The sequence below is a fragment of the Microbacterium shimangi genome (genome assembly GCF_043556445.1).
Classification (GTDB): domain Bacteria; phylum Actinomycetota; class Actinomycetes; order Actinomycetales; family Microbacteriaceae; genus Microbacterium.
Genome location: NZ_JBIGII010000003.1, coordinates 115094 through 570817, shown reverse-complemented (window position 1 = coordinate 570817; position 455724 = coordinate 115094). Strand labels below are relative to the sequence as shown.

The window sequence follows — 455724 nt, the reverse complement described above, 5'->3', positions numbered from 1 at the left end:
TTGGTGGCGCCTCGCCGACGCCGACGGGGTGACCCTTCGCCAGGCGTTCCTCGAGTTCGGGCTCGACCCGGGGCGGATCGGCGAGGCCGCCCGGCGACCCGACGAACTGGTCGGCTACCTCGAAGCCCACATCGAGCAGGGGCCAGAGCTCGACCGTCGCGGCGAGTCACTCGCGGTCGTGTCGTCGATCGCGAGCGCCCGGCGGTTCCAGCTCGTGGTCGAGGGCGAGGCCCGGCACGCCGGCGGCACCCCCTACGACATGCGCCGCGACGCGCTCTTGGGAGCGAGTGAGATCGCCCTGGCCGTCGAGCGGATCTGCCGCGGCGAGCACCACATCGTCGGCACCGTCGGTCAGCTCGAGGCGTTCCCCGGGGCGGTCAACATCGTGCCAGGGGAAGCCCACCTGTCGGTCGACCTGCGCGGAGAGTTCGACGGCGAGCGCGACCGGGTCTGGGACGCGATCGCGCGCGAAGCCGACGAGGCGATGGGGCGGAGAGGCCTTCGCTGGCACGCGCGCGAGGTGCACAACGCCCCCGCCGTGTTCTGCGCGCCGCTTCTGCAAGACGTGGTGCGCGCCGGCATCCGCGGCTCCGGCGAAGTGCCCGAGATCTTCAGCCGCGCGGGGCACGACGCCATGGCCATGGGCGCCATCACCGACGTCGGCATGCTGTTTCTGCGGAACCCCGACGGCATCAGCCACCACCCCGACGAGGCGGTCTCGGCGTCCGACGTCGCCGCGGGCATCCGGGCGCTCGCCGAGTCGGTGCTGCACCTCGCCGCCGAGCCCCGCTGATCTCGCACTCGTAACGGCGGCGAAACATCGCGCCAGTGTTCGTGAAATCTACATCGCCTACCGTCGACCACACGCGCAGTGTCGAGGCCCTGGACGAGCGCGTTCCTACCCGATGCACCACGTTCGTCTGGAGAGCCCATGTCCTTCCTTTCCCCGCGGCGCGCCAAGCGCGCAGCCGCAGCCCTCGCCGGGATCGCCATCGCCGCCGTCGCCCTGACCGCTTGCGCGGGCGGTACGACCGAGGGCGCCCCCGCCGATGAGGCCAGCGCCGGCGCAGCCGAAGGCTTCGGCGAGATCACCCTTCAGCTCAGCTGGATCTTCAACGAAGAGTTCGCGGGCGAGTACCTCGCCACCGAGAACGGCTACTACGAAGAGGCCGGCTTCGACGCGGTCAACCTCGTCCCCGGACCCTCGGGCGGCGTTCCCGAGCTGCTCGGCGGAACCGCTGACATCGCCCTCAGCGACGCTGTGCAGGTCGGCGCCGCCGTGGCGAACGAGAGCGCCCCGTTGAAGATCATCGGCGCGACCTTCCAGGCCAACCCGTTCACCGTCTTGTCGCTCGAAGACGGCGGCAACATCGCGAGCCCCGACGACCTGAAGGGCAAGAAGATCGGTGTGCAGGATTCCAACCTGACGCTGTTCAACGCGCTGCTGGCCGCGAACGACATCGATGCCTCCGAGCTCACCATCGTCCCGGTGCAGTACGACCCGGCCCCGCTGGTCAACGGCGAGGTCGACGGCTTCATCGCCTACCTCACCAACGAGGCCATCTCGGTCGAGATGGAGGGGCTGGCGACGACCAACCTCCCGTTCGCCGAGAACGGTCTGCCGTTCGTCGCCGAGACCGTGACGACCACCGACGAGGCGATCGCGAACAACCGCGAGATGCTCAAGGCCTTCCTGGTCGCCGAGATCAAGGGCTGGACCGACGCCCTCGCCGATCCTCAGGCGGGCGCCGACCTGGCGATCGAGACCTACGGTGTCGACCTCGATCTCGACCCGGCCAAGACCCTCGCCGGTTCCGAGGCGCAGAACCTGCTCGTCGTGTCCGACGAGACCGAAGAGAACGGTCTGTTCACGATCTCCGACGACCTGCAGGCGACGACGATCGACAGCCTCGCCGGCGCGGGGATCACGCTCGAAGCATCCGACCTGTTCGACCTCAGCCTGCTGGCCGAGGTCTACGAAGAGAACCCGGACCTCATCGCCTACGCGGGCTGAGATCCTTTCTGGAGTAATACTGTGACCGATATGGCCACCCAGACCGGTGCCCAGGGGACGACCCTGGGCACCGGCCTGCAGATCACCGAACTGAACAAGGTCTTCAGCGTGGGGCGCAAGAGCGTCGTCGCGTTGCAGGACGCCAACCTGCACACCGATCAGGGCACCTTCCTCGCCCTGCTGGGTCCGTCGGGTTGCGGCAAGTCGACGATCCTGCGGATCCTCGCGGGCCTCGAAGACCCCACCAGCGGCACGACGCGCGTCGACGGGAAGAGCCCGAAAGAACTTCGTCGCGGCAACGAGCTCGGCATCGCGTTCCAAGACTCGGCGCTCCTGCCGTGGCGGAGCGTGCAGTCGAACATCCAGCTGCCGTTCGAGGTCGCAGGCAAGCCCGTCGACAAGGCGTACGTCGCCGAGATGATCGACCTCGTCGGGCTCAAGGGTTTCGAGAAGGCCAAGCCGGCACAGCTGTCGGGCGGTATGCGCCAGCGCGTGTCGATCGCCCGATCGCTCATCATGAAGCCGTCGGTGCTGTTGTTCGACGAGCCGTTCGGCGCACTCGACGACATGACCCGGCAGAAGCTCAACCTCGAGCTGCTGCGCATCTGGACCGAGAAACCCGCAACGACCCTCCTCGTGACGCACGGCATCTCGGAGGCGATCTTCCTCTCCGACCAGGTCGCCGTCATGAGCCCGCGTCCTGGCCGGATCAAGGAGGTCATGACGATCGACCTCCCGCGTCCTCGCACGCCCGAGATGATGCGCAGCCCCGAGTTCCACGCGTACGTCGACCACGCGCAGGAGTTGCTGTTCGGTGCCGGGGGCGCCGCCGCCGATGACCACTGAACTGGCCAGACCGCGCACCGTCCAGTGGGAAGACGTCAAACTCCCGGCCTGGCTCACGGGCGCCATCGGAGTGGCCGGCATCATCGCCGTCTGGTGGATTCTGGCGGCGACGGTGTTCTCGAACGTCGGTCCGGGCGGGGTGCAGGCCATCCCCACCCCGCTGCAGGTGGTTGTGGAGTACGCCGACACCGGGTGGGAGTTCTACGCCCGCAACTTCGGCATCACCCTGACCGAGGCCGGAATCGGCTATCTGTGGGGCAACGGGCTCGCGCTCGTGCTCGCCGGGCTCGTGCTCGTCGTCCCCCGCCTCGAGGGCGTCGTCATGCAGATCGCGATCATCACGTATTGCATCCCCATCGTCGCGCTCGGTCTGCTGCTCACGGTCATCGTTCCCATCCCGACCGCGGGCCAGCCGTCGACGACGGCGGTCATTCTCGCCGCCCTCAGCTGCTTCTTCACCACCGTCGTCGGGGCGCTCCTCGGCCTCAAGGCCGCCGACAAGTCGAGCCTCGACCTCATCACGGTCTACGGGGGGTCGCGACTGACCCAGCTGCGCAAGGTGCGCCTCATCGCGGCACTCCCGGCGATGCTCAACGGCCTGCAGATCGCCGTTCCCGCCGCCTTCCTGGGTGCAGTGCTGGGCGAGTTCTTCGGCAAGATCACCGTGGGCGTCGGCCCGGCCATGATCGCCGCCCAGCAGGCTCTCAACTCGGCGCGCGTATGGGACATCGCGCTGGCCTCGGGAGCGGTGGCTTTGATCGGCTACGCGCTTCTCGGTCTCGTCTCTCGCGCCGTGGCGCCCTGGTCGAAGGGAGTATCCCGATGACCATGGAAACCCTGCCCGGCGCCACCGTCGCCGGATCGGCCGAATCGTTCGCGAAGCTGAACGCGGAAATTCGTCGAGAAACGACGAAGTCGACGGTTCGCGCCCTCAGCCGAGCGCTCCTCACTTTCGCTCTCACCATCGTCGCGGTGATCGTCATCTGGGTCGGCGCGCTGTGGCTCTTCCGGGTGTCGGCCTATGTGGGCAAGGGGCCGATCGAGGTCTGGAACTTCCTCGTCACGGTTCCCAACGCCGAGGCGAACCGCGCGCAGCTCTTCGGGCAGCTCGGCGTGACGCTCGGGCACGCGTTCGTCGGATTCGCTGCCGGGCTCGCGGTCGCGCTGGTCGTGGCCGTCGTGTTCCAGCTGAGCAAGGGCATCGAGAACGCGCTGATGCCGATGGCCATGCTGCTGCGTTCGGTGCCGCTCGTCGCGATGGCGCCCGTCATCATCCTCATCTTCGGCCGCGAGTTCGCCTCGGTTGCCGTCATCGGCGGCATCGTCGTGCTCTTTCCCGCGCTCGTGAACATCGTGTTCGGCCTCAAGTCGGCGTCGCCGCAGATGAACGACCTCATCTCGGTCTACGGCGGCAACGCATGGACGCGGCTGCGCAAGGTCGCCCTGCCCAGCTCGTCGCCCGCGTTCTTCGCGGCCGTGCGCATCTCGGTGCCCGGCGCCATCACCGGTGCCCTCCTCGCGGAGTGGCTCGCCGTGGGCGGCGGCATCGGCGGGGCCGTCGGCGGTTACATCGCCGGAGCGCAGTTCTCCGCGGTATGGACCGCGGTCGTGCTCGTCACCGGCACCGCGCTCATCCTCTACAACCTCGTGCAGATCGCCGAGTCGGTGATCCTTGCCCGCATGGGCATGGCCGACCGCTCCTGACATGTTCGCCCGACTTCACAGCATCCGTCCGCCCGAAAGGACACCCGCATGACCACGCTGAGCGACTTCGCCTTCGGCCTGCCCAAAGCCGAGCTGCACCTGCACCTCGAGGGGACTCTCGAACCTGAGCTGAAGTTCGCGCTGGCCGCGCGCAACGGCATCGAACTCGAGGAGAAGACCGTCGAGGCGGTCAAGGCGACCTACGACTTCACCGACCTGACGAGCTTCCTCGCGGTCTACTACCCGGCGATGAACGTGCTGCAGACGGCCGACGACTTCCACGACCTGGCGTGGGCCTATCTGCTGCGGGCGAAGGAGCAGGGCGTCGTGCACGCCGAGATGTTCTTCGACCCGCAGGCGCACACCAGTCGTGGAGTGCCGTTCGAGAACGTGATCGGCGGCTACCGGCGCGCGGCGGTGCGCGCGCAGGACGAGCTGGGCATCAGCGCCGAGCTGATCCTCTGCTTCCTCCGCGACTTCTCGGCCGAGTTCGCGATGGCGACCCTCATGGAGGCGCTGCCCTACCGTGCGTGGATCATCGGGGTCGGTCTCGACTCCGACGAGCGCGACAACCCGCCGGGCAAGTTCGCCGCCGTCTTCGCGCGCGCCAAGGCTGAGGGGTTCTTCCTCACGATGCACTGCGACATCGACCAGGTCGGCTCGGTCGACAACATCCGCGCCGTCATGGAGCAGATCGGGGTCGACCGGATCGACCACGGCACGAACATCGTCGAAGACCCCTCACTCGTCGCCCTCGCGAAGGAGCGCGGGCTCGGGTTCACGACCTGCCCCGTGTCGAACTCGTTCGTGACCGAGCAGATGAAGTCCGACGAGATCGTCGGGCTACTGCGCGAGGGCGTGCGCGTGACGATCAACTCCGACGACCCGGCCTACTTCGGCGCCTATGTCGGCGACAACTACGTCGCTCTCGCCGAGAAGGCAGAGCTCTCGCTCACCGACCTCGTGCAGCTCGCCGTGAACTCCTTCGAGGCGTCGTGGCTCACCCCCGCGCGTCGGGCGGCGTACGTCGCAGCCGTTGAGGACTATGCGGGCGAGCACGGAGTGGCGCTGCCCGCCTGAGGCCGACCGACATGACGACGATCGTCGCCGCGGGCGCGCAGGAGGAGCGGGCAGCGAGCCTGCGCCTGGGCGCCCACATCCGGCGTCTTCGTCACGCGCGGGGAATGACGCTGGTGCGACTCGCCGATGCGACCGACCTGTCGCACCCGTTCCTCAGCCAGCTCGAGCGCGGACTCGCGCAGCCCAGCCTGTCGACCCTTCGCCGCGTCGCCCTCGCACTCGAGACGAGCCCGATCGAGCTCATCGCTGCCGCCGATGCCCCCGACGGTGAGGCGTCGGAGGTCGAGGTGCACCGTTCCGACGAGCGACTCGTGGCCGACGGGTTCGCTGCCGCGCCGGCGCGCACCCTCGCCCACGGCACGCGACCGATGCATCCGCTCGAGGTCGCGGGCGACAACGTCGACCCCGGCGAGGCCTTCGTGCACGCCGAAGACGAGTTCGTCTACGTGCTGGCGGGCGCGGTGCGCGTCGACCTCGCGGGCGACCTGCTCACGCTGGGGCGCGGCGACTCGGTGTACTACCGCGGGGGTGTCGCCCACCGGTGGTGGTCGGCGACCGGCGACGATTACCGCCTGCTCGTGGTGAAGCAGGGACCGAGCGGATGGACGCGCGAATGATCTCGTACCCCGACTACCTGCAGCTGCTGCCGAAGACCGAGCTGCACTGCCATTTCGTCTCGACGATGGATGCGGCGCTGTTCGTCGAGCTCGCCGAGAAGCACGGCGTGGAGCTGCCGTCGAGCGACCCGGCGACGCTGTTCGACTTCGACGACCTCGTCGACTTCCTCGTGGCGTTCCGGTACGCCCACGACGTGATCCGCGACCCCGACGACTTCGAGCGGGTCGCCTACGACGGCGTGCGCTCCGCGGTCGCCGACGGCAACCTCCGCTACCGCGAGTACTACGTGAACCCGCAGTACTTCGCCGAGCGGGGCCTGTCGTACCCGCAGGTGATCGACCCGATCATCGCCGGGCTCGAACGCGCCGAGCGCGACTTCGGCGTAGGGTTCCGGATCGTCGTGGCGATCAACCGCCGCGATTCGGCGGAGTCAGCGATCGAACTGGTCGGCCAGATCCTCGCCCACCCCCGCCCGCAGGTGGTCGGGCTCGGCCAGGACGACCTCACGCCCGAGAGCACCGAAGACCCGACCCGCTTCGCCGAGGCCTACCGCCTCGCCGGCGGCCATGGCCTGAAGCTGACCGCGCACGTCGGAGAGACCGACGCGGCGACCCCGGCCAACGTGCGCGACGCCATCGAGGTGCTCGGCTGCGACCGCCTCGACCACGGATACCGCATCGTCGACGATCCCGCTGTCGTCGCGCTCGCGCTCGAGCGGGGGATCGGCTTCGCGGTCACGCCGGTGTCGACCACGATCTGCTCGGGCTGGACGCTCGACCCCGCCCACCGCATCCGCCGCATGATCGATGCGGGGCTTCCGGTGGCGGTCTCGACCGATGACGCGATGTTCTTCCGCACCGACCTCGGCCGCGAGTACCGCGAAGGTCTGTTCGCCCTGGGGATCGACGCCGAGACCGCGAAGCAGATCTCGCTGAACGGTATCGACGCGGCGTTCTGCGATGAGGAGCAGAAGCGGATGCTGCGCGCCGACTTCGCCGCGCACTTCCTCGCGCTCGACGCGCTGCTCGAGCCGTAGGCGCGCCAACGCTTCGACAGGCCCGCTCAGCAGCATCCGCTCGCCCCTGAGTGGCAGCACGAGCGGAGGAGAATTCAGCTTCGGAGGGCGGATGCCGCGCCCCCGGCCCTCCGGACGTGAATTCTCCTCCGAAGCTGCCGCGCCTCAGGCTCGCAGCAGGTCGGCCGCCTTCTCGGCGATCGCGACCGTCGGTGCCTGGGTGTTGGAGGTCGGGATGCGGGGCATGACCGAGGCATCGGCGATCCAGAGACCCTCGAGTCCGCGCACACGCAGCGACGGGTCGACCACGGCGAGATCGTCGGTGCCGATGCGGGCCGTGCCCGAGCAGTGGAAGAAGGTGCCGATGTTCTCGCGCACGAAGCGCACCTTCGCCGCGTGATCGAGGCCGAGCGGCGGGGTGATCGGCCCGTCGGCCAGGTCGGCGTAGGCGGAGGCGGCGACCAGGTCGTGCACCGCGTCGACCGCCTCGACCATCGCCGCGAGATCTTTCGGGTCGGCGAGGTAGTTCGGGTGGATGTCGGCCGCCGCGGCAGGGTCGGCCGAGCGCACGCGCACCCATCCGGTGCTGCGCGAGCGGTAGAGCCCGGGTACCAGGGCGAACACCCGGTTTCCGGCGAGATCGTGCGCGGCGTGCAGCGCCTCGTCGCCGCGGGAGCCGTGCGCGATGACGGTGTGGAGGTCGGGCCCGTCTTCGGCGTGGGTGCTGCGCCAATTCACCATCGCGCCGCCGCCGTTGCCGATCACCGGGCCGAGATCGGCGTGTGAGCGGAAGTTCATGCCGAGGATGAGCGGGTGGTCCTGGAAGTTCTCACCCACGCCGGGTAGGTCGTGCACCGGTGCGATCCCCGCTGCGGCGAGGCGCGCGGGGTCGCCGATGCCCGAGAGCTGCAGCAGGCGAGGGGTGTCGAGGGCGCCCGCGGCCAGCACGACCCGCGCGGCCGACGTCTCGACGAGGTCGCCGTCGACGACGTGCCGCACCCCCGTGACGACGCCGCCGGTCAGGGCGAGCCCGTGCACGGCGCTGCCGACGAGCACGTGGAGGTTCGGTCGCTCACGCGCCGGCTCGAGGTAGCCGCGGGCGGTGCTCCACCGCTCGAAGGCGCCGTCGGGGCCGACGATCGCGTTGTAATCGGCGTAGACCGCCCCCTCGTTCGAGGCGGCGTTGGCGTCGTCGAGCACCGGCAGTCCGCGCTCGGCCGCCGCGGCGACGAGGGCGTCGGCGATCGGGTGCACCTCGGCGAGCGGACCCACCCGCATCGGCCCGTCGGTGCCGCGGAACGCGGGGTCGCCGCCCGCGCGCGTCTCGGAGCGGCGGAAGTACGGCAGCAGGTCGTCGTAGCCCCACCCGGTGGCCCCGGCGGCGGCCCACGCGTCGTAGTCGGCGCGGTTGCCGCGGTACCAGAGCATCGCGTTCGTGCTCGAGCTGCCGCCGAGCACCCTCCCGCGCGGCATCGCGAGAGATCGGCCGAGCACGTGCTCGGTGGGCGTCGATCGGTAGCCGTAGTCGTAGGGTCCGCCGATCATGGCGTCCCAGCGGGCGGCGTCGAGAACCTCGCGCACCCCGCTGTGGTCGGGCCCCGCTTCGATGAGCAGCACCCGCCGGTCGACCTCTTCGGAAAGGCGGGCGGCCAGGACGCATCCGGCTGCCCCACCGCCGACCACGATGACGTCGTACTCGGGCGCCGGCGCGGTCACCATCGGCATGGTCGCCCCCCTCGCCGCGCCCATGTCCCACTTTCCGCAACGATCCGCTCATTTTCTTGCCGAAATTGGGACACGCCCCCGAGCCATGTCCCATTTTCCGCAACGATTGGCCCATTTTCTTGCGGAAAGTGGGACATGGATGCGGCGGACAGGGCGGGCAGGGGGAGCACCGTGGACAGGGCGGACAGGGGGAGCACAGCGGGTGCGGCGGACGCCGCAGACGGGGCGGGCATCAGTTGTGCTCGCTGGGGCCCATGATCGTCACGCTCTCGGTCGCCTCGACGTGTCGCACGAAGATGTACTTGTCTTCGCGCCCGTCGGAGTGCTTGCGCTTGATCCCCGGCTCCAGGATGCCGTCGGTCTTCGCGACGACGATATAGGGAACGGATGCTGCGAGGCCGGCCGCGCAGTGCGCGTCGAACTCCTCGAGGGTCGCGGCGGTGTACGCCTGGTCGACGCCGGCGCCCCGCGCGATCGCGGCGAGGTCGACGCGGCCTTTCGCGGTGTGAGTGGCCGGGCCGCCGATGGACTGGTACTGCTCGTTGTCCCAGACGACGATGAAGAGGTTCGCCGGCTGCTCGTTGCCGAGGGTCGCGAGGATGCCCAGGTTGAACAGCATCCCGCCGTCGGTGTCGAGCGAGACGATGCGGCGGTGTGGCAGCCCGACCGAGAGACCGAAGGCCTCGGGGGTGACGCAGCCGAGCTGCTGCTGGAACAGGCTGGCGTTGCGCATGTGCGGGGCGGCGTTGTACCACTCGTCGACGGCGCCGCCGAGAGACAGGATGACGAGTTCGTCGGCGAGACGCGCACCGAGCAGTTTCATGGCTTCGAATCGGGAGTAGCTCATCGGACGAGGCCCCCTCCGAGGACGATTGCAGCGTGGTAGTACGAGGCGTAGGCCGTCTCGTAGGCGTTGACGACGGCCTGCTCGATCTCTTCGACGTCGTGCACGATCGTGTAGGGCGTGCGGAGTGCCTGCAGCAACGGCTCCATCGTGATGCCGTGGGGGATCGCCCACCAGTTGTTCTCGCCCAGCTCGCCGCGGTAGCTCATGATCATCACGACCGGGATGCCGGCGCCCAGCCCCATGCGGGCCAGGTGCTCGGTGGCGGCGCGGAGTCCGGAGTTCTCCATCACGAGCACGGCGCGTTTGCCCGAGAGGAAGACCCCGCCGGCGATGGCCGCGCCCTCGCCCTCGTTCGTGACGGGGATCGTGCGGATGTCGGGGTCGGCGTCGAGGGCCGGGTACAGCTCTTTGAGGAGCGAATCGGGGAGGTAGGTCGCGACGCTCACCCCGGCCCTTTTCAGGCCGCGGATGACCGCTTCGACGGCATCGGCTCTCATGCGGTGGGTGCTCCAATCGGGGGAAGGTCGTCGGCGGCGCGGGCCGACAGCCCGTGCGCGCGGTGGGTCGGGGCGAGGCGCGGAGCGCCCGAGAAGCGTTCGCGCAGCGTGGATGCTGCGGCATCATCCGCCCGCCCGCGCTCCACGAGGATCGGCAGCACCAGGTCGATGAACGCGCGGTAGGCGCCGGGGCCCCCGAAGGTCGGCTCGAGCATGATGCCGTCGATGCCCGATCCGTCGACGATGCGCTCGATCTCGTCGGCCACCTCGACGGGCGATCCGGTGACCTGGAACCCGCGGATGGCCTTGGTGCGGAACTGGTCGAGGATCTGCCCGACGCGCATCTCGGGGTCTTGCCGGGCGTAGCGCTGGACGAGCGTCTGCCCGAGGTCGGTCTTGAGGTCGACCACGCGGGTGTCGGGGTCGAGGCCCGTGAGGTCGAGACCGGTGATGCCCGCGAACATGACCGCGGCGTCGTCGATGCCGAGCAGGTTCTCGTACTCGGCGCGCAGCATCCTGGCCTCTTCCGAGGTCGGTGCCACGGTCACGGTCATGCCCGTGACCACGGCGATGTCGTCGGCCGCGCGGCCGTTCTTCACGGCCTGCTCGCGGATGTCGTCGACGTGGGCGGCGGCCGAGGCGATCGTCTGGCCCTGGATGAAGACGGCCTCGGCGTTGCGGGCCGCGTACGCGCGTCCCCGGTCGGAGGTGCCGGCTTGGAAGAGCACGGGGGTGCGCTGCGGGGTCGGCGGCACGGCGAAGATGCCCCGGGAACGCTGGAAGCGACCCTCGACTTCGACCGGACGCAGCTTCGCGGGGTCGGCGTAGACACCGGTCGAGCGGTCGCGCACTTCGGCGTCGTCGTCCCAGCTGTGCTCCCAGTACCGCAGGCAGGTGTCGAGGAAGGCGTCGGCGGCGTCGTAGCGCTCGTCATGGGTGAGCTGCTCGGTGACCCCGAAGAGTTCGTCGGTCGTCGCCTGCGAGCTGCCGGTGACGATGTTCCACCCGATGCGTCCGCCGGTGAGGCGGTCGAGCGTCGCGAAGCGCCGGGCCGTGGCGTAGGGCCGCTCGACGGTCGTCGGCGACGTCACGACGAATCCGAGGTTCGACGTTTCGCGCGCGAGGGTGGCGATCGCGAGCATCGGATCGAGGGCGGGGAACTGGATGCCGTGGGCCGCCACCTCTTCGGGCATGCGGCCGTCGAGCGTGGCGTAGCCGTAGGTGTCGGCGAAGAACAGGAAGTCGAATCCCGCCGCGTCGAGCTCGCGGGCGAGCCCGACCCAGTAGTCGAGGTCGTCCCAGTCGTCGCCGCGCCCGCGCGGGTCGGTCCACGTCGGCATGCCGTTGTTGGGGTTCATCATCTCGAAGACCCCGAGTTTGATCCGCCTGGTCGCAGTCACAGCACCATCACCACCGTCTTCGTCTCGAGATAGTTCTCCAGCCCCTGGGCGCCGTTCTCGTAGCCCCAGCCCGACTCCTTGTGGCCGCCCTTGGGAAGCTCGGGGCCGAGGAAGGAGTGGCAGTTGACCCATACGGTGCCCGCCTGAAGTCGCGCTGCGACGCGGTGGGCGTCGCTGAGCCCCTCGGTCCAGACGCTCGCGGCCAGGCCGTAGGGGGAGTCGTTGGACCACCCGATCACCTCGTCGAGGTCGTCGAACGGCGTGACGACGGCGACGGGCCCGAAGATCTCTTCGCGCATCAGCCGCATGTCGGCGCGGACGTCGGTGAGCACCGTCGGCGCGAAGAAGGTGCCGGCGTCGCCGCCGCGCTCGCCGCCGGTGACGACGGTGGCGCCCTGGCTGCGTCCCTCGTCGATGAAGCCGGCGACGCGCTCGGCCTGCGCGAGGCTGACGAGCGGCCCGAGGTCGGCGTCGGGGTCGAGGCCGTGACCGAGGCGCAGCTTCTCGCCGGCCGCGGCCATGCCGTCGACGACCTCGCGGTAGACCGAGCGGTGGGCGTAGACGCGGGCGCTCGCCACGCACACCTGGCCACCGTTATCGAAGATGCCGCGCGAGATGCCGTCGATCGCGGTCGGGAGGTCGGCATCGGGCAGCACGAGCGCGGGCGACTTGCCGCCGAGCTCGAGGGTGAGGCGTTTCAGGCTGCCGGCGGCGGTCGAGACGAGCCGCTTGCCGACCGCGGTCGATCCGGTGAAGGCCACCTTGGCGACCCCGGGGTGCTCGACGACCGCCTGGCCCGCCTCGCCGCCGAAGCCCGTGACGATGTTGACGACCCCGGCGGGAACGCCCGCCTCCTGCAAGAGGCGCCCGAGATACAGCGCCGTGAGCGAAGTGTTCTCGGCGGGTTTGAGCACGATGGTGCACCCGGCGGCGAGTGCCGGGGCGAGCTTCATCGCCGTCATGATGAGCGGGGAGTTCCAGGGGACGATCGCGCCCACCACCCCGACCGGTTCGCGCCGCGTGTAGGCGAAGACCTCTTTACCCGGGGGTGTGCGGCTGAGCGAGGTCGGGATCGTCTCGCCGAGGATCTTCGTCGGCCAGCCGGCGTAGTAGCGGAACTGGTTGATCGCCGCGGGCACCTCGCCGAAGCGGGAGGTGCGGACGCTCTTGCCCTGGTCGAGGGTCTCGAGCTCGGCAAGGTCGTCGAGGTGCTCCTGCATGACGTCGGCGATGCGCCACAGCAGAGCGCCCCGATCGGCGGGGCGCATCTTGGCCCACTCGGGGGAGTGCAGGGAGTCGGATGCTGCGGCGACCGCCGCGTCGACATCGGCTCCGGTGCCGCGGGCGACCCGGGCGAGCGTTTCACCGGTCGCGGGGTCGAGCGTGGCGAAGGTGGAGCCGTCGGCGGCGGGCGTCCAGCGGCCGCCGATCAGCAGGCGACCCGGCTCGTCGGCGAGGAACGCGGCGACACGCTCGCGCAGTGCGACGCGGGTGATCTCGATCGTCATGGGGTTCTCCGTCGGGTTCGGTGGGTCGAGGGTACGAAGGTCCTGTTACGGGCGATCGTCGCTCGCGTGTCCGTCGTGGAAGAGACCGGTCGGGTCGTCCTGCGCGTCGAGCCAGGCGGACCGCCGGGCGAAGAGGTCGGGCACCAGCGAGCGCACCCGGTCGATGATCTCGCCGAGGTCGGCGTTGACGAGTCTTCCGTCACGCACGACGACGTCGCCGTCGACCATGGTGAGATCGACGTCGGAGCCGCGCACCGCGTGCACCAGGTTGTGGTGGATGTTCGCGTACCCGCCCGAGGGCAGGAGCGGTGTCATGCGGGGGGTGTCGGTGCGTACCGCGACCAGGTCGGCCTTGAATCCGGGGGCGATCGCGCCCATATCGGCGCCGCGCCCGATGGCGGCAGCGCCGCCCCGGGTCGCCATCTGCAGCACCTGCCACGAGTCCATCGCCGCAGCATCCATCGTCCGGAGCTTTCCGAGAAGCGAGGCGACCTTCATCTCCTCGAACATGTCGAGGTTGTTGTTCTCCTTCTCGCCGTCGGTGCCGAGGCCGACGTTCACACCGGCGGCGAGCATCTCGTGGATGGGGGCCATGCCGCTGGCGAGCTTCATGTTCGACACCGGGTTGTGCGAGACGCCGACGCCGCGCGAGGCGATGAGGTCGACTTCGGCCTGATCGAGCCAGACGGCGTGGGCGATCATCGCGCGGGGGGTGTCGAAGAACCCGATCTTCTCGAGGGCGAACATGGGTCGCACGCCGTAGCGCGAGACGAAGTCGGCCACCTCGATCTCGGCCTCGCTGCAGTGGGTGTAGATGCCGGTGTCGTATTCGTTCGCCAGCGAGATCGCGCGGCGCTGGCCGGCATCGTCGGCGTAGAACGGGTGCTCGAGGCCGACCCACGGCATGATCCGGCCGTTCGCGGCTCCGGTCCACTGCTTCAGCATCCGCTCGTTGTCGTCGAGGGTGTCGAAGTAGTCGAAGTCGGGGTGCTCGCCGACGTAGTTGACCGTGACGAGGCGATTGCCGAGGGTGGATGCGGCGCGCGCGGCGCCGTCCATGTACCGCCACATGTCGACGACGGTGGTGGTGCCCGAGAGCAGCCCCTCGGCGTAGCAGAGCCAGGCGGCGGCCTCGGCTTCTTCGGGGCGCAGCACCCGGTGCATCGGGTCGATGTGCAGCCGCAGCCACTCCCACACCGGCAGGTGCTCGGCGGTTCCGCGGAGCATTCCCGAGTGGTGGTGGGCGTTGACGAGGCCCGGCATCAGTACCCGATCGGGCAGATCGATGCGCGCCGCCCCCGGATAGCGGGCATCGAGTTCTTCCCGCGGCCCGACCTCGACGACCGCGTCGCCCTGGACGGCGACGGCGGCGTTCTCGAGCACGCGGCGCTCGTCGTCCATCGTCAGCACGATGTCGGGAGTCAGCAGGATGGTGGGGGTGACGCTCATGGGTGGTTCCTCGGTCGGATGCTGGCGGGAGGTGAGGCCGGGCCGGGGAGGGGGGATCCCCGGCCCGGGGCTTCAGCGCTGGGCGTCGACGAGGGCGGGGTTCGCCTCGTAGACCTCGTCCAGCAGGCTCAGGTCGAACAGGTCGGCCGCGGTCAACTCGTAGCCCGACGTGGCGAGGCTGGCCAGGGTCTGCTCCTGCAGGTCGTCCGAGATCGTGAAGAGCCCGTTCGCCGCGGTCTCGTCCGAGACCACCAGGAGTTCCGCCTGCGCGGTGGCGCTCGCGGTGGAGCTCTCGATCTGGAGGCCGAGGTCGGTGCCGTACTCGTCGACGGCCAACTGCGCGCCCACGCTCGGGTCGGCGACGGCGTCGGTCCAGCCGCGCACTTCGGCTTCGAGGAACGCCTTGAGCGCGTCGCGCCGGGTGGCGATCATCTCGTCGGTCGCGGTGATGACGTGCCCGACGAACGGCAGGCCGTTGTCGGCGAAGAGCAGGTCGGTGACTTCGATCCCCTGCAGTTCGATGGCGACGGACTGGCTCGTGACGAAAGCGATGAGGCCGTCGACCTCGCCGGTCGTCAACGGTGCCGGGTCGTACTGCACCGGAACGATGTCGACCTCGGAGGTCTCGATGTCGTTGGCGGCGAGGAACGCCTCGAAGACGGCGCGGTTGGAGTCCTGCACGCCGATCTTTTTGCCGATCATGTCTTCGGGGGTCGTGATGTCGGCGCCGTCGGCGAGCGACGCGATCGTGAACGGGTTCTTCTGGAAGGTCGCACCGATGACCTTGAGGGGTGCGCCTTCGTTCGCGACCGCGGCGCCGACCGACAGCGCGTCGGTGAGCGAGAGGTCTGCGGTGCCCGACAGCAGTTCGGGCACGCCGCTCGACGGACCGGGCACCAGCTGCACCGAGGTGAGCCCGGCGTCGGTGAAGTAGCCCTCGGCGTCGGCGATGAGTTCGCCCGACCACTCCTCGTTGAGGATCCAGCTGAGCTGCACGGTGAGTTCGCCGAGGTCGCCGCTCTCGGCGCCGTTCTCAGCGGAGGTCTCGGTGGGGCCGGATGCTGTGCCCCCGGCGCACGCCGACAGCAGCAGGGCGCCGACGGCGACGGCCGCTCCAGCGGCGAGGCGGCGGAGGTTCGATCGAGTCGGAGTCATGCAAGCGATAGTAAATAACTATCATTGATTGCAAATAGCGATCGCGTTACCGCTGTGTTTCTAGAAGCTGTGTTTCCAGACGCTGTGATCCTTCGGGCGGGCTCAGGGCTTTCGGTCGCCGACGGCGTAGACCAGAACGATCCGCACGGGGTCGTCTCCCACGACCGACCACCGGTTGCGCAGCGCCCCCGGGTGCGCGATGGCGTCACCGGCGCCGAGCTCCCACTCACCGCGGCCCTCGATCGTGACGGTGATGCGTCCGGCGACGACGTACACCGTGAGATCGCCGTCGGACTCGAACCAGTCGCCCATGTACTGGCCGGGTTCGATGCGGTACTCCTGCACCGTCGCCCCGCGCGCGTCGGCCGACGAGATGACGCGGTGCGTGCCGGCGTTCACGACGTCGGCGATCGGCGCCCACGGCCCGCCGTCGGCGCGGGAGAGGTGGATCACCTCGGGCTCGGGCATCGCGGGCAGCAGCTCCGACGGTGAGATGCCCAGGACCTTCGCGATCCGGTAGAGCGTGGCGAGCGACGGCATGGTCTGCCCGTTCTCGATCGTGCTCAGGAACGGTTGGCTGATGTCGGCCGCCGTCGCGAGGGCTCGCATCGACAGCTTCCGCGTGGTGCGCGCCTCGCGGATCGCGCGACCGAGCGACTGCCCGATGAAGGCGTCGTCGGTGGGTGTCTCGGGCACCCGCCCAACGATAGGTGGTGTCGCGACGCTCATTCGATGCCCTGCGCCAGCCGCCACACGCGGTCGCGCGAGAACGGCTGCTCGAAACCGCGGGTGCCGAGCGCGCGGGCGATCGCGTTGCCGACCGCGGGGGCGACCGGGTTGTACGGCGATTCGCTCATCGATTTCGCCCCGAACGGACCCACCGAGTCATCGGTGTCGGCGAGATACACCTCGGTGTCGGGGATGTCGGCGAACTGCGGCACCCGGTAGGTGCGGAACACCGGGTTCTCTATGCGCCCATCGGGTTGGATGTAGACCTCTTCGTACAGGGCGCTGCCGTAACCCTGGGCGACGCCGCCCTCGATCTGACCGCGGCACTGGGCGGGGTTCATCACGAACCCCGCGTCGGCGGCGTGCACCGATTGCAGCACCTTCACGGTGCCCGTCTCGACGTCGACGGCGACGCGCACCGCGTGCACGTTGAACGCCAGCGAGCGCAGGTCGCCGTGTTCGGCCCCCTCGACGCGCAGCCCTTCGGCGGAGCTCTCGGGAGCCGCATCCAGAATCTCGTCGAAGAAGACCAGTCGTTCGCCCACCCGCACGCCCGCGGTCTCGAGCACCGCTTCAGCGGCACCCGAGCCGGCGATCTCGGCCGCGAGCTGCAGCATCCGCTCGCGGAGGGCGAGGGTCGCGGCGTGCAGGGCCTTACCGGCGACGGTGATACCCGCCGAGGCGAAGGCTCCGGTGTCGTGGGCCACGAGGTCGGTGTCGGCGCTCTGCAGCTCGATCCGGTCGAAGGAGGCGGCGAGGTCGGATGCGGCGATCTGCCGCAGCACGGTGGTGGTGCCGTTGCCGAACTCGGTCGTGCCGGCGCGCAGCAAGAAGGTGCCGTCGGGGCGGAGCGTGGCCGAGGTGTGCGCGATGTGGCCGCGCGGCGCCATCGTGGCGATCATCGCGATCGCCATGCCCTCGCCCACGCGCCAGTTCGCCCCCGTCGGTGGGGTGGCGCCGTTGCCACGGCGTAGCGCCGACTGCGCGAGATCGAGGCACTGGTCGAGGCCGTAGCTGCCCCAGATCATGTCTTCGTCGTAGCGGTCGTTCTTCTCGGAGTGCAAGGGATCGCCCTCGCGGACGGCGTTGATGCGCCGAAGCTCGAAGGGGTCGATGCCGAGGCGCTCGGCGAGCATGTCCATCGCCGATTCCACGCCCAGCATCACCTGGCCGAGTCCGTAGCCGCGGAAGGCTCCGGACGGCACGTTGTTCGTGTAGACCGCCTCGGCGTCGATGCGGCGCACGGGGCAGCGGTAGACCGTGGTCGACTCGGCCACCCCGTGGAACATCACGCCGATCGCATGATTGCCGTAGGCGCCCGTGTCGCTCAGCACGTCGACCTTCATCGCCGTGAGAACGCCCTCAGCGGTCGCGCCCAGACTCACCGACACCCGCATCGGATGCCGCACCGACGTGCGCTGGAACTCGTCGGTGCGCGAGAGCTCGTACGCCACCGGTCGCCCCGTTCGCAGCACCGCGAGGGCGACGAGGTCTTCGGCGAAGATCTCCTGCTTCCCGCCGAATCCGCCGCCGACGCGCGCGGTCAGCACCCGCACCCGCGACGGGTCGAGGTCGAAGAGTCGGGCGATCTCGTCGCGGGCGAGGAACGGAACCTGGGTGCTCGCGCGAATGACGAGACGGCCGTCATCGTCGAGCCACCCGACGGCGCCGTGCGTCTCGAGCTGCGCGTGCGAGACGCGGGCGTTGCGCCAGACGCCGCTCACGCTCACGGCGCTCGCCGCGAGCTCGGCGTCGGCATCGCCGCCCTGCTCATCGTGCAGGGCAACGACCACGTTGCGGTCGGCCTCGGCCACGCGATCCTCGGGCGTGCGATCGGCGTGCAGAAGCGGGGCGCCGGGGCGCCGCGACTCCTCGGGATCGAACACCGCGGGCAGCACCTCGTACTCCACCCGGATGGCCCGGCAGGCGGCTTCCGCCGCCGTCGCGGTCTCGGCGACGACCGCTGCGACGCGCTGGCCGATGAAGCGCACGGTGTCGTCCAGCATCCGCGTGTCGTCGGGGTCGTCGGTGCGATGTTCGTGGCGTCCCGTCGAATACCGGGTGGTGGGCACGTCGTCGTGCGTGAAGACCTCGACGACACCGGGGATGCTGCGCGCCGCCGTGGTGTCGATCGACACGACGCGGGCGTGCGCGTGAGGGGAGCCGAGCACCCGGAGCGTCAGTGCGCCCGGCACGGGCGCGTCGAAGGTGAACGGCTCGAGCCCCTGCACGATCTGCCGTGCTGCGGGGGGAACGGCGGAGGTGCCGACGCCGCTCTCGGCCCCGGTGCTTGCGCTCCCGGTCCCCGTGCTTGCGCTGTCGGTTCCTGAGCGTGTCGAAGGGGCCGGCCGCCCGGTTTCGCGCACCGGTCCGAGCACCGATTCGGCGATGGCCTCGCGGATCGGGCGGTAGCCCGTGCACCGGCAGAGGTTGCCCTTCATGTGCCGGTGCAGGTCGGGCAGGTCTTCGGCCGTGAGCGTCGAGGCGGTGACCGACATGCCGGCGGTGCAGAATCCGCACTGGAATCCGAAGCCGGTGGCGATCGCTTCTTGCACGGGGTGGAGGTCGCCGCCGGGGGCGAGGCCCGCCGCGGTGGTCACCGCGGCGCCCTCCACGCGCATCGCGGGAATGATGCACGAGTGAACGGGCGACCCGTCGAGGATCACCGCGCAGGCGCCGCAGTCGCCCGCGTCGCAGCCCTTCTTCACGTCGGTGTGCCCGTGCTCGCGCAACAGGGTGCGCAGCGATTGCCCCGCACGGGGATCGGCGTTCACCTCGGCGCCGTTGACTTCGAACTTCATGCGCGTTGTCCCTGAGCTTGGAGAAGGGTCGTTCGGATCCGCTCGGCGAGCACGATGCTGACCCCTCGACGCCAGTCGGCGGAGCCGAGGGGATCGGAGTAGTACCGGGATGCTGCGCCCACCGCGTGCGCGAGGGTCTCAGCATCCGGAAGCTCGCCGAACCGCAGCACCGTCGGCGCCTCGGTCGCCGCGGTGATTCCGAACACGCTCGCCCCGTCGGGGTCGATGCGGCCGGTGACCACGGCGCCCGAGCGGCCGAGTTCGGCGAGGGCGATCTTCTGCAGCAGCATGTGGGAACGCAGGGCGTGGTCGGGGATGTCGATGGCGCGGAGCACCTCGCCGCGGGCGAGGGCGTTCTCGGCGTTCCCCGTCACCAGTTCGGCGACGGCGACGCGGCGCTCGCCGCCGTCGGGCGTCCAGACGATCGCCGTGGCGTCGAGGCCCGCGGTGAACGAGGTCAGCGAGCCCGCCGCGAACGACTGGCAGATGTTGCCCCCGACGGTGGCGGTGTTCCAGATCTTGAAGCTCGCGAGCAGGGCGTTGGCAGCATCCGGGATGATCCGGGTCGCCCGCCAGTGCGGCGGCGCCTCCGTCTGGGCCCAAGCTGCGAATCGCGCGATCGTGCACGTCGCCCCGATGCGGAGGCCCTCTGACGTGATCTCGAGATCGGGCCAGCCCATCGTGGTGAGGTCGACGAAGCCGGTGGTGCCGGGCTGCGGTTCGCTCATCAGCCACGTGCCGCCGCCGAGGAAGGCTTCGCCTGGTGCGAGTGCGAGGTCATCGCGCGTGCGAGCGCGGCGGAAGCTCGTGACGGTGTTGATGTCCACGGCGCGCCCTTCTCGTGTGCGGTGCCGTCAGTCAATCACCCGCGGATTACTCGAATGTTTCTTAGGTCAACATCGAGAGATCGGTGTCTCGGGGGCGGCCTGAGCCGAGCGGTCCCTGAGGCTTGTCGAAGGGTCCGCTGTACGCCCTTCGCGGGCGCATCCTCTCCTCCCCAGGAGGCGGATCGCAGCCGTATCGGCGAGTTATCCCCAAGCCTCGGTTTGACCGGCTGATCTGGCCTATCTCGAACCGGGAATGTCGGAGGCCCCCGGCAGAATGGAGACATGACCAACACCGCTATCGCGCTTCGCGATCTTGATACCGCGCTCGCCGCGGTCGTCGAGGCGCAGCTGCGCGACGGCGAAGTGAGGGGTCTTGAGCCCGATGATCTGGTGTCGGTGATGGATGCTGCGGCGTCGGTCGTTCGCCGTGCTGAGGCCTTTGTTGGTCGACACCGTCGGAGAGGTCGATGCCCGGTCGGATCAACGCGACCTTTCGGTGCGGATGACGACGACCTACGGGTGTCGCTCGGTGCGTGAGCTGGTGGAGCGCACCACGCGTTTCTCATCACGCCGTGCAGGTGAGCTCATCGCCGCGGGCCGCGCGGTGCGCCGGACGACCTCGCTGGCGAGTGGCGAGGTGCTGCCAGCGGCGTTCCCCGCCCTCCGTGAAGCGCTTGTCGCCGGGTGTGTCGGTGTCGACGGAGTCATCGCCGTGGCGGGGGCGCTGGGATCGGTGCGGGTGGGGCGCGACGCCATACTCGCCGCCGACGAAGAACTGGCAGCCGCGGCGCGGGGTGACGGGGTCGATGGCGCCCCACCGCTCCCCGCTGATGAGTTGCGGGCCCAGGCCCTCGTGTGGGCGGCGTACCTCGACCAAGACGGCCCCGAGCCGCGTGAAGCACGCGCAATGCGAAAGCGCGGCATCACCCTCGGCGTCTGTCGTGACGGCCTCGTGCCCGTGCGTGGCGAGCTCCTCCCCGAGACCGCGGGCCAACTGCAGCGGATCTTCGACAGCGTCAACAATCCGAAGCTCGACGGGCCCGCGGGCCCGTGCTTCACGCCCGACGGCGAAGAAGACGCCGCCGATCCCGACGCGGTTTGCGACACCCGCACTCGCACCCAGAAACAGCACGACGCACTCGCCACCGCACTCACGGTCGCAGCGGCGTCGGGTCAGCTTCCGACGATCGGGGGCGCCGCACCGACCCTGGTCGTGTCCGCACGGCGGTCAGACCTCGAAGCAGGCATCGGCAGCGCCCACGTGCAGGGCATCGACGAACCCGTCTCCATTGCGGTCGCCCGCCAGATCGCCTGCACCGGCGGCATCGAGCGGGTGACGTTCGACCAGAGCGGCCGGATCATCGCGATCACGGTCAACGACCGGGTCTTCACGCACTCCCAGCGCAAGGCCATCGTGCTCCGTGACGGGGAATGCGTCATCCCCGGATGCCGCGTGCCCGCCGCGTGGTGCGAGATCCACCACGTCATAGAAGCGGCCCGCGGTGGGCCGACTCACACCGACAACGGGGTGTTGCTCTGCTGGTTCCATCACCGCACGATCGACACCGGCGGCTGGAAAGTGCGAATGAACCACGGGGTGCCCGAGATTCTCGGCCCCGTCTGGTGGGACCCCGCCCAGATCTGGCGACCGACCACGAAGTCGCCGACCCGGCGCCGAGACCTTCTCGAGGCGGCGCACCCGCGCTGAGGCCCAGCCCGGCTCGGGCATGCTCCCGCGCTGCGGCGGCGGTTCAGCAATCTCCCCCGCTAGACGGAGGAAACATCCGTGCGTTCTGCGTACTGTCGGTGCCATGGATATCGCTTCGATGATCATGGGAGCCTCCATCGCTTCGGTCGCCTGGATAGCGTTCTATCCCTGGTCGGCGGTGAAACGACTTCGCGACATCGAGGCAGGCGGAGACGCCGGTCTCGACTCCGAGAAGGGCTGAGCTCCGCGCCTCGTTGGAGGGCGGCTCTCGCACACCGACAACGGGTCTTGCTCTCCTGTTTCCCCCACCGCACGATCCACACCGGCAGGCGGCGGTAACGATCGACAGGGCGCGTCTCGCAAAGTTTCCGTGAACTGCGACGGCCGAAATTGACAATACCCAGTGTGAGCATCCATGACGGCGAGATCATCAGCCGCTCTCTGCACCAGCGGGCAGCGTTCGCTGAGCTCTACGACCGTCACCAGCGCGTGGTCTACCGCTACGTCGCCCGAAGACTGGGGCTGTCGGAGGCGGACGACATCACCTCCGAGACGTTCTTGGTCGCGTTCACCCGCCGGGGGGACTTCTCCGGCGGTGACGACGCCCGGCCCTGGCTTCTCGGCATCGCCACCACGCTCATGCGGCAGTACGCGCGCCTGGAGGCCAGAGCCTGGCGGGGAATGCTGGCCTCCGACCTTGCGCGTGTGGACGTCGACTACATCGAGGCCGCGGATGCCCGCCTCGACGCGAAAGCCGTCGCGCGACGACTCGGAAAGACGCTCGCCCGGCTTCCGGCGGGCGACCGCGACGTGCTGCTTCTCCACACGTTCGGAGACCTCGACTACGAGGGCATCGCCCAGGCGCTCGACATTCCGGTCGGCACCGTCCGCTCACGACTGCACCGCGCGCGCCGCAAACTCCGCATCGCGATCGACCCGGCTGCCAGCCGAGACAAGGAAGAAGAACATGGACGAAATCTCGCTCCTGCGTCGATCACGGAATGACATCCCGGAGCGCGCGCCCGCCGCGATCACCCGCGGGCGGGCCGCGCTTTTCGGCCAGATCGACGGCGAGACGCCGGTTGCGCTTTTCTCTCAGCTCGGTGACGACACGGCATTCGCGCCCCTGCCCTCACGACGCCGGCGGCGTACTGCTGCGTGGGCGGGGTTCTCTGCACTCGGGGCCACCGCCCTCGTCGGTGCTCTCGTCGCTACCAACGTCTTGGGCGGGCCCGGGTGGCAGGGCACCGCCGAACCCGCCGCCGCGGCTGCACTCGAATCGGCGGCGGTCGCCGCCCTCCAGGTCAGCGACCCGGTCGTCAGCCCCGGCCAGTACCTGCTCGTGCGCACGGACGCGGTATACGGGGCGACGGGCACCCTCGAGGAGGACGCAGACCGAATCCGGAGAGAGAACAACGGCAACGTTCAGCCAGAAGATCTCGTGTCGTTCCTCGAGAAGATGCGCGACGAGGTGTTCGTGCCCGCCGATCGTGAGGACCTGTGGGTGTGGGTCAGATGTATGCGCACGCCGGTTGAAACGTTCGGCCCCCGGTCGGAGGCTCTCGCGGCGCAGCAGATGAGGGAAAGCGCCGAAGTGGGCGCGGCCGACATCCTCCAGCATCTGCCGGGGGGTATTTTCCCGGGCGGCAGCGCCTATGGGTCCTATAACGGGGGTAACGGGTCTTCCGGCGACTACGACGCCCTCCCCAGGGACCCGCGACTGCTACTGGAGCGGATCTACCAACTGAACGGCAGCTCCGGGCAGTCGCGGGACGGTCAGGTTCTCGTTTGGATCGCCGACACCCTTCGCAGCGGAATCGTGCCCGCCGATCTCCGTGCCGCGATCTACCAGGCCGCGGCACTGATCCCCGGCGTGACGATCACCGAGCAGGAGGCGACCCTGAACGGAACCACCGGCATCGCCATCGGCCGTCTCGAGACAGCCAGCAACAGGCGCCAGGACATCATCATCGACCCCGCCACGGGAGGTTTCATCGGCGAGCGTTACGTGCAGCTGGACGGTGCAGGAGGATTCCCCCCGGGCACCGTAACCGGATGGACAGCGGTCACGACCGTGGTGGTGGATTCACCGCCCACCGATACCTCGACCTGCAGCGACGCGGCGCCTGGCTCAGACGGGCGGTGAAGCAAGCCGCCGCCGACGGCGGTCGACGCCCGCTCAGCCCTCCGCCAGCATCCGCATCATGTACTCCACGAACCGCTCGCGATCGACCGACTCGATCGCCGTCGCGTTCACCGGCGGGGCGACCGCGCGCCAGTCGAAGACCGTCGCGCCACGGGTCAGTTCGCCCTGCAGTTCGACCGCGACGAAGTAGCCACGCTCTTCGCGCACGAGCGTCGGCTCGAGAGCGACGAGCACCGAAAGCGAGTCGCAGTGGATGGACCCTCCGACCCCCACCGCCACGTCGAAATCGAAGGTCTTCTGGTTCGCGGTGACGAAGAAGTCGCTTCGCCGGGTGCCGAGGGCGCGGATGCTGTCGATCCTCGCCTGATCGAAGACCACATCGCGCAGCGAGAGCGGATCCCACGTCACGAACCGCACCGACGGGAAACCCGCGTCGAGCACGATCTGCGCGGCCTCCGGGTCGACGTAGATGTTGTACTCCGCTGCCGCGGTGATGTTGCCCCGCGCGTTGATCGAGCCACCCATGATGACGAGCTCGGCGACGTTGCGCGCGAAGTCCGGATCGCTCTGCACGGCGAGGGCGATGTTCGTCAAAGGTCCGATCGCGACGACCTTGAGCTCTCCGACGTACTCGCGAGCGAGCCGCACCAGCGCGGCGGGCGCCTCCTCGGTGGACGCCGCCTCCGACCCCTCGCGCTTCTGGCCGCCGACACCGTCACCGTGCACGTCCGATGCGCTCGCCCACTCCCGCTCGAGCGGCTGACGGGCGCCGAGGTGCACCGGCACTTCGCCGCGGCGTCCGACGACCTCGAGGGTGAGGAACGCGTTCTCGACCTGCTGCTCGAAGCCGACGTTGCCGGCCACCATCGTGATGGCGCGCAGATCGGCGCGCGGATCGGTGAGCCCGATCATCAGCGCGAAGCAGTCGTCGGCAGCGGTGTCGGTGTCGATGACGAGGGGGATGCGCTCGGTCACAGTCGTCCTGCCAATTCTCGAGATGCGGCGGCCACGTCGGCGGCGAGCATCGGCTCGTCGGCGGTGGTCAGCATCCCGCCGTCCACCACGACCCGCCCGTTCACGAAGAGCCGCTCCACCGGCGGCATCGCGCCGAGGCCGAGGGCTGCCACCGGATCGAGGATGCCGGCGTGCTCGACCCCGTCGATCCGCCACACCGCGATGTCGGCGAGCTTGCCCACCTCGAGCGAGCCGATCTCGGCCTCGCGCCCAAGCACCCGTGCGCCGCCGATCGTCGCGATCCGCAGTCCGTCGCGCACCGAGAACGAGTCGGCGCCGGTGCGCAACCGGTTCATCAGCACGGCCTCGCGGATCTCGATGCCCAACTGCCCCGACTCGTTCGACGCCGAACCGTCGACCCCGAGACCGACCGGAACCCCGGCGCGCAGCATGTCGCGCACCGGCGCGATGCCGGCAGCGAGACGTGCGTTCGACGAAGGGCAGTGCGCCACCCCGGTGCCGGTCTCGGCGTACCGCGCGATCGCGGGGGCATCGAGGCGCACCGCGTGCGCCATCCAGACGTCCGAGCCCAGCCAGCCGAGATCGCCGAGGTGATCGGTCGGCGACTTGCCGAAGGTGGCGAGGCAGTACTCGTCCTCCTCCGCGGTCTCCGACGCGTGGGTGTGCAGGCGCACGTCGAGCGAACGTGCGAGCACCGCGGCCTCGCGCAGCAGATCCTCCGTCACAGAGAACGGTGAACACGGCGCGACGGCGACCCGCACCATCGATTCGAAAGACGCGTCGTGGTAGCGCTCCACCGCTTCGTGCGAGGCGCGGAGCGCAGCATCCGTCGACTCCACGGCGAAGTCGGGCGGGAGGCCGCCCTGCGACTGTCCGCGATCCATCGACCCGCGGGTCGCGTGCAGCCGCACGCCGACGCGAGCGGATGCTTCGACGATCGCCCCAACGATGTCTCCGCCGCCCCGGGGGAAGACGTAGTGGTGGTCGCCGACCGTGGTGCAGCCGGAGCGGGCCAGCACCGCCATCGCTCCGGCGGCCCCGGCGCCGACGAGACCCGCGTCGATCCGGGCCCACAACGGATAGAGCGACGTCAGCCAGTCGAACAGGATCGAATCCTGCGCGTACCCGCGCGTGAGCCACTGGTAGAGGTGGTGGTGGGTGTTGATGAGGCCGGGGGTCACGAGGCATCCGCGGGCATCGATGACGGTGGCCCCCTCGCGCCACTCGGCGGGTGCCGCTCCCGCCCCGACCGCCACGATGCGCGTGCCGTCGATGACGAGGTGGCCGCCTTCGTACTCCGACCCCGAAGCGTCCACCGTCGCGACGTAGCCGCCCTCGATGATCGTGCGCCCCATCACAGCTCCAGTTCGACGGCGGTCTCGAGGGCCGCTTCGATCGACCGCATCCAGCCGCCCTTGAGTGCGGCGTTCTTGTCGGAGTACAGCGAATCCCCGTCGACGAGGTTGCTCGAGCACGCGCAGATCATGCCGGCGCGCAGGCCCCGCAGACGCGCGACGACGTACATCGCCGACGCCTCCATCTCGATGTTGAGGATCCCCATGTCGCTGAGACTCCGGATCAGCTCCGGCGTCTCGGCATAGAAGGCGTCGCTCGAGGTGCTGATCCCGGTGAAGGAGCGGGTGCCGGATGCTGCGGCGATGCGCTCGGCGTGCCGCGCCAGGGCGACGGTGAGACCGAGGTCGGGAATCGCGGGGAACCCTCGCGGAACGTAGGCGTCGGTCGTCCCGTCGGCGCGCAGGCTTCCCTCGCTGACGAGGAGGTCGCCGGGAGCGATGCCCGGCTGGAGCCCCGCCGAACTACCGACGCGGATGAACGACGTCACCCCGACACGGGCGAGCTCTTCGACGGCGATCGCGGTCGACGGGCACCCCATCCCGGTCGAAGTGGCGGTGATGTGGCGACCCTTGTACCACCCGGTCATCGTGCGGTGCTCGCGGTTGTGCGCGACCTCTTTCACGCCGGTGAGGAACTCGGCGACGAACGGCACACGGAACGGATCCCCGGGCAGCAGCGCCACCGACGAGACCTCTCCCGGCGCGATGCCGATGTGGTACTGCCGTTCGGTGAGCCCGGCCTGGGATTTGTCGACGGTGGACATGGTTCTCCTTCGAGGATGCAGTGACGTGGATGTCGCCGCAGTCCCCGCCCTGAGCAGGCCCCGACCCCGAGAACTCGGGCCGGCCATGGTGATAGGACACGCAGTGCCGCGAGCCTACCGAGCCCCTGTTGCGGCGGTGTTTCAGAGCCGCCGCGTCAGTTCCAGAAGCCCGCGTGCACTTCGCGCGAGCCGTCGACCTCGACCGGGCCGACGACCTCGATCGCGCGGCCGCCTCGGGCGAACACCTCGCGGCAGGGCAGCGCCATCGTGGGAACGCCCTCCTGCTCGCGCACCATCTCGATCAGGTCGTCCTCGCCGAGGGCGTAGACGACGCGGCCGATGCCCGACCAGTAGATCGCTCCCGCGCACATCGCGCAGGGCTCGGTGCTCGTGAACAGGGTGGATGCGGCCAGTTCGACGCTCTCGAGAGCCCGACCCGCGGCGCGCACCAGGTTGGTCTCGGCGTGCCCGGTGGGGTCGCCCTCGGTGAGGACGGAGTTCATCCCCTCCACGATCGCCCCGCCGGGGGTGACGACGATCGCGCCGAACGGGTGGTCGCCCCGATCGCGGGCCGCCTGGGCGAGCCGCAGGGCGTGGGCGAGATGGGCGAGATCGGTCGATCGTTCGGGGTCGGTCATCGGGTCGCATCCTCGAGTCGGGGGGTGCACGTTGCCGCGGCTGCGGCGTCATGGCGGTGGAGCGGGCCGCTGCCGTCGCGGAGCGGCACGGCCGTGCCGCCGCGCTGCGCGGCGACGATCTCGGCCAAGACGGCCAGCGCGGTCTCGTCGGGGGAGTCGCCGCCGAGGTCGAGTCCGAGCGGACTGTGCAGACGCGCGAGATCGGCATCGTCGACGCCCGCGGCACGCAGCAGCGCCGCGCGGTGCGCCACGGTCGACCGGGCGCCCATGGCCCCGACGAAGCCGACGCCGAGGCGCAATGCCGCCGCGATCGCCGGCACGTCGACGCGCTCGTCGTGCGTGAGCACGCAGACCGCGGCGCGCGCAGGGTCGTCGCCCACCAGTGCGGCGAGCTGGTCGGAGGGCACGCCGACAACGATGCGCTCGGCCGTCGGAAAGCGCTCGGGAGTGACGAGCCGCTCCCAGACGTCGCTTACGGCGACCGCGAATCCCGCCGCGCTCGCGACGCGCGCGAGGGCCATGGCGTGATCGCCGGCGCCGACGATCACGAGCCGACGGCGCGGTTCGTGGACGAGCAGGAGAAGGTCGGCTCCGTCGTATGCCGCGGAGAGCATGCGGCTGCGGTCGGTGCTGCCGCCGAACGCGTCTGCGGTCACGAGCGAACCCCGTCGCGCACCCGAGGCGACCAGACCGACCGCGGTGGCGCGGTCTGCGGCGGCGGCTTCGAGCGCGGCACGGGCCGCAGCATCCGTCGCTTCGATCCGGTGCACGATCACGTCGACGCTGCCGCCGCAGGCGAGGCCGGCCGCGTGGGCGTCGTCGTCGCTGAAACCGAGTGACGCGACCCGCGCCACACCGGTGGCGAGCACCTCGGTGGCCAGCAGGATCGCGTCGCCCTCGACGCACCCTCCCGAGATCGAGCCGATCACGCTGCCGTCGCGCGTGAGCGCCATGGCGGTGCCAACGCCGCGCGGGGCGCTGCGGGTGACCCGCGCAACGGTGACGACCGCGACCGGCTCGCCGCCGCGGAGGACGGGGAGGAGGGCGGCCGCGAGTTCCAGCATGCCTCCACGCTAACCCGGCGATGTTTCGGCCAGGCGACGAGAAGCTGCGCGGGTAGGGTGAGGCGCCATGGACGAGCCGGAGCAGACGTACGGGATCGTCCTCGCGGCCGGCGCCGGCACCCGTTACGGCGGCCCCAAGGCGCTCGCCCGCACCCCAGACGGGCGTCCGTGGCTGCACGCGGCCGTCGAGGCGCTCCGGGGCGGCGGGTGCGACGAGGTGATCGTCGTGCTCGGGGCGGGGGCGGATGCTGCGGTGTCCCTCGTGCCAGCCGGGGCCCGTGCCGTGGTGGCCACCGACTGGGCCGCCGGGCTCTCCCACTCGTTACGAGCCGGACTCGGGGCCGCAGCGGGGGCGGACGCCGCGATCTTCGTACCCGTCGACACGCCCGAAATACCGGCGTCGGCGGTATCGCGGGTGAGGGCCGCCGCGTCGGCGCTCACCACCGCGCTCGTGCAAGCCGAGTACCACGGCCGGCCCGGACACCCGGTGCTGGTGGGGGCTGCCCACTTCGAGAGGCTCGCACGGGAGTCCACCGGCGATGTCGGCGCAGGACCCTTCCTCTCGCGGCACGGAGTCACGGGGGTGGAGTGCGCCGACCTCTGGGCGGGCAACGACATCGATCGGCCCTGACCCGAGTGCGCCCCTACGTTCCGGTCGGAGGAACGAAATTCGCCGGTGTTCGCGTGCGCGGAACGACGACGGCCGCACGCGGTCGGCGGGAAACCAGAACGTAACGGCGGCGTGATCCGGCCGACGAGCCCGCGAGACGAGAATCCGAATCGACGCTCCACATCGACCGCCTCCTCGACGACGGGACCCCCACCATGAAGAACAGAAGTTCCGCGGTGATCACCGCGGTGATCGCCGTTGTGCTGATCGCGCTGCCGACCTCGGCCGGCGCGATCGCGGCGCCGTTCCCTGCAGCGGAACAACCCTCGCTCCTCGCGGGGATCACCGACGCCGGATGCACCTCCCGGGCCGGCACCGAGATCACGGCGACCGACGCAGATGCCCCCGTGACGGCGACGATCGAGACGGCGGCGATCGTCGCGTCTGCGTCGGGGGAGCCGGCGTGCTCGCTCTCGGGGGTCATCGACGGCCGCGTCGGTTACACCGTGCAGTTGCCGCAGAACGAATGGAACGGGCGGTATTTCCAGACCGGATGCGGCGGATTCTGCGGCTACACGCCGATCGACGGGTGCGCCGACGCGCTCACGGCGGGCTTCGCGGTCGGCGCCGAGAACTCGGGTCACGTCGATCCCCTCGGAGGGGCGGAGTGGGCACTCGACGATGCCGAGGCCGAGGCCGACTGGGGATACCGCTCCCCGCACCTGCTCGCCGTCGTGGCCGATGCGGTGATCCGAGACATCTACGGGCAGCCGGCCGAGACGACCTATTTCCAGGGGTGCTCCACGGGAGGGCGCCAGGCGCTCAGCGAGGCTCAGCGATACCCCGACGATTTCGACGGCATCGTTGCGGGCGCGCCCGCGCTGTACCAGAACTACCTCGCCGTCCTCTCGCAGGGGGGCTTCGAAATGGCCAACCGGCGGGCCGACGGCACGACGATCCTGACCCCCGCAGCCATCGAGGTGGTCTCGGCCGCGGTCCAGGAGACGTGCGGCGGTGTCGGCGGGGTCGTCCCCGATCCCCTCGCGTGCGAATTCTCGCTTTCGTCTGTGCAGTGCGCCGACGGGGCGTCGGGCGTGGACTGCTTGAGCGCCGAACAGGTGCGGGTCGTCGAGCGCCTGTATGCGGCACCGGTCGCCGACGACGGCACGGTGCTCTACCCCGGGGGTATGCCGCTCGGGTCGGAAGCCCTGTGGCCCGGCTACTCCGTGAGCACCGGTGCAGCGCTTTCGGGGAGCGGTTCGTACGCGCAGAACGTGTTGCGCTACCTCGCCTTCCCCGATGACCCCGGAGCAGACTACGCCCTGGCGGATTTCGACCCGAGCACGCAGTACCGACAGCTCGACGCCCAGGCCGAGGTCTACAACGCCGACGACCCCGACCTGTCGCAGTTCGCCGACGGCGGGGGCAAGCTCATCCTCTGGCACGGTCTCGCCGATCCGCTCATCACGCCGTACGGCACCATCGACTACTTCGAATCGGTCGTCGAGCACGACGGCGGGGCCGACGCGACAGACGAGTACGCGCGGCTGTTCCTGCTGCCCGGTGTCGGCCACTGCAACGGCGGCCCGGGTGAATCCACCGTGGACTGGCTGGCGTCGATCGTCGAGTGGGTGGAGGGTGACGTGCCGCCCGCGTCGGTCACCGCCGAGCGGCGCGTCGGCGCCGAGGTCGTCAGCGCGCGCACCGTCGAGCCGTTCGTCTCGGGGAGCGCCGACGCCAAGATCTCGCCGTGGTTCGCCGGGTCGAGGGTTGCAGCGCCTGTCGATCCCGAACCGGTGGAGACGCCCGCGCCCGACCCGACGGGTGGTGACGTCGACGGCGGAACGGATGCGGCGCTCCCCGGGGTGCTGCCCGCCACCGGCGCCGCCGTCGGCTGGCCGCTGGTCGCAGGAGGCGTCATGTCGCTCGGCGCGGGCGCCGTGCTGCTGCTCGTCCGGCGGCGGGTACGGGGCGCCCGGTCTTGACCCGCGGAAGAGGGTGGCGCTGCGTCTGCGGCGTCACCCTCTGTGGCGTCGCGCTCGGCCCCTAATGCCCCGCGTCCTCCGTCGGGACACCGAGTTGGATGCTGCGGAGACGTTCGCTCGCGTCGGCGGCGGCGGAGGTGACGAGCTCCGCCAAGGCGAAGTGGTCGGCGGAGCCGAGTCGGTCGACCAGGTAGGCGACCGACAGCGACCCCACCGGCACCCCCTCGAGGTCGAAGACCGGCGCCGCGATGCTGCTCGAGTAGCGGACGCGCTCGCCGGCGGTGTGGGCCCATCCGCGTTCGCGGATCTCGGCCAACCGTGCGCGGATCTCGCCCGCATCGGTCACGGTCGCGCTGGTGTACTCCGAGCGGCTCGTGCTGAGGATGTAGTCGATGTCGACAGCATCCATGAAGGCCAGGATGCTGAGTCCGCTCGCGCCGGACCACAGCGGCACCGTCTCGCCGAGGCGGATCGTGATGCGGATCGGATTGGTGCTGACGATCTGCGCGACGTACTGGCGGTGATGGCCGAACCGTTCGGTGAGGGTCGTCGTTTCCCCGGTCACGCGTCCGAGGTGGGAGATCACCGGGAGTCCGGCCGCTCGCAGGTCGTTCCCGCCTGCCGCGTGGCGCCCCAAGGCGAATGCCGCCGGCCCCAGAGAGTACCGGCGTTCAGTCGGGACGTAGGCCACGAGGTGCGTCTCGACGAGGGACTGCAGGATGCGGTGCACCACCGCTTTGCTCAAGCCGCAGGTGCGGGCGATCTCGGAGACCCCGAGGGGGCCATCTGCTCCGCCGAACGCGAGCAAGACCTGGGCGACCCGCGTCGTGGTGGAGATCGGATTTTCAGAGGAGGTCGGCATCAGAACCCTTCGTCGGGTCGAGCGTAGCGAGTCGTTTCGTTGGACGGAACACGTCTACGCGGTTTCCGGGACGGAGAAACACAGTGTTCACACGAGGGCAACAGGGGGCCGAAAATCGGGGCGTAACGTCCCTCATGTTCCACCTCGAATGTTCAGCAATCGTTCCGCACAGAGAAACAGTAGCGCTGGACGGAACAACTACTTGAAGGAGACCACGTGAGAACCGGGACCAGGATCGTCGCCGCAGCCGCGGGATTGATGGCGGGAGTCGTCGTCCTCGCCGCGTGCGCCGGCTCCGCTGTCGGAAGCTCGACGGAGGAATCGGGCGAAGCCGTCGACGAGATCATGATCGGCGCCTTGCACCCGCTCAGCGGGGCGAACGCCGCGGACGGGCAGCAGATGAGCAACGCCGCGCAGATGGCGGTCGACGCCATCAACGAAGCGGGTGGCATCGAATCGCTCGGCGGGGCGCAGCTCGTCCTCGAAGCGGCCGACACCCGCGGCGAGCCCGAGACCGGTCAGAGCGAGGCCACGCGTCTCATTCAGGAGGGGGCGGCAGCCCTCGTCGGCTCGTACCAGAGCGGCACGAGCGCGAACATCGCGTCGGTCGCAGAGCGCAGCAGCGTGCCGTTCGTCATGGATGTCTCCGCCCTCGACTCGATTCTCGAGCAGGGCTACACCTACTCGTTCCGCATCCAGCCCTCGGCGAGCATGATGGGCACCCAGAGTGCCGACTACCTCGCCGAGATCAGCGAAGCGAGCGACACTCCTGTCACGCAGGTCGGCTACCTGTACGAGCAGGGCAACTTCGGAGAGTCGGCCTACCAGGCCTTCGCCGCGCAGGCCGAGCAGTTCGGCATGACCGTCGACCCGGCCATCAGCTACGACCCCGCGTCGAGCGATCTGTCCACGCAGGTGCAGCAGGTCGCAGCATCGGGTGCGCAGGTGCTGGCGGTCTCGGGGTACTACAACGACGGCCTCGCCATCGCGCGCGCCGTCAGCTCGATCGCCCCCGATCTCGACGCCGTCTTCGGTGTCGCGAACGGCGGCTACGACCAGCCCCGTTTCGTCACCGACGCCCCGAACGGCGGCGAGAACTACTTCGACGCCAACTACCACTGGGATGTGACGAACGAAGCATCCGTCGCTCTGTCCGAGCAGTACGAGGAGGAGTTCGGCGAGCCGATCCGCACCAGCGCTGTGCTGACCTACGACGCCGTCATGCTCATCGCCCAGGCGATCGAAGAGGCCGGCAGCAGCGACACCGCCGCCATCCGCGACGCGATCGCCGCGACGACGTACGAACCCCTCGTCGTCAACGACGGACCGGTGTCGTTCGACGAGACCGGTCAGAACTCGAACGCGTCGGTCGTGGTGATGCAGGTGCAGGAGGGTTCTGTGCTGCAGGTGTACCCCGAGGACCTCGCCGAGAGTCCGTACCTCTACCCCGCCCCCGTGGGCTGACCGTCGAGGAGTGAGTCCCATGACGACCCAGGTCGAACCGACCACGACGAGCACAGACACCCTGTCTCGTCCCCGTCGCACCTACAACGGCCCGTCCCTTCGCACGATCGCCGTCACCGTCGTGGTCCTCGTGATCGCGGCCGTGGCCGCCGGCGTCATCTCCGGCAGCCCCGCGGTGCTGGCGCAGGCGCTGGTGACCGGCCTTCTCACGGGCGGGATCTACAGCCTGGTCGCCATGGGGCTCACCCTCGTCTACGGGGTGCTGCACATCATCAACTTCGCCAACGGCGCGATGGTGGCCCTCGCCATGTACATGACGTATGCGTTGGTAACGGCAACGGGGATGCACCCCTACCTCACGCTGCTGATCACCGTGCCGGCGATGTTCCTCATCGGTGCGGGAACGCAAGCGGCCCTCCTCAATCCGATCATGCGAGCGCCGATCCATACCCAACTGCTCGTGACGATCGGCCTGGCGCTCGCGATCGAGAACGTCTTGCTGCTCGTGTTCGGGCCGAACCCGCAGTCGGTGCAACTGCCGGGGAACGTCGGCGTGCCCATCCTCGGCGCGACGGTCGACCTCAGCCGCATCTACGCCTTCGTCGGTGCGCTCGTCCTGGTGGCGGTCCTCTGGGTGGTGCTGCAGAAGACGCCGGTCGGCACGGCGGTGCGTTCCGTGGCAGCCAACCCCGAGGGCGCCCGCCTCGTCGGTATCGACATCCGTCTCATCTACGTCTTGACCTTCGGGTTGGGGGCCGCAGCGGCCGGGGCGGCGGGCACGCTGGTCGCGCCGTTCACCACGATCGAGCCGACCGCCGGTTCGGTGTTCAACCTGACCGCTTTCGTCGTCGTGGTCCTGGGCGGGATGGGCAACGTCCCGGGGGCGCTCGTCGGCGGTCTGATCGTCGGGCTCACCGAACAGCTCGGCGGCCTCATCTTCCCGGGGCAGTCGCCGCTGCTCGCGGTGTTCGTCGTCTTCCTCGTGGTGCTCTTCGCCAAGCCCCGGGGCATCTTCGGGAGGGCATCATGACCGTCACGACCCCGACAACCGCCGCGGGCGCGAAGATCGACGCCCCGACGCTGCGTGCACCCCGATCGACGACCCGTTGGCAGTTCGTCACCCTCGCGGTGGTGGCGGCCGTCGGTGTCGCGCTGCCGTTCATCCTGCCGCCCGCCGAGATGGCCATCGCCATGCGCGTCGTCATCTTCGCGATCATGGGCATCGGCTGGAACATGATGAGCGGATTCGGCGGCATGTTCAGCTTCGGCCACGCTGCCTATTTCGGCATCGGGGCCTACGTCACGGCCATCTTGCTCGTCGACTTCGGGCTCAGCCCGTGGATCGGACTCGTCGCCGGGATGGTCGTCGCGGCCGCGGCCGGCGTCGGGATCAGCTACCTGGCGCTGCGTTACAAGCTCACCGGCGCCTACTACGCCCTGTCGACCTTCGCGTTCGCCGAGATGCTCCGCCTGTTCGTGGTGGGAAACGACGCGCTCAACGGAACGATCGGTTTCACCCTCCCCGTGTTGCGCGGCGACGACTGGGCGATGTTCCAGTTCCCGGCGGGCTCGCCGTACTACTTCTGGATCGGGATCGGGATGCTGGTGGCCGCCCTCGCCGTCGTCATCCTCTTCCTTCGCTCCCGCACCGGGCGTTTCACCCAGGCATCCCGCGACGACGACCTGGCCGCGGCCGCCATCGGCGTCGACGTGCTGCGCTACAAGCTGACGACCGTGGCTATCTCGGCCGCCATCACGGCCGCGGCCGGGACGCTGTACCTGCAGTACTACATGTTCGTCGACCCCGAGCTCGCCTTCGGCGCGAACGTCTCGAACAACGCGATCATCACCGCGGTCGTCGGCGGCGTGGCGACCGTGTGGGGCCCGCTGGTCGGCGCGATCGTCGTCGCACCCCTGTCCGACATCGTCGCGGCGTTCCTCCGGCATCCCCCGGAGTGGCTGTCGTTCATCGAGGGGCATGGCGGACTCGACATCCTCATCTACGCGATCATCCTGATCGCCTGCGTGCTGCTCCTGCCGCGCGGGATCTACGGAACCATCAAGCATTGGGCGGAGAAGAAGAAGTGAGCCTTCTCGAAATCCAGGGACTCAGCAAATCGTTCCGCGGCCTACGGGCGCTCCGCGAGGTCGACATCTCGGTCGAAGAGGGCGAGATCGTCGGCATCATCGGGGCGAACGGCGCGGGAAAGACCACGCTGTTCAACTGCATCACGGGGGCGTTCCCGCCCGACGACGGGAGCGTGCACCTCGAGGGCCGCGATATCACCGGCGCCAAGATGCACGTTCTCGCCGTCGCGGGCCTCGTCCGCACTTTTCAGCTCATGCGCCCGTTCCACACCATGACGGCCTGGGAGAACATCACCATCGCCGTGCAGAGCCGTGGCGTCCGCCCCGAGCGTGCCGCTCGCGCGGAAGCCGCCGACCTCATCGGACGCACCGGGCTGACCGAGTGGGCCGACGCCGTCTCGGGCTCCCTGCCGACGGCGGTGCAGAAGCGCCTCGAGCTCACCCGGGCCCTCGCGATGCGACCCCGCATCCTGCTGCTCGACGAAGTGCTCGCGGGCCTCGTGCCCTCGGAGCGAGCTCCCGTCCTCGAACTGCTCGAAGAGCTCCGCACCCGCGAGGGCATGACGATGCTGTTCATCGAGCACATCATGGCGGCCGTCCGGCAGTTGAGTGACCGGGTCGTGATGATGGACCAGGGTGCAGTGCTCGCCCGGGGTGGCGTCGACGAGGTGTTGTCGGATCCGCGCGTCGTCGAGGCGTATCTCGGAAAGGAGTACGGAAATGCTGCTTGAAGTCGATGACCTGCGTTCGGGCTACCACGGCCTCGAGATCATCCACGGCCTCTCACTCACCGTCGGCGAAGGCGAGGTCGTTGCGATCGTCGGCGCGAACGGTGCGGGCAAATCCACGACCCTGAAGACGATCGTCGGCGAGGTCAAGCAGTTCGGCGGGTCGGTGAGGTTCGGTGGCTCTGCGGTGACCCACGGACGCAGTCACACGGCCGCCCGGCGCGGTCTCATGCTGGTGCCCGAGAACCGCGCGCTGTTCGGCTCGCTCTCGGTGCAGGACAACCTGCGCATGGGCGCCTGGGGACGCGGAGAACGGCGGGGCTTCACCGAGGAAGAGATCCTGGATCTCTTCCCGATCCTCCGCGAACGCCGCCAGCAGCTCGCCGAGACGATGTCGGGCGGCCAGCAGCAGATGCTCGCGATCGCCCGTGCGCTGATGGGCGCCCCGCGCCTGCTCATGCTCGATGAGCCCTCGACGGGACTGTCGCCCAAGCTCACCTGGGACGTCTTCCACGCCGTCCACGCCATCCGCGAGCGGGGAGTGAGCGTGCTGATCGTCGAACAGAACGCTCAGCAGGTACTGAAGCTCGCCGACCGGGCCTACGTACTGGAGTCCGGCTCCGTCGCACTCGAAGGCGAGGCTGCGGGTCTGGCCAGCGACGAGCGGGTGCGCGCGGCGTACCTGGGGTACTGACATGGCCTCGGTCACCGCGCCGGAGGCTCTCCGGTCGCTGGCTGAGTGGGCGTCCGGCAGCCCGCTCGCCTCTGCTGGTGACGAGACGCGTTCGGCGCTCGACCGCGCCGTGGCGAACCTCCTCGCCGTCACCGCCGGTGCTTCCGCGCTGCCCGAGCAGAGCGCGCTGCGCGAGGCGTGGGCACTCTCGGACGGGCCCGCGACCGTGATCGGGTCCGGTCGACGCGTATCGGTCGAGTCGGCGGTCTGGCTCAACGGCGTCGCGTCCGTCGCGACCGAGCGCGACGAGGGCAACCGCTACAGCAAAGGACACCCCGCGGCTCAGACGGTGTTCGCGGTGCTGGCGCTGGCCGAATCGCTCGACGCATCGGGGCCCCGGGTGTGGGACGCCCTCCTCGTGGCGTACGAAGTCGCCGCGCGCGTGGGCCGGGCGACCACGTTCGCCTCGAAGGTGCACACGCACGGTCCGTTGGGCGCGGCCGGAGCCGCCGCTGGGTGCGCTCTGCTCCTCGGTGCCGACGCCGAGGGCGTCGCGAGGGCGATCGACACGGGCGCCGCGATGGCTCCCTCGACCTCCTGGGATGCGGTGTACTCGGGATCGGCGGTGCGCGATCAGTGGGTCGGCCAGGGCGCACTGGCGGGGCTCGCCGCCGCCCGTTACGCCGTGGCAGGTCTCCCCGCAGGAGCGGGGGGCATCGGCGCGACGCTCGGGGGTTCGCTCGGGGTCATCGACCTCGACCTGCTCGTCGACGGCCTCGGCTCGACGACGCTCGTCACGTCGAGCTACCTGAAACAGCATTCCGCCTGCGCCTACACGCACGGACCAGTCGACGCGGCGCTGGGGGTTCGCGCGCAGCTGCGCGCCGCCGGGGTCGAGGCATCCCGCATCCGTTCTGTCCGCGTCGACGGCGTGGCATCGGCGGCGGCCCTTCCCGCCCGGGAGTGGACGACCCGGCACGGCGCCTATTTCTCCGTGCCGTTCGCCGTCGCCAGCGCCCTCCTCTACGGCGACGTCGCGGCGCACCGCGCGGACACCCCTGCGCCCCCCGAACACGCGGCGCTCGCACGACTCGTCGACGTGCACGACGCGACCGAGTCGCTCGCACCCCGCTCCGCCACCTCGCGACCGGCGCGGGTCACCGTCGTCCTCGACGACGGACGCACGTTCTCGAGCGCCGTGACGCACCCCGAGGGCGACGCGGTCGACACCCCGTTCTCCGCACCGCGCATCGACGAGCTTCTCACCGAGGCGGTCGCACCCCTCGGGTTGACCGGCCGTGACGTCGACCTGGCCCTCGCCGCGATGCACGACCCCGCACCGGGGGCACTGTCTGCTGCCCTCTCCCATCTGACGCCGCTTCGGGAAGGAGCACTGCGATGACCGACACCATCGACTGGAACCACGAGGTCGACACGATCCGTCGGCTGCGCGCCGAGCGGACCAAGGTCGGCCCCGGGACGACCCCCGCGGTCGTGGTGGTCGACTTCCAGCGCGCATTCACCGAGCACGAGAAGGTCGGCCCCGGCACCGGGGTCACGTTGGCGCACACGAACGAGCTGCTCATCGCTGCCCGCGCGGCGGGCGTGCCCGTGATCTATCTCGTGATGATCCTCGATTCGCTCGACGATCGGATGCTGGCGCAACGCGTGCGTTCGAGCCTCACCGAGCGCTGCGAGCGCGGCAATCCGTGGACGGAGATCAGCGCGGAGGTGCCGGCTGAGCCCACCGACCACATCGTCGAGAAGACGGTCGCCTCGGGCTTCTACAAGACACGCTTGGACGACCTCCTCCACGAACTCGGCGTCGACGAGCTCGTCATGACCGGTACCTCCACGAGCGGATGCGTCCGCGCGACCGTCGTCGACGCCGCCTACCGCAATTACCGCATCAGCATCGTGGAGGAGTGCTGCGACGACTTCCGCACCCTCTCTGGCGAGGTGTCGCTCTGGGACATGCAGGACCGCTTCGGCGACGTCGTGTCGAAAGACGCGGTCCTCGAGCGCTTCGCCGCGCTCGCCGGGACGGGCGAGGTCGACGCCGCGTGACGATCTCGAACAACCGGCGCATGTACTACGCGCCGCTTTCCACGCGCCCCCGAGTGACCTGGCCCGGAGAGAAGACCGTCGCGTTCTGGCACGCCCCGAACGTCGAGCACTACGACTACATCGCCCCGGCCGGGGCGAGCCCGCAGGGGCGGGTCGCCTTTCCCGACATGCAGCACTACGCCCACCGCGATGCGGGTAACCGGGTGGGACTCTGGCGGATGCTGCGGGTCGTCGACGAGTTCGAGATGCCCTCCACCGTGTCGCTGAGTCTGTCGCTCCTCGAGGAACAGCCCGAGGTGCGCGAGGCGATGTTCGCTCGCGACTGGGAGATCATGAGCCACGGCATCTCGAATCTCCGTCCGCTGTACGACATGCCCTACGCCGACGAAGACGAGTTCTTCGCCCTCTCGCAGCGACTGAGCGAGACGTACTACGGCGGTCGGCGCATCAAGGGAATGCTGGGCCCGAAGGTGTCGGGTACCGACAACACCGCCGACCTCATGGTCGAGCACGGCATGCAGTACTTCGCCGACTGGATCCACGACGAGCAGCCCCGGCCGTTGCGCACGGCTTCGGGCACACCTCTCGTGTCGATCCCGTACAGCTTCATGCTCAACGACGTGCCCATGCTGCACGCCCGCGCCTACTCCGGTCGCGACTTCGTCGAACTCGCCCTCGCCCAGATCGATCGTCAACTCCGCGACGCCGAAGAAGACGGACAAGCCCGCGTGGTGTGTCTCGCGACGCACCCGTTCCTCGCCGGTCAGCCCTGGTTCTCGCAGTACTACCGCGAGATCTTCGCGCGGGTGCGGGCCGACGAGCGCATCTGGTGCACGACCGCGGGGGAGATCACCGGGCACTACCTCGACCACCACTTCGACGAGCAGGTGTCGTTCGCCGAAGACCTCGAAGCCGAACATGCCCTCGACGTCCAGCGAGGAGTCGCCCGATGACCTTGATCACCCACCCCGCCGAGGCGACCGTGTTCGCGCCCGACCTGCCGCGCGGGTACGACACGGTTCGCTCGCCCTGGCCCGGAATCGACGGGGCGAAGCTCGCCGTCACCGTGCTGCTGCACGCCCCCAGCTATCAGGACGACCTGCCCCCGGGGTCGGTCACGCCCACGTCGATGCAGGGTGGCGTCGGCCGCGACACGTCCGAACCCCGCCACGGGCAGGTCGCCCGCCTGTCGCAGTGGGACTTCGGTCTCACGGTCGGCATCTGGCGCCTCCTCGCGATCGCGGAGCGCGTCGGGGTGCCCGTGGCGGTCGCACTCGACGAATGGGGAGCACGAACGGTGCCGGGGCTTGCCCGCGGTGTCGCCGAGCGCGCCGACGAGATCGTGGTGCGTGGAGCGGCGGCGAACAGCATCCTGTCTCGAACGATGGATGCGTCGAGCGAGCTCGCCTACATCGACAGCGCGCGCGACGCGGTCGCCCATCACACCGGGCGCGAGAGCGCCGGGTGGTTCAGTCCCGAGCGCGCCTCGACCCCGCGGACGACGGCGCTCCTGCGCGAAGCCGGGTTCACGTGGTTCGGTGATTGGCCGATCGACGAGCGACCGGTGGCGCTATCCGGTGGCTCAGCGGGTCTGACGGCGGTGCCGCATCCGCTCGAGACCGAGGACATGTTCTCCCTCTACACGCGGGGGCAGCCTTTCACCGACTACGAGGACGTGCTCGCGGCGACGATCGATCAACTCGTCGCCGACGCCGACGTCGTCGGCCCCCGTCACCTCGGGCTGAGCTGGTTCGGCTGGGTCTCGGGGCAAGCGGCGTTCGCCGACGTCGCCGAGCGCACCCTGCGGCTCCTCGCCGCCCACCCCGACGTGCGGATCGTCACCCCCGGCGAGGTCGCGTCGCTGTGACCCTCCGCACCACCGCCGCCCTCCACACCGGGGGGCGGCCATGACCCGCGATGTGAACGTGAAACCCGCCGCCGGAGCGGACGAGCCGCCGCCGATCCCCGCGCGTATTCCGTGGTCGCTCGGCAGTGGCACGCTCCTGCTCGGACTCAACTCCGCGATGATCGCGGTCGCCCTCGTGCCGATGGCGGAGTACTTCGGCGACGAGGGCTCGATCGCCTGGATCGTCAGCTGTCTGTATATCGCCGCCGCGGTCGGCTCGCCCACGGCCGGGAGGCTCGCCGACCTGTTCGGGGCGCGGCGCGTCTACCTGATCGGGCTCGCGATCATCCTCGTGGCCTCGGTCGCGGGCCCGTTCGTCACGACGCCCGAGTGGATGGTCGTCGACCGCGTGCTCCTGGGGCTCGGCGCGTCGGCGCAGTTCCCGGCGGCGATGGCAGTCATCCGCACCCACGCCCAGCGTCGCGGGCAGAACGCCACGCGCGCGATCGGGGTGGTCGCGCTCTGCGGTCAGACCACCGCGGCTCTGGGCCCCACCGTCGGCGGATTCATGGTGCTCCTCTCGGGCTGGCAGGGGATCTTCTGGATCAACCTGCCGGTGGTCGCCGTATCGGCGGCCCTCGTGCTGGCGTTCGTGCCGAAAGACGAGCGCCGCGCGCCCATGCCGGCGCGGGCGGTGATCGGGTCGCTCGACCCGCTCGGGATGTTGTTGCTGGTGGGCTCGCTTCTGCTGCTCATGCTCGGTCTGCTGTCGCTGGAGTCCGATGCCCCGCAGTGGGTGTTCTTCGGCGTGCTGGTGCCGGTCGTCGCCCTGTTCCTCTGGCGCGAGGTGCGCGCGCGCACCCCGTTCGTCGATGTGCGGTTGATGGTGCGGTACCCGCAGTTCGGTCTGACATGCGCGCGCGCCGTGGCGACTTTCGTGTCGTTCTACGGCATCTTCTACGGCCTTCCGCAGTGGCTCGAAGCAACGCGGGGTCTGGACCCCGGGACGACCGGCCTCCTCATGCTGCCGGTGTTCGGCGTCGGTGCGATCTCGACCGTGGTCGCCACGCGGATGGGGAGGCGACTGAACCCCCGGGTGCTCCTGATCATCGGAACGTCGGCGATGGTGGCCGCCGGGGTGCTGCTCGCCGTGACGGCCTCCCGCGACGTGCCGCTGTGGTGGCTCGCCGTGCTCTGCGCGCTGCTGGGATTGCCGAACGGGTTCAACAACCTGGGAAATCAGTTGCTCCTGCACCGCGCTGTCCCCTCCGACGCTGCCGGAGCGTCGAGCGGCATCTATCGCACCGCCCAGTACGTGGGGGCGGCGCTCGCCGCGGTCGTCGTCGCGCACCAGCTGGGAGACGACCAGCCACTGGGTGGCATCCGCGAGCTCGGGAGCACCATCGCGGCCATCGGCGGCGTTCTGCTCGTACTCTCCCTCGTCGCTGTGTTTCCCCGCCGAAAGAAAGAGAACAGCCCGTGACCTTCCCGCCCCCTCCCGCTCTGTTGACCCCGCTCGACCTCCGGCACCTGCGTCTGCGCAATCGCGTCGGCGTGTCGCCGATGTGCATGTACGCCGTGCCGGACGGGTCGGGTCGGGTCTCGGACTGGCACGTCGTGCACTACGGCCAATTCGCCATGGGCGGCGCGGGCCTGGTCATCACCGAGGCGACGGCTGTCACCCCCGAAGGGCGGGTCACGCCCCAAGATGCGGGGTTGTGGTCAGACGACCACATCGCACCGTGGCGGCGCGTCACCGATGCCGTCCACCGCGCCGGTGGGGCGATCGCCGTCCAGCTCGCCCATGCCGGGCGAAAAGGCGGCAAGTTCGCCGGGCTCCCGGGTGATGCTCCCTCCGACCGTGGGTCGGTTCCGTCGGAGCGGGGCGGGTGGACGACCGTCGGAGCGTCGGGAACGCCCTTCGGGCGGTACTCGCCGCCTCGGCGAGCCGACACGCACGACCTTCCCGAGATCGTCGCCGCCTTCGCCGATGCGGCGGCTCGCGCGGTCGCAGCGGGGTTCGACGCGGTCGAGTTGCACGCAGCTCACGGCTACCTCCTGCACGAGTTCCTCTCGCCGGTCACCAACGTGCGCGACGATGCGTGGGGGGACGATCGCGAGGCATTCCTCCTCAGGGCCGTCGAGGCTGTTCGCGAGGCGATACCCGTGACGATGCCGCTGATCGTGCGGATATCCGCCGACGACGTCGCCCCCGGCGGTCTGACGGCCGAGGAGTCTGCGGTGCTCGCCACCCGCCTCGTCTCGGCGGGCGTCGACCTGGTGGACTGCTCCTCGGGCGGGCTGGTCGACGGCGCCGAGTACGACCCGTACCCGGGCTACCAGGTGTCGGGTGCCGCCCGCGTGCGTGCGGCCGGGGTCATGACGGCTGCCGTGGGGTTGATCGACGACCCGCACCATGCCGAGTCCATCCTCCGCGAGGGAGCCGCTGATCTCGTGCTGCTCGGCCGCGCGATGCTGAGGGATCCGCACTGGGTCCGCCGCGCGGAGCATGCGCTGACGGGCTCCGCCACGATAGAGCCGCGTTACCACCGCGCCTACGTGTGATCGGCGGACGGATGCTGCTCCGCGAGGGGCGATTCAGCCTCCGAGCACCACGTTCAGCGGCGGCTCCCCGGCGGCGAGACGCTCGATCTGGCGTCTGACGAGACGCGCGATACGCGGTCGCATCGCGCTCGACGCTCCGCCCACGTGCGGCACGACGAGCGCCCCGGGAAGAGCCCACAGCGGGTGATCCTCCGGAAGCGGCTCGGGGTCGACGACGTCGAGGGCGGCGCGCAGCCGACCGGCTCGAACCTCTGCGACGAGGGCGTCGGTGTCGATGAGGGGTCCGCGGCCGACGTTGACCACGAGGGCGCCATCGGGGAGCGCCGCCAGCGCTGCCGCATCCATGACGTGGCGGGTCGCGTCGCCTCCCGGGAGCGATGCGATGAGGATCTCGGTCTCGGCGAGTACCGCGTGAAGATCGTCGATCGACCGCACCGCGACACCGTCCTCCTCGCGGGCGCGACTCGCGATCGCGGTCAGCTCGACCTCGAACCCTGCCAGGCGCGCGGCGATCGCCTTGCCGACGCCGCCGAACCCGAGAAGCGTGACGCGGCGATCGGCGAGGCCCTCCGAGAAGCGCGCCTTCCAGGAATGGGCGTCTTGGGCACGGACGAACTCCGGAACGCGCCGCTGCGCGGCCAGCGTCAACGCCAGCGCCAGCTCGGCCGTCGCCGTCTCGTGCACCGAGGCGGCATTGGCGAACGTCAGCCCGGCCGGCAGCACCTCGGCCATGCCGTCGTACCCGATCGACTGGCTCTGCACGAGCCCGATGTCGACGCCCCGCATCCGCTCCGCGATGGATTCCATGCTCATGTACGGCGGCACGACCATGTCGAACCGCTCGCGCGGCGCGGGCCCGTCCATCGGCCAGACGACGAGGTCGACACCCTCCGGAAGCGGCTGGATGTCAGCGGCGAGCCGCTCGGTGGGTACGGACACGACGATGTTCGGTGCGGGGGTCATCACTCCACGCTACGACGTGCGGCCGTCGACGTCGGGCATGGTGAAGTCGGCGAAGTCGAATCCCGGCGATACCAGGCAGCTCACCAGGGCATCGTGGTCGGCGGGGAGCGTGCGCTGCCAGACGTCGGGCGGCACCACGGCCTGCGGAGCATGCCCCTCGGCGGGATCGCCGACGACGGTGGTCACGCCCGGCTCCGGCCGTTCGCCGTCTCCGCCGAGCTGCAGGGCGACCGGGCCGACGCCGTTGGTGATCCAGACCTCGCTCGACGCGACCCGATGCCAGCCCGAGGCTTCTCCCGCGGGCAGAAGGAACACGATGAGGGTGGCGGCCGGGCGTTCGCCCCCTCCCGGCAGGGTCACCGCCCGGGGCGAGGTCCACGTGCGTCGGTACCAGCCGCCCTCCGGGTGCGGCTCGAGACCGAGGGTGACCGCGAGCGCCGGACGCACGAGACGTTCGATCAATCGACCGTCGAGGGTGCGGCGCTCGGCAAGCTCTTCCGGCACGGATGCGGCCGTGTCAGGCCGCGGTCGAGACCACGGCGGCGATGGCCGAGGCGAAGAACCCGACGCCGTCGACGCCCGAGCGCATCGCGTCGGGGGTGGACGGACCGAAGCCGGGCTCGACGGCGTGCTCGGGGTGCGGCATGAGCCCCACCACGTTGCCGCGTTCGTTGGTGAGACCGGCGATGTCGTCGAGCGACCCGTTGGGGTTCACACCGAGGTAGCGGAACGCGACGAGACCCTCGCCCTCGACCTGCGCCAGCGTCTCGGCATCGGCGATGTAGCCGCCGTCGGCGTTCTTCAGCGGAATGACGATCTCTTCGCCCTTGGCGAACTCGTTCGTCCAGGCGGTCGACGCGTTCTCGACGCGGAGGCGCTGGTCGCGACGGATGAACTGCTGCGACGCGTTGCGGATCAGACCGCCGGGCAGCAGGTGCGCCTCCACGAGCATCTGGAATCCGTTGCAGATTCCGAGCACGGGCATGCCACGACCGGCAGCATCCTTCACCTCGCTCATGATGGGCGCGAGGGCCGCGATCGCTCCCGCGCGCAGGTAGTCGCCGTAGCTGAAGCCCCCGGGGAGCACGAGCGCGTCGACGCCCTGCAGGTCGTGGTCGCCATGCCAGAGTGCGACGGGCTCGGCGCCCGCGATGCGGATGGCGCGCTGCGCGTCGCGGTCGTCGAGCGAACCGGGAAAGGTGATGACGCCGATGCGGACCGTCATTCGATGACCTCGATGCCCACGACGTCTTCGATGACGGAGTTCGAGAGGATCTCGTCGGCGATCTCGCGAGCCGCCGCGATCGTGGCCTCGTCGACGGGTCCGTCGACCGTGAGCTCGAACCGTTTGCCGATCCGCACGCTGGAGAAGCGCGTCTCTCCCTGACGGGTCAGGGCGCCGGCGACGGCTTTTCCCTGCGGGTCGAGCAGCTCGGCCTTGGGCATGACGTCGACGACGATGGTGGGCATTTCGGCTCCGAATGTCGCGGGAAGGGGGCAGGCCTATCCTACGGGCCGGGGAAGGCCTCGCTCAGATCGGTGGGAGCGCTCCCTTGACGTCGTGGGAGCGGTCCCATATGGTGATCCCGAGCAATGAGAGCGCTCCCACGAACGCTTGCTCGCACCTGTTCCGATCATCGAAGACCCGAACAATCACAAAGGAGTGACCCGTGAGATCACACGCACTGCGCCGCACAGCCATCGTCACCGCGGCCCTGACCACCTCCGCCCTCGTCCTCGCCGGCTGCGCCGGCGGCGGCGGTGGCGACCAAGCCGGCGGAACGGACGGCGACGTCACGTTGACCGTGACGACCTTCGGCACCTTCGGTTACGAAGACCTCTACGCCGAGTACGAAGAGGCCAACCCCGGCGTGACCATCGAGGCGAACAACATCGACACCGGCGGCAACGCCCGCACCGATGCGTTCACCAAGATCGCGGCAGGCTCCGGACTCTCCGACATCGTCGCTTTGGAGGAGGGCTGGCTCGGCGCCATCATGGAGGTCTCCGACCAGTTCGCCGATCTGCGCGACTACGGCATCGAAGACCGTAAAGACGACTGGGTCGAGTGGAAGTACGCCCAGGGCACCGACCCCGAGGGGCGCGTCATCGGATACGGCACCGACATCGGACCCGAAGGCCTCTGCTACAACAAGCCCGCATTCGAAGCGGCCGGCCTGCCCACCGACCGCGCCGAGGTCGCGAAGCTGTTCGAAGGCGACTGGGAGGAATTCTTCGACGTCGGCCGGCAGTACCACGAGGCGACCGGCAAGGCCTTCTATGACCACTCCGGATTCGTCTGGAACGCGATGGTGAACCAGCTCGAGGAGGGCTACTACACCAGCGAGAGCGAGCTGAACGTCGAGGGCAACGCCGAACTCAAGGAGCGCTTCGAGCTGCTGGGCGCGGCGACCGAAGACGGCCTCTCCGCCGCGCAGACCGCGTGGGACTGGAACAAGGGCAAGTCCTTCCTCGACGGCACGTTCGCGACGTTCGTCTGCCCCGGCTGGATGCTGGGAACCATGCAGGGCTCCATCGAGGGCGCCGGCGGCGGCCCCGACAACGGATGGGACTTCGCCGACGCGTTCCCCGGAGGACCGGCCAACTGGGGTGGCGCCTTCCTCGCCGTCTCGGAGAGCTCCGAGCACAAGGAAGCCGCGGCCAAGCTGGCCGACTGGCTGACGCAGCCCGAGCAGCAGGTGAAGCAGTCCGCCGCGGCGAACAACTTCCCCAGCACCGTCGAGGCGCAGGAGACCCTGGCCGCGGAGGCGACGCCGAACGAGTTCTTCAGTGACGCACCCACCGGCGCGATCCTCGCGGAGCGCGCGAAGGGTGTCGTCGCCCAGTTCAAGGGACCGGATGACTCGGTGATCCAGGAGAACGTCTTCGGCCCGGCGCTGAAGTCGCTCGATCTCGGCGAGATCGACACGCAGGGTTCCTGGGACAAGGCGCTCGGCCTCCTGAACGAACTGGTCGGCTGATCGGACGCGATGGCCGGGGTCTGCCAACCCGCAGACCCCGGCCGTCGCCCGGCGAGAGGACTCTCCCCATGACCGCAACTCTTCCCCCCGCGACGAAGTCGCCGCCCGAGCGCGCGGCGAAGCGCACCGTGCCGACGGCACGCCCGGCGTGGCGCATGCGCCTCTCCCGAGCCGACTACAAGGGCTCGCCCTACGCCTACGTCGCGCCGTTCTTCCTGCTGTTCGGCCTCGTCGGCCTCTTCCCGCTCGCGTACACCCTCGTCGTCTCGCTCTTCGAGTGGGATCTGCTGAAGGGTCAGGGAGAGTTCGTCGGTCTCGGCAACTTCATCGAGATCCTCGGCGACGGCATGTTCTGGAACTCGGTGTCGAACACGGTCAGCATCTTCCTGCTGTCGGCGATACCGCAGCTGGCCATCGCCCTGATCGTGGCCTACCTGCTCGACCGGGGGCTGCGCGCCCCCACGTTCTGGCGCATGAGCGTTCTCATCCCGTTCGTCGTCACCCCCGTAGCGACCGCCCTGATCTTCTCGAACATCTTCAGCGACGCCGACGGGCTCGCGAACAACCTGCTGAACCTCTTCGGTATCGCCGATCAGGCCTGGAAGCAGGACCGGGCGCTCAGCCACCTCGCCATCGCCACGATGGTCAACTTCCGCTGGACGGGCTACAACGCGCTCATCCTGCTCGCGGCGATGCGAGCGGTGCCCCGCGATCTCTACGAGTCGGCCGCTATCGACGGCGCGGGCCCGGTGAGACGGTTCTTCTCGATCACGATCCCGACCATCCGCCCCACCCTCATCTTCGTCATCATCACCTCGACGATCGGCGGCCTCCAGATCTTCGCCGAGCCGCGCCTGTTCGACGTCTCGACCGCGGGCGGCATCGGAGGAAGCGACCGACAGTTCCAGACCACCGTGCTCTTCCTCTGGGAGCTCGCCTTCTTCCGTCGCGACCTCGGGGAGGCGTCGGCCGTCGCCTGGCTGCTGTTCCTCCTCATCATCGGATTCGGCCTGGTGAACTTCCTCATCGCCCGCCGCATCTCGACATCCGGCTCGCGGCGCGACGCTCGCGTGCGCCGCCTGGGTGCCCGAACCCGCACCCCTGGAGGTGGCGCATGAGCATCAGCATCCCCGAACCCCTTCCTGCCCTGCAGGTCGAGACCGTCGAACCCGACCCGCCGCGCTCCCCGCGCCACCGTAGGCCGCGCGAGACCGGATCGGCCGGAATCGGCTCGCGTCCCGGCTTCCTCACCTACGGGCTGCTCGCCGCGTTCGTCATCGGCAGCGTCTATCCGCTGTGGTGGTCCTTCGTCATCGCCAGCGGGACGAACGCCAGCCGCAGCGAGACGGTGCCGCTCATCCCCGGCGGCAACTTCCTCGTCAACGCGGCGAAGGTGCTCGACGCGATCCCGTTCTGGCTCGCACTGGGCAACTCGGTGCTGATCTCCGCGATCATCACCGTCTCGGTCGTCTCGTTCGCCACCCTCGCCGGCTACGCGTTCGCCAAGCTGCGGTTCCGCGGACGCAACGGGCTCATGTTCTTCGTCATCGCGACGATGGCGATCCCCACCCAGCTCGGCATCATCCCGCTCTTCATGGTCATGCGCGAGCTCGGCTGGACCGGCACGATCGGCGCGGTCATCGTGCCCACCCTCGTGACCGCATTCGGGGTGTTCTTCATGAGGCAGTACCTCGTCGATGTGATCCCCGACGAGCTGATCGAGGCGGCCCGTATGGACGGGGCGAGCCAGTTCCGCACCTTCTTGACGGTCGGCGTCCCGGCGGCCCGCCCGGCGATGGCGATCCTGGGATTGTTCACCTTCATGACGGCCTGGACCGACTACCTCTGGCCGCTGATCGTGCTGAGTCCGCAGAACCCCACCCTGCAGACCGCACTCAGTCAGCTCCAGTCGGGCTACTACATCGACTACTCCGTCGTGCTCGCCGGCGCGGTGCTGGCAACCCTCCCCCTGCTCGTGCTGTTCGTGATCGCGGGCAAGCAATTGATCAGTGGGATCATGGCGGGGGCGGTAAAAGGATGACCGTCTCCGTATCTCCGCCCCGATCGATGGGAACCCGCTCCATGACGCTGACCGATGCGACCACCGCGACCACGCTGCGGCCTTTCCCGGCCGATTTTCTCTTCGGCGCGGCGACGGCGGCCTACCAGATCGAAGGGGCGGCGTCGGAAGACGGTCGCCGCGATTCGATCTGGGACGCATTCTCCCGTCAGCCCGGCGCGGTCATCAACGCAGACAACGGCGACGTCGCCTGCGACCACTATCACCGTTACCGCGACGACGTCGCGATGATGAAGGGACTCGGGCTCCAGACCTATCGGTTCTCGACGTCGTGGTCGCGCGTGCGCCCCGACGGCGGCGCGCTCAACGCGAAGGGCGTCGACTTCTACGAGCGCCTCGTCGACGAGCTGCTCGACGCCGACATCCTGCCGTGGCTGACCCTGTACCACTGGGACCTGCCGCAGGCGCTGCAGGAGCGGGGCGGCTGGACGAACCGCGACACCGCCGAGAAGTTCACCGAGTACGCCCTCGACATGCACGACGCCCTCGGCGACCGGGTCGGCGTCTGGACGACGCTCAACGAACCGTGGTGCTCGTCGTTCCTCAGCTATACGGCGGGCATCCACGCTCCCGGACACTTCTCACCGGGTGAGGGGATGCTGGCGGCCCACCACCTGCTCCTCGGTCACGGTCAGACGGTGCGAGAGCTGCGGGCGCGCGACTCGTCGCTGAATCTCGGGCTCACGCTCAACCTGACGGTCGCCGACCCGGTCGATGCGACCGTGCCCGCCGACGTCGACGCCGCCCGACGCATCGACGGACAGTTCAACCGCTGGTTCCTCGACCCCGTCTTCCGGGGGGAGTACCCCGCCGACATCGTCGAGGACTTCCGCCGCGTCGACGCCGATGCCGTCGCGGCCCTCGAAGCAGCGATCCGCCCGGGCGATCTCGAGGTCATCTCGACCCCCATCGAGACGCTCGGGGTGAACTACTACCACGGCGAGTTCGTCGGGGGTACGCCGCCGACCGAAGAACCCGGTGGCGGAGACGCACCGACCGACCGGGTCACGCGTTCGCCGTTCCCCTCCGTCGACGGCATCTTCTGGCACGACCGCGGCCTCCCGCGCACGCCGATGAACTGGGAGGTGCAGCCGGAGGGACTCACGCGCCTCCTCCGCCGCGTCAACGACGAGTACGCCGCGGCGCCGGGGGTGTCGTTGTTCGTCACCGAGAACGGCGCGGCCTACGACGACGTGGCCGTCGTCGAGGAGGGCGAGACCCGCGTGCACGACGCCGATCGTGCCGAGTTCGTCAGCCTGCACCTGGGGGCTGTCCTCGACGCGATCGAGGAGGGCGTCGACGTGCGGGGCTACTTCTACTGGTCGCTGATGGACAACTTCGAGTGGGCCTGGGGATACGAGAAGCGGTTCGGCATCGTGCACGTCGATTACGAGACCCAGGAGCGCTCCGTGAAGGATTCGGCGCTCCAGTACAGTCGCATCATCGCCGCGCGTGCGCTCGAGAGTCTTCCCGCCTCTTCGTAGCACTCTCCGCCGGACGGAGAGGACCCCCATCGTGCTCAGTGCGTCGACCATCGAACAGGTAGCGGCGCGCGCCGGAGTATCGCGGTCGACCGTGTCACGCGTCGTGAACGGCTCGCCCTCGGTCTCCGACGTCGCCCGGGCCTCGGTGCGCCGCGCTATCGACGACCTGAACTACGTGCCGAATCGGGCCGCTCGTTCGCTCGCGAGCCGTCAGAGTCAGGCGATCGCCCTCGTCGTTCCCGAAGACACCGCACGGTTCTTCGGCGATCCGTTCTTCGCCTCGGTCGTCTCGGGCATCCAGACGCGGCTGGCGAGCACCGACTACATCCTGCTGGTCACTCTCGCGAACGGCGACCCCGGCGACAAGACCACGGGATACCTGCAGAGCGGCAGCGTCGACGGCGCGATCGTCGTCTCCCACCACGACAACGACACCTTCATCGACCGCATCGCCGGGGCGATCCCGGTCGTCTACGGCGGGCGTCGCGTGCGCGTCCGCGAGGCGGATCACGTGGTCGACAGCGACAACGTCGGCGGGGGGCGCACGGCGACCGAGTACCTGCTCGAGCGCGGTCGTCGCCGAATCGGCACGATCGCCGGGCCACCGTCGATGCGGTCGTCGCTCGACCGACTCGACGGCTTCCGGGCCGTCCTCGACGAGGCCGGCCTGCAGCCGGCCGCCGTCGAGAACGGCGACTTCTCGGAAGAGGGGGGAGCCGACGCGATGCGGCGCATCCTGTCGAGCGGCGCCGAGATCGATGCATTGTTCGTGGCGAGCGACCTGATGGCACGCGGGGCAATGCGGGTGCTGCGCGACGCCGGGCTGGGTGTCCCCTCCGACGTCGCCATCGTCGGGTTCGACGATTCGCCGATCGCCACGTCGACCTCGCCCGCGTTGACGACCGTCCGTCAGCCGTCGTCGGGGCAGGGGGAGCGGCTCGCCGACATCTTGCTCGAACTGCTCAACGGGGGCACGCCGCCGAACTCGACGGTCATGCCGACCGAACTCGTGGTGCGGGGCTCCGCCTGACGTCCGAAGCCGTTCGGCGGGTGGCTGTTCGGTACAGGGTGCGGGCGGTCAGAACCAGGTCGTGAGCACCGGCGGATGCGCGGCTCGCAGCAGGCGGTCGGCGGTTGCGGCGTCGCCCGCGGCACGCTCGCGCAGCCGACCGGCGGCGACCAGGGTGGCCGCGGAGACGCCGCCGAACAGCAGCGGCGCGAGCAGGTCGACGGGGACCTCGAGGAGCGCTCCGTCGGGGGCCTCGGTCTTCGACACGACGGCCCGCCCCTCAGCATCCGTCTCGACGGTGAACACGCCGTCGGCGAAGCCGAGCGGGTCGTCCACACGCAGCGTCAGGCGGCCCGCGCCGCCGTAGGTGCGCGCGCCGAGAACAGCCGGTGCGTCGAGGACGCGGGCCCACAGGTGCTCGCGCAGCTCGGTCGTGCGGATCATGCGGGGGTTCTGCACGAGCCAACGCAGGGGTTCGTCGACCGAGCGGAGCGAAGCGCGGAGCGTGCCGACGAGATCGAGCTCGAAGAGATAGCGCCACAGGGCGCGGTAAGCGTCGTCGGTCGTCGTGGCCAGGTAGTCGACCTCGACGACCTGCGCCGACCAATCGTGGGGGTCTTCGGTGACGTGGTAGATCGCGAGGCCTCGGGGGGTGCCCGCCTCGTCGTCGTAGCGGACGAAACGGCGTTTGCGCTGCTCCGCCGGGTCGGACGGTGCGCCGAAGAGTCGGTCGAAGCGGTGCCCGACGAGTCCCACGTCGCCCGGGGTCGCCCGCCGCGCCTCGTCGAACAGCGTGCGCCCGGTGGCCATGGCGGTGTCCCGGCCGACGAGCTGCACCCGGCCGGGGGTGTCGGCGCCGACCCAGCCCGCGCGGCGCACGTCGGCCTCGAACTTGCTCGACCAGGTCACCGGCCCGAACCCGTAGCGGCCGTAGATCGTCGCTTCCGAAACGGTCAGGATCGCGACCGGAATGCCGGCATCGGCGGCGGTGCGCAGTTCTCCCTCGAGCATCGCCGTGGCGATTCCGCGGCGGCGGTGGGTGGGCGCGACGGTCACGGCACTGATCGCCCAGGCGTCGACCTCCGCGCCGGGCAGGGTCACCGGGGCAGGCCACGCCGCGATGGTCGCGATGGGGGTTTCGGGATCGGCGAGCGCGTCGTCGAAGACGCCGATCGTGCGCTGCAGCGCGAAGTCGCCGCGCAGCTCGGCCAGGAACTCGTCGGTCGGAGCGCCGTCGTGGAAGCCCCGCGCGTCGGCCTCGACCCAGGCCCGCACCGCGGCGTCGTCGGCCGCGTCGACGGCGGCCATGCGCAGTCCTCGGGCGGCGAGAGCCGTCGTCGAAGCGGGGTCGGCGGGCAGGTGGGAGGTGTCGGCGGGCATCCTCCCAGGGTAGCCGGGGCCCGCCGCGCCTCATCCAGCGCGCCCGCCGCCGCCCTCGCCGCCGCGCTCACCACCGCGCGTTCGGAGGAGATATCGCGTTCGGAGGGCCGGACCGATCCCGGCCGTCCTCCGAAGCTGAATTCTCCTCCGCAGCTGCGACGTTCCGCGCGGCGGGGAGGGGCGGATGCGGCGTGGCCCGGGTCTAGAGCGGATCGCCGCCGAGGGGACCGACGGCGGGGATCGGGCCGCCGTCGTCGGCACCGGTCTTGCGCAGGCGCGCGACGAGGTTGCCGAGGTGGTAGATGACGAGAGCGGCGACCGAGCCCAGCACGATCGCGCCGAGCTGGAAGTCGCCCCACTCCATCGTGAAGCCGGCGACGGCGAGCACGAGGGCGACGGCGCCGGTGTACTGGTTGACCGGACGCGAGAAGTCCACGCGGTTGTCGACCCAGATCTTGATGCCGATGATGCCGATGAGTCCGTACAGCGCGGTGGTGACCCCGCCGAGGACGCCCGGGGGAATGGTGTTGAAGACTGCACCGATCTTGGGCGAGAGGCTCAGGACGATGGCGGCCGCGCCCGCGATCCAGTAGACCGCCGTCGAGTAGACGCGGGTGGCGGCCATGACCCCGATGTTCTCGCCGTAGGTCGTCGTGCCCGAACCGCCGAAGAGGCCGGCGAGGGTGGTGGCGGCACCGTCGGCGATGAGGGCGCGTCCGGTCGAGCGGTTGATCGACGCATCCGTCATCGTGGCCACGCCGCGGACGTGCCCGACGTTCTCGGCGACGAGGACGAGCACCACGGGGAGGAACATCGCGATCACCGACCACGTCTCGGGCGACGTGACGTCGGCGAGCTGGAACTCGGGAAGACCGATCCACGCGGCATCGGCGACGGGGCCGAAGTCGATCTCCCGCTGGATGAGGGCGGCGATGTAGCCGACGATGACGCCGAGGAAGATCGAGATGCGCCCGAGGAATCCGCGGAAGAGCACGCTGAACAGGATGACGGCCGCGAGGGTGATCGTGCCGGTCAGGGGAGCCAGGCGGAACGACGACCACGCGACCGGCGCGAGGTTGAACCCGATCAGCGCGACGATCGCCCCGGCGACCACGGGCGGCATGAGCTTGTCGACCCAGGTCAGGCCGGCGAACTGCACGATGACGCCGACCGCCGCGAGCAGCAGACCGACGGCGACGATGCCGGCGAGAGCCGACCCCATCCCGGCCGTCGCGGTCGCCGCGGTGATCGGGGCGATGAACGCGAACGACGAGCCGAGGTAGCTGGGCAGCTTGTTGCGGGTGACGACGAGGAACAGCAGGGTGCCCACGCCCGAGAAGAAGAGAGTGGTCGAGACGGGGAAACCCGTCAGCACCGGCACCAGGAACGTCGCGCCGAACATCGCGATGACGTGCTGCAGGCCGATCGCGACGGTCGCCCCCCAGTTCAGTCGCTCGTCGGGGCCGACGACGGCCCCGGGTGCGACGGTGCGGCCGTTTCCGTGCAGCTTCCAGATCGCCATGATGTTCCTCCCGGAGGTTCGCTTCCGTCACCCTACCGACGCGCGCGTTTCGGGCGGATTGCGTGGACACCCGCCGATCAGCCCGCGGTGAGCCGTTCGAGAAGCTCGGCGTAGCGGGCGCGGGTGCGCTCGACGATGTCGGCGGGGAGCTCGGGCGGCTCGCCCTCGCGGGGCACCCACTGCGCGGCCAGCCAGTCTCGGACAATCTGCTTGTCGAAGCTGGCCATGCGCTCGTCGGGTGTCGTGCCCGTGTGCCAGGCCGCCGCATCCCAGTACCGCGACGAGTCGCTGGTGAGCACCTCGTCGGCGAGGGTCAAGACTCCGCCGTCGTCGCGGCCGAACTCGAACTTCGTGTCGGCCAGGATCAGGCCGTGCTCCTCGGCGGTGTCGGCGGCCCGTCGGTAGATCTCGAGCGAGGTGTCGCGGAGTTCTGCCGCCGTGTCGGCGCCCACGAGCTCGACGGTGCGCTCGAACGAGATGTTCTCGTCGTGCTCGCCGAGCGGGGCCTTGAAGGCGGGGGTGAAGATCGGCTCGGGCAGCCGGTCGCCGTTCGCCAGGCCCGCGGGCAGGGCGATCCCGCAGACGGTGCCGGACGCCTGGTATTCGAGCCAGCCCGACCCGGTGAGGTAGCCGCGCACGACGCACTCGATGGGTTCCATCTCGAGCGAGCGCACGAGCATCGACCGGGCGACCACCTCGCGGGGGATGAGTTCTCGGGCTTCATCGCCGACGAGCTCGTGGTCGGCGACGAGGTGGTTCGCGATGCGGCGACCGCCGTCTCCGCCGTCGAGGCGGTCGAACCACCAGAGGCTGAGCGCCGTCAGCAGTTCGCCTTTGCCGGGGATGCCGGGCGAGAGCACGTGATCGAACGCGCTCACCCGGTCGCTGGCGACCACCAGCATGCGCCCGGCGGCGTCGCCGCCGTCGGGGACGTAGAGGTCGCGCACTTTGCCGGAATAGACATGGCGCCAGCCGGGCAGTTCGGTCGTCGTAGGCATCCGCCCATTATCGCGGGGCGCCGCGCTTGCCCGACCTCGACTTCGCGCGTATAGTCCATGTGGACTAGTCGAACCGGAGTAATGATGGATGCTGCCAAGCTCACCCCCCTCGGGGTGATGGTGCTCGCGCTGCTGCGCGAAGGCGACATGCACCCCTACGAGATGATGCGACTCCTGCGACATCGGCGCGACGACCGGCTCGTCCGCATCCAGAACGGCACGTTCTATCACACGATCGCGCGTCTCGAGCGTGACGGGTTGCTCGCCGAGGTGGGGGTCGACCGCGACGGGAACCGGCCGGAGCGGACGACCTATCGACTGGCCGACCCGGGCGGCGACCTCGTCGCCGAATGGGTGCGGCGCGAGCTTCCGCGGATCGATCGCCCGCTCGAATTCCGCATCGCGCTCGCCGAGGCCCACAACCTCGACCGAGTGGAGGTGGGAGAACTCCTCGCCACCCGCCGCGGGCTTCTCGCCGACCATCTCGACGAACTCAGAGACGACCTCGCGGGGGCGGCCACCCGCAGCGTCCCCGGCCAATTCCTCGTCGAGGTGCAGCGCGAAAGCGCTCTCCTGGCCGCCGATCTCATCTGGCTCGACGCGCTCCTGGCGGCCTTGGCCGACGGGTCGCTGCCGTGGGGCATCGACGAGGTCGCCCCCGATCCCTACCTTCGACTCCTCAGAGAGAACCGAGAACAATGACCGACCGCTCCCCGGCTGCCCCTGTCGCCGCCCCCGCCCGAAGCCCGTGGCCCGCGCTGTTCGCGCTCGTCATCGGCTTCTTCATGATCCTGGTAGACACGACGATCGTCTCGGTCGCGAACCCCGCGATCAAGGCGGCGCTCGACCCTGCGACCAACAACCTCGACAACGTCGTGTGGGTCACCAGCGCCTATCTCCTGGCCTACGCCGTGCCGCTGCTCATCACGGGCCGCCTCGGCGACCGCTTCGGGCCGAAGAACATCTACCTCATCGGTCTGGCCGTCTTCACCCTCGCCTCCCTCGTCTGCGGACTCTCGGGGTCGCTCGAGATGCTGGTCGTCGCCCGGGCCGTCCAAGGCCTCGGTGCCGCGATGATGACGCCGCAGACCATGGCCGTGATCACCCGCACCTTCCCGGCCGAGCGGCGGGGAGCCGCCATGGGCCTGTGGGGTGCCACGGCCGGCGTCGCGACCCTCGTCGGCCCCCTCGCCGGAGGTCTCCTCGTCGACGGCCTCGGTTGGGAGTGGATCTTCTTCATCAACATCCCCGTCGGCGTGATCGCCTTCGTCGCCGCCTGGCGGCTCGTGCCGCAGCTGCAGACCAGCCCGCACCGCTTCGACATCCCGGGCGTCGTCCTCAGCGCGATCGCCCTCTTCCTCATCGTCTTCGGCCTGCAGGAGGGCGAGCACTTCGACTGGGCGCCATGGGTCTGGGTCATGATCGCCGGCGGTCTCGCCGTGCTCGCCGTGTTCATCTGGACCCAGGCGCGCACCACGCGCGAACCGCTCGTGCCCCTCGACCTGTTCAGAGAGCGCAACTTCTCGGTCGCGAACCTCGCGATCACGACGGTCGGTTTCACCGTGACGAGCATGACGTTGCCGCTGTTCTTCTTCATCCAGCTCGCCCGCGGACTCACGCCCACGCAGTCGGCGCTCCTCCTCATCCCCATGGCCGTGCTCTCGGGGGTGCTCGCGCCGTTCGCCGGCAAGCTGCTCGACCGCACCGATCCGCGGTTCCTGCTCGTTCCCGGGCTGCTCCTCGTCGGAGGGTCGCTCGTCTGGTACTCGTCGCTGATGAACCTCGACACCCCGATCTGGATGTTCCTCCTGCCCTCGGCGATGATGGGCATCGGCAACGCGGGCATGTGGGGTCCGTTGGCGACCACGGCCACGCGCATGCTGCCGCCTCATCAGGCGGGCGCCGGTGCCGGCATCTACAACACGACGCGAACGGTCGGTTCGGTGCTCGGCTCGGCCGCTATCGCCGCTTTCATGCAGTCGCGGCTCGAGGCCAACCTGCCCGGTGCGGGCGATGCGACGAGCGGGTTCGCCGGCGGAGCACTGCCGCCCGAGGTCGCAGCGGGCTTCGCCGAGGCGATGTCGCAGACCATCCTGTTGCCCGCGGGTGTCATCGTCATCGGCATCATCGCCGTACTGTTCCTCCGCCGCCCGACGGTGATCCCCGCCCGCGACCGTCACCGCGCGCCTGCCGCCGCCGTCGCCACCGAGAACTGAGGGATTCTCGGATGCTGAGGATCCCCGCGTCTGCGTGAGTCCTCAGCATCCGGGATCCCCTCAGCCCGCCGCGGGTGCGCGAGATCGAGTCGCTCAGTCGCCCTCGGCGATCGCGAGGAAGTCGTCGGCGGCGGCGAGGTCGCGGCGAAGCTTCTCCCGGCGTGATCGCGCCGCCTCGGCGAAGTGCGCACGCCGCGCGGGGGTGAGGGCGTCGAGCGGACGCTGCGGCGAAGCGTCGCGCGAGGCGACCAATTCCGCGATCTCGTCGAGGCTGAAGCCCAGCGGCTTCATCAGCATCACGAAGCGGACCTTCGCCTCGTCGGCCTCGGAGTAGAGCCGGAAGTTGCCCTCGCTGCGTCCCGACGGAGCGACGAGCCCGATCTCGTCCCAGTGGCGGAGGGAGCGCAGTGACAGTCCCGTGCGTTCGGCGAGCTCGCCGATGTGCATCGTCCTATCTGCCACGATTCCTCCATCAACCCTTACGTAAGGGTAGAGTTGCATTCGGCGGGTTTCCGCCGCATCCCATTCTCTCCGTGTCGACGACGGCTGCGCGCAACGGGGCGCGCACGGCCGGTCCGCCCGATCCCCCACTAGGAAGCCCCGATGACCTCTGTCGCCCCCCACCCGTCCGAGAGTGCCTCGCGTTACCGCATCGAGCCGAGCGTGCTGCAAGCACTTCGGAGCCCCCGGCTCCTCACCCGTGAGGTTCTCGCCGGTCTGGTTGTCGCCATCGCGCTCATTCCCGAAGCCATCGCGTTCTCGATCATCGCGGGGGTCGATCCGCGGGTGGGGCTGTTCTCGTCATTCGTGATGGCGGTCTCCATCGCGTTCCTCGGCGGGCGCCCGGCGATGATCACCGCCGCGACCGGTGCCGTCGCGCTGGTGATCGCACCGGTGGTCCGAGAGCACGGCATGGACTATTTCATCGCCACGGTGCTGCTCGGTGGAGCGATTCAGATCGTGCTGGCGGTGCTGGGGGTGGCGAAGCTCATGCGATTCATTCCCCGCAGCGTCATGGTCGGGTTCGTCAACGCGCTCGCCATCCTGATCTTCGTCTCTCAGGTTCCGCAGCTGCTCGGCGTGCCCTGGATGGTCTACCCGCTGGTGGTCGTCGGCCTCCTCATCATGTTCCTGCTTCCGCGGCTGACCCGGGTCGTCCCGGCCCCGCTGGTCGCGATCCTTCTCTTGACCGGCGCGGTCGTCGTGTTCTCGATCAGCGTGCCCACGGTGGGGGATCAGGGTCAGCTGCCGCAGAGCCTCCCCGAGCTGTTCTTCCCGCAGGTTCCGCTCACCCTCGACACGCTGCGGATCATCGCGCCCTACGCGTTGGCCATGGCGGTGGTGGGCCTGCTCGAATCGCTCATGACGGCCAAGCTCGTCGACGAGATCACCGACACCCACTCGCGCAAGACGCGCGAGGCGTGGGCCCAGGGCGTGGCGAACATGCTCTCGGGCGCCTTCGGAGGAATGGGCGGCTGCGCGATGATCGGTCAGACGATGATCAACGTGAAGGCCTCCGGCGCGCGCACCCGTATCTCGACGTTCCTCGCCGGGGTCTTCCTCCTGATCCTCGTTCTGGCCTTGGGCGACGTCGTCGCGATCATCCCGATGGCGGCGCTCGTCGCGGTGATGATCGTCGTCTCGATAGCGACTTTCGACTGGCACAGCATCCGCCCGGCCACTCTCCGTCGCCTCCCGAAGAGCGAAACGGCGGTCATGGTGCTCACGGTCGTCTTCACCGTCTGGACTCACAACCTCGCGATCGGCGTGATCGTCGGCGTCGTGGCCGCGATGGTCCTCTTCGCTCGGCGCATCGCCCGTTTCGCCACGGTCACCCGAACGCTCGAAGGGGCGGATGCTGCGACCGCGGTCGCGCGCTACCGGGTCGACGGCGAGCTGTTCTTCGCCTCGAGCAACGACCTCACGACGCAGTTCGACTACGCCGACGACCCCGCTCGCGTCGTCATCGATCTCTCGGGATCGCATATCTGGGACGCCTCGAGCGTCGCGGCCCTCGACGCGATCACGACCAAGTACGCCCGCCGCGGCAAGACGGTCGAACTCACCGGGCTCAACGCGTCGAGCACTGCCATGCACGATCGCCTGGCCGGGAGGCTCGGCGGCGAGGGGTGAGCCGTCGCGCGCTCGCCTGCGTCAGTCTTCGACGACGCGGGCGGCGATGTCGGTGCGGTACTGCCCGCCCTCGAGGTCGATGAGCTCGATCGCCTCGTAGGCGATGCCGCGGGCCTCTGCGAACGTCGAGCCGAGGGCGACGACGCTGAGCACGCGTCCGCCCGTGGCGATGAGGCCGTCGTCGGTGCGCGCGGTCGCCCCATGGGCGAGGTGGACACCGTCGACGTCGGCGGCGGCGTCCGTTCCATGCAGCGCACGGCCGGTGACCGGCGCGTCAGGGTAGCCCTGGCTCGCGAGCACCACGGTCACGGCCACGGCCTCGGCGAAGGCCGGCTTCGAGTGGCTCTCGAGGGTTCCGGATGCCGTCGCCAGCAGCAGCTGCGAGAGGGGATCGATCAGGCGGGGCAGCACGACCTGCGTCTCGGGGTCGCCGAAGCGGGCGTTGAACTCGATCACGCGCACCCCCGCGTCGGTGAGGATCAGGCCCGCGTAGAGCAGTCCGATGAAGGGCGTGCCCTCGGCGTCGAGCTGCCGGATGACGGGCTCGGCCACCTCGCGGGTGACGAGGTCGACGAATTCGTCTTCGCCGCCGAAGCGCTCCGACAACCAGGGCAGGGGGGAGTAGGCGCCCATGCCGCCCGTGTTCGGGCCGAGGTCGCCGTCGCCGAGACGCTTGTAGTCCTGCGCCGGGCTCAGCGCGCGCACGGTGTCGCCGTCGGAGAGGAAGAACAGCGAGACCTCGGGGCCGTCGAGGAACTCCTCGACGAGCACCGGGCCGCTCGGGAGGAACGCTTCGGCGTGCCCGATCGCGGCGGCGCGGTCATCGGTCACGACGACGCCCTTACCGGCGGCGAGTCCGTCGGCCTTCACCACGTAGGGCGCTCCGAGCTCGTCGAGAGCCGCGGCGACGGCGGCGGAGTCGCGCGCGCGGATGGCGCGCCCGGTCGGAACGCCCGCCGCATCCATCACACGCTTCGCGAACGCTTTCGAGCCCTCGAGCTGCGCGGCCGCCCTGCCCGGGCCGAACACCGGGATGCCGCGGGTGCGCAGGGCGTCGCCGACGCCGGCGATCAGCGGTGCCTCGGGGCCGATCACCACGAGATCGATCGCCTCGTCGTGGGCGAAGGCGGTGACCGCCTCGGGGTCGGTCGGGTCGAGGTCGACCAGGTGCGCGTCGGCGGCGATGCCCGCGTTTCCGGGTGCGGCGAAGATCGCGTGGGGCTCGTCTTCGGAGCGCAGCGCGACGATGATGGCGTGCTCGCGAGCACCGGAGCCGAGGACGAGGATTCTCACCCGGTCAGCCTACAGAGCCCCTCTGTCGACACCCCGAGCTGCACGAATTCAGGCTGCCCGACCGGGCGCAAACGCACGATCCGCGCCGTTTCGGGGCCGAAGCCCACCGCCCGAAGCATTCAGCCTGAGTAAGTGCGGGGCGGGGGCGGGCACGGGCACAGCGTGGAGGCATAGCGTGGAGGCATGGCGCGAAGGATCGAGACCGGCGACGGACGGGCGGCTCTGGGTGCGGTCGCCGCGGCCGATGCCGCGGGTCGGCCACCGGCCCGCACCGACCTGGCCATGGCGGTGCGTTACCTGCTGCAGTTGCTCGTCGAGAAGGCCCCGGGCAACTCCGTCGAAGTGCGCGTGCCGCCCTTCGGGGCGGTGCAGGTGATCGAGGGGCCGCGGCACACCCGCGGCACACCGCCGAACGTCGTCGAGACCGACGCTGCGACGTGGATCGCTTTGGCGACCGGGGGCGAGCAGTGGGCGGATGCTGCTGCCGCGGGCCGCATCAACGCCTCGGGTGTGCGGGCCGACTTCTCAGCCCTGCTGCCCCTGCGCCCCTGACGGAGCCGAGGCGACGGCCGGTTCGCCCGCGATGCGTCGTCGGGAGCGGACGAGGAGCACGGCCGCCACGACGCCGCCCGCGATAATCCCGAGCAGGATCACCAGGCTCCACGGCACGGCGCCGGCGGAGTAGGCGACCGCGACGGGCGCGATGTTCCCCGCCCCGAGGCCTACCGCCTCGGGCGAGAGTTCGACCCTGCCCGACAGCCAGCCGAGCGAGACCACCTGCAGTTCGCGGCGCACCTCGACGGCCGAGCCGGGGATGATCTCGGGAATCCGCTGCGCCGTCGCGACGGTGGCGAGAAGTCCGGCAGGACCCGCCGCGCTGACCGTGTCGGCGCCGGTGAGGCGCGTGTTCCCGGCGTTGCGCACCGTGTAGTCGACGACGAGCGTGCCGGCTTCGAAAGGGTTCCACGAGGGCGCGAACGAGGTTCGGACGTTCTCGACCGCGGCGCCCGGGAGGAGGGCGCCCGTCACGCGCACGTTGACCCGGGTGCCCAGGCGTCGATCGACCGCCAGGGTCTGGTTGTCGTCCTGGCTGACGAGCGAGGTCACGAGGCCGGCGGCGTGGTCGCCGGGTGCGGCATCGGCGGGAACGGTGATGGTGAAGGCGATGTCGGTCTGCTCGCCCGGTTGCAGGACGATCTGGGGGGCGTCGACCGAGACCCAGAGGCCGGCGTCGGTCGACGGCGACCCACCGGTGACGAGATCGATGTCGCCGCCGGCGGTCGTGAACGCGTCGGCGGCGTAGACGTCGAGCGGAAGCGCCGCCGTGCCGGTGTTGACTACGCGCATCGCGTCGGTCAGGGTTCCCCCGGGGTCGAGTTCGTAGGAGAAGCTGCCCCGCCCGGACCCGTTGTCGTTGTCGACGGTCTGCACGGTCCATCCGACGTCACCTGTCGTCGTCGCGTGGACGGCTGCGGGCGATGCGACGACGAACAGGACGGACGCCACGAGGGCCACCGGAATGCGGGGGAGGCGGGGTGCAGGCACGGGGTTCATTTCGGTGACGGGGCGGTGCGGCGGGTGGGTCGGGCGCAGAGCGGCGGGCGATGAGTTCGGGGGTCCCGGCGGGTGCCGGAACCCCCGAACCTGCGCTAATTCGCAAGCGCCGTGATGGTGATCTTGCTGGTGTAGGCACCCGCGGCGGTGGTGCCCGGGATGACGAGGGTCAGGTCGGCGCCGATCGTGGCGCTGGCCGCGGCGGTCGACGACGCGAGCACCCGCGATGACGCGAGACCCGTGCCGCCGGTCTGTGTCGAGGTGACCGCGTCACCGGCGGTGACCGAGGCGCCGCCCGCGACGACCTTCGGCGCCCAGCCGAGGAATCCGCTCGAGAACGTCTGGGCGCCGGCGGCGAAGTCGCCGGCCTGGCCCGACACCGACCACGAGTAGGGCGAGCTGCCACCCGTGCGGGTGTCGCTGACCTCGATGTTGCTGAGGGAGCCCGACGCCGCGAAGTTCGCGCCGCTCGGTGCCGCGACGCCGAGGTTCGCGGGGCTGCTGCTCGCGAAATCCCACCCGAACGAGCCGGAGGGCTCTTCGGGCTGCTCGGGAACCTCCACGACGACATCGCCCTCACCCAGGAAGGTGAGCGGGGTGAACGTCTCGAACGGCGCGTACTTCGGGCCGCCGGCGGCGTAGGTGTAGATGCCGTAGTTGCCCGCGAGAAGGTTGTTCTCGTCGGTCGCCAAGACGGTGAGGTCGACCGAGAACGTGCCGTCCGCCTTCAGCTCGATGGCGCCGGCGTTCGCGCCGCCGACCGTCTCGATGCTCTCCGCGGGCAGCGCCCACTTGGTCACGAAGCCTTTCCGTGCCGAGCTGGGAGCATCGGCGGTCGGCTTCCAGGTGTCGAGGAACTTGCCGAACACGACGTAGGCGCCGGTGAACTTGCCGGCCAGGGGCGGGCGCGTTCCGGTGGTCGCGGTGCCCGCCGGCAAGAATCCGGCGCCGCTCACGGTGACGACCTCGCCGGCCGGGTCGACCTGCGACGACTTCGAGACGGTGACCGCGGGGGCCGCGACGACCGGAGCCGCGGTGTACGCGACCGACAGGGCCGTGGCGGGCTTGCGGGCGTCGGCGGCCCCGCCCGTGGAGTACCAGTACGGGCCCTGGCCGGTCTTCACCTGGAAGTCGACGAACTCCTGGGGGAACGCGCCCGCAGCGGGGCCCGTGGTGACCTGGGGGCTTCCGGCGCCGACGTCCACCGTGCGACCGAGGTAGTCGGGGGTGACGCTGAAGCCGTCGGCGTCGACCTCCACGTTCGCCAGCGTGGCGATCGTGACGTCTTCGACGGGCGCGAGCGTTTCGAACTTCTCCGGGTCGTCCATCGACGTGCCGTAGCCGCCGAGCGTGGCGGTGAGGGTGCCGGTGCCGTCCGCGGCGACGCTGAGGCGCGGATCGGTGATCCACGAGCGCGTCATCCCGGAGTAGTACGCCGAGGTGAACGTGCCGCTCCACTGGATCTCGGCGGTGCCGGCGGCGGGGTCGACCGTGCCGGTGCCGGCGCCGATCTCGACGATGTGGCCTGAGCTGAGGCCGTTGCCGGTCGTGATGCGGGTGCCCGCAGCATCCGTGTTCAGGCCCGCGAACGTCGCAGCCGCATAGCTGCCATCGCTCTGGAGTTTCAGGATGCGGGTGTCCCCGTCGCTCTGCTGCCAGTTCGCCGCCGTGACGCGGTCGCTCGGTGAGGTCGCGGTGACGACTCCCGCGCTGAGCAGGTTGAACGTCCCCGGCGCGAAGGCCGCGGAGTTCGACTCGTTGTTGATCCCCCAGCGGAAGACGGCGTCGGTCACCGAGGTCTCGGCCGCGTTCGCCGGCGCCGCGAGAGCGAAGCCGCCCCCGAGAGCCAGTGCCGCAGCCGCGACGACGGCGGTCGAGCGGGCGAGCCGTCGACGCATGGTCGAAGAATCCACGTTCGTTCCTTTCGTGAGCCCATCCCTGGCCGCCCGGCGGGTTCGGGTGCCGGGCGTCACCCGCAGAAACGGGTGTGGAACAGTAGGTGAGGCTTACCTAACCATGCGGACAGGTTGCGAGGCAACACAAAGGTAAGGCTATCCTTACCGAAACTCATCTCTTCGATCCCCCGAGGCCGTCATGACAACAACGCAGCTGGGCTCCGCTCGAGCGGGCTCCGTGCGCAGGGGCGTCGCCGCGTCGCTGCTCCTGGCCGCACTCACCCTCGCCGGGTGCACGGGTGAGGCGTCCACGTCGGGCGATCTCGGCCCGACGACGCCCCCTCTCGCCGAGGTCGAGACGGTCGCCGATCCGCTCGCCTGGGAAGGCCCCTCGACCGCGGTGGCTGCCGACAGCGCGATCTCTCCCGTCACCGACGGCGCTCAGACGCTCCCCGCGACGATCGTCGATGCGCAGGGCACGAGCGTGACCATCACCGACACGACCCGCATCCTCGCGCTCGACATCTACGGCTCGCTGTCGCGGATCGTGTTCGAGCTGGGGCTCGGCGATTCGGTCGTCGCGCGAGACGTGTCGACCGCGTTCCCCGAGGCATCCGACCTTCCGCTGGTCACCGAGAACGGACACGACCTCAACGCCGAGGCCATCCTCGACGCGGCGCCGACCGTGATCATCACCGACTCGAGCCTCGGCCCGTGGGACACCATTCTGCAGATGCGCGACGCGGGCATTCCCGTCGTGGTCGTCGACTCGCACCGCTCGATCGACTCGGTGGGCGCCCTCATCACGCAGGTGGCAGGCTCCCTCGGCGTGCCCGAGCGCGGTGCCGCACTCGCCGAGCGCACGACCGCGGCGATCGACGCGAAGGTCGCCGAGATCGCCGCGGTGGTGCCCGCCGATCCCGCCGACCGCCTACGCATGATGTTCCTGTACGTGCGAGGCCAGTCGGGCGTGTACTACCTGTTCGGCGAGGAGTCGGGAGCCGACACCCTGATCGCGGCCCTCGGCGGCGTCGACGTCGCGGGCGAGATCGGCTGGCAGGGCCTGCGCCCCGTGACCGACGAGGCGTTGATCGACGCGAACCCCGACCTGATCCTCATGATGACGAAGGGCCTCGAGTCGGTCGACGGCGTCGACGGACTCCCCGAGCATCTGCCGGCGATCGCCCAGACCGACGCAGGGCGCAACCGCCGCATCGTCGACATGTCGGACACGACGATCCTCAGCTTCGGCCCCGCCACCGCCCAGGTTCTCGACGCGCTCGCCGTCGCCGTCTACGCCCCGGAGTCCGCCGGGTGAGCTCGCTCGTCGCGCCCGCCCCCACCACCGCCCCCGCGAACGGCGCCGTTCGGAGCGAGCGCGGCGGGGTCGCCCTGGGAACCTTCGCCGCGCTGGCGGTCGCCCTCGTCGCGCTCGTCGTCGTGTCGGCCGGAACCGGGCAGCTGTCCATCGCGCCCGACCAGGTGCTCGGGTCGTTCGGCCGCGCGTGGAACGGCTTCGTCTCCTCGCTCGGCGCGGCATGGCTCTCGCTCCCCGCGGGCGCGCCGATGGCGCACGTGAACGGCGAGGCGACGCTGTGGCTCGTGCGCATCCCGCGGCTGCTCATGGCGGTCGTCGTGGGCGCGTCGCTGGCGGCCGCGGGCGCGGTCATGCAGGGCGTGTTCCGAAACCCCTTGGCCGAGCCCGGCGTGATCGGCATCTCGTCCGGTGCCGCGGTCGGTGCGTCGGCCGTGATCGTCTTCGGCCTGTCGTTCGCGGGGGTGTTCACCCTCCCGCTGCTGGCCTTCGTCGGTGGCCTGATCGCCACCGTCGTCGTCTATGCGTCTGCGCGCTCGGACGGGCGCACCGAGGTGGTCACGCTCGTCCTGACGGGCATCGCCGTCAACGCGATCGGCGGGGCCGCGATCGCCCTGTTCACCTACCTCGGCTCGACCCAGGAGCGCGAGCAGATCGTGTTCTGGCAGCTGGGGTCGCTCAACGGCACCCGCTGGCAAGACCTCGCGATCGTCGCCCCGCTGACGCTCGTGGGCGTCACCGCGTGCCTGTTCATGTCGTCGCGGCTCGATCTCCTCGCCCTCGGCGAGCGGCAGGCCGAACACCTCGGCGTGCGCGTCGAACGACTGCGCGTCGTGGCGATCATCGTCATCGCGCTCCTCACGTGCGCTGCCGTGGCCTTCTGCGGGATCATCGGTTTCGTCGGACTCGTGATCCCCCACCTGATGCGGATGCTGTTGGGCCCGGGCCATCGTCTGCTCCTTCCCGCCAGCATCCTCGGCGGGGCGGTGCTGCTCCTGGCCGCCGATCTCGTCGCCCGCACCGCTGTGCCGAACTCGGAGCTGCCGATCGGCATGATCACGGCGCTCATCGGAGGGCCGTTCTTCTTCTGGCTGCTCCGTCGCACCCGTCGCCGATCCGGGGGGTGGGGGTGATGCCCGCCGTCCTGAGCGCACGTGACATCGGTGTGAGCGTCGGCGGACGCCGGCTGCTCGAGGGGATCGAACTCGACCTGCAACGTGGCGAGATGCTCGTGCTCGTGGGTCCGAACGGTGCCGGTAAGTCGACGCTCCTCTCGGTGCTCGCCGGTGACCGCATCCCCGACCACGGTGTCGTCGAACTCGACGGCCGACCGCTCGCAGGGCACCGGATCGAGGATCGCGCCCGCCGCCGGTCGGTGCTCACGCAGAGCAACGAGGTGTCGTTCCCGTTCCGCGCGGTCGACGTCATCCGCATGGGCCGTGCGCCGTGGCGGCGCCGACCCGAGGCCGACCGCGACGACGAGGCGGTGCGTCTCGCGGCGGCAGCGGGCGAAGTGGGCCCCTACGCCGACCGACCCGTGACCTCGCTGTCGGGCGGTGAACGCGCACGCGTGGCCTTCTCCCGGTCGCACGCGCAGGGGTGCGAGATCGCCCTGCTCGACGAGCCGACCGCGAGCCTCGACATCCGCCACCAGCATCGCGTGCTCGCCCACACCAGGGCACGCGTCGCGAACGGAGGAGCGGCGATCGTGGTGCTCCACGATCTGGCCCTCGCTGCCGCCTACGCCGACCGCATCGCCCTGCTCGAGTCGGGGCGACTGATCGCCGTCGGGCCTCCGGCCGAGGTGCTGAAGCCCGACCTCCTCACCCGCGTCTACCGTCACCCGATCCACGTCGTCACCGGTCCCACCGGCGCTCTGGTCGTCGTCGCCGACGCGAGCGCGGATCTGTCCGACCCGTTCCAGGAGCGCACCGCATGAGCCCCCGCATCCGACCCGATCGCCGCAGCATCCGTTCCGCCGCTGCCGCCGCGATCGTCCTCCTCATCTCTGTCGTCGCGTCTCTCGCCGCCGCGACCCCCGCCTGGGCCGCCGCGACGGTGACCGTCGCGGGACCGGACGGCGCGGTGGTCTCGGCCGACTACGCCACCGAAGTCACCGTCTCGGGCACGGGGTTCCAGTCGATCCAGAACGGCTTCGGCGGCGTGTACGTGCTCTTCGGGTGGGTCGACGACGCGTCGGGCGGTTCATGGCGCCCGTCGCAGGGCGGGGTCGTCGGCGAGGACTACCGATACGTCCCCGATGCGGAGGCGGCCGAGAACAACGGCTTCCAGCGTTTCCTGGCCTTCGCCGGCAGCTCGACCGAGAGTTCGGCCAACGGCGTGCTGGCCGCCGACGGGTCGTGGAGCATCGGAATGGTCGTTCCCGGCGCGTCGTTCGAGAGTCAGGATCGCGACGGCAACACCGTCTCGGTCGACTGCCGTCAGGTCACCTGCGGCATCATCACGATCGGTGCGCACGGCGTGAAGAACGCGAACAACGAGACCTTCACCCCCCTGAGCTTCGCCGCGGCGCCCGCGGCCGGCGCGGCGACAGGCGGCGGTGACGCCGCGCCGGATGCGGCGCCCGCCCCGTCGACCCCCGTCGGCGAGGTGCGGGTCGGGGTCGAATCCGAGGCCGTGCGCGCCGGGAACGCGATCGTCTTCACCGGCCGGGGATTCACGCCGGGCGAACAGATCATGGCGTCGCTCGACGGGGGACTCGCCGCCGTCGGTCCGCTCACCGCGGGCACGCAGGGCGAAGTGGCCGCGGCGCTTCCGGTTCCGGCCGACGCGCAGAACGGCACCCATCTGCTGACGCTGCGGGGTGCCGCATCCGGAGCCGTCGCAGAACTGCCGATCACGGTCACCGACGGCGCGGGCATCGAGCCCGCAGCCGCCGCCACGCCCGAAACGCCGGCCTGGGTCGTGGCCGTGCTGCTCGCGAGCATCGTGCTGGCACTGATGCTCATCGTGACGAGCGTGGTGGCTGCGTTCCTTCGCGCCCGCCGCCGTCGTCGTGCGCGCCGCCGCGCGGCATCGGCATCGGCATCGTCATCGGCATCGTCCCCGCCACCTGTCGTGGCCGCCGAGTCTGTCGGGGTGTCCCGATGAGGCGGCTGGCAGCGGTCGGCGCGCTGGCCGCTCTTCTCGCCGTGGCCGGAGTCGGGGCCGCGGTGCCCGCCGCGGCGGCGCCCGGCGACGTGATCGTGGTCGTCCCCGATTCGACCACGGGTCCCACCCCGACCCCCGGCGGCACGGCGATCGACGATGCGCAACTGCGCTGGGGGCTCAGCGCAGAGGCGGGCGGGGGCGCGTTCTTCGGCGGCTGCAATTTCCTCAGCGCGGGCCGCGCGGGTGACGCCGGAAGCGGGCGCGTGTGGGGTGCGGACGACGGCCTGTACCGCCCGCAAGACGGTGCCGTGCGCATCGAGAAGCCCGCGTCGAACGGGGAATGGGTGGCCGCGTCGTTCGCGTCGCGCTGCCTCGATCCGCAGGGCCGCGAAGTGTCTTCCGCCTCGACGACCAGTACGAGCGGAAACCAGGTGGTCATCGACGGCGGCGTGGGAACGGTCGATTCCGGCGGAGCGACACGCATCGAGTGGTCGGGTTCGTTCACCGTCGCGTTCTACGGCGGACTGACCTATTGGTCGGTCACGAATCCCGTGCTCACGATCGACGAGTCGGGCTCCGGACGACTCGTCGGCACGGCGAGCGGGTACGGCACCGACATGGACGACCTGAGCGCGTGGGAACAGCTTCCCGAGCGGTCGATCGTGCTCGCCGAGGTGCGGCGCGTCGACACCTCCGCAGGGGTCGGGTTCGCGGTCGTGCCGGAGTATCTCGGGGTCGCCGTCACCACGGGCGACACCCCGCAGACGCGGACGGGGTCGTTCTGGGGATCCTTTCCGCAGTCTTTCGTCGACTACCAGCAACTGACGGGGCAGAACTCCTACTGGTATTCCTCGGGCGGTGCGCGCGATGCGGCGAAGCCGGCGACCACGCTCTACGTGAGCTACGACGCGGCGGCACCGGTGGCCGTGCCGCCGCCCGGCAGCGGCGCCCCGGCCACGGGAAGCGGCTCCGGCGCCGCGCCCTCGAACCCGGTGCGCATGCCGCCGGGCCTTCCCGCCCCGAATGCGGTGCCGAGCGTGCCGACGGCGGCCACCGTGGGGGTCTCGGCCAGCGCGGCGGTGACGACGCTGCCCGCGGCGAAGGGCCTCGTGCCGGCGATGGTGGCCGCTCTTTCGCCGCTCGTCGTGCCGCTCCTCGGCACGGCGGCGGCTCTCGGACTCTCGATCGTCGCCGTGCTCAGCCTCATGCAGGCGCTTCCCTGGCAGCGGCGCCGCGGAATGTCGTAGGCGTCGAGAGACCGACTGGCCCGTCGACCCGCGCGGTGCGAGAATGAGGGCATGGCCCCCGAGCCCGAGTACGCCCCACCCGCCGCCGTCTCTGACGAGATCGAGACCGTCAGCGTGCGGCGCGCGCCGAAGTACAGCGTGTTCATCATCATTGGGGCAGCCCTCGGGATCGTGGCGGCGATGATCCTCACGTTCGCCTTCTCGGGCACGTCGGAGGCCAGCCCCAACACGGGCATCGAGTACGCCCCGATGCAGGTGTTCGGGTTCATCGTGCTGATCTGCGTGCCGATCGGCATCGCCATCGGCGGTGCGGTCGCGCTCCTCTTCGACCGCACCGTGGGTCGGCGCACGCGCGAGGTGCGCGTCGACCACGAGCGCGTGCAGCTGACCGACTGACCGCGTACCCGACTCGGCCCGGGTGGGTTCGGCTCAGGCCAGCTCGGCGATGATCGGGTGGATGGCCGCGTCGAAGGCCACGACGTCGCCGCGGAGGCCGTCGGTCACCGCCACCGTCAGCGATCCGATCCACCACACGCCCCGCTGGGTCAGTGGCAAGACCTGCACGTTCAGCTCGAACGAGTGCGCCCGCCGCCCCACCCGGCGCTCGTGTTCGGCGATGGCGCTCGCGTAGGCGCGGTACGACACCCCGGGCTTCGCCCGCACGTCGCTCGAGTACCGCGCATTCGCCGACCGGGCATAGGCGAGGGCCGCCGGGGCGTGCGGGATGATCGCCGCTCTCAGATCTGCCGTCCCCTCGGCCGGCAGCGCGATCACGGTCTCGAAGTCGTCGACGAGTTCGAGCGGCACCGGCGAGGGGTGTGCCTGCGGCTCGACCGTCATCGCCCAGTACTCGAGCCACTGGCGTTCGAGACGCGCCTGCGCGTCTTCCTCACGATCGGGGCCGGTGCGAGCGGGCGTTCCGCGCAACGAGGGCAACTCGTCGGGGGAGCGCACCCCGATCGCCTGCCGCAGGTAGAGGGCGAGCAGCACGGGCATGCCCGCGTCCTCGCGGATCATCCACTCCGGATTACCGCTCCCGCCCGCCATGCGGCCATTGTAGGGCCGCGCGTACGTCGCGCCCCGGGCAATCTCCGCCCGTGCGGCACGCATCCGCCGTTCATCCCCGCCCCGCCAGGGCGACCCCGCCTGCGACGCCCGCGCCTGCGGCGACCCCGCCTGCGGCGACCCCGCCTGCGACGCCCGCGCCTGCGGCGACCCCGCCGCGAATCCCCGCCCCGCCAGGGCGGACCCTCCGCTCGGTGGAGGGCATACCGCGGAGGGAGGGGTCATCTTCCGGCGCTCGGCCCTCCGCCGGTCAGATGCCCTCCGCTGACGGGAGGGGCTGGCTCCCCCTCCACTCGCCGGAGGATCCGGTTGCACGTTCCCCTCCCCAGGGCCCCGGCCGTGGAGGGTTACCCACATCCGCGCTGACCGGGAGCGCGGGGCTCCGCCTCTTGTCGATGATTGCGCCCATGCGCAGCGCCGATATCGCCATGGTCACCGAACGAGTGCGAGCAGGGGGCGGGGTGGTCCGCAGCGCCCAGCTCGTCCGCGACGCCATCCCGCCCGGCCTCATCGCGGCCGCCGTGGAGCAGCGAGCTCTCGTGCGCGTGCGCCGAACGTGGGTGGCGCTCCCTGATGCCGATCCACATCTCATCGCGGCGGCACGGGCGGGCGTCACGTTGTCGTGCATCACGCAAGCGCAGCGGATCGGTCTCTGGGTGCTGGCGGTGGACCGACCGCATGTGGCGGCGAACGCGCACGCCGGCCGCGTCCACCTCTCGGGAGCGCGCGTGCACCGGGCGGAGCCTCTGATGCCGCGACACCCGGATGCTCTGGCCGACCCCATCGAGAACGTGCTCGCACTCGTGTCAGCGTGCCAGCCGTTCGACGTCGCCCATGCTGTCTGGGAGTCGGCCCTCCGGCAAGGCCTCGTCGACCGAGCGGAACTTCTGCGACTGCCGCTCCGCGAGACGGCACGGGCCGTGCTCGAGGTCGCAACCCCTTTCTCGGATTCCGGCCTGGAGAGCTTCGTCGTCCCGCGGATCAGATGGCTCGGTCTGCGCATCGTCCCGCAAGCCTGGATCGCCGGGCACCGTGTCGACTTCCTCCTCGGAGAACGGCTCGTTCTGCAGATCGACGGCGGGCACCACGTCGGAGCGCAGCGCGATGAAGACGTGCGGCACGATGCGGAACTCATGGCCCGCGGGTACTTCGTGATCCGCGTCGGCTACCGCCACATCGTCGATGACTGGCCGGGAGTGCAGATGCTCATCATGCGGGCCGTCGCGCAGGGACTGCACCGCGCAGCGTGACACCCCGGGCCGGTCATCCCCTCCGTCCGGCGGAGGGCATACCGGAGAGGGAGGAGGATTACGCGGCGATTCCGCCCTCCGCCCGCCATATGCCCTCCGCGCGCCGGAGGGGCGGAGAGGGCGGATGCTTCCGCCCGCCCCGGCCCCGGGCGCAGACCGGCACGCGGGGCGCCGGTAGGCTGGGGGTCGTGGCCGATGCTCCCCGCAATCCCTACTCCGATGCCGGTGTGGACACGGCGGCGGGTGACCGCGCGGTCGAGCTCATGAAGGCCGCGGTGCGCCGCACGCACGGACCCGAGGTTCTCGGCGGAGTGGGCGGTTTCGCCGGTCTGTTCGACGCGTCGGCCCTCCTCGGCTACACCCGGCCGCTCCTGGCCACCAGCACCGACGGCGTCGGAACGAAGGTCGCCATCGCGCAGGCCATCGACAAGCACGACACGATCGGCCTCGACCTGGTCGGCATGGTCGTCGACGACATCGTCGTGGTGGGTGCGAAACCGCTCTTCATGACCGACTACATCGCGTGCGGCAAGCTCTTCCCCGAGCGCATCGCCGACATCGTGGCGGGCATCGCGAGAGGCTGCGCCGAGACGGGAACCGCGCTCGTGGGCGGCGAGACCGCCGAGCACCCCGGACTCCTCGGTCCGAACGACTACGACGTCGCGGGCGCGGCGACCGGCGTCGTCGAGGCAGGCCGCATCCTCGGCGCCGAGCGGGTGCGCCCGGGCGACGTGGTGCTGGCCCTCGCCTCGAGCGGCCTGCACTCGAACGGCTATTCGCTCGTGCGCCACATCGTGGCTGGTCGAGGCATCCAGTACGGCGCTACCGCCGAAGATTTCGGAACCACCTGGGGCGAAGCCCTCCTCGAGCCGACGCGTCTGTACACCACACCGCTTCTCGGCCTCGTCGACGCGTTCGACGGCGGCGTGCACGCGCTCACCCACGTCACCGGCGGCGGCATCGCCGCGAACCTCGCGCGTGTGCTGCCCCGCGGATCCTGGGTCGACATCGACCGCTCGACATGGTCGCCGTCGCCGGTCTTCCGCGTGCTCGCAGAGCTCGGCGGGCTCAGCCTCGCCGAGACCGAGGGCACGTGGAACCTCGGCATCGGCTTCCTCGCCGTCGTGTCACCGGAACGGGCGGATGCTGCAGCATCCCACCTCGCCGACCTCGGGATCGCGACGTGGCCGGTCGGCACCGTCCGCGAGGGTTCGCTTCCGGAGGGCGAGTTCGAGCAGGGCGCCAAGGGCGTCGACGGCGGAGCGGTACGCCTCGTCGGTACATACGCCGACTAACGACGCCGAATAACGGAGCGAACACCACCACATGTGCGGAATCGTCGGAATGGTCGGCCAGGGCTCGGTCAATCAAGAGATCTACGATGCCCTTCTTCTGCTGCAGCACCGGGGGCAGGATTCGACGGGTATCGCCACGGCCGAGTCGAACGGCATCTTCCACATCTCGAAAGCCCGCGGGATGGTGCGCGAGGGCTTCCGCACGCGTGACATGCGCACGCTCCTCGGCGGCATCGGACTCGGGCACGTCCGCTACGCCACGAAGGGCACCGCGTCGAACGAAGAAGAGGCGCAGCCCTTCTACGTCAACGCCCCGTACGGGATCGTGCTCGTGCACAACGGCAACCTCACCAATACGCGCGAGCTCACCGATGAGCTGTTCCACCGCGATCGGCGTCACCTCAACACCAGCTCGGACACCGAGCTGCTCGTGAACATCCTCGGCTCCGAGCTGCAGTCCGAGATCGGCGGCCCCGACCTCGACCCCGCGCAGGTCTTCGCGGCCGTCACGCGCGTGCACGAACGCGTCGAGGGATCGTACGCGGCGATCGCGCTGATCGCGGGGTACGGCCTGCTCGCGTTCCGTGACCCCTTCGGCATCCGTCCGCTGATCCTCGGCACCCGCGCCGTCGATCCCGCGACCCACACCGAGGGTGGGGATTCGGGGTACGAGTGGGTCGTCGCGTCCGAGTCGCTCGTGCTCGAGAACGCCGGGTTCGAGGTCGTCCGCGACCTGCTTCCGGGTGAGGCGGTCTTCATCGCCCTCGACGGCACGTTGCACACCCGGCAGTGCGCGCCGAATCCCGAGCTCGTCCCGTGCTCGTTCGAGTACGTCTACCTCGCTCGGCCCGACTCGGTCATGAACGGGATCGCGGTCTACGAAGCGCGCCTGCGCATGGGCGACCGCCTCGCCGACACCATTGCGAAGTACACCCCGATCGACGCGATCGACGTGGTGATGCCCATCCCCGACTCGTCGCGCCCCGCCGCCATGCAGGTCGCCCGCAAACTCGGTATCGAGTACCGCGAGGGCTTCTACAAGAACCGCTACGTCGGGCGCACGTTCATCATGCCGGGGCAGGCGGTGCGCAAGAAGAGCGTGCGGCAGAAGCTGAACGCGATGTCGAGCGAGTTCAAGGGCAAGAACGTGCTGCTCATCGACGACTCGATCGTCCGCGGCACGACGAGTCGCGAGATCATCCAGATGGCCCGGGATGCGGGCGCGAAGACCGTGACGTTCGCCTCGGCGGCCCCGCCGGTGCGCTACCCGCACGTGTACGGCATCAACATGCCCTCGCGCGACGAGCTCGTCGCGCACGATCGGACCATCCCCGAGATCGCCGCCGAACTCGGCTGCGACTACCTCGTCTACCAAGAGGTCGACGACCTGAAGGCCGCGATCCTCGAGGGCTCCGACGTCACCGACCTCGACATGAGCTGCTTCGACGGTAGGTACATCACCGGCACCGTCTCGGCCGAATACCTCGCGTGGGTCGAGGGCTCGCAGACGTCGTGACCCCGGCGCGGCAGACGCGACACGGCGGACGTCGATGACGTGTGCCGTTCGCCTCCTGGTCACCTGCCGCCCACTCTGCGTTTCCTGATCGAGGAGTTGTCTGGGAAGGCATCGGTGTTCGCCGGTGCGACCTAGAGAAGGATCCCCTCGATGACATCTCGCACTCCGGGAACGACCGCGCGCGTCGCGTGGTCGGCCCTCGCCGTCGCCTCGCTCGCGGTCGGCAGCTTCGGCTTCGCCCTCCCCGCCACCGCCGCCGCCGACATCCCCATCACCGAGAACGGTGGTGCCGCACGCAACCAAGACGACCGCACCGACGCCATTCGTGACGCCCTCGACGACAGCGGGGCCAAGAACGTCATCCTGCTGATCGGTGACGGCATGGGCGACTCCGAGATCACCGTCGCCCGCAACTACGCCGAGGGTGCCGGCGGCACGTTCGACGGCATCGACGCGCTGCCCCTCACGGGCCAGTACGTGCACTGGGCGGTCGACGAGCAGGGAAACCCCAACTACGCGTCCGAGTCCGCCTCGACGGCTTCGGCGTGGTCGACGGGCACGAAGACGGTCAACGGCAAGCTCAGCGTCGACTACCAGAACACGCCGCAGTCGACCCTGCTCGAGATCGCCAAGGCGAACGGCATGAAGACCGGCAACGTGTCCACCTCCGAGATCCAGGACGCGACGCCGGGGGCCGAGATCTCGCACATCTCGAAGCGCGGATGCTACGGGCCGGTCAAGACCACGCTCGAATGCAACGCCGAATCGCTCGAAGAGGGCGGCCTCGGCTCGATCAGCGAGCAGCTGCTGAACGTGCGGCCCGACGTCACCCTCGGCGGCGGCTCGGCGAGCTTCACCGAGATCGCACAGGCCGGCCCCTGGGCGGGTCAGACCCTCTTCGCACAGGCCGAAGACCGCGGTTACCAGATCGTCGACGACGCGGCCGGCCTCGCGGCGATCGATGAGGCCGACGCGAACGCCCCGGTTCTGGGGCTGTTCACCGCCGGCAACTTCCCGGTGCGGTGGAACGGACCGGCGGCGGTCGACCTGACCGCCGGTGGAACGCTGCCGCCTGCCGTGCCGTGCACCGAGAACCCGGCTCGCCTCGAGACAGGGCTCTCGCTCGCCTCGCTCACGACTAAGGCGATCGATCTGCTCGACGACGAAGAAGGCTTCTTCCTGCAGGTCGAGGGCGCGAGCATCGACAAGCAGGATCACGCCGCCAACGCGTGCGGCCAGATCGGCGAGACCGTCGACCTCGATGAGGCCGTGCAGGTCGCGCTCGAGTTCGCCAAGAACGACGGCGACACCCTCGTCGTCGTGACCGCCGACCACGCGCACACCAGCCAGATCGTCGGTTCGGCGATTCCCGGTCTGAACACGAACCTGCTCACCGACGAGGGCCGCGAGATGATCGTCGCGTACGGCACCTCGGCCGCCGGTGGCTCGCAGCAGCACACCGGTTCGCAGGTGCGCATCGCGGGTTACGGCCCCGGTGCGGCCAACGTCGTCGGCCTGACCGACCAGACCGATCTGTTCTTCACCTCGGCCAACGCCCTCGGTCTGGAGCGCGATCTGACGAAGCTCAGCAGTGACGCCACCCTGGCGGCGCCGACAGAGGTCGCCCCCGGCGCGGAGTTCACCGTGACCACGTCAGGTCTCGACGCGGACTGGCAGGCCACGGCCCTCATCGGGTCCGAGCCCACCGATCCCGCTCAGGTCGACGTCCTCAACGGCACGGGCGTCTTCACGGTCACCGCACCGGAAGAGCTCGGCGCCACCACGGTGACCGTGACGGGCGCACAGACCGGCACGGTGCTCACCGCGCAGGTCGTCGTGACGGCCGATCCGGCGCCGGTGTCGTCGCCGTCGCCTTCCAGCACGCCCGTCGTGGCGGGCACGGGCGGCGGCCCGTCCACCGGGGTTCTCGCGATCACCGGTGGTTCGGCCCCGTGGGTTCTCGCGGGTATTGCCGGTGCGATGCTCGCGGTCGGCGCGTACGCCGTGCACCGCCGGCGCCGCGGACTCGCGTAACCACGAATGACAACGGCCGGCGACACCTCGGTGTCGTCGGCCGTTGTTCGCGTCCGGGCTGCGGACGGGTGTTCTTCGTTCAGATCAGCGGGCGACGTGCGACGTCGAGGACTGGGGCGACTCTTCTTCGCCTTCGCTCTCTTCGTCGTCGCTCACCGTGTCGGCCCACTTGTCTTCGTAAGAGTTCTCGTCGACGTCGGCGTGCCCGAGTTCGCGCTCGAGCGCCGAGTAGTTCACCGACGGGCTGAACGACTTCAGTTCCCTGGCGATCTTGGTGTGCTTCGCCTTTTGACGGCCACGCCCCATGCGAGACCCCCTCATTTGACAGACTCGGGCTGGTCTCGCCCGGTGTTCACGGATCCGGAGCAAGCCGGTAAGAGTAGCATTCAGGATATCACGGTGGCCTCCCGCGCTCCCCGCGTCGGGGGCGAAGGAAAGACGGCGATCCATGAGCGACGAAGCATCCCTCCTCCCCGACAGCTCGGCGACGACGAAGGTCGATGCTCCGCGAGGCGCCGTGATCGTGGGCGTCGCACCGGGCGTCTCGCCCCGGGTCTTCGTCGAGGCCGCGCGCTACGCGACGCTGTCGTCGGTTCCGCTGGCGGTCGTGCACGTCGACGTGACCCGGTTCATCACCTTCGAAGACCCCGACGGGTACGTGCACTCGACGCCGATCGAGGCCGGAGCCGATGCGGCGCGGGCCCAACTCGCCGAGGTCGAATCCGCGGCTCGGCAGGCCCTCGCGGGCAACGACGTGCGCTGGTCGGTGCACCAGCTCATCGGTGACCCCGCGATGGCGCTGGCGCACCTCGCCGAGCGCATCGACTCACCGCTCCTCGTCGTCGGAACCCGCAGGCGCGGTTTCGGTGAGTCGATCCGTGAGTTCTTCACCGGTTCGGTCGCCGCCCGCCTCGCCCACCGGCAGCACCGGCCGGTGCTGGTGGTGCCGCTGGGCGAGCCGGTGCCCGACGACGAAGAGATCGACTGGGGCGTCTGACGACGAACCTCTCAGCCGCGCGCGGCGCTGGTGAGGTTTCGGGACGCATCGTCGAGGGCGGCCTCGAGGGCGTCGACGGCTGCGGGGGTGAGGGTTCCTCCTCGCGCGACGTGCGTCCGCAGGTCGCTGCGCACCCGTGCGCGGAAGTCGCTCAGCAGCGCATCGGCCCGGTGCATCTGCTCGCGGCTCCGCGTGCGGGGGTCTTCGGCCGAGGGTGACGGCGCCGGCTCCGTCCGCTCTTCGCGCGACGCGGCGGCGAGATCGGCGCGCAGGCTCCGCATGGCGTCACGCACGCTGCCGCGAACCTCGTCGGCGATGAGCCGCACACTGTCGGCCAGGTCGTCCTGGATGCCGCGGAGGTCGCCGTCGCGCGCTGCGACCTCGGTGCGGCCCGCGTCGGTGATGGCGTAGACGGTCTTTCGTCCGTCGACGGTCTTCGTCACGAGACCTTCTTCTTCGAGCTTCGCGAGCCGGGGGTAGATGGTTCCGGCAGAGGGGGTGTACGTCCCGCCGGTGCGGTCGGACAGCGCCTGCATGAGGTCGTATCCATGACGCGGCGACTCGGCCAGCAGGCTGAGCAGGTAGAGGCGCAGGTCGCCGTGGGAGAAGACGGGGGCCATCAGCTCAGTTCCTCCGACGAGGTTCCGTCGACCACGGGGAGCGACGTCGGAGCGACTTCCGGAGCGGTCGTCGAGCTGATCGCGGGGCGACGCAGCACGGTCAGGTCGCCCGACACCGCGTTCGTTCGAACGTCGACGAAGTTGCCGCTGAGCTCACCGCTCGAACCGGTGTAGTTCGTCGGTCCGGAGCCGGAGCGAACGATGCCGTCCGCCTGAACGCGTCCGCTCACGGTTCGAGCGACATAGTTCGCGGCGAGCCCCTCGTCGAGTCTGACGGTCGCGTTGCCGCTCACCGTGTTGATGTTGATGGCGTGGACGGGTCCGGTCGAATCCACCAGCACCGACCCCGAGACGGTGTCGGCAGAGGTTTTCGTGATCGCACCGGTGGCGGCGATGTCGCCCGAAACGCTGTTGGCGCTGAGGGTGCCGCGCAGCTCGCGAACCTGCACGTCGCCGGAGACGGCGTTCAGAGTCAGGTCGCCGTCGAGGCCGTCGACGATGATGTCGCCCGAGACGGTGTTCAGTTTCGCGGAGGTCTTCAGTCCCGAGACGAGCGCGCTCGCGCTCACCACTCCGAGGGTGAAGGCGATCTCGCGAGGCACCGCGAGGCTGATCTCGGCCTTGGGGCCCCCGGCGCCGAAGTTGCGGAACACCTGGAGGAAGTTGTCCCACCGCAGTTGCGGGTGGTCGATCTCGAGGGCGTCGCCGGTCATCTCGATGCGCAGGTCCTTGACCGTCACGCCGTGCACTTCGATGCGCACGCCGGGCTCATCGTGGGCGACGACGTCGATCTGCCCTCCGACGAGGCCCACCTTGAGCGAGCGGACGGTCTCGATGTCGATGACCCGTGTCTCGCCGGGGTGGATGATCCACTTCTCCAGTGTCATGTCCGACTCCTCTTCCGATGATCGCGATATATCGCGTTGTCAGCACGATAACACGATATATCGCGTCTTGCCAGAGTCGAGGTGGTTCTGTCGCTTCGCGGGGATCGACGCCTGTGAGGGCTCAGGCGGGGTGCTGCAGGTGCACCGTCGCCCATTCGCGGATCTGATCGAGCGCCGGCACGAGCGCGCATCCCGCGGGGGTCAGGCTGTACTTGACGCTGATCGGCGGGCCGGAATCGACGGTGCGGACGATGAGGTCGTTTCGGGCGAGTTCTCCCAGCCGCTCCGACAGCATGGAGTCGCTGATCCCGTCGAGTGCGCGGCGAAGGTCGGAGAACGACGTCTCGCCCTCGCCGAGGACCGCGAGGAGCATGCCGTTCCAGCGCTTCCCCAAGACGCCGAAGGCGTGGGTGATCGCCGCATCGCAACTGGGTGCGTCGTGGGGGAGGGGGGCGGTCACCCGCCGATTCTACCTGTGCTAGCTTTTTTCATGTCGCTAGTAAATTACAAGTGACACCGAAATCGCGAGTAAAGGGGTTCCCATGGTTCTGTTCCGCTTGGATGCCAGCATCCGAAACGAGGGCTCATTCAGCCGCGCGCTCGGCGACGTGGTCGAAACGGAATGGGTCGCCGCCCATCCCGCTGCGACCGTTCTCCGGCGCCACATCGGTGTCGATCCGGTGCCCGCCACCGCCTGGGGTGCCGCGGTGTCCGCCGGAGGGCTCGCACCCGATGAGCGCAGCGCGGATCAGCGGGCGGCCGTCGACCTCGCGTCCGGTTTCGTCGACGAACTCGTCGAGGCCGACGCGTATCTCTTCGCCGTTCCCCTGTACAACTTCGGCGTCTCGCAGCACTTCAAGTCGTGGGTCGATCTCGTCGTGACCGACCCGCGCATGCAGCCGGGGAGCACCACCCTGAAGGGGCGGCCAGCGGTACTGGCGACCGTCCAGGGCGGAAACTACCGCGCAGGCGCGCCCCGCGAGGGGTGGGATCACGCGACGGGCTGGATGCGCCGCATCCTCGACGATGTGTGGGGGCTCGACCTCCGCGTCGTCACGCGGGAGTTCACTCTCGTCGGGCAGAACCCGGCGATGGATCAGTTCACCGACGTGGCTGCCGAGATCGGCCGCGCGGCGCACGAGGAAGCACTGGCGCACGGTCGCTTCCTCAGCGACGCGCTGACGCAGCAGGCGGCGTGAAGAAGCGGATGCCACGTCCGTGGGGGAAAGGACGTGGCATCCGCGGGTCGCGAACAGATTCGCGATCTTTCATCGGTGGATCCGACGTACCCGAAACGCCGACCCACCCCAGGGGGCTGTAGGAGAAATCCGCGACGCTCGCTTGCCGCTGGTCGCAAGAACCACGATCCCGACTTTCCTCGCGGGTGACACGGGGGTTGACGTACCCCAGACGGGGGAGTAGCCGCAGAGGCGCCTTCGACGCACTCGGGCGACTCTTCCTCGAGATGATCGCCGCGGGTCGTAGGGTGGGGCCCGTGTTCTCGTGGTCACATCTGGGCCTGGTCGCCCTCGGCGGCGCGCTCGGTACGGCGGTGCGCATCGCCCTCACCCTCGCGTTCGGTGAGGTTCTCGGTCCGGCACTCGTTCCGACGGTGAACGTCGTCGGTTCCTTCGCCCTCGGGTTCGTCGTCGGCCGGCTCGCTCGTGTCCCGGTGGGCCCGCGCACCCAGGCCGCGCAGATGTTCCTCGGCACGGGGGTGCTGGGCGGCTTCACCACTTACAGCGCGCTCGTTCTCGAAGCATCCGACCCGGCCCTCCTTCCCTGGGGAATCGGCTCCGTCGTCGCGGGGGTGCTCGCAGCGCTTCTGGGCCTGCGCCTCGGACGCGGCAGGAGGCGCGCGTGACACCGCTCCTGTTCGCCGCCGCCGCCGCGGCGGGAGGCGTGGGGGCGGCCCTGCGCTATCTCGTCGACATGGGAGTGACTCGGATGCTGGGCGCTCGGGTGCCGTGGGGGATTCTGCTGGTCAATCTGACCGGCGCCTTCACCCTCGGCTTCGTCTCGGCCGGGATCGCGGGCGTGACGGGTGTCTGGGTGATCGGGGCAGGTCTGCTCGGCGGGTACACCACGTTCAGCTCGGTGTCGGTCGGCACGGTTCTGCTCGCAGAAGAGCGGCGGGCGCCGGCGGCGGTCCTGTACGCGGTCGGGACGTTCGTCGGGTCGATCCTGGCGGCAGTGGCGGGGCTCGCCGTCGGCAGTCTCGTGGGGTGACCAACCCCCGCATCCCGCATCTCGAGCGGAAACCGCGTGGAATACTGAGTTCGATACATCTTTGTATCGGCCCCGCACCGCCGTGATCCGCGAAGGACCCCCGTGTCGAACCTCGCCATCCTCAGTTTGAAGAACCGGGCGCTCATCGCGCTGGTCACGATCGTCGTCGCGGTGTTCGGGGGACTGGCGCTGACGAGCCTCAAGCAGGAGCTCATCCCCTCCATCGAGTTCCCCTCGTTGTCGGTCGTCACGACCTACCCTGGCGCCTCGCCCGAGGTCGTCAGCAATGACGTGTCGACACCCATCGAGACGGCGATCCAGGGCGTACCGGGCCTCGAGTCGACGACCGCGACGAGCACCACCAACGCCTCGATCGTGCAGGCCTCCTTCACGTACGGAACCGACCTCGCCACGGCCGAGCAGAAGATGACGCAGGCGATCAACCGCATCGCCTCAGAGCTGCCCGCCGACCTCGAGCCGAACGTCGTCGCGATCAGCACCGACGACTTCCCGGTCATCCAGCTCGCGGTCACGGGCTACGCCGACAGCGACGCGGCACAGGCGATTCTCGAATCGTCGATCGTGCCCGATCTCGAAGACGTTGACGGCGTGAACGCCGCGCAGATCGTCGGCGGCACGGGGCAGCGCGTCACCATCACGCCCGACCAGGCTCAGCTCGCCGAGAGAGGTTTCTCGCAGCAGGCCATCACCGACGCGCTCGACCAGAACGGTGTGCTCTTCCCGGGCGGCGAGATCACCGAGGGGGCCAGCACGCTCACCGTGCAGACGGGGGCGAAGCTGACGTCGGTCGATGACCTCGCAGCGCTGCCGCTCGTTCCCACCGAGGCCGCCCAGGCACGGGACGGCACGGTCACGATCGGCGACGTCGCCACCGTCGAGCAGCAGGCCGACCCGGTGACCTCGATCTCGCGCGTCAATGGGGAGCCCGCGCTCACGATCGCCGTGACGAAACTCCCCTCGGCCAACACCGTCGACGTGTCGCGCGGAGTGCTGGCGGTGCTCCCCGACCTGGAGTCCACGCTCGAGGGTGCCACCTTCACGGTCGTCTTCGACCAGGCACCTTTCATTCAGCAGTCGATCGAGTCGCTGGCGCTCGAGGGCCTCCTCGGACTCGTGTTCGCCGTCATCATCATTCTGATCTTCCTGTTGTCGGTGCGCTCGACCCTCGTCACCGCGATCTCGATCCCGACCAGCGTCTTGATCACCTTCATCGGCATCCAGGCGTTCGGGTACTCGCTCAACATCCTCACGCTCGGCGCTCTGACGATCGCTATCGGCCGCGTCGTCGACGACTCCATCGTCGTGATCGAGAACATCAAGCGGCACTATGTCGGAGGTGCCGAGAAGCTGTCGGCGGTCCTTCTCGGGGTGCGCGAAGTGGCGGGGGCGGTCACGGCCTCGACGCTGACGACCGTCGCCGTGTTCCTGCCGCTCGCCTTCGTGAGCGACCTCACGGGCGAACTCTTCCGGCCCTTCGCGCTGACCGTGACGATCGCCATGGTGGCTTCGCTCTTCGTGGCACTGACGATCGTGCCCGTGCTGGCCTACTGGTTCTTGCGGCCGGGAAAACCGGTGATGGATGCCGAGGGCCGGGCCATCGACCCCGAAGACCCGGCCGCGCCCCCGAGTGGCCTGCAGAAGCGGTATCTGCCCGTGCTGCGGTGGACTCTCGCGCACAAAGCCGTGACGCTGATCCTGGCGCTCGTGCTGCTCGTCGGCACCGGCTTCCTCGCTCCGTTCATGAAGATCAACTTCCTCAGCGATTCCGGCCAGAACACGCTGACCGTCACGCAGCAGGTCGCCCCCGGCGCGAGCCTCGACACCGAAGACGCCGCGGCGCAGCGGGTCGAGACGGCTCTGGAGGGCGTGGCCGGCATCGAGACGGTCCAGGTGTCGATCGGCTCGACCGGCTCGGCACTCCGCGACGCGTTCAGCGGGGGAGGCGCGGGCGTCACCTACTCGGTGACCACCGACTCCGACGCCGATCAAGAGGTCGTGCGGCAAGACGTGCAGAACGCGGTCGCCGACCTCGACGATGTCGGCACCATCTCGGTCGCCGCCTCCGGTGGGGGCTTCGGCTCCAGCGACATCGAGATCGATGTGACCGCGCCCGACGGCGCGACGCTGCAGGACGCGACCGACGCCGTCGTTTCGTCGCTCGAGGGTCGCGAGGGCATCGGGCAGGTGACGAGCAACCTCTCGGCCTCGCTGCCGTACATCGCCGTTTCGGTCGATCGTGACGCGGCCGCGGAGCGCGGGCTGTCAGAGGTCGCCGTCGGCGGTCTCGTGTCGAACACGATGCAACCGAGCTCCGCGGGTTCCGTGGAGATCGACGAGACCGCGCTGACGGTGTACCTCGCGGTCGCCGATCGCCCCACGACCATCGACGAGCTGCGGGCGCTCGAGATCCCGACCGCCGCCGGCCTCGTGCGCCTCGACGAGATCGCCACCGTCGACGAGACCGACGGGCCGACATCGATCACGACGGTGCGCGGTCAGCAGACGGCCACGGTGACCGTGGCGCCGAGCAGCGACGACCTCAACGTGGCGTCTGCCGCGGTGACCGCCGCCCTCGCTGACGCTCAGCTTCCCGATTCGGCGGACGCCGAGGTGGGTGGTGTGCTGACCCAGCAACAGGACGGCTTCTTCCAGCTCTTCCTCGCGATGCTCGCGGCGATCCTGATCGTCTACATCATCATGGTCGCGTCGTTCCGATCGCTGCTTCAGCCGCTGCTCCTGCTGGTGTCGATCCCGTTCGCGGCGACCGGGTGGATCATTCTCCAGCTGATCAGCGGCACCCCGGTGGGCATCGCTTCGTTGATCGGACTGTTGATGCTGATCGGCATCGTCGTGACCAACGCCATCGTGCTGATCGACCTCGTCAATCAGTACCGTCGTAAGGGTCTCGATGTCGCCGAGGCGATGATCGCCGGTGGCTCACGTCGACTGCGGCCGATCCTCATGACCGCGCTCGCCACGATCTTCGCTCTGACCCCGATGGCCTTGGGGATCACCGGGCACGGCGGCTTTATTTCACAGCCGCTCGCGATCGTGGTGATCGGCGGCCTGGTGTCTTCCACGGTCCTGACGCTCCTCGTGCTGCCGACGCTCTATACCCTTGTCGAAGGGGGGCGTGAGCGGCGCGCAGCCCGTCGCGCAGAACGACGGGGCGCGTCATCGGACGACGGCGCATCGGCTGCGACACCGGTCGGCGCGAGTGCACCGGCAGGTGGCGACGAGCCGCCGGCGTCGCGGCGCGATTACCGACGGGAACACCCGTCGGAGTGACGGTCTTCACGCGGGCCGCGAGGCACCGCGTGAAGACGCCCGACCAGGCGAACATCGCGCTGGTGGCGATGACTTCGAACAGGGCGAGGTTGATCGTCTCGGTGACGAAAAGCCATGCGCCGGCGAAGATGACCGCGAACACCACGGCGGTCGTCAGGTGGAGGCGCTTCGGCATCCGGTGCAGGAAGAACGGCGACGTCAGCAAGAGGGCAGCGAACCCCAGCACCATCGAGCCGGCGACGTTGTCGTGCATGGTCTTGTTGGTGTTCAGCGGAATGCACCCGACCAGGGCGAGATTCACGCCCACGACCGATAGGCAGAGCTGCGCGACGAGGGCCGACCCGCGGCGCACGTGCAGGCGGTGGAGGCGCCGCAGATCTCGCCCGACGCTCCGCGCATAGAGGGTGACGACCGCTCCGCCGATAACGAGCGTTCCGTTGAAGAAGTCGCCCGACGTGTTTCGGAAGGTGCCCAGCTGGCTGAAGTGCAGGTGCCACCACAGGGGATCGGTGGTCGTCAGGATGCTGGCGAGGATGCCGCTCAGCAGGATCAGCAGTGCGCCGGCGCCGAAGTGCATCGTCGTCAGCCGACCGCCGATCGCGCGCAGGGACGGCGACGCGAATCGGAGGGGCAGGGGGGCGGCGACAGTCGACGCGGGCATTTTCCATCCAGGACTAACGGGGCGTCCTCCTCCCCGCGGGACCCCCAAGCCCCTTCAACCCGCCGGAAAGCGAACGCCGGGTTCCATCCAGAATTCGCTCCCCAGCGTGACGGCAAGCCGTCGTGCACATGGTATCTCCCGCATGTGACCGGATTGTCACGGGGGAGAACGCGAATCTGAGAGTTGGCTGGATACCGCGCGCGCCGTCGACGACGGGGGCATCGAGTTCAGTGCGCGAGTTCGATGCCCCACTCGAGAGTCCAGCTCTCGCCCGGGGCGAGATGCCGAAGGTCGATCTCCGTCCGGAACGCGTTCGGGGGTGCCGTCATCGGTTCGATCGCGAGGGCCAGCGTTCGCTGCGGGTAGCGGTCGGTGGTGAAGACCTGCGCCCATTCGAAGCCGACTCCCTGCCAGAGGGTCAGGATGCGACCGTCGGGCGACGTGAGCGTGTGGCGGATCCGCCCGTCGGCATCGCGGGGCATCCCGCGGTAGGTCGTGTCGAGTGACAGGTCGCCCACACGTCGTCCCCCGCGAAGATCGGTGTCGGCATCCACCTCTTCTTCTCGGAGCGGGATCTTCTTCTCGTCGAGCACCAGTCTCGTGGTCCCACCGGAGCGGATGACGAGATCTGCCGTGTCGACTCCGCCGATCTCGACGAAGGGGTGGGTGCCCAGCGCGACGGGAGCGGGGGTGCCGCCGACGTTCTGCAGCTCGTGTCGCACGTGCACGCCGGTGTCCGTGAGCGAATACGTGACGGAGGTCGCGAGGTGGAAGGGGTACCCCGTTTGCGGGTAGACCTCGGCGCGGAGGGTCACGCGGTCGGTCGGCTCGGCGTCGGCGGTGTACGGCGAGAACCTGAGCAGACCGTGACTCGCGTTTCCGAGCGCGGGCTCGGTGATCGCGAGCCGCCGGGCCTCGCCCCCGTCGTCCCAGACACCGCCGCTGATGCGGTTCGGCCACGGGACGAGGACGACGCCGGATGCTGACGGGGTCGCCATGTCGTCGGCGTACCGCGAGATCAGGTCGGTTCCGGCCACGGCGAGGGCGCGCAGCGACGCGCCGACCTGAGCGATCTCGGCGGTCACCCCGTCGCGGGTCAGGATGAATCGGCGGCCGGTGGGATCGGCGGTCATGAGGGCTCCTCGACTCGGGCGGGCGTACGCAGCATCCGCTCTGCACAGCGTAGAAGGTGACGACCGCCGGTGCGACGCGGCCCCCGCCGGGGCCGTCGGGGCGTCTCTCAGGGAGGTGGGGTAGCGTTGGCAGGTCGGCGGAGGACACCGCGCCCAGGGCGCGGGCATGTTGTGTGAGTCCTCGGGGCCGATTCTCGGGACCCGATCCGTGGTCCCGGACCAATTACTGGAATGGCCCCGGCCGACGATAGTCCGGGTTTCCCGCTGTGAGCGGGCGCTGTTCTCGTGTGAGAACCGAGAAGGACACACTCCCATGCCCAAAAGCAAGAAGCCGGCCGGCGGCCGGCCCGCGAAGAACTTCGAGCCGCGCTACGGCGAGAAGCCGTCGTACCAAGACCGCAAGCGTCGCGGCGACGACGGCGCGTCGGCCTCCAAGCCCGGCAGCAAGAGCCCCAGCCACCGCGGACACCGCCCGGCCGAGGCCACCGATGCTGCGCCGAAGCGTCGCTGGACCGCGCAGGAGCGCGCCGGGCGCGAAGAGTCGCGCGGCATCCGCACCCAGGCCCGTTCGTTCGATGATCGTCCGGCCCGCTCGTCCGAGCGCCCGGTCCGTTCCTACGACGACCGCCCGACCCGCTCGTACGATCGTCCGGCCCGCTCGTTCGACGATCGTCCGGCACGTTCGTCGGATCGTCCGGCCCGTTCGTTCAGCGACCGTCCGGCGCGTTCGTACGATTCCCGTCCGCCGCGGGAGGACCGCCCCGTGAGGAACGACCGCGTCGACCGCACCGAGCGCCGCACGACCGGTGATGCCCGCCCGTCGTACCGCGACGATCGCCCGCGCCGCTCGTTCGACGATCGCCCCGCTCGTTCGCAGGGCGACCGTCCCGCGCGTTCGTTCGGCGATCGCCCCGCGCGCGACGATCGTCCGGCACGTTCGTTCGATGACCGCCCTCGTCGTGATGACCGCTCGGCTCGTCCGGCCGGTGATCGTCCGGTCCGTTCGTTCGGCGACCGTCCGGCTCGCGATGACCGCCCGGCGCGGTCGTTCAACGATCGCCCGGCGCGCTCGTTCGATGACCGCCCTCGTCGTGATGACCGCTCGGCTCGTCCGGCCGGTGACCGTCCGGTCCGTTCGTTCGGCGACCGTCCGGCGCGCGATGACCGCCCGGCGCGGTCGTTCAACGATCGCCCGGCGCGCTCGTTCGACGATCGCCCCCGTCGTGACGATGCTTCAGCTCGTCCGGCACGCTCGTCCGACGACCGTCGTCCCCGTCGCACCGAGGCGCCCGGTCGCTCCGATTGGGCGGCCAAGCCCGCACGGAGCGCGCAGCAGGAGCAGCGCGTCGACACCGTGCACGAGCGTCTGCAGGCCGACGCCGTCGACGCGGCGACCGCCGCGGGTGCCGGGTTCCTCGAGCTCGGCCTCGGCGAGAACATCGTCCGCGTCCTGGCCGACCTCGGTGCCGCCAGTCCCTTCCCGATTCAGGCCGCGACCGTCGCCCCGATCCTCGAGGGCCGCGACGTGCTCGCTCGCGGCCGCACCGGCTCGGGCAAGACCATCGCGTTCGGCGCTCCGCTCGTCGAGAGCGTGCTGCGTGCCGGCGCGGGAACCAAACGCGCCTTCGCCCGCGCACCCCGTGCGCTGATCCTCGCGCCGACCCGCGAGCTGGCGCTCCAGATCGACAGCACGGTGCAGCCGATCGCTCGCAGCGTCGGACTCTTCACGACCCAGATCTACGGCGGTGTTCCCCAGGCGCGCCAGGTCGGTGCCCTGCGCAAGGGCGTCGACATCATCATCGGCACCCCCGGCCGCATCGAAGACCTCGTGGAGCAGGGCAAGCTCGACCTCTCGGAGGTCAAGATCGTCGTCCTCGACGAGGCCGACCACATGTGCGAGCTCGGCTTCCTCGAGCCCGTGCAGCGCATCCTCCGCCACACCGCAGGGGGAAGCCAGAAGCTGCTCTTCTCGGCGACCCTCGACCGTGAGGTCGCGGCCCTCGTCGATGAGTTCCTCGTCGAACCGGCCGTGTACGAAGTCGCCGGTGAAGACCAGGATTCCGGCACGATCGAGCACCGCGTGCTCGTCATCGACCACCGTGACAAGGCCGAGATCCTCGCCTCGCTCGTCGACCGCGCGGGGAAGACGCTCGTCTTCGCCCGCACCCGCGCCTACGCCGAAATGCTCGCCGAGCAGTTCGACGACGCCGGCATCTCGGCGGTCGCCCTCCACGGCGACCTCAATCAGGCCAAGCGCACGCGCAACCTCGAGAAGATGACCTCGGGCCGCGTCGCCGTGCTCGTGGCGACCGACGTCGCGGCACGCGGCATCCACGTCGACGATATCGACCTCGTCGTGCAGGCCGACCCGCCGGACGAGTACAAGACCTACCTGCACCGCTCCGGCCGCACCGGCCGCGCGGGACGCTCGGGCCGGGTCGTCACGCTGATCCCGCGTCAGCGTCGTCGTCGCATGGAAGAGATGCTCGAGCGCGCCGAGATCGACGCTCCGTTCGAAGAGGCGCGCCCCGGCGACGACCTTCTCGAGGAGCTCGCCGGACGCCAGATCGCCGACGTCACGAGCTGACACCGCAGCATCCTGGTTCCCCCGTCACGCCGCCGTCTGCGCGATCGTGACGGGGGAACTCTGTTTCGCGGGGCACCGCGGCCGGCGCTCGACGCCTTCGGAGGAGAATTCACCAACGGAGGCGCCATTGCTGTGGTTTCCCCCTCCGAACGTGAATTCTCCTCCGCGCGTGCTGCTGACTCCCGTGGAGGTGCGCCTCAGAACAGCGTCGCGGGGGCGACCGGCCGCACCGCGGGGGTCGGCAACGCGACACGCGAAGCGAGGCCGGGCTGAGGCCGACCGCGCGGATGATCGTCTTCGTCATGACCGTCGAGCTGGTGCAGGCGCAGCAGCGGGCGGATGCGCTTCGAGAGCCAGGTTCGATACGCCTTGGGCGCCGAGGTCGAGACCCCCGGGTAGAGGCCGCGGTAGGACGACACCAGTTCGGGGCGCTCGCGCTCGAGCCACTCGAAGAACCAGGGTTTGACCCCCGGGCGCAAGTGCAGCGCGCCGTAGACGACCTTGACGGCTCCCGCCTCTCGGATGCGGCGGAGCGCGTTGTCGAGCGCCGCCAGGGAGTCGGTGAGGTGCGGCATCACCGGCATGAGGAACACCGTGACCCGGAACCCCCTCTCGGTGGCCGCGCGCACGGTGTCGAGCCGTGCGTCGGCGCTCGGCGTCCCCGGTTCGAGGGAGTGCTGCAGAGCGTCGTCGAACACCGCGATCGACATCGCGAGCGAGATGCGGACGGATGCTGCCGCGTCGCTGAGCAGCGGCAGGTCGCGCCGCAGCAGCGAGCCTTTCGTGAGGATGGAGAACGGCGTTCCTGTCTCGGCGAAGGCCGAGACGATCTGCGGCATCAGCCGGTAGCGTCCCTCGGCGCGCTGGTAAGGATCGGTGTTCGTGCCGAGCATGACGGGCTCGCGCGCCCACGAGCCGCGCCGCAGCTCTTTCTGCAAGACCTCCGCGACGTTCACCTTGACGACGATCTGGTTGTCGAAGTCGCTGCCGGCATCGAGGTCGAGATACTCGTGCGTTCCCCGGGCGAAGCAGTACGTGCAGGCATGACTGCAGCCCCGGTACGGATTGACGGTCCAGTCGAACGGCATCGCCGAGGCGCCGGGCACGCGGTTGAGCGCCGTCTTGGCGAGCACCTCGTGAAAGGTCATTCCGGCGAATTCGGGGGTGGTGACCGACCGCACCAGGCCGTCCATCCGCTCGAGGCCGGGGAGCGCGGCGGTGTCGGCCACTCCCAGTTGCTGTCCCTGCCATCGCATGACCTCATGGGAACATATGTACGAATCTAAGTCAAGCCGCGGGGGCTCACGGTCGAAGGGCGCGCCGCTCCCTCGCATCGCCCCTCCCGATCGGAGAGAATGGGCCGGTGACGGACCCCGAACCGTTCTCGCCCGGCTCGCGCCGTGAAGCGCGAATGACGGCGGAGCGCACACACGCCGCTCCGCGGCCACTGGCTCGTCACGCCCGCCGCCGCCGTGCCGCAGGAATCCGGGTGTTCTTCGCCGTCGCCGCCTCTGCGGCGCTGCTGATCGGCGGTAGCGGAGCGGTGACCGCGGCCGTCACCGGCGGCGCGCTCGCCGAGGGCAGTGTCATCACCTCGGCGGCCGTCGAGCCGACGAGCGAGCCCCGCACCCCCATCGACGCGACCGTTCTGCCGATGCCGGCGGAGGGTCTGCCGTCGCCCTCGTTCGACGTGTCTGCCGCGGGTCGTGCGCTCTGCGACGACCCCGCCTTCACCCAGGCCATCGAGTCGGGCGACGATGCGACCGTGATCGCAGCGGCGGGTGGCGCCGACGCCTTCCGCGTCGCGGTCGCCACCGGAACGGCGCCCTGCATACCGCTCGACGATCCTGCCCGAGCGTGGTCGGTCGTCAACAAACAGCGACCCTTCGAGCCGATCGATTTCGCCCCCTTCCCCCTCGCCCTGCCGTCGGGTGTGCGGAGTCTGTCGGGCGGAGAGCTGCGGGCGGATGCCGCGGCATCCTTCACCGAGATGGCCACGGCTGCACGCGAAGCCGGCGCGGGTGAAATCGCGATGGAGAGCGCCTACCGCTCGTACTCCACGCAGCAGGCCACCTATCGCGGGCACGTCGGCGACCGTGGCGTTGAGGGCGCCGATCTGGTGAGTGCGCGTCCGGGGTACAGCGAGCATCAGTCGGGCCTCGGTGCCGACGTGGTCGCGTGCGACGAGGGCACGTGCGGCTCGATCGACGATCTCGCGGCCACCCCCCAGGGCGCCTGGGTCGCCGAGCACGCGTGGGAGCACGGCTGGATCGTCCGCTACCTCGAAGGCCGCACCGACGTCACGGGCTACCTGCCCGAACCGTGGCATCTCCGCTACGTCGGGCCCGAGATCGCCCGCGCCTACCACGAGGGATCGTGGACGACCCTCGAGGAATTCTTCGGCCTGGCCCCGGCGCCCGATTACGCCGGCTGAGAGCTGTTCGACCGGACCTCGCCGTCTTCTTCCCGGTCGGGAGGTTGACATTCGGCGTTGCCGGTGAGAACGTTTACAGCGGGACGTGTAAACGTTTCCACTGCACTCGTGCCTCAAAGGAGAGAACGTGCCTCGAGCTACCATCACGCAAGTCGCCGCCCTCGCGGGCGTCTCGATCGCGTCGGCATCCCGGGCGCTGAACGGCCAGATCGCCAGCGCCGAGACCGTCGAGAAGGTGCGCCGCGCCGCGGCCGAGCTGGGGTACGTCGCCGACGCTGCGGCCCGGTCCTTGAAGCTCGGGCGCACCCAGCAGCTGGCCTACGCCGTCGCCGACATCGGCAACCCCGTCTACGTCGAGATGATGAGCGCCGTCGAGCGGGTGGTCGCCGCATCCGGATACCGACTCGTCATCTCGTCGACCGGCACCGCCTCTTCGACCCTCGACGTCGTGCGCGACCTGGGCCGCGGGTACGTCGACGGCATGATCCTCTCGCCGCTGCGGGTGACCCCCGAGCTGCTCGACGCCCTGACCGACGTGCCCGTCCCCGTGGTCGTGCTCGGCTCGGTCCCCGGCGGCTCGGCGCTCGACACGGTGCAGGCCGATTCGCGCACCGGCATGAGCCTCGTCGTCAACCACCTCGTCGAGGAGGGCCGGCAGACGCTCGTGTTCATCAACGGGCCGGTCGACACGACCCCCGGCCGGTTGCGCCTGCAGGGTTTCGAAGACGCCGTGCGCGCGCACCCCGGCATCCGCAGCCGCACCGTGACCGCCGACGACTTCACCATCGCGTCGGGGTACCGTGCCGCGCGTGACGTGCTCGACGACGCGCGCACCCCCCGCCCCGACGCGATCGTCGCGGCGAACGATCTGATCGGGATCGGTGTCATGCACGCTGCCGACGATCTCGGCTGGACGGTGCCGTACGACCTCGCGATCACCGGCATGGACAACACCGAACTCGCTCAAGTCGCCCGACTCGGCCTCACGAGCATCGACCTCGGAGCCGAAGAGCGCGGCCGCGTCGCCGCCGACCTGCTGCTGGCGCGCATCGCCGATCCCCATCGCGCGGCGCACACCGTGACCGTCGCCCCTTCGCTGGTGGTGCGGGGATCATCCCTCAACGGCGCCGCAGCGCTCGACGGCGCCGCATCGCTGCGCGCCGTGGAAGAGAAGGACGCGGGATGAGCGCCACGACGAAAGAACGGCCGGCACCCTCGAAAGTGCGGCGGATCGGGCCCCGCGCCCGCGCCGAACGGCGCGAGGCGATCGCCCTCGTCGTGCCGGCGCTGCTTCCGATCATCATCTTCTCGGTCATCCCGCTCGTCAGCGGTGTCGCGCTGGGGTTCACCAACGCCACGCTGCGTCGTGAGGCCGAGATCGACTTCATCGGCCTCGGCAACTTCGCAGAGCTCGCGGGCGACCACCGGTTCTGGGGTTCGTTCGGCATCGGGTTGATCTGGGCGGGATCCGTCGCACTCCTCACTCTCGCGTCGTCGATGGGTCTGGCGCTGCTGCTCAACAGCAACCTCCGCCTCAAGACGCTCACCCGCGTGCTCGCGCTCATCCCCTGGGCGATGCCGCCCGTGGTGATCGCCATCGTCTGGCGCATGATCTACAACCCCAACTCCGGCCCCCTCAACGCATCGCTGGAATTCTTCGGCCTGCCGGGCGTCAACTGGCTCGGCGACTTCTCGACCGCCCTCCCCGCGGTCATCGTCGTCGGGGTGTGGTCGGGCATCCCTCAGACCACGGTCCTCCTCCTCGCCGGTATGCAGTCGATCTCTCCCGAGCTGCACGAGGCGGCGGCGGTCGACGGCGCGGGATCGTTGCGCCGCTTCTGGCACATCACCCTGCCGGCGCTCCGGCCGATCATCATCGCCGTGACGATCCTCGATTTCATCTGGCAGTTCAACTCGTTCGGTCTGATCTACGTGCTCACCGAGGGTGGTCCGGGCGGGCAGACCATGATCCCGCCGCTGTTCACCTACCTCGAGGCGTTCCGCAACCGTGAGATCGGCTACGCCTCGGCGATGGGCGACGTGCTGGTGATCGCCATCATGCTCTTCCTCTCGGTCTATCTCGTCCACCAGTTCCGTCAGGCGAAGGCGGGCCGGTCATGACCAAGCGACCCTGGTACTCCACCGCGCTGATGTACGCGGCGCTCGCGGGCTATCTGCTCTTCCTCGGGTTCCCCCTGCTGTGGCTGCTCTCGGCCTCGTTCAAGACGTCGAGCGAACTCAACTCGCTCGCGGTGAACCTGCTGCCCGCGGTGTGGGAGTTCGGCAACTACGTCACCGCCCTCGAGCGGCAGAGCCTGATCACCGCGGCAGGCAACTCGTTCGTGGTGTCGGTCAGCACGATGGTCATCACCGTGCTGCTCTCGATGCCGATGGCCTACGCACTCGCCCGGTTGAAGGGCAAGCTGCGCGCGGCGGGCACCGTGTGGATCCTCACGAGCCAGGTCTTCCCGTCGATCCTGATCATCATTCCGCTGTTCCTCGTCCTGCGGACGATCCAGCTCAACGACACCCTGCTCGGCCTGATCCTCGTCTACGTCACCTTCACGATGCCGTTCACGCTCTGGATGCTGCAGGGGTACGTCGCAGCGATCCCTCGCGAGCTCGAAGAGGCCGCAGAGATGGACGGAGCCGGGCGGCTGACGATCCTCCGCCGCGTGGTGCTGCCCCTCTTGGCGCCGGGGCTCGTGGCGACGGCGATGTTCACCTTCGTGTCGGCGTGGAACGAGTTCTTCCTCGCGCTCGTGCTCATCCAGAGCCCCGAGCTGTACACGCTCCCGATCGCGCTGCGATCGTTCCTCGGCGCGGAGGGGCAGACCGAACTCGGCCCGCTCGCGGCCGGGGCGATCCTCGCCACCATCCCCTCGCTGATCATCTTCAGCATCCTCCAGAAGAAACTCACCGGCGGCATGCTCGCCGGTGCCGTCAAGGGATAGTCCCTCCCTCGGTACAAGAAAGGTCACCACCATGAGAAAAACCCTCAGGCTCAGCGCCGTGGCGTTCGCGGGCATCGCAGCCGTCACCCTCAGTGCCTGCGCGCAAGGCAGCGCCAGCGGCGGCTCCGACAGCGAGGACGGTGCCGTCACGCTGCAGTTCCAGTCGCTGTCGGACCAGCCGGCGACGCAGGCCGCCGTGAAAGAGATCGTCGACACCTGGAATGCCGACAACCCCGACGTGCAGGTCGAGATCGTGCAGGCCGGGTGGGACGGCACCTACGACAAACTCATCACGCAGTTCACCGGTGGCACGGCCCCCGACATCATCCACTACGAGGCATCGTCGATCACCTCGTTCGCGATCGACGGCTACCTCGCCGACCTGACCGATCTCATCGACCCCGCCCTGCGCGATGACATCTCAGAGGGCATCTGGGACTCGGTGACGGTGAACGACCAGATCATCGCCTACCCCTCGACGCTGCAGTCGTACATGGTGTTCGCGAACACCGACCTGCTCGAAGAGGCGGGCGTGGAGATTCCCACCGGCGACTCGATGACGTGGGACCAGCTGCAGGAGATCGCGCGGGCGACCACCGTCGAGGGCCGCTTCGGTCTCGGATGGGGCCTCGCTTCGCCCACCGCCACCATGATGAGCCTCTCGCTCGGTTTCGACGGCGGTTTCTTCGAGGGCGAGGGCGAAGACGCCTCGATCGAGGTGGGCGACGATGAGCTCGCCGTGCCCGAGCGCATCCACGAGATGGCCTTCACCGACCGCTCGCTCGACCCGACCTCGCTCACGCAGTCGGGTTCCGAGGTGCTCGCCTCGTTCTACGGCGAAACCGTGGCGCTCACCGTGCAGGGTTCCTTCCAGGCGACCAACATCGCCGACGACGCACCCGAGGGCTTCAACTGGGCGGTCCTTCCTCCGCTGGAGGGGAGTGCGGGCGCGGTGCAGGCGGCCAACCCGCAGACCTACTCGGTGAACGTCGACTCGGAGCACGTCGAAGAGTCGGCGGAGTTCCTGAACTTCTTCCTGGGTGCCGACAACCTCGCCGAGATCGCTTACGCCGACGCCCTCATCCCGTCGTCGCAGACGGCGCGTGACGGTGTGGCCGAACTCGCCGGCGATGCGGTCGGCTGGGAGCAGATCCTCGCCTCGGGCGACGGCCTCGTCGGGCCGCCGTTCCTCAAGGTCGACGGCTACACGGAGTGGAAGGACACCATCGCCACTCCCGCGTTCCAGCAGTACCTCGCCGACCAGATCTCGGTCGACCAGCTCGGCACGCAGCTGAGCGACGGATGGGCCGACATCGCCGGATAAGCCCGGCAGTGAACCGGGGCGGGCGGGCTGCCCGCCCCGGGTACGACAGCAGACGAACGGATAGGGATTTCGATGGACGCGTTGCAGGATCGGGTCGCGGGCGTGCTCGCCGGCGCCGCAGTGGGAGACGCCCTCGGCGGTGCGACCGAGGGGTGGACCCCCGAGCAGATCGAGGAGCGATACGAGGGACGCGTGACCGGGATCGTGGGCCCGTTCCTCGCCGACTGGCGCACCGCACGACCCATCGCGCCGTACCACAAGGGCGATGGGCACGTCACGGACGACACCCTCATGACGCACGCGCTCGTGCAGGTGTACGACAAGCGGCGCACCCACCTCGACGCCTACAACGTGGCCGGCGACCTCGTTCCCCTCATGATCGGGGAGCGCCGGTGGGTTCCCGAGCTCGAAGACGACGTGCTGATCCTGCAGCGGGTCTTCCTCGCCGAGAAGTGGATCGTCGCCAAGCTCCACTACGGACACGTCGACCCGCGCGAGGCCGGGGTCGGCAACATCATCAACTGCGGCGCCACCATGTACATGCCGCCCGTTGGGCTCGTGAACATTGGCGACCCGCAGGCGGCGTACGCCGAGGCGATCGACATCACGGGCGCCCACCAGGCGTCGTACGGCCGCGAGGCGGCCGGGGTCTTCGCCGCCGCGGTGGCCGTGGCCTCCGCCCCCGGCGCCACCGTCGCCTCGGTGCGCGAAGCCGCCCTCTCGGTGGCGCACGACGGCACCGCGGCCGCCCTCCGCGCGGTGCTCGAGGCGGTCGACGAGTACCTCGCCGACGGCGGGTCCGACGACCCCCGCGCGCTCGGGCGGCTCGTGCGCGCAGCGGTCTCTCCGTTCGACACGGTCGGCGACGCCTATCGCGCCCCGGCGATGGACGCGCGGCTGCCCTCGCGGACGAAGTCGATCGAAGAACTGCCCGTCGCGATCGCCTTCGTCGTCGCTCACGGGGGCGACCTCGCCGCATCCGTTCTCGAAGCGGTGAACTACGGCCGCGACTCCGACTCGATCGCCGTCATGGCCGGCGCGATCTGCGGCGGTCTGGGCGGGCGCAGCGCCGTGCCCGACGAATGGGTGTCGGGGGTGACCGAGGCGAGCCGCCTCGACCTCGACGGGGTGATCGCGACGATGACCGGGGTGGTGCGAGAGGTGGCCGCACGCGACGCCGAACGCGCCCGGGAGCGCAGCAGCGCCCTCGAGGCGGTGCTGTCCGGACGGTGGAGCGAAGGATCCGCCGCATGAGGCTGACCTGGGCTCAACCCGAAGACCTCGTCGCCGCCGAGCTGGTGGCCCTGCGCGAGCAGGGTGTTCCCCACTCGGCCCTGGCCGACGTCGCCCGACGGTGGGAAGCGGCCGGCGGATCGACGATCCTCGCGCCGAGCGGAGCCAGCGCCGTCGCCGCGGCCCCCGAAGTGCGCGCGCTCGGCCGCGACCTGCTCGACGAGCTCGACGCGCTGCGGGTTCCGAGCGCCGACGAGCCCGATGAGTGGCACGCCATCGAGGCGTTGCTGGCGCCGAGTCGACCGGATGCTGCGCGGAACGTCTCGTTCGACCGGGTGCACGGCGCGTGGCTGGGCCGCTCCGCCGGATGCCTGCTCGGCAAGCCGGTCGAGAAGATCCCGCGGTCCGGCATCGAGGAGATCGCCCGCAGCACGGGCAACTGGCCGATCGCCGGATACTTCACCGCGCGCGGCCTGCCCGATGAGATCGCGGCCCGCTGGCCGTGGAACCGGCGTTCGGCGCCGACCTCGCTCGTGGAGAACATCGACGGCATGCCCGAAGACGACGACCTCAACTTTCCGCTCCTGGCGCTCGATCTGCTCGAGGTGCACGGAACGCGGCTGACGACCGATGCCGTCGCCGAATCGTGGTTGGCGGCACTGCCCGCCGGCCGGGTCTTCACCGCCGAGCGCGCGGCGTACCGCAACCTGCTCGACGCGCGGCCGGTGCCCGAGACGGCGACTCATCGAAATCCCTTCCGCGAGTGGATCGGGGCGCTCATCCGCGCCGACGTGCACGGCTGGGCCCACCCCGGCGATCCCCTCGCGGCCGCTGCGTCGGCCTGGGTCGACGCGCGCCTCAGCCATACCCGCAACGGACTGTACGGCGAGATGTGGGCGGCGGCGCTGTGCGCCGAAGCACTCGTCGCCGACTCCGCCGGCGCCGTGCTCGATGCCGCCGACACCGTCGTTCCGCCGGCTTCGCGACTCGCGCGTGCCGTCGCGCTGGGCCGTGATCTCGGCGCCGACCTCGCGGCCGGCAGGCGGGGCAGGAGCGAAGCCCTCGATGTGCTGCACAGCGAGTTCGCCGGCATGCACTGGGTGCACACGCTCAACAACGCGGCCCTCATCGCATGCGCGATCGAAGGAGCCGACGGCGGTTTCGGCGACGGCGTGACCCTCGCCGTCGAGGGCGGGTGGGACACCGACTCGGCGGGTGCGACGGTCGGGTCTGTTCTCGGTGCCCTGCTCGGCGCCGATGGCATCGGATCGGCCTGGACCGAGCCGCTGCGCGACAGCATCGCGACATCGCTCCCCGGCGGGTCCGAGCGATCGATACGCACGTTGGCCGAGCGCACGCACGCGCTCCCCGCGAGGATGAGCGCATGAGCGTCGTGGTGGTCGGAAGTGTCAACCGCGATGTCGTGGCGCGGGTCGCCCGCATCCCCGGCCCCGGAGAGACGGTGCTCGCCTCGAGCCTGTCGCGCACGGGCGGCGGAAAGGGCGCCAACCAGGCCGTGGCCGCCGCACGCGCGGGAGGTGCCGCCGTGGCGTTCGTCGGTGCGGTCGGCGACGACGCCGACGGGGCGGCTCTTCGCGACGGGCTCCTGGCCGACGGCATCGACGTGACGGGACTCGTAGGAGTGCCGGGCGCGACCGGAACCGCGCTCATCTCGGTCGGCGACGACGGCGAGAACGCCATCGTCGTCGTGGCCGGTGCGAACGCCGCGCGCTCAGACCTGACCTCGGTCCAGCGGGAACGGGTCGGTGAGGCCGATGTGCTCGCGACCCAGCTGGAGGTGCCGCTCGCGCTCGTCACCGCCGCCGCGGCCGCCCGCCGAGCCGATGCGTGGCACGTGCTCAACGCCGCGCCGTCGTCACCGCTCGTCGACGCGCTCGTCGACGCCGTCGATGGGCTCCTCGCTGACGTCGACGTGCTGATCGTCAACGAGCACGAACTGCGCGACATCGCTTCCATGTCATCGCTCGAGGCCGCGTCGCTGGACGCCGCGGTCGACGCCGTCGCTGCCCGGGTTCCCGCGCTGATCGTCACCCTCGGCGCCGACGGCTGCCTCGTCGCGACCCCGACCGGTCGTCGACGGATCGCCGCGCACCCCACCCGCGCCGTCGACACCACCGGCGCCGGCGACACGTTCTGCGGAGTGTTCGCCGCGTCTCTCGCCGCCTCTGGCGCGAGCGCCGGCAAGGCCGACATCGAGGTCTTCGCGGCCGCCGCGCGCATCGCGAGCGCCGCCGCGGCCCTCGCCGTCCGGAGCCCCGGCGCGCAGGAGGCGGTGCCCACCGTGGCCGATGTCGCCGGCTTGTTGTCCGAGGCGGGAGCGGCCCGATGAGCGGCGGCTTCGATCCGCTGCAGCCGCGGGAGCTCGACCGCCCGACGGTCGTACCACTCGATGTCGACCTCGCTTCGGGGCCTGCGGCCGAGGTCCTCGACGACGCCAAGATCTTCGCCGCCCCCCTCGACACCGCCGATCTGCCGCGGTGGCGGACCCAGCTCGCCGCGTGGCGCGAGGGGGCACGCCGACGGCACGGCGAGCCCAGCCGGTACGACGACCCCGCGTCATCGTGGGCGAGCCGGTGCTTCACCGTCGCGCAGGTATGGCTGTGGGACGAACTGTTCTTCGACTTCGACGCGCAGCGTTTCACCCCCGCGCGCTTCCTCGCCGACGCGCGCGAGCGTTTCGGCGGTCTCGACGGGGTCGTGCTCTGGCACGCCTATCCGGTCATCGGCGTCGACGACCGCAACCAGTGGGACTTCTACCGCGTGCCCGGCCTCGAGCGGGCCGCGGCCGAGCTGCGTGCGGCGGGCGTCGCGGTGTTCCTCGACTACAACCCCTGGGACACCGGTACCCGCCGCGGCGCCGACGATGCGACCGAGCTCGCCGCGACCGTGCGACGGCTCGGCGCCGACGGAGTGTTCCTCGACACCCTGAAGAAGGCGGAGCCGCAGCTCATCGCCGCGCTCGACGACGCCCGGCCGGGCATCGGCCTCGAGGGCGAGTCGAAGCTCGCCACAGCGCGCATCGCCGATCACACCCTCTCGTGGGCGCAGTGGTTCGCCGACTCCGAGGTGCCCGGCGTGCTGCGGGCGCACTGGTTCGAGCGCCGCCACATGCAGCACCACATCCGCCGTTGGCACCGCGATCATTCGGGCGAGCTGCGATCGGCCTGGCTCAACGGGGTCGGTGTGATGGTGTGGGAGGTCGTCTTCGGGGCGTGGGTCGGCTGGAACGACCGCGACGCGGCGACTTTGCGACGGATGCTGCCGGTGCAGCGCACGATGCACCGCTGGCTCGTCGAAGGGGACTGGACCCCACTGGCCGTCGTCGAGGGAACGGTCACCGGCTCGGAATTCGCGCTCGACGGCGTCACCCTGACCGTGCTCGCGAACTCGGGCGACACCGACGCGGTGCACCGTTCGGCTGTTCGAGGGCCGGGGCGCTGGGTCGCGCTGCACGAGCCCGACGCGCGCCTGTCGAGCGACCGGCCGCTCGTCACCGTCCCCGCGCGGGGCATTGCGGCCCTCCTCCGGCTCGACGAGGGCGCGACGGTTCCCGCCGGTCTCGACGACCTCCTCGCCGAGCTCGCCGTGCAGCCGCATCGCCCCGATGCCTCGTTCCCGCACCGTCGTGCCCGTCGCCTGACCGCCCGGGTGTGGGCGGGCCCGGTGTGGGCGGGCCCGGTGGACGACGCGTCGCGCTCGACCGTCATCGTTCCGGCGGGTGAGCACGTGCTGACCGTGCGCTTCCGCGCACGGGAGACCGGAATGTACGAGGGCGGGCCCTACGTCGACGAGTGGAAGCCGCTTCCTCCTCGCCTCCACGACCAGCGGACCCTCGAACGCGTGGTCGACCTCGCCGTGCCGGTGCGGGTCGCCACGACCGAGGTGACCGAGGCCGATTTCGCCCGCTTCGTCACGGCGGTCGGCGCGAGCGCAGCATCCGCGGCGCCCTCACCCGACAGACCCGCCACCGGTGTCACGTTCGCAGAGGCTCGTGCCTACGCGGCATGGGTCGGGGGGCGCCTGCCGTCGGAAGACGAGTGGCAGCTCGCCGCCGCCCAGCCGTCGTTCTCGCGACTCGCGCCCGAAGTGTGGAACTGGACCGAATCCGAGCACAGCGACGGACGAACCCGTTTCGTGATGCTGAAGGGCGGCAGTGCGCACCGCTCCGAGGGGTCGGACTGGTACTTCGACGGCGGCCTGCAGCATCCGGACGTCTCGGCGAAGTACCTCCTCCCCGGGCTCGGCGTCGACGCGTCGCCCTCGATCGGGTTCCGCGTGTGCTGGGACGGTGCGGCATGACCCCGCTCGACGGCCTGCGCGTCATCGACGTGTCGACGCTGTTCGCGGGACCCATGGCGGCGATGCACCTCGGCGACATGGGGGCCGAGGTCATCAAGGTGGAGCACCCGACCCGCCCCGACCCCTCGCGCGGCCACGGTCCGAGCAAGGACGGGCACAACCTCTGGTGGAAGACCCTGGGCCGCAACAAGCGCGCCGTCACGATCGACCTCCACACCGACGGGGGCCGCGAGGCGTTCCTGCGGCTCGCCGCGACCGCCGACGTGGTCATCGAGAACTTCCGCCCGGGCACGCTCGAGCGGTGGGGGCTCGGCTACGACGAACTGTCGAAGGCGAATCCGGGACTCGTCCTGGCCAGGGTCACCGGCTTCGGGCAGATCGGTCCGTATCGGTCGCGACCCGGGTTCGGCACCCTCGCCGAAGCGATGAGCGGCTTCGCGTCGTCGACGGGAGAGCCGGGTGGGCCGCCGACCCTGCCCCCGTTCGGCCTCGCCGACGGGGTCGCCTCGCTGGCGACGGCCTACGCGATCATGGTCGCCCTCCACGCGCGGGGGCCTTCCGGTCGGGGGCAAGAGGTCGACGTCGCGATCATCGAGCCCATCCTCGCGATGCTCGGACCCCAGATCACGCGGTGGGACCAGCTCGGCACGGTGCAGCCCCGCACGGGAAACCGCTCGAGCAACAACGCGCCCCGCAACGCCTATCGCACGGCCGACGGCTCGTGGGTCGCCGTGTCGACCAGCGCCCAGTCGATCGCCGAGCGGGTCATGCGTCTGGTCGGACGCGCCGAGCTCGTCGACGAGCCGTGGTTCGCGTCGGGGGCGGAGCGCGCCGCCCACGCCGACGTGCTCGACGAAGCCGTCGGCGACTGGATCGCCCGCCACGACCGCGCCGAGGTCCTCGCCGCGTTCGAGCGGGCCGAGGCCGCGGTCGCGCCGATCTACGACGCGAGCGACATCGTGGCCGACCCGCAGTTCGCCGCGATCGGTACCATCCGGCGCATCGACGATCCCGACCTCGGCGAGATCGCGATGCAGGGCCCCCTGTTCCGGCTGTCGCGCGACGAATCGACGGTAGCGTTCACGGGGCGCGGGCACGGCGTCGACACCGACGAGGTGCTGAGCGAACTGGGCTACTCGGACGAGCAGATCGCCGCGCTCCGCGCAGAGGGGACCATCGCATGACCGCTCGCACGACGATGACGGCGCTGTATGTTCCCGGCGACCGCCCCGACCGGGTCGCCAAGGCGCTCCGTATCGGGGCCGACGGCGTCATCGTCGACCTCGAAGACGCCGTCGCCCCCGGCAGCAAAGAGGCGGCGCGCGAAGCTCTGGCCACCCTGACCGACGAGCTCGCCGCCGCGACACGCGATGGCGCGCACGTGGTGGTGCAGGTGCGGATCAACGCGCGAGGGTCGCTCTGGCACGACGCCGACGTCGCGGCTCTCGCCGAACTTCCGCGCGGCATCGGGGTGCGCCTGCCCAAGACGCAGTCGGTCGACGACGTCGCGGCGCTCCGCACCGCCCTGCCCGGACGCGACGTGCACGCCCTGCTCGAGACCGCACTCGCCGTGGAGCGCGCGTTCGACATCGCCTCGTCGGGGGTCGCATCGATCTCGACCGGCGAAGCCGACCTCCGCGCCGCGCTCGCCGTGCCCGCCGGCGAAGAGGGCGAAGAGGGGTTGCGCTGGTCGCGCAGCCGCATCGTCAATGCCGCCGCCGCCGCAGGTCTGCCGGCGCCGCTGCTCAGCGTGTACGCCGACGTGAACGACCTCGAGGGCCTCGAGCGCAGCAGCAGGGAAGGCCTGCGGCTCGGGTTCGCGGGCCGCACCGCGATCCACCCGCGTCAGCTCGAGGTGATCCGTCGGGTCTTCACTCCGACCGCCGCGCAGGTCGAGCGTGCCGAGCAGATCGTCCGCCGCGTGAGTTCGGCCGCGGCAGACGGTTCGGGCACCGTCGTGCTCGACGACGGCACCTTTCTCGACATCGCCATGGTGCGCGCCGCAGAGCGCGTGATCGCCGCCGCCGGCAGCTGACTCGTGACGGGCCTCGAAAGCACGGCTTCAGCCCGAGCGCACGGATTACGCGCGTGCTCTCCCCGTGTTCTCGGTCGCTTCCGATGTTCTCGCGGTCGGAGGAGTCGCGAGGGCTACCGCGAGAGGTTGCCCGACGAGCAGGTCTCTTGCGCGGCGGTCGAGCCGGTGATGCTGGGCGGCAGCGTCGCGGCATCCGTCGGGGTGGTCGCGGTCGGATCCGGCGTCGCCTCGGGTGCTTCAGGTGCGGCGGTCTCTTCGGGGGTGACCTCGACGACGCCCCCGTTCGCGCCGACCGCGCCGGTGAGCTCGAGCGGCTTGTTCTCGTCGAGCGCCGTCCACAGCTGCTCCGCGGCGGTGTAGTTCGGCTGCACGCGGTTCGCGTCGGACGCGGCCTGCACCGAGGGGTACTGCACGAACACGATGTCTTCGAACGGCACGTCGCGCACCGCGAGGGCGATCTGCACGAGCGTCAGCGGGTTGGTGAGGGTGTCGGTCGGGGTGACGCTCCGGAGCGTCGACGAGGCCAGTCGGTACAGCGTCGCGGGGTTCGTCAGCACTTCTTCGCTCACGAGCTTGCGCGCCAGGCGCGACATGTACTGCTGCTGATTGCTGATGCGGGCGAGGTCGCTGCCCCCGACGCCGTAGCGGGTGCGCAAGAACTGCAGAGCGTCGATGCCCTGGATCGTCCTGTTCCCGGCCGGCCAATCGATTCCCGTGTTCGAGTCGCGCATGCCCTTGTCGAGGCAGATCTCGACCCCGCCGATCGCGTCGGTGATCTCGATCACGCCGCCGAAGGTGACGGTTGCGGCGAATTGCACGTCGACACCGCTGAGACCCTCGATAGAGTCGATCACGCAGTTCAGGCCGCCGAGTTCGAAGGTCTCATTGATCTGGATGCTGCCGCCCGCCCACTCGGTGCCGTTGGTGCGGGTGCAGCCCGGGGCGGTGAAGATCAGGTCGCGCGGGAACGACACCACGGTCACGCGCCGCGGGTTGTCGGAGATGTGCAGAAGCATGTTGACGTCGTTCAGCTGGGTCTCGGCGTCGGGCCCGTTGCACCGGGCGCCGAAGAGGTCGCGGTACTTCTCTTCGCACTGGTCGATGCCGGTGACGAGCAGGTTCACCCCGCCCTCGATCTCGCCGATGTCGGGCGGCACGGGTACCTGCTGATCGGTGACCACGGCGTCTTCGGTGAAGGTCGAGGCCAGGTCGTAGGTGGAGTACGCGACGGCGCCTGCGCCGGCCACGAGCACGACGGCGACGGCGACGGCGACGAGCGTGAAGAGCTGACGCACGATGCTGGGCGCGCCCAGGCGGGCGTGTCGCGCTACGGTCTTGCGGCGTCTGGCCATCGGTGCCCCCGTCGATTTCCTCCGAGTCTAAGCACGGTGTGTGCAGAGCCCCGGCATTCGCGCAGCGCGCTCAGCCGCCCGCTCATCCGCCGGCGGTGAACCAGAACAGGGCGGCGGATGCTGCCCAGAACCCCCCGACGAACACTGCGTCGCGCGGGCGGAACGGCACGAGGTGACGCTCGGTGCGTGTGGCGTGCGCACCGAAGGCGCGCGCATCCATCGCGAGCGCCACCCGCTCCGCATGCCGGATCGCCCCCGCGAGAAGCGGCACCACGTAACCGCTCCACCGTGCGACGAGGGCGATCGGCCCGCGCCCGCCGTGGGCACCGCGCACCCGGTGCGCCTGGCGGATGATCTCGAGCTCGTGGCCGAACCGGGGGACGAACCGGAACGCGGCGAGCGCGGTGTACCCCACCCGGTAGGGCACGCGCAGGTGCTGCACGAGCGCGCGCACGAGATCGGGCCCGGTGGTGGTGAGCCCGCCGATGAGCGCGAGCGCGACGATCGCCCCCAGTCGCAGCGCCGTGGCGAAACCGGTCGCGAGCGCGCCGCCGTAGAGCGTCCAGCCGCCCAGTTGCAGCACGGCGACGGTCTGATCGACGCGCGACGCGTCGGTCCAGACCGAGAAGCCGAGCCCGACCGTGAGCACCGAGAGGGGGATCACGAGAGCGAGCAGCACCAGCATCCGCCCGCTCGAGGGGGCACCGATCACGACGACGACATACGTGAGCAGCAGGAACGCGAGCGGGGCCGCCGCATCGCGGGTGAACACGAGCCCGATCATCGCCGGGAGCGGAGCAGCGATCTTCGCGAGAGGGTTGAGGCCGGGAAGAAACCGCGCTCCCCGAGCGTGGACGGCCTCGGCGTACGGGTCGATCACGGTGCTCACGCGGGGGTACCGGGCAGGTCGGCAAGGCGTGAGACGCCGGCCAGCGACGGATGCCGCGTCAGACCCCGCAGCGCTCGCCGCAGCGGCGGCGGACGCAGCCCCGCTCGCTCGATGAGCGCGTCGTCGGCGAACACGGTGGCGGTCGATGCGGCGGCGATGATGCGGCCGTCGGCGACGACGATCGTCCGCTCGGCGTGATCGGTCACGAGCTGCATGTCGTGGGTCACGACAACGATCGTCGTGCCCTGCCCGTGCAGGTCGCCCAGCAGCGAGAGCAGTTCGTCGGCGCGCGCGCGATCCTGTCCGAAGGTCGGCTCGTCGAGGACGAGCGTGCGGGCTCCGCCGATCAGCGCCGTGCCGACCGAGAGACGTCGTTTCTGTCCGCCCGACAAGAGAAAGGGGTGCGACCGGGCGTGGCCCGCGAGGCCGAACCGCGCGAGCATGTCGTCGACCCGCCGTCGCACCTCGGCCTCGGGAAGACGTCGACGCCGGAGTCCGTGCGCCAGCTCGTCGAAGACCGTGTGGGCGACGAACTGGTGCTCGGGGTTCTGGAAGACGAACCCGACCGTGGCGGCCAGCGTTCGTGCGTCGGTGCGGTGCACGTCGCGCCCGTCGACGGTCACCGTGCCGCGCGGCGGCCGGACGACCCCGGCCAGCGCCTGCACGAGGGTCGTCTTGCCCGCACCGTTCGCTCCGATGATCGCGACGAATTCTCCCGGGGCGATGTCGAGGTCGACCTCGCGCAGCACCTCGGTGCCCCCGCGCATGAGCGTGAGCCCACGCACGCGAATGAGGGGAACGGATGCTGCGCGGGGCCCTTCGACACGCTCAGGGACCGGCTCGCGCTCGGGGCCCGAGGGGCCGGACCCGGGGCGCGACGGGCCGGACTCAGGGGCCGAGAGGCCGGTGGCTGAGCCTGTCGAAGCGTCCTGCCGGGGCGGCGAGGGCTCGAGCGCCGCACGGAGCTCGTCGGGGGTCAGCGGCAGCGGGTCGAGCTCGTAGCCGGCCCGCCGCAGGCGCATCGCGGCGAGGGTCGATGTCGGCAGCCAGACGCCGAGCGCGAGCAGCTCCGCCGCCCGGCCGCGCAGCACATCGTCGACGGCACCGGAGGCGACTAGGCGCCCGGCGGCGTCGAGCACCACGACCCGGTCGACGAGGGCGATGGCCGCGTCGAGGTTGTGCTCGACCAGCACGATGGCCCGGTCGCCGACGGCGACGACCTCCGCGAGGGCGGCATAGACCTCGTCGATGCCCCGCGGGTCGAGGTTCGCCGTCGGTTCGTCGAGCACGAGCAGCGGCGATTCCATCGCGAGCGCGCAGGCGATGGCGAGGCGCTGGCGCCCACCGCCCGAGAGGCGGTCGGGATTCTCGGCGCGACGGTGCCACAGCCCGACGCGGTGCAACGCCGCTTCGGCCCGAGCGAGCACCTCGTCGGCCGGAACGCGCAGGTTCTCCGGCCCGAACGCGACTTCGTCGAGCACCGTCCCCGTCACCAGCTGTGCGTCGGGATCCTGGAACACCATGGCCACGCGCGTGCTGAGCCGGGCGACGGGAGTGGTCGCCGCATCCAGATCACCGACCGAGACGGAGCCCACGAGGGTCGCCGCCACCGACTGCGGAATGAGGCCGTTCAGCGCGAGGGCGAGCGTCGACTTGCCCGAACCGCTCGGCCCGAGCAGCAGCACGACCTCGCCGGGTGCGACGTCGAACGAGACGTCGGCGGGGGTCGCCACGTCGGACTCGTCGTGGGTGATCCCGACCCCGCGCACGCGCAGAAGCGGGGCGGGCGTCATCCATCCAACTTAGCCGACCCTAACTCGGTGGCAGGTCGTCGTCAGCGGTGACCGGGAACCCGACCGACGCCGGTGCGACGAAGCGCGCCGCCGACGGCGAGGGCGACCGCGGTCCATACGACGGGGCCGAGCACCGCGAGCACGAGGTAGGTGGCGCCCGCCCAGGGAGCGAGCGACGAGAGGTGCGCGATGAAGCCCACCGCCACCGCGATGATCGCGCCGATCACGAGAGCCGAGATGAAGAAGCGCCACGACCGCCACACGCGATAGCGGGTGAGAGCGGCCACCCCTTCTTGCACGCCGCCGAAGAGCACCGCGGTGCCGAGGAACGACAGGGCGAACTGCGGCGCGACGGCGCTCGAGACCAGAGCGGCGAGCACGTGGGTGATGAGGGCCACCAACGGCAGGCGCAGCAGCTCTTGCGAGATGATGCCGGGGATCACGTGCACGCCGAGCACGAACCCGTAGACGATCGGCAGACCCGCGATCACGACCGGGGTGACCCAGCCCGCGACACCGCCGACGAGGCCCGTGGCGACGCCAATCGCCGCGCACACCAGCAGGACGCGCGTGGAGAGTCGGGATGCTGCCGCCACCGTTCCAGCGTATCGCCCGGCCCCGACGCCCGGCCGGGCTCGGCGGCTCAATCGACGACGTTGATTCCGAGCCGCTCGGCGAACAGTTCGGCGAGGAGCGCCACCTGGGAGGAGTCGAGCGTCGCCCCCTTGAGACCCTCCAGTCCGACGAGCTGCTGCAGCGCGAGACCGCGCAGGTCGACGTGGGCGAGGGTGGAACCGGTTACATCCAGGCTGCCCACCCGCGAGTCTCGGAACGCCACGCGTGTGGCGCGGGCGCGACCGAGGTCGAGCTCGTCGATCGAGCAGTCGGTGAACAGCACGTCGCGGAGCTCGGCCCCGCGGAGGTTGACGTACCCGAGCTTGCATCCCACGACGTGCACCGACTGCCAGCCGGCGTCGTACAGTTCGACCGACCCGAGACGCGACCCGCTGAGGCGCACGTCACGGAAGTGCGAGCGCGAGGCGCGGAAGACCGGGGCCGTCAGCCTGTCGATGGTCGTCTCGACGAAGCGCGCCGCTCGCAGGTCGGCGTCGTCGGCCGTGACGTCGGTCAGCGCGCACTCGCTGAACGACACCTCGACCAGGTCGCGGTCGTCGAGGTCGATGCCGGTGAACCGGCGGGCATCGAAGCTGCGGTCGTCGTCGAAATCCGCCAACTCCCCGTCCACCAGGTCGGGGAGGACGATGGGGTCGATCCGGGGCGCGACGAGAGCGGTGCGGCGTGTCATGTGTTCCTGCCGGGTCTTACGAAAACGGGGGCGGCGCCGTCAGATGCCGCGCGTCTCAATCGCGCCGGCGACGCGGGGTGAGGCGCACGCCCGGGAGCGGGGGAGCGGGGATCCGCTCGTCGCCGTGCCCGACGACCGGGCCGAAGCGCGGGGCACCCGATTCCCACGCTTCGCGCGCATCGGCGATCTCGTCGTGGCTGCGCCCGACGAAGTTCCACCACATCACGATCTCGGCCTCGAACGGCTGGCCGCCCAGCAGGAACAGGGTGGCGCCGCTCGCGCTCGAGATCTGCACGTGATCGCGTGACGTGCCGAGGTACAGCAGGTGACGGGTGTCGATGGCGATGGATGCTTCGGTGTCGGCGATGACGGATGCTTCGCCGAAGCATCCGATCACCGCATGCTCCCACTCGGGTCGGAGGGGGATGCGCACGGTGGCACCGGCGGGAATCCGCACTTCTGCGCCGACGATCGGGGTGTACACGCTGGCGGGAGAAGTGACGTCGGCGAGCTCGCCCATCACGACGGTCGCTTCTGCGCCCCCATCGAGCGCGACCGCGGGCAGCTCGGTGTGCTGCTCGAACGCCGGTGCACCGTGCCGCCGCGACTCGGGGAGTGCGACCCAGAGCTGCAGGGCGTCGAGGGGCACGGGCCCCTCGCCGATCGAGTACTCGGAGTGGGCGATTCCGGCGCCGCTGGTCATGAGGTTGAGTGCGCCCCGGCGCACGACCACGTCGCTGCCGACCGCGTCGCGATGGCGCACGTCGCCGACGAACGGCCACGTCACCGTCTGCAGGCCGATGTGCGGGTGGGGCTCCACCCGCATCCGCGCCTCCTGGGGGCCGAATCGATCGAGGAAGCACCACGCGCCGACCATGGGCAGGGCGCGCTGCGGCAGGCTCCGGTGCACCGACATCGCGCGCACCCCGCCGAGCGGAACCTCCCGCGCCTCGAGCAGGAGGGCGCGGGGGCCGTCGCAGGCGACTGGGCCCTCGGTCGCCGGGGACTGCCCGTGAACCGCGTCGGTGTCGAGCCGGGTCACGACGGCTGTTCTGCGGGGGCGTCGTCGTCTGCGGGCCAGTCGACGATCAGGCCCGTCACCTCGTTTCCCCGCAGGTAGTGCGCGATGAACGGGCATCGCGGCACCACGGTCTCGCCCCGGGTCGCGAGGTCGGCGAGAGCCTCGCCGGCCAGGATCGATCCGAGGCCGCGACCTTTGAACTGCGGATCGATCTCGGTGTGGGTCATGAGCACTCGACCGCTGCGGGAGGTCACGAACGCCGCGAACCCGCCGACGGTGTCGCCGACGTGGATCTCGTAGCGCGAGGTCTCGTCGTTGCGGGTGACGCGGGTCTCGTCGGTCATGCGGGTTCCTTCCGTCGGCGGTGGTTCCAACGTATGCGGGGCGCGGCGTGTTCCGCCAGGTCGGGGTCGCGCCGCGAACGCGGTACCGTCGAGGAGCGCACTCGACTACCCCGGTGGAGAGGACCCCCCGTGACGGATACACCGACCATCCTCGCGGTGGCCGCCTTCGCCTCGCTCGGACTCTTCCTCGCGCTGGCGGCGTGGCACGTCTGGTACGCGCTCGGCCTCGCCCGCGTGCTGCAGGCGCACGGCGCCGAAGCGTGGCGGGCATGGGTGCCCCTGCTGAACGACGCCGAGGTGCTGCGGCTGGGCCGCGTCGACCCGGTGAAGGTGTCGTTGCTCCTGGTGCCGTTCGTCTGCGTCTACGCGGTCGTGCTGCGCGCCCTCGCCGCCCATCGCATCAACGTGGGCGTCGGACGCGGTGCGGGCGCCACGACGCTCGCCGTGCTGCTGCCCCCGGTGTGGGCGATGGTGATCGCGGGCGACGAGCCCGTCGCCGCGGCGAGCCCCGATGACGACGACGCCGACGAGACGCCCGAGCTCGCCGCATCCGGTGTCGTCGCGGTCGGCGCCCTCCCGCCCGCGTTCACCCCACCGCCCGCCGCCGCGTGGGCCCCGGCGGCTCCGCCCGTACTCGCTCCGCCGGCAGCCGTGGTGCCGCCCGCGACGACAGCCACACCGCTCGCACCCGCCGCCGCGCCCGTGGCCGCCGCCCCGGTCGTCGCCGCGCCGCCGGTCGCCGCGCCGCCCGTCGCGGCGCCCCCCGTCACGGTCGTACCGGATGCCGGCCCGTATCGTCGGCGGTCGCTCGAGGCGCCGCTGGACGATGAGACGTCGATCGCGAGCGGACCACGGGCCTGGCAGCTGGTCGTGCCCTCCGGAGAGGTTCTGCCCATCACCGCCCGCACCGTTGTCCTCGGCCGGAACCCCCAGTCCCGCCGCGGCGAGGCCCAGTACGTCACGGTGACGGACGACACCCGGACCGTGTCGAAAGAGCACGCCCAGCTGCAGTGGGCAGGTGGCGCCTGGTCGATCAGCGACCTGGGGTCGGTCAACGGTATTTCGCTCGTCGACGGCTCCGGGGCCGAGCAGCCGGTGAGCGCCGCATCGCCGGTGCCCGTGAGCGGGGACTTCTTCCTCGGCGCTGCGCGATTCTCGCTCCGCCGCGCCGACGATCAGTAGCGCTGCCGTCGTCGCTCAGAGCGGCGGGGAATCGCCGTACAGGCCGCCGCCCCGGGTGGATGCCGTCGTCGCCTGAGACGCGCGCTCACTGCGGCGCCGAGTGACGAGCACGCTGAGGGCGCCGACGGCACCGAGCACGACCAGCGCGCCCAGGCCGGTGATCATCGCGATCCGGATCGCTGCGGCATCGGCCCCCGGGTCGTCCACGACCGCGATGGGGGCGACCGCGGCATCGCCGGCGGCGGGCGGGGGAGCGTCGAGGAACGGGCTCGTGGGGCCTCGGATGCCGCTGCCGGGCGTCAGGGTGAGCGCGTCGTAGGGCTGGACGATGCCCCATCCCGTCTCGTCGTCGCGCGCGTCGGGGTCGGGGCGCACGGCGGTCGCCTGCAGGCGGTACGCCCACTGCGCGGGGGTCTCGCCCGGATAGGCAGCGGCCACGAGGGCCGCGGCGGCCGAGACGTAACCGGCCGCGTAACTCGTCGCCGGGACGTCGGCGGCATAGGCGCAATCGCCGCCCGCCGCCGACGAAGTGACGATCTGCTCCCCGGGGGCGGCGAGAGCCACGTGGGGTCCGTGGATGCTCGCGTCGGTGGGGCTGCCGGAGAGATCGGATGCGGCGACGCCGAGCGCGCCCGCGTACCCGGCCGGGTAGCGTGCCCCGTCGCCGTCGTTCTCCTCCACCGCGAGCGTGGAGTCGCGGTTGCCGGAGCTGCCGATGACGAGGCTGCCGCGCTCGGTGGCGTAGGACACCGCGTCGGCGAGGGCCTGGTCGGGGGTGGCCGTGCTCATCGACACGTTGATGATCTGCGCGCCCAGGTCGGTGGCGGCGCGGATGCCCTCGGCGATACGTACGGTCGAGGGTCCGAATCCCGCTTCGACCTGCTCGTCGTCGACGCCGGCGAAGACGCGCACCGGGAGGATGCGGGCATCGGGGGCGAGACCGACGACACCCGAACCGTCGATGCGTCGAGCGGCGATCTGACCGGCGATCGCCGTCCCGTGGCCGTAGAGGTCGGCCGAGCCCGTCGCGTCGGTGCCGTCGGGAACGAGGTTGATCCCGCCGGTCACCGCCGCCGAGAGGTGGGGATTGCTCGTCGAGACGCCGGAATCGACGACGGCGACGGTGACACCTGCTCCACGGGTCACCGACCATGCGGCCTCGGTCTGCAGAGAGTCGAGTGCGGGTGGAGCCTGCTCGATCCGCGTGGCGGCGGTGCACTGCTCCGACACGGCGCTGCGGACCGGGCTCACGCTCGTCGGGGCGGCGAGCGCGGCAGGGGTGGCCGAGAACGCCAGGACGATCCCCAGCATCCCCGCCGTCGCTCCCGGGTGCAGCCGGGCGCGGTGCACGCCGGTCATTCAGCCTCGGCGACGGGAGGCAGACCCGCCGCGGCCTCGCTCAGTGCCGGCCCCGTCGAGAGCAGCGCGGTCCATCCGTCGCTCACCGAACCCACGTCGGCGGATGTGTAGCCCAACCGGAGCACGGTCTCGTCGGTGGCGCCGGGGAGGGGGTAGGCGCGACCCGTCGCGTCGACGAGCGTGACGATCCCGGTGCTCTGGGCGCCGCTTCCGCCGGCGCGGACGAGTGCGCCGCTTCCGGGTTCGATGTGCACGCCCGTCTCGACCCGGAGCTCGGCCTCCTGCGTGGCGAGGGCGGTGACGGCCTGACCTTCGCCGGCGACGAGAGTGGCGCACGCGCGCTGGTCGCCCGCGATCGATTGGAAGCCGTCGGCGGGCCAATCGGCTCCTCCGGCCGGTCGCGGCGCCGTTCCGAGCGCCGCGATCTGCGCGTTCGTGACCTCGACCGTCTCGCCGCTGCCGCTGTTCAAGAGCGACAGTTGCCACGCGAGCGGGGGGAGCGCCGCGAGATCGCCGTCGGCTTGCACCAGGAGGCGCTCTGTATCGGGGGTGCCCGTGACGTGCACGACCGTTCCCACCGGCAGATCGGTGCCGGCGATCGACGTACCGGCACCCTCGACGGCGAGGGGGGCGAGCGGCGTGCCGGGGGTGAACAGGTTCAGCCACTCCGCCGGCACCCTCACCGGGTCGAGCGAGGTGATGCCGGCGGCGCGCAGGACGGCGTCGCTGTTGTCGGCGACGGCGAAGCTGCTGTCGCCGTCGATGACATAGAGGTTGCCGTCCGATTCGACCACGACGGCGCGCTCGTCGGCGGGTGCGGGCGTCGCCGCTCCGATCCGCACGTCGAGGCCGCCGTCGTCGGCGACGCACGCGCTCCAGCCCACGTTGCTCAGGCGGTCGGGGGCGGGCAGTTCGTCGGGTGCGCCGACGATGCCGAGGGTGTCGCCGATACGCGTGCCCTCGAGATTCTGCTGGTCTGTCGAGAGCACGCTGAAGTCGGAGGAGGGCAGCAGGAGTCGCGCGCTCGCCGTATTGATCACGGGGTGCAGCACGCCGTCGACCGTGACGAACCGAGCGCCGGTGTCAGAGACGAGGATCAGCTTGCCGTTCTCCCACCCGCTCGGCAGTCCCGGTCGGATGAACCCGTAGAAGACACCCACGAGGACGACCAGCACCGTGAGTGCGATCGCCGCGATGACCGCCCGCATGGGCGACGTGGGCTCGAGCTCCTTGCCTCCGGGCGCACCGCTGACGAACGCGGTGAGCAGGCGTCGGCGCGAGAAGTTCTGCGCCTCGATGAGGTCGCCTTTGGTGGCCATCCCTTACGCCAGTCCGGCGGCGATGACGCCGAGCGGCAGGAGCGACGCGAGCACGAGGAGCTCGATCGTGTCGGAGAACCGCGTCAGCCGCAGACGGGCACGCGGAGACAGGAGCGTGAGGGTCACCACGCACACGGTCGCGACGGTGAGGAGGACCAGCAGGACGAGCCGCAGATCGGGCTGGGTGAGCGAGATCGTGAGGCCCGCGACACCGAGTCCGATCGTGCCGACGGCCATCACCGTGATCACACCGGCCCGCGCGTAGGTCTGGCGGGAGGGGAACATCATGCCGACGAACGCGAGGGTGCACAGCAGAGCGCCGGCGGCTCCTTCGGCGGCGACCAGCGGCGTCGCGGCCAGCACCACGGCGCCGAGGGCAACTCGGAGGGCGATGAGGATGCGGCGGCCCTGGGCGCTCCGCCGCGCGACCTCGGCCGCGTCGATCGGAACGGGTTCGGCGAACACCTCGGCGTCGCTCTGGGGTGAGATGACCTTGATCCGGGTCGAGCTCAGGACCAGCCACGGCAGAGCTCCCCCGAGTGTCGCCGTGATACCGATCATGAGGGCGTAAGGGGTGGGCTCGGCGCCCGGCAGGAGTGCGGCGATCGCTCCGGTGATCCCGATGATGCCGCCGGCGACGAGCGGGGTGAGCTGAATCTCCGACCGGTCGGGCATCAGCGCGAGCGCCGCGCCCCCGGCGATCAGAGCGCCCCCGCCGGCGGCCGCGAGGGGCCACCCCCACAGGTCGAAGGTGGCGGGAACCGCGAGGTAGCCGGCGAGGCCCGCGAAGACGGCTGCGGCGACACCGAGGCCTTGTCCCGCCTCGAGCTGGCCCAGGCGCGCCACCACCGCGGCGACGACGAGCAGCGCGACGGCCCCGCCCCCGGCCATGAGCGTGCCGATGCCGAGTGACGGCCCCGCCGCGAGCAGCAGCACCGCGCACACTCCGAGCAGCGTCAGACTGACCGCGAGCGCGGTGCGGGCGTTGTCTTTCGTCGTCCAGGGTCGGTTCTGCTCATTCGTCGCGTCGATGACGGCTTCGACGATGTCGTCGTAGACGCGCGGCTGAGCGACGAGACCGCCGCGGGCGAGCGTCAAGACTTCGCCGTCTTCCACTCCCTGCACCGCGGCGCCCTGTGAGGCGTCGAGAACGGTGCCGTCGGCCTTCTGCAGGGCGTAGCCCGCATACGTCATGGTGGGGTCGAGAACCCCGAGGCTGCGGGCGAAACCGGGCATGAATTCGACGAGGGGCACCTGAGCGGGCACACCGATGTCGAGCCTGCGACCCTCGCTCTGCACCGAGATGCGCAGCAGTGCCCGCTGCGCGTTCATCGTCTGACTCACTTGCTCCCCGTCTCCCCAAGGCTGCGAGCGCGCCCGGCGTTACGTCCGCGGTCAGCTTAGCGGCGCACGTCACCCGTCACCGGCGGGCCCGACGCGAGTGCGTCGTCCCGTCCCGCGATGTCCTATCCGCCCGAGAACAGCTTCGCCGACCGGCGGTCGGCGGTGACGTAGTCGTCGGCGATCTGGTCGGTCGCACCGGCGATCCGGGCCAGCACCGCGTTCATCTGGTCCAGCGCGAACGTCCACTGGGCGTGGGCGTTGTCGTAGGCGACGCGGGCAGCGCCGTCCCAGTTTCCCCGCAGCCGGTTGGCCTCCTGCTCGAGGCCGCGCAGTGCGTTCTCGATCCGGGAACTCTCCGACCGAAGCCGGTCAGCAGCGGCGTGCAGCGCCGTGGGTGTGACTCGCAGGTCGCTCATGGTCACTCTCCCCCGAGGAGGGCGTTGAGCCCGCCGATGGTCGTGCGGTGGTCATCTTCACTGGCGGCCTGCGCGGTCGCGGTCGTCCGCAGCGCGTCTTCGAGTCGCACGAGCACGGAGTTCAGCTTGTCGGCTCCCGCGGTCCACTCGGTGACGAGTGCCGAATAGGACTGCGCGGCATCGCCCGACCAGTGGGCGGCCAGCTCCTCGAGCTCGGAACGCACGCGGTGCGTGCTCTCGTGGATGTTCAGATGCGTGCCCGAGACGGCTTCCGCGCCGCGCGCGAGAGCCCCCTCGGTGGCGGAGATGCGATCACTCATGGGTGCTCCTGGTGTGCGTGAGGTGTGACACGTGCGTGGTTGAGTTCATCACTCGCGGCCGCCGGCGCCCGCGTTCTCGGACCGGGGACCGAGATCTTCGTCGTCTTCGAGGTGCGGGGCGATGGGCCCGCCGAGGCCGCGGCCCTTGTCCTGGCCGTCCTTCTTGCCCGATCGCCCGCCTGCTGCGCCCGCCTGGCCGCCGCCACCGCCCATCACTCCGCCGCGCCCACCCGCTGCGCCTGCGGACTGCGCGCCGCCGGTCCCGCCGACGCCGCCGGTTCCGCCGCTCTTGCCCAGCAGCCCGCCCGAGAGGCCGGTGCGCGAGTTCGGCGAGGCGCCGCCGCTGCCGAGCTTTCCGCTGCCGGTTCCGCCCAGCCCGTTGGCGCGCACTCCCGCGCCGCCGGTCCGGCCCGAGCGCGCCAGAGCCGCCGCGCCACCCGCACCGGCAGCGAGGCCGACGCCGAGGCCGCCGCCCGAGACTCCGCCGCCGCCTCCGAGGCCGCCGCTGCCGCCCGAGCCGCCTCCGGGGCCGGTGCCGGGAAGGGTCGAGATCCCGTCTCCGACCGGTCCGTCGGGGGTCACGTAGTCCGTTCCCGGCCCGTCCGGAATCGGATCGAGATCGAGGATCGGACCACCGGGGCCGTCCGGCCCGCCGTCGGGCCCACCGTCGGGCCCGCCATCAGTCGGGCCTTCGGGAACAAGGCCGACCTCGATCTCAGGGTCGCCGCCGTTGTCCGTCGGCTTCACGTTGAAGTCGGGGTACTGCTCGAAGCTCGGTGGGCGTCCGCCCGTTCCGCCTGTGCCGCCGGTTCCGCCGCTGTCACCCGTTCCGCCGGGGATGGGGTCATCGAACACCTTGTCCCCGCTCGTGGGAGGGAAGTGCGGCGGCTCGGGAACCTGGATGTCGTCGAGGTTGACGCTGACGGTTCTCACGGCGTGCTGAGCGTCTTCTTCGCGTTGCGCCCCGAGGTGCGAGTTCAGCGCGTTGATCGCCCCTTCGCCGGCGAGGATCGACAGCGGTCCGAGCACGATCGTCGTGCCGGCAGCGGCGCCGCGCACCATCGCCTCCTGCGCCGGGCTGAGATTGCCGCCCGAGAGCTGCGCGAGGAATCCCTGCGCACGAGCCCGCTCGGCGTTGGCCGTCGCAACGCGTGCCCGCAGATCCTCCTCGAGGTATTCGATGAGGGCGGTGATGCGCTTGCTCGCGCCGCTGAACGTGTCGGTCGCACTCAGGCCCGACCGGCCGGTGAGGCCCGGTTCGCTCGCGACCTTCTCGAAGACGTAACGGAGCTGAGCGAGCCTCTCGATCAGCTCATCGCGGCTCGGAAGGTCCCACTCCCGCCCGCCTTCGGCAAGATTAATCAGTCGTTCTTCCCACGGACCGGTCATGAGGGGCCTCCCTGAAGGTTCTTCTTCTTGCGGGCGTTCGTCATCACGACGACGAGGATGATGCCGCCCGCGACGATGAGGGCGACGACGATGAGGATGATCGGGAGCAACGCCGGAAAAGCCGCGTCGCCGACGTCGGGCTCGGCGGCCGCGTCGTCGCCGTACTCGGCGAAGCTGTCGCTCGGCGTCGCATCCGCGGTCGGTGTTTCGGCGAACGGAAGCGCGAAATCGCGCGCGGCGGCGGCTGCGACCTGCTCGTCGCTCGGCGCACCGCTGCTCTTGTCCATCAGCGGATTCACGTCGGGGTACTGGGTGGGATCGACCGCGAGCATGTGCGTGAGCCAGGCGGCGCCGTAGCCGTATCCGCCCGTTTCGTCTCGCTCCAGCGGGTGGTCATCGACCCCGGTGTTGTGGATCAGCGTCTGGATGAGCTGGTTGCCGGTCGCCTCGGGGTAGCGCTGCGCCACCACCGCCAGCATCCCGGCGACGAGGGGAGACGCGAACGACGACCCGGTCCCGGTCAGCGACGTGTCCCACGTCGCCGAGTTCCAGTCGCCCACCGCTGGCAGCTCCGACCCGGCCGCGACGACCGTCGTGTCGGCGAGCGCCTGGGGAGATCCGTCGTCGCGCACCTGCAGAGCACCGGCGCTGTCGACCGCGCTGGCGGCGACGACGCCGTTGTACCCCTCGGGATACCCCGAGGGTGATGCCGTGGAGGGGTTGGGGGTCGCGACGACGACGATCACGCCTTTCGCCACGGCGTTCGCGACGGCTTCGGCGTCACCGGCCGACCACTGGCTGGTCGTGCTGGTGGTGACGATGCGGGCCCCGTCGTCGACGGCGCGCTGCAGACCCCAGCCGAAGGTCGTGAGGTCGTCGGGATACTGGGCCGGAAAACAGCCGGCGTCCGACGCGGGTCCGTTCGCATAGAACGAAACGGCGGCGCCCGGCGCGATGCCGCGCACTTCACCCGTACCGGTGCCGTTGCCGTTGATGTAGGCGACGACCGTCGTGTCGTGGACGATCGATCGGGTCGGCTCGGTCGAGACGGCCGCCCCGCCGTCGGCGCAGACCACCTCGTCGGCGACGGTCAGGTTCTGGCCGGCGAAGACGGGGAGGTCGGCGTTGATCTGCGCGCCGAGGGAGGCGACCTCGACGCCGTCTCCCGTCAGACCTTGCGCGTGCACCGCGCCGATGTCGTAGGTGTCGTACCACCAGCCGCCCGAGGCGGCGAAAGCAGACGGGCCCGACGCGGCCGACACCGAGACGAGGGCGAACGCCAGCACGGCGGCGCCCGCGCGCGAGCGCACCCGCGACCTCGTGCCCGTGGCGTTCATCCGCTCGTTCGTCATCGACCGTGTCCGCGGGGTCGTCAGCGTGAGCCGAAAGCGTTGCGCGTCTGCGACTCGACGTCCGAGCCGGACGGCTTCTGCGGGGCCGACCCGGTGGGCGAGGTCGCCATGTCGTCGATCATCGCCGTGGCCTGATCCGCGGCGTCGGCCGACATGCGGTCGGTGTCGCGCAGGGCCTGGACCGCATGCGCGAGGGCGTCGGCGTTGAGCGCCACGAAGGCGCGGAGGTTCTCGATGGAGGCGCCGAGCGTGCCCGATGCATCTTCGAGGCGGGTCGTGAAGAACTCGGCAGCGGGCTCGGTGCGATTGCCGTGCACCCGCGAGATCACCGTCGTCGACGGAAGCTCCGCGGCGGTCTGGTGCAGATTGCTCGCGTTGTGAACGGCGACGTCGCCGTCGAGATTGATGACCTCACCCATAAGAGATCCCCCTGCCCCTCATTGAAAGTCTCAGAAAGCTTTGTCCCGAGCGCGTCGGCCCGCGGACGGTCGTGCGGGCCGGGGGCGGATGCGAGCATCCGGCCACCGGCCCGCAGCGACGGTGTGTCAGACGAAGCGTCCGGCGGCCGTCTTGTCGGTCGCGACGTAACCCTGCGCGATTTCTTCGGTCTTGCCGGCGATCTGCTGAAGCAGCTCGTTCAGGCGCGCAAGCGACTGGTTCCACTGCAGCTGGGCCTGGTCGTAAGCGGCCTGCGCTTCGCCATCCCATGCCGAGCGGAGCTTGCCGACCTCGGACTCGAGTTCTTCGATGCGGGTGCGGATGCCGGCGGAGCCGGTGCGGATCTGCCCGGCGAGCGCGAGTACCTGCTCGGGGCGTACAGACATTGACTGCATGACGGTATCTCTTTCTCTAGGTCGTCGAACGGCTCAGGAGCCGAGGATCGAGCCGAGGTTGCCGATGGTCTGCTGGTGCGAATCCTCGGACGCAGCCTGGTCGCTCTCGGTGCCGCGCAGTGAGTCTTCGAGGGTCACGAGAACCTGGTTGAGCTTCGTGGTCTCGTCGTTCCAGCGCTGCATCAGCTGGGTGTACCCGCCGGCGGCGGCACCCGTCCAGAAGCCGGAGACCTGTTCGATCTCGCCCCGGACCTTGCGAACCTGCTGATCGATACCGGCCTTGGCCGTGTTTACCGCCTCGGCGCCCCGACGGAGGGCGCCTTCTTCGGCGGAAATGACATCTGCCACGTTCATCCCCTTTTCTGATTCGCCCGTAGAACGGGCGGTTCGGTCCAGCGTTGGATCGGGGACGAACGCCCCCGCGCACACGGCCATGTTATGGACCGAGCGCACTCATAGAGAAACGTAGGGTGGTGCAGCCATCGCTTCAAGCGGGGGTGCCGGTCTTGACATGAGAATCTTTTCATGTGCTGCTTCTCGGATGCGGCGACCGGGGACGTTGTGACCGATGCCGAGTGGCCGTGGCCGATACTGTGGGTCGGAGTTCCACGACGTGCGCGTCGGGGCCGGCTGGCGAAGGCAGGTATGAGGGCGTGACGACCGAGACGGCGCAACGGCGACGCCTGGTGATCGTCGACGGATCACGCCGACACGACATCGCCGTGCCCGCGTCCGCCGCCGTCGGCGACGCGCTGAGCGCCGTGGGTCTGCGCCTCCAATCCGGCCGCGACGTGCTGCTCGAGACCGACGGCCGCGAGATCGACCCGACCAGCCGGATCGACCAACTGCGCGACGGGGCTGTCGTCGTCCTCGTCGACCTTGCGCGGGTGGCACCCCGGCGCGCGCGCACCGCGGATCGTCCGGCCGGCCTCACCGGTGGTGCATGGTGGTTCGTCGGAGGCGTGGGTGCGCTGCTGGCCGTCCTCACGATCGCCGCGCCCGGCGCTCTCGACCCGGCGACCCGACAGATCGCCGGGTTCGCCACGGCCGCCGCCGCGCTCGTCGCGGGCGTCGTCTTCGCCGCCCGGGTCTCGAGCCGTCAGCAGCAGCCGTCGGTGCCCGTCATCGGCATTCTGCTGCTCGCCTTCGGATCGGGAGCAGCCTGCGTCCCCGATCTTCCCGCCGCTACGACCGTGCTGGCGGTGTTCACCGGGCTCATGTCCGCCGCGGCCGCCGCGGCCGTCATGGGGGTCATCAGCCGTTCCCCCTCGCTGAGCGCCGAGGTGCGCGCGGCGATGGTGGTGCTGCTGGTCCTCGCGGCCGTCTGGGGTACGGCCCTCATCGTCCACCTCGACGCGGCGTCGGCCGCGGCGGTCACGCTCGGGCTGGGTCCCGTCGCGTACCGGGTGCTGGTGTCGAGCCTGGTCGACGTCGCCCCCGGCACCTTCATCGACTACGCCCGGTTTCAGACCACGCGATGGAGCGTCCGGCAGCAGATGCCCGAAGAGGTGCACTCCATCGATGCCGACGACGCCGACGCGCTCGTCGCCCGATCGACCGCGAGGCTCACCGCAGGCACTTTCGCCCTCGTCACCGCTGCGGCCGCCGCCGCGCCGGCGGCATTCCCCTCCCTCGTCAGCGACGATCCGCTCGTCTTCGCCGGACGCATCGCCCTCGCCGTGACCGTGGTGCTCGCTTTCATGCTGGGGGCGCGCAAGTCGACCGTTCCCTCGACGAGGTGGATGCTGCGCATCGGGGCGGCCGCGGTCGTCGGCGCCGTCCTCGGCGCGGTCATCCCGACGGCCGACGCCGGCCTCCTGTCACTCCTCGCGGGCGGGTGCCTCGTCGTGGGGGCGGCCACCGCGTTTCTGGTGATCCCCGCCGGTCGGGGCGTGAACTCGCTCCGGTGGTCTCGCGCCGGTGACGGATTCGAGTGGATCGCCGTCGCCCTTTCACTGCCCGCGAGCCTGCTCGCGGCGAACGCCGTCGATGTCGTGCGTGGAATGATGGCCGCATGAGCCCGCAGCCGCCGCCGACGGGCACACCGGCCACGGTTGGTGCGCGTCTGCTGGCCTTCACGATCGACGTCGTCGTCGTCGCGGCGCTCGCCGCGGGCGCGGGGTTGCTCGCGTCGTCGCTCGTCCTCGCGGCATTCGTCGCGGCCGAAGCGATCCTCGCGCTGTGGATCGCGCAGGCGCGCTGGGGCATCGGTCCGGGCGCCGCCCTCATGCGGCTTCGGGTCTCCCGTGCAGACGCGCCCTACTCGCCGGGAGCCGGGCGCGCGTTCGTCCGGGGTTCGCTCGTGGGGCTCGGTGCACTCGTGCTCCTCGTGGGCGCGTGGGTCGTGCAGGCCTCGGCCGCGTGGGACCGATCGGGCCGCCGTCGTTCGTGGGCTGACAAGGCCGCGCAGACCGTGGTCGTCGCCGTCCCCCGACGGGATCGCAACGCGGCGGGGGAGTCGTACGCTCTCGCCACCCCCACCGTCATGGGTCGCTCCTCCGCCCAGACAGGACGCGCCGCCGAGGCCGCCGTCGGACGGCCAGCCCCCGCGGTGCCGATCGCACCCGTCTGGGGTGCACCCCCGCTTCTGCCCCCGGCGAACGTGCCCACCGCTGCTGCCCGCACGCCGGCTCCCGCGGGGGTCTCACCCGCCCCGGCTCCGGCCGCCCTCGCGCCGGCGTCGGCCGCGCCACGCATTCCGGGCGGCGAACTGCTGCTCGTCTTCGACACGGGCCAGCGCGCGCAGCTCGCACTACCCACCGCGGTCAACCTCGGCCGCAATCCCGTCGCCACCGAACCCGGAGACGCACTGATCGTCGTGACAGACCCCGACCGGCTCATCTCCAAGACCCACCTGCGTCTGGAGCACGACGGAGAGACCGCCTGGGTTACCGACTCGGGGTCGACCAACGGCTCCGAGCTCGTCGACGACGACGGGCGTGGTCGTGTGCTGGCAGCCGGCGTCCGCACCCGTCTCGACGACGGTGTGCGCGTGCGGCTGGGCGAGCGGATCTTCACCGTCAGCCGTCTGATCGGGGCCGGATCATGACGAAAGGCCCCCGTATCGCGCCACCCTCGGTGCCCAGCGGTCGTGTCGTGCTGCAGCCGCCGCCCGAGCTCGTTCCGAACGAGGGTGGCGGCGGCATCCTGAGTTCGCTCCTGCCGATGCTCGGAAGCGTCGGTGCCATCGTGATGGTCACCGTCTCGAACGCCGGGCCCACGGGATTCCTCATCGGCGGCATGTTCCTGCTGTCCTCCCTCGGCTTCGTCGCCGTCAACGGCTGGCGCCAGCGTTCGCAGCGCAACGCGCAGGTGCTCGGCAACCGCCGCGAGTACCTCGCGTACCTGGGCGAGCTCCGCGAGACGGTCCGCGTCGCCGCGCGCAAGCAGCGTCGACACGGGGGATGGGTGATCCCCGCGCCGTCCGCGTTGCCCTTCATCGCCGAAGAGCGCTCCCGCGTCTGGGAACGCGAGCCCGCCGACGAGACGTTCCTGCTCACGCGCATCGGCACGGCCGACCAGCCGTTGAGCCTCGCGCTCGAGGCGCCCGAGCTGCCCCCACTCGCCCAGCTCGACCCGGTCGCGGCGTCGGCGGCGCACCGGTTCATGCTCACGCACGAGGTGCAGCCGGCGCTCCCGCTCGGCGTCCGGCTCACCGATTACGCCCGGGTCGAGATCGTCGGCCCCGACGAAGAGGCCGCGCGCTCGCTCGCCCGAGCCATAGTGTCGGGGACCGCGACCCTGCACGACCCGGAAGACGTGGTGATCGCCGTTCTCGCCGGGCCCGCACAGCTGGCCTCGTGGGAGTGGGCGAAGTGGCTGCCCCATGCGATGTCGTCGCGCGAGCACGACAAGCTCGGGCCCGCCCGCATGATCGCGTCGTCGCTCGACGATCTCGAGGACATGCTCCCCGTGCAGCTGCGCGAGCGCCCCCGGTTCGCACCGGGCGGCGGCATCACCCCCCACGTCGTGATCGTCGTCGACGGTGTCGACCTCCCACCGGGCAACCCCATCGTCAGTGCCGAGGGCATGCAAGCGGTCACGGTGATCGACCTGCCTTCTCGATGGGCGGAGCTGGAAGATCCCGCCGTCGCGCGCATCGCACTGTCGGGGGCGGCCGGGCAGTCCGAGGCGGCGGCCGGCCTCCGTCCGCGTTCGGTGGGTGCGGGCAACGGAGCGGCTGCGACGGCCGAGCTCATCGACCTCGCCGACGGCTCACGCACGTTCGTCCCCGACACGATGACGATCGCCGAGGCGGAGGCGACCGCGCGTCGGCTCATGCCGCTGCGCTCCGCTCCCACCGCGGTCAGCGACACTCCCGCCTCCGCGGGTCAACAAGAGCTGGTCGAACTGCTCTCACTGCCCGACGTGCGCGAGATCGATTTCGACCGTGCCTGGGCGGGGCGCCTCGAGCGCGATCGCCTGCGCGTCCCGATCGGCCAGGAGCCCGACGGCACACCCCTCGTGCTCGACCTCAAAGAGGCGGCGCAGCAGGGCATGGGGCCCCACGGTGTGATGGTCGGTGCAACCGGATCGGGTAAGTCCGAGGTGTTGCGCACCCTCGTGCTCGCCCTCGCGATGACGCACTCGCCCGAGCAGCTGAACTTCGTGCTCGTCGACTTCAAGGGCGGTGCGACCTTCGCCGGAATGGTCGAGATGCCGCACGTCTCGGCGGTCATCACGAACCTCGGCAGCGAGCTGGCCCTCGTCGATCGATTCCAAGACGCGCTGCAGGGAGAGGTCGTCCGCCGGCAGGAGCTGCTGCGGGCCGCCGGCAACTTCTCCAACGTCGGCGATTATGAGAAGGCCCGAAAGGGTGGGCGCACCGAGCTTGCGCCGCTGCCCGCACTGATGGTGGTCGTCGATGAGTTCTCCGAGCTGCTGACGGCCAAGCCCGAATTCGTCGAGAGCTTCCTCAACATCGGCCGGGTCGGTCGCTCGCTCCACGTGCACCTCCTGCTGGCCTCGCAGCGTCTCGAGGAGGGCCGGCTGCGCGGCCTCGACACCTATCTGTCGTACCGCATCGGTCTGCGCACGTTCTCGGCGGCCGAATCGCGGACCATCATCGGAACCCCGGATGCGTACACCCTGCCGCAGGAGCCCGGTGTCGGCTTCTTGAAGAGCGACACCGAGAACCTGGTGCAGTTCCGGGCCGCCTACGTCTCGGGTCGTCCGAAGACCGTCCTCAGCGCGCCCACCGCCGACGCCGACGGCTCGTCGCGCGAGCCCGCCATCATCGAACTGTTCACCGCCGCGGCGCAGCCCGAGACCGCGGCCGACGACGCCGCGGAGCTCGAGGTGGCCGTCGGGCCGGTGGCGCAACCCCGCGAGGAACGCTCGACCTTCCGCATCGCCGTCGAGCGCATGCAGGGGCGCGGGCCCGCGGCGCACCAGGTGTGGCTGCCGCCGCTCGACGAGCCCGCGTCGCTCGACGAGCTCATGCCCGACCTCATCGAAGACCCGCGGCTCGGTCTGATCTCGCCGAGCTGGCGCGCCGCCGGTGCGCTGACCGTACCCTTGGCGATCGTCGATGTGCCGCTCGAGCAGCGCCGCGACCGTCTGACGGTGTCACTCGGCGGAGCGGCCGGACACGCGGCCATCGTGGGCTCGCCGCTCAGCGGAAAGTCGACGCTCGCGCGCACCCTCGTCTCGGCGCTCGCCCTGACCGCGACCCCGCAGGAGCTGCAGTTCTACGTGCTCGACTTCGGCGGCGGCAGCTTCACCGGTCTGCAGCGTCACCCGCACGTCGCCGGCGTCGCGACCCGCACCGAGGCCGAGGCCGTGCGGCGAACGGTCGCCGAGGTCGAGTCGATCATCGACGCCCGCGAGCAGTTCTTCCGGCGCAACGGCATCGACTCGATGGACACCTACCGTCAGCGCCGCGAACGCGGCCTCGTCGACGACGGATTCGGCGACGTCTTCCTCGTGGTCGACGGCTGGGCGACGCTCCGCACCGAGTACGAAGCCCTCGAGACCCGCGTGCAGACCATCGCCGCTCGGGGCTTGAGCTTCGGTGTGCACGTCGTGATCACGGCCAACCGGTGGCTCGAGATCCGCGCCAGCTTGAAAGACCTCATCCAGACCCGTATCGAGCTCCGCCTCGGTGACCCGACCGACTCCGAGATCGATCGCAAGAAGGCCGCGAACGTGCCGATGAGCCAGCCGGGGCGTGGCCTCAGCCCGGCCAAGCTGCAGATGCTCGCCGCCATCCCCCGTATCGACGGGGCCAACGACGCCTCGACGCTCGGCGACGGTGTCGACGCGATGATCGCGCGCGTCTCGGCGGCCTGGCACGGCCCGGCCGGCCCGAAGCTTCGTCTGCTGCCCGAGCTCATCGAGCTCGACGAACTGCGGTCGTTGGCCGAGCCGAACGATCCCCGTCTGCTCCTCGGCATCGACGAGGCGCAGTTGGCTCCCTTCGGTATCGACCCCCGCAACGAACCGCACCTCTACCTGTACGGCGACGCCGGGATGGGCAAGTCCTCGTTCCTGCGCAACCTGGTGCGGGAGATCACGAGGGTCTACACCCCCAGCGAAGCCAAGATCTTCGTGGTCGACTACCGACGCGCGCTGCTGGGCGAGATCCCCGCGGAGTACCTCGGCGCCTACCTCACCTCGCACGACCTGGCCACGGGCGGACTCTCCGAGCTCGCGACCTACTTCGGTGGGCGGGTTCCGGGGCCCGACGTGACCGCCGACCAACTGCGCGAGCGCAGCTGGTGGAAGGGCGCCGACGGCTTCATCATCGTCGACGACTACGACCTGGTCGCCACGAGTCAGGGCAACCCGCTCGCGGTGCTGCAGCCCTTGCTCGCCCAGGCGGCCGACCTCGGCCTGCACGTGATCCTCACCCGCCGCGCGGGAGGCGCGAGCCGTGCGGCGTACGACCCGATCATCCAGCGGTTCACCGACCTCGGCGTCACGGGCATCCTGCTCGGCGGCAACCCCGAGGAGGGGGCGCTCATCGGCCGGGTGAAGCCCGTGAAGTCGGCTCCGGGACGCGCGCAGATCGTGAGCCGCGACCACGGATTCCTCACCGCCCAGCTGGCTTTCCCGCCGCCCACCGCCACCTGATTCGCCGGACTGTGAGCGACGGATGCTTCTCCACATCGCTCGTCACCGAGGTCGGGTGTCGGTGTCGGCGGCTATCGTAGGCGGGTGACTCCCGGCCCCGACCTCGACCCGAACGCGAGCGCGGTGGTCGACCCGTACGACGGCTACGAGTGGAACGCCGACGAGCTCGCTCCGCCCGACGATTTCGACGCACCCCCGCCCCCGAGCGACGGCCAGGGCGCGCCCTTCGACCGGGCGGTCAGCTCGAACCGCGTGGGGCGCCCTTCCGCAGCATCCGCTCGCCCTTCTGCTTCTCCCCGGCGCGACTTCACCGGTCGCGATCCGCGCGAGGTGCTGCACGAGGTCTACGGCTACGACGAGTTCCGCGCCGACCAGGCCGACATCGTCGGGCAGGTCATCGGCGGCGGCGACGCGGTGGTCCTCATGCCGACCGGCGGCGGCAAGAGCGTGACGTACCAGGTGCCCGCTCTCGTGCGCCCGGGCACCGGGCTCGTGGTGAGCCCGCTCATCGCCTTGATGCACGACCAGGTCGAAGCGCTCGTGGCCAACGGCGTGCGTGCGGCGTTCCTCAACTCCACCCAGGGCGCCGACGAACGTCGAGCGACCGAGAACGCCTACCTCGCCGGCGAGCTCGACATCCTCTACGTGGCGCCCGAGCGGCTCAACACCGCTTCGGCGCTCAGCCTGCTGCAGCGCGGGCGCCTCAGTGTCATCGCGATCGACGAAGCGCACTGCGTCTCGCAGTGGGGCCACGACTTCCGGCCCGACTACCTCGCCCTGGGCGATCTTGCCGAGCGCTTTCCGGGTGTTCCCCGCATGGCGCTCACGGCGACGGCGACGGCGGCGACGGCCCGCGAGATCGTCGAACGGTTGCACCTCCCCGACGCGCGACGGTTCGTCGCGAGCTTCGACCGGCCGAACATCCAGTACCGCATCGAGCCGAAAGTCGACCAGCGCCGTCAGCTCGTGGCGTTCATCAGGTCGCAGCCCGAGAACGCGGCCGGCATCGTCTACGCGCTGAGCCGCAAGACCGTCGAGCAGACCGCCGAGTACCTCCGCGGGCAAGGTGTCGATGCGCTGGCCTACCACGCGGGGCTCCCGGCAGAGGTGCGCGCGGCGAACCAGTCGAGGTTCCTCCGAGACGACGGTGTCGTCATGGTCGCGACCATCGCATTCGGTATGGGCATCGACAAGCCCGACGTGCGGTTCGTGGCCCACATCGACCTCCCCAAGTCGGTCGAGGGCTACTACCAAGAGACCGGTCGTGCGGGCCGTGACGGCGATCCATCGGTCGTGTGGATGGCGTACGGTCTCGGCGACGTGGTGCAGCAGCGACGCATGATCGATCAGTCGCCGGGCGACCGCACCTACAAGCTGCGCCTCGGGCAGCACCTCGACGCGATGCTCGCACTCTGCGAGACGGTGGCGTGCCGACGACAGAATCTGCTCGACTATTTCGGCGAGGCGTCGGGCCCCTGCGGCAACTGCGACACCTGTCTGCAACCGCCCGAGACGTGGGACGGCCTCGTCGCGGCACAGAAGCTGCTCTCCACCATCGTTCGCCTGCAGCGCGAGCGGGGGCAGTCGTTCGGCGCCGGGCACCTCATCGACATCCTCCGCGGAGCGAAGACCGAGCGCATCTCGCAGCAGGGCCACGACAAGCTCGCCACCTACGGCATCGGCGCCGACCTGTCCGACCAGGATTGGCGGAGCGTCGTTCGGCAGTTGCTCGCCCGCCAGATCCTGGTCGCGCAGGGTGACTACGGCACCCTCGCACTGAGCGAGGCGAGTGCGGGAGTCCTGCGGGGCGAGGCCCCCGTGCCGCTGCGCCGTGACGTTCTCGGGCGTCCGGGGTCGTCGTCCGGAGGGGGCCGCGCGCGCAAGTCGTCGGCTGCCGACACGGTCGCCGCCGGCGATCGCGAGCTGTTCGAAGCCCTTCGGGCCTGGCGTGCCGAGCAGGCGCGCGAGCAGGGCGTGCCCGCCTACATCGTGTTCGGTGACGCGACACTGCGTGCCCTCGCCGAGGCGCGTCCCGCGACGCTCGCCGACCTCGACGGGGTCACCGGCATCGGTGCGAAGAAGCGCGAAGCCTACGGCGAGGGCGTGCTCGCCGTCGTCGCCGCGAACTGACGCGCACCCGCCGTCACTCGTGCATGCGCGCGCCTTTGATCGTGCGGTCGACGACGTTCCGGGGCCCTCGGAGCGCCACACCGACGAGGTCGAGGTCGGCCGTCGCGACAGCGCGCACGGCGGCGCGGTTGGCGGCGTCGTGACCGGTCGTGAAAAGGTCGCGCGTGTAGATGGCCATCGCGAGATCGCGTTCGAGGCCCTTCCGGTGCGCGCCGGAAAGCGTCACGGTGTCGGCGCTGAACACCAGGACGGGCTGACGCAGCATCGGCAGGTACGTGCGTCCGTCGGCGTCTTCGTAGGGGTGGCCGACGAGGTCGGCGGCGCTGGTGGCGATGGCCGACATCAGGAAGGCGGTGACGTTCAGTTCCTGCCACGGCAGGAGGTCGTCGCGCAGCACGACGGCGACCTTCGTGTCGAAGCGGATCTCGGTGGAGGGTTCGGGCATCGTCCAAGGATCGGCCTGACCGGCAGCTCCCGTCTTGTACGTTTCTCACATGGCCGACGCGGTGCGTGCGTGGCGGAGCGGGATCCCCGGTGTCCGCGAGGTGCTGCACGCCACGTTTCGCGAACACGCCTACCCGTCGCACACGCACGACGCGTGGACCGTGCTCCTCATCGACACGGGGGCGGTGCGGTACCGCCTCGACGGATCCGCCCACATCGCGGCCCCCGGCACGCTCACGCTCCTTCCTCCCCACGTCGCCCACGACGGTCGCACCGCTGAGCCGGGCCGGGAGTTCCGCAAGCGCGTTCTTTACCTCGACGCCGAGTGGCTGCCGGCCGCCGCGGTGACCGCCGCCGCACAACGCCCCACGATCGTCAGGAGAGATGCCGCCGCCGCCGTCCGCGCCGCGCACGCCGCAACGACCCATCCGGGCGATGAACTCGCGGGGGAGTCGGCGGTCGTCGCGTTGCGCGAGACGGTGCGCGACCACCTCGACGGGGAACGGGCGCCGGTCCCGAACGATGACCCCCTGGCCCGGCGGCTGCGTGCTCTGCTGGATGACCGCCTGACCCAGACGTTCACCCTGGCGCAGGCGGGCAGCGTGCTCGGGGCCCACCCGGCTCACCTCATCCGGTCGTTCTCGCGCGCCTACGGCATCGCCCCGCACCGGTACGTGACGGGGCGGCGGGTGGATCTCGCGCGGCGATGGATGCTGGCAGGCACCGCGCCCGCGGAGGCTGCGGCGCTGGCGGGTTTCTACGACCAGGCGCACCTCGCCCGGCACTTCCGCCGTGTGCTCGGGGCGACGCCCGCGGTCTTCGTCGCCGCGGCGAGGCGCGACAGCGCCCTTTCGTAGGCCCGGTCTGTCGGGACCGCACAAGCCGGGCGTCGGGACATGCCCGCGTGCGTTGTCGTTATGGACCAATCAGGTTGGCTGAGTGTTGTGGGAGTCCTACCGTGGGATCGTTCCCGTTTTCGTTGAAGAAGGTGCTGTAATGACCGACGCCGCAGTCCGTCCCGAGACTCCCTCGACCGAGAAGCGAACCCCGGCCGGTGGCGCGCCGACCGCCGCCCACACGGCGGCCGAAGCATCCGAGGCCCGTATCGACACCGATCGGGTTACCGATCTGCTGCTCGGTACGTGGGGCCACGTGCGCCGGCAGGCGCGCGAGATGATCAAGGACCCCGCGTTCTGGCGCATCGACGGGCAGACCGTGGCCGAGCACCGCGAGCGCGTGCTGAGCCAGCTGCACCTCCTGGTCGACAACAAGGCCGTGCACCGCGCCTTTCCCAAGCGGTTCGGGGGCAACGACGACCAGGGCGGCAACATCGCCGGCTTCGAAGAGCTCGTCGCCGCAGACCCGAGCCTGCAGATCAAGTCGGGCGTGCAGTGGGGCCTCTTCGGCGCCGCGATCTACCAGCTGGGCACCGAAGAGCACCACGAGAAGTGGTTGCCGGGCGCGATGAGCCTCGAGATCCCGGGCGCTTTCGCGATGACCGAGACGGGGCACGGCTCCGACGTCGCCGCGATCGGCACGACGGCCACCTACGACGCCGAAACCTCGGAGTTCGTCATCCACACCCCTTTCCGTGGGGCGTGGAAGGACTACCTCGGCAACGCCGCGCTGCACGGCAAGGCCGCCACCCTCTTCGCCCAGCTCATCACGAACGGCGTCAACCACGGCGTGCACTGCTTCTACGTGCCGATCCGCGACGAGAACGGCGACTTCCTCCCGGGCATCGGGGGCGAAGACGACGGGGTCAAGGGCGGCCTGAACGGCATCGACAACGGCAGGCTCCACTTCGACCAGGTGCGGGTTCCCCGCACGAACCTCTTGAACCGCTACGGCGACGTCGCCGCCGACGGCACCTATTCGAGCGCGATCTCGAGCCCGGGCCGCCGGTTCTTCACGATGCTCGGCACGCTCGTGCAGGGGCGCATCTCGCTCGACGGCTCGGCCGCGTGGGCCTCGGCTCTGGGTCTGAACATCGCGATCACCTACGGCAACCAGCGCCGTCAGTTCGACTCGGGGGCGGGCACCGACGAGGTCGTGCTGCTCGACTACGCCAAGCACCAGCGCCGGCTTCTGCCCCGTCTCGCGACGACGTACGCGCAGATCTTCGCCCACGACGAGTTCCTCAAGAAGTTCGACGGCGTCTTCAGCGGGCGCACCGACACCGACGCCGACCGCGAAGACCTCGAGACCCTCGCCGCGGTGCTGAAGCCGCTGTCGACCTGGCACGCGCTCGACACGCTGCAGGAGTCGCGCGAGGCCTGCGGCGGTGCGGGTTTCCTCGCCGAGAACCGTTTGACCGGACTCCGCAGCGACCTCGACATCTACGTCACGTTCGAGGGCGACAACAACGTGCTCCTCCAGCTCGTCGGCAAGCGCCTGCTGGCCGATTACGGCAAGCAGTTCAAGGGCAAAGACGCGCGGGCGCTGGCTGCCTACGCCGTCGGCCAGACCGCGGGCAACCTCTTCCACGGCGCCGGCCTGCGTCAGCTCGGGCAGACGGTGACCGACTTCGGCTCGACAGCGCGCGCGGTGGAGCGGGGACTCCGCGGCGACCAGCAGCACGAACTGCTCACGGGCCGGGTGCAGCACATGGTCGAGCAGATCGCGGGGCGGCTGCGTGCAGCATCCAAGCTTCCTCGAGAAGAGGCGGCGGCGCTGTTCAACCAGAACCAGTCCGAGCTCATCGAGGCCGCGCGCGCGCACGGCGAGCTGCTGCAGTGGGAGGCCTTCACCGATGCGCTCAAGGGCATCGACGACCCGGGCACCATCAAGGTGCTCACGTGGGTGCGAGATCTCTTCGGCCTGAGCCTCATCGAGAAGCACCTCGCCTGGTACCTCATCAACGGGCGTCTCTCCACCCAGCGGGCGGGGGCCGTCTCGAGCTACATCGACCGTCTCTGCACGCGCCTGCGCCCCCACGCGCAAGACCTCGTCGACGCGTTCGGGTACGAGCCCGAGCACGTGCGGGCGTCGATCTCGTCGGGTGCCGAAGCCGCGCGACAGAACGAGGCGACGGCCTACTACGCCGATCTCGAGGCCTCGGGCAAGGCTCCGATCCCCGAGAAGAAGCCGGCCAAGAAGTAACGGGTGTGTCGGATGCTGCGGGCCCCGGCGGGCTCGCAGCATCCGTCATTCGTCTATGACCCGCCACGACCGCACGAACTGCTCCACGGTCATCTGTGCCAGGTCGCGCCACGTGTGCTCGAGCAGGTGTCCGGCCTCTTCGAATTGCCCGGCTCGCACCCTCAGCACCTCTGCGCCCGTGTCTCGCCGGGTCACGACGAGGTCGAGGCCCGGGAGCAGGTCGTCGCCGCCCCCACCGCTCACACTCGACACGACGAAGGCCAGCGCGTTGCGGGCGAGCCGTTTCGCGGCTGTCATCTTCGACGGCTCCAGGCGCGCCTCGAGCACCTCTTCGGCGGGAGTGCCCGATGCGCCGGTGGGTGCTCCGTCGGCGGTCATCGTGGGCTCCGTTCCATGTCTCCTTTCTACTGTGCGGAAGAGCCCTCCTCCCGCGCACGAGCGCTTCGTTGGCGGTATCGGGAAAGAAAGCGAGACCGTTCGGTGAACAAGTGGGGCGGGACCCTCGGTCCGGAGTGACGCATTCATAGGTTGGGAAGGCCGCAAAGCCCGCGGCGCCCCTGTCGAACCCGACAATCACAGGAGACACCTGGTGCGAAACGCACGATTGACCGGATGGGGCGCGGCCGCACTTGCCGCCGTCCTCGTCACCACCGCAGCCCCCGCCGTTGCGGTCCCGCTGGATGAGTCGGCCACCGCCACTCCCGCGGCGACCGAGACCGCGGCCCCCGAACAGGCTTCGTCGCCCGAGCCCGCCGCTCCGGCGGAGCCGACCGAGGCCCCGGCCGAAGAGGTCGCGCCCGCACCGCTGACGAAGAACGCCGAGCGTTCGCAGCGCGCCGTCGCGGCCGCCGCCGCTGTCGGCGACCTGACCGTCACGGTCTTCGAAGACCGCTATCAGGACGGCGTCTTCGACACGTCGAAGGTGGGCCGGACCGGCCAGAGCGACGCGATCCGTCAGTACCTCGGAGCGCCCACCCTCGAGGCCTCCGACGGGACCACCTGGACCTCGACCGAGGTCGACGGCAAGTGGTTCTTCGACGACGTGCCCGCGGGAGCCGCCAAGCTCCGGGTTCAGTACCCCACGGTCCCCGTCAACGCGATGCTGTTCGATGCGACCGATCCGTCGAAACTGCAGAAGCTCACGCAGGTCGGCAGCAGCTGGGACCCCCGTGCAGAAGCGTCGGTGACGATCGGCGAGGGCGCGAACGTCTCGCGCACGATCGGCATCTCGGGCCTCCGAGCTGTCGCCGATGTGCGTTACCCCGACGGCACCCCGGCGTCGAACGTCGCCGTCGAGCTCGGCTCGAACGGCGAGTGGCTGCCCGCGACCGAGTACTCCTTCCAGGCCGGAAGCTACGAGCACCTCGACAACGGCTACGTCTTCCTGCTCCCGGGCGAGTTCGGTGTGCGCGTCACGGCTCCGGCGGGCTACAGCGTCGACGAGGTCACCGCGGTGTCCTCCGGCGGCAACATCGATCCCATCCCGGTGACGGCACGCGACGGTGCCTACTGGATCAAGACCACGGATGCCTCGACCTACACGTCGAACCCGACCTTCACCGTCACGCTCGCGGAGCTCCCCACCGCTGACCTGCGCGTGGCGTCGTTCGACGACCGCTACGCCGACGGCGTGTTCGATGCGACGAAGCTCGCGAAGGACGGCCGCTACGACGAGAAGAACTCGCGCGTGCGCCAGCTGGTGACCGCACAAGGCGCTGTCTTCAGCCCGACCCCCGCCGCCAACGGCGACCAGGTCTTCGAAGACGTCCCCGTCGGTGAGGCGAAGGTGTACTTCACCTACCCGAGCTCCTCGTTCGACGCGATCTTCTTCGACAGCACCGGTGTCGCATCGGCGGACGACATCGAGCGCATCCCGAACGAGAGCACCTCGGCCTACTCCTCGGCTGTCGCGACCGTCATGGTCGACGAAGACGGCGTAGCCATGGAGGTCGGCTTCACGGGTCTGCGCGCGGCCGCCGAGGTCGAGTACGAAGACGGCACTCCGGCCACCGGCGTCTCCGTCGAGATCGGCTCGAACCGCGAGTGGTACCCCGCCGTGGACTACGAGACGGGCACCTACGAGGCGTTCAACGAGGCGTCGTACTACGTGCGCCACCTGCCCGACGAGATCGGCGTGCGCGTCGAGGCTCCGGAGGGCTACCAGATCGCGGAGGTGACCGCTCGTCAGGACAACAACCCGGGCGCTCCCGAGATCGACGTGACCGATGACGACGGCACCTCGTTCTGGATCGACACGGCTGACGCCGCGTCGTACTCCGCGGCGCCGACGTTCACGGTGACGCTGGAAGAGATTCCGACGGCCGCGGTCGATGTGACCTACTTCGCCGACGTCGAACTCGACGGTGTCTACGAGTCGGCCGCCGACGAGACGATCCCGGGCTCCGAGGTCTACCTCCTCGACGCCGCAGGTGACTGGTGGGCGACGACCTCGCTCGACGGCACCTACGCGTTCACCGGCGTTGCGCCGGGCGAGGCGACCGTCTACGTCGAGCTCCCCGACGTTCCCGACATGCCCGAGATGCCCGAGATGCCCGAGCTCGAGTTCCCCGAGGCCACCGTGGCTCTCTGGGACGCGACGGCGATCGAGTCGTACCGCGATGTCGTCGAGGCCGAGACCGAGACGATCTCGTTCGAGGGCACGCGCATCAACGCTGACGGCACGACCGCCCCGGTGGTCGTCGACGACGCCCTCGTCGGAGTGGTCTTCGCCGACCTCGACGTGGTCGCCGACGAGGACGAGGCCGCACAGGTCTTCGTCGGTTCCGCTTCGGTGTTCCAGATCGCGGGCTTCGTCGACACGACGGCCGTCACGGGCGAGACGCCGGTCGACGCACCGGTCGATGCGCTCGTCCCGGGCGCCGAGGTCGAGTTCCTGGCGAACGACGAGGTCGCGGTGGGCGAAGAAGCCGCCCCCGGTGCCGGAGCGTTCATCGCGACCGAGAACGACGGCGAGCTCGCGGTGTTCGGCGCAGCCGAATACGGCATCCGCCCGAAGGTCCCCGCCGGCTACCAGGTGATCGGTGTCACCGCGGTGGGCGCGAGCGGTGAACTCGAGGTCACGGAAACGTCTGCTCCCGCGACGGCTGATGGTGAGGCGCTCTTCGCGGCACCGCGGGAATACCGTGTGGCCCCGCAGGGAGTCGCCGGGCCGGTCCCGGAGGGTGCTGCCCCGATCGCGACGGGTGCCGTCATCTGGGTGGTCGAGGTCGCCCCGATCGCGGTCGCTCCGCCGGTCGTCCCCGGTGTCGATGCTCCGCCGACGGACCCCACGCGGCCCGACGTGCTGCCCGCGACGGGTTCTGACACGAACCCGTGGGTGCTGATGTTCGGCGCGAGCCTGTTGATCGCCGCGGGCTTCGGCACGCGCCTGGTCATCCGCCGCCGCACCGCCTGACCCGACACCGAAAGGCGGAGGCTCCCGTTCGGGGGTCTCCGCCTTTCGCTGTCTCCGCTGGCCTGGCGTCGCGGCGGCGCGGCTAGGGTGACGGGCGTGGATGTTCTGATCGGCGCCGACGGCGTCTCACGCTGCGCGTGGGCGGGCGACGACGGCGAGTACCAGCGCTACCACGACGAGGAGTGGGGCGCGCCGCTGCACGGTGACCGGGCGCTGTTCGAGAAGATGAGCCTCGAGGGGTTCCAGGCCGGCCTCAGCTGGATCACGATCCTGCGCAAGCGCCCGCGATTCCGCGAGGTGTTCGCGGGATTCGAGCCCGGCATCGTCTCGGCCTTCACGGACGACGACGTCGAGCGGCTCATGGGCGACGCCGGCATCATCCGCAACCGCGCCAAGATCCTCGCCACGATCTCGAATGCGCGGCTCGTCGACGCCCTCGAACCGGGGGAGCTCGACAGCTTCCTCTGGGGGTTCGCCCCGCAGCATCCGCGCACCCCGCCGGCCTCTTTCGCCGACGTCCCCGCGACGACTCCCGAGTCGACGGCGATGAGCAAGGCGCTTCGAAAGCGGGGCTTCCGGTTCGTCGGCCCCACCACCATGTACGCCCTCATGCAGTCGGGTGGCATGGTCGACGACCACGTCGCCGGATGCTGGCGCACCGCCGAGCGGGTAGACTAGAGGCACTGCGGAGCGAATCTCGCTCCCTGCGTCGTTGAACGCACCGGCCTTTCGGCCTTTGACTTTCTACGGCGAACGGATGCGTCGACCCGATGCCTTCGCCAACTTCCCGCCCCGGTCTTCCCGGCCCGGCGGCGGACAGATTACGGCTTGCGCTCGCCTGCGCTCGCCGCAAGGAGCAGTATGACCATGCCTTCCCCCACCACGTCTTCCCAGACGTTCGCCGAGCTCGGTCTTCCGGCCGCGCTCGTGCGCGTTCTCGCCGAGCAGGGCAAGAACGAGCCGTTCCCGATCCAGTCCGACACGCTCGTCGACACCCTCTCGGGCCGTGACGTGCTCGGCCGCGGCAAGACCGGCTCGGGCAAGACCCTCGCCTTCGCGCTGCCCCTCGTCGCGCGCCTCGGCGAGAACAAGTCCGCTCGCAAGGCTCGTCGCCCCCGCGCGCTCGTGCTGGCCCCGACCCGCGAGCTCGCCAACCAGATCGACGCCGTCATCGCGCCGCTGGCGGCCGCCTACGGCATGAACACCACCACCATCTACGGCGGCGTGACGCAGAAGCGTCAGGTCGACGCGATGAACGCCGGTGTCGACATCGTCGTGGCCTGCCCCGGTCGGCTCGAAGACCTCATGAACCAGCGCTTCGTGTCGCTCGACGACATCGAGGTCACCGTGCTCGACGAGGCCGACCACATGGCCGACCTCGGGTTCCTGCCCGTGGTCACCCGCATCCTGGACAAGACCCCCAAGAGCGGGCAGCGCATGCTGTTCTCGGCGACGCTCGACAACGGCGTCGACAAGATCGTGCGCCGCTTCCTGCATAACGAGGTGCTGCACTCCGTCGACGAGGCGACGTCCCACGTCGCCGCGATGACCCACCACGTCTTCGAGGCGTCGGACGCCGAGGCCAAGAAGCACCTCATCAAGGCCCTCGCGTCGGGCACGAGCCGTCGCATCCTGTTCACGCGCACCAAGCACCAGGCCAAGAAGCTGGCGCGCACGCTCACCGACGCGGGCATCCCGTCGGTCGACCTGCACGGCAACCTGTCGCAGCCGCAGCGCGACCGCAACCTCGCCGCCTTCGGCGCCGGCACCGCTCGCGTGCTCGTCGCCACCGACGTCGCCGCCCGCGGTGTGCACGTCGACGATGTCGCGCTCGTCGTGCACGTCGACCCGCCCGTCGAGCACAAGGCGTACCTGCACCGCTCGGGCCGTACCGCCCGTGCCGGCAGCGCCGGTGACGTCGTCACGGTCATGCTGCCCGAGCAGCGTCGCGACACGCAGGACATCCTGCGCAAGGCCGCGATCAAGGTGACCCCCACGCCGGTGACGCACACGTCGCCGCAGGTGACCGCACTCGTCGGCGAGCACGCCGAGTACGTCACGCCCGCGCCGCGGCAGGAGCCGCAGCAGCAGGGTGGCGGCGGGCGCTCGCAGGGCGCCAACGCCCAGCGCAAGCGCGCCGTCCGTTCCGGCGAGGCTCCGACCGGCCAGGGCGGCGGGCGCGCTCGTCGCGGCCGCGGTCAGGGCGCCGACGCGCCGCGTACGTCGTCCGACGCACCGCGCTCCGCAGCATCCGGTCGCTCCGGCGGCGCGGGCCGCTCGGGTGGCGCAGGTCGTGCAGGCGCGGGTGCACAGCGTCCCGCCGCCGGCCGCACCGCCGGTGGCGTGCCGACGACCGGCATGGTCGCGGGCGCACGCAGCCCGCGCACGAACCGTCGCTCGCAGGGCTGACCCTCCCGCAACGAACACTGCTCCCCTGTCGCATCCGGCCGGTCACACCCGCCGTTCGCGACAGGGGAGCGCTGTGTCTGCGGGGTGCGGCACACTGTGGGGAACGAGTTCACCCGGGGGTCCGCATGGCCGCAGCAGAAGCATCCGCCCGCACGACGTCGCCGCACGTCGCCGACGCGCACGAAGTGATCCGCGTGGTGGGTGCGCGGGAGAACAATCTGAAGAACGTCGACGTCGATGTTCCGAAGCGCCGGCTCACCGTGTTCACCGGGGTGAGCGGGTCGGGCAAGTCGTCGCTGGTCTTCGGCACGATCGCCGCGGAGTCGCAACGGCTCATCAACGAGACCTACCCGACGTTCGTGCAGCAGTTCATGGGTCAGCTCTCGCGGCCCGATGTCGATGCGCTCGAGAACCTGAGCGCGACGATCAGGGTCGACCAGGAGCGCATGGGTGCGAACGCCCGCTCGACGGTGGGCACCGCCACCGACGTGCACGCGATGCTCCGCATGCTCTTCAGCCGGCTGGGTGTGCCCCACGTGGGTTCGCCGCAGGCGTTCTCGTTCAATGTGCCGTCGGTGAAGGGCGCGGGTGCGGTGACGATCGGCACCGGCCCGAACAAGGGCAAGAAGGAGCGCCGGTCGTTCGAGATCACGGGGGGAATGTGCCCGCGCTGCGAGGGGTTGGGCGAAGCCAGCGCGATCGATCTCGATGAACTGCTCGACCGCACGAAGTCGCTCAACGGCGGGGCGATCAAGGTTCCGGGGTACACCGCCGACGGGTGGATGGTGCGGGTGTTCAGCGAGTCGGGTTTCGTCGACGCCGACGCGGCGATCGACGACTACACCGACGCGCAACTCCACGACCTGCTTTACAAAGAGCAGGTGAAGGTCAAGATCCAGGGCACGAACATGACCTACGAGGGTCTCGTCCCCAAGATCACGAAGAGCATGCTGCAGAAAGACCGTGACGCGCTGCAGCCGCACGTCCGCGCCTTCGTCGAGAAGGCGGTGAAGTTCTCCGCCTGCCCCGACTGCGGGGGCACCCGGTTGAACGAGGGGGCGCGGTCCTCGAAGATCAACGAGATCAACATCGCGGATGCCGCAGCGATGCAGATCACCGATCTCGCGGCGTGGCTGCGTACCGTCGACGATCCCGCCGTCGCCCCGCTGATCGCGGGCCTTCGCGAGACGGTCGACTCGTTCGTCGAGATCGGGCTGGGCTACCTCTCGCTCGACCGGGCGAGCGGAACCCTCTCGGGCGGCGAGGCGCAGCGCACGAAGATGATCCGCCACCTCGGCTCGAGCCTCACCGACGTCACCTACGTCTTCGACGAGCCCACCGCGGGCCTGCACCCGCACGACATCGAGCGCATGAACCAGCTGCTCCTTCAGCTGCGAGACAAGGGCAACACCGTGCTCGTGGTCGAGCACAAGCCCGAGGTCATCGCGATCGCCGACCACGTGATCGACCTCGGACCGGGGGCCGGCCGCGCGGGCGGCGAGATCCAGTACACCGGCGACCTCGCGGGGCTGCGCGCGTCCGGCACGCTGACGGGACGCCACCTCGATCACCGCGCTCGACTGAAGCCGTCGACGCGCGCGCCGAAGGGTGCGCTCGAGATCCGCGGGGCCACGCAGCACAACCTCAAGAACGTCGACGTCGACGTGCCGCTGGGCCTTCTGACCGTCGTCACCGGCGTCGCGGGTTCGGGAAAGTCCTCGCTCATTCACGGACACCTTCCGCGGTTCGACGATGTCGTCGTGGTCGACCAGTCGGCCATCAAGGGTTCGCGGCGCAGCAGCCCTGCGACGTACACGGGACTGCTCGACACCATCCGCGCGGCGTTCGCGAAAGCCAACGGCGTGAAGCCGGGCCTGTTCTCCGCCAACTCCGAGGGCGCGTGCGTCGCCTGCAAGGGCCTGGGCGTGATCATCACCGACCTGGGGTTCCAATCGACCGTCGAAACGGTCTGCGAGGTCTGCGAAGGAACGGGGTTCTCCGACGAGGTGCTCGAATACACTCTGGAGGGGAAGAACATCGCCGAGGTGCTCGCCATGTCGGTCGCCGAAGCATCCGAATTCTTCCCGAAAGGACCCGCGCAGATCACCCTCGCGCGCCTCATCGACGTGGGCCTCGGCTACATCACCCTCGGTCAGGCCCTGAACACGCTCTCGGGCGGAGAACGGCAGCGGCTCAAGTTGGCGATCAACATGGCGAAGAAGGGAGCGGTCTATGTGCTCGACGAGCCGACGACCGGCCTCCATCTCGCCGACGTCGACAACCTTCTGGCCATGCTCGACCGGCTGGTCGACGCGGGCAACAGCGTGATCGTGATCGAGCATCACCAGGCGGTGATGGCCCACGGCGACTGGATCATCGACATCGGGCCGGGGGCGGGTCGCGACGGCGGCGAGGTGGTTTTCGAGGGCACCCCCGCCGACCTCGTCGCCTCCGGTGAGACCCTCACCGGCCAGCACCTGCGGGCATACGTCGGCGCCTGACGAGAGGTACCGGGCGGTGGGGGCCTCGCAACGACGAACTCTGGTTCTTTGACGCCCATTCTGGCGGTTAGGCTGGCCGGGCATATCACTGTGCACGGGCTTCGGCGGGTTCGCCGAGTTCGTTCCCACGCCCCCGGGGGAGGCTGAGGTCGCCATGAGAACTTTCGCGTGGCTCCGACGGCGTCGCCGTACGATCGCTTCCGCCAGCATCGTGACGGTCTCAGCCGTCGCGGTGGCGACCCTGGCGATGGTCTACGAGGGAAACCCCACGACCGAGGTCGACCTCCACGATGGCGGCGTCTGGATCACGAAGCAGTCCTCCCTCATGGTGGGGCACTTCAACCACGAGTCCCGTGTGCTCGACGGGGGCCTCCGCGCCGCCAGCGACGAGTACGACATCACCCAGAACGGCTCGACGGTGCTCGTCACCGACGACAAGACCGTCACCGCGGTCGACCCCGCGATGGTGGTGCTCGCCGACTCCGCAGACATCCCCGCCGGGGCGAAGGTCGCGCTCGGCGGACCGACGATGGCCGTTCTCGAAGCGTCGTCGGGATCGCTCTGGATCGTGCCGTCGGCGGCGGTCTCGGGCTTCACGGTCGAAGGAACCGAACCGACCGTCGAACTCGGCGAGGGCGCCGACGTGACCGTCGGTCAAGACGGAACGGTGTACGGCGTCTCGTCCGACTCGCGCGAGATCGTGACCGTGCCGATCGAAGACGACGGCGAGCCCGGCGACCCGCAGAAGAGCACTCTCGACGGTCTCGAAGACGACTCGGCCCTCACGGTCACCGTCGTCGGCACCACCGCCGCGGTGCTCGACGAGAAGACCGGAACCGTCTACACCTCGGGGGGCATGCGCACCGAGGTGCCGAGGGGCGACACAGCCGTTCTGCAGCAGCCCTCGCCCGATTCGGATGCTGTCACGCTCGCCACGGAGACGCAGCTCGTCAGCGTGCCGTTCGACGGCTCCGCCCCGGTCGAGACCGACGCGGGAGGTGACGGCGCGCCGGCCGCGCCCGTCTACCTCGGTGGGTGCGCCTACGGAGCGTGGGGTGGATCGGCGCGGTTCGTCCGCGACTGCACCGACGACGCCAACGATCTCGCGGTCGACATCGAAGACATCGACTCGGGTTCGGAGCTGACGTTCCGCCAGAACCGCGACGTCGTCGTGCTGAACGACATCATCGGCGGCGCGGCGTGGATGGCCAGCGACAGCATGCAGCGCGTCGACAACTGGGAAGACATCACCCCGCCCGAGGGCGACTCGGAAGAGGACGAGCAGACCACCGAGCAGACCGTCGAGACGACCCTGCCCGAGCGCACCGAGATCAACACCTCGCCTGTCGCCACCGACGACGACTTCGGCGTGCGGCCGGGGCGCACCACCGTGCTTCCGGTGCTCGACAACGACACTGACGCCGATGGCGACGTGCTCACCGTCACCCTGCCGAACGGCGGCCCGGCGCTCGGAGACGTGCAGCCGATCAACAACGGCGCCGCCCTTCAGATCGCCGTTCCCGAGGGGGCGTCGGGAAGCGACTCGTTCACTTACCAGATCGACGACGGCCGCGGCGGAACCGATACCGGTACCGTGCGACTCGACGTGCACGGGTGGGACGTCAACGCACCGCCCATCCAGAAGCGCGTCACGGCGGTGGTCGTCGAGGCCGGGGCCGCGGTGTCGTACAACGTGCTTCCCGACTGGACCGACCCCGACGGTGACGAGGTCTTCCTCCGCACGGTCACGCCCGAGGGCGGCGACGAAGCGGACTTCACCTCGGACGGCCGCATCTCGTACCGCGCCATCGGCGGCGCCCAGGGCCGTAAAGACGTGCCCATCGTCGTCTCCGACGGCACCGACGTCGGCGACGGCGTGCTGCGTGTCGATATCCGCCCGCCCGGGTCGACGGTGCCCGTGACGAACGCCGACCACGTCGTCGTGCGCGTCGGTCAGACGGCCACGGTCGCGCCGTTGACCAACGACACCAGTTCGAGCCGAGAGGGTTTGCGCCTGACGCGCGTCGACGTCGACGAGGTCCCCGGTGCCGAGATCGTCCCCGATTTCGCGAACAACACCTTCACGTTCCGCTCCAACGCGCCCGGCGTCTATTACGCGCAGTACCTCGTCTCTTCCGGTGCCAACGCGGTGCCCGGGCTCGTCCGTGTCGACGTGGTGCCCGACGCCGAGACCGATCTGCCGCCGGTGGCCGTCCGCGACGTGGCGCTCCTCACCAGCGGCGCCGACGTGCTCGTCAACGTGCTCGCCAACGACATCGATCCGTCCGGCGGAATCCTCGTCGTCCAGTCGGTGACGGTCGACCCGAACAGCGGTATCTCTGTCGCCGTGCTGAACCACGAGACCCTCCGCATCACCGACCAGGCCGCCCTCGGCGAGCAGACACGCATCGGCTACCGCATCTCGAACGGCTCGCAGACCGCCGAGGGTGAGGTCGTCGTCATCCCGGTGCCGGCGCCCGAGCAGCTCGAGCCCCCGGTGGCCAACGACGATGAAGCGGTCGTCCGCGCGGGCGACATCGTCACGATCCCGGTGCTCGACAACGACACGCACCCGAACAACGACACGATGCATGTCGCGCCCGACCTGGTCGCACCGCTCCCGACGCCCGAGCAGGGGCAGGTCTTCGTCTCGCAAGACACCGTGCGTTTCCGCGCGAGCGATCAGCCGGGCACCGTCTACGCGACCTATGAGGCCGTCGACTCCACGGGACAGAAGGACGCCGGGTACATCACGATCCAGGTGCTGCCGGCGAATCCCGAGACCAACCAAGCACCCCGGCCGCGCGACATCACCTCGCGTGTCCTCAGTGGTTCCGAGGTGCGCATCGCGGTGCCTCTCGACGGTCTCGACCCCGACGGCGACTCCGTCGAACTCGTCGGCCTCGACTCCGCCCCCGCGAAGGGACGCCTCACCGAAACCGGGGCGAACTTCCTCGTCTACCAGGCGTTCGACGACGAGACCGGAGCCGACGCGTTCACCTACCGCGTCCGCGACCGCGGCGGAGCCGAGGCGACCGCGTCGATCCGCGTGGGCATCGCGCCGACCGAGACGACGAACCAGGCGCCCTATGCGGTGAAGGACTCCGTCATCATGCGGCCGGGTCGTGAAGTGGCCGTGCCCGTGCTGGCGAACGACTCCGACCCCGAGGGCGATACGATCGCGCTCTTCAGCGACGGGCTGATCATGCCCGAGGTCGACGGCATCGAGGCACGGGTCGTGGGTGACCGCGTGGTCGTCACTTCGCCGGCCGAGCCGATGGAGACCTCGCTGCAGTACACGATCCGCGACGCCCGCGGTGCGGAGGCTCGCGCAGTGCTGCAGGTGACGGTCGCCGAAGACGTGCCGCTGCAGCGGCCGATCGCGCGTGACGACCGGGTGCGCCCGCAGGACGTGCAAGAAGACGAGTTCGTCGACCTCGATGTGCTCGGCAACGACGAAGACCCCGACGGCACCACCGATGCGTTGGAGATCACGATCGACGGCGGAGCGACGGTGCGCGGCGAGGGCATCGTGCGCATCCCGATCCTCGAGCAGGCGCAGCTGCTCACCTACACCCTCACCGACCAGGACGACCTGACAGCATCCGCGTTCATCTTCGTCCCCGCACTGAGCGACCTGCCGCCGACCCTGATCTCCACCGAGGGCATCGAGGTTCAGAGCGGCGAGACGGTCGACCTTCCCCTGGCGGAGCACGTGAGAGCGGCCGGCGGGCGCACCGTCGTCATCACCGAGGCGGCGAAGGTCGCGGCGTCCCACGCCGACGGGGCGAACCTCGTCAAGGACCAGACGACCCTGAGCTACACGTCGGCGCCCGGGTACTTCGGGCAGGACGCCATCACGTTCGAGGTCACCGACGGCACCGGGCCCGATGATCCCGAGGGCCGTAAGGCCACGCTCACGATGCCCGTGACCGTGCTGCCGCCCGACAATCAGCAGCCCACGTTCGTCAACGGGCAGATGGACGTCTCGCCCGGCGAAGACGCCACCGGGCTCGACCTCCGCGCGCTGACGACGGACCCCGACGAGGGCGACCTCGACGGCATGCGTTATTCGATCGTCGGCGGCGCGCCCTCCGGGTTCAGTGCTTCGGTCGAAGGTCAGACGCTGCGCGTAGGCACCGACTCGCGCACGCCGAAGGGCACGACGGTCGACGTTCCCCTGCGGATCGAAGACGGTGAGACCGACCCGATCGAAGGAATCGTGACGGTGCGGGTGACCGCCTCGACGCGTCCGCTTCCGACGGCGAACGACGATGTCGTGCCGCAGTCGGATCAGGGTCGGACGATCTCGGTGCCCGTGCTCGCGAACGACTTCAACCCCTTCCCCGAGACGGCGTTGAAGCTGACCTCGGCCGTGCCCGAGACCGGTAACGGCACCGCCGAGCTGGCCGGCGACCAGGTCTCGGTCACCCCCGCGGCCGACTTCTACGGCACCATGGTCGTGCGGTATCGGGTGCAGGATGCGACGGGCGACCCCGACCGCGAGGTCGAAGGTCGCATCCGTCTCACCGTGCAGGGCAAGCCGAACGCCCCGGGAACACCGACCGTCTCGAGCGTGCAGGACCGCACCGTCGTGCTGTCGTGGACGCCGCCCGCGAACAACGGCGCCGACATCACCGGGTACCTCGTGAAGTCGACGTCGGGGGGCTACTCGAAGCAGTGCGCCTCGACGACCTGCACCCTCGACGGGCTGACGAACAACGTCGAGTACAACTTCGTCGTGACCGCCACGAACCGGGTGGGCGAGTCCGACCCGTCGGCTCCTTCGGCCGTGGCCCGCCCCGATGCGCGCCCCGACACCCCGCAGCCGCCGACGCTCAAGTTCCGCGACAAGGGACTCGACGTCGCCTGGACGACGCCGTCGACCCCGGGTTCACCCGTGGAGTCGTTCACGCTCGAGATCTCGCCCGCGCCGCCGTCGGGGCTGACCCAGAAGGCCGGCGTCACGGGCAACACCGTGGTGTGGGAAGGTCTCGAGAACGGCACGAACTACCAGGTGCGCGTCCGCGCCCACAACCGCGCGCCCGAGCCGTCGAGCTGGAGTGGATACTCGGCGGGCGAGATTCCCGCGGGCCCGCCGGCTCCTGCTGCTGCCCCGACCACGAGGCGTCTCGAATCTGTCGGCACTCAGGCGCAGATCGAGGTGGCATGGAACGCCCCCAGCGGTAACGGCGACCCGATCGACGAATACCGTCTCACCGTCCAGGGTGGCGCACAGTCGCGTGTCATCTCGGTTCCCGCCGGGCAGACGTCGCAGGCCGTGACCGTTCCGACATCGACGGCGGACTACACCTTCACCGTTGCCGCGCGGAACAAGGCCGGATGGGGGCAGGAGAGCCCCGCCTCGGCACCTCGACGCGGGGTGAACGCGCCCGGGGCGCCGCAGAACGTGCAGGCCACCACGCCCCGCAACGACAACACGATCGACGTGACCTTCACCGAGGGCGCGCTCAACGGCGCGGCGTCGGGCGAAGTCCGCTACCAGTACTCGCTCGACGGCGGTCCGTTCCAGCCGTGGAATCGCGGACCGATCGGTGGCGCCTCGAACGCCGGCAACCACACGATCCGCCTGCAGGCGATCTCTCAGGTCGACGGTGCGAGCTACTCGTCCGAACCCTCCGTGCCCTCGAACCCGGTCCGTCCCTTCGGACCAGTGAATAAGCCGACCGCGGACGCCACCCGCGAAGGCCAGCAGGTGCGCGTGTCGTGGGGGATGCCCGCCGAAAACGGCCGCCCGATCAACCGTCTCGAGATCCGCGTCGACACCGGCGGGTGGGAGAACGTCGGAGCGAGTGGTGGGTCCCGACTCGTCGGGGGCGGTTACGACGAGGATCACACCATCTGGGTCCGCGCATTCGACAGCGAGGGGCAGGTCAGCGCCGAGGCCTCGAAGTCGGCACGCACCGAACCGAAGCCAACTCCGCGCGTCTGGGTGACCAAGGGCGCATCGGCCCAGGGCATGGACGGCTGCTCGTCCGAATCGTGCGCCTACCTCGTGCTGAACACGAAGGACTTCCCCGCCGGCAACTACCGCGTCTACTGCGCGAACAGCCGCGAGGGTCGGTTCACCAGCGGCAAGAACTACGAGATCGGCGCCAACGCCAACCAGCAGATGAGCTGCTACTTCGGCTATCCGGGCGCGCAGGCGTGGGTCGAGATCGACGGGTACGGCCAGTCCGAGAAACTGACCTGGTAGCACAGAACGACGACGAAGGACACGACACGCATGACCATGACACCCGAGCAGGCCGCCTGGTTCGAGGGCACCTTCACGCGCCTCGTCGACAACGTCGATCACGCCCTGATGGGCAAGCGCGAGATCGTCGGTCTCGTGCTCGCCGCGATGCTCGCCGAGGGTCACGTGCTTCTCGAAGACGCCCCCGGCACGGGGAAGACGAGCCTCGCGAAGGCCCTCGCGGCGACCGTGCAGGGGACGAGCCAGCGCATCCAGTTCACCCCCGACCTGCTGCCCTCCGATGTCACCGGCGTCACGATCTACGACCAGGGCACCCACAAGTTCGACTTCCACAAGGGGCCGATCTTCGCGTCCATCGTGTTGGCCGACGAGATCAACCGCGCTTCGCCCAAGACCCAGTCGGCGCTCCTCGAGGTCATGGAGGAATCCCGCGTCACCGTCGACGGCGTCACCCACGAGGTGGGTCGTCCGTTCCTCGTCATCGCGACGCAGAACCCCATCGAGCAGGCCGGAACCTACAAGCTGCCCGAAGCGCAGCTCGACCGGTTCCTCATCAAGACATCGATCGGCTACCCCGACCTCGAGGTGACCGAGCGCATCCTCGCGGGCGCCTCCGACCGCAACCCGTCGTCGAGCCTCACGCCGATCATCACGACCAGCGCCGTCGGCGAGATGGCCGACCTCGCAGCATCCGTTCACGTCGAGCCCGCCGTCCTCCGCTACACGGCGCAGCTCGCCGAGGCGACCCGCACCGACCCGGCCACCCGCGTCGGGGTGTCGGTGCGCGGAGCGATCGCGATGATCCGTCTCGCCAAGGTGTGGGCGGCGGCGAACGGCCGCCACTACGTCATCCCCGACGACATCAAGCTCCTCGTCGAGCCCTCGTGGACCCACCGTCTCGTGCTCGACCCCGAGGCCGAGTTCGCCGGCACCACGCCCGCCACCGTCATCTCGCGTGTGCTCGAAGCGGTCGCCGCTCCACAGGCGAGGTCCGCCGCCGCATGACGACCGAGTCGCTCGGCTCGACAGTTTCGTCGGGGACCACGCGCACGGCCCTGCGAGAAGTCGCAGCCCCGATGGCCGCGCGCGCGCTTCGACGTGCCCGCGCGGTCGCCCGCGTGGCTCGCCCCCTCGCGTGGGTGCTGCTGGTCGCGGCGATCGTGCTGTTCATCGCCGGTCGGATCCTCGGCTGGCAGGAGCTCGTGATCACGGCGGTCGTGATCGCCACGGTGCTCGTGGTCTGCACGCTCTTCCTGATCGGACGCACCGACTACGAGGTCGGGCTCGACCTGAACCGCACGCGCGTCGTCGTGGGTGATCGCGCCGTCGGTGCGCTCTCGCTCGCCAACACCGGAACGCGCGCGATCCTCCCCTCGCGCATCGTTCTTCCCGTCGGAGCGGGCCGCGGCGAGTTCGCCGTCCGCCGTCTCGCCCCCGGCGACGAGGCCGAAGAGCTCTTCGCGATCCCGACGCAGCGCCGTGCCGTGCTCAAGGTCGGCCCCGTCAGCGTCGTGCGCGGCGATCCGCTCGGACTGTTCGAGCGGGTGCAGCGCCGCGACGAACCCGTCGACCTCTACGTGCACCCCAAGACCGTGCTGTTCGACGGGCAGTCTCTCGGGTTCCTCCGCGATCTCGAGGGTCTGCCGGCCACCGACCTCTCTCGCGACGACGTGTCGTTCCACGCCCTGCGCCAATACGAGCCGGGCGATGACCGACGCCACGTGCACTGGAAGTCGACTGCCCGCACCGGCCAGCTCATGGTCCGCCAGTACGAAGAGACGCGGCGCTCGCACTTCGTGATCGGGTTGTCGCGGCATCCGTCCGACTACCGCGATCCCGAAGACTTCGAGCTCGCCGTCTCCGCCGCCGGGTCGCTCGGCCTCCGTGCCCTGCGCGACTCGCAGCGCGTCGACGTGCGGTCGCAGGGCGGCGCGGTACCCGCCGGCAGCGGCAAGCGCTTTCTCGACTCGCTCTCGGGCCTCGTCTATGCGCGCCCGCGCGAGGGCGACGTGGTCTCGCTCGCCGGGCTCATCGCCGCCACCCTGCCCGCGGCGAGCATCGTCGTGCTGGTGTGCGGAAGCGCGGTGGATGCGACGCGCCTGCGGGTCGCGTGCAGCCGCCTGCCCTCCGGGGCACGGGTGCTCGCGGTCGTGACCGAGACCGGTGCATCGCCGTCCCTCCGCCGCATCGCCGACGCCGACGTCGTGACGGTCGGCGCTCTCGATCAGCTGCCGCTGGCGTTGCGGAAGGTGCTCGGATGACCACGGATCTTCCCCGCCGCCGCTGGGCGCTCGACCTCGGCGCCACCGCGGCCCTCCTCGTCGTACCGATCATCGGCTTCGCGCCCACCTTCGACAGCGCCGTCTACCTCGTCGCCGCGGTCGGCGGCGCTCTGCTCGGTCTCGCCATCGCCGCCGTCGGAGCATGGCGCCGCTGGGGCGTTCTGGTGCTCGCCGCGCTCACCATCGGCGCGTACTTCGTCTTCGGTGCGGCGCTCGCCCTTCCGCACACGGCGATCCTCGGGGTGATTCCATCGATCGACTCGTTCGTCCAGCTCGCGGTCGGTGTGGTGACGTCGTGGAAGTCGTTGCTGACCACCGTGGCCCCGGTCGCTGCATCCGACGGGCACCTTCTCGTTCCCTTCCTGCTCTCGCTCATCGCGGGTGTGCTGAGCGCGAGCTTGGCCTTGCGGGCCCGCCCGCCGGCATGGGCGCTTCTTCCGGCCGCGGCGTTCCTGGCGGTGCAGATCGCCCTCGGTACGGCGAGGGCCGCGGCGCCCCTCGTGCAGGGACTGCTGTTCGCCATCGTCGCGATCTCGTGGCTGGCGGTGCGGCAGGCTTGGCAGCCCGCGCGCGCGGCCATCTCGATCGGCGAGGAGGGCCAGGCGGCACCCTCGGGGCTCGCCACCCGGCGCCTCGTCGCGGGGGCGATCGTGCTCGCGATCGCCGCGACGGCGGGTGTCGCCACCAGTGCACTGGCCGCGGCGAACGAGCCTCGCTACGTGCTGCGCGACGTCGTGATCCCGCCCTTCGATGTGCGGCAGTACCCGAGCCCCCTGCAGTCGTTCCGCGCCTACGTGCGGGACTACCCCGACGAACCGCTGTTCAGCGCGTCGGGGCTGCCCGAGAAGGCGCGCATCCGCCTCGCGACCATGGACGCCTACGACGGCACCGTGCTCAACGTCGCCGACGAGGGTGCGGGGTCATCGAGCGCCTTCTCTTCGGTGCGCAGCAACATGTCGCCCGAGGCCACCGGAACCCCCGTCACGATCCACGTCGAGGTCGAAGCCCTCGACACCGTGTGGCTGCCCGACGCGGGGCAGATGACGCAGGTCACCTTCGAGGGTGATCGTGCGGAGCAGTTGCGACGCACCGCGTACTACAACGACGCCACCGGCACGGCGGTCGTCACCGCGGGTATCGAGCGCGGGGTCGCCTACACGTTCGACACGCTGCTGCCGGCCCAGCCGAGCGACGAGCAGCTCGCCGACGTCGACTTCGCTCCGGTTCGCATGCCCGAACAAGAAGACGTGCCGACCGACTTCGCCGAGATCGCCTCGGACATGGTCGCCGACGCGACGACGCCCATCGAGCAGGCCCGTGCTCTGCAGCAGGCGCTCTCGCAAGACGGATTCTTCAGCCACGGCCTCGAAGGCCAGGTGCTCTCACGGGCGGGCCACGGCGCCGAGCGCATCTCGACCCTTCTGAACGGCCAGCAGATGATCGGCGACGACGAGCAGTACGCCGTCGCGATGGCGCTTCTCGCCGGGCAGCTGGGCATGCCGGCACGAGTCGTCATGGGCTTCTACCCCGACGAAGACCAGACCGGTCCGGTGTTCACCGCGACGGGCGAGTCGCTGCACGCGTGGGTCGAGATCGCCTTCGATCGTTACGGGTGGGTGTCCTTCGACCCCACGCCGCCCGAGGATCAGGTGCCGAACGACCAGACCACCAAGCCGCGCGCCGACCCGAAGCCCCAGGTGTTGCAGCCTCCGCCCCCCGAGCAGCAGCCCGTCGATCTTCCGCCGACCGTTCCCGACGAGCGCGGCTCGGAGGACGAAGAGAACGACATCGCCAGCATCATCGGCCTCATCCTGCTGATCATCCTCATCGTGCTTGCCGTGCTCGCGCTGTTCCTCGCGCCGTTCGTCGTCATCGGCGGGCTGAAGTCCGCGCGACGTCGCCGGCGCCTGACGGCCGAGCGTTCGGCTGACCGCATCAGCGGCGGGTGGGACGAGCTTCTCGACCGATCCTCCGACTACGGCACGCCCGTTCGCCCCGGCGGCACGCGCGCCGAAGACGCAGTCGTCGTGGGCACGGCCTTCGCCGAGCCGCAGGTCGCATCGCTTGCCCGCCGCGCCGATGCCGACGTCTTCGGCCCGGCCGATCCGACGCCCGAAGACGTCGAGGAGTTCTGGCGCGAGGTCGACGGCATCATCGGAGGCATGCGCCAGAAGGTCTCGTTCTGGCGCCGCCTGCGCGCGTCGCTCGAGGTGCGCTCGCTTCTCGCGGGCACGCGATTCGCCCTCCCCGAGCCGCGTCAGCGACGGAAGCCCCGGAGCGAAGCGGATGCTGCTTCGGCACCCGATGCACCCACGACGCCCGACACGAGTGACGGCGCAGAAGGAGAACGCGTATGAGCGCCGGTCCCGTTTCGGTCGCATGGGGTGCCGCGACCGACGTCGGCCTCCGACGTTCGCTCAACGAAGACAGCCACCTCGCCGCGTTCCCCCTCTTCCTCGTCGCCGACGGCATGGGCGGGCACCAAGCGGGCGAAGTGGCGAGCGCCACCGTCATCGAGGAGTTCTCGCGACTGGTCGGACGCCCGAGCCTCACCGTCGACGACGTGCAGTCGAGCGTCGCCGAGGCCCGGCGCCGCGTCGACGCGCTCCCCGAGGGCGGAGGAGCCGGCGCCGGCACGACTCTCACCGGGGTCGTCGTGGCCGACATCGACGGCGACGGGTATTGGCTGACCGTGAACCTCGGCGACTCGCGCACCTACCGCCTGAGCGAGGGCGTGCTCGAGCAGGTGAGCGTCGATCACTCGGTGGTGCAAGAGCTCGTCGACGCCGGCGAGCTCGACGCCGCCGCCGCGGCGCAGGATTCGCGCCGCAACGTCATCACCCGGGCCCTCGGGGCGGGCAGCGACAGCGAGCCGGACTACTGGCTCCTCCCGGCCGAAGAGGGCGATCGGCTTCTCATCTGCTCCGACGGACTGCCCACCGAACTCGACGACACCCGCATCGACCACATCCTCCGCACCGAGACGCATCCGCAAACCGCCGCAGAGCGTCTCGTCCGCGAGGCCGTGGCCGCGGGCGGTCGCGACAACGTCACCGCCCTGGTCGTCGATGCGATCGAGGTACGAGCCCGTGAGGGGCGCGATCGCACCGAGACCATTCCCGTCGCGGAGTTCGGTCAGAATGGCGAAGAAGACACGCTGCCCCGGGTGCGCGTCCGCACAGAAGGAGAACGCTGATGGCCGAGGTCGGTTACGTCCCCGGCACGTTGCGCGTCGTCGTCGCGGGCCGCGGAGTCGTCGTGCTCGGCGGCGGGGCGACGGATGCTGCGACCCTCGCGATCCGCGACCGCCTCGCCGCGGGCGAGGGCTTCGGCGCTGTCGTCGACGTGCTCGCCGAGGGCGAGTCGCTGGCCAATCTTCCGGCTTTCGTCGTGATCTTCGACGAGGGCGCCGTCTGGCGCATCAGTGCCCGCGGCGGACTCTCGGCGGTCGTGACCACCGCGTCGGGCACAGAATCGGTCGACGGCTCGACGGCCGGTACGTGGTCTGAGCGCAGCATCTTCCGCGCCACCCGACTCGTCGTCGGCGATCCCGATGCCCCGACCTGGCCGATCGCCGACGGGGTGGTGCTGGCCTCGGCCGTCGTCGTGTCGTCGATCGACGCCGAGATGCTCGTCGAGTCCGAAGCCCCGGCGCCCGCGGCCACGGAGGATCCCGTCGAGACCGAAGCTCCGGTGCCCGCCGTCACGGAGGAGCCCGTCGAGCCCGACCTTCCTGCCGAGCCGGATCTTCCCGCCGAGCCCGACCTTCCTGTCGAGCCCATCCAGCCCCACAGCGTCGAAGAGGTGCGTGAGCCCGCAGCATCCACCCCGCCCGTGCCCCCCGTGCCCCCCGTCGTGCCGCTGCCGGCGGTCGTTCCGCCGCCGCCGCCCCTGCCCGCTTCCGTCGTCGACGAGGGTGTGCTCATCGACTCGATCCCGCCGTTCCTCCGGGGCGGTGGCTTTCCGCCGAGCCCGGCGCCCGCGTCGCCGACCGCGCCCGTGCAGATCGGCACCCCCGGCTCCGTCGACGAGCTCGAAGCGACGACCGTGGTGGGCCGCCCCGATCGCGACAGGGTGGGTGCGCCGCCGGCCGAATCCGGTGACGTCGAGCCGCCGGCCGACGGCGATCACGACGGAGAAACCCTTTCACTCGAAGAGGCGCGCCGGCTGCGCGCCACCGGTGGTCTTCCCCCGATCGCCCCGTCGGTGGCCCCACCCGTGGCGGCGCCGGCCACGGCGATCGGTCGGCTCCGGCTGTCGACCGGGCAGCTCGTGCTGCTCGATCGCACCGTGATCATCGGGCGTCGTCCGAAGTCGGCGCGCGCGTCGGGCGCCGATATGCCGCACCTCATCGGTGTCGCCAGCCCGCAGCAAGACATCTCGCGCAACCATGTCGAGGTACGTGTCGAGGGCGACAGCATCCTGGCCACCGACCTGCAGACGACCAACGGCACCACCCTGCGGCGGCAGGGGTCGATACCCACGCGCCTGCACCCGGGCGAGGCCACGATCCTCGTCGCGGGCGACGTGCTCGACCTCGGAGACGGCGTCACCGTCGCCATCGAGGGCCTGCCGTGAGCGGTCGCCGACCGCCGCAGTCACCGCCCGATCTCGCGGGTTTCCGGTTCGTCGAGCTGCTCGGTTCGGGCGGCTTCGCCGACGTCTTCCTTTACGAGCAGCAGCTGCCCCGGCGCCGCGTCGCGGTGAAGGTACTGCTCCCCGATCGCATGGCGAGCGGTTCGATCGCCGAGTTCACCTCCGAGGCGAACGTCATGGCGATGCTGTCGACGCACCCCGCGATCGTGACGATCTACCAGGCGGGTGTGGCCGACGACGGTCGCCCGTATCTCGTGATGGAGTACTGCCCGAAGCCGAACCTGCAGGTGAGGTATCGGTCGGAGCCGTTCTCTGTCGCCGAGGCGCTGCGCATCGGTGTGCAGGTCGGCGCCGCGGTCGAGACGGCGCACCGCGCCGGGGTGCTCCACCGCGACATCAAGCCCGCGAACATCCTCGTCACCGAGTACAACCGGCCGGCGCTCACCGACTTCGGCATCGCCTCCGCCGCCGGCGCAGGAGATGCCGGCGGTCTGTCGATCCCGTGGTCGCCGCCGGAGGTCGTCGCCGAGTCGCCGACGAGCGATGCGCGCTCCGACGTGTGGTCCCTCGGGGCCACGGTGTACAGCCTCCTCGTCGGCCGCTCTCCCTTCGAGCTGCCGGGTCAGCGCAACACCGGGGTCGACCTCATCACGCGCATCGAGGCCATGCCGCTCGCCCCGATCGGCCGCACCGACGTGCCCGCGTCGCTGCAGCGCGTGCTGCAGCGCTCGGTGTCGAAGTCACCGGCGGATCGGTACCCCACCGCCCTCGATTTCGCTCGGGCGTTGCAGAAGGTGCAGATCGAACTCGCACACTCCGTGACGCCGATCGACATCATCGACGACGGCAAGCCCGCCGGAGTCGTCGACGACGCCGACGACGGCCTCACGCGGGTTCGCGGCGTGGTCAGCATCGACCCGATGGCCGCCCCCGGGCCGGCGACCCGCACCCCGGCTCCGGCCCCCGAGCTGTGGGCGCCCGACGATGCGACCCGCCGCACGGGGCGCGAGGCTCCGCGCGATGCCGATGCCACCGTCGTGCGTGTGGCCGCGATCGACCCGACGGCACCCGCCGCCCCGCCCCGGTACGAGACCGCCCCCGCACCACCGGTGCCGCAGACTCCCGCGGCGGCCGCAGCATCCGCCCCTTCTTCTGCGGCGCCGCCCGCCCCGCGACCTTCGAAGCGCGGGTGGTGGTTCGCGATCGGAGCCGCCGCGTTCGTGGTGGTCATCGGCGTGATCCTCGCCATCGCGTTGCCGGCGGTCCTCGGCGGTCCGCCCGAGCCGACCCCCGAAGCCTCGCCGAGCGATAGGCCCGTCGACGTCGTGCCGGTCGCCGCCCCGGTGCCCGAGGGCCTCGCCGGTGTCGTGGGCGCCGACGGCGTCGTCTTCACCTGGACGAATTCCGACCCTGCCGAGGGCGACGAATTCCTGTGGGGAGTCGTGACGCCCGGCGGCGGCGATCCCGCGCTCGAGCGCACGGCCGAAACGACCGTGACCGTCCCGGCCGATGCCTCGGGAACGACCTGCATCCAGGTGCTCACGCGCCGCGCGACCGGCCAGGCCTCGGCGCCCGCGACGGCCTGCGCCCCCTGAAGTGAGCACTCTCGAGACCTCTTCTCGCACGCCCGTCCGCCGTGACATCCAGGGCCTGCGAGCCCTCGCCGTCGTCGCGGTGGTGCTCGCCCACCTGATCGGATGGCCCCGCGGCGGATTCGCCGGCGTCGACGTCTTCTTCGTCGTATCGGGGTTCCTCATCACCGGCTTGCTGCTGCGCGAGCTCTCAACGACCGGGCGCATCTCGCTGCGGGACTTCTATGCGCGTCGCATCCGCCGCATCCTGCCCGCGGCGCTTCTGGTGCTCCTCGCGGTGGCGGTCGCGGCGTTCTTCGTCTTCAATCGCACCCGCGCCGACCGCACGCTGTGGGACGCCGTGGCGGCGTTCGCGCTCGTGGCGAACTGGCGATTCGCCGCCGAAGGCACGGACTACTTCCACGCGGCCGATGCGGTCTCGCCGTTGCAGCACTTCTGGTCGCTGTCGGTCGAGGAGCAGTTCTACTTGGTGTGGCCGGGTCTGCTTCTGTTGCTCGTGCTCTTCCTGCCGGCGGCCGCACGGCGGACGGGTGCTGCACGCGGCGTCGTGGCGGCGGCGGCGCTCGTCATCGTGGCGGCGTCGGGCGGGTGGGCGATGGTGCAGACGGCCGCGGATCCGACCGTCGCCTACTTCTCGACCGCGACACGCGCGTGGGAACTCGGTCTCGGCGCGCTGGTCGCCGTCGCCGCGCCTGTTCTCGGGCGTCTCCCTGCCGCGCTCCGCTGGGTGATGGGGTGGGTCGGCGGGGCCGCGGTGGTCTGGTCGTTCTTCGTCCTCGACCCCGACACGATGCTCTTCCCCGCGCCCTGGGCGATTCTGCCGGTCGGGGCCGCGGTACTCGTGATCGCGGGGGGAGTGGGCGGCGACCCGCGCCAGCGCCACCTCTTTCCCCTGACCAATCCGATCAGCGTCTTCGTCGGAGACCTCTCGTACTCGCTGTACCTCTGGCACTTCCCCGTCATCGTCTTCGCCGCGGTGCTGCTCCCGGTCGGCGCGGAGGCCACGCCCGTCATCGCCGCCGCGATCGTGGTGCTGTCCGTGAGCGCCTACTTCCTGGTGGAGCAACCGCTGCACCGGTCGCCCTGGCTTCGCCGGAAGGGCGGGCGTGAAGCGGTGTCAGCGGATGCTGCGGTGCCGACCGCGCCCTCGCCGAGGCCCGCGCCCGCCCCGACCAGCGGCGCCCGCCTCGACGCTGCTCCCGCGAACGCCGCCCCGAGGCTTTCGTCGACGCGTCCGGAGGGGTGGACTCCGGGAACCCGCTACTACCCCGGGGCGAGGCCGCGTCCGGCCGAGAACCCCGCGCCCGCGCAGATCGAGGCCACGCGAGAGGCCGCCGCCTCGATCGCGTCGAGCGAACCGCAGCCCGCTGCGCTCGAACGTCGTGTCGCCGCCGAGCCCGCTTCCCAGCCCGCCTCCGTGCCCGCGGTCGAATCGACCGTCGACCGGGGTCAGACCGCGGGCCCGTCGCCCTGGGCGGCATGGCGGGCGCGGTTCCGGCCCCAGTTCGGCCTCGGCTTCGCCGGTCTCGGTATCGGCGCGGGTGTCGTGGTGCTGCTCACGATGGTGTCGTTCGGTTCTCCGGTGATCGGTCCGCTGCTTCCGCCGCCGGGCGAGGTCGCGGTTGCGCCCGCCGAAGATCCCACCTCCGTCGTACAGGGCGAGCTCGCGGCCGCCGTCTCGGCCACCGAGTGGCCCGCGCTTCGGCCCTCGCTCGACGAGGTCATGCAGCGATCGTCGAGTGCGAATCCCGCGCGCGACTGCTTCTCGCCCAGCTCGGGGATCGACCTCGGCCGGTGCACCTGGGGCGACGGGCGCGCCGCCCGCCACATGTACCTCGTGGGTGACTCCAGTGCCCTCGCGTACGCGCCCGCCTTCAAGAAGTTGGCCGAGGAGAGCGGCGGAGCCTGGCGCATCACGACGGTGGGCATGTACGGCTGCCGTTTCACCGATGTGCTCGTGCAGAACGACGGGGCGGGTGTCATGGCCGCGTGCCCGCAGCGCAAGCTCGACGTCCGCAGCATGATCGCGGCCGACCCGGCCGACCTGATCGTCGTCTCGAACGCGTACACGCTCGCTCACACGATCGACGGGCGCAACCTCACCGAGGGCGATCTCCTGCGCGGGTCGCAGGCGGAGGCCTCGACCTACGGGGCGCCCGGCCGCATCGTGTACCTCGCGCCGCCGCCGAAGGGCGGCGACCTCTCTCGGTGCTACTCCCCGGTGTCGGCACCGGCGAACTGCGCCACCGCCGTCGACCCGACCTGGCACAACATGGAGGCGGCCGCGGAGTCGATTGCCGCCGCATCCGGCGATCATGCCATCGGGTCTCTCGGATTCAGCTGCTGGCAGGAGATCTGCCCGGCCTTCGCCGCAGGCATGCCGATCCGCTACGACGAGTCGCATTTCACCGTCGCCTACGCCGAGCACATCGTGCCCGTGCTGCGCGCCGATCTCGCCGCCACCGGTCTCTTCTAGCCGCGGCGCTGCCGTCCGTTCGGAGGAGATCTGCGCTTCGGAGGGCGGATGCTGCCGAGCGACCCTCCGTTATGCAGATCCCCTCCGATATGCCCGCTGGGCGGGTAGGCCGCCGCGCGCGCTTAGGGCTACCCCGAAGAAGCGCTCCGGATGCCTCGGGGGTGGCACAGCGACCCGAGTCCTAGCGTGGGGGTTATGAGTTCGCAGACCGCCGCCCCGCCGTCCCCGCCGGCGCCCGCCTCCACCGCAGCATCCGCCGCCGTACCGCCCCCGCGCCACCTGTCGTCGATCGCCTCGCCCCTGCGGGTCGCCGGCGCCGCCGCCCACCTCGCCGCCCTCGGCATCGTCGGCACGGTCGTGTTCGGCGCGATCTTCTCGATCTTCGCGACCGGGGTCGGCCTGACCTTCGTCGCCGGCGTCGGGCTTCTGGTGCTGGTGGCACTCATCTACGTGCTGTTCGCCGTGGCCTGGCTCGAGAACGCCCGGGTCGACGGGCTCTACGGATTCGGTCTGCCCCGGCTCACGGTGCGTCGCCCGGTGCGTCCGGGTTTCAGTGGCGTCATGCACATGTTCTGGCGGCAGGCGATCGACCCGTCGGTCTGGCGGGCCATCGCGAACCTGGCGATCTCGACCATCCTCGGCACCATCGTCCTCCTCCTGGTCTCCGTCGCTGCGGCGGGCGTGGTGGTGGCATTCGCTCCGCTCTACGCCACCGCCGGCATCGCCCGGCTCGGCACTTTCGGGTTCGACATCGCGGTCGGCTGGGCGCCGGTGGTCGGCCCCCTCATCGCCCTCGTCGCGCTCGCCGCGATCATCGGACTCGCACTCCTTCATGGGGTGCTGTCACGGCTCATCCTGGTGCCGTCTCGTGAGGCGCAACTGGCCGCCGAGGCACACAAGGCGGGGGCGCAGCGTGCCGGAGCGATCCGCGCCTCCGAGGTCGAACGCACCCGCATCGAGCGCGACCTCCATGACGGGGTCCAGCCGAGGTTGGTCTCGGTCGGCATGACGCTCGGCCTCGCGCGGCAGAAGATCGACGACGACCCGGCCGCGGCGAAGGCCCTTATCGAAGAGGCTCACACCTCGACGAAGGCCGCGATCACCGAACTCCGCCAGCTCGCCCGGGGCATCCACGCGTCGGTGCTCGATGACCGGGGGCTGGATGCGGCGCTCTCGGCGCTTGCCGCGAGGTCGCACGTGCCCGTGCATCTCGACGTGCGCATCGACGGCCGCTGCGGACGCACCGCCGAGGCGGCGGCCTACTTCTCGATCGCGGAATCCCTCACGAACGCGGCGAAGCACTCCCACGCGAGTGCCGTGCGTGTCGTCGTCCGCAGCCGCGAAGACGGCAGCCTCTGGGCCCGCGTCGAAGACGACGGTCTCGGCGGTGCGCGCATCCTCCCGGGTGGCGGCCTCGACGGCATCACCAACCGCATCGCCGCGGCGGGCGGCACGTTCCGCCTCGACAGCCCGCAGGGTGGCCCGACCGCGCTGGAAGTGAGCGTCCCGTGCGCGCCATGAGCATCGCCCCGAGAACCTGCCTTCGAACCGAACGGAGCACGACATGCGCATTCTGATCCTCGAAGACTCCGTCCTCCTCCGCGAGGGCCTCGTGCGCCTCCTCGACGACGCCGGCCACGAGGTGGTCGCCGCCCTCCCCGATGCCGGCGCGCTCGATGAGACCGTCGCCGAGACGCTCCCCGAGCTCTGCATCCTCGACGTCCGTCTACCGCCGACGTTCACCGACGAGGGCATCCGTGCCGCGGTGCGGCTGCGGGCGCAGCATCCGACCCTCCCGGTCGTCGTGCTCTCGCAGTACGTCGAAGAGCGCTACGCCAGCGACCTCATCGCCGGCGGCGGCGGGGCGTTCGGCTACCTGCTGAAAGACCGTGTCGCCGACGTCTCGGACTTCCTCGACACCCTCCGCCGCATCTCCGAGGGCGCCACCGTGCTCGACCCCGAGGTCGTGGCGCAGTTGCTCGGCAGGCGCAGCCGCGACGAGCGGATGCAGCGACTCACCGAACGCGAACGCGCGGTGCTGTCGCTCATCGCCGAGGGCCGCTCGAACCAGGCCATCGCGGGCGCCCTGTTCGTCTCCGAGGCGAGCGTCGAGAAGTACATCACCGCCATCTTCCAGAAGCTCGGACTCGAGCAAGACGAGTCGGGCAACCGGCGGGTGCAGGCAGCGCTCGTCCATCTCGAGCACGGCTCGAACGAACCCGGCCTCGATAAGCACGCCTCTCAGACGAACAGCGGCTCCGCGCCGCAGACAGGATCACGACGATGAGCACCGAGACCCGGCCCCCTGCACCCCCGCAGGCCGCTCCTGCGCAGCCCATACCGCCGCAGTCCGCTCCGGCGCGCCCGAACGGCTCCCTCCCCCGATCTGCGCCGCGGGTGATCGCCCTGCTCACCGCGGCTCTCGGCGCGGCCGTGGTGGTGGGGACGGTCGCGAGCGCCGCCGTCTCCACCTTCGACGTGGCGAGCTCCCACAGCTTGTCGACGTTCGTCGGTGTCCGCGGAGTCACCGCCCTCGACCTCGACGTCGATGCGGCCGAGCTCACTGTCGTGTTCGACGATGTCGACGGGGCGTCGCTCGAGGTCGAGGACTCCGGCGGCGGGGAGTGGACGTTCGAGCGCGACGGCGCGGCGCTTCGAGTCGCTTCGCCTCGCGCGCCGTTCACCTCGTGGTTCCGCGGCGGAAACGGCGACGCGACCCTCACCCTCCCCAACGAGCTCGCGGGTCTCGACGCCGACGTGGCGATGGCCGGTGGCTCGTTCGAGGCCGACGGCGACTTCGGTGACCTCGAAATCGAGCTCAGCGGCGGTGAGGTGACGATCGGCGGATCGGCCGACACCGTCGCCGCCGACGTGGCCGCCGGGCGCGGCGAGGTGAAACTCGAGAACGTCTCGTCTGCACGGCTGTCACTCGGCGCGGGCGAACTGATCGCCGAGCTGAGCGGGTCGGCACCGGAAGAGGTCACCGCGTCGGTCAGCGCGGGTTCGCTGGAACTGACCCTGCCCGACGAGACGTACGACGTCACCAGCGAGCTGGCGGCGGGCGACGTCGACAACCGCCTGCGCACCGACCCCGGCGCGACGCGCACGGTGTTCGTCGAGGTGTCTGCGGGCAGCGCGGTGCTGCGCGCCGACGACTGAAAGGGCGGCGTCAGCGGCCGGTGTCGAACAGATGCCGGCCGCCGTGGCCGAGCACCTTCACGACGACACCGCGGGCGTGGAGGTCGGCGACCGCGCGGGTCTCTTCTTCGAGGGTGGCGCCGAGGGCGTGCACGTTCGCGACGACGAGCACGTCGCCCGAGGCGAGGGTGTCGAAGAACCGTGTCAGGCGGTCGGGCCAGACCTCGAGCGTCTCGGGCGCGGGGTGGCGGAAGCCTTCGATCGGAACACCGAAACGCGTGAGGTCGTCTCGCTGCTCGACCACCGACGGCATGCCGGGGCGCGAGACGACGAGCCCGACGAGCCGCGAACCGGCGGGGCGGGCGAGCCACCAGTCGCGGTCGCGCTGCAGCTCGGTGAAGCACTTGGGGCAGTCCGCCGCCACGTGAGGCAGGTGCAGCGGACTCGTCAGCGCATCGGTGTGCGAGGCAGAGCTGTCGGAGACAGCATCGTTCTGCTCCGCAGCATCCGTCGTCTTCGTCATGACACCCTCTCGCGTCTTTCCCATTGTGCGGGAAGCCACCCGGGATCGCACCATCGGGGTCGGAGAGGAGCGGATGCTAGGCGCCGCCGTCGAGACGCAGTTCGAGGCTGAGCTGATCGGCATCGAGCTCGGCGAGGGTGTGGCGGAGCACGGCGGTACTGTACTGGCCGTCACCCGTCAGTTCGTTGAGGCGTTCGCGCATGACCTCGATGATTGCCAGCCGCAACTGCAGAATGTCGTGCGCACGCGCGTCGTCATCGTCTTCGGGGGGCTGCGTCATACGGGCGCCGACCGTCTGCACGAGCTCTGCCGGGAACGGTTCGCCATCTCGTCGTTCGAGGGGCCGGGAGGCGATGGCTTGGCCAGCCGCCTCGCGCAGCTCGGCGTTCAGTGCCTGCTGCTCTTCGCGGGAGGGGCCCTCGGAGTCGGCGCTCTGCAGGCCCAAGACCCGCACGAGGCCCGGGAGTGTCAGCCCCTGCAGCAAGAGGCTGAAGACCGCGACCAGAAAGGCCACGAAGATCAGCAGGGGCCGCTCCACGGTGTCGCGGGGGAGGGTCTGGGCAGCCGCCAGCGTGACGACGCCCCGCATTCCCGCCCAGACGATGATCGTGCCGTGCCGCCACCCGAGCGGTGACTCCCGGTAGTAGTCGAGATCGGCCATGAGCCGACGCATTCTGGTGCGACCCATCTCGAGTCGTCGGCGCGGGCGCTCGGGGTCGGCGCGGGGCCCCCGACGTCTGCCCATCGTGGGGTCGGCGTCGATCGTGGCCTCGTACTGGTCGAGACGCTCGTTCATGGCGTCGATCCGCCCGGAGGTTCTTCGTCGGCCGTGGGCGCGTCTTCCCTGCAGCCAGATGATCCCGGAGACGTAGGCCGCGCGCACCACGAGGATGATGCCGAGCGCCGCGAGTGCCAGGCCCACCCCCTGCCAGGCGCCCTGACCGCGGGCCAGGTTCTGGCGGAAGATCTCGTCGAGTTCGAGGCCCATCACCAAGAAGACCGCGCCCTCGAGGATCAGTTCGATCGTGCGCCAGTTCAACCGATCCGAGATGCGTTCCTCGGGGGTGAAGCGACGCGCGGCGCCCTGCCCCGTGACGATGCCCGCGACGACCGCGGCGACCAGCCCCGAGCCGCCGAGGTGCTCGGTCGGGAGGTAGGCGATGAACGGAACGGTGAAGCTGAGCGCCGTGTTGGCCGCGGAATGAGCGACCCACGACCGCACGCGGAGGTTCACGAAGCCGACGACGGCGCCGATGACCAGCGCGACGAAGACCGCCCGGCCGAATGCCGCGAGGGTGTCGCCGAAGGCGAACCCTCCGGCCACGGCCGCGATCGCCGTGCGCAGCAGCACGAGGGCGGTGGCGTCGTTGAGCAGGCTCTCGCCCTCGAGCATCGTCACGACCCGGGGGGCGAGTCCGAGGCGTTTCGCGATGGAGGTCGCCACGGCGTCCGTCGGGCTCAGGATGGCTCCGAGGGCGATGCCCAGCGCGATGCCGAGGCTCGGGATGAGCCAGGCGAAGAACAGCCCGAGGGCGACGGAGCTGACGACCACGAGCAGCACCGACAGTCCCGCGATGGGCCCGAAGTCGCGGCGGAACTCGACCGCGGGCAACTGCACCGCGGCGGAGTACAGCAGCGGTGGCAGTACGCAGACGAGGATCAGCTCGGGGTCGACCTCGAACGGCGGTACGAAGGGGAGCAGGCTCACGCCGAGCCCGAGCGCCATGAGGATGAGCGGACCGGCGAGGTTCAGGCGCGGCCCGAACGCCGTCGCGAGGCAGATCACGACCACGGCGACGACGATGAACGGGAGGGCCTCTAGCACGAGACGAGCATAGGACCCGAGCCTTGGGCCTGATCGCGGTCAGGGCCGAACGTGCGGCCGAGCGTCGGCGGCCGACTCAGATGAGCGAGAGCTCGCGCAGCTTCGCTTCGACGTCGGCGTTCGACGGCTCGACGTGGTGCGAGGTGTCGGGGTAGACGACGACAGGAATCTGGGTGCGGCCCGAGATCTCGCGGGCGACGTCGGCGGCGGCCGGGTCTGCCTCGAGATCGACGTACTCGTACGAGACGCCGAGATCGTCGAGCTGCTTCTTGGTGCGACGGCAGTCGATGCACCAGGCGGCGCCGAACATCTTCACGGGGGTGTCGGTAGTCATGTATCCAGGCTACGCCGCGAGATCGGCACGCGGGCTTCCGGCCGGGGCGCGGGCTCCGTGATCGCGAGAGCCCGCGTGCGGGCCGACTGCCCGCGTTTCGCGACGACGCGCGTCAGAGAGCGAGTTCGTCGGCGAGGGGCGTCGGCGACTCTTCAACCTTGGCACCGCGCTGCTTGCGGGGCGCGTACACGACGAGGGCGTGGAAGAGGAACCGTACGACGAACGCGGCGATGAGGGTGAGGGCGGCGGCGAGCACGCTCGGGATGTGGGTGCGCTCGACGAGGACCCACAGCACGGGGATGCGGATGATCGCCTCGATGCCGTTGAAGGCGAAGGATTTGATGAACCGATGCCTCATCAGCCCCGAGTCTTCGCGCATGTCGGCGAAGACGAGGTACTCGAGGAGGAGGAAGTTGCTGATGATCGTGATGATGCTCGCCACGATCGACGCGAGCACGTATTCGACGCCGAACTCGATCAGCGCCCACATGATCGCGAGGTTCGCCAGGGCACCGACGCCGCCGACCAGGGCGAAGGCCGACATGCGACCGAAGCGCAGCATGGTCAGCTGCGTGAGGAAGCGGATGCCCTGCGAGAACGAGGCTTTGGACTCGCCAGCGTAACGCTCGGCGAAATCGAAGGGCACCTCCGCGACGCGCATCTGCCGGCGGGCGAGGATCTCGAGGAGGATCTTGAACCCGCGCGGACGCAGCGATTCGATGTCGATCGCGTCGCGGTTGACGAGGAAGAACCCCGTCATGGGGTCGGAGCATCCGCTGAGCTTGCGAGGGAACATCGCCTTCGTCAGCAGCGTCGACGCGCGGGAGACTCCGGTGCGCACGGCGTTCGCCAGACCGTCGGACGTGCCGCCCGCGGTGTACCGCGACGCGACGACCACGTCGGTGTCGCCACGCGACGCACGCGTGAGCATGTGGGGAATGACCTCGGGCGGATGCTGCAGATCGCCGTCCATGATCAGGCACCATTCCGACGTCGCTGCCTGGATGCCTTCGACCACAGCGCCGCCGAGACCACCGGTCGGGTGGTCGCGGTGGATGAGGCGTACCGGCGCGTCGGTGCGGGCCGCAGCCTCGCGGATGATGTCGGGCGTGCTGTCCGTCGAGTCGTCGACGAACACCACTTCATACGCCGTGCCGGTCAACGAAGCGTCGAGGCGGCGGAGAAGTTCCCGGACGTTCGGACCCTCGTTGAAGGTGGGAACGATGACGGACACATCCATGAAGGACTCTCGATCTGCTGGTGCCAGGGACGGTTCAGCCTAACGGGGCTTCCTGAGTCGCACCTTTCAGACCCCACAGGCTCGAGAATCGGCCCCTGAGCCCGTCGGAGGGTGGGTCGATCAGCCCGTCCGGATCCGTCTCGTGCGGCACCCGTCGATAGCATCGACCGTGTGTCCCACCCGATGAACGACCTCGCCCTCGCCGTCGACATCGGCGGCACCAAGCTCGAGGCCGCCCTCGTGACGCCCGACGGGCGTCTCGTCGAGGGCAGCCGTCACCGGGCTCCCACCGGCCGGGAGCGGTCGGTCGAAAACCTCGACGCGTCGGTGGCCGACGTGGTGCGCGCCGCCCTCGCCGCGGTGCCCGACGGCGCTCGCGTCGTCGGAGCGGGCGTCGGCTCCGCCGGGCCGGTCTCCCTCCCCGGGGCGATCTCGCCTCTGAACCTGCCGCAGTGGCGGGAGCACCCGATCGGGGAGCGCGTCGCGGCGCTCTCGGGCCTGCCGACGACCGTGCGCCTGGACGGGCAGTGCTTCGCGCTCGCCGAGGCGTGGTCGGGATCGCTCGCCGGTTCGCAAAACGCCATCGCCATCGTCGTGTCGACGGGCGTCGGAAGCGGCCTCATCGTCGATGGACATCTGCTCTCGGGTCGCACCGGCAACGCCGGTCATCTCGGTCAGATGCTGCTGCGCGACGTGGCCGAGGGGGAAGACCCCGCCGACGCGAGTGTCGAACGCATCTGTTCGGGCACGGGCACCGTCGCGTGGGCACGCAGCCAGGGCTGGGCGGGAACGTCGGGCGAAGAACTCGTCGCCGACGCGCAGAGCGGCGGCGAGATCGCCCGGCGGGCGCTGCGGCGTTCGACGCACGGTTTGGCTCAGGCGCTCGTCTCGGTCGCCGCGCTCGTCGACATCGAGGCGGTGAGCCTCGCCGGAGGCTTCGCGCTCGGCTACGCCGGGTACGTCGACGACGTCGCGGCCGCGCTCGAGCGGTTCAGCGTGCTGCCGCACACCGCGACGTTGTCGGTGCACCGCTCGTCCCTCGGCACCGACGCGCCCCTCATCGGTGCGGGTGGGCTCGTCTTCCGCGTGTGACGGCGCCCGGGGGCGTGACGCCCTAGCGACCGAGCACGGCCCATCCGTGGGGCGGCAGTTCGGCGCGGCCGTTCGCCAGCGTCGCCGACCCCGCGAGCACGGTCGTCGCGTCAGCGGCGGGGAGCGACGCGGGTTCGTCGGCGAGGTTCAACAGCGTCACAAGAGCGTCGAAATCGGTCGCGGTACGCACGGCGAGCGCGGTGTTCTCGACGTGAACGACGTCGGAGCGGGCGCTGTGCAGCCACGCGTGGCGTCGGCGCAGGGCGATCAGCTCTCGATGCGCGGCGAAGACGCCCGGGGCGTCGGACTCCGCTCCCGGCAGCGAGGCGTCGCCCGCGGGGGGCTCCTCGGGAAACTCCGGGCGTACCGCGTCGTCGCCGCCCACGCGCTCCTCCTTGACGGCCCGCAGCCCGTACTCGTCGCCCGCGTAGACCATCGGCGTACCCGCCAGCGTCATCAGCAGGGCGACGGCGTGCGGCACGTGCCGTGCATCGCCCACCGCCGAGGCGATGCGACTCACGTCGTGGTTGCCGATGAACGTCGTGGGGACGAAGGTCGCCAGCAGCGCGTTGTTCCGCTCGATGGCGTGCTTCGTCTCGAACAGGTTGGCGTCGGCGAGTCCGTGCCAGATGCCCTGCCAGAGCTCGTACTGGGTGAGCGAGTCCATGGTCGACTGCTCGACGATCGCGGCGGCGTCGCCGTGGATAACCTCGCCCGTGATCCAGGCATCAGGATGCTGCGCACGAACCCGCGGCAGGACCCTGGCCCAGAAGGCGGGGTCGACGGCATAGGCCGCGTCCAGTCGCCAGCCGTCCGCTCCCCGGTCGAGCCAGTGCGTCATGACGTCGACGACGAGCTGCTCGACGGCCGCCGACGAATGGTCGAGGGCGACCAGCGCATCGTGGCCCTCGAAGACGTCGGCGTGCACGGGCGATCCCGGTTTCCACCCGCTCCAGTCCACCCGGAACAGCGCCGCCGTCGAAGCCTCCGGTCCCCGCTCTTCCAGCAGGCGGAACGACGGATGCGCGCGCCCGACGTGATTGAACACCCCGTCGAGCAGCACGCGCACGCCGCGCTCGTGCGAGGCCGCCACGAGCCGGTCGAAGTCGGCGTCATCGCCGAGCCGTGGGTCGATCTCGAAGTGGTCGGTCGTGTCGTAGCCGTGCGTCGACGAGGTGAAGACCGGCCCGAGCGCGAGCCCGTTGAGCCCGAGATCGACGACGTGGTCGAGCCACCGTTCGATGCGGCCGAGGCGGTGGTGCACAGCATCCGTCGTCTCATGTTCGGGTCTGACGGATGCGCCGACGAAGCCGAGCGGATAGACGTGCCACCACATCGCGTGGTCGACCCAGAGTGCCATGAACCCCAGTCAACACGCTCGCGCAGACGGGGGAGCGGGCTTGCGTCTCGGGCCCCGACGGCTTACCGGCTCGGCTCGGCACGGTCAACACCTGCACGGCTGGTCACCCGCCGCGGATAGCATCGAACGACCTGATTGATGTGCTGTGCTGTCCGGGAAGGACCCCTCCATGGACGAACCAATCGAGCGCGACTCGAGTGCCACCGAAAACGACGAAACGATCGACCGCGACACGACCGAGATCAGCTACGACGAGCAGCGCTACCCCGCACGCCCCCGTCGCCTGCGGCCCCGCGATCAGATGCGCGGCGGGAGCCTGCGGCGCTTCGCCTCGGATCCGCGAACCGCCAACGGAACGAACCCCGCGTACATCGAGTGGCTTGTGCGCCAGTCGATGCTGAAAGACGCCGACGTGCTCGGCCGTCAGCTGTCGGGGCAGCCGTCGATGTGGCGGAACCCGTATGCCCGACCCGACGCGCGACGGGCGATCGAGACCAGCGATGTGTGGTTCACCGCCTACCCGCTGTCGCTCATCACCCGCCCCGGCGAATCGTTCCTCCACGCCCTCGGCGACGAGGGGCTGTGGGAGGCGTTCGAGCAGGTCGGCATCACGGGCATCCACACCGGGCCGGTAAAGCGCGCCGGGGGCATCACCGGCTGGCAGGAGACGCCGAGCGTCGACGGTCACTTCGACCGCATCAGCACCCAGATCGACCCCGATTTCGGTGACGAGACGGCGTTCCGGCGTCTCGCCGACATGGCCGACAGCCACGGCGGCAGCGTGATCGACGACATCGTTCCCGGTCACACCGGAAAGGGCGCCGACTTCCGTCTCGCCGAGATGGCGTACAAGGACTACCCGGGCATCTACCACATGGTCGAGATCCCGCCGGAGGACTGGCGTCTGCTGCCCGAGATACCCGAGGGCCGTGACTCCGTCAACCTCGACCGCGATACCGAGCGAGAGCTCAGCGAGCGCGGCTACATCATCGGCGAGCTGCAGCGCGTCATCTTCTACACCGCCGGGGTGAAAGAGACGAACTGGAGCGCCACCGCCGCGGTCACGGGCGTCGACGGCGTCGAACGCCGCTGGGTGTACCTGCACTACTTCAAGGAGGGCCAGCCCTCGATCAACTGGCTGGACCCCACCTTCGCCGGTATGCGCCTGGTCATCGGCGACGCGCTCCACTCGCTCGGCGACCTCGGCACGAGCGCTCTGCGTCTCGACGCCAACGGGTTCCTCGGGGTGGAGAAGAGCGCCGAAGGTCTTCCGGCCTGGTCGGAGGGGCACCCCCTCTCGCACGCCGCGAACCACATCATCGCGAGCATGGTGCGAAAGGTCGGGGGGTTCACGTTCCAGGAGCTGAACCTCACGATCGAAGACATCCGCGACACCGGGGGCGTCGGCGCCGACCTGTCGTACGACTTCGTCACGCGCCCGGGCTATCACCACGCGCTGGCCACGGCGAACACCGAGTTCCTGCGGCTCGCGCTGAACCAGGCGCTCGAGATCGGCGTCGAGCCGGTGCAGCTCGTGCACGGGCTGCAGAACCACGACGAGCTCACCTACGAGCTGGTGCACTGGGCGACCACGCACCGCGACGACGTCTACACCTACCGGCACCGTGAGGTCACCGGTCTCGAGCTGGCGGAAGAGATCCGCGCCGACCTGACCGAGGTTCTGACGATCGGCGCGGACTACAACCTCGTCTTCACCCAGAACGGCATCGCCTGCACGACGGCATCGCTGATCGCCGCCACGCAGGGCAAGGCCACCCTCGACGACATCACCGACGCCGACATGCCGGCCATCCGCGACGCCCACCTGTTGCTCGCGCGTTACAACGCCTGGCAGCCCGGCGTCTTCGCGCTGTCGGGATGGGACCTGACCGGCACGCTCACGCTGCCCGCGTCGGAGGTGAGCTCGCTCATCTCGACCGGCGACACCCGGTGGATCGAGCGCGGCGCGCACGATCTGCTCGACGTCGATCCCGACGCCGTCCGGTCGGCGGCCGGCATGCCCCGTGCGCGCTCGCTGTACGGGCCGCTCCCGACCCAGCTGACCCAGCCGGAGTCGTTCATCTCGGGGCTCCGTGACGTACTCGCGACCCGTCGCGCGAACGACATCGCGATCGCGTCGCAGATCGACGTGCCCCAGGTCGCGCACCCGAGCATGCTGGTGATGGTGCACCGTCTCGACGGCGGCGACAAGCGCAACGTCGACGCGCAGCTGCAGATCACGGTGCTGAACTTCTCGGGCGAGCCCATCGAGGGCACCGTGCGCTCCAAGAGCCTGACGCCGCGGAGCGGGGTGATCGACGCCGACACCGGCGAGACGATCGCCAAGGTCGACGACCTGCAGAGCTTCCCGATGTCGCTGCCGCCGTACGGCGGGTTGTTCCTGCTGCTCGAGGCGCCCGATCCCGAGGCCGAGGCGGAGTGGGACTCGCGTCCGCTGACGCGGGCCATGCCGATCATCACCGGCGTCTAGGTCTGGACGAAGAGGAGGGCGGCCCCGTTGCGGGACCGCCCTCCTCTTGCATGTGTCAGCCCTGGGCGGCTCGCAGTTTCGCTCGCGCTGCTCATTTGTGGGTGACGCTGTTCATTTGTGGGTCGCGCGGTCCTTCTGTGCGCGCGCTGCCCATTTAGACGCAGCGCCCGCACCAAACAGCAGCGCGTGCGGCTCGGCGGCCGTTCGCGAGGGTGCCCTGCCGGTCAGCCCTGGGCGAGCTGGGCCACGTCGTCCCACTTCTCCCACGTCTCGAGACGCGAGGTGTAGTCGGCCTTCGCGATGCCGAGGGGAGCGGCGCCGAAGAACACGCGCAGCGGCGGCTCTGCCGCATCCACCACCTTCAGCAGGGCTGCCGCAGACGCGGTCGGGTCACCCGGGCCGCTGCCAGCGCGCGCGCTGCGTGCCTTCTCGCTCTGCTCGCGCAGCTCGTCGTACGCCGGGTTCGCGTCGGACCGGCGTGAGCTCGGTCCCGACCAGTCGGTCGCGAACCCGCCCGGCTCGATGAGGGTGACGTGGATGCCGAAGCCGGCGACCTCCTGCGAGAGGGCCTGGGAGAAGCCCTCGAGCGCCCACTTCGAGGCGTGGTAGGCGCCGACGTTCGGGAACGCCGAGATGCCGCCGATCGACGAGACCTGCAGGATGTGGCCGTGCCCCTGCGCCCGCAGGATCGGGAGTGCGGCCTGGGTCACCCAGAATGCGCCGAAGAGGTTGGTCTCCATCTGGTCGCGGAGCTCTTGCTCGGTGACCTCTTCGATCATGCCGAAGTGACCGTAGCCCGCGTTATTGATGACGATGTCGAGCGCGCCGAACTTTTCGTACGCCTGCCGCACAGCGGCGAAGTCGGCGTCGCGGTCGGTCACGTCGAGGGCGAGGGGGAGGAGAGCCTCGCCGTACTTCTCGACGAGGTCGTCGAGAGACGAGATGTCGCGGGCCGTGGCCGCGACCCGGTCGCCGCGCTCGAGGGCGGCGATGGCCCATTCGCGACCGAAGCCGCGGGAGGTGCCGGTGATGAACCACGTTTTCTGTGTCATGTGAGCAATGACACCGCGGCCGCGGCTGGTATTCCCCGGTTCGCTCCGCGCTTCGCGATATCGGGCGGGCGGATGCTTCGCCCGCACCGTTCTGCGCATGCGAGTGATCGCATCCACATCACGGTGCGGGCGAGCGTGCTCAGTGGGCGGAGTAGCCGCCGTCGACGAGGTGGTAGCTGCCCGAGATGAACGAGGCGTCGTCGCTTAGCAGGAACAGCGTGAGGGCCGCGACCTCCTTGTCGGTGCCGAGTCGGCGAGAGGCATGCTCGCCCTCGAGTGCGGTCAGCGCCTCGCCCGAGAGGCTCGAGCGTACGAGCGGGGTGTCGATGAAGCCGGGGCCGACGGCGTTCGTCCGCACGCCCAGGGCGGTGTACTCGAGCGCGGCGACCTTCGTGAGGCCGATCAGCGCGTGCTTGCTGGTGACGTAGGCGGCGTTCTGCGCGATACCGACCGAGCCGAGCACCGACGCCATGTTGACGACGGCTCCGCCGCCTGCGGCGACGATGGCGGGCAGCTGGAACTTGAGGCCGTAGAAGACACCGTCGAGGTCGACCGCGCGCACGCGATCCCAGGCGGCGATGTCGTAGTCGCCGATCGTCTGCGGGGGCGCTCCGATACCGGCGTTGTTCACGGCCAGGTGGAGGCCGCCGTAGGTCTCGGTCGCGAAGGCGACGGCTGCCTCGGAGTCTTCCCACTTCGCGGTGTTCTGCGTGAACGCCGACGCCGTGCCGCCCACGGCGGTGATCTCATCGACGACCGACCGCGCAGCATCCAGGTTGATGTCGGTGACGACGACCGACGCGCCTTCTGCCGCGAGTTCGCGCGAGATCTCCGCGCCGATACCGCTGCCGCCGCCGGTGACGATCGCTACCTTGCCGTCGAAACGAGCCATGAGTGCACTTCCCTTCGCTGTCGCGGGGAGCGGATCTCACACCCCGCGCTTTTCATGCGTGTGTATAGATGTAAACAGCTCGGCGCCCGATGAATTCCGCGGTGATGGTCTTGCGGATCGCGACGGGTGCTTCGCCCGCACCGAATCGTGCGTTGTTGACCAGGCACCCGCGTTTCGGTGCGGGTCAGAAGAGCGACGGATGCTTCGCCCGCACCGGTTCGCGTGTGCAGGCGACGCATCCGTATCTCGGTGCGGTGGAGGTCTGCACGACGCGCTGCCCGGGTGGTGGGTGTCAGACGCCGTCGGAGGTCGACGCGGCCGTCTCCGCCGAAGACGTCGCGCGACCGAAGAAGCGGGGGCGTGTGTGCGTCGCGGAGGCGGTGCGGGGGACGATGCCGTCTCCCATGGCGGCACCGAGGGCGCTGGCCCAGATAGGGCTGCCGCCGCGGGTGGAGGTGTTGTCGGGAATGTAGGACATGGGTGTCTCCTGTGGTCGAAACGAACCAGGAGTACACCCGTGATGACACCCGAAGTACACAGGGTTGCTTCGCGCCCGGCGCTGTGCGGGGCGGGCGGAGCGAGAACAAAAAAGGCCCCAATCCCGGGGAGACGCCTGAGAGAGGGGCAAGTGGGTCCGACGGGCGTCGATCCCATAACCCTTCTCACCAGGGCAAAGCGAAACCCCCGTGAGTAGAAGCCTCACGAGGGTTCCTAGGGTGACTGTAATGATCACCCGTGTGGCTCCGACGGGCGTCGATCCCGTGACCTCACGATTTTCAGTTGTATGCGCCGGGTTTACGGGTGCTCGCGAGTGCTCGTTTTCCGCGTAGTTTCGCGGAAGTTGCGCTCGTTAGTGGTGGCTGGTTCTCGATTGTTACAACCAAGTTCCCGGCCCAGGACCGGCCTACATGAGGGCGTCCACGCCGTTCGCATCGGGGCTGGCGCCACTCGCCGGCAAGCATCAGATGAAATTGGTCATCAACCATCGTTCCGTACTCTCCCAAGCATCGGTCACCTGAGGTACCGCCCGGAAACGCCCGGAACCGATCCGCCCAAAGTGAAGGAGATCGTCTTTGAGTGCGAGCTTCTCCTGGCGCGCGAGAGGTGCGCTCCGGAGCCACCGCAGGCCGAGCGAAAGGAAGACCGCGAACGCGTGAGGCGCGTTCTGTTGTGGATCCGACATGATTCCTTTGAGTAAAGCGAATGCCTCGTTGACATCGACTGGCCGCGCGCGCCGAAGCCGAGGACTACTGCCAGATCGAGTTAGTGCTGGACGTCCCCTCTACAGAGAGAGCTGCGGAAACAGAGTTAGACCGACTCATCGAGGAGTCGGACCGGGCCCGGTGTAGTCAGTGGGGACGGATTCAAGTTTCCCTGACCAGTCCCAATGTGTTGTCGTGTTCGACAACACGTTGCGTACGCGCGATCGCGGTTCCATCGAACCGATGGTGGGTGCGAAAGCGCGCCCAGTATTCGCATGTCCGAAGCGCATGCCATAGTTCTGGGAACGTGCCAAGACATCAGCCTGGGGTGGTGCACACATGAAAATCGATCGTCTCGAGATTCGCTTCTTCAAATCGTTCAACTTCGACTACGAGCGTAAGTGGTCGAACAAGAGCGAGCCTGCGTTCTGGGAGGACACCACTGAGGGCTGGTACCCGTTCGTCCGGGTCAAAATCGACCCCTCCATCACCGCGGTGGTCGGTGCGAACGAGGCCGGGAAGACTCAGCTACTCGACGCCCTAGAGATCGCTCTCACTGGCAGGGGAATCGATGAAGGTGATTTCTGCCGTTACAGCACGTTCTACTCAGTTGAAAAGGGTCGTGTACGCGCGCCGGAGTTCGGTGTCGCCCTCCGGATCGAGAACGAGAACGAGCTCGCAGTGCTGCAAGCAATCGTTCCGCAGGCAACCAGCGACCAGCAGTTCACGCTCTATCGCCCGGGACGTCATCCGTCCTTCATCATTCTCAATGGTGGAGCTGAAGTCTTCGAGCTGAGCGCGTCGCAGCTTGCGGCGCTAGACAGCGTCCTGCCGCCCGTGTTTCGGTTGCGCACGGATTTGGGCATGCCCGACTCGCTTTCGATCGACGCCTTGGCGGACGGGACTCGGCACGCGTTCGACTCTCGGAGGCGACGTTCAGCCGTGTTTGGGGCACTTCGCGGTGGTGCTTGGTCGGCTGCAGCCGAGTTCGCTGCGCACGTTTTCCCGGTTTGGCAGAGTCATATTGCATCGCCGGACACGGAGGCTGAAGCTCGACGAAACTCCGAGTTTGAGCTCGGTCGGAAGCTCCTAGTGGATATTGCGGGAATCGATCCCGCATCGTTTGCTCGATTGCGAGCAGCGATTTCCAACGAAGAAGAGGGAGAGATTGAAGGACTCGTAAGAGCGATGAACATCGCCATTGCCGAGAATCTCAACTTCAAGCGGTGGTGGTCCCAAGACACGGATTTCGAGCTAGAAGTGAAGGCGCGAGAGCATGAATTGGCGCTCGTCATCCGGGACCGTACCCGCGCTTCGTACTCGTTCGACGAGCGTAGCCAGGGGCTGAGGTTCTTCCTTAGCTATTTTGTGCAGTTGACCGCGCACAGGCGAGGGCTCATTGGCCCGGAGGTCATGCTTCTGGACGAACCGGATGCGTACCTGTCGAGCCGCGGGCAGCAGGATCTTCTACGGGTCATCTCTGACTACGCGACACCCGAAGACGGAACTCACAAACACCAAGTCGTTTACGTCACCCATTCTCCATTCCTGATTGACAGAAACGCGGGTCATCGACTTCGAGTACTAGACAAGGGGGCGGAGGACGAGGGCACACGGGTGGTCAAAGATGCCACTCAAAATCACTACGAACCGCTTCGTACCTCCCTGGGTGCCACGGTGGCTGAAACCGCCTTCATCGGCGGGTCAAACCTGTTCGTGGAAGGGCTGGCGGATCAAGTCATGCTGGCCGGCGCGTCCGCCTATTTTCGACGAACGAACGACGACCACGACTACCTTGACCTGAACGACCTGACGATAGTTCCGAGCGGATCCGCCGAGTCGATCCCCTACATGGTGTTTCTCGCTCGAGGCCGTGACCAGGTGAAGCCAGCATGTGTCGGTCTCTTTGATGGCGATAAAGCGGGCAAAGCGGCTGCCAAGACAATGCGGGAGAGGCTGGTGCACTGACGGACGATCATTCCTGAGGAGTGCATTGTTGAACTCGACGTCTGGGCCCAGGCGCGCTCGCCTCTCGTGCACGAAGCAGTCGTATTGCGTGAAATCGAAGACCTAGTACATCCCGAGTTCGCGACGTCCGCGGCGAGGGTGCACGCGAAGATGATCGAGGGGTTCGACGATGAAGCGGTATCCGCGCTGACAGCGGATGCCGTGGTCGCAGCTGTGGCAGCGAAGGATGGGTCCCTCTGGGATGGGCTGGACGTTGCCTACCGGAAGGCCTTCAAGGGGGCGCACATCGAGAAGGTTGGCTTCGCTCGTGCTGTAGTTGAGCTGTTCGAGGGCACGCTCGCGTCAAGCACCCGCATCCCCGGCCAAGAAGAGACCGAGCTTGCTATGCGTGCGTTGCTACGCGATCTCTCCGACCGCCTCGCCTCAGCTAGCGCCGAGGAAACCCAACGTCGAAGCGATCGAAGGTTGAGTGGGAAGGTCCGGGAGTTCCAACGCGACCACCAGGACTCAATATCGAAACGACGAGCGCGCAGCCTTCTTCGGGAGATTGATCTCATTCTTGACAGCTCGGCAGATGCAGATCACGTGCGTGTCGAGCTCGAGGCGATCCGGCGTGACTTCGACTTGGACGAGCGTATCTCCGAACTCGTCCCAAGATTCGAGGGCTTCCAGGCGCGCGTCTCTGGCCTATCGCTTCAGCAGAGAATTCGGGACCAGGGGCTGGCCGCAGGTTCGGTTGCAGGACGAGGAGAGTCCGACTGAAGGGTCGGAGAAGGCGACTGCGCCGCCGAAAGTGGAGCGATCCAGCTTCCCGAAACTCGTCTCGACCGGCCCGAGACCGGCCCAAACCGTTGACCAGGCATGCGAGTCGGCATTTGCGGGGGAGGTCGTTTTGGCTCGCTTTGCTCGCTCAACCACCGCGGCGTAGGCGGCCAATCGGTGGCAGAAACCGTTTCTCACCAAGGAAAAGCAAAACCCCCACCATGTTAGAAGCTAGGTGGGGGTTTCTAGGATGACTGTAACGGTCACCTTGTGGCTCCGACGGGCGTCGATCCCGTGACCTCACGATTTTCAGTCGTGCGCTCTACCAACTGAGCTACAGAGCCGCGCCGCATTCGAAAACGCCGCGTCCTAGACGAAAGGCTCTCTGTCTTCCCTCGAAAAGGAGGAACAAAGAGCCTGTCGCTCGGAGCGACCCTGACGGGACTTGAACCCGCGACCTCCGCCGTGACAGGGCGGCACGCTAACCAGCTGCGCTACAGGGCCATGCATATTAAATTGTATCGGCTCGAGTGACCCCAACGGGATTCGAACCCGTGCTACCGCCGTGAAAGGGCGGCGTCCTAGGCCGCTAAACGATGGGGCCGAGCGACTGTGCAGGCTTACGCTTGCCGACGCTCAAGCATACGCAATCCCTGGGGGATCCGCCAATCGAGGGCGAGTCGGCGGCCCAGCGCCCGGATTCGCGCCCAGGATGGGGACTGCATCCGCTCCGACGAACCCGCCTGTTGTCTGTGTGACTGATGTTGCTAGTGTGTTCGAAGTTACGACTTCCCGACGAGAGGGACCCGAGTGACGCTCGAGCGCCTGGACGATGCAGACGATTGCGGTTGCGCACCGACAGCGCGCGAGCGCGGGGTGCTGTGGCCGTCGGTCGACCGTCGCACGATGTTGACCTTCGGCGGTCTGGGCATCGTCGCCCTCGGCGCCATCGGAGGAGCCGTCGGGGGACCCCTGGTTCCCGGTGCCTCCGCGGCGACTTACCCCTCGTGGGCCGACGTCGAGCGGGCGAAGGCCAGCGAAGCGTCGAAAGCCGCCGAGGTCACCCGCATCCAGGGCCTGATCTCGAACCTCAGCTCCGAGGTCACCCGCACGCAGGCCGAGGCGCAGGCCGCCTCCGACATCTACTACGCCGCCCAGCAAGACTTCCTCAACGCGGCCTACCAGGCCGACCAGCTGCAGGCGCAAGCCGACGCCAAGGGTGCCGAGGCGACGGATGCGGCGAACCAGGCCGGGCAGGTCGCCGCGCAGCTCTACCGCAAGGGCGGCGACGACGCCTCGCTCGAGCTCTTCTTCGCCGGGTCCGCAGCATCCGCCGACGATCTGCTCTCGCGCCTCGGCACGATGGACAAGCTGCTCGACCGCAACCAGTCGGTGTACGCCGCGGCGGTTGCCGCGCGCAACAGCGCCCAGAGCCTGACCAACCAGGCGGTCGACAAGCGCGCTGAGCGCGACCGCCTGCAGCAGGTCGCCGAAGAGAAGATGGTCGCGGCGCAGCAGGCATCGGATGCCGCGCAGGCGGCCCTCGCGGCGCAGCAGGCCAACCAGATCACGCTGCAGGCCCAGCTCGCCGCTCTCCAAGACAGCACGGCGAAGACGATCGCCGACTACGAAGCCGGCGTCGAAGCCGAGCGCCAAGCGCGGCTCGCCCGCGAGGCCGCAGAACGCGCGGCCGCCGAGCAGCGCGCCCGCGACGAAGCCGCGGCACGCGAGCGTGAAGCGGCCAACAACAACAACGGCGGTGGCGGCGGCGGCGGAGGGAACTCCGGCGGCGGCGGCGGCGGCGGTGGCGGGAACTCCGGCGGGGGAGGCGGCGGTGGCGGCGGTGTATCCGTCGGTTCCGGATGGTCCCGGCCCTCGTCGGCCTGGGTCAGCTCCTGGTACGGCCCGCGCGCACCGCAGTGCACGCCGACCTACTGCGCGACCTCGAACCATCTCGGTCTCGACTTCGGTGCCGGATGCGGCGCACCCACCTACGCCGCCAACAGTGGGGTGGTGACGTACGCCGGCTACAACGGCGGCTACGGCAACTACGTGCGGATCGACCACGGCAACGGCTTCGCCACCGGCTACGCGCACAGCAGCCGGCTGCTGGTCTCGCGGGGCCAGCAGGTGTCGTCGGGTCAGACCGTCGGCCTGGTCGGCCTCACGGGCAACGTCTTCGGCTGCCACCTCCACTTCGAGGTGTACCAGGGCGGCCGCACCATCGACCCCGCTCCCTTCCTTCGCGCCCGCGGCATCTCGGTCTGATCGACCCCTCGCACGTGAAGAAGCCCGGTCGATCCCGACCGGGCTTCTTCACGTCAGTGCTGCGTCAGAGCGTGCTGGGAGCCTCGCCGGCGCCCTGCGTCTTGGTCTGACCCTCGTGCTCCTCGAAGCGCACGAATGCCTCCTGCACGAGGCGGTCGGCCTCGGCCGCGCCCGCCCACTCGTCGACCTTGACCCACTTGTTGGGCTCGAGGTCTTTGTAGTGCTCGAAGAAGTGGTTGATCTCGTTGCGGAGCTCGACGGCGATGTCGCCGACGTCCTGGATGTGCGCCCAGCGGGGGTCCTTCGACAGCACGGCGACGACCTTGTCGTCACCGCCGGCCTCGTCGCTCATCTTGAGCACGGCGACCGGACGCACCTTGGCAATGACGCCCGGGTAGAGGTCGTGGTCGAGCAGCACGAGCACGTCGAGCGGGTCGCCGTCCTCGCCGAGGGTGTTCTCGAAGAACCCGTAGTTGGTGGGGTAGCCGAAGGCGGTGAAGAGGATGCGATCGAGGAAGACCCGGCCCGTGCCGTGGTCGACCTCGTACTTCACGCGGCTGCCGCGCGGGATCTCGATGACGGCGTCGTACGCGCCCATGCCTTGCTCCTTAGATCGGTGGATGCTTCGTCTCACTGAGCTCGCTCAGCGCACGTTTCCGCCGCCCAGCCTAGTGCGGACGCCTCTGCCTCACCCGGTGGCGACGGCCGCGAGGGTGCCGCCCGGCGAGAGCGTGCACTGGAGCAGCTGCTGCAACGGCTCGCCGGCGCGGTCGGACAGCACCGCCACGGCGCGGCGCCCCATCTCGCGTCGGGGCAGCTCGAAGCCCGTCGCCCATCCGGTCGGGTCGGCGTCGCCCGAGAGCGACACGACCGACAGGTCGCGGGGCACCTCGACCCCGGCCGACTCGGCCGCCGAGAGAAGGAGGCGGAACTGCTCCTCCTGCTCGGCGAAGGCCGCAGTGACGCCCTCCGCCCGCAGGTGTGCGATCCATTCGTCGGGGGTGGAGTCCGGTCGGATGTGCACGAACCCGTCCCCCGCGCGTGAAGCGAAGCCGCGCATGCGGTCGGTGTACGACTCGACGCCCTCGCCGTGGCCGACGTAGGCGAGCCGCTCGTGTCCGAGCCCGCGGGCGCGGTCGACGAGCTCGCCGATGACGGTGGCGTAGTCGGCGCCCACGTAGGGAACGGGCCCTCCGGCGTCGTCTCGCCGCCCGATGCTGACGAAGGGGAAGCTGCTGTCGTTGAGGAATTCGAGCTCATGGCTCGGCATGTACTGGCCGAGAAGGATGCAGCTGTCGGCGAGCCGCAGCCGGGTGGTGCCCGACCGGAGGTCGCCGCGGTGTCCTCCGACGCGTCCGCTCGTGAGCAGCAGCAGGTCGTGATCGCGGTTCTGCGCCTCTTCTTCGATCCCGGCCAGGAACGGGTGGAAGAAGTCTTCGCGCTCGAGGGGGAAGAGCGTCTCGTACGTGTAGACCCCGATCATGCGGGTGCCGACCTGCTTCAACCGACGCGCGATCGGGTCGGCGACGTAGCCGGTCTCCTGGATCACGCGCATCACCCTCGCGCGGGTCGTCTCGGGCACCCGTACGAGCTGTTCATCGCGTGCGTTGAGCACGAAAGACACCGTCGTTTGGCTGACGCCCGCGAGGCGCGCAATGTCCTTCTGCGTGATCCGTGGCATTGGTCTCCGTTCCGATGTCAATGGTAATAGGTATTACCCCTTGACGTGGCCGCTCTGTATGGCAGACGCTCGACTCTGGACAGAGAGAGGAACTGACATGTCGAAGATGACAGACAGTGAACAGCGGAGCAACCGCGCCACCAACGATGAACCGCGCAACCCCGGCCGACGCACGCTCCTCGCGGGCGCGGCCGTGACGGTCGGCGCATTGGCGACCACGATGGTCCCTTCCGCCGCGCAGGCCGCCGAGCGGCAGGAGGGAATGGTGCGCCCCGGGCGCGCGCAGGTGACCGAGAAGCCCATTTCGCCCCTCGACCCGGAGTTCCGCTGGGACTCCCGTGCGGGCGCCGACAACACCGCCGCGGTGCAGGCCGCGATCGACAAGGCGATGCGCACCCCCGGCGGCGAGGTCTCGCTTCCGGCCGGTGAGATCCGCGTGCGCGGGCTCAAGGTCGACTACCGCGGCTTTCCCGTTCAGCCCGTGAACGGCCTCCCCTACGGCTACGCCGGCCCGAAGATCGTCGGTGCCGGAATGCGCCAGACCAAGATCGTGCAGATCGAGGGGGCCACCGAAGACATCTTCACGGTGTCGGGACAGGTGGGGGATGCTGCGGGACCGGCGAACAACAACAAGGCCACGGGTGTGACGCTGGCCGACTTCGAGATGACGGGAACGCCGACCGGCGGACACGGCCTCTACCTGCGATCCCTCGTCAACTGCGAGTTCCGCAACCTGTGGATCCAGCGCACCGGCAAGTCGGGCATCTTCCGCGAGCGCGCGACCTTCGTCTCGGGGGTCGACGACGAGTACTCGTACGCCAACTCGTGGAACAAGATCAAGATCGTCTCCCCCGGCGGGTGGGGTGTCGAAGACTCCGGCCTCGCATCGATCGGCGGCTCGATGACGAACGTCGAGGCGATCAGCCCCGGCAAGGGCGGATTCCTCCTCGCTCCGACCAACATGACGTTGCTCGACTGCCAGGCCATCGGCGGCTCGGTGGGGCTCCGCTCGGTGCGCAACCAGAACCGGTCGTCGATCAACTCCGGGCTCACGCTGCTGAACTTCCGCTCCGAGGGATCCCGCGACGGCTACGAGGTCTTGATCGAAGCGGGCACGAGCCACATGATCGTGAACCCCAACTTCTTCCCCACCTCGGGCGCCCACTGCCTGGGCGTCGGGATGACCCAGCAGGGTCCGGATTTCTACGTGAAGAACCTCACCGTCGTCGGCGGCTTCTTCGGACTCAGCGCGGATCGCTTCCCGAACCAGAAGGCGATCATGCTCGGATCGGACTCGCGCGGCAGCCGCTTCGTGCACCCCACCATCGAGCGCTGGGGCAATACCCGCGACGAGGCGGAGTTCATCGTCGACAACGGCTACCGCTCCTCGTTCGAGCTCCCCGGTGCGGTGACCGAAGCCCCCGCGGGCTTCACCACCGTCTCGCGCGCCCCTGCCAGCATCCCCGTCCCCGCGGCGGGTTCTGTGAACGAGGGCTGGGAGCGCTCGGGCGACGTGTGGCAGAAGGTCGCGGTCTTCTCCGACGGACGCCGGGTCGTCATCGCCTCCTGATCGCTTTTCCGTCCCATCGCCCTGCGATGACGCCGAGCGCGTCGCGCAGCATCCACCCCTGAAACAGAGAGTTCCCATGCACTACGACAGCACCCGTATCGAGGAGCGCGTCGCGCGCTTCCGCGCCGAAAGCCTCCGCCCCGCGATCCACCGGGCGGTGGAGCCGGTGGAGCTCTCGGGGTGGGAGCTGCGCGGCGAGCCCGTGCCCTTCGCCGAGGCGCGCGCGGCGGAGTACGGCGCACTGGCGATCGGCGACCCGTGGGGGCGTCCGTGGACGACTCTGTGGATCCGCGTCGTGGGCCGGGTACCCGCGGGGTGGCAGGCCGTCGAGGGCTGCACTGCCGAGCTGGTGGTCGATCTCGGCTCCACCGGCGCGCAGTCGGGTTTCGAGGCCGAGGGTCTGGTGTACCGCCCCGATGGGTCGATCGCCAAAGCCGTCGAGCCGTACAACCAGTCGGTGCCGCTGGGTGCGGAAGGTGAGGTCGAGTTCTACATCGAGGCCGCCGCGAACCCGAACATCACGGGCGACTGGTCGTTCCGTCCGACCGCGCTCGGCGAGAAGGTCGAACCCGAGGGGGAGCCGCTCTATCGTCTGCGCCGCATCGAGATCGCTCTGCTCGACCAGCAGGTCTGGGAGCTCGAGCAGGACTTCGCCGCCCTCGTGGGCCTCGTCGGCGAACTTCCCGCCGACGGCCAGCGTCGTGCGCAGATCATCGCCGCGCTCGACGCCGCGGTCGACGTCATCGACCCCGACGATGTCGCATCGACGGCGTCCGCCGGCCGGCAAGCGCTCGCCGGGGTGCTGGCTCGCCCCGCCTCGGCGAGCGCCCACCGCCTCCATGCCATCGGGCACGCGCACATCGACTCGGCCTGGCTGTGGCCCACGCGCGAAACGGTGCGGAAGGTCGCGCGCACGTTCTCGAACGTCTGCGATCTGCTCGACCGCGAACCCGGGTTCGCCTTCGCCGCGTCGTCGGCCCAGCAGTACGCGTGGCTGAAGCAGTCGTACCCCGACCTGTTCGAGCGGGTGCGTCAGCACGTGGCCGCCGGCCGGTTCGTTCCCGTCGGCGGCATGTGGGTCGAGTCCGACACGAACCTCCCCGGCGGCGAGTCGCTCGTGCGCCAGCTGCTCGAGGGCAAGCGGTTCTTCCGCGACGAGTTCGGGATCGACAGCGAAGAGGTGTGGCTGCCCGACTCGTTCGGCTACAGCGCCGCGCTGCCGCAGATCATGGCGGCCGCGGGCGCACGGTGGTTCCTCACCCAGAAGATCTCGTGGAACGAGACCAACACGATGCCCCACCACACCTTCTGGTGGGAGGGAATCGACGGCACGAGCGTGTTCACGCACTTCCCCCCGGTCGATCTGTACAACTCCGACCTCTCGGCGCCCGACCTCGCCCGCGCCGAGCGGCAGTTCGCCGAGAAGGGCGGCGCGACGATGTCGATGGTGCCGTTCGGCTACGGCGACGGCGGCGGCGGCCCCACGCGGGAGATGATCGCCGCAGCCCACCGCACCGCCGACCTCGAGGGTTCGCCGATCGTCGAGCTGTCGACCCCGCGGCGCTTCTTCGAGGCGGCCGAGGCCGAGTACCCCGACGCCCCGACGTGGTCGGGCGAGCTGTACCTCGAGTTCCACCGCGGCACGTACACCTCGCAGGCGCGCACGAAGCGGGGCAACCGTCGCAGCGAGCACCTGCTGCGCGAAGCCGAGCTCTGGGCGACGACCGCCTGGGTGAAGAAGGGCGTCGCCTACCCGCATGAGCAGCTGCGGGCGATCTGGCAGACCGTTCTGCTGCAGCAGTTCCACGACATCCTCCCCGGCACTTCGATCGCGTGGGTGCACCGAGAGGCCGAACAGAACTACGCGCGGATCGCGACGGAGCTCGAAGCCCTGATCGCCGACTCCGTGCAGGCGCTCGCAGACGGTGCCGCCGAGCCGGTGCTGGTGAACTCCGGTCCGTTCGCGATCGGTGCGATCCCGGCCTTCTCGGCGCGCGCCGCCGCATCGATCGATGTCATCGCGGGCGACGAGTCGACGGTGACGCCCGACGGCGACGGCTTCGTGCTCGACAACGGACTGCTCCGCGTCGAGGTGGACGGGCGGGGTCTGCTGACTTCCATCCTCGACCTGGTGAACGATCGCGAGCTCGTTCCTCCTGGAGAAGCGGCGGGACTCCTGCAGATCCACCGCGACACCCCGACCAAGTGGGACGCCTGGGACATCGACGACCACTACCGCCGCAACACGCACGACATCGTCCAGCTCGACGAGATGCGCATCGAGTCGCAGACCGACGGCGCCGGCGTCCCCCGGACGTCGCTGGTCATCCGACGGACGTTCGGCGGGTCGACGGTCGTGCAGACGCTCTCGCTCCCGGTCGGGCGTTCGGCCCTCGATCTGCGTCTCTCGCTCGACTGGCACGAGCAGCGCAAGCTGCTGAAGCTCGCCTTCCCCCTCGACGTGCATGCCGACCGCGCGACCAGCGAGATCCAGTTCGGCCACGTGCACCGCTCCACCCACGTCAACACGTCGTGGGATGCGGCGCGGTTCGAGACCGTCGCCCACCGCTGGGTGCACGTGGGCGAGCCCGGGTACGGCGTCGCCCTCGCGAACGACTCGACCTACGGGCACGACGTCACCCGCACGCGGACGGCCGCCGGGCGACCGGCGACCACCGTGCGGCTCTCGCTGCTGCGGGCCCCCCTGTTCCCCGACCCGCACGCGGATCAGGGCGAGCACGAGCTGGCCGTCAGTCTGCAGGTCGGCGAGGTCGGCGACGCGGTGCAGGCCGGATACCGCCTGAACCTGCCGGTGCGCGCGATCGCGGGTGCCGCGGTCGATGCGCTGGTCGAGACGGTCTCGGGGTCGTTCGTGATCGAGGCCGTGAAGGCCGCAGACGACGGCAGCGACGATGTCATCGTGCGCGGGTACGAGGCGCTCGGCAGCCGTGGGCGGGCCGTGCTGCGTGCGGGCTTCGCCCTGCGCGCGGCGACCCAGGCCGACCTGCTCGAGCGCGAGATCGCTCAGACGTCGGTGAGCGGTGTCGACGAAACGAACGGACGCATCGAGCTCGCGCTCCGGCCGTTCGAGATCGTCACGCTGCGTCTCGCCCGGGAGGCGTGAGGCGCAGCAGGTGAGCGGTGGAGGTGCTCAGCGCGAGAAGATCTCGCTGAGCACCTCCGCCGCTTTCTGGCGGTCTTCTGCGGCGCCGCCCTCGTGCCCGTTGTAGGGCCAGACGTCGATGGACTTCTGTGCGGAGGCGCAGGCGTTGTAGCCGGCGAATACCGTGGACGGCGGGCAGATGGGGTCCATCAGAGCCACGGAGTAGTGGATGCGTGTACGCACGCGTCGCGCGAAGTTGACGCCGTCCATGTACGCCACGGTGCGCTCGACGTCGGCGATCCGGTGCCGCTGCGTCGACAGGTAGTGCGCGATCTCGGCGTACGGGTTCTGGTCGGTGATCGTCGCCGCCCGGGCGATGTCGGAGAGGAACGGCACGAAGGCCACGGCTCCGACCACGTCGGGGCGGAGTGCGGCGGCGGCGATCGAGAGGGCACCGCCCTGGCTTCCGCCGAGGACGGCCACTCGTGACGCGTCGATGCCGGGCAGCTCTCTCGCCGCATCGACCGCTCGGGCGGCATCGCAGTACAGCCGCCGGTAGTAGTACGTGCGGGGGTCTTCGATCCCCCGGGTCATGACGCCGGGAAAGGCGGGGCCGCTGGGGTGCGGGTCGGGGGTGGCGCCGACGTGGGAGTTGCGCCCGGCCCCCTGCCCCCGGGCGTCGACGACGAGGTGCGCCCAGCCCGCCGACGCCGCCCATGAGTGCGAGATCGGGATGCCGCGGCCGCTGCCGTACCCGGGATACTCCACGACGACCGGCAACGGCTCTTCCGCGTCGGCGGGAGCGATCAGCCAGGCACGCACCGGGTCGCCCTCGTACCCCGAGAAGGTGACGTCCGACACGGCGAGCCGATTCAGGAGGGTGGGTACGCGCTCCACCGTGGGGGCGGCGCCCAGGCGAACGGCCTCATCGAGGGTCTCCGCCCAGAAGGCGTCGAAATCGTCGGGGTCGGTGACGTCGGAGGCGAAGGTGCGCAGCTCCGCGAGCGGGCGATCGGTCAACATGACTCCATCCGATCACCCCTTGAGGCCGGAGTGCGCCAGACCCTCCACGAACTGGCGTTGCGCGATGAGGAAGACCACCAGCACGGGAACCACGGTCATCGTCGCCGCGGCCAGCTGCGTGTCCCACATCTCTCCGCCGTAGGCGTCGGTGTAGCGGGTGAGGCTCTGCGGCAGCGTGAACAGCTCGGGCGAGGTGAGGTAGACCGTCGGCTCGAGATACATGTTCCACGACGCGAGGAAGGTGAGGATCACGACGGCCGAGAGCGCCGGCCGTGCCAGCGGCATGAAGATGCGCCACCAGATGCCGAAACGACCGAGACCGTCGAGTCGGGCCGCCTCTTCGAGCTCGCCGGGCATCGCGACGAAGAACTGCCGCATGATGAACGTCCCGAGCACCGCGGGCGCGCCGAGGGCGGGGACCACGATGAGGGGAATGTGGGTGTTGACGAACCCGAGCTCGCGGAAGATCTGGAACAGCGGGATCAGGGTCACCTCGGCGGGTACGAGCAGCCCGACGATCACGACGAGGAAGACGGCGTTGCGACCGGGGAACGGGATGCGCGCGAAGGCGTACCCGGCGAGGCTCGAGACGAGCACCACCGTGACCGTGACGATGAGGGCGATGTAGATGCTGTTCCAGTACTGCACCGCGAACGGCTGGAACGAGAACGCCTCGATGTAGGAGTCGAAGGTCGGCGCCGCCGGGAAGAGCGTCGGGGGAGACGCGAAGATCTCGTTCAACGGCTTGAACGACGACGCGATCATCCACACCGTGGGTACCGCGAACGGCAGCACGAGCACGATGAGGGCGGCGACGAGCAGAACGGACTGCCAGATCGGACGCGTTCGCTTCTTACGCAGGGTGCGGACCGTGCCGGTTGCCGCTCCGCGCGTGGCGGAGTCGGCATCCGTGACGATGGAATCAGTTTTCATAGAAGACCCACTTACGCCGCAGCTGCCATTGCATGACGGTGAGGATGAGGACGAACGCCAACAGCATGAGCGACAGCGTGGAGCCGTAGCCGATGTCGTTGAACTGGAACGCCTGTTGGTAGATGTAGTAGACGAGCACGGTGGTCGACAGCTCCGGTCCGCCCTCGGTCAGCACGGCGATCTGGGCGAACGCCTGCAGTGCGCCGACGACGGTGAGGATGCCCGTCAGCAGGAGGGTGGGGGAGATCAACGGGATCGTGATCCGCCAGAAGATCGTGAAGTTGTTCGCACCGTCGATACGTGCGGCCTCGTAGAGCTCCCGGGGCACGCCCTGCAACGCCGCGAGGAAGAGCACCATGTTCGTGCCGACGCTGCGGATGACCTGCGTCACGATGACGCTGATCATCGCCGTCGGTCCTTCGAAGAGCCAGTTCGGCCCGTCGACGCCGACCAGCGACAGCAGGCCGTTGATGGCCCCGTTGTCTTGCAGGAGGAATCCCCAGACCAGGGTCCACGCCACCACCGAGATGACGACGGGGGAGAAGAACAGCGTCCGGAACACCGCCCCGCCCGGGATCTTGCGGTTCAGCAGAACCGCAAGACCCAGGCCGAGTGCGAGGTTGAAGATGACGACGCCGCCCGAGAAGATCAGGGTCGCGCCGAGGACGTCGACCACGTTGGCGTCGTTGACCGCCGCCTCGTAGTTCTCGCCCCCGACGAACGTCATCTTGCCGCTGTAGATGTTCCAGTCGTTGAGGCTGAACCAGATCGCGAGCCCGACGGGCACCAGCACGAAGGCGAGTACGCCGAGGAGCTGGGGCGCGATGAACAGCCAACCGGCCAGCGCATCGCGTCGTCGCAGCGTCCAGTATGCGGCGCGGGTCGTCCCGCGCGTGGTGCCCGTCGAGGTCGCAGCCATCATCACTCCGCGGCGAGAACCGGGTCGATCGCGCCGCACATGTCGGTGAGGACCTGCTCGACGTCGGCGTCCGGTGTCCACATGCGGTCGAGCGTCGTGCGACCGGCCTGGATGACGGCCGCGGGGCTGCCGACCGGCGGCGTCGCCGTCACGTCGGGGAGCTCGTTCACGACGACCCGCTCGAGCTGTTCGGCAGAGAGCTTCGGGTTCACCGAAGCCAGCTTCTCACTCGTGAGCTGCGACGCGCGCGGCGGCGGGAAGAACTGCGCCAGGCGGGCGGAGTTCTCGGGGTTCGTCATGTACGCCAGGAACCCTGTGGCCTCTTCGACGTGGTCGCTCGACTGCAGAACGGCCATGCCGGCCTGTCCGAGCGAGCCGTACTCGCCGGCCGGACCCTCGGGCAACGGGTAGACGTCGAAGGCGAACGATCCGTCGAGCAGGCCCGCACGCGAGACCTGAGCGGTGGTGAAGGCCGCGTCTCCGGCGAAGAAGTCGGCGGTCACGCCCGGGCCGGGGGTCGACCCGTCGACGTAGATCGAGTCGTGGAAGAACTGGAATGCATCCACCATCTCGGGCGAATCCATCAGGCACTCCGAGCCGTCGTCGCTCCAGGCCTGCGCGCCCCAACCGAACCAGAGGTTCGCGAGGCTCAGCCAGCCCGAGAAGTCGAAATCGCGGATCACGTACCCGGCTTTGCCCGTGGTCTGGTTGACGGCGGCACCCATGCGGGAGACCTCGTCCCAGGTGAGCGTGGCGGGGTCGACCGTCTGGCCCGCCTGCGCGAGCAGGTCGGTGTTGACGTACAGCGCGAAGGGCGAGTTCGAGAACGGGTAGGCGAACAGCTGGTCGTCCTGGCTGAACGACTTCGCGACGCTCGGCAGGATGTCGGGGTAGTCGTAGCCTTCGGTCTGCTCGAACGCCTCGGTGAGGGGCACGAGCGCCTCGGCGTCCATCAGGTCTTTCGCGATGTCTCCTACCCAGGCGAGGTCGGGCGCATTGCCGCCGGCGACCTGCGTGGAGAGCGTCGTGTTGTAGTCGGCGAACGGCAGCGACTCGAACGTGATCGAGCTCACCTCCGGGTTGTCCGCGATGTATTCGTCCGCCATGTCGTTGAACAGGGCGAGTTGGTTCTCGTCCGACGTCCAGACCGACATGCGCAGGTCGACGGGGCCCGTCGATTCGCCCCCGCCGCCGGCTCCGCACCCGGCCAAGGCCACGACGGTTCCGAGCACGGCGATCGAGCCGAGCAGCTTCCTTGCTGTGTTCATCGTCACTCTTTCTCTCGTTACTAGTACCCGACGATGTCGGGCCAGTGGATCTCGACGCCCTGCGCGGCAAGTCGATCTTGCAGTCGCAGCACGTGAGAAGAATCGGTCGCCACCTGTTGGGGGGTGACGTCGTGGTCGAGGGCGTAGACCGCGAGCGCCCCGGAGGCCTCGCCGATGTTCCACTCGACGGGGTGCAGCCGGTAGGCGCCGTTGGTGATGTGCGTCGTACCGATGTTCTTTCCGCCGGGGAGGAGGTTCTCATGACGGCGAGGCACGAGCGCACCGAGCGGGATCTCGAACGGCGCGCACTCCACGTCGAGGTAGTTGTCGCCGCCGGTGGTGGGGTGCAGGTCGATGCGGTACATGCCGACCCCGACCGAATCCGAGAAGGTCGCGGGCTTTCCCGACCCGCGGACGGCGACCGAGACGTCTTGCTCGGCCACGGTGCGGAGGGCCTTGATGCGGCGAGACTCTCGGATGTAGGGGGCCTGGGCGAGCCCGTCACGGGTTCCGACGACGTCGCCCCGCAGGCGCAGGCCCGGCCAGCCGAACCCGCCGTCGGGGCGGGGGGCCTCGGTCTGCAACCAGTAGAAGTACGACAGCGACAGCTGGCGCGCGGCCTCGAGGTGGCGCGCCGGGTCTGGCACGTCGATGATCGAGCTGTCGAGGTAGTCGAGCATCGGCCAGTTCGCGAGAACGATGTCGCTCCCGAGGAACCCGGGCTGCAGGTTGCGGCGGGCCAGGATGCGGCGGAACACCCACAGGTCTCCATCGCCCGCGGCGACGCTCTGGTCGGCGGTCACGTCGGCCAGGGGAGGGTTGACGTCCATCGTGCGGCGTTCGGGCTGCAGCGTCCGCGGGTTCGGAGCGGTGAACGACAGCAGCCGGTCGCCCCAGAACGGCACTTCGTACTCGTGCCAGTAGTCGTAGGTGGCGGGACGGTCGATGAGGTGGGGGGTGGTGTCGTGATCGAAGGCGAAGCACCACGTGATGGCCTGCACGTTCGTCGGGTCTGCCGTCTCGGGCGCGCTGGGCTCGCCGTGCTCGTGCCGCGACTCCGACCCGACCGCATAGTCGACCTCAGCGAGGGGCAGCAATTCGCCCGTCTCGGTGGCGTCGATGACATATCGAGCGGCGACGACGTACTCGGCGCCGTCGCGGCCGGCCAGCACCACACGGTCGACGCGGTCGCGGGCGCCCTCGGTGGCGACGGGCTTCACGCCGCGCAGGACGGTGATAAGGCCGTTCGCGATGAAGGGGGCGAGCATCTCGTGCAGGACGGCGGCAGCCACCCGCGGCTCGGCGCAGAGCTTGCTGACGGTGCCGTCGCCGGGATTGAGGCGCACGTCGCCGTGGGCGCGTGCGGTGAGGGGATAGTTGCGACGGTAGTAGTCGCGAATGCCGTCGCGGAGCCGGCGGTACGAAGAGGTGACGCCGAACTGCTCCACCCACGCGTGCTCGTCCGGGGGAACGGCTTGCGATGTCAGCTGGCCGCCGAGCCACTCGAATTCATCCGTCAGCACCACGCGTCGCGACGTGCGCGCCACGGCGAGCGCTGCGGCGACGCCGCCGAGCCCGCCGCCGATGACGGCGACGTCGGCCGAAAGAGTAGTCACGCCCATGTGTGTTGTCGGTCCGTCCTCGTTGACCCAGCCTGGTGGCATCCCGGTGAGGGTTGCCCCTGATAATTCGTATTACTCGGGTTTTTGAAGAGTAATACAGCGGTTCGACATCGGCAAGCGGAAATCTCGACGAAGTCGTAATCGGGGCGATTCGCACGGGGGCGACGAGCGAGGGCGGCCGGTAGCGTGGGCGGGTGACCGTGCGCCCGAGCCTTGATCCCGCGGTGGCCGAAGTGCGACTGGCCGTGCGCCGCGCGCTCGAGGCAACGTCGCCCGCCGCGGTCGTCGTCGCCCTCTCGGGCGGGCCCGACTCCCTGGCCCTCGCGGCCGCCACCGCGTTCGAAGCGCCCAAGCTCGGCATCGGTGCCATCGCCGTCACGGTCGATCATCGATTGCAAGACGGATCGGCGGATGCTGCGGCCCGCGCCGCGGGCGCCGCCCGCGCGCTCGGTCTCGAGGCCGTCGTCGTCGACGTCGAGGTCGGAACCGAGGGCGGGCCCGAAGCATCCGCCCGCCATGCCCGCTACGACGCGCTCGGGGCGACCGCTCGAGAACGCGGTGCCGACGTGGTGCTGCTGGGGCACACCCTGGACGATCAGGCCGAGACCGTTCTGCTGGGCCTCGCCCGGGGATCGGGGGCGGCGAGCCTCATGGGTATGGCACCCGAGCGGTCCGACGACTCGGGGCGATGGGTGCGTCCTCTCCTGGGTGTCCGTCGGGCGACGACGGTCGCCGCGTGCGCCGCCGAAGGGCTCGAGCCATGGAAAGACCCGCACAATGCCGACCCGCGCTTTCGTCGTGTGCGCGTGCGTCAGACGGTGCTGCCGGTTCTCGAGTCAGAGCTCGGGCCGGGCATCGCCGAGGCGCTCGCGCGAACCGCCGAGCAGCTGCGCGAAGACGCCGAGGCCTTCTCCGAGATGATCGCCGAGACGATCGAAGACATCGTCGAGCACGCCGAGGCCGGCATCTCGGTCTCGGCTGCCGCGCTGGCGGCGAACCCGGCAGCGCTGCGGCACCGGATCATCCGCCTCGTGGTCGACAGCGAGTTCGGAGAGAGCCTGACGCGGACGCAGACCCTCGACGTCGCTCGTCTCGCCACCGACTGGCGGGGGCAGGGGGCGATCGATCTGCCGGGCTGCTCAGCCCGACGCCTCGGGGGACGCATCGTTTTCACGGCCTCGGGCGGCGGTGCGAACAGCGCCTAAGCTCGACGCATGCGCGCCGACCAGATCTCCGACGACATCACCAGCGTGCTCCTCACGGAGGAGCAGATCCAAGAGAAGCTCGCCGAGTTGGCCGCGCGTGTCGCTGTCGATTACGAGGGCCAGAACCTGCTGCTGGTCGGGGTGCTCAAAGGTGCGGTCATGGTGATGGCCGACTTCGCGCGGCACCTGCCGCTGCACATCGAGATGGACTGGATGGCGGTGTCGTCCTACGGCACCGGAACCCGCTCGAGCGGCGTCGTGCAGATCCGTAAAGACCTCGACACCGACCTGCACGGTCGCCACGTGCTCATCGTGGAAGACATCATCGACTCGGGCCTCACCCTGAGCTGGCTGCTCGAGAACTTCGCCTCGCGCGGGGCGGAGTCGATCGAGGTGCTCGCGCTGCTGCGCAAACCCGACGCCATGAAGGTGGAGCTCGACTGCCGCTACGTCGGCTTCGACATCCCCAACGAATTCGTCATCGGGTACGGCCTCGACTACGCCGAGAAGTACCGCAACCTGCGCGATGTCGCGGTGCTCGCGCCGCATGTCTACAGCTGACGCGTACGCCGTGGGCGAATGCACAGTCCTCGCATAGAGACGCCGCTGTACCCTGATTCAACCGTATTACCGGTGGAATCCCGACGAAAGGGCCCGGGCGTCGCCCCGCACCATGGACTTCAAGAAGCTCACGCGCAACCCCATCCTGTACATCGTCGTGATCGGGTTGCTTCTTCTGGTCGGCTTCTGGCTCATCACGAGCCTCAACGGCGCCCGTCAGGTCTCGACGCAAGAGGGCCTCGAGCTGCTCAAGGGCGACACCGTCAGCGAAGCCACGACCACCGACGGTGATCAGCGCGTCGATCTGACGCTCAGCGAACCCTACGAGGGTGCCAACGAGGTGCAGTTCTACTACGTCTCGGCCCGCGCGCTCGAGGTCGTCGACGCGATCAACACCTCGAACCCGGCCGACGGCTACGACGATGTCGTTCCGCAGCCGTCGTTCTTCGACGGCATCCTGTCGCTGCTCATCCCCCTGATCCTGCTCGGCCTGCTCTTCTGGTTCCTGCTCTCCAGTGCGCAGGGCGGCGGCAACAAGGTGATGCAGTTCGGCAAGTCGCGAGCGAAGCTCGTCTCGAAAGAGAGCCCGACCGTCACATTCCAAGACGTCGCGGGCGCCGAAGAGGCGATCGAAGAGCTCGAAGAGATCAAGGACTTCCTGAAGGACCCCGCGCGCTTCATGGCGGTGGGCGCCCGCATCCCGAAGGGCGTGCTCCTGTACGGCCCTCCCGGAACGGGTAAGACACTGCTCGCTCGCGCCGTCGCAGGCGAGGCCGGTGTGCCCTTCTACTCGATCTCGGGTTCGGACTTCGTCGAGATGTTCGTGGGCGTCGGTGCGAGCCGTGTGCGCGACCTGTTCAACCAGGCCAAGGAGAGCGCGCCCGCGATCATCTTCATCGACGAGATCGACGCGGTCGGTCGCCACCGCGGTGCCGGCATGGGCGGCGGTCACGACGAGCGCGAGCAGACGCTGAACCAGATGCTCGTCGAGATGGACGGCTTCGACCCCAAGGCGAACGTCATCGTCATCGCGGCCACGAACCGTCCCGACATCCTCGACCCGGCCCTGCTGCGTCCCGGCCGTTTCGACCGGCAGATCGGCGTCGACGCTCCCGACCTCAAGGGTCGGCAGCGCATCCTCGAGGTGCACGGGCGCGGCAAGCCCCTCGCCGACGGCGTCGATCTCGAGGTCGTCGCCCGAAAGACCCCCGGTTTCACCGGTGCCGACCTCGCGAACGTCTTGAACGAGGCCGCCCTGCTGACGGCGCGCTCCAATGCGCAGCTCATCGACAACCGCGCCCTCGACGAGGCGATCGACCGCGTGCTCGCCGGTCCCCAGCGACGGACCCGCGTGATGCGGGACAAAGAGAAGCTCATCACGGCCTACCACGAGGGCGGACACGCGCTCGCGGCGGCGGCGATGAACCACACCGACCCCGTCACGAAGGTCACGATCCTGCCGCGCGGCAAAGCGCTCGGCTACACGATGGTGCTGCCGCTCGACGACAAGTACTCGATCACCCGCAACGAGCTGCAGGACCAGCTCGCCTACGCCATGGGTGGCCGCGTCGCCGAAGAGGTCGTGTTCCACGACCCCACCACGGGCGCGTCGAACGACATCGAGAAGGCGACCAACATCGCCCGCAAGATGGTCACCGAGTACGGCATGACCACCGACGTCGGCCCCGTGAAGCTCGGTGCGTCGTCGGGCGAGGTCTTCATGGGCCGCGACATGGGTCACGGCCGCGACTTCTCGGAGCGCGTCGCCGAGCGCGTCGACGCCGAGGTGCGGGCGCTCATCGAGCAGGCCCACAACGAGGCCTACGAGGTCATCAACGCGAACCGTCACATCCTCGATCGCCTCGCTCTCGCTCTTCTCGAGAAAGAGACGCTCGACCACCTCGAGCTCGCCGAGATCTTCACCGACATCACGCGGCTCCCGCCGCGCCCGCAGTGGCTGTCTTCGGACGGTCGCCCGGTGTCGGCTCAGCCGCCCGTCGACGTGCCCCGCCGCGCGCAGCCCGCGGGCATCGCGGCGTCGGCCGAGGCCGAGGTGCAGACCGAGAAGGCCCCGCGTCGCCAGCCGAGCGGACAGGCTCGACCGGCGACCGCGTAGGTCGCGCCGATGACCGTCGACCGGGCGCGGGTGGGCGCGCTCGTGCGCGAGCTGCTCGAAGCGATCGGCGAAGACCCGGATCGGCCGGGGCTTCGGCAGACGCCGGAACGGGTCGCTGACGCCTACGGGGAGTTCTTCGCCGGAGTGGGGCAGGATGCTGCGGCGCCTCTCTCCCGGACGATCTCGGTCTCGCGGGGTCCGGCCCCCGAGACCCTCCCGTCGGGTGCCGTGATGCTTCGCGGCGTCGACTTCCGCTCGATCTGCGAGCATCACCTGCTGCCGTTCCGCGGTGTCGCGCATCTCGCCTACCTCCCCGGCGAGCAGGTCGTCGGGCTCGGCGCGCTCTCGCAGGTCGTCGAGATCCTCGCCGCACGGCCGCAGGTGCAGGAGCGCCTCGGTGAGCAGATCGCCGACACCATCGCCGCATCGCTCGATGCCCGGGGGGTGCTGGTGGTGCTCGACGCTTCGCACGAGTGCGTCACGATGCGCGGCTCGCGGCAGAAAGACGCCACGACCGTCACGATCGCGGCGCGCGGCGAACTCGCCGAGCCGGCGGCGCGCGCAGAGCTGATCGCTCTGATCGAAGGGCGCACCCCATGACGCTGATCATGGGCATCGTGAACGTCACCCCCGACTCGTTCAGCGACGGGGGGCGCTACGTCGATCCCGACGTCGCGATCGCGCACGGCCTGCGTCTGCGCGCCGAGGGCGCCGACATCCTCGACATCGGCGGCGAGTCCACCCGCCCGGGCGCCCAGCGGGTCGCCTCCCGCGTCGAACAGGAGCGGGTCCTTCCGGTGATCGCAGCGCTCGCCGCATCCGGCGCGCTCGTGAGCATCGACACGCTCAACGCCGACACCGCCACGGCGGCGGTCGCAGCCGGTGCGCGCATCGTCAACGACGTGTCGGGGGGACTGGCCGACCCGGCGATGCTGGCGGCGGTCGCCGCGACGGACGCCGACCTCGTGCTGGGGCACTGGCGCGGCCCGTCGTCCGACATGTACGCCCGCGCGGAGTACTCCGACCTCGTCCGGGAGGTGTCGGAAGAACTGCTCGCCCGGGTCGAGGCGGCGGCCGCTGCGGGCATCCCGCCGTCGCGGGTCGTCGTCGATCCGGGCATCGGATTCGGCAAACGTGGGCCGCAGAACTGGGAGACCCTCCGAGGGCTTCCACAGCTGGCGGCGCTCGGTCGCCGGATCGTCGTCGGGACGAGTCGAAAAGGCTTCTTCAGCGATGCGCTCGGCGCCGAGGCATCCGTCGCGCGTCGAGATCTGGCGACCGCGGTCACGAGCGTGCTCGCCGCACGCGACGGCGCGTGGGCCGTGCGTGTGCACGACGTCGCCTCGACCCGCGACGCGCTCCGCGTCGCCGCACTCTGGTCGGGCGAGCATCCGTCCGGCGACGAACCCCGGGAGGGAACATGGACCCCGTAGACGAGATCACCCTGACCGGCGTGCGCGCCTGGGGGCACCACGGTGTCTACGACGACGAGCGCGCCGCAGGACAGGAGTTCGTGGTCGACCTGACACTGCACATCGACACCGCGCCGGCCGCGGCATCCGATGACGTCGCCGACACCGTGCACTACGGCGAACTCGCCGAACGCATCGTCTCGCTCGTCGGGGCCGAACCGGTGAACCTGCTCGAGACCCTCGCCGCACGGATCGCGGGCGACGCGCTCGCCGACCCTCGCGTCGAACAGGCCGTGGTCACGGTGCACAAACCCTCGGCCCCCATCACGGTGCCCTTCGGCGACGTCTCGGTCACGATCCGGCGATCGCGACCTGCGCCGCGCGCCGTTCCCTTCGGCTTCGGCGTGACGCCGTGACCGATTTCGCCGAAGAGTCCGCGACCCCCGGGCGCCCTCGCCCCGCCGTCGCGGTCGTCGCCCTGGGGGCGAACCTCGGTGACCGCGAGAAGACGCTCGAGGCGGCGCTGTCCGACCTCGCCCAGCTGCCCCTGACCGACCGCGTCCGCGCATCGGCGGTCATGGAAACGGTCGCCGTGACGACGAAGGGCCCGGATGAGTCGGCGCCCCGCTTCCTCAACTCGGTAGCACTGGTCGCAACGCGACTCGCCCCGTCGGTGCTGCTGGGGTACCTGCACCAGATCGAGGCGCAGCACGGCCGCGACCGGGGTGAGAGATGGGCGGCCCGCACGCTCGATCTCGACCTCATCTCGTACGGAGATGTCATCTCGGACGACGCGCGGCTGATCCTGCCGCATCCGCGGGCCGCTGAGCGCGAGTTCGTCCTCGCCCCGTGGCGCGAGGTCGACCCCGCCGCAGACCTCCCCGGCGTCGGACCCGTCGACGCCGTGCTCGAGGCGCTGCGGGGGGCTCGGTGAAGCGCACCGGCGCGGGCATTCTGGCGGCGGCGCTCGCGGTCGGAATCGTCGCGGGCTTCGTGGTCGACACCGCCCTCAGCTCCGCGGGACGCGCGACGTTCTCGCCGTCGGTCTCGCTTCCGATCCTGCTGCTCCTGGTCGGCGCGGTGGTGCTCGCTCTCGCGGTTCCCATCCGGCGTGCGACGCGGGGTCGAGCGACCGGTCCGGTCAATCCTTTCCGTGCGCTGCGGATCGCGGTGCTCGCCAAAGCGTCGAGCATCGTCGGAGCCGCTGTCGGCGGGTTCGCGCTCGGTCTGCTGCTCTTCGTGCTGACCCGCCCGGTCACGCCCTCGGTAGGCTCGATGGGCGCGGCGATCGCCACGGCGATCTGCGGTGGCATCCTCATCGCGGCGGCACTCGTGGCCGAGCACCTGTGCACGATCCGGAAGGACGACGATGACGAACAACCCGGAGGCGACTCCGCCGGTGTCGACGCCCGCTGAGCCGACCGCGCATCCCGATCCACTGGACGAACGCACCTTCTCGCGCGTCATCGAACCGCGTGGCGCTGCGCGGCTTCCGCTGGGCGACGGCACGTGGCACCAGTTGGCGCGAGCCTACGTGTGGGTGCAGATCATCTCGACCGGCACGATGACACTGCTGGTTCTGGTCGCGGCGGTCGCCCTGCAGCTCTGGTTGCAGCAGACGTGGGTGTGGATCCCCGCGGGCATCATCCTCCTGATCTGTCTCTGGTCGCTCGCGATCACGCCCCGACAGGCGCGGTCGTACGGCTACCAGTTGCGTCGCGACGACCTCGTCTTCCGCCGCGGCATCCTCTGGCAGCGCATGGTCGCGGTGCCGTACGGCCGGATGCAGCTGATCGACATCACCCACGGGCCACTCGACCGCGGGTTCGGCATCGCGCAGTTGAAGCTCGTGACCGCGGCCGCGGCCACCGGGGTGACGATCCCCGGGCTCACCCAGAAGGCCGCGGAGAGCCTGCGCGACACACTGGTCGACGTGGCCGAGACCCGCCGGACCGGTCTGTGAGCGAAGCATCCGCGCCCCCGGCCGCCGAGGTGCGCTCGCCGCTGAGCGACGGCGAATGGCACCGGATGCATCCGCTGACTCCGCTGCTGCGCGGGGGGCTGTTCCTCCTCGTGATCGCGGGTATCGCGATCGCGAACCTCCGCGAGCGCCTGGTCGAGTGGGCGATCCCCGCCTTCGCGCCCGAACTCGGCGACGGTGAATACGCACCCGACCCGTTCGACTACCTCGTGAGCCGCAACCTCCTGGTCGTCGCCCTCCTGATCGTCGTCGGGGCCGTCGTCGTGCTCATGCTCCTCTTCTCGCTCTCGTGGCGGTTCCACACGTTCCGCATCACCGACGACGACGTCGAGGTGCGCTCGGGAGTGCTGTTCCGCACCCACCGACGCGCCCCGCTCGACCGTGTGCAGGGCGTGAACCTGGTGCGGCCCCTGGTCGCGCGACTGCTCGGCATGGCGAAGCTCGAGGTGGTGGGCGCCGGCACAGATGCGAACGTGAAACTCGAGTACCTGTCGACCACGAACGCCGAGACGATCCGCTCCGACATCCTGCGGCTCGCATCGGGACGACGGCTCGGCGACGGGCACGCGGCCTCGCGCGCCGGCGGCACCCGCGCGCAGCAGGTCGCATCGGTCGTGGGCGCGGGCATCACCGGCCTCGTCGACGGCGATGACCAGCGAGACGTGGAGCCCGCATCGGTCGTCCACATCCCGACCGGTCGCCTCATCGCCTCGCGCCTGCTGAGCGGAACGACCCTGATGCTGCTCGCCCTCATCGCGGCGATCGTCGTCGGGGCCGTCGTCGGTACGCCCTGGGTGCTGTTCTCGGTCATCCCGGCCTTCCTCGGGTTCGGCGCGTACTACGTGCGGTCGGTGACCCGCTCGCTGCGCTACTCGATCGCCCCGCTCCCGAGCGGTACCCGCATCACCTTCGGTCTGTTCACGACGGTGAGCGAGACGCTGCCCCCCGGTCGGGTCCACGCCATCGAGATCCGGCAGTCGATCTTCTGGCGCCCGTTCGGATGGTGGTCGATCACCGTGAACCGCCTGTCGGGCCGTGCGTCCTCCGACACGACCGCCGATCAATTCACCACGGTGCTGCCCGTGGGCACCCGCGCCGACGTCGAACGGGTGCTGCGACTGCTCCTCCCCGCCCTCCCCGAGGAGGACTGGCCGTTCGTCTTCGACCAGGGCATCCTCGGACCGGTCGAGGGCGACCCCTACGCCACTACGCCGGGCCGCGCGCGCCTCCTGCGCCCGCTGTCATGGAAACGCAACGGCTACCTGCTGACGCGCGATGCGCTGTTCTTCCGTCGGGGATTCATCTGGCGGGCCCTCGGCATCTTCCCGCTGGCGCGCATGCAGAGCGTGGGGATCGCGCAGGGCCCGGTCGACCGGCTGCTCGGCGTCGTGAATCTGACCGCCCACGTCGTTCCCGGGAGCGTCACGGCGACGGTCGGCATCCTCGAGCGCGACGACGCGCTGCGCGGATTCCAGGATGCTGCGGCCGGCATCGTCGCCGCATCGGCCGGCGACCGCAGCCACCGGTGGGCCTCAGGGGGAACGGAATGAGCGGACCAGGAAGAGACGGGCGCCTCGGCGTCGGCATCGTCGGTGCGGGCAAGGTCGGGCCGGTCCTCGGTTCGGCGCTCGCCGGAGCGGGGCACGCGCTCGTGGGCATCACGTCGGGGTCGGACGACGACAGGGTCGAGGCCATCCTCCCCGGGGTTCCGGTGCTGACCGCCGACGAGGTCGTGCGTCGCAGCGAACTCGTCGTGATCGCAGTGCCGCACGACCAACTCCCCGGCCTGGTGGCCGGTCTCGCCGAGATCGGAGCCTGGCAACCCGGGCAGCTCGTCGTCCACACCGATGCCGCACACGGGATCGGGGTGCTCGAACCCGCCCTCCGCGCGGGCGCGATCCCGCTCGCGATCCACCCCGCGATCAGTTTCACGGGCACCTCGATCGATCTGCGACAGCTCAGCCAGTCGTATGCGGCCGTCACCGCCCCCGCCCCGGTGCTGCCGATCGCGCAAGCGCTCGCGGTCGAGCTCGGCTGCGAGCCGGTGGTCATCGCCGACGCCGACCGACAGGCCTACGCCGAGGCGATCTCGACCGCCACGGAGTTCTCCCGCTCGATCGTGCGTCAGGCGGCGGGGCTCCTCAGCGACCTCGGGGTCGACAATGCCGGCGGCTACCTGTCCGCGCTCGTGCGGTCGACGGTCGACCAGGCGCTGGCCGAGGGCGCGCCCGGGCGCCGCGACCCGTTCGACGCGGCGGCTACGATCGACGAATGATCAGCACCATCGACGGGCTGCGCTCCCGTCTAGCCGAGCTCCGGTCGGGCAGCGGCCGCGCCGACGGCCGCGGCGCCGCGTCGGTCGCTCTCGTCTCGACCCTCGGTGCCCTCCACGACGGCCACGTCGATCTCATCCGACTCGCCCGCGAGCGCGCCGACATCGTGGTCGTGACCTCGTTCGTGAACCCGCTCCGCTTCCGCGCCCGTACCGACGTCGAGGCGTATCCGCAGCGGCGCCCCGAAGACGACGCGCTTCTCGTCTCGCTCGGGGTCGATGCGGTGTTCACCCCGACCGCGGCAGAGCTCCTCCCCGCGGGCATCGGAACGATGCGCGTCGCCGCGGGCGACCTGGGTCTGCGGTACGAGGGACGCACCCGGCCGTTCTACTTCGATGGCCTGCTGACGGTGGAGGCCATCCTCTTCCACCTGGTGAAGCCCGACGTCGCGGTGTACGGCGAGCGAGATCTGCAGCGGATCTTCCTCGTCCGCCGCATGAGCCGCGAGCTCTTCTTCGACGTCGACGTGGCCACCGTCCCGACGGTTCGCAGCGACGACGGCCTACCGTTCTCCAGTCGGGTGGCCCTCCTCGAACCCGCCGACCGCCGCGCGGCGGCTCTTCTGCCTCGAGCTCTCGAAGCCGCCGCGTCGAACGCGGATCGCGGAGTCGACGCCTGCATCGCCGCCGCCCAGTCGTCGCTGATGGGCGAAGAGCGCATCAGGCTCGAGTACCTCAACGTCGTCGACCCCGCGACCTTCCTCCCGGTCGATGAAGGACACAGCGGGAGGGCGTTCGCGCTGATCGCGGCGACCGTCGCCGGGCACCGCTTCATCGACAACGCCGAGATCTCGCTTCCCTGACCCCTCCGAGGCCGGCCCGGCGGGCTCGGTAGGATCGAAGGCATGACAGACGCCCCCGAACTGCCCGAAGACGACGTCATCGAGCAGAAGGCGGTCCGTCTGGTGAAGCGTGAGCGGCTCCTGTCGGAGCGCGCGGATGCTGCGGGCGGTCCCTACCCGGTCGAGGTGCCCGTCACCGACACCATCCCGGCGCTGCGCCAGCGCTATGTCGCACTCGAGGCCGGCGACGAGACCGGTGACACGGCCGCCGTGGCCGGACGCGTCGTCTTCAGCCGGAACACCGGCAAGCTCTGCTTCGCTTCCCTCCAGTCGGGCGACGGCAGCCGTATCCAGGCCATGGTGTCGCTCGCCGTCGTCGGCGAGGAATCCCTGCAGGCGTGGAAAGAACTCGTCGACCTCGGCGACCACGTGTACGTCTCGGGACAGGTCATCTCGAGCCGCCGCGGCGAGTTGTCGATCATGGTCTCGGAGTGGCGGATCGCGTCGAAAGCGCTCCTGCCGCTCCCGAACCTGCATTCCGAGCTGAGCGAGGAGAGCCGGGTGCGCAGCCGGTTCCTCGACCTCATCGTGCGCGACCGTGCGCGAGAGACCGTGCTCGCACGTGCCAAGGTGAACGCGAGCCTGCGGCAGACGTTCACCGGCTACGACTTCGTCGAGGTCGAGACGCCCATGCTGCAGGTGCAGCACGGTGGCGCGAGCGCCCGCCCCTTCATCACGCGCTCCAACGCCTTCGACACCGAGTTGTTCCTGCGCATCGCGCCCGAGCTGTTCCTGAAGCGCGCCGTCGTCGGCGGCATCGACCGTGTCTTCGAGATCAACCGCAACTTCCGCAACGAGGGCGCCGACTCCACCCACAGCCCGGAGTTCGCGATGCTCGAGGCCTACCAGTCGTACTCCGACTACAACGGCATCGCCGATCTCACCCAGGAGCTCGTGCAGAACGCGGCGATCGCGGTGGCCGGGTCGACGACCGTGACCTGGGCCGACGGCACCGAGTACGACCTGGGCGGGCAGTGGGACCGCATCTCGATGTACGGCTCGCTCTCCGACGCATCCGGACACGCCATCACCCCCGAGACATCGATCGACGACCTCCGAGCGCTCGCGGCCGCGTCCGGCGTCGATGAGCCGGCGCATCCGACGCACGGCAAGTGGGTCGAAGAACTGTGGGAGCACTTCGTCAAGCCTTCGCTGACCCGCCCCACCTTCGTCATGGACTTCCCCGTCGACACGAGCCCGCTCGTCCGCGAGCACCGTTCGAGGGCCGGGGTCGTCGAGAAGTGGGACCTCTACGTCCGCGGCTTCGAGCTCGCCACCGGGTACTCCGAGCTGGTCGATCCCGTGATCCAGCGCGAGCGGTTCGTCGAGCAGGCGCAGCTCGGCGCCCGCGGTGATGTCGAAGCCATGCGGATCGACGAAGAGTTCCTCCGGGCGCTCGAGCACGGCATGCCCCCGACCGGCGGTATGGGGATGGGCATCGACCGGCTCCTCATGGCGATCACCGGGCTCGGGATCCGCGAGACCATCCTCTTCCCGCTCGTGAAGTGACCCGCGTGGGGGCCACCCGATTCAGATCACCCGGGTGAGGGTTCCCCGCGGGACCGGCCGTTCGAAGACCCACTCGGGCAGGTGGGCGTTGGTGACGAAGGTCATCACGATCTGGCTGAGGCCGTGTTCGGGTTCGATCGCCAACGCCGCCTCGGCATAGCCGGCCGCGTGGGTCGAGCGCCCCGACGCCCAGGAGAGCCACGCGCAGGCCGCCAGCACCCCCGGCCGGTCGGCGCGGGGCATGACGGCGGCCACCCGTCGGGCGAGTTCGAGCGCGCGGGCCAGGCGGTCGGGGTCGGGGCGCGGCCCCTCACCCCACATGGATGAGGCGAGAGCGGCCGGATACTCCTCCCCCTCCTGCCACCTCACCTGAGCCTCGGCGGCCTCGTCGCCGGCATCGAGGTCTCGGCACCACTGCGTCAGAGCGATGTCGCGGAGCGCCGGACGCATGAGCGACCAGCCGAGAGCCGCCGCCTGGAACGGGTCGAGGCCCGCCGGGTCCCAGTCGAGGGCGTCTTCGAGCAGCAGCGGGAGGTCGTCGAGCGCCTCCGCGGCGGCGAGGGCACGAGGGTCGACCCGTGCGGGGTCGTCGGGGGAGTCGGGATCGGCCCAGGTCTCGTGCCGCAGCATCGACACCGCGTGCGAGAGATCGTGGAGCGCTCGGCCCACGCGCTCCTTCTCGACGAGATCGACCAGCGGCAGGGCCGCACCGCCCGTCTGATCGCCGGAGCGGAGGGGCAGTTCCGTGAGCTCGGCGCGGTCCAGACGCAGTTCTGCGAGCCCACGCCCCTCGTCGGGGCACGTGGGGTCGAGGTAGGAGCCCCACCCGTCCGCCGCGACGCAGAGCGCATCGCGCACCTCGAGACCGCAGATGTCGGCCCGGGTCAGCAGGGCGCTCATCAGTCGATCGTGGGGGAGCCCGTCGGTCTCGCCGAACGTGGCGTCGGTGTAGACGACCGGCGCCAGTGCGTCGGCGGTCGCTATCCGGCACACGAGACCGACGAAGGTCGAGGCGAAACGCTCGACGTCGTCGTGGTCATCCGGCAGGTCGAGTCGCATGACGCCGAGCGTGCGGTTGCCCGCGAACGGCACGAGGACGAGGCTCCGGGTCGGCGAGAAGCCAGCCAGACGAGGGACGAGCGCGAGGAAATCGGCGGCGGTGGCGGCCTGGAAGATCGTGGTCATGACTCTACGGTCGAGGCCGCAGCATCCGTTCGACGGGAATCGTCGAGGGGTGTGGATGGGTGCTTTCTCGACCCCGGTTGGGGAGGAGCCGTCGTTCCGCGCGTATCCTTGAGGAGTGGACCCTTACGCCGCCGCAGTGATCTGGTCGCTTCTGCCGACCCTCGTGGTGTCGGTCGTGTTCTACTTCGTGCTCCGCGGAATCATCCGCATGGACCGCACGGAACGCAAGGTCTACGCGAAGATCGAGGCGCAAGAGCGTGCCAAGCGCGGCCTCGACCCCGCCGTGACGTCGGCGACGAGCACCGACCGCTGATTCCCGCCTCCCCACTACGCTGAGGTCCACCAGCGCGGGGGAGGATTCGGATGAGCATCACCTTCGATGCGACGTGGTGGGTCCTGACGCTCTTCGTGGTCGACACGATCATCCGCGTGGCGGCGATCATCATCGTCCCCCGCAACCGGCGCCCGACGGCGGCCATGGCGTGGCTGCTGGCGATCTACTTCATTCCGTTCGTGGGCGTGCTGCTCTTCCTCCTCATCGGCAACCCGCGGCTGCCCCGCAAGTTCCGCCGCAAGCAGGCAGCCGTCAACGAGTACCTGCACGACACGAGTGCTTCGCTCGACTTCGGCACGCTGCTCCCCGACGCCCCGCCCTGGTTCACCGATCTCGTGACGCTCAACCGCAACCTCGGTGCGATGCCGCTCGCCGGCGACAACGACGCGCGGATCATCCACCACTACCAGCAGAGTCTCGACGAAATGGCCGCCGCCATCCGTCAGGCCCAGCGCTACGTGCACGTCGAGTTCTACATCCTGCAATCGGATGCCGCGACCGACAACTTCTTCCGAGCACTCGAAGAAGTCGCCGCGCGCGGCGTGGTCGTCCGGGTGCTGCTCGATCACTGGGCCAACCGCGGCAAGCCCTTCTACAAGACGACCCTCCGCCGCCTCGACGCGATGGGCGCGCGGTGGCACCTGCTCCTGCCGGTGATGCCGTTGAAGGGCAGGTATCAGCGGCCCGACCTGCGCAACCACCGCAAGCTGCTGGTGGTCGACGGCGACGTCGCGTTCATGGGTTCGCAGAACGTCACGGATTCGACGTACAACCTGCCGAAGAACATCCGCCGCGGCCTCCACTGGGTCGACCTCATGGTGCGGGTGGAAGGGCCGGTGGTCGCCAGCATCAATGCGGTGTTCCTGTCGGATTGGTACAGCGAGACCGACGAGATCCTCACCGAAGAGATCGACCTCTTCAGCGTGCAGACCGGCCCGGGCGACCTGGACTGCCAGATCGTGCCGTCGGGCCCCGGGTTCGCGTATCAGAACAACCTCAAGCTCTTCCTCGGTCTGCTGCTCTCAGCGCGCGAGAAGATCATCATCGTCAGCCCGTACTTCGTTCCCGACGAGTCGATGCTGCTCGCCATCACGACCGCCTGTCAGAAGGGCGTGCACGTCGAGTTGTTCGTGTCGGAAGAGGGCGACCAGGCCATGGTCTATCACGCCCAGCGCAGCTACTACGAGGCGCTCCTCCGGGCAGGCGTGAAGATCTGGATGTACCAACGGCCGTACATCCTCCACTCCAAGAGCCTCACGATCGACGACGAGGTCGCGATCATCGGTTCGAGCAATATGGACATGCGTTCGTTCGGCCTGAATCTCGAGATCACCATGATGGTGCGCGGAGACGACTTCGTTCGCGATCTGCATGCCGTCGAAGACATGTACCGCGAACTCAGCCGGGAGCTCACCCGCGAGGAGTGGCGGGGGCAGCCGCTGCGGTCCACGGTGCTCGACAACCTGGCACGGCTCACCTCCGCGTTGCAGTAGCGCGCCGCATCCGGCCCGCCGTCACCTCTCGGCGGGTTCACCCTCTGCCTCGGCCCGGATGACGGCGACCTCGGCGACGCGGCGGCGTTCCATCGCCTGCACCCGCAGCGTCGCGTCAGGAAGCGCGATCGTGTCGCCGACGACCGGGATGCGGCCGAGCCGATCCATCACGAAGCCGGCGAGGGTGTCGTACGTGCCGCGCTCGAGTTCGATGCCGGACGCCTCCTCGAAGTCCTGCAGATTCAGGCGTCCGTCGAACGCGCCGTCCGTCTGATCGCCGGGCTGGGCACCGGCTTCGATGTCGTACTCGTCGAAGATCTCGCCGACGACCTCCTCGACCAGATCTTCGAGGGTGATGATCCCGTCGGTGCCGCCGTACTCATCGACGACGACGGCGATGTGGAGCTCGTGGGCGCGCATCTTCGTCAGCGCGGGGAGCACCCGCGACGTGGAGGGGAGGTACTCGATGGTGCGCGCGATCTGCGAGACGGCCCGCGTGGCGTCGGTCGAGGCTGCCTCGTACAGGTCGCGGACGTGCACGAAACCGACGATGTCGTCGATCGAGGAGTCGGTGATCGGGTAGCGCGAGTACGGCAGGTGTTGGACGCGCGCCATGGCCTCGGAGATGGGCAGGTCGATGTCGAGCGCGATGACCTCGAGCCGCGGGCGCATCACCTCGCTGAGCTGCCGATCGCGCAGCGACAGTACGTCATCGAGGATGCGGCGTTCGTCCTCCGGAAGCCCCTCGTGGCTCGAGACCATGTCTCGCAGTTCTTCCTCCGTCATCTCGTCGGCGCTCTTGTTCGGGTCGCCGCCGAGCAGGCGCACGACCGCGTTCGTCGAGACCGACAGCAGCCAGATGACCGGGCGCATGAGAACCGCGAAACCGCTGAGCACGGGGGCCGCGGCATAGGCGAACTGCGCGTTCCGCTGGATGGCGAGGCGCTTGGGTGCGAGCTCGCCGAGGACGAGGGAGAAGTAGGCGATCACCAGTGTGAGGAGGATCGTCGACACCCCGCCCGCGACGTCGGCGGGCACCCCGATCGCGACGAAGACCGGTTCGAGGTAGGGCGAGATCGATGACGCCCCGTAGGCGGCCGAGAGGAACCCGGCGACGGTGACGCCGATCTGCACCGCCGAGAGGAAGGTGTTGGGATTGCGCGCGAGCGCGGCGACTTTCTCGCCGCGCTTTCCGCGCGCGCCGATGGCGTTCAGCTGACCCTCGCGGAGGGTCACGAGCGCCATCTCGGTGGCGGCGAAGACCCCGCCGATCAGCACGAAGACGAGAACGAGAACGATGTTGAAGATCAGCTCGCCGCTCATCGGGCGACTCCGATCGTCAGGGGTGCGCCCGAGAGGGCGCTGCGTCTATGGGAGTCCGAGTCTCGTTCCGCGCATCGATTCATGTCTCCACGCTATTCGCCGGGCTTGCCGGTTTTCCGAGGGTTCGCCGATAGCGGTCCCCGTTCCGGTTGCCCAGGTGTTCCGCTGTCACGAGTGGCGGGCGGCTCTCACCCTTTGCGGCAGGGGAGCAGCATCCGCTTGCCTGCCCTGTCACGAATGGTGGGTGGGTCTCACATTTCGTGACAGGGGAGCCGGCCGGCGTCTCCTCCCCAACGGGATGGGTGGGTGGGTTGTGCAGAGATGTGCGATCGGCCAGGTCGAGGCGCGGATGCTGCGCGACCTTAGCCCGATGAGACGCTCGAACTTGCTCGATGCCCTGGGGTCCCGATTCACGGTTGCGGACGCTTCTGCCGGCGGGGTTTCCCGCAGCCGGCTGCGGGCGAACGACTTGCGGCGGCCGTTCCACGCCGTGCGTTCCCGCGGGAGCCAGGCGTCGGGGTGGCTCACCCTCGACCGGTTCGGACTGGCGCGCGGCGCAGGGGAGCGGGCGCACCTGGAGCGAGCACTCGACTACGTGCCGAGGATGGCGGAGCACGAGTTCTTCTGCGGGGTGACCGCCGCAGTGGTGCAGGGGGTTCCGATTCCGTCGCATCTCCTCGATCGTCAGCTCGACGTCGCGGTCTTCGCGCCGCGACGGTTGCCGCGGAGCATCGGCGTGCGCGGGCACCAGGCATCGCCGTCGACCACGCGGGTGCACATCGACGCTGCGTCAGGACTCAGGGTGACGACCCCCGCGACGACCTGGGCGATGCTGGGGGCAGTGATCCAGCATCCGCACGATCTCATCGCCGCCGCTGACGCGATCGTGCGGGATTGGCGTGTGCCGGCGCCGCTCGCGACGGTCTCGCAGTTGCAGGCCGCTACGGACTCGGGTCGACGGGTGGGTGTCGGACGACTCCGCGTGGCGCTGCCCTTCGTTCGCACGCGATCGGCATCCCGGCCGGAATCCCGGTGCAGGCTCGTATTGATCAAGGCGGGGCTCCCCGAGCCCGAGTTGAACTACGACGTCTTCGAACGGGGTGTCTTCCTCGGGTGCGTCGACCTGGCGTACCCCGACCTGCGGATCGCGATCGAGTACGAGGGAGAGCATCACCTGCTCGATCCCGATCAGTGGGCGCGAGACATCGACCGCTACGACCGTTTGCGTGAGGCCGGCTGGATCGTGATCCGCGTCACGAAAGCCGAACTGTTCAGGTCGCCCTTCTCGTTGGCGAACCGGGTCCGCCGCGCGATCGCCGCACGCTCGTGAGATCGCGGTTCCGCTGTCGCAGTTGGCGACGTGGAACCACCACTCGTGACAGGGGAATCGGGATCGTCTGGGTCCCCTGTCACGAATGGTGGCTCGCACCCGCCGTTTGCGACAGGGGAACAAGGACGGGAGGGCGAGAGGGGGCGGGGCGAGCGGATGCTGCGCGGTCAGTCGCGCGCGAGCACGAGCAGGTCGCCGGGCTCGCACTCCAGTGCGCGGCAGACGGCGGCGAGTGTCGAGTAGCGGATCGCACGGGCGCGGTCGTTCTTGAGCACGGAGAGATTGACGACCGACACCCCCACGATCTCGCTCAGCCGGGTCAGGGTCATCCCGCGCGCGGCGAGGAGTTCGTCGAGACGGCAGTGGATCCCGGTGGGACCGTCTTCGTCGGTCGCGGGGCTCATACGAGGCCCGCCGTATCGCGCTGGAGGCGGGTGCCGATCGAGAAGGCGGCCGCGACGAGGGCGATGCCGAGGCCCCAGCCGACCGGGCCGAGGTCGAGGAGCAGCGAGTACGCCATGAATCCCTCCACGGGTCCGCTGCCGGTGTCGTGTCCGGTGATGAACTCCGCCGGCCCGAGGAACGCGACCGTCGCGGCCCGCGCGGTCGCCTCCACCGCTTGAGTCCCCAGGCCGACCGCGACGACGGCGACTGCGAGCACGCCCAGCGCGAGGGGGAAAGCGCGGGTGAAGGGCGCCCCGCGCAGGAGGGCGAGCGAAAGCCACGCGACCGCGACGGCGATGACCAGGCCCAGCACGGTCGGCAATGCCTGCTCCGCCCAGAGGAGCCATCGGACGTCGCCCGGCGCATTCGCGATCTCGACCCACGCCGTTTCGTACCCCGCGTCTACCGGGGCGTCTGAGGCCTGCAAGAACGGGGGGTAGGTGCTGTTCGACAGGGCGATGCCCGACACCCGCACCGTCGTCGCGTTCGCGAGCTGGATTCCGGAGGAGACGAGTCCGTAGAGCGAAAGCGGGATTCCGAGGAGGGCTCCGCTGCCGACGATCGACACTCCGACGGTCTCCGCCAGGCTCAGCGTGCCGCCGGCCGACCGTGAGCGGCGCACCGTCCGGACGACCAGCGCGACGGCGCCGGCGGCGACGAGCAGCCCCAGAACGCCGATGATCACATTGGCGTCCATCAGACGAGTCCTTCGGTCTCGCGCTGCAGGCGCTCACCGACCGCGAAGACCGTTCCCACGAGCCCGGCGAGAAAGGCCAGGAACAGCAAGGGGAAGACGTCGACGGACATGACCACGTTGTCGAACGTGCGATCCGAGAGTCGTGCGAAGGCCCCGTTGGCGCCCATGTTGGCGAAGAAGGGAACAGCGCAGTACCCCGCCAGCCCGGTCAGCCCGGCGGTCATCACCAGAACCGTGTTCTGACGCGAGAAGATGCGCCCCCGCACGATGTTCGAGGTCAGCCAGATGAGCGCGCCGACGACGATGACGATCGTCGCAGCCAAGACGACCTGCTCGATGACGAGAGCGCCGACGGATGCGGCGGGCAGCTCGCCCGCGACGAGCACCGCCCGATCGAGCTCGACCTGCACGGGCGCACCGCCGGGTCCGATGGGGGCATCGGCCAGCGTGCCGCGGAACTCCGCCGGTACCCGGACGGCACCGCCCGACAGCACCTCGGCGATGCGGATCACCGCGCGCACCACCGTCCAGACGGCGATGACCGCGCCGGCGATCATGAAGCCGACGAGTGCACCGGAGTCGGACCGCGAAACGGTGCGTTCGGTCGTGTGGGGAGACATGCTTCACTCCATATCGATCAGCGTTACTAACGATTGTCGATACCAACGATAAGCGATATGCCACAGCTGTCAACAGTGAGTTCGCCGGCCTCGGCCCGGCGCGCTATGCCCCCAGCGAACACGGGGCCCCAGCTCCCCACCCGTCGTTACTCTCGGAGTACGGCGCGGGGCTGTGCGCCTGCCACCCCAGATCGCCTGTCAGCCCAAAATCGGAAAGGGACTGAGGATGTTCGAGAGATTTACCGACCGTGCTCGTCGCGTGGTTGTGCTCGCCCAAGAAGAGGCGAAGATGCTCAACCACAACTACATCGGCACCGAGCACATCCTGCTCGGACTGATCCACGAGGGTGAGGGAGTCGCCGCCAAGGCGCTCGAATCGCTCGGCATTTCGCTCGACGCTGTGCGCGAGCAAGTGCAAGACATCATCGGCCAGGGTCAGCAGCAGCCGACCGGCCACATCCCCTTCACGCCCCGCGCAAAGAAGGTGCTCGAGCTGTCACTGCGCGAAGCGCTGCAGCTGGGCCACAATTACATCGGCACCGAGCACATCCTGCTCGGCCTCATCCGCGAGGGCGAGGGCGTCGCCGCCCAGGTGCTCGTGAAGCTCGGCGCCGACCTGAACAAGGTGCGCCAGCAGGTCATCCAGCTGCTGTCGGGGTACCAGGGCAAAGAGCCCGCCGCCGTTTCGGGTGCTGCGAACGAGTCGGCCGCCGGTCCGCAGGGCGGTTCGGCTGTGCTCGACCAGTTCGGACGCAACCTGACGCAGAGCGCGCGCGACAACAAGCTCGACCCCGTGATCGGGCGCGAGAAAGAGATCGAGCGGGTCATGCAGATCCTCTCGCGTCGTTCGAAGAACAACCCGGTCTTGATCGGCGAGCCCGGTGTCGGTAAGACCGCCGTCGTCGAGGGCCTCGCGATCGCCATCGTCAAGGGCGACGTTCCCGAGACGCTCAAGGACAAGCAGGTCTACTCGCTCGACCTCGGTTCGCTCATCGCCGGTTCCCGCTACCGCGGCGACTTCGAAGAGCGCCTGAAGAAGGTCACGAAAGAGATCCGCACTCGCGGCGACATCATCGTCTTCATCGACGAGATCCACACCCTCGTCGGAGCCGGTGCCGCCGAAGGCGCCATCGACGCGGCATCCATTCTGAAGCCGCTCCTCGCCCGCGGCGAGCTGCAGACGATCGGTGCCACCACGCTCGACGAGTACCGCAAGCACTTCGAGAAAGACGCGGCACTCGAGCGACGCTTCCAGCCGATCCAGGTCGCCGAGCCGAACCTGCCCCACACGATCAACATCCTCAAGGGGCTGCGCGACCGTTACGAGGCGCACCACAAGGTGCAGATCACCGACGGCGCGATCGTGGCCGCGGCGAACCTCGCCGACCGCTACATCGCCGACCGGTTCCTGCCCGACAAGGCCATCGACCTGATCGACGAGGCCGGCGCCCGCCTGCGGCTGTCGATCCTCTCGAGCCCGCCGGAGCTGCGCGAGTTCGACGAGAAGATCGCCAAGGTCCGTCAGGACAAGGAGCTCGCCTCGGAAGAGCAGGACTTCGAGAAGGCAGCCTCGCTGCGCGACGAGGAGAAGTCGCTCCTCGCCGAGCGCCTGCGTCTCGAGAAGCAGTGGCGCACGGGCGACGTCGCGTCGCACGCGATCGTCGACGAAGGTCTGATCGCCGAGGTGCTCGCCCAGGCGACCGGCATCCCCGTGTTCAAGCTCACCGAAGAGGAGTCGAGCCGCCTCGTCTTCATGGAGAAGGCGCTGCACCAGCGCGTTGTCGGCCAGGAAGAGGCGATCTCGGCGCTCGCGAAGACGATCCGTCGTCAGCGTGCGGGCCTCAAGGACCCGAAGCGCCCCTCGGGATCGTTCATCTTCGCCGGCCCCACGGGTGTCGGCAAGACCGAGCTCGCCAAGGCGCTCGCGGAGTTCCTCTTCGACGATGAGGGCGCGCTGATCTCGCTCGACATGTCGGAGTACGGCGAGAAGCACACCGTCTCGCGTCTGTTCGGTGCCCCTCCCGGGTTCGTCGGATTCGAAGAGGGCGGCCAGCTCACCGAGAAGGTGCGCCGCAAGCCGTTCTCGGTCGTGCTCTTCGACGAGATCGAGAAGGCGCACCCCGACATCTTCAACTCGCTGCTGCAGATCCTCGAAGAGGGTCGCCTGACCGATGGTCAGGGACGCGTCGTCGACTTCAAGAACACGGTCATCATCATGACCACCAACCTGGGTTCGTCGGCCATCGCCGGTGGTCCGGTCGGGTTCCAGGTCGAAGGCAACGCGCAGACGAGCTACGAGCGTATGAAGGGCAAGGTCGACGAAGAGCTCAAGCGGCACTTCAAGCCCGAGTTCCTCAACCGCGTCGATGACGTCATCGTCTTCCCGCAGCTGTCGAAGAGCGAGCTGGTGCAGATCGTCGATCTGTTCACCAAGCGCCTCGCCGACCGTCTGCTCGACCGTGACATGACGATCGAACTGTCGCAGCAGGCCAAGGAGCGGCTCATCGAGATCGGGTTCGACCCGACGCTCGGGGCCCGACCGCTGCGTCGCGCCATGCAGCGCGAGGTCGAAGACCGTCTGAGCGAGCAGATCCTGCACGGCGAGCTCAACGCGGGCGACCACGTGAAGGTCGAACTCGAGAACGGCAAGTTCACGTTCGAGACCGCGCCGCGCGGTGAGAAGGTCGCCGTGGGTGTCGCGACCGGTGGCGAGATCACCGCAACACCCGATATCGCCGCGACGAGCTGATCCACGCGTAAGAACGAAGGGGGCGGATGCTGCGAAGCATCCGCCCCCTTCGTCGTTCCGAAGCAGGGCCCGGCGTAGGCTGGACGGATGACGTCGTTCACCGTGCGCCCGGCTCGGACCGAAGACGTGCGGGCCATCCAGGGTCTGCTGGAGCCCTTCGTGCAACGCCGTATCCTGCTCGGCAAAGATCTCGTGCTCCTCTACGAGTCGGTGCAGGAGTTCGTCGTCGCCGAGACCTCGGACGGGCAGTTGATCGGCTGCGGCGCGCTGCACGTCATGTGGGAAGACCTCGCAGAGGTGCGCACCCTCATCGTCGCCGACGAGTGGCTGCATCGCGGCGTGGGAAAAGTCGTGGTCGACGCTCTCGAGGAGCGGGCCGCCGCCCTCGGTGTCACGCGGCTGTTCTGCCTCACCTTCGAGGTCGCGTTCTTCGAGCGGCGAGGGTTCGCCCCGATCGGAGAGCAGGTGGTCGACCCCGATGTGTACTCCCAGCTCATCCGCAGTCCTGACGAGGGTGTGGCCGAGTTCCTCGACCTCGCCCACGTCAAGCCGAACACCCTGGGCAACACTCGAATGCTCAAGTCGCTGGGTGAGTAGGCGCGCCGAACGGATGCTGCGGAGTCCCGCGCCTACCCTGGGAGCATGAGCGGTTCGACCCCCCGGCGCAGAAAGCACTCGCCCGCCGTCTACCGTCGGCGCAGACTTGTGGTGCTGCTCGCGGCGATCCTCGTGATCGCCGGCGTGGTCTGGTTGCTCATCGCTCAGCCATGGCGGAGCGTCGCTGCGACGGTGTCGGCCCCGACGCCGAGCTCGTCGTCATCGCCCGCCTCGTCGCCTAGCGCGTCGGTCGAGCCGCCCGTCGACGCCCCGAGCGAGACGCCGGCCGCAGACGCCGCCGAAGAAGAGCCGGCGCCCGAACTCACTCCCAGCGCAGAGCCGTGCGTGGCGGCCGACCTTCTCATCGAAGCGGTCACCGACAAGACGAACTATGCCGCGGGAGAGAACCCGCAGTTGTCGATCACCCTCAAGAATCAGAGCACGGCGGATTGCTCCCTGAACGTGGGAACGAGTGCTCAGGCGTTCACCATCTCGAGCGGGTCGGACGTGTGGTGGCGTTCGACCGACTGCCAGACCGAGCCGAGCGACATGATCGTGCTGCTCTCGGCCGGGCAGCAGGTCACCAGTGCGACACCGCTGTCTTGGGACCGCACGCGTTCGTCGGTCGACACATGCCAAGGCGACCGTGCGCAGGCTCCGGGCGGCGGCGCGACGTATCGGCTCAGCGTCGCGATCGGTGGCCTGTCGTCGTCGAACACCGCGGCGTTCCAACTCGGCTGACGCGTTTTGTCCCCCAAACGGTGGACAGACGGAAGCGCAGCACCCCGGATATCCTGGGAGTTGTTCCCCGCAACGGATGTTTCGTCACTGTCCCCAGCAGGTAGCGCCCGACCGTCCCCACGGCTCGGGCTCGAGGCGTCGCGGGAAGCAATGGGCCCTCTCGAATCTTTCAGCCCCCAACTGGGCGATTCGAGAGGGCCTCTCGCATCTTTCGGGCCGACACGATGGCCTCGACGGTACACGCCGACGGCCGGTCTGTCGAGAGGTTTTCCGCCCTCCGCCGGGCGGTGCCGCTCCGCCCGGTAAGTTGGGAGCATGGCCGGGAAGAAGCGCGAAGGTAAGCCATCCGACCTGGAGTTCCGCAACACCGCGCTGACCGATGCGCTGCAGACGCAAGACATGGCAGCCGTCGCATTCGCGCTTCGCCACGGGCCCACGGTGGCGCCGCTCCTCCGCGTCGGGGTGCTCGACGATCCGCTCGACGCCGGTGACGTCTGGACCTACCGCGATCCCGGCACGGGCGACATCGCGCTGTTGCTGTTCAGCGATGCCGCACACAAGCCGGCCACGCTCCCGCCCGATGTGGCGCTGCAGTCGCCCGCGTGGCTGCGCGCCTTCCTCACCGCGCACGAAGACGCGATCACGACCGTCTTCTTCGACATCGCCGGGCCCCACCCCCTGCAGTCGTCGCCGACCGATCTTCTGGCCGCCCTCGTCGACTGAGTACCCGCCGCATCGGCGCGATCGCCTTCACGGCGACGGGTCGCGGCAGGATCGCGTCCGTGACAGACTCGGCCGAATGGAGTTCCTGATCGTCGGTGCCGTGTGCGCCGCGGGCCTGGTCATTCCGGTCGCGATGGGTTTCACAGACTCACGCCGTCGCCGCCGTGCGGGTCGTCACTAGGCGCGATCTCGAAACCGCGGCCTCGACGCCGCGGTCTGTGGACTCTGATCAGAAGTCGGGTCGCTCTTCGCGTCTCGGCGGGTGGCGCAACTGCAGGTCGTTCAACGCCCCACCCAGACTCTTCGATCGATAGTCGACCAGGTGGCGATAGCCGAGGCGGGCCGCCTCTGACCGCCGTTGGGCCGACTGGGTGACCGGCCGGATCTCGCCCGCCAGGCTCAGTTCGCCCACGGCCGCCGACTGAGGCGGTGTCGCACGGTTGTTCATGGCACCCGACACCGCGATCGCTATCGCGAGGTCTGCGGCCGGCTCGACCAGCCGCACGCCGCCGACGGTAGAGACGTAGACGTCGTTCTTCGACACGTCGAGGCCGGTGCGCTTCTCGAGCACGGCCAGCACCATGGCGACGCGGGCAGCGTCGACCCCGCTGACGATGCGGCGCGGGTTCGGCGCCTGCGTTGGGATGGTCAACGCCTGCACCTCGACGGGGAGCGCGCGCCGCCCTTCGAGGGCGATGGTCACGCAGGTGCCGGGCACGGGTTCACCATGGCCGAGAAAGAGGCTGCTCGGGTCGGGCACTTCGGCGATGCCGTCGCCGGTCATGTCGAAGCATCCGACCTCATCGGTCGGCCCGAACCGGTTCTTCAGCGCGCGGACGAACCGCAGGGAGGTCTGCCGATCACCCTCGAACTGGCAGACGACGTCGACGAGGTGCTCGAGGATGCGGGGACCGGCGATCGACCCGTCTTTCGTGACGTGTCCGACGAGGATCACCGGGAGGCCGCGGTCTTTCGCGACGCGGATGAGAGTGGAGGCGACTTCGCGCACCTGGCTCGGTTGCCCCGCGGCGCCATCGGACATCGCGGACGAGACGGTCTGCACCGAGTCGACGATCAGCAGCTGGGGTGCGACCTCGTCGACGTGGCCGAGGATGGTCGCGAGGTCGGTCTCGGCGGCGAGGTAGAGCTCGTCGTGCAGCGCACCCGTGCGCTCGGCTCGGAGGCGCACCTGCGCCGTCGACTCTTCGGCGCTCGCGTAGAGCACGCGCCGCCCCGCTCGGGCACTCTGCGCCGCGACTTCGAGCAGCAGCGTCGATTTGCCGACACCCGGCTCTCCGCTGAGAAGGATGGCCGCACCCGGCACGATGCCCCCGCCGAGTACGCGATCGAATTCGCCTACGCCGCTCGTACGCCGCGGCGCGTCGGTGGTGTCGATCTGGGTGATCGGACGCGCGGCGCGCGACGCCGTCGGGGCGACCGGGCTGAGCGAGCGGACGAGTCCGGTCTGTTCGGCAGCCTCGACGACGGTGCCCCACTGCTGGCATTCCGCGCACCGGCCGGCCCACTTCGACGTCGTCCACCCGCACTCGGTGCACCGGTACGGTGCGGGGGGAGCGGTGCGTCGGGTAGCCATGCGATCAGGCTAACCCGCCCCTCCGACACGGGGCCTCGGCTCTGCCGAGGGTGTCGCTCAGACCTCGCGGAGGGACTGCGCCACGGTCTCGAGCGCCTCGGCCGAGCGGCGGAGGAGCTCGTGCTCGTGGTCGGAGAAAGAGGTCTCGGGAATCGGCACCGCGCCCGAGGCGCTGACGATCGACGGCACCGACAACGCCACCCCGCTCAGCCCGTGGAAGTCGGTGAGAACGGTGCTGACCGGCATGACGGCGTGCTCGTCGCTCAGGATCGCCTCGACGATCCGGGCGCTCGAGAGCCCGATCGCGTAGTTCGTCGCACCCTTGCCCTGGATCACCTTGTAGGCCGCGTCGCGGACGTCGATGGCGATCGAGTCGAGCTCGTCGGCAGTCATCTTCGGGTGACCCGGGGCTTCCCACTCCAGGATCGGCACCGTGCCGATCGTCGCCCGCGACCACAGCGGAAACTCGGTGTCGCCGTGCTCGCCGACGATGTAGGCGTGCACGCTCGACGTCGACACCCCGGCGCGCTTGGCGAGGTTCCAACGCAGGCGCGAGGTGTCGAGCACCGTGCCCGACGCGAAGATCCGCGAGGCCGGGAGGTTCGTCGCCTCCTGTGCGAGAACGGTCAGCACGTCGCAGGGGTTGGTGACGATCACGTAGATGGCGTCGGGCGCGGCCTGCAGCAGCTGCGGCATCATCGTGCGGAGAATGCCGGCGTTCGTCGCCGCGAGTTCGATGCGCGACTGGCCGGGTTTCTGCTTCGCGCCGGCGGTGACGACGACGACGTGCGAGCCCTCGACGACCGAGAGGTCGCTGCCGCCGATGATGTCGCTCGTGCCGGTGAACTGCGTACCGTGCGCGAGGTCGAGCACTTCTGCCTCGACCTTCGCGGTGGCGATGTCGTAGAGGGCGACGTGCCGCGCAGATCCGCGGATCAGCGCCGCGTACGCGACACTCGATCCCACGCTTCCGGCGCCCACCACGGTCAGCTTGGAGTTCTCGATCTCGCTCATGGGCTCAGTCTCGCAGGGGGGCGGATGCTTGGATACACACCTCTCTCGATCCTGACCCACCCATCGGCGCACCGGTGGTCCCACGAGTCGTAGCCTGGCAGGGGGCGGGTGCGGCACCCGCTTCGTCGAACGGAGTGATCTGATGGAATTCGGACTGCACATCGCGGACTTCACCTGGAACAGCGGCGCCCCGCAACTCGGCCCGGCCCTCGCCCGGCACGTGCGCAACGCGGAGGCCGCCGGCATCCAGCGGATCACCGTCATGGACCACTTCTGGCAGCTCCCGGGAATCGGGCCCGTCGAGCACGAGATGCTCGAGGCCTACGCGACGCTCGGCTTCATCGTCGCCCACACCGAGACGGCGCTCCTGCACACGCTCGTGACCGGCGTGATCTACCGCGAGCCGGCGCTCCTGGCGAAGACCGTCACGACGCTGAACGTTCTCTCGGGTGGGCGCGTCGGGCTCGGCATCGGCGCCGCGTGGAACCAGGAGGAGTCGGACGGGCTCGGCTTCGAGTTCCCGCCGGTCGCGGAGCGGTTCCGCCGACTCGAGGAGCAGATCCAGGTCTGCCTGCAGATGTGGTCGGACTCTGAGGAGCCCTACGAGGGTGCGATCTATCAGCTCGGACGCACGCTGAACTCCCCCCAGAGCATCACCCGACCGCATCCGTATCTGATGATCGGGGGCAGCGGGGAGCGCAAGACGCTCCGCATGGTCGCCCAGTACGCCGACGCCTGCAACATCGCTTTCTCTCCCGAATCGGCGCGCAAACTCGACGTGCTGCGCGCGCACTGCGAGACGGTCGGGCGCGATTATGCCGAGATCGAGAAGACCGCGATGATCCCCGTGAATCCCACGACGACGCCCGAGAGCCTGGCCGCGACGGTGCGGGAGATCGCCGACACCGGCTTCACGGCGACCTACGTCTTCGCCGTGAAGATGCCCGAGCCCGAGCGGGTCGTCGACCTCATCGCGGGTGCGGCAGCACAGCTCGACTAAGGGCGTGCGGATGCTGCGGCGGCGCCGTTCTGCATCGTTCCGGCGCCGATTGGCTCCTCGCCTCGCCGTGACGTAAACTTCTCGGCGGTGACGTGTCCGAGCGGCCGAAGGTGCAACTCTCGAAAAGTTGTGTAGGGTAACCCCCTACCGTGGGTTCAAATCCCACCGTCACCGCCACTTCCAGCCCCGAGATCCCTTTCAGCGAAGGGATTCTCGGGGCTTTGTGCGTTGCGGCTCACCGGCCGGCCCTCTGCGGTGGGCACTGCCCGCACTCAGTCCACAGGCTCGACCCCGGTGACACGCAGCTGCTCGACATCCATGCGGGTCTGAAGGGTCCTGGCGACGGTGTCGTCGATGACGCCGTCCCGCAGCAGCTGGAGGAGCACCGCGCGCTTGCGGTCGAGGACGGCCAGTCGCAGCCGCTTGAATGCCTCCTCGCGCGCCACCGGTTCCGGGTCGACGGCGTCGTCGTCAGCCAGTGTCTCGTCCTGAGGGTTCGCGGCCGCTTCCTCGGAGGCGAGCTCCGTCTGCGCCTCCAGCAGCTCCCGCCGTTCGCGGTACTCCTGAATGAGACGGTCGCGCGCGTCTTCGGGCACATCCAACTGCTCGGCCAGGCCGTCGATGGCCTCGATCGCCGCTTCCAGAGTGACGCGCTCGGCCAGCTCGAGTTCGTCCGCCTCCTCGGTGTCGGTCGGCAGGCGGGCCCACCGCACGACGAACGGCAGCAGTGGGCCCTGGACGAGGAGGGTGAGGAGGATCACCCCGACGGTGACGAAAAGGATCTCCTCCCGTCCGGGAAACGGGTCGCCGTTGGAGAGTGTCAGGGGCACCGACAGGGCGATCGCCAGCGAGACCGCACCGCGGAAGCCTGCCACGGTGCTGACGATGCGGGCGCGGTGGGTCATCCGGCGGTCACGTTGCGAGGGTCGGCGATCGAGGAGCCGGATGATCCCCACGCTCACGGTCTGGAAGGCGAAGCGTACGACCAGCAGCGTGGCCCACACGGCGATCGTCATCAGGATCAGAGACGACATCTGCCGCATGTCGATCTCGCGCACGACGACCTGCACCTGCAGCCCGACCAGCACGAAGAGCGACCCGTTCAGGAACAGCGACCCGAGCGGCCACGTCCACTCCGTCTGGCGGCGGGATGCCGGTGTGCTGACCTGCGGAGAGAGGAAGGTGATGATGAGGCCCGTGGCGACGACGGCGAGCACCCCGGAGGCGCCGATCAGTTCCGCGATCAGGTACGCGGTGAAGGGAACGAGCACGAGCGCCACGTTGATCAGGAGCGGGTCTTGCAGCCGGCGCATCACGAGGAAGGCGGCTCCGGCGACGACGGCTCCGGCGAGGAGACCGCCCCCGTAGGAGAGCAGCACCAGGCCGGTGATCGACAACGGGGTGTACTGGCCGCCCACTGCGACACCGACGGCGATCGCATAGAGGACGAGCGCCGTGCCGTCGTTGGTGAGACTCTCGGCCTTCAGCAGCATGAAGTTGCGGCGGGGGAGCGTTCGACCGAGCGCGGCGACAGCGGTCGCGTCAGGCGGAGCGATCGCCGCCCCGAGGACGAGAGCGGCGGCCCAGGGCAGGCCCAACAGGTGGGCGACGCCCGCCGCGCCGAAGGCGGTCGCGACGACCAGGAGCGTGCTCATGAGCACGATGCCGCGGAGGGCCCGGCGAATGGACCGCAACGACGTGGTGAGGCTCTCCCAGAAGAGGATGACCGGCAGGAAGATGAGGAGCACCGTCTCCGGGGGGAGCTCGATCTCTCGCAACTCCGGAACGAACCCGAGGCAGAGCCCGATGACGAGCAGAAGCAGCGGCATGGCCACCCGGACGCGTGGCGCGAGGATCGCGCCGACGAACACGGAGATGCCGAGGATCACCACGATCTCGAGACCTTCCATCGGCATCACCTCCTCATCCGTCGGGTCGGCCGCACGTGTGCGGCGAGCAAGGCGGTCGGTGGCGCCGCACGTCATAGTGACCCCGCTCCGGGCGCCGAGGCGAATCCATTGACAAGGTGGTCCGTTTGCTCCTCAGGTCGTTTCGAGAAATTTCTGCATCACCTGCATCCACCGGGCCGGTTCAGACGGAAGTACTCCGTGCGGGCGAACGTCCCGCTCCGATGAAGGAGGAAACGTGCGCAAGACACTCGCAGCCGGCGCCATCGCCGGTCTTGCTCTTGCGGCGGGCTTCGCAGCCCCCGCCCAGGCGATCTCGGCCACAACCGCAGATCTCTCCGTGCTCCATGCCATTCCCGACACCCCCGTAGACGTGTACGTCAACGGGACACTGACCATCGACGACTTCCAGCCGGGAGACCTCGCCGGTCCGCTCGACCTGGCCGCGGGCTCGTACGACGTCGCGATCACCGCGCCCGACGCCGCCGACGCCAGTGCGCCGATCCTCGAGGCCACTGTGCAGCTCGCCGCCAACACCAGTTACACCGCGGTCGCGCACCTGACCGCGGCGGGCGAACCGACGGTGACGCCCTACGTCAACGACACGAGTGCGACCGAGGCGGGCCAGGGTCGACTGACGGTTCGTCACACGGCCGCGGCCCCCGCGGTGGACATCCTCGCCGGCGGTTCGCCGGTCGTCGAAGACCTCGTCAACCCCGAAGAGGCCACACTCGGACTCCCGGTCGGCACGGTGTCGGCATCCGTCGCCCTGGCGGGGACGACAGACCCGGTCATCGGGCCGGCAGACGTCGCCGTTCAGGACGGCGTGCTCACGATCGTGTACGCGTGGGGCAGCGCCGAGGCGGGCAACCTCGATCTCGCGGTCCAGACGGTGACCGTGGGCCACACGGTTCCGGATGCTGTCATCTCGGGCACCGCAGGCTACGCCGCCCAGCGCGACGCGACGACGCAGGGCCTCTGGGCCTTGGGCATCGCCGCTGCCGCCGGTGCCGCGGCCGTCGCCGTGGTCGGCGTCCAGCGTTCGCGTAACGCTCGAAACCGCGCCTGATACGGCGTGACGAGAATCGGAGAGCCTCACTCATGAACCCGCGACGTACAGCACCCCTCGCGCTGGTTCTGGTGCTCTCCGCCTGCGCGCCCGCCCCTGCCCCCGATGGGGCGGGCGCCCCCACCACCTCCGCGTCGACGCCCGTGCCGTCCGCCACCCCGGCCGTCACGGTGTCGCCCACACCGACTGTCGACGTCCCCCGCGTCGACAGCTCGGTACGTGCGCCGCGCGCGGCGATGCCCCCTGTGCGGGTTCGCATCGCCGAAGCGCAGGTCGACGTGGAGGTGGTTCCGGTGGGGGTCGAGACCGGCGGCTTCATGGAGCTGCCCGTCGACCCGGCTGTCGCGGGGTGGTACCGGTTCGGATCCGATCCGTGGAGCCCCGACGGGAACACGGTGGTGTCGGCTCACATCGATGCGCCCGACTATCCGATCGGGCCGTTCGCCGTCTTGAGAGATCTCGCCGTCGGCACCGAGGTCGTGGCCGCCGCTGCAGACGGGGCGATGGCCACGTACGCGGTGGAGTCCGTCACGTACTATCCGAAAGACGCCCTGCCCACCGAGGAACTCTTCGCCCGCACGGGCACGAAGAACCTGGTCCTGATCACCTGCGGCGGGGCCTTCGACTCACGCACGGGCCACTATGCCGACAATGTCGTCGTCATCGCGTCGCCCCGATGAGGGCGGCGCGGCACAATGATCACTGGGGAGGGCAGTCACGTGAACGATCCCGATGGTGAGCCTTCGTGGGAGGCCGGTTTCGTCATCGGTGACGAGTCGGCGCTCGCGCAGGTCTACCGTCGATGGTCGCCCGTGGTCTACACGCTCGCCTTGCGGTCGTTGGGCGATCGGGCGGACGCCGAGGATGTGACCCAGAAGACCTTCGTCTCGGCGTGGTCGTCGAGAGAGTCTTATGACCCGGGCCGCGCTCGGCTGTCGACCTGGATCATCACCATCGCCAAGCGACGGATCGCCGACACCCACGAGGCGCGTCGCCGCATCCGCGCCCTGCAGGAGGAGCTCCAGCGCGTGACGCGCCCGGACGAGCTCGTCGCTGCCGCGCCGGTCGATCTCGGGGAGGCCCTCCTCGTCGCTCAAGAGATCGACCGTCTCGAGCCCGATGCACGCAGCGTCATGCGCCTCGCGTTCTTCGACGATCTGACCCATCACGAGATCGCCCGCCGCCTCGACATGCCGCTGGGTACCGTGAAAAGCCACATACGACGCAGCCTGGAACGCATGCGCACTCGCCTGGAGGTGACACATGACGCACATCGATCGTGAACTGCTGGCGCTGATAGCGCTGGGCGAACCCGTTGAGACGCCGGACGAATCGGCGCATCTCGCGGACTGCGCGGAGTGCGCCGACGACCTCGCGGGACTGCGCCACGCGGCCCGCGCGGGGAGGGCGGGTCTCGGCGTCGGTGAACTCGAGTCGCCGGATCCGGCCGTCTGGGAGCGCATCTCGGCCGAGCTCTCTCTCGGCGCAGACGCACCCGTCACCGAGAGCCGTCCCCGGCGTCGGCGCTCACGGCCGTGGGGGTGGGCGCTCGCCGCGGCGATGGTGCTGGTCGCGGGCATCGGCGTCGGGGTGTGGGCGCTGACGGCGCGAGTGCTCCCGACCGAGGTCGCCGAGGCCTCGCTCATCGCCTTTCCCGCCCACCCCGGTGCCGAAGGATCGGCTGTCGTCGAAGAGCAACCCGACGGGTCGCGGACGGTCCGCGTCCAGATGACGGCGGATGCTGCGCCCGATACGTATCGCGAGGTGTGGCTCATCGCGCCCGATGCCTCGGAGCTCGTGAGTCTCGGAGTGCTCGACGGTGACGGAGGGGTGCTCACCGTACCGGCGGGCGTGGATCTCGCGGAGTTCTCGCTCGTCGACGTGTCGCAGGAAGCCGTCGACGGTGACCCGAACCACTCGGGTGATTCGATCGTGCGGGGATCCCTCTCGTTCCCCTGATCGCCCGACGGCGGGGTTCTCAGGGTGCGGGCACCGGCACGACGCGGAGCCAGCCCGTCTCGATGAGATCCGTATCGGTGAAGCGCAGTTGCACGACCCCGTCGTAGCCCGAGATGGTGAAGGTGGATCGGAACGGCCCGTCGCAACTCATCGATCCGGCCGTCAGGTGGCGCTGTTCGTCGACGTCGATTGCCGCCGTGTCGAGCGCGTAGGTCGCACGGGTGCCGAGGCATTCCCCCTCTACCGCGTACGTGCCTTCCGCGACGGCGTCCTCCGCGGTCGAACTCGTCTCGGGGACTCCATCGGCTCCCACCGGAACGAACTCCGCTCGGGCGATCTCACCCTCGGCCTTTACGGGAAAGGCCAGGGCCGTGGGCTCGGGCGACGCCGAGGACGCGACCGACGGCGACGCGGTGGCCGCTGGTGTGTGGGTCTCGACGGGAGGTTCGTCGACGGCGGTGCACGCGCCGAGGAGAAGCACGAGCGGCAGAATCGGGAGCGTCAACCTCAGGATCGTGGTCCGTTGCGGTGAATCCGTCATGCTCCCACGCTAGGCAGCGCGATCCTCAGCGCAACCCCTGACGGGCGACGGGTCCGCTCCACGTACCCTGGAACCCTGCTCCGATCCCGAGGGAGGCCCGTCGTGGCGACACCGAATCCGCACGAGTCGAAAGTCTGGCTGGACGCCTACGCGCCGGGCGTTCCGCACGAGATCGACGAGGTCACCGAGACGCTGACCGACATGATCGAGACCAGCGTCAAGACTCACGGAAAGGCTCCGGCGTTGGAGTTCTTCGGTGCCGTGACGACCTACCGCGAGCTCGGCGAGCAGATCGAACGAGCGGCCGAGGGCCTCTGCCGTCTGGGCGTCACCGCCGGCGACCGGGTCGCGCTGATCCTCCCGAACTGCCCGCAGCACGTCGTCGCGTTCTACGCGGTGCTGCGACTGGGCGCGATCGTCGTCGAGCACAACCCGCTGTATACGCCGCGCGAACTCCGCCACCAGTTCGAAGACCACGAGGCCAAGTACGCGATCGTCTGGGACAAGGTCTACGACGTCGTCGACGACTTCCCCGGTGACGTGCGCCCCGAGAAGATCGTGAGCGTCGACCTCACCGCCGCGTTGCCGTGGTCGAAACGCCTGGCGCTGCGGCTTCCGATCGCGAAGGCCAAGGCGTCGCGCGCACAGCTCTCCGAGACGCCGCGGGCGAAGCATCCGATCGCTTGGGAATCCCTTTTGGAAGGGCGCCGGCTTCCGCGCCGTACGCCGCGCCCCGCCGTCGGCGACATCGCTCTGCTGCAGTACACGAGCGGCACGACCGGGTCGCCGAAGGGCGCGATCCTGACCCATGGCAACCTGCGCGCGAACGCGATGCAGGGGCGCGCGTGGGTGCCGGGACTCCGCGAGGGCGAAGAGACCTTCTACGGCGTGCTGCCCCTCTTCCACGCGTACGGCATGACGCTCTGCCTGACGTTCGCGATGAGCATCGGCGCCCGCCTGGTGCTCTTCCCCAAGTTCGACGTCGCGCTGGTGACGGCCGCTGCGCGCAAGAACCCGCCCACGTTCCTGCCGGCGGTCCCGCCCATCTACGACCAGCTCGCCCGTGCGTCGGCACAGGGTTCGATCGACCTCACGTCGATCCGATTCGCCATCTCGGGTGCCATGAGTCTCCCGGTGCCGACCGTCGAGAGGTGGGAAGCCGCCACCGGGGGGCTCCTCGTCGAGGGCTACGGCATGACCGAGACCTCTCCGGTCGCCCTCGGCAACCCCATCGGTCCCTCGCGTCGCCCCGGCACCGTCGGCGTGCCGTTCCCCAGCACCGAGATCAGGGTCGTCGACCCGGAAGACCCCTCGGTCGACGTGGAACCGGGAGGGCCGGGTGAACTCCTCATCCGCGGGCCCCAGGTGTTCCAGGGGTACTGGCGGCGACCGGGCGAGACGGCCGACAGTCTGCTCGAGGGAGGGTGGGTGCGCTCGGGCGACATCGTCACCGTCTCTCCCGACGGGTTCGTCAAGATCGTCGACCGCCTCAAGGAACTCATCATCACGGGTGGATTCAACGTTTCACCGACCGAGGTCGAAGAGACGTTGCAGCAGCATCCCGACGTCTCGGACGCCGCGGTCGTCGCGCTCCCACGGCGCGACGGCGGCGAGGACGTCGCCGCCGCGGTCGTGTTGCGTCCCGATGCATCGCTCGACGTGAACGCGCTGCGCGACTTCTGCCGCACGCGGCTCGCCGCGTACAAGGTGCCCAAGCGCATCTTCGTGGTCGAAGATCTGCCGCGGTCGCTCATCGGGAAGGTGTTGCGTCGAGAGGTGCGTTCGCGTCTTCTAGGCGAGTCCTGACCGCCCGACAGGGGCCCGCCTCGGTTGGTCGCGCACCTTCTGAACAGTCGCCTCTCGGCCCGCTCCGTGGCACCATGACCGTATGAACCCGAATGTCGAGGACGCTTCGGCGTCGGCCCGCGGGAAGGGCCAGACGTTCGTCGTCATCGAGGGGGTCGAAGTCGTCCCGTTCTCGGAGATCGTCGCGCGACTCTGCGCCGACTACCCCGGGGTCCCCGCGGCGAAGATCGAGTCGATCCTCATGCGCGAGTGGGAGGCGTTCGCAGCGGGGCGCCCCCTTGTCGTCCCCGCCGCCCTCGAAGAAGGCGTGCGAGAGATGCTCGGCAAGCGCTGATCTACGCGGCGTCTGTCGGGCGGGGCGCGTCGCCGGATGGTTCGGCCACGAGCATGAGCCCCCCGGAGGAGTTCGCCGACGCTGCCAGCGCTTCGATCCACGCGCGGCTCAGGAGGGTGGGCTCGGGATCGTCGAAGACGAACCGCAGAGGAATGGACGGGTGCAGCCATACGGTGCTACGCCCCGGCTCGAGGTCATCGGTGTGGGTCCACGAGAGGGTGAAGCTCTCGCCGCGCCGGAGTTTCGTCGCGATCACCACTTTGAGGTGCGCGAGGGCGCGATCCTCGATCTCGATCGGCGCCGACGAGTCCCCGTAATAAATCGTTCCCACCCGGTTACGGTACCCCGCCGGTTCCGCAGCACGGGGGGCTTGCGTTCACCCGCGAGGAGATGCCAGGGCTCAGGGTGATCGGAGTGGGCCGGTAGGCTCGGCTCATGGGCAGATTCATCTATGACACGATGGCCAACTCGGTCGACATCGATGACCGCACGCTGGCGCACCTCCGCATCGTCGTGATGAACAAGCTGCGTCGCTCGGAGTCGTTCATGTTCGACATCGAGGTCGGCGACGGCAGCGGCCGGCGCAGCTTCTGGATGCACCCTTCGGTACCGATCCAGTTCCACTTCTTCGGCAGCCGTAATCCCCGCATCAACCGCGCATGGGTGGAAGAGCTGATGCTCGTCGCGAGTGGCCCCAACGGCCTCGCCATCGTCGCTGAACCGTCGGAGGACGGCTTCGTCGAAGAAGGCTGACCCGCTCAGGCGGTGGACGACTCCGACGACGTGACGGAGAAGTGCTCGGCGACGAGCAGGATGCCGCCCGACGAGCTGGCCGAGTTCGCGAGCTCTTCGATCCACTCCCGGCTCAGAAGGGCGGGCTCCGGGTCATCGAAGACGAACCGCAGCGGGATCGACGGATGAATCCAGATCGTGCTCCGGCCGCGCGGCTGATCGTCGGGGTGACGCCACGACACCGTGAAGCTCTCGCCGCGGCGGAGCTTGGTCGCGATGACGACCTTCAGGTGCGCGAGGGCACGGTCTTCGATCTGGATCGACGTCGCCGACCCGCCGTAGTAGATGGTGCCCATACGCCTCACCCTAACGGTCGCCCCGCTCGAGGTACGCTCCGGCGTCGGAGCTTGTCAAGGGGACCCGCCGCGCCGAGCCCGCCTGGCAATCTGAGAGCACGACCGGAAGGGAGAACGTGGCTGTGACTACACACCCGGGCCCTATGGCGTCCGACGGCAGCGGGCACCACGACGACACCGACTTCGCCGACATCTTCGCGGGACTCACCGCGATCGATGTCATCGACGGAGAACTCGTCCCCCGTCGCCGCCGTACCCCTCGCTGAATCGCGGTGACGCGCCAGCCCCTCGGGATGCTCTTCGGAGCCCCGGGGGGCTTTCAGGTGAGAGAGGGTGCCCGCAGCAGGTCGGCGAAGGCGAGTTCGGCGGCGCCGATCAGGAGGCGGTCTTCGGCGAGCACGGCGAGGCGCAGTTCCAGCGCGTCGGCCACGCTCGGCATCGTCTGCGCCCGCACGTCGTCGAGGAGCGCCGGGATCGCATCGGCGGCGATGGTGGCGAGGAACCCGCCGAGAACGACGACAGACGGGTTCAACACGTTGACGGCGTTGGCGAGGGCGGTGACCAGGATGCGGCGCTGCCGGGCGACTTCATCGATGACCGGCGGTGACGCCGCCGCCGTCAGCGCGGCGGCCAGCGTCGGCTCGTCGGCGCTGTCGAGACCCACCGCGGCGAGCAGCCGAGAGCGGCTGACTTCGTCTTCGAGCACCCCGTCGCTGGCGCGGCGATCGGTGCCGGTGGCGATTCCGGGGCGGTTGTGACCGAATTCTCCGGCGTACCCGCCGGCGCCGCCCACCGGGGTGCCGTGCACGATCAACCCCCCACCGATCCCGCTCGCACCGCCGTTGAGGTAGATCACGTCGTCGACGCCGCGTGCGGCCCCGAAGAGGTGCTCCGCGAGGGCGCCGAGGCTCGCGTCGTTGCCGACGACGGTGCGGAGACCGGTGGCGGCGGCGACGAGATCGCGGAGCGGTGCGTCGACCCAGCCGAGGTGGGGTGCGAGCCGAACGAGCCCGTCGGCGGTGCGGACGAGGCCCGGAACGGCGAGCCCGATGCCTTCGATGCGGGCGGTCCGGAGGGGTCCCTCCCGCCACGCGGCGATCTGCGCCGAGACGAGCTGGGCCGTCTCTTCAGGACTCGGGGGGCCATCGGTCTCGATGCGGTCACGGGCGATGACGCGTCGATCGAGCCCGACCGCCGCGATCGTCGTCGCATCGACCTCCGGGTTCACCGCGATCGCGACGACCCGGCCATCCGGGGCGACGACCGGGGAGGGGCGCCCGACGCGACCCAGCGAATCGGGCGCACGTTCTTCGACGAGCCCCTCCTCGACGAGCTCGCCGACGAGGGCGGCGACCGTCGAGCGGTTCAGGCCGGTCGCCTCGGTGAGCGCGGCTCGCGATTGCGGCCCGTCGATGTGCACGAGGCGCAGGACTCGCGAGAGATTCGCGCGGCGTACGCCGTCACTTCTCGCCGCCGCTTCGCTCACCTCTCTACTGTGCCAGAGAGCACGCGCCGCGCCGGTACTGGACGCGGCCCGTCGAATCGCTTAGGTTGTTAACGCCAACATATCCGTGCCACACGGAGCCGTTCGAAGTCGAGCAGGAGCCTTCATGACCACCCCCACCCGCGCTGACAAGTTCTCCTTCGGTCTGTGGACCGTCGGCTACAACGGCACCGACCCGTTCGGTGGGCCCACCCGCCCCGAGCTCGACGTGGTCCACGCCGTAGAGAAGCTCGCAGAACTCGGCGCCTACGGTCTCACCTTCCACGACGACGACCTCTTCGCCTTCGGCTCGACCGACGCCCAGCGCCAGGCGCAGATCGACCGCCTCAAGGGCGCGCTCGACGCGACCGGCCTGATCGTTCCCATGGTGACGACGAACCTCTTCAGCGCCCCGGTGTTCAAAGACGGCGGCTTCACCTCGAACGACCGCGACGTGCGTCGCTTCGCGCTGCGCAAGGTCTTCCGCCAGCTCGACCTCGGTGCCGAGCTCGGTGCGAAGACGTTCGTCATGTGGGGCGGCCGCGAGGGCGCCGAGTACGACTCGGCCAAAGACATCCGTCAGGCGCTCGAGCGCTACCGCGAGGCCGTCAACCTGCTCGGCGACTACGTCACCGACAAGGGCTACGACATCCGCTTCGCCATCGAGCCCAAGCCGAACGAGCCCCGCGGCGACATCCTGCTCCCGACGCTCGGCCACGCGATCGCGTTCATCGACTCGCTCGAGCGCCCCGAGCTCGTGGGAGTCAACCCCGAGGTCGGTCACGAGCAGATGGCGGGTCTGAATTTCGCCGCCGGTATCGCACAGGCGCTCTATCACGGCAAGCTCTTCCACATCGACCTCAACGGTCAGCGCGGCATCAAGTACGACCAGGACCTCGTGTTCGGTCACGGTGACCTTCACAACGCGTTCGCCCTGGTCGACCTCCTCGAGAACGGCGGACCCGGCGGGGTGCCGGCCTACGACGGCCCGCGCCACTTCGACTACAAGCCGAGCCGCACCGAAGACGAGACCGGTGTGTGGGACTCGGCGAAGGCCAACATGCACACCTACCTCCTCCTCAAGGAGCGGGCGGCCGCGTTCCGCGCCGACCCCGAGGTGCAGGAGGCACTCGCCACGGCCAAGGTCGCCGAGCTCTCGCAGCCCACGCTCAACGAGGGCGAGACGTACGACGACTTCCTCGCCGACCGTTCGGCCTACGAGGACTTCGACGCAGCCTCGTACCTCGGCGGACACGGCTTCGGCTTCGTGCGTCTGCAGCAGCTCGCGACCGAGCACCTGCTGGGCGCCCGCTGACGCAGCATCCGCTCACCCATGTCCCACTTTCCGCAACGATTGCCTCGCTTTCTTGCGGAAAGTGGGACACGGGTCGCACGCGTGTCCCGATTTCCGCAACGATCGCCTCGCTTTCTTGCGGAAAGTTGGACATGCCTGACGTGAATCGAAGGAGAGCGCAATGACGCTCGTGGCAGGAGTCGATTCGTCGACGCAGTCGTGCAAGGTCGTGATCGTCGACGCGGGCACCGGGCTCATCGTCCGCGAGGGACGCGCGCCGCACCCCGACGGCACCGAGGTGGACCCCGAAGCGTGGTGGATCGCGCTGCAGTCGGCGATCGCCGCCGCGGGCGGGTTCTCCGATGTCGCGGCGGTGTCGATCGCCGGTCAGCAGCACGGCATGGTGGTGCTCGACGACGTCGGCCGGGTCATCCGCCCCGCTCTGCTCTGGAACGACACGCGCTCGGCGCAAGCCGCGGTCGACCTCGCCGCTGAAGTCGGTGCCGACGAGTATGCGCGACGCACCGGTGTCGTGCCCGTGGCCTCGTTCACCGCGACGAAGCTGCGGTGGCTGCGCGATGCCGAGCCCGAGGCCGCGGCGCGAGTGGCCGCGGTCGCACTGCCGCACGACTGGTTGACCTGGCGCCTGCGGGGATACGGCCCTGAGCGCCCCGATCTCGATGCGCTCACCACCGATCGATCGGATGCTTCGGGCACGGCCTACTGGGGGCCTTCGGGCTACGACCGTGACCTGCTCGTCCGTGCGCTCGGCCACGACGCCGTGCTCCCTCGGGTCCTCGACCCGCAGCAGAGCGCGGGCACGACACCGGACGGTGCCGTCGTCGCGGCCGGCGCCGGCGACAACGCGGGCGCAGCCCTCGGGCTCGATGCCACCCCCGGCGACGTGGTCGTCTCGCTCGGCACCTCCGGCACGGTTTTCGCCGTGACCGAAGACCCGGTGACGGATGCTTCGGGAACGGTCGCCGGTTTCGCCGACGCGGCCGGCGGATACCTGCCGCTCGTCGCGACGCTGAATGCGGCGCGAGTGCTCGACGCCACGGCACGCCTGCTCGATGTCTCGCACGAAGGGTTGGGGGCCCTCGCGCTCAAGGCCGAGCCCGGCGCCGCCGGCATCGTTCTCGTGCCCTGGTTCGAGGGGGAGCGGACGCCGAACCTTCCCGCGGCCCGTGCGTCGATTTCGGGCCTCTCGCTCGCGAACACCACCCGGCCCGATCTCGCCCGCGCGGCGATCGAGGGCATGCTGGCGGGGCTCGCGACGGGGCTCGACGCGATCCGCTCGCTCGGGGTCGAGGCCCGACGCATCCTGCTCGTGGGCGGCGCGGCGCGAAACGAGGCCGTCGCCGTCATCGCGGGTCAGATCTTCGATGCACCGGTCGCGATCCCGGCCCCCGGCGAGTACGTCGCTCTGGGTGCCGCGCGCCAGGCGGCATGGGCGCTCACCGGTGCCCGTCCCGGCTGGCCCGTGGCCATCGACCGCGAGCCTCCGCATGACACGCGCCGCAGCATCCGCACCCGCTACGACGAGGTCGCCGCCCTCCGCGCCACCGAATCGCGCTGACGACGCGCGGGACGCCTGCGCCGGAAGGCCGGATCAGCGCCCGAGCACCGCGTCGAGCAGGCGCTCGGCGTCGCCCGCGGCGACGGGTTCGCGGCTCAGCGCGCGCAGGAGGACAGCGCCGATCAGCGCCTCGGCGAGTTCTTCGACGGGGGCACCGGGCTGCAGGTTCGGCGTCGTACCGATCGCGGCCGTGAGGCGCTCCGAAAGAGAATCGGCGCGGAACAGCGCGTCGCGCAGACGTCGGCCTACCTCGGCGTTCTCGGCCGCGGCTCCGATGAGGGAGCGGAGGATGCTCTCGCCCTGCTCCGTGTCGAGAAACTCGAAGATCGCCCCCAGCCACGCGGCCAGATCCCGCCGTACATCCGCCGTATTGGGCAGTTGCAGGCGCCCGGGCACCAGCATCCCCTCGAGCAGGCACTCGGCGACGACCGAGCCCTTCGACGGCCACCACCGGTAGATCGTCTGCTTGCCGACGCCCGCGCGCGCGGCGATGCCCTCCATCGTGAGGTGGTCGTAGCCGCGCTCGGCGACGAGGGCGGCGGTCGCCTGCAGGATCGACTGGCGCGCGGCTTCGCTGCGGACGGGTCCACTGCGGGGTAGAGGCATCAGGCCCCTCTCACTCAAGACGAGACGGTCCGTGTTATCTTAGCGACGCTTGTCGGAGTCGAGGCGCCTCCTCCGCGGGGCTGCCCCGCGGATCAGAGAGATGACAATGGCCGAGCTGCTTCACCGCCTGGGAACCTTCGCCGCACGTCGCGCGTGGACCGTGATCGTCGCGTGGCTGGTGATCCTGGGCATCGCCGTCGGCGGGTTCCTCATCGGGTTCAAGGGCCTGAGTTCGAGCTTCGACGTGCCGGGCACAGCTTCGGGCGACGTCATCGCCCAGCTGCAGGAAGATCTGCCCGACTTCAGTGGGGCGTCCGGCCAGGTCGTCTTCCACGCCACCGACGCGTCTGCCTTCACCGACGCGCAGCGCGGTGAGATCACGGCGCTCGCCGAGTCGGCCCGAGACCTGCCCGACGTCGCCGACGTGATCGACCCCTTCGCGGCGGCGCAGCAGCTCGCCGATCAGGCGGCGCAGGTCGACGAAGGCCAGGCGCAGCTCGACTCGGCCCGCGTCGAGGCCGAGAACGGCCAGACGCAGCTCGACGCCGGGCGGGCGCAGCTCGACGCCGGCCAGGCGCAGCTCGACACCGCAGCGGCACAGGCCGAGGCCGCAGGCTTTCCGACCGCGCAGCTCGAGGCGCAGCAGGCGCAGCTCGATGCTCAGCGCGCCCAGCTCGACGCCCAACAGCAGCAACTGACCGACGGCCTCGCCACGATCGACGCGAACGAGGCCGAGTTGCAGCGGGGCGCCGAACTGCTCTCGCTCGCCGACGGCATCGGCGTCGTGTCCGACGACGGAGCGACGGCGCTCGTGAACGTCTCGTTCACGGTTCCTCGCCTCGAGCTGGCGCAGGCGTCGAAAGACGCCGTCGTCGAGCACTTCGCATCGGCGCCGATCGACGGGGTCGAGGTCGCGTTCTCGACCGACATCTCTCAGGGCGTGCCCGAGATCCTCGGGGTGGGCGAGGTGGTCGGTGTCGCCATCGCGGCGATCGTGCTCGTCGTGGTGCTCGGCTCGTTGCTCGCGGCGGCCTTCCCGCTCGTCACCGCGATCGTGGGGGTCGCGATCGGCGCGATGGCGACCCTCGCCTTCTCGGGCGTCGTGCAGATGGCTTCGGTCACCCCGATCCTCGGTGTCATGCTCGGGCTCGCGGTCGGCATCGACTACTCGCTGTTCATCCTCTATCGCCACCGCAAGCAGCTGCTCCAGGGTGCGCGGGTCGAGGAGTCCATCGGCCTGGCCAACGGCACGGCCGGCAACGCCGTGGTCTTCGCCGGTACGACCGTGATCGTCGCGCTCCTGGCGCTCAACATCACCGGCATCCCGTTCCTGGGCCTCATGGGCACCGCGGGAGCGGTGAGCGTCGCGATCGCCGTCCTCATCGCCGTCTCGCTCACCCCGGCCCTGCTCAGCCTGGCGGGCACCCGTCTGCTCGGCCGCCGCGCGCGCACCCGCGCCGAGGCCGCGGCCACAGCATCCGAGGCGGGGGAGGCCGAGACGCCCCGCACGCGCGTCCGTCCGATGTCGACGCTCCGTGCCGTCGTCACCGCGGTCGTCGCCGTCGTGGTGCTGCTCGTGGTCGCGATCCCGTCGCTGTCGATGCGACTCGGGCTGCCCGACGGGGGGTCGGAGGCCGAGGACTCCACCGCCTACCGCGCCTACACCCTCACGCAAGACGCGTTCGGCGAGGGGGTCAACGGCCCGTTGCTCGTGGTCGCCACGTTCGCCGAAGGACTCGACGACGACCAGGTGCTCGACGCGCAGCTCGCCGTCGGTCGCGAACTCGCGGCGCAGGCCGATGTCGTCGCCGTCGCCCCGGTGGCCGTGTCGGACGACAACCGCGTCGGGGCCTTCCAGGTCGTGCCGGCGGAGGGGCCGAACAGCTCCTCGACCGAGACACTCGTGCGAGACCTCCGCCAGCTGCCCCCCGTCGACGGGGACATCACACTCGGTGTCGCAGGTCAGGCAGCGATCAACATCGACATCTCGGAGGGCCTCGCGAGCGTCCTCCCGATCTACCTCGTCGTCGTGGTCGGGTTGTCGTTCCTCATCATGGTCATGGTGTTCCGCTCGATCCTCGTGCCGCTGATCGCGACCGTCGGCTTCGTGCTCTCGCTCTTCGCGACCTACGGCGCGGTGACCGCGGTGTTCCAGTGGGGCTGGTTCGCCGACGTGCTCGGGGTGCACAACCCCGGGCCGATCCTGAGCTTCTTGCCCGTGATCCTCGTCGGCATCCTGTTCGGCCTCGCGATGGACTACCAGCTGTTCCTCGCCACCGGCATGCGCGAGGCGTACGCGCACGGAGCCCCGGCGCGGCTCGCGGTCGCCCAGGGCTTCCGAGCCGGCCGAACCGTCGTCATCGCCGCGGCCCTGATCATGATCGCGGTCTTCGGCGGCTTCATCACGAGCGAGTCGGTGATGATCAAATCGATCGGCTTCGGGCTCGCTCTCGGTGTGCTGTTCGATGCGTTCGTCGTGCGGATGCTGCTCGTACCGGCGATCATGCACCTGCTCGGCCGCTCGGCGTGGTGGCTGCCCCGGTGGCTCGACAAGATCACCCCGAACGTCGACGTCGAAGGATCAGCGCTGGAGCGCCGCCACGCCGTTCACCGCTGACGGGCGGGCTACGGGGGCGATCTCACAGCGCCCTCGTAGCCGCCGTCGATAGCGTCGAGAACATGTCCGATCGCGATGACCAGCAGATCACCGTGTCGGCGACAGCTCTTCGTGCGATGCGTGACGAATTCCAGCGGTTCCTCATGGAGTACCGCTTCGGACTGCAAGAGATCGAGACGAAGATCTCGATCCTCCGCGGCGAGTTCGAAGAGGTGCACGACTACAACCCGATCGAGCATGTCTCGAGCCGCGTGAAGTCGCCCGACAGCCTGGCCGAGAAGGTCAGGCGCAAAGGCATCGACGCCGACTTCGCCTCGATCCGGGCGTCGATCTCCGACATCGCCGGGGTGCGCATCACCTGCAGTTTCACCACCGACGCCTACCGCCTGTTCGACCTGCTCACCCAGCAGGACGACATCACCGTGCTCAGCGTGAAGGATTACATCGCCGAGCCGAAGCCCAACGGGTACAAGAGCCTGCACGCGATCCTCGCGGTGCCGGTGTTTCTCTCGACCGGCCGCGTCGACGTTCCGGTCGAGGTGCAGTTCCGCACGATCGCCATGGATTTTTGGGCGAGCCTCGAGCACAAGATCTATTACAAGTACGACCGCATGGTGCCCGACGAGCTGCTGGCGGGGCTCAAAGAGGCCGCCGACACCGCCGCCGAGCTCGACCAGCGCATGGAGAGGCTGCACCGCGAGATCCGCGGCGGCGTACCGGGGGTCGTCTCGATCTAGCCGTCGCGCGGCACAATGGGGGCATGGTCAGCCCGCCCGCCGACGTCGACGCGGTGGCCGACGACCTCTACGCGCTGACACCCGGCGAGTTCACCGCGGCCCGCAACAGCCGAGCGTCCGCCGCATCCGGTTCGCTCGCGACGCAGATCAAGGCGCTCCGCAAACCGTCGGTCGCTGCCTGGGCGGTGAATCTGCTCGTGCGCGACGGTCAACTCGGGCAGGCCGTCGAACTCTCGCAGGCGCTGCAGGAGGCGCAGGACGACCTCGACGCGGCCGAGCTCACCCGGTTGGGCACCCAGCGGCGCGCGCTCGTGGCCGGCCTCGCGCGCCGCGCCGCGGAACTCGCCGACGCCGCCGGTACGACCCTCAGCTCGGCGGCGCGCGATGACGTCGAGAAGACGGTGAATGCGGCGGTGGTGGATGCTGCGGCCGGCGCGGTCGTGCTGACGGGCCGCCTGGTGCGGACCCTCGACGCGAACGGCTTCGACGGAGCCCCGCCCGACGACATCGTGGGCGGGTCGGTGCCGGGGGTGTCGACCGCGGCGCCGGCGCGCTCGCGAGACGATCTCGCCGAACGCCGCAGACGCAAGGCCGCGGAGGCCGCCGCGCGCGAGGCGCAGCGCGCTGCGGCCGACGCCGAGCGCGAACTCGGTCGCCTTGACGAGCGACGCGCGAAACGGCGGGAGCGTGCCGATCAGCTGCGGGAGCGGGTCGAAGACCTGCGCGCGGAGCTTCTGCGCATGACGACCGACGCCGACGCCGCGGACGCCGAGGTCGCGAGGCTCGACGACGAGCACGAACGACTGGCCGAGCGCTCCCGGGCGGCGGCGAAAGACGCCGAGCGCGCGGCGGCGGCCGTACCGGGCGGCCGGGAGGCGAACTGATCGCCTGATCCCGACCCGGGGCTCCGCGCGTACGAATCGCTAAGGTGTGGCCATGGCGCTCGTCGATGCGGGGTTCTTCCTTCTTCCGGTCCTCGCCGTTCTCGCGCCCCTCGCCGCGCGCGGGCTCGGCCGGTGGGTGCGGGTGCCGGTGATCGTCTTCGAACTCGCCCTCGGGATCGCGGTCGGGCCGAGCGTGCTCGGGTGGGTGGCTCCCTCCGAGATCCTCGATCTGCTGTCGTCGTTCGGGCTGGCGCTGCTCTTCTTCATGGCCGGGAACGAGATCGACTTCGCGGGCGTCCGCGGACGCCCGGCGGTGCGCGCGAGCGTGGGCTGGGTGGTGAGCCTCGTCGCGGGTTTGGCGATCGGCTGGCTCATCGCCCCCGGCGATCCCGCCGTCTTCATCGGCATCGCTCTGGCGTCGACCGCGCTCGGCGCGCTGCTGCCGATGCTCCGAGATGCGGGGGAGCTCGACACCCCGTGGGGGCGGGCCGTCACCGCGGTGGGCGCGGTCGGCGAGTTCGGACCCCTCGTCGCCATCTCGCTCTTCCTCGGAACCCGCGGCTTCGGCATCGCGTCGATCGTGCTCGGGGTGTTCGTCCTGGTGGCCGCGGGCGCCATCATCTTCGCCGCCCGCTTCGAACACGGGCACATCCATCGCCTCGTCACCGCGACGCTGCACACCTCGGGGCAGATGGCGGTGCGGATCGTCTTCCTCATCGTCGGCGTACTCGTCGCCCTCAGCCTGTGGTTCGACCTCGACATGCTGCTCGGGGCCTTCGTCGCGGGGGTGCTGTGGAAGCTCGTGATGCGCAACGCCGATGCACCGCTGCAGGAGGCCGTCGAGAGCAAGGTCGAGGCGGTCGCCTTCGGCTTTCTCGTGCCCCTGTTCTTCCTGTACACGGGCATCTCGTTCGACCTCGCGGCGATGCTGTCGTCGTGGCGCACCATCGCCCTCGTGCCGATCTTCGTCATCGCGTTGCTCGTCGTCCGCGGGATCCCCTCCGCCTTCGCGGCTCCCGATGGCGCGACGCCGCGCGACCGCGGTGCGCTCGCGCTGCTGGGTGCCACCGGGCTGCCGATAATCGTGGCGGTCACGAGCATCGGCATCGACCAGGGGTCGCTCGACACGGGAACGGCCGCCGCGCTCGTCGGTGCGGGAATGCTGTCGGTTCTGCTCTTCCCGTTCGTCGGCATGGCGCTGCGGGGTGACCGATCGGTGGTCACGACCCCCGCCTTCGACCCGGTCGTGCTCGACGTGCCACCCGCGACACTGCCGCGTCGAGCCACCGACCCGGACGATCAGCACCCTGGTGTGAAATGAGACGATGACGCCCGACATCGATACCCTCCTCGCGGCTGCGCGCGCACGCCTGGGCGGAGCGCCGCGCGAGGCGCTCGGCGAGCTGCGCGCCGCCCGACGCACCTTCGGCATCACCCGCGCACCCCGGATCGTGCCGGTCGGCGAGGCCTGGCACCTCGGTGTGCTGCTCCTCACGGACGAACGACTCGCGGCCACGGGTCAGATCGTCCGTGCGCGCGAAGAGGTGCGGCGCGGGTTCACCGCCGAGTCGCAACGCGATCGCGCGGCGCTCGCCGCCGCTGCCCGTCGCGGGGGTTTCGCCGAGGGACAGACGGTGCACGTCGACTGGCGTCTGATCGACGCGGCCCAGCTCGGGGCGACGGGTTCGCCGGTCGCTCTCACCCCCGCGGGGGCGATGGTGCGGTGGAGTCCGGCGGGCGGGCTCGTGCCGCTCGAGCGTTACCTCGACGAACGCATCGAACTGCTGCAGCATCCGCCCGAACGGGCCTGATCCGGCCCCGCCGCCGCACGTGACGGTGCGGCGGCGGGGCGTTCGGCGTCAGTAGTCGATGCGTCCGTGGCGATCGTGGAACTCGCCGGTGGGGCCGTCGGCTGCGACCAGGGCGAGGGCGACCGTCGCGTCGGTGCCCTCGGTGACGGTCTGGTGGCCGTGGTGGCCGTTGAAGTCGGTCGCCGTGTAGCCGGGGTCGCTCACGTTGACGCGGAACGACGGCAGGTTCTTGGCGTACTGCACCGTGAGGGCGATCACGGCGGCCTTGGACGCGGCGTACGGGATCGCCGGAACCGGAAACTCGTCGCGCCCCTCGGTGGAGAGGAAGCGCGGCCAGCCGACGCCGGAAGAGACGTTGACGATCACCGGATGCTGCGAGTCGCGCAGCAACGGGAGGGCTGCCTGCGTCACGCGTACGATGCCGACGACGTTCGTGTCGAGGACGTGCTGCATCGCGTCCGCGTCGAGATCATCGGTGGTGAAGGACGTGCCGAGGATGCCGGCGTTGTTGACGAGCACATCGAGCGCGGGGAGGGAAGCGATGGCCGCGTCGACGCTCGCTTGATCGGTGACGTCGAGTTGAACGACGTGCGCTCCGAGCGCCCGTGCGGCGTCTCCGGTGTCGGGGTCGCGCATTCCCGCGTGAACGGTGTGACCGGCCTCGATCAGGCGGCGGGCGGTTTCGAGTCCGAGGCTCTTGTTGGCTCCGGTGATGAGTGTGTGGGTCATGTCCTCCATGGTGGGCGCGCGTCGCGGGTTCGCCCAGGCATCGCTCGACGGGGGGACTACGGGTACCAGGGTGATTCGCCGCCACGCAGCGATGGCGGGGTGATGATGGGGTGATGAGCGAATTCGCGAGCGTGCTGAGGGCGTGGCGCGAGCGCGTCGGCCCCGCCGAAGTCGGACTACCGGCCGGGTCGGGTCGACGCACCGCGGGCCTCCGCCGTGAAGAGCTCGCGGCCCTCGCCGGCGTCAGCGTCGATTACATCGTGCGACTGGAGCAGGGGCGCGCGACGAACCCGTCCGTTCAGATGCTCGCCGCGCTCGCGCGGGCGCTGCGCCTGTCGGAGGAAGAACGCGACCACCTGTATCGGGTCGGAGGAGCGGCGGCCCCCACGCGCAGCGTCGTGCCCCGGCACATCACCCCCGGTGTCCGGCGCATCATGGACAGGCTCGGTGACGTGCCGATGGCCGTGTTCACCGCCAGTCATGAGTTTCTGCAGTGGAACCCGCTGTGGGCCGCTCTCGTCGGCGACCCGTCGGAGTTCACGGGTATCGAGCGCAACCTCGTGTGGCGCAGCTTCATGCTCGGGCACGACGGGGTGGAGTTCGACGCCGTCCACGAAGAGGAGTTCGCGAGCGATCTGGTCGCAGACCTGCGTTCGGCCGTGGGGCGCTATCCCGACGACGCGGCGCTTACGCAGCTGGTCTCGAGCCTGCGGTCGGCGTCGCCGGAGTTCGAGCGCCGCTGGAAGACGGCTCGCGTCGCCGAGCACCGGTCGAGCCGCAAGACCATCACCGGCACCCCGGTCGGCCCGATCACCATCGACTGCGACACGCTGAGCGTGCCGGGGAGCGATCTGCGCATCGTCGTCTACACGGCCGTGCCCGGAAGCGAGGATCACGACAAGCTCGAGCTGCTGCGCGTGATGGGCACCCAACAGCTCGATCCGCTGCCGAAGTGACGTCGCGAGCGGGGCGGTCTCGCCGCTCCGCCTACTCGACTCCCCGGATGCCGTCAACGGTCACGTCGGGCGCAAGGGCGGCGCACACCGCTGGGATATCGTGAAGCACGTGCAACAGGTATGGCCAGGATCCAGTTATCCCCTCGGGGCCACGTTCGACGGTAACGGGACGAACTTCGCCCTGTTCAGTGAGGGGGCGGAGCGCGTCGAGCTCTGCCTGTTCGGTGAGGGGGGAGAGACCCGCATCGAGCTCGTCGACGTCGATGCGTACGTCTGGCACGCCTACCTGCCGAACGTGCAGCCGGGCCAGCACTACGGCTACCGCGTGTACGGCCCGTACGACCCCGGCAACGGTCAGCGGTTCAACCCGAACAAGCTCCTCCTCGACCCCTACGCGAAGGCTGTCGACGGCGAGGTCGAGTGGGGCCAGTCGGTGTTCTCCTACAACTTCGGCGACCCCGATTCGCGCAACGACGAGGACTCCGCCGCCGCGATGATGAAGGGCGTGGTCGTCAACCCGTTCTTCGACTGGAGCGGCGACCGTCAGCCCAAGACCCCCTACGCCGAGAGCTTCATCTACGAGGCCCACGTGAAGGGGCTCACCCAGCTGAACCCGCTCATCCCCGAAGAACTCCGCGGCAGCTACAGCGGCATCGCGCACCCCGCGGTCATCGAGCACCTGCGCAAGCTCGGCGTCACGGCGATCGAGCTCATGCCCGTGCACCAGTTCGTGAACGACTCGACCCTGCAGGAGAAGGGGTTGTCGAACTACTGGGGCTACAACACGATCGCCTTCTTCGCACCGCAGAACACCTACTCCGCGAGCGGCCAGCACGGCCAGCAGGTGCAGGAGTTCAAGGGCATGGTGAAGGCCCTCCACGAAGCCGGGATCGAAGTCATCCTCGACGTGGTCTACAACCACACCGCCGAGGGCAACCACATGGGCCCCTCGCTCTCGATGCGCGGCATCGACAACGAGGCGTACTACCGGCTCGAAGACAACGACAGGCGGTACTACACCGACTACACGGGTACCGGGAACAGCCTCAACGTGGGCAACCCGCACGCTCTGCAGCTGATCATGGATTCGCTGCGGTACTGGGTGCTCGAGATGCACGTCGACGGCTTCCGTTTCGACCTCGCCTCGACCCTCGCTCGCGAGTTCTACGACGTCGACCGTCTCTCGACCTTCTTCGAGCTCGTGCAGCAAGACCCGGTGGTCTCGCAGGTCAAGCTCATCGCCGAGCCGTGGGACATCGGCCCCGGCGGCTACCAGGTCGGAAACTTCCCGCCGCAGTGGACGGAGTGGAACGGCAAGTACCGCGACACCGTCCGCGACTTCTGGCGGGGAGAGACCCAGGCCCTCGGTGAGTTCGCGTCGCGCCTGACCGGCTCCGCCGACCTGTACGAGCACTCGGGGCGGCGCCCCGTGGCATCCATCAACTTCGTCACCGCCCACGACGGCTTCACCCTCCGCGACCTCGTCTCGTACAACGAGAAGCACAACGAGGCCAACGGTGAAGACAACAACGACGGCGAATCGCACAACAGCTCGAACAACATGGGCGTCGAGGGGCCGACCGACGACGAAGCGATCCTCACGATGCGTGCCCGTCAGCAGCGCAACTTCATCGCCACTCTGCTGCTGTCGCAGGGTGTCCCGATGCTGACGCACGGCGACGAGCTCGGGCGCACGCAGGGCGGCAACAACAACGGTTACGCCCAAGACAACGAGATCACCTGGGTCGACTGGGAGAACGTCGACCAGCCGCTCGTCGAGTTCACCGCAGCGCTCGCCCGTCTGCGCAAAGAGCACCCGATCTTCCGGCGCAGCCGCTTCTTCGACGGCCGCCCCGTGAAGATGGAGGAGGGCGCGCGGATCCCCGACGTCGTGTGGCTGCGGCCCGACGGCTCGGTGATGCAGCCCGACGACTGGGATTCCGGCTTCGGTCGCGCGATCGGCGTCTTCCTCAACGGACGCGGCATCCGCGAGCGTGATCGCCGCGGTGAGCAGATCACCGACCAGCACTTCATGGTGCTGTTCAACGCGGGCGACGAGCCCGTCGACTTCCGCGTGCCCGACACGAAGTACAGCCCCGAGTGGGACGTCATGGTCGACACCGCGGGTGAGCGGGCCGACACCGACCCGATCCAGCCCGGATCGACCCTGCCGGTCGAGCCGAAGTCGCTCATGGTGCTGCGCGAGCACGACCTGCCCGAACCCGAGATCGATCACTCCGTCGCCGCGTCGCTCACCGCGAACGCCGCGAGCACGGGCCCTGACGACCTGCCTGGCAAGGCACCGAAACCGGAGTTGTAAACCATGGCCGCGTATCCGCTGTCGACCTATCGCCTGCAGATCCGCAAGGATTTCGATCTGGATGCTGCGGCCGCTGTCACCGGTTATCTGAGAGACCTCGGGGTCTCGTGGGCATACCTGTCTCCGATCCTCGCGGCGACGCCAGGCTCCGACCACGGTTACGACGTCGTCGACGTCACGCGTATCGACCCCGACCGCGGCGGGCCCGAGGGGCTCGACCGGTTCGCGGCGGCCGCGCGCGCCGACGACCTCGGGATCCTCATCGACATCGTGCCTAACCACATGGGAGTCGCGGAACCGCGCGAGAACCCGTGGTGGTGGGACGTGCTGCGGCAGGGACGAGCCTCGTCGCACGCCGAGAGCTTCGACATCGACTGGGAATACGGCGACGACCGCCTCCGCGTGCCGGTGCTCGGATCGACGCTCGACGAGGTGACGGCGGCGGGCGAACTGAGCGTCGATCTCGCTCCCGCCCCCGACGCGCCCGACGGCGTACTGCGGTACTTCGACCACGTCTTTCCGCTCGCGCCCGGGTCGGTCACTGCCGAAGAGCGCTCTTCCGGCGTGATCGACGCTCGAGCCGTGCACGACCGTCAGCACTACGAACTGCGGTTCTGGAAAGACGAGGCCGCCGAGCTGAACTACCGCCGGTTCTTCGCCGTGACGACCCTCGCGGGCGTGCGTGTGGAGATTCCCGAGGTGTTCGAGGCGACGCACGTCGAGGTGCTGCGGTGGATCGAGGCGGGCCTCGCCGACGGACTCCGCATCGACCACCCCGACGGACTCCTCGACCCCGGCGGCTACCTCGAGCAGCTCGCCGCGGCGCTCCGGGCGGCCTCGGGCGAGGAGGGCAGCTACGTGCTGATCGAGAAGATCCTCGAGCACGGCGAACTCCTTCCCTCGTGGTGGGAGACTGATGGCACGACCGGCTACGACGCGATGGCCGAGTTCGGCCGAGTGCTCGTCGATCCGGCCGGCGAACAGCCGCTGGATGCCCTCGACGTGCGCCTGCGCACCGAGACCGGTGTGACTCCCGCGCAGGACTGGCACGACCTCATCCACGACACCAAGCGGATGATCGCCGACACGATCCAGATCGCCGAGATCAGCCGCCTCGTTCGTGGCCTCCGCCCCGTCGCACCCGAGGTCGCCGACGGGTTTTCCGCCGACGTGCTGCACGACGCTCTCGCCGAGTTGCTCGTGTGCTTCCCCGTCTACCGGTCGTACCTGCCCGCGGGCAGGGAGCAGCTCGAGCGGGCGGCCTCCGAAGCATCCGAGCGTCGTCCCGAACTCGCGGACGCGATCGCGGCGCTCGTTCCGGTACTGGCCGATCCCTCGCACGAAGTGTCGCGGAGATTCCAGCAGACGACCGGCCCGGTCATGGCGAAGGGCGTCGAAGACACGGCGTTCTACCGCTACAACCGGCTGGGCGCACTGACCGAGGTCGGCGGCGACCCCTCGGAGTTCTCGCTCTCGGTCGCGCAATTCCATGTCGCCCAGGCGGCGCGCCAGGCCTCGTGGCCTCGCGCGATGACGGCCCTGTCGACGCACGACACCAAGCGCGGTGAAGACGTGCGCGCACGTCTCACCGTGCTCGCCGAGATGCCCGAGCGGTGGTCGGAAGCCCTCGGGGAGTTCCGCGCCGTCGCCACGACCGGTCACGGACCGTTCGACACCCTGCTCTGGCAGGCGATCGTGGGTGCGTGGCCGGCGTCGCCGGAACGCTTGCACGCCTACGCCGAGAAGGCGGCGCGCGAAGCCGCCGATGCGACCGGGTGGTGGGAGCAGGACGAGTCGTTCGAAAAGGCCATGCACGCCGTGGTCGACGCCGCGACAGGACCGGCGGCCGACCTCGTCTCGGCCTTCGTGGCCGAGATCGAGCGGTACGGGTGGATCACCGGGCTCTCGCAGAAGCTGCTGCAGCTCGCCGGCCCCGGCGTTCCCGACGTCTACCAGGGGTCGGAGCTGTGGGAGCAGTCGCTGGTCGACCCCGATAACCGCCGCGCCGTCGATTTCATCGAACGCGCAGCTATGCTCGCCGGGATCGACGAGGCATTCGACCGCGGCGACGTGCCGCCCCTCGACGAGACGGGCGCCGCCAAGATGCTCGTCACCTCCCGCACCCTGCGCCTGCGTCGGGCTCGCCCCGAGCTGTTCACGCGGTACGTGCCGGTGACGGCTGTCGGCGAAGCATCCGATCACGTCATCGCCTTCGACCGCGGCGGTGCGCTCGCCGTGGCGACGCGACTGCCGCTCGGGCTCGACGCGCGAGGCGGCTGGGGCGACACCCTGCTGCTTCGCCGCCCCGGCGCCGTGGTCGACGCCTTCACCGGACTCCGGTACGAGGGCTCCGAGATTCGAGTGGCAGATCTGCTCGCGACGTATCCGGTGGCTTTGCTGGTCGCCGAGGAGGAATCATGACGATCGAAGTGTGGGCGCCCAAGGCGCAGAGGGTGCGGATGCGGCGGCCCGGGCAGAGCACCGACGTCGAGCTGGGTGCGCGCGACGGCGGCTGGTGGGCGGCCGACGTGCAGCTCGCCGACGGCGAGGAGTACGGCTTCGTTCTCGACGGCCCCGATGACAGCGGTGCCGACAACACAGCGGGCGGCGACCTGCGCCCCGATCCGCGTTCGCGCCGTCAACCGCGCGGGGTGCACGAAGCATCCGCGTTCTTCGATCCGGCTCGCTACGAGTGGACCGACGCGGCGTGGACCGGCCGTCAGCTCGCCGGTGGGCTCATCTACGAACTCCACGTGGGCACGTTCACCCCGGAGGGCACGCTCGATGCTGCCGCGAACAAACTCGACCACCTCGTAGAACTGGGTGTGACGCACGTCGAGCTGCTGCCGGTCAACGGTTTCAACGGCCTCTGGAACTGGGGGTACGACGGCGTGCTGTGGTACACCGTGCACGAGGGGTACGGCGGCCCTGTGGCCTACCAGCGGTTCGTCGACGCGGCCCACGCGGCGGGCCTCGCGGTGATCCAGGACGTCGTCTACAACCACCTCGGTCCGAGCGGAAACTACCTGCCCGAGTACGGTCCGTACCTGCGCGAAGGAAGCCGCAACACCTGGGGCGACTCGGTGAACCTCGACGAGCAGCCCGTTCGCGACTACATCATCGACAACGCGCTGATGTGGTTGCGCGACTACCACGTCGACGGCCTCCGCCTCGATGCCGTGCACGCCCTGCACGACGACCAGCCCGTGCACATCCTGCAGCAGCTGGCCGAGGCATCCGATGCCCTGTCGGCACACCTCGGCCGCCCGCTGACGCTGATCGCCGAGTCGGACATGAACGACCCGAAGCTCATCCTGCCCCGCGAGGCGGGCGGCTACGGGTTGGCGGCGCAGTGGTCCGACGACTGGCACCACGCGGCGCATGTCGCGGTCAGCGGCGAGACGGTCGGCTACTACGCGGACTTCGCCGCGCGCGACGCGTTCGGCAAGGTCACCACCGAGGGCTTCTTCCACAACGGCACGTTCTCGACGTTCCGCGGACGCGACCACGGGCACCCGATCCCCGCCACCATGGCCGCCTGGCGCCTGGTCACCTTCGTGCAAGACCACGACCAGATCGGCAACAGGGCCGCGGGCGATCGCCTCTCTCAGAACCTGTCGTACGGCCGCCTCGCGGTGGCCGCGGTGCTGACGCTCACCGCCCCCGGCACACCGATGCTCTTCATGGGCGAGGAGTGGGGCGCCTCCACACCGTGGCAGTTCTTCACCTCCCACCCCGAGCCGGAGCTCGGCGAGGCGACGGCGAAAGGACGCCTCGAGGAATTCACCGAGATGGGATGGGACCCGGCGATCGTGCCCGACCCGCAAGACCCGTCGACGTTCGAGAACTCCAAGCTCGACTGGGCCGAGGTATCCGTCGGCGATCACGCCCGCCTGCTCCAGCTGTACCGTGACCTCGCCCGGCTGCGCCGAGAGCTCCCCGAGCTCACCGACCCCGTGTTCGCGCATCGACAGGCCGACGCGCACGACGTCGCCGGCGGTCGCGTCTACGAGCTGCGCTCGGGCGCGGTCGGGGTGTTCGCCAACCTGTCGTCGGCGCCGGCCACGTTCACGGTCGACCCCGGTGCCGTCATCCTCCTCGCCACCGACGAGGGCGTGACGCTCGAGGCTGGAACGATCGTCGTCCCCGCCGAGTCGGCCGTCATCACGGGCGCTCCTCGGTAGAGTCGCGCCATGGCTGCGTTCCCGGAACTGTGTGCTCGCCTCGGTGCCCTGGACTCACGTCTGCTGGTGGTGTTGAACCCCCCGGCCACGCCGCAGCAGATCGAGGCGGTCGAAGCCGAGATCGGGCAGCGGTTTCCGGACGATCTTCGCGCTGCCTACCTTCACGGCGACGGGCAGCCCGCGCACTCCTCCGGTCTCATCGGTGGCCTGTTCTGGCTGACGCTCGCCCATTCGCTCGGCGAGTGGCGCGTCTGGCGCGAGGTCGTCGCCGAACACGGCCAGATCGCGCGGCATGCATCGTTCGAGCCCGGCATGATCCGCGAGGCGTACTTCGAGCCCGGGTGGTGGCCCATCGCGTCGGACGGCGGGGGCAACCACATCGCCGTCGATCTGACTCCCGGACCCTCGGGTACTCGCGGCCAGGTGATCAGCTGCGGCCGCGACGAAGATTACATGCACGTGTACGCCACGAGTTTCGAGGACTTCCTCGGCCGCGTCATCCGGGTGGCACAGAAGCGCGGTGTCGACCTGCACGACGAACATCCCTGGTGGGCTCCGATGGACTCGTGGGGCTGGCCGATCGCCGACGACTACCGAGCGGCGGGCGGGGCCGCCGAGGCCGAAGACCCGGCGGAGTGGTTCGCGGGTCTCGAGCCCGCGTGGCAGCGGATCGTCGGGGGAGAAGACCGGGCAGCAGCCTTCCTCGCGAAGGAGCAGTACTTCCTCTCCAGCATCAAGCCGGGCGAAGGCGAGCTGCGGCAGGCGTGGTGGGACGCCACCACGCTCGAACCGCTGAGCCACATGCGAAACCTCCGGTCGCTCGTTCTCGGGTTGCCGGTGTTCTGGCATTTCGGCGTCTTTCCCGTGTTACCGGGGCTTCGAAAGCTCAGCATCGGGGTCGAATCGTCGCGAGGGCTCGAGCGGTTCCCCGCGCTCACGTCGCTGTTCATCCGCACCCGAAGCCTCGACGACATCGCACAGGCGCCCGGGCTCACGTCGCTGGGGGTCACCGGCATCGATGACCCGCGGTGGTTGGCCGATATCGCGGCCCTCCCCGCGCTCGAAGAACTCACCCTCAGCCCCGAGGGCCCGATGCTGCGCGTTCACGAGCTCGACTGGTCGGGCTTCACGAACCTGCGCGCTCTCACGCTGAAGGCATCGGAGGCGACAGACCTCGAGTGGACCGGCGCGCTGACGAACCTCACGAAGTTCGAGATCTCACTCGATGGCGACGCTCCGGTAGACGTCACCCCACTGGCACGTCTGAAGAACCTCGAGGAGCTTTCGCTCGAGGGTGACGCGCCGGTCGTCGGCATCGAGGCTCTCGTGGCGAATCCTCGATTGTCGGCGCTGACAAGCACCTTCGCCGTCGCTCGAACGCTGCGCAGCCTCCGGTTGGATCGACCGCTCAAGATCACGGTCAGGGGCGGGATGACACCTGACGAGAAGAGCGAGTGGAAACAGTGGCACGCGACGTGAGGCGGCGCCCCTCGCGCTGACGGAAGAGCAGATGTAACGCGGGCGAAACCCGAGGGCGAGTACCGTGAGCGTGACGCTCATGAAAGCAGAGTGCCCACCCCGGGCGCGGAAAGCGTGAAGCGGCTACCTACACGGGCCGCCGACCGGCGGCCTCCGACAGAGGAGTTGCCTTGACCTTTCACGTTCCCACCGTCGACATCACGCCCTACGTGCACGACGGCTCACCCGCTGCCCGCGCTGAGGTCGCCCGCCAGATCGACGATGCGTGCCGCTCCGTCGGGTTCATCCAGATCACGGGTCACGGCATCCCCGCCGTCGTCATCGACGGACTGACCGACGCGATCGACCGCTTCTTCGCCCTCGACCTCGACGAGAAGAAGCGGTACCGCACCCCGCCCGCGATCAACCGCGGCTACAGCCCGCCGAAGTCGGAGTCGCTGAGCCTCTCGCTCGGCGTCGAATCGGCCAATCGCATGAACGACTTCTTCGAGGCGTTCAACATCGGAGCCACACAGGCGACCTACCCCGCATCGCCCGACCTGCCGCAGCCCGACTACGCCGACAACGTCTGGCCCGCGATCGACGGATACGAGGCGCAGGTCGGGGCGTACTTCGCGGAGGCTGCGCGGGTCGCGCGCGTGATGACGCGGATCTTCGCCGATGCGCTGGGCCTTCCCGCTGACTTCTTCGCCGCGCGCACCGGCCATTCGCTCGATGTGATGCGCATGAACAACTACGCCCTCCCGCCCGGCACCGACGTGACCCTCGACGGCGATCTCGTCGGCATGGGCGAGCACACCGACTACGGCATCGTGACGATCCTCTGGGCCGATCAGGTCAAGGGCCTGCAGGTGCTCGGTGCCGACGGTTCGTGGAACGACGTCTCGCCCGCCGATGACGCCCTGCTCATCAACCTCGGCGACGTCACGGCGCGGTGGACGAACGAGCGCTGGACGTCGACGCTGCACCGCGTGAAGCCCCCGGTGATCGACGGCACGATCGAGCGCCGCCGGTCGGTGGCTTTCTTCCACGACGGCGACGTCGATGCGCTGATCGAGACGCTTCCGTCGTGCGTCGACGCGCAGCATGCGGACCTGTACGAACCCCTGACGGTGGGCGAGCACATCGCCGCGAAGCTCGCCGGATCGCGCGCGGGTGTCCGTAACGCCGCCGCCGAACGAGAATCGGCGAGGGTGCTCGCCAGCCGGCGCTGACGCCGTCGCCCGGCTGTCAAGCCGTACCCCGAGATCGCTAGATTATCTAGGGTTCTATGCATGAACGCCGTGGATACCCGTCGCCCCGCAGACCTGGTCCGCCAGATCGCCGTCCTCTCGGCGGTGAGCTTCATGCTCATCGCCGCGATGGTGGGGGTGGGCCTGTTCGGCGGCACGGCGGTGCAAGACGTGCAGGGTGGTGCGCTCGACTCGGACGGGTCGTACCTCGCTCCGGCGGGCAGCGCCTTCTCGATCTGGTCGGTGATCTACGTCGGTCTGATCGCCTACGCGATCTGGCAGGCTCTGCCCCGCCAGCGGGCGAACGAGCGTCAACGCGCGCTCGGATGGCTGGTTGCGCTCACGGCGGTCTTGAACGGCATCTGGCTCGTCGTCGCGCAGTTCGCAACCCTGCCGCTCACCGTGGTCGCGATCGTCGTGCTGCTCGCGGCGCTCGCCATGACCTTCCGGCGGGCCGTGGTCACGCGCACCCCCGACGATGGCCTCGTCGACGCGGTGCTGCTCGACGGTGTGACGGGGCTCCACCTCGGCTGGGTGACGGTGGCGACGGTCGCCAACACCGCCGCTCTGCTCACGCAGACAGGCCCGGCCTCGTGGGAGTCGAGCGCCGACGTCTGGGGCGTCGTCGTGCTTCTCGTGGTCGGCGTGATCGGCCTGGGCATCGCTTTCGCCAGCCGCTGGAGAGTGACACCCCCTCTGGCGATCGGATGGGGGCTCGTCTGGCTGGGCGTCGCCCGGCTCAGTGCCGAGCCGCAGAGCACGGTGATCGGGGTGACGGCGGTGATCGTCGCGGCAATCGTCGTGCTCGTGCCTCTGATCGCGGCCGCCCTAAAGCTCCTTCGGCCCTCGACCGACTGACCCGGTCCTGGTGCCGAGGAGGTCGTCGCCGCCTCAGGCGGCGAAGCGCTCGGCGAAGGCTTCGAGCAGGCGCGGTGGTTCGGTGACGGATGCTTCGAGCACCCGCGCCGCGATGACGTCGTAGTCCCGCGACGGGAAGTACCCGCCGTCGCGATAGACGGCCATCCGCTCGGTGAACGCGCGGGGTGTCGACTCGGGGTGGAACTGCGTGGCGTAGAGCCGCTCTCCGACGCGGTACGCCTGCACCGGGCAACCCTCGTTCGTCGCCAGGAGCACGGCTCCCGGCGGCACGGTTCCCGCGCCCTCCTTGTGCGCCGTCAGCGCCGCGAACCGGAGGGCGAGATCGCCGAGAAGCACGTCAGCCCGACCGGCGGTTGTCAGTTCGATCGTGGTGGGGCCCGTGTCTTCGGGGTGGTCGCGCGTGACGACTCCGCCCAGCAGTCGCGTCACGACACCGATCCCGAAGCAGGTGAACAGCGCGGCCGTGCGCGACTCCGCGGCCGCTGCGGCGATCTTCTCGAGGTCGGATTCGAGCCTGAGCTGCGCCTCGGTCTTCAGCGACGTCGGGTCGGTGACGTTGAAGGGGCTGCCCCCGACGACGAACCCGCTGAACCGTTCGAACGCGTCGTCAGGGAGTGGCTCGCGCACGAGGTCGTGGCGCCCGAGCATCTCGGGCCCGACGCCCATGCCCGAGAGGAACGACGCGTACTCGGCGTCCGCCGCGTCGAGCTGCGGCCGGGCCGAGACGTACAGGAGAGGGGCGGGCACCTCGGAATTCTAAGCCGGATGCAGCGGCGCAGGCGCGGCGGGCGTCACGCGAGGAAAAGAACGGTCAGCGCGACGAGTTCGCCGTGCGTCCCCGGACGATTCCGAAGAAGGTGTCGACGTCGGGATTCGTCGTCGCGCTCGACCACGCGAGGGCGACGGTCGAGACGGGCGCATCGCGGAGGGGGCGGACGGCGACGTCTTTGCGGGCGAACAGTCGCGCGAGCGACAGGGGGGCGACGACCACACCGACGCCGGCCGCGACGGTCTCGATCGCCTCTTCGGTGCTCGCGGGAGGATCGAACGACGGGGCGAGTCCGCCCGGAACCTCGGCGGCCAGCACGTCATCGGCCGGGACGATGATGACCTCGCCCGCGAGGTCGGAAAGCTCGAGCTCGTCGGCGGCGGTGAGGTGCGATTGGGTCGACACGATCGCCACCGGGACCTCGTCGTACAGCCGCACGACGTGCAGATCGGAGTCATCGAGGGGCAGGCGTACGATGGCCGCATCGACGCTGCCGCCGGCCAGGGCCTCATGCTGCTCGGCAACCGCGAGGGTAACCAGCACCAGTTCGACGTGGAGCATCCGGTCACGCCATGCCGAGACCCACTTGCCCGGGGTCGCGCCGGGAACGACTCCCAGGGTGAACACGCGGGGCTGTTCCACCGTCGCGACGGGCTCCGGCCGGGCGACGGTCTTCCGGCGGACCGGTGGCTTCTTCGGGCCGAAGAGGGGACGGGCGGGCTTGCGGGGCGCGGCCCGCCGGCGATCGCCACCTTTTCCTGCCATGACGCCAGCGTACTCGCGCGCTATGGTTCGGTCATGGCACTGATCATCGCGACCGTGTTCGGAGCGCTCGCCGCGCTCCTGCACGTCTACATCTTCGTCCTCGAGAGCGTTCAGTGGCGGCGACCCCGGGTGTGGAACAGGTTCGGAGTCGCCAGCCAAGAAGATGCCGACACGACCGGCCCGATGGCATACAACCAGGGCTTCTACAACCTGTTCCTCGCCATCGGCGCGGCCCTGGGTCTCGTGCTCATCTGGGTCGACGGTGCGGGCACCGCAGCCGACGTCGCCGGGCGGACGCTCGCGCTCTTCGCCCTCGGATCGATGATCGCCGCATCGCTCGTTCTGCTCACGTCGGGGAAGAAGTACCTCACTCCCGCGCTCACGCAGGGCACGCTCCCGCTGATCGGGTTCGTGTTCCTGCTGCTCGCCTGAGCGAGTATCCGGCTCAGGCGGCGAGGTGGAGGCCGCGCTGGTCGGTCGCTACCGCGTCACCGTCGGCGACGTCTTCGTCATCGCGGATGAGCGAACCCACCGCAACTCGAGCGTTCGTGCCGACGTGCGCGCGCACACCGATCTGCGCTTTCGCGCCGATGGCGGCACCGGATCCGATGTGGGCGTGCGGGGCGATCCGGGCGTCCGGCCCGATGATGGCGTCCGTTTCGATCCACGCGCCGCGGCCGACTTCGGCGCCTGCAGCGATCTGTACGCCGGGCTCGACGTATGCCCCGGCTTCGACCACCGCGGTCGGGTGCACCTTGGCACCGTTCGCGATGAGTCCGCGACCGTTGGTGTGCTTGCGGTAGCGCAGCGTCTCACCACGGTCGTTCTCGATGTCGATGTAGTTCTTACCCACGATCCCCTCCGGCGGCACCCTCGGTGCTCACAGTCATAGCAACGGCGGGTTTTCGGTATTCATTCCCCCGCATGATCTCTTCGGAGCCAGAACCGTGCCGGATGTCTCGACGTCGAGATGCCTCGTCGAAACGAGCGGATCGTGCCGAGGGGACGGGGCCGCCCGGACGAGATGCGACGATGGGATCTCCTTACCCGGAGACCGTGATGACCGCTGCCGACACCACCCCCGACCCGACTCCCGACGCACCCGACACCGAAACACCCTCGACCGCCCCGACGCTGGTCTTCGATGAGCGCAAGACGGCGCACAGCATCCCCGAAGACGTCCTCGGAATCCTCACCGGCACCTTCACCGCGGCGTTCGGTCTCTACCTGCTCGCGGCGAGCGACGCCGTCACCGGCGGCACCGCCGGACTCGCTCTGTTGGTCACGTACGCCTCGCCCCTGCCGTTCTGGGTCGTCTACGCCGCCGTGAACCTGCCGTTCGCCGCTCTGGCGCTGTGGAAGAAGGGGCTGAGTTTCACGCTCCGCACGGTGGCCTCGATCGGCCTCGTCTCGGCGTTCTCTGTGCTGAACGCCGCGATGCTTCCGATCGACCGCGTCGAGCCGGTCTTCGGCGTCCTCGCCGGCAACCTCTTCGCGGGCGTCGGCCTGCTCATCCTCTTCCGGCACCGCGCGAGTCTGGGCGGCATCAACATCGTGGCCCTCCTCGTGCAAGACAAGACGGGCTTCCGCGCCGGATGGACGCAGATGGTCTTCGACCTGGCCATCATCGCCGTCTCGTTCGTGCTGCTGCCGTGGCCGGTCGTCCTTCTCAGCGCCGCGGGTGCGGTGCTGTTGAACCTCGTGCTGGCGATGAACCACCGACCGGGCCGCTACATCGGCCACTGAGTCAGCCGGCCTGGCACCTCGGACACCAGAACACGTTGCGTTCGCTGGTCGCCTGCGCACCGAGCGAGCCCGCCCGAACGAGCGTGCCGCACCGGCGGCAGGCCTTGCCATCTCGCCCGTAGACCCAGAATCGGCGGCCCGGTCGCGTGTCGCCGGTGAACGTGCGCTCCGACCGGGGCAGGTTGGCACGGATCATGCGAGCGCCCAGGTCGATGAGCGCCGCCACGTCGACTTCCGTCGCGGGGGTCGTCGGCGCGATGCCGCGGACGAACAGCATCTCGTTCGCATAGACGTTGCCGAAACCCGCGACGTTCCGTTGATCGAGCAGGGCGACGTGCGCTGCGCGCGAATCCCCGCCGACGCGGCGCACCGCCTCGACAGGGTCCCATTCGTCGCTGAGGGGGTCGGGGCCGAGGTGTCCGACGATGCGCTCTTCGTCGGCGGTGCGCAGCACCTCGACCATCGCGAGGTCGAACCCGACCGTGTCCCAGCGGTCGTTGCCGACGATCGCGCGGGCCGTGTAGGCCGGCCGCCGCCACCGGCCACCGCGGGGATAGACATCCCATCGGCCTTCCATCTTCAGGTGCGAGTGCAGCGTGTATCCGCCGATGCGCTCGAGCAGGTGCTTACCGCGGGGGATCACGCTGTGCACCGTCTCGCCGCGAAGGTCGGCAGTGGCACTGCCGGGAACGCGGATGTCGAAGCGGGTGACGACGGTTCCGGTCAGTGCGTCCGAGAGCTTGGCGGCGGCGCGGTGGACGGTATCGCCCTCAGGCACGCGTCGCCTCGCGGAGCGCGTCGCCCGCGGTGACGCGACGCAGGGTGAGCCCTCGCGGCGATTCGACGAAACCGCCCTCGCGCAGCGCCCGCCCCACGGGAGTGCCGTAGACGAAAGCGCCGTTGACCTGCTCGATGGTGAGGGTGTCGAGGCGCCTGCTCTTCGCGGTGCTCGCCAGTTCGCGCGTCGCCGCCTGCAGCACGGCCTCGTCGTCGGTGAACGCCAATGCCGTGCGGCCGCCGCGCTCGAGGTAGAGAACGAGTTCGCCGTCGACCAGCACGACGATGCCGCCGGCCTTGCGCCCCGGCCGGTGGGTGATGCCCTCCAGGGCGGGCCATGCCAGCGCTGCGCCGTAGGGGTTGGCGGGATCGGTCGCGGCGAGCGTGACGGCCCGCAGCGGAGCCGGGTCGGGGAGCCCCGCGAACTCGCGGAGGCGGTCGACGGTGGCGGAGGCGGCGAACTGCGCGGCGCCGAGCTTCTCGATGACGTAGCCGCGACGGCAGTGGCCCGCCTCTTCGAAGCCGGCGAGCACGCGGTAGACCTGCGCGAAACCGCCGGGTACGCCCTCGGCCTGCACCGCGCCGCGTGTGACGACCCCGTATCGGTCGAGGAGCAGGCTGCCGGTGGCGGTCGCGCGCACGGCGGGATCGCTCTCGCGACCGGGAAGCAACGACCAGCGCCCGCCGAGCGCAGGCGGCCGCGGCGGTGTCGAGGTTCGCGGAACGGCTGCCGAGCGGTAGAGCCGCGCTCGCGGGGCTTTGCGCGCCACCCGGTGCGCTTGGCCGCCGCCGCCCACGAGCGTGCGGATGGGCGCGAACGTGTCGTTCGTCACGCGACCCGCCCAGGTGAGCGACCACAGCGCGTCGATGATGGACTGCTCGTTGTCGGCGCTCGCCGCTTGGCGCAGCTGAGCCGCGAAGTATGCGCCTCCCCCGGCGAGGGCCTCGAGGACGCGTGCCTCGAGCGACTCGGCGGCGACCTCTTCTTCCGGTTCGGCGAGGGTGAGGGGGGCGGAGTCTGCGGGGTGCAGGGCGACCCACCCGTCGCGTCCGGGCAGCGTTCCGGTGCCCGACCAGACGATCTCACCGGTTGCGGTGAGCTCGTCGAGCATCGACGGGGCGTAGTCGCGAACGCGCGAGGGGAGGATCAGTGACTCCCATGCGCTCGCCGGAATGGGAACGCCCGCAAGCTGCTCGACGACCGCCGCGACGCCGTCGATGCCTTCGAGCGGCCGCTGCAGGTGCTGCCACACGGGCAGGAAGCGGGCGTACGCGGCGGGCGGCACCGGCTCGACGCTGCCGCGGATGGCCGCGAGGGAGCGCATGCGGAGCCGCCGCAGCACCTCGGTGTCGCACCACTCGGTCTCATCGCTGCGTGCACCGCCGCTGCTCGCCCCGGCATCGGCTGAGGGGAGGAAGAAGCCGCTCGAGATCCGTCCCTGGGATTCGAGCCGCTGCAGGGTGTGACGAGCCACGGCGATGCCGATGCCGAGGCGTCGGGCGACAGCATCCGCGGTGAAGGGTCCGTGGGTGCGGGCGTGACGGGCAACGAGATCGCCGAGCGGGTCGGGAACGGGCTCGAGGAACGCGTTCGGGAGACCGACGGGGAGGGCCGCGCCCAACGCGTCTCGAAGGCGCGCGGCATCTTCGATCGCAGCGACCCGTGCGGCGCCCGCGATGGTCGCCCGAATGGCGCGGCGATCGTCGACGAGCGCGTCGAGATGTGCGGATGCTTCGGCGACCGTCGCTCGGCGGGCTGCCGCCTCGGTCGCGGAGCTCTCGCTCTCGTCTTCGGCGACGACCTCGATGCCCGCGGGTTCGAGGCGCTCGGCCACCTCGTCGGCGCTGAGAGGGCCGAGGATGCGGATGAGGTCGGCGACGCCTTCGATACCTCGCGCCCGCCGATCGGGCGCGAGGCGCTGCGCCTCGCGTTCGAACTGGGCAATGATGTCGGGGTCGAGCAGTTCGCGCATCTCGACACGGCCGAGCAGTTCGCTGAGCAGGGCCGGATCGACCGAGAGCGCGGCTGCGCGCCGCTCGGCCAGGGGGGAGTCGCCCTCGTACATGAACGCGCCGACGTACCCGAACAGCAGATCCCGCGCGTACGGCGACGGTTGCGACGTCGTGATCTCGACCAGCCGGATGCGCCGGTCGGCGATGCTGCGCGAGATGCGAAGAAGCGCGGGCAGGTCGTAGACGTCTTGCAGCACCTCGCGGAGCGTTTCGAGGATGATCGGGAACGTCGGGTGGCGCTTGGCCACCTCGAGCAGTTGCGCGGAGCGCTGGCGCTGCTGCCAGAGGGGCGACCGCCGGTTCGGGTTGATGCGGGGGAGAAGCAACGCTCGTGCGGCGCACTCGCGGAAGCGCGAGGCGAACAGGGCGGAGCCGCCGACCTCGTCGGTGACGATCTGCTCGAGCTCGGCGGCATCGAAGACGAAGAGGTCGGCACCGGGCGGCTCGGCCGTCGCGTCGGGGATGCGGGCGATGATGCCGTCGTCGCTCGCCACGGCGGACCCTTCGACGCCGAGGCGCTCGCGGATGCGCGCGTTCACGGCCAGCGCCCACGGGGAGTGCACCTGCATGCCGAACGGCGAGTGGAGGATCACGCGCCAGTCGCCGACCTCGTCCCGGCTGCGTTCGACGGTCAGGGTCTTATCGGTCGGCAGGGTGCCCGTCGCTTCGCGCTGCTCGGCGATGTAGGAGAGAAGGTTGGTGATCGCGTTGTCGTCGAGACCCGATTCGCGCAGCCTCGCCTCGGCCTTCGAATGCTCGGCCGCTGAGACGTCTCGCGAGAACTTTCCGAGAGCCTCGCCCAGCTCTGCCGGCCGGCCGAGTCCGTCGCCGTGCCAGAAGGGAAGCTTGCCGGGTTGGCCGAACGCGGGCAGCACGTTCACGCGATCGTGCGTGATCTCGACGATCCGCCAGCTGGTCGTGCCGAGGGTGAAGACGTCGTTCACCCGCGACTCGTAGACCATCTCCTCGTCGAGCTCGCCGACGCGCGCGTTCTGCGATTCACCGGCGATGAAGACCCCGAACAGACCCCTGTCGGGGATGGTTCCCCCGCTGGTCACGGCGATGCGCTGCGCCCCGGGGCGCCCGGTGAGCGTTCCGGCATCACGATCCCAGACGACGCGGGGGCGCAGCTCGGCGAACTCGTCGGAGGGGTAGCGCCCGGCGAGCAGGTCGAGCGTCGCCTCGTACGCCGAGCGGGGGAGGGAGCGGAACGGGGCGCTGCGTTTGACCGTCTCGAACCACTCCTCGACGTCGATCGCGCCCAGGGCGCACGCGGCGACGGTCTGCTGCGCGAGGATGTCGAGCGGGTTCTGCGGCACCGATATGGCTTCGATCTGGCCGGCCAGCATGCGCTCGGTGACGACGGCCGTGTGCAGCACGTCGCTGCGATGCTTCGGGAACAGCGCGGCCCTGCTGACCTCGCCGACCTGGTGGCCGGCGCGTCCGACACGTTGCAGACCCGATGCCGCGCTCGGCGGCGCCTCGACCTGGATGACGAGGTCGACCGCACCCATGTCGATGCCGAGTTCGAGGCTGCTCGTGGCGACCACGCACCGGAGCACGCCCGCCTTCAGCTCGTCTTCGACCTGCGCCCGCTGCTCTTTCGAGACCGAGCCGTGGTGGGCTTTCGCGAGCACGGGGTCGGCCCCGGCCGAAGCCCCGGCCTGCGCCATTGTGGCGGCCGGAACGGCGGGCTCGGGCAACTCGATGCCGAGCCGCTCGGCGTAGATCTCATTCAGCCTGCCGGTGAGCCGCTCGGCCAGACGGCGCGAGTTGCAGAAGACGATGGTCGAGCGATGCTTCAGGATGCGGTCGACGATCGCCTCTTCGACGTGCGGCCACACCGACCCGGTCACCTCGGTGTTCTCACCGGGCGAGCCCTCGGCGAACCAGTCTTCGCCGCCCGCAGCAGGTGCCTCCGACCCCGGCGGGGGCGGGGGGTTCATCATGTCGTCGACCGGAACGACGACCGAGAGGTCGTAGGCCTTGGTCGACTTCGGCGCGACGATGTCGACGGGAGCGGAGCCCCCGAGGAACCGGGCGACCTCGTCGATGGGTCGCACGGTGGCCGACAGGCCGATGCGTTGCGCGGGCCGATACTCCGGTCCTTGAGGCTCTCGTAGGGCGAAGGAGCGCCGCAGCATCTCGAGGCGCTCGAGGCTGACCGCGAGATGAGCGCCGCGCTTGGTGGCGGCGACCGCGTGCACCTCGTCGATGATGACCGTGTGAACCCCGCGGAGGGTGTCACCCGCCTGGCTCGTGAGCATCAGGTACAGCGACTCGGGAGTCGTGATGAGGATGTCGGGGGGATCGGAGACCAGCTTGCGGCGGTCGCTCGACGTGGTGTCGCCCGAGCGCACGCCGACCGTCACCGACGGCGCTTCGAGCCCGAGGCGCCGTGCCGACTGGCCGATGCCGACGAGCGGGGAGCGGAGGTTGCGCTCGACGTCGACCCCGAGCGCCTTCAGCGGTGAGATGTAGAGCACGCGCGTGCGGGGCTCACCCTGCGCTCTCGCTTCTCGCGTGTTCGACGTCGTCGCCCCGCGCCGTCGGCCGCCGGCGGCGACCGCGGCGTCGGTCTTCTTCTCCCGGGCGGCGGCGGCCACCCGGTCGCGGAACACCCGGTCGATCGCCCAGAGGAACGCCGACAGCGTCTTGCCCGACCCGGTCGGGGCGACGACGAGTGCGCTGCGCCCCGCCGAGATGGCCTCCCACGCACCGGCCTGCGCGCTGGTGGGCGCCGCGAACGCTCCGCGGAACCAATCCTGGGTCGCGGGGCTGAATCGTTCGAGCACGTCGCTCATCGATCAATCTTCTCTCGGGCCTCCGACATCGGCTCGGGCTTGACGACTCCGCCGCACGACGGAGGTGGAGCGGAAGCGCTGCGGATACTGTTCTCACGAATCAGCAGCCCAGGGGAGGGAATCGTCGTGACAACGAAAAGCTCCGGTTCGTACGCGCGGGGAATGGTGCCCGGCCTCATCATGGGCGTCGCCATCGGTGTCGCGATCGGTGTCGCTCTCGGCAACATCGGTGCGGGAATAGGCATCGGCGCCGGCCTCGGCGTCGCCTTCGGGATCGCGTTCGCATCGGCGGGCGACGGCGCCCGGCGCAACACCGCGGGCGGCGCCGACGGCGGGGCCGTCGGCGGAACGACCGGAGACGGCCGCGATCGGGGCGGGTCGGACAACGGCGACAGCACACCCGGCGACGACAGTACGCCCGACAGCGGCGGCGGTTCTGACGGCGGCGGCGGAGATGGGGGCGGCGGAGGCGGCGGGGACTGACCCCATCAGCCTGCGGCGAGTCCGTCGGACGTGAGAGTCAGCGTCAGGTCGAGCGAGAGTCGGTCGAGGAACACGCGGTCGTGGCTGACCACCAGCACCGCCCCGCGGTAAGCGTCGAGAGCTTCGACGAGCCGGTCGAGCGTATCGAGGTCGAGGTTGTTCGTCGGCTCGTCGAGCACGAGCAGCTGCACGGGAGGCTCGGCGAGGAGCAGTCGAGCGAGCGCCACCCGGAAGCGCTCGCCGCCGGACAGTGTCGAGACGGGCCGCTCCACGGCATCGCCGCGGATGAGGAACCGCGCCAATCGGTTGCGCAGCTCACCGGTCGGCACCTCGGGCGCCGCCTGCCGCAGGGCATCGAGCACCGTTGCCGCGTCGTCGAGCCCGTCGACCCGCTGCGAGAGGTATCCGACCCGGTCGGTGTGCAGCTCACCGCGTTCTCCCTCACCCGTCATCAGTTGCTCGAGCAGACGGGTCTTGCCCACCCCGTTCGCCCCGATCAGGGCCACCCGCTCGGGTCCCTGGATCACCCACGAGCGCTCACGGTCGCCGAGCGTCGCGATGCGGCGGCCGGTGGCGACCCCGGGGTCGGGGAGGTCGATGCGGATGCCGTCGTCTCCGCGGACCCGTTGCTCCGCGGCCTCTCGGGCCGACCGGGCTGCGGTCTCGCTGTCACGCATCTCTCCGCGGAGTTTTCCGGCAGACACCTGAGCCGCCCGCTTGCGGTTGCCCATGACGATCTTCGGCTCGCGCTTCTCGACGAAGGCCTTCGCGCCCATCTGCTTCCGATGCGCGATCGTGGTCTCGGCCTCGATGCGCTGCCGCTTCTCGCGACGCTCGGACTGCACGGCGTCGCGTTCGGCGCGGCGCGCAGCATCCTGTTCCGCGTCCAGACACGCGCGCCATGCCGAGTAGGGGCCACCGAAGAACGACAGCTGGTTGTCGTACAGCTCGACGGTGTCGTCCATGAGCTCGAGAAGCTCGACGTCGTGGCTCACCACGACAAGAGCGCCACGCCATCCCTGCACCAGCGCGCCGAGGCGTTCGCGCGCGCCACGGTCGAGGTTGTTGCTGGGTTCGTCGAGCAGGGCGAGGGGGGCGCCGCTCATCCGGATCCCCGCGATCGCCGCGAGCACCGCCTCCCCGCCCGAGAGCTGGCCCAGGCGCCGGTCGAGTGCCGCCGGTTCGAGCCCCGCCTCGGCGAGGGCAGCGTGAGCGCGGGCCTCGACGTGCCAGTCGTCGCCCACCGCATCGAAGTGCTGCGGGTCGGGGTCGCCCGACTCGATCGCACGGAAAGCGGCGAGGACCGCGCCCACCCCGAGCAGGTCGGCGACGGGTCGGTCGACGTCGAGGGTCAGGCGCTGGGGCAGGTACGCGGCGCGACCGATTCGATGCACCGAGCCGGACGTCGGCGCGAGCTCGCCTGCGGCGAGGCGCAGCAGGGTCGACTTGCCCGAACCGTTGCGGCCGACGAGGCCCGTCCGGCCGGTGCCGAAAGCCCCCGAGACATCGTGGAGGGCGAGAGAGCCGTCGTTCCATTCGAGGGAGACGGCATCGAAAGAGAGAAGTGGGGTAGGCAAAAGTGCTCCGATGGGTGCTGAGCACTGACACCGGACCGAGCGCCCCGAAACGGGGGCGGGTCTACCGAGTTACGGCGGGTCGACGGTTCAGCGCACGAACAGGGGCGCGGAAGCGACGACGATCTTCACCGGAGGGATCCTCTTGCTCGGAACAGGGGTTTTCGATGTTAGCCGAGCGGATGCGGCGGCGCACCCCCCGCAGGATCGCGGGGCGCAGCATCCGCCAACCGCTTGTCGAGGAACGCGCGGACGTCTTCGAGTTCTGGGCCCGAGACGCCGTGCGCGAGCCCGGCGTACAGTCGCCCGCTCAACTCGGCGTGGGCGGGGAGCCAATCGACGGTGTGCGCGATGAGTTCGGCGGGGATGACCTCGTCGAGCGAGCCGCGACCCCAGAACACGGGCGGGCGTCGAACGGCGAGGGCCGCGTCTGCGGGCTGTTCGCCGGGGGCGGCGTAGCCGGAGAGGTTGACGGCGAAGGCGAACCGCTCGGGGGCGACCCGCAACGCCTGGAGCGCCACGGCGCCGCCCTGGGAGAAACCGAGGAGCCCCACGAGTGGTGCGTCGGATGCCGCGTCGATCCACTCGATCAGCCGCTCGGCCGCGGCGGTGACGGCGTCGGGATCGCGACCGTTCAGCCCTTCGATCGGGTACCAGGAGTAGCCGGGAGCGGGGAACGGCGGGGTGAGCGGCGCGCGAACCGCCGCCACGACGAACTCGGACGGCAGATGCACCGCGAGCGCGAAGAGGTCGGACTCGTCGGAGCCGTACCCGTGCAGCACGACGAGCAGCGGACGGTCGGCCCGCTCGGCGGGGTCGGCCGACCAGCGGATGACCGACGGGTCGAGAGGTGGGGTCTCGCTCATGCCCCCAGTGTCGCAGGAGCCCCCGATGTCGGCACCCCCGCGCTCTCGCCCGAAACCCGCCAGTGTTGATATACAGGGAGCATGCCCGTGCGCACCCCTGATCCCGACCCCGACGACAACGGCGACGAGAGCCCCCGCGATCCGCTGGGCTCGACGTTCGGCACCCCGTCGACGCAGAGCAACGGCAACCCGGGGTGGCTGAGCGATATCGAACTCACCGAGGCGCGGCGACGCCTGCCGATGATCTATGTCGAGGCGCTCCCCGTGCGCACCGACGGGATGGGCGCGGTGGTGCAGGTGGGCATCCTGCTGCGCGCGACGCCGATCGGCGAGATGACCCGCACTCTCGTGTCGGGGCGCATCCGCTACGGCGAGACGGTCCGTGACGCGCTCTTCCGCCACCTCGAGAACGATCTGGGCCCGATGGCGTTCCCGCTGCTGCCGCCCTCGCCGACGCCCTTCACCGTGGCGGAGTACTTTCCCATGCCCGGGCTCAGCGCGTTCCACGACGACCGGCAGCACGCGGTCTCGCTCGCGTTCGTCGTCCCCGTGACGGGAACCTGCGAACCGCGCCAGGACGCACTCGAGGTGACCTGGCTCTCGCCCGAGGAAGCAGCATCCGATGCCCTCGCCGCCGAGATGGAAGGCGGGCGGGGCACGCTCATCCGTCTCGCCCTCGCCAGCGTCGGGGCGCTGCATTAGTCAAGGCCCGCCGAGAAACCTCGCGAGCGCCGTTAGGGTCGCATCATGAGCACACCCCAGTCATCGCGCAGCGGACTCTCGATCGTCCTGTTCACCGTCGCCGCCGTCGTCTCGGTCGGCCTCAGCGTGCTCTACTTCGTCGAGATCGGCACCGGGGTCGGCTCACCGGTCGGCTCGTGGATCGGCGGTTTCCTGTGGGGCGCGATCGCGATCGCGAACGTGATCCTGATCGCCACGCGCCTGCGGCGCTGACGGGTCTCCCGGCCGCCGCGGAACTCAGGTGAGTTCGGCGACGGCAGCGACGAATGCGTCGACGTCTTCTTCGGTCGTGTCGAAGCTGCACATCCAGCGCACCTCGCGGCGCGCCTCGTCCCAGTCGTAGAAGCGGAAGCGTTCGCGCAGGCGATCGGCGACCCCCTCGGGGAGCGTCGCGAACACGCCGTTCGACTGCGTCGGCTGCGTGAAAGCGACTCCCCGCACCGATCCGTCGGCGATTCCGGCTTCCACGCCGGCGCGCAGGCGCTGTGCGAGAGCGTTGGAGTGTCGAGCGTTCCGCAACCAGAGGTCGCCCTCGAGAAGCGCGATGAGCTGCGCCGAGACGAAGCGCATCTTGCTCGAGAGCTGCATGTTCAGCTTCCGCAGAAAGCGCAGACCCTCGGATGCTGAGGGGTCGAGCACGACGATGGCCTCGCCGATCATCGCCCCGTTCTTCGTGCCGCCGAAGCTCAGCACGTCCACTCCGGTATCGCGGGTGAAGGCGCGCAGCGGAAGGTCGAGGGATGCCGCGGCGTTGGCGATGCGCGCACCGTCCATGTGCAGGCGCATGCCGCGCGGGTGGATGTGGTCGGCGATCGCGCGCACCTCTTCGGGCGTGTACACGGTGCCGAGTTCGGTCGACTGGGTGATCGAGACGACGAGCGGCTGCGCGCGGTGCTCGTCGCCCCAGCCCCAGGCCTCCCGATCGATGAGCTCGGGGGTGAGTTTGCCGTCGTCCGTGGGCACGGTGAGGAGCTTGATACCGGCGACCCGCTCGGGGGCTCCGCCCTCGTCGACGTTGATGTGCGCGGTCGAGGCGGTGACCACCGCGCCCCAGCGAGGCAGCATGGACTGCAGTCCGACGACGTTCGCGCCGGTGCCGTTGAACACCGGGAACGCCTCGACGCCCTCGCCGAGATGGGCGGCGAACATCTCCTGCAGGCGGGCCGTGTAGACGTCGGCGCCGTAGGCCACCTGGTGGCCGTCGTTTGCCGCCGTGATCGCGGCGAGCACCTCCGGGTGCACGCCGGAGTAGTTGTCGGAGGCGAAGCCGCGCACGGCGGTGTCATGGAGGGTCGTCACGGCAACCCAGCCTAGGCGCGGGCGCGGAGGACGGATGCGCGCGCATGGACGCATGCGCCGTGTCGGGGGTGCTGGGTACCCTGCCTCTATGTCCGGTCATCCGCTCGAACCCGATGTGCCCACCACGGCACCGGCGGGCGTCGTACCGCCCGCGCACGGCCCACGCACTTTCGCGCAGGTCCTCATCAACACGGCCGCGGCGAACATCACGACGAGCTTCCTCTGGTTCGCGCTGACGTTCTGGGTGTACATCGAGACCGAGTCGGTGCTCGCGACCGGCATCATCGGCGGTGCCTACATGCTGCTGCTGGCCGTCTTCGCGATGCTCTTCGGATCGATCGTCGACCGCCACCGCAAGCACCGCGTCATGGTCTTCTCGAGCGTCATCACCCTGGTCGCCTTCTCGATCGGCGGGGTGCTCTACCTGCTCTTCCCCGAGGCCGCCCTGCTCGACCTGCGCGGGCCGTGGTTCTGGTTGTTCGCCGGCATCATCCTGTTCGGCTCGGTGGTCGAGAACATGCGCAACATCGCGCTGTCGACGACGGTCACGCTGCTCATGCCGGTCGACCGTCACGCGAACGCGAACGGCCTCGTCGGCACGGTGCAGGGGATCGCGTTCGTCGTCACCAGCGTCTTCAGCGGCCTCGCGATCGGCCTGCTCGGCATGGGGTGGACCCTCGCGATCGCCATCGCGTTCACCCTCGTCGCGCTGGTGCACCTGCTTGCGCTCGACATCCCCGAAGATGCCCCCGTGCGCGACGGCGACCGCTCTTCGGGTATCGATCTGCGGGGCAGTGTCGCCGCGATCGCCGCCTCTCCGGGGTTGTTCGCACTGATCATCTTCTCGACCTTCAACAACCTCATCGGTGGCGTCTACATGGCGCTGATGGATCCCTACGGCCTCGAGCTGTTCAGCGTCGAGGTGTGGGGGCTGGTGCTCGGGGTGTCGGCGACAGGCTTCATCATCGGCGGGCTCGTCATCGCGAAGTTCGGGCTCGGCAAGAATCCGATCCGCACCATGCTGCTCGTGGTGGTCGGGATGGGGGTCATCGGGGCGGCTTTCACCCTCCGCGACTGGTGGTGGCTCTACGCGGTGGGCATTTTCGTCTACATGGCGCTCGTCCCGGCGGTCGAGGCCGCCGAGCAGACGGTGATCCAGCGGGTCGTGCCGTTCCGCCGCCAGGGGCGGGTCTTCGGGTTCGCGGCGGCATTCGAGTCGGCCGCGGCGCCCATCACGGCGTTCCTGATCGCACCCCTCGCGGAGTTCTTGATCATCCCGTACATGAACGGCGAGACGGGGAGGGCGACCTGGGGATGGTTGCTCGGCGAAGGAGAGGCGCGCGGTATCGCGCTCGTTTTCGTCATCACGGGCCTCGTGTTGATCGTCATCGCGCTGGTCGCCTTCTCGACGCGGTCGTACCGCATCTTGTCGGCGCGGTACCAAGAGGCTCCCGAGCCATCGCCCGACCCCGAGTCGACGGCGGACGCGGCAGCCGAAACCTCGGCGGACCCGGCAGCCGAAACCTCGGCGGACGCGGGGGCAGAGCCCGCGACGAACAGCGGTGCCGAGCGGTCGGAGAGACGCTGAGCGTCAGCGGGCGGGGTTTCCCTCGGCTTCGCCGAGCTCGACGATGACGTCGTTCCAGTCCGAGGCGTCGTCGGCCCAGAGCGCGATGAACGCATCGGCCAGTGCCCCCTCGAGACCGGCGAGGCTCTTCACGCGGAAGATCACCGCGGCGGCGCTGAGTTCGCGGCCCTCGTCGCGCGCGGTCTTCTCGAAGCCCTGGCCGACCGCGCGCGTCCACGCTTCGCCGGCCGCCTTCACGGCGGCGTAGTTCGCGCCGCCGGCGAGCGGGTGCGCGACCGCCGTGGACGAGACGATCGCCAGCCGCCCCGCGGGGGATGCGCCGAGGTCGGCGGCGAAAGCGCGCGACACGAATCGGAGCGCCGTGAGCGAGCGCTCCAAGAAGCGGTAGTCGTCATCGGTCTGACCGGCGAGCCCGCCGCCGCCGCGCCACCCGCCCACGAGGTGCAGAACGCCGTCGATGGCACCGACCTCGCCGTGCACCTGCCGCACGAGCTCGGTGACCGCGGCCTCGTCGGTGAGGTCGGTCGCCACCGTCAGCGCGGAGGGTGCCGCCGAGACCACGCGCGCGAGCTTCTCGGGGTCGCGGCCCGCGACGATCACCTGCGCGCCGGCACGCGCGACCGCGACCGCTGCGGTGATCCCCGCGGTGCTGGTACCGCCCGCGAGAAGGATGGTGCGGCCCGTGACGTCGCTGGTCGGCGAGTCGGCGGATGCTGCGGAGTCGGATGCTGCGGGGGAGGCGACCTCGGTGTCCATCGCCCCAGTCTCGCAGGGCGGTCGGGCCTCAGCATCCCCCCGCTTCGCGCTCACCCGCACCGAAGTGCGCGTTTCGGCGCGGGCATCCCTCTTCGGTGCGGGTGAACGCACGTCGGCCCGGTTCGCCCGCCCCGACGTGCGAGTGAACCGGGCCGCATGCGCGATTCGGTGCGGGTGAGCGCCGCACCCGCACCCGCGCTTCAGGCGTCGTCGGCGCGGATGCCCGCCGTCGACGCGATGACCGGGCGCATCTTCTTCTCGAGGGCCTCGTAGAACATCGACAGCGGAAACTCGTCGTCGCGTACGGCGTCGGTGAAGCCCTTCGGCGCCCCGGCGAGCACGTCGTCGCCCAGCCCGCGAGCCCACGCCGACGCCGGATGCGGCTCGAGGGTGCTGCGCACCAGATCGTAGGCCGCGAGCCAGTGCGTCGTCTTCGGGCGGTCGATCGACTTCCAGTACAGCTCGTCGATCGCGTCGCCGAGAGCGACCACCGCGGCCGGCACCTCTTCCCAGTCGAAGGTGAGAGCCGTGTCGGTCCAGTGCAGCACTCCGCGCTGATGCAGCCACGCGAACAGCAGCTGACCGCCCACTCCGTCGTAGTTGCGCACCCGGGTGCCCGTGATCGCGAACCGGAAGATCCGATCGAAGATCACCGCGTATTGCACGAGGGTCGCGTGCTCGAGCATCGCCATCTCAGCCGCATCGAGCGGGGCGCCGGCGTCGACGCGATCCTGCAGACGCCGCTCGATCGCGACGCACTCCCGGAACGCGGTGAGGTCGCAGCGCAGCTCTTCGAGCGAGTACAAGAAGTACGGCATGCGCTGTTTGATCATGAACGGGTCGAACGGCAGATCGCCGCGCATGTGGGTGCGATCGTGGATGAGATCCCACATCACGAACGTCTGCTCGGTGAGTGCGCGGTCATCCAGCATCCGCGCCGCCGCCGGCGGAAGGTCGAGCTTCGTGATCTCGGCTGCCGCCCGCACGACCCGCCGGTACCGCGCTGCCTCACGGTCTTGGAAGATCGCCCCCCAGGTGAACGGCGGCACTTCGCGCATCGAGACGGTCTCGGGGAAGAGCACCGCGGAGTTCGTGTCGTAGCCGGGGGTGAAGTCCACGAGGCGCAGTGACACGAACAGGCGGTTGGTGTACTCCTGCTCGAGTCGCGAGATGAACTCGGGCCAGATCGTCTCGACGAGAAGGGCTTCGACGAAGCGGCTCCGCGTGCCGTTCTGCGTGTACATGGGGAACACCACGAGGTGCCGGATGCCGTCGACCCGGTCGCGCTGCGGCTGGAAAGCGACGAGTGAATCGAGGAAGTCGGGGACGCCGAACGCCTGAGCACGCCACTTCTCGAAGTCGGCGATCGAGGCCGCGAGGTACGCCTCGTCGGTGGGGAACCGGGGAGCGAGAGTCGCGATCGCGGCGATGATCGTTGCGACGTGCTCGCTCGCCGCCGGGTGGTGCACTGCATCCGGAATCGAACCGTCTTCGACCTGCAGCCCCTGGAGGGCGATGGCGGCGGCCTTGAGCGAGAGCCACGCGTCGCTCGACTCGACGGCACCGCCGTCTTCGACGACCTCGGGTTCGCCGATGATGACCTTCTCTGTACGAAGAGGGTGCGTTGTCGTGGGCATGGAACCTCCGATCCTCGAGGCAAGGGGTCGGGTCCGCGAGGCGGCTCCGACCTCGTTGACGGTGTGCCCGTTCAGGTTACCGTTCGCTGCCCGTCAGGCGTGGGGTCGCGGAACGCGGAGCTTCGCGGCGAGATCGCGCAACTGGCCGAGCTCTTCGTCCGACAGCCGCGACATCCGCTGGGCGATGGAGGCGCCGTGCGTCGAGGCGATCCGTCGGAACGCAGCGGTGCCCACTTCGGTGGCGCGCACCAGTGTTCCGCGGCCGTCATCGGGATCGGGGCACTTCGCCAGCAGTCCGCGCGCGACCATGCGGTCGACCAGGCGCGAGACGCTGGGTTGGCTGATGAGCATGTTGGCGGTGACGTCGCGCAGTCGTGCGGTCATGCCCTCAGCCCGGGTGACGGTGAGGAGAACGTCGTACTCCGCCTGCGACATGTCGGTGCCTTCGAAGTCGCAGCGGAGTTCGTCGAAGACCTCGTGCTGCGCGCGGAAGAGGCTCTCCCAGGCCTCGACGGCGAGGCGGCGATCGGTCATGTCTCCCAGGTTACGGGGCGGACGCAAGGCGTGGGTCGAACGTCGTGACCGGATGCTGCGCGTCAGTGACGGTTGACGCTGGTCGAGCTAGCTAATACGTATCACATCAAGGTGACGTGGTCCGTAACCCGCTGTCCACCCGCACACCGTCAGCAGTTCACGCCCGTGACGTTCGCCGTGCGTACGGTCGGCTCGTTTGTACTTCTCCCCCGGAAGGCCTGGTTTTCGTGCCCGTTCCTCGTTCACTCCCCGCAGTCGGCGTCGTCGTCGCGCTGTTCGCGGCTCTCGCGGTCGCCCCGACCGCTACCGCCGCACCCGTCCCCGCGCCACCCATCGTCGTCACCGAGATCGTCGGCGACACCGTGGGTGTCGACACCTACGAGTACGTCGAGGTGCACAACACCACCGACGCGCCGATCGACCTGGCCGCCGCGGGCTACTCGTTCTCTTACATGTTCTCGGACACGGCCGACCGTGCCGGCGACAAGGCCCTGACCGCCGAGCCGCTCGTGCTCGCCGCCGGCGAGACCGCGTTGCTGTGGGTCAGCTACACCACGACGTCCCTCGACTCGTTCGCCCACACGGTCGACGAGTTCCGCGCGTACCACTCGGTCGCCCCCACGACCAAGGTCGCCCGGCTCACCGGACAGTCGGGAATCGCGAACGGCGGCGACCGCGGTGTCCGCGTCGTGCAGAACGACGCGACCGTCTCGTGGTCGTTCGTTCCGTCCGGCGGTTTGGGTGCCGATCTGGCCGCGCAGTTCCGGCTGCCGGCCGATGCCACCGACCTGGGCCTCGACGTGCTGGCCACGGCCGCCGCGAAGTCGCCCGGCGCGGTCGCGCCCGAGGCGCTCGTGCGTCCGACGCCCGACCCCGAGCCGGAGCCCGAGCCCGGCCCCGCCAGCAACTGGCCGCTGATCGTCACCGAGGTCGCGCCCGACAGCACCGGCGACGACAACTTCGAGTTCTTCGAGGTGCACAACCCCACCGCCGACCCCATCGACCTGGCCGGTCAGGGATACTCCTTCGCCTACTCCTACGTCGACACCGACGACCGGGCCCGCGACGTGCCCCTCGCGGTTTCGACCCCGACCGTCATCGCGGCGGGCGAGACCGTCGTGTTCTGGCTGAGCTACACCTCGGGCAACGTCGACTCGTTCGCGAAATCCGACGCAGACTTCCGCGCCGCGTGGGGCGCATCCGCTGACACCCGCATCGTCCGCGTGACGGGTCAGAACGGCATGGCCAACGGAGGAAACCGCGGCGTCCGAGTTCTGCAGAACGACGCGAGCATCAGCTGGTCGTACTACCCGACCGGTTCGGTCGCGCAGAACCTGACCGCGAACTTCCGGATCCCCGCCGACGTCTCCGACCTCGGCATGGAGGTCCTCGCCGGCCCCGTCGCCGGAACCCCGGGCGTCGTCGACCCCGCGGCCCTCGTCGGTCCGTCGCCGGAGCCCACCCCGGAACCGACCACCGAGCCGACGACCCCGCCGGCTGCCCCGCACGACTCGACCCCGGGCTTCGACCCGCAGCCGGATGCTGCCCTCGACACCGCGTCGCTGCAGGTGACCGAGGTGCTTCCCGACTCCGCGATCAACCTCGGCGGTTCTGACGGCTACGAGTTCATCGAGATCTACAACGCCACCAGCTCCGACATCGATTTCTCGGATTACTCGGTCAAGTACCTCTACCCCGATAACGGAACGTCGGCTCTCTGGCCGGCCGTTCCTGCCGACGTCGTCATTCCCGGCGGCGAGACCCTTGTCTTCTGGATCAAGAACGGCGGCAACGCCGCGCTCGGCGCAGCGGAATTCAACGCAGCCTTCGGCACGTCGCTCACGATGGGCGAGAACCTCGTCGAGATCACGAGCGCGGGTATGGCCAATGGCAGTGCCCGTGGCATCGAGATCGTCACGAACACCGACCACACGGTCAGCCGGGCCTTCTACAACATGAACCTCCCGACCGATGACGTGATCCCCGACCAGGGCATCCGTTACATCGCCGGCGACGCTGACCCCTCGACGGGGCGTCTGCTCGACCTCGCACCGGCCACTCCCGGTGCGGTGCAGGCCGATCAGGTTCCCGCGGGCCTGGAGATCGTTCCCGCCGACACGGTGGCACCGACCATCACCGACCGCACCGCCACGTCGATCGACTCGTCCGTCGACTTCGATCTCACCTTCGAGATCTCCGACGACGTCGACGCCCGCACGGCGACGCTCACGCTCGCGAACGACGTCGACCCGAATCCGCTGACGATCAACCTGATCGACGGCGGCGAGCAGGTCTACACCCGCACGATTCCCGCGGTCGACCTCATCGGCAAGGCCTGGTACGAGTACTCGGTCGTCGTCAGCGACGGCACGAACGAGACGACCCTCGAGACGACGCGCGTCGCCATCGAAGGGATCGACACCGCGCCGGTGCGCCTCAACCTCGACGACGACCAGTTCGTCTCGGGAGTCACCGACGTCATCGCCGCGGGCGACGAGTACCCGTCCGACGTGCAGCTGTCGATCGGCGGTGACCGCGTCGAGACGCAGCCGAGCCTGGAGCGTGCTCCCGCGTTCGCCTTCGAGGTCACGGGAGTGAACTTCTACTTCAAGAACGGCGTCCGCATCGGCGACGATGTGCTGCGCGTGTTCGACAACACGATCAACGAGTGGACCACCCTCACGACCGCGGCGCCGTTGACCTACGTGCGACAGGGCGACGAGCTCGTCGTGAGCGTCTGGGCGGGTACCAAGAAGGCTCCGGAGATCGACCTCGGCGAGAACAACGACGACTTCGACATCCGCAACCTCCGCCTGGTGCTGCCCGACGGCCGCACGATCACCCCGATCGGCTACGACGACCCGTCGAAGGTGCTCGGTATGGGTGACAGTGTGAACGCCTCCGGCGGCAGCACGGGCAAGCTCGACTACTTCGACGCACGGTTCCCGCTCCCGGCCGACGCTTTCTCGGCGGTCACCACGGAATGGGACACGACCACCCGTGAAGACGGACTGGTCGCCATCGTCGCCACAGACGGTGCCGACTCGGCCACCCGCACGGTGAAGGTCGACAACACCGCGCCGGTCGTGAAATCGACGATCGTCGACGGCACCGCCTACCAGGGCGAGATCGTCATCGACGCCGACATCACCGATGCAGGTTCCGGCGTCGCATCGACCGTGGCGACCCTCGACGGTGAAGAGATCACCCTGCCCTACACGACCTCGTCGGTCACGCTCGAAGCGGGTGACCACGTCGTGGAGATCACCGCGACCGACGCACTCGGCAACACCGAGGAGTGGTCGTCGACGTTCGAGACCTACGAAGAGCAGCCGTCGGCCGGGGCCCTCGCCCCGACCGAGGGTGCCGAGGTCGAAGCCGGCGACGTGACGTTGCAGGCCAAGGTCGAGGACCCCACCGGTGACGAGCTCGATGTGGCCTTCTTCGAGGGCGAGCGATTCGACCTCGAGGACGGCGAGGTGACCCTGCAGTCGGGCACCGTCAACGACGCGCTCGACATCGAGCGCGAGAAGGCCGGAGTGCTCTCGGCCGACGAGATGCTCGCGCTGGCCCCGATCGACGGCACCGACACCGAGGTGTCTTCGGACGCCGAGTTCCCGTACCAGATGTTCGACATCACGGTCGACGAGGCCGTTGCGGGTTCGCAGGTGCGTGCCACGTGGGAGGGTCGCGCGAACGAAGACGCGGCCGTCTTCCTCTACGCGATGCGCGCAGACGGTTCCGGTTGGGACGAGGTCGATCGTCACGTCGCGACGGCCGACGACGAGCAGTTCGAGCTGTCGGGCATCGTCGATGCCGCGGCGCACACGATCGACGGCAAGGTGCGGATGCTGGTGCAGCACTCCGAGGGATTCGCGGGTGAGAACCTGAGCTCCCGCGAGAGCGAGATCACCCCGCACAACCCCGACGACGTGGCGCGCAGCGACTACGACTTCACCCTCGGGTGGGAGTCGGACACGCAGTACTACAACGAGAACACGATGCCGGGCGACCCGTTCAAGCACCAGGAGGCGATCCACTCGTACCTGCTGGACCAGCGCGAAGAGCTGAACCTGCAGTACGTGTTCCACACCGGCGACATCGTCGACGACTGGGACCAGAACTACCAGTGGGAAGACAACGCCAGCCCGCAGTACCAGCGACTGGACGACGCCGGACTCCCTTACGGAGTGCTGGCCGGTAACCACGACGTCGGACAGGAGCTGGAAGACTACGGCCCCTACAGCAAGTGGTTCGGCGAAGACCGCTACGCCGACAACCCCTGGTACGGCGAGAGCTACCAGGACAACCGTGGACACTACGACCTGGTCTCCGCCGGTGGCATCGACTTCATCATGGTGTTCCAGGGATGGGGCCCCGGCGACGAAGAGATCGCCTGGATGAACGAGGTGCTCGCGCAGTACCCCGACCGTGTCGCGATCATCGCGCAGCACGAGTTCATCCTCACCACGGGCGGTCTCGGCGAGATCCCGCAGCGGATCCTCGACGAGGTCGTGGCGACCAACCCGAACGTCAAGATGGTGTTCTCGGGCCACTACCACGACGCCCTCACCCGTGAGGACTCGTTCGATGACAACGGCGACGGGGTGAACGACCGCACGGTGTACTCGATGCTGTTCGACTACCAGGGCCTGCCGGAAGGTGGACTCGGGTACCTGCGGCTGCTGCACTTCGACAACGAGGGCGAGCGCATGATGGTGCGCACCTACTCGCCCTCGCTCGACGACTACAACTCCGACGACGCGAACCTCATCGCGCCGGTCGACCCGGAGGATCCCGACAACCCCTACGTGCACCAGGAGTTCGAGCTCACGTACGACGAGCTCGGCATCGAGCCCGGCGTGCGCACCCTCGGCACCGATGGCTTCACCGCCGAGATCCTGACCCCGAACGAGATCGCCTCGTTCGAGAACGTCGCGAGCGGATCGATCCTGACCGCGACCTGGTCGCTCGACGAACTGGGCGAGCACGGGTGGTACGTCCGCACGAGCGACCCCTACGGCGCTGTCGACTACTCGCGGGTGTCGGAGTTCACCGTGATCGCCGCGGCGGTCGACCCCGAAGAGCCGGGAACGGACGACCCGGGAACGGATGACCCCGGAACGGATGACCCCGGAACGGACGATCCCGGAACGGATGACCCGGGCACCGGCGGGCCGGGCGACGACGGCTCAGACGGGACGGGTGACCCCACCGGACGCCCCTCGACGGACGGCGACCTGCCGGCCACCGGGTCGGATGCCTCGGCGAATGCGCCGTGGGCGCTGGGAGCGGGCGGGCTGCTGCTCGCCGGTGCACTGCTTCTCCTCGTGCGCCGACGCCGCGCTCACCAGGGCTGACAGACACGAGAAGAGCGGATGCTGCGGACTCGATCGAGTCCGCAGCATCCGCTCTTCGTCGTTGAATCAGCGGTCGGAGAACTGCGCGTTCGTCTCGCCGATCGCGACGGGTGACCCGGCAGACCAGCCGCCGTCGACGACGAACTCGGAACCCGTGGAGTAGCTCGCGTCGTCGGAGGCGATGAACAGCACCATCTTGCTGACCTCTTCGGGCTGCGCCATGCGCTGGATCGCGATCTTGCCGATGACGACCTCTTCGCCGAGGGGGCCGAGGATGGGCGTGCGGATGTAGCCCGGGTGCACGCTGTTGACGCGGATGTTGGAGCCGGCGACCTCCATCGCGGTGGCCTTCGTGAAGCCGCGGACGGCGAACTTGCTCGTGGTGTAGTCGGAGCTGAACGGTGTGGCGACGAGTCCCGCGAACGATGAGATGTTGATGATCGAGCCGCCGCCGGCCTTCTTCATCGACGTGATGGCCGCGCGGGTTCCGAGGAAGACGCCGTCGAGGTTGATGCTGAGGGTGCGGCGCCATCCCTCGAGGGTCGACGTCTCGACCGGGGTGCCGACACCGCCGATGCCGGCGTTGTTGACCATGACCGAGATGGGACCGAACTCGGCCTCGGTGTACTCCATGAACGCGGCCCACTGCGTCTCGTCGGCGACGTCGAGGTGGTGGTAGCGCGCGCGCTCGCCCAGCTCGTCGGCGAGCGCCTGGCCGGCCTCGTCGTTGACATCGCCCAGCACGACCGATCCGCCCTCCGCGATGAAGGCTCTCGCGTGCGTGGTGCCCATTCCGCTGGCTCCGCCGGTGACGACGATGACTTTGTCGGTGAATCGCTCTGACATGTGCGTTCCTCTCTCGTGCCGCACGTGCCGAATGCGCGTTTGGCAGTATCTGTCACAGGCTACGCTCGTTCTCATGCCGTCGGCTGAGTTCGCAGAGAGAAACCGCCTCGCGGTTTCGGAGCGTGTCGCGTTGGCGTTCGTCGACACCGGGTACGCCGTGCCCATCGCGCGCATCTGCGAGCGCGCGGGCGTCTCGGAGCGCACGTTCTACCGTTACTTCCCCCGGAAGCCCGATGCGATCCGGCCCGTGCTCGAGCGCGGCATCGAGCTCATCGGCGAGGCGCTCCGCGAACGCCCCTCGGGCGCCCTCGCCGACGTTCTCGTCGGCGCCTTCGAACGCTCGCTCTGGGGAGAGCGCGGCATCCACACGGCGCAGTTGGTGCCCCTCATCCTGCGAGAGCCGGCGCTCTATGCGGTGTGGCTCTCGACCATCCACGGGTTCGAGGCGGTTCTGGGTGATGCGATCGACCCCTGGCTCATCCGGCCGGTGAGCGACCTCGAGCGCCGCGTGATCGCGGCGGCTCTCGTGGCCGCGATGCGCATCGCGTTCGAGTCGAGCACCGCCGAGGGGGCGGAGCCGGTGACGGTGTTCCGCGAGGCCGTGGCCGCGATCTCGGTACCCGCGATCGCGCTGAACGCCTGAGGGTGAGAACCCTCCGGCGGGAGGGCAAAAAGTTGGGCCGGTCGGAGAGGCTTCCGACCGGCCCTTGTCCCTTGCACCAAGAGTGTCCTGCAATCACATTTGGGTAGCTGCCACAGCAAAACAACTACCGTGCGTGAACTCTATAACGGTGGGGTAACGGAAGGGAAGACTTTGTCGTTATGTTTCCGTGATTATTTCTCGCGGCACCCGCGGGCCTGGCAAGGGCCTTCCTCCCCGAGAGTTACGGCCCACCCATCCAGTGATCGATGCGGTGAGTGTCGGGGGTGAACCCATGCCGAACGCCGTAGAGCACCGCCTGGGTGCGGCTCGTCGCACCGATCTTGCCGTAGACCGACCGGATGTACGACTTCACCGTGTTGGGGCTGAGGTAGGTGAGGGCGGCGACTTCGGCGTTGCTCTTGCCCTGGGTGATGAGGGCGAGGATCTCGGACTCACGATCGGTGATGCCGTGAAGCCTGCCCGGCCAATCGAGCCCCGGAGCGCTCGGCGCGCGGCGGCTCTGGTCGCTGAACACCAACTCGCCCGCGTGGACCGCCTCGATGGCGGCCACGAGTTGAGGCGCCGTCAGGGTCTTCGAGAGATAACCGTGCACACCCTTCTGGCGGGCGGACTCGACGAGGTCGGGATGGAAGTTCCAGGTGTACATGACGACGCGTCGCGCCCGGGGGTTCGCGATGAGCTCGGAGATCTCATGGTGATCCGACTCCGGCTGGGCGAAGGAGTCGTACAGCACGACGTCGACCGCATCGCTCACACCCCGGTTCGCATCGATCTCGGCGACGAGCACGCGATCCCGGTATTCGTCGAACAGATGAGCCAGCCCTTTCAGCACGACGTCGTAGTCGTCGACGAGGGCGACGGTGATGGGCCGCGCGTTCGGAACTGAGGGCATGCTCGATCTTTACACCCCCAGGGGTGTGCCGCCACACCCCGAAGGGTGATGAAGTCAGGTGTGGTCGCGAATTGCGGCCTCCCGTGCACCGGCCGGTGCCCGACCCGATACGCCGCTCGGCGTTCACACAAGGGAGCAACCATGCTCGGTCTCATCATCAGCATCATCGTCGTCGGCCTCATCGCCGGATTCATCGCCCGCGCCGTGGTTCCCGGCAAGCAGAGCATGAGCATCCTCATGACCATCGTCCTCGGGATCGTCGGCTCGTTCGTCGGCGGATTCCTCGGCTTCCTGCTCTTCGGACAGGATGCCGGCGACGGCTTCCTGCAGCCCGCCGGAATCATCGGCTCGATCATCGGTGCGATCATCGCCCTGGTCGTCTACATCATGGTCAAGGGACGCGGCGCCTCGGCACGACGCCGCTCCTGATCAGCGGCGGGTCGTCGAGAAGATCGTCGCCCTGACACGTTGAACCCCCGCGAAATGCCCCGCGCCCGCACAGGTCGCGGGGCATTCGTGCGTCACGAGGGTCGCTCTGTGACACTCCCGCCGACTCGGGGGATCCGCGCGTGCCACCCGTCTGTCGCCGCGCGTCTGAGGACATCTCGAGCGGCCGTGCCCGACACGGCGTCGGCCGGAGAATCCGGCGATAGGTAGAGCACCGCACCGCCCGAGGTCGGGTCGACCCGAGCAGGCGCCGACGCGGCGGGAAGGGCGCCGGTGCGCTCACTCAGGTAGGTGATCGCACCGATCCAGGGCGCGTCGATCTCGTCGGGGAGCATGCTCTCGTTCGCCCGGCGCTGCTCTCTCGAGAGCAGTGCCGCGTATTCCGGCTGCCATGCGGCGACCAGGCCCGTGAAGGCAGCGGGCCAGAGCGGAAAGGTGTCTCGCTCGGGGAAGAGTGACGTGCCGCGGATGAGGATGCGGTTGAAGAAGCTCCGACGGGGTACGAGGGCCGACCCCGCGCCGATCTCGACACTCAGGGTCTTGCGCGCGGTGAAGGCTGATTGCCCAACCGGAACGAGCGTGAGGATGACGCGGAAACCCTGTTCCGCAAAGGCCTTCCCGTCGTTCGTGCGCGGGATGCTTCGAGTGACGAGTTGCACGATCGCTTGCGTATCGGCGGTCAGATCGTCGCCGGAATCGTCGACCCAGCGGCCGGTGAGCGCTTCGCGAAATCCGTCGAGCGCTTCCATCGTGCCGATCAGTCGAGACGCGACGGCGGTCGGAGTCTCCGCGCGGGCTCCCCAAAAAGCGTGGAAGAGGAGGTCCCAGTCCTTCGCGGGTTGCGTGGCCATGTGCTCATCCGCGCCGCTACAGCAGCCAGAGCGGCACCGACGCCACTGCGACCCCGAGCAGGATGAGCACCACGGCTGTGGGGATCGACCGCTTCACCGTGCCGGTGCCGAGCCGGTCGACGAGTCTCTGCAACCACTCGCGCACGCGCGCACCGCTCGTGAGGCCGACGGCGAGCAGGACGAGGCAGGGAAGGCAGTAGACGACGGTGTAACCGGCCAGGATCGCCAACCCCGCGGCGGGCGGTACTCCTGTCGTGACCATCCGTTCGATCGCGATGAAGTACGGGAAGGCATTCGGGAGGTCTGCTGCGGTGAGCAGGACGCCGAACGGGAGGGCCGTCCACGGGCTGAACCAGGCCGGAAGTTCGATGGCGCGTCTGGGGCGATCTCTCAGTCGGCGGACACCTGCGACCGCGAGGGCGATCCCGGCGGCACCGAACGCCACGAAGCGAAGCCCGATGACGATCCCGTCGACGGCACCGGCGGCAGCGCCGGCGGTGAGGAACAACGCGGTGCCGGCAGCGAAGACCGTGAGAGCGGCGCCCAGCACCGCAGCGCCGGCGACGAGCGCCGGTCGACGGGGAGCGGCGATCAGGACGAGGGTCACCGCGATGATCGTCGCGGGATTCAGCGAGTCGAGCAGCGCCAGCGCCGCGATGCTGGCGAGCAGTGCGCCCGTCATGGGCGGGTCTCCGCTGCGGCAGGCGGCGCCGTCAGGGACCGCAGAAGGTCGTCCACATCCTCGTCGACGGCGTTGAGCCCGACCAGTGCGTTGGCGACGAGCGCATCGCCGACGAGGCGGATCACGTGCGCTCGGACCGTGTCTCCCACCTCGGCGGCGATCAGCGCCTCCCAGCGCGCGATGGCGACGGCCGAGTCGCTCAGCAGCGGGCCGAAGTCGCCGTCCGTCGGCCGGAAGCTCGAGGCGAGGGCCTGCATCAACGCCCGTTCATCGCCGTCGGGCAGGGAGAGCTCCAACCACGTCCGCGCTGCTGTCCCCGCCGCAGCTGCCCTGGACATCGCGGCATCGACCTCTTCCAAGGATTCGCGCGCAAGCCCTGCGACGAGGGCGGACCGAGTGGGGAAGTGGTGCATCAGGCCGCCCTTCGAGACGCCCGCGGCCTCCGCGACGGCGTTGAGCGACGGCACTGCGCCCCCATCGAGAGTCAGCCGACGTGCCGTTTCGAGAATGTGGGAACGCATGCGCGCCATAGTAGCTCATTACCGACCGACTGGTCGGTCTGGGCGACTGCTGCGACGCCATCGGCCTCCTGGTCGGTGGGACGGTCCACCGGCCTGCGACTGGCACCCTGCGAAAGCGCTTGCCCCCGTTCGCGGATCCGCCACACTCGACGGATGTCCACTGACCGCAGCATCCGCTCACCCACCCTCGGTCGAGGGCTTCTGTGGGGGATGCTGGGCGTCACCGCCTTCTCGTTCACCGTCCCTTTCACGCACGTGGCCGTCGAGACCCTCTCGCCTGTCTTCGTCGGGGCCGGTAGAGCCGTGGTCGCCGCCGTCCTGGCCGCCATCGCGCTGATCGCGACCCGGCAACCCTTGCCGCGAGGGCGCCAGTGGGTGCGGCTCGCGATCGTCGCCGCCGGTGTGGTCGTCGGTTTTCCGATGCTCACCTCGCTCGCGCTGACAACCGCCGACGCGAGCCACGGCGCCGTCGTCATCGCACTCCTGCCGGCCGCGACCGCCGTGGCAGCCGTGGTGCGGGGCCGCGAGCGGCCGGCCCGATCGTTCTGGCTCGCCGCAGCGCTCGGAGCCGTCGCCGCACTCGCCTTCGCCGTCGTGCACGGGGGCGGATTCGCCCCGCTGCAGGGCTCCGATCTGCTTCTGCTCGGCGCGGTCGTCGCCGCGGCGATCGGGTACGCGGAGGGAGGGATGCTGTCGCGTGAACTCGGTTCGTGGCAGACCGTGTCGTGGGCGCTCGTGCTCGCGTCGCCGCTCATGGTCGCCCTCACCGCGGGGTCGGCGCTGACCGATCCGCCGACCGCGCCGTGGGAGGGGTGGCTGTCGTTCGCCTACCTCTCGGTGATCAGCATGTTCCTCGGTTTCTTCGCCTGGTACCGCGGCCTCGCGATCGGGCCGATGGCGCAGGTGAGCCAGGTGCAGCTCGTCCAGCCGGTGCTCACGCTGCTGTGGGCGGCGATCATTCTGCGCGAGAACATCACCGCGCTCACCGTCGTCGGCGGGTTCGTCGTCATCGCATGTGCGGGGTTCGCGGTGCGCACGCGCGCGCGGCCCGACGGCGCCGTCGCACGAGACCGAACCCGAGCCCCGGCGCGGTAGCGTCGGACGGTGCCTCTCGACTACCACCTCGCTGCCGTCGCTCAGATCGACCCGCTCGTGCTGTACCGCATCCTCTGGTTGCGCGTGGGAGTCTTCGTCGTCGAGCAGGAGGCGGCATACCCCGAGATCGATGGGCGCGACATCGAGCCGGGCGCAGAGCTGCTCTGGGCTGAGGAGGGCGAGGAGGTCGTCTCGACGCTCCGTGTTCTCTCCGAGACCAGCGCCATGCGCATCGGTCGCGTGGCGACGGCACCGTCGGCGCGGGGGAGAGGAGTCGCCGCCGAGCTCATGCGGCGCGCGGTGCAGCGGTGCGAAGAGCGAGCCCCCGGCATGCCCATCGTGCTCGACGCTCAGGCGCAGCTCGAGGGCTGGTACGCCCGGTTCGGTTTCGTCGTGTCGGGCGACCCGTTCGCCGAAGACGGCATCCCGCACCTTCCGATGCGCCGCGGCTGAGCCGCCGTACCCGCTACAGCTCGATGCCGTTGGTCTCGTCGTTGACGCCGCTGTTGTTGCGCCCGCGCCACGACTCGTAGGCGATGAGCCATCCGATCGAGACGATCGCCGCCAGCACGAGGCCGAGCCAGACGTTGCCGAACACCATCCCGAACAAGACGCCCAGCGCCACCACGACGACGGTGCCGAGCAGCCAGTGGGTGCGGCCGCGGGGCCAGCCGGTGCGGGGTTCGCTCATGCGCTCAGCATAGGCCGTGACGACTACCGGTCGCGGTGGTCTTCGGGATGCATCCGGGGGCCCCGCCGTGGTTCTTGGATCCCGCTCGCGTAGAGCAGACGGATCACCCGCTGCCTCTGCCCCGCCCACGGCGCGAGCAGCTCCAGCATCCCGTCGTCGTCGACGCGGCTGCCCGTGAGAACGAAGCCGACGTGGTGTGCGAGGTGGTAGTCGCCGACGCTCACCGCGTCGGGGTCGCCGAACGCGCGGATCCGTGTTTCGGCCGAGGTCCACACCCCGACCCCTCGAAGGCTCGTGAAGATGCGCTCGCGGCCGTCTGCGTCGGGGGCGGATGCTGCGGCGCGGACGATCGCGTCACCCCGGCGAGCGGCCTCGACGATCGTGCGCGACTGCGGCGGCTCGAGCCCGGCGCGGTGCCAGGCCCACGAGGGAACGCGCCGCCACCCCTCGATCGTCGGCGGGGCGAACATCGGCTTCGGGGTCGGACCGGGCGCGCGCTCGCCGTACCACGCGACGATCCGCCGCCAGGCGCCGAAGGCCTGCATGCCGGTCACTTTCTGCTCGATGATCGCGCTGACGAGTGCGTCGAACACGAGGTCTGTGCGGCCGATGCGCAGGTCGGGGTGGCGCCGGTGCGCCTCTGCGACGAGCGGGTGCGCGCCCGCATCGAAGCCCGTAGGGTCGTCGTCGGCGCCGCAGAGCGCCGGAAGCTGGTCGAGAGCCCACTCGGCTCCGGGGCCCCACGCTGCGGCACGCACGTGACCGCCCGCGCCGGCGCGGAGGGCGAGGGTCGCTGGTCCGTCGGGGGTTCGGCTGGCACGCCAGATCACGCCGTTCGCCGCGGCCATCGTGGGGTCGCCGGCGCCGTGGCGCTGGGGGAGCACGACGCGCGCCAGGTCGAGCGGATGCCGCGGACGGTACTCCGTCTCGCGCGGTCGAGCATGAACGGGCCGCGAGTCGTGCGGCACCGACCGCGCGCGCATCCCGGTCGACCTCATGCGGCCACCCTACGTCGGGCCCGCGACACCCGGACTCGACGCAGCTAGGTCAGGGCACAGCATCCATCACCGCCGCTTCGCCCCGACGATTTCGGAGGGGATTTCACGTTCGGAGGGCCGGTCTGCGCGAATCGATCCTCCGAAACCGCATTTCCCTCCGAAGCTGCGAGGGTGCCGTGGTCGGGGAGGTCAGAAGCGGTCGGGCGAAGGGGTGCCGTGGCCGTAGCGGATGGCGACGTCGGCATGGCGGTCGAAACGGTAGCCGACCCCGCGCACGGTGCGCACGATGTCTTCGTAGGCGCCGAGCTTGGCGCGCAGACGACGCACGTGCACGTCGATGGTGCGCTCGCCGGGTGCTTCGTCGTCGGTCGAGCCCTCCCACAGCGACGACACCAGCTCGGTGCGTTCGATCGTGCGCCCCTCGCGCAGCACGAGGTACTGCAGCAGCTCGAACTCCTTGAAGGTGAACGCGGCCGACTCGCCGTCGATGAGTACGCGCTTGCGTGAGATGTCGACCACGACGCCGCCGGGCGCGCGGTCTGCGTCGCTGGGCTCCTCCTTCGTGCGGGCGACCGCCGAGGGCTCGTGCAGCGCAAGGCGGACGACATCGACCGCGCGACCGCCGGCACCGACCGGGGCGAGCGCGACCGTGGCATAGGTCTCGGCGGCCGGGGCCAGTTCGTTCAGCGTGCGGCGGAGCGCGTCGACCAGAACGCCGAGGCTGACCCCCGCGTCGGCGGCGGTGGCTTCGTCGATGCCGACGTAGAGGGCGAAACCGCGCGGAGTGGTTCCGGCCGGGAGCGCGGGCCGCGCGGCCGATGCCGGAGCGGGCGTCGCATCGCCGGGGAGAGCGCGGAGGGGACGGGGCGAGGTGGTCGGGCGTTCGAGGAGTGCGGTGTTCGACATGGGAGTGGAGGTCCTTGCGTGTGAACCCGGGGCCGAGCCCTGCGGGTTTCGAATGTGCGGGACGGCCGATATCGGCCGGTGGCAAGACAGGCGGCGACGCGTGATCGACGCGAGACCGTTGTCTCGGGGGGACGAGCTCTCGACGTTCAGAAGTGGAGAGGAGTCCCGGCGGAGGTCACCGAGTCAGCGACACATTCGACAGCACATGACAACGCGACCGGCCATCATGCCGGTAGTTCCGTTCGCCTCCACGGCGGACAGGAAGCGTGCGTTGAGAGTCATGCAGGCGATTATCTCCGAATGTGTCGTCGCACGTCAACTCTTCCACCCGCGGCGGCACTCGCAGAGGTTTGTTGCGGATTCCGGCAAATCGCTTGCAATCTTCTGACGCGCGGTTTACGTTCTTCATCGAAGCGCTTCGCGGAAACGCTTCGACGGACAGACGATGGAGTCGAGATGGTGAAGATCAACGAGGTGGCCGAGGCCGCCGGCGTGTCGATCAGCACCGTGTCGTACGCGTTGAGCGGCAAGCGTCCGGTCTCACGTTCCACCCGTGAACGCATCGAGCGAGCCGTCGATGAGCTCGGCTACAGCCCCAACGCCGGTGCCCGGATGCTGGCGGGCAGCCGTACGCAGATTTTCGCGCTCACAGAGCCGCTCCGCACCGACACCCACGCCCCCACGCACATGTCGTTCGTGCTGGCGACGGCGATCGCCGCCCGCCGCAACGACTACGACATCCTGCTGCTGACCGATGAGCAGGCGCGCGACGGAATGAGCCGGGTCGCCGCATCCGGTCTCGTCGACGCCATCCTCGTGCTCGACGTCGCCCCCGACGACGACCGGGTACCGCTGGCCCGGGCGATCGAGACGCCGACGATCTTCATCGGTGTTCCCGACGACAGTGAGGGTCTGGTGTGCGTCGACCTCGACTTCGAGGCGGCTGCCCGGCTCGCCGTCGACACGCTGGCCGATGTCGGTCACACCCGGGTCGGACTCATCGGGCAGACCGACATCGCGTACGTGAAGTCGAACTTCCCGCCGCGGGTTCGCGCGGCCGCCGAGAAGCGCGCGGCCGAGCGGGGGGTGCACTGCGATTTCCGTTCGTCGGGTGCGGTGATGCCCGACCTGGTCGCCGTGGTGCGAACGGCACTGCAGATGCTCGACGACGGAGCCACCGCCCTGCTCCTGCACACGACCGCCGAGGCGCACGCCGCCGTTCTCGAGGCGCTCGCCGAACGCGGCCTCTCGGTGCCGGGCGACGTATCGGTCATCGCCGTCGGCGCGTCCTTCGATACCGCCGCTCTCCCGACGCCCGTCGACACGATCCCGCTCATTCCGCAGGATTCGTGCGACCTCGCGGTCGCACTCGCCGTGCGCTCGCTCGAAGACGAGCGACCAGTTCCCGATCTCTACCTCGTCGCGCCTACGTACGTGTCTCACGGCACGGTCACCTCACCCGTCTAGTCCGCACCAGAACACAACCGAATACCGCGTGCTCGCATCGAAGCGCTTCGACGCTGCGAAGGGGCACTCAGCATTCACACCCCGTCCCGACCTTCTGGGTCGACCAAGAAAGGAGTGCCGACGATGGCACGAATGACGAGAACCACGAAGCGCCGCGCAGCTGCGGCCATCGCCACGGCGGCGATCGCCGCCCTCAGCCTCTCCGCCTGTGCGGGTGGGGGAGACTCCGGCGGCGAATCGAGCGGCGACAACACGCTCACCCTCTGGCACTACGAGAGCGAGACCAGCGCGATGGGAATCGCCTGGGCCGAAGCGATCAAGATCTTCGAAGAAGAGACCGGCGCCACCGTCGAGTTCGAGGAGAAGAGCTTCGAGCAGATCCGCTCGACCGCCAGCCAGGTGCTGAACTCCGACGAAGCCCCCGACATCATGGAGTTCAACAAGGGCAACGCGACGGCCGGCCTTCTCGCCAGCCAGGGCCTCCTCACCGACATCACCGAGGCGGTCGACGAGCACGGCTGGGACGACAAGCTCGCTCCCGCCCTGCAGACCACCGCGCGCTACACCGAAGACGGTGTCATGGGGTCGGGCGCCTGGTACGGCGTCCCGAACTACGGCGAGTTCGTCACGGTGTACTACAACAAGGACATGTTCGCGGCGGCGGGTCTCGAGATCCCGACGACGTACGACGAGTTCATCGACGTGATGGACACCTTCGTCGCGCAGGGCGTCACTCCGCTCGCCGAGGCTGGTCTGGAGTACCCCATCGGACAGCTCTGGTACCAGCTCGCGTTGAGCCAGGCCGACCGCCAGTTCGTCAACGACTACCAGCTCTACGAGAACCCCGTCGACTGGACCGGCGAGGAGATCACGTACGCGACCGAGACCCTCAAGGAGTACGCCGACAAGGGCTACTTCTCGAAGGACGTCACCGGCGTGAAGGCGGAGGACGCGGGCGTGTCGTTCATCAACGGCTCGTCGCCCATCTTCATCTCGGGCAGCTGGTGGTACGGCCGCTTCGTCGAGGAGGTCGCGGGCTTCGACTTCGGGCTCTTCCCCTTCCCCGGCAGTGAGATGGCGCCCGGCTCGTCGGGCAACATCTGGGTCGTGCCGGAGCGCGCGAAAGACAAAGACCTCGCCTACGACTTCATCGACATCACGATGCGTCCCGAGATCCAGGCGCTGCTCGGCAACAACGGCGGGCTTCCCGTCGCCGCCGACGAGGCCGACATCACCGACCCGAAGAGCCTCGAGCTGATCCAGGCCTTCAACGAGGTCAACGAGAACGACGGACTGGCCTTCTACCCCGACTGGCCCACCCCGACGTTCTATGACGTCCTCGTCTCGCAGACGCAGGAACTGATCAACGGCACGAAGACGCCGGCCGAAGTCCAGGAAGGCCTCGGCGCCGAGTACGACTCGTACGTCGAAGACTTCCGTTGATGACCCGGGGGCCCGCCGTAGCCGCGGCGGGCCCCCGCACCACCCGCTGCTTCGCAGCATCCCCCCGCCGCGATCCGCGGCACCCCACCCACGTCTGAGGAGCCGGCGATGACCGCTGTTCCCTTCGTCCGCGCCCCGCGGACGAAACTCCCTCCCGAGGAGCCCCTGATCCCGCAGCGCGGGCGCGGCGGCAGCGCCGGCTACTGGCTCTACCTGGTTCCGGGCCTCGTGCTCGTCACGGTGATCATCGTCGTGCCGCTCGTCTGGAACATCTATCTGAGCTTCACCGAATGGCGCGGCATCAAGCCGCCGGAGTTCATCGGTCTCGAGAACTGGATCGAGCTGATGGGCGACGCGACGTTCTGGACGTCGTTCGTCAACAGCATCTGGATGATCATCGCGATGGTGATCGTGCCGACCATCATCGGCCTCGTCGTCGCCGCACTGCTCTTCGACGTCATCGGCCGCAAGTTCGGCGGGCGGTCGGCGAGCTTCTTGCGGGCGACGTTCTACCTGCCGCAGATCCTCCCCGTCGCCGTGGCCGGCATCGTGATCGGGTGGATCCTCCGCCCGCAGGACGGTGCCCTCAACCGCATCCTCGAGAGCATCGGGCTCGGTGGGCTCGCGCACAACTGGCTCGGGTCTCCGGACACCGCGCTGATCAGCATCATGGTGGTGCTCGTCTGGATCCAGATCGGCTACCCCGTCGTCATCTTCATGGCGGCACTGCAGCGGGTCGACCCCGAGCTGTACGAAGCCGCCGAGCTCGACGGCGCGAACTGGTTGCAGCGATTCCGCGCCATCACGGTGAGCATCATCCGCCCCGAGATCTATGTCGTAGCCCTCACCAGCACGATCGCCGCGCTCAAGGTCTTCGGCCCGGTCTACATCCTGACCCGCGGCGGCCCCGGCGATTCGACGATCGTGCCCGCCTACTACGCGTACAGCGAGTTCTTCCAGTCCCAGCAGGTCGGCTACGGCGCGACGATCGCGACGGCGCTCACCATCGTCGTCACCATCGTGGCCGTGCTGTTCATCCGCGCGCAGAATGCCGCGGAACGTAAAGAAAGGGCGGGTCTCTGATGGTCGCCACCATGGCAGTGACCACGGCGAAGCCCGGCGGCAAGCCCCCGCGCGCGGGCCGGCCCCGCGGCGGCATGACCAAACGGCGCGGCATCGACTGGCTGATGCTGGCCTTCGTGATCGTGGCCGCGATCGTCATCATCGCGCCGTTCTACCTGATCCTCGTCAACTCGTTCAAGTCGCCGTCGGACTACTCCAACGGCGGCCCGCTCGCCCTGCCGACGGAGTTCTATTTCGACGGCATCGCCGCCTTCTGGGATCGCGTGAACTTTCCCGAGAAGGTGTGGAACTCGATCTTCATCTCGGGCATCGTGGCGGTGCTCGCCGTGCTGCTGTCGGTGCTGAACGCGTTCGCGATCGGCATCGGTCGCGTCCGCGGCCGCTCGTGGATCGTGCTGCTGTTCCTGCTCGCGAACCTCCTGCCGCAGGAAGCCCTTCTCTACCCGCTCTACTACATGTTCAAAGCGGTGGGCCTCTACAACAACGTCTGGTCGGTCATCATCATCTTCACGGTGATCCAGGCGGCGTTCGGCACCTACCTGCTCTCGGCGGTCTACGGCACGTTCCCGAAAGAGGTTCTCGAAGCCGCCGCGATAGACGGCGCCAGCCGGTGGAAGATCCTCTGGCGCGTCATCTTCCCGATCAGCCGCCCGACCCTCTCGGTGCTTCTCATCTTCTTCTTCATCTGGACCTGGAACGAGTTCTTGATCCCGCTCACGTTCCTGGTCTCGAACGAGAACCAGACGGTTCCCGTGGCGATCAGCGTGCTGCAGGGCGACCGCCTCATGGACGTCACCACGACGAGCGCGTCGGCCCTCCTCGGCCTGATCCCCACCCTCCTCTTCTTCCTCATCTTCCAGCGCACTCTCACGCGCGGCATCACCGCAGGAGCAGTCAAGTAATGAAGTTCACCGATGGTTTCTGGCAGCTGCGACCCGGGGTCGCCGCGCTCTACGCCCAAGAGGCCTACGACATCTGGGAGACGACCGACACCGTCGACGGCCCCGGTCTCGTCGTCACCGCTCCGACCAAGGTCATCACGGGGCGCGGAGATACGCTCAACCGGCCCGTTCTGACCGTCACCCTCTCGTCTCCCCTCGCCGGGGTCGTGCGGGTGCGCGTCGCGCATCACCTCGGGGGTGCGGCGCCGATGACGTTCAGGCTGCCGGGAGCGAGCGCGTCCGGAACGACGGTGACGGATGCTGCCGGCGCCGAGCTGCGCACCGGTTCACTCGTCGCCCGCGTCGAGCAGGGTTCGCCGTGGGGGCTGTCGTTCTCGTCGCACGGCCGCCGCCTCACCGGCAGTGGTGCGAAGGCGCAGGGCCACATCACCCTGACCGACGACGCCCAGGTCGACCCCGGCATCGTGGGGAACGCGCGAACGGGGAGCCCCGTGGGGCACCCTCGTACGTTCGTGCACGAGCAGCTCGACCTCGGGGTGGGGGAGCTGATCTACGGTCTCGGTGAGCGGTTCGGCCCGCTCGTGAAGAACGGCCAGACCGTCGACATCTGGAACGCCGACGGCGGCACGTCGAGCGAGCAGGCCTACAAGAACGTGCCGTTCTACGTCTCGAGCCGCGGTTACGGCGTGCTCGTCAACGACCCGGGCCACGTCTCCTTCGAGATCGGCTCGGAGTCGGTCGAGCGCGTGCAGTTCTCGGTTCCCGGCGAAGTGCTCGAGTACTTCGTCATCGACGGGCCCACGCCGAAAGACGTGTTGGAGCGCTACACCGCGCTCACGGGTCGCCCGCCGGTCGTCCCCGCGTGGTCGTACGGGCTGTGGTTGTCGACGAGCTTCACCACCGACTACGACGAAGCCACCGTCACCTCGTTCATCGACGAGATGGCGCGGCGGGAGCTCCCCGTGTCGGTGTTCCACTTCGACTGCTTCTGGATGCGCGAGTTCAACTGGTGCGACTTCGAGTGGGATCCCCGGGTGTTCCCCGACCCCGACGGCATGCTGCAGCGCCTGCACGAGCGCGATCTGCGGGTGTGCGTCTGGATCAACCCGTACATCGGTCAGCGCTCGCCGCTGTTCGCCGAGGCCGCCTCGCAGGGATTCCTCGTGCAGCGCGCCGACGGATCGGTATGGCAGTGGGACCTCTGGCAGGCGGGCATGGGATTGGTCGACTTCACCAACCCCGACGCAACCCGCTGGTACCAGGGCAAGCTCCGCGCCCTCGTCGCGCAGGGCGTCGACTGCTTCAAGACCGACTTCGGCGAGCGCATCCCGCTCGACGTGGAGTACTTCGACGGCAGCGCCCCCGATCGCATGCACAACATGTACACCCACCTCTACAACAAGGCCGTGTACGACGTGCTCGTCGAGACCCGCGGCGCGGGCGAGGCCGTGCTGTTCGCCCGCTCGGCGACGGCGGGTGGCCAGACGATGCCCGTCCACTGGGGCGGCGATTCGACCTCCACCTTCGCGTCGATGGCCGAGACTCTGCGCGGCGGCCTCTCGCTCGCGATGAGCGGCTTCGCGCACTGGAGCCACGACATCGGGGGCTTCGAGGGCACGCCCGACGCGGGCGTCTTCAAACGGTGGACCGCGTTCGGGATGCTGGGCACCCACAGCCGCTTCCACGGCTCGCAGTCGTACCGCGTGCCGTGGCAGTTCGACGACGAAGCCGTCGACGTCACCCGCATCTTCACTCGGCTGAAGATGCGGCTGATGCCGTACCTATACCAGCAGGGCCTGGATGCTGCGGCCACCGGGCACCCGGTGATGCGGCCGATGGTGCTCGAGTTCCCCGACGACCGTACGGCGGCGTACCTCGACCGGCAGTACATGCTCGGTTCGGACATTCTCGTAGCCCCCGTGTTCACCGAGTCGGGCGAGGTGGAGTTCTACCTGCCGGCGGGGGAGTGGACGTCTCTTCTGACCGGTGAGACCGTGACCGGCGGCGGGTGGCGCACCGAGACCCACGGGTTCGACAGCCTGCCCGTGTACGTCCGCCCCGGTACCGTGCTGCCCTGGGGGGCGCGGTCCGACCGGCCTGACTACGATTACCTCGACGGTCTCACCCTGCGCGTGTTCCCTGGCGGCGAGGGTACGGCCGAGGTGACCGTGACCACGCCCGAGGGTCGCACCGAGGTGCTGCGCGCCGACCGAACGGAGATCACCCGATGAATGCCGGTACTTCCGACTTCCGCGACAGCGGGCTCGTCTTCCCGGAGGGGTTCACCTTCGGCTCCGCCACCGCGTCGTACCAGGTCGAGGGTGCGGCGCAGGAAGACGGGCGCACGCCCTCCATCTGGGACACGTTCAGCAAGACCCCCGGCAAGGTGTGGAACGGCGACACCGGCGACGTGGCGACCGACCACTACCACCGTCTGGAGTCCGACCTCGACCTCATGAAGGATCTCGGGCTCGGGGCCTACCGCTTCTCGATCGCGTGGCCGCGGATTCAGCCGCAGCCTTCGACGGGCTCAGGCGCCGGCAGCGCCGTCAATCAGGCGGGCATCGACTTCTATTCGCGGCTCGTCGACGGGTTGCTCGAGCGGGGAATCCGCCCGGTGGCGACGCTCTACCACTGGGACCTCCCGCAGTACCTCGAAGACGCCGGCGGGTGGCCGATGCGCGCGACCGCTGACGCATTCGAGCGCTACGCCGAGGTGATGGGCAGTGCTCTCGGAGACCGCGTTCACACCTGGACGACGCTCAACGAACCGTGGTGCTCGGCCTACCTCGGCTATGGCCAGGGTGGGCACGCGCCGGGGCGCGGAGAACCCGCCGCCGCCCTCGCCGCGGTGCACCACCTCAACCTCGCGCACGGGCGCGCGGTGCAGGCGCTCCGCGCGACGTCGACGGGTGACCCCGACTACTCGGTCACGCTCAACTTCCACGTGCTCCGGGGCCAGGGCGATGGGGCGGCGGAGGCGATGCGCCGCATCGACGGCCTCGCGAACCGCGCCTTCACCGGCCCGATGCTGCGCGGCGAGTATCCCGTCGACCTGCTCGAGGACACAGCATCCGTCACCGACTGGTCGTTCGTCGAAGACGGCGACCTCGCCACGATCGCCCAGCCGATCGACGTGCTCGGGGTCAACTACTACTCCACCGCGACCGTGCGGATGTGGGACGGCGTCTCGCCGCGGCAGCAGAACGACGGGCACAAGGCGTCTGGCGACGGCACGGCATGGCCGGGCAGCGACAAGGCCGTCGAATTCGTGCAGCAGCCGGGTCCGTACACCGCGATGGGGTGGAACATCGCGCCCGAAGGGCTCGAAGAGCTGCTGCTCTCACTGAAGGCGCAGTTCCCGGATCAGCCGCTCATGGTCACCGAGAACGGGGCGGCGTTCGACGACGTCGTGGCCGAGAACGGCTCGGTACCCGACCCCGAGCGACTCGACTACCTGCGCCGCCACTTCACCGCCGCGCACCGCGCGATGGAGCAGGGGGTCGACCTGCGCGGCTACTTCGTCTGGTCGCTGCTCGACAACTTCGAGTGGGGCTACGGCTATGCCAAGCGGTTCGGCATCGTGCGCGTCGACTTCGATTCGCTCGAACGCACCGTCAAAGACAGCGGCAAGTGGTACGCCCGGCTCGCGAAGACGGGGGTTCTGCCCGAGTAGTGGTGGGGGTGGTCGGGGCGGTGCCTGAGCCTCCCGAAGGTCGCTCGGCGTACCGGCTCCTCCCCAGGGTGACTGTTTCGGCAACTTTCGGCGGCTTGTCCACAGGTCTCGGATTACTCCCCTGATCTGGGACATTGACGGTCAGGAATGTCGGTGGCCCTCGCCAGAATGAGGGGTATGGAAGACCTCCTCGACCGGCTCGGCGAACTGGGCGCGCAGTTGCGCGCGGTCGCCGGAGCGGTGCTGTCGGCGGGGGTGCTGCGCGGTGCGAGCGAGGCCGAGATCGTCGCGGTGATGGATGCTGCGGCGTCCGCCATCCGTCCGCTCGAAGGCGTGGTGATCGAAGCGGCGGGCCAGGTGCACGAACGATCCGACAACCCCGGCCTGTCGGATCGGATGACGACCCGCTTCGGGTGCCGCACTCCGCGCGAGCTCGTCGAGCGCGTCACGCGGGTGTCGGGTCGCCGCGCGGGCGACTACGTGGCGGCGGGGCGGGCGATCGTCGAGAAGGTCGCGCCGACGAGTGGAGTGACGCTGCCCGCGCCGTTCCCCGCGATGCGCGCCGCGGTCACCGGCAGCGTCGTCGGGGTCGACGCGGTGGTCGCGGTCACCGGGGTGCTGGGCCCGGCGTTGCCGGCGTGGGTCGAACGTGGTGCCGCCGACACCGAACTGTCCGCGTCGGCGAGGGGCGAGGGCGTCGACGGGGCTCCACCGGCGACGGCCGATGAGCTGAAGCTGCAGGCGCAGGTGTGGGCGATGTATCTCGACCAAGACGGTGCCGAACCCCGTGAGGCCCGCGCGAATCGAAAGCGCGGGATCACGCTCGGGAAATGCCATGACGGTCTCGTCCCGGTGCGAGGAAACGTGCTCCCCGAGGTCGCCGCGCAGTGGCAGTTGCTCGAGGCAGCGATCCTCAACCCGAAGCTCCGAGGGCCACGGTTTCTCGACCCCGACGGCGAGAGTGAACCCGCCGACATCGAGGCGGGCGCCGACACGCGCACTTCTCCTCAGAAGCGCCACGACGCCTTCGCGACGATCTTGTCCGCGGCCGCTCGCTCGAGCGAGATGCCGACCCTCGGCGGTGCAGCCCCCACCTTGGTGGTCTCGGTCGACGCGGATGACCTCCAGACCGGGCGCGGCTTCGCGCACGTCGACGGGATCACCGAACCCGTGAGTCTTTCCGTCGCACGGCGTGTCGCGTGCTGCGGCAACGTGCAGCGCGTATTCCAGAACAAGAAGGGCCGGATCATCGCGATCGATATCGCCGACCGGGTCTTCAACCGCTACCAACGCCGGGCGCTGCAGGTCCGCGACGGCGCGTGCATCATTCCCGGGTGCACGGTCCCTGCGATCTGGTGCGAGATCCACCACGTCGACGAAGCCGCCAACGGCGGGCCCACCCACACCGACAACGGCGTCCTTCTTTGTTGGCACCACCACCGCACCCTCGACACCGGTGGGTGGCAGATCCGGATGAACAACGGGGTTCCCGAAGTCCGGGCGCCCGGATGGCGCGAGCCCTACCTCCAGTGGCGAGCCGTGACGAAATCTCCCGCCATGCTCCGTCGAAAACACGCGGCGAGAATGAGGGCCGTCGTCGCGAGAACGTGAGCCGGGTGCGATCTCGATGAATCCCGAATCCCTGCCGCATCCGGAGCGGCGTACCCTGTCGGGGTGACTGAACTGCGCTTCACCGATGAGAAAGACGCGTCGCGCTACACCCTGCACCACGGCGATGATCTCGTGTCGGTGCTGGACTATCGCGACGACGGCCGCACCGTCGCCATGACCCGCGCCTACACGATCCCCACGTTCCGCGGAAAGGGGTACGCCGGCGAGGTCGTCGAGCGCGCCGTGGCCCTCCTCGAACGCGACGGCTCGCGACAGGTGATCCCGGTGTGCTGGTACGTGGCCGACTGGTTCGGCGCTCACCCCGAGCGGGCGGCCATCCTCCACGAACGCGCCGGTTCTTAGGCCGCCGCCCGAAACGCGACCGTCCTCGGATTCGCGACCGTCGGATGAGACGGCGCTCGTCGGTCGTCAAGCCCCCTCCGGATCCCGGGCGTGGGACGCAGGGTGGAGTCAACGAGAGGAGCAGCGATGAGCGATCAGCACAACCTGCCCGAAGGTGTCATCAATGCCAACCCACCCGGCGGCTTCGAGAGCGGCGACGTCGCCGACGGTGAGACCCGGGAGCAGAATCAGGATGCCGCGGGCTCACCCGCGCTGTCGGAGTCGGGCTTGTCGGCCGGTGGCGGCGACGAACCTTCCGATCCGATCGAATCACCCGACGCCAGCCAAAGCGCCGACCCCGACCTTGCCGCCGATGAGGAGATCTGACATGTCCGGTACGAACGAGTCCGACGAGGTCCGCGGCGTGTCCGCGGCGAGCACCGACCAGGTTCCCGGAGCCGGAGCCGCCCCCGCCGATTCCTACGGCGGAGCCGTGTCGGACGAGACGCCGGCCGCGACGCCCGCTCCCGGGACGCAGAATGCCCCCGTGCAAGACATGCACGACACCACCGACGAAGACAAGATCGCCGGCATCGTCGCGCAGACGCGTCAAGACGTGGGCGACAAAGACCAGGCCCGAATCGCTGACGTGCTGCGGCAGCGATTCGACGAGACCGGCGTCCACGTCGCGAACGACCGCGTCGCGGCCCTCGCCGCCGAGGTCGCGAACGGCTGAGGGCTCACTCGTCGAGCTAGTCGCGCGCCAGAGAAGGCCGATCCCGGACGAGTGCCAGTTCTCTCGGCAGCGCGGCGGGCTGACTGGCGGTGCGAACGACGACTTCCAGCTCGGTGGTGGTCCTCAGAGGAACCAGCCAGGCGTCGGGCCAGATGTCGCCATGGTCCCGCTGCCAGGCACCTCTTCCGAGAAGGGCGCCGTCCAGATAGATGTCGACGGGATGGTCGGGCCGCACGGGCGCGCGAACATCGGAGCGTGAATGCGCGGGCACCATCGTGACCGAGTAATTCGCCGATGGCGTGCCGGTAGTTCCGATAGCGGCGGTGGTGTGATCGTCCACGTGCGACGCACCAAACCCGACCGCGGTCTCGTCCGGGTGGCTGACCCGGACGAAGAACCCATACCGGTTCAGCGCCTGGTTGATCAAATCCGTGTTGGACGTCATGATCGGATTATTTCGAGGTCAGGGGTCCCGCGCCAGGTCAGCATCCGCGGCCCCGGAGAGCGATCCGACAGAGCCGCCATCTATCGTCGCGACTCTCCAGAGCCCGTCCGCACAGGCAACCCGGTGGTCCGACTCAACGTCGACGCAACAGGGCCCTTACGCACTCAAGTGTCAGCCCGGTCGCGACCGCCGCTTCGCGCTCGTTCGCGCCGAGACCCACGGCGGAGCGCAGCAGAGCGATTGCCCGCCGAGACTCCGTCGTGCCCGGGGGATGAGCTGCGAACTGCTCGGCCGCACGCGCTAGGGCAACGCCGGCGACCTCAGGCAACGCGTGCGGGTGCTCGGTCAGATCGACCCGCCACCCAGGGGCACCTTGAACGGAAGGCTCATTCATGGGCTAAACCTACCCGCGGCCAAGCGGGTACGAGACGAAGGCTCTTGCCTGGCCTTCGTGCCCCACTGCGTTGCGGCAGGATCGCGGCGATGAGCGCACAATGAGGTGATGATGCGAACAGAAAGTTTGCCGTCCGACCGAGCTGCCATCACGACCAATCACCCCTCCCTGGCCCGCCTCCTCATGGTCCGCGAGCTCGCTGAGATCGATCCAGCACCGGGGTGGCCGCGCGCTGCGCCGTTGCCCAGCGCGGTGGGCCACCGGCTTGGCGCTATCCCCGGTGACGGGTCGGTAGCGTGGCGATCCCACTGGGAGGCGGCCATCGACCAGCTAGGTGCATCGACGCCGCCCGAGTCGGGGCACTGGGCGCTTTGGCCAGAGCACTTCCCCGAGCCGACGGACGCCGACGTGGCTGAGTGGGCTGTGAAGGTCGATCGCCCACCCCGGAACACACCGCTTTCTCAGCACCCCTCGCAGCGTTACTACCTGGCTCGAACGCGCGCGATCGAGATTCTTCCGGAAAGGGTAGTCGTGCTGCCCCTAGTGGGGCGTTGGAGCGGCCGGCACAGCGGCGATGTGGGCTACCTGTCTACCGCGCAGTACCTCGATCCGGCAGATGGGGCATATGGCTTCGCCGCGAGGTGACATCCGTCGTGCGGGTCAGTGGCCCTGATAGCCGAAATGCTCCGACGCCGATCGATTCCCCATCCTCGCGGATGACGTTCAGGGCTTCGCGGGGAGCCTGAGAGCCCGTGTCGGGGGCTCCGCGTACCGTGCTGGTATGCGCATTCTGCACACCTCCGACTGGCACATCGGGCGGTCGTTCCACGGCCACCCGACGCTCGACGCGCTGCGGGGCGTGCTCGACGCGCTGGTCGCCCAGGTGCGCGAGAACGACGTCGACGTGGTCGTGCTCGCCGGCGACGTGTTCGACTCGGCGGCACCGGCCGCATCCTGTTACTCGGTGCTCAGCGACACGCTGTTGAAGCTGTCCGAGACCGGAGCGCGGGTCATCGTCACGAGCGGCAACCATGATTCCGCCGCCCGTCTCGGGTTCCAGTCGGCACTGTTGCGCTCAAACATCACGGTTCTGACCGACCCCGCCGCCGTCGGTACCCCGGTCACCGTCGACGACGCCGACGGGCCAGTGCATTTCTACGGCATCCCCTATCTCGAACCGGCGATCGTCCGCCACCGCTGGGAGGGCGTCGAGCTACGCAGTCAGGCGCAGACCCTCGGCCACGTGATGGGAATGGTGCGCGACGACCTCGCTGAGCGGGGCGGTCGGTCGGTCGTCATCTCGCACTGCTTCGCCGCGGGGGTCGAAGCCACCCCGGGCGTCGAGCGCGAGATCCGCCAGGGCAGCCTCGACGTCGTGCCGCTCTCGGTCTTCGACGGCCCCGACTACGTCGCGCTGGGCCACATCCACGGGCGACAGACCCTGTCCGACCGCGTTCGCTACGCCGGCGCGCCCCTGCACTACAGCTTCGGCGAGGGCGACAAGCCGCGCGGGTCGTGGCTCGTCGACTTGGATGCTGAGGGGCTGGGTTCGGTCGTGTGGCTCGATCTACCGGTACCCCGTCCGTTGGTGACGCTTCGCGGAACGCTCGAAGAGCTGCTCGAAGACCCCGCTCATGCGCGGTACGAAGACTCCTGGGTCTGCGCGCAGTACACCGATGCGACCCCGCAGCTCGATCCGATGCGGCGACTGCAACGGCGGTTCACCCACTGCGCCACCGTCGTTCACACCCCGATCGGTGGGGCGGCCGATGACGGCGACGACTACGTCGCCCGGGTGCGGCGCGCGCGCGACGACATCGAACTCGTCGACGCTTTTCTCACCCATGTCCGCGCGGGGGAGGGCGCCACAGCCGCCGAGAAGGCCCTGCTCCGCGAGGTCGTCGACGCCCGCACGATGGTCGAGGCGAGCGCGTGAAGCTCCACCGGCTCGAGCTCGCCGGGTTCGGGCCGTTCCTCGAACGGCAGACCGTCGACTTCGACGCCTTCGCCGACGACGGCATCTTCCTCATCGCAGGACGCACCGGAGCGGGCAAGTCGAGCGTCCTCGACGGCGTCTGCTTCGCGCTGTACGGCGGGGTGCCGCGGTACGAAGGAGCCGAGAAGCGGCTGAGAAGCGATCACTGCTCGCCCGACGACCCGACCGAGGTCGTGCTCGAATTCACCGCCGAGAGCGATCGTTGGCGGGCCACGCGATCGCCCGAGTATGCGCGCCCGAAGCGACGCGGCGGCGGCACGACGAACGAACCGCATCGCGCCGTGCTCGAACGGTGGGAGGGAGGCCGCTGGGTCGGGGTCGCCGCGCGCCCGGTCGACGTCGCAGCCCGGCTCGACGAGATTCTGGGGCTCACCCAGCAGCAGTTCCTCCAGGTCATCCTGCTCGCCCAGAACCGATTCGCGCGGTTCCTCCTCGCCAAGAACGACGAACGACAGGCTCTGCTGCGCACCCTGTTCGCCACCCGGACCTACGAAGACTACGAGCGCGAGCTCGAAACGCGGCGCAAAGACGCCGAGCGGGCCCTCGTCGCCGAGGGCGACAGCGCTCGGGTCCTCGTCGCCGAGGGCGAGATCCTGGCGCGGGAGTCCGACCTGCAGGGGACCGCGCCGACCGACGGTGAGCCCGGCTCGACGCCGGCGGCGGGGCCCGACCCCGACGCGCTCCCCCTGGCAGAGCGCTTGGCGGCTCTCGTCCGTGCCGTCGAACGCGCCGAATACCGTTTCGACACGCTCGCCCGCGCGCGAGATGCCGCCGATGCCGACCTGGCCGCGGCGACCGAACTCGAACGCGCTGCCGCCACCCTTCGTTCCGCCCAAGAGCAGCGCGCCACCGCACGGATGACGCTCGATCGGCTCGACGCCCGGGCGACCGAGGTCGCGGCCGAGCGGGCCGAGCTCGAACTCGCCGACGCCGCAGAATCGCTGCGCACCGTGATCGATGCCGTCGAGCGGGCCGAAGCCGCCGAACGGCGAGCCGCCGACGCGGAGCGCGCGTCGCTGGCACGGTGGTCGGCGCTCGGCGAGGTCGCGGTCACGGCCGAGGCGCGGCGCGACCGAGAAGACGAACTCGCGGCCGTGATCGCCGCGAGCGATGCGGCGCTCGGCGCCGAGGCAGACGCCGCTGCCCTGGCCGAATCGGTGACGTCGGCGCGGGCGCGCGTCGCCGACATGGAGCACGAGATCGCGACCCTCGAAGAGCGACGCGCACCTGTGCCCGCGCGCGTGGTGCAGCTGGACGAACAGCTCGCAGAGGTCGCGGGGGCCGCCCAGACAGCTCAGGCGACTCAGGCTCTCGTCACAGAGACCGACCGCCGTCTCGCCGCGGCGCGTGAAGCGGAAGCGCTCGAGACCACCGTTCGCGCGGCCGAGCTCGCCGCTCTCGACGCCGCGCGGGCCGTGCAGACGGCCGTGGCGAGGCTGACCGGGCTCCTCCAGAGGCGACTCGACGGCGCCGCCGGCGACCTGGCCGCAACCCTCGTCGACGGCGAACCCTGCCCGGTGTGCGGCGCGGCCGAGCACCCGCACCCCGCCACCGTCTCCGGTGAATCGGTGAGCGACGACGAGATGGCCGCCGCAGAGGCCTCCAAAGACGCGGCCGTGCAGGCAGACGCCGTGTCAGCGTCGGTGTGGCGCGAAGCCCGCGAGGCGCACGCCTTGGTCGCGGCCCGAGCGGGCGGCGACGACGTCGGTACGCTCGAGGCCGCACACGGTGCCGCTGTCGCCGCTCTCGCCGACGCCGACGCCGGTGTCGCCCGGGCGGCCGCTCTCACCGCCGAGCGTGCCGAGCTTTCGGCGCTCGCCGGGGCGGCAGAAGCCGAACGCGGGCGCCTCCGCGACGAGCTCGTCGCCGCACGACAGCGGGTGGCGCTCGACGAACAGCGTTCGGCAGCGGCCACCGCCGTCGTCGAGTCCGCCCGGGGTTCCTTCCCCTCCGTCGCCGCACGTCGCGCAGACGCAGTCACGCGACGTGACGCGGTTCGCGCGCTCGCCGATGCCGCCGCCGAACGCGCGCTTCTGACCCAGGTGCTCGCCGGTGCCCGCGCCGATCGAGACGCACGCCTGTCTGCGTCTACGTTCGACGGCACCGCCGCCGTACGCGCGGCCCTCCGTGACCCCGCCGTGCGCGCGAGGCTCGATTCCGGTGTGCGCGAACACGAGAGCGCCGCCCGTGCGGCGAAGCAACGGCTGCTCGAGCTCGAGCTCGCTCTCGTCGACGCACCCGACGAACTCGTGGATCTCGAGGAGCCCGCCCGCGCGGTCGCCGAAGCGCGCGCGCGATTCACCGCGGCCATCGCCGCGGTGACGGCCGCCGAAGGTGTCGCCCGGCGCCTGCGCGACCTCACCCAGCGCGCCGATGCCGCGTCGCGGGGGATCGCGACGCTCGCCGATCGGCATGCGGTCATCGCCCGCCTCGCGCACACGGTCGCGGGCCGCGCACCCAACACCCACCGCATGACGCTCGAGACCTTCGTGCTCGCCGCCGAGCTTGAAGAGATCGTCGGGGCGGCGAACCTCCGGCTCGAAGAGATGTCCGCGGGCCGTTACCGCTTGCAGCACTCCGATGCGCTCGCCGCGCGGGGCGCAGCATCCGGTCTCGGTCTCGAGGTGATGGATGCCTTCACCGGGCAGGCGCGCCCGCCGCAGTCGCTTTCGGGCGGCGAGTCGTTCCTCGCGTCGCTCGCCTTGGCGCTCGGGCTTGCCGAGATCGTCACCGCCCGCGCCGGTGGGCTGCGGCTCGACACGCTCTTCATCGACGAGGGATTCGGCTCGCTCGACGACGACACCCTCGATCTCGCGATGCGCACCCTCGACGAGTTGCGGCAGGGAGGACGCACGGTCGGGGTGATCAGTCACGTCGCCTCGATGAAAGAGCAGGTGCCGGCCCAGCTCGTGGTCGAGGCGACACCTCAGGGCCCCAGCGTCATCCGCCAGCAGGCCGCGATCGTCGCCTGACCGGGCGGTTAGGCTGGTCCCATGAACAAATCGACCATCTGGAGTGTCCTCGGAGTCATCGTCGCGGTCGTCATCGCGTGGTTCCTGGTGAACGTGCTCTTCTCGGTCATCGCCTTCGCCTTCAAGCTGCTGATCGTCGCAATCGTCGCCGTCGTGGTGTTCTTCATCATCCGGTCGCTGTTCTCCCGCGGTCGCAACGACGTCTGACATTCTCACCGGGTGAGCAAGGGGGTCGCGCTTCGGCGATCCCTGGCTAACCTGATCAGTGATGTCTGATGCGCCTACCTCCCAGAAACGGGAGGGCGCACACCCTCCCACCCAAGACATTCAGCTGAGCCCGAGCCACCGGTGGCGGGCCTACTGGATCGCTGTCTCGGTCGCGGCGCTCACGATCCTCGACCTGAGCAAGGTCAACGTCGCACTGCCCTCGATCGAGACCGCGCTGGGCGCGGGTCCGACCGAGTTGCAGCTGATCGTCTCGGGCTACATCCTCACCTTCGGCCTCGTGCTCGTCCCCGCGGGGCGTCTCGGCGACCAGCGCTCGCGACGCACACTGTTCCTCGTCGGGCTTTCGCTCTTCCTCGTCACGAGCCTCGCCTGCGCCCTCGCCCCGACGGCGCCGATCCTGCTCGTCTCGCGGCTGCTGCAGGGCGTTGCCGCCGGCATCCAGATGCCGCAGGTGCTCGGGCTCATCCAGCAGCTCTTCCAGGGCAAGGAGCGCGGTCGCGCTTTCGGTCTCTTCGGCGCCACGATCGGCATCGCGACAGCTTTCGGCCCGACCCTGGGCGGCCTCATGATCGCGCTCGGCGGGGCCACCGACGGCTGGCGCCTCATCTTCTGGATCAACGTTCCGCTCACGCTGATCGTCATCATCCTGGCGGCGTTCTTCCTGCCGAGCACACGAACGAAATCGCACCGAAAAGTGCAGCTCGACCCCGTGGGTGTTCTGCTGTTCGGTCTCGCGGTCACCGCGCTGATGCTGCCCTTCCTCCTCACCACCGGCTCGCCCGAAGACAACCCGGCGCGGTGGTGGCTGCTCGTCGCGGGAGCCGTCTTCGTGGCGGCGTTCATCGCGTGGGAGCGCAGCTATTCGGCGAAGGGCCGCGTGCCGCTCATTCCGTTCGAGGTGTTCGCGCACGCCTCGTACCGCAACGGTGTCTTGATCTCGACGACCTACTTCGCCGCCCTGCCGGCGACATTCATCCTCACGACCCTGTTCCTCCAGAGCGGTCTCGAACTCGAGCCCGTCTTCGCCGGGATGGTCACGATCGGCTTCGCCGTCGCCTCCGCGATCTCATCGTGGATCGGTGGCAATCTCGTCTCGCGCATCGGTCGGCCGCTCGTCGTGTGGGGTGTGGCCGGGCTGCTCGCCAGCATCATCGGCATGGTGTCGGCCGCGCTCTTCCTGCCGCCGGAATGGGCGCTCCTCGGCATGGGCTCGATCCTCGCGGTGGGAGGGTTCGCCGGTGGCCTCGTGATCTCGCCGAACCAGACCCTGATGCTCGCCGACATCCCGGTGACGCAGGGCGGACTCGCCGGTTCGGTCGGCCAACTCGGGCAGCGCATCGGCACGGCGATCGGAACCGCGGTCGCTCTCGCACTGTTCTACTCGACGGTCTACGCCGAACAGGGCACTCGTCCGACTCTCGACGTCTACCACGACGCCTACCTCTACGGCATGATCTCGGTCGCGATCTTCCTTGCGCTCTCGTTGATCGTCGGAGTCGTCGACCTGGCGGGGCGGCGACAGCGGGGCGAACCTCAGACGCCGTAGTGCTGGCGGATGCTGTCGCGGAGCCATCCGCTGCAGACCCGGGCCGCGTCGTCCCACTCTTCGGTCGCGCCGTCTTGCGCCCGGTCGCTGACGGCGCGGAAGATACGGATCGGCACGCCGAACTCCTGCGCGACCCACGCCAGCGCGTACGACTCCATGTCGACCATGCGGGCGCCGAGCGCCCGGATCGCGACCACGGCGTCGGCGTCGTCGATGAAGTGATCGCCCGTGGCGATCATCACTCCCTCCGCGGCGAGGTCGACGCGCGCGGGCAGGAAGACGTGCTGCCCGACGATCCCGTCGAGATCCGACACGTCGTGCTGAATCGCGGCGGCGATCTCGTGGACGCCCGAGGGCAATTCGGGGTCGATCGCGCCGGCGGTGCCGACGACGACGATCTCGTCGTACTCCGCAGCGGAGAGGGCGCGAGTGAGCGCGTAGGCGGCAGGGATCTTTCCGACGCCCGTGAGGAGGGTGACGAAGCCCGGCAGGGCGTCTTCGAAAGCGACGAGTTCGGAGGTGTGGGCGGCGACGAGAAGTTTCACCCGCCCATCCTCTCAGCCCCCGTTGAGGATGCCGATGACACCCGAGATCAAGAAGTACAGGGCGACACACGTCACCACGACCCAGATGCCGATACGGGTCGGCGTGGGCTTCTTCGGGTCTTGATCGGGGTTGGACGGCAGCATCCGGTTTATGACCTCACCATGTCGACGACGGAGACGATGACGGCCAGCAGGCCGCCCGCGACGGCGATGGCCGCGATGAACGGACCGCCGCCCGCGAAGAAGGCGACGACGCCGAGCGCGATGAACGCGACACCCACGATCAGACCGATGATCTGGTAGACGCGGTATCTTCCGCGCCCCAGTTGCCGTTCGTCTTCCACGGGTGAAGATTACCGGGTTCCGCGGCGATCCCCTTTTTCGCAGCGTACGGGCTTGCCGGATGAGCGCGGATTCGTCAGGCTCGAACGATGAACACACCCCGCCCCGACGTCGTCCGCCCCGGTCAGGAATCCGTCTGGGACTACCCGCGCCCGCCCCGGCTCGAGCGAGTGCGCGCTCGCGTGCAGATCGACCTGGGCGGTGTGCGCATCGTCGACACCGACGATGTGGTGCGGGTGCTCGAGACGAGCCATCCGCCGGTGTACTACCTGCCCATCGCCGCGTTCGGCGAGGCCCTCGTGCCCACCGACGGCGCGTCGTTCTGCGAGTTCAAGGGGGCGGCCCGCTACTTCGACGTGCGCGGGGGCGACGCCTCGGCGGAGCGCGCCGGGTGGAACTACCCGCGTCCGCTGCCGGGCTACGAAGAACTGTCGGATCGCGTCGCCGTGTACGCCGGACCCATGGATCAGTGCGTCCTCGACGGTGAAATCGTCGAGCCGCAGCCGGGCGGGTTCTACGGCGGATGGGTGACGTCGTCGATCGCCGGGCCGTTCAAGGGCGTTCCGGGTTCGCGTGGGTGGTGAGCCCAGCCCTCAGTTCGGGTAGAGCTCGGGGAGCGCGGCGTGCAGTTCGTCGAGCCATACCTTCGCGTTGCCGTCCGACGGCGCACGCCAGTCGCCGCGGGGCGACAGCGACCCGGCCGGCGACACCTTCGGGCCGTTCGGAATGGCCGAGCGCTTGAACTGCGCGAAGCCGAAGTAGCGCTGCAGGAAGACCTCCAGCCACCGGGCGACGGTCGCCAGGTCGTAGGAGGGGCGATCGTCTTCCGGGAAGCCGGGAGGCCACGCTCCGGCGTCGGGATCGGCCCACGCGTGCGCCGCGAGGAACGCGATCTTCGAGGGGCGGAGGCCGAAACGCAGCACGTGGAAGAGCGTGAAATCGTGAAGGTTGTACGGACCGATGCGATCCTCGGTCGACTGCATGCGGCCGTCCTGCCCCGCGGGCACCAGCTCGGGGCTGATCTCGGTGTCGAGAACCGCCTGCAAGACGCCGGCCGTCGACGCATCCATCTCGCCCGATGACACCACCCAGCGGATCACGTGCTGGATCAGCGTCTTCGGGACGCCCGGGTTGACCGCGTAGTGACTCATCTGGTCGCCGACGCCGTACGTCGCCCACCCCAGGGCGAGTTCCGACAGATCGGACGTGCCGATGACGATCCCGCCGTTCTGGTTGGCGAGACGGAAGAGGTAGTCGGTGCGGAGCCCTGCCTGAACGTTCTCGAACGTGACGTCGTGCACCGGCTCGCCCGCCGCGAACGGGTGCCCGATGCGGGCCAGCATCTCGGATGCTGCGGGGCGGATGTCGATCGTCTCGATCGAGGCGCCGACAGCCTTGGCGAGGGCGATCGCGTTGGCCTTGGTGCCTTCGCTGGTCGCGAAGCCGGGCAGCGTGTACGCGAGGATGTCGCTGCGTGGACGCCCCATGCGATCCATCGCGCGCGCGATCACCAGCAGAGCGTGCGTGGAGTCGAGTCCGCCGCTGACGCCGATCACGGGCTTGGGAGACCCGATCGCGCGCAGGCGCTGTTCGAGACCCGACACCTGGATGTTGAACGCTTCGTAGCAGTCTTGCGCGAGACGCGCCGCGTCGTCGGGGACGAACGGGAAGCGGTCGACCGTGCGCCGAAGACCGACGTCGGTGGCGGGGGGACGAAGCTCGAAGTGCACGGTGCGGAACGAGGGCGCGTAGGTGCGACGGTTGTCGTCGAAGGTGCCCTGGCGCGCGCGGTCTTGTCGGAGGCGGTCGAGGTCGACGTCGGCGACGCTGCGGCGGGGCCCGTCGGGGAAGCGCTCGGTCTCGACGAGAAGCTGCCCGCCCTCGTAGATCATCGTCTGGCCGTCCCACGACAGGTCGTTCGTCGACTCGCCCATGCCCGCCGCGGCATAGGCGTACGCGGCCAGGCAGCGGAGCGACTGCGACTGCGCGAGGATCTTGCGGTCGTCGGCGCGGGCGATCGTGATGGGGCTGCCCGAGAGGTTGAGCAGCACGGTGGCCCCGGCGAGGGACGCCTCGGACGACGGCGGGACGGGCACCCACATGTCTTCGCAGATCTCGGCGTGGACGACGAGCCCCGGCACGTCGAGCGACTCGAACAGCAGGTCGGGTCCGAACGGCGCTTCGAGACCCGCTACGCGGATGTCTTCGCCGGCCTGGTCGTCGCCCGCCGCATACCACCGACGTTCGTAGAACTCGCGGTAGGTCGGAAGGTACGACTTCGGCGCCACCCCGAGCAGCTCGCCGCGGTGGATCACCACCGCGCAGTTGTAGAGGCGGTTGCGGTGGCGCAGCGGCGCCCCGACGACGAGGACGGGGAGAAGGTCGGCGGATGCTTGGACGAGACGCGCGATGGCCGTCTCCGTCGCATCGAGCACCGCGTCTTGGAGGACGAGGTCGTCGATGGCGTATCCCGTGAGGCAGAGCTCGGGGAAGACGGCGACGGCGACCGCATCGGCGTCGCACGCGCGGGCCGATTCGAGCACCGCGTCGGCGTTGGCCGCAGGGTCGGCGATCGAGATCGGAATGGTGCACGCGGCGACACGGGCGAATCCGTGCCGGTAGGCACTCGAGAACGGGAGAGCGGTGCTCATCGCCCCAGTCTCGCAGGTGCGGCGGACGAACCGACAGAGCGGGGCCGACCCGTGCTGTCGGTGCTCCCGGATAGCCTCGAAGGCGGAAGGGCGACATGCGATACATCGAGAACGAGGGCCGGCTCGTCTGGAGTGCCAGCGACCTGAAGGCGGCGGCGGAGTGCGAGTTCGCCTGGTTGCGCGCCATCGACGCGAAGCTCGGGCGGGTGCCCGCCGTCGAAGACCCCGAAGACCCCACGCTCGAACGCGCGGGGCGGCTCGGCACGGCGCACGAGGTGCGCGTGCTCGGCGAGTATCGCGAGCGCTGGGGCGACGCGGTCGTCGAGATCCCCGAGACGCGCTCGTCCGACACCGAGGGCATGGCGGCGGCCATCGCGGCCACGAATGCCGCACTCGCCTCCGACGCCGAGGTGGTCTACCAGGCGGCTTTCGCGACCGACGAGTTCGTCGGATTCGCCGACTTCCTGGTGCGTTCCGACGACCGTCGCTGGGTCGTCCAAGACACGAAGCTCGCCCGCCGGGCGCGCGTGACCGCCCTGATGCAACTCGCGGCATACGTCGACCAGCTCGATCGGCTCGACGTGCCGCGCGCAGAGACGGTCGAACTGCTGCTCGGCGACGGCACGACGAGCGTGCACCGCATCGACGATCTGCTGCCGGTGTTCCAGCTGCGGCGGGCGCGTCTTCGGGCGCTGATCGCCGATCGCGACGTGCCCGGCGGATCGGGCGGAGACCCGATCGCCTGGGGCGACGCCCGGGGCGAGCTCGAGGTGGTCGCGTGCGGCCGCTGCGCCACGTGCGAGCAGGAGGTCATCGCATCTCGCGACCTCCTCCTCGTCGCAGGCGTGCGACCGGTGCAGCGCGCGCGCCTCCGCGCGGCGGGCATCACGACGATCGACGAGCTGGTGGCAGCATCCGTTCCTCCCACCGGCATGAACGCCGAGGTGTTCGCCATGCTGCGTACCCAGGCGAGGCTCCAGCTCGCGAGTCCCGCGGGAGTACCCGGTGCCGAGCCGGTGTCGGCCGGGCCCGCGATCCCGACGTACGAGGTCGTCATGCCCGCCGCGCTCGGCGGACTCCCGCGGCCCGACCGCGGTGACATGTTCTTCGATTTCGAGGGCGACCCGCTCTACACCGAGGGCGATTCGACGGTGTGGGGGATCGACTACCTCTTCGGGTGGGTCGACCTCGATGAGACCTACTCCTCGTTGTGGGCGCACAGCTTCTCGGAGGAGAAGGCGGCGCTCGAACGATTCCTCGACATCGTCGCGCTCCGTCGGCAGCAGCATCCCGACATGCACATCTACCACTACGCACCGTACGAGACGACCCACCTCTTGGCGATGGCCGCCCGGTACGGCGTCCGCGAGGGCGACGTCGATCGCCTCCTGCGCGACGGTGTGTTCGTCGACCTCTACCCGGTGGTCCGGCGGGCCCTGCGGGTCGGTTCGCGGTCGTACTCCATCAAGAAGCTCGAGCCGCTGTACATGGGCGACGAGGTGCGCACGAGCGACGTGCAGCGTGGAGACGACTCGATCGTCCGTTACGTCGAGGCGCGGGCGCTCGCCGACGCGGGCGACGCTGTCGCATCTCGCGAGGTGTTGGCCGACCTCGCCGACTACAACCGCTACGACTGCGTCTCGACCAGGCGGCTGCGCGACTGGCTCGTCGACCGCGCGCGCGAGACGGGCATGCGACCGTCCGGCAACCCCGAGCCCGAAGAGGCGGGCTACGAGCCGTCCCCGCGCGCGACGGCGCTGCAGAAGCTGGCGTCGCGGGCGGAGTTCGGCGAGGTCGACGCGCAGGCTCTGCGTCTGGCGGCCGCGGCGATCGACTACTACCCCCGCGAGGCCAAGACCTTCTGGGCCACCCATTTTCTGCGGCTGCGCGAACCGCTGTCGCTGTGGGACGACGACCGCGACGTGGTGGTCGTCGACATGGCCCGCTCGCGCGTGGTCGAACCGTGGCACTTCCCCGAGTCGGGGCGCGGCAACGAACGTCGGATCATCGAGTTGCGCGGCGAACTGGCCCCCGGAACCCGGCTGAGTGCGGGGGGCTCTCCGTATGCGGTGTACGACCTTCCGGCGCCGTTCCCGATGGAGGAGCGGCCGCGCTGGATCCACGGGGCGCGGGGTGTGCGCGTGATCGAGGTGCTCGACGACGGGGCGATCGTCGAAGAGACCGCCGTCGACGGCAACACCTGGGAGCAACTGCCGTTGGCGCTGGCGCCGGAGTCGCCCCCGCGGGCCGGCAACCAGCAGCTCGCGATCGATGCGTGGGCCGACGCCGTGGTCGAGGCCGCGCCGGGGCTGCCGGCAGACCCTGCTACCGACATCCTCCGCCGCCGCCCGCCCCGGACGCTCTCGGGAGCGCTGGCCCCGCAGGCGGGCGACGACGTCGCGGCCATCGTTCGTAGCGTGCTCGACCTCGACCGCAGTTACCTCGCCGTGCAGGGCCCCCCGGGTACGGGGAAGACCTACGTCGGCTCGCACGTGATCGCCCGCCTCGTGCGCGAGCACGGCTACAAGATCGGCGTCGTCGCCCAGTCGCACGCGGTCGTCGAGCACATGCTCGACCGGGTCGTCGACGCGGGTGTGCCCCCGCGGCAGGTCGGCAAGGCCCCGAAAGACCCGCACGCGGCCGGTCTGAGCTTCACCCCGATTCCGAAGAACGGCGTTCCTTCGTTCGCGAGCGAGAACGCCGACATCGGGTTCGTCGTCGGCGGCACGGCGTGGGACTTCAGCCACGAGGGGAGGGTGCCGCGCGGCAGCCTCGACCTGCTCGTGATCGACGAAGCCGGGCAGTTCTCCCTCGCCTCGACGATCGCGGTCTCGCTGGCGTCATCGCGGTTGCTGCTTCTGGGCGATCCGCAGCAGCTGCCGCAGGTGAGCCAGGGCACGCACCCCGAGCCCGTCGACACCTCGGCGCTCGGCTGGGTCATGGACGACGCCGAGGTCGTGCCGCCCGACTACGGCTACTTCCTCTCGCGCACCTGGCGCATGCATCCGAACGTCGCGGCGCCGGTGTCGCTGCTCTCGTACGAAGGCCGGCTGGCCGCTCACCCCCTGACCGCGGTGCGTTCGCTCGAGGGCGTCGAGCCCGGGCTGCACACGGTGCCGGTGCGCCACACCGGAAACGCGACCCGGTCACCCGAAGAGGCGCAGGCGGTCGTCGACATCGTGGCCGGGCTCGTCGGGCGGGCATGGATCTCGAGCGAGATCGACGACGCGGGGGTACCGGTGGCGTGCCCGCCGCGGCCGCTCACGGCAGCCGACATCATCGTCGTGACCCCGTACAACGCCCAGCAGGTCATGGTCGAACAAGCGCTCGAAGAAGCCGGCTTCGGTGACGCACGGGTGGGGACGGTCGACCGCTTCCAGGGGCAGGAGGCGGTGGTGGCGATCGTGTCGCTCGCGGCCTCGTCGGGGCGCGATGCCCCCCGCGGGCTCGAGTTTCTGCTGCTGCGCAACCGACTCAACGTGGGGCTGTCGCGTGCCATGCAGGCGGCCTACCTCGTCTACTCGCCCGGTGTCCTCGACGACCTGCCGCGCACCCCCGAGGGAGTGGCGCGACTCAGCGGCTTCGCCCGCCTGGTGCTGCCGGACTCACCCCACCTGTCGCACTGACGGAGGTGATTTCACGTTCGGAGGGTGAAGATCACGTGGTCGGCCCTCCGAAGCTGAATTCTCCTCCGGAGCTGCCGGTCGCGGCGGGTCAGACCGTGCCGTAGAGGCGGTCGCCGGCGTCGCCGAGGCCGGGCACGATGTAACCCTTCTCGTTCAGCCGCTCGTCGAGTGCGCCGAGCACGAGGGTGACGTCGCGGCCCTCGACCTGCTTCTCGATCGCCGCGACGCCCTCGGGCGCGCCGAGCAGGCAGATCGCCGTGACGTCTTGCGCTCCCCGCTTGAACAGGAACTCGATCGCGGCTCCGAGCGAGCCGCCGGTGGCGAGCATCGGGTCGAGCACGAAGCACTGGCGGTCGCTGAGGTCGTCGGGCAGCCGCTCGGCGTACGTCGAGGGCTCGAGGGTCTCTTCGTTGCGGACCATGCCGAGGAATCCGACCTCGGCGGTGGGGAGCAGCTTGACCATTCCGTCGAGCATTCCGAGTCCGGCGCGCAGAATCGGTACGACGAGCGGACGCGGTTCGCCGATCCGCACGCCCATGGTCGTCGTCACCGGAGTGGTGATCTCGATGGGCTCCACGCGCACGGCGCGTGTCGCCTCATAGGCGAGCAGGGTGACGAGCTCTTCGGTCAGTTGCCGGAAAACCGGCGACGGGGTGCGCTTGTCGCGCAGCACCGTGAGCTTGTGGGTGATGAGAGGGTGGTCCGCGACGTGCACACGCATAGGCTCAATCTAACCGCCCGACGCCCCGATCACGGAGTCCGCATGACCCCCGCGCTCTCAGATCTCGCCGCCATGGGTCGCGCCCTGGTGCTCGCCGAAGCGGCCGGACGCGCGGGCGAGGTGCCCGTCGGTGCGATCGTGACGGATGCTGCGGGCGTCGTCATCGGCGAAGGCCAGAACCTCCGCGAGCTCGAACACGACCCGACCGCTCACGCCGAGGTCGTCGCGATGCGGCGGGCCGCCGCATCCGTCGGCTCCTGGAATCTCACCGGCTGCACCCTCACCGTCACGCTCGAGCCGTGTCTCATGTGCGCGGGCACCCTGCTTCAGGCGCACGTCTCGCGGCTCGTCTTCGGCGCGTGGGATGAAAAGGCCGGAGCCGCGGGCTCGATGTACGACGTCGTGCGGGATCGCCGGCTGCCCGCGCGCGCCGAGGTCGTTCCGGGCGTGCGCGAGGGCGAAGCATCCGCCCTCTTGCGCACCTTCTTCGCGGCGCGGCGCGACTGACCCGCGCGAGAATCGGTCGGGCGTCGGACGATCGCAGCGGCGCGCAGATTCTCGGGCGCCGGGTTGATTCTCGCGGCCCGCCGGTCAGCACGGCCCGCCGGTCAGCGCGGCAGACCGGTCAGCGCGGCAGAAAGGGAAGCACCTCGGTGCCGAGGAACTCGACCTGGTCGAGGTCGCGGATGTCGAGCAGCTGCAGGTACACCCGCTGCGCGCCGAGCGCGCGAAGACGGTCGACCTTCGCGACGATCTCGTCGCGACCGCCCGCGACGTTCCCGGCCGTGGCCCGGAAATCGTCGAGCGACCGACCGACCTTCTCGGCACGGCGCCCCAGATCGCTTTCGGTGGCTCCGGCGAGTGTCGGCACGGCGACCGAGAGCTTGAGCGTCTCGGGGTCGCGTCCGATCCGTTCGCAGGCGCCGCGAACGCCCGCGAACTTCTGGGCGACGCTCTCTTCGTCGGTGAAGCCGATGTTGAACTCGGTCGCGAAGCGGGCAGCGATCGCCGGTGTGCGGCTCTTTCCGCCGCCACCGACGATGACGGGCATGCGGGACTGCACGGGCTTCGGGAGGGCGGGGGAGTCGTCGACGGTGTAGTGCTCGCCGGCGAAGTCGAAGCGACCCCCGACCGGGGTCGCCCAGAGGCCCGTGATGATTTCGAGCTGTTCCTCGAACAGTCCGAAGCGCTTCTCGGGGAACGGGATGCCGTAGGCGCGGTGCTCGCGCTCGAACCAGCCCGTGCCCAGGCCGAACTCGACGCGGCCGCCCGACATGCGGTCGACCTGCGCCACCTGCACCGCGAGCACGCCCGGCACCCGGTGGGTCGCCGACGACACGAGCGTGCCGAGGCGGATCGTGCTCGTCTCGCGGGCCAGCCCCGCGAGGGTCGTCCAGGCGTCGGTGCCACCGGGCCCGGGATCGCCGTCGGCCATCCTCAGGTAGTGGTCCGACCGGAAGTACGCGTCGAAACCGAGGCGCTCCGCCGCGAGGGCGAAAGCGAGCTGATCGTCGTAGTCGAAGCCCTCTTGGGGCTCGGTGAAGAGGCAGTATTCCACGCGGTCAGTCTGTCAGTCGCGGGGACCCGGCGTCGGTGAACGGGCGGCGAAGTGTCAGTCGGCCGAGCGGATGATGATGGCCTCGGTGGGCGGCGCCGGATCGAACGGGGTGCCGACGTAGCCGATCCCGGCGAGCAGCGCGCGACGGAAATCGGCGGGCGTCTCGAGGTGGGGCGTATGCCCGACACCTTCGAGGGAGACCTCGGTGACGACGCCGCCCGCCGCGGCGTAGGCGTCGAGCACGTCGCGTGTCTGCGACACCATCGGCTGGGCCGGCGCGATCTCATCGCCGGGCCACTCGGCGACGACGCCGAGCGCGCCGAGGTGGTTGACGTCCGAGAACGAGGCGTCCGACACGACGGCGTCGGCGGTGCCGTGCACCCAGACGATCGGGGGCTTGTCGGCGAGGTCGACGATGCCCGACACGTCGAAGTAGCGCGGTGCGACGGTGTTCAGCACGCCCAGCGGGCCGGCGGCGAAACCCGGCCAGTTCGGGCTCGCCACGGCGTCGCCCGGATAGTTGCCGACGGCTGTCGAGGTCGTGAGCATGCTCTCGACCCAGGTGTCTTCGTGCGCGGACGCATAACCGGAGGCGACGTACGAGGCGCGGAACACGCTGCGCGGCGACGTGGGAGCGTCGTCGCTCGCATCGCCGTCGGCGAGCCGCTGGACGAAGTCGGGGCTGGCGACGGCCCCACCACAGCCGGCGTCGTCTTCGGAGAGCCGCGAGCCGTCGCGGCGGGTGCCGCCGAACCCATAGGGCGACACGGGGGCTTCGAGGGTGAGGGAGAGGGTGGGATGGTCGAGGGCGTACTGCAGCACGACCGCGCCGCCGAGCCCCCAGCCGACGAGATGGGCGGTATCGATGCCGAGCACCTCGAGGGTCGCGAACAGGTCGTCGCTGAAGTCGCGCACCCCGCGCGTGGCGTCGATCGGCATGTGCTCGGTCCCGCCGAAGCCGCGGAGATCGACCGCGATGGCCCGGAGCTCGGCGGGGAGGTCTTGCATGACCTCTTGCCAGAACAACGCCGACGAGACGCTGCCGTGAACGAACACGACGGTGCGCTCGGCAGGGGTGACGGCATCATCGGCCGCGCGTTCGAGAATGTTCACCGAGAGTCGCGTCGTCTCGATCGACCGGGAGGCGATGCCGTCGAACAGGCCCATGCGATCTACTCCGTCCTCGGGGGGATGCACCCTCGAAGCCCGATGATAGACCTCGTGCCCCTCCGGGCGCTGACGGCGAGCCGTCGGTCGCTGACGCGCCGGCCCAGCGCGGAGGCCTAAATAGGATGACGGCATGACCACGCCGCAGTTCGTCCCCCTGCCGTCCGTCGCGATCCTCGGTGCGGGCTCGATGGGCGGCGCCGTCCTCCGCGGTCTCTCGGCTTCCGGCATCGCGCCTCGCCTCGCCGCGACGAACCGCACGTCGGCGAAGGCCGCCGAGCTCGCGCGGCTCGACGGCGTCGAGAGCATCGCCCTGGAAGAGCATCCCGACGGCAACACGGTGGCTGCAGCATCCGCCGACATCGTCCTCATCGGGGTGAAGCCAGCGATGGTTCCCGACCTCCTGCGTGAGATCGCGCCGCACCTTCGTCGGGGTGCGTTGGTGGTGAGCCTCGCCGCCGGCGTCACCCTTGCCACGTTCGCCGAGATTCTCGGGCCGGATGCTGCCGTCTTCCGCTCGATGCCGAACACCCCCGCCCTGGTGGGAAAGGCGGTCACGGGACTCGCCTCGGGGGTGTCCACGACCCCCGAGCAGACCGCCGTCGTGCGGTCCCTCTTCGAAACGGTCGGAGCCGTCGTCGAGGTCCCCGAGGACCGCATCGACGCGCTCTCGACGGTTTCGGGTTCGGGGCCGGCCTACGTCTTCTTGCTCGTCGAAGAGCTGACGAAGGCTGCCAGGGCCAAGGGCTTCGACGAGGCGCAGGCTCGCCTCCTCGCCGAGCAGACCTTCATCGGCGCCGCGGCGCTGCTCGCGGCTTCCGGCGTGGATCCCGCCGAGCTCCGCCGCCGGGTCACGAGCCCGAAGGGTACGACCGAGCGGGCCATCGCCGTGTTGCAGGGGGCTGAACTCGCCGACCTCTTCGGTCGCGCCACCGACGCGGCGCTCGTTCGCGCTCGTGAACTCGCCGCCGGTGGGTGAGGGTCAGATCGTCGCCGCGCTCTTGCCGTTCGAGAGTCTAGCGGTGTGCTCGGCGACTGCCGTCCCCACCGACTGCAGGTAGCCCGTGAAGTCGTCCACCTGAGCATCGGTGAGGTGCGACGTCGCGTTTCGGACCATCTCGTCGAACTCGAGATGTATGCGTTCTACCGTCGCGTGAGCGTCGTCGGTGAGCTCGAGGAAGATCTTCCGCCGATCGTCGGGGTGGTCGACGCGGTGGAGCATCCCGATCTCGACCAGTCGCCGGGAGATGAAGGTGATCGCCGTGGTGGTGAGGTGCATGTGTGCGGCCAACTGCTTCGGGGTGACGCTCACGTGTTCGCCGATGAAGAACAGGGCGCGTAGTTCGCTCGCCGAAAGACCCTCCTCCTCCGCGATGCGCTCGCGGTTGCGGTCGAGCGCGCGAGAGAACCGGACCGCCGCCGCGGGAAACGCGTCGAGCCGATGTGATCTACCGGGCTGGGTCGTCATGTCCACCTCACAGAACGGCAATGTTACCCATCGTCTTCGAACGCTTTCTGTGCAAGCATATAGATAATGAACTGCCTTATCGAATAGCTTGATGATCCCCGAACCGGGGGCCTCGCCCTACCTAGGAGCACGACGTGATTCCCGATCTCCTGTCCGCCTCTCAGTTCTCCACTGTGTACAACGCACTCTCGTTGGTGATCGCTTCGCAGCTGTTCACCGCGATCTTCCTGCTCATTTCGCTTCCTCGTGTGCTCCCGCGCTATCGCTCGGCGATCACGATCGCGCTCGTGGTCTGCGGTATCGCGGCCTACCACTACTTCCGGATCTTCGACTCGTTCACCGCCGCCTTCACGACCGAATCCGTGGGCGGGAGCGGCGACTACATCGAAACCGCCGGCGCAGCGTTCAACGAGGGGTATCGGTACGTCGACTGGCTCCTGACGGTGCCGCTTCTCCTGGTCGAGCTCATCGCCGTACTCGCACTCGCACGGGCGATGCAGAACCGCCTTCTGTTCCAGCTCGTCCCCGCGGCGATCCTCATGATCGTGCTCGGCTACCCGGGAGAGGTGAGCGAGGATCTCGGCGTCCGCACCGTCTTCGGAATCCTCTCGACGCTCCCGTTCCTCTTCATCCTGTATGTCTTGTTCATCCAGTTGAGCCGCTCGCTGGCTACGCAGCCCGAGGCCGTGCGCGGCACGCTGAGTCGCCTTCGCTACCTCCTCCTGCTCAGCTGGGGTGTGTACCCGATCGCCTACCTGCTGCCGGCTCTCGACCTCGGAGCCGACGGTTGGGTCTGGAAGCAGGTCGGGTACTCGATCGCCGACATCGTGGCCAAGGCGGTATACGCGATCATCATCTTCCAGGTCGCCCGGAAGAAGTCGTGGATCGAAGACCCGGCCTTCGCCGAGCGGGAGCGACCGCACGCCGACAAGGCCGCGGCGGTCTGAGCGACACGCCGCCCTCGTCGCCCTCGGCGGTCGAGGGCGGCGAAGCGCTCGATGTCGGAGCCCCGCGCGTCAGCGCCAAGGATGACGCGGCGCCTTAGCGGTCGAGGGTAGCGAAGCGCTCGATGTCGCAGCCCCGCGCGTCAGCGCCAAGGATGACGCGGCGCCTTAGCGGTCGAGGGCAGCGAAGCGCTCGATGTCGGAGTTCGTCCCCGACACGATGATGAGGTCGTGATTGGTGACGACGGTGTTCGCCTCGGCGTAACGGAATGCGCGGCCGGGGCTCTTCACGCCGACGACGGTCACGTTGTACTTCGATCGGACGCCCGACTCGTTGAGGCCGATGCCGCGAATGAGCTTCGGCGGGTACATCTTCGCGAGCACGAAGTCGTCGTCGAAGCGGATGAAGTCCAGCATCCGACCGCTCACGAGGTGCGCGACGCGCTCGCCTGCCTCGCGCTCGGGGTAGATGACGTGGTTGGCGCCCACGCGAGCGAGGATCTTGCCGTGCGATTGCGAGACCGCCTTGGCCCAGATCTGCGGAACCTTCAGATCGACGAGGTTCGCGGTGATGAGGACGGATGCTTCGATGAGCGAGCCGACGGCGACGACGGCGACTTGGAAGTCCTGCGCGCCGATCTGCTTCAGGGCGTCGATGTTGCGGGCATCGGCCTGGACGGTGTGGGTGACCCGCTCGGACCACTTCTGAACGAGCTCGAGGCTGCCGTCGATCGCAAGTACTTCGCGCTCCAGGCGGTCGAGTTCGCCGGCGCAGGCCGCGCCGAATCGACCGAGACCGATGACGAGGACGGGCGCGTCACCCCTGAAGCGATCAACCAACGATGGGCCTTTCGACGGGAAGCGAATACAGCTGCGAGCGAGAGCTCGCGGCGACGGCCGCGGCGAGTGTCACTGTACCAATGCGGCCCATGAACATGGTGACCGCCAGAACGTAGACGGCCGGATCCGGAAGCTCGGCGGTGAGACCGGTCGACAACCCGACCGTCGCGAAGCCCGAGATGACGTCGAAGAGCACCTCTTCGATCGGTGCCTGCGTGATCTGGCCGATCGTGATCGTCGACAGGGCGACGATCGTCGCCCCCCACGCCACGACCGAGAGCGCGACGCGCTGGACGTCGCTCGGGATGCGCCGACCGAACGCCTCGACCGACTGACGCCCCTTGGCCTCGGAGAACACCGCGAGGGCCAGCACGGCGAGGGTCGTGACCTTGATGCCACCGGCCGTGGAGGCCGAACCGCCTCCGACGAACATCAGCATCGAGCCGACGACGAGGGTCGAGCCGTGGAGGTCGCCGATGTCGATGACCGAGAAGCCGCCGGACCGCGTCATCGCCGACAGGAAGAAGGCCTGGAAGGTCGTGTCCCAGGCATCCGACCTGCCGAACGTGAGCGGGTTGTTGAACTCCAGCAGGAGGATCGCGCCCGCACCGGCGAAGAAGAGGATGACCGTCGTGATGATGGTGAGCTTCGCGTGCAGCGACCACCGCCGGAAGTGCCAGGCATGCCGCCACAGCGTGAAGATGACCGGGAAGCCGATCGAGCCGAGGAACACGCCGACCATGAGGACGGTGAGGAGGAAGTAGTCGTCGGCGAAGGGGGCGAGACCGTCAGCACTCGGCACGAAGCCCGTGTTGGTGAAGGCCATGGCCGCGTAGTACGGCGCTTCCCAGAGGGCGTTGATCGGGTCGACCCCCGCCGTCAGGAGGGCGGGGTAGAGGAGGACGGTCAGCCCCGCCTCGATGACGAGCGTCGAGAGGGCGACGGTGGCGAGCAGCTGGCCGACCTCACCGAGTCGCACGGTCTGGCCCTCGTTGATCGGCCCCCCGTGGGCGCGCAACGGGTTGCTGTCGCCCGCGGCGATCAGTTTGGCGCGGAGTCCGAGCCGCTTCGAGATGACGAGTCCGAGGATGGAGGCCAGCGTCAACACGCCCAACGCACCGACGTTCACGCCGACGTAGGTGATGACGTGGCCGAGCGGTGACCAGTGCGAGTACATGTCGACGGTCGACAGACCCGTGACGCAGATCGTCGACACGGCCGTGAACAGGGCGTCGGCGAGCGGGGTGCGTTGCCCGTCGGCGGCGGCGGCGGGGAGCGAGAACAGCCCGGTGAACAGCAGGATCAGCGTCACGAAGACCATGACCGCGAAGCGCGCCGGTGAGGCGGTGGTGAGGTCGCGGAGCGAGTCCCAGAGGTGCCGGAGGCTCCGGAGGAGGTCGCGTCGCGCGGGACGATCTGCCGGCGATGCCGCCATGCGTCGTCCCCCTCGTCTCACCCGGCCCGCTCGGGGCGACGCCTTCGCGGCCGGGAATCATGGTATCCCGGCGAACCCGCGGCTAACCTAAACCCATGGCGGACATCTTCGACGTGATTGCGGACGGTACACGTCGCGACATCCTCCAACTGCTGCTCGACCGCTCCACCCGCGGCGACAACGGCACGAGCGTCTCGCAGATCGTCCACGAGCTGGGTGTGAGCCAGCCCACGGTCTCGAAGCACCTCAAGGTCTTGCGCGACGCCGAACTGGTATCGGTGCGCGAAGAGGGCCAGCACCGGTATTACAGCCTCGCGATCGCTCCGCTGGACGAGGTCGACGACTGGCTGGTGCCTTTCTTCTCGGTCGAGCCGGCCGTCGCGACGCTCCCGGAGCCGGCGATGCACGCGGCCGAGGTCGTCGGACGCGCCGCCGCGCAGGCGAAGAACGCCATGACGAACGCCTGGCGCAAGCTTCCAGGCCGCTGAGTCACACCCGTCACTCGGGTTTACACGCGTCGCGCGCGACCCCTAGAGTGTCCCCAGCGCCACCGGACGAAGGGGACTCCATGGCAGAGCTGCCAGATGTGCGTTTCCTCACCGTCGCGGAGGTCGCCGAGGTGATGCGTGTGTCGAAGATGACGGTCTACCGTCTCGTCCACGCGGGCGAACTGCCCGCCGTGCGTTTCGGCCGCAGCTACCGCGTGCTGGAGTCCGCCGTCGTCGATGTGCTGCAACGGCCGGTCTCCGACGTCGGCTAGACTGATCCGAGGCATTTTTTCGCATCTGCCCCTACCCGGGCGCCGCAACCGGCACCCAGACCCCTGACTTAGTGAGGTTTCCCATGGGTTCAGTCATCAAGAAGCGCCGCAAGCGCATGGCGAAGAAGAAGCATCGCAAGCTGCTTCGCAAGACTCGCCACCAGCGCCGCAACAAGAAGTAGCGGCCGCCGCACAAAGCGCCTGCCCTCATCGGCGGGCGCTTCGTGCTTTCAGCGGCACGTCTCATTCGACGAGGAGTTCGGCATGCAGTCCATCACCGTCCAGCAGCTTCGCGACCGCGAAGGCACGCCGCTCATCGACGTCCGCGAAGCTGACGAGTTCGCCGCGGGCCACGTGCCCGGCGCCGTCAACCTGCCGATGTCGACGATCGGCGACCGTCTGGAAGAGCTTCCCGAGGGTCCGTTCGATGTGATCTGTCAGGTGGGCGGTCGTTCTGCGCGGGTCGTCGAGGCGCTGACCGCGCGCGGGCACGACGCGACGAACGTCGACGGCGGCACCGGTGCGTGGGTTCAGGCGGGCTTCGACGTAGAGAAGTGATCGGGGACCCCGCTCCCACCAGGCCCCGTAGGCTGGGTACGTGACGACCCTCACCCTGATCGGGAAGCCGGATTGCCATCTGTGCGACGTCGCAGACGAGATCGTCGGGCTCGTGCTCGAAGATCTTCCTTCCGGCATCGCCGACCAGGTCGTGACCGAACGTCTGTCCATTCTCGAAGACCCGGCTCTCTACGAGCTGTGGTGGGAGAAGGTCCCCGTCGTCCTCGTCGACGGCGAACTGCACGCGCACTGGCGGCTCTCGGCCGATCGCCTTCGCGCCACTCTTGTCGAGGCCCACACCGAAGGAGCCTCCTCATGAGCATTCGCCACATCGTCCTCTGGAAACTGGCGGCAGAAGACGCCGACACCCGCGCGTTGCACGCCGAGCAGATCGGTGAGCACCTTTCAGCGCTCATCCCTCTCATCGACGAGATCGTGACTCTCGAGGTCGGGCGCAACATCGCGTATCCCGCCACGAACTGGGACGTCGCGCTGGTGTCGGAGTTCGCAGACGCAGACGCCCTCGAGCGCTACCAGGCGCACCCCGCGCACCTCGAGGCGGCCGCCTTCGTCGGCTCCGTCGTCGCCGAGCGCGCGGTCGTCGACTACCCCTTCTGAGCCGCGCGGGGAGCGTCGTCGGACGCGATGACGGGAATCGCCTGCGTGAAGTGGGCAGCGCGTTCCTCCGCCGCCACGCTGCCGGTGAAGAGCCCGGCAGCCTCGGTGGCTTCGTGACGAGCGGGTCGGGCGACAGCATCCGGTTCGGTCAGCATCACGCGCTGCACCGGCAGAGCGTCGGGCGCATCGTTCTGGATCCAGCTCACCATCGCTTCTCGCACGAAGCAGCGGAGGTCGAACAGCGTCGGAGCGTCGGCGGCGGTGACCAGGATGCGCACGCGCACGAGCCCGCCGAGAGCGTCGGTGACCTGCAGCACCGAGGCGCGGCCGTCCCAGAGCTCGGTCTCGGACAGGACGGACGCGAGCTGCTCCCGCATGCGGCCGGGTGAGACGCGCCAGTCGACGTCGAGTTCGACGGCTCCGAGCAGTTCGCTGCCCTCGCGGGTCCAGTTCTCGAACGGCTTGGTGGTGAAGTAGGTGCACGGGAGGACCAGTCGACGGTCGTCCCAGAGATCGACCACGACGTAGCTCAGCGTGATCTCGCCGATGCGGCCCCACTCGCCTTCGACCACGACCACGTCGTCGACGCGGAGCGCGTCGCTGAAGACCAGCTGAATGCCGGCGAAGACGTTGGCGAGCACCGACTGCGCCGCGAGGCCCGCGACGATGGAGGCGATGCCGGCCGAGGCGAGGATGCTGGCGCCGAACGCCTGCACGGCGGGGAACGTGAGCAGCATCGCGGCGATCGCGATGATGGCGATGAGCACGATCGCGAGACGCCGGACGATGAGCGTCTGCGTGCGGATGCGGCGCGCCACGCGGTTGTCGGGCATGTCGATGCGGTTCCGCCCGAGCGTGATGTCGGTGGCGAAGGTGACGAGGCCTCCGAGCAGCCAGGCGGAAGCGCCGATGAGGACGAGCGTGAACGCGTGGTTGATGACGGTGCCCCACATCACATCGACATCGAGGGGGAGGGTCAGGGTGAAGGCGATCCACAGCGCGATCACGAGGACGATGACCCGGAACGGCCGTCGGGCGTGGCGGACGAGCCCGCGGGGCCATTCGCGGCGCTTCGCGACCATGCGCACGACGTACGCGACGACGGCGGTCAGCACGACGGCCACCACGATCGCGACGACGAGCGCGATGGCGAACTGCAGCCAGGAATCGATCATTGTGCTCCTCGGGTCGGGGTACCCACGCTAGCCAGGTCATCTTTCCGTCCGCTGGGTCCCGATGCCCGATCAGGCGGGCCCGATCTGGGCGAATCGCGCTTCGTTCACCCGTTCGTCAGCCTTCGTTCATATTGTGGGACGTGGGCCCTTCCGGGCCCGAACAGGAGGCAGACCCATGACGCAGACCAAGACCGCCGAGAAGAAGCACTCGAGCAAGTCGGACAAGAAGGCCGCCGAGGCGAAAGCCAAGAAGGCGCTCGCCCGGGCCGAGAAGTCGGTGAGCAAGGCACGCAAGGCCGTCAAGGAGTCGAGCCGAAAGCTGCGCGCGAAAGCCGCGCAGCTGACGAAGAAGACCGAGAAGCTCAGCGCGAAGCACGCGGACGCGGCACGCGAAGTGCAGTCGGCCAAGGCGTCGGCGGCCACGACCGAGCCCGCCGCCGCGATCCTCACGCCTCCGCTGCCCGCTCCCGAACCCGCGGCACCGACCCTCGTCGAGTTGCGCCACCGGGCCAAAGAGCGCGGCGTCGTGGGGTACTCGCGGATGAACAAGGCGGCGCTGATCGCCGCGCTCGATTCCACGCCCACCCCATGAAGGTCGTCGCCGTCTACAGCACCAAGGGCGGTGTCGGTAAGACCACGGCAGCGGTGAACCTGGCGTGGGAGGCGGCGAAGAACCACCGCGTTCTGCTGTGGGACCTCGACCCGCAGGGCGCGGCGACGTTCGTACTGCAGGTGAAGCCGAAGGTGAAAGGCGGCGTGGCCGCACTGGTGTCGGGCGAGAAGAAGGTGTCGGCCGCGATCCGGTCGACAGACGTCGACCATCTCGACGTGCTTCCGGCTGACGCCAGCTACCGTGATCTCGACCTCGTCTTGGACTCGGCCAAGAAGTCGGAGCGCCGCGTCTCGAAGATCCTCGACCAGATCGCCGACGACTACGACGTAGTGATCCTCGACTGCCCGCCGGGAGCGTCGCTCGTCGCCGAGAATGCCGTTTTCTCGGCGGACGTGGTCGTCGTGCCGCTCGTGCCATCGCCGCTGTCGATGCGTGCCCTCGCGCAGGTCACGGAGTTCGTCGAGGCGTCGGCGTCGAAAGCGAAGCTGGTCGCGTTCCTCTCGATGGTCGATCGCCGAAAGACCCTGCACCGCGATGCGATCGCAACGCTCCCCGGGCACGCAGCCGTCACCGACATCGTGGTGCCGTCGACCGTGCTCGTCGAGCGCATGGGAGCCGAACGCGCGCCGATCGGCCGGTACGCACCGTCGGCCGAGGCCGCCCGCGCCTTCTCCGCGCTCTGGGACCGGCTTCAGTCCACGCTCACAGCGAAGGCCCGCAAGCGCAAACGCTGACCGCGAGGGTCAGGGGGCCAGGCGCGTCGGGCCGCGGAAGAGGAAGGTCACCTCGCGGATGCTGCTCTCGCCGAGCAGCAGCATCAGGACGCGGGCGAGGCCCATGCCGAAGCCGCCGTGCGGGGGAGTGCCGTAGCGGAAGAAGTCGAGGTAGTGCTCGATGCCGGCGAGGTCGAGACCCTTCTCGGCGGCCTGCTGCTCCAGCACCTCGACGCGGTGCTCGCGCTGCGCACCGGTGGTGATCTCGACGCCCTTGAAGAGCAGGTCGTAGCTGCGGGTGAGCCCGGTCTCGGCGTCACGCATGTGGTAGAACGGCCGGATCTCGGGGTGGTAGTCGGTGATGAAGACGAACTGCGAGCCGTAGGTCTCCTCCACATAGGCGGAGATCTGGCGCTCGCCTTCGGGGTCGAGGTCGCCGTCGGCGCGGGGGATCTCGTACCCGCGCTTCGCGACGATCTCGCGCGCTTCGGCGAGCGGGATGCGGGGGAACGGCAGAGTCGGGACGGTGACCTCGAGGCCGAACAGCTCCTCGATCTCGGCGCCGTGCTTCTCCTTGACGGCGGCGATCGCGTCGCGGAGGAGCTCCTCCTGCATGGCGGCGACGTCTTCGTGCGAGTCGATCCAGCTGATCTCGGCGTCGATCGAGGTGAACTCGGTCGCGTGGCGGCTCGTGAACGACGGGTCGGCCCGGAAGACGTCGCCGATCTCGAAGATCTTGCCGAAGCCGGCCGACTGCGCCATCTGCTTGAAGTGCTGCGGGCTCTGCGCGAGGTAGGCCGTCTTGTCTTCGAAGTACTCCATGCTGAAGAGCTCGGCGTTCGACTCCGACGGGCTCGACATGAGCTTCGGGGAGTGGAGCTCGATGTAGTCGCGCTCGATCCAGTAGGTGCGCATCGCGTGCTCGAGGGTCGTCTGCACGCGGAAGATGAGGGCGTTGCGCGCCTGTCGCAGGTCGAGGAAGCGCCAGTCCATGCGCTTGTCCATACCGCTGTCGGCCGCGATCGGGGTCTCGGGGTTCGCCGCCGCCGCGATGTCGAGGGTCGCGACCTTGATCTCGACGCCGCCGAGCTTCACACGCTCGTCGTGCTTCAGCTCGCCGCGGACGGTGAGGAAGGTACCGGTCGCGAGACCCGAGATCGTCTCGGTGAGGGCGAGAGCGCTTTCGCGCGCAGCATCCGCGTCGTCTCCGAGTTCACGGGTCGCCGGGTTCACGAGCTGCACGGCACCCGACTCGTCGCGGAGGATGACGAACTGCACCTTCTTCTGATCGCGCACCGTCTCGACCCATCCCGACACCGATACGGGGCCGTCGGGGGCGGACTGGAGCTGCTTGATCAAGACGCGTTCGTTCACGGTCGTTCAGTCTACGTGCGGGATAACAGCCCGCGCCTGCCGGCAAACCCGCCTTCACGTGCCGCTGCGTCGGGCCCGCCTTGTAAACAACGCGTTACGTCTCGGGCGAGATCGATTGCGAGGGTGTCGCCGAGAGGCACCGCTCCCTAGTATCAAGAGATCAGAGGTCCGACCACTGGAGATGATATGCAGGAACCGAGTCCGCAGTACCGCGGCTACACGTCGTTCGATTACCTCGAGCCGCACGAGGACTATCGGGTCTTCGACCTCGCCCCGGAGCTCGGTCGAGTCGCACCCTACGATCTCGGGCTCGACGAGGAGCAGGCGGCCCGCGTGACGCGCATCCTGCGGGACGAGCACGTCATCTCGCTGCACGAGCATCCGAAGATCTTGACCGCCGACCCCTACGAGCTGCGCGAGTACAACAGCACCGGGCGGAACGCCATGGGGTTCGCCGGGCTGGCGCGTTCGGGAATGTCCGCCTTCTTCGACAACTTCATGAACGGCACGAACACCGTCACCAGCGCCAACGGCTGGAAGTGGAACGACGTCATCTTCGACCTCGGTCTGAGGTTCGCCGACGTCGCGAAACAAGATCACATCGTGCTGGCGCGCACCGTCGACGACCTGACTCGCGCGAAAGAGACCGGTCGCATCGCGATGGTGGCCGGACTCGAGGCAGCCACGGCGATCGAGAACGAGCTGGACCGCCTCGACATCCTCTACGGGCTCGGAGTGCGCCAGATCGGGATCGCGTACTCGATGGCCAATCAGTTGGGCTCGGGCCTCTCGGAGGAGATCGATGGGGGGCTGACCAACTTCGGGCATCGCGCCGTCGAGCGCATGAACAAGCTGGGGATGGCGATCGACATCTCCCACAGCAGCGACCGCACCAGCCGAGACGTGATCGCCGCTTCGTCGGTTCCGATCTTCATCACGCACGCGGGCGCCCGCGGCGTGTGGCCGACCAACAGGATGAAGCCGGACGACGTCATCGTCGCGTGCGCGGAGCGAGGCGGAGTGATCGGCATCGAGGCCGCTCCTCACACGACGCTCTCCGAAACGCATCCGGAGCATTCCCTCGAGTCGGTGATGGACCACTTCGCATACTGCGTGGATCTCGTCGGCATCGACCACGTGGCCTTCGGGCCCGACACCAATTTCGGGGATCACGTCGGTCTCCACGATTCCTTCTCCGGCCACCTGACCATCAGTCGGGCCCACGGTCATGTCGAGCACCCTCGGGTGCCGTTCGTGGCAGGCATGGAGAACCCCGCGGAGAACTTCACCAATATCGTCGGCTGGCTCGTCACGAACGGGTATCAGGACGATGACATCCGCAAGGTCATCGGAACCAATGTGCTCAGAGTCCTGAAAGAGGTCTGGTAATCACAATGAAGCTCAAACGAACAATCATGGCGGTGGCGGCGCTCGCCGTCGCGTCGCTCACGCTCACCGGTTGCCTGAATGAGGGAGGCGAACCCGTCGAGGTCGCCGAGCCGGGGGCGTCCACGTTGAGGATCGGAACGACGACCGACGTCGCGAACTTCAACCCGCTCGGGTCGCTCTCCAAGACCGACAGCTGGATCCTCAACGCGATGTATCCGCAGCTGCTGCGCATCGACGGGAACGCGGAGAAGGTTCCCGAACTGGCTGAGGGGTACACGACCGAGGACGACGGAGCGACGGTCATCTTCACGTTGCGAGACGACTTCGAATGGACGGACGGCGAGCCCGTCACCGCCCAGGACGTGAAGTACACCGCAGAGACGATCATCGAGAACCAGTTGGGCAACGTCGCGGCCAAGCTCACGTGGGTCGAGTCGGTCGAAGCGCCGGACGACACAACAGTCATCTTCAACCTGACCGAGCCGTATGCCCCCTTCGCCGAGGGTGTCGGCTTCTGGATGCGGGTCGTGCCGGAGCACATCTTCTCCGAGGTCGACGATGTGTCGACGTATGCCAATGACGCCGACTGGGTCGGCGCGGGTGCGTACGTGCTCGACTCCGCCGAGCGCGGTCAGCGCTACACGATGAAGTCGAATCCGAATTACCCCTATGCCCCCGAGGGGGGCGCCGCAGTGGGCACCGTCGAGTACGTCATCTATCCCGACGTGAACACCATGCTCCTGGCGTTGCGCAACGGCGACATCGATCTCATGGGAACGCCGGTACCGGCTTCGGCGACCGCCTCGCTGGAATCGGACTCCAACATCGCGCTGCAGACGGTCGGATCCCTCGGGTTCGCCCATCTGACGTACAACATGCAGAACGAGGTGCTCTCGGATCAGGTCGTCCGGCAGGCGATCTCGATGGTGGTCGACACGGAGTCGATCATCGCGACGATCCTGCAGGGCGGAGGCGACACCATGGTCGGTCCGATCTCTCCCGTGTTCGCGGAATACGACAACACCGATCTCGACGCATATCCCTTCGACCCCGCCGCGGCGAAGGAACTTCTCGAAGACGCCGGATATGCCGACGCGAACGGTGACGGTGTGCTCGACGACCTGTCGTTCGAGATGGTGTGCGACCAGTCCAACGCGAACCTCACCCGGGTGGCGGAGGTCGTCCGTGAAGACGCTCTCGAAGCGGGGATCGACATCCGCCTCGCTTGCATCGAGCGCAACACCTTCCTGTCGCGGACGAAGAACGGCGAATACGACATCGACCTGTCCCAGTGGGGCGTGTTCGACAACCCGATGGATCAGCTGCGCAGCACGTACCTCTCGTCCAACCCGGGCGGGATCAACTACAACCTCGTCGAGGACGCCGAACTCGACGCGATGATCAACGATGCGGCCGTCACGGACGACCGCGACCAGTTCGTCGCGAAGATCAAGGACATCGACGAGTACGTGCACGATCAGGCTCTGCTCACGCCGCTGTACGTCGAGGATTTCACGTTCGCGTACCGGTCTGACCGGTTCGAGGGCTTCGACCCCTCGCCCAGCGACCTGCTGGGCATGGTCACCGGGTATTCGCTGTCGCAGGTCGTTCCGGTCTCCTGACCGGGCGAGACGAGGAGGGGAGGAAACGCGTGTTGCCTTACGTGCTGAAGAAGGCGCTCCGAGCGGTGATCACCGTGTGGATCGCCGTGACCGTGACGTTTCTCCTGCTGAGGCTTCTGCCCGCAGATCCGACCCTCCTCGTCGTCGAAGGGGACATGACCCCCGCCATGCAGCAAGCGCTGCGCGAGCAGTACGGGCTCGATCAACCACTCGTCGTTCAGTACGTGCTGTACCTCGGCGAACTGCTGACGGGCAACCTCGGCGTCTCGTTCCGGCAGCTCGTCCCGGTGAGCGAGGTCCTGCTCGAGAGACTGCCGTGGACTCTGCTGCTGGCAGGCTCGGCGTTCGTACTGACCGTCTTGGTCGGCATTCCGCTCGGTGTCTATGCGGCGGTGGGGAAGGGGAAGGTGGTCGACAAGCTCGTCCAGTTCCTCGGGATCACGAGCAACGCCCTCTTCGTTCCGAGCGTCGCCATCCTCCTCCTCGTGGTTTTCGCCGCGAACCTGCAGTGGTTCCCCATAGGCGGAGCGATAGATCCGGACACGCGCGGTGTTGCCGCATATGGGAGCCTGCTGCACCACCTTGCGCTTCCCCTTCTCTCGCTCGTGCTGGTGCAGGTGGGGCCGTATGCGCTGACGCTGCGCACCAACATGCTCGAAGTGCTCGGTGAGGACTACATCAAGAGCGCACGCTCGCGAGGACTCACCCAACGCCGCACGGTCTGGCGCCACGCTCTGCGCAACGCGATCCTCCCCGCGCTCACGCTGATGGGCCTGCAACTGGGAGCGCTCGTGGGTGGAGCCGTTCTGACGGAGACGATCTTCGCCTATCCGGGCGTCGGCCGACTGATCTACGAGTCGGTGCAACAGCTGGACTACCCGATGCTCCAGGGTGCCTTCGTGATCCTGGCCATCACCGTCGTGGTCGCGAACCTCCTGACCGACCTCATCGCCATGCTCCTCAACCCCAGGATCCGCACATGAGCGCACCCGCTACCACCACGATGACGCCACTCGGAGCCCTCACCCGAGGACGGAAGAGGAGGGGAGGCGGATTCTTCGCCGCCCCCAGCGGGTGGATCTCCGTCGCCGTACTCGGGGTCTTCGTCCTCACCGCCGTCGTCGGTCCGATGGTCATCGAGCGTCCGGGGGGTCTCGGCACCGACATCCTCCAGCCCCCGTCCACGCAGCATTGGTTCGGCACCGACGACCTCGGACAAGATGTCTTCGCCCAGGTCGTCTGGGGGTCGCGGGTCAGCCTCATCGTGGGCGTCGCCGCTTCGCTGATCGCGATCGTGATCGGCACCGCGGTGGGCCTGACCGGTGCCTACGTCCGTCGCCTCGATCCGATCGTGACCACTCTGACCGACGTGATGCTGTCGCTCCCGCTCCTCCCGCTCATGATCCTCGTGACGGCCCTGGCCGGGCCCAGCGTTGCGACGTTGACCATCGTCATCGGAGTGCTCTCGTGGGCAGAGGTGGCGCGGCTGATCCGCTCGAATGCACTCGTGGTGTCGTCGATGCCGTACATCGACAGCGCGAGAGTGCTGGGCGCTGGTGCGCCGCGCATCATCTCGACCGAGATCCTGCCCGCCGTCGTTCCACTCATCGTGGTCAGTGTGCTCCTCCAGGCCGCCCGCGCGGTGATCTCCGAGGCGGGCCTCAGCTTCCTCGGGATGGGCGACCCTTCGTCGTGGTCGTGGGGTCGGATTCTGCTGAATGCGCAGCGGTCCGGCGTCATCTCGACAGCCTGGTGGCAGACGCTCTTCCCCTCGTTGGCGATCCTCGTCCTCGTCCTGGCCGCGACCATCGCCGGCATCCGATACAACGATTCGCGCGATCCCCGGACGAGGGCCGCCTGATGCGCTTGTCCACGGCTTTCTACGACCGGGTGCAGGCGCGCCTGAGCGCCCGACTCCAGGAGGCGCGGCTCGACGGACTGATCGTCTCGGCGCCCGGCGACGTCGCCTACCTGACGGGTTTCTTCTACGCCGTGAACGAGCGTCCTGTCTACGTGTGGTTCGGCGCCGACGGGCGTCGTGTCGCCCTCGTTCCCGAACTCGATGCCGAGTACGCACTCGCCCAGGGCGTGCACGCGGACGTTCGGACCTACTTCGAGTACCCGGGTGTCCGCACCCCGGAATGGCATCTCGCCGACGCGCTCAACGCCGCTCGCGCTCGTGCCCGGATCGGTTTCAGCGCGAGCCTCACGGTGGCGGGGCTGGCGCGCCTTCAGGATGCGTTCCCAGACGCGGTGTTCGAGCGCTCGGGGGTGGTCGGTGACCTGCGGTTGCGCAAGGAGCCCGAAGAAATCGGGTTGCACCGCGAGGCTGCCGCGATCTGCGACGACATGCTGGGCGCGGGCCGCGCGCTCATCGAGTCGGCGATCTCGGAGGGGCGGCTGTTGCCCACGGAAGGCGAAGTGGCACGGCACGTCGTCGGATACGGCACGGATCGGATGTACACCGACTACTCGCACGTCGTGTACACCACCAAGCTTGCGGGAGGCCTCGTCTACGCGGGCCCCAACTCCGCCCGCCCTCACGGGCTCCCTTCGAGTCGCCGGATAGAGGCGGGCGACACTCTGATCCTCTCGCTGGGTGCGGCGGTGGCGAGCCGCTTCGTCGAGAGTGAACGCACCTTCGTCATCGGCGAACCGACGGCGGAGCAGCGTATGTACTTCGACGTGGCGCGTCGCGCGCAGAACGTCGGGACCGCCGCGATGCAGGTCGGACGCACGTGCGCGTCCGTCAACGCGGAAAGCCTGGACGTCATCCGAGGGGCGGGTTGCGGCCAGTTCATCCGCCACCGACTCGGGCACGGCATCGGGATCGGCCAGCACGAGGCTCCCTGGCTGGAGGACGGGGACGACACCGTGCTCGCTTCGGGAATGATCCTCTCCAGCGAACCCGGGGTCTACGTGCCTGGTCACGCCGGTTACCGGATCTCAGACACCGTTCTCGTCACCGACGACGGGCCGCAACGACTCACCCGCTATCCGCGAAGCATCGAGGAGAACGTGATCGCCCTATGAGCATCCGCACCGACGAAACCGTCGCAGACATCAACGGTGCCCGCCTGCGATTGCAGGTCTTGGGTGAGCCGGATGCCCCTGCGATCATCGTGCACCACGGGGCGCCCGGCCTCGGTTCCCGGTCCGAACCCGTTCGCTCCTTCGGTCCGTTCGCGGACGAGTACCGCATCGTCACGTTCGACGCTCGTGGTTCCGGGGAATCCGACGACGCTCCTCCGTACACCCACGAGCAGTGGGTCGCAGACATCGACGCTATCCGGTCGCATCTCCAAATCGACCGCTTCGTCATGGCCGGTGGCTCCTACGGGGGGTTCCTCGCCATGGAGTACACGCTGACGCACCCAGATCGGGTGAGCGCGCTGATCCTTCGCGATACCGCGGCCAACACCGACTACGACCATCTCGCAGTCGATCGCGCCCGCTCGAGTGATCGAGTGACGATCGACGAGTGGACCATCTCTCGCATCGGCACGGGAGAGTTCGCAGACAACGATGAATTCGAACGTTACTGGAGGGGCATTCTGCCGCTCTACGACCACTCCTACGACCCCGCGGCGACCGAGCGCAAAGCGCAGGCGACGCGTTATCACTACGCCACGCACAACGCCGCTTTCGGCCAGAACATGCCGCGCTACGACCTGACGGCGCGCCTCGGGCAGATCGCCTGCCCCACGCTCGTCGTCGTCGGCCGGCATGACTGGCGAACACCGGTGCCCGCGTCGCAGGTGATCGCGGACGGAATACCCCATGCCGAACTGGTGGTGTTCGAACAGTCCGGTCACTCCCCGCAGCTCGAGGAACCGGAGAAGTTCCAATCCACTGTGCGGGCGTTTCTGCAGCGGGCGGGGGTGCGTCGATGAGTGAACCATCCCTCAGCGTTCGAAGTCTCGGGGTGGAGTTCCGCACCCGGGACGGCGTCGTGAAAGCGGTTCAGGATGTCTCTTTCGACGTCCACGCCGGGAGCGCTTTGGCCATTCTCGGTGAGTCCGGATCCGGCAAGTCCGTCACGGCTCAGACGGTCATGGGTCTGCTCGACAGCCCTCCCGGCCGTGTGACCGGCGGCGAGATCCTGTTCGAGGGCCGAGACCTCCTCTCCGTCACCAAGGAGGAGCGACGTCGGATCAGCGGCGAAGGTATCGCCATGGTGTTCCAGGACTCGTTGTCCGCTCTCAACCCCGTGTACACGGTGGGGAGCCAGATCGCCGAACTGTTGCGCGTTCGGCGCGGGATGTCTCGACGGGACGCGTGGAAACACGCCGTCGAGCTGATGAGCCGAGTGCGCATACCCGCTGCGGGAGAGCGCGCGAAGGACTATCCGCATCAGTTCTCCGGGGGCATGCGTCAGCGCGTCATGATCGCGCTCGCCATCGCGCTCGAGCCGCGCGTGTTGATCGCCGATGAGCCCACGACCGCGCTGGATGTGACGGTGCAGGCGCAGATCATGCAGTTGCTCGTCCAACTCCAACGGGAAACCGGGATGGCACTCGTGCTCATCACCCACGACCTCGGTGTCGTTGCGGAGGTCGCCGATCAGGTTGCCGTCATGTACGCCGGGCGGATGGTGGAGAAGGGGACGGTGTTCGAGCTCTTCGAGCGCCCCGCTCACCCCTACACGAGGGGGCTGCTTCGATCCGTGCCTCGCCCCGACCGTGATGAGGAAGCACTCTGGGCGATCCCGGGTGCTCCGCCGAATCTGCTCGACCTGCCGGTCGGCTGTTCGTTCCGCACCCGTTGCGACGCCGCGATCGGCCTGTGCGCGACGGCCCGGCCCGAGCTGTCACCCCCCGCCGCTGACCTCAGCCGGGTTTCCGCCTGTCACCGTCGCGAGGAGGTGCTCCATGAACGAGCATGATGTGGTTCTGAATGTCGACAGCCTGACGAAGCACTTCCCGGTCGCCGGCGCACGCTTCGGCCGAGCCGGTCGCAGCGTCAAGGCGCTGGACGGGATCAGCTTCGACCTGCGCAAGGGCGAGACGATCGGCATCGTCGGTGAATCAGGGTGCGGCAAGACCACCCTGGCGCGCACCATCGTTGGCCTCGAAACGCCGACGGCCGGCGCGGTCCGGTTCCGGGGCGAGGATCTGCATGCGCTACGCGGGTCTTCCCGCCGCGACATGCGCCGACGCATCCAGATCGTGCTCCAGGATCCTTATTCGTCCCTGAACCCCCGCCGCACCGTGCGAGAGACGCTGCTCCAGCCCTTCCAGATTCATCCCGGGGTGCTCCCCAGGGATAAGCGGGAAGCTCGGGTGGCTGAGCTCGCAGAGCTCGTCGGGCTGAACCCGGATCACCTGGATCGCTTCCCTTTCCAGTTCTCCGGGGGTCAACGTCAGCGGATCGGCATCGCTCGTGCGCTGGCGCTCGATCCCGAAGTGGTCGTGTGCGACGAACCCGTCTCAGCCCTCGATGTGTCGGTACAGGCGCAGGTGGTCAACCTTCTTCAGCGTCTGCAGCGAGAACTCGGTCTCGCCTACGTCTTCATCGCTCACGATCTGTCGGTGGTCAGACATATCTCGGACCGCATCGGGGTCATGTACCTGGGAAAGATGGCCGAGCTCGGTCCGCGTACCCAGGTCTACGACACGCCGGCGCATCCCTACACCAGCGCGCTGCTCTCGGCTGTGCCCAGCCCCGATCCGTCTCGACGCGACACGGGGGACCGCCGGTTGCTGGCGGGTGACCCCCCGAGCCCCGTCGACCCGCCCAGCGGCTGCCGGTTCCGTACCCGCTGCTGGAAAGCCCAGGACGTGTGCGCGCAGGTCGAACCCCCGCTCGAACCCGTTCCCGCCGGCGGTGCGCGCGTCGCGGCCTGCCACTTTCCGCTCGTTTCCGAGCCCGCCCTCTCGCACTAGGAGCACATATGTCGATCATCAGCCGCGCACCCGAATACGACGGGTACACCGCCTACGGTTACCTGACGCCGGGTGCGGACTATCAGCACTTCGATCTCGCGGCGCAGATCGGCCGCGTCCCGCCGTACGAGCTGGGCCTGGATGAGGCTCAGACATCGCGTGTGCGCCGCCTCATGGCAGACAACGTCGTGCTCTCGCTGCACGAGCACGCCGTCGTGCTTCCCGAGGACGGGGACCAGGTCAAGCGCTACAACCGGACCGGACGTCAGCGCACCGGATACGAAGGCCTTGCCCACTCGGGACTCACCGCCGTGATCGACAACTTCATGGCGGGGGCGTCATGCGTCACCAGTCAGCACGGGTGGAAGTGGGACGACATGATCTACGCGCTCGGGTTTCGTCTGGCCGATCTGGCCAAGCAGGATTTCGTGCGGCTGGCAACGAGTGTCGAAGACATCCACGCCGCGAAGCGGGACGGGCGCGTGGCCCTCATCGCGGGGTTCGAGTGCTCGACGATGATCGAGAACGAACTGGACCGCATCGACATGCTCTACGGGTTCGGAGTGCGCCAGCTCGGCATCGCCTATTCTCAATCGAACATGCTGGGTGGCGGGTTGTCCGAGCCCGCGGACGCCGGCCTGACCAACTTCGGTCGCAGCGCCGTCGAGCGGATGAACAAGCTCGGCATGCTCATCGACATCTCGCACTGCGGTGACCGGACGGGGCTTGAGACGATCGAACGATCGGCGGTACCCGTGATGATCACCCACGCCGGAGCGCGAGCCGTCTGGCCGATCAACCGGATGAAGGACGACGAGACCATCATCGCCTGCGCCGCCAGGGGCGGTCTGATCGGGCTCGAGGCGGCGCCCCACACGACTCTTTCGCCCGAGCACCCCGTGCACAGCATCGATTCGGTGATGGATCACTTCCGCTACTGCGTCGACCTCGTGGGCATCGATCACGTGTCGTTCGGCCCCGACACGATGTTCGGCGACCACGTCGCGGTGCACAAGGCGTATGCGGGCAACTACGCGCAGAAGTCGCCGGCCGGGGTCGATCACCCGCGGGTCGAGTACGTGGACGGGCTCGAGAACCCCGGGGAGAGCTTCGCGAACATCGCCGGGTGGCTCGTCAAGCACGACTACAGCGACGAGGAGATCGGCAAGGTCTTGGGCGGCAATGCGCTGCGCGTCCTCGCCGAGGTCTGGTAGAACTCGAAGGACGCTCCGGCAGCAGCCGAGCACCACCCGACGGGAGCGAACGATTAAACGTGACAGCGTCGTAGCCACCACTGTCGCCGCACTCCGGGGCTTGATCGCGGACGGGTATGTGGTCGGGGAGCAACTCCCGAACGAGAAGCAGCTCGCCGAGCGGCTCGACGTAAGTCGAAGCTCTGTGCGCGAGGCCCTGGGTCAACTGGCGGCGGAGGGCAGCGTCCAACGCCGCTGGGGGGTGGGCACGTTCGTGAGCGTGCCGCGGGCCTCGTCTCTGAGCATGTCCGCGATTCGCTCCTACCGCGATCGGGTGAGGGACGCCGGCCGGACGGTGTCTCTTCGCGACGCCTCGTTCGGTCGCGCGAATGCGACGGCGGAGCAAGCGCGTGAGTTGGGGATCCCGGCCGGCACCGAGGTCTGGCAGGTGCACCGGCTCTTCACGGCGGACGGCGTGCCTTCCGCCTACATGGTCGAACACATCCCGCTGACCGTCCGAGGCGTGCCGATCGACCCGTCGTCGATGATGCAGCTCGAGTACGGCCTTTTCGACATGCTGGATCAGCACGTTCCGGGAGCGGTGTCGCACACGTCGACCGACATCGAGGCGGTCACGGTGGATGCGGCGGACGCCCAGCTGCTCGGAATCCACGCTGGGGTGTCGGTGCTGCGGACCGAACAGCTCACCACCGACCGCGATGGAACGGTGCTCGCATACGGGGTGACGCTTCAGCGCACGGACGTGCTGCGTATGCGGATCACGCGCTGAGCCTGCTCGCAGCATCCGCTCGTCCCTAAAATGACGAACGTGACGTTCTCGATGCCTCCGTCGTCGTTTCGCACGCTCCCGACCGAGCGGGCGCCCCGGCGGCGCGTCTGGGACGTCGCACTCAGCGTGGTGCTGCTGGTGCTGCTCACCCTCTTCGCACTCGCCGCCTCCTACGCCGGGTTCTTTCTCGCGCTCGCCTCCGAATCGTGCTCCGCCGCGACCTGCGACTACGCGCTCATGAACGTGGGGCTCTGGTTCGGGGTCATCTCGCCCTGGGCCGTGCTTCTCCTCGGCGTCGCCGCAGCCGTCATGCTGCTGGTCAGGCAGCGGCTCGCCTTCTGGGTGCCCCTCACGAGCGCTGCCCTCATGGTCGGGCTGTGGTTCGTCGCCGCGGCGATCGTCGGGGCAGCCGTTCGGCGGTGAGCGGATGCTTCGGGGTAGCCACCCTCGCGCCGGGGGATGGCACCCAGGATTCGCGGATGCGGCCCGCCTAGGCTGGGAGGGGCGCCCGGTCGGGCGGCTGATCACCGAGCGCGAAGGCACCCGATGACCGATACCACCCTGCTCGTGACCTCCGCCGTGAGCGGCGCTGCGGAGTCTTCCGGGGACGGCTCGTGGCTCTCATCCCTGGCCGACTGGACCGTCTCGCTGATGGAGGTCATTGGCCCGGTGGGCGCCGGGGCCGCGATCGCGCTCGAGAACCTCTTCCCGCCGCTTCCGAGCGAGGTCGTGCTGCCGATGGCCGGACTGACCGCCTCCCGCGGTGCGTTCACGCTCGCCGAGGCACTGATCTGGACGACCGTCGGGTCGGTCGTCGGAGCCTTCGTGCTGTACGGCATCGGTGCGTGGCTCGGAGCCGCGCGTCTGCGGCGCATCGCGGAGTGGATGCCGCTGATGAAGGGGGACGACGTCGATCGCACGGTCGCGTGGTTCCACAAGCACGGCTGGGCCGCGGTGTTCTTCGGACGCATGATCCCGATCTTCCGGAGCCTCATCTCCATCCCCGCGGGGGTGTCTCGGATGCCGCTGTGGAAGTTCGGCCTGCTCACCGGCGCCGGCAGCGCCGTCTGGAACACGATCTTCGTCATGGCCGGCTTCCTCCTGGGCGAGAACTGGCACGTCATCGAGCAGTACGCCGACGTCTTCCAGTACATCGTCATCGCCGTCGTGGTCGCACTCGTCGCCTGGTTCCTGTTCGTCCGCATCCGTGCCGCGGTGCGCGCTCGCCGCGAGTCGCAGACGGGTCAGGTCTGAGACCGTTCGATATCGAACCGCTCAGGGGGCTCGCAGAACCGCCCGCCGTAGAATGGGCGCGTGCCCGCAGACCGTCTCCATCTCGTTCGCCATGGCGAGGTGCACAACCCGCGCCGCGTCCTGTACGGGCGGCTCCCCGGTTTCGGGTTGAGCGCCGACGGTCGCCGAATGGCACGCCAGGCGGCGGAACACGTGCACGGGTTGCAGCGTCCGATCGGAGCGCTCGTCGCCTCGCCGCTGCAGCGCACGCGCGAATCGGCTGAGCCGTTCGAGGAGATGTTCGGCATCGATCCCTACATCGACGAGCGCGTCATCGAGCCCACGAACGTCTTCGAGGGTCGACGGATGCAGCAGGCCCTCGCCAATCCTGTGAACTGGCGCCACCTCGCCCGCCCCGCCGTGCCCAGCTGGGGCGAGCCGTACGAGCGGGTCGTCTCGCGGATGCTCGCGGCGATGGACGACGCCTGGAACCGGGTCGAACGCGGCGATGTCGTCGTCGTCTCTCACCAGCTGCCGATCTGGGTCACGCACCTCCGCATCGCGGGGGAGCCGATGAAGCACGATCCCCGACGACGTCGGTGCGCGCTCTCGAGTGTCACGACCTTCGAGCGGCGGGGCGACCCCGCCACCGGTCAGCGGTGGGTCGAGACGGGTTACGCAGAACCGGCCACCACCGCGGGCTCCATCGACGTCGGAGCGGTGTGATGCGCCGCGTTCTCGCCGCGGTCGCAGCCGCTGCCCTTGTCATGGGCCTCGCCGCGTGCACCAGCGACCCGCTCGCCACGCAGTATCGCGAGGGCGACAACAAGGGCTTCATCGCGGGCGACTTCCGTGTCGACGAGGTACCGGCGGCCGAACGCGGTGAGCCCGTCGAGTTCGCCGGGGTGACCGAGAACGGGGCCCAGGTCGCCAGCGCCGACTACGCGGGCGAGGTGTTGGTCGTGAACTTCTGGTACGCCGCGTGCGGCCCCTGCATCGTCGAGGCTCCGCGCCTCGAAGACGCCTACGCCGCCTTCGACGGCGAGGCGGTGGCATTCCTCGGGGTGAACACCTACGACCAGGCCGAAACCGCGGCGTCGTTCGCCCGCGACAACGGTGTGACGTACCCCAGCGTCATCGACGTCAACAGCGGAGACGTGAAGCTGGCGTTCGCCGACAAGACCCCCATCAACGCCACCCCCACCACCCTCGTCCTCGACAAGAAGGGCCGCGTGGCCGCGCGCATCATCGGCGAGCTGCAAGAGGCGTCGATCCTCGAGACGCTCGTGCGCGACGCTCTCGCGGAGACCGCGTGAACCCCGGCGCGATCGTCTTCGACGGCGCCCTCTGGCTCGCGGTCCCCATCGCCCTGGCGGCCGGGTTGGTGTCGTTCCTGTCCCCGTGCGTCCTGCCCCTCGTTCCCGGGTACCTCGGCTTCATCGGCGGCACGGTCGCACCGCGGCGGGGTTCAGCATCCGCTTCTCCCGGTCGAGGGCGTCTTCTCGGCGGAGTACTTCTGTTCATCGCCGGGTTCACCCTCGTCTTCATGACGGTGAACGTGCTCGGCGGCACGGTCGGTCGCTTCTTCTTGCAGTACGCCGATGCGATCACCCGGGTGATGGGCGTCGTCGTGATCCTCATGGGGCTCGTCTTCATCGGTCTTTTCGGCCTCGCCCAGCGAACGGTGCGGATGCAGGCCAAGAGCAGCGTCGGCCTCATCGGCGCGCCGCTTTTGGGCATCGCGCTCGGCATCGGCTGGACGCCCTGCATCGGCCCGACCCTCGCGGCGATCTTCTCGGTCTCGTACAACCTCGGCGACCCGGGTCGCGCCGCCCTGCTCGGCCTCGCCTACTCGCTCGGCCTCGGCATTCCGTTCCTGCTTCTCGCGCTCGGCTTCAGCTGGGCCACGCGTTCGACGACGTTCCTGCGCCGGCACATCCGGGTGGTCAACATCATCGGCGGAATCTTCCTCATCGCCCTCGGCCTGCTGATGGTCACCGGGGTCTGGGGCTCGCTCATGTCGCAGTTGCAGGGGGTGATGGGAAGTGTCCCCCTCCCGCTCTGATTCGGCTTCCGATCCCGCAGCGGGTCCCGACGACGGTTCGGGCTCGGCCGATCCGCTTCGGCCGTCCGATCACGCCGACGGCGACGCGATCGCCTCGCCCGCCCTCGGGTTCGTCGGCTGGCTGCGCTGGGGATGGCGGCAGCTCACGAGCATGCGCACCGCCCTCGTGCTGCTGCTTCTGCTGGCGATCGCGGCCGTTCCGGGATCGATCGTGCCGCAGCGCAGCGCCGACCCGAACGGTGTCACGCAGTACTTCGCAGACAACCCCGATCTGGCGCCGATCCTCGACAACCTGAGCCTGTTCGACGTCTACACCTCGCCCTGGTTCTCGGCGATCTACCTGTTGCTGTTCATCTCGCTCGTCGGTTGCGTTCTGCCTCGCACCAAGCACCACTGGAAGGCGCTTCGCACCCGCCCGCCGCGCACGCCCGCGCGGCTGGCCCGGCTCGACGACTACCGCGAGTCGCGGGTCGAGCTCGAACCGGGGGCGGATGCAGCGGCTGCCGCGGCCACGGCGGTCACCGTGGCGCAGGAGCAACTGCGAAAGGGCGGGTACCGCGTCGAGCGATACGACGGCCGCGGGTCGTTCTCCGTCTCGGCCGAGCGCGGATACCTGCGCGAGACCGGCAACCTCGTCTTCCACGCGGCGCTCGTGGGCGTGCTCATCACCGTCGGGGTCGGCGGCGGCTTCACCTATACCGGGCAGCGCGTGATCGTGCAGGGGACGACGTTCACCAACACACTGCTGGACTATTCGTCGTTCAACCCGGGGCGCTTCGTCAACGCCGACAACCTCGTGCCCTACGCGATGACACTCGACCGCTTCGACATCTCGTACGTGCCGTTCGGTGAGGCGGGGCAGGGTCAGGCGGGCGATTTCGTCGCTCATCTGACCACCCGGATCGCCGGCGAAGAACCGCGTGACGGCGAAGTGCGCGTGAACCATCCGCTCGACGTCGCCGGCGACCGCGTCTATCTGCTCGGCAACGGCTATGCCCCCACCATCACGATCCGAGACGCCGAGGGAACGGTCGTCTACACCGACTCGGTGCCGTTCTTGCCACAGGGCACCAACATGACCTCGCTCGGGGTCGTCAAGGTGCCCGACGGCTTCCCCGAACAGCTCGGCTTCGTCGGGTTCTTCTACCCGACGCAGAGCGTTCTCGACACGGGCGCGTTCACCTCCGCCTACCCGTCGCTGACGAATCCGGTGCTGACGCTCAACGTCTACCAGGGCGACCTCGGGATCGACGGCGGAACCCCTCGGTCGGTTTACACGCTCGATACGACAGAGATGCAGCAGCTCACCGGCGGCGACACCGGCATCGACTCCATCGAGCTCGCACCCGGACAGACGCAGGACCTGCCGAACGGGCTGGGTACCATCACGTTCGACGACGAGTCACCCGAGGGGGCACCGAACGCCGACCAGTCGGTGAAGCGGTTCGTCTCACTCTCCATCCACCGCGACATCGCCGCACCCTTCGTGCTGGTCTTCGCCCTGCTCGCGCTCGGCGGACTACTCGCCGGCCTGTTCGTCCCGCGTCGTCGCATGTGGGTCAAGGCGACCCCCGACGGCGACGCGGTGCGCATCGAATACGCGGGTCTCGCCCGCGGCGAGGACCCCATGCTCGGCGACGCCGTGCGCATGCTCGAAGCCCGTCATTCCGTGGCATTCGAGGCCCGACGCCCGACCCCGGAAGTAGAATGAGCCCCATGGCCGGAACCGAAGAAGCACTCTCGCTCGACACGGTATCGCTGTTGCTGGTCTGGACGTCGATCGCCATCTACGTCCTCGCATTCATCGCGTACGCGGTCGACCTCGCGCGTCGCTCCGACCTCGCCCTCAAGGCGCAGGATGCTGCCGCGGTGCCCGAACTCGTCGCCGCGGGCGGCGGGTCGCCGACGCGCACGGGTGGTCCCTCAGCATCCGCTGTTCAGGTCGAGCCGCAGCCGCGGTTCGTGTGGGGGCGCATCGGCACGGCGCTGACGGTTCTGGCCTTCCTGTTCCACGTCGCGGGCGACGTCACCCGCGGCATCGAAGCCCAGCGCGTGCCCTGGTCGAACATGTACGAGTTCGCGCTCACGGGCACGATGCTCATCGTCGCCGTCTACCTCGTGGTGCTCTTCCGGTACGACCTCAAGTTCCTCGGCTCGTTCATCACCGGGCTCACGATCGTGCTGCTCGGCGGCACGCTGCTCGGTGGCCTGTACGTAGAGGTGACCCCTCTCGCCGATCCGCTGAAGTCGGTATGGCTCGTCGTGCACGTCTTCGTCGCCGCGTTCGCCACGGGTCTGTTCGCGCTCGCGTTCGCCCTGTCGGTGCTGCAGCTCCTGCAGGCACGCCGCGAGAGCCGCATCGCCGCGATCGCGCTGACCGAGAAGGCGTCGGGCGAAGCATCCACCGCGAAGACGGGCCTTCGCTTCCTCCGCACGATCCCGGCGGCCGACGCGCTCGAGTCGCTCGCCTACCGCTTCGCCATCGTCGGCTTCATCTTCTGGACCTTCACCCTCATCGCCGGGTCGATCTGGGCCAACGACGCCTGGGGCCGCTACTGGGGCTTCGACACCAAAGAGGTCTGGACGTTCGTCATCTGGGTGCTCTACGCCGGATACATCCACGCCCGCGCAACCCGCGGCTGGCGCGGAACCCGCTCGGCCTGGCTGTCGATCATCGGCTTCACCGCGGTGCTGTTCAACTTCACGATCGTGAACCTGTTCTTCAAAGGCCTGCACGTCTACTCCGGCCTCTCTTGAAGCCGACAGCCGGGCGCTGACTCCGGTTCGAGCTTCCGCCGCACCGGATCGTGCATGGCGTGCTCGGGGCCGGTGCGCGGAGCAGCGCAGCATCCGCTTCGCCCGCACCGCATTGCGGGTGGCCCGGGTGGCGAGTCGCGGAATGGTGCGGGCGAACGTCGCGCGCTGGTGAGCAGCATCCGTTCCCCTGTCGCGAATGGCGGGTAGGACCGACCGTTCGTGACAGGGGAGCGAACCCCACCCGGGTTCCCCTGTCGCATGCGGCGAAACGGACCGGCCGTTCGTGACAGCGGAGCGGGTCGGGCGAATGTCACGCGCGGGTCCCGCGGTGGTGCGCAGCATCCGTTCCCCTGTCGCGAACGGCGGACGTGGCCGACCTTTCGTGACAGGGGAGCGAACCCGACCCCGGTTCCCCTGTCGCGAATGGCGGGTGCGGTCAGCCAGTTGTGACAGGGGAGTCGGAGAACGGATGCTGCGCTCCCGCGCGCATCCGGCGCTGCGGGTCAGGCGGGCGCGGCGGCCAGGAGAGCCCGGGTCGAGATCGAGCGCCGGCGGGCGACCGCCAGCGTCGTCGCGACGAACGCGAGCAGCGACCAGATCACCAGACCGACGATGGCGGCGCCGAGGCCTCCGGTCGAGGTGAGGGCCGCGACCGTGCCGTGGTAGCCCGGCGCGGTCGGGAGGAGCCCCGAGACGGCCTTGAGCACTTCCGGCACGGTCGAGACGATGCCGGTGGCGACCGCGAGCACGCCGACGAGGGCGGCGATCCAGCGGCCCGCTCCTCCGAAGACCGCGATGAGAGCCTGGTGCACGGCGGCGAAGGCGATGCCCGCGACGACCGAGGTCACGGCGAACAGCGACCACTGCCCCCAGTCGTACGAGGCGGCCAGTTGCACGACGCCGGCGACGAGGAGTCCCTGCACCGCTCCGATGATCGCGGCGGGAAGGAGCGCGCGGCCGGCGAGGAGCGCCGACGGCCGGCGCGAGGTGACGGCCCGCGCGGTGACGGCGCGGAGCGCGACGAACGTGCCGAGTCCGCCGAACCACAGCGCGACCGTCGCCAGGAGGGGCACCGCCGTCGCGCCGAACAGGTTCGTGCCGATTCCCTCGGCGGCGACCGGGTCGGCCACGACCGAGGCGAGCGTGGAGGCTTGCGCGTCGGTGTACGACGGGAGCGCATCAGCGGCCTGCGTCAGACCGTCGGCGAGCGACGCGCTGCCGTCGGCGACCTGACCGACGCCGCCGGCGAGGTCGGAAGCCCCGGTCGACGCGGTGTCGGCTCCGCCGGCGAGCTGCGCGGCTCCGGTCGACAGCTGCTGCGCACCCGTCGAGAGCGAACCGGCGCCGGTCGAGAGCTGACGCACACCGCCGGCTGCGGTGGTGGCGCCCGTCGAGAACTGGTCGAGGCCGCCGGAGAGCTGCGTGAGCCCGCCGGACAGCTGCTGCACGCCCGCGCCCAGCTGGGGCAGACCCGCGGCGAGCGGAGCGACCCGGGAGGAGAAGGTGGCCGCGCCCGGTGCGACCTCGTCGGAGGCCGCGTCGGCGATCTGCTGCTGACCCGCGACGACGGCGGCGAGCTGATCGCAGTACGGAACGGCCGCGCCCGAGGCAATGCATCCCGCCGACAGGCTCTGCAGCGCGGACGTCGAAGCGTCCAGGTTGTCGGCCACCGCCTGGGTACCGTCGGCGATCGACTTCGCTCCGTCGGCGAGCCCCTGGCTTTCCTCTGCGGATGGCACCGATCCGGCGATCGCCTGTGCTCCGTCGGAGAGCTGCCGCCCGCTGTCGGCGAGCGTTCCCGCACCCGAGGCGAGTGCGTCGACCCCGTTCGCGGCCTGCGTGGCGCCGCTCGACAGTTGCGCCGCTCCGCTCGAGAGCTGAGAGGCGCCGCCGACGAGCGCGTCGGCCCCTGTGCTGAGCTGACCGACGCCGTCGGCCAGCGCCGTCGCGCCGTCGGCGGCGCTCCGCGCGCCGCTCGCGAGGTCGTCTGCGCCGTCCGCCGCGGTGCCGAGCTGGTCGCCGAGGGTGGTGAAACCGAGGAAGACGTTCTCGAGGTAGGTGGTCGAGAGCGTGGAACCCGTGAGGGATGCGGCGGCCTGGGTCACCTGGGCCGAGATCGCATCGTCGACGATGAGGCTGTCGGGGGGCGTGCTCACGCTGATCGTCGCCTGTTCGGGCGTCGAGCCGGGTGCCGTCGAGGTCGCGGCGGCCGAGAAGTTCGAGGGGATGGTCACGACGGCGGCGTAGGTGCCGTCGGCGAGCCCTTCCGCAGCATCCTCGTCGTTCGTGATGGTCCAGTCGAGGTTGCTCGGGACGTCGTCCGAGCCCTCGACGAGACCGGCGGTGAGCTGGCGTCCGAGGGGCACCGTCTGGCCGTTGAGGGTGACGGGCTCATCGTCGTTGACGATGGCGGCCGAGACCGACTCGAGCCTTTCGGTGGGGTTGTAGAGCGCGGTCACGAGGATGCCGCCGATGACGACGGGGAGCAGGAGCGCCCCGACGATCGTGAGCCACGTGATGGGGCGGCGCGAGCTCGCGCGCTCGATCGCGCGTCCGGGGATCGAAGTCGTCCTGGTCATGCGGTCACCTCGGGAAGTACGGCGGAACGGAAAGAAGGAGTGTCGACGCGGACGATCTCGACCGCGCGCCATCCGGCGTCATCGAGCACCCGTCGTGCGGCGTCGGGATCGGCGGCGGAGGCGACGATCGTGCGGGTCGTGTCGCCCGACGCATCACGCAATGCGGCCGAGGCCTGGTCGCGGAGAGCCCCGTGGGCCAGCGTGTCGAGACCCTGGAGGGCGATGAGTCCCGGGGGGCCGTCGAGGATGCGCTGCAGCTCGTCGAGCGGATCGTCGGCTTCGTCGAGCAGCGCCACGGCGACATGCCCGCGCACCCAGGCTGCGCGGCCGGGCAGCAGGTGACCTGCGACGCGCAGCCGCCCGGAGGTGGTCGCCACCCGCCCGGCCAGGGCGAACAACGCCGCCCGCGCACCGCGCGGATCGGGTGATGCCAGCACCGCGGCCCCGCCGGGTTCGACCGAAAGGGTGAGCGCGTCGAAGACCGCGGTGTCGCGGACGGTCAGGCCGACGTCTTCGGCCGAGACGACAGCGGTCGAGTCGGCGGAGGGCCAGTCGCGCAGGGCCAGTTCGCGCTCCACGGCCTCGCCCTCGACGTCGAACGAGGGCAACAGGCGGTCGAGCCACCGCGGCATCCACCACGCCTTGTCTCCGAGAAGGGTCATCAGCGCGGGGATGAGGGTCATGCGCACGAGGAACGCGTCGACGGCGATACCGGCGGCGAGGCCCAGCGCGATCGGCTTGATCGACGAGTCGCCCTCCGGCACGAAGGCGGCGAAGACCGCGAACATGATGAACGCCGCGGCGGTGACGACGCGCGCGGTCGCCGAGAAGCCCGAGCGCACTGCGTCGACGGCGATCGCGCGGGGTGCGCCGGCGCCACCCCGTGCCCGGGCGTGGACGTAGTCCTCGCGCATGCGGGTGACGAGGAATACCTGGTAGTCCATCGCGAGCCCGAACAGCACACCCATCAGCACGATCGGCATGAAGCTGATCACGGGCCCGGTGCGGGTGACGTGCAGCAGGTCGGCGAACCAGCCCCACTCGAACACGGCGGCGACGACCCCGAACGCCGCGGCGACCGACAGCAGGTAGCCGAGGGCGGCCGTGAGGGGCACCGCGATGGAGCGGAACACGACCATCAGGAGAAGGAATGACAGCCCCACCACGAACAGGCCGAAGGGCAGCAGCGCCGCCCCGAGCCGGTCGGAGATGTCGATGCCGACCGCGGTGAACCCGGTGACTTTGAGGTCGATGCCGTACTCGTCGAGCAACCGGTCGTGCTGGGCCCTCAGCTCGCGCACGAGGTCGGCGGTGGCCGGGTCATCGGGGGCGGTCTCGGGGACGATCTGCACGATGCCGGTGTCGGCCGTCTCGTTCGGTGTCGCCAGAGCGACACGCTCGACGCCGGGGAGGCCCTCGATCTCGGCGGCGAGGTCGTCCATGAGGGTCACGGGATCGTTCGAGGTGACGATCGTGCCCGTCATGACGAGCGGTCCGTTCACCCCCGGGCCGAAGCGTTCGGCCGCCAGGTCGTAGCTCTGTCGCGCGGGGTTCGACTCCGGCAGCATGCCGGCGTTCGGCAGGGCGAGCGCCAGGCTCGATGCGGGGATCGCGAGGACACCGAGCACGGCGACGACCGAGACGGCCGAGACGATCGGATGCTTCGACACCACCCGCACCCAGGCGTTGGTCTTCTTCGGCGCCGACTCCTGTGCGGAGTCGCGTGCACGCCGACGCGGACGACCGACGATGCGGCCCTTGACGAAGCCGAGCATCGCGGGGGTGAGGGTGACCGCGACGAGCACGGCGATGGCCACCGCGACGGAGGCGGCGACGCCCATGGTCGTGAGGAACGGGATGCCGGCGAACGACAGCCCGATGAGGGCGATGAGCACCGTCACTCCCGCGAACACCACCGCCGAGCCGGCCGTGCCGGTCGCGCGCGCCGCCGACTCTTCGGGGTCGACGCCCTCGCGCACCTGATCCTGATGTCGCGCGGCGATGAAGAGCGCGTAGTCGATGCCGACGGCGAGACCCAGCATGAGGGCGAGCAGCGGCGTGGTCGCCGAGATCGACGCGAAGGCGGTGGCGACGAAGATGAGCGCCATCGAGAGCCCGACACCGATGATCGCCGTGAGGAGCGGCAGGCCCGCGACGACGAACGAGCGGAACGTGACGATGAGCACGAGCAGGGCGATGATGAGGCCGACCGCTTCGGTGATCGTCACTCCGGGGATGGATGTGCCGAAGAGTTCGCCGCCGAGGGCGGCCTCGGAGCCCGCAGGGAGGGCTTCGCCGAGCGCGTCGGACACCTCGGTGAGCTGAGTTCTCGTGTCGGCGGAGACGTCGGTGGCCTGCCCGTCGAACTGCAACCGGATGATCGCTGCGGTGCCGTCGTCGCTGACGAGGCCCGACACGGCCTCGTCGAACGGGTCGGTGACGGCGAGCACCCCGTCGACCTCACCCAGGTCGGTGACGGTGGCGGCGATCTCGTCGGTGTACGGCGCCTCGTCGACGCGGTCGCCGGAGGCTGCGGCGACGACGATCTGCGCGCTGGTGCCGCTCACCTGCGGAAAGGTGCGCGAGAGCTGCGCGAGACCCTCCTGCGACTCGGTTCCGGGGATGGAGAACGAGTTGTCGGTGCCCTGGCCGAACACCACCGCTCCGCCGCCCGCGGCGAGCAGCACGATGAACCAGGCCAGCAGCACTCGGAGGCCGTGACGGTACGACCAGCGTCCGAGCGAGTACAGCAGTGTGGACACGATGCTCCGATTCGATCAAAGAAGTTCGATACGTCACTGTATCCAATACACAGATGTATCGTAGTTCCGGATCGGGCCGAGCAGGCTGAACGATTCGTGTGAACCCGAAGGAGCACCGATGGTCGATACCTCGATAACGTCGACGCGTCGCCGTGAGAACACCCGTCAACGGCTCCTCGACGCCGCAGCGCAGATCTTCGCCGAGGTCGGGCTCGATGCGGCATCGGTCGAAGCGGTCTGCGAGGCCGCCGGGTACACGCGAGGCGCCTTCTATTCGAACTTCGAGAGCAAAGAGCAGCTCTTCCTCGACCTGTGCGCTCGGACGGCGGCGCAGCAGATCGCGGCGGTGCGCGCGGAGGTCGCCGAACTCGAGACCGGGGGACTCGACGGGCCACCCGGTGACGCCCTGACCGTCGTGCAGCAGGTGCTCGAAGCATCCGGGGCCGACCGTGTGGCGGTGCTCCTCATGGGTGAGATCCGCATCCGCGCCCTCCGCGACCCGTCGGTGGCGGCGGCCTACCGTGCGCAAGAAGCCGAGATGCGCGCCGAAGTGGCGCAGATCATCGTCGATCTCGCCCGCGCGAAGAGGATCACCCTGCGTCTGTCCCCGTCGCAGGCGGGTGAGCTCTTCATCACGGCGTGGGCGGCAGCCGCCGAAGACGCCGTGATGGACGGCGGCGACCGGACTCAGATCAAGAGGCGCATCAGCGAGGCGCTCGCCGTGGTGGCCGAATTGGTCATCGACCACCAGCGCTGACGAGCGCGTGGCATCGCGCGAGGCGATCGAGCCACCAGTCGCGACGCTCCGTCGGTGCGGCCAGCGCGTCGAGTCGCTCGACGGACGGTGAGACCCGGCCGGCCGGCAGCATGCCGGCCCGGGGAACGAGAGCCGGTTCGCAGACGTCGGCGGCGAACAGCGCAGACGTTCCGAGTCCGCAGTCGTAGTCGAGCGTCGGAAGGGCAGCGGCGAGGGCGACGCCCATCGCGAGGCCGACCGAGGTGTCGAGAGCGCTCGAGACCACGGCCGGGAGCCCCGCCTCGGCGACGATGGCGAGCGCGCGGCGAACGCCTCCGAGCGGCTGCGCCTTCACGATGAGGATGTCGGCCGCCCCGGCCCGGGCGACGCGGAGCGGATCATCGGCCTTGCGGACGCTCTCGTCGGCGGCGATGGGGATGTCCATGTACGCGACGCGCGCGCGCAGTTCGGCGAGTTCGTCGATGCTCGCGCACGGCTGCTCGACGTACTCCAGGTCGAATCCGGCGAGCGCGTGGATCGCGTGCTCGGCCTCGTCGACGTTCCACGCGCCGTTCGCGTCGACCCGGATGCGACCCTCGGGGCCGAGAGCGGAACGCACCGCGGCCACGCGGGCGACGTCGTCGTCGAGCGTCTGTCCGGGTTCGGCGACCTTGATCTTCGCGGTCCGGCAGCCATCGAATCGCGCGAGGATCGCCGCAACGGCGTCGGCGGACACCGCGGGTACCGTCGCGTTCACCCGCACCTGGTCGCGATGCGGGCGCGCAGCATCCGTCCACCCGAAGTCGAGGGCGGCCTCCAGCCAGACGGATGCTTCGGTGTCGCCGTATTCGGTGAAGGGCGAGAACTCGGTCCACCCGGCAGGACCCTCGAACAGCACCGCCTCGCGCACGTCGATACCGCGGAAGCGGGTGGCGAGAGGGAGGGTGACGACCCGTGCGGTCGCGAGGAGGTCGTCGAGAGACGGCGGTGTGCTCATCCCCTCATCATGACCCGGGAATAGGCTGGCCGCATGCTTCTCGACACCCCCGTGCGCATCGGCGTGCAGATCGAACCGCAGCACGCCACCTACGCCCAGATCCGCGAGGCTGCGGCACGTCTGGAAGATCTCGGCGTCGACATCCTCTTCAACTGGGATCATTTCTTTCCCCTCCACGGCGACCCCGACGGCCTCCACTACGAGTCGTGGACGATACTCGCGGCGTGGGCCGAGCAGACCGAGCGCGTCGAGTTCGGTGCCCTGGTCAACTGCAACAGCTACCGCAACGCCGATCTGCAGGCCGACATGGCCCGCACCATCGATCACATCAGCGCCCGCGGCGGCGACACCGGCCGCTTCATCTTCGGCACCGGCTCCGGCTGGTTCGAGCGCGACTACGACGAGTACGGCTACGAGTTCGGCACCCCGGGTTCGCGGTTGAACGACCTCGGTGCCGGACTCGACCGGATCGTCGAGCGCTGGGGAAAGCTGAACCCGCCGCCCACGCGCTCCATCCCGATCATGATCGGCGGTGCGGGCGAACAGAAGACCCTGCGTTTCGTGGCCCGGCACGCCGACATCTGGCACAGCTTCATCCCCGCCGATGGGCTCGCCCACAAGATCTCGGTCATCGAGAAGTGGGCCGAGACCGAGGGCACCGACGTGTCGAACCTCATCGTGTCGAACGAGCTGAAGGGCCGCAGCCAGACCGACGCCGACGCGCTGTTCGACGCCGGTACCCGGCTGTACACGCTCGGTTGGGCCCCCGGCACTCCCGACTACGACGTGGTCACGCGGTGGCTGCGGTGGCGCGACGGCAAGAACGCCGTCTGACTCGAGACCATGGGGCGACTGCTGCGGGCGTTCGGCCGAGGACGCCATACCGCTCGTCAGCTCGAGTACGCCTCGGCAGGTCGAGCCGTCTTCGAGCAGCAGCACGTGCCGATCGTCGCTCGGGTGCGCGACTTTCTGATCCCGGGGCAGGTCGCCCGCGGCAAGCGGGTGTTGCTGGCGGGCTCGGTGCTCCTGACCCCGGAGATCGTGAGCGCGTCGCTCGGACCCCGGATGCTGCTGGTGTGGCTGCCGTGGGGAAGCGTCCCCGACGATTCCCAGGGCGCGGTGGCGCTGCGTCCCGATGGTCTGCACGTGACGTACGAGGTCGCTCGCATCGTTCCCCACGGACGCGGCGAGATCTCTTTTCACTACCGGTTCACCCCGCCCGCTCACGTGAACGAAGCACTCGCCGGTACGACCGCCCCGCTGAGCATCGAGGCCGGGGCGTTCGCGGAGCTCTGCTGGTCGGCCCTTGCGTGAGCCGTCACTAGGCTTGGCGGCATGATTTCGGAGCTGTTCGACCCCGCGGTCTGGGAGCCCACCCCGGCCGACGCCCGCTACACCGACATCACGGCGCACGTGAGCCTCGACGGCCGCATCGCGCGCATCGCGTTCGACCGGCCGGAGGTGCGCAACGCGTTCCGCCCGCATACCGTCGACGAGCTGCACCACGCACTCGATGTCGCACGGCAAGACCCCCGCATCGGGGTCGTGCTGCTCACGGGCAACGGCCCGAGCCCGAAAGACGGCGGGTGGGCGTTCTGCTCGGGCGGCGACCAGCGCATCCGCGGGCGAGACGGCTACACCTACGCGGGCGACGATGCGGTCGCGCCCGATCCCGCCCGCGCCGGACGGCTGCACATCCTCGAGGTGCAGCGGCTCATCCGGTTCATGCCGAAGGTCGTCATCGCCGTCGTGCCCGGGTGGGCTGCCGGCGGTGGGCACTCGCTCAACGTCGTCTGCGATCTGTCGATCGCCAGCCGTGAGCACGGGCGTTTCAAGCAGACGGATGCTGATGTTGGATCGTTCGACGCCGGTTACGGCTCGGCGTACTTCGCCCGCCAGATCGGGCAGAAGATGGCGCGCGAGGTGTTCTTCCTCGCGGAGGAGTACTCGGCCGAGCGGGCGTACGAGATGGGCGCGGTCAACCGGGTCGTGCCGCACGCCGAGCTCGAGCCCGAGGCGATCGCCATGGCCCGGACGATCCTGACGAAGTCGCCCACGGCGATCCGCATGCTCAAGTTCGCCTTCAACGCGGTCGATGACGGACTCGTCGGTCAGCAGGTCTTCGCGGGCGAGGCCACGCGCCTCGCCTACGGCACCGACGAAGCGGTCGAGGGTCGCGACGCCTTCCTCGAGAAGCGCGACCCCGACTGGTCGGACTACCCCTACCACTATTGATCCCATGAGGCTCGAGCCGATCGGCGACGACGATCCACGGGACGTGCTGCGGGCGCTCCGCGGTGCGGTGCTCGGCGCCGGGCCGGCGATCGCGCTGGGGTCGGCCGACCGCTCCGTCGATCTTCCGCGCGAGGTGCCCGCGGGAACGGCGATCGTCGTGACGACCTCGGGCTCGACGGGCGTGCCGAAGTCGGTCGCGCTGAGCCGCAGCGCCCTCACGTCCAGTGCCCTGGCCACCGCGGCGCGCATCGGCGACGGCGCGTGGTTGCTCGCTCTTCCGGCCGGGTACGTCGCCGGCGTGCAGGTGCTCGTCCGCTCGCTCGTGTCGGGGCGCGAGCCCGCGATCCTCTCCGGGCGATTCTCGCCCGAGGCCTTCGCCGCCGCCGCCGGGTCGATGGCGTCGAGCGTCGGGGGAGTGCCGGTGCCCGCGTACACCTCGCTGGTCCCGGCGCAGCTGCAGCGCCTTCTCGATGCGGCTGAGCACGACGACGACGTCTTGCGCGCGGTGCGGTCGTTCGAGGCCGTCCTCGTCGGCGGTCAAGCGCTCCCGGCCACGGTGCGCGAGCGCGCCGTGGCCGCGGGCGTGCGGCTGGTGCGCACCTACGGCTCGACCGAGACAAGCGGGGGGTGCGTCTACGACGGCGTCGCGCTCGATGGCGTGAGCCTGCGGATCGCAGGGGGCGAGGTGCTCATCTCGGGCCCGACCCTGGCCGACGGGTATGTCGGTGACAGGGAACGAACGGATGCGGCGTTCGTCCGTGACTCCGACGGAGCCCGGTGGTACCGCACGGGCGACGCGGGTGATCTCGACGGCGGCGCACTGCGCATCCACGGGCGCATCGACAACGTGCTCGTCTCGGGCGGCGTGAACGTCTCGCTCGATCGTGTCGAGCGGGCCGTGCGCAGCATCCCGGGTCTGGAGACGGCCGTCGTGGTGGCGGTGCCCGACGACCGGTGGGGCGAAGCATCCGTCATCGTCGCAACCCGGGGGGCCACCGATGTCGGCCTGCTCGATCGTGCCCGTGATGCCGTCGAGGCCGAGGTCGGGCGGCACGCGCGCCCGTCGCGGATCGTGCTCGTCGACGAGCTGCCGCAGCTCGCTTCGGGCAAACCCGACCGCGCCGCCGCGCGCGGCATCGCCGCGGCCCCGCACTGAGCGCGCCCCCCGCCGCCGTAGGATCTCTACTCGTGGCGAAATCCTCGAAGCACCGAACCCCCGCGAACCGCAAGCATCCGCGCGGCAACCCGGCGAAGAAGCCGACGGCCCCGCCGCCGCCTGCCCGGGCGACCGCCCGCGACTGGATCGGCGCCGCGCGGCTGCGCACCCTGCCGCTCGCGATCACCCCGGTGCTCATCGGCACCGGTGCCGCGCGGCTCGTCGACGGGCTCTTCCACTGGGTCATCGCTCTCACGTGCCTCGCGGTGGCGGTGTTCCTGCAGATCGGCGTGAACTACGCCAACGACTACAGCGACGGCATCCGCGGCACCGATGACCACCGGGTCGGACCCGCCCGGCTGACGGCCTCACGCAAGGCGAAGCCCCGCACGGTGCTGATCGTCGCGCTCGTCTTCTTCGCCCTCGCCGCCGTCGCCGGCATCGCGCTCGTCGTCCGCAGCCAGCAGTGGTGGCTGCTGCTGGTCGGCGCGGCCTGCATCGCCGCCGCCTGGTTCTACACCGGCGGCAAGCGTCCCTACGGCTATGCGGGACTCGGAGAGCTGTTCGTCTTCGTCTTCTTCGGTCTCGTCGCGACCGTCGGCACCACCTGGGTTCAGGTGCAGTCGATCCCGCAGGAGGCCTGGTTCGGTGCGGTCGGCGCTGGCTTCCTCGCGGTCGCAGTGCTGCTCGCCAACAACCTGCGCGACATCGACCAAGACCGGGTCGCGGGCAAGAAGACCCTCAGCGTCCGCATCGGCAAGCGCGCCACGCAGGTGCTCTTCACCGTGCTCGTGCTGGCGGCGTTCGCGATCGCGGCCTACCTGGCGCTGGTCTACCCGGGGGCGTGGCTCACCTTCATGGCTCTGCTCGCAGCCCTCCCCGCGATCCTCATCGTGTGGACCTACCGCGCACCCCGCGAACTCGTCACGGCCCTGGCGCTCGTCTCGCTCACCTCGGTGGCGTACGGGGCGTTCCTCTTCTGGGCCTTCGTGGGCTGAGAGCGCCCGGGGTCACCCGTCGGCGTCGCGACGGGCGTCGTCTGCGGCGTCTTCGGTGTCGGCGTCGCGCTGCGACTCGCGGGCGGCGTCGGTGCGCTCCGCGCGACGCTCGGCGAGGCCGCCGGCGATGGTCTCGCGGGGGCGACGCAGGAACAGCACCGACAGGCTGAGCCCGATCAGCGCGGCGAAGATCGCCGCGAGCCAGTAGAGCCCTTCTTGGAAGACCGGGAACAGCATCAGCACACCGAACGGCACCAGGAAGGCGAGAAGCCGCAGCACGGTGAAGAGGAGGGCGGAGCGGACGCGCATCGGGCCATTCTAGATCGGCACCGGCGCAAGGCCGACTGCCAGACGACGCGCCTAGGATAGAGGGATGACGAGAGTGCTGCTCATTCTGGCGCTCGTGGCTGCCGCTTTCTGGGTGTACACGATCGTCGATTGCGCTCTGCAGCCCCCGACCCGCCACCGCGGTGTGAGCAAGGGCGTCTGGATCGCGATCACGATCCTCCTCCCCGTTCTCGGCGGCATCCTGTGGTTCGCGATCGGCCGCGGCCGCGTGTCGACGACTCTCTTGCGACGCGCCCCCGACGACGATCCCGATTTCCTCGGCACCATCGGCTCGATCAGCGATCAAGACGAGCGCATCCGCCGGCTCGAAGAAGAGCTCGCCCTGCTCGACTCGGAGTCGGCCGACCCGCCGGTGCCGCCCGTCGATCCGGGCAGCATCCCTCCCGCAGAGAAACCTACTGACGACGACGGCGACGCCCGCGGTCAGCGCGGCGCCGTCGGTTGACATGACGATGTCGGCTGACGCGATGGCGTCGGGCGCCCCGCGAGGCGCGACGGGCGCTGCGGCCTCACCGGCGACCGACGCGGCCGCCGCCCTGCTCGGCGCACTCGTCGCGGGGGGTGTCGAGCACATCGTGCTCAGCCCGGGCTCGAGGTCTCAGGCGCTCGCCCTCGTGGCCGCCGAGCTGGAGCGAGCGGGCTTGGTGCGGCTGCACGTGCGGATCGACGAACGCGTCGCCGGCTTCACCGCGCTCGGCATCGGTCGCGAGACGCGAAGCCCGGCCGCGGTCATCTGCACCTCCGGCACGGCGGTGGCGAACCTTCTGCCCGCCGCGCTCGAAGCGCACCACTCCGGTGTCCCGCTGCTGCTGTTGACCGCCGACCGACCGCCGGAGCTGCGGGGCGTGGGGGCGAATCAGACCACTCGTCAGCCCGGCATGTTCGCCCAGGCGGTGCGGCTCGAGCTTGACGCTCCCGTTCCCGAAGAGACAGACGACATCGGCGAAGGAGCTCAGACGCGGATGCTGCGCGACCTCGCCGCCGAGGCGCTCGCCGCTGCGCGCGGTGACGGTCGGCCCGCCGGCCCCGTACACCTCAACCTGCCGTATCGCGAGCCGCTGGGCGGACCGGTGCCCGCGTGGCTCGCCGCGCCCGCCGCCCCGGTGACGCCCGACGACGTCAGCGATGTTCCCGACACGTCGGGTGCGCTCTATCAGGGCGGCGGGGGCATCGGCGATGCGGATGCCGCGCCCGCCGTCGACGCCACGGTGCGGCTCGCCCGCGGACTCCGCACGGTCGTCGTGGCGGGAGCCGACGCCGGCCCCGCGGCCGAAGACCTCGCGCATCTCGGCGGCTGGCCGCTCGTCGCCGAGATCGTCAGCGGCGCACGGTTCGGGCGTCACCTGGTGCACGGGTACCGAGCCCTGCTGCGCGATCCCGCACTCGGCGGCGCGATCGAGCGGGTGGTGGTGTTCGGTCATCCGACGCTCAGCCGCGAAGTCACGCAGCTGCTCTCCCGTGTCGATGTCGAGGTGGTCGCCCTTCGCGGACCGGGCGAACCCCTGAACCTCAACGGCACCACGACCACCGTCGACGCCGTCACGGTCGCCGCCGGTGAGCCGGATCGCGAATGGCTCGGCGGCTGGATGAGGGCGTCGCGCGACGCAGCGGTCGATCTCTCACCTCTCGCTCCCGATGCCGACGGCCTCGCGTCGGCCGTGCCGCGCGAGCGCCTCGATGCGCTCGCCACCGAGGTCGCGGCGCTGCGTGCTCCGCTGGACCGAACCGCTCTCGTCGACGCGGTATGGCGGGCGACCTGGCCGCACGATCGGCTCGTCTTCGGCTCATCGCGGCTGGTGCGGGTGGCTGACACCGTGCTCGGTGGCAAGAAGGTGCCGGTGCACTCCAATCGCGGTCTTGCCGGCATCGATGGCACCATCGCCACCGCGACCGGGGTGGCGCTCGCCAGCCAGATCGACGGGCGCCCTGGCGTCACGCGTGTGCTGCTCGGCGATCTCGCCTTCCTCCACGACGTGGGCGCACTCCTGTCGCCCCCCGGCGAGACCGAGCCCCGGTTGCAGATCATCGTCGGCAACGACGGCGGCGGCACGATCTTCGACGGCCTCGAAGTGGCGGCCGTGGCCGAGACGTCGACGATGGACCGCGTGCTCTACACCCCCCAGTCGGTGCGGTTCGAGCAGCTCGCCCTCGCCTACGGCTGGGAGTACCACCGTGTCACCACCCGCTCGGCCCTCGATCAGCTGCTGACCGCACCCGCGGCCGCGCGCCAGCTGATCGAGATTCCGCTGCCCCGCTGGCCCGCTCTTCGCTGAGAATCCGTCGCGCGGCCGAGACTCGCTGCGGCGCGCTGGTTTTCGGACGCAGCGCCAAGTTCAGCCGAGCGCACCGCGTGCGGGATGGCGCGGCGCCCGGCATCGGCGGAGGATGGACCGATGAGCGCACACGGATGGACCACGCCCGCCCGCGACGCCCTGCGCGTCGGGGCCGGATTCCGCCTGGCGGGTCTCGACCCCCGCGACACCCCCGGGTACGAGGGGTCGAAGTCGACGGGCGCCGCCGATCTCGCAGTCGGCGTTCCCCGCCTCGACGATCTGCAGGAGCGCCTCTTCGCAGAGAGTGTGGCAGGCACGGCGACGGGGTCGGTGCTGCTGGTGCTGCAGGGCATGGACACCTCCGGGAAGGGCGGCATCGTGCGGCACGTCGTCGGAGCGGTCGACCCGCAGGGCGTCGAGCTCGCCTCGTTCAAAAAACCGACGCCCGAAGAGCTGCAGCACGATTTCCTCTGGCGCATCGCCAAGCGGCTCCCGTCGCCCGGCAAGATCGGCGTGTTCGACCGCTCGCACTACGAGGACGTGCTGATCGGGCGGGTCAGGAGCCTCGCCGAGCCTGACGAGATCGAACGGCGCTACGGGGCGATCGAGCGTTTCGAAGCGGATGCAGCGGGGCGCGGCATCCGCGTCGTCAAGGTCATGTTGCACATCTCGAAGGACGAGCAGAAGGCCCGACTCACCGAGCGGCTGGAGCGGCCGGAGAAGCACTGGAAGTACAACCCGGGCGATGTCGACGAACGAGAGCTCTGGGACGACTACCTGGCGGCGTACCAGGTGATGCTCGAGCGCACCTCCACCGAGACGGCACCCTGGTTCGTCGTGCCCGCCGACCGCAAGTGGTTCGCGCGGCTCGCGGTGCAACGGCTGTTGCTGTCGGCTCTCGCCGACATCGACCCCCAGTGGCCGGTCGCCGATTACGACGTGGCTCGAGAGAAGCAGCGTCTCGCGGCTTCGTGAACTCAGGCGAGGGCTTCGACGATCGGCCGGAACTTCACCCGGGTTTCGAGCAACTCCGATTCCGGATCGCTGCCCGCCACGATGCCCGCACCGGCGTAGGCCGTGAGCGGGATCGCGTCGCCGCCCGGCAGCGAAGCGGCGGTGTCGAACTGCGCGCAGCGCAACGCGATCGCCCACTCTCCGTCGCCCGCCGCGTTCACCCAGCCGACCGCGCCGGCGTAGCGGCCACGGTCGAACGGCTCGAGCCGCCGGATGATCTCGACCGCGGTGCGAGTGGGGGTTCCGGCGACCGCGGCCGTGGGATGCAGGGCCTCGAGCAGGTCGAGTGACGAGGCGGCATCCGACAGGACACCCTCCACGTCGGTCGCGAGGTGCCAGACATTCGGAAGCTTCAGCGTGAACGGCTGCTCGGCGGCCGCCAGCGCGCTGGTGTGCGGGCGGAGCGAGGCGAGCACGCTCTGCACGGCGAATCGGTGCTCGTCCTGGTCTTTCGGACTCGTGGCGAGGGCGACGGATGCTGCGGCGTCGGAGTCGACGTCGGCTCCGCGCGCGGTCGTTCCCGCGAGTACGCGAGCGGTCACGGTTCCCCCCGACACGGTCACGAGCGTTTCGGGGCTGGCGCCGATGAGGCCGTCGACGGCGAAGATCCAGCAGTCGGGGTAGCCCGAGGCGAGCGAGCGCACCAGCCGCCGCAGATCAGCGCCGACCGGGGCCGTGCCGACGAGATCGCGCGCGAGCACGACCTTGTCGACCTCGTGTCGTTCGATCGCGCCGAGCGCTTCGCGGACCGCGGCCTGGTAGGCGTCGGGCCCCATCGCGCCGGGGCCGAGGGTGGCCGACCAGTGCGGACCGTAGGGAACGCGCGCCGGCAGGATGGGCGGCTCGTCGTCGACGACCGAGTCGGCGAGGCTGATGCGGGTCACCCACGAGCGGTCCCCGCGGCGCCCGACGACGATCCAGGGCACGGTGAGGGTACTCGGCCGCGATGACTGCGGATCGAAGGTGAACGACCCGAGGGCGATCAGTCCGGTGCCGGGGAGGCCGACGGGGTCGTCGATCTCGGCCGAGGCCGCGATCTCGCGCCACCGATCTGCGACGAATCGGGCGGGGGCACCGACGCCGGTGGGCGCCTGCAGGTCGAAGGTCGACCCGAACGCGGCGAGCGAGGCTTCGCGGCGGCTCCAGAACGCCGGGGCGTACGACGGGGTGAACGCCAGGACGTCTTCGACGGTCTCGATCTCCCGCGTCACCACGCGCAGGCGAGGGGAGGGGAACGCGGCCGTGCTCACAGCATCCAGCCTACGACCGGGGGCCTTCGCGCGACCGCCGAACGATCGTCGTCGAGACGTCGGGTCCGCGGCGCGGGGGGTGTGGCGGGGGCATCGACGCCCCGTCATAGACTGCGATCATGGCGACTCGACCGGCACCCGGCACCCGTCTCGTGTTCCGCTGGCGCAAGTGGGACGCCTCGCCGCACTGGGAGCACGACTGCATCTATCTCGGCTCAGACGAGCACGGCGACTGGTTCGGCCAGTTCGCCGGCTGGGAGAGCCACCGGCCTGGTCGAGAGGTGATCGCGAGCGCCGCGAACGTGACGCTCCTGCCGCCGGGCGGCGAGTGGGTGTTCACGGCCAACGAGGCTCCTCACCGCACGCGGGTCTACATCGACCTCGCGTGGGACGCACGGTGGGATGAGGGGAAAGACGGTGGGGAGCCGACCGGCATCGACATGGACCTCGACGTCGTCGAGCAGAGCGACCGCGGTGTCTGGATCGATGACCGCGACGAGTGGGACGAACACCGCGTGCAGTACGGGTACCCCCTCGACATCGTGGAGCGGCTCGAATCGGTCACCCTCGACCTCGAAGCCCGCGTGGGTCGCCGCGAAGCACCGTTCGACGATGCCACCATCGCCCGGTGGCTCGCCCGCACCGCAGAGTTCCGCGGATCGTTCGACGACGAGGCACTGCCGTCTGCCCGTTGATGGCGCGCCCTACACTCGGAGCATGACCCCCGAGCCGAACCGCGCCGACCTCGGCAAGGACCCGGCCCGCGTCAGCGGAATGTTCGACCAGGTCGCCGCCGGCTACGACCGGACCAACACCGTGCTCAGCCTCGGCAACGACCGGTTCTGGCGCGTCGCCACCACTCGGGCAGTGGCTCCTCGCCCCGGGCAGCGCATCCTCGACCTCGCCGCGGGCACCGCCACCTCGAGCGCAGCGCTCGCCCGCAGCGGTGCCGACGTCGTGGCAGCGGATTTCTCCCCCGGGATGCTCGCCGAGGGCAAGCGGCGCCACGGCGGCATCGCCAACCTCTCGTTCGTCCAGGCCGATGCGACCGATCTGCCGTTCTCGGCCGGCGAGTTCGACACCGTCACGATGTCGTTCGGGCTCCGCAATGTCATCGACCCGAAGAAGGCGCTCCGGGAACTCCGCCGCGTGACCAAGCCGGGCGGACGCATCGTCGTGTGCGAGTTCTCGCACCCGCCGTCGGCCGCCTTCCAGGGGCTCTACCGCTTCTACAACGACCGCATCCTGCCGTTCGTCGCCCGCACGGTCAGCTCGAACACCGAGGCGTACGACTACCTCAACGAGTCGATCCGCGCCTGGCCCGACCAGCCCACCCTGGCCGCGTGGATGCGCGACGCCGGCTGGTCGCAGGTGGAGTATCGCAACCTTTCGATGGGTATCGTCGCCCTCCACCGAGGAACGAACCCGTCATGAAGAGCCCACACCACCGCACGGTAGGCTGACACGGTGACCCCGGGACCTTCCGCTATGGGCTCGCGTCTCATCGCGGGCAAGCCGGGCCTCGCCGACCGCATCTTCGCGGGGGTGCGGTCACGCAGACTGCTCTCGACCGTCGAAGAAGGCCTCGCCCGCGTCGAAGCCAGCCTCGCTCGCGAACTGCGAAACGCCGACAGCCTCGCCGATGCGACGGGCCGCTACCTCTACGAGGCGGGCGGCAAACGCATCCGTCCGATGCTCGCGATCCTCACCGCGCAACTGGGTGAGGGAACGACCGACGACGTCGTCGAAGCCGCCGCCGCGCTCGAGATGACGCACCTCGGCTCGCTCTACCACGACGACGTCATGGACGGCGCAGACGTGCGTCGTGGCGTTCCCAGCGCGCAGACGGTGTGGGGCAACAACATCGCGATCCTCACCGGCGACCTGCTGTTCTCCCGCGCGAGCCAGATCATGGCTCGGCAGGGAGAGCGGGCGATCCGGCTGCAGGCCGATACGTTCGAGCGCCTCGTCCTCGGCCAGATGCACGAGACCGTCGGTCCACAGGAGGGCGACGACCCCGTGGCCTTCTACCTCGACGTGCTCTCCGACAAGACCGGCTCGCTCATCGCCACCGCCGCAGAGGCGGGCGTCGTCTTCTCGCACGGTCCCGTCGAGTACGAAGCGGCCATGCGTTCGTTCGGCGAAAAAGCGGGCGTCGCCTTCCAGTTGCTCGACGACGTCATCGACCTTTCGGCCGATCCCAGCGAGACCGGCAAAGTGCCCGGCACCGACCTCCGCGCGGGAGTGCCCACCATGCCGTACCTGCTTCTCGGCGAGCGGACGGATGCGGCGTCCCGCGCCCTCCGCGGAGGCATCGATGAAGGCGTCGCCCGCATCGCCGAAGGTGCCGACGCCGCTCTCCTCGACGGCCCGCTGGCGAAGCTCCGTGATCACGACGCCACCCGCGACACCCTGCGCCTCGCGCACGAATGGTCCCAGAGCGCGATCGACGCGCTGGCACCGGTGCCCGACGGAGCGGTGCGCGAGGCGCTCACCCGCTTCGCGCAGGCCGTCGCCGACCGCTCCAGCTAGCTTCCGACCCCACCGCCGGACACCCGGTCCCTGAGCTTGTCGAGGGGGCAGGGACCGGCTCTTCGCACACGACCCCGAGGGACACACATGACGAAGCTCAGGCTCGCCATCGTGGGTGCCGGCCCCGCCGGAATCTACGCCGCAGACATCCTCCTCAAGGCCGAGCGCGCGTTCGACGTGTCGATCGACCTCTTCGAGCAGCTCCCCGCGCCCTACGGCCTCGTCCGGTACGGGGTCGCCCCCGACCACCCCCGCATCAAGGGCATCATCACGGCGCTCCGCGAAGTGCTCGACAGCGGCGACATCCGTCTGTTCGGCAACGTGCGCTTCGGCGACGACATCACCCTCGACGACCTCAAGAAGCACTACAACGCCGTCATCTTCTCGACCGGGGCGATCCGCGACACCGCCCTCGACATCCCCGGCATCGATGCCGAGGGCTCCTACGGCGCCGCCGATTTCGTGAGCTGGTTCGACGGGCACCCCGACGTTCCCCGCGAATGGCCGCTGGATGCAGCATCCGTCGCCGTCATCGGCAACGGCAACGTGGCGCTCGACGTGACGCGCATGCTGGCCAAGCACGCCGACGACCTGCTGCCCACTGAGATCCCCGAGAACGTCTACGAGGGCCTCAAGGCCTCGCCCGTCACCGACGTGCACGTCTTCGGCCGGCGCGGCCCCGCACAGGTGAAGTTCACCCCCCTCGAACTGCGCGAACTCGGCGAGCTGCGCGACGTCGACATGGTCGTCTACGACGAGGACTTCGATTACGACGACGCGTCGCGAGCCGCGATCGCGAGCAACAAGCAGGTCATGGTCATCGACCGCGTGCTGCAGTCGTGGCGCAAGCGCCCGGCCGTCAACAACCAGGGCGGCGAAGCATCGCGGCGCCTCCACCTGCACTTCTGGGCCAAGCCCGTCGAGCTCAAGACCGACGACGCCGGCCGCGTGTCGTCGTTCGTCTACGAGCGCACCCGGCCCAACGCCGAGGGCGGCGTCGAGGGCACCGGCGAACTGCGCGAGGTACCGATCCAGGCGCTCTACCGCGCCGTCGGCTACTTCGGCTCGCCGCTCGCCGACGTGCCCTTCGATGAGCGACACGGCGTCATCCCCAACCGCGAGGGGCAGGTGCTGCACCCCGACTCGAACGAGCCCGTACCCGGCGTCTACGCGACCGGCTGGATCAAGCGCGGGCCCGTGGGCCTGATCGGCCACACGAAGTCCGACGCGATGGAGACCGTGCGCCACCTCATCAACGACGTCGGTCAGTGGTGGCAGCCGGAGGATCCGTCGGAGCAGGCAGTCGTAGAGCTGTTGGCCTCGCGCGGCGTGCGCTGGACCGACCTCGACGGCTGGCACCGCCTCGACGAGCACGAGATCGCGCTCGGCGCGCCCCACGAGCGCAAGCGCATCAAGGTCGTGCCCCGTGACGAGATGGTGCGGGTCTCGCGCGGCGAGTAGCGCCCGCGAGCGCTTGCGCCGGCGCCTCTGGACGGCGGCTGCGGAGGAGAATTCGATTTCGGAGGGCGGATTCCCGAGATCCCACCTCCGAAGCTGAATTCACCTCCGCAGTTGCAGAGCGGATGCTGCGCAGCCGAGCGTGCGCTCCTCCCCCGGGCGGTGCGGCGGAGGCGTCCTCCCCAGGATTGAGCGCGCGGCCGACACGAACCTGCGGTCGAGCGACCATCGGTCCATGCTGAGCGCGAGACACGTCGTCGAATCCGCCGGGGGAGTCGCCCCGACATCCGCCCTGGTCGATGCCCACGTCGGACGCGCCGCTGTCGATCGTGCGTTGGCGTGCGGCGAGTTGGTCAGGGTCCGTCGCGGGTGGATAGCGACCGCGACAGCCGACCCGCTCCTCGTGGGGGCTGCACGCGCGGGCGTCGTCCTGTCGTGCGTGACCGAGGCCCGTCGACGCGAGCTGTGGGTGCTCGACGACGATCACCTTCCGCACGTGGCTGCACCCGCCCATTCCGGCCGTGCGAGCACCGCCGGGGCACTCGTGCACTGGTCGACACCGGTGGTTCCCCGCAATCCTGGCGCGCTGACCGACGAGATCGAGAACGTGCTGGCGCTCGTCGCCTTCTGTCAGCCACACGAGGCGGCCCTCGCGATCTGGGAGTCGGCCTTGCGCAAGGGACTCGTCGATCTTCGCGCCATGAGGCGCCTCGACCTCCCGCCCGCGGCGCGGCGTCTCTGCGACGAGGCCGACCCGTTCGCCGACTCGGGGCTCGAGTCTCTCGTGGTGCCGCGTCTGCGGTGGATGCGGCTGCCTCTGCGCCGCCAGATCTGGATCGTCGGGCGCCCGGTCGACCTCCTCATCGGCGATCGCCTCGTGCTGCAGATCGACGGTGGGCACCATGTCGGTGCGCAGCGCGAAGCCGACATCGCTCATGACACCGAGTTGGCGTTGCGCGGGTACCACGTCATTCGCGTCGGATACCGCGCGATCATCGACGATTGGCCGGCCGTGCAGTCGCGCATCATGCGCGCGGTGGCGCAAGGGCTGCACCTCGCGGCGTGAGGCCGGGCGAACGTCAGCTGCCGGCGCACTGTCGGAGGAGAATTCAGCTTCGGAGGGGCCCATTCGCAGACCCGCTCCTCCGAAGTTGATTTCTCCTCCGCAGGTGCGGCAGTGCAGCAGGTGCGGCAGGTGCGGCAAGGGCGGGAGGGGAGGTGCCCCGTATGCTGACGCCATGAGCGAGGCGTGGGTGCCCGACATCCTCGGAGCGGGCTTCGAGCAGTCGACCCTGCCGCTGGGCGCCGACGACGACGGCGCCGAGTTGGTGGCCACGGTGGTGCGCAGCATCCCTCACCCCTTCGCTCGGCTGGCGGGCGCGCTGCGCGATGTCGACGTGCTCTACGTGCACGGGTGGTCGGACTACTTCTTCCAGACCGAACTCGCGCGGTTCTGGACCGACAGGGGCGCACGGTTCTATGCGCTGGACCTGCGCTGCTACGGGCGCAGCCTCCGCCCCGGACAGGTCGCCGGCGACGTGCGGTCGTTGGACGACTACGACGTCGACATCGCCGCGGCGCTCGCCGCTGCCGGGCATGACATGGCGAGACCGGATGCGGAGAACCGCCGCAAGCTCGTCGTGCTCGGTCATTCGACCGGCGGCCTCATCCTCACCCTCTGGGCGGCACGCCACCCGGGGGTCGCCGACGCGGTGATCCTGAACAGTCCGTGGCTGGAGCTGCAGGTCGGCGCCGTGGGGCGACAGGCGATCGCACCCCTCGTGAACGCCCGAGCTCGATTCGACCCGTACGGGGCGCAGCCGGTCGTCGACCTCGGCTTCTACACGCGAGCCCAGCGCGAGGTGCAGTCCCTCCCCGAGTCGCCGGAGGGGTGGCGCCCGCCGCAGGGATTCCCCACGCACCCCGCCTGGCTCGCCGCGATCCTGGAGGGGCACCGACGGGTCGCGCTCGGCGTCGACGTCGGTGCGCCGGCTCTCGTGCTGCTGTCCGCGCGTTCGATTCTGCCGACGACGTGGAACCCCGGCATGACCGGGGCGGACTCGGTGCTCGTCGTCGATGACATCGCCCGAAGCGCGACGCGCATCGGGCGGACCGTCACGATCGCGCGCGTCGATGGGGCGCTGCACGATGTGTTCCTCTCGCGCGCCGAACCGCGCGCCCGGGCGTACACGGCCCTCGACTCGTTTCTGCGAACCGTCGACTGATCGCTCTCGCCGGTGGGCCGTGCCGCCTTGATAATCCGTATTATCAAGGCCCTGCGTTCACCGGTGCGTCGCTTCGACGACACCCGCTGTTCGCGCCGGGGAGGGGGTCACGGCCAATTCGGGCCGCCACGGTTGAAGCAGCTGCGCGTTGCTGCGCGCGTCCCGACGACGAGAGGCCCCACCGTGAGACCCCTGAAGTACCGCCGGACCACTATTGCCGCGACCGGAGTGCTTCTGTGCGCTGCGCTCGCGACACCCCTGCTCCCCGCCACTGCGGCAGACCCCGCGGCCGATTCCGCCGAGGCGCGGATGGGCCAGACCGACCCGGTCGGCACCTTGCCGCTGCTGAGCGACCCGTTCCTGCAGATCCCCAGCGCCGATTCGGTCAACGTCGTCTGGAACACCGAGTACGCGGGTACCGCGAACGTCGTCCTCGTCGGCGAGGGAGTCGCACGGCTGACCGCCGAGAAGGCGCGCGATGCCGCAAAGGGCGCCGTCTTCCCGGACGTCCGGGTCGTCTCCGCCGACAGCAAGAAGTTTTCGCGCATGGTGGAGGACTACCAGTCGCGTCTGCCCGCCGACCGTCTTCCCGCGATCTCCGATGGCATCGTCGAGCGCGACGTCTGGCGGCATGAAGCCGTCGTCGACGGACTGAAGGCCGGCGAATCCGCCCCCTACCGGGTCGTCTCCATCGACGGCGAGGGCTTCGTCGCCTCTGGCACGTTCTCGCTCGCGCCCCTTCCCGCGGCCGGCGACGACCTGCGGATCCTCCTCACCAGCGACCACCAGGCGATGGCGAACACCCCGGCCAACCTGCAGAAGGCCGCCGAGACGATCGGCGAGATCGACGCCGTCTTCCTCGCGGGAGACCTCGCGAACCAGCCCGACCGCGCATCGGAGTGGTTCGACGACACCCGCGGGAGTGCATTCCTCTCGACGCTGCAGGGCAACGGCGGCCGCCTGAGCACGGGCGGTCAGGAATTCGTCGGCGGGGAGATCATCCAGAACGCGCCGCTGTACCCGGCGATCGGCAACCACGAGGTGCAGGGTCGTATGGACGGCGCGGCCACCATCGGCGGGGGCTACGGAATGCCCGTACCCGTCGACGTCGCCGAAGCCGAGTATGAGAAGGTCGCCGCCGAGGTGAACCCCACGGGGGATGCCGAGATCAAGGCGCGGTGGATGGATGACAACTCCTTCAGCACGACCACGTACGAGGAGATGTTCACGCTCCCCGAGGACTCACCCGGCGGCGAGACCTATTACGCCACCACCTTCGGCGACGTTCGGCTGATCACGCTCTACTCGACGCGCGCCTGGCGGGGCGTCACGGCGAATCCCGTACCGGCCGACCGCGTCACGAGCAGCCGCTACCAGGAGACGGCCGCCAGCCTCTCCGACCCGCTCGCGCAGGGATACGGCGAGCACGTGTTCGAGTCGCTCGAAGAGGGATCCGAGCAGTACGAGTGGCTGCAGGACGAGCTCGCGAGCTCGGAGTTCGAAGACGCGCGCTTCCGCGTCGTCATGCTGCACGAGGGTCCGCAGGGCCTCGGCGACAACATCATGCCGCACTTCTCTGACCCTGAGCGCATCGAGGAGAAGGACGCGGAGGGCAACGTCATCGGAGTGCGTTACGAGTACAAGCCCGAGGACAACATGCTGCTGAAGGACCTCACCCCCCTCCTCGAAGAAGCCGGCGTCGACCTCGTCCAGAACGGCCACTCGCACCTGTGGAACCGTTTCAAGTCGGAGAACGGCGTGAACTACCTCGAGACGTCGAACACCGGCAACACCTACGGCGCATTCCACGAACTGAGTGGCAAGACGCGCCCCCTGCCCCCTGAGCCATGGAACGCCTCGAACTACATGAGCATCGGCAACCCCGGTGGCCTCGAGCCGATCGTGCCGAACGTGAAGCCCTTCACCACCGCCGACGGCGTCCCCGAGCCCTATGTGCAGAGCAACGACCTCGCGGTCTTCGCCATGCTCGACACGGCCGAGAACAAGGTCGTCAGCTACGCGTACGACGTGAAGACCCCCGGGGTCGAGCCCTGGATCATCGATGAGTTCTCGCTCGGTCGCGAAGCGGCCGAGCCGGAGGAGCCCGAAGAGGAGAACCCGGGCGAAGAGGAGCCCGAAGAAGAGAACCCCGAAGAAGAGAACCCGGGCGAGAACCCCGGCGACGACGAGCCCGTGCTCGCCCCGCGCGTGACGCTGACGGCATCGTCGGTCACCGCCGGCGGCACCCTCTCGGTCGACGCATCGGGCTTCGCGGCGGAGAGCGACGCACGTGTCGAGCTCCGGTCGACGCCCGTGACTCTCGCGATGGCGGAGACCACGGCGACCGGCACGCTGCGAGCGACGGTCACCATTCCGGCATCGACCCCGGCCGGTGCGCACCGCATCGTCGTGACCGACGCCGACGGCAACACCGCGGCGGCGACGCTGACGGTGACCGCTGACGGTTCGCTGGCTGTCACCGGTTCGGAGCCGGTGGCTCTGTGGATCGTCGCGGCGGCGGCGGGCCTGATCGTGGTGGGCGCGGTCGCGTTCATCGCGGTGCGCCTGCGTCGCCGACGCGCCTGAGTTGAGTCGCGGAGGGGAGGGCGCGCTCGCGCCCTCCCCTCCGTCACGCCCGGCGGGCCAGGCGCCGCAGTACGCGGATCACGGCCCAGGCGCCCAGCACCCAGGGCCCGGCGACGAGGATCGGGTCGATCCACGCGTGCCGGAGGTCTACCCGCCCGCGGCCGAAACGCGAAGCCACGGGTCGTCGCCCGATCTCGCCCAGCACGCTGGTCTCGGTGAGGGGGTTGTCGGGGTGAAAGGTGAGGAACGAGCGCACGTGGGCGCCTGTCGCGTCGACGCGGTCGGCGGCGATGAGCAGCAACCAGTGCGCCGCCCGTGCCTCGCTGAAGCGGGCATAGGCGTATCGACGGATCGCTCCGGACACGCCGTGCAACGGCTGCGCGGTCCCGAACACCGGGGTGAGGAACGCGTGCTCGATCGACCGCTCGCGCGGGGTGTTCTCGGGCTGGCGCTCGGGGAAGTCCCAGTGGGCGCCCGTCCCTTCGGGGTCGAACCGCTCCTGCGGGTAGGCCGGGCGATCGGCGTGGTCGAGATCGACGCCCCAGCCGGGGATGCGGGCACGCAGCTCGTCGGAGGAGGGATTCGGATGCTTCTTCTTCGCGGTGTAGGCCATGGTCGGTCCTCCTCAGGAAGCGCGGGGCGTGACGGCGTTCGGGGTCACGACCGTCTTGATGTTGTCATCGAGTTTCGACGAGAACATGTGGTACCCCTCGGCGATGTCGTCGAGGGGGATGCGGTGGGTGATCAGCTCGCGCGGCGAGATGATCCCCTCGCGGATGTGCTCGAGCAGCCGCGCCCACTGGCGCTTCACCGGAGCCTGGTTGGTGCGGATCGTGAGCCCCTTGTTGACCGCGTCGCCGAACTTGACGGCGGTGTGGATGGGTCCGTACGCGCCCATGACCGAGACGTTGCCGCCCTTGCGCACCGCGTCGATGGCCCAGTTCAGCGCGATGGGCGAGCCGCCCTGCAGTTTGAGCTTCGCTCCGGTGAGGTGCTGCAGGAAATGCCCGTCGGCCTCGGCACCCACGGCATCGATGACGACGTCGGCGCCGATGTGGTCGGTGAGCTTCTTCAGCAGCACCACGATGTCTTTGTGCTCGCCGAAGTTGTACGTCTCGGCGAACGCGAACGTGCGGGCCTTCTCGAGGCGGTAGTCGAGATGGTCGATGACGATCACTCGGCCGGCGCCCATCAGCCAGGCCGAGCGCGCGGCCGACAGCCCGACCGGGCCCGCCCCGAACACGACCACCGTGTCGCCCTCGACGATGTCGCCGAGCTGAGCACCGAAGTAGCCCGTGGAGAAAGCATCCGTCAACATCAGCGCATCTTCGTCGTGCAGCCAGTCGGGGATGATGGCGGGCCCGACGTCGGCGAACGGCACGCGCACGCGTTCGGCCTGCCCGCCGTCGAAGCCGCCCGCGGTGTGGGAGTAGCCGTAGATACCGCCGACCGCCGTCGCGTTGGCGTTGACGTTGTGACAGTTCGAGTACAGCCCGCGCGCGCAGAAGAAGCACGAGCCGCAGTAGATGTTGAAGGGCACCATGACCCGGTCGCCCGGCTTCAACGACTGCACCGAGGAGCCCACCTGCTCGACCGTGCCGATGAACTCGTGACCGAACGTGTGGCCGACGCGGGTGTCGGGGAGCAGGCCGTGGTACAGGTGGAGGTCGGATCCGCAGATCGCGGCGAGCTCCACGCGTACGATGGCGTCGTTCGGGTGCTCGATGCGGGGGTCGGGCTTCTCTTCGACGCGCACCTTGTAGGGGCCGCGGTAGACCATGGCTTTCATCGGTCCTCCTTCGATCCGTCCCACCGTGCGGGGCGCGACGGCGATCCCCCGAGGGGGTTGCGCGAGGCGGAGGGGGCATGAGGAGACCCCGCCGCCCAGGTCGGGTTGCGGGGTCTTCTTCGCCGGTTCAGCGTGTGGCGCGGGCCAGATTCGCCTCGAGCTCGGAGCGGTTCTGCGGCACGACGTAGGCGGGCTGGTCGCGCTCGACACGCCAGCTGTCGGCCAGCGGGCCCACGTTCACGGTGTCGAAACCGAACTCGTCGTAGATCGAGGCCACGAGGTCGGATGCTTCGGAGAAGTCACTCGCGGTCGCAAGAGCCCGGCGGTCGGGGGTGCCCGCCGGAGCGCCGTCGGTGAGGATCGTCTGGCTGGTGATGTGGTTGAAGGCCTTGGCCACCTTCGAGGTGGGCAGGTGCTCTTGGAGCATGCCGGCGGTCGTCGCCTTCTTCTCCTCGAGCACGGGGATACGGCCGTCGCGCTCCCAGTAGTAGTTGTTCGTGTCGAGCACGATCTTTCCCGCGAGGGGTTCGACCGGCACCTCCTGGTACGCCTTCAGGGGCACCGTCACGATGACGAAATCGCCGTACGCAGCCGCCTCCTCGGCGGTACCGGCCGTGGCGCGGTCGCCGAGCTCGGCGACCAGATCGGTCAGTGTCTCCGGCCCTCGCGAGTTCGCGATCTTGACGTCGTAACCGCGCTCGACGAGACCGCGAGCGAGAGTGGATCCGATGTGGCCTGCGCCGATGATTCCTACCTGTGTCATGCCCGGGACAACGCGGCTGTGGCGGCGGGCTATTCCCCCGCGGTGCTCTGCACGACCCGCCGAGTGGCGAGGCTCGCCCACCGGGCGTCGTATTCTTTACGACGTGATGACCACTCCCACCCCGCCGCGTCGTGGGACCCGATTCATCGTGACATGCCTTTTCGTCGGGCTTCTCGCAGGCCTTCTCTCCGGTCTTTTCGGGGTGGGCGGCGGCACGGTGATCGTTCCGCTCCTCGTGCTCATCCTCGGTTTCGACCAGCGGCTCGCGGCGGGCACCTCTCTCGCGGCGATCGTGCCGACAGCATCCGTCGGGGTCATCTCCTACGCGGTGCACGGATCGGTGGCGTGGATTCCCGCACTGATCCTCGCCGTCGGCGCCGTCCTCGGCGCCCAGGTCGGCACATGGCTCCTTCCGAAGGTCTCGCAGACGGCGCTCCGCTGGGCGTTCGTCGCCTTTCTCGTCGTCGTCATCGTGAGCCTGTTCTTCATCATCCCGTCGCGCGATGCCGAGCTCGAGGTGACGTGGCTGACCGGCGCGGGGCTCGCGGTGCTGGGCGTGATCACGGGCGTCCTGGCCGGGCTCCTGGGAGTGGGCGGCGGCATCATCGTCGTACCCGCCCTCATGCTGCTGTTCGGCACCAGCGACCTCATCGCCAAGGGCACCTCGCTGCTCATGATGATCCCCACGGCGATCTCGGGAACGGTCGGCAACCTCCGACGCAGCAACGTCGACCTGCGCGCCGCCGCTCTCATCGGCGTCGCCGCGTGCACGACGACAGCGGTCGGAGCATGGTTCGCGACCCTCGTCGATCCTTTCGTCGGCAACATCCTCTTCGCCGCCTTCCTGGTGTTCATCTCGGTGCAGATGGCGATGAGGGCGATCCGCGGACGACGCCAGGGCTGACCCGAGCCATGCCGACCCGGCTCGTAGGATAGAGCTGTGCCCGTGAACCCCGATCTGGTCGGCCGTGTCTTCCCGCCGACCCCGCCCTACCTGGTAGGACGCGAGAAGGTGCGCGAGTTCGCCCGTGCCGTCTTCGCCGATGCCCCGCAGCACGTCGATCCGGAGGCCGCCCGCGCTCTGGGCTACGCCGATGTCGTCGCCCCGCCGACCTTCGCGATGGTCGTGCAAGACCTCACGCTGCAGCAGTTGCTGGCCGAGCCCGAATCGGGGATCGAATTGTCGCACCTCGTCCACGCCGAGCAGCGCTTCCGGTACACCCGGCCCATCGTGGCAGGCGACGAACTGCGGGCGACCCTGACGGTCGGCGGTATCCGCACCCTCGGGGGTAACACCCTGGTGACCAGCGACGCCGAGATCACCGACGCCGAAGGCGCGCACGTGGTCACCGCCACGAGCGTACTCCTCGTGGGGCAGGGGGCGGCATGACCGATCTCACCGTCGGCGACGTGGTCGCCGAACGTTCGGTGCACCTCACCCGCGAATCGCTCGTGCGCTATGCGGGGGCGTCCGGAGACTTCAACCCCATCCATTACCGCGACGACATCGCCGTTTCGGTGGGCCTCCCCGGGGTGCTCGCCCACGGAATGTTGACGATGGGGATCGCCATCGGCACCCTCGAGTCCTGGCTCGGCGACCCGGCGCGCGTCGAGGAATACGGCGTGCGTTTCACCCGGCCCGTGCTCGTCGACCCCGAGGCGGGCGCCGACGTGCACGTCACCGCGAAGGTGGGTGCCGTCGACGACGCGACCGCCCGTATCGACCTCACCGTCACCGCTGCCGGAACGACCGTCCTGGGCAAAGCCCAGGTGCGCGTGCGGCTCGTCTGACGCATGCCAGAGATCGAACCCGTCGCGCTGGCCCGCCTGACGACTCTTCGCACCGGTGCCGCGCCCACGCGGATGTTCGAGGCCGACACCGTCGACGAACTCATCGCCGAGCTGCGTGCCGTGTGGGCGGCGGGGGAGCCGTGGCTGGTGATCGGGGGTGGATCGAACCTCTTCGTCGGCGACGAGCCCTTCGAAGGAACCGTCGTGCGCGTCCGCACCTCGGGCATCGAGCAGCTTCCCGGATCCCGACCCGGCACCGTTCGCTTGCGGGTGCAGGCCGGGCACGACTGGGATGACCTGGTCGCGTACGCCGTCAGCCGAGGGTTCGCCGGAATCGAGGCGATGTCGGGCATCCCCGGCACCGTCGGCGCCGCTCCCGTGCAGAACGTCGGCGCCTACGGGCAGGAGATCGTGCAGACCCTGGCCGAGGTCGAGTTGATCGACGAGGCCACCGGCGACGTCTCGGTGGTCACCGCCGCCGATCTCGGCCTCGGCTTCCGCACGTCGGTGCTCAAGCATCACTACGGCTCGGTCCCCGATCGTCCCGCCGTCGTGCTCTCGGTCACCCTCGAGCTCACCGATGTCGGCTCGGGCGAGTTTGCGGTGGCCGGTGAGCAACTGAGGGCCGCTCTCGGGCTGGGTCCCGAAGCATCCGTCTCGCTCGAGTGGATTCGCGACCACGTGCTCGCGACCCGGGGGCGCAAGGGCATGGTGCTCGACGCCGACGACCCCGACACGTGGAGCGCCGGGTCGTTCTTCCAGAACGCCATCGTGTCGGAGTCCTTCGCCAGGACGCTGCCGCCCGAGTGCCCGCGCTGGCCGCTCGCGCCCTACCTCGACCCGATCACGGTGATCCCCCTGACCGCGTTCGACGGGTTCGTGCCGCGTCCCGCGGCGGTGGTCTCGGAGGTCAAGGTGAGCGCCGCGTGGCTCATCGAGCACGCGGGTCTCGGCAAGGGTTTCTCGTTGCCGCGCTCGCGTGCCGGACTCTCGACCAAGCACACCCTCGCCGTGACCAACCGCGGGGGCGCCTCGGCGGGAGAGATCGCAGAACTCGCGCGCTTCACCCAGCAGCGTGTGCAGGCGGAATTCGGCCTGCTGCTGCAGCCCGAGCCGGTGCTGGTCGGCGTCGAGCTGTAACACCCGGCGGGCCCTTCGACAGGGTCAGGGACCGCTTGTGCGCCCGGATGCTACGAGAACAGCCGCTGCAAACGCTGCACGCCGTCGAGCAGCTGCGCATCTCCGAGGGCGTACGACAGGCGCAGGTACCCGCTCGGGCCGAAGGCCTCGCCGGGGACGACGGCCACCTCTGCCTCGTCGAGGATGAGGTCGGCCAGCTCGAGGCTCGTGGTCGGAGTCTTGCCCGCCCATTCGCGACCGAGAAGCCCCGTGACGTCGGGGTAGACGTAGAAGGCGCCGAGCGGATTCGGCACCGTGACACCGTCGATCTTCGACAGTTCGTCGACGATGAGGCGCCGTCGGCGGTCGAAGGCGAGGCGGAAGTCTTCGGCGGGCGTCTGGTCGCCGGTCAGTGCGGCGAGCGCGGCGCGCTGGGCGATGTTGTTGACGTTCGACGACAGGTGCGACTGCAGGTTCGCCGCGAGCTTCATCGCGTCGGCGGGTCCGACCATCCAGCCCACGCGCCATCCGGTCATCGCGTAGGTCTTGGCGACACCGTTGACGAGAATCGTCTGCTGCGCCAGCGCGGGCACGGCCTCGACGATCGACACGGCGCGGGCGCCCTCGTAGACGAGGTTCTGGTAGATCTCGTCGCTGATGACCCAGAGCCCGTGCTCGAGGGCCCACTCGCCGATCGCCTTCGTCTCCTCGGGTGTGTACACCGCTCCGGTCGGGTTCGACGGCGAGACGAAGACCAGCACCGTGGTGCGCTCGGTGCGCGCCGCTTCGAGCTGGGCGACCGTGACCTTGTAGTCCTGGTCGGCGCCCGCGAACACCTCGACGGGGGTGCCGTCGGCGAGGGCGATCGCCTCGGGGTAGGTGGTCCAGTAAGGGGCGGGGAGCAGAACCTCGTCGCCGGGGTTCACGACGGCCTGGAACGCCTGGTAGACGGCCTGCTTGCCGCCGTTCGTGACGACGACCCGCGAGGGGGCGACCTCGAGCCCCGAGTCGCGGAGCGTCTTCGCCGCGATGGCCTCGCGCAGCACCGGGAGCCCCGCGGCGGGGGTGTAGCGGTAGTTCGCGGGGTCGGCGAGTGCCTGGGCCGCAGCATCCACGATGAATTCCGGCGTCTGGAAGTCGGGCTCGCCCGCCGCGTACGAGATGACGTCGCGACCGGCGGCCTGCAGTCCTTTCGCCTTCGCGTCGACCTTGAGCGTCGCCGACTCGGCGATGGCGGAGAGCTTGCGGGAGAGGGGGGCTCGAGAGGTCACGCACCGAGCCTATCCGGGTGGTCTTCCCGCGGAAGGCCCGCCGCCCGCCGGGGAGATATGCTTGTCTCGGCTTGTTACCGCTCCGCGGGCAATACTCGGGTCTGATCACAGAGGATCAGGTCCTTTCGATATTTCCGAGGTATTGCCATGATCATCCGCCGCGTTCTGAACAACAGCGTCGTCGACGCGCTCGACGACGCCATGCGCGAAGTCATCGTGCTGGGCAAGGGCATCGGCTTCCATGCCAAGCCGGGCGATACCGTCGCGCCGTCGGCCATCGAGAAGGTGTTCCGGCTCGAAGACAGCGCGCAGGGCACGAACCTGGCGCGGGTGGCCGAGAACGTTCCCGCCGAGGTTCTCTCGGCGACCGGCGAGATCGTCGCGCACGCCCGCCGTGAACTGACCGAGAAGCTCAGCGATTCGATCTATCCCGCGCTCGCCGACCACTTGGCGTTCGCCATCGAGCGCGTCCAGCGAGACGTGAGCCTCGCCAGTGCACTCGACAGCGAGGTGCGCCGCTTCTATCCGAAGGAATACGCCGTGGCCGTCCGCGGTCTGGCGCTGGTGGAAGCGGCCACGGGCACTGCGATGCCCCCCGAAGAGGCCGCGAACATCGCCCTGCACCTGATCACCGCCGAGGTGGGCGGCGGCGACGGGTCGGCCGGACGGCTCACCCGCTTCACCCAGGACGTTCTCGACATCGTCCGCCTGCATTTCGGCATCTCGTACGACGAGGCCGACCCCGCCTATGCCCGCTTCGCGACCCACATCCGCTACTTCGCGCAGCGCGTGCTGTCGGGCACCGCCATCGACCGCGACGACCGCGAGCTGCTCGCGATCCTCCGTCGTCAACTTCCGAAGGTCTTCACCGGCGTCGACCGTATCGAGACGTACGTCGCCGACACCCATTCCCACGCGATGACCCCGACCGAGAAGGTCTACATCGCGATGCACGTGAGTCGCTTCGTCTGAACCGACTCCTCGGCGCGCCAGGATCGTCCGCGTCAGCCGCCACCTCATCGAGAAAGCTCGAAAATGAAATACACGAAGGATGCTGAGGCGATCCTCGCCGGCGTCGGCGGAGCCGAGAACGTCGAATCCGTTTATCACTGCATCACCCGGCTGCGCTTCTCCCTGAAGGACAACGCGAAGGCCGACGAGACGGCTTTGAAGGCCGTCCCCACGGTCGTCGGGGTCAACGACGCCGGCGGCCAGTACCAGGTCGTCATCGGCGACCGCGTGTCGGAGGTCTTCGAGGCGGTCGTCGCCCGTGAACCGCGCCTCGGGTCGGAGCCCGCGGCGTCGACCGAGAAGAAGGCGCGCGGGAACCCCGTGCAGCGTTTCTTCGATTTCATCGGCGGCGTCTTCGCCCCGATCCTCCCGGCGATCGCCGGTGCGGGGCTTCTGAAGGGGATCCTGGCGCTCCTGAGCTTCGCGGGCTGGATCGACGTCACCTCGGGCACCTATCTGGTGCTCAGTGCGATCGCCGATGCCGCGTTCTACTTCTTGCCCGTCCTCGTGGCGATGACCGCCGCCCGCAAGCTCGGCGCCAACCAGTACGTCGCCGTCGCGATGGCCGGGGTGCTGGTCTACCCCGCGCTGATCACCGCCCTCGGCTCGGGCGAGGCGATCGACTTCCTCGGGGCTCCGGTGACGGCTGTCACGTACTCCTATTCGGTGATCCCCGTCCTTCTCGGCGTCTACCTCATGTCGTGGGTCGAGCGAGGACTGAACCGGGTCATCCCGCGCATCATCCGGTTGATGGTGGTGCCGCTGATCACCCTCGTCGTGGTCACCCCGATCACCCTCCTCCTGCTCGGACCCATCGGCACCTTCGTCGGCAACGGCATCTCGGGCGGCATCACCTGGGGCCTGTCCAACGGCGGTCCGATCGCCGGCGCGATCATCGGAGCGCTCCTGCCGCTGATCATCATGACCGGCATGCACTACGCGCTGGTGCCCTTCATCCTGACGAACCTCGCGCAGACCGGTGTCGACAAGTTCCTTCCGCTGACCTACGTGCAGACCTTCGCCACCGCCGGCGCCGCCCTCGGCGTCGCGATCCGCGCGAAGTCGAAGACCCTCACGTCGCTGGCGTACTCGACGTCGTTCACCGCCCTCATGGGCGTCACCGAGCCTGCGCTGTACGGCCTCGTCGTGCCCCTGCGTCGCCCGCTCTACGCGACCATGATCGGTGGCGCCGTCGGCGGCGCGATCAGCCTCGGCTTCGGAGTCAACGCTTATGTCCTCGCGGGCAACGGCGGAATCCCGGGGCTCCCCGGCCTCGTCGGTGAGACGTTCGTGTGGGCGATCGTGGCCGTCGTGCTCGCGTTCATCGTCTCGCTCGTCATGACCCTCGTGCTCGGGTTCGACGAGTCCGCGTACGCCTCCGCCGCCGGTACTCCGGTGGAGGCGGCGAAGCCCTCGGCGACCGTCGTGGCGGGCACGACGGTCGCCTCACCGGTGTCGGGAAGACTCATTCCCCTCTCCGACGTGCCCGACCGCATCTTCGCGGACGGCGTGATGGGCCCGGGCGTGGCCGTCGTCCCCGCATCCGACGACATCATCGCGCCGGTCTCGGGGGAGGTCGTCGCGCTGTTCCCGACCAACCACGCGCTCGGCATCCGCACCGACGAGGGCGTCGAGGTGCTCATCCATGTCGGTATCAACACCGTGGCGCTCGAGGGGCGCGGCTTCGTCGCACACATCGCGCAAGGAGACCGCGTGTCGGCCGGACAGAAGCTGCTCACCGTTGACCTCGCCGAGGTCGGCAAGACCCACGACACCTCGGTGATCGTCGTCGTGACGGGTGGCTTCGAAGGCGCCGTCGTTCCGGTGGCATCGGGCTTCCTCGAGGCGGGGGCTCCCGCCTTCTCACTCGCACCGCAGGGCGCGGAGGTCGCACGGTGACCGCCGGCTTCTCGTCCGAATTCCTCTGGGGAGTCGCGTTCGCCGCGAACCAGGCCGAGGGTGCGTACGACGCCGACGGCAAGGGCCTCTCGCAGGCCGACGTCGTGCCGTTCGCCCGGCCCGGCGACTACGTCGAGTTGCACACGCTCATGAGTCCGACGCCGGAGCGGATCGCGCGGGCGGCAGCGACGTCTGACACGGCCGAGTACCCCAAGCGCCGCGGCTCGCACTTCTACGACCGGTGGGAGGAAGACGTCGAACTCTTCGCCGAGCTCGGCGTGCGTGCCCTGCGGATGTCGATCGCGTGGACGCGCATCTTTCCGAACGGCGACGACGATGAGCCCAACGAGGCGGGTCTCGCCTTCTACGAGCGTCTCTTCCGGCGGTTGCAGGAACGGGGTATCACGCCGGTCGTGACGCTGTCCCACTACGAGATGCCGCTGCACCTGGTCACCGCATACGGCGGATGGGTCGACCGCCGCGTCATCGGGCTCTTCGAGCGGTATGCCGAGACGGTGATGCGCCGCTACCGCGGGCTGGTGACCTATTGGCTGACCTTCAACGAGATCAATACGACCGTCATCGAGCCGTACACCGGTGGCGGGGTCGTCGACGACGGGTCGCCCGATCGCACGCAGCGGGCGTACCAGGCGCTGCACCACCAGTTCGTCGCCAGCGCCCTCGTGACCGCTCGGGCACGCGAGATCGATCCCGCATTCCGTGTCGGATGCATGCTGGCCCGGATGCTGCATTACCCCGCGACGTCGGATCCCGCCGATGTGCAGCAGGCCCAGCACGACAACGACATGAACCTGCTCCACACCGACGTGCAGGTGCGCGGGGCTTACCCGGGCATCGTGCGCCGGTACTGGCGTGAGAACGGCATCGAGGTCGCGATGGCAGCGGACGACGAGCGGATCCTCGCCGAGAACACGGTCGACTTCCTCTCGTTCAGCTACTACATGACCCTCGTGTCGGCGGTCGAGCCGGAGAAGTACGGGGCCACCGGCGGCAACCTCTTCAGCACCGTGAAGAACCCGCATCTCGAGACGTCGGAATGGGGGTGGCACCTCGATCCCATCGGTCTGCGCATCGCGCTCACCGACCTTTGGACGCGGTATCAGGTGCCCCTGTTCATCGTCGAGAACGGACTCGGGGCGACCGACCGCGTGGAGCCCGACGGCACGATCGCCGACGAGTACCGCATCGACTACCTGCGGCGCCACTTGCTGCAGGTGCGCGAGGCCGTGGCCGACGGCGTCGAGCTTCTCGGGTACACCGCCTGGGGTGGCATCGACATCGTCAGTGCCTCCACCTCGCAGATGGAGAAGCGCTACGGGGTCATCCACGTCGACCTCGACGACCAGGGGGCGGGGACCGCAGACCGTACCCGCAAGCAGAGCTTCTTCTGGTACCGCGATCTGATCGCCTCCGACGGCGCGACGCTCGACCGTTGACCCGGGCGGGGGTGTGCGCGCTCTCGGGCGGGCGCACCCCCGGCCCTTCCGTAGGCTGGGTCGGTGATCGACTGGGTGCTGGCCTACTGGACCGAGATTCTGGGATTCGCGACCGGGCTCGCGTGCGTGGCGTTGTCGGCTCGGCGGAACGTCTGGAACTTCCCCATCGGCATCGCGAACAACCTCATCTTCCTCGTCGTCTTCGGCTCGGCGGGGCTCTACGCGCTCGCCGGGCTGCAGCTCGTCTACCTCGGCTTCGCCGTGCACGGCTGGCTTCACTGGGCGCGGGGCGTGGAGCAAGACCGCCTGTACGTCGCCCGCACCCCGCTGCGCTGGATCCCGCTCCTCGTGGGGGCGGGAGTCGTCGGCGGCGCCGTGCTGTGGTGGGCGTTGGCGACCTTCACCGATTCGCCGCTGCCGCTGGCGGATGCCGCCACCACGGCGGGGAGCCTCGTCGCCCAATACCTGCTGAACCGCAAGCGCATCGAGAACTGGTACGTCTGGATCGGCGTCGACATCGCCCTGGTCTGGCTCGCCCTCGCGAGCGGCCTCACTATCACCGCGGTGCTGTACGTCGTCTTCATCGGTCTCTGCGTATACGGGCTCCTGTCGTGGCGACGCATCGAGAAAGCGACGGGCGATCCCGTCGACGAGGTGGCTCATGCCCGTGGCTGACGACCCCGGGCGGTTCGCGCACGCCCTGGTGATCGGCAAGTTCTACCCGCTGCACTCCGGGCATTCCGCGCTCATCCGCGCCGCGTCGCGCGCGAGCGACCGGGTGACCGTGCAGGTGCTGGGGTCATCGGTCGAGTCCATTCCGCTCGAGGTGCGTGCCGACTGGTTGCGGGAAGAGCATCCGACCGCGCGCGTCGTGTCGGCCCTCGACGACGCGCCTGTCGATTTCGGGTCGGATGCGGCCTGGGAGAGCCACACGGCGCTCATCGCGTCGCTGCTGGACGCACCGGTCGACGCCGTCTTCAGCTCCGACGCCTACGGCGAGGAGCTCTCCCGGCGCCTCGGCGCGGCCTGGCAGCGCGTCGACCCCGGCCGAGCCTTCAACCCCGTCTCGGGAACCGACATCCGCGCCGACGTGGCCGCACACTGGCACGAGCTCGCGCCGGCTGTCCGCGCGTGGTTGGGGGTGCGGGTGGTCGTCGTGGGTGCGGAGTCGACCGGTTCGACCGCGCTCGCCGAGGCGCTCGCCGCCGAGCTCGGCACCTCGTGGGTGCCCGAGTACGGCCGCGAGCACTCGGTGATCCGCGAGGGCGGCCTCGACACGCCCTGGCGGAGTGACGAGTTCGACCTCATCGTCGACCGGCAGATCGAGCTCGAGCGCCGGGCTCTGCGCACCATGCCGACCCCGGTGCTCGTGTGCGACACCGACGTCTTGGCGACCGCGCTCTGGCACGAGCGATACGTGGGGGCGGCGGCCGCTCGCATCCTGGAGCGGGCACGTGCCCACCCGCCAGCCCTTTACGTCCTCACCGGAGACGAGATCCCGTTCGTCCAAGACGGTATGCGCGACGGCGAGCACATCCGTCACGCGATGCAGGACCGCTTCCGCGAGGTGCTGGCGAGCTCGGAAGTGCCCTGGCTCGAGGTGCGCGGCGACGTCGCCGCGCGGGTCGCACAGGCACTGCCCGCCGTCGCCGCCGCCGTCGCCGCGCGGCTGTCCTTCGCCGCTCCCCTCGAAGCCCGATCGTGGGACGAGCAGGTCGCGCTCGAGGCCCTGGCGCGTTCGCGAGGGGCCGCGTAGCTGCCGCCACCGCTCGCGGGGGACGCGTGTGCGGTCAGCGGCGGCGGGCGGGGTCGGTGAGGCGATGCATCATCGCGGCCGTGCGACGCCTGCTCAACACTCGGCCGATGTTCGCTCCGATCCGGTTGGCCGAGCCGTCGATCACGCTCGGGCCCGGGTTGCGCCGATCGAGGTGGGCGAGTGCCGTGGCGACGACCTCTTCAGGTGTTCGCATGCGGGCTCCCGCGGTGGCGTCATCGGTTCCGACCACGGCGTTGAACTCGGTGCTCGTCGCGCCCGGCGAGAGGGCGAAGACGGTGACTCCCGATGCGCGGGTCTCAGCCCAGAGCGACTCGGTGAAACTCAGCACGAACGCTTTCGCCGCTCCATAGACGGCCATCCGCGGGGTGGGCGTGTAAGCGGCCATGCTGGCGACGTTGATGAGGAACCCCTCGCCCGCCTGGACCATGTCGGGCAGGAAGGCCGAGCTGATCTGCACGGGCGCGCTGATGTCGACGGCGATCTCGTGCCCCAGACGCTCGAGGTCTTCGTCGACGAAGTCGCCGAACGTGCCGAAGCCGGCGTTGTTGATGACGCCCGTGACGCGGAGCCCTGCCGCAGTGACCGCGGCCGAAAGCTCGGCGCCGACGGACGCCGCTCGCAGATCTTGGGTGATCGCCGTGACGGGCACGCCGTGCGCCCGCCTCAGTTCCTCGGCGAGTGCGTCGAGGCGATCCCGACGTCGCGCGACGAGCACCAGCTGAGCTCCGCGGGCGGCCAGCGCGCGGGCGAAGTTCGCGCCGATGCCCGATGACGCTCCGGTGATGAGGATGGTCTGTTTCGGGTAGTCCAATGCGGGCACTCGACGCTCCAGATCGTGGGGTGGAAAGGCGCGAGGTGCGTCCGATCGAGAATGTATGCCTGAGTGGCACTGAGTGTCAAGCGGGCATGGTTGTACGATGAGGGGGTGAGCTCCGAACCGACGCTGTGGCAGCGCTCCCGCCAGGCCGCGTATGCCGAGATCACGCGCGTGGCGATGGAGCTGTTCCTGCACCAGGGGTTCGAGCAGACGACGATCGAGCAGATCGCGTCGACGGCGGGCATCTCGCGCCGCTCGTTCTTCCGCTATTTCGGAACGAAAGAAGACATCGTCCTGGGCGATCTGGCAAGCCAGGGAGAACTGGTGCGAGATGCGCTCGAGCAGGTGCCCTCGACGGTCGGGCCGTGGGAGGCGCTGCGGCAGGCGCTGCACGCGGTCGATGCGCTCGACATCGAACCCGGTGTCACCCTGAAGATCGCCACGATGATGTACCGGACGCCGTCGCTCCGGGCGCGGAGTATCGAAAAGCATCTGCACTGGCAGTCGCTGCTGGTGCCCGACATTCGACGGCGTCTCGGCCTCGAAGAAGACGACGCGTCCGACCCGGCGCCGGCCGCGGTGGTCGCCAGTGCGATCGCTTGCCTGGATGTGGCCGGCGAGCTCTGGGTCAGCGGCGGCGGCGTCGGTGATCTCGCGGCGTTCTACGACCGCGCCGTGGAAGCGGTGCGTTCGGGCTCGTGATCCCCACCGCCCCGTAACCTCACGGCGGGCCGGGTCACGGCGCGCTGGATAGGCTGGCGGCATGTCGGATCGTTGGCACAAGGTCTCCGCCGCTCCCACGGCCCCTTCCGGCGACGAGGGAGTGACCCAGCTCTCGGTCGACGACCTGTTGCAGGGGGGAACGGATGCTGCCGGGCCCGCCTCGCTCGATGAGAAACTGCGCCAGGCGTACTACTGGATCGTGAACCGTGCGATCATCTCGCCCTACTACGACGTGGAGTTCTCGTCGGGCTCGCCGGTGTCGTTCGCGCTCGGTGATGCCGGGGCGACGCTGACGCTGCCGACCGAAGCATCCTTCTCGTCGAACGTCCTGCTGCCGCTGCTCACCTTCGCCGTGGGCGGCAAGTGCCTGCTCATCGGCGGTCCGGGTCGCGGCAAGACGACGGTCGCCGTGCTCATGGGGGTGATCGCCGGTTCCACCTCCGAAGAGGTGCGACGCGGCGTGCAGCAGGGGCAGCCGCAACTCACGGTCAGCGACCTGGTCGGAACGCCTCTGCCCCGCGACCTGGTCACCGCTGAACGGCTCGCCGACATCCGCGTCGCCTGGCGGGAGTGGCTCTCGCGGCCGGTGAAGATCATCGACGAGTACAACCGCATTCCCACCAAGACCCAGTCGGCGCTGTTGACGATGGTCGCCGAGGGCTACGTCGAGAGCAACGATCAGCTGCGCCGCACCGCCCCGGCCTCGGGGGTGGAGAGCTGGTTCTTCACCGCGAACGACGATGCCGGGGGCGGTACCTTCCCCGTGATCCAGGCACTCCGCGACCGTATGGACGTGACCGTGCCGGCGGCAGGCTTCAACAGCCGCTTCTTCTCCGAGCTCGTCACCCGCGTGGAGGCGGGCGAGAAGCCCGAAGAGCACGTGCCCGCCGAGATCGTCTTCGCCGCCGACGAGCAGACCCGCATGCGCGCGGAGATCCGGGCGGTGCCGATCCCGGCCGCGGTGCGGCGGCGCCTGGAGTTCTTCCTGGGGCAGTTCGAGTTCGTGCAACAGGGCGGGCGCCGTTTCGAGTACCGCACGAAAGACACCGTCACGACCGCGGGCGGCCGGGTCGCCGAGGCCATCGAGGCCAACACCGGCGCCGACCTCGCGGTCGACCTCGGAACCCAGACCCTCAACGGGCTCTCGGTGCGGTCGCTGCAGACCCTGGTCGTGTACGCCAAGGCCGTTGCGTGGTTCCGCGGGCGGGCCGAGGTGGGCCTCGACGACGTCGCCGCGGTGCTGCCGTTCGTGCTGCGCGGCAAGCTGCTGCCTCACGCGACGCACCCCCGCTTCGACGTGGGTGCCGAGCGCGAACTCCTCACCGACATCGCGAGCTGGCTCGGTGACCTGTTCGCCGAGTCGTGCCGCCAGTTCGACGCGCTCGGGCGCGACGCCGACGACCCCGTCGCCGATCTGCTCGCCCAGCTCGACCGGGGTCTCGACGGGGTGTCGGTGGTCGACGCGCAACGCCGCCTGACGCAGGTCGAGGGCCTGATCCGCCGCATCGCGGCCGTCGGAAAGCTCTACGGACGCGACTTCGACGACTTGACGGCCCTGAAGTACCTGCATCAGCGCTACAGCGCCTACCTGCGCTGGGCCGAAGAGTCCCGATGATCGGGCGGCCTCGGCATCTCGCCGACGACGGGCTCAGCGAAACGGGAGCCGACCCCCGTCTCCGTGTCGACGGGCTCGATCTCGAGGCCGTGACGACCAATGTCTCGCGGCTCGGCGGAGACGCGCAGCGATTCGCCCGCCGGCTCGCCTCGGCGCAGGCAGCGGGCGCCGAGGGCTCCGACCTGCTCCGCGGCGCGGTGGCTCTCGCCGCTTGGCGGTCGGGTGTTCTCGCGCTGCGCGACGAAGCGCTGGGGCGCCTGCGAGAGGTCGCTCGACACGGCGAGGGGCGAGGGGTGGCGGGCGCGGCGCTGGAGCTCGACCCCGATGACATCGAAGAGTTCGCCGCCCGCCAGGTCGACGACTGCTTCTGGTGGCCGGGGCGCCAGCGGTGGAACGGCTACGTGTGCGCCGTCGGCGGGTTCGCCGGGTTGGGCGGCGCGTGGATCGAACCTCCCCGAGACGGGCGGGTGCTGCGAGCGGTCGGGGCGCGCCCGAGCGGCGGCCCACCCGTGGCAGCCTCGACGACGTCGGATCCGGCGGCCTTCGCCGTGCGCACCGGCGACACGTGGTGGCGGGTCGACGCCGACGTGTGGGGGTCGCGACTGACCAAGACGGGCGACACGCCCGCGCCGTCGGCCGCGGTGCACACCTCCCGTGTCTCACTCGTCACCCGCGTCGACAGCTACCTCGCCTGGGTGCACGTGCGAGACGTCGCATGAGGGCCGCCGGCGCGGTCGATCCGCGGGTCGAGCGCCCGCTCGACGCACCGACGCGCGAGGCCTGGGCCGCCGCCCAGCGCACGTGGGGCGTGCGGATGAGCGACCCGCACCTGTTGCCGGGCGCGGGGCAGAAGGCCGGGTCGTTCGCGTGGTTCACGTTTCCGCCCGCCGTCTCGGTCGACCCGACGATGCTGGCCGACCTCGGTGTCGCCGGCGAGATCGAGAGCGTGTTCGCCCACGAGCTGGGCCACCACGCTCTCGCGCCCAGCACTCGCATCGATTCGCTGAAGATCCGCCACCAGATGGCTCGGGCACTGACGGCCTCGGGTGCGCGCGGCGTGCGCGCCGACCACGCGGGTCATCTCGCGAACATGTGGAACGACCTGCTCGTCAACACACGGCTCGCCCTGCTGCAGCGCCGTGAGGCGCGAGCCGGGGGCGAGACCGGGGAGCCGGGCATCGTGCGGGCGATGCGCATCACCACGGTGCCGGGATTCGACAGCGCCGATCGGCTGTGGTGGGTGTATCGGCGCACGTACGAACTGTTGTGGCAGCTGGTGCCAGGGTCGCTCTGCCCGCCCGTGCCGCCGCCTCCGGCGGCGTCCGCCGCGCCCACGCACGTCCCGCAGGAGACGCCGTTGTCGAAGATCCCCGAGAAGTTCCGCGAGAAAGAGATCGCGTTGCGCGCGGCGCGACGAGCGGCGGCGGAGGCAGCCCGGGCGCTCGACGCCGTGATCACCTCTGTTCCCGCGCTCGATGCCGATCTCGCCGCCGGCCTCGTGCGGACGTTCTCTGCCGACCCCGTCAGCGGCGCGCTGCGTTTCGGCATGCTGGCCGCGCCCTACCTCGTCGAAGCCGAGCGCGCAGGGTCGGGCGACGCGGCCACGGCCGGCCCGATGTTCGGCCGGGCCTGCGCCGCCGACGGCTCGCCACCGACCGCCGCCGAACTCGGGCGGGTGCTCGCCGACGGGCGGCTGCGCGGCAGCATCCCCGCCCCCGAGGGCCGATCAGCCGACGCGGGCGGAGCCGCCGGGCAGGGGTTCGGCGTCGCCGAGACCCTCGCGCTCTACGACACCGCCGACGCCGACGCCGTCATGGCGGCGTTCTACCGGGCCGAGGCCGCCCCCTGGGTGCGTCCATTCACGCAGCGCGCACCCGCGGAGCCCGAGGCCGCTCTCCCCGGGCCGCTGGCATTGTGGGAGGTGGGCGACCACGTCGCCGACATCGACTGGGCCGCGACGGTGCGCACCTCGGTCGACATCGTGCCGGGCATCACGACGCGCCGACGCACCTGGCTCGACGACGACGCGGCCCCGGCCGAGACCAGCCTCGAGCTCGACATCTACATCGACTCGTCGGGATCGATGCCCGATCCGCGACGCGGGTCGCCCGCGGTGCTGGCCGGCACGATCCTCGCTCTTTCGGTGCTGCGCGGCGGGGGCAGGGTGCGAGTGTCGAGCTTTTCGGGTCCGGGTGAGGTCGCCGGCTCCGAGAGGTTCTCACGCGACCACGTCGCGATCGTCCGCGACCTGACCACCTTCTTCTTCGGGGGCACCTCGTTTCCGCTCGACCTCTACGGGCGACGGTACGACGGCCTCCGCACCGACGACCCGAACGCCCGTCGCCACGTGGTCGTGCTCTCGGACGACGGCTTGATGTCGATGTTCGGGGTGGGGAACGAGCCCTACGCGTCGACGGCGGCGACCGTTCGCGGTGTGTTGACCACGGCGACGCTCGTGTTGCTCGACAGGCGACGGCAGGTCGCCGACGCGGCCGCAGCCGCGGGCTACGACGTGGTCTACCTCGAGACGATGAGCGATGCCCCCGCGGCGTGCGCGAAGCTGGCGGAGGTTCTGCATGGCCGATGACGACACGAGCGAAGAGGTACTCGCTCGCGCCCTCCTCACCTGGGCCGATCGCGGGGGCGAGACGGATGCGGCGTGGTCGGGCGTCGTGGAGGGTCCGGCGATCGACGAGATCGCCGCCCGCTTGACGAGCGCACCGCGCCCCTTTCTCGACGAGCGCGTGTCGATCGCGGCGCTCACCGGTGACGTGCTGGGCACCCAGCCGCTCGCGTGTCTCGCTTTCGTCGGCGAGCGGCGGGTGCGGACGGCCGCGGCGCTGGGGCTCTGGCTCGTGGCGAGCGAGTCGCTCGTCGGGTCGTTCTCGGTACCGCTGCGCGCCGATCGTTCGGCGCTCGCGGTCGATGCGCTCGCGCTGCGCCTGGGCACCGTCGTCGACCCGCTCGAATGGCTCTCGGACGACGAGAGGCGAGAAGAGGCCGCTCGGACCTTCTTGCTGTGGGGCGGAATGCTGCCGGCGGGCGAAGACGTGGCGACGGCCCGCGCGCTGCTCGCGGCGCGCGATTCGCTGCAGCGCAACCGCGCGCTCGCCGAGGCGTTCGAAGAGCACCGCCACCGGGCCGACGTCGCTCGCCGGTTGGCCGACGCGCGGGCCCGCGAGGCGGCGGCGAGGTACTCCACTGAGTGACCGGCCGACGGGCGGCGACGCCGACCGTCTGGGGGCCCTGATGCTCGGCGAATACGCGCCGGGCGCGTCGGCCGTGCTCCGCGACGACGAGCGCTGGCCGACCGTCGACGACGAGGGCCGCAGACGACTGGCGCGGTGGCGTCAGCATCCGCACGCTCCCCTGTGGGTGCACGCGACCGGAGACCGGCTCACCGCTGCCCAGATCGAGCGTGTGCAGCATCCGCTTCCTCGCGACGGCTGGCTCGACGCGCACCTCGCGACGGCCCGCGCCCTGATCCGCTACCGCGCGGCGCCGGGTCTCGATGACCTCGCCGATTTCCCCCCGATCACCCGCGCCGAGCTGGTCGATGACCTCGCGGCCTTCGTGCCGCTCGACGCCGACTTCGAGCGGATGCTGCACGGCACGAGTTCGGGATCGACGGGGGCGGCGCTGCTCATTCCCGACGATGTCGAAGAAGTCGCGCGGGGCTTCCACCTGCTCGTCGATCTCGTCCGCGGCGCCGGGGTCGAATGGCGCCCCGACGGCGAGCGTTTCGCGATCGCGAACCTCGTGCATCAGACCCAGGCCTTCACCTACCTCTCGCTCATCAGCTCGTTCGAGCATCGGGCCATGGCGCGCCTGAACCTGCACGCCGCCGCCTGGCGGAGCCCCGCGTCGCGCTCGATGTTCCTCTCGGACGCCGATCCGCAGGTGATCTCCGGCCACCCGACCAGCCTCGGGGAGTTGCTCTCGCCCGATCTGCGCGGGGCGGTGCGCCCGATCGCGATCTTCTCGGGAGCGATGGCGCTCGCCGCGCCACTGCGCACCCGCCTCGAGGACGCCTTCGAGTGCCCGGTGTTCGACGTGTACGGACTGCACGAGACGCGCCCGATCGCCGTGCGCACCGACGATGGCCCGTTCCGGGTGCTCGACCGCCGGGTGCACGTCGAGGTCCTGGATCGTGACGGCGCCGCGGTGCCCGACGGCGCGATGGGCGAGATCGTGGTCACCGCCGGCGAGAATCCGCTCCTCCCGCTCGTGCGCTATCGCACGGGCGACTTCGGCCGACTCGTGACCCTGCCCGACGGAGCGCCCGCCATCGCCGATCTCGAGGGTCGCGCGCACGCCGTGTTCCGTGCCGCCGACCGCCGCGAGGTGCCCAGCGTCGAACTCACCCAGCAGCTGCAGGCGCGCGGCGCGCTCGGGTGGGTGGTCGCGCAGCGAGCCGACGGTTCGATCACCGCGACGATCGCCGGCGGCGACGCGGCGTCCGTCGCTCGGGCATTGACCGCACTCCTCGGGTATGCGGTCGAGGTGCGACAGGTCGAACGCGTCGGCGATCTCGGCGAGGGCAAGCCGCGCCGCTACCGGGTGGTGTGACGGGGATCTCCTCGGCTTCCGCTGCCCTTGTCGCGATGCCCCTGCCGTGACAGTGTCCGGGGCGGGAGAATTGAGGATGCGGCGGCCCGCCCGCATCCGTCGTCCTGAGAAGCTGGGGGGATGAGCACCCCCCATCCCCGCGCGTACGACCTCGAAGCCCTCCGCGAGCGCGTGCTTTCTGAACGCGGAGGCGAGGTGGATGAGAGCATTCCGCAGCTCGCCGCGGCCAATTCCGATCTCTGCGGCATCGCGGTCGTCCTGGCCGACGGTACGGTGCGCGCGAGCGCGCAGGCCGACGTGCCGTTCAGCGTGCAGTCGGCGGTGAAGCCGTTCCTCTTCGCGCTCGCTCTTCTCGATACGGGCGGCCGGGCCCTCGATCGCATCGGCATCGAGCCGACGGGCGAGGCGTTCGACGCGATCAAGCTCGAGAGCGGCACCGGGCGTCCGCCGAACCCGATGGTCAACGCCGGCGCGATCCTGACCGCCGCCCTCGTCGACGGCGACGACCCCGACGCGCGCACCGACCGCATCGTGCGCGGTCTGTCGGCGTTCGCCGGGCGGGCGCTTGAGATCGACGACGAGGTCGCCCACTGCGAGCACCTACTGGGCGACCGCAATCACGCGCTCGCCCACCTCATGCGCGCCGAGGGGACCCTGGAGGTTGGCGCCGACGACGCGGTCGCGGTCTACGCGCGGGCGTGCGCGGTGCTCGTCGACGCCGAGACGCTCGCGATCATGGGCGCGACCCTGGCCCTGGGCGGAGTGAACCCGGTGACGGGAAAGCGGGTCGTTTCGGCGGAGATCGCCCGCGACGTCGTTTCGGTCATGGCGACGTGCGGGGTCTACGACGGCTCGGGCCGATGGATGCGCAGCGTCGGCGTGCCCGCGAAGTCCAGCGTCTCGGGCGCCATCGTCTTGTCGGCGCCGGGGGTGCTCGGAGCGGCCGTCGTCAGCCCGCCGCTGGACGAGCGGGGCACGAGCGTGCGCGGTGCTTTCGTGAGCGAGCGGCTGTCGGCCGACCTCGGGCTGCACGTGTTCGGGGCGCCGGCGCTGCGCTGAGGCCGTCAGCGCGCGACGGCTGCGAGCACCGTCGGGTCTTCGCAGCCCCGTGCGAAGCCGCGGATGCGTCGGTCGATGTCGCGCTGCAGGATCACGGCGCCGATGCGCTCGGCCAGGGGAGCGAGCCACTTCGGCTTGCAGGAGAAGTTGTAGCGCCAGATCGCGAGGGTCTGGTTCTCTTCACCGGGCACGGCGCTGAACCGCCACCCGCCACCGAGCCGCTCGAAGAACCACGAGCCCTTCGTCATCTTCATGCCGACGTTCGAGGGCGGGTTGTACGAGACGTACTCGCTCTCCATGCGGAAGCCGAAGCGCTGCACCGTGAAGGTGCGCACCCCCTTCGCCGGAACCGATGCACCCCCGAGCAGGTGCTGACGCCGGATGAACGGGTCCCACCGCAACCGCGCGTCTCCCGTGGTCTGCGACACCGCGAAGGCGGTGTCGACATCGACGGGAACGACGAGACGGGATTCGACGACGGGCATGCTTCATCGTGGCACGAGAGCATCTTCCTATACTGCGTAGGTGTAAACCTACATACTGTAGGTTGGGGTCATGCCCCGCGCGAAGCTCTCCCCTTCATCGGTCGTCGCGGACGCGGCGGCCCTCGCCGACCTCGAAGGTCTCGACGCGGTGACCGTGTCGGCGGTCGCGCGTCGCCTGGGCGTGCAGCCCGCGAGCCTCTACGAGCACGTCCGTGGAGTGGATGCTCTCTTCGACGGCGTCCAGGTGCTCGCGCTCGGCGAGCTCGGCGCACTCATCGGCGCGGGGGTCGCGGGTCGCTCCGGCGTCGATGCCCTCCGCGGTCTCGCCGAGGCGCATCGAGGGTATGCGCTCGCGCGGCCCGGGGCGTGGGCTGCTCTGCAGCGCACGGCGGGGGAGGCGGTCGCGACCTCGGCCGAAGCCGCGCGCGTCGCCGACCTCATGCTCGCCGCGGTGCGGGGCTACCCCGTTCCGGCGCGCGATCTCATCCATGCGGTGCGCTTCGTCGGGGCGACCATCAACGGATTCCTCTCGCTGACCCGGGCGGATGCTTTCGGGCATCGCGCCGACTCCGTCGAAGACTCCTGGGCGGCCGCCGTCGACGCCCTCGACCGTGCCCTGAACACCTGGCCCCCAGAAAGCGCGCCCTCATGATCTCCACGCCCTTCACCGCCGACCTCGTGCGCGGTGCCGCCGAACTCGAGCCGACTTCGCGGGGCGTCGCCCCCCACCGCCTGCCCGCGTGGGTGCGTCGGCAGTTCCCCGACCCGCGCCTGCTCGACATGGAGGCCCAGCCGTCCGGCGTGCGCCTCGCGTTCACGACCACGGCGTCGACGATCGAACTGGTCACCCATCCCGCGCGGGTGGCCTACCGGGGGCTCGACCGGCCGCGCGGTCGCATCGACGTCATCGTCGACGGGGCGCTGCGTCTGCGCGACGAGCTCGACGGGGGTGACCGGGTCGAGATCGATCTGCAGACCGGGGGCTCGACCGCCCACACCGGTCCCGTCCACACCACGCGGGTCGATCGCCTCGGCTCGGAGAGCAAGAACGTCGAGGTGTGGCTGCCGCACAACGAAGTCGTCGACCTCGTCGAGCTGCGCTCCGATGCCCCGATGAGCCCCGCAGCACGGGGGAGCAGGGTCTGGGTGCACCACGGCAGCTCGATCAGCCACGGCTCGAACGCACTCGCCCCGACCGAGATCTGGCCGGTCGCCGTGGCGAGGGCCGTCGGCGACGTCGAACTGCGCAATCTCGGCCTCGGCGGCAGTGCCCTGGTCGACCCGTTCCTCGCGCGCGTCATCCGAGATGCTCCCGCCGACGCCATCAGCGTCAAGCTCGGCATCAACGTCGTCAACTCCGACGCGATGCGCCTGCGGGCCTTCGTCCCCGCGATCCATGGGTTCCTCGACACCATCCGCGACGGTCACCCCGAGACGCCTCTCGTGCTCGTCTCGCCGATCTTCTGCGGCATCCATGAGACCACCCCCGGCCCTGGCGCCTTCGACCCCGCCGCCCTCGCCGCCGGGGAGGTGCGGTTCATCGCCACCGGCGCACCGAGCGACGCCGCGCAAGGCCGCCTCACGCTCGAAGTGATCCGCGACGCGCTGCGCACGGTCGTCGACCACCGAGCGGACGATGAGAATCTGCACTACCTCGACGGCCGCGATCTCTATGGTGCCGCCGACGCCGCCGACCATCCTCTGCCCGATGGGCTGCACCCCGACGCCGAGACCCACGCCCTCATCGGGCGCCGTTTCACCGAGCGTGTCTTCGCGCCGGGTGGACCGTTCGCACGCTGAGCCGGCGAATGAGGCTCAGTCGGCGTCGAGGTCGGTGGCGAACCGCCGGAAGTCGCCGCGCTCGGAGTGCATGGTCCACAGCGTGTCGGCCAGCACCGTCGGATCTTTCTGCGGATGCCCGGCGGTGATCGCCCCGGGAATGATGAGCTGGCCCACGTGGATGCCATCGTCGGCCAGGGTGTCGTGGATCATCTGCCCGTAGGCGCTCTGGCCCGCGAACGCGATCGACGTGCCCGCGTACTGCGCGACCGGCCGCACCGCGCTGCCGCCGTTGACGAAGAGCACCGTTCCGCGGCCGAGGAAGCGCATCCCCTGCAGCACCTGGTGCACCGCCGCGACGGGTGCCGCGATCGAGAACTCGAACGCGCCGAGCAGATCGGCCGGCGTCGTCTCGAGCACGGGCCGCAGGAACTCCTTTTGCGGCAGCGGGCTGTACTGCAGCACCTCGATCGGGCCGAGCTCCTGCCCGGCGCGGTCGAGCACGGCCGCCAGTGAGGCGGAGTCGCGCACATTCGCGGCGTAGCCCCGGGCGGTGAAACCCTCCGCGGTCAGTCCGTCGGCGAGAGCGTCGACGCGACCCTGGTCACGAGAGATGAGGGCGATGTCGAAGCCTTCGGCACCGAATCGGCGGGCGACGGCTGCGCCGAGGCCCGCGCCGGCACCGACGATGGCAAGAGTGGTCATGCGCCTCACCCTAATCCGGCTGAGCCCCCGGTCGGGCCGTGCCTCGGCGGCCCCTGGTCAGACCCGGCGACCTGAAGCGCTGCCCACAGCTCCGCCCGAGCGGGGAACACGCTGAGGTCGGTCGCGAGGGTCCGCTCGACCAGGGCGATGCGCGCTCGCACGGTGTGGCGGTGCACACCGAGCGCGGTGGCCGTTGCGTCGAGCCGCGCGTCGTTCGCGAGCCACGCGCGGGCGGTGGCGACGAGCTCGGTGCCGTGGTCGTGGTCGTACTTCACGAGGGGCGCGAGAGCGGCGGCCGCCACCAGGCGGGCGAGGTCGGTGTCGAGGGCGCCCAGGATTCCGGATGCTGCGACGTCGCCGAACCGCGAAACGGCGCCCCCGCCCCGCCGGAGCGCCGAGCGGGCCTCGTCGTGACCCTGGCCGAAGGCGGCGTAGGCGACGGCGCTCGACAGGCCGATCCGTGCGCCGAACCGCTCGGCCAGCTCGGCGGCGAGGGGCGCCGCGGGCTCGGCCAGGGCGAAGACGAGTCCGTCGGGTCCGCGGCCGAACATGACCGACCCTTCTGGCTCCGCTGCCCTGCCCTCGAGCCACTCGGCGGCCGCGTCGAGGGCCGGCGACGCCGCATCCGCGATCCCGACCACGACGGGGGCCGCCGGAAGACCGCCCCAGAGTTCTCGGCCGAAGCGGCGCGCGAGCACGACGTCGCCCGCGAGCAGCGCGTGCACGACCCCGCCGCGCAGCAGGCTCCGAGCCCGGGCCACCCCGTCGTTCTGCTCGAGCGCGAGTCCGGCGAGCGCGATGACCGAGGTGACGACGGCCCGCCCCTCGGCGTCGAGCGCACCACCGGCGATCGCGATGACCCCCCGCAGGTGCCCGCCGCGGCCGAGGGTCTGCAGCGAGAACGGCGTCGCACCGATTCGCAGCGACGACCCCGCGCGGGCGCCTCGCCGCAGCACGGCCCCCACCTCGGCGTCGAGCGCTTCGCGGGTTCCGGGGTCGAGCGTTCCCGAGGGATGCTCACGCCGGAGCGCTCCCGACGGGTCGAACAGGCCCACCCACGCGTCGAGCTGACGGGCGAGCTCTGCCAGGGTGGCGGAGAGCCCGTCGGGGCGGAGGGCGGCGAGAGACACCGCGCGCTGGGCGGCCAGCGCCCAACTGCGGCGGGCATAGGCCCCTGCGGCGATGGCCTCGGCGTTCGCGCGGGCCACCGCGATGAAAGGGGTCCGGTACGGGACCTCGAAGAGCGGCATGCGCTCTCGCACGCAGGCGGCGAGGAGCAGCGGCGGAATCCCGTCGCGCACCACCTCGGTGCCGAAACCCAGCGCCGCCACCCCGCGGTCGCCGAGCCGCCGCACGTAGTCGTCGTAGACGGCCGCGTCATCGGGCGCGGCGACGAACTGCGTCCCGGTGGTCAGCAAGACGAGGCCCTCCGACAGGAACGGGGTCGGGTCGACCAGGTCGGTGCTGTGCACCCATCGCAACGGCCGGTCGAGAGCTGAGGCGTCGAGGTCTCGCTCGGGTGTCGCCAGGGTCAGCCGCAGGTCTGCGCGCGCCAGCAACGCCCGCATCGTGGGTTGGTCGGTTCCTCGGTCCACCCGGTCCTCCTCGACAGTGCCCGTTCGACAGTGCCCGTTCGACAGTGCCCGTTCGACAGTGCCCGTTCGACAGTGCCCGTTCGACAGTGCCCGTTCGACAGTGCCCGTTCGACCGTGCGTACACGACGGCGCTCATGAATGTACATCGAGGCGAGTGAGGCGTGCCGCATCCGCTCCGTAGCATCGCGCCATGAGTACCACCGCGCCCTCCTCCCTCGTCGGCGGCCCGACGCTCCCTCAGGAGCGCCGGCTCGTCACGGCCATTCCGGGCCCCGCCTCGCGAGAGCTGCTGGCGCGCAAGGCCGCCGCTGTCGCTTCGGGCGTCGGACACACCGTGCCGATCCACGCGGTCGCCGCCGGCGGCGGGGTCGTCGTCGACGCCGACGGCAACTCGCTCATCGACCTCGGTTCGGGTATCGCGGTCACCACCGTCGGCAACGCCCACCCCGCCGTCGTCGCCGCGGTGCAGACGCAGGTCGCCCAGTTCACCCACACGTGCTTCATGATCTCGCCCTACGAGTCGTACGTCGCCGTCGCCGAGGCACTCAACCGGCTGACCCCGGGCGACCACGAGAAGAAGAGCGCGCTGTTCAACTCCGGCGCCGAGGCGGTCGAGAACGCGGTCAAGATCGCCCGAAAGGCCACCGGTCGCCAGGCCGTCGTCGCCTTCGACCACGCCTACCACGGGCGCACCAACCTCACCATGGCGCTGACGGCGAAGAGCATGCCGTACAAGAGCGGGTTCGGCCCGTTCGCCTCGGAGGTCTACCGCGCCCCGATGTCTTACCCCTTCCGCGACAAGCTGAGCGGGGCGGATGCTGCCGCCAAGGCCATCTCTCTGATCGAGAAGCAGATCGGCGCCGAGAATCTCGCGGCCGTTCTCATCGAACCGATCCAGGGCGAGGGCGGATTCATCGTGCCCGCCGACGGCTTCCTGCCGGCGCTCGTGGACTGGTGCCGCGCGAACGGCGTGGTCTTCATCGCCGACGAGGTGCAGTCGGGTTTCGCCCGCACCGGCGCGATGTTCGCGAGCGAGCTGTTCGGCATCGTCCCCGATCTCGTGACGACCGCCAAGGGCATCGCGGGCGGACTCCCGCTCGCGGCCGTCACCGGGCGTGCCGAGCTGATGGACGCCGCCCACGCGGGCGGCCTCGGCGGCACCTACGGCGGCAACCCGATCGCGTGCGCTGCCGCTCTCGCGGCCATCGCGGTGTTCGAGGACGAAGACCTCTCGGCTCGCGCCCGCGAGATCGGCGAGGTGCTGCTCGGGCGCCTCCGCGGCATCCAATCGGCAGACCCGCGCGTCGGAGACGTGCGCGGATTCGGCGCCATGATCGCCGCCGAGTTCGTCGATCCGGCCACCGGCTCGCCCGACCCGGCTCTGGCCGGTGCGGTCGCGAAGGCCTGCATCGCCGAGGGAGTGATCGTGCTCACCTGCGGCACCTACGGCAACGTCATCCGCTTCCTTCCGCCCCTGTCGATGCCCGACCACCTCCTCGCCGAGGGCCTCGACGTCGTCGTCGCCGCCCTCGCCGCCGCCTAGTCCCCAGAGAAGAGATGCAGCTCATGACCGAGATCACCAGAGACGTCGTCATCGTCGGCGCCGGAGCCGCCGGTCTCACGGCGGCGAACGATCTGAAGAAGGCCGGCCTGTCCGTCGCCGTCCTCGAAGCGCGCGATCGGGTCGGGGGGCGGCTGTGGACCGACGTCATCGACGGCGCGATGCTCGAGCTCGGTGGACAGTGGGTGTCACCCGATCAGGAGGCGCTCATCGAGACCGTCGCCGACCTCGGGCTCGAGACCTTCAGCCGCTACCGCGACGGCGAGAGCGTCTACATCGGCCCCGACGGCACGCTCGCCCGCTTCACGGGCGACATCTTCCCCGTCGCCGAATCGACCGAGAAGATCATGGTCGACCTCATCGAACGCCTCGACGCGATGGTCGCGCAGATGGACCCCGACCGTCCGTGGGAGCACCCCGACGCCGATGCGCTCGACCGCATCTCGTTCGACGGCTGGCTGCGCGCGCAGACCGACGACGCCGAAGCCGTCGACAACATCGGCCTCTTCATCGCCGGTGCGATGCTGACCAAGCCCACCCACGCGTTCTCGGCGCTGCAGGCGCTGCTGATGGCCGCGAGCGCCGGGAGCTTCAGCAACCTCGTCGATGCCGACTTCATCCTCGACAAGCGTGTCGTCGGTGGGCTGCAACAGGTACCGGTCCTCCTCGCCGAGCGCCTGGGCGACGACGTCTTCGTCGGTCAGGCGGTGCGCACCATCGAGTGGGGCACTTCGACAAGCTCAGCGACCGGGGGAGGGGTCACCGTCACGAGCGATGCGATGACCGTCCACGCCCGCCACGTGATCCTCGCGGTCGCGCCGGTGCTCTACCCCCGCATCTCGTTCGTGCCGCCGATGCCCCGCCTCCAGCACCAGATGCACCAGCACCTCTCGATGGGGTTCGTGATCAAGGTGCACGCGGTCTACGAAACGCCGTTCTGGCGCGACAACGGCCTGTCGGGCACCGCGTTCAGCCCCTACGAACTCGCCCACGAGGCGTACGACAACAGCAACCACGAAGACCCCCGCGGCACGCTGGTCGGCTTCGTCTCCGACCGCAACGCCGACGATCTGTTCCGTCTCTCCGCCGAAGAGCGCAAGGACCGCATCCTCGAGTCGCTCGCCCACTACTACGGCCCCGAGGCGAAGAGCCCGGTCGTCTACTACGAGAGCGACTGGGGCACCGAGGAGTGGACCCGCGGCGCCTACGCCGCGAGCTTCGACCTGGGCGGGCTCTCGCGGTACGGCGAGTACCTCCGTGACCCCGTGGGCCCGATCCACTTCGCGTGCAGCGACATCGCCGGACCGGGCTATCAGCACGTCGACGGAGCGATCCGCATGGGGCGGCACGCCGCATCCGCGATCCTCGCTTCGCGCTCCGAAGGTCGGGCGACCTCGTGAGCGCGCCGGTCGTCGTCGGCTACACCGCCACCGACGCGGGAGAAGACGCGCTCGCGCTGGGCGTGCGCCTGGCCCGCGCCACGGGCGCGCCGCTCGAGATCGCGTTGGTCCTCCCCGACGATTCGCGGAACGCGATCACCCCGCCCGACGCGGGCTATGTCCGTCACGTGCGCGAGCAGGCGGAGTCGTGGCTCGCCGGGGCGGCGAAGACGGTGGCGGATGCTGCACACCACCGCACGCACCTGAGGTACGCCGAATCGTTCGCCGAAGGACTCGTCGCGCTCGCCGACGAGCTCGGTGCGCGCTGCATCGTGGTGGGGGCGGCGAACGGCGGCATCCGCGGCCGCCACCGCCTCGGGAGCGTCGCCAGCGAACTGCTCCACTCGTCCGACGTCCCCGTCGCGCTCGCTCCGGAGGGATCGCGCTTCCTCGATTCGGCCACCGCGCTCACGCGGGTGACGGCAGCGGTCGGAACCCGCCCCGGCGCCGACGTCCTGCTGGAGGAGAGCATCGCGCTCGCCGTCGCCGCATCCGTTCCCCTGCGTCTCATCTCCATCGAGACGATCGATCTTCCGGCCGGGCTCGACACCGCCGCGATCCGCGTCGCCGGCACGGAGCACGCCGAGGGTGTGCTCACCCGGGCGCGCGCCGCCCTCCCCGAGGGGCTCCCCGCAGACGCGGTCGTCGCCCGAGGAGACAGCATCGAAGACGCCGTCGGCGGTGCGGGCTGGGATCCGGCCGAGATCGCCGTCGTCGGATCGAGCCGGTTGGCCCAGGCTCGCCGACTGTTCCTCGGCTCCACCGCCGCCAAGATGCTGCACGAGCTTCCGGTGCCGCTTCTCGTCGTCCCCCGTACCCGCATCCCCGAAGGAGAACGACGATGACCTCATCAGAGAGCGCGGGCGCCCCGGTCGCACCCGTCGAGGGCGACGGCGCGGGCGGACTGTCGAAGAAGGGCCTGTCGGCGGGGACGATCGGCCTCGTCGGTGCGATCGTCATCGGCATCTCGTGCATCGCCCCGGCTTACACGCTCACCGCCGCGCTCGGCCCCACGGCGTCGGAGGTGGGCGTCCAGGTGCCCGCGATCATCCTCGTGGGCTTCATCCCCATGCTGCTCGTGGCCTTCGGCTATCGCGAGCTCAACAACCGCATGCCCGACTCGGGGACCTCGTTCACCTGGGCATCGCGCGCGTTCGGCCCCTGGGTCGGCTGGATGGCGGGGTGGGGGCTGATCGCCGCGACGGTGATCGTGCTGTCGAACCTGGCGGGCATCGCCGTCGACTTCCTGTTCTTGCTGATCGCCCAGATCACCGGCAACGAGGGCATCGCCGACATCGCGGCGAACCCGCTGGTCAACGTGGTGGTGTGCCTGCTGTTCATCCTCGGCGCGACCTACGTGTCGTACCGAGACATGCAGACGACGCAGAAGCTGCAGTACGTGCTCGTCGGCTTCCAGGTCGTCGTTCTCGTCTTGTTCGCCATCGCCGCCATCGTGCACGTCGCCTCGGGCAACGCCTTCGAGGCGACGCCGATCGATTGGAGCTGGTTCAACCCGTTCGCGGTCTCGTCGTTCAGCGCCTTCGCCGCGGGGCTGTCGCTGTCGATCTTCATCTTCTGGGGGTGGGACGTCACCCTGACCATGAACGAGGAGACGAAAGACCCCGACCGCACCCCGGGACGGGCCGCGACCATCACCGTCATCACGATCGTCGCGCTGTACCTGCTCCTCGCGATCGCGCTCATCATGTTCGCCGGCGTCGGTACGGGCGAACTCGGTCTCGGGAACGAAGACATCTCCGACAACGTCTTCTTCCACCTCTCGGGGCCGATCATGGGGCCGCTCGCGTTCCTGGTCTCGCTCGCGGTCCTCACGAGCTCGGCGGCTTCGCTGCAGTCCACGTTCGTGTCGCCGGCGCGGACCCTGCTGGCAATGGGCCACTACGGAGCGCTTCCACCGAGCTTCGCGAAGGTGAGCCCGCGGTTTTTCACCCCGGGGTACGCCACGATCGCGGCCGCCGTCGTCGCCGCCGCCTTCTACGCCGTCATGCGATTCGTCTCGGTGAGTGTCTTGACCGACACGATCCTCACGCTCGGCATGATGATCTGCTTCTACTACGGGCTCACCGCGTTCGCGTGCGTCTGGTACTTCCGCAAGCAGTGGTTCGATTCGGTGCGCAACGTCTTCTTCACCCTGCTGTTCCCCCTCGTGGGGGGAGTGATCCTCGCCGTCCTGTTCGTCACGACCTTGATCGACAGCATGGACCCCGAGTACGGCAGCGGCTCCGAGCTCTTCGGGCTGGGGCTCGTGTTCGTCCTCGGGGTGACGATCATCGTGCTCGGGGTCGTCATCATGGTCTGGCAGGCGATTCGCCGCCCCGCCTTCTTCAAGGGCGAGAGGCTGTCGCTCGACGCACCGCCCAGCGCTCGCCGCCGGCGACAGGCTGCACAGAACCGATCGGAGACGCCTTGACCGACTACGCCGTCGTGAACCCCGCCACGGGCGAGACCCTCGCGACCTACGACACCTTCGACGACGCGGCGGTCGACGCCGCGGTGGGGCGGGCGGATGCTGTGTCCCGCTCGTGGGCCCGCACCCCGCCCGCCGAGCGGGCCGAACTCCTGCGCCGTGCCGCCCAGCTGCATCGCGAGCGGGCGGAGGAGCTCGCGGCGATCATCGTCCGCGAGATGGGCAAGGTGCGCGCCGCGGCGCTCGAAGAGGTCGGGTTCGCCGCAGACATCACCGAGTACTACGCCGACCAGATCGAGCGCATCACCGCCGATCAGCCGCTCGAGATCCTCGGCGAGGGCACGGCGGTCATCCGCCGCTCGCCGCTGGGCGCCCTGCTCGGCATCATGCCGTGGAACTTCCCCTACTACCAGGTGGCCCGGTTCGCCGCTCCGAACCTCGCGATCGGCAACACGATCCTGCTCAAGCACGCTCCGCAGTGCCCCGAGTCGGCCGCCGCGATCGAGGCGATCTACCGTGACGCGGGGTTCCCCGACGGCGCGTACGTCGACCTCCGCATCACGAACGAGCAGGCGGCCGACGTCATCGCCGACCCGCGAGTGCACGGGGTCTCGGTGACCGGATCCGAACGTGCGGGCGCCGCGGTCGCCGAGGTGGCCGGGCGCAACCTGAAGAAGGTCGCGCTCGAGCTCGGTGGCTCGGACCCCTTCATCCTGCTGTCGACCGACGACCTCGACGCGGCGGTCGAGGCCGCAGTGGGCGCGCGCCTGGACAACACCGGGCAGTCCTGCAACGGCGCCAAACGCTTCGTCGTCGTGGACGACCTCTACGACGCATTCCTCGAGAAGTTCGTCGCAGCGATGAGCGCGGCGAAGGTCGGCGACCCCAACGCCGAAGACACCGTGCTCGGTCCGCTCTCGTCGCAGACCGCCGCCGACCGGCTCGCCGAGCAGGTCGACCGGGCGGTCGCCCAGGGCGCCACGATCGAGACCGGCGGCACCCGCGACGGCGCGTTCTTCGCGCCCACCGTGCTCACCGGCGTGACCCGCGATGCCGACGCCTACCGTGAGGAGTTCTTCGGTCCGGTCGGGGCGGTCTACCGGGTCGCCGACGAGGACGAGGCCGTGGAGCTCGCCAACGACACCCCGTTCGGGCTCGGCTCCTACGTCTTCACCACGGATGCGGAGCAGGCCGACCGCGTCGCGAATCGGCTCGACGCCGGGATGGTCTACGTCAACGTGGTGCTCGCCGATTCGCCCGAGCTGCCGTTCGGCGGCGTCAAGCGCAGCGGGACCTCTCGCGAACTGGGGCTTCTCGCGGCCGACGAATTCGTGAACAAGAAGATGATCCGCATCGGCTGACCGCCGCGTCGGGCGTCGGCTCAGCCGACAGAGACCGGGCGCAGCGGCGCCAGGCGGAACCCGGGGAGTCCCGACGAGCCCAGGCTGTCGCGCAGAAGCAGGCCGAGCTCGTCGATGCGGGCGGGGGTCATGCGGCTGCTCGGCCCCGTGATGCTGACGGCGATGGGAAGCCCCGAGGCCCGGCGAAGCGCGACCGCCACGCACGAGATGCCCGCCTCGTTCTCCTCCTGCTCTGCGGCGTAGCCGCGGGCGCGGGCGAGAGCGACGGCCTCGCGGAATCGCTCGACGGTTCCCTCGTCGGCGCCCGCGCCGTAGGCGTCGAGCCGGTCGTCGGGGGTGTCCTCCGCGGCGACCATCGCTCGTCCGAGCGCGGTGGTCAGTGCACGGGCCTGTCGTCCGACGCGCGACCAGACGCGCATGGTGCGGTCGGGCTCGACCTTGTCGAGGTAGAGCACGTTCGGTGCCTCGAGGATGCCGAGGTGCACCAGCTCCTGCACCTCGTGCGAGATCGACAGGAGGGTCGGACGAAGCAGTGCGGGGAGGTTCTCCTCCCGCAAGAAGGTGTCGACGAGCACCGCGGGGCGGGAGCCGAAGCGGTATCGCTGCGCGGCGTCCTGCTCGGCGAATCCGCGGTGCACGAGCGCCTGCAGCATCCGATGGGCCGACGGCTTGTTCAACCCGCTGGCCTCGACGACATCGCGAAGGGCCAGGCCGGCGGGGCCTGCCTGGGCGAGCAGCTCCACGAGCGCCAGCGCTTTGTCCACGCTGCCGACGGGAGAGGCGGCAGCGGGCATCGGTGTCGAGTCCACGGTGTCTCCGATCGCTTGTCATCCTAAGGGCCGCTCGCCACGCGGGCGGAGTCGGGTTGCGCCGCGCCGCGGCGATGGCTAATCTGTTCCGCAGAGCGATCCGATCGGTCCATAATACGGAACGGCGGATGCTTCCCCTCACCGACGACGAACCGGAGCGCAACGATGCGAGCTCTCTCCCGCGACACCACGCCTGCGGGCGCGCTGATCGGTGCCTCCGCGCCCGATGCCACCGGGATGGTGCATCTCGGGCTCGGGAACTTCCATCGCGCCCACGCCGCCGTGTACACGGCCGAAGCGCTCGCCCTCGCGGGCGGCGAGTGGGGGATCGCGGGATTCGCGAATGCCTCCGACCGCGTCGCGGCTCCGATGCGAGCGCAAGACCACCGCTACTCCATCCTCGAGCTGTCCGACGAAGGCACCCGCGCCGGCGTCGTCGACGTGCACCGTCGCGCCGACGTCGTCGCCGACGACCCCGGCGCGTTCGTGTCGTCGGTCGCCGAAGCACGTCACCGCATCCTGACCCTCACGGTCTCGGAGGTCGGATACTCGCGCTCATCCCGCACCGGCGCCCTCGACCTCGAGTCGCCGCGAGTGCGGGCCGACCTCGACACTCCCCGCAGCCCCCGCACCGCGGTGGGGCTCATCGCGCGCGGCCTGACGTTGCGCGCCGAGGCGGGCGATCCCTTCACCGTGCTCTCGTGCGACAACCTCCAGTCGGCGGGGCGTGCCACCCGGCAGGTCGTCACCGAGTTCCTGCAGCACAGCGGCGCCGCTGACGACGTGCTCGACTTCGTCGCGCAGCGGGTCTCGTTCCCCAATGCCATGGTCGACCGCATCGTCCCCGCGACGACCGCCGAGACGTCGGCCGAGGTCGCGGCTCTGCTGGGCGTCACCGACGGCGCACCCGTGCGGGCCGAGAAGTTCTCGATGTGGGTGCTCGAAGACGATTTCGCCGCCGGCCGACCCGCGTGGGACGCGGCCGGCGCCATCATGAGCGACGAGGTCGAGGCCTACGAACTCGTCAAGCTGCGCCTGCTCAACGGCTCGCACTCGCTCATCGCCTACCTCGGCGGCCTCGACGGGCAGCCGACCATCCCGGACGCATGGGGCCAGGATTTCGTCCGCGATGCGGTCCTCGCCGGCATCCGTCACGACTACCTGCCCAGCATCGAGCTTCCGCGGGGCTTCGATCCCGCTCCCTACGTCGAGCAGCTCACGCACCGCTGGGGCAACACCGCCCTGGGCGACCGCACGTCACGGGTGGGCTCCGACGGGTCGACGAAACTCCTCCAGAGGATTCCGGATGCTGCGCTCCACGCGCTCGCCGACGGCCGCACGCCGCACCTGCTCGCACTGACCGTCGCCGCGTGGATCGCCGCCGTCTCCGCCCGTTCGGGTTTCGACGCCGGTGCCATCGCGGCGGAGATGAACGAACCGGCACGTCAGAGCCTCGCCGCGGCGACCCGCGGTGCGCGCGACAACCGGGAGCACGCGCGTCGGGTGCTGGAGGGCGGCTTCCTTCCCGACGCTCTCGTCGCCCACCGACCCTTCACCGACCGCGTGGCAGACCTCGTCGACACGATCGTGCGACACGGTGCACGCGCGGCAGCGAAAGAGGCGACGGCCGCAGCCGCCGCCGGAACGGAGACACGATGAAGGTTCTCGCCATCCACGGCAAAGAAGATCTGCACTGGGAAGACCGTGAGCTGCCCGAACCGGGGGAGGGCGAGGTGCGTCTCCGCGTCCGCTACGTCGGGATCTGCGGATCCGACCTCCACTACCACTTCCACGGCGCGAACGGCGAGTACGCCGTCAAGGAGCCGCTCACGCCCGGGCACGAGCTCTCGGCGGTGGTCGACCTCGACCCTTCGGGCACCCTTGAGCCCGGCACCGCCGTGACGGTGCACCCGGCGCGCTTCGGGGCCGCCCGCGCGGGTCTCGAGAACCACCCGCATCTCCGCCCCGGCGGCGACTACCTCGGAAGCGCCGCGGGCTTTCCGCACCGTCAGGGCGCAGCATCCGAGTACCTGCTCGTCGAGGCTCCCATGATCCGCGTGCTCCCCTCTTCGCTTCCGCTCGAACGCGCGGCCCTCGCCGAGCCGCTCGCGGTGGCGCTTCACGCCGTGTCGCTCGCCGGAGGGGTCGCGGGTCGTCGCGCGCTGGTGATCGGCGCTGGCCCTATCGGCCTCCTCGTCGTCGCGGCCCTGCACCGCGCGGGGGCCGCCGCGATCGGTGTCGCCGACGTCCGCGAGGAGCCGCTCGAGCGTGCGGCCTCGCTCGGAGCATCGGAGCCGAGCCTGGTCGGCCGCGACGCGATCGCCGACGAGTCCTTCGACGTGGTGTTCGAATGCTCCGGGGTCGCTTCGGCCCTCACCCAGGCGGTGCGCGCCGTGGGACGCACCGGACTCATCGTTCAGGTGGGGATGCTGCCGAACGCCGAGATCGGGGTGAACCTCGCGCCGATGCTCGCCAAGGAGGTGATTCTCCGCGGGGCGTTCCGGTTCTCGGCCGAGATCGACGAAGCCATCGCGATGCTCGCCGAGTCCGACGCGCTCGATCCCGTCATCACCCACGTCATTCCCGCCGCCGACGCGGAGAACGCCTTCCGGATCGCTCGCAACTCTTCCGAGTCCGCCAAGGTCCTCCTGCAGCTCTAGCCCCCGCATCTTCTCGCATCACCGATCAGCAGTCCGTACGAAGGAGTATCGATATGACCACCCCGCAGCAGGCGGCGAGTACCGCCGCCCCCACCGACCCGGCCGCCAAGCGTTCGACCGGCGACCTCGTCCGGGCCGCCGTCTCCGGCTGGCTCGGCACAGCGCTGGAGTTCATGGACTTCCAGCTCTACTCGCTCGCCGCAGCTCTGGTTTTCAACCAGCTGTTCTTCGCCTCCACCGATCCGGCCATGGCGGTCGTGCTCGCGATGGCGACCTACGGCGTCGGTTACCTCGCCCGCCCGGTCGGCGCGGTCTTCTTCGCCCGGATGGGCGACCGCATCGGCCGCAAGAAGGTGCTGTTCTACACGATCCTTCTGATGGGTGCCGCGACCACTCTCATCGGCGTGCTGCCCACGTACGCGCAGGTGGGTGTCCTCGCCCCGATCCTCCTGGTCATCCTGCGCCTGATGCAGGGCTTCGGTGCGGGTGCCGAGATCTCGGGTGCCGGCGTCATGCTCTCGGAGTACGCGCCCACGAACCGTCGCGGGCTCATCGCCTCTCTGGTGGCACTCGGTACCAACTGCGGCACCCTGCTCGCCTCGGGCATCTGGGCGATCCTCCTCGCCACGATGATGGAGAGCGACGTCATCGCCTACGGCTGGCGCATCCCCTTCATCGCCAGCGCGGTCATCATGCTCTTCGCGGTCTGGGTGCGCATGAGCGTCAAAGAGAGCCCCGTCTTCGAAGACCGCGTCGACGTGGTCGACGGCGTGGCGCTCTCGCGTGACGAGATGGTCGCGCAGGCGACGGCGACCAACGACATCCGCACCCTCGAGTCGCTCGAGCGCAAGCCCGTCAAGGCCTTCATCGTCTCGTTCTTCCTGCGGTTCGGTCAGGCGGGCAACTCCGGCCTCATCCAGACCTACATGATCTCGTTCATCACGGTCACCCTCGCGATGCAGAAGGGCGTCGGCGCCGAGGTCGTCATCGTCTCCTCCCTCGTCGGGTTCGCCACCATCCCGATCGTCGGACTCCTCGGCGACCGCATCGGCCGCCGCCGGATGTACATCATCATGACCTCGCTGTCGCTCGTGCTCATCGTCCCCACGATGCTGGCGATCGAATCGAAGGAGCTCGGCTGGGTCTTCGTCGGCTACGTCGTGATCCACAACGTTTCGGTGCTGGGGCTCGCCTCGATGGAGAACATCTCGATCCCCGAGATCTTCGGTGCGCGAAACCGCTACACCCTCACCGCGGTCGTCCGAGAGATCGCGGCGATCATCGCCACCGGCATCGGCCCGATCGTGGTGGCCGCGTGGGTCGCCGCGACGACCGGCAGCATCATCCCCGTCATGATCCTGCTCGGGGTCTTCACGCTCTCCGCCCTGGTGGCCGCCGTCTGGGCGCCCGAGTGGACCGGTCGCGACCTGACCGATCCGCGCGCCGCCATGTGATCCGGCCGGCGCCCATTCACCCCCGGGTGCGGCCGCCCCTTCGGCGGCCGCACCAGAGAACCAAGGAGGATCGTCGATGACGATCGAGAACGTCACCGTCCACGTCACCAGCCCCGGCCGCAACTTCGTCACGCTCAAGATCGTGACCTCCGACGGCATCGTCGGGTGGGGCGACGCCACGCTGAACGGACGCGAACTCGCCGTGGCGTCGTACCTCGGCGACCACATCGCCTCGACCTTGATCGGTCGCGACGAAGACCGCATCGAAGACACCTGGCAGTACCTCTACCGCGGGCCCTACTGGCGACGCGGGCCGGTGACGATGGCCGCGATCGCGGCCGTCGACATGGCCCTGTGGGACATCAAGGCGAAGAAGGCGGGAATGCCGCTCTACCAGCTGCTCGGCGGCGCCAGCCGCTCGGGGCTGCGGGTCTACGCGCACGCCTCGGGCACCGACTACGACGCGCTGGCGAACGCGATCACGGGGTACCAGGAACTCGGGTACACCGCCGTGCGGGTGCAGACCGGCATTCCGGGACTCGGACAGATCTACGGCGTCTCATCGGCCGGCCCCGGCGTGCGCTACGACTACGAGCCGGCCAAGCGCGCCGCCGACGGATCGGCCGCGACCGCACCCACCGAAGAGACCTGGGACACCCGCAACTACCTCTCGCACATGCCGGGCGTGTTCTCCCGCATCCGCGAGGACTTCGGCACGGGGCTGCGGATCCTCCACGACGGACACCACCGCATGTCGCCGATCGAAGCCGCCCGCTTCGCGAAGGACATCGAGCCGTACGACCTCTTCTGGCTCGAGGACTGCACCCCCGCAGAAGACCAGACGGCGCTGCGTCTCGTTCGCCAGCACAGCACCACACCGCTGGCGATCGGCGAGGTGTTCAACTCGGTCCACGACTACCAGACCCTCATCACCGAGCGGCTCATCGACTACGTGCGGTCGGCCGTCACGCACACCGGTGGCATCACGGCGATGAAGAAGCTCCTCGACTTCGCGGGCATCTACGGCATCAAGTCGGGCATCCACGGGCCGACCGACATCTCCCCGATCGGCATGGCAGCGGCTCTGCACCTGGGCATGGCCATCCACAATTTCGGCATCCAGGAGTACATGCCCCACAACGCGCAGACCCTCGAGGTCTTCCGCACGTCGTTCACCTTCGACAGCGGCTTCCTCCACCCGAGCGATCAGCCCGGTCTGGGTGTCGAGCTCGACGAAGAAGCGGCCTCCGCCTTCGAGTACACGAAGGCGTACCTGCCCGTGAACCGTCTGACCGATGGGACCATGCATGACTGGTGACACGGCCGTGCGCCTCGCCCTTCCCTCCCACACCGTCCGCAGCCGCCTGATCGTGGTCGTGCGGGCAGCATCCGCCGACGACTACGATGGCGTGCTCGACACGCTCCTCGACGCGGGGGTGCGCAGCGTCGAGCTGACGCTCACCACCCCGGGCACCCTCGAGCGTCTTCCCGCCCTCGTCGCGCGTCACGGTGACGCGATCGACCTGGGCGTGGGGACGGTCGTCGATGCCGCGCAGCTCTCGCGAGCCGTCGACGCGGGCGCGGGCTACCTCGTCACGCCGGTCACCTCGCCGGCCCTGGTCGCGCAGGCGGTCGCCGCGGGGGTGGCGATCGTTCCGGGTGGCCTCACCCCGACCGAGCTGTTCTCGTCGTGGTCGGCCGGTGCGTCGGCGGTGAAGGTGTTCCCCGCGGGCCAGGTCACCCCCGACTACGTGAAGGATCTGCGGGGTCCGTTCCCGGAAATCGACGTCGTGCCCTCGGGCGGCGTCGACCTCGAGGGAGCGGCGGCGTGGCTCCGCGCCGGAGCGGTCGCGGTCAGCGTCGGGGGGCCGCTCCTCGGCGACGCGTTGCGCGGCGGCGATCGTGGTGCACTCCGTGCCCGTGCCGAGGCGTTCGTCGACGTCTGCGCCGGGGGTGCGCGATGACGGATGCCGCGGCTCGGCCGCCGCGGGTGGTGACGCTCGGCGAGACCATGGCGCTCATGCGCACCCGCGAGATCGGGTCGCTCCGCCACGCGACGGAGTTGGCGCTCGGCATCGGCGGCGCCGAGAGCAACGTCGCCATCGGGCTGAGCCGGCTGGGTGTCGACGTCTCCTGGCTCGGCCGAGTCGGCGACGATCCGCTCGGTCAGCGCGTGCAGCGTGAGATCCGTGCCGAAGGTGTCGACGTCCGCTGCGTGATCGACCCCGAGGCCGCCACCGGTCTGATGGTGAAGGAACGACCCTCCGCGGCGTCCACCGCGGTCTTCTACTACCGGGCGGGTTCGGCCGGCTCGCGGTTGGCCCCGAGCGATCTGCCGGACGGCTGGGTCGAAGAAGCGTCGCTCCTGCACGTCTCGGGCATCTCCGCGCTGGTCTCGGCGTCGGCACGCGACTGCGTCGCCGAGGCGATGGATCGTGCCAAGCGAGCCGGGGTGCCGGTCAGCTTCGACGTGAACTACCGCTCCGCTCTCGGGTCGCCCGATGCGCTTCGCACGCTCGCGGCGCGCGCCGACATCGTCTTCGGCGGAGACGACGAGCTGCAGCTTCTGCACCCCGGGCTGACCCCCGAAGCCGTGGCCGAGCTGCTCATCCGTGAGGGATGCCGCGAGGTCGTGCTCAAACGGGGCCCCGACGGGGCGACGGCGTTCGCCGGCGGCGACGTGGTGGAGTCTCCGGGATTCGTCGTCGAGGTGGTCGACACGGTCGGCGCCGGCGACGCCTTCGTCGCGGGGTATCTCAGCGGCCTGCTGGCGGGGCTCGACGTTCGTTCGCGGCTCGCGCGGGCCAATGCCTGCGGGGCGATGCTGTGCATGACCCCCGGCGACTGGGAGTCCGCACCGACCCTCCGCGACGTCGAGCGCTTCTCCGACCCCGACGGCGACCCCGTACTCCGCTGACCCCGCGCAGCATCCGTCATCCGTCCTCGCCCCTCCCGCCGGTTCGCCACGGCCGGGGGCATGGCATAGACTGGGGGGAGCAGTTGAAGTCTGCATTCTTTTGCCGTGCCCGCGGGTCGGGCCACCCCTCCCGTACATGACACGGCAGAAGACTGTGGGCATCCAGGGCCACATGGTCTTAGGGCGGTAGCTCAATTGGCAGAGCAGCGGTCTCCAAAACCGCAGGTTGCAGGTTCGATTCCTGTCCGCCCTGCGCGTCAGCGCACGCTGACACACGGAAGGTACTCAGGTGAGTTCGATGGTCCAGGATGAGCCGGCGGGCGGCGACGTCGTCGCCAAGCGTGATGTGCCGCGCGAGAAGAAGCCCAATTTCTTCGCGCGCATCGCCATCTTCGTCCGTCAGGTATTCGCTGAGCTGCGCAAGGTCGTCACGCCGACCCGGCAGGAGCTGCTGAAGTTCACGGCAGTGGTCCTCGGGTTCGTCGTCGTGATGATGGCGCTGGTCTACGGTCTCGACGTGTTGTTCGTCTGGGTCACGACCACCGTGTTCGGCGTACCGGGCGGCACCGTCCCCTGAGCGGCGCTTCGGCGCCCCGCGAGCGCGCTACGCGCTCGCACCACGAACGGAAGAGATCACAAGTGTCTGAACGATTTACCGACGACGCCGATTGGGCGACCGCCGCTGAGCAGTCGAGCGAGGACGACGAAGCCCAGGAGGGCAACCAGCTCGCCGCCGAGGAGCGCTCCGTCGCACCCGCCGAGCAGGTCGCGCTGCACATCGAAGACGAGAACGCCGACGAGGTCGATGACAACAGCATCGACGAGGTCGAGGTCGACGACCCCGAAGCCGACGCGATCGTGAACGATGCGCTCGAGATCGACGAAGCAGCCGAGGCCGCAGCCGCCGCCGAGGTTCTGACCGAATCGCTCGAAGAAGAAGTGGCCGAGCGCGCCGCCGATGCTGCCGACGACGTGACCCCCTACGACGGTCCCGACATCAACGGTGAGCCCGACGCTCCGGTCCTCGGTGAAGACTTCGTCGAAGAGGTGGATGCTGCGGCATCCGTCGTCGACGACGTCGAAGCATCCGTGTCTCCGGCCGGCGCGGCTGAGGCGCCGTCCGATTCCGACTCGGAAGACGACGAAGAGGCCGACCCGTACGAAGAGTTCCGCATGGATCTGCGGATGCTTCCGGGCAAGTGGTACGTCATCCACTCCTACGCCGGTTTCGAGCGCAAGGTGAAGGCCAACATCGAGCAGCGGAAGTCGACGCTCGAGGTCGAGGACGACATCTACCAGGTCGAGGTCCCGATGGAGGACGTCGTCGAGATCAAGAACGGTCAGCGCAAGATGGTCACGCGCGTCCGGATCCCCGGCTACGTGCTCGTGCGCATGGAACTCAACGAAGACACCTGGTCGGTCGTCCGCCACACCCCGGGTGTGACGGGCTTCGTGGGCAACGCCCACAACCCCACACCGCTGCGCTTCGAAGAAGCCTTCAACATGTTGAAGAGCCTCGTCGAGGTCAAAGAGGTCGCCCCCGTCAAGGGTGGCACCACCAAGGGCGGCCAGCCCCTGGCTCGCAGCATCGTCACCGAGGTCGACTTCGAGGTCGGCGAGACGATCACGATCAAGGAGGGCTCGTTCGCGGGTCTTCCCGGTTCGATCAGCGAGATCAAGCCCGAGAGCGGCAAGCTCACGGTGCTCGTGTCGCTCTTCGAGCGCGAGACTCCGGTCGAGCTCTCGTTCGACCAGGTCACCAAGCAGTAGACACAGACTTCCTCCTCGGTCCCTGAGCTCGTCGAAGGGCCCGAGAAGGGCAACCGCTGTCCGGAGATGCCGGGCGTGCGGGAGAGATGAATGCAGAACACGGGTCACTGAGCCTGTCGAAGTGTTCGCTCGATGAAAGGAAACGAAAATGGCACCGAAGAAGAAGGTGACCGGCCTGATCAAGCTCCAGATCAAGGCAGGCGCCGCAAACCCGGCACCCCCGATCGGCCCCGCGCTCGGTCAGCACGGCGTCAACATCATGGAGTTCTGCAAGGCGTACAACGCCCAGACCGAGGCCCAGCGTGGCAACGTCATCCCCGTAGAGATCACCGTCTACGAGGACCGCAGCTTCACGTTCATCCTGAAGACCCCGCCGGCGGCGGAGCTCATCAAGAAGGCCGCGGGCCTGTCGAAGGGCTCGCCGACCCCGCACACGACCAAGGTGGGCAAGCTCACCAAGGATCAGGTGCGCGAGATCGCGACGACCAAGCAGCCCGACTTGAACGCGAACGACATCGAAGCGGCGGCCAAGATCATCGCCGGCACCGCCCGCTCCATGGGCATCACGGTCGAGGGTTGAGGGGATAACGCACATGGCTACCAAATCAAAGGTCTTCCGGGCCGCAGCGGCCAAGATCGCCGCTGACAAGTTCTACACGCCGACCGAGGCTGTCGCCCTGGCGAAAGAGACGGGATCCGCGAAGTTCGACTCGACCGTCGAGGTCGCGCTGAAGCTCGCCGTCGACCCCCGCAAGGCCGACCAGATGGTTCGCGGAACCGTCATTCTGCCCCACGGCACGGGTAAGACCGCCCGCGTGATCGTCTTCGCAACGGGCCCCGCGGCCGAGGCGGCACTCGCGGCCGGCGCCGATGAGGTCGGCGGCGCCGAGCTCATCGAGAAGGTCGCCGGCGGCTACACGTCGTTCGACTCCGCCGTCTCGACCCCGGAGCTCATGGGCCAGGTCGGACGCTTGGGTAAGGTGCTGGGCCCCCGCGGCCTCATGCCGAACCCCAAGACCGGCACCGTGACCCCCAACCCGGCCAAGGCCGTCGAGGAGATCAAGGGCGGAAAGATCGAGTTCCGCGTCGACAAGCACGCGAACGTGCACTTCGTCGTCGGCAAGGCGTCGTTCTCGGCCGAGCAGCTCGACGAGAACATCTCGGCGGCTCTCGAAGAGGTCGTCCGCTTGAAGCCGTCCAGCTCGAAGGGCCGTTACATCCAGAAGGGTGCGGTGTCGACCACGTTCGGCCCCGGCATTCCGCTGGACGTCAACTCCATCATGTAAGACAGCATCGACAGAGAGGGCCTCGCCGGTTTCCGGCGGGGCCCTCTTCGTCTGTCGGATCGGCATCCGACGCCGACGTCAGACGGTTTCGCGGATCTCGAAGCCGAGCTGCGCGCTGGCCGTCATGTCGCGGGTCTCGAGGGCGTCGACGCGGGCACCGGGCGGGCCGTGCGACATCCACGCCAGCATTCGATCCACGGCAGACGTCGTGCCCTCGATCTCGGCCTCGACCGATCCGTCGGCGAGATTGCGTATCCAGCCGGCCGCACCGAAGCGGCGGGCGAACACTCCCGTGGTGTAGCGATAGCCCACCCCTTGGACCTTGCCTCGGACGACGACGTGCACGCGGCGCATCTCTTCATCGTGCCGCACGAATGGCTCGATGTCAGTGGGGGATGACGAGGCTGATCGCCAGACCGATCATCACGACGGCGATGATCGCGTCGAGGATGCGCCACGCGCGGGGGGTCGAGAGCCAGCGGCTCAGGTAACGGGCTCCGAACCCCAACCCGAAGAACCAGAGCACGCTCGCGAGCATGGCACCGGCGGCGAAGACCCACCGGGCGTCGCCGTGGGTCGTCGCGATCGTCCCGAGGAGGAACACCGTGTCGAGGTACACGTGCGGATTGAGCCAGGTGAGGGCGAGAACCGTCAGCACGACCGGCGCCAGCCGGGGACGCGTGAGAGTCGTCGTGCCCGCGGTGCCAGGAGACGCGTTCGCCGGCGTCTGATCCGCGCGGAGGGCCGCACCCGCCGGCCGCCACGCACGGCGGGCGGCCAGTAATCCGTAGCAGAGGAGGAAGACGGCGCCGGCCCACCGCACGACATCGATGAGCCACGGGACGGCCCCGAGTACCAGGCCGATGCCCGATACCCCGAGGGCGATGAGCGCGGCGTCGGACACCGCGCACACGAGCGCGACGGTGAGCACATGCTCCCGGCGCAGGCCCTGCCGCAGGACGAACAGGTTCTGCGCGCCGATGGCGACGATGAGCGACAGACCGAGCCCGATGCCGGCGATGAAAGAACTGATCACGTGTTGAGAGTAGGCAGCCGCGATGATCCAGTACAGCTCAAGGTTCTTCTGAAGCATTAGCGTGGCTTCATGGACATTCCGCTGGAGCTGGCGCGAACGCTCGCTGTCGTCGTCGACGAGGGCACGCTCGATGCGGCCGCCCGTCGGCTGCACATCACCCCGTCGGCGGTGAGCCAGCGCATTCGCACGCTCGAGAACCGCCTCGGGCGGATCGTGTTGGTGCGCTCGAAACCTGCCCGCGCGACGGCGGCGGGCGAGGCGGTCGTCCGGCTCGCCCGTCAGCTCGCCCTCATCGAGCACGATGCCCTCGCCGAGATCGGCGAGGGCGGAGCGACCGCCGTCGTGCCGCTCGCGGTCAACGCCGATTCGCTCGCCACCTGGTTTCTCGCCCCGCTCGCGCGCATCGCCGAGCAACGGCGCATCGCCTTCGAGCTGCACCGCGACGATCAGGATTTCACGGCGGGCCTCCTCGAGGCGGGGACCGTCATGGGCGCGGTCACCTCGCGTGCCACACCGATCGGCGGATGCCGGGTGAGTCCACTCGGTGTGCTCCGCTACGAGGCCGTCGCGAGCGCGGGCTTCGCGGTGCGGTGGTTCGCGGGCGCGTCGTCGGGCCCGGGTTCGTCCGACGCGAGCACGGCCGCCCTCGCGTTCGCGCCGGTCGTCGATTTCGACCGGCGCGACGACCTGCAGACGCAGTGGCTCACCGCGCGCGGGGTCGACCCCGCGTCACCGCCGCGGCACCTCGTACCTGCGTCGAGCGATTTCGCGACCGCCGTCAGGCTCGGGCTGGGCTGGGGTCTCCTGCCACGGCTCCAGTCCGAAGCGGGTCTCGCCTCGGGTGAACTCCGCTCGCTCGGCGGGCCGCCGATCGATGTCGCGCTGTACTGGCAGCAGTGGAATCTCACCTCGCCCCTCCTCGACGACATCGCTGCCGCCGTCGTCGCCGAGGGGCGCCGGGTCTTGGCGAAATAGGGTCGTGGCGCACGAGAGTCTCGGCGCAATCCGACGGTTGCCGATGCTCGCGCGTCGGCTCACAGCATCCGGCTCAGTCGTCGCTCACCCGGAGGACGAGCTTGCCCCTCGCGTGCCCGCGTTCGAGTTCGACGTGGGCCTCTGCCGCCTCGGCCAGGGGGAAGACGCGGTCGATGTAGACCTGCACGGCACCGGAGTCGAGCAGCCTTCCGATGGTCGCGAGCGTGCCTCCGTCGGGGGTCACCTTGTAGCTCGTCGACCGCACACCGACCGCGGTCGCCGCACGGTGGAAACCGGGCCAGGCCCCGGTCGGGACCTCCACGAGCAGCCCGCCCGGCCGCAGCACGCTCAGCGATCTCGTGCCGGTGTCGTCGGAGACGTTGCCGACGAGGTCGATCACCACGTCGATATCGGTGACGAGTTCTTCGAAGCGCTCCGTCGTGTGGTCGATGACCGTGTCGGCTCCGAGCTCGCGCAGCCAGTCGGCGTTCCGCGCCGAGCCGGTCGCGACGACCTGCGCCCCGAAGTACGAGGCGAACTGCACGGCGAAGTGGCCGACTCCTCCGCTGGCCGCGTGGATGAGGATGCGCTGGCCCTCGTGCGCGAGCGCCGTCTCGACGACCAGGCCCCACGCGGTCAACGCGGCCAGGGGAACGCCCGCAGCCTCGACGTGCGAGAGCGAGGCGGGCTTGCGGGTGAGCGAGAGCGACGGCACGCAGACGTACTCGCCGTAGGTGCCGCCCGAACGAGGGAACCCCGCCATCCCGAACACCTCGGTGCCCGGTTGCAGAGGGTGGGATTCATACGGGGCCTTCACGACGACCCCGCTGAAATCGAAGCCGAGCGTCGCCGGAAAAGCGTCGATCGCCGACGAGACACCCGACCCCGCGCGGGTCTTCGCGTCTATCGGGTTGATGCCGGCCGCCACCACCCGCACGAGTACCTCGCTCAACACGGCCGCGGGGGTGGGCACGGTGGCGAGCCTGAGCTCGGAAGCATCCCCCGTCCGGTCTATGACGGCGGCCTTCATGGTGTCGGGAATCGAGTCGGGCTCTGCCGGAGCGGCATGCGAGGCGGACCGGGGGCGCTGGGGCCGGAATCTCATCGGCGCTCCTTCCGTGCGATGGGCGTCGGCGGCGACGGTGCCGGGACGACCCCAGTCAAGCGCGTTCGTGTCTCCGCGGTGTTTCGTCGGTGTCACCGCGCAGAGAAGCCTCGCCGGCCTCAGTTGCGGGGCGTCTCTCCGGAGGCGAGGGAATGGAGCAGGAACGTGAGGTGCGTGATGTCGTCGACCGACCAGTCTTGAAGAACCGCGAACAGTCGGCCCTGATGCGGAGCGCGCGCCGCGCTCAGGCGCTCGGCGCCTTCGGGGGTGATCGAGATCAGACGCGACCGTCGGTCTTCGGGGTCGAGGGTGCGGGCGATCATGCCCAGGCCCTCGAGCTCGGTGATGCTGCGGCTCACGAGCCCCTTGTCGGAGGTGAGCAACTCGGTCAGCCCCGAGAGCGTCGTGGGCCCCGATCGGGCGATCGCTGAGAGCACCTTGAAGGTTCCGGGGAGCATCCCGGGGTGCACCCGATCGGCCGCGGCGGCGAGATGACGGCGGAAAGCCGTCATCAGCTCGGCGAACGACGACTCCAGGGCTTCGACAGCTTCCAGCCGGGCGCCGTCCGCCGACGCGTCGACCGGGTCAACCGGGTTCGACGCGTCGGCGGGGGCGCTTGCAGAGGTCATGTCAGCTATTTTCGCCGGTCGTGGCACGCGGCTCGCGCCCACGCTCGGCAACGGTCGGAACGGCAGCGGTTCCGGCGAGGACCGACATGCCCTCGGGGGTCGAGACCGTGGCGAGGTCGGCCTCGCCGGCGTGCACCCGCTCGCTCGTCGTCATGCGGGTCAACGGCAGGTTCGGCAGGAAGATGATCGCGATGAGGCTCACGATCGCGACCGGCACCGCGATGAGGAACGAGCCGGCGATCGACTGCGCGTAGATGTCTTCGACGATGAGACGCACGGTCTCGGGCAGAGCCGACACCTGCGGAATGGTGCCCGACTGGAGCTGAGCGGCGACCGCCGCCCCGTCGGGGCCCAGGCCCGCGATCGCCGAGGCGATGTCGGCACTGCGGTCGGTGAACAGGCCCGCCGCGGTGGTGGCGAGGGCCGCGCCCATGACCGAGACGCCGATCGTGCCGCCGAGGCTCCGGAAGAAGGTGACGCCCGAGCTCGCCGCACCCATGACCTCGGGCTTTGCGGTGTTCTGCACGATGAGCACGAGGTTCTGCATCGTCATGCCGACGCCGGCGCCCAGGAGCGCCATGTAGATCGACACCAGGGCGAAGTTCGTGTCGTAGTGGATGGTCGACAGCAGGAACGAGCCCGCGATCAGCAGCACGCCGCCCGCGATGAGGTACGGCTTCCAGTGCCCGTAGCGCGAGATCAGCGCGCCGACGATGACCGATGCGAGCAGCAGACCGGCGATCATCGGGATCGTCATGACGCCCGCCTCGGTCGGTGTGGCCCCACGCGCCATCTGCATGTACTGGCTGAGGAACACCGCGGTGCCGAACATCGCCAGGCCCGTCGCGATCGAGGCGATCGTCGCGAGCGTGAAGGTGCGGTTGCGGAAGAGGGTCAGGGGGACGAGCGGCTCGGAGACGCGCAGCTCCACCACGATGAACAGCGCGGCCGAGACGACGGCGCCGCCGACCATGAGAACGGTCTCGATGCTCCACCAGTCGTAGCTCTTGCCCGCGTTGGTGATCCAGATGAGGATCAGCGACACGGCCGTGGCGAGCAGGACGATGCCGAAGTAGTCGATCTGTACCTTGCGCTTGGCGCGCACGGGCAGGTGCAGGGTGCGCTGCATGATCACGAGAGCCGCGACCGCGAACGGGAGGGCGACGAAGAAGTTCCAGCGCCAGCCGAGCCCGTCGGTGATGACGCCGCCGAGGAGCGGACCGCCGACGGTGGCGACGGCCATCACCGCGCCGAACAGGCCCATATAGCGGCCGCGCTCGCGCGGGCTGATGATGTCGGCCATGATCACCTGGCTCAGCGCCGCGAGGCCACCGGCGCCCAGGCCCTGGACGGCGCGGAAGGCGATGAGCATCTCGGTGTTCTGCGAGAAGCCGGCCGCCGCCGTGGCGAGGACGAAGATCGCGATGGCGATCTGGATCAGCAGCTTGCGGTTGAAGAGGTCGGCGAGCTTGCCCCAGATCGGGGTCGAGATCGCGGTCGTGAGCAACGTCGACGTGATGACCCAGGTGAAGGCGGCCTGGTCGCCCTTGAGGTCGTGGACGATGACGGGCAGCGAGGTCGAGACGACCGTCGACGCGAGCATCGAGACGAACATCCCGAGAAGGAGTCCGATGAGCGCCGGCAGCACGCGGCGCGGCGCGGTTTCGGGCTCGGAAGAAATGGTGGCCATGGGTGAACCTTTGCGAACGGAGGGGGAGTCGCGACGCCGTCGACGCGATAGTTGACTTGCATCAACGATACGCGCACTAGTTGACTTTCGTCAACCAACTACTCCTGTCAGCTCTCAGCCCTCGGCGAGCGCGAGTGCGCGGAACCCTTCGCGGGGCGGCTCGGGAGACGGGACCGGCGCGCGTGACGCCATCGTCCGTCGGTGCAGTTCGTCGATGAGCGACGTCGCGAGATGCACCAGGCTGCCGATCTCGCGCTCGTCTCGGTCGACCCACTGGCATTGCGGCTCGTCGTCGACGGGCACGAACCCGTCGTGTTCTTCCCAGATGACAAGGGTGCGTTCGGCGCCGAGCACGTGCTGCTGCCACCACACCTGACGAAGGTAGGTGCGAGGGATGCTGCGCCACTTCTTGTTCGTGGTCTTGATCTCGGCGAGGATGACCCGGCCCGCAGCGTCCACCGTCACACCGTCGGGTGTCGCCAGATGCCGCTTCTCGACGACCGCGTGGAACAGTGCCGACGAGGGCTGGATGCCGTGCGTCGCGGCCACCCATGCGGCGATCTCGGGTTCGCGCGCACGGCCGTGCGCGGTGTAGGCGTTGCCCGAGAATCCTGAGCCCATCAGCTTCGCGTCCGCCGCGCGGGGAATGACCTTGGCGCTCGTGAGCGACGCGACGTCGGTCGCGGTGATGCCCCGCGAGCGAGCTCTGATCCACGCGACGCGGTCGCGGGAGTCCGCCACGATCCGCGCCGCGAGCTCGGGGCTGCGCACGGTCAGTTCGGGGGACATGCGTTCGATGCTAACCCCGCTCTCCGCCCGCCTCCCCCTGACGCGCCGCCCCTCCCTGACGCGCCGCCCCTCACTGACGCCGAGCGTCGAGACGACGTCATCTCGCCGAGACCACACGCTATCGGCGTCGAGTGGGTAGCGGGTCGGCGAGTCGACAGCGGGTCGACGGTTCCTCCCCAACGGGTGGGAAGGCGCGAGGCGGGCACAGTTGCGGGTGCGGCGGCCGGTCGCGGAAAGACGGGCGCGACGATCGACGGGTGAAGAAGGCGATTGTTCTGAAGGACGCGAGGCGGATGCTGCGTTCTCGGGCTGATCTGATCGGTCGGGGATGGTCCGACCGCCGCCTGAGAGTCGCGGTTGACAGTGGTCAGCTGCTCCGTGTGAGAAAGGGATGGTTCGTCACCCACACCGCCTGGAACGATCTCTGGCCGGAGGGCCGCCACCTGGTGCAGGTCGCGGCGGCCTCGAATGATCTGGTCGGAGGCACCCATGTCTTCTCTTACGTGTCGGCGGCGGTGCTGTGGAAGCTTCCGCTTTTCCGGGTCGCGCCCCTCCGAGTGCATGCGACGGGGACGACGCGACTGCACGCTGCGAGCACCCCCGGGGTGCAGCGACATGAGGATCGCCTCGACCAAGCGGACGTCGTCGTCGTGGACGGGATCAGGTGCACCTCATTGGAGCGGACGGCGCTTGACATGGCGCGCGTCTCCACGCCGGAGGCCGCCGTCGCGGTCGCCGACGCCGCTCTCACCGTCGGTGCGGGCGTGGACTATCGCGCCTACGACCAACGGGCGTCCGAGGAATGGCGCGAATCGATGAGCGAACGATTAGCGCGCGTCGGATCGATCCGAGGCATCCGTCAAGCGCGATGGGTAATGAACTTCGCAGACGGGAGGGCACAGCTGCCAGGGGAGAGCGTCAGTCGGCTCCAGCTGTCGCGGCTCGGGTTCGACAGCCCGTCGCTGCAGGTCCCGGTCCCCGGACCGGATGGTTCGACTTACTGGGTCGACATCGGACTGGACGACGTGTTCTCGTTCGGGGAGTTCGACGGCAAGACGAAGTATCGGGACGCGGCGATGCTCCACGGCCTCAGCATCGACGACGTGCTGCTGCGTGAGAAGCAGAGGGAGGACTGGATCCGGGGCACCACCCACCGCAGACTAGCGCGCTGGGGCGACGAACATATCGGGACCCCGGAGCTGCTGGGCGAGCGGCTGGCGTCGTTCGGAATCCGCCCCCGTGGGTGACCTCGCCATCGACTCGACATCGTCTCGCCGACCCGACACCTCAATTGGCACACAAGAGATGGCCGCTCGGCGAGACGACGTCATCTCGACGACGAGGGCGGTGCCAATTTGGCCACGGAGGGCGGTCGGGTTAGGGTGGGGGCAAGCCAAAGACCGCCGGTCATCGGGGTGCGCGAAAGCGCGTCGCGATCGAAGCAGCAGAAGCGAGATCCGCAAGGATCCGTGGAAAGCAGACCTGCGCAGGTGTACGAACGAATTTCCCGATCGGGAACCGCGCTCCGTGCCCTTGTGCCGGAGCGTTTTTCATTTGCTGTCAGGACGACCGGATGCTGCGGCCCGACGCCCGCTCCCGCGGTGCGTCTCGTAGACACAAGGAGTGGCCATGGCGCAGAAGGACGCATCGGTTGCCGAGCTCACGAAGCATTTCGAGGACTCGACCGCCGTTCTGCTGACCGAGTACCGCGGTCTGACGGTTGCCCAGCTCAAAGAGCTGCGCAACAGCATCCGTCAGGACGCGGAGTACGCCGTGGTGAAGAACACGCTGACCAAGATCGCCGCGTCCAACGCCGGCGTGACGGGTCTGGACGACGACCTCAAGGGTCCGTCGGCCATCGCCTTCGTGCACGGTGACCCGGTCGCCGTCGCGAAGGGGCTGCGCGCCTTCGCCAAGGCAAATCCTCTTCTCGTGATCAAGGCCGGGTACTTCGACGGTGCCTCCCTGACCGCAGATGAGGTCAACAAGCTCGCCGACCTCGAGAGCCGTGAAGTCCTGCTGGCGAAGCTCGCCGGCGCGATGAAGGCATCGATGTTCGGCGCCGCATATCTGTTCAACGCACCGCTGTCGAAGGCCGTTCGCACGGTCGATGCGCTGCGCGACAAGCAGGAGTCCGCAGCCTGACACGGTCAGGTTCGGTACGAATAACCCCGATCAAGGAGAATCATCATGGCAAAGCTCACCACTGACGAGCTGCTCGACGCCTTCAAGGAGCTCACGCTCATCGAGCTCAGCGAGTTCGTCAAGAAGTTCGAGGAGACCTTCGAGGTCACCGCTGCGGCTCCGGTCGCGGTCGCCGGCCCCGCCGCAGGCGGCGCTGCCCCCGTCGAAGAGGAAGAGGTCAAGGACTCCTTCGACGTCGTCCTCGACACGGTCGGCGACAAGAAGATCCAGGTCATCAAGGTCGTCCGCGAGCTCACCTCGCTCGGCCTCGGTGAGGCGAAGGCCGTCGTCGACGGTGCTCCCAAGGCCGTCCTCGAGGGCGTCACCAAGGACGCCGCCGACAAGGCGAAGGAAGCTCTCGAAGCTGCCGGCGCCGGCGTCACCCTCAAGTAAGCCCGTTACGAAGGCCCCGGATGCTGCGAAGCATCCGGGGCCTTCGTCGTTCGTGTCAGCGGGGCGGGGCGGTCGAGGCCCGCACCACGAGCTGCACCGGGATGGTGGAGCGTGCCGGTGCGTCGGCGTTGTCGACCATGCCCAGGAGGATGTCGACGGCCTGTTCGCCCTGGGCGGCCGGATGCTGTTCGACCGTCGTGAGGGCGAACATCTCGGCGTAGTCGTGGCCGTCGACGCCGACGACGCTGAGCTGCGCGGGGACGGCGATGCCGAGGCGTCGGGCGGCGACGATCGCGCCGATCGCGATCTCGTCGCAGGCCGCGACGATGGCGGTCGGGCGGCCTTCGACCTCCGCGAGGAGGGCGGCGGCCGCGGCGTAGCCGTCGGTGATGGTGAGCATCGACTCGTGCACGCGCGACCGGTCGGCCAGACCCGCTCCGCTCATGGCCTGCCGATAGCCGACGATGCGGTCGATGACGTCATGGGCCGTGGGTTCTCCCTGGGGCGTCGCACCGAGGAAGGCCACGGATCGATGACCGAGAGCGAGAAGGTGCTGCGTGATCATGCGCCCGATGGCCGTGTTGTCTATTCCGAGCGTGGCGATCTCGGCGAGCTCGTTGCCGATGCACACGGTGGGTTTGCCGAAAGAGAGCAGTCGGGCGATGTCGGCGTCGTCGGGCTCGAGGGCGACCGCGATCACCCCGTCGAACCTCTTGCGGGCCAGGAAGTGGCTGTAGAGACTCGCGCGGTCGCGCGAGTCGGGCTCGGCGACGTAGAGGGTCAGGTCGTAGCCGCGGGGGATGATCGACCGCTCCACGCCCTCGATGATCGAGCCGAAATACCAGCGGTTGACCCGGGGGACGATGAGGGCGATGGTGTTCGTCCGCCCGGTGGCGAGGCTGACGGCGCTGGTCGTGGGGACGTACCCCAGTGAGCCCGCGGCGTCTTTCACGCGGCGCCGCGTCTCATCCGAGACGTAGCCGCCGCCGGTGAGCGCACGGCTCGCGGTGGACTTCGAGACGCCCGCCAAGCGCGCGACTTCGGCGATTCCGCTCATTGGCACCTCCTCCATCTCGGCAACGATGCCCGCGGACGGCGACGACGCCGATCCGGATCATCCACACGATAGTCGAGAGATCGTCGAAAGAGAACCGGTTCCACATGAAGGCGCGGCAAACCGCAGCGAAGGCGCGTCGAGGTTATCGATTCGTGATGATTCAGCGTTGTGCACCGTATGAATCTCGCTTACGTTGGTGTGGAAACGGTTCCCGAACGGAAACCCTTGCGCGGATGCAAGTCGCATTCACGCCCTCGAAGAGGAGGAATCACATGATCAGTTCGCAGCGACGCCGCGTGATCGCACCGATCGCGTTCATCGGCATCGCGGGGCTTGCTCTTGCAGGCTGCGCAGAGGGTGGCACCTCGAACGACTCCGGCTCCGCCGAGGGCCAGACCGTCGAAATCGCCGGTGGCATCACGGGCGTGGAGGCCGACGACCTCAACGCGTCGTTCGACGCCTTCACCGAAGAGACCGGCATCACGGTCAACTACACCGGTGACAAGAGCTTCGAGGGGAACATCGTCACGAAGGTCGCCGGTGGCTCCGCCCCCGACATCGCGATCGTTCCGCAGCCCGGTCTCTTGAAGGCCCTCGTCGACACCGGCGAGGTTCAGCCCGCGCCCGAGGCCGTCGAGGCCAATGTCGACGAGAACTGGGCTCCGGACTGGAAGACGTACGGCACGTTCGATGACGTCTTCTACGCCGCCCCGATGCTCGGAAACGTCAAGGGGTACGTCTGGTACTCCCCGGCGAGCTTCACGGAGTGGGGTGTCGAGGTCCCCGAGACCTATGACGAGCTCCTCACGCTGACGCAGACCATCCGCGACAAGACCGGTGCCGCCCCGTGGTGCGCCGGCTTCGCCTCGGACGCCGCATCCGGCTGGCCGGGCACCGACTGGATCGAGGACCTCGTCCTCCGCCAGTCCGGCGCCGACGTGTACGACCAGTGGGTCGCGAACGAGGTTCCCTTCACCGACCCGCAGATCGCGGACGCCTTCGACGCGGTCGGTGAGATCCTCCTGAACCCCGACTACGTCAACGCCGGTTACGGCGACGTGAAGAGCATCAACTCCACCGCGTTCGGTGACGTGGCCGCGGCTGTCGCCGACGGTCGTTGCGCGCTGACCCACCAGGCGAACTTCCTCTCGGCGAACTTCCTCGAGGCGAAGACCGCTGAGGGCACGACGCCCGAGATCGGTCCCGAGGGCGACGTGTACGCGTTCCTGCTCCCCGGCATCAACGCCGACGATGAGACCTACGTCGAGGCCGGTGGAGAGTTCGTCACCGCGTTCTCCGATTCCGACGCCGTGCAGCAGGTTCTCGATTTCATGTCGACGCCCGAGTTCGCCAACGCCCGCGTCGAACTGGGCGGCGTGATCTCGGCGAACAAGAACGCCGACCCGTCGCTCGCGTCGAGTGAGTTCCTCACCGAGGCGATGGAGATCCTGCAGGACCCGAACACCGTGGTGCGCTTCGACGCGTCCGACCTCATGCCGGCCACCGTCGGCAACGGATCGTTCTGGAAGGGCATGGTCAACTGGATCGACGGCCGCCCGACCGACCAGGTGCTGAGCGACATCCAGGCCGGGTAGAAAAACCACTTCGACAGGGGGCAGCCCGATGGGGGTCACACGACCCCCGCGGCGCTAATCTCTCTCGGAACACGCGAAAGGTATGACAATGTCGCATACGCTCACCGCGCCGCCTGAGGCGTCGCCCGAGCCGCCCCGCGCGGACTCGACGCAGCCGGGCAGGCGAGCCGCGACCATCGGCGCGATCGTCGCCGCGGTCGTTCTGGTCGGAGCCCTCGTGCTGCTGTTCACCGCACCGGCGGTCGACGACGCACCGAAGACCTCACTCGGCTTCTCGCTCAACAGCTTCTTCGTCTGGATCGGCGGCCTCAACCCGCTCGTCCAGATCCCCATCGCCGTCGTCGCCTTCGGCATCGTCGTGGCGCTGATCCTCCTCGTGATCGAGTTCGCCCCGCGAGCAGGACGCGGCTATTTCTGGTTGCGGCTCGTCATCTGCTTCGCCGTCCCGGTGCTCGCCTTCCTGTTGCTGCGGCCGTACCAGAACGCCGTTCTCTACGTCGTGGCCATCGCCCTGGCGATGGGCGCGCTGCTGTTCGTCCTCGACTACCGCGCGCGGGCAGGGTCGGGCTACCTCTTCCAGCTCGTCACGTTCCTGCTCCCCGCGGCGATCCTCCTGTTGATCGGTCTGATCTACCCCGCGATCTCGACGATCTACCAGTCGTTCTTCGACAAGACCGGCGAACAGTTCGTGGGGCTCGAGAACTACATCTGGACGTTCACGAACCCCGAGGGCTTCTTCTCGGTCATCAACACGATCATCTGGGCCCTCTTCGCCCCCACGCTCTCGACCGCGATCGGCTTGGCGTACGCCGCGTTCATCGACCGGGCGCGCGGCGAGAAGATTCTCAAGCTCTTCGTCTTCATGCCCTTCGCGATCTCGTTCGTCGGCGCCGGCATCATCTGGAAGTTCGTCTACGACAACCGCCAGGGTCAGCAGATCGGTCTGCTCAACGCCATCGTCACGATGTTCGGGGGTGAACCGATCGGCTGGCTCGACCAGCAGCCGTTCGTCAACACCTTCGCGCTTCTGGCGGTGTTCGTGTGGACCCAGACCGGCTTCGCCATGGTCATCCTCTCGGTCGCCATCAAGGCGGTGCCCACCGAGCAGCTCGAAGCTGCCCAGCTCGACGGCACGACGGCATGGCAGCGCTTCATCAACGTGACGGTGCCCGGAATCCGGGCGTCGCTCATCGTCGTGCTCACCACCATCACGATCGCCTCGCTGAAGGTGTACGACATCGTCGCGGTCATGACCGGCGGCCGTTCGAACTCGAGCGTGCTCGGTTTCGAGATGGTGAACCAGCAGCAGCGATTCCAGAGCTACGGGCACTCCTCCGCTCTTGCGGTGGTGCTGTTCCTGTTCGTGCTTCCGCTGATCGTCTACAACGCGCGGCAGATGCGCAAGCAGAAGGAGATCCGATGACCGCGCTCAAGGAGGCGCCGGCGTACAGCCCGCGCGCCGCTCGCAAGGTGGCCCGTGACACGCGCCGCAACGAGAACCTCGCCCACAAGCGGCTGACGTCGAAGACCGCCACCATCATCGCGATCGTCATCGCGATCTTCTGGACCATCCCGACGTTCGGTCTGTTCGTCACCTCATTCCGCCCCGGCGCCGACTCGCAGACGAGCGGGTGGTGGACCGTGTTCGTGAACCCCGGGTTCACGCTCGACAACTACTCCGAAGCACTGACCTCGGGGGGCACGGCCCTGACCCTGGGCGACTCGTTCCTCAACTCGCTCGCCATCTCGATCCCGGCCACGCTCATCCCGATCTCGATCGCGGCCCTCGCCGCGTACGCGTTCGCGTGGATCGATTTCAAGGGCAAGAACCTGTTGTTCGTGTTCGTCTTCGCCCTGCAGATCGTGCCCATTCAGATGGCACTCGTGCCGCTGCTGAGCCTGTTCTCGCGCGGACTCGAGATCAACGGCACCGCCGTTTTCCCCGGGTTCGAACTGCGCGACGTCGATCACAGCTTCGCCACGGTGTGGATCGCCCACGCGATCTTCGCGTTGCCGCTCGCCATCTTCCTGCTGCACAACTTCATCTCGGAGATCCCGACCGAGGTGATCGAGGCGGCTCGCGTCGACGGAGCGGGCCACGGCCAGATCTTCTTCCGGATGATCCTGCCGCTGGCGATGCCGGCGATCGCGTCGTTCGCGATCTTCCAGTTCCTCTGGGTGTGGAACGACCTGCTCGTGGCGACGATCTTCGCGCCATCGTCGTCTCTGCCGCTGACGCAGACGTTGAACTCGCTGTCGGGCTCGTGGGGCGACCGCTGGTACCTGCAGTCCGCGGGCACGTTCATCTCGATCATCGTTCCGCTGATCGTGTTCTTCGCCCTCCAGCGCTTCTTCGTCCGCGGTCTTCTCGCGGGCGCAACGAAGGGCTGAGGGCCCGAGGCGGAAGCATCCGATCGCTTCGATGCCGATCGGTACAGTGAGCGAATGGATGCTTCCGCCTCTGCCTCCGCGGTCGTCGACGTGAACGAAGCGACCGGGCTGACGCGGGCGCAGGTCGCCGAGAGAGTCGCGGCGGGTCGCACCAACGCGTTCCGCGCCGACTCCAGCCGAAGCGTGGGCAGCATCGTGCGCGCCAACGTCTTCACCCTCTTCAACGCCATCGTGGGCGGGTGCTTTCTCGTGCTGCTCCTGCTGGGTCGCTGGCAAGACGCCCTCTTCGGGCTCAGCGCGCTGGCGAACGCGGTGATCGGGTGCGTGCAGGAGTTCCGAGCGAAAGCCGCGCTCGACCGGCTCGCGCTGCTCAACGCCCCCCTCGCCCGGGTGCGCCGCGAGGGCGCGGACGCCGAGATCTCGCCCGATGCGATCGTGCTCGACGATGTGCTGGTGCTGCGGGCGGGCGACCAGGTGCCGGCCGACGCGTCGGTGCTCGGCGGTCGTGGTCTGCAGATCGACGAGTCGATGCTCACCGGCGAGTCTGACGCCGTCGACAAGCGCCGCAGCGACGAGGCCCTGTCGGGGTCGATCGTGGTGTCGGGGGAGGGCACCGCACGCGTGGTGCGTGTGGGGGCCGACTCGTACGCCAACTCGTTCGCCGCCGAGGCCAAACGGTTCTCGATGGTCTCGAGCGAACTGCGGACGTCGGTGAACCGCGTGCTCACGTGGGTGGGGTGGGGTATCGGTCCGATCGGCCTCCTCGTGCTCAACGCGCAGATGGTCGCGGCCGGCGGGTGGGCGGAGGCCTGGCAGAGCGGGGCCTGGACGCAGGCGGTCGTCAACGTGATCGCGTCGCTGACGGCGATGATCCCCCTCGGGCTGGTGCTGATGACGTCGATCGCTTTCGCGGTGGGCGCGGCGAAGCTCGCGTCACGGCAGGTGCTCGTGAACGAACTGCCCGCGGTCGAGGGCCTCGCACGCGTCGACATCATCTGTCTCGACAAGACCGGAACGCTCACCGCGGGTGAGATCCGCTTCGACGGGGCGCACCCGTTGCACGAGGTCGACGGGTGGGAGGATGCTCTCGCCTGGTACGGGGCCGCGCCCGACGCGAACGCGACGGCGAAGTGCCTGCGTGAGCCGTACCCGCAGGCGCAGCCCCGCGCCGTCATCGCCAGCATCCCCTTCTCGTCCGCACGCAAATGGAGTGCGGTGTCGCTCGAGGGTGCGGGAGGCGGGACGTGGGTGCTCGGTGCCCCCGAGATGGTGTTCCCGGATGCGGCGACCGACACGGCGACGGCGCTGGGAGCGCTGGCGGTGAACCTGTCGTCATCGGGGCGACGGACGCTCGTTCTCGGGCACTCGCCCGCCGCCCTGTCGGAAGCCGACATGGAGTCCGAGCGCCTCCCCGAAGACGTCGCAGCCGTCGCCGTCCTCACCTTCCGTGAGCAGGTGCGACCCGACGCCGCTCAGACGCTGGAGTATTTCCGGCGCCAGGGCGTCAGCATCCGGATCATCTCCGGCGACAATCCTCGGACGGTCGCCGCCATCGCGCGGGAGTTGGGGGTCGAGGCGGGTGAGGGCATCGACGCCCGCACGTTGCCCGAAGACGAGGCCGCGCTCGGAGAGATCCTCGAGCGGAACATCGTGTTCGGGCGGGTGACGCCCGACCAGAAGAAGCGCATCGTGCTCGCCCTCCAGGCGCGGGGCCACACGGTCGCGATGACGGGCGACGGCGTCAACGACGCCCTCGCGATCAAGACGGCCGACATCGGCATCGCGATGAACTCCGGCGCCGCGGCGACCAAGGCGGTCGCCCGCCTTGTGCTGCTCGACAGCCAGTTCTCGCACCTGCCCGACGTCGTCGCCGAAGGGCGCCAGGTGATCGCCAACATCGAGCGCGTCTCGATGCTGTTCCTGACGAAGACCGCGTACGCGACGACCCTGGCGATCCTCTGCGGCGCGCTCGTGATGGAGTTCCCGTTCCTTCCGCGCCAGCTCTCGATCACCGATGGGCTGACGATCGGCATTCCGGCGTTCTTCCTCGCGCTCATGCCGAACGCGCAACGGTATGTGCCCGGGTTCTTGCGGCGGTCTCTGACCTTCGCCATTCCGGCCGGCGTCTTCATCGCGGTGGCCCTGACGGTCTACGCGCGTATCGCCGCGGGGATGGGCGTGGCAGAACCCCAGCTGCGCACCGGTGCCACGATCATCCTCGCCGTGATCGGCATCTGGGTTCTCGCCGTGCTCGCCCGCCCGATCGACCGGTACAAGGGACTCGTCATCGGCGGCATGTTCGTGGCCCTGCTGGGCATCTTCACGATCCCGCTGTCGACGGGGTTCTTCCAACTCATCGATCCCGGCGAAGACGCCGCGTGGCTCGTGGCGGGGGTGACCGTGCTCACGATCGGAGCGATCGAGATCGTGCGGATGCTCCACCGCCGTTTCATCGGCCGGGCACTGCAGGCAGACCCGTTCGCCGCGGTCAGCGGCGGAACCAGCGGCTTCCCGGCGGCGCCCACATCGCGACGACGATGAACGCCTGAGCGACCAGCGGAACGATGGTCGCGGCATCCCAGGTCGTCGTCGCGATCGCCAGGATCTGCAGTGCGTACTGCGCCGCGATGTAGACGGTCACGGCGAGCCGTGCGAGCCGGCTCCCGCGGCCGACGGCGGACGCCACCGCCAGGGTGAGGAGACCGAGGAGGATGATCGCGGCACCGAGGAGCGAGACGCCCAGCACGTCGCTCTCGGGCACCTGGTAGCGACTGAGCAGGATGAGCAGGCCCACGGCGGCGTTCAGGAGTCCGCTGAGGTAGACGAGGACGACCACGACCGTCACGAGGGCGGGCCGCGTGCGGAGGGCGGCGTCCGTCGTCATGCGATCACTGTAGCGCCGCCCGCAGGCGTCAACCGGTGCAGGCCAGCCGGGTCTGCATGCTGCGCATGGCGTCGATCTCGCTGGTCTGCGCGCTGATCATGCTCTCGGCGACCGTGCGTACGCGCGGGTCTTCGCCAAGCTCGACGACGGCCTCTGCCATCGGGATCGCGCCCTGGTGATGCCGGATCATGAGCGAGAGGAACAGGCAGTCGGCCTCGGGCTCGGAGGCCGACTCGAGCTCTGCCAGCTGAGCATCGGTCGCCATGCCCATGTCGGCACGCAGCTCGTCTTCCGTGGCCGTCTCGGGATCGTGCTGGTGGGCGGACGAATCGGCCATCCACGACATGAGGGGTCCGCCCGCCTGGGGGAGACCCCACTCGACGAGCCAGCCGAACATCTCGCCGCGCTGGCCCGCCTGTGCGGTGGCCATATCGTGGGCGAGGATGCGGAGTTCGTCATCGTCGGTGACGCGGTAGATGTCCATAGCCATGCGGATCGCCTGCTCGTGATGCACCTGCATGTCGCGCGCGAACCCGGCCTCGGCAGAGACCGTCGACGGCCTCACCGGCGCCGCGGAGGCTCCGAAAGCCGAGAACCGACCGATCGCGAAGGCCACGGCGGCGACGGCGAGGATCGCCACCGCGACGACGAGCCACCGCGTCGCGGGGCGCGGAGCCGTCGCTTCGTCGGTCATGTCAGAGCTTGCCGGGGCCGTCGAGGGCGCCCGAGCAGATGGCGTTCGGCTCGGGGGCGTTCTGGCTGCGCCAGTACTCCTCGAAGAACTGCGGGATCCGCTCGTCGCTCGCGGAGTCGAGCTTCAGCTGGTGGTCCCACGCGCTCAGCACGATGGGGGAGTCAAGGCCCTCGTAGGGGGAGAGCACCATGTAGGTGGCCGGGAGCTGCGACTTCAACGTCGCCAGTTCTTCGTCGCTGACGGCCGCGGCGTCGTAGGTGACCCAGACGGCGCCGTGCTCCATCGCATGCACGGCGTTCTCGTTCGCCTGCGGCTCGGTGTAGACACCGCAGTTCAGCCAGACCGCGTTGTGCTGTCCGCCGGCGGGGGGAGTCTGCTCGTAGTCGACGGTGCCTTCGACGTGGTCGTTGGGGAGATCGAACGTCTCGACGCCTTCGATCTCGACGCCGGAGCTGTCGGCGGCCGTGTACGTCGGCGCGGCCTTCGGAGCGAACGCGAAAGAAGCGATGACCAGGCCCACGATCGCGACGGCAGCGGTGCCGCCCACGACCCACCAGAGCAGCTTGCTGCGCCGGCGCTTGGCCAGCTGGCGCTGATACTCGGCCAGCTTCTCCTGGCGTTTCTGCTCGCGCTGCTGCTTGACGGTCTGGTTGATCTGCGACTGCTTGGCGGGGTTGCCGCTGGCGCGGCCATTCTCGGAAGACATATGCGGTGTGTGGACGCTTCTGCTCGGGGGCGAGGACACATCGGCGGTGCGCCGACGGTTTCACCCTATGCGGGCGATGGGGTTCGAGCCTGGGAATGCACTCGAACCGTCTTGTGAGACACGGTGCGAAGCGCGGATCGGTTCGATATCATCGATATCGGGCGACCGAATCGATTCGATTCCGCGACCCACCCCCTCCCCCCTCCATTCAGCCCGGCTCATCCCGGGTCGTCACCGATGTTCGAAACGAAGACTCTCGTGCGCGATACCGCTTCCCTTCCCGTGGTCGATCCGACGCCCACCGGGGGCGTCACAGACCGTCGGCCCGCGACGACGGGCGCCATCCGTACCCTCGGTTCCAACCCCATCACGGCGCCGATCATGTTGCACCCGGGCGATGCGATCGCGACGCGGCGCCGGGTGATCCTCATCGTTCTGCTCGGCGCACTGACGGCACTCGGGCCGTTCACGATCGACATGTACCTGCCCGCGTTCCCGATCCTGCGCGAAGACTTCCGGACGACCGAGGCCGCGATCCAGCTCACCCTGGCCGGCACCATGATCGGCTTCGCCCTGGGGCAGCTCATCGTGGGTCCGCTCAGCGACAAGGTCGGTCGTCGCATCCCGCTCCTGATCGTCACCGGTCTGCACGTGGTCGCGAGCCTTCTCGCGGCCGTCGCCCCGAGCCTCGAGCTGCTGGGCGCGGCGCGCGTGCTGATGGGAATGGGGGCTGCGGCGGGCGGCGTCGTCGCGATGGCCATCGTCCGCGACCTCTTCGGCGGCAAGCGGCTCGTGGTCGTGCTGTCGCGACTGGCCCTCATCACCGGTGTGGCGCCCGTCATCGCCCCGCTCGTCGGCTCTGCGCTCCTCCAGGTGATGCCGTGGCGCGGACTCTTCGTCGTTCTCGCGGTATACGGCGCCCTGATGCTGGGGTGCGCGCTGTTCCTCATCTTCGAGACGCTTCCGCCCGCCCGCCGGCAGGATCGCGGCGCAACCACCGTGCTGCAGCGCTACCGCAACGTCTTCGGCGACCGGGTCTTCGTCGGCGTGCTCGTGATCGGCGGCATGACCTTCAGTGGGCTGTTCTCGTACCTGTCGGCGTCATCGTTCCTCTTCCAAGGCACCTATGGGTTCGATCCGCAGATGTACGGCGTGCTCTTCGCCGTCAACTCGATCGGCCTCGTCATCGGCAACCAGATCGCCGCGCGCCTCGCCGCACGGTTCGGCCCGCAGTGGGTGCTCGCCTTCTCGACGTCTGCGTTGATCCTCAGCTCCGCCGCGATCATCGCCGCCGATCAGCTGGGCCTCGGACTCTGGGGCACGGTCGTGCCCCTGTTCGTCTTCATGACCTCGTGCGGATTCACCTTCCCGTGCGTGCAGGTGCTGGCTCTCGACCGGCACGGCAAGGCGGCGGGCACGGCGGCTTCGGTGCTCGGCGCGGTGAACTTCGGTGTTGCGGGCCTCGTCTCGCCCCTCGTCGGCTGGCTCTCCGGGTCGGAGGGCATCACGGCGACCTCGATGGCCGTCGTGATGTTCGGCTGCGCCCTCATCGGCGCCCTCGGTCTGTGGCTCGTCGTGCGCCCCCGTTCGGTGGCTCAGCTCACTCCCTAGTGCTCTCGCGCGGAACGCGTGTCCCGAATTCCGCGAGAAATTGCCTCGATCGTTGCGGAAAGCGGGACATGTGCGCGGGTGACATGTCGTCAAGCCCTCGGGGCGAGCGGATGCGGCGGCGTAGCGTCGCGGTATGAGCGAGCTGACCGCGCCCACCGGCCGCGAACCCGACCTGATCGCCGAACCCCACGACGATGGAACCCCGCCGCGCGCGCTGGTGATCGGCGCCACGGGATACCTGGGTGGGCGCCTCGTGCCCCGTCTGCTCGAAGCGGGCTACGCCGTGCGCGTGCTCGCCCGGAACGCCGCGCGCGTCACCGCCTTCGAATGGGGATCGCGGGTCGAGGTCGTCGAGGGTGAGGCGGGCGATCCCGACGCCGTCGCCCGGGCCGTCGAGGAGGTCGACGTGCTCTACTACCTCGTCCATTCGATGGCGGCGGGCAAAGACTTCGAGAACGCCGACCGCGTCGCGGCCGAGACGGTCGCGGCGGCGGCGGCCGCAGCATCCGTCGGTCGCATCGTCTACCTCGGCGGGCTGCACCCCGACGACGCACCCCTGTCTGCGCACCTGCGCTCGCGGGTCGAGGTGGGTGAGATCCTCCTGGCGAGCGGTGTGCCGACCCTCGTTCTGCAGGCGGGCGTGGTCATCGGGTCGGGTTCGGCGTCGTTCGAGATGGTGCGCCACCTCACCGACGTGCTGCCCTACATGCCCGCGCCGAAGTGGGTGCGCAACCGCATTCAGCCCATCGCCGTGCGCGACGTGCTGCACTATCTGCTGGGCGCGGCACGCGTCGACGCCGACGTGAATCGCGCCGTCGACATCGGCGGGCCCGACGTGCTGCGCTACGGCCAGATGATGAACGGCTACGCCGTCGAGGCCGGGCTGCGCCAACGCGCGATCGCCGCCCTCCCGGTGTTGACCCCGCGGCTCGCGTCTCACTGGGTCAATCTCGTCACCCCGATCCCGCGGGCGACCGCGCGGCCGCTCGTCGAGTCGCTCCAGAACGAGTGCATCATGAAGAATCACGACGTCGACGCGCTGATCCCGCGGCCCGCCGACGGGCTGACGCCGTACCGCCGCGCGGTGGCGATGGCCCTCGGGCGTGTGCAGGACGACACGATCGAGACGAGCTGGCAAGACGCCGAGGTCTCTGGTGTTCCGAGCGACCCGCTGCCCAGCGACCCCGACTGGGCGGGGCGCACCGTGTTCGTCGACGCACGCTCGGTCACCACAACGGCATCGCCCGAGCAGGTGTGGGCCGTGATCGCGGGTATCGGCGGGGAGAACGGGTGGTACTCCTCCCCGCTCCTGTGGTCGATGCGCGGCTGGATGGACCGGATCGTCGGCGGCGTCGGACTCGCGCGCGGACGGCGGAGCCGGGCGGTGCTGACCGTCGGCGACGCCCTCGACTTCTGGCGCGTCGAGGCGGTCGAGCCGGGCCGGCTTCTGCGTCTCCGCGCCGAGATGAAGGTTCCGGGCCTCGCGTGGCTCGAGATGCGCGTCAGCCCCGACGGCGACGGTGCGCGTTACGAGCAGCGCGCCGTCTTCTTCCCGATGGGACTCGCCGGGCGGCTGTACTGGCTGGGCGTCCTCCCCTTCCACGGGCTGATCTTCCCCGGAATGGCGGCCCGGATCACGGCGACCGCCGAGGCATCCGACCCGCAACCCGCGCGGGTCGCATCGTAGGGTGAACGTCATGCAACACACTGCCGCCGTGATCACCGTTTCCGATCGATCGGCGGCGGGTGAGCGCGCCGACGCCAGTGGCCCGGTCGCCGTCGAGGCACTTCGGGCGGCGGGTTACACCTGCGATGACGCGACTATCGTGCCCGACGGCGCCGACAGCGTGGAAGCAGCGCTCCGTGCCGCCCTCGACGGGGGCGCCCGTCTCATCGTCACCAGCGGCGGCACCGGTGTCGGGCCGCGCGATGTGACGCCCGAGGGCACCGCCCGCGTCGTGACCCGCGAACTTCCGGGGATCGCCGAGGAGCTTCGGCGCCGGAGCACCGCCGAGAAGCCGGCGGGCATGCTGTCGCGCGGTGTCGCGGGTGTCGTCGACGGCCCGGGGGCGCTCGTGGTGAACCTTCCGGGGTCGCCGCGTGCCGTGGCATCCGGAATCCCCGTGATCGTGTCGATCGCCGGGCACGTGCTCGACCAGCTCGGCGGATCGGACCACTCGTGAGCGCCGTACGCCTCGCCGCCCTTTCGGAGGAGCGCCTCGACCTCGACGCCCATCTCGCCGCGGTCGATGACCGGGCCGCAGGAGCGGTGACGACGTTCATCGGGCGCGTGCGCGACAACGACCCCGATGCCTCGACCGCCGTCGTCGCGCTGGAGTACTCCTCGCACCCCGATGCCGAGGGTGCGCTCCGCGGGATCGCCGAGCGCGCCGCTGCCGGCACCGATGCGATCGTCGCGGTGAGTCACCGGGTCGGGCGCCTCGCGGTGGGTGACGCGGCGGTGGTGATCGCCGTCGCGTCGGGCCACCGCGCTGAGGCGTTCGACGTGTGCCGCGCGGTGATCGAGGCCATCAAGCTCGAACTGCCGGTCTGGAAGCGCCAGGTCGAAGCCGACGGCACCACGGCCTGGAAGGGTCTCGGGGGCTAGAGCTGCGCCGCCGCTCAGCCTCCGGCGAAGGGGGGCAGCACGTCGACGAGTGAACCCGCGGCGAGCGGGGCATCGGTGTCTGTCCGCACGCCGTCGACCAGCACCGCGCACCGCGGCAGGATGTCGCCGAGGTTCGGGTGGTCACCGACGATCGCGGCACGGAGGGCCGAGAGCGAGGCTTCGCTCCGCTGCTCCTCGTCGGCGCCGGCGCCCTCGGCCGCCGCCGCGAAGTACCTCACGCGCACGGTCACTCGGGACGCGTCCAATCGCCCGATCGGCCGCCGGTCTTCGCGACGATGCGCACGTTCTCGATCACGGTCGAGCGGTCCATGCCCTTGATCATGTCGACGATCGCGAGGGCGGCGACCGAGACGGCGGTCAACGCCTCCATCTCGATGCCGGTGCGGTCGGCGGTGCCGACGGTGGCCTCGATCTCGACACCCGCGTCGGTCACGACGAGGTCGACGGATGCCGCGTGCACCCCGATCACGTGGGCGAGGGGCAGGAGGGCCGGCGTCGATTTCGCCGCCTGGATGCCGGCGATGCGCGCCACCGCGAGGACGTCGCCCTTGGGAGTGGTGCCGTCGCGGAGGGCGGCGATCACCTCGGGGGCGCAGCGGACGAAGCCGCGGGCGGTGGCCGAGCGCACGGTGGGCTGTTTCGCGGTGACGTCGACCATGCGCGCGTGGCCGGCGGCGTCGAGATGGGTGAAGCTCATCGAACAAGTATGACGTCGAGCCGATCGCCGACGGCGACCTCGGACACTTCGGCGGGCACGATCGCGAACGCCTCGGCGTGGGCGAGTCCGCCCGCGAGGTGCGACCCCGATCCGCCGGCTGTCGCCGGACGCACGGTTCCCGTGCGGAGGTCGACCACGGCGGGGAGGTACTGCCGGCGCGACGGGGGAGTGCGCCAGCTCTCGGCGGCCTCGAGGGTCACGAGCGGGCGCGCGATGTCGGCGCGACCCTGCAGCTGCAGGAGGGCGGGGCGCACGAACACCTCGAAAGACACCGCGACGCTGACCGGGTTTCCCGGAAGACCGAAGACGAGGCAGCCGCTCGGCAGGGTGCCGAACGCCTGAGGTTTGCCCGGCTGCATCGCGACCCCCACGAACTCGACGCCACCCTCTCCGCCCGCGAACGCACCGCGGACGGGCTCGTACGCACCGGCGCTCACGCCCCCGGTGAAGACGATGACATCGACCCCGGCGTCTTCGGCCTCGCGGGTGACGCGGGTGACCTCTGCCGGGTCGTCGCCCACGCGGTGCAGCCCGACGAGTTCCGCATCGGCACCGTCGAGCAGCGCGGCGAGGAGGGGTCCGTTGGAATCCGGGATGCTGCCGCGACCGCCCGATGCACCGGGTGCGCTCAGCTCGCTCCCGGTCGAGACGACGGTGACGCGGGGTGCGCGGGCGACGCGGACCTCTCCCACCCCCGCGGCGATGGCGGCCGCGATCTGGAAGGCCCCCATGCGGATACCCGGCGCGATGACCTCGTCTCCCGCGTGGAGGTCGCCCCCGCGGCGGCGGATGAACGTGCCGCGCTCGCGCGGTGCGCGCTCGATGACCACGTCGGCCAGGCCCGCGGCGAGGCCGCCGACGGTGTCTTCGAACGGCACGATGACGTCGGCATCGGTCGGAACCGGCGAGCCCGTCATGATCCTGGCCGCCTCTCCCTGGGCGAGGGGCGGGTCGAGTGATGTTCCGGCGGGCAGGTCGGCGGCGATCCGAAGGGTCACGGGGGTTTCGGGTGCGGCGGCGGCGACGTCGGCGTACCGCACGGCGAAACCGTCCATGGCGGAGTTGTGGAAGAGCGGAATGTCGCCCGCCGCGATCACCGGTTCGGCCAGGGTGCGGCCCAGCGACGCGGTGACCGGGAGTGCCTCGACCGGGAGTGGACGCACGGCGGCGAGCACGCGACCGAGCTGCGCTTCGACGGTGCGCAGCGCGGTCATGCGGGCACCGCCGTCGCGCGTGCGTGCAGCGCGGTCATGCGGGCACCGCCGTCGCGCGTGCGTGCAGCGCGATCTCGCTCTGACGACCGCGCAGCGCATCGATCAGGAGCACTCGCCCGAGAAGCGGTTCACCGGCGCCGGTGATGAGCTTCACGACTTCGGTTGCGAGGATGCCGCCGATCTGCAGGCAGAGCGACCCGAGCACGCCGACCTGCTCGCAGGTGGGCGGTTCGCCCGTGCTGCCGGCGGGGTAGAGGTCGCCCAGCGAGACGGGGGCGATGCCGGCGGGCGGGCGCGACCAGAACACCGTCGCTTGACCAGCGAACTCCTGGACGGCGCCCCACACGACCGGGATGCCGACCGCGTCGGCGCCAGCCGCGACGGCCTCTCGCGTACCGAAGGTGTCGCTGCCGTCGACGACGAGGTGCGCGCCGTCGAGCAGGCGCGTGGCGTTGTCGGCGTCGAGGCGCTCGGAGACGGGGATCACACGGGTCGCGGGCGAGAGGTCGGCGGCGGCGCGCACCGCCGAGTCGACCTTGGGGCGGCCCGTGTCGCCGATGCGGTGCAACACCTGCCGTTGCAGGTTGGAGCCGTCGACCACGTCGTCGTCGATCACGACGATCTCGCCGACGCCGGCGGCCGCGAGGGCGAGGATCACGGGGGACCCGAGGCCGCCCGCTCCGACCACGGCGACGCGGGCGGCCGCGAGGCGGCGTTGCCCCTCGTTGCCGATGCCGGCGAGCACCGCGTGGCGGGCCGTGCGGATGAGCTCCGACGGATCGAGGGCGTCGATCGGCTCGACGAGCGGTTTCATGCCCTCAGGCTACGCGCGGTAGCGCCGGAGAGTGCCGATCCGATTCTCGACGAAGTTGTCGTTGTTCACTTAGCGAACGTCAGCGATGACAAATTCGAAAGTTGAAGAATGTTGACGCGTCAGCGAGACATGTAAAAAATCCGACGAAAGATTTAAACGTCCTCGAAGCGTGCGCGTAAGCTTTACATGTGACGTGGCGACCTGAGGAACCGTACAACGCGCTCCCGGCGTTGCCGCCAAGTGCTCAGATAGAGACCGTCACTGTGCTCAAGGTGGTGATCGACGCGCGGGCTGCACTCGCCGCGCTCGACCAGGCCGCACGTCGAATGCCGAACCCGGCCGTGTTGTTGAATGCCATACCGATTCTCGAGGCGCAGGCGAGCTCCGAGATAGAGAACATCGTCACCACGACCGACGAGCTCTTCCGTTACGCACAAGACGAGTCGCAACTCGCGACGCCTGAGACGAAAGAGACGCTTCGATACCGTTCCGCTCTGTTCGCCGGGCTGGACAGCGTGCGGTCACGACCGCTGTCTGTCACAACGGCGACCGAGATCTGTTCGATCGTGCAGGGGCGGGAGATGGGTGTCCGCAATCTTCCTGGCACGATCATCGCCAACCCGGCGACGCGACGCGCGATCTACACGCCGCCCCAGGGTGAGGCTGTCATCCGCGAGAAGCTCAGCAACTGGGCAGATTTCATTCACGCGTCTGTCTCTCTCGACCCGCTGGTCGTCATGGCGCTCTCCCACTACCAGTTCGAGGCGATCCACCCCTTCGCCGATGGCAATGGGCGCACGGGACGCATCTTGAACATCCTCATGCTCGTCGACGGGGGCCTCTTGCAGTCGCCCGTTCTCTACCTGTCGCGGTTCATCATCCTCCACAAGGACGACTACTATCGGTTGCTTCTCGCGGTGACGCGCGAGGGCGCATGGGAAGAATGGGTCATCTTCATGCTGACCGCCGTCCGGGACACTGCTCGCGCGACCTTGGCGAAGATCGACGCGATCCAGGATCTTCAGCACGAGGTGCGCGAGCGGGTACGCGCCACGAGCGCCGGGGCTAACTCCGATCTTCTCGACGCCCTCTTCGAGCAACCGTATTGCCGCATCGGCAAGGTCATGGAGCGGTGTTCGGTATCGCGTCCGACTGCAACGAAGTGGCTCAACGAAGTCGTGGAGGCGGGCGTCCTGCACAGCGTCAGGATGGGCCGTGAGCGACTGTTCATCAATCACGCATTCCTCGACGTTCTTCTGCGGGATGAGCCGGTCGAGGACGCAATCCACACCCTCTTCTGACCCAGCTCAGCCCGCGATGCGCCCGTTCTCGATCCTGACGGTGCGGTCGACGAGAGCCGGAGGCACGTCGACGTGTGAGATCAGCACCACCGCGCGATCGGCGGGGACGGCGGTCAGCAGGTCGGTGAGCAGGGCATCGGATGCCGCGGGGTCGACGCCGGCGGTCGGCTCGTCGAGCACGAGCACCGGGAAGTCGTGGAGGAGCGCCCGGGCCAGGGCGATGCGCTGGGCCTGCCCGCCCGAGACGAGCACGCCGCGGTCGCCGACGGGGGCATCGAGCCCGCCGCGGCTCTCGACCCAGCTCGCGAGGCCGACACGGGCGAGCACCGCGTCGAGGTCGGCATCGGTCGCGGTGTCACGGGCGAACAGCAGATTCTGCCGCAGCGATTCGTCGAAGAGGAACGGCTCCTGTTCGACCAGTCCGACGGTCAGGCGCAGGTCGTCGCCCGACAGGCCGCGCGCCTCGACACCGCCGATGCGGTACGAGCCCGAGTAATCGAGGAAGCGCACCAGCACGTGCGCGAGAGTCGTCTTGCCGGCCCCGCTCGGCCCCGTCACGACGACTCTCTCGCCGGCGTCGATGCGGAGGGAGACGTCGTGCAGTCGGCCCGGGTCTCCCGCCTCTGCGCCGCGGCGCGGCCACGATGCCCCGAGGCCGTGCAGCTCGATCCCGCGGCCCCGGGAGGTTTCGAGGGGCGCGGCGACCCCGGTGGGTTCGGGTTCATCGCGGGGAAGGCCCGCCGGCACCTCGGCGGGCACCGTCTCTGCCACCCGCGTCGCCGCGGAGTGCACCTGGCGCCACGAGGCGAGGGCGAGCGGCACAGGCCCGAACACTTCGAACACGGCCATCGGCAGCAGCACGACGACGGCGAGTCCCGGGCCGCTCAGTGTGCCGTCGATGACAGCGGGGGCAGCGATCGCGAGCGAGATCAGCGAGGCGAGGCCCGCGAGCAGCGAGACCGCGCCGGAGGTGAAGCCCTGAGCGACGCCGCGGCGCACCACGGCGCGCCGCAGATTCTCGTCGGCTCGTCGGATGCGGTCGTGCGCAGCATCCGTCGCCCCGAAGGCGATCAGCACGTCGAGCGAGGTGAGCAGGTCGAGCAGTGAGTCGGCGACCTCGGCGCGAAGCGGTGAGATGTCGCGCTCGGCACGCGCTCCTGCGGCCCAGCCGACCCAGACGGCGAGGCCCAGCGCGACGACGAGGCAGGCGGCGAGCACGAGGGCAGCAGGCCACGAGAGGAAGGCCGTGAAGACCACGCTCGCGAGGGCGGTGAGCCCGGCGACGGCGAGCGGTTGCACGACGCGCAGGGGCAGGTTCTGCAGTTCGTCGACGTCATCGACGAGGTTCGCGAGCAGCGCGCCGCGGCGGGCACGGCCGATGCCGTCGGGGGCGAGCGGCACGATGTCGCGCACCAGCGTGGCGCGCACGGTGGCGAGCTGGTCGAGCGCGGCGTCGTGACCGCTCAGCCGTTCGAGGTAGCGGAAGACCCCCCGTCCGAGTGCGAACGCCCGGACGGCCACGACGGCCGCAGACAGATAGAGCAGTGCCGGCTGCTCGGCGGCCCGCGCGATGAGCCAGGCGCTCGCCGCGAGGAGGGCGATGGCGCTCACGGCGGTGCCGACCCCGGCGAGGACGGCGGGGGTGAAACGCCGGGTGGAGGGTTGCGCCGCGCGCAGGACCGCTTTCACCCGGGCGTTCACGAGACGACTCCGCGGTCTGAGGCGGCGACCGTCACGACCGCATCGGCGATGCGTCGCGCGGAGGGCCGGTGCGAGACGAGCACGACGCCGACGCCGTCGTCGGCCAGCTCTCGCAGGCGGTCCCACAGGGCGCCCTCCGTCTCGGAGTCGAGTGCGCTCGAGGGCTCGTCGAGCACCAGCACCCCCGTTCCCGCAACGCGCCGCAGACGGTAGAGCGCTCGGGCGACGGCGACGCGCTGGGCTTGTCCGCCCGACAGCCCGCCGCCGCGGACGCCCAGTTCGAGCGTCGGATCGACGTCGATCGCCTGGGCGTCGATGAGGCTGGCCTCGACGGTCGCCCGGTCGAGTGCCGGGTCGCCGAGCGCGACGTTGTGCGACACCGATCCCGCCACGAGTCCTGGCCGCTGACCGGCCCACGCGATCGCGTCGCGCGCATCGGCCACGATCTCGCCGTCGACGTCGATCGTGCCGTCGTACTCGGCGAAACCGAGAAGGGCGGCGACGAGGCTCGACTTGCCCGCCCCGCTCGGTCCGTCGATCAGTACCACCCGACCGGGGGCCACCTCGAGGTCGATCGGCGGCAGCATCCGTTCGCCCCGTTTCACGCGCAGCGCGCGCACGGTGATCCGGCTTCCACCTCGGGGCGCCGCGAAAACGCCGACTGCACTCTCCGAGGGAGAGCTGTCGAGCACATCGAAGATCTCGTCGGTCGCCGCCACTCCCTCGGCCGCAGCGTGGAACTGCACGCCGACCTGACGCAGCGGCAGGTAGGTCTCGGGGGCGAGGAGGAGGACGAACAGGCCCACGAGCAGATCCATCTCGCCCGCGAGCAGACGGAAGCCGATCGTCACCGCGACGATGGCGACCGAGATCGACGCGAGGAACTCGAGTGCGAACCCCGAGACGAACGAGACCCGCAGCACCGCCATCGTCTCGCGCTTGTAGCTGCGCGTGACGCTTTCGATGGTGTCGGCGGCACGATGCTGGCGTCCGAAGGCCTTGAGCGTGCCGAGGCCGTTGACGGTGTCGGCGAAGCGCGCGGCCAGGCGGCGAAGGGTGTCGAACTGGCGGCGTTGCACCGATCGGGTGGCGAGGCCGATCAAGATCATGAAGACGGGGATCAGCGGAATCGTCACGGCGATGATGAGCGCCGAGATCGGGTCGGCGAGAAGGATCGCACCGAAGAGGATCGGCATCGTGACGGCCGTGGCGACCAGCTGCGGCAGGTAGCGGCCGAAGTAGGCGTCGAGCGACTCCAGCCCGTGGCCGGCGACGACGGCGAGCGATGCGGCGTTGCGGTCGCCGAGCCAGCGGGGTCCGAGTCGATGCACCGCCGAGACGAGCGCGTCACGCAGCTGCAGCGAGGCCCGCGCCGCGCCGCGTGCCGATACCCGCTCGGACGCGGCGATGAGCAGGGCACGGACGACCACGAGGGCGGCCGCGGTGCCGACGAGCGGCCACAGCTGCTCGAGCGGGGCGCCGCCGATGGCGCCGACGAGGGCCGAGGTGAGCGTCCACGCGACGCCGACGATGACACCGGTCTGCGCCAGCACGATCGCTGCGGTGATCGCGAGGAACGATCGCGACGCCGTCGCGTACTTCACGAGTCGCGGGTCGACCGGGCCGCGCACCCGATCCGCCCGTTGCTCGCTCACCCCTCGATCTTCCCTCACCGGGTCAGTGGGCGGATGCTGCGGCCGATTCGATGCGTGCGCGCGTCACGCGCTTGCGGAACACCCAGTAGGTCCAGCCCTGGTAGGCGATGACGAGCGGCACGAAGATGAGAGCCGCCCAGCTCATGATCGTGAGCGTGTAATCGGTGCTCGAGGCGTTCTCGATCGTGAGGTTGAACGCGGGGTCGGTGGAGGACGGCATGACGTTCGGGAACAACGCGAAGAACAGCATCGCGACCGCCGCGACGATCGTCGCCGCTCCGAACGCGAAGGCCCGGCCCTCGCGGTCGACGGCGTTCGAGAGCACCGAGGCGATGAGGGTCACCGCCGCAACGGCCGCGAGCGCTGCCACCGGGAGCGAGAAGTGCGCGGTCACCGTCCAGAGGAGGAAGGTCGCGGCCACGGCGATCGCGAGCACCCCGGCGCGGGTTGCGAGGCGCCGGGCCTTCTCGTGCACCGGGCCGTCGGTCTTCAAGGCGACGAAGGTCACGCCGTGCACGAAGAACAGCAGCAGGGTCGTCGCCCCGCCGAGCAGGCCGTAGGGGTTGAGCAAGGTCAGGAGCGAGCCGGTGAATTCCTTGTCGGCGTCGATGGGTACGCCCTGCACGATGTTGGCGAAGGCGACGCCCCACAGGAACGAGGGGACCGCCGAACCGACCACGATCATCGTGTCGAATCCGCGCTTCCAGCGCAGGCTGTCGCGCTGGTGCCGGTACTCGAACGACACGCCGCGGGCGATCAGCGCCAGCAGGATCAGCAGCAGCGCGAGATAGAAGCCGCTGAAAAGCGTCGCGTACCACTCGGGAAAGGCCGCGAACAGGCAGGCGCCGGCGACGATCAGCCAGGTCTCGTTGAGGTCCCAGACGGGACCGATGGTGTTGATGATCTGGCGGCGGCCCACGTCGTCCTTCGCCAGGAAGGGCAGCGACATCCCCACGCCGAAGTCGAATCCGTCGAGCACGAAGTATCCGACGAAGAAGAATCCGATGATCCAGAACCAGAGGTACGCGAGGTCCATGTCAGCTCCTAGTAGACCGTCGTCGGGGTGTTCTCGACGGTGTCGGGTTCGCGGGGTGCGTTCGGATCGGGCAACGGGTCAGGCCCCTGCTGTGCGAACTTCACGAGAAGCCCGAGTTCCACCACGGCGAGGGTGGCGTAGATCGCGGTGAAGGCGACGAGCGAGATCAGCACGTTCCACCCCGGCACGCTGGGTGAGACGCCGTCTTCGGTGAGCATCAAGCCGAAGACGATCCACGGCTGCCTGCCCATCTCGGTGAAGATCCAGCCCACGAGACTGCCGATGAGGGGGAGCGGGGCGCTCCAGACGAGCACCCGCCACATCCAGCGCTTCATCGCGAAGCGCGACTTCTTGCGGGTGACCCAGAGGCCGACGACCGAGAGCAGGGCAGCGGCTCCTCCCAGGCCCATCATCCAGCGGAACGCCCAGTAGGTGACCCAGATGACCGGGGTGTAGTCGCCGGCGCCGAATTGCGCGGTGTACTGCGCCTGCAGGTCGTTGATGCCCTCGACGCAGCCGTCGAGCGAGTGGGTCGAGAGGAGGGATAGCAGCCACGGCACACGGAGCGACCACACCTCGGCCGATCCGTCGGGGGTGCCGAGCGAGAAGATCGAGAACGAGGCATCGGCGCCGCACGCGGTGTTGTACATCGCTTCGGCGGCGGCCATCTTCATCGGCTGGGTCTGCACCATCACCAGGCTCAGCTGGTCGCCCGAGAGGGCTACGCCGGCGAACGAGATCACCATGAACCACATGCCGAAGCGAAGGGACGGGCGCATCATCTCGATGCTGCGGCCGCGGGCGAGATGCCAGGCCGAGACGGCGATCACGACGGCCGCGGCGAACATCCACGCGGAGGTGACGGTGTGGGGGAAGGCGGCGAGGGCGACGGGGTTGGTCAGCAGCGCCCAGAAATCGATCAGCTCGGCGCGCGATCCGTCGGCGGCCATCTGGTAGCCGACCGGGTTCTGCATGAAGGCGTTCGCGGCGAGGATGAAGTAGGCCGACAGTGTCGCGCCGATCACCGCCATCCAGATGCTGGCGAGGTGGGCGGCCTTCGGCAGCTTGTCCCACCCGAAGATCCACAGGCCGATGAAGGTGGCCTCGAGGAAGAACGCGAGGAGCCCTTCGAACGCGAGAGGGGCGCCGAAGACGTCACCGACGAAGCGGGAGTAGGCCGACCAGTTCATTCCGAACTGGAATTCCTGCACGATCCCGGTGACGACGCCCATGGCGAAGTTGATCAAGAAGATCTTGCCGAAGAAGCGCGTCAGGTGCAGCCACTTCAGCCCCCCGGTGCGGTACCAAACGGTCTGGAAGATGGCCACGACCAGGCCCATCCCGAGGGTGAGGGGTACGAAGAGGTAGTGGTAGAGCGTCGTCAGGCCGAACTGCCAACGAGCGAGAAGCAGAGGGTCCAGCCACTCCACGGTTACCTCCTAGTGAGCTCTCTCATGTGGTCTGACCACAGCGTAACCCGCACGATTCCGCGGCATGCGGAGGTGTCTCGGCGTCGAGCGAACGGGCCTCACGGGCCCGGTCGCCGATTCCGCGGGTAGCCTCGGAAGATGACGCAGGAGCCGCAGCGATGACCGCCGTACCGGTGGCCATTCGTCGGCGCTCCGACGTCACGGCTGTCGATGGCGCCGCAGACGCCGCGTCGGGGCCGCTGATCGACACCCACGGCCGGGTGCACCGCGATCTGCGGATCTCATTGACCGACCGCTGTTCGCTGCGGTGCACCTACTGCATGCCCGAGCAGGGCAACGAGTGGCTGGCCCGCAACAGCATCCTCACCCTCGACGAGATCGTCGAGATCGCCGAGGTGGCGGCAGCCTCGGGGGTGCGTACGTTCCGTCTCACCGGCGGCGAGCCGCTGCTGCGCCGCGACATCGTCGACGTCGTCCGGCGACTGGCCGTTCTGCGGAGCCCCGACGGACCGGTCGAGGTCGCGATGACCACGAACGGCATCCGTCTTCCGGAGGTGCTCGACGACCTGGTCGATGCGGGTCTCGCGCGCCTCAACATCAGCATCGACACGATCCAGCGCGAGAAGTTCGCCTCTCTCACCCGGCGCGACCGGCTTCCGGAAGTGCTCGAGGGGATCGCCGCTGCCGCTGCTTCGCCGTTGCGTCCTCTCAAGCTGAATGCGGTGGCCATGCGCGGGGTGAACGACGACGAGATCGTCGACCTCGTGCAGTTCGCTGTCGACTCGGGCGCTCAGATGCGGTTCATCGAGCAGATGCCTCTCGACGCGGGGCACACCTGGGATCGCGAACAGATGGTGACGCGCGAAGAGATCGTGGCGACTCTGGCCGATCGCTGGGAGCTCACGCCCGTTCCCGGACGCGGCGGGGCGCCGGCCGAGAAGTGGCTGCTCGACGGCGGGCCTCACGAGGTCGGAGTGATCGCGTCGGTGACGGCTCCGTTCTGCGGCGACTGCGACCGGTTGCGTCTGACGGCCGACGGTCAGGTGCGCAACTGCCTGTTCTCGATCGCCGAGTACGACCTCGTGCCCGTGCTTCGCGGGGGCGCGCCCGAGCGGGCGGGAGCGATCGACGCGGTCTTGCGGGCGAGCGTTCGGGGAAAGCTCCCGGGGCACGCGATCAACGACCCGTCGTTCCTGCAGCCGCCGCGAGGGATGAACGCGATCGGCGGCTGACCGAGCTTTCGTATACTCGGTAGGTACATACCCGATATCCCGTTCGGAGGCCGCATGACGGTGCGCCATGCGCTGCTCGCCATCCTCGACCAGGGCCCCTGCTACGGCTACCAGCTTCGCGCCGAGTACGCGCGCCGCACGGGCGCGGCGGTGAACGTCGGACAGATCTACACGACGCTCGAACGACTCGAGCGCGATGGTCTCGTGGCGAATCGCGGCGCCGACGATCGCGGTCACGTGTACTGGGGCATCACCGATCCCGGTCGCGGGCACGTGAGTGAATGGCTCGGGCGGCCCGATCCACCCAACGGACGCGACGAACTCGCGCACAAGGTCGCCCTCGCCGCGACCCTGCCGGGTGTCGATGCCGCGGCCGTCATCTCGCGGCAGCGAAGCGACGCGATCGATCGCCTCGCCGGGATCGAGAGCGCGAGTTCCGTCGACGTGGCCGGCGCGATCGTCCGCGCGGCCGCGGCGGCGCAGGCCAGGGCCGAGATCGAGTGGCTGGATGCTGCGGCGGTCGCCGTCGCCGTCGATCCGGGGGCTGCGGCATTTCCGCTGTCGGTGGAACGACCGCGGCGGGGGAGGCCTCGAGAGAGCGAGTAGGCGACAAGGCCCGATCCGTCAAGCCCGACGGTGCGGGTGTCGTTCCGGGGCACAGTGGGTGAACCCGGGATGAACAGAGGAGTCGCCATGGTCATGGAAGCGCAGCACGCCGCCGACACAGCGGATCGCGCCCTGTCCGAGGTTCCCTGGACGCGGGTCGACCCCGACCTCTACGAGATCACCCGTGACGGACGCGTCGTCGGCTACGTCGAGGTGGTCGGGGCCGTGTTCGTCGCTCTCGGCGGGCTCCGCTACGACCGGGCGGTCGAAGTGAGCCAGGAGCTGACCTTCCACTCCGCGGTCGACGCGGTCCAGCGTCGCCGCTGACGGCTAAGCGAGCTGGTAGCCCGCTTCTTCGACGGCGTCGCGCACGGCGTCGTCGTCGAGGGGCTGCGAGGTGCGAATCCGGACACGCGAAGAACCTCCGACGACCAGGTCCACGCTCACCTCGTCGACTCCGGCGAGGGCGCCCAACTCTTCGGTCACGGCCCGTACGCAGTGCTCGCACGTCATTCCGTCGACCAGGACGTCGCGCTGATCGAGGGCCTCGGACGCGGGTGCCGATGCGACGGAGCAGCTGCCGCCGCTGCACCCGCACATCTCCGCGGGCTCGAGCGAGACCTCATCACCGATGGGCGTGAGGCGGAGGGGCTGGATCGTCACGGGGTTTCTCCTGTCGGACGAGCGATTCAAGATCGGACGAGGCGGGCGATCGCCTCGTTTGCTTCGCGGATCTTCTCCTGCGCCACGGGGCCTCCCTCGGCGGTCGCCTCGGCCACGCAGTGACTGAGGTGATCGCCGAGCAGCGACAGTGCGACCGTCTCGAGGGCTTTCGTCGCCGCCGATACCTGGGTGAGGATGTCGATGCAGTACTTGTCGTCCTCGACCATACGCGCGATTCCGCGCACCTGGCCTTCGGCCCGACGCAGGCGTTTCAGCAGGTCTTCCTTGTTGCCCTCGTATCCGTGCACGCGACGATGATACCCCCGGGAGGTATCTGAGTCGCCTCAGAGGGCGGTGCGGAGATCGCTCGGACCGTCGTCGTCGAGCCCGGCGCCGACTTCGTCTTCGGCGGCCAGATCGCCCTGACCGTCTTCGCCGAGAGCGGCCTCGAGGGGCGAGTCGCCCTGGGTGACGGGTTGATCGGCGTCGAGCGCATGAAGGTCGTCGAGCGGCACGTCCTCGCGCACGTCGGGAACCGACTCGTCGTCGGTGCCGTCGGCATCGAACGCGGCGGCGCGGATGGCCTCCTCATTCATCGTGGGGTCATCCAGGGTGGTGTCGTCCTGCGTCGCGGCCAGGGTCGCGTCGTCGTCGACGGTGGTGTCGGTGGACGTGGATTCGTCGAAGGGGATGCTCATGGTGCGTCCTTTCTCTCTCGTCATCCCACGGTGCCCCGCGGCCATCGCACTCGCCCCCGGGTTGACGTCGCCGCGACGGATGGGTACGCCACGCTGCGCCGAGACGCCGCGCGGGGGCGCGGAGGCGTTACGGTCGTCATATGGCTTCCGCGGACCGCGACGACGAGGTGGATCTCCTCATCGATGCGTGGTCGCGTCGACTTCCCGAGGTCGACCTCACACCCCTCGACGTCATGTCGAGGCTGCGGCGAGTTTCGCACCGTCTCACCAGGCTCCGTGCGGGTGCGTTCAACGGGGCGGGGCTCGCGAGCTGGGAGTTCGACGTCCTCGCGGCTCTGCGTCGTACCGAGCCCCCTCACGAGCTCAGTCCCGCGCAGTTGATCGGGGCGACGATGATCGGTTCGGCCGCGATGTCGAACCGACTCGACAAGCTTTCCGGGCGCGGTCTCATCGAGCGCCGCCCGAATGACGTCGATCGCCGCAGCGTGATCGTTCAGCTCACCGACGACGGTGCGGCGCGGGTCGACGCCGCGATGACCGAGCTCGTCCGCCGCGAGGCCATCGAGCTGCGCGAGGTGAGCGACGCCGATCAGGCGCATCTGGCGCGCATCCTGCGTCACATGCTCGACACCGACAGCTGACGAGACCCGCACCCGCGACGCATCACCGAGGAGGCCGAATGATCCGCATCGGAACGATCGGGTCGGGGCCCATCACGACGCAGTTCTCCGAGGCCGTCGAGCGGACGGAAGGTATGCGCATCGACGCGGCCTTCTCGCGCGACCCGGGGAGGGCGCGGGCACTCGCGGCACGATTCGGCGCGGAGGCCGCGTTTTCGGATCTCGACGCGATGCTCGCCTCGTCGGCCGTCGATGCGGTGTACATCGCGAGCCCGAACAGCGTGCACGGCGCGCAGGCGGCGGCGGCACTCCGGGCGGGTAAGCACGTGCTCGTCGAGAAGCCCGCCGTGCTCACCGAAGCCGAATGGGTCGGCCTGGTCGATCACGCGGATGCTGCGGGCCTCGTCCTCCTCGAGGCGATGCGCACCGCCTACGACCCGGGTTTCGCCGTGCTCCGCAGCATCCTTCCCGATCTCGGTGTCCTCCGGCGCGCGTCGCTGCGGTTCGACGGGCTCTCGTCGCGGTACGCGCGTGTTCTCGCGGGCGAGACGGTGAACATCTTCGACCCGACGATGGGCGGCGGAGCGCTCCTCGATCTCGGCGTGTACGGCCTGCACGCGATGGTTGCGCTCTTCGGTGCTCCCGACCGGGTGGCGGGCGAGTCGGTCGCCATCGTTTCGGGCGTCGAGGGCGCCGGGGCGATCATCGCCGCCTATCCGGGGCTCGTCGTCGACGTGTCGTACTCGAAGATCACGCGGTCATCGCTCCCGAGCGAGATCCAGGGCGAGTCGGCGTCGGTCGAGATCGATCACATCGCGAGCCCTCGGCGGCTCGTGATCACCGACGCGGAGGGGTCGCGCACCGTGACGATCGACGGCGAGCAGCACGCGCTCGACGGTGAGATCGCACGCTTCGTCGAGCTGGTCGCCTCCGGGGCCACGGCTGCCGCCGATCAGGCGCGGACGACCGAGACGCTGCGGATCCTCGACGGCCTGCGGGCGTGAATCGGAACGGCTCGGGCCACGGCAGGGGGCGCCGCACGGCGATCGCCGGCTTCGCCGTCAGCACCGTCATCCAGGCGGTGCTCGTCGTCTTGGGGCTCTCGTACCTCCTGACCCCCGGCACGACGTCGTCGCTCCTCCTGCTCGTGGCCTGGTGTCTCGTGGGCACCGGGTATGCGGTGGGCGTCTTCGTCGTCCTGCGTGTCGCGAGCGCCTCGGCGGAGTCGGACGAACCTCCCACCCTGCTCGAGCTCGGAATCGTGCCGCGGGCCATTTCGCTCGTGGGGACGATCCTGGTGACCTTGGTCGGCGTGACGGCGACGCTCCAGCACGTCTTGGCCGATCCGCAGAACGAGGTCGACGTCGCCGTCGACCTCGTGGGCGTCTGGGCGATGATCCTCGCCTGGATGCTCTTCCACTGGGGGTTCGCGCAGCTCTACCTGCAGCTCTACTACCGAGAGAGCGAACCTCCGCTGCGATTCCCCTCGGCCGCGGCTCCGGGCATCCTCGAGTTCGCCTACTTCTCGTACACCGTCGCCGTGAGCCTCGCCGTCTCCGACGTCGAGGTGCTGGATCGACGGATGCGGTGGCGCGTGCTTGTGCATTCGATTCTCAGCTTCTTCTTCAACGGTCTGATCATCGTCACGGCGCTCGGCGCGATCTCGGAAGTCGGCGCCGGAATCCTCTGACCCGCCCCGCTCACGGGCGTGGCGCCGGGTATGCGCGCTTCAGCACGAGGCGCTGCGCGAGGGTCCACGAGACCGTGACGACGAGGTAGAGGCCTGCGGCGAGGGGGACGAAGACCGCAACCGCAGCGGTGGCGAACTGCAGGGCTCCCAGCAATCCGCCCGCGCCCGCCGGCAGCGCGGTGTCGCCCGCGGGCGCGGTGAAGCGGAATGCGCGTCGGGTGATCTCGCCGACGAGAGCGATGACGACGACGATCGCGCCGCAGACGATGATTCCCGCGGGGTCGCCGTTCGTCAGCGACCCGAGAAGGGTCGAACCGAGCGGTACGCCCCAGAGCGTCTCGGCGAGCAGGGCGTTCGGGTGCCCCGCGATCGTGGTGTGGAGGAAGAGCGAATAGAGGAGTCCGACGATCGGTGCCTGGATCAGGATGGGCAGGCACCCGGCGAGCGGCGACGCGTTCTCGTCGCGGTAGAGCTGCATGGTCTCGCGCTGCAGGCGCTCCCGGTCGCCCTTGTGCTTCTTCTGCAGTTCGCGCAGCCGAGGAGCCAGGCGGCTGCGGAGCTGCTCCGCCTTGGCCTGGGCGACGCCCGTGGGAATGAGCGCGGCGCGGACGAGGAGGGTGACGAGCACGACGGCGAGAGCGGCGGATGCTGCGGTGAAGGGTTCGAGAGTCGCGCTCAGGGTCATCAGAGCGGCGTAGGCGGTGTCGAGGAGGGCGGCGAGGGGCGGGAAGGCGAAAGGGTCCACGGAGATGTCCGTTCTTCGAAGGCGATCGATGGCGGGGTCGATCGGCCGCGAAGGGACGCCGGGGCGCCACGACGTCGACGGACGTGCGGGCGGGGCGGGTTACGCGGCCGAAGCCGCGGACTGCGGGGCTCGGGGGCGCGGGTGGCCCGCAGCATCCGGATCGCTCTGCGAGAGCGGGGTCGAGATGTCGATCGCCCGTCGCGGATGCGGAGCCGAGACGTCGCCCGTTCCCGGCAGAGCCGTCGAAACGGTGGAGAGGGCGAGGAGACCCACCGCGATCACCGCGACGGCCACGCCGATCGCGGAGGGATCCGGGGTGCCCACCAGCCCGAGGACGCTCAAGAGGAGGTGCATGGTCGAGGTGATCGTTTCGAACATTCGCCGCTCCTTCCTCGTCATGCGGTCTCGCCTCGACGCTAGCACCGCGCGCCTTCACCCGCGAAGGCCGGTCATGTCAAGCCCCGATCGGGCCGCCCCCCGCGCGGCGTACCGTCGTACACATGTCCGAATCATCGAACGCGAACACGCTCGGATCCACGGAGCCCACGGGTGACAGTGCCGAGAAGAACCCCGAAGAATGGGTCACCGGCGACGAGCCGATGACCGGCCCCCAGCGGTCATACCTCGACACCCTCGCGCGCGAGGCCGGCGAGGAGCTCTCGGCCGACCTGACCAAGGCCGAAGCGTCGGAGCACATCGACCGCCTGCAGCAGAAAACCGGCCGCGGCGCAAGCTGACGTCGTGTTGTTTGGACTCTGAATCCAAACGCCGCTACATTGCCAGCATGACCACTCCTCTTTCCGCGCTTCTGGCGCAGGTTGATGCACTCAACGACCCCGAATCGCCGTTCGCGTTCCACGTGGAGGGCGATCGCATCGTCGGCACGTGGGACATCGCACACATCCTCTACGTCGGGCTCCTCGGGGCGGGCAAGATCGACGAGACGTATCGCATCGAGGTCGAGTTCCAGCCCGACGAGGCGACGTACGAGCTCGAGGAGCACCAGAGGAGTTCCGACCTCGAGGGTGGGATCACGACGGGTGGCACCATCAGGTTCGGGGGAAGTACCGAAGGGTTCCGGGGCAAGCAGACCCGCATCCAGAAGGGCTTCGTCGCGGCGCCGTACGTGCGAACGCCCGACAGCGAAGGGCACCTCGCGTCGTGGTCGTTCGACACGGCCCGGATCAAGGACTCGCTCTCCTCCTTCCTCGAATCGCACGGCTGGTCGAAGCGCAAAGGGTTCTTCGGCCGGATGTTCAGCTAGGTCCTCGCTTCACTCTTCTCAGCGCGACCGTGGTCGCGGAAAGCAGAACACGATCATGAAGAAGTCGTCCCTCTCCGCCCTTGCCCTCACGTTCGCCGGTCTCACACTCGCTCTCGGCGGATGCTCGGTCAACATCGGTACGGCCAGCACCACACCGACCACCGTCGAGAGCGACCAGGTCGCCGAGCTCGCCGAGGACGCCCTCGAAGAACAGGTCGGCCGCCGCCCCGACATCGACTGCGGCCCCGACGACTTCGAGCTCGAGAACGGCGCGTCGCGCACCTGCACCCTGACCGATCCCGAGGACGGCAAGAACTACGACGCCGACGTCGAGCTCAGCGATGTCGCCGGCACGCAGTTCCACGTCGACGTCCAGGTCGCCGACGTGGAGCAGGGCTGAGCCGGGGTCGTTCCCGGGGAATCGGCTGGCAGAGAATCGCGGATGCTTCCCCGCCACCGCTCGAGGTGAATACGCTCAGCCACGTGGGGGAACCGACGCGGGGTGACGTCGCGGCCGCATACGTGCGTGCCGCCTGGGTCGCCGTCGCTCTCGGCGCGGTGTGGGCGGCGGTGGCGGGGACGTTCTTCGTCGTCGCCGTGGGCGCCCTGATCGGGGCGATCAATGTCGCGGCAGCGGCGATTCCCGGAGGCGGGCTGAAGCCCTCTGCCGCACGGGTCGGGCTTGCCTTCGCCGCGGCCGCGTCACCGGCGCTCCTGGTTCTCGTGGTGTTCCGGGCGCCGGAAGGCATGGCGATGGTGGTCGGGTGCGTCGCGCTGCTGTCCGTGCCCGCGTCGGTGGCAGCGGAGATTCAGCTTGCCCGCTCCCGCCCGCCCGTCGAGGGGACACCGTTCGACGGGGTCGGCACCGTCGCGATCCTCGTCAGCGGAGTCTTGGCGGTTCTCTCCTCGGGTGCGACCGTCGCCCTGTTGCGCGAAGATCTCCGGTTCGGTTGCGACTACGGGCTGGAGGGCGAGGGCGCGGGATCCTGGCTCTGCACCGACGGCGTCGGATATGTCGGCCCCCTCACCGGCTTGCTGGCGTGCGGTGCGCTCGCTCTCGCCGTGGGGCTCACGATCGCCGTTTCGCGCCGACCGGCGGTGTGGCACGGCGTCGTGCTCACCGTGCTGTCTTTCGTACCGGTGATTTCCGCGGGGCTGCTCACTCTTGCGGGGGTGACGGTCTACGCGCAGACCTTTCCGCCGGGCATGGATCCGGTGAGCGACTGGATGCACCTCGTCGTTCCGAGCGTCGTGCTCGCGCTGGCAGGTCTCGCTCTGGCGGCGGCGACCGCGCGAGCGGTCACCGGGCTGGGGACCCTTCTCTTCTCGATAGGGATCGCGGCGGTCGTCGTCGCGGTACCGCTCCAGCTCGGGATGCTGCTCGCCTACCTCCCGGCGATCGGTCTGGCGCTGGCCGCTCGCTCGCGCTTCGTGTACCTCACCGCAATGGGGGAGTTCGATGCGCGCCACGCGCGTTTCACTCGATGGACGGGATCTCGCGCGGTGACCCCGGTCTAGGCCCGGTCACTTCTGCCACGTGGTGGCTCTCGGCTGGCGGCCGCCGCGCCGCGTTCCTGGAGAGCCGTGGGGAGGAGCGTGCGGGCCACCCCGTGCGCGCGAAAAGGTTGCGCGTGAAAAGGTAGAGCGTGACCCTCACCCTGCTCGACCGTGTGCCGCGGGGCGCCGACTCCGACGCCGCCTACACCGGCTTCGTCGAGTGGGCGTCCGACCGCGGCCTCTCGCTGTACCCGGCGCAGGACGAGGCCGTCATCGAGCTGGTCTCGGGCGCGAACGTGGTGCTCTCGACGCCGACCGGCACCGGAAAGTCTCTCGTCGCCATCGCGGCGCACGCCGCGTGTCTTGCCGCGGGTGGGCGCTCGTATTACACCGCGCCGATCAAAGCCCTGGTGAGCGAGAAGTTCTTCGCGCTCGTCGATGTCTTCGGCGCCGAGAACGTCGGCATGGTCACGGGCGATTCGTCGGTCAACCCCGATGCTCCGATCATCTGCTGCACGGCCGAGATCCTGGCGAACCTGGCGCTGCGCCAGGGGCCGGAGGCCGTGGTCGACCAGGTCGTGATGGACGAGTTCCATTACTACGGCGACCCCGACCGCGGGTGGGCCTGGCAGGTGCCGCTGCTTCTCCTGCCGAGGGCGCAGTTTCTGCTGATGTCGGCCACCCTCGGCGACGTCGCCGAGCTCGCGGATGATCTTTCTCGGCGCACCGGGCGGGCGACCGCCCTCGTGACGGGCGTGGAGCGCCCCGTGCCGCTGCACTTCTCCTACGTCCGCACCCCCGTGCACGAGACGGTGCAGGAGTTGCTCGACACGCGGCAGGCGCCGATCTACATCGTGCATTTCTCCCAGGCCGCCGCGATGGAACGCGCGCAGGCGCTGTCGAGCGTGAAAGTCGTCTCGCGCGAACAGCGCGATGAGATCGCCGAGGCGATCGGCGGGTTCCGATTCAACACGGCCTTCGGACGCATGCTCTCGCGCTACGTGCGTGCCGGAATCGGCGTGCATCATGCCGGGATGCTGCCGCGTTACCGTCGGCTCGTCGAAACCCTCGCCCAGCGGGGGCTCCTGCGGGTGATCTGCGGCACCGACACCCTCGGGGTCGGCATCAACGTGCCCATCCGCACGGTGCTCATCACCGCGCTGACGAAGTACGACGGTCAGAAGATGCGCCAGCTGAGCGCGCGCGAATTCCACCAGATCTCGGGCCGGGCCGGGCGAGCGGGCTACGACACCGCGGGCACCGTCGTGATCATGGCGCCCGATCACGAGGTCGAGAACGCCGCCCTCATCGCGAAGGCCGGCGACGATCCGAAGAAGCAGCGCAAGATCGTGCGCAAGAAGGCGCCGCAGGGCTTCGTCAACTGGGGCGAGGCGAGCTATGAGCGTCTGGTCGCCGCCGAACCCGAGCCGCTGGTACCGCAGATGCAGCTCACCGCCGCGATGCTGATCAACGTCATCGCGCGGGGCGGTGACGTGTTCGCGAACGTCCGCTCCCTGGTCTTCGACAATCACGAGCCGCGGGCACGAAAGTACGAGCTCGCCCGTCGGGCCATCGACATCTATCGCACGCTCGTCGCGGCGGGCGTGGTCGAGGTCGTGGAGGGAAGCATCCGCCTCACCATCGACCTGCAGGCCAACTTCGCCCTCAACCAACCGCTGTCGCCCTTCGCGCTCGCCGCGATCGATCTGCTCGATCCTTCGACCGAGATCGGCGGGGGCGATCCTTCGACAGGCTCAGCAACCGCGCCGGGGAGCGCCGGCACCGGCCACTACGCCCTCGACGTGGTGAGCATCATCGAGGCGACCCTCGACGACCCTCGCCCGGTGCTGTCGCAGCAGCAGTACCTCGCCCGGGGCGAGGCCGTCGCCCAGATGAAACGCGACGGCATCGAGTACGACGAGCGCATGGAGGCGCTCGAGCAGGTGACCTGGCCGAAACCGCTCGACGAGCTGCTCGCGCAGTCGTTCGAGGTCTTCGCATCGAGCCAGCCCTGGATCCGCGACTTCGAGCTGTCGCCGAAGTCGGTCGTCCGCGACATGTTCGAACGGGCCCTGTCGTTCGGCGAGCTCATCTCGGTGTACCAGCTCGCCCGCAGCGAAGGCCTCGTTCTGCGCTACCTCAGCGACGCGTACCGAGCCATCCGGCAGACGGTTCCGACCGATGCGCAGACGCCCGATCTGCTCGACCTGATCGCCTGGCTCGGCGAACTGGTGCGTCAGGTCGACTCCAGCCTCGTCGACGAGTGGGAGGCGATGATCAATCCCCTCGACTCCGCTCTCGATCCGGCCGCACCCGTCGTGCCCCCGGCTCCGCCCTCGGTGCTGACGAACCGGCGAGCCTTCAATGTGCTGGTGCGGAACGAGCTCTTCCGCCGGGTCCAGCTCGCCGCGCGGCAGCGCGACGACCAACTCGCGGCCCTCGACCCCGATGTCGACTGGCCGGCCGCGCTCGACGCGTATTTCGACGAGCACGACGAGATCCTCACCGGGGGGCCGGCGCGGTCGTCCGCGTTGGTGAGCATCGACGAATCGGATGCTGCGGCATCCGGAGTGTGGAAGGTCGAGCAGACGATCGACGACCCCGCCGATGACCACGACTGGCGTATTCGCGGTGAGATCGACCTCGCGGCCTCGGAAGAAGCGGGTACGGCCGTGCTGCGCATCACGGAGGTTCTGCGTCTCTGAGGAAGCGCGCCAGGGGGCTCCGGGAGACTCTGCACGTCCCTAGACTCGCGATGTACGCGCGGGCCGTTTCGGCTTCGACGGGCTTGAGAGGGAGATCGATATGAAGATGGCCATGGTGGGTCTCGGACGAATGGGCGGAAACATCGTCCGACGGCTGATGAAAGACGGCCACGAAGCCGTCGTCTTCGACGTCAACGCCGAGGCGGTGACGGCTCTTGCGTCCGAGGGGGCGACCGGGGCGTCATCGTTCGCCGACCTCGCGACCAAGCTCGAGGCACCGCGCGTCGTGTGGCTCATGATCCCCGCCGGGCTCACCGGCCAGGTCGTCGACCAGGTCGCCGCTGAACTGGAACCGGGCGACATCATCATCGACGGGGGCAACTCGAACTACCGTGACGACGTTCGCCGTGCGGCGTCGCTCACGGACAAGGGCATCCACTACGTCGACGTGGGAACGAGCGGGGGCGTGTTCGGCCTCGAGCGCGGATACTGCCTCATGGTCGGCGGGCCCGATGAAGCCATCGCCGTCATCAAGCCGATCCTCGAGACGATCGCCCCGGGTCTGGGCGAAGTGCCGCGCACCCCCGGACGCACGGGCGACCTCGCCCCCGAAGAAGAAGGATGGCTGCACTGCGGTCCTTCGGGAGCCGGGCACTTCGTGAAGATGGTGCACAACGGCATCGAGTACGGCATCATGGCCGCGCTCGCCGAGGGGCTGAACATCCTCCAGAACGCCGATGCCGGCAAGCGCGAGTCGGAGCACTCGGCCGAGATCGCCCCGCTCGAAGAGCCGGAGTTCTACCAGTTCACGATCGACACCCCGAAGGTCGCCGAGCTGTGGCGCCGAGGTTCGGTCATCTCGTCGTGGTTGCTGGATCTCACCGCGGCTGCCCTCGAGCAGAATCCCACTCTCGACGGCCTGGCCGGTCGTGTCTCGGACTCGGGCGAGGGTCGCTGGACGGTCAAGGCTGCCGTCGACATGGGTGTTCCCGTACCGGTGCTCGCGTCGTCGCTCTTCGAGCGCTTCGCGTCGCGGGGCGAAGACCACTACGCCAACCAGATCCTGTCGGCGATGCGCCAGCAGTTCGGTGGACACCAGGAGTTGCCCGCGGGCGACGTGCTCGAAGCGGGCGCACGCAAGTCGGATCAGGCATGACGTTCGTCAACGCGGGGACGCTGGGCGCCGAGCCCGGAAAGCGCGACGAGCTGGCCGCCCACCTGACGAAGCGGAACGCCGCGCTGGCCGATGTCGGGTGTCTCGTCTACGAGGTCGGTGTGAACGACGACGAGCCCGACACCGTATTCGTTGTGGAGGTGTGGACGGATGCTGCCGCGCACCGCGCGTCGCTGCAGCTGCCCGAGGTGCAGGCCTCGATCGCCGCCGCGCGCCCTCTGCTGTCGGGCGAGTTCGGCGGGTTCCGGTTCGACGCGGTCGGGTCGCCGCTGCGCGACTGACGACCGAGACGCCGGGATCGGACGTGGACGAGCAGAGCGAGCGAGAGCTGAGGTCGCTCCGGGCGCGCGCGTACGGTCCGGACGCCGACCTTGGGGGTGACCCCGACGCACTCCGGCGGCTGGATGAGCTCGAGTCGGCTGCCCTCGCGGAGCGAGCGGTGCAGCAGGCCGAGCTCACGGTCAGCGAGACTCCGCCCACCGTCGAGCGTCCGGGATCGGGCCGCATCCGCCCGGAGTGGGCCGGTCTTCAGCCGGAATCGGGCAGCATCCAGCCGGAGTCGGGCATCATCCGTCCCGAATCGGATTCGAGCGTCGTCGTCGGCGACGCTCCGCCTCGCCTCTGGTGGACCCGTCGACGACTCACGGTGCTGGCCGCGTTCTCGCTCGTGGCCGTGATCGTGGTGGTCGCCGCGATCACGGCGGCGTTCACCTATCGATTGCAGGCGGATCCGCGTCAGGTGGCGGTGCTACCGGTGGACTCGGCCGCGGAATGGCCGGAAATCTTCGGTGGCCGGTCGGATGGCGGCCAGATCTTTGCGGAGTTCTACGGACTGCGCGCGTTAACCCAGCGCAGCGCGGTGGGCTTCAGCGCCGTCGACGTGTGCATCTCGGTCGTCGAGGCGTCTGTTCTGGAGGACGGGGCGAGTTCGTTCCGGAACTTCTACCTCAGCGGATGCGGCGCGGGGGAGTTTCCCGCCGTCGCGCCGTTCATCGTCAACCCCAGCGCGCCCGACGCGCTGCGCGAACGCTTTCCCGATGGCACGGCGCTGCAATTCGTCCTGGGCGATGACGAGGTGGTGGTTTTCAGCAGCCCGCCGCGACTCACCCCCGAAGAGACTCCCAACGAGGCGGGCTGACCCGTCTCACCGCCGCGCCGGCGTGGGCACAGGCGCATCGCCACGCCTCACGACACGTAGGCCGTGACGCTCTCCGAGAGCCGGATGGGGTCACCCACGACCGGACCCGACGGTTCGCCCACGAAGATCTGCAGGCCGCCGACCATGCCGTAGCCGACGCCTCCGCGCCCCGGCCCGCCCGCCGAGCAGCCGGTGCCCGAGAAGACCTCGGACGACGCGACGCGCGTGAAGATACACACGCCGGGGGAATCCGGAGGCCGTGCGATGAAGACGTCGACGTCGTCGATGCGCGCGATGAACCGCGTCGACGAGAGATCGACGGTTTCTGCGATCGGGTCGTCGGGGCTGCTCGCGACGATGTCTTCTTGCGTCT

417 protein-coding genes, 5 tRNA genes and 2 pseudogenes (2 of these 424 only partly in view) are annotated in these 455724 nt (G+C 69.5%); 268 read left to right on the top strand and 156 right to left on the bottom strand.

The genetic code is table 11. The annotated features are described in order from the left end of the window. The 8 genes from ACFXQA_RS04315 to add (ACFXQA_RS04280) form a co-directional block, all read left to right on the top strand. Positions 1-793, top strand: the 3' portion of a protein-coding gene (locus ACFXQA_RS04315) for an allantoate amidohydrolase (RefSeq protein WP_394518565.1). 512 nt of this gene lie to the left of the window's left edge; only the last 793 of its 1305 coding nucleotides appear in the window; its start codon lies beyond the left edge, outside the window; its stop codon occupies positions 791-793. Positions 794-931: 138 nt separating this feature from the next. After that, complete coding sequence (locus tag ACFXQA_RS04310; protein WP_394518564.1) at positions 932-2014, top strand: ABC transporter substrate-binding protein; 1083 nt, start codon at positions 932-934, stop codon at positions 2012-2014. A gap of 30 nt (positions 2015-2044) precedes the next feature. Next, positions 2045-2860 (top strand): ABC transporter ATP-binding protein, encoded by an 816-nt coding sequence (locus ACFXQA_RS04305; protein WP_394518563.1) that lies wholly within the window; start codon positions 2045-2047, stop codon positions 2858-2860. Continuing rightward, positions 2850-3686, top strand: a complete 837-nt coding sequence (locus ACFXQA_RS04300) for an ABC transporter permease (RefSeq protein WP_394518562.1) — start codon at positions 2850-2852, stop codon at positions 3684-3686. Before ACFXQA_RS04305 ends, ACFXQA_RS04300 begins: the two co-directional genes overlap by 11 nt. Beyond that, positions 3683-4564 (top strand): ABC transporter permease, encoded by an 882-nt coding sequence (locus ACFXQA_RS04295; RefSeq protein WP_394518561.1) that lies wholly within the window; start codon positions 3683-3685, stop codon positions 4562-4564. The genes ACFXQA_RS04300 and ACFXQA_RS04295 overlap by 4 nt, the downstream gene beginning before the upstream one ends. A 48-nt stretch (positions 4565-4612) precedes the next feature. Next, positions 4613-5644, top strand: a complete 1032-nt coding sequence (gene add / locus ACFXQA_RS04290) for an adenosine deaminase (protein ID WP_394518560.1) — start codon at positions 4613-4615, stop codon at positions 5642-5644. A gap of 11 nt (positions 5645-5655) precedes the next feature. Beyond that, entirely contained in the window at positions 5656-6261 is a 606-nt protein-coding gene (locus ACFXQA_RS04285) for a helix-turn-helix domain-containing protein (protein WP_394518559.1), read from the top strand. Continuing rightward, positions 6246-7298, top strand: coding sequence for an adenosine deaminase (gene add / locus ACFXQA_RS04280; protein WP_394518558.1), 1053 nt, complete (start codon positions 6246-6248; stop codon positions 7296-7298). The genes ACFXQA_RS04285 and add (ACFXQA_RS04280) overlap by 16 nt, the downstream gene beginning before the upstream one ends. Positions 7299-7442: 144 nt before the next feature. Here the strand turns inward: add (ACFXQA_RS04280) and ACFXQA_RS04275 are convergent, their stop codons facing one another. The 10 genes from ACFXQA_RS04275 to ACFXQA_RS04230 form a co-directional block, all read right to left on the bottom strand. Further along, positions 7443-9002, bottom strand: a complete 1560-nt coding sequence (locus ACFXQA_RS04275) for a GMC family oxidoreductase (RefSeq protein ID WP_394518557.1) — start codon at positions 9000-9002, stop codon at positions 7443-7445. A gap of 232 nt (positions 9003-9234) precedes the next feature. Continuing rightward, positions 9235-9849: a thiamine pyrophosphate-dependent enzyme gene (locus ACFXQA_RS04270; RefSeq protein ID WP_394518556.1), complete on the bottom strand. Its 615-nt coding sequence runs from the start codon at positions 9847-9849 to the stop codon at positions 9235-9237. Next, a complete protein-coding gene (locus ACFXQA_RS04265) occupies positions 9846-10346 on the bottom strand; it encodes a thiamine pyrophosphate-binding protein (protein WP_394518555.1) in 501 nt (166 codons plus the stop codon). The genes ACFXQA_RS04270 and ACFXQA_RS04265 overlap by 4 nt, the downstream gene beginning before the upstream one ends. Beyond that, positions 10343-11746: an NtaA/DmoA family FMN-dependent monooxygenase gene (locus ACFXQA_RS04260; protein WP_394518554.1), complete on the bottom strand. Its 1404-nt coding sequence runs from the start codon at positions 11744-11746 to the stop codon at positions 10343-10345. Before ACFXQA_RS04260 ends, ACFXQA_RS04265 begins: the two co-directional genes overlap by 4 nt. After that, positions 11743-13254 (bottom strand): aldehyde dehydrogenase family protein, encoded by a 1512-nt coding sequence (locus ACFXQA_RS04255; protein ID WP_394518553.1) that lies wholly within the window; start codon positions 13252-13254, stop codon positions 11743-11745. Before ACFXQA_RS04255 ends, ACFXQA_RS04260 begins: the two co-directional genes overlap by 4 nt. 45 nt (positions 13255-13299) lie before the next feature. Next, on the bottom strand, positions 13300-14703 hold the full coding sequence (locus ACFXQA_RS04250; RefSeq protein WP_394518552.1) for an amidohydrolase family protein: 1404 nt from the start codon (positions 14701-14703) through the stop codon (positions 13300-13302). Between the two features lie 72 nt (positions 14704-14775). Beyond that, positions 14776-15858 (bottom strand): ABC transporter substrate-binding protein, encoded by a 1083-nt coding sequence (locus ACFXQA_RS04245; RefSeq protein WP_394518551.1) that lies wholly within the window; start codon positions 15856-15858, stop codon positions 14776-14778. Between the two features lie 102 nt (positions 15859-15960). Next, positions 15961-16554: a helix-turn-helix domain-containing protein gene (locus tag ACFXQA_RS04240; protein WP_394518550.1), complete on the bottom strand. Its 594-nt coding sequence runs from the start codon at positions 16552-16554 to the stop codon at positions 15961-15963. A 29-nt stretch (positions 16555-16583) separates the two neighbouring features. Continuing rightward, positions 16584-19388 carry a molybdopterin-dependent oxidoreductase gene (locus ACFXQA_RS04235; protein ID WP_394518549.1) on the bottom strand — a complete coding sequence of 935 codons (2805 nt, stop codon included), beginning with the start codon at positions 19386-19388 and terminating at the stop codon, positions 16584-16586. Continuing rightward, positions 19385-20215: an FAD binding domain-containing protein gene (locus tag ACFXQA_RS04230; RefSeq protein ID WP_394518548.1), complete on the bottom strand. Its 831-nt coding sequence runs from the start codon at positions 20213-20215 to the stop codon at positions 19385-19387. The genes ACFXQA_RS04235 and ACFXQA_RS04230 overlap by 4 nt, the downstream gene beginning before the upstream one ends. Before the next feature lie 282 nt (positions 20216-20497). On the opposite strand from ACFXQA_RS04230, the gene ACFXQA_RS04225 reads away from it, so the two are divergent. The 5 genes from ACFXQA_RS04225 (at position 20498) to ACFXQA_RS04205 (ending at position 24069) form a co-directional block, all read left to right on the top strand. Next, a complete protein-coding gene (locus ACFXQA_RS04225; RefSeq protein ID WP_394518547.1) occupies positions 20498-20752 on the top strand; it encodes a hypothetical protein in 255 nt (84 codons plus the stop codon). Beyond that, complete coding sequence (locus ACFXQA_RS04220) at positions 20718-21923, top strand: HNH endonuclease signature motif containing protein (RefSeq protein WP_394518546.1); 1206 nt, start codon at positions 20718-20720, stop codon at positions 21921-21923. Before ACFXQA_RS04225 ends, ACFXQA_RS04220 begins: the two co-directional genes overlap by 35 nt. Positions 21924-22026: 103 nt before the next feature. Beyond that, positions 22027-22164 carry a hypothetical protein gene (locus tag ACFXQA_RS04215; RefSeq protein WP_394518545.1) on the top strand — a complete coding sequence of 46 codons (138 nt, stop codon included), beginning with the start codon at positions 22027-22029 and terminating at the stop codon, positions 22162-22164. A 164-nt stretch (positions 22165-22328) separates the two neighbouring features. Next, positions 22329-22928, top strand: coding sequence for an RNA polymerase sigma factor (locus ACFXQA_RS04210; protein ID WP_394518544.1), 600 nt, complete (start codon positions 22329-22331; stop codon positions 22926-22928). Beyond that, complete coding sequence (locus tag ACFXQA_RS04205) at positions 22891-24069, top strand: CU044_5270 family protein (protein ID WP_394518543.1); 1179 nt, start codon at positions 22891-22893, stop codon at positions 24067-24069. Before ACFXQA_RS04210 ends, ACFXQA_RS04205 begins: the two co-directional genes overlap by 38 nt. Before the next feature lie 33 nt (positions 24070-24102). Here ACFXQA_RS04205 and ACFXQA_RS04200 read toward each other — a convergent pair whose 3' ends face one another. From ACFXQA_RS04200 to ACFXQA_RS04180, 5 genes are all read right to left on the bottom strand, one after another. Then, complete coding sequence (locus ACFXQA_RS04200) at positions 24103-25044, bottom strand: nucleoside hydrolase (protein ID WP_394518542.1); 942 nt, start codon at positions 25042-25044, stop codon at positions 24103-24105. Then, positions 25041-26399: an 8-oxoguanine deaminase gene (locus ACFXQA_RS04195; RefSeq protein WP_394518541.1), complete on the bottom strand. Its 1359-nt coding sequence runs from the start codon at positions 26397-26399 to the stop codon at positions 25041-25043. Before ACFXQA_RS04195 ends, ACFXQA_RS04200 begins: the two co-directional genes overlap by 4 nt. Next, a complete protein-coding gene (locus ACFXQA_RS04190; RefSeq protein ID WP_394518540.1) occupies positions 26399-27163 on the bottom strand; it encodes a nucleoside phosphorylase in 765 nt (254 codons plus the stop codon). Before ACFXQA_RS04190 ends, ACFXQA_RS04195 begins: the two co-directional genes overlap by 1 nt. A gap of 155 nt (positions 27164-27318) precedes the next feature. Continuing rightward, positions 27319-27801, bottom strand: a complete 483-nt coding sequence (locus ACFXQA_RS04185) for a nucleoside deaminase (RefSeq protein WP_394518539.1) — start codon at positions 27799-27801, stop codon at positions 27319-27321. Continuing rightward, positions 27798-28865 carry an XdhC family protein gene (locus ACFXQA_RS04180; RefSeq protein ID WP_394518538.1) on the bottom strand — a complete coding sequence of 356 codons (1068 nt, stop codon included), beginning with the start codon at positions 28863-28865 and terminating at the stop codon, positions 27798-27800. Before ACFXQA_RS04180 ends, ACFXQA_RS04185 begins: the two co-directional genes overlap by 4 nt. Positions 28866-28932: 67 nt before the next feature. Between ACFXQA_RS04180 and ACFXQA_RS04175 the strand changes: the two genes are divergently transcribed. After that, complete coding sequence (locus ACFXQA_RS04175) at positions 28933-29496, top strand: nucleotidyltransferase family protein (protein ID WP_394518537.1); 564 nt, start codon at positions 28933-28935, stop codon at positions 29494-29496. Between the two features lie 194 nt (positions 29497-29690). Further along, positions 29691-31460, top strand: a complete 1770-nt coding sequence (locus tag ACFXQA_RS04170; protein ID WP_394518536.1) for a tannase/feruloyl esterase family alpha/beta hydrolase — start codon at positions 29691-29693, stop codon at positions 31458-31460. Between the two features lie 61 nt (positions 31461-31521). Here the strand turns inward: ACFXQA_RS04170 and ACFXQA_RS04165 are convergent, their stop codons facing one another. After that, positions 31522-32322, bottom strand: coding sequence for an IclR family transcriptional regulator (locus ACFXQA_RS04165; RefSeq protein ID WP_394518535.1), 801 nt, complete (start codon positions 32320-32322; stop codon positions 31522-31524). Between the two features lie 216 nt (positions 32323-32538). Here ACFXQA_RS04165 and ACFXQA_RS04160 point away from each other — a divergent pair, with 216 nt between their 5' ends. Genes ACFXQA_RS04160 through ACFXQA_RS04110 form a run of 11 tightly spaced genes read left to right on the top strand, consistent with a single transcriptional unit; the run spans position 32539 to position 43753 of the window. Continuing rightward, positions 32539-33786 carry an ABC transporter substrate-binding protein gene (locus ACFXQA_RS04160; RefSeq protein ID WP_394518534.1) on the top strand — a complete coding sequence of 416 codons (1248 nt, stop codon included), beginning with the start codon at positions 32539-32541 and terminating at the stop codon, positions 33784-33786. 19 nt (positions 33787-33805) lie between these two features. After that, positions 33806-34816: a branched-chain amino acid ABC transporter permease gene (locus tag ACFXQA_RS04155; protein ID WP_394518533.1), complete on the top strand. Its 1011-nt coding sequence runs from the start codon at positions 33806-33808 to the stop codon at positions 34814-34816. After that, on the top strand, positions 34813-35874 hold the full coding sequence (locus ACFXQA_RS04150; protein ID WP_394518532.1) for a branched-chain amino acid ABC transporter permease: 1062 nt from the start codon (positions 34813-34815) through the stop codon (positions 35872-35874). The genes ACFXQA_RS04155 and ACFXQA_RS04150 overlap by 4 nt, the downstream gene beginning before the upstream one ends. Continuing rightward, on the top strand, positions 35871-36605 hold the full coding sequence (locus ACFXQA_RS04145) for an ABC transporter ATP-binding protein (protein ID WP_394518531.1): 735 nt from the start codon (positions 35871-35873) through the stop codon (positions 36603-36605). Before ACFXQA_RS04150 ends, ACFXQA_RS04145 begins: the two co-directional genes overlap by 4 nt. Then, the gene (locus ACFXQA_RS04140) at positions 36595-37296 is read left to right on the top strand and encodes an ABC transporter ATP-binding protein (protein WP_394518530.1); all 702 of its coding nucleotides are present in this window, start codon (positions 36595-36597) and stop codon (positions 37294-37296) included. Before ACFXQA_RS04145 ends, ACFXQA_RS04140 begins: the two co-directional genes overlap by 11 nt. 1 nt (position 37297) lies before the next feature. After that, complete coding sequence (locus ACFXQA_RS04135) at positions 37298-38677, top strand: MmgE/PrpD family protein (RefSeq protein WP_394518529.1); 1380 nt, start codon at positions 37298-37300, stop codon at positions 38675-38677. Then, positions 38674-39342 (top strand): cysteine hydrolase family protein, encoded by a 669-nt coding sequence (locus ACFXQA_RS04130; RefSeq protein ID WP_394518528.1) that lies wholly within the window; start codon positions 38674-38676, stop codon positions 39340-39342. The genes ACFXQA_RS04135 and ACFXQA_RS04130 overlap by 4 nt, the downstream gene beginning before the upstream one ends. Next, the gene (locus ACFXQA_RS04125; protein WP_394518527.1) at positions 39339-40295 is read left to right on the top strand and encodes a polysaccharide deacetylase family protein; all 957 of its coding nucleotides are present in this window, start codon (positions 39339-39341) and stop codon (positions 40293-40295) included. The genes ACFXQA_RS04130 and ACFXQA_RS04125 overlap by 4 nt, the downstream gene beginning before the upstream one ends. Then, positions 40292-41209, top strand: coding sequence for a polysaccharide deacetylase family protein (locus tag ACFXQA_RS04120; RefSeq protein WP_394518526.1), 918 nt, complete (start codon positions 40292-40294; stop codon positions 41207-41209). The genes ACFXQA_RS04125 and ACFXQA_RS04120 overlap by 4 nt, the downstream gene beginning before the upstream one ends. A 40-nt stretch (positions 41210-41249) precedes the next feature. Next, positions 41250-42671 (top strand): MFS transporter, encoded by a 1422-nt coding sequence (locus ACFXQA_RS04115; protein ID WP_394518525.1) that lies wholly within the window; start codon positions 41250-41252, stop codon positions 42669-42671. Beyond that, the gene (locus ACFXQA_RS04110) at positions 42668-43753 is read left to right on the top strand and encodes an oxidoreductase (protein WP_394518524.1); all 1086 of its coding nucleotides are present in this window, start codon (positions 42668-42670) and stop codon (positions 43751-43753) included. Before ACFXQA_RS04115 ends, ACFXQA_RS04110 begins: the two co-directional genes overlap by 4 nt. A gap of 33 nt (positions 43754-43786) precedes the next feature. Here the strand turns inward: ACFXQA_RS04110 and ACFXQA_RS04105 are convergent, their stop codons facing one another. The 4 genes from ACFXQA_RS04105 to ACFXQA_RS04090 are packed head-to-tail and all read right to left on the bottom strand — an operon-like array spanning position 43787 to position 46186. Next, on the bottom strand, positions 43787-44716 hold the full coding sequence (locus ACFXQA_RS04105) for a 2-hydroxyacid dehydrogenase (RefSeq protein ID WP_394518523.1): 930 nt from the start codon (positions 44714-44716) through the stop codon (positions 43787-43789). A 9-nt stretch (positions 44717-44725) separates the two neighbouring features. Beyond that, a complete protein-coding gene (locus tag ACFXQA_RS04100; RefSeq protein WP_394518522.1) occupies positions 44726-45220 on the bottom strand; it encodes a cupin domain-containing protein in 495 nt (164 codons plus the stop codon). Positions 45221-45233: 13 nt separating this feature from the next. Next, a complete protein-coding gene (gene purQ / locus ACFXQA_RS04095) occupies positions 45234-45941 on the bottom strand; it encodes a phosphoribosylformylglycinamidine synthase subunit PurQ (protein WP_394518521.1) in 708 nt (235 codons plus the stop codon). Continuing rightward, complete coding sequence (locus ACFXQA_RS04090) at positions 45938-46186, bottom strand: phosphoribosylformylglycinamidine synthase subunit PurS (protein WP_394518520.1); 249 nt, start codon at positions 46184-46186, stop codon at positions 45938-45940. The genes purQ and ACFXQA_RS04090 overlap by 4 nt, the downstream gene beginning before the upstream one ends. Before the next feature lie 200 nt (positions 46187-46386). Between ACFXQA_RS04090 and ACFXQA_RS04085 the strand changes: the two genes are divergently transcribed. From ACFXQA_RS04085 to ACFXQA_RS04065, 5 genes are all read left to right on the top strand, one after another. Continuing rightward, positions 46387-47697: an ABC transporter substrate-binding protein gene (locus ACFXQA_RS04085; protein ID WP_394518519.1), complete on the top strand. Its 1311-nt coding sequence runs from the start codon at positions 46387-46389 to the stop codon at positions 47695-47697. Between the two features lie 68 nt (positions 47698-47765). Beyond that, complete coding sequence (locus ACFXQA_RS04080) at positions 47766-48815, top strand: carbohydrate ABC transporter permease (protein WP_394518518.1); 1050 nt, start codon at positions 47766-47768, stop codon at positions 48813-48815. Then, entirely contained in the window at positions 48812-49738 is a 927-nt protein-coding gene (locus ACFXQA_RS04075) for a carbohydrate ABC transporter permease (protein WP_394518517.1), read from the top strand. Before ACFXQA_RS04080 ends, ACFXQA_RS04075 begins: the two co-directional genes overlap by 4 nt. A 41-nt stretch (positions 49739-49779) precedes the next feature. Further along, on the top strand, positions 49780-51261 hold the full coding sequence (locus tag ACFXQA_RS04070) for a GH1 family beta-glucosidase (protein WP_394518516.1): 1482 nt from the start codon (positions 49780-49782) through the stop codon (positions 51259-51261). A gap of 31 nt (positions 51262-51292) precedes the next feature. Then, the gene (locus ACFXQA_RS04065) at positions 51293-52291 is read left to right on the top strand and encodes a LacI family DNA-binding transcriptional regulator (RefSeq protein WP_394518515.1); all 999 of its coding nucleotides are present in this window, start codon (positions 51293-51295) and stop codon (positions 52289-52291) included. Positions 52292-52339: 48 nt separating this feature from the next. Here the strand turns inward: ACFXQA_RS04065 and ACFXQA_RS04060 are convergent, their stop codons facing one another. The 3 genes from ACFXQA_RS04060 to ACFXQA_RS04050 all read right to left on the bottom strand — a co-directional run bounded on the left by ACFXQA_RS04060 (position 52340) and on the right by ACFXQA_RS04050 (position 56170). After that, positions 52340-53650 carry a GNAT family N-acetyltransferase gene (locus ACFXQA_RS04060; RefSeq protein ID WP_394518514.1) on the bottom strand — a complete coding sequence of 437 codons (1311 nt, stop codon included), beginning with the start codon at positions 53648-53650 and terminating at the stop codon, positions 52340-52342. Between the two features lie 202 nt (positions 53651-53852). Further along, complete coding sequence (locus tag ACFXQA_RS04055; RefSeq protein WP_394518513.1) at positions 53853-55172, bottom strand: uracil-xanthine permease family protein; 1320 nt, start codon at positions 55170-55172, stop codon at positions 53853-53855. 77 nt (positions 55173-55249) lie between these two features. Next, positions 55250-56170, bottom strand: coding sequence for a phosphoribosylaminoimidazolesuccinocarboxamide synthase (locus ACFXQA_RS04050; protein ID WP_394518512.1), 921 nt, complete (start codon positions 56168-56170; stop codon positions 55250-55252). A 57-nt stretch (positions 56171-56227) separates the two neighbouring features. Between ACFXQA_RS04050 and ACFXQA_RS04045 the strand changes: the two genes are divergently transcribed. Further along, entirely contained in the window at positions 56228-56872 is a 645-nt protein-coding gene (locus ACFXQA_RS04045) for a PadR family transcriptional regulator (protein WP_394518511.1), read from the top strand. Next, the gene (locus ACFXQA_RS04040) at positions 56869-58386 is read left to right on the top strand and encodes a DHA2 family efflux MFS transporter permease subunit (protein ID WP_394518510.1); all 1518 of its coding nucleotides are present in this window, start codon (positions 56869-56871) and stop codon (positions 58384-58386) included. Before ACFXQA_RS04045 ends, ACFXQA_RS04040 begins: the two co-directional genes overlap by 4 nt. A gap of 93 nt (positions 58387-58479) precedes the next feature. On the opposite strand, the gene ACFXQA_RS04035 is transcribed toward ACFXQA_RS04040, so the two are convergent. Continuing rightward, positions 58480-58848, bottom strand: coding sequence for a MerR family transcriptional regulator (locus ACFXQA_RS04035; protein WP_394518509.1), 369 nt, complete (start codon positions 58846-58848; stop codon positions 58480-58482). A gap of 141 nt (positions 58849-58989) precedes the next feature. On the opposite strand from ACFXQA_RS04035, the gene ACFXQA_RS04030 reads away from it, so the two are divergent. Next, complete coding sequence (locus tag ACFXQA_RS04030; protein ID WP_394518508.1) at positions 58990-60519, top strand: SulP family inorganic anion transporter; 1530 nt, start codon at positions 58990-58992, stop codon at positions 60517-60519. A gap of 21 nt (positions 60520-60540) precedes the next feature. Here ACFXQA_RS04030 and purD read toward each other — a convergent pair whose 3' ends face one another. Beyond that, positions 60541-61812, bottom strand: coding sequence for a phosphoribosylamine--glycine ligase (gene purD, locus ACFXQA_RS04025; protein ID WP_394518507.1), 1272 nt, complete (start codon positions 61810-61812; stop codon positions 60541-60543). Positions 61813-61995: 183 nt separating this feature from the next. Between purD and ACFXQA_RS04020 the strand changes: the two genes are divergently transcribed. Further along, positions 61996-62364: a sterol carrier family protein gene (locus ACFXQA_RS04020; protein WP_394518506.1), complete on the top strand. Its 369-nt coding sequence runs from the start codon at positions 61996-61998 to the stop codon at positions 62362-62364. On the opposite strand, the gene ACFXQA_RS04015 is transcribed toward ACFXQA_RS04020, so the two are convergent. Both ACFXQA_RS04015 and ACFXQA_RS04010 read right to left on the bottom strand, forming a co-directional pair. Continuing rightward, positions 62338-63357, bottom strand: a complete 1020-nt coding sequence (locus ACFXQA_RS04015) for a WxL protein peptidoglycan domain-containing protein (protein WP_394518505.1) — start codon at positions 63355-63357, stop codon at positions 62338-62340. The two genes, ACFXQA_RS04020 and ACFXQA_RS04015, sit on opposite strands and share 27 nt — an antisense overlap. Before the next feature lie 104 nt (positions 63358-63461). Continuing rightward, the gene (locus ACFXQA_RS04010; protein WP_394518504.1) at positions 63462-65279 is read right to left on the bottom strand and encodes a hypothetical protein; all 1818 of its coding nucleotides are present in this window, start codon (positions 65277-65279) and stop codon (positions 63462-63464) included. Between the two features lie 181 nt (positions 65280-65460). Here ACFXQA_RS04010 and ACFXQA_RS04005 point away from each other — a divergent pair, with 181 nt between their 5' ends. Genes ACFXQA_RS04005 through ACFXQA_RS03980 form a run of 6 tightly spaced genes read left to right on the top strand, consistent with a single transcriptional unit; the run spans position 65461 to position 71330 of the window. Continuing rightward, entirely contained in the window at positions 65461-66579 is a 1119-nt protein-coding gene (locus ACFXQA_RS04005; RefSeq protein WP_394518503.1) for a heme/hemin ABC transporter substrate-binding protein, read from the top strand. Further along, positions 66576-67709, top strand: coding sequence for a FecCD family ABC transporter permease (locus ACFXQA_RS04000; protein ID WP_394518502.1), 1134 nt, complete (start codon positions 66576-66578; stop codon positions 67707-67709). Before ACFXQA_RS04005 ends, ACFXQA_RS04000 begins: the two co-directional genes overlap by 4 nt. Continuing rightward, positions 67709-68515: a heme ABC transporter ATP-binding protein gene (locus ACFXQA_RS03995; protein ID WP_394518501.1), complete on the top strand. Its 807-nt coding sequence runs from the start codon at positions 67709-67711 to the stop codon at positions 68513-68515. Before ACFXQA_RS04000 ends, ACFXQA_RS03995 begins: the two co-directional genes overlap by 1 nt. Continuing rightward, positions 68512-69687: a hypothetical protein gene (locus tag ACFXQA_RS03990; RefSeq protein WP_394518500.1), complete on the top strand. Its 1176-nt coding sequence runs from the start codon at positions 68512-68514 to the stop codon at positions 69685-69687. The genes ACFXQA_RS03995 and ACFXQA_RS03990 overlap by 4 nt, the downstream gene beginning before the upstream one ends. Next, positions 69684-70934, top strand: a complete 1251-nt coding sequence (locus tag ACFXQA_RS03985; RefSeq protein WP_394518499.1) for a hypothetical protein — start codon at positions 69684-69686, stop codon at positions 70932-70934. The genes ACFXQA_RS03990 and ACFXQA_RS03985 overlap by 4 nt, the downstream gene beginning before the upstream one ends. Before the next feature lie 51 nt (positions 70935-70985). Next, positions 70986-71330, top strand: a complete 345-nt coding sequence (locus tag ACFXQA_RS03980; RefSeq protein WP_394518498.1) for a YtxH domain-containing protein — start codon at positions 70986-70988, stop codon at positions 71328-71330. Between the two features lie 33 nt (positions 71331-71363). Here ACFXQA_RS03980 and ACFXQA_RS03975 read toward each other — a convergent pair whose 3' ends face one another. Continuing rightward, entirely contained in the window at positions 71364-71981 is a 618-nt protein-coding gene (locus ACFXQA_RS03975) for a zinc-binding alcohol dehydrogenase (protein ID WP_394518497.1), read from the bottom strand. A 425-nt stretch (positions 71982-72406) separates the two neighbouring features. Here ACFXQA_RS03975 and ACFXQA_RS03970 point away from each other — a divergent pair, with 425 nt between their 5' ends. The 4 genes from ACFXQA_RS03970 to phoA all read left to right on the top strand — a co-directional run bounded on the left by ACFXQA_RS03970 (position 72407) and on the right by phoA (position 78094). Then, a complete protein-coding gene (locus ACFXQA_RS03970) occupies positions 72407-73249 on the top strand; it encodes an endonuclease domain-containing protein (protein ID WP_394518496.1) in 843 nt (280 codons plus the stop codon). Positions 73250-73437: 188 nt separating this feature from the next. After that, positions 73438-74544 (top strand): phosphoribosylformylglycinamidine cyclo-ligase, encoded by a 1107-nt coding sequence (purM, locus tag ACFXQA_RS03965; RefSeq protein ID WP_394518495.1) that lies wholly within the window; start codon positions 73438-73440, stop codon positions 74542-74544. A 31-nt stretch (positions 74545-74575) separates the two neighbouring features. Further along, positions 74576-76060, top strand: a complete 1485-nt coding sequence (purF, locus tag ACFXQA_RS03960) for an amidophosphoribosyltransferase (RefSeq protein ID WP_394518494.1) — start codon at positions 74576-74578, stop codon at positions 76058-76060. A 150-nt stretch (positions 76061-76210) separates the two neighbouring features. Then, positions 76211-78094: an alkaline phosphatase gene (phoA, locus tag ACFXQA_RS03955; RefSeq protein ID WP_394518493.1), complete on the top strand. Its 1884-nt coding sequence runs from the start codon at positions 76211-76213 to the stop codon at positions 78092-78094. Positions 78095-78178: 84 nt separating this feature from the next. Here the strand turns inward: phoA and ACFXQA_RS03950 are convergent, their stop codons facing one another. After that, complete coding sequence (locus ACFXQA_RS03950; protein WP_394518492.1) at positions 78179-78400, bottom strand: DUF3073 domain-containing protein; 222 nt, start codon at positions 78398-78400, stop codon at positions 78179-78181. A gap of 142 nt (positions 78401-78542) precedes the next feature. Here ACFXQA_RS03950 and ACFXQA_RS03945 point away from each other — a divergent pair, with 142 nt between their 5' ends. Continuing rightward, a complete protein-coding gene (locus ACFXQA_RS03945; RefSeq protein ID WP_394518491.1) occupies positions 78543-79091 on the top strand; it encodes a universal stress protein in 549 nt (182 codons plus the stop codon). A gap of 11 nt (positions 79092-79102) precedes the next feature. Here ACFXQA_RS03945 and ACFXQA_RS03940 read toward each other — a convergent pair whose 3' ends face one another. The 3 genes from ACFXQA_RS03940 to ACFXQA_RS03930 form a co-directional block, all read right to left on the bottom strand. Further along, positions 79103-79711 (bottom strand): PadR family transcriptional regulator, encoded by a 609-nt coding sequence (locus ACFXQA_RS03940; RefSeq protein ID WP_394518490.1) that lies wholly within the window; start codon positions 79709-79711, stop codon positions 79103-79105. After that, positions 79711-80598 (bottom strand): DUF4097 family beta strand repeat-containing protein, encoded by an 888-nt coding sequence (locus ACFXQA_RS03935; RefSeq protein ID WP_394518489.1) that lies wholly within the window; start codon positions 80596-80598, stop codon positions 79711-79713. Before ACFXQA_RS03935 ends, ACFXQA_RS03940 begins: the two co-directional genes overlap by 1 nt. A 121-nt stretch (positions 80599-80719) precedes the next feature. Next, positions 80720-81058 carry a winged helix-turn-helix transcriptional regulator gene (locus ACFXQA_RS03930; protein WP_394518488.1) on the bottom strand — a complete coding sequence of 113 codons (339 nt, stop codon included), beginning with the start codon at positions 81056-81058 and terminating at the stop codon, positions 80720-80722. Positions 81059-81140: 82 nt separating this feature from the next. Between ACFXQA_RS03930 and ACFXQA_RS03925 the strand changes: the two genes are divergently transcribed. The 4 genes from ACFXQA_RS03925 to ACFXQA_RS03910 all read left to right on the top strand — a co-directional run bounded on the left by ACFXQA_RS03925 (position 81141) and on the right by ACFXQA_RS03910 (position 86136). Further along, a complete protein-coding gene (locus tag ACFXQA_RS03925) occupies positions 81141-81797 on the top strand; it encodes an FMN-dependent NADH-azoreductase (RefSeq protein WP_394518487.1) in 657 nt (218 codons plus the stop codon). 296 nt (positions 81798-82093) lie between these two features. Then, positions 82094-82462 carry a fluoride efflux transporter FluC gene (locus ACFXQA_RS03920; protein ID WP_394518486.1) on the top strand — a complete coding sequence of 123 codons (369 nt, stop codon included), beginning with the start codon at positions 82094-82096 and terminating at the stop codon, positions 82460-82462. Continuing rightward, on the top strand, positions 82459-82827 hold the full coding sequence (locus ACFXQA_RS03915; protein ID WP_394518485.1) for a fluoride efflux transporter FluC: 369 nt from the start codon (positions 82459-82461) through the stop codon (positions 82825-82827). Before ACFXQA_RS03920 ends, ACFXQA_RS03915 begins: the two co-directional genes overlap by 4 nt. A gap of 102 nt (positions 82828-82929) precedes the next feature. Continuing rightward, the gene (locus tag ACFXQA_RS03910; protein ID WP_394518484.1) at positions 82930-86136 is read left to right on the top strand and encodes an efflux RND transporter permease subunit; all 3207 of its coding nucleotides are present in this window, start codon (positions 82930-82932) and stop codon (positions 86134-86136) included. A 43-nt stretch (positions 86137-86179) separates the two neighbouring features. Here ACFXQA_RS03910 and ACFXQA_RS03905 read toward each other — a convergent pair. Next, positions 86180-86713, bottom strand: a pseudogene (locus ACFXQA_RS03905) (DUF998 domain-containing protein); the annotation flags it as partial. Positions 86714-87024: 311 nt separating this feature from the next. Then, positions 87025-87930: an aldose 1-epimerase family protein gene (locus ACFXQA_RS03900; protein WP_394518483.1), complete on the bottom strand. Its 906-nt coding sequence runs from the start codon at positions 87928-87930 to the stop codon at positions 87025-87027. A 313-nt stretch (positions 87931-88243) separates the two neighbouring features. Here ACFXQA_RS03900 and ACFXQA_RS03895 point away from each other — a divergent pair, with 313 nt between their 5' ends. Continuing rightward, positions 88244-90517: a DEAD/DEAH box helicase gene (locus tag ACFXQA_RS03895; RefSeq protein WP_394518481.1), complete on the top strand. Its 2274-nt coding sequence runs from the start codon at positions 88244-88246 to the stop codon at positions 90515-90517. Between the two features lie 197 nt (positions 90518-90714). Here the strand turns inward: ACFXQA_RS03895 and ACFXQA_RS03890 are convergent, their stop codons facing one another. Further along, positions 90715-91773 (bottom strand): Rv2578c family radical SAM protein, encoded by a 1059-nt coding sequence (locus tag ACFXQA_RS03890; protein WP_394518480.1) that lies wholly within the window; start codon positions 91771-91773, stop codon positions 90715-90717. 107 nt (positions 91774-91880) lie between these two features. On the opposite strand from ACFXQA_RS03890, the gene ACFXQA_RS03885 reads away from it, so the two are divergent. The 11 genes from ACFXQA_RS03885 (at position 91881) to ACFXQA_RS03835 (ending at position 104817) form a co-directional block, all read left to right on the top strand. After that, entirely contained in the window at positions 91881-92951 is a 1071-nt protein-coding gene (locus tag ACFXQA_RS03885; protein ID WP_394518479.1) for a M15 family metallopeptidase, read from the top strand. A gap of 127 nt (positions 92952-93078) precedes the next feature. Continuing rightward, positions 93079-94137, top strand: a complete 1059-nt coding sequence (locus ACFXQA_RS03880; protein WP_394518478.1) for a LacI family DNA-binding transcriptional regulator — start codon at positions 93079-93081, stop codon at positions 94135-94137. Continuing rightward, on the top strand, positions 94134-95072 hold the full coding sequence (locus tag ACFXQA_RS03875) for a carbohydrate ABC transporter permease (protein WP_394518477.1): 939 nt from the start codon (positions 94134-94136) through the stop codon (positions 95070-95072). The genes ACFXQA_RS03880 and ACFXQA_RS03875 overlap by 4 nt, the downstream gene beginning before the upstream one ends. Further along, positions 95069-95905 carry a carbohydrate ABC transporter permease gene (locus ACFXQA_RS03870; RefSeq protein ID WP_394518476.1) on the top strand — a complete coding sequence of 279 codons (837 nt, stop codon included), beginning with the start codon at positions 95069-95071 and terminating at the stop codon, positions 95903-95905. Before ACFXQA_RS03875 ends, ACFXQA_RS03870 begins: the two co-directional genes overlap by 4 nt. Before the next feature lie 31 nt (positions 95906-95936). Beyond that, positions 95937-97229 carry an ABC transporter substrate-binding protein gene (locus ACFXQA_RS03865; protein WP_394518475.1) on the top strand — a complete coding sequence of 431 codons (1293 nt, stop codon included), beginning with the start codon at positions 95937-95939 and terminating at the stop codon, positions 97227-97229. A gap of 72 nt (positions 97230-97301) precedes the next feature. Continuing rightward, positions 97302-98483, top strand: a complete 1182-nt coding sequence (locus ACFXQA_RS03860) for an ADP-ribosylglycohydrolase family protein (protein WP_394518474.1) — start codon at positions 97302-97304, stop codon at positions 98481-98483. Continuing rightward, a complete protein-coding gene (locus ACFXQA_RS03855; protein WP_394518473.1) occupies positions 98480-99850 on the top strand; it encodes an ADP-ribosylglycohydrolase family protein in 1371 nt (456 codons plus the stop codon). The genes ACFXQA_RS03860 and ACFXQA_RS03855 overlap by 4 nt, the downstream gene beginning before the upstream one ends. Continuing rightward, on the top strand, positions 99847-100812 hold the full coding sequence (locus ACFXQA_RS03850; RefSeq protein WP_394518472.1) for a PfkB family carbohydrate kinase: 966 nt from the start codon (positions 99847-99849) through the stop codon (positions 100810-100812). The genes ACFXQA_RS03855 and ACFXQA_RS03850 overlap by 4 nt, the downstream gene beginning before the upstream one ends. Beyond that, a complete protein-coding gene (locus ACFXQA_RS03845) occupies positions 100809-102782 on the top strand; it encodes an SUMF1/EgtB/PvdO family nonheme iron enzyme (RefSeq protein WP_394518471.1) in 1974 nt (657 codons plus the stop codon). Before ACFXQA_RS03850 ends, ACFXQA_RS03845 begins: the two co-directional genes overlap by 4 nt. Then, positions 102779-103966, top strand: coding sequence for a CaiB/BaiF CoA transferase family protein (locus ACFXQA_RS03840; RefSeq protein WP_394518470.1), 1188 nt, complete (start codon positions 102779-102781; stop codon positions 103964-103966). Before ACFXQA_RS03845 ends, ACFXQA_RS03840 begins: the two co-directional genes overlap by 4 nt. Then, positions 103963-104817, top strand: coding sequence for an HpcH/HpaI aldolase/citrate lyase family protein (locus tag ACFXQA_RS03835; protein WP_394518469.1), 855 nt, complete (start codon positions 103963-103965; stop codon positions 104815-104817). Before ACFXQA_RS03840 ends, ACFXQA_RS03835 begins: the two co-directional genes overlap by 4 nt. 113 nt (positions 104818-104930) lie before the next feature. Here ACFXQA_RS03835 and ACFXQA_RS03830 read toward each other — a convergent pair whose 3' ends face one another. From ACFXQA_RS03830 to ACFXQA_RS03800, 7 genes are all read right to left on the bottom strand, one after another. Further along, a complete protein-coding gene (locus tag ACFXQA_RS03830) occupies positions 104931-106169 on the bottom strand; it encodes an LCP family protein (protein WP_394518468.1) in 1239 nt (412 codons plus the stop codon). Positions 106170-106251: 82 nt separating this feature from the next. Further along, the gene (locus ACFXQA_RS03825) at positions 106252-107058 is read right to left on the bottom strand and encodes an energy-coupling factor transporter transmembrane component T (protein WP_394518467.1); all 807 of its coding nucleotides are present in this window, start codon (positions 107056-107058) and stop codon (positions 106252-106254) included. After that, a complete protein-coding gene (locus ACFXQA_RS03820) occupies positions 107055-108851 on the bottom strand; it encodes an ABC transporter ATP-binding protein (RefSeq protein WP_394518466.1) in 1797 nt (598 codons plus the stop codon). The genes ACFXQA_RS03825 and ACFXQA_RS03820 overlap by 4 nt, the downstream gene beginning before the upstream one ends. Positions 108852-108892: 41 nt before the next feature. Further along, on the bottom strand, positions 108893-109447 hold the full coding sequence (locus ACFXQA_RS03815; RefSeq protein WP_394518465.1) for an ECF transporter S component: 555 nt from the start codon (positions 109445-109447) through the stop codon (positions 108893-108895). 47 nt (positions 109448-109494) lie between these two features. Beyond that, the gene (locus ACFXQA_RS03810; protein WP_394518464.1) at positions 109495-110157 is read right to left on the bottom strand and encodes a pentapeptide repeat-containing protein; all 663 of its coding nucleotides are present in this window, start codon (positions 110155-110157) and stop codon (positions 109495-109497) included. A gap of 55 nt (positions 110158-110212) precedes the next feature. Next, entirely contained in the window at positions 110213-111199 is a 987-nt protein-coding gene (locus ACFXQA_RS03805; RefSeq protein ID WP_394518463.1) for a pirin family protein, read from the bottom strand. Further along, complete coding sequence (locus ACFXQA_RS03800; protein ID WP_394518462.1) at positions 111196-111522, bottom strand: GNAT family N-acetyltransferase; 327 nt, start codon at positions 111520-111522, stop codon at positions 111196-111198. Before ACFXQA_RS03800 ends, ACFXQA_RS03805 begins: the two co-directional genes overlap by 4 nt. A 129-nt stretch (positions 111523-111651) precedes the next feature. Here ACFXQA_RS03800 and ACFXQA_RS03795 point away from each other — a divergent pair, with 129 nt between their 5' ends. Continuing rightward, complete coding sequence (locus ACFXQA_RS03795; protein WP_394518461.1) at positions 111652-112704, top strand: FHA domain-containing protein; 1053 nt, start codon at positions 111652-111654, stop codon at positions 112702-112704. Between the two features lie 15 nt (positions 112705-112719). Here ACFXQA_RS03795 and ACFXQA_RS03790 read toward each other — a convergent pair whose 3' ends face one another. From ACFXQA_RS03790 to ACFXQA_RS03745, 10 genes are all read right to left on the bottom strand, one after another. After that, positions 112720-114063, bottom strand: coding sequence for a S8 family serine peptidase (locus ACFXQA_RS03790; RefSeq protein WP_394518460.1), 1344 nt, complete (start codon positions 114061-114063; stop codon positions 112720-112722). Continuing rightward, a complete protein-coding gene (eccB, locus tag ACFXQA_RS03785; protein ID WP_394518459.1) occupies positions 114060-115382 on the bottom strand; it encodes a type VII secretion protein EccB in 1323 nt (440 codons plus the stop codon). The genes ACFXQA_RS03790 and eccB overlap by 4 nt, the downstream gene beginning before the upstream one ends. A gap of 3 nt (positions 115383-115385) precedes the next feature. Then, the gene (gene eccD, locus ACFXQA_RS03780; RefSeq protein ID WP_394518458.1) at positions 115386-116726 is read right to left on the bottom strand and encodes a type VII secretion integral membrane protein EccD; all 1341 of its coding nucleotides are present in this window, start codon (positions 116724-116726) and stop codon (positions 115386-115388) included. Between the two features lie 122 nt (positions 116727-116848). Further along, positions 116849-117142, bottom strand: coding sequence for a WXG100 family type VII secretion target (locus ACFXQA_RS03775; protein WP_394518457.1), 294 nt, complete (start codon positions 117140-117142; stop codon positions 116849-116851). A gap of 2 nt (positions 117143-117144) precedes the next feature. Next, positions 117145-117462: a WXG100 family type VII secretion target gene (locus ACFXQA_RS03770; RefSeq protein WP_394518456.1), complete on the bottom strand. Its 318-nt coding sequence runs from the start codon at positions 117460-117462 to the stop codon at positions 117145-117147. 48 nt (positions 117463-117510) lie between these two features. Next, on the bottom strand, positions 117511-118851 hold the full coding sequence (locus ACFXQA_RS03765; protein ID WP_394518455.1) for a hypothetical protein: 1341 nt from the start codon (positions 118849-118851) through the stop codon (positions 117511-117513). Further along, a complete protein-coding gene (locus tag ACFXQA_RS03760; protein ID WP_394518454.1) occupies positions 118848-120188 on the bottom strand; it encodes a S8 family serine peptidase in 1341 nt (446 codons plus the stop codon). The genes ACFXQA_RS03765 and ACFXQA_RS03760 overlap by 4 nt, the downstream gene beginning before the upstream one ends. 35 nt (positions 120189-120223) lie before the next feature. Beyond that, positions 120224-120622 carry a hypothetical protein gene (locus ACFXQA_RS03755; RefSeq protein WP_394518453.1) on the bottom strand — a complete coding sequence of 133 codons (399 nt, stop codon included), beginning with the start codon at positions 120620-120622 and terminating at the stop codon, positions 120224-120226. Positions 120623-120748: 126 nt separating this feature from the next. Then, positions 120749-121027: a WXG100 family type VII secretion target gene (locus tag ACFXQA_RS03750; protein ID WP_394518452.1), complete on the bottom strand. Its 279-nt coding sequence runs from the start codon at positions 121025-121027 to the stop codon at positions 120749-120751. Between the two features lie 42 nt (positions 121028-121069). Next, complete coding sequence (locus ACFXQA_RS03745; protein ID WP_394518451.1) at positions 121070-121390, bottom strand: WXG100 family type VII secretion target; 321 nt, start codon at positions 121388-121390, stop codon at positions 121070-121072. A gap of 299 nt (positions 121391-121689) precedes the next feature. On the opposite strand from ACFXQA_RS03745, the gene ACFXQA_RS03740 reads away from it, so the two are divergent. The 4 genes from ACFXQA_RS03740 (at position 121690) to recQ (ending at position 130240) form a co-directional block, all read left to right on the top strand. Continuing rightward, positions 121690-123054, top strand: coding sequence for a hypothetical protein (locus tag ACFXQA_RS03740; RefSeq protein WP_394518450.1), 1365 nt, complete (start codon positions 121690-121692; stop codon positions 123052-123054). Continuing rightward, entirely contained in the window at positions 123051-124085 is a 1035-nt protein-coding gene (locus ACFXQA_RS03735) for an RDD family protein (RefSeq protein WP_394518449.1), read from the top strand. The genes ACFXQA_RS03740 and ACFXQA_RS03735 overlap by 4 nt, the downstream gene beginning before the upstream one ends. Continuing rightward, positions 124082-128110, top strand: coding sequence for a type VII secretion protein EccCa (gene eccCa, locus ACFXQA_RS03730; protein WP_394518448.1), 4029 nt, complete (start codon positions 124082-124084; stop codon positions 128108-128110). The genes ACFXQA_RS03735 and eccCa overlap by 4 nt, the downstream gene beginning before the upstream one ends. 123 nt (positions 128111-128233) lie before the next feature. Continuing rightward, positions 128234-130240, top strand: coding sequence for a DNA helicase RecQ (gene recQ, locus ACFXQA_RS03725; protein ID WP_394519072.1), 2007 nt, complete (start codon positions 128234-128236; stop codon positions 130238-130240). A gap of 13 nt (positions 130241-130253) precedes the next feature. Here recQ and ACFXQA_RS03720 read toward each other — a convergent pair whose 3' ends face one another. Next, positions 130254-130685, bottom strand: coding sequence for a DUF2000 family protein (locus ACFXQA_RS03720; RefSeq protein WP_394518447.1), 432 nt, complete (start codon positions 130683-130685; stop codon positions 130254-130256). 49 nt (positions 130686-130734) lie between these two features. Here ACFXQA_RS03720 and ACFXQA_RS03715 point away from each other — a divergent pair, with 49 nt between their 5' ends. Both ACFXQA_RS03715 and ACFXQA_RS03710 read left to right on the top strand, forming a co-directional pair. Beyond that, positions 130735-131541 carry an AraC family transcriptional regulator gene (locus ACFXQA_RS03715; protein WP_394518446.1) on the top strand — a complete coding sequence of 269 codons (807 nt, stop codon included), beginning with the start codon at positions 130735-130737 and terminating at the stop codon, positions 131539-131541. 139 nt (positions 131542-131680) lie between these two features. Next, entirely contained in the window at positions 131681-133786 is a 2106-nt protein-coding gene (locus ACFXQA_RS03710) for an acyl-CoA dehydrogenase family protein (protein WP_394518445.1), read from the top strand. Positions 133787-133831: 45 nt separating this feature from the next. Here the strand turns inward: ACFXQA_RS03710 and ACFXQA_RS03705 are convergent, their stop codons facing one another. Next, entirely contained in the window at positions 133832-134164 is a 333-nt protein-coding gene (locus ACFXQA_RS03705; RefSeq protein ID WP_394518444.1) for a hypothetical protein, read from the bottom strand. Between the two features lie 211 nt (positions 134165-134375). On the opposite strand from ACFXQA_RS03705, the gene ACFXQA_RS03700 reads away from it, so the two are divergent. From ACFXQA_RS03700 to ACFXQA_RS03630, 15 genes are all read left to right on the top strand, one after another. Continuing rightward, positions 134376-137201, top strand: coding sequence for an LPXTG cell wall anchor domain-containing protein (locus tag ACFXQA_RS03700; protein ID WP_394518443.1), 2826 nt, complete (start codon positions 134376-134378; stop codon positions 137199-137201). Between the two features lie 87 nt (positions 137202-137288). After that, positions 137289-137879 carry a DNA-3-methyladenine glycosylase I gene (locus ACFXQA_RS03695; protein ID WP_394518442.1) on the top strand — a complete coding sequence of 197 codons (591 nt, stop codon included), beginning with the start codon at positions 137289-137291 and terminating at the stop codon, positions 137877-137879. A gap of 183 nt (positions 137880-138062) precedes the next feature. Further along, the gene (locus ACFXQA_RS03690) at positions 138063-139610 is read left to right on the top strand and encodes a DEAD/DEAH box helicase (RefSeq protein WP_394518441.1); all 1548 of its coding nucleotides are present in this window, start codon (positions 138063-138065) and stop codon (positions 139608-139610) included. A 125-nt stretch (positions 139611-139735) separates the two neighbouring features. Then, positions 139736-142111: an ATP-binding cassette domain-containing protein gene (locus ACFXQA_RS03685; protein WP_394518440.1), complete on the top strand. Its 2376-nt coding sequence runs from the start codon at positions 139736-139738 to the stop codon at positions 142109-142111. 154 nt (positions 142112-142265) lie between these two features. Further along, positions 142266-148328 carry an Ig-like domain-containing protein gene (locus ACFXQA_RS03680; protein ID WP_394518439.1) on the top strand — a complete coding sequence of 2021 codons (6063 nt, stop codon included), beginning with the start codon at positions 142266-142268 and terminating at the stop codon, positions 148326-148328. Between the two features lie 30 nt (positions 148329-148358). After that, positions 148359-149333 carry an AAA family ATPase gene (locus ACFXQA_RS03675; protein WP_394518438.1) on the top strand — a complete coding sequence of 325 codons (975 nt, stop codon included), beginning with the start codon at positions 148359-148361 and terminating at the stop codon, positions 149331-149333. Beyond that, complete coding sequence (locus ACFXQA_RS03670; RefSeq protein ID WP_394518437.1) at positions 149330-150589, top strand: DUF58 domain-containing protein; 1260 nt, start codon at positions 149330-149332, stop codon at positions 150587-150589. Before ACFXQA_RS03675 ends, ACFXQA_RS03670 begins: the two co-directional genes overlap by 4 nt. Next, entirely contained in the window at positions 150586-152967 is a 2382-nt protein-coding gene (locus ACFXQA_RS03665) for a transglutaminase TgpA family protein (RefSeq protein WP_394518436.1), read from the top strand. Before ACFXQA_RS03670 ends, ACFXQA_RS03665 begins: the two co-directional genes overlap by 4 nt. Beyond that, complete coding sequence (locus ACFXQA_RS03660) at positions 152964-153806, top strand: PP2C family protein-serine/threonine phosphatase (RefSeq protein WP_394518435.1); 843 nt, start codon at positions 152964-152966, stop codon at positions 153804-153806. The genes ACFXQA_RS03665 and ACFXQA_RS03660 overlap by 4 nt, the downstream gene beginning before the upstream one ends. Beyond that, positions 153806-155188 carry an FHA domain-containing protein gene (locus tag ACFXQA_RS03655; protein ID WP_394518434.1) on the top strand — a complete coding sequence of 461 codons (1383 nt, stop codon included), beginning with the start codon at positions 153806-153808 and terminating at the stop codon, positions 155186-155188. The genes ACFXQA_RS03660 and ACFXQA_RS03655 overlap by 1 nt, the downstream gene beginning before the upstream one ends. Further along, positions 155185-156801: a serine/threonine-protein kinase gene (locus ACFXQA_RS03650; RefSeq protein WP_394518433.1), complete on the top strand. Its 1617-nt coding sequence runs from the start codon at positions 155185-155187 to the stop codon at positions 156799-156801. Before ACFXQA_RS03655 ends, ACFXQA_RS03650 begins: the two co-directional genes overlap by 4 nt. 1 nt (position 156802) lies before the next feature. Next, the gene (locus ACFXQA_RS03645; RefSeq protein ID WP_394518432.1) at positions 156803-159274 is read left to right on the top strand and encodes an acyltransferase family protein; all 2472 of its coding nucleotides are present in this window, start codon (positions 156803-156805) and stop codon (positions 159272-159274) included. A gap of 195 nt (positions 159275-159469) precedes the next feature. Next, entirely contained in the window at positions 159470-160795 is a 1326-nt protein-coding gene (locus ACFXQA_RS03640; protein ID WP_394518431.1) for a sensor histidine kinase, read from the top strand. 43 nt (positions 160796-160838) lie between these two features. After that, positions 160839-161561 (top strand): response regulator transcription factor, encoded by a 723-nt coding sequence (locus tag ACFXQA_RS03635; protein ID WP_394518430.1) that lies wholly within the window; start codon positions 160839-160841, stop codon positions 161559-161561. Beyond that, positions 161558-162433, top strand: a complete 876-nt coding sequence (locus tag ACFXQA_RS03630) for a hypothetical protein (protein ID WP_394518429.1) — start codon at positions 161558-161560, stop codon at positions 162431-162433. The genes ACFXQA_RS03635 and ACFXQA_RS03630 overlap by 4 nt, the downstream gene beginning before the upstream one ends. Positions 162434-162443: 10 nt before the next feature. Here the strand turns inward: ACFXQA_RS03630 and ACFXQA_RS03625 are convergent, their stop codons facing one another. From ACFXQA_RS03625 to ACFXQA_RS03610, 4 genes are all read right to left on the bottom strand, one after another. Further along, entirely contained in the window at positions 162444-162935 is a 492-nt protein-coding gene (locus tag ACFXQA_RS03625) for a dehydrogenase (protein ID WP_394518428.1), read from the bottom strand. Positions 162936-163011: 76 nt separating this feature from the next. Then, the gene (locus ACFXQA_RS03620) at positions 163012-164760 is read right to left on the bottom strand and encodes a cation:proton antiporter (RefSeq protein WP_394518427.1); all 1749 of its coding nucleotides are present in this window, start codon (positions 164758-164760) and stop codon (positions 163012-163014) included. 76 nt (positions 164761-164836) lie between these two features. Next, positions 164837-165094 carry a glutaredoxin family protein gene (locus ACFXQA_RS03615; protein WP_394518426.1) on the bottom strand — a complete coding sequence of 86 codons (258 nt, stop codon included), beginning with the start codon at positions 165092-165094 and terminating at the stop codon, positions 164837-164839. Between the two features lie 112 nt (positions 165095-165206). After that, entirely contained in the window at positions 165207-166334 is a 1128-nt protein-coding gene (locus tag ACFXQA_RS03610) for a glycosyltransferase (RefSeq protein WP_394518425.1), read from the bottom strand. Positions 166335-166505: 171 nt separating this feature from the next. Between ACFXQA_RS03610 and ACFXQA_RS03605 the strand changes: the two genes are divergently transcribed. Next, positions 166506-167426 (top strand): ROK family protein, encoded by a 921-nt coding sequence (locus ACFXQA_RS03605; protein ID WP_394518424.1) that lies wholly within the window; start codon positions 166506-166508, stop codon positions 167424-167426. A 22-nt stretch (positions 167427-167448) separates the two neighbouring features. Here the strand turns inward: ACFXQA_RS03605 and ACFXQA_RS03600 are convergent, their stop codons facing one another. Next, entirely contained in the window at positions 167449-168786 is a 1338-nt protein-coding gene (locus ACFXQA_RS03600) for an alpha-amylase family glycosyl hydrolase (protein WP_394518423.1), read from the bottom strand. Between the two features lie 169 nt (positions 168787-168955). On the opposite strand from ACFXQA_RS03600, the gene treS reads away from it, so the two are divergent. Further along, positions 168956-171277: a maltose alpha-D-glucosyltransferase gene (gene treS / locus ACFXQA_RS03595; protein ID WP_394518422.1), complete on the top strand. Its 2322-nt coding sequence runs from the start codon at positions 168956-168958 to the stop codon at positions 171275-171277. 224 nt (positions 171278-171501) lie between these two features. Here treS and ACFXQA_RS03590 read toward each other — a convergent pair whose 3' ends face one another. The 3 genes from ACFXQA_RS03590 to ACFXQA_RS03580 form a co-directional block, all read right to left on the bottom strand. Next, positions 171502-172329, bottom strand: a complete 828-nt coding sequence (locus tag ACFXQA_RS03590; RefSeq protein WP_394518421.1) for an SDR family oxidoreductase — start codon at positions 172327-172329, stop codon at positions 171502-171504. 139 nt (positions 172330-172468) lie between these two features. Next, positions 172469-173221 (bottom strand): SDR family NAD(P)-dependent oxidoreductase, encoded by a 753-nt coding sequence (locus ACFXQA_RS03585; protein ID WP_394518420.1) that lies wholly within the window; start codon positions 173219-173221, stop codon positions 172469-172471. A gap of 292 nt (positions 173222-173513) precedes the next feature. Beyond that, positions 173514-173699, bottom strand: coding sequence for a hypothetical protein (locus tag ACFXQA_RS03580; RefSeq protein WP_394518419.1), 186 nt, complete (start codon positions 173697-173699; stop codon positions 173514-173516). Positions 173700-174762: 1063 nt separating this feature from the next. On the opposite strand from ACFXQA_RS03580, the gene ACFXQA_RS03575 reads away from it, so the two are divergent. Together ACFXQA_RS03575 and ACFXQA_RS03570 are read left to right on the top strand one after the other, a co-directional pair. Then, positions 174763-176391 (top strand): AAA family ATPase, encoded by a 1629-nt coding sequence (locus ACFXQA_RS03575; protein WP_394518418.1) that lies wholly within the window; start codon positions 174763-174765, stop codon positions 176389-176391. Positions 176392-176475: 84 nt separating this feature from the next. Continuing rightward, positions 176476-177153: a hypothetical protein gene (locus tag ACFXQA_RS03570; protein ID WP_394518417.1), complete on the top strand. Its 678-nt coding sequence runs from the start codon at positions 176476-176478 to the stop codon at positions 177151-177153. Positions 177154-177424: 271 nt separating this feature from the next. On the opposite strand, the gene ACFXQA_RS03565 is transcribed toward ACFXQA_RS03570, so the two are convergent. The 3 genes from ACFXQA_RS03565 to ACFXQA_RS03555 all read right to left on the bottom strand — a co-directional run bounded on the left by ACFXQA_RS03565 (position 177425) and on the right by ACFXQA_RS03555 (position 177757). Beyond that, positions 177425-177497: transfer RNA gene (locus ACFXQA_RS03565), tRNA-Phe, on the bottom strand. An 86-nt stretch (positions 177498-177583) separates the two neighbouring features. Then, a tRNA-Asp gene (locus ACFXQA_RS03560) sits at positions 177584-177657 on the bottom strand. A gap of 27 nt (positions 177658-177684) precedes the next feature. Beyond that, positions 177685-177757 (bottom strand) — tRNA-Glu (locus ACFXQA_RS03555). A gap of 206 nt (positions 177758-177963) precedes the next feature. On the opposite strand from ACFXQA_RS03555, the gene ACFXQA_RS03550 reads away from it, so the two are divergent. Beyond that, positions 177964-179421, top strand: a complete 1458-nt coding sequence (locus ACFXQA_RS03550; protein WP_394518416.1) for a peptidoglycan DD-metalloendopeptidase family protein — start codon at positions 177964-177966, stop codon at positions 179419-179421. Positions 179422-179485: 64 nt separating this feature from the next. On the opposite strand, the gene ACFXQA_RS03545 is transcribed toward ACFXQA_RS03550, so the two are convergent. Further along, positions 179486-180019 (bottom strand): inorganic diphosphatase, encoded by a 534-nt coding sequence (locus ACFXQA_RS03545; RefSeq protein ID WP_394518415.1) that lies wholly within the window; start codon positions 180017-180019, stop codon positions 179486-179488. Between the two features lie 90 nt (positions 180020-180109). Beyond that, positions 180110-181102 (bottom strand): LacI family DNA-binding transcriptional regulator, encoded by a 993-nt coding sequence (locus ACFXQA_RS03540; protein WP_394518414.1) that lies wholly within the window; start codon positions 181100-181102, stop codon positions 180110-180112. Between the two features lie 97 nt (positions 181103-181199). Here ACFXQA_RS03540 and ACFXQA_RS03535 point away from each other — a divergent pair, with 97 nt between their 5' ends. Together ACFXQA_RS03535 and ACFXQA_RS03530 are read left to right on the top strand one after the other, a co-directional pair. Further along, positions 181200-182672 carry a hypothetical protein gene (locus ACFXQA_RS03535; RefSeq protein ID WP_394518412.1) on the top strand — a complete coding sequence of 491 codons (1473 nt, stop codon included), beginning with the start codon at positions 181200-181202 and terminating at the stop codon, positions 182670-182672. A 76-nt stretch (positions 182673-182748) separates the two neighbouring features. Beyond that, positions 182749-185796, top strand: a complete 3048-nt coding sequence (locus tag ACFXQA_RS03530) for an alpha-mannosidase (protein ID WP_394518411.1) — start codon at positions 182749-182751, stop codon at positions 185794-185796. A gap of 27 nt (positions 185797-185823) precedes the next feature. Here the strand turns inward: ACFXQA_RS03530 and ACFXQA_RS03525 are convergent, their stop codons facing one another. From ACFXQA_RS03525 to ACFXQA_RS03505, 5 genes are read right to left on the bottom strand one after another with little or no spacing between them, the layout of a single operon-like run. Then, positions 185824-186798 carry an acetylxylan esterase gene (locus ACFXQA_RS03525; RefSeq protein WP_394518410.1) on the bottom strand — a complete coding sequence of 325 codons (975 nt, stop codon included), beginning with the start codon at positions 186796-186798 and terminating at the stop codon, positions 185824-185826. Positions 186799-186810: 12 nt separating this feature from the next. Next, positions 186811-187731 (bottom strand): carbohydrate ABC transporter permease, encoded by a 921-nt coding sequence (locus tag ACFXQA_RS03520; protein WP_394518409.1) that lies wholly within the window; start codon positions 187729-187731, stop codon positions 186811-186813. Beyond that, positions 187721-188650 carry a carbohydrate ABC transporter permease gene (locus ACFXQA_RS03515; RefSeq protein WP_394518408.1) on the bottom strand — a complete coding sequence of 310 codons (930 nt, stop codon included), beginning with the start codon at positions 188648-188650 and terminating at the stop codon, positions 187721-187723. The genes ACFXQA_RS03520 and ACFXQA_RS03515 overlap by 11 nt, the downstream gene beginning before the upstream one ends. 2 nt (positions 188651-188652) lie before the next feature. Beyond that, positions 188653-189918 (bottom strand): ABC transporter substrate-binding protein, encoded by a 1266-nt coding sequence (locus tag ACFXQA_RS03510; protein ID WP_394518407.1) that lies wholly within the window; start codon positions 189916-189918, stop codon positions 188653-188655. Positions 189919-189938: 20 nt separating this feature from the next. Next, complete coding sequence (locus ACFXQA_RS03505) at positions 189939-191540, bottom strand: FAD-dependent oxidoreductase (protein WP_394518406.1); 1602 nt, start codon at positions 191538-191540, stop codon at positions 189939-189941. 194 nt (positions 191541-191734) lie between these two features. On the opposite strand from ACFXQA_RS03505, the gene tilS reads away from it, so the two are divergent. The 13 genes from tilS to lysS all read left to right on the top strand — a co-directional run bounded on the left by tilS (position 191735) and on the right by lysS (position 203498). Beyond that, entirely contained in the window at positions 191735-192745 is a 1011-nt protein-coding gene (gene tilS, locus ACFXQA_RS03500; protein ID WP_394518405.1) for a tRNA lysidine(34) synthetase TilS, read from the top strand. Between the two features lie 9 nt (positions 192746-192754). Further along, on the top strand, positions 192755-193306 hold the full coding sequence (gene hpt, locus ACFXQA_RS03495; RefSeq protein ID WP_394518404.1) for a hypoxanthine phosphoribosyltransferase: 552 nt from the start codon (positions 192755-192757) through the stop codon (positions 193304-193306). 112 nt (positions 193307-193418) lie between these two features. Then, entirely contained in the window at positions 193419-195422 is a 2004-nt protein-coding gene (gene ftsH, locus ACFXQA_RS03490) for an ATP-dependent zinc metalloprotease FtsH (RefSeq protein WP_394518403.1), read from the top strand. A 9-nt stretch (positions 195423-195431) separates the two neighbouring features. Beyond that, entirely contained in the window at positions 195432-196022 is a 591-nt protein-coding gene (folE, locus tag ACFXQA_RS03485) for a GTP cyclohydrolase I (RefSeq protein WP_394518402.1), read from the top strand. After that, positions 196019-196855 carry a dihydropteroate synthase gene (folP, locus tag ACFXQA_RS03480; RefSeq protein WP_394518401.1) on the top strand — a complete coding sequence of 279 codons (837 nt, stop codon included), beginning with the start codon at positions 196019-196021 and terminating at the stop codon, positions 196853-196855. The genes folE and folP overlap by 4 nt, the downstream gene beginning before the upstream one ends. Further along, positions 196843-197250, top strand: a complete 408-nt coding sequence (folB, locus tag ACFXQA_RS03475; protein WP_394518400.1) for a dihydroneopterin aldolase — start codon at positions 196843-196845, stop codon at positions 197248-197250. The genes folP and folB overlap by 13 nt, the downstream gene beginning before the upstream one ends. Beyond that, positions 197247-197768, top strand: a complete 522-nt coding sequence (folK, locus tag ACFXQA_RS03470; RefSeq protein WP_394518399.1) for a 2-amino-4-hydroxy-6-hydroxymethyldihydropteridine diphosphokinase — start codon at positions 197247-197249, stop codon at positions 197766-197768. Before folB ends, folK begins: the two co-directional genes overlap by 4 nt. Next, positions 197765-198250 (top strand): DUF3180 domain-containing protein, encoded by a 486-nt coding sequence (locus ACFXQA_RS03465; protein ID WP_394518398.1) that lies wholly within the window; start codon positions 197765-197767, stop codon positions 198248-198250. Before folK ends, ACFXQA_RS03465 begins: the two co-directional genes overlap by 4 nt. Continuing rightward, entirely contained in the window at positions 198204-198797 is a 594-nt protein-coding gene (locus tag ACFXQA_RS03460) for a PH domain-containing protein (RefSeq protein ID WP_394518397.1), read from the top strand. The genes ACFXQA_RS03465 and ACFXQA_RS03460 overlap by 47 nt, the downstream gene beginning before the upstream one ends. Then, positions 198794-200365, top strand: a complete 1572-nt coding sequence (locus tag ACFXQA_RS03455; protein WP_394518396.1) for a PH domain-containing protein — start codon at positions 198794-198796, stop codon at positions 200363-200365. The genes ACFXQA_RS03460 and ACFXQA_RS03455 overlap by 4 nt, the downstream gene beginning before the upstream one ends. Next, complete coding sequence (locus tag ACFXQA_RS03450; protein WP_394518395.1) at positions 200362-201090, top strand: Rossmann-like and DUF2520 domain-containing protein; 729 nt, start codon at positions 200362-200364, stop codon at positions 201088-201090. The genes ACFXQA_RS03455 and ACFXQA_RS03450 overlap by 4 nt, the downstream gene beginning before the upstream one ends. After that, on the top strand, positions 201087-201950 hold the full coding sequence (locus ACFXQA_RS03445; protein WP_394518394.1) for a 4-phosphopantoate--beta-alanine ligase: 864 nt from the start codon (positions 201087-201089) through the stop codon (positions 201948-201950). The genes ACFXQA_RS03450 and ACFXQA_RS03445 overlap by 4 nt, the downstream gene beginning before the upstream one ends. A gap of 42 nt (positions 201951-201992) precedes the next feature. After that, on the top strand, positions 201993-203498 hold the full coding sequence (gene lysS, locus ACFXQA_RS03440) for a lysine--tRNA ligase (RefSeq protein ID WP_394518393.1): 1506 nt from the start codon (positions 201993-201995) through the stop codon (positions 203496-203498). A 21-nt stretch (positions 203499-203519) separates the two neighbouring features. Here the strand turns inward: lysS and ACFXQA_RS03435 are convergent, their stop codons facing one another. After that, positions 203520-204683, bottom strand: coding sequence for a DUF4192 family protein (locus tag ACFXQA_RS03435; RefSeq protein WP_394518392.1), 1164 nt, complete (start codon positions 204681-204683; stop codon positions 203520-203522). Between the two features lie 115 nt (positions 204684-204798). Here ACFXQA_RS03435 and ACFXQA_RS03430 point away from each other — a divergent pair, with 115 nt between their 5' ends. Together ACFXQA_RS03430 and cls are read left to right on the top strand one after the other, a co-directional pair. Next, positions 204799-204996 (top strand): hypothetical protein, encoded by a 198-nt coding sequence (locus ACFXQA_RS03430; RefSeq protein ID WP_394518391.1) that lies wholly within the window; start codon positions 204799-204801, stop codon positions 204994-204996. Positions 204997-205046: 50 nt separating this feature from the next. Next, complete coding sequence (gene cls, locus ACFXQA_RS03425; RefSeq protein ID WP_394518390.1) at positions 205047-206510, top strand: cardiolipin synthase; 1464 nt, start codon at positions 205047-205049, stop codon at positions 206508-206510. Positions 206511-206531: 21 nt separating this feature from the next. Here the strand turns inward: cls and ACFXQA_RS03420 are convergent, their stop codons facing one another. Then, positions 206532-207833, bottom strand: coding sequence for a hemolysin family protein (locus tag ACFXQA_RS03420; RefSeq protein WP_394518389.1), 1302 nt, complete (start codon positions 207831-207833; stop codon positions 206532-206534). Between the two features lie 370 nt (positions 207834-208203). On the opposite strand from ACFXQA_RS03420, the gene ACFXQA_RS03415 reads away from it, so the two are divergent. Next, positions 208204-209163: an endonuclease domain-containing protein gene (locus tag ACFXQA_RS03415; protein ID WP_394518388.1), complete on the top strand. Its 960-nt coding sequence runs from the start codon at positions 208204-208206 to the stop codon at positions 209161-209163. 167 nt (positions 209164-209330) lie between these two features. On the opposite strand, the gene ACFXQA_RS03410 is transcribed toward ACFXQA_RS03415, so the two are convergent. Genes ACFXQA_RS03410 through ACFXQA_RS03400 form a run of 3 tightly spaced genes read right to left on the bottom strand, consistent with a single transcriptional unit; the run spans position 209331 to position 210924 of the window. Then, positions 209331-209567 carry a helix-turn-helix domain-containing protein gene (locus ACFXQA_RS03410; protein ID WP_394518387.1) on the bottom strand — a complete coding sequence of 79 codons (237 nt, stop codon included), beginning with the start codon at positions 209565-209567 and terminating at the stop codon, positions 209331-209333. Then, positions 209564-210304, bottom strand: coding sequence for a hypothetical protein (locus ACFXQA_RS03405; protein ID WP_394518386.1), 741 nt, complete (start codon positions 210302-210304; stop codon positions 209564-209566). Before ACFXQA_RS03405 ends, ACFXQA_RS03410 begins: the two co-directional genes overlap by 4 nt. After that, complete coding sequence (locus ACFXQA_RS03400; protein WP_394518385.1) at positions 210304-210924, bottom strand: hypothetical protein; 621 nt, start codon at positions 210922-210924, stop codon at positions 210304-210306. Before ACFXQA_RS03400 ends, ACFXQA_RS03405 begins: the two co-directional genes overlap by 1 nt. Before the next feature lie 226 nt (positions 210925-211150). Between ACFXQA_RS03400 and ACFXQA_RS03395 the strand changes: the two genes are divergently transcribed. The 4 genes from ACFXQA_RS03395 (at position 211151) to ACFXQA_RS03380 (ending at position 215734) form a co-directional block, all read left to right on the top strand. Further along, positions 211151-213673, top strand: coding sequence for an ATP-dependent Clp protease ATP-binding subunit (locus ACFXQA_RS03395; RefSeq protein ID WP_394518384.1), 2523 nt, complete (start codon positions 211151-211153; stop codon positions 213671-213673). Positions 213674-213760: 87 nt separating this feature from the next. After that, a complete protein-coding gene (locus ACFXQA_RS03390; RefSeq protein WP_394518383.1) occupies positions 213761-214270 on the top strand; it encodes an amino-acid N-acetyltransferase in 510 nt (169 codons plus the stop codon). 45 nt (positions 214271-214315) lie between these two features. Then, positions 214316-215011 (top strand): hypothetical protein, encoded by a 696-nt coding sequence (locus ACFXQA_RS03385; RefSeq protein WP_394518382.1) that lies wholly within the window; start codon positions 214316-214318, stop codon positions 215009-215011. A 315-nt stretch (positions 215012-215326) separates the two neighbouring features. Beyond that, complete coding sequence (locus tag ACFXQA_RS03380) at positions 215327-215734, top strand: dehydrogenase (protein WP_394518381.1); 408 nt, start codon at positions 215327-215329, stop codon at positions 215732-215734. Between the two features lie 229 nt (positions 215735-215963). Here the strand turns inward: ACFXQA_RS03380 and radA are convergent, their stop codons facing one another. Beyond that, positions 215964-217328, bottom strand: a complete 1365-nt coding sequence (gene radA / locus ACFXQA_RS03375) for a DNA repair protein RadA (RefSeq protein ID WP_394518380.1) — start codon at positions 217326-217328, stop codon at positions 215964-215966. Positions 217329-217385: 57 nt separating this feature from the next. Beyond that, positions 217386-218342 carry an L-lactate dehydrogenase gene (locus tag ACFXQA_RS03370; RefSeq protein WP_394518379.1) on the bottom strand — a complete coding sequence of 319 codons (957 nt, stop codon included), beginning with the start codon at positions 218340-218342 and terminating at the stop codon, positions 217386-217388. Positions 218343-218484: 142 nt separating this feature from the next. Here ACFXQA_RS03370 and ACFXQA_RS03365 point away from each other — a divergent pair, with 142 nt between their 5' ends. Continuing rightward, complete coding sequence (locus ACFXQA_RS03365) at positions 218485-219342, top strand: LLM class F420-dependent oxidoreductase (RefSeq protein WP_394518378.1); 858 nt, start codon at positions 218485-218487, stop codon at positions 219340-219342. A gap of 86 nt (positions 219343-219428) precedes the next feature. Next, positions 219429-219519, top strand: a tRNA-Ser gene (locus ACFXQA_RS03360). 95 nt (positions 219520-219614) lie between these two features. Here the strand turns inward: ACFXQA_RS03360 and ACFXQA_RS03355 are convergent. Beyond that, a complete protein-coding gene (locus ACFXQA_RS03355) occupies positions 219615-221258 on the bottom strand; it encodes a Na+/H+ antiporter (RefSeq protein WP_394518377.1) in 1644 nt (547 codons plus the stop codon). Positions 221259-221487: 229 nt separating this feature from the next. On the opposite strand from ACFXQA_RS03355, the gene ACFXQA_RS03350 reads away from it, so the two are divergent. The 4 genes from ACFXQA_RS03350 to ACFXQA_RS03335 are packed head-to-tail and all read left to right on the top strand — an operon-like array spanning position 221488 to position 224277. Continuing rightward, a complete protein-coding gene (locus tag ACFXQA_RS03350; protein WP_394518376.1) occupies positions 221488-222318 on the top strand; it encodes a DUF4397 domain-containing protein in 831 nt (276 codons plus the stop codon). Positions 222319-222350: 32 nt separating this feature from the next. Continuing rightward, positions 222351-222998: a class F sortase gene (locus tag ACFXQA_RS03345; protein ID WP_394518375.1), complete on the top strand. Its 648-nt coding sequence runs from the start codon at positions 222351-222353 to the stop codon at positions 222996-222998. Positions 222999-223037: 39 nt separating this feature from the next. Next, positions 223038-223601 carry an RNA polymerase sigma factor gene (locus tag ACFXQA_RS03340; protein WP_394518374.1) on the top strand — a complete coding sequence of 188 codons (564 nt, stop codon included), beginning with the start codon at positions 223038-223040 and terminating at the stop codon, positions 223599-223601. After that, positions 223582-224277, top strand: coding sequence for an anti-sigma factor (locus ACFXQA_RS03335; RefSeq protein WP_394518373.1), 696 nt, complete (start codon positions 223582-223584; stop codon positions 224275-224277). The genes ACFXQA_RS03340 and ACFXQA_RS03335 overlap by 20 nt, the downstream gene beginning before the upstream one ends. Before the next feature lie 19 nt (positions 224278-224296). Here ACFXQA_RS03335 and ACFXQA_RS03330 read toward each other — a convergent pair whose 3' ends face one another. After that, positions 224297-224818 (bottom strand): hypothetical protein, encoded by a 522-nt coding sequence (locus tag ACFXQA_RS03330; RefSeq protein ID WP_394518372.1) that lies wholly within the window; start codon positions 224816-224818, stop codon positions 224297-224299. A gap of 102 nt (positions 224819-224920) precedes the next feature. Here ACFXQA_RS03330 and ACFXQA_RS03325 point away from each other — a divergent pair, with 102 nt between their 5' ends. Together ACFXQA_RS03325 and ACFXQA_RS03320 are read left to right on the top strand one after the other, a co-directional pair. Next, complete coding sequence (locus ACFXQA_RS03325) at positions 224921-226624, top strand: long-chain-fatty-acid--CoA ligase (RefSeq protein ID WP_394518371.1); 1704 nt, start codon at positions 224921-224923, stop codon at positions 226622-226624. An 82-nt stretch (positions 226625-226706) separates the two neighbouring features. Next, the gene (locus ACFXQA_RS03320; protein WP_394518370.1) at positions 226707-226958 is read left to right on the top strand and encodes a three-helix bundle dimerization domain-containing protein; all 252 of its coding nucleotides are present in this window, start codon (positions 226707-226709) and stop codon (positions 226956-226958) included. A 1-nt stretch (position 226959) separates the two neighbouring features. Here ACFXQA_RS03320 and ACFXQA_RS03315 read toward each other — a convergent pair whose 3' ends face one another. Then, the gene (locus ACFXQA_RS03315; RefSeq protein WP_394518369.1) at positions 226960-227289 is read right to left on the bottom strand and encodes a DUF7882 family protein; all 330 of its coding nucleotides are present in this window, start codon (positions 227287-227289) and stop codon (positions 226960-226962) included. A gap of 104 nt (positions 227290-227393) precedes the next feature. Here ACFXQA_RS03315 and ACFXQA_RS03310 point away from each other — a divergent pair, with 104 nt between their 5' ends. Then, a complete protein-coding gene (locus ACFXQA_RS03310; RefSeq protein ID WP_394518368.1) occupies positions 227394-227711 on the top strand; it encodes a DUF7882 family protein in 318 nt (105 codons plus the stop codon). Between the two features lie 5 nt (positions 227712-227716). Here ACFXQA_RS03310 and ACFXQA_RS03305 read toward each other — a convergent pair whose 3' ends face one another. Then, entirely contained in the window at positions 227717-228046 is a 330-nt protein-coding gene (locus tag ACFXQA_RS03305) for a DUF7882 family protein (RefSeq protein ID WP_394518367.1), read from the bottom strand. Positions 228047-228168: 122 nt separating this feature from the next. Here ACFXQA_RS03305 and ACFXQA_RS03300 point away from each other — a divergent pair, with 122 nt between their 5' ends. Beyond that, positions 228169-228312 (top strand): hypothetical protein, encoded by a 144-nt coding sequence (locus ACFXQA_RS03300; protein WP_394518366.1) that lies wholly within the window; start codon positions 228169-228171, stop codon positions 228310-228312. 53 nt (positions 228313-228365) lie between these two features. Here the strand turns inward: ACFXQA_RS03300 and ACFXQA_RS03295 are convergent, their stop codons facing one another. After that, positions 228366-229532, bottom strand: coding sequence for an ROK family protein (locus ACFXQA_RS03295; protein WP_394518365.1), 1167 nt, complete (start codon positions 229530-229532; stop codon positions 228366-228368). A 124-nt stretch (positions 229533-229656) separates the two neighbouring features. Here ACFXQA_RS03295 and xylA point away from each other — a divergent pair, with 124 nt between their 5' ends. Next, on the top strand, positions 229657-230844 hold the full coding sequence (gene xylA / locus ACFXQA_RS03290; RefSeq protein WP_394518364.1) for a xylose isomerase: 1188 nt from the start codon (positions 229657-229659) through the stop codon (positions 230842-230844). A gap of 160 nt (positions 230845-231004) precedes the next feature. Continuing rightward, positions 231005-232402: a xylulokinase gene (gene xylB / locus ACFXQA_RS03285; protein ID WP_394518363.1), complete on the top strand. Its 1398-nt coding sequence runs from the start codon at positions 231005-231007 to the stop codon at positions 232400-232402. A 33-nt stretch (positions 232403-232435) separates the two neighbouring features. On the opposite strand, the gene ACFXQA_RS03280 is transcribed toward xylB, so the two are convergent. Then, positions 232436-233008 carry a TetR/AcrR family transcriptional regulator gene (locus ACFXQA_RS03280; protein ID WP_394518362.1) on the bottom strand — a complete coding sequence of 191 codons (573 nt, stop codon included), beginning with the start codon at positions 233006-233008 and terminating at the stop codon, positions 232436-232438. Positions 233009-233114: 106 nt separating this feature from the next. Between ACFXQA_RS03280 and ACFXQA_RS03275 the strand changes: the two genes are divergently transcribed. The 5 genes from ACFXQA_RS03275 (at position 233115) to ACFXQA_RS03255 (ending at position 239057) form a co-directional block, all read left to right on the top strand. Beyond that, positions 233115-235625, top strand: coding sequence for an MMPL family transporter (locus ACFXQA_RS03275; RefSeq protein ID WP_394518360.1), 2511 nt, complete (start codon positions 233115-233117; stop codon positions 235623-235625). Positions 235626-235687: 62 nt separating this feature from the next. Beyond that, positions 235688-236362 (top strand): GTP pyrophosphokinase, encoded by a 675-nt coding sequence (locus tag ACFXQA_RS03270; RefSeq protein ID WP_394518359.1) that lies wholly within the window; start codon positions 235688-235690, stop codon positions 236360-236362. Between the two features lie 23 nt (positions 236363-236385). After that, entirely contained in the window at positions 236386-237246 is an 861-nt protein-coding gene (locus tag ACFXQA_RS03265) for a transposase (protein ID WP_394518358.1), read from the top strand. Between the two features lie 52 nt (positions 237247-237298). Then, positions 237299-238567 carry a cation:proton antiporter gene (locus tag ACFXQA_RS03260; RefSeq protein ID WP_394518357.1) on the top strand — a complete coding sequence of 423 codons (1269 nt, stop codon included), beginning with the start codon at positions 237299-237301 and terminating at the stop codon, positions 238565-238567. A gap of 4 nt (positions 238568-238571) precedes the next feature. After that, on the top strand, positions 238572-239057 hold the full coding sequence (locus ACFXQA_RS03255; protein WP_394518356.1) for a glutaminase: 486 nt from the start codon (positions 238572-238574) through the stop codon (positions 239055-239057). 48 nt (positions 239058-239105) lie between these two features. Here ACFXQA_RS03255 and ACFXQA_RS03250 read toward each other — a convergent pair whose 3' ends face one another. Next, positions 239106-239786 carry an SDR family NAD(P)-dependent oxidoreductase gene (locus ACFXQA_RS03250; RefSeq protein WP_394518355.1) on the bottom strand — a complete coding sequence of 227 codons (681 nt, stop codon included), beginning with the start codon at positions 239784-239786 and terminating at the stop codon, positions 239106-239108. Positions 239787-239899: 113 nt separating this feature from the next. Here ACFXQA_RS03250 and ACFXQA_RS03245 point away from each other — a divergent pair, with 113 nt between their 5' ends. From ACFXQA_RS03245 to ACFXQA_RS03215, 7 genes are all read left to right on the top strand, one after another. Beyond that, positions 239900-240742, top strand: a complete 843-nt coding sequence (locus ACFXQA_RS03245; protein WP_394518354.1) for a helix-turn-helix transcriptional regulator — start codon at positions 239900-239902, stop codon at positions 240740-240742. Between the two features lie 100 nt (positions 240743-240842). Further along, positions 240843-243062, top strand: coding sequence for a glycogen debranching protein GlgX (gene glgX, locus ACFXQA_RS03240; protein ID WP_394518353.1), 2220 nt, complete (start codon positions 240843-240845; stop codon positions 243060-243062). A 3-nt stretch (positions 243063-243065) separates the two neighbouring features. Next, entirely contained in the window at positions 243066-245483 is a 2418-nt protein-coding gene (treY, locus tag ACFXQA_RS03235) for a malto-oligosyltrehalose synthase (protein WP_394518352.1), read from the top strand. Next, positions 245480-247246 carry a malto-oligosyltrehalose trehalohydrolase gene (gene treZ, locus ACFXQA_RS03230; RefSeq protein ID WP_394518351.1) on the top strand — a complete coding sequence of 589 codons (1767 nt, stop codon included), beginning with the start codon at positions 245480-245482 and terminating at the stop codon, positions 247244-247246. Before treY ends, treZ begins: the two co-directional genes overlap by 4 nt. 9 nt (positions 247247-247255) lie before the next feature. After that, complete coding sequence (locus tag ACFXQA_RS03225; protein WP_394518350.1) at positions 247256-248725, top strand: SMI1/KNR4 family protein; 1470 nt, start codon at positions 247256-247258, stop codon at positions 248723-248725. A 170-nt stretch (positions 248726-248895) separates the two neighbouring features. Continuing rightward, complete coding sequence (locus ACFXQA_RS03220) at positions 248896-249939, top strand: isopenicillin N synthase family dioxygenase (RefSeq protein WP_394518349.1); 1044 nt, start codon at positions 248896-248898, stop codon at positions 249937-249939. A gap of 60 nt (positions 249940-249999) precedes the next feature. Continuing rightward, positions 250000-250815: a tryptophan-rich sensory protein gene (locus ACFXQA_RS03215; protein WP_394518348.1), complete on the top strand. Its 816-nt coding sequence runs from the start codon at positions 250000-250002 to the stop codon at positions 250813-250815. A 33-nt stretch (positions 250816-250848) separates the two neighbouring features. On the opposite strand, the gene ACFXQA_RS03210 is transcribed toward ACFXQA_RS03215, so the two are convergent. Next, positions 250849-251583, bottom strand: a complete 735-nt coding sequence (locus ACFXQA_RS03210; RefSeq protein WP_394518347.1) for a glutamine amidotransferase-related protein — start codon at positions 251581-251583, stop codon at positions 250849-250851. Between the two features lie 64 nt (positions 251584-251647). After that, the gene (locus ACFXQA_RS03205; RefSeq protein WP_394518346.1) at positions 251648-252370 is read right to left on the bottom strand and encodes a LysR substrate-binding domain-containing protein; all 723 of its coding nucleotides are present in this window, start codon (positions 252368-252370) and stop codon (positions 251648-251650) included. A 33-nt stretch (positions 252371-252403) separates the two neighbouring features. On the opposite strand from ACFXQA_RS03205, the gene ACFXQA_RS03200 reads away from it, so the two are divergent. Next, the gene (locus ACFXQA_RS03200) at positions 252404-252802 is read left to right on the top strand and encodes a DUF1304 domain-containing protein (protein ID WP_394518345.1); all 399 of its coding nucleotides are present in this window, start codon (positions 252404-252406) and stop codon (positions 252800-252802) included. 13 nt (positions 252803-252815) lie between these two features. Here ACFXQA_RS03200 and ACFXQA_RS03195 read toward each other — a convergent pair whose 3' ends face one another. Then, positions 252816-253223, bottom strand: coding sequence for a transferase (locus ACFXQA_RS03195; RefSeq protein WP_394518344.1), 408 nt, complete (start codon positions 253221-253223; stop codon positions 252816-252818). Positions 253224-253429: 206 nt separating this feature from the next. Here ACFXQA_RS03195 and ACFXQA_RS03190 point away from each other — a divergent pair, with 206 nt between their 5' ends. Continuing rightward, complete coding sequence (locus ACFXQA_RS03190) at positions 253430-254116, top strand: YitT family protein (protein ID WP_394518343.1); 687 nt, start codon at positions 253430-253432, stop codon at positions 254114-254116. Position 254117: 1 nt separating this feature from the next. Here the strand turns inward: ACFXQA_RS03190 and ACFXQA_RS03185 are convergent, their stop codons facing one another. Continuing rightward, complete coding sequence (locus ACFXQA_RS03185; RefSeq protein ID WP_394518342.1) at positions 254118-254894, bottom strand: DNA-formamidopyrimidine glycosylase family protein; 777 nt, start codon at positions 254892-254894, stop codon at positions 254118-254120. Further along, entirely contained in the window at positions 254887-259710 is a 4824-nt protein-coding gene (locus ACFXQA_RS03180; RefSeq protein ID WP_394518341.1) for an ATP-dependent helicase, read from the bottom strand. Before ACFXQA_RS03180 ends, ACFXQA_RS03185 begins: the two co-directional genes overlap by 8 nt. 126 nt (positions 259711-259836) lie before the next feature. Here ACFXQA_RS03180 and ACFXQA_RS03175 point away from each other — a divergent pair, with 126 nt between their 5' ends. Further along, positions 259837-260193 (top strand): hypothetical protein, encoded by a 357-nt coding sequence (locus ACFXQA_RS03175; protein ID WP_394518340.1) that lies wholly within the window; start codon positions 259837-259839, stop codon positions 260191-260193. 5 nt (positions 260194-260198) lie between these two features. Here ACFXQA_RS03175 and ACFXQA_RS03170 read toward each other — a convergent pair whose 3' ends face one another. Next, positions 260199-261770 (bottom strand): ABC-F family ATP-binding cassette domain-containing protein, encoded by a 1572-nt coding sequence (locus ACFXQA_RS03170; protein WP_394518339.1) that lies wholly within the window; start codon positions 261768-261770, stop codon positions 260199-260201. 167 nt (positions 261771-261937) lie between these two features. Beyond that, entirely contained in the window at positions 261938-262633 is a 696-nt protein-coding gene (locus tag ACFXQA_RS03165) for an alpha/beta hydrolase (RefSeq protein ID WP_394518338.1), read from the bottom strand. An 81-nt stretch (positions 262634-262714) separates the two neighbouring features. Here ACFXQA_RS03165 and ACFXQA_RS03160 point away from each other — a divergent pair, with 81 nt between their 5' ends. Both ACFXQA_RS03160 and ACFXQA_RS03155 read left to right on the top strand, forming a co-directional pair. Further along, positions 262715-263335 carry an NUDIX hydrolase family protein gene (locus tag ACFXQA_RS03160; protein WP_394518337.1) on the top strand — a complete coding sequence of 207 codons (621 nt, stop codon included), beginning with the start codon at positions 262715-262717 and terminating at the stop codon, positions 263333-263335. A 45-nt stretch (positions 263336-263380) separates the two neighbouring features. After that, a complete protein-coding gene (locus ACFXQA_RS03155; protein ID WP_394518336.1) occupies positions 263381-263587 on the top strand; it encodes a hypothetical protein in 207 nt (68 codons plus the stop codon). A 24-nt stretch (positions 263588-263611) separates the two neighbouring features. On the opposite strand, the gene ACFXQA_RS03150 is transcribed toward ACFXQA_RS03155, so the two are convergent. Then, on the bottom strand, positions 263612-264673 hold the full coding sequence (locus tag ACFXQA_RS03150; protein WP_394518335.1) for a threonine aldolase family protein: 1062 nt from the start codon (positions 264671-264673) through the stop codon (positions 263612-263614). 88 nt (positions 264674-264761) lie between these two features. On the opposite strand from ACFXQA_RS03150, the gene ACFXQA_RS03145 reads away from it, so the two are divergent. After that, entirely contained in the window at positions 264762-266261 is a 1500-nt protein-coding gene (locus tag ACFXQA_RS03145) for an MFS transporter (protein ID WP_394518334.1), read from the top strand. Positions 266262-266264: 3 nt separating this feature from the next. On the opposite strand, the gene ACFXQA_RS03140 is transcribed toward ACFXQA_RS03145, so the two are convergent. From ACFXQA_RS03140 to ACFXQA_RS03130, 3 genes are all read right to left on the bottom strand, one after another. Next, the gene (locus ACFXQA_RS03140; RefSeq protein WP_394518333.1) at positions 266265-267017 is read right to left on the bottom strand and encodes an SDR family NAD(P)-dependent oxidoreductase; all 753 of its coding nucleotides are present in this window, start codon (positions 267015-267017) and stop codon (positions 266265-266267) included. Between the two features lie 200 nt (positions 267018-267217). Beyond that, positions 267218-268654, bottom strand: a complete 1437-nt coding sequence (locus tag ACFXQA_RS03135) for a DUF6421 family protein (RefSeq protein WP_394518332.1) — start codon at positions 268652-268654, stop codon at positions 267218-267220. A gap of 93 nt (positions 268655-268747) precedes the next feature. Then, on the bottom strand, positions 268748-269188 hold the full coding sequence (locus tag ACFXQA_RS03130) for a MarR family winged helix-turn-helix transcriptional regulator (protein WP_394518331.1): 441 nt from the start codon (positions 269186-269188) through the stop codon (positions 268748-268750). A 227-nt stretch (positions 269189-269415) separates the two neighbouring features. Between ACFXQA_RS03130 and ACFXQA_RS03125 the strand changes: the two genes are divergently transcribed. After that, positions 269416-274548: a lamin tail domain-containing protein gene (locus tag ACFXQA_RS03125; protein ID WP_394518330.1), complete on the top strand. Its 5133-nt coding sequence runs from the start codon at positions 269416-269418 to the stop codon at positions 274546-274548. Positions 274549-274614: 66 nt separating this feature from the next. Here the strand turns inward: ACFXQA_RS03125 and ACFXQA_RS03120 are convergent, their stop codons facing one another. Then, positions 274615-275394 (bottom strand): glucose 1-dehydrogenase, encoded by a 780-nt coding sequence (locus ACFXQA_RS03120; RefSeq protein ID WP_394518329.1) that lies wholly within the window; start codon positions 275392-275394, stop codon positions 274615-274617. 73 nt (positions 275395-275467) lie between these two features. Between ACFXQA_RS03120 and ACFXQA_RS03115 the strand changes: the two genes are divergently transcribed. Continuing rightward, positions 275468-276037: a TetR/AcrR family transcriptional regulator gene (locus tag ACFXQA_RS03115; protein ID WP_394518328.1), complete on the top strand. Its 570-nt coding sequence runs from the start codon at positions 275468-275470 to the stop codon at positions 276035-276037. Between the two features lie 241 nt (positions 276038-276278). On the opposite strand, the gene ACFXQA_RS03110 is transcribed toward ACFXQA_RS03115, so the two are convergent. Beyond that, entirely contained in the window at positions 276279-276950 is a 672-nt protein-coding gene (locus ACFXQA_RS03110; protein WP_394518327.1) for a LuxR C-terminal-related transcriptional regulator, read from the bottom strand. 141 nt (positions 276951-277091) lie between these two features. On the opposite strand from ACFXQA_RS03110, the gene ACFXQA_RS03105 reads away from it, so the two are divergent. Further along, positions 277092-277379, top strand: coding sequence for a GlsB/YeaQ/YmgE family stress response membrane protein (locus tag ACFXQA_RS03105; protein WP_394518326.1), 288 nt, complete (start codon positions 277092-277094; stop codon positions 277377-277379). 92 nt (positions 277380-277471) lie between these two features. Here the strand turns inward: ACFXQA_RS03105 and ACFXQA_RS03100 are convergent, their stop codons facing one another. From ACFXQA_RS03100 to ACFXQA_RS03090, 3 genes are read right to left on the bottom strand one after another with little or no spacing between them, the layout of a single operon-like run. Continuing rightward, positions 277472-278248, bottom strand: a complete 777-nt coding sequence (locus ACFXQA_RS03100; RefSeq protein ID WP_394518325.1) for an Imm52 family immunity protein — start codon at positions 278246-278248, stop codon at positions 277472-277474. Between the two features lie 16 nt (positions 278249-278264). Further along, positions 278265-278930 (bottom strand): GAP family protein, encoded by a 666-nt coding sequence (locus ACFXQA_RS03095; protein ID WP_394518324.1) that lies wholly within the window; start codon positions 278928-278930, stop codon positions 278265-278267. After that, entirely contained in the window at positions 278927-279451 is a 525-nt protein-coding gene (locus ACFXQA_RS03090) for a TetR/AcrR family transcriptional regulator (RefSeq protein ID WP_394518323.1), read from the bottom strand. The genes ACFXQA_RS03095 and ACFXQA_RS03090 overlap by 4 nt, the downstream gene beginning before the upstream one ends. A gap of 153 nt (positions 279452-279604) precedes the next feature. Here ACFXQA_RS03090 and ACFXQA_RS03085 point away from each other — a divergent pair, with 153 nt between their 5' ends. Together ACFXQA_RS03085 and ACFXQA_RS03080 are read left to right on the top strand one after the other, a co-directional pair. After that, positions 279605-280546, top strand: coding sequence for a DMT family transporter (locus tag ACFXQA_RS03085; RefSeq protein WP_394518322.1), 942 nt, complete (start codon positions 279605-279607; stop codon positions 280544-280546). Positions 280547-280555: 9 nt separating this feature from the next. Beyond that, on the top strand, positions 280556-280999 hold the full coding sequence (locus ACFXQA_RS03080; protein WP_394518321.1) for a GNAT family N-acetyltransferase: 444 nt from the start codon (positions 280556-280558) through the stop codon (positions 280997-280999). Between the two features lie 13 nt (positions 281000-281012). On the opposite strand, the gene ACFXQA_RS03075 is transcribed toward ACFXQA_RS03080, so the two are convergent. The 3 genes from ACFXQA_RS03075 to ACFXQA_RS03065 form a co-directional block, all read right to left on the bottom strand. Further along, entirely contained in the window at positions 281013-281237 is a 225-nt protein-coding gene (locus ACFXQA_RS03075) for a hypothetical protein (protein WP_394518320.1), read from the bottom strand. A 23-nt stretch (positions 281238-281260) separates the two neighbouring features. Next, complete coding sequence (locus ACFXQA_RS03070; RefSeq protein ID WP_394518319.1) at positions 281261-282235, bottom strand: DNA-3-methyladenine glycosylase family protein; 975 nt, start codon at positions 282233-282235, stop codon at positions 281261-281263. A gap of 189 nt (positions 282236-282424) precedes the next feature. Then, positions 282425-283141: a winged helix-turn-helix domain-containing protein gene (locus ACFXQA_RS03065; protein ID WP_394518318.1), complete on the bottom strand. Its 717-nt coding sequence runs from the start codon at positions 283139-283141 to the stop codon at positions 282425-282427. A 456-nt stretch (positions 283142-283597) separates the two neighbouring features. On the opposite strand from ACFXQA_RS03065, the gene ACFXQA_RS03060 reads away from it, so the two are divergent. From ACFXQA_RS03060 to ACFXQA_RS03015, 10 genes are all read left to right on the top strand, one after another. Beyond that, positions 283598-284608, top strand: a complete 1011-nt coding sequence (locus ACFXQA_RS03060) for a LacI family DNA-binding transcriptional regulator (RefSeq protein WP_394518317.1) — start codon at positions 283598-283600, stop codon at positions 284606-284608. Between the two features lie 132 nt (positions 284609-284740). Next, positions 284741-286051: an ABC transporter substrate-binding protein gene (locus ACFXQA_RS03055; protein ID WP_394518316.1), complete on the top strand. Its 1311-nt coding sequence runs from the start codon at positions 284741-284743 to the stop codon at positions 286049-286051. Positions 286052-286159: 108 nt separating this feature from the next. After that, on the top strand, positions 286160-287134 hold the full coding sequence (locus ACFXQA_RS03050) for a carbohydrate ABC transporter permease (RefSeq protein WP_394518315.1): 975 nt from the start codon (positions 286160-286162) through the stop codon (positions 287132-287134). Positions 287135-287145: 11 nt separating this feature from the next. Beyond that, positions 287146-288036 carry a carbohydrate ABC transporter permease gene (locus ACFXQA_RS03045; protein WP_394518314.1) on the top strand — a complete coding sequence of 297 codons (891 nt, stop codon included), beginning with the start codon at positions 287146-287148 and terminating at the stop codon, positions 288034-288036. Beyond that, positions 288036-290267, top strand: a complete 2232-nt coding sequence (gene yicI, locus ACFXQA_RS03040) for an alpha-xylosidase (protein ID WP_394518313.1) — start codon at positions 288036-288038, stop codon at positions 290265-290267. The genes ACFXQA_RS03045 and yicI overlap by 1 nt, the downstream gene beginning before the upstream one ends. Further along, positions 290264-291712: a GH1 family beta-glucosidase gene (locus tag ACFXQA_RS03035; protein ID WP_394518312.1), complete on the top strand. Its 1449-nt coding sequence runs from the start codon at positions 290264-290266 to the stop codon at positions 291710-291712. The genes yicI and ACFXQA_RS03035 overlap by 4 nt, the downstream gene beginning before the upstream one ends. Before the next feature lie 177 nt (positions 291713-291889). After that, on the top strand, positions 291890-293323 hold the full coding sequence (locus ACFXQA_RS03030; protein WP_394518311.1) for an HNH endonuclease signature motif containing protein: 1434 nt from the start codon (positions 291890-291892) through the stop codon (positions 293321-293323). 63 nt (positions 293324-293386) lie between these two features. Then, positions 293387-293686 (top strand): GNAT family N-acetyltransferase, encoded by a 300-nt coding sequence (locus ACFXQA_RS03025; RefSeq protein ID WP_394518310.1) that lies wholly within the window; start codon positions 293387-293389, stop codon positions 293684-293686. A gap of 126 nt (positions 293687-293812) precedes the next feature. Then, positions 293813-294052, top strand: a complete 240-nt coding sequence (locus ACFXQA_RS03020; protein WP_394518309.1) for a hypothetical protein — start codon at positions 293813-293815, stop codon at positions 294050-294052. A gap of 1 nt (position 294053) precedes the next feature. After that, a complete protein-coding gene (locus ACFXQA_RS03015) occupies positions 294054-294401 on the top strand; it encodes a hypothetical protein (protein ID WP_394518308.1) in 348 nt (115 codons plus the stop codon). Between the two features lie 16 nt (positions 294402-294417). Here ACFXQA_RS03015 and ACFXQA_RS03010 read toward each other — a convergent pair whose 3' ends face one another. Beyond that, positions 294418-294846, bottom strand: a complete 429-nt coding sequence (locus tag ACFXQA_RS03010; RefSeq protein WP_394518307.1) for a hypothetical protein — start codon at positions 294844-294846, stop codon at positions 294418-294420. A 1175-nt stretch (positions 294847-296021) separates the two neighbouring features. Here ACFXQA_RS03010 and ACFXQA_RS03005 point away from each other — a divergent pair. The 4 genes from ACFXQA_RS03005 to ACFXQA_RS02990 all read left to right on the top strand — a co-directional run bounded on the left by ACFXQA_RS03005 (position 296022) and on the right by ACFXQA_RS02990 (position 301982). After that, complete coding sequence (locus tag ACFXQA_RS03005; RefSeq protein WP_394518306.1) at positions 296022-297176, top strand: exonuclease SbcCD subunit D; 1155 nt, start codon at positions 296022-296024, stop codon at positions 297174-297176. Continuing rightward, the gene (locus ACFXQA_RS03000) at positions 297173-300208 is read left to right on the top strand and encodes an AAA family ATPase (RefSeq protein WP_394518305.1); all 3036 of its coding nucleotides are present in this window, start codon (positions 297173-297175) and stop codon (positions 300206-300208) included. Before ACFXQA_RS03005 ends, ACFXQA_RS03000 begins: the two co-directional genes overlap by 4 nt. A 21-nt stretch (positions 300209-300229) precedes the next feature. Continuing rightward, positions 300230-300415 (top strand): hypothetical protein, encoded by a 186-nt coding sequence (locus tag ACFXQA_RS02995; RefSeq protein ID WP_394518304.1) that lies wholly within the window; start codon positions 300230-300232, stop codon positions 300413-300415. A gap of 61 nt (positions 300416-300476) precedes the next feature. Continuing rightward, complete coding sequence (locus tag ACFXQA_RS02990) at positions 300477-301982, top strand: MFS transporter (protein WP_394518303.1); 1506 nt, start codon at positions 300477-300479, stop codon at positions 301980-301982. Here ACFXQA_RS02990 and ACFXQA_RS02985 read toward each other — a convergent pair. From ACFXQA_RS02985 to ACFXQA_RS02975, 3 genes are read right to left on the bottom strand one after another with little or no spacing between them, the layout of a single operon-like run. Then, complete coding sequence (locus tag ACFXQA_RS02985) at positions 301970-302527, bottom strand: phosphorylase family protein (protein ID WP_394518302.1); 558 nt, start codon at positions 302525-302527, stop codon at positions 301970-301972. The genes ACFXQA_RS02990 and ACFXQA_RS02985 overlap by 13 nt on opposite strands. Before the next feature lie 12 nt (positions 302528-302539). Next, complete coding sequence (locus ACFXQA_RS02980; RefSeq protein ID WP_394518301.1) at positions 302540-302671, bottom strand: hypothetical protein; 132 nt, start codon at positions 302669-302671, stop codon at positions 302540-302542. Between the two features lie 5 nt (positions 302672-302676). Next, the gene (locus ACFXQA_RS02975) at positions 302677-302871 is read right to left on the bottom strand and encodes a hypothetical protein (protein ID WP_394518300.1); all 195 of its coding nucleotides are present in this window, start codon (positions 302869-302871) and stop codon (positions 302677-302679) included. Positions 302872-302958: 87 nt separating this feature from the next. Here ACFXQA_RS02975 and ACFXQA_RS02970 point away from each other — a divergent pair, with 87 nt between their 5' ends. Next, positions 302959-303453, top strand: a complete 495-nt coding sequence (locus ACFXQA_RS02970; RefSeq protein ID WP_394518299.1) for a DUF427 domain-containing protein — start codon at positions 302959-302961, stop codon at positions 303451-303453. A 9-nt stretch (positions 303454-303462) separates the two neighbouring features. On the opposite strand, the gene ACFXQA_RS02965 is transcribed toward ACFXQA_RS02970, so the two are convergent. Next, positions 303463-305520 carry an NAD(+) synthase gene (locus ACFXQA_RS02965; RefSeq protein WP_394518298.1) on the bottom strand — a complete coding sequence of 686 codons (2058 nt, stop codon included), beginning with the start codon at positions 305518-305520 and terminating at the stop codon, positions 303463-303465. Between the two features lie 95 nt (positions 305521-305615). Between ACFXQA_RS02965 and ACFXQA_RS02960 the strand changes: the two genes are divergently transcribed. After that, positions 305616-309146: a TM0106 family RecB-like putative nuclease gene (locus ACFXQA_RS02960; protein ID WP_394518297.1), complete on the top strand. Its 3531-nt coding sequence runs from the start codon at positions 305616-305618 to the stop codon at positions 309144-309146. 88 nt (positions 309147-309234) lie between these two features. Here ACFXQA_RS02960 and upp read toward each other — a convergent pair whose 3' ends face one another. After that, positions 309235-309867, bottom strand: coding sequence for a uracil phosphoribosyltransferase (gene upp / locus ACFXQA_RS02955; protein ID WP_394518296.1), 633 nt, complete (start codon positions 309865-309867; stop codon positions 309235-309237). Between the two features lie 42 nt (positions 309868-309909). On the opposite strand from upp, the gene ACFXQA_RS02950 reads away from it, so the two are divergent. Continuing rightward, positions 309910-310374 (top strand): nucleoside deaminase, encoded by a 465-nt coding sequence (locus ACFXQA_RS02950; protein WP_394518295.1) that lies wholly within the window; start codon positions 309910-309912, stop codon positions 310372-310374. Positions 310375-310492: 118 nt separating this feature from the next. On the opposite strand, the gene ACFXQA_RS02945 is transcribed toward ACFXQA_RS02950, so the two are convergent. Both ACFXQA_RS02945 and ACFXQA_RS02940 read right to left on the bottom strand, forming a co-directional pair. Continuing rightward, the gene (locus ACFXQA_RS02945) at positions 310493-311425 is read right to left on the bottom strand and encodes an LLM class F420-dependent oxidoreductase (protein ID WP_394518294.1); all 933 of its coding nucleotides are present in this window, start codon (positions 311423-311425) and stop codon (positions 310493-310495) included. Between the two features lie 54 nt (positions 311426-311479). Then, positions 311480-312592: an alpha/beta fold hydrolase gene (locus ACFXQA_RS02940; protein ID WP_394518293.1), complete on the bottom strand. Its 1113-nt coding sequence runs from the start codon at positions 312590-312592 to the stop codon at positions 311480-311482. A 133-nt stretch (positions 312593-312725) separates the two neighbouring features. On the opposite strand from ACFXQA_RS02940, the gene proC reads away from it, so the two are divergent. Next, the gene (proC, locus tag ACFXQA_RS02935; protein ID WP_394518292.1) at positions 312726-313571 is read left to right on the top strand and encodes a pyrroline-5-carboxylate reductase; all 846 of its coding nucleotides are present in this window, start codon (positions 312726-312728) and stop codon (positions 313569-313571) included. Positions 313572-313574: 3 nt separating this feature from the next. Here proC and ACFXQA_RS02930 read toward each other — a convergent pair whose 3' ends face one another. After that, on the bottom strand, positions 313575-314060 hold the full coding sequence (locus ACFXQA_RS02930) for a MarR family winged helix-turn-helix transcriptional regulator (RefSeq protein ID WP_394518291.1): 486 nt from the start codon (positions 314058-314060) through the stop codon (positions 313575-313577). Between the two features lie 134 nt (positions 314061-314194). Here ACFXQA_RS02930 and ACFXQA_RS02925 point away from each other — a divergent pair, with 134 nt between their 5' ends. Next, complete coding sequence (locus ACFXQA_RS02925) at positions 314195-315007, top strand: bacteriorhodopsin-like (protein WP_394518290.1); 813 nt, start codon at positions 314195-314197, stop codon at positions 315005-315007. A gap of 165 nt (positions 315008-315172) precedes the next feature. On the opposite strand, the gene ACFXQA_RS02920 is transcribed toward ACFXQA_RS02925, so the two are convergent. Then, positions 315173-315844: a potassium channel family protein gene (locus ACFXQA_RS02920; RefSeq protein WP_394518289.1), complete on the bottom strand. Its 672-nt coding sequence runs from the start codon at positions 315842-315844 to the stop codon at positions 315173-315175. After that, positions 315837-317279: a TrkH family potassium uptake protein gene (locus ACFXQA_RS02915; protein ID WP_394518288.1), complete on the bottom strand. Its 1443-nt coding sequence runs from the start codon at positions 317277-317279 to the stop codon at positions 315837-315839. The genes ACFXQA_RS02920 and ACFXQA_RS02915 overlap by 8 nt, the downstream gene beginning before the upstream one ends. A gap of 95 nt (positions 317280-317374) precedes the next feature. On the opposite strand from ACFXQA_RS02915, the gene ACFXQA_RS02910 reads away from it, so the two are divergent. The 6 genes from ACFXQA_RS02910 to ACFXQA_RS02885 all read left to right on the top strand — a co-directional run bounded on the left by ACFXQA_RS02910 (position 317375) and on the right by ACFXQA_RS02885 (position 319215). After that, positions 317375-317767, top strand: coding sequence for an ArsR/SmtB family transcription factor (locus tag ACFXQA_RS02910; protein ID WP_394518287.1), 393 nt, complete (start codon positions 317375-317377; stop codon positions 317765-317767). An 80-nt stretch (positions 317768-317847) separates the two neighbouring features. Continuing rightward, positions 317848-318039 (top strand): helix-turn-helix domain-containing protein, encoded by a 192-nt coding sequence (locus tag ACFXQA_RS02905; RefSeq protein WP_394518286.1) that lies wholly within the window; start codon positions 317848-317850, stop codon positions 318037-318039. A gap of 83 nt (positions 318040-318122) precedes the next feature. Beyond that, positions 318123-318221 carry a 30S ribosomal protein bS22 gene (locus ACFXQA_RS02900; RefSeq protein ID WP_003792170.1) on the top strand — a complete coding sequence of 33 codons (99 nt, stop codon included), beginning with the start codon at positions 318123-318125 and terminating at the stop codon, positions 318219-318221. 82 nt (positions 318222-318303) lie between these two features. Next, on the top strand, positions 318304-318597 hold the full coding sequence (locus tag ACFXQA_RS02895; protein ID WP_394518285.1) for a rhodanese-like domain-containing protein: 294 nt from the start codon (positions 318304-318306) through the stop codon (positions 318595-318597). Between the two features lie 40 nt (positions 318598-318637). Beyond that, the gene (locus ACFXQA_RS02890; protein WP_394518284.1) at positions 318638-318916 is read left to right on the top strand and encodes a glutaredoxin family protein; all 279 of its coding nucleotides are present in this window, start codon (positions 318638-318640) and stop codon (positions 318914-318916) included. Beyond that, positions 318913-319215 carry a Dabb family protein gene (locus tag ACFXQA_RS02885; RefSeq protein WP_394518283.1) on the top strand — a complete coding sequence of 101 codons (303 nt, stop codon included), beginning with the start codon at positions 318913-318915 and terminating at the stop codon, positions 319213-319215. Before ACFXQA_RS02890 ends, ACFXQA_RS02885 begins: the two co-directional genes overlap by 4 nt. Here the strand turns inward: ACFXQA_RS02885 and ACFXQA_RS02880 are convergent. Then, the gene (locus ACFXQA_RS02880) at positions 319203-320390 is read right to left on the bottom strand and encodes a mechanosensitive ion channel family protein (RefSeq protein WP_394518282.1); all 1188 of its coding nucleotides are present in this window, start codon (positions 320388-320390) and stop codon (positions 319203-319205) included. The genes ACFXQA_RS02885 and ACFXQA_RS02880 overlap by 13 nt on opposite strands. Before the next feature lie 175 nt (positions 320391-320565). Here ACFXQA_RS02880 and ACFXQA_RS02875 point away from each other — a divergent pair, with 175 nt between their 5' ends. Beyond that, on the top strand, positions 320566-320982 hold the full coding sequence (locus ACFXQA_RS02875; RefSeq protein ID WP_394518281.1) for a hypothetical protein: 417 nt from the start codon (positions 320566-320568) through the stop codon (positions 320980-320982). Next, the gene (locus ACFXQA_RS02870; protein ID WP_394518280.1) at positions 320979-321737 is read left to right on the top strand and encodes a ParA family protein; all 759 of its coding nucleotides are present in this window, start codon (positions 320979-320981) and stop codon (positions 321735-321737) included. The genes ACFXQA_RS02875 and ACFXQA_RS02870 overlap by 4 nt, the downstream gene beginning before the upstream one ends. A 9-nt stretch (positions 321738-321746) precedes the next feature. Here ACFXQA_RS02870 and aspS read toward each other — a convergent pair whose 3' ends face one another. Then, the gene (aspS, locus tag ACFXQA_RS02865; protein ID WP_394518279.1) at positions 321747-323090 is read right to left on the bottom strand and encodes an aspartate--tRNA(Asn) ligase; all 1344 of its coding nucleotides are present in this window, start codon (positions 323088-323090) and stop codon (positions 321747-321749) included. A gap of 186 nt (positions 323091-323276) precedes the next feature. On the opposite strand from aspS, the gene ACFXQA_RS02860 reads away from it, so the two are divergent. The 18 genes and pseudogenes from ACFXQA_RS02860 to ccsB all read left to right on the top strand — a co-directional run bounded on the left by ACFXQA_RS02860 (position 323277) and on the right by ccsB (position 340024). After that, positions 323277-324479: a dipeptidase gene (locus ACFXQA_RS02860; RefSeq protein WP_394518278.1), complete on the top strand. Its 1203-nt coding sequence runs from the start codon at positions 323277-323279 to the stop codon at positions 324477-324479. A 5-nt stretch (positions 324480-324484) separates the two neighbouring features. Further along, a complete protein-coding gene (locus ACFXQA_RS02855; protein WP_394518277.1) occupies positions 324485-326101 on the top strand; it encodes an ABC transporter substrate-binding protein in 1617 nt (538 codons plus the stop codon). A 41-nt stretch (positions 326102-326142) separates the two neighbouring features. Then, entirely contained in the window at positions 326143-327084 is a 942-nt protein-coding gene (locus tag ACFXQA_RS02850) for an ABC transporter permease (protein WP_394519071.1), read from the top strand. Continuing rightward, positions 327081-327962: an ABC transporter permease gene (locus ACFXQA_RS02845; RefSeq protein WP_394518276.1), complete on the top strand. Its 882-nt coding sequence runs from the start codon at positions 327081-327083 to the stop codon at positions 327960-327962. The genes ACFXQA_RS02850 and ACFXQA_RS02845 overlap by 4 nt, the downstream gene beginning before the upstream one ends. Further along, positions 327962-329134: a M24 family metallopeptidase gene (locus ACFXQA_RS02840; protein ID WP_394518275.1), complete on the top strand. Its 1173-nt coding sequence runs from the start codon at positions 327962-327964 to the stop codon at positions 329132-329134. The genes ACFXQA_RS02845 and ACFXQA_RS02840 overlap by 1 nt, the downstream gene beginning before the upstream one ends. After that, positions 329131-329994, top strand: a complete 864-nt coding sequence (locus ACFXQA_RS02835; RefSeq protein ID WP_394518274.1) for an alpha/beta fold hydrolase — start codon at positions 329131-329133, stop codon at positions 329992-329994. The genes ACFXQA_RS02840 and ACFXQA_RS02835 overlap by 4 nt, the downstream gene beginning before the upstream one ends. Beyond that, the gene (locus ACFXQA_RS02830) at positions 329991-330986 is read left to right on the top strand and encodes an ABC transporter ATP-binding protein (protein WP_394518273.1); all 996 of its coding nucleotides are present in this window, start codon (positions 329991-329993) and stop codon (positions 330984-330986) included. Before ACFXQA_RS02835 ends, ACFXQA_RS02830 begins: the two co-directional genes overlap by 4 nt. Continuing rightward, positions 330973-331986 (top strand): ABC transporter ATP-binding protein, encoded by a 1014-nt coding sequence (locus ACFXQA_RS02825; RefSeq protein ID WP_394518272.1) that lies wholly within the window; start codon positions 330973-330975, stop codon positions 331984-331986. Before ACFXQA_RS02830 ends, ACFXQA_RS02825 begins: the two co-directional genes overlap by 14 nt. 8 nt (positions 331987-331994) lie before the next feature. Then, a complete protein-coding gene (locus ACFXQA_RS02820; RefSeq protein ID WP_394518271.1) occupies positions 331995-333200 on the top strand; it encodes a dipeptidase in 1206 nt (401 codons plus the stop codon). Then, a pseudogene (locus ACFXQA_RS02815) lies at positions 333169-333444 on the top strand (FadR/GntR family transcriptional regulator); the annotation flags it as partial. The gene ACFXQA_RS02820 and the pseudogene ACFXQA_RS02815, both read left to right, overlap by 32 nt. Before the next feature lie 39 nt (positions 333445-333483). Then, positions 333484-333969 carry a GntR family transcriptional regulator gene (locus ACFXQA_RS02810; protein ID WP_394519070.1) on the top strand — a complete coding sequence of 162 codons (486 nt, stop codon included), beginning with the start codon at positions 333484-333486 and terminating at the stop codon, positions 333967-333969. Positions 333970-334008: 39 nt separating this feature from the next. Continuing rightward, on the top strand, positions 334009-334392 hold the full coding sequence (locus ACFXQA_RS02805; protein ID WP_394518270.1) for a hypothetical protein: 384 nt from the start codon (positions 334009-334011) through the stop codon (positions 334390-334392). Between the two features lie 123 nt (positions 334393-334515). After that, positions 334516-335223 (top strand): DedA family protein, encoded by a 708-nt coding sequence (locus ACFXQA_RS02800; protein ID WP_394518269.1) that lies wholly within the window; start codon positions 334516-334518, stop codon positions 335221-335223. Positions 335224-335283: 60 nt separating this feature from the next. Then, entirely contained in the window at positions 335284-335928 is a 645-nt protein-coding gene (locus ACFXQA_RS02795) for a histidine phosphatase family protein (RefSeq protein WP_394518268.1), read from the top strand. Beyond that, positions 335928-336518 carry a TlpA family protein disulfide reductase gene (locus tag ACFXQA_RS02790; RefSeq protein WP_394518267.1) on the top strand — a complete coding sequence of 197 codons (591 nt, stop codon included), beginning with the start codon at positions 335928-335930 and terminating at the stop codon, positions 336516-336518. The genes ACFXQA_RS02795 and ACFXQA_RS02790 overlap by 1 nt, the downstream gene beginning before the upstream one ends. After that, positions 336515-337267, top strand: coding sequence for a cytochrome c biogenesis CcdA family protein (locus ACFXQA_RS02785; RefSeq protein ID WP_394518266.1), 753 nt, complete (start codon positions 336515-336517; stop codon positions 337265-337267). The genes ACFXQA_RS02790 and ACFXQA_RS02785 overlap by 4 nt, the downstream gene beginning before the upstream one ends. Beyond that, positions 337248-338978 (top strand): cytochrome c biogenesis protein ResB, encoded by a 1731-nt coding sequence (gene resB, locus ACFXQA_RS02780; protein WP_394518265.1) that lies wholly within the window; start codon positions 337248-337250, stop codon positions 338976-338978. Before ACFXQA_RS02785 ends, resB begins: the two co-directional genes overlap by 20 nt. Positions 338979-338983: 5 nt before the next feature. After that, on the top strand, positions 338984-340024 hold the full coding sequence (gene ccsB, locus ACFXQA_RS02775; RefSeq protein WP_394518264.1) for a c-type cytochrome biogenesis protein CcsB: 1041 nt from the start codon (positions 338984-338986) through the stop codon (positions 340022-340024). 503 nt (positions 340025-340527) lie between these two features. Here the strand turns inward: ccsB and ACFXQA_RS02770 are convergent. Next, positions 340528-342603 carry a YhgE/Pip family protein gene (locus tag ACFXQA_RS02770; RefSeq protein WP_394518263.1) on the bottom strand — a complete coding sequence of 692 codons (2076 nt, stop codon included), beginning with the start codon at positions 342601-342603 and terminating at the stop codon, positions 340528-340530. Next, positions 342600-345365, bottom strand: coding sequence for an MMPL family transporter (locus ACFXQA_RS02765; RefSeq protein WP_394518262.1), 2766 nt, complete (start codon positions 345363-345365; stop codon positions 342600-342602). Before ACFXQA_RS02765 ends, ACFXQA_RS02770 begins: the two co-directional genes overlap by 4 nt. Positions 345366-345483: 118 nt before the next feature. On the opposite strand from ACFXQA_RS02765, the gene ACFXQA_RS02760 reads away from it, so the two are divergent. Then, positions 345484-346122: a TetR/AcrR family transcriptional regulator gene (locus ACFXQA_RS02760; RefSeq protein ID WP_394518261.1), complete on the top strand. Its 639-nt coding sequence runs from the start codon at positions 345484-345486 to the stop codon at positions 346120-346122. Here the strand turns inward: ACFXQA_RS02760 and ACFXQA_RS02755 are convergent. Further along, positions 346103-347098 (bottom strand): o-succinylbenzoate synthase, encoded by a 996-nt coding sequence (locus ACFXQA_RS02755; protein WP_394518260.1) that lies wholly within the window; start codon positions 347096-347098, stop codon positions 346103-346105. The genes ACFXQA_RS02760 and ACFXQA_RS02755 overlap by 20 nt on opposite strands. Positions 347099-347131: 33 nt before the next feature. Here ACFXQA_RS02755 and ACFXQA_RS02750 point away from each other — a divergent pair, with 33 nt between their 5' ends. From ACFXQA_RS02750 to ACFXQA_RS02730, 5 genes are read left to right on the top strand one after another with little or no spacing between them, the layout of a single operon-like run. Further along, positions 347132-347932: an LLM class F420-dependent oxidoreductase gene (locus ACFXQA_RS02750; RefSeq protein WP_394518259.1), complete on the top strand. Its 801-nt coding sequence runs from the start codon at positions 347132-347134 to the stop codon at positions 347930-347932. 9 nt (positions 347933-347941) lie between these two features. Beyond that, on the top strand, positions 347942-348412 hold the full coding sequence (locus ACFXQA_RS02745; protein ID WP_394518258.1) for a hypothetical protein: 471 nt from the start codon (positions 347942-347944) through the stop codon (positions 348410-348412). A 21-nt stretch (positions 348413-348433) separates the two neighbouring features. Next, complete coding sequence (locus tag ACFXQA_RS02740; protein ID WP_394518257.1) at positions 348434-349333, top strand: 1,4-dihydroxy-2-naphthoyl-CoA synthase; 900 nt, start codon at positions 348434-348436, stop codon at positions 349331-349333. Between the two features lie 4 nt (positions 349334-349337). Continuing rightward, positions 349338-350489: an AMP-binding protein gene (locus ACFXQA_RS02735; protein WP_394518256.1), complete on the top strand. Its 1152-nt coding sequence runs from the start codon at positions 349338-349340 to the stop codon at positions 350487-350489. 32 nt (positions 350490-350521) lie between these two features. After that, positions 350522-351487, top strand: a complete 966-nt coding sequence (locus ACFXQA_RS02730; protein WP_394518255.1) for a 1,4-dihydroxy-2-naphthoate polyprenyltransferase — start codon at positions 350522-350524, stop codon at positions 351485-351487. Positions 351488-351499: 12 nt separating this feature from the next. Here the strand turns inward: ACFXQA_RS02730 and ACFXQA_RS02725 are convergent, their stop codons facing one another. After that, a complete protein-coding gene (locus ACFXQA_RS02725; RefSeq protein WP_394518254.1) occupies positions 351500-351796 on the bottom strand; it encodes a DUF4229 domain-containing protein in 297 nt (98 codons plus the stop codon). A gap of 64 nt (positions 351797-351860) precedes the next feature. Here ACFXQA_RS02725 and ACFXQA_RS02720 point away from each other — a divergent pair, with 64 nt between their 5' ends. The 3 genes from ACFXQA_RS02720 to ACFXQA_RS02710 all read left to right on the top strand — a co-directional run bounded on the left by ACFXQA_RS02720 (position 351861) and on the right by ACFXQA_RS02710 (position 355083). Beyond that, positions 351861-352280: a PLD nuclease N-terminal domain-containing protein gene (locus ACFXQA_RS02720; protein ID WP_394518253.1), complete on the top strand. Its 420-nt coding sequence runs from the start codon at positions 351861-351863 to the stop codon at positions 352278-352280. Between the two features lie 7 nt (positions 352281-352287). Then, complete coding sequence (gene menD, locus ACFXQA_RS02715) at positions 352288-354108, top strand: 2-succinyl-5-enolpyruvyl-6-hydroxy-3-cyclohexene-1-carboxylic-acid synthase (protein ID WP_394519069.1); 1821 nt, start codon at positions 352288-352290, stop codon at positions 354106-354108. Positions 354109-354228: 120 nt separating this feature from the next. Then, entirely contained in the window at positions 354229-355083 is an 855-nt protein-coding gene (locus tag ACFXQA_RS02710; RefSeq protein ID WP_394518252.1) for a PPK2 family polyphosphate kinase, read from the top strand. 2 nt (positions 355084-355085) lie between these two features. Here ACFXQA_RS02710 and ACFXQA_RS02705 read toward each other — a convergent pair whose 3' ends face one another. After that, positions 355086-356372 carry an isochorismate synthase gene (locus ACFXQA_RS02705; protein WP_394518251.1) on the bottom strand — a complete coding sequence of 429 codons (1287 nt, stop codon included), beginning with the start codon at positions 356370-356372 and terminating at the stop codon, positions 355086-355088. Positions 356373-356491: 119 nt separating this feature from the next. Here ACFXQA_RS02705 and ACFXQA_RS02700 point away from each other — a divergent pair, with 119 nt between their 5' ends. From ACFXQA_RS02700 to ACFXQA_RS02670, 7 genes are all read left to right on the top strand, one after another. Further along, positions 356492-357067 carry a DUF402 domain-containing protein gene (locus ACFXQA_RS02700; protein ID WP_394518250.1) on the top strand — a complete coding sequence of 192 codons (576 nt, stop codon included), beginning with the start codon at positions 356492-356494 and terminating at the stop codon, positions 357065-357067. Positions 357068-357089: 22 nt separating this feature from the next. After that, positions 357090-357806: a demethylmenaquinone methyltransferase gene (locus ACFXQA_RS02695; protein ID WP_394518249.1), complete on the top strand. Its 717-nt coding sequence runs from the start codon at positions 357090-357092 to the stop codon at positions 357804-357806. Between the two features lie 33 nt (positions 357807-357839). Further along, a complete protein-coding gene (locus tag ACFXQA_RS02690; protein WP_394518248.1) occupies positions 357840-358904 on the top strand; it encodes a polyprenyl synthetase family protein in 1065 nt (354 codons plus the stop codon). Between the two features lie 87 nt (positions 358905-358991). Further along, complete coding sequence (locus ACFXQA_RS02685) at positions 358992-360365, top strand: FAD-dependent oxidoreductase (protein ID WP_394518247.1); 1374 nt, start codon at positions 358992-358994, stop codon at positions 360363-360365. Between the two features lie 232 nt (positions 360366-360597). After that, on the top strand, positions 360598-361428 hold the full coding sequence (locus tag ACFXQA_RS02680; RefSeq protein WP_394518246.1) for an endonuclease domain-containing protein: 831 nt from the start codon (positions 360598-360600) through the stop codon (positions 361426-361428). A gap of 172 nt (positions 361429-361600) precedes the next feature. After that, on the top strand, positions 361601-362587 hold the full coding sequence (locus ACFXQA_RS02675; RefSeq protein WP_394518245.1) for an alpha/beta hydrolase: 987 nt from the start codon (positions 361601-361603) through the stop codon (positions 362585-362587). Positions 362588-362770: 183 nt separating this feature from the next. Beyond that, a complete protein-coding gene (locus ACFXQA_RS02670) occupies positions 362771-365173 on the top strand; it encodes a metallophosphoesterase family protein (protein WP_394518244.1) in 2403 nt (800 codons plus the stop codon). Positions 365174-365216: 43 nt separating this feature from the next. Here ACFXQA_RS02670 and ACFXQA_RS02665 read toward each other — a convergent pair whose 3' ends face one another. The 3 genes from ACFXQA_RS02665 to ACFXQA_RS02655 form a co-directional block, all read right to left on the bottom strand. Further along, entirely contained in the window at positions 365217-365786 is a 570-nt protein-coding gene (locus ACFXQA_RS02665) for a hypothetical protein (protein ID WP_394518243.1), read from the bottom strand. Positions 365787-365798: 12 nt separating this feature from the next. Beyond that, positions 365799-366962 (bottom strand): zinc-dependent alcohol dehydrogenase, encoded by a 1164-nt coding sequence (locus tag ACFXQA_RS02660; RefSeq protein ID WP_394518242.1) that lies wholly within the window; start codon positions 366960-366962, stop codon positions 365799-365801. 127 nt (positions 366963-367089) lie between these two features. After that, positions 367090-367725, bottom strand: coding sequence for an NADPH-dependent F420 reductase (locus ACFXQA_RS02655; RefSeq protein ID WP_394518241.1), 636 nt, complete (start codon positions 367723-367725; stop codon positions 367090-367092). A 106-nt stretch (positions 367726-367831) separates the two neighbouring features. Between ACFXQA_RS02655 and ACFXQA_RS02650 the strand changes: the two genes are divergently transcribed. The 4 genes from ACFXQA_RS02650 to ACFXQA_RS02635 are packed head-to-tail and all read left to right on the top strand — an operon-like array spanning position 367832 to position 370656. After that, a complete protein-coding gene (locus tag ACFXQA_RS02650; RefSeq protein WP_394518240.1) occupies positions 367832-368629 on the top strand; it encodes a sulfite exporter TauE/SafE family protein in 798 nt (265 codons plus the stop codon). 36 nt (positions 368630-368665) lie between these two features. Beyond that, complete coding sequence (locus ACFXQA_RS02645) at positions 368666-369115, top strand: FAS1-like dehydratase domain-containing protein (RefSeq protein WP_394518239.1); 450 nt, start codon at positions 368666-368668, stop codon at positions 369113-369115. Further along, positions 369112-369516: a MaoC/PaaZ C-terminal domain-containing protein gene (locus ACFXQA_RS02640; RefSeq protein WP_394518238.1), complete on the top strand. Its 405-nt coding sequence runs from the start codon at positions 369112-369114 to the stop codon at positions 369514-369516. The genes ACFXQA_RS02645 and ACFXQA_RS02640 overlap by 4 nt, the downstream gene beginning before the upstream one ends. A gap of 3 nt (positions 369517-369519) precedes the next feature. Then, positions 369520-370656, top strand: a complete 1137-nt coding sequence (locus ACFXQA_RS02635; protein WP_394518237.1) for a UDP-N-acetylmuramate dehydrogenase — start codon at positions 369520-369522, stop codon at positions 370654-370656. 50 nt (positions 370657-370706) lie between these two features. Here the strand turns inward: ACFXQA_RS02635 and ACFXQA_RS02630 are convergent, their stop codons facing one another. Further along, positions 370707-371906 (bottom strand): pyridoxal phosphate-dependent aminotransferase, encoded by a 1200-nt coding sequence (locus tag ACFXQA_RS02630; RefSeq protein WP_394518236.1) that lies wholly within the window; start codon positions 371904-371906, stop codon positions 370707-370709. Positions 371907-372053: 147 nt separating this feature from the next. Between ACFXQA_RS02630 and ACFXQA_RS02625 the strand changes: the two genes are divergently transcribed. The 5 genes from ACFXQA_RS02625 to ACFXQA_RS02605 all read left to right on the top strand — a co-directional run bounded on the left by ACFXQA_RS02625 (position 372054) and on the right by ACFXQA_RS02605 (position 378029). Beyond that, the gene (locus ACFXQA_RS02625) at positions 372054-372878 is read left to right on the top strand and encodes a PRD domain-containing protein (protein WP_394518235.1); all 825 of its coding nucleotides are present in this window, start codon (positions 372054-372056) and stop codon (positions 372876-372878) included. A 63-nt stretch (positions 372879-372941) separates the two neighbouring features. Then, complete coding sequence (locus ACFXQA_RS02620) at positions 372942-374816, top strand: beta-glucoside-specific PTS transporter subunit IIABC (protein ID WP_394518234.1); 1875 nt, start codon at positions 372942-372944, stop codon at positions 374814-374816. Then, complete coding sequence (locus tag ACFXQA_RS02615; RefSeq protein ID WP_394518233.1) at positions 374813-376273, top strand: glycoside hydrolase family 1 protein; 1461 nt, start codon at positions 374813-374815, stop codon at positions 376271-376273. Before ACFXQA_RS02620 ends, ACFXQA_RS02615 begins: the two co-directional genes overlap by 4 nt. Positions 376274-376336: 63 nt before the next feature. Next, positions 376337-376948, top strand: a complete 612-nt coding sequence (gene pnuC / locus ACFXQA_RS02610) for a nicotinamide riboside transporter PnuC (protein WP_394518232.1) — start codon at positions 376337-376339, stop codon at positions 376946-376948. After that, positions 376935-378029 carry an AAA family ATPase gene (locus tag ACFXQA_RS02605; RefSeq protein WP_394518231.1) on the top strand — a complete coding sequence of 365 codons (1095 nt, stop codon included), beginning with the start codon at positions 376935-376937 and terminating at the stop codon, positions 378027-378029. Before pnuC ends, ACFXQA_RS02605 begins: the two co-directional genes overlap by 14 nt. 34 nt (positions 378030-378063) lie before the next feature. Here the strand turns inward: ACFXQA_RS02605 and ACFXQA_RS02600 are convergent, their stop codons facing one another. Then, the gene (locus ACFXQA_RS02600; protein ID WP_394518230.1) at positions 378064-378870 is read right to left on the bottom strand and encodes an SDR family NAD(P)-dependent oxidoreductase; all 807 of its coding nucleotides are present in this window, start codon (positions 378868-378870) and stop codon (positions 378064-378066) included. A gap of 105 nt (positions 378871-378975) precedes the next feature. On the opposite strand from ACFXQA_RS02600, the gene ACFXQA_RS02595 reads away from it, so the two are divergent. The 7 genes from ACFXQA_RS02595 to glsA all read left to right on the top strand — a co-directional run bounded on the left by ACFXQA_RS02595 (position 378976) and on the right by glsA (position 386833). Further along, a complete protein-coding gene (locus ACFXQA_RS02595; protein ID WP_394518229.1) occupies positions 378976-379569 on the top strand; it encodes a TetR/AcrR family transcriptional regulator in 594 nt (197 codons plus the stop codon). A 61-nt stretch (positions 379570-379630) separates the two neighbouring features. Then, on the top strand, positions 379631-381205 hold the full coding sequence (locus tag ACFXQA_RS02590) for an AAA family ATPase (RefSeq protein ID WP_394518228.1): 1575 nt from the start codon (positions 379631-379633) through the stop codon (positions 381203-381205). Then, positions 381202-381924, top strand: coding sequence for a potassium transporter Kef (locus ACFXQA_RS02585; protein ID WP_394518227.1), 723 nt, complete (start codon positions 381202-381204; stop codon positions 381922-381924). Before ACFXQA_RS02590 ends, ACFXQA_RS02585 begins: the two co-directional genes overlap by 4 nt. Next, a complete protein-coding gene (locus ACFXQA_RS02580; protein WP_394518226.1) occupies positions 381921-383792 on the top strand; it encodes a vWA domain-containing protein in 1872 nt (623 codons plus the stop codon). The genes ACFXQA_RS02585 and ACFXQA_RS02580 overlap by 4 nt, the downstream gene beginning before the upstream one ends. Continuing rightward, positions 383782-384414, top strand: a complete 633-nt coding sequence (locus ACFXQA_RS02575; RefSeq protein ID WP_394518225.1) for a phosphohydrolase — start codon at positions 383782-383784, stop codon at positions 384412-384414. Before ACFXQA_RS02580 ends, ACFXQA_RS02575 begins: the two co-directional genes overlap by 11 nt. 40 nt (positions 384415-384454) lie before the next feature. Then, positions 384455-385774 carry an AMP-binding protein gene (locus tag ACFXQA_RS02570; RefSeq protein WP_394518224.1) on the top strand — a complete coding sequence of 440 codons (1320 nt, stop codon included), beginning with the start codon at positions 384455-384457 and terminating at the stop codon, positions 385772-385774. A 120-nt stretch (positions 385775-385894) separates the two neighbouring features. After that, a complete protein-coding gene (gene glsA, locus ACFXQA_RS02565; protein ID WP_394518223.1) occupies positions 385895-386833 on the top strand; it encodes a glutaminase A in 939 nt (312 codons plus the stop codon). 5 nt (positions 386834-386838) lie between these two features. On the opposite strand, the gene ACFXQA_RS02560 is transcribed toward glsA, so the two are convergent. Next, complete coding sequence (locus ACFXQA_RS02560; protein WP_394518222.1) at positions 386839-387318, bottom strand: SRPBCC family protein; 480 nt, start codon at positions 387316-387318, stop codon at positions 386839-386841. Between the two features lie 70 nt (positions 387319-387388). Between ACFXQA_RS02560 and ACFXQA_RS02555 the strand changes: the two genes are divergently transcribed. Both ACFXQA_RS02555 and ACFXQA_RS02550 read left to right on the top strand, forming a co-directional pair. After that, positions 387389-387970, top strand: coding sequence for a TetR/AcrR family transcriptional regulator (locus tag ACFXQA_RS02555; protein WP_394518221.1), 582 nt, complete (start codon positions 387389-387391; stop codon positions 387968-387970). Then, positions 387967-389118 carry a GDSL-type esterase/lipase family protein gene (locus ACFXQA_RS02550; RefSeq protein ID WP_394518220.1) on the top strand — a complete coding sequence of 384 codons (1152 nt, stop codon included), beginning with the start codon at positions 387967-387969 and terminating at the stop codon, positions 389116-389118. The genes ACFXQA_RS02555 and ACFXQA_RS02550 overlap by 4 nt, the downstream gene beginning before the upstream one ends. A 15-nt stretch (positions 389119-389133) precedes the next feature. Here the strand turns inward: ACFXQA_RS02550 and ACFXQA_RS02545 are convergent, their stop codons facing one another. Then, a complete protein-coding gene (locus ACFXQA_RS02545) occupies positions 389134-389802 on the bottom strand; it encodes an SDR family NAD(P)-dependent oxidoreductase (RefSeq protein WP_394518219.1) in 669 nt (222 codons plus the stop codon). Positions 389803-389807: 5 nt separating this feature from the next. Next, positions 389808-391397 carry a PucR family transcriptional regulator gene (locus ACFXQA_RS02540; protein WP_394518218.1) on the bottom strand — a complete coding sequence of 530 codons (1590 nt, stop codon included), beginning with the start codon at positions 391395-391397 and terminating at the stop codon, positions 389808-389810. A gap of 190 nt (positions 391398-391587) precedes the next feature. On the opposite strand from ACFXQA_RS02540, the gene gabT reads away from it, so the two are divergent. From gabT to ACFXQA_RS02515, 5 genes are read left to right on the top strand one after another with little or no spacing between them, the layout of a single operon-like run. Continuing rightward, entirely contained in the window at positions 391588-392940 is a 1353-nt protein-coding gene (gabT, locus tag ACFXQA_RS02535; RefSeq protein ID WP_394518217.1) for a 4-aminobutyrate--2-oxoglutarate transaminase, read from the top strand. 23 nt (positions 392941-392963) lie between these two features. Next, positions 392964-394358 carry a flavin monoamine oxidase family protein gene (locus ACFXQA_RS02530; RefSeq protein ID WP_394518216.1) on the top strand — a complete coding sequence of 465 codons (1395 nt, stop codon included), beginning with the start codon at positions 392964-392966 and terminating at the stop codon, positions 394356-394358. Then, complete coding sequence (locus ACFXQA_RS02525; protein ID WP_394518215.1) at positions 394355-395242, top strand: universal stress protein; 888 nt, start codon at positions 394355-394357, stop codon at positions 395240-395242. Before ACFXQA_RS02530 ends, ACFXQA_RS02525 begins: the two co-directional genes overlap by 4 nt. Beyond that, positions 395239-396828 carry an APC family permease gene (locus ACFXQA_RS02520; protein WP_394518214.1) on the top strand — a complete coding sequence of 530 codons (1590 nt, stop codon included), beginning with the start codon at positions 395239-395241 and terminating at the stop codon, positions 396826-396828. The genes ACFXQA_RS02525 and ACFXQA_RS02520 overlap by 4 nt, the downstream gene beginning before the upstream one ends. Beyond that, positions 396825-398186: an NAD-dependent succinate-semialdehyde dehydrogenase gene (locus ACFXQA_RS02515; RefSeq protein WP_394518213.1), complete on the top strand. Its 1362-nt coding sequence runs from the start codon at positions 396825-396827 to the stop codon at positions 398184-398186. Before ACFXQA_RS02520 ends, ACFXQA_RS02515 begins: the two co-directional genes overlap by 4 nt. Before the next feature lie 20 nt (positions 398187-398206). Here ACFXQA_RS02515 and ACFXQA_RS02510 read toward each other — a convergent pair whose 3' ends face one another. Next, positions 398207-398995 (bottom strand): IclR family transcriptional regulator, encoded by a 789-nt coding sequence (locus ACFXQA_RS02510; RefSeq protein WP_394518212.1) that lies wholly within the window; start codon positions 398993-398995, stop codon positions 398207-398209. A gap of 165 nt (positions 398996-399160) precedes the next feature. On the opposite strand from ACFXQA_RS02510, the gene ACFXQA_RS02505 reads away from it, so the two are divergent. The 11 genes from ACFXQA_RS02505 (at position 399161) to rplA (ending at position 409082) form a co-directional block, all read left to right on the top strand. Continuing rightward, the gene (locus ACFXQA_RS02505) at positions 399161-400654 is read left to right on the top strand and encodes a mannitol dehydrogenase family protein (RefSeq protein ID WP_394518211.1); all 1494 of its coding nucleotides are present in this window, start codon (positions 399161-399163) and stop codon (positions 400652-400654) included. After that, a complete protein-coding gene (locus ACFXQA_RS02500; protein WP_394518210.1) occupies positions 400651-401655 on the top strand; it encodes a zinc-binding dehydrogenase in 1005 nt (334 codons plus the stop codon). Before ACFXQA_RS02505 ends, ACFXQA_RS02500 begins: the two co-directional genes overlap by 4 nt. A 53-nt stretch (positions 401656-401708) precedes the next feature. After that, a complete protein-coding gene (locus ACFXQA_RS02495) occupies positions 401709-403109 on the top strand; it encodes an MFS transporter (protein WP_394518209.1) in 1401 nt (466 codons plus the stop codon). Between the two features lie 76 nt (positions 403110-403185). Further along, positions 403186-404427: a D-mannonate dehydratase ManD gene (gene manD, locus ACFXQA_RS02490; protein ID WP_394518208.1), complete on the top strand. Its 1242-nt coding sequence runs from the start codon at positions 403186-403188 to the stop codon at positions 404425-404427. Next, entirely contained in the window at positions 404417-405073 is a 657-nt protein-coding gene (locus ACFXQA_RS02485) for a bifunctional 4-hydroxy-2-oxoglutarate aldolase/2-dehydro-3-deoxy-phosphogluconate aldolase (protein ID WP_394518207.1), read from the top strand. The genes manD and ACFXQA_RS02485 overlap by 11 nt, the downstream gene beginning before the upstream one ends. After that, entirely contained in the window at positions 405070-406026 is a 957-nt protein-coding gene (locus tag ACFXQA_RS02480; RefSeq protein WP_394518206.1) for a sugar kinase, read from the top strand. Before ACFXQA_RS02485 ends, ACFXQA_RS02480 begins: the two co-directional genes overlap by 4 nt. A gap of 180 nt (positions 406027-406206) precedes the next feature. After that, positions 406207-406279: transfer RNA gene (locus ACFXQA_RS02475), tRNA-Trp, on the top strand. A gap of 45 nt (positions 406280-406324) precedes the next feature. Further along, on the top strand, positions 406325-406603 hold the full coding sequence (gene secE, locus ACFXQA_RS02470) for a preprotein translocase subunit SecE (RefSeq protein ID WP_394519068.1): 279 nt from the start codon (positions 406325-406327) through the stop codon (positions 406601-406603). Between the two features lie 62 nt (positions 406604-406665). Further along, positions 406666-407796, top strand: a complete 1131-nt coding sequence (gene nusG, locus ACFXQA_RS02465; protein WP_394518205.1) for a transcription termination/antitermination protein NusG — start codon at positions 406666-406668, stop codon at positions 407794-407796. Between the two features lie 148 nt (positions 407797-407944). Then, on the top strand, positions 407945-408376 hold the full coding sequence (gene rplK, locus ACFXQA_RS02460; protein ID WP_394518204.1) for a 50S ribosomal protein L11: 432 nt from the start codon (positions 407945-407947) through the stop codon (positions 408374-408376). 13 nt (positions 408377-408389) lie between these two features. Beyond that, entirely contained in the window at positions 408390-409082 is a 693-nt protein-coding gene (gene rplA, locus ACFXQA_RS02455) for a 50S ribosomal protein L1 (RefSeq protein ID WP_394518203.1), read from the top strand. A 78-nt stretch (positions 409083-409160) separates the two neighbouring features. Here the strand turns inward: rplA and ACFXQA_RS02450 are convergent, their stop codons facing one another. Both ACFXQA_RS02450 and ACFXQA_RS02445 read right to left on the bottom strand, forming a co-directional pair. Next, positions 409161-409436: an acylphosphatase gene (locus tag ACFXQA_RS02450; protein WP_394518202.1), complete on the bottom strand. Its 276-nt coding sequence runs from the start codon at positions 409434-409436 to the stop codon at positions 409161-409163. Positions 409437-409467: 31 nt separating this feature from the next. Further along, positions 409468-410115, bottom strand: coding sequence for a LysE/ArgO family amino acid transporter (locus ACFXQA_RS02445; RefSeq protein WP_394519067.1), 648 nt, complete (start codon positions 410113-410115; stop codon positions 409468-409470). Between the two features lie 72 nt (positions 410116-410187). On the opposite strand from ACFXQA_RS02445, the gene ACFXQA_RS02440 reads away from it, so the two are divergent. Continuing rightward, on the top strand, positions 410188-411093 hold the full coding sequence (locus ACFXQA_RS02440; protein ID WP_394518201.1) for a LysR family transcriptional regulator ArgP: 906 nt from the start codon (positions 410188-410190) through the stop codon (positions 411091-411093). Positions 411094-411166: 73 nt separating this feature from the next. Here the strand turns inward: ACFXQA_RS02440 and ACFXQA_RS02435 are convergent, their stop codons facing one another. The 4 genes from ACFXQA_RS02435 to ACFXQA_RS02420 form a co-directional block, all read right to left on the bottom strand. Then, positions 411167-412198 carry an NADP-dependent oxidoreductase gene (locus tag ACFXQA_RS02435; protein ID WP_394518200.1) on the bottom strand — a complete coding sequence of 344 codons (1032 nt, stop codon included), beginning with the start codon at positions 412196-412198 and terminating at the stop codon, positions 411167-411169. 119 nt (positions 412199-412317) lie between these two features. Then, positions 412318-412827, bottom strand: a complete 510-nt coding sequence (locus tag ACFXQA_RS02430) for a MarR family winged helix-turn-helix transcriptional regulator (protein ID WP_394518199.1) — start codon at positions 412825-412827, stop codon at positions 412318-412320. A 1-nt stretch (position 412828) separates the two neighbouring features. Next, positions 412829-414517, bottom strand: coding sequence for an MDR family MFS transporter (locus tag ACFXQA_RS02425; protein WP_394518198.1), 1689 nt, complete (start codon positions 414515-414517; stop codon positions 412829-412831). A gap of 114 nt (positions 414518-414631) precedes the next feature. Then, positions 414632-415306, bottom strand: coding sequence for a YqaJ viral recombinase family protein (locus ACFXQA_RS02420; protein WP_394518197.1), 675 nt, complete (start codon positions 415304-415306; stop codon positions 414632-414634). A 380-nt stretch (positions 415307-415686) separates the two neighbouring features. Here ACFXQA_RS02420 and ACFXQA_RS02415 point away from each other — a divergent pair, with 380 nt between their 5' ends. From ACFXQA_RS02415 to rplL, 3 genes are all read left to right on the top strand, one after another. Next, complete coding sequence (locus ACFXQA_RS02415; RefSeq protein ID WP_394518196.1) at positions 415687-416553, top strand: hypothetical protein; 867 nt, start codon at positions 415687-415689, stop codon at positions 416551-416553. Positions 416554-416935: 382 nt separating this feature from the next. Beyond that, positions 416936-417451 carry a 50S ribosomal protein L10 gene (gene rplJ, locus ACFXQA_RS02410; protein ID WP_394518195.1) on the top strand — a complete coding sequence of 172 codons (516 nt, stop codon included), beginning with the start codon at positions 416936-416938 and terminating at the stop codon, positions 417449-417451. 45 nt (positions 417452-417496) lie between these two features. Beyond that, a complete protein-coding gene (gene rplL / locus ACFXQA_RS02405) occupies positions 417497-417883 on the top strand; it encodes a 50S ribosomal protein L7/L12 (protein WP_394518194.1) in 387 nt (128 codons plus the stop codon). 55 nt (positions 417884-417938) lie between these two features. On the opposite strand, the gene ACFXQA_RS02400 is transcribed toward rplL, so the two are convergent. Further along, positions 417939-418940: a LacI family DNA-binding transcriptional regulator gene (locus tag ACFXQA_RS02400; RefSeq protein ID WP_394518193.1), complete on the bottom strand. Its 1002-nt coding sequence runs from the start codon at positions 418938-418940 to the stop codon at positions 417939-417941. A 272-nt stretch (positions 418941-419212) separates the two neighbouring features. Here ACFXQA_RS02400 and ACFXQA_RS02395 point away from each other — a divergent pair, with 272 nt between their 5' ends. From ACFXQA_RS02395 to ACFXQA_RS02380, 4 genes are all read left to right on the top strand, one after another. Further along, positions 419213-420535 carry an ABC transporter substrate-binding protein gene (locus ACFXQA_RS02395; protein WP_394518192.1) on the top strand — a complete coding sequence of 441 codons (1323 nt, stop codon included), beginning with the start codon at positions 419213-419215 and terminating at the stop codon, positions 420533-420535. A gap of 88 nt (positions 420536-420623) precedes the next feature. Further along, entirely contained in the window at positions 420624-421958 is a 1335-nt protein-coding gene (locus ACFXQA_RS02390) for a carbohydrate ABC transporter permease (RefSeq protein WP_394519066.1), read from the top strand. Continuing rightward, entirely contained in the window at positions 421955-422926 is a 972-nt protein-coding gene (locus ACFXQA_RS02385; protein ID WP_394518191.1) for a carbohydrate ABC transporter permease, read from the top strand. Before ACFXQA_RS02390 ends, ACFXQA_RS02385 begins: the two co-directional genes overlap by 4 nt. A gap of 54 nt (positions 422927-422980) precedes the next feature. After that, positions 422981-425467, top strand: coding sequence for an HAD-IC family P-type ATPase (locus ACFXQA_RS02380; protein ID WP_394518190.1), 2487 nt, complete (start codon positions 422981-422983; stop codon positions 425465-425467). On the opposite strand, the gene ACFXQA_RS02375 is transcribed toward ACFXQA_RS02380, so the two are convergent. From ACFXQA_RS02375 to ACFXQA_RS02365, 3 genes are read right to left on the bottom strand one after another with little or no spacing between them, the layout of a single operon-like run. Then, positions 425415-425810: a hypothetical protein gene (locus ACFXQA_RS02375; protein WP_394518189.1), complete on the bottom strand. Its 396-nt coding sequence runs from the start codon at positions 425808-425810 to the stop codon at positions 425415-425417. The two genes, ACFXQA_RS02380 and ACFXQA_RS02375, sit on opposite strands and share 53 nt — an antisense overlap. Positions 425811-425838: 28 nt before the next feature. After that, entirely contained in the window at positions 425839-426504 is a 666-nt protein-coding gene (locus ACFXQA_RS02370) for a DUF305 domain-containing protein (protein WP_394518188.1), read from the bottom strand. Between the two features lies 1 nt (position 426505). Continuing rightward, a complete protein-coding gene (locus tag ACFXQA_RS02365; RefSeq protein WP_394518187.1) occupies positions 426506-427210 on the bottom strand; it encodes a DUF3105 domain-containing protein in 705 nt (234 codons plus the stop codon). Between the two features lie 258 nt (positions 427211-427468). On the opposite strand from ACFXQA_RS02365, the gene ACFXQA_RS02360 reads away from it, so the two are divergent. The 4 genes from ACFXQA_RS02360 to ACFXQA_RS02345 all read left to right on the top strand — a co-directional run bounded on the left by ACFXQA_RS02360 (position 427469) and on the right by ACFXQA_RS02345 (position 431429). Then, positions 427469-428821: a multidrug effflux MFS transporter gene (locus ACFXQA_RS02360; protein ID WP_394518186.1), complete on the top strand. Its 1353-nt coding sequence runs from the start codon at positions 427469-427471 to the stop codon at positions 428819-428821. 133 nt (positions 428822-428954) lie between these two features. Then, positions 428955-430508: an SDR family oxidoreductase gene (locus tag ACFXQA_RS02355; RefSeq protein ID WP_394518185.1), complete on the top strand. Its 1554-nt coding sequence runs from the start codon at positions 428955-428957 to the stop codon at positions 430506-430508. A gap of 10 nt (positions 430509-430518) precedes the next feature. Beyond that, positions 430519-431004, top strand: coding sequence for a MogA/MoaB family molybdenum cofactor biosynthesis protein (locus tag ACFXQA_RS02350; RefSeq protein WP_394518184.1), 486 nt, complete (start codon positions 430519-430521; stop codon positions 431002-431004). Beyond that, positions 431001-431429 carry a molybdenum cofactor biosynthesis protein MoaE gene (locus ACFXQA_RS02345; protein ID WP_394518183.1) on the top strand — a complete coding sequence of 143 codons (429 nt, stop codon included), beginning with the start codon at positions 431001-431003 and terminating at the stop codon, positions 431427-431429. Before ACFXQA_RS02350 ends, ACFXQA_RS02345 begins: the two co-directional genes overlap by 4 nt. Before the next feature lie 14 nt (positions 431430-431443). Here ACFXQA_RS02345 and ACFXQA_RS02340 read toward each other — a convergent pair whose 3' ends face one another. The 4 genes from ACFXQA_RS02340 to ACFXQA_RS02325 are packed head-to-tail and all read right to left on the bottom strand — an operon-like array spanning position 431444 to position 434196. Next, positions 431444-431680: a MoaD/ThiS family protein gene (locus ACFXQA_RS02340; RefSeq protein ID WP_394518182.1), complete on the bottom strand. Its 237-nt coding sequence runs from the start codon at positions 431678-431680 to the stop codon at positions 431444-431446. Further along, positions 431677-432147, bottom strand: a complete 471-nt coding sequence (gene moaC, locus ACFXQA_RS02335; RefSeq protein WP_394518181.1) for a cyclic pyranopterin monophosphate synthase MoaC — start codon at positions 432145-432147, stop codon at positions 431677-431679. The genes ACFXQA_RS02340 and moaC overlap by 4 nt, the downstream gene beginning before the upstream one ends. Beyond that, on the bottom strand, positions 432144-433382 hold the full coding sequence (locus ACFXQA_RS02330; protein ID WP_394518180.1) for a molybdopterin molybdotransferase MoeA: 1239 nt from the start codon (positions 433380-433382) through the stop codon (positions 432144-432146). The genes moaC and ACFXQA_RS02330 overlap by 4 nt, the downstream gene beginning before the upstream one ends. A gap of 34 nt (positions 433383-433416) precedes the next feature. Further along, positions 433417-434196, bottom strand: coding sequence for a HesA/MoeB/ThiF family protein (locus tag ACFXQA_RS02325; RefSeq protein ID WP_394518179.1), 780 nt, complete (start codon positions 434194-434196; stop codon positions 433417-433419). Positions 434197-434384: 188 nt separating this feature from the next. On the opposite strand from ACFXQA_RS02325, the gene ACFXQA_RS02320 reads away from it, so the two are divergent. Then, positions 434385-435497, top strand: a complete 1113-nt coding sequence (locus ACFXQA_RS02320) for a Fic family protein (RefSeq protein ID WP_394518178.1) — start codon at positions 434385-434387, stop codon at positions 435495-435497. A 6-nt stretch (positions 435498-435503) separates the two neighbouring features. On the opposite strand, the gene cydC is transcribed toward ACFXQA_RS02320, so the two are convergent. The 4 genes from cydC to ACFXQA_RS02300 are packed head-to-tail and all read right to left on the bottom strand — an operon-like array spanning position 435504 to position 441319. Continuing rightward, positions 435504-437198: a thiol reductant ABC exporter subunit CydC gene (gene cydC, locus ACFXQA_RS02315; RefSeq protein ID WP_394518177.1), complete on the bottom strand. Its 1695-nt coding sequence runs from the start codon at positions 437196-437198 to the stop codon at positions 435504-435506. Continuing rightward, positions 437195-438853 (bottom strand): thiol reductant ABC exporter subunit CydD, encoded by a 1659-nt coding sequence (gene cydD, locus ACFXQA_RS02310; RefSeq protein ID WP_394518176.1) that lies wholly within the window; start codon positions 438851-438853, stop codon positions 437195-437197. The genes cydC and cydD overlap by 4 nt, the downstream gene beginning before the upstream one ends. Positions 438854-438875: 22 nt before the next feature. Next, positions 438876-439889: a cytochrome d ubiquinol oxidase subunit II gene (gene cydB / locus ACFXQA_RS02305; RefSeq protein ID WP_394518175.1), complete on the bottom strand. Its 1014-nt coding sequence runs from the start codon at positions 439887-439889 to the stop codon at positions 438876-438878. A gap of 8 nt (positions 439890-439897) precedes the next feature. Continuing rightward, positions 439898-441319 (bottom strand): cytochrome ubiquinol oxidase subunit I, encoded by a 1422-nt coding sequence (locus ACFXQA_RS02300; protein ID WP_394518174.1) that lies wholly within the window; start codon positions 441317-441319, stop codon positions 439898-439900. Positions 441320-441477: 158 nt separating this feature from the next. Here ACFXQA_RS02300 and moaA point away from each other — a divergent pair, with 158 nt between their 5' ends. From moaA to ACFXQA_RS02285, 3 genes are all read left to right on the top strand, one after another. Next, positions 441478-442551 (top strand): GTP 3',8-cyclase MoaA, encoded by a 1074-nt coding sequence (gene moaA / locus ACFXQA_RS02295; RefSeq protein ID WP_394518173.1) that lies wholly within the window; start codon positions 441478-441480, stop codon positions 442549-442551. A 54-nt stretch (positions 442552-442605) separates the two neighbouring features. Then, positions 442606-443157 carry a PadR family transcriptional regulator gene (locus tag ACFXQA_RS02290; RefSeq protein WP_394518172.1) on the top strand — a complete coding sequence of 184 codons (552 nt, stop codon included), beginning with the start codon at positions 442606-442608 and terminating at the stop codon, positions 443155-443157. An 87-nt stretch (positions 443158-443244) separates the two neighbouring features. Next, the gene (locus tag ACFXQA_RS02285; RefSeq protein WP_394518171.1) at positions 443245-443484 is read left to right on the top strand and encodes a hypothetical protein; all 240 of its coding nucleotides are present in this window, start codon (positions 443245-443247) and stop codon (positions 443482-443484) included. Between the two features lie 3 nt (positions 443485-443487). Here the strand turns inward: ACFXQA_RS02285 and ACFXQA_RS02280 are convergent, their stop codons facing one another. Genes ACFXQA_RS02280 through ACFXQA_RS02270 form a run of 3 tightly spaced genes read right to left on the bottom strand, consistent with a single transcriptional unit; the run spans position 443488 to position 444518 of the window. Further along, on the bottom strand, positions 443488-443820 hold the full coding sequence (locus tag ACFXQA_RS02280) for a heavy-metal-associated domain-containing protein (RefSeq protein ID WP_394518170.1): 333 nt from the start codon (positions 443818-443820) through the stop codon (positions 443488-443490). A 26-nt stretch (positions 443821-443846) separates the two neighbouring features. Beyond that, the gene (locus ACFXQA_RS02275; protein WP_394518169.1) at positions 443847-444128 is read right to left on the bottom strand and encodes a metal-sensitive transcriptional regulator; all 282 of its coding nucleotides are present in this window, start codon (positions 444126-444128) and stop codon (positions 443847-443849) included. 36 nt (positions 444129-444164) lie between these two features. Next, positions 444165-444518, bottom strand: coding sequence for a hypothetical protein (locus ACFXQA_RS02270; RefSeq protein WP_394518168.1), 354 nt, complete (start codon positions 444516-444518; stop codon positions 444165-444167). Between the two features lie 140 nt (positions 444519-444658). Between ACFXQA_RS02270 and ACFXQA_RS02265 the strand changes: the two genes are divergently transcribed. From ACFXQA_RS02265 to ACFXQA_RS02255, 3 genes are read left to right on the top strand one after another with little or no spacing between them, the layout of a single operon-like run. After that, the gene (locus ACFXQA_RS02265; RefSeq protein ID WP_394518167.1) at positions 444659-445159 is read left to right on the top strand and encodes a MarR family winged helix-turn-helix transcriptional regulator; all 501 of its coding nucleotides are present in this window, start codon (positions 444659-444661) and stop codon (positions 445157-445159) included. Positions 445160-445197: 38 nt separating this feature from the next. Further along, on the top strand, positions 445198-446142 hold the full coding sequence (locus tag ACFXQA_RS02260; RefSeq protein ID WP_394518166.1) for a Gfo/Idh/MocA family protein: 945 nt from the start codon (positions 445198-445200) through the stop codon (positions 446140-446142). After that, positions 446139-446828 (top strand): DUF1345 domain-containing protein, encoded by a 690-nt coding sequence (locus ACFXQA_RS02255; protein WP_394518165.1) that lies wholly within the window; start codon positions 446139-446141, stop codon positions 446826-446828. The genes ACFXQA_RS02260 and ACFXQA_RS02255 overlap by 4 nt, the downstream gene beginning before the upstream one ends. A gap of 10 nt (positions 446829-446838) precedes the next feature. Here ACFXQA_RS02255 and ACFXQA_RS02250 read toward each other — a convergent pair whose 3' ends face one another. After that, entirely contained in the window at positions 446839-447573 is a 735-nt protein-coding gene (locus ACFXQA_RS02250; RefSeq protein ID WP_394518164.1) for a YidC/Oxa1 family membrane protein insertase, read from the bottom strand. A 99-nt stretch (positions 447574-447672) separates the two neighbouring features. After that, positions 447673-447951, bottom strand: coding sequence for a DUF6412 domain-containing protein (locus tag ACFXQA_RS02245; RefSeq protein ID WP_394518163.1), 279 nt, complete (start codon positions 447949-447951; stop codon positions 447673-447675). A 122-nt stretch (positions 447952-448073) separates the two neighbouring features. Here ACFXQA_RS02245 and ACFXQA_RS02240 point away from each other — a divergent pair, with 122 nt between their 5' ends. The 8 genes from ACFXQA_RS02240 (at position 448074) to ACFXQA_RS02205 (ending at position 455351) form a co-directional block, all read left to right on the top strand. Then, positions 448074-448310: a DUF3072 domain-containing protein gene (locus tag ACFXQA_RS02240; RefSeq protein WP_394518162.1), complete on the top strand. Its 237-nt coding sequence runs from the start codon at positions 448074-448076 to the stop codon at positions 448308-448310. A 47-nt stretch (positions 448311-448357) separates the two neighbouring features. Beyond that, on the top strand, positions 448358-448837 hold the full coding sequence (locus ACFXQA_RS02235) for a hypothetical protein (RefSeq protein WP_394518161.1): 480 nt from the start codon (positions 448358-448360) through the stop codon (positions 448835-448837). Between the two features lie 55 nt (positions 448838-448892). After that, positions 448893-449237: a DUF4333 domain-containing protein gene (locus ACFXQA_RS02230; protein WP_394518160.1), complete on the top strand. Its 345-nt coding sequence runs from the start codon at positions 448893-448895 to the stop codon at positions 449235-449237. Positions 449238-449320: 83 nt separating this feature from the next. Next, a complete protein-coding gene (locus ACFXQA_RS02225; protein WP_394518159.1) occupies positions 449321-450355 on the top strand; it encodes a hypothetical protein in 1035 nt (344 codons plus the stop codon). A gap of 128 nt (positions 450356-450483) precedes the next feature. Beyond that, a complete protein-coding gene (locus ACFXQA_RS02220; protein WP_394518158.1) occupies positions 450484-453039 on the top strand; it encodes a DEAD/DEAH box helicase in 2556 nt (851 codons plus the stop codon). A gap of 100 nt (positions 453040-453139) precedes the next feature. After that, positions 453140-454195 (top strand): phosphogluconate dehydrogenase (NAD(+)-dependent, decarboxylating), encoded by a 1056-nt coding sequence (gene gnd / locus ACFXQA_RS02215; RefSeq protein WP_394518157.1) that lies wholly within the window; start codon positions 453140-453142, stop codon positions 454193-454195. Beyond that, positions 454192-454494: a putative quinol monooxygenase gene (locus ACFXQA_RS02210; protein ID WP_394518156.1), complete on the top strand. Its 303-nt coding sequence runs from the start codon at positions 454192-454194 to the stop codon at positions 454492-454494. Before gnd ends, ACFXQA_RS02210 begins: the two co-directional genes overlap by 4 nt. Before the next feature lie 23 nt (positions 454495-454517). After that, positions 454518-455351 carry a hypothetical protein gene (locus ACFXQA_RS02205; RefSeq protein WP_394518155.1) on the top strand — a complete coding sequence of 278 codons (834 nt, stop codon included), beginning with the start codon at positions 454518-454520 and terminating at the stop codon, positions 455349-455351. A gap of 47 nt (positions 455352-455398) precedes the next feature. On the opposite strand, the gene ACFXQA_RS02200 is transcribed toward ACFXQA_RS02205, so the two are convergent. After that, positions 455399-455724: the 3' end of a hypothetical protein gene (locus ACFXQA_RS02200; RefSeq protein WP_394518154.1), read on the bottom strand. Its footprint extends 379 nt past the window's final position; the window shows 326 of its 705 coding nt (coding positions 380-705); the start codon falls outside the window, past its right edge; its stop codon occupies positions 455399-455401.

Bases quoted from the DNA above. Each gene is read 5' to 3' on its own strand.
- ACFXQA_RS03640 (WP_394518431.1), top strand. From the start codon at position 159,470: ATGAGTTCGCAGACCGCCGCCCCGCCGTCCCCGCCGGCGCCCGCCTCC.
- ACFXQA_RS02505 (WP_394518211.1), top strand. From the start codon at position 399,161: ATGCGAGCTCTCTCCCGCGACACCACGCCTGCGGGCGCGCTGATCGGT.
- ACFXQA_RS02915 (WP_394518288.1), bottom strand. From the start codon at position 317,279: ATGGCGGCATCGCCGGCAGATCGTCCCGCGCGACGCGACCTCCTCCGG.
- ACFXQA_RS04165 (WP_394518535.1), bottom strand. From the start codon at position 32,322: ATGCCGACCTCCTCTGAAAATCCGATCTCCACCACGACGCGGGTCGCC.
- add (WP_394518558.1), top strand. From the start codon at position 6,246: ATGGACGCGCGAATGATCTCGTACCCCGACTACCTGCAGCTGCTGCCG.
- ACFXQA_RS02655 (WP_394518241.1), bottom strand. From the start codon at position 367,725: ATGACACAGGTAGGAATCATCGGCGCAGGCCACATCGGATCCACTCTC.
- ACFXQA_RS03690 (WP_394518441.1), top strand. From the start codon at position 138,063: ATGACCATGCCTTCCCCCACCACGTCTTCCCAGACGTTCGCCGAGCTC.
- ACFXQA_RS04215 (WP_394518545.1), top strand. From the start codon at position 22,027: ATGGATATCGCTTCGATGATCATGGGAGCCTCCATCGCTTCGGTCGCC.
- ACFXQA_RS03270 (WP_394518359.1), top strand. From the start codon at position 235,688: ATGTCCGATCGCGATGACCAGCAGATCACCGTGTCGGCGACAGCTCTT.
- ACFXQA_RS02740 (WP_394518257.1), top strand. From the start codon at position 348,434: ATGATTTCGGAGCTGTTCGACCCCGCGGTCTGGGAGCCCACCCCGGCC.
- ACFXQA_RS03575 (WP_394518418.1), top strand. From the start codon at position 174,763: ATGAAAATCGATCGTCTCGAGATTCGCTTCTTCAAATCGTTCAACTTC.
- radA (WP_394518380.1), bottom strand. From the start codon at position 217,328: ATGGCTACCCGACGCACCGCTCCCCCCGCACCGTACCGGTGCACCGAG.
- ACFXQA_RS03415 (WP_394518388.1), top strand. From the start codon at position 208,204: ATGAGACGCTCGAACTTGCTCGATGCCCTGGGGTCCCGATTCACGGTT.
- ACFXQA_RS02270 (WP_394518168.1), bottom strand. From the start codon at position 444,518: ATGAGCATCCCCTTCGACGAATCCACGTCCACCGACACCACCGTCGAC.
- ACFXQA_RS02400 (WP_394518193.1), bottom strand. From the start codon at position 418,940: ATGAGCGGAATCGCCGAAGTCGCGCGCTTGGCGGGCGTCTCGAAGTCC.
- ACFXQA_RS02680 (WP_394518246.1), top strand. From the start codon at position 360,598: ATGCTGAGCGCGAGACACGTCGTCGAATCCGCCGGGGGAGTCGCCCCG.
- ACFXQA_RS03655 (WP_394518434.1), top strand. From the start codon at position 153,806: ATGGCCGAGGTCGGTTACGTCCCCGGCACGTTGCGCGTCGTCGTCGCG.
- ACFXQA_RS04050 (WP_394518512.1), bottom strand. From the start codon at position 56,170: ATGCCTACGACGACCGAACTGCCCGGCTGGCGCCATGTCTATTCCGGC.
- ACFXQA_RS02290 (WP_394518172.1), top strand. From the start codon at position 442,606: ATGACGGTGCGCCATGCGCTGCTCGCCATCCTCGACCAGGGCCCCTGC.
- ACFXQA_RS03010 (WP_394518307.1), bottom strand. From the start codon at position 294,846: ATGACGTCCAACACGGATTTGATCAACCAGGCGCTGAACCGGTATGGG.
- ACFXQA_RS04030 (WP_394518508.1), top strand. From the start codon at position 58,990: ATGACCTCTGTCGCCCCCCACCCGTCCGAGAGTGCCTCGCGTTACCGC.
- ACFXQA_RS04175 (WP_394518537.1), top strand. From the start codon at position 28,933: ATGGACGAGCCGGAGCAGACGTACGGGATCGTCCTCGCGGCCGGCGCC.
- ACFXQA_RS04275 (WP_394518557.1), bottom strand. From the start codon at position 9,002: ATGCCGATGGTGACCGCGCCGGCGCCCGAGTACGACGTCATCGTGGTC.
- ACFXQA_RS03835 (WP_394518469.1), top strand. From the start codon at position 103,963: ATGACCGCTCGCACGACGATGACGGCGCTGTATGTTCCCGGCGACCGC.
- ACFXQA_RS02840 (WP_394518275.1), top strand. From the start codon at position 327,962: ATGCGCTTGTCCACGGCTTTCTACGACCGGGTGCAGGCGCGCCTGAGC.
- ACFXQA_RS03580 (WP_394518419.1), bottom strand. From the start codon at position 173,699: ATGTCCTACATTCCCGACAACACCTCCACCCGCGGCGGCAGCCCTATC.
- ACFXQA_RS03215 (WP_394518348.1), top strand. From the start codon at position 250,000: ATGAACGCCGTGGATACCCGTCGCCCCGCAGACCTGGTCCGCCAGATC.
- ACFXQA_RS02825 (WP_394518272.1), top strand. From the start codon at position 330,973: ATGAACGAGCATGATGTGGTTCTGAATGTCGACAGCCTGACGAAGCAC.
- ACFXQA_RS03070 (WP_394518319.1), bottom strand. From the start codon at position 282,235: ATGAGGTCGACCGGGATGCGCGCGCGGTCGGTGCCGCACGACTCGCGG.
- ACFXQA_RS03720 (WP_394518447.1), bottom strand. From the start codon at position 130,685: ATGCCCGAACCCTCCACCGAGATCCGCTTCGACACGAAGGTCGCCGTC.
- ACFXQA_RS03460 (WP_394518397.1), top strand. From the start codon at position 198,204: ATGACGAACAACCCGGAGGCGACTCCGCCGGTGTCGACGCCCGCTGAG.
- ACFXQA_RS03165 (WP_394518338.1), bottom strand. From the start codon at position 262,633: ATGAGCGAGACCCCACCTCTCGACCCGTCGGTCATCCGCTGGTCGGCC.
- folE (WP_394518402.1), top strand. From the start codon at position 195,432: ATGACCGTCGACCGGGCGCGGGTGGGCGCGCTCGTGCGCGAGCTGCTC.
- purQ (WP_394518521.1), bottom strand. From the start codon at position 45,941: ATGACGGTCCGCATCGGCGTCATCACCTTTCCCGGTTCGCTCGACGAC.
- ACFXQA_RS02240 (WP_394518162.1), top strand. From the start codon at position 448,074: ATGTCCGAATCATCGAACGCGAACACGCTCGGATCCACGGAGCCCACG.
- ACFXQA_RS03635 (WP_394518430.1), top strand. From the start codon at position 160,839: ATGCGCATTCTGATCCTCGAAGACTCCGTCCTCCTCCGCGAGGGCCTC.
- ACFXQA_RS03845 (WP_394518471.1), top strand. From the start codon at position 100,809: ATGAGCGGCGGCTTCGATCCGCTGCAGCCGCGGGAGCTCGACCGCCCG.
- ACFXQA_RS02855 (WP_394518277.1), top strand. From the start codon at position 324,485: ATGAAGCTCAAACGAACAATCATGGCGGTGGCGGCGCTCGCCGTCGCG.
- ACFXQA_RS02590 (WP_394518228.1), top strand. From the start codon at position 379,631: ATGTCGGATCGTTGGCACAAGGTCTCCGCCGCTCCCACGGCCCCTTCC.
- ACFXQA_RS02570 (WP_394518224.1), top strand. From the start codon at position 384,455: ATGCTCGGCGAATACGCGCCGGGCGCGTCGGCCGTGCTCCGCGACGAC.
- ACFXQA_RS03245 (WP_394518354.1), top strand. From the start codon at position 239,900: ATGAGCGAATTCGCGAGCGTGCTGAGGGCGTGGCGCGAGCGCGTCGGC.
- ACFXQA_RS03505 (WP_394518406.1), bottom strand. From the start codon at position 191,540: ATGGGCGTGACTACTCTTTCGGCCGACGTCGCCGTCATCGGCGGCGGG.
- ACFXQA_RS03610 (WP_394518425.1), bottom strand. From the start codon at position 166,334: ATGGATGTGTCCGTCATCGTTCCCACCTTCAACGAGGGTCCGAACGTC.
- ACFXQA_RS02480 (WP_394518206.1), top strand. From the start codon at position 405,070: ATGACGGATGCCGCGGCTCGGCCGCCGCGGGTGGTGACGCTCGGCGAG.
- ACFXQA_RS02810 (WP_394519070.1), top strand. From the start codon at position 333,484: ATGTCCGCGATTCGCTCCTACCGCGATCGGGTGAGGGACGCCGGCCGG.
- ACFXQA_RS02960 (WP_394518297.1), top strand. From the start codon at position 305,616: ATGCGATACATCGAGAACGAGGGCCGGCTCGTCTGGAGTGCCAGCGAC.
- ACFXQA_RS02700 (WP_394518250.1), top strand. From the start codon at position 356,492: ATGGCGACTCGACCGGCACCCGGCACCCGTCTCGTGTTCCGCTGGCGC.
- lysS (WP_394518393.1), top strand. From the start codon at position 201,993: ATGACAGACGCCCCCGAACTGCCCGAAGACGACGTCATCGAGCAGAAG.
- eccB (WP_394518459.1), bottom strand. From the start codon at position 115,382: ATGGCCACCAAAGGCGACCTCATCGAGGCGCAGAACTTCTCGCGCCGA.
- ACFXQA_RS02520 (WP_394518214.1), top strand. From the start codon at position 395,239: ATGACCTCATCAGAGAGCGCGGGCGCCCCGGTCGCACCCGTCGAGGGC.
- ACFXQA_RS02355 (WP_394518185.1), top strand. From the start codon at position 428,955: ATGAGCGAGCTGACCGCGCCCACCGGCCGCGAACCCGACCTGATCGCC.
- ACFXQA_RS02325 (WP_394518179.1), bottom strand. From the start codon at position 434,196: ATGAAACCGCTCGTCGAGCCGATCGACGCCCTCGATCCGTCGGAGCTC.
- ACFXQA_RS03680 (WP_394518439.1), top strand. From the start codon at position 142,266: ATGAGAACTTTCGCGTGGCTCCGACGGCGTCGCCGTACGATCGCTTCC.
- ACFXQA_RS03385 (WP_394518382.1), top strand. From the start codon at position 214,316: ATGAGCGGTTCGACCCCCCGGCGCAGAAAGCACTCGCCCGCCGTCTAC.
- ACFXQA_RS02580 (WP_394518226.1), top strand. From the start codon at position 381,921: ATGAGGGCCGCCGGCGCGGTCGATCCGCGGGTCGAGCGCCCGCTCGAC.
- ACFXQA_RS02235 (WP_394518161.1), top strand. From the start codon at position 448,358: ATGACCACTCCTCTTTCCGCGCTTCTGGCGCAGGTTGATGCACTCAAC.
- treZ (WP_394518351.1), top strand. From the start codon at position 245,480: ATGACGATCGAAGTGTGGGCGCCCAAGGCGCAGAGGGTGCGGATGCGG.
- ACFXQA_RS04270 (WP_394518556.1), bottom strand. From the start codon at position 9,849: ATGAGCTACTCCCGATTCGAAGCCATGAAACTGCTCGGTGCGCGTCTC.
- cls (WP_394518390.1), top strand. From the start codon at position 205,047: ATGAGCATCACCTTCGATGCGACGTGGTGGGTCCTGACGCTCTTCGTG.
- ACFXQA_RS02230 (WP_394518160.1), top strand. From the start codon at position 448,893: ATGAAGAAGTCGTCCCTCTCCGCCCTTGCCCTCACGTTCGCCGGTCTC.
- ACFXQA_RS03850 (WP_394518472.1), top strand. From the start codon at position 99,847: ATGAGCGTCGTGGTGGTCGGAAGTGTCAACCGCGATGTCGTGGCGCGG.
- ACFXQA_RS02950 (WP_394518295.1), top strand. From the start codon at position 309,910: ATGACCCCCGCGCTCTCAGATCTCGCCGCCATGGGTCGCGCCCTGGTG.
- ACFXQA_RS02350 (WP_394518184.1), top strand. From the start codon at position 430,519: ATGCAACACACTGCCGCCGTGATCACCGTTTCCGATCGATCGGCGGCG.
- ACFXQA_RS03530 (WP_394518411.1), top strand. From the start codon at position 182,749: ATGCACTACGACAGCACCCGTATCGAGGAGCGCGTCGCGCGCTTCCGC.
- ACFXQA_RS02970 (WP_394518299.1), top strand. From the start codon at position 302,959: ATGAACACACCCCGCCCCGACGTCGTCCGCCCCGGTCAGGAATCCGTC.
- glsA (WP_394518223.1), top strand. From the start codon at position 385,895: ATGAGCACCCCCCATCCCCGCGCGTACGACCTCGAAGCCCTCCGCGAG.
- ACFXQA_RS03100 (WP_394518325.1), bottom strand. From the start codon at position 278,248: ATGGCCACGCAACCCGCGAAGGACTGGGACCTCCTCTTCCACGCTTTT.
- ACFXQA_RS02845 (WP_394518276.1), top strand. From the start codon at position 327,081: ATGAGCGCACCCGCTACCACCACGATGACGCCACTCGGAGCCCTCACC.
- ACFXQA_RS03685 (WP_394518440.1), top strand. From the start codon at position 139,736: ATGGCCGCAGCAGAAGCATCCGCCCGCACGACGTCGCCGCACGTCGCC.
- ACFXQA_RS02885 (WP_394518283.1), top strand. From the start codon at position 318,913: ATGAGCATTCGCCACATCGTCCTCTGGAAACTGGCGGCAGAAGACGCC.
- treY (WP_394518352.1), top strand. From the start codon at position 243,066: ATGGCCGCGTATCCGCTGTCGACCTATCGCCTGCAGATCCGCAAGGAT.
- ACFXQA_RS03030 (WP_394518311.1), top strand. From the start codon at position 291,890: ATGGAAGACCTCCTCGACCGGCTCGGCGAACTGGGCGCGCAGTTGCGC.
- ACFXQA_RS03540 (WP_394518414.1), bottom strand. From the start codon at position 181,102: ATGCCACGGATCACGCAGAAGGACATTGCGCGCCTCGCGGGCGTCAGC.
- ACFXQA_RS04265 (WP_394518555.1), bottom strand. From the start codon at position 10,346: ATGAGAGCCGATGCCGTCGAAGCGGTCATCCGCGGCCTGAAAAGGGCC.
- ACFXQA_RS03510 (WP_394518407.1), bottom strand. From the start codon at position 189,918: ATGAACACAGCAAGGAAGCTGCTCGGCTCGATCGCCGTGCTCGGAACC.
- ACFXQA_RS03630 (WP_394518429.1), top strand. From the start codon at position 161,558: ATGAGCACCGAGACCCGGCCCCCTGCACCCCCGCAGGCCGCTCCTGCG.
- ACFXQA_RS04205 (WP_394518543.1), top strand. From the start codon at position 22,891: ATGGACGAAATCTCGCTCCTGCGTCGATCACGGAATGACATCCCGGAG.
- ACFXQA_RS03110 (WP_394518327.1), bottom strand. From the start codon at position 276,950: ATGCCCTCAGTTCCGAACGCGCGGCCCATCACCGTCGCCCTCGTCGAC.
- ACFXQA_RS02625 (WP_394518235.1), top strand. From the start codon at position 372,054: ATGATCATCCGCCGCGTTCTGAACAACAGCGTCGTCGACGCGCTCGAC.
- proC (WP_394518292.1), top strand. From the start codon at position 312,726: ATGACCACGCCGCAGTTCGTCCCCCTGCCGTCCGTCGCGATCCTCGGT.
- ACFXQA_RS04170 (WP_394518536.1), top strand. From the start codon at position 29,691: ATGAAGAACAGAAGTTCCGCGGTGATCACCGCGGTGATCGCCGTTGTG.
- ACFXQA_RS03980 (WP_394518498.1), top strand. From the start codon at position 70,986: ATGGCCCCCGAGCCCGAGTACGCCCCACCCGCCGCCGTCTCTGACGAG.
- ACFXQA_RS04045 (WP_394518511.1), top strand. From the start codon at position 56,228: ATGTGGACTAGTCGAACCGGAGTAATGATGGATGCTGCCAAGCTCACC.
- ACFXQA_RS03145 (WP_394518334.1), top strand. From the start codon at position 264,762: ATGTCCGGTCATCCGCTCGAACCCGATGTGCCCACCACGGCACCGGCG.
- ACFXQA_RS03085 (WP_394518322.1), top strand. From the start codon at position 279,605: ATGTCCACTGACCGCAGCATCCGCTCACCCACCCTCGGTCGAGGGCTT.
- ACFXQA_RS03945 (WP_394518491.1), top strand. From the start codon at position 78,543: ATGAGCGACGAAGCATCCCTCCTCCCCGACAGCTCGGCGACGACGAAG.
- ACFXQA_RS02875 (WP_394518281.1), top strand. From the start codon at position 320,566: ATGACGCAGACCAAGACCGCCGAGAAGAAGCACTCGAGCAAGTCGGAC.
- ACFXQA_RS02260 (WP_394518166.1), top strand. From the start codon at position 445,198: ATGATCCGCATCGGAACGATCGGGTCGGGGCCCATCACGACGCAGTTC.
- ACFXQA_RS02650 (WP_394518240.1), top strand. From the start codon at position 367,832: ATGACCACTCCCACCCCGCCGCGTCGTGGGACCCGATTCATCGTGACA.
- ACFXQA_RS04235 (WP_394518549.1), bottom strand. From the start codon at position 19,388: ATGAAGTTCGAAGTCAACGGCGCCGAGGTGAACGCCGATCCCCGTGCG.
- ACFXQA_RS02665 (WP_394518243.1), bottom strand. From the start codon at position 365,786: ATGGCCTACACCGCGAAGAAGAAGCATCCGAATCCCTCCTCCGACGAG.
- ACFXQA_RS04115 (WP_394518525.1), top strand. From the start codon at position 41,250: ATGACCCGCGATGTGAACGTGAAACCCGCCGCCGGAGCGGACGAGCCG.
- ACFXQA_RS03665 (WP_394518436.1), top strand. From the start codon at position 150,586: ATGACCACGGATCTTCCCCGCCGCCGCTGGGCGCTCGACCTCGGCGCC.
- ACFXQA_RS02640 (WP_394518238.1), top strand. From the start codon at position 369,112: ATGACCGATCTCACCGTCGGCGACGTGGTCGCCGAACGTTCGGTGCAC.
- rplK (WP_394518204.1), top strand. From the start codon at position 407,945: ATGGCACCGAAGAAGAAGGTGACCGGCCTGATCAAGCTCCAGATCAAG.
- ACFXQA_RS02870 (WP_394518280.1), top strand. From the start codon at position 320,979: ATGAAGGTCGTCGCCGTCTACAGCACCAAGGGCGGTGTCGGTAAGACC.
- rplA (WP_394518203.1), top strand. From the start codon at position 408,390: ATGGCTACCAAATCAAAGGTCTTCCGGGCCGCAGCGGCCAAGATCGCC.
- ACFXQA_RS02550 (WP_394518220.1), top strand. From the start codon at position 387,967: ATGATCTCCACGCCCTTCACCGCCGACCTCGTGCGCGGTGCCGCCGAA.
- ACFXQA_RS04225 (WP_394518547.1), top strand. From the start codon at position 20,498: ATGACCAACACCGCTATCGCGCTTCGCGATCTTGATACCGCGCTCGCC.
- ACFXQA_RS02435 (WP_394518200.1), bottom strand. From the start codon at position 412,198: ATGAGATTCCGGCCCCAGCGCCCCCGGTCCGCCTCGCATGCCGCTCCG.
- ACFXQA_RS04020 (WP_394518506.1), top strand. From the start codon at position 61,996: ATGGCGCGAAGGATCGAGACCGGCGACGGACGGGCGGCTCTGGGTGCG.
- ACFXQA_RS03090 (WP_394518323.1), bottom strand. From the start codon at position 279,451: ATGCGTTCCCACATTCTCGAAACGGCACGTCGGCTGACTCTCGATGGG.
- ACFXQA_RS02560 (WP_394518222.1), bottom strand. From the start codon at position 387,318: ATGCCCGTCGTCGAATCCCGTCTCGTCGTTCCCGTCGATGTCGACACC.
- ACFXQA_RS02790 (WP_394518267.1), top strand. From the start codon at position 335,928: ATGCGCCGCGTTCTCGCCGCGGTCGCAGCCGCTGCCCTTGTCATGGGC.
- ACFXQA_RS03345 (WP_394518375.1), top strand. From the start codon at position 222,351: ATGAACCCGCGACGTACAGCACCCCTCGCGCTGGTTCTGGTGCTCTCC.
- ACFXQA_RS03830 (WP_394518468.1), bottom strand. From the start codon at position 106,169: ATGGCCAGACGCCGCAAGACCGTAGCGCGACACGCCCGCCTGGGCGCG.
- ACFXQA_RS02440 (WP_394518201.1), top strand. From the start codon at position 410,188: ATGGACATTCCGCTGGAGCTGGCGCGAACGCTCGCTGTCGTCGTCGAC.
- ACFXQA_RS02660 (WP_394518242.1), bottom strand. From the start codon at position 366,962: ATGAAAGCCATGGTCTACCGCGGCCCCTACAAGGTGCGCGTCGAAGAG.
- upp (WP_394518296.1), bottom strand. From the start codon at position 309,867: ATGCGTGTGCACGTCGCGGACCACCCTCTCATCACCCACAAGCTCACG.
- ACFXQA_RS04140 (WP_394518530.1), top strand. From the start codon at position 36,595: ATGCTGCTTGAAGTCGATGACCTGCGTTCGGGCTACCACGGCCTCGAG.
- ACFXQA_RS02375 (WP_394518189.1), bottom strand. From the start codon at position 425,810: ATGACGACGGACGCCGCCCTCCGCACGCGGCCCGCCCTCGTGACGGTC.
- ACFXQA_RS03520 (WP_394518409.1), bottom strand. From the start codon at position 187,731: ATGAAAACTGATTCCATCGTCACGGATGCCGACTCCGCCACGCGCGGA.
- ACFXQA_RS03760 (WP_394518454.1), bottom strand. From the start codon at position 120,188: ATGAACGCCACGGGCACGAGGTCGCGGGTGCGCTCGCGCGCGGGCGCC.
- ACFXQA_RS02760 (WP_394518261.1), top strand. From the start codon at position 345,484: ATGGTCGATACCTCGATAACGTCGACGCGTCGCCGTGAGAACACCCGT.
- ACFXQA_RS03160 (WP_394518337.1), top strand. From the start codon at position 262,715: ATGCCCGTGCGCACCCCTGATCCCGACCCCGACGACAACGGCGACGAG.
- ACFXQA_RS03055 (WP_394518316.1), top strand. From the start codon at position 284,741: ATGACGAGAACCACGAAGCGCCGCGCAGCTGCGGCCATCGCCACGGCG.
- ACFXQA_RS04070 (WP_394518516.1), top strand. From the start codon at position 49,780: ATGACGCTGACCGATGCGACCACCGCGACCACGCTGCGGCCTTTCCCG.
- ACFXQA_RS02330 (WP_394518180.1), bottom strand. From the start codon at position 433,382: ATGACCGCGCTGCGCACCGTCGAAGCGCAGCTCGGTCGCGTGCTCGCC.
- ACFXQA_RS02965 (WP_394518298.1), bottom strand. From the start codon at position 305,520: ATGAGCACCGCTCTCCCGTTCTCGAGTGCCTACCGGCACGGATTCGCC.
- xylB (WP_394518363.1), top strand. From the start codon at position 231,005: ATGACGCTCGTGGCAGGAGTCGATTCGTCGACGCAGTCGTGCAAGGTC.
- ACFXQA_RS02635 (WP_394518237.1), top strand. From the start codon at position 369,520: ATGCCAGAGATCGAACCCGTCGCGCTGGCCCGCCTGACGACTCTTCGC.
- ACFXQA_RS03870 (WP_394518476.1), top strand. From the start codon at position 95,069: ATGACCAAGCGACCCTGGTACTCCACCGCGCTGATGTACGCGGCGCTC.
- ACFXQA_RS04120 (WP_394518526.1), top strand. From the start codon at position 40,292: ATGACCTTGATCACCCACCCCGCCGAGGCGACCGTGTTCGCGCCCGAC.
- rplL (WP_394518194.1), top strand. From the start codon at position 417,497: ATGGCAAAGCTCACCACTGACGAGCTGCTCGACGCCTTCAAGGAGCTC.
- ACFXQA_RS03335 (WP_394518373.1), top strand. From the start codon at position 223,582: ATGACGCACATCGATCGTGAACTGCTGGCGCTGATAGCGCTGGGCGAA.
- manD (WP_394518208.1), top strand. From the start codon at position 403,186: ATGACGATCGAGAACGTCACCGTCCACGTCACCAGCCCCGGCCGCAAC.
- ACFXQA_RS02685 (WP_394518247.1), top strand. From the start codon at position 358,992: ATGACGAAGCTCAGGCTCGCCATCGTGGGTGCCGGCCCCGCCGGAATC.
- ACFXQA_RS03810 (WP_394518464.1), bottom strand. From the start codon at position 110,157: ATGACACGCCGCACCGCTCTCGTCGCGCCCCGGATCGACCCCATCGTC.
- ACFXQA_RS02910 (WP_394518287.1), top strand. From the start codon at position 317,375: ATGGCGGACATCTTCGACGTGATTGCGGACGGTACACGTCGCGACATC.
- ACFXQA_RS04090 (WP_394518520.1), bottom strand. From the start codon at position 46,186: ATGCCCACCATCGTCGTCGACGTCATGCCCAAGGCCGAGCTGCTCGAC.
- ACFXQA_RS03450 (WP_394518395.1), top strand. From the start codon at position 200,362: ATGAGCGGACCAGGAAGAGACGGGCGCCTCGGCGTCGGCATCGTCGGT.
- ACFXQA_RS02900 (WP_003792170.1), top strand. From the start codon at position 318,123: ATGGGTTCAGTCATCAAGAAGCGCCGCAAGCGCATGGCGAAGAAGAAG.
- ACFXQA_RS04310 (WP_394518564.1), top strand. From the start codon at position 932: ATGTCCTTCCTTTCCCCGCGGCGCGCCAAGCGCGCAGCCGCAGCCCTC.
- ACFXQA_RS02770 (WP_394518263.1), bottom strand. From the start codon at position 342,603: ATGACCAGGACGACTTCGATCCCCGGACGCGCGATCGAGCGCGCGAGC.
- ACFXQA_RS03310 (WP_394518368.1), top strand. From the start codon at position 227,394: ATGGGCAGATTCATCTATGACACGATGGCCAACTCGGTCGACATCGAT.
- ACFXQA_RS03600 (WP_394518423.1), bottom strand. From the start codon at position 168,786: ATGGCACTCTGGGTCGACCACGCGATGTGGTGGCACGTCTATCCGCTC.
- folP (WP_394518401.1), top strand. From the start codon at position 196,019: ATGACGCTGATCATGGGCATCGTGAACGTCACCCCCGACTCGTTCAGC.
- ftsH (WP_394518403.1), top strand. From the start codon at position 193,419: ATGGACTTCAAGAAGCTCACGCGCAACCCCATCCTGTACATCGTCGTG.
- ACFXQA_RS04220 (WP_394518546.1), top strand. From the start codon at position 20,718: ATGACGACGACCTACGGGTGTCGCTCGGTGCGTGAGCTGGTGGAGCGC.
- ACFXQA_RS03280 (WP_394518362.1), bottom strand. From the start codon at position 233,008: ATGCCTCTACCCCGCAGTGGACCCGTCCGCAGCGAAGCCGCGCGCCAG.
- gnd (WP_394518157.1), top strand. From the start codon at position 453,140: ATGAAGATGGCCATGGTGGGTCTCGGACGAATGGGCGGAAACATCGTC.
- ACFXQA_RS03890 (WP_394518480.1), bottom strand. From the start codon at position 91,773: ATGCGATGGCAGGGACAGCAACTGGGAGTGGCCGACACCGCCGCGCTC.
- ACFXQA_RS03865 (WP_394518475.1), top strand. From the start codon at position 95,937: ATGAGAAAAACCCTCAGGCTCAGCGCCGTGGCGTTCGCGGGCATCGCA.
- ACFXQA_RS03715 (WP_394518446.1), top strand. From the start codon at position 130,735: ATGGCCGACGCGGTGCGTGCGTGGCGGAGCGGGATCCCCGGTGTCCGC.
- ACFXQA_RS02485 (WP_394518207.1), top strand. From the start codon at position 404,417: ATGACTGGTGACACGGCCGTGCGCCTCGCCCTTCCCTCCCACACCGTC.
- ACFXQA_RS03390 (WP_394518383.1), top strand. From the start codon at position 213,761: ATGACGTCGTTCACCGTGCGCCCGGCTCGGACCGAAGACGTGCGGGCC.
- ACFXQA_RS03925 (WP_394518487.1), top strand. From the start codon at position 81,141: ATGGTTCTGTTCCGCTTGGATGCCAGCATCCGAAACGAGGGCTCATTC.
- ACFXQA_RS03895 (WP_394518481.1), top strand. From the start codon at position 88,244: ATGCCCAAAAGCAAGAAGCCGGCCGGCGGCCGGCCCGCGAAGAACTTC.
- ACFXQA_RS03320 (WP_394518370.1), top strand. From the start codon at position 226,707: ATGAACCCGAATGTCGAGGACGCTTCGGCGTCGGCCCGCGGGAAGGGC.
- eccCa (WP_394518448.1), top strand. From the start codon at position 124,082: ATGACGAAAGGCCCCCGTATCGCGCCACCCTCGGTGCCCAGCGGTCGT.
- ACFXQA_RS02710 (WP_394518252.1), top strand. From the start codon at position 354,229: ATGAGCGCACACGGATGGACCACGCCCGCCCGCGACGCCCTGCGCGTC.
- ACFXQA_RS04300 (WP_394518562.1), top strand. From the start codon at position 2,850: ATGACCACTGAACTGGCCAGACCGCGCACCGTCCAGTGGGAAGACGTC.
- ACFXQA_RS03770 (WP_394518456.1), bottom strand. From the start codon at position 117,462: ATGAGTGATCGCATCTCCGCCACCGAGGGGGCTCTCGCGCGCGGCGCG.
- ACFXQA_RS03515 (WP_394518408.1), bottom strand. From the start codon at position 188,650: ATGGCTGCGACCTCGACGGGCACCACGCGCGGGACGACCCGCGCCGCA.
- ACFXQA_RS04055 (WP_394518513.1), bottom strand. From the start codon at position 55,172: ATGGCGATCTGGAAGCTGCACGGAAACGGCCGCACCGTCGCACCCGGG.
- ACFXQA_RS03950 (WP_394518492.1), bottom strand. From the start codon at position 78,400: ATGGGGCGTGGCCGTCAAAAGGCGAAGCACACCAAGATCGCCAGGGAA.
- ACFXQA_RS03615 (WP_394518426.1), bottom strand. From the start codon at position 165,094: ATGACTACCGACACCCCCGTGAAGATGTTCGGCGCCGCCTGGTGCATC.
- ACFXQA_RS03370 (WP_394518379.1), bottom strand. From the start codon at position 218,342: ATGAGCGAGATCGAGAACTCCAAGCTGACCGTGGTGGGCGCCGGAAGC.
- ACFXQA_RS03590 (WP_394518421.1), bottom strand. From the start codon at position 172,329: ATGACACAGAAAACGTGGTTCATCACCGGCACCTCCCGCGGCTTCGGT.
- ACFXQA_RS03330 (WP_394518372.1), bottom strand. From the start codon at position 224,818: ATGACGGATTCACCGCAACGGACCACGATCCTGAGGTTGACGCTCCCG.
- ACFXQA_RS03115 (WP_394518328.1), top strand. From the start codon at position 275,468: ATGCCGTCGGCTGAGTTCGCAGAGAGAAACCGCCTCGCGGTTTCGGAG.
- ACFXQA_RS02430 (WP_394518199.1), bottom strand. From the start codon at position 412,827: ATGACCTCTGCAAGCGCCCCCGCCGACGCGTCGAACCCGGTTGACCCG.
- ACFXQA_RS03005 (WP_394518306.1), top strand. From the start codon at position 296,022: ATGCGCATTCTGCACACCTCCGACTGGCACATCGGGCGGTCGTTCCAC.
- ACFXQA_RS03670 (WP_394518437.1), top strand. From the start codon at position 149,330: ATGACGACCGAGTCGCTCGGCTCGACAGTTTCGTCGGGGACCACGCGC.
- ACFXQA_RS03180 (WP_394518341.1), bottom strand. From the start codon at position 259,710: ATGAGCGACGTGCTCGAACGATTCAGCCCCGCGACCCAGGATTGGTTC.
- ACFXQA_RS02245 (WP_394518163.1), bottom strand. From the start codon at position 447,951: ATGTTCGAAACGATCACCTCGACCATGCACCTCCTCTTGAGCGTCCTC.
- ACFXQA_RS03420 (WP_394518389.1), bottom strand. From the start codon at position 207,833: ATGAGCGGCGAGCTGATCTTCAACATCGTTCTCGTTCTCGTCTTCGTG.
- ACFXQA_RS03745 (WP_394518451.1), bottom strand. From the start codon at position 121,390: ATGAACGTGGCAGATGTCATTTCCGCCGAAGAAGGCGCCCTCCGTCGG.
- ACFXQA_RS04075 (WP_394518517.1), top strand. From the start codon at position 48,812: ATGAGCATCAGCATCCCCGAACCCCTTCCTGCCCTGCAGGTCGAGACC.
- ACFXQA_RS03535 (WP_394518412.1), top strand. From the start codon at position 181,200: ATGTCGAAGATGACAGACAGTGAACAGCGGAGCAACCGCGCCACCAAC.
- ACFXQA_RS02750 (WP_394518259.1), top strand. From the start codon at position 347,132: ATGCTTCTCGACACCCCCGTGCGCATCGGCGTGCAGATCGAACCGCAG.
- ACFXQA_RS03120 (WP_394518329.1), bottom strand. From the start codon at position 275,394: ATGTCAGAGCGATTCACCGACAAAGTCATCGTCGTCACCGGCGGAGCC.
- ACFXQA_RS03135 (WP_394518332.1), bottom strand. From the start codon at position 268,654: ATGCCCACGACAACGCACCCTCTTCGTACAGAGAAGGTCATCATCGGC.
- ACFXQA_RS02835 (WP_394518274.1), top strand. From the start codon at position 329,131: ATGAGCATCCGCACCGACGAAACCGTCGCAGACATCAACGGTGCCCGC.
- ACFXQA_RS03525 (WP_394518410.1), bottom strand. From the start codon at position 186,798: ATGTTGACCGATCGCCCGCTCGCGGAGCTGCGCACCTTCGCCTCCGAC.
- ACFXQA_RS03995 (WP_394518501.1), top strand. From the start codon at position 67,709: ATGCCCGCCGTCCTGAGCGCACGTGACATCGGTGTGAGCGTCGGCGGA.
- ACFXQA_RS04250 (WP_394518552.1), bottom strand. From the start codon at position 14,703: ATGAGCGTCACCCCCACCATCCTGCTGACTCCCGACATCGTGCTGACG.
- ACFXQA_RS02575 (WP_394518225.1), top strand. From the start codon at position 383,782: ATGGCCGATGACGACACGAGCGAAGAGGTACTCGCTCGCGCCCTCCTC.
- ACFXQA_RS03225 (WP_394518350.1), top strand. From the start codon at position 247,256: ATGGCTGCGTTCCCGGAACTGTGTGCTCGCCTCGGTGCCCTGGACTCA.
- ACFXQA_RS02990 (WP_394518303.1), top strand. From the start codon at position 300,477: ATGTCTGATGCGCCTACCTCCCAGAAACGGGAGGGCGCACACCCTCCC.
- treS (WP_394518422.1), top strand. From the start codon at position 168,956: ATGGACGAACCAATCGAGCGCGACTCGAGTGCCACCGAAAACGACGAA.
- ACFXQA_RS03585 (WP_394518420.1), bottom strand. From the start codon at position 173,221: ATGGCTCGTTTCGACGGCAAGGTAGCGATCGTCACCGGCGGCGGCAGC.
- ACFXQA_RS03970 (WP_394518496.1), top strand. From the start codon at position 72,407: ATGCGCAGCGCCGATATCGCCATGGTCACCGAACGAGTGCGAGCAGGG.
- ACFXQA_RS02755 (WP_394518260.1), bottom strand. From the start codon at position 347,098: ATGAGCACACCGCCGTCTCTCGACGACCTCCTCGCGACCGCACGGGTC.
- hpt (WP_394518404.1), top strand. From the start codon at position 192,755: ATGCGCGCCGACCAGATCTCCGACGACATCACCAGCGTGCTCCTCACG.
- ACFXQA_RS02555 (WP_394518221.1), top strand. From the start codon at position 387,389: ATGCCCCGCGCGAAGCTCTCCCCTTCATCGGTCGTCGCGGACGCGGCG.
- ACFXQA_RS02830 (WP_394518273.1), top strand. From the start codon at position 329,991: ATGAGTGAACCATCCCTCAGCGTTCGAAGTCTCGGGGTGGAGTTCCGC.
- ACFXQA_RS02500 (WP_394518210.1), top strand. From the start codon at position 400,651: ATGAAGGTTCTCGCCATCCACGGCAAAGAAGATCTGCACTGGGAAGAC.
- ACFXQA_RS03940 (WP_394518490.1), bottom strand. From the start codon at position 79,711: ATGGCCCCCGTCTTCTCCCACGGCGACCTGCGCCTCTACCTGCTCAGC.
- ACFXQA_RS03710 (WP_394518445.1), top strand. From the start codon at position 131,681: ATGACCGACGCCGCAGTCCGTCCCGAGACTCCCTCGACCGAGAAGCGA.
- ACFXQA_RS03380 (WP_394518381.1), top strand. From the start codon at position 215,327: ATGGCCGGGAAGAAGCGCGAAGGTAAGCCATCCGACCTGGAGTTCCGC.
- ACFXQA_RS04285 (WP_394518559.1), top strand. From the start codon at position 5,656: ATGACGACGATCGTCGCCGCGGGCGCGCAGGAGGAGCGGGCAGCGAGC.
- ACFXQA_RS03935 (WP_394518489.1), bottom strand. From the start codon at position 80,598: ATGACACTGGAGAAGTGGATCATCCACCCCGGCGAGACACGGGTCATC.
- ACFXQA_RS03140 (WP_394518333.1), bottom strand. From the start codon at position 267,017: ATGGACACCGAGGTCGCCTCCCCCGCAGCATCCGACTCCGCAGCATCC.
- ACFXQA_RS02495 (WP_394518209.1), top strand. From the start codon at position 401,709: ATGACCACCCCGCAGCAGGCGGCGAGTACCGCCGCCCCCACCGACCCG.
- ACFXQA_RS03060 (WP_394518317.1), top strand. From the start codon at position 283,598: ATGGTGAAGATCAACGAGGTGGCCGAGGCCGCCGGCGTGTCGATCAGC.
- ACFXQA_RS04150 (WP_394518532.1), top strand. From the start codon at position 34,813: ATGACCGTCACGACCCCGACAACCGCCGCGGGCGCGAAGATCGACGCC.
- ACFXQA_RS03790 (WP_394518460.1), bottom strand. From the start codon at position 114,063: ATGACCGGCGTGCACCGCGCCCGGCTGCACCCGGGAGCGACGGCGGGG.
- ACFXQA_RS03200 (WP_394518345.1), top strand. From the start codon at position 252,404: ATGGCACTGATCATCGCGACCGTGTTCGGAGCGCTCGCCGCGCTCCTG.
- ACFXQA_RS04130 (WP_394518528.1), top strand. From the start codon at position 38,674: ATGACCGACACCATCGACTGGAACCACGAGGTCGACACGATCCGTCGG.
- ACFXQA_RS02930 (WP_394518291.1), bottom strand. From the start codon at position 314,060: ATGACGACCCAGCCCGGTAGATCACATCGGCTCGACGCGTTTCCCGCG.
- ACFXQA_RS04040 (WP_394518510.1), top strand. From the start codon at position 56,869: ATGACCGACCGCTCCCCGGCTGCCCCTGTCGCCGCCCCCGCCCGAAGC.
- ACFXQA_RS03015 (WP_394518308.1), top strand. From the start codon at position 294,054: ATGTCCGGTACGAACGAGTCCGACGAGGTCCGCGGCGTGTCCGCGGCG.
- ACFXQA_RS02605 (WP_394518231.1), top strand. From the start codon at position 376,935: ATGCCCGTGGCTGACGACCCCGGGCGGTTCGCGCACGCCCTGGTGATC.
- ACFXQA_RS04005 (WP_394518503.1), top strand. From the start codon at position 65,461: ATGACAACAACGCAGCTGGGCTCCGCTCGAGCGGGCTCCGTGCGCAGG.
- ACFXQA_RS03410 (WP_394518387.1), bottom strand. From the start codon at position 209,567: ATGAGCCCCGCGACCGACGAAGACGGTCCCACCGGGATCCACTGCCGT.
- ACFXQA_RS02385 (WP_394518191.1), top strand. From the start codon at position 421,955: ATGACCGCGCTCAAGGAGGCGCCGGCGTACAGCCCGCGCGCCGCTCGC.
- folB (WP_394518400.1), top strand. From the start codon at position 196,843: ATGGACCCCGTAGACGAGATCACCCTGACCGGCGTGCGCGCCTGGGGG.
- ACFXQA_RS03855 (WP_394518473.1), top strand. From the start codon at position 98,480: ATGAGGCTGACCTGGGCTCAACCCGAAGACCTCGTCGCCGCCGAGCTG.
- ACFXQA_RS02370 (WP_394518188.1), bottom strand. From the start codon at position 426,504: ATGACCGACGAAGCGACGGCTCCGCGCCCCGCGACGCGGTGGCTCGTC.
- ACFXQA_RS03250 (WP_394518355.1), bottom strand. From the start codon at position 239,786: ATGACCCACACACTCATCACCGGAGCCAACAAGAGCCTCGGACTCGAA.
- ACFXQA_RS03660 (WP_394518435.1), top strand. From the start codon at position 152,964: ATGAGCGCCGGTCCCGTTTCGGTCGCATGGGGTGCCGCGACCGACGTC.
- ACFXQA_RS04155 (WP_394518533.1), top strand. From the start codon at position 33,806: ATGACGACCCAGGTCGAACCGACCACGACGAGCACAGACACCCTGTCT.
- ACFXQA_RS03365 (WP_394518378.1), top strand. From the start codon at position 218,485: ATGGAATTCGGACTGCACATCGCGGACTTCACCTGGAACAGCGGCGCC.
- add (WP_394518560.1), top strand. From the start codon at position 4,613: ATGACCACGCTGAGCGACTTCGCCTTCGGCCTGCCCAAAGCCGAGCTG.
- purF (WP_394518494.1), top strand. From the start codon at position 74,576: ATGTGCGGAATCGTCGGAATGGTCGGCCAGGGCTCGGTCAATCAAGAG.
- ACFXQA_RS04180 (WP_394518538.1), bottom strand. From the start codon at position 28,865: ATGCTGGAACTCGCGGCCGCCCTCCTCCCCGTCCTCCGCGGCGGCGAG.
- ACFXQA_RS02585 (WP_394518227.1), top strand. From the start codon at position 381,202: ATGATCGGGCGGCCTCGGCATCTCGCCGACGACGGGCTCAGCGAAACG.
- cydB (WP_394518175.1), bottom strand. From the start codon at position 439,889: ATGGACCTCGCGTACCTCTGGTTCTGGATCATCGGATTCTTCTTCGTC.
- ACFXQA_RS02880 (WP_394518282.1), bottom strand. From the start codon at position 320,390: ATGATCGATTCCTGGCTGCAGTTCGCCATCGCGCTCGTCGTCGCGATC.
- moaC (WP_394518181.1), bottom strand. From the start codon at position 432,147: ATGAGCTTCACCCATCTCGACGCCGCCGGCCACGCGCGCATGGTCGAC.
- ACFXQA_RS03840 (WP_394518470.1), top strand. From the start codon at position 102,779: ATGACCCCGCTCGACGGCCTGCGCGTCATCGACGTGTCGACGCTGTTC.
- gabT (WP_394518217.1), top strand. From the start codon at position 391,588: ATGAGTACCACCGCGCCCTCCTCCCTCGTCGGCGGCCCGACGCTCCCT.
- ACFXQA_RS03800 (WP_394518462.1), bottom strand. From the start codon at position 111,522: ATGACCGACGAGACCCGCGTCACCCGCAACGACGAGACCTCGCGCTAC.
- yicI (WP_394518313.1), top strand. From the start codon at position 288,036: ATGAAGTTCACCGATGGTTTCTGGCAGCTGCGACCCGGGGTCGCCGCG.
- ccsB (WP_394518264.1), top strand. From the start codon at position 338,984: ATGGCCGGAACCGAAGAAGCACTCTCGCTCGACACGGTATCGCTGTTG.
- ACFXQA_RS04295 (WP_394518561.1), top strand. From the start codon at position 3,683: ATGACCATGGAAACCCTGCCCGGCGCCACCGTCGCCGGATCGGCCGAA.
- ACFXQA_RS03035 (WP_394518312.1), top strand. From the start codon at position 290,264: ATGAATGCCGGTACTTCCGACTTCCGCGACAGCGGGCTCGTCTTCCCG.
- ACFXQA_RS03765 (WP_394518455.1), bottom strand. From the start codon at position 118,851: ATGACCGGTCCGTGGGAAGAACGACTGATTAATCTTGCCGAAGGCGGG.
- ACFXQA_RS03260 (WP_394518357.1), top strand. From the start codon at position 237,299: ATGGCGCTCGTCGATGCGGGGTTCTTCCTTCTTCCGGTCCTCGCCGTT.
- ACFXQA_RS02530 (WP_394518216.1), top strand. From the start codon at position 392,964: ATGACCGAGATCACCAGAGACGTCGTCATCGTCGGCGCCGGAGCCGCC.
- ACFXQA_RS03045 (WP_394518314.1), top strand. From the start codon at position 287,146: ATGGCAGTGACCACGGCGAAGCCCGGCGGCAAGCCCCCGCGCGCGGGC.
- ACFXQA_RS03075 (WP_394518320.1), bottom strand. From the start codon at position 281,237: ATGAGCGAACCCCGCACCGGCTGGCCCCGCGGCCGCACCCACTGGCTG.
- ACFXQA_RS02800 (WP_394518269.1), top strand. From the start codon at position 334,516: ATGACCGATACCACCCTGCTCGTGACCTCCGCCGTGAGCGGCGCTGCG.
- ACFXQA_RS02995 (WP_394518304.1), top strand. From the start codon at position 300,230: ATGAACAAATCGACCATCTGGAGTGTCCTCGGAGTCATCGTCGCGGTC.
- rplJ (WP_394518195.1), top strand. From the start codon at position 416,936: ATGGCGCAGAAGGACGCATCGGTTGCCGAGCTCACGAAGCATTTCGAG.
- ACFXQA_RS03775 (WP_394518457.1), bottom strand. From the start codon at position 117,142: ATGAGCGACCTGCGAGTCACACCCACGGCGCTGCACGCCGCTGCTGAC.
- ACFXQA_RS03975 (WP_394518497.1), bottom strand. From the start codon at position 71,981: ATGGCGGGCGGGAGCGGTAATCCGGAGTGGATGATCCGCGAGGACGCG.
- ACFXQA_RS02425 (WP_394518198.1), bottom strand. From the start codon at position 414,517: ATGGCCACCATTTCTTCCGAGCCCGAAACCGCGCCGCGCCGCGTGCTG.
- ACFXQA_RS02695 (WP_394518249.1), top strand. From the start codon at position 357,090: ATGACCCCCGAGCCGAACCGCGCCGACCTCGGCAAGGACCCGGCCCGC.
- ACFXQA_RS03860 (WP_394518474.1), top strand. From the start codon at position 97,302: ATGGACGCGTTGCAGGATCGGGTCGCGGGCGTGCTCGCCGGCGCCGCA.
- ACFXQA_RS02720 (WP_394518253.1), top strand. From the start codon at position 351,861: ATGACGAGAGTGCTGCTCATTCTGGCGCTCGTGGCTGCCGCTTTCTGG.
- ACFXQA_RS04195 (WP_394518541.1), bottom strand. From the start codon at position 26,399: ATGGGGCGCACGATCATCGAGGGCGGCTACGTCGCGACGGTGGACGCT.
- ACFXQA_RS03130 (WP_394518331.1), bottom strand. From the start codon at position 269,188: ATGACCGATCGCCGCCTCGCCGTCGAGGCCTGGGAGAGCCTCTTCCGC.
- ACFXQA_RS02210 (WP_394518156.1), top strand. From the start codon at position 454,192: ATGACGTTCGTCAACGCGGGGACGCTGGGCGCCGAGCCCGGAAAGCGC.
- ACFXQA_RS02905 (WP_394518286.1), top strand. From the start codon at position 317,848: ATGGCAGAGCTGCCAGATGTGCGTTTCCTCACCGTCGCGGAGGTCGCC.
- ACFXQA_RS02735 (WP_394518256.1), top strand. From the start codon at position 349,338: ATGAGGCTCGAGCCGATCGGCGACGACGATCCACGGGACGTGCTGCGG.
- ACFXQA_RS02860 (WP_394518278.1), top strand. From the start codon at position 323,277: ATGCAGGAACCGAGTCCGCAGTACCGCGGCTACACGTCGTTCGATTAC.
- ACFXQA_RS04305 (WP_394518563.1), top strand. From the start codon at position 2,045: ATGGCCACCCAGACCGGTGCCCAGGGGACGACCCTGGGCACCGGCCTG.
- ACFXQA_RS03405 (WP_394518386.1), bottom strand. From the start codon at position 210,304: ATGGACGCCAATGTGATCATCGGCGTTCTGGGGCTGCTCGTCGCCGCC.
- ACFXQA_RS04060 (WP_394518514.1), bottom strand. From the start codon at position 53,650: ATGCCCGCCGACACCTCCCACCTGCCCGCCGACCCCGCTTCGACGACG.
- ACFXQA_RS03155 (WP_394518336.1), top strand. From the start codon at position 263,381: ATGAGCACACCCCAGTCATCGCGCAGCGGACTCTCGATCGTCCTGTTC.
- ACFXQA_RS03400 (WP_394518385.1), bottom strand. From the start codon at position 210,924: ATGTCTCCCCACACGACCGAACGCACCGTTTCGCGGTCCGACTCCGGT.
- ACFXQA_RS03065 (WP_394518318.1), bottom strand. From the start codon at position 283,141: ATGTCGAACACCGCACTCCTCGAACGCCCGACCACCTCGCCCCGTCCC.
- ACFXQA_RS03750 (WP_394518452.1), bottom strand. From the start codon at position 121,027: ATGTCTGTACGCCCCGAGCAGGTACTCGCGCTCGCCGGGCAGATCCGC.
- ACFXQA_RS03355 (WP_394518377.1), bottom strand. From the start codon at position 221,258: ATGCCGATGGAAGGTCTCGAGATCGTGGTGATCCTCGGCATCTCCGTG.
- ACFXQA_RS03675 (WP_394518438.1), top strand. From the start codon at position 148,359: ATGACCATGACACCCGAGCAGGCCGCCTGGTTCGAGGGCACCTTCACG.
- ACFXQA_RS03545 (WP_394518415.1), bottom strand. From the start codon at position 180,019: ATGGGCGCGTACGACGCCGTCATCGAGATCCCGCGCGGCAGCCGCGTG.
- ACFXQA_RS02745 (WP_394518258.1), top strand. From the start codon at position 347,942: ATGGGGCGACTGCTGCGGGCGTTCGGCCGAGGACGCCATACCGCTCGT.
- ACFXQA_RS02420 (WP_394518197.1), bottom strand. From the start codon at position 415,306: ATGTCCCCCGAACTGACCGTGCGCAGCCCCGAGCTCGCGGCGCGGATC.
- ACFXQA_RS04105 (WP_394518523.1), bottom strand. From the start codon at position 44,716: ATGACCCCCGCACCGAACATCGTCGTGTCCGTACCCACCGAGCGGCTC.
- ACFXQA_RS04245 (WP_394518551.1), bottom strand. From the start codon at position 15,858: ATGACTCCGACTCGATCGAACCTCCGCCGCCTCGCCGCTGGAGCGGCC.
- ACFXQA_RS03205 (WP_394518346.1), bottom strand. From the start codon at position 252,370: ATGGCAGGAAAAGGTGGCGATCGCCGGCGGGCCGCGCCCCGCAAGCCC.
- ACFXQA_RS02285 (WP_394518171.1), top strand. From the start codon at position 443,245: ATGGTCATGGAAGCGCAGCACGCCGCCGACACAGCGGATCGCGCCCTG.
- ACFXQA_RS03985 (WP_394518499.1), top strand. From the start codon at position 69,684: ATGAGGCGGCTGGCAGCGGTCGGCGCGCTGGCCGCTCTTCTCGCCGTG.
- ACFXQA_RS03875 (WP_394518477.1), top strand. From the start codon at position 94,134: ATGAGCGCCACGACGAAAGAACGGCCGGCACCCTCGAAAGTGCGGCGG.
- ACFXQA_RS03990 (WP_394518500.1), top strand. From the start codon at position 68,512: ATGAGCCCCCGCATCCGACCCGATCGCCGCAGCATCCGTTCCGCCGCT.
- ACFXQA_RS03050 (WP_394518315.1), top strand. From the start codon at position 286,160: ATGACCGCTGTTCCCTTCGTCCGCGCCCCGCGGACGAAACTCCCTCCC.
- ACFXQA_RS03625 (WP_394518428.1), bottom strand. From the start codon at position 162,935: ATGACGAAGACGACGGATGCTGCGGAGCAGAACGATGCTGTCTCCGAC.
- ACFXQA_RS03395 (WP_394518384.1), top strand. From the start codon at position 211,151: ATGTTCGAGAGATTTACCGACCGTGCTCGTCGCGTGGTTGTGCTCGCC.
- ACFXQA_RS03820 (WP_394518466.1), bottom strand. From the start codon at position 108,851: ATGACGCCCGCCCCGCTTCTGCGCGTGCGCGGGGTCGGGATCACCCAC.
- ACFXQA_RS02620 (WP_394518234.1), top strand. From the start codon at position 372,942: ATGAAATACACGAAGGATGCTGAGGCGATCCTCGCCGGCGTCGGCGGA.
- ACFXQA_RS04135 (WP_394518529.1), top strand. From the start codon at position 37,298: ATGGCCTCGGTCACCGCGCCGGAGGCTCTCCGGTCGCTGGCTGAGTGG.
- ACFXQA_RS02380 (WP_394518190.1), top strand. From the start codon at position 422,981: ATGGATGCTTCCGCCTCTGCCTCCGCGGTCGTCGACGTGAACGAAGCG.
- ACFXQA_RS03705 (WP_394518444.1), bottom strand. From the start codon at position 134,164: ATGACCGCCGACGGAGCACCCACCGGCGCATCGGGCACTCCCGCCGAA.
- ACFXQA_RS02675 (WP_394518245.1), top strand. From the start codon at position 361,601: ATGAGCGAGGCGTGGGTGCCCGACATCCTCGGAGCGGGCTTCGAGCAG.
- ACFXQA_RS03735 (WP_394518449.1), top strand. From the start codon at position 123,051: ATGAGCCCGCAGCCGCCGCCGACGGGCACACCGGCCACGGTTGGTGCG.
- ACFXQA_RS03095 (WP_394518324.1), bottom strand. From the start codon at position 278,930: ATGACGGGCGCACTGCTCGCCAGCATCGCGGCGCTGGCGCTGCTCGAC.
- ACFXQA_RS03445 (WP_394518394.1), top strand. From the start codon at position 201,087: ATGATCAGCACCATCGACGGGCTGCGCTCCCGTCTAGCCGAGCTCCGG.
- ACFXQA_RS02390 (WP_394519066.1), top strand. From the start codon at position 420,624: ATGTCGCATACGCTCACCGCGCCGCCTGAGGCGTCGCCCGAGCCGCCC.
- menD (WP_394519069.1), top strand. From the start codon at position 352,288: ATGTCGGCTGACGCGATGGCGTCGGGCGCCCCGCGAGGCGCGACGGGC.
- ACFXQA_RS02265 (WP_394518167.1), top strand. From the start codon at position 444,659: ATGGCTTCCGCGGACCGCGACGACGAGGTGGATCTCCTCATCGATGCG.
- ACFXQA_RS02940 (WP_394518293.1), bottom strand. From the start codon at position 312,592: ATGGGCCTGTTCGACGGCATCGCCTCCCGGTCGATCGAGACGACGCGA.
- ACFXQA_RS03305 (WP_394518367.1), bottom strand. From the start codon at position 228,046: ATGGGCACCATCTACTACGGCGGGTCGGCGACGTCGATCCAGATCGAA.
- ACFXQA_RS04255 (WP_394518553.1), bottom strand. From the start codon at position 13,254: ATGACGATCGAGATCACCCGCGTCGCACTGCGCGAGCGTGTCGCCGCG.
- ACFXQA_RS03900 (WP_394518483.1), bottom strand. From the start codon at position 87,930: ATGACCGCCGATCCCACCGGCCGCCGATTCATCCTGACCCGCGACGGG.
- ACFXQA_RS02980 (WP_394518301.1), bottom strand. From the start codon at position 302,671: ATGCTGCCGTCCAACCCCGATCAAGACCCGAAGAAGCCCACGCCGACC.
- ACFXQA_RS04080 (WP_394518518.1), top strand. From the start codon at position 47,766: ATGACCGCAACTCTTCCCCCCGCGACGAAGTCGCCGCCCGAGCGCGCG.
- ACFXQA_RS04185 (WP_394518539.1), bottom strand. From the start codon at position 27,801: ATGACCGACCCCGAACGATCGACCGATCTCGCCCATCTCGCCCACGCC.
- secE (WP_394519068.1), top strand. From the start codon at position 406,325: ATGGTCCAGGATGAGCCGGCGGGCGGCGACGTCGTCGCCAAGCGTGAT.
- ACFXQA_RS03275 (WP_394518360.1), top strand. From the start codon at position 233,115: ATGGCCGAGCTGCTTCACCGCCTGGGAACCTTCGCCGCACGTCGCGCG.
- ACFXQA_RS02725 (WP_394518254.1), bottom strand. From the start codon at position 351,796: ATGCGCGTCCGCTCCGCCCTCCTCTTCACCGTGCTGCGGCTTCTCGCC.
- ACFXQA_RS03255 (WP_394518356.1), top strand. From the start codon at position 238,572: ATGACGCCCGACATCGATACCCTCCTCGCGGCTGCGCGCGCACGCCTG.
- ACFXQA_RS02450 (WP_394518202.1), bottom strand. From the start codon at position 409,436: ATGCGCCGCGTGCACGTCGTCGTCCGAGGCAAGGTCCAAGGGGTGGGC.
- ACFXQA_RS03020 (WP_394518309.1), top strand. From the start codon at position 293,813: ATGAGCGATCAGCACAACCTGCCCGAAGGTGTCATCAATGCCAACCCA.
- ACFXQA_RS02545 (WP_394518219.1), bottom strand. From the start codon at position 389,802: ATGACCACTCTTGCCATCGTCGGTGCCGGCGCGGGCCTCGGCGCAGCC.
- ACFXQA_RS02365 (WP_394518187.1), bottom strand. From the start codon at position 427,210: ATGTCTTCCGAGAATGGCCGCGCCAGCGGCAACCCCGCCAAGCAGTCG.
- ACFXQA_RS02820 (WP_394518271.1), top strand. From the start codon at position 331,995: ATGTCGATCATCAGCCGCGCACCCGAATACGACGGGTACACCGCCTAC.
- ACFXQA_RS03435 (WP_394518392.1), bottom strand. From the start codon at position 204,683: ATGACCACGATCTTCCAGGCCGCCACCGCCGCCGATTTCCTCGCGCTC.
- ACFXQA_RS03265 (WP_394518358.1), top strand. From the start codon at position 236,386: ATGGTCAGCCCGCCCGCCGACGTCGACGCGGTGGCCGACGACCTCTAC.
- ACFXQA_RS04190 (WP_394518540.1), bottom strand. From the start codon at position 27,163: ATGTCCACCGTCGACAAATCCCAGGCCGGGCTCACCGAACGGCAGTAC.
- ACFXQA_RS03190 (WP_394518343.1), top strand. From the start codon at position 253,430: ATGACCGCTGCCGACACCACCCCCGACCCGACTCCCGACGCACCCGAC.
- ACFXQA_RS03105 (WP_394518326.1), top strand. From the start codon at position 277,092: ATGCTCGGTCTCATCATCAGCATCATCGTCGTCGGCCTCATCGCCGGA.
- ACFXQA_RS03755 (WP_394518453.1), bottom strand. From the start codon at position 120,622: ATGGGTGAGGTCATCAATCTCGACGGCGACGTCGCCGTTCACAACGCG.
- xylA (WP_394518364.1), top strand. From the start codon at position 229,657: ATGACCACCCCCACCCGCGCTGACAAGTTCTCCTTCGGTCTGTGGACC.
- ACFXQA_RS02395 (WP_394518192.1), top strand. From the start codon at position 419,213: ATGATCAGTTCGCAGCGACGCCGCGTGATCGCACCGATCGCGTTCATC.
- phoA (WP_394518493.1), top strand. From the start codon at position 76,211: ATGACATCTCGCACTCCGGGAACGACCGCGCGCGTCGCGTGGTCGGCC.
- moaA (WP_394518173.1), top strand. From the start codon at position 441,478: ATGACCGCCGTACCGGTGGCCATTCGTCGGCGCTCCGACGTCACGGCT.
- ACFXQA_RS02895 (WP_394518285.1), top strand. From the start codon at position 318,304: ATGCAGTCCATCACCGTCCAGCAGCTTCGCGACCGCGAAGGCACGCCG.